This window comes from Rhizobium sp. A37_96 (assembly GCF_053521765.1).
The window spans coordinates 954,456-1,318,376 of the sequence record NZ_JBNWDS010000001.1 but is presented as its reverse complement, the minus strand read 5'-3'; the positions used below and the strand labels follow the sequence as shown (position 1 = coordinate 1,318,376).

The 363,921-nt window shown below is 61.5% G+C and carries 352 protein-coding genes, 5 tRNA genes, 1 other RNA gene and 2 pseudogenes (1 of these 360 cut by a window edge); 192 read left to right on the top strand and 168 right to left on the bottom strand.

Annotated elements, in window-relative coordinates; translation table 11 throughout:
- Positions 1-19: 19 nt before the first annotated feature.
- A tRNA-Met gene (locus ACQZ6J_RS06385) sits at positions 20-96 on the top strand.
- A 350-nt stretch (positions 97-446) separates the two neighbouring features.
- Here the strand turns inward: ACQZ6J_RS06385 and ACQZ6J_RS06380 are convergent.
- The 3 genes from ACQZ6J_RS06380 to ACQZ6J_RS06370 form a co-directional block, all read right to left on the bottom strand.
- Positions 447-3,008 carry a GcvT family protein gene (locus tag ACQZ6J_RS06380; protein WP_449082709.1) on the bottom strand — a complete coding sequence of 854 codons (2,562 nt, stop codon included), beginning with the start codon at positions 3,006-3,008 and terminating at the stop codon, positions 447-449.
- Positions 3,009-3,209: 201 nt separating this feature from the next.
- Positions 3,210-4,100 (bottom strand): amino acid ABC transporter substrate-binding protein, encoded by an 891-nt coding sequence (locus ACQZ6J_RS06375; protein WP_449082707.1) that lies wholly within the window; start codon positions 4,098-4,100, stop codon positions 3,210-3,212.
- A gap of 144 nt (positions 4,101-4,244) precedes the next feature.
- Positions 4,245-5,159, bottom strand: coding sequence for a haloalkane dehalogenase (locus ACQZ6J_RS06370; RefSeq protein WP_449082705.1), 915 nt, complete (start codon positions 5,157-5,159; stop codon positions 4,245-4,247).
- 25 nt (positions 5,160-5,184) lie between these two features.
- Here ACQZ6J_RS06370 and ACQZ6J_RS06365 point away from each other — a divergent pair, with 25 nt between their 5' ends.
- On the top strand, positions 5,185-5,667 hold the full coding sequence (locus ACQZ6J_RS06365; protein WP_449082703.1) for a MarR family winged helix-turn-helix transcriptional regulator: 483 nt from the start codon (positions 5,185-5,187) through the stop codon (positions 5,665-5,667).
- Positions 5,668-5,783: 116 nt separating this feature from the next.
- Positions 5,784-6,488: a cysteine hydrolase family protein gene (locus tag ACQZ6J_RS06360; protein ID WP_449082701.1), complete on the top strand. Its 705-nt coding sequence runs from the start codon at positions 5,784-5,786 to the stop codon at positions 6,486-6,488.
- A 98-nt stretch (positions 6,489-6,586) separates the two neighbouring features.
- Here the strand turns inward: ACQZ6J_RS06360 and ACQZ6J_RS06355 are convergent, their stop codons facing one another.
- Complete coding sequence (locus ACQZ6J_RS06355; RefSeq protein ID WP_449082699.1) at positions 6,587-7,318, bottom strand: dienelactone hydrolase family protein; 732 nt, start codon at positions 7,316-7,318, stop codon at positions 6,587-6,589.
- Positions 7,319-7,533: 215 nt separating this feature from the next.
- On the opposite strand from ACQZ6J_RS06355, the gene ACQZ6J_RS06350 reads away from it, so the two are divergent.
- On the top strand, positions 7,534-9,066 hold the full coding sequence (locus ACQZ6J_RS06350; protein WP_449082697.1) for a S10 family peptidase: 1,533 nt from the start codon (positions 7,534-7,536) through the stop codon (positions 9,064-9,066).
- Positions 9,067-9,074: 8 nt separating this feature from the next.
- On the opposite strand, the gene ACQZ6J_RS06345 is transcribed toward ACQZ6J_RS06350, so the two are convergent.
- Positions 9,075-10,574 (bottom strand): mechanosensitive ion channel family protein, encoded by a 1,500-nt coding sequence (locus ACQZ6J_RS06345; protein ID WP_163986920.1) that lies wholly within the window; start codon positions 10,572-10,574, stop codon positions 9,075-9,077.
- A gap of 225 nt (positions 10,575-10,799) precedes the next feature.
- Between ACQZ6J_RS06345 and ACQZ6J_RS06340 the strand changes: the two genes are divergently transcribed.
- The gene (locus ACQZ6J_RS06340) at positions 10,800-12,386 is read left to right on the top strand and encodes an aldehyde dehydrogenase (NADP(+)) (RefSeq protein ID WP_449082694.1); all 1,587 of its coding nucleotides are present in this window, start codon (positions 10,800-10,802) and stop codon (positions 12,384-12,386) included.
- A gap of 84 nt (positions 12,387-12,470) precedes the next feature.
- Here the strand turns inward: ACQZ6J_RS06340 and ACQZ6J_RS06335 are convergent, their stop codons facing one another.
- On the bottom strand, positions 12,471-13,631 hold the full coding sequence (locus tag ACQZ6J_RS06335; protein ID WP_449082692.1) for an FAD-dependent oxidoreductase: 1,161 nt from the start codon (positions 13,629-13,631) through the stop codon (positions 12,471-12,473).
- A 74-nt stretch (positions 13,632-13,705) separates the two neighbouring features.
- On the opposite strand from ACQZ6J_RS06335, the gene ACQZ6J_RS06330 reads away from it, so the two are divergent.
- Entirely contained in the window at positions 13,706-14,161 is a 456-nt protein-coding gene (locus ACQZ6J_RS06330) for a MarR family winged helix-turn-helix transcriptional regulator (protein WP_449082690.1), read from the top strand.
- A 35-nt stretch (positions 14,162-14,196) separates the two neighbouring features.
- Here the strand turns inward: ACQZ6J_RS06330 and ACQZ6J_RS06325 are convergent, their stop codons facing one another.
- Positions 14,197-15,117: a YncE family protein gene (locus ACQZ6J_RS06325; protein WP_449082688.1), complete on the bottom strand. Its 921-nt coding sequence runs from the start codon at positions 15,115-15,117 to the stop codon at positions 14,197-14,199.
- A 264-nt stretch (positions 15,118-15,381) separates the two neighbouring features.
- Here ACQZ6J_RS06325 and ACQZ6J_RS06320 point away from each other — a divergent pair, with 264 nt between their 5' ends.
- Positions 15,382-16,365 carry a LacI family DNA-binding transcriptional regulator gene (locus ACQZ6J_RS06320; protein WP_449082686.1) on the top strand — a complete coding sequence of 328 codons (984 nt, stop codon included), beginning with the start codon at positions 15,382-15,384 and terminating at the stop codon, positions 16,363-16,365.
- Between the two features lie 70 nt (positions 16,366-16,435).
- Here the strand turns inward: ACQZ6J_RS06320 and ACQZ6J_RS06315 are convergent, their stop codons facing one another.
- The 5 genes from ACQZ6J_RS06315 to ACQZ6J_RS06295 are packed head-to-tail and all read right to left on the bottom strand — an operon-like array spanning position 16,436 to position 21,479.
- A complete protein-coding gene (locus ACQZ6J_RS06315; protein ID WP_449082684.1) occupies positions 16,436-17,701 on the bottom strand; it encodes an ABC transporter substrate-binding protein in 1,266 nt (421 codons plus the stop codon).
- Positions 17,702-17,733: 32 nt separating this feature from the next.
- Complete coding sequence (locus tag ACQZ6J_RS06310; protein WP_449082682.1) at positions 17,734-18,570, bottom strand: carbohydrate ABC transporter permease; 837 nt, start codon at positions 18,568-18,570, stop codon at positions 17,734-17,736.
- Positions 18,567-19,490 carry a carbohydrate ABC transporter permease gene (locus tag ACQZ6J_RS06305; protein ID WP_163986912.1) on the bottom strand — a complete coding sequence of 308 codons (924 nt, stop codon included), beginning with the start codon at positions 19,488-19,490 and terminating at the stop codon, positions 18,567-18,569. Before ACQZ6J_RS06305 ends, ACQZ6J_RS06310 begins: the two co-directional genes overlap by 4 nt.
- Positions 19,483-20,646 carry an ABC transporter ATP-binding protein gene (locus ACQZ6J_RS06300; protein ID WP_449082679.1) on the bottom strand — a complete coding sequence of 388 codons (1,164 nt, stop codon included), beginning with the start codon at positions 20,644-20,646 and terminating at the stop codon, positions 19,483-19,485. Before ACQZ6J_RS06300 ends, ACQZ6J_RS06305 begins: the two co-directional genes overlap by 8 nt.
- Positions 20,643-21,479 (bottom strand): metallophosphoesterase family protein, encoded by an 837-nt coding sequence (locus ACQZ6J_RS06295; RefSeq protein WP_449082677.1) that lies wholly within the window; start codon positions 21,477-21,479, stop codon positions 20,643-20,645. Before ACQZ6J_RS06295 ends, ACQZ6J_RS06300 begins: the two co-directional genes overlap by 4 nt.
- A 231-nt stretch (positions 21,480-21,710) precedes the next feature.
- On the opposite strand from ACQZ6J_RS06295, the gene ACQZ6J_RS06290 reads away from it, so the two are divergent.
- The 6 genes from ACQZ6J_RS06290 (at position 21,711) to ACQZ6J_RS06265 (ending at position 25,940) form a co-directional block, all read left to right on the top strand.
- Positions 21,711-21,920 carry a SlyX family protein gene (locus ACQZ6J_RS06290; protein ID WP_163986909.1) on the top strand — a complete coding sequence of 70 codons (210 nt, stop codon included), beginning with the start codon at positions 21,711-21,713 and terminating at the stop codon, positions 21,918-21,920.
- A 121-nt stretch (positions 21,921-22,041) separates the two neighbouring features.
- The gene (gene msrA / locus ACQZ6J_RS06285) at positions 22,042-22,794 is read left to right on the top strand and encodes a peptide-methionine (S)-S-oxide reductase MsrA (RefSeq protein WP_449082675.1); all 753 of its coding nucleotides are present in this window, start codon (positions 22,042-22,044) and stop codon (positions 22,792-22,794) included.
- 122 nt (positions 22,795-22,916) lie between these two features.
- Positions 22,917-23,840 (top strand): bestrophin family protein, encoded by a 924-nt coding sequence (locus ACQZ6J_RS06280; protein WP_449082673.1) that lies wholly within the window; start codon positions 22,917-22,919, stop codon positions 23,838-23,840.
- A 64-nt stretch (positions 23,841-23,904) separates the two neighbouring features.
- On the top strand, positions 23,905-24,444 hold the full coding sequence (locus ACQZ6J_RS06275) for a sigma-70 family RNA polymerase sigma factor (protein WP_449082671.1): 540 nt from the start codon (positions 23,905-23,907) through the stop codon (positions 24,442-24,444).
- Positions 24,431-25,201: an anti-sigma factor family protein gene (locus ACQZ6J_RS06270; RefSeq protein WP_163986905.1), complete on the top strand. Its 771-nt coding sequence runs from the start codon at positions 24,431-24,433 to the stop codon at positions 25,199-25,201. Before ACQZ6J_RS06275 ends, ACQZ6J_RS06270 begins: the two co-directional genes overlap by 14 nt.
- 22 nt (positions 25,202-25,223) lie before the next feature.
- Positions 25,224-25,940 carry a Bax inhibitor-1/YccA family protein gene (locus ACQZ6J_RS06265; RefSeq protein WP_163986904.1) on the top strand — a complete coding sequence of 239 codons (717 nt, stop codon included), beginning with the start codon at positions 25,224-25,226 and terminating at the stop codon, positions 25,938-25,940.
- A 413-nt stretch (positions 25,941-26,353) separates the two neighbouring features.
- Here the strand turns inward: ACQZ6J_RS06265 and dgoD are convergent, their stop codons facing one another.
- Both dgoD and ACQZ6J_RS06255 read right to left on the bottom strand, forming a co-directional pair.
- Positions 26,354-27,502, bottom strand: a complete 1,149-nt coding sequence (gene dgoD / locus ACQZ6J_RS06260) for a galactonate dehydratase (protein ID WP_163986903.1) — start codon at positions 27,500-27,502, stop codon at positions 26,354-26,356.
- 31 nt (positions 27,503-27,533) lie between these two features.
- On the bottom strand, positions 27,534-28,328 hold the full coding sequence (locus ACQZ6J_RS06255) for a FadR/GntR family transcriptional regulator (protein WP_449082668.1): 795 nt from the start codon (positions 28,326-28,328) through the stop codon (positions 27,534-27,536).
- A gap of 367 nt (positions 28,329-28,695) precedes the next feature.
- Between ACQZ6J_RS06255 and ACQZ6J_RS06250 the strand changes: the two genes are divergently transcribed.
- The 5 genes from ACQZ6J_RS06250 to dapF all read left to right on the top strand — a co-directional run bounded on the left by ACQZ6J_RS06250 (position 28,696) and on the right by dapF (position 35,340).
- Positions 28,696-29,127, top strand: coding sequence for an OsmC family protein (locus ACQZ6J_RS06250; protein ID WP_449082666.1), 432 nt, complete (start codon positions 28,696-28,698; stop codon positions 29,125-29,127).
- Positions 29,128-29,348: 221 nt separating this feature from the next.
- Positions 29,349-29,957 carry a TetR family transcriptional regulator gene (locus ACQZ6J_RS06245; protein ID WP_163986900.1) on the top strand — a complete coding sequence of 203 codons (609 nt, stop codon included), beginning with the start codon at positions 29,349-29,351 and terminating at the stop codon, positions 29,955-29,957.
- A gap of 57 nt (positions 29,958-30,014) precedes the next feature.
- Positions 30,015-31,163, top strand: a complete 1,149-nt coding sequence (locus tag ACQZ6J_RS06240; RefSeq protein ID WP_163986899.1) for an efflux RND transporter periplasmic adaptor subunit — start codon at positions 30,015-30,017, stop codon at positions 31,161-31,163.
- Between the two features lie 21 nt (positions 31,164-31,184).
- Positions 31,185-34,340, top strand: coding sequence for an efflux RND transporter permease subunit (locus ACQZ6J_RS06235; RefSeq protein ID WP_449082663.1), 3,156 nt, complete (start codon positions 31,185-31,187; stop codon positions 34,338-34,340).
- Between the two features lie 181 nt (positions 34,341-34,521).
- Positions 34,522-35,340, top strand: a complete 819-nt coding sequence (dapF, locus tag ACQZ6J_RS06230; protein WP_449082662.1) for a diaminopimelate epimerase — start codon at positions 34,522-34,524, stop codon at positions 35,338-35,340.
- A gap of 41 nt (positions 35,341-35,381) precedes the next feature.
- Here dapF and ACQZ6J_RS06225 read toward each other — a convergent pair whose 3' ends face one another.
- From ACQZ6J_RS06225 to ACQZ6J_RS06210, 4 genes are all read right to left on the bottom strand, one after another.
- Positions 35,382-36,125, bottom strand: coding sequence for a metallophosphoesterase family protein (locus ACQZ6J_RS06225; RefSeq protein ID WP_449082660.1), 744 nt, complete (start codon positions 36,123-36,125; stop codon positions 35,382-35,384).
- Between the two features lie 233 nt (positions 36,126-36,358).
- Entirely contained in the window at positions 36,359-36,832 is a 474-nt protein-coding gene (locus ACQZ6J_RS06220; RefSeq protein WP_449082658.1) for a VOC family protein, read from the bottom strand.
- Between the two features lie 109 nt (positions 36,833-36,941).
- On the bottom strand, positions 36,942-37,955 hold the full coding sequence (pdxA, locus tag ACQZ6J_RS06215; RefSeq protein ID WP_449082656.1) for a 4-hydroxythreonine-4-phosphate dehydrogenase PdxA: 1,014 nt from the start codon (positions 37,953-37,955) through the stop codon (positions 36,942-36,944).
- Entirely contained in the window at positions 37,952-39,133 is a 1,182-nt protein-coding gene (locus ACQZ6J_RS06210; RefSeq protein ID WP_449082654.1) for a four-carbon acid sugar kinase family protein, read from the bottom strand. The genes pdxA and ACQZ6J_RS06210 overlap by 4 nt, the downstream gene beginning before the upstream one ends.
- A gap of 490 nt (positions 39,134-39,623) precedes the next feature.
- On the opposite strand from ACQZ6J_RS06210, the gene ACQZ6J_RS06205 reads away from it, so the two are divergent.
- On the top strand, positions 39,624-39,971 hold the full coding sequence (locus tag ACQZ6J_RS06205; protein ID WP_041677988.1) for a CAP-Gly domain-containing protein: 348 nt from the start codon (positions 39,624-39,626) through the stop codon (positions 39,969-39,971).
- A 28-nt stretch (positions 39,972-39,999) separates the two neighbouring features.
- On the opposite strand, the gene ACQZ6J_RS06200 is transcribed toward ACQZ6J_RS06205, so the two are convergent.
- The 5 genes from ACQZ6J_RS06200 to ACQZ6J_RS06180 form a co-directional block, all read right to left on the bottom strand.
- A complete protein-coding gene (locus tag ACQZ6J_RS06200) occupies positions 40,000-41,076 on the bottom strand; it encodes a D-alanine--D-alanine ligase family protein (RefSeq protein ID WP_449082652.1) in 1,077 nt (358 codons plus the stop codon).
- 141 nt (positions 41,077-41,217) lie between these two features.
- Entirely contained in the window at positions 41,218-42,639 is a 1,422-nt protein-coding gene (locus ACQZ6J_RS06195) for an ATP-binding protein (protein ID WP_449082650.1), read from the bottom strand.
- Between the two features lie 184 nt (positions 42,640-42,823).
- Entirely contained in the window at positions 42,824-43,063 is a 240-nt protein-coding gene (locus ACQZ6J_RS06190; protein ID WP_449082648.1) for a hypothetical protein, read from the bottom strand.
- A gap of 39 nt (positions 43,064-43,102) precedes the next feature.
- Positions 43,103-43,456: a hypothetical protein gene (locus ACQZ6J_RS06185; protein WP_449082646.1), complete on the bottom strand. Its 354-nt coding sequence runs from the start codon at positions 43,454-43,456 to the stop codon at positions 43,103-43,105.
- A 378-nt stretch (positions 43,457-43,834) separates the two neighbouring features.
- Positions 43,835-43,909: transfer RNA gene (locus ACQZ6J_RS06180), tRNA-Thr, on the bottom strand.
- Positions 43,910-44,170: 261 nt separating this feature from the next.
- On the opposite strand from ACQZ6J_RS06180, the gene ACQZ6J_RS06175 reads away from it, so the two are divergent.
- The 13 genes from ACQZ6J_RS06175 to ACQZ6J_RS06115 all read left to right on the top strand — a co-directional run bounded on the left by ACQZ6J_RS06175 (position 44,171) and on the right by ACQZ6J_RS06115 (position 55,463).
- Positions 44,171-44,350 carry a hypothetical protein gene (locus ACQZ6J_RS06175; RefSeq protein WP_449082798.1) on the top strand — a complete coding sequence of 60 codons (180 nt, stop codon included), beginning with the start codon at positions 44,171-44,173 and terminating at the stop codon, positions 44,348-44,350.
- A gap of 128 nt (positions 44,351-44,478) precedes the next feature.
- A complete protein-coding gene (gene murA / locus ACQZ6J_RS06170; RefSeq protein WP_163986889.1) occupies positions 44,479-45,771 on the top strand; it encodes a UDP-N-acetylglucosamine 1-carboxyvinyltransferase in 1,293 nt (430 codons plus the stop codon).
- A 234-nt stretch (positions 45,772-46,005) separates the two neighbouring features.
- Positions 46,006-46,449 (top strand): DUF2948 family protein, encoded by a 444-nt coding sequence (locus ACQZ6J_RS06165; protein ID WP_163986888.1) that lies wholly within the window; start codon positions 46,006-46,008, stop codon positions 46,447-46,449.
- Positions 46,450-46,507: 58 nt separating this feature from the next.
- Positions 46,508-47,806 carry a histidinol dehydrogenase gene (gene hisD / locus ACQZ6J_RS06160; RefSeq protein ID WP_449082644.1) on the top strand — a complete coding sequence of 433 codons (1,299 nt, stop codon included), beginning with the start codon at positions 46,508-46,510 and terminating at the stop codon, positions 47,804-47,806.
- Between the two features lie 3 nt (positions 47,807-47,809).
- The gene (locus ACQZ6J_RS06155; RefSeq protein ID WP_163986886.1) at positions 47,810-48,283 is read left to right on the top strand and encodes a UPF0262 family protein; all 474 of its coding nucleotides are present in this window, start codon (positions 47,810-47,812) and stop codon (positions 48,281-48,283) included.
- Positions 48,284-48,288: 5 nt separating this feature from the next.
- Positions 48,289-48,756 (top strand): arsenate-mycothiol transferase ArsC, encoded by a 468-nt coding sequence (locus ACQZ6J_RS06150; RefSeq protein ID WP_163986885.1) that lies wholly within the window; start codon positions 48,289-48,291, stop codon positions 48,754-48,756.
- 142 nt (positions 48,757-48,898) lie between these two features.
- Positions 48,899-49,117, top strand: coding sequence for a translation initiation factor IF-1 (gene infA / locus ACQZ6J_RS06145; protein WP_004117876.1), 219 nt, complete (start codon positions 48,899-48,901; stop codon positions 49,115-49,117).
- A gap of 112 nt (positions 49,118-49,229) precedes the next feature.
- On the top strand, positions 49,230-49,850 hold the full coding sequence (locus ACQZ6J_RS06140; protein WP_163986884.1) for a Maf-like protein: 621 nt from the start codon (positions 49,230-49,232) through the stop codon (positions 49,848-49,850).
- Positions 49,851-49,855: 5 nt separating this feature from the next.
- Entirely contained in the window at positions 49,856-50,071 is a 216-nt protein-coding gene (yacG, locus tag ACQZ6J_RS06135; RefSeq protein WP_163986883.1) for a DNA gyrase inhibitor YacG, read from the top strand.
- 196 nt (positions 50,072-50,267) lie between these two features.
- Positions 50,268-50,343, top strand: a tRNA-Phe gene (locus ACQZ6J_RS06130).
- A 336-nt stretch (positions 50,344-50,679) separates the two neighbouring features.
- Positions 50,680-52,626 carry a PrkA family serine protein kinase gene (locus ACQZ6J_RS06125; RefSeq protein ID WP_163986882.1) on the top strand — a complete coding sequence of 649 codons (1,947 nt, stop codon included), beginning with the start codon at positions 50,680-50,682 and terminating at the stop codon, positions 52,624-52,626.
- Positions 52,627-52,644: 18 nt separating this feature from the next.
- Entirely contained in the window at positions 52,645-53,916 is a 1,272-nt protein-coding gene (locus ACQZ6J_RS06120; protein WP_449082640.1) for a YeaH/YhbH family protein, read from the top strand.
- On the top strand, positions 53,913-55,463 hold the full coding sequence (locus ACQZ6J_RS06115) for a SpoVR family protein (protein WP_163986880.1): 1,551 nt from the start codon (positions 53,913-53,915) through the stop codon (positions 55,461-55,463). Before ACQZ6J_RS06120 ends, ACQZ6J_RS06115 begins: the two co-directional genes overlap by 4 nt.
- A 13-nt stretch (positions 55,464-55,476) precedes the next feature.
- On the opposite strand, the gene ACQZ6J_RS06110 is transcribed toward ACQZ6J_RS06115, so the two are convergent.
- The gene (locus tag ACQZ6J_RS06110) at positions 55,477-56,928 is read right to left on the bottom strand and encodes a DHA2 family efflux MFS transporter permease subunit (RefSeq protein ID WP_449082637.1); all 1,452 of its coding nucleotides are present in this window, start codon (positions 56,926-56,928) and stop codon (positions 55,477-55,479) included.
- A 55-nt stretch (positions 56,929-56,983) separates the two neighbouring features.
- On the opposite strand from ACQZ6J_RS06110, the gene ACQZ6J_RS06105 reads away from it, so the two are divergent.
- Positions 56,984-57,142, top strand: a complete 159-nt coding sequence (locus ACQZ6J_RS06105) for a hypothetical protein (protein WP_163986878.1) — start codon at positions 56,984-56,986, stop codon at positions 57,140-57,142.
- On the opposite strand, the gene ACQZ6J_RS06100 is transcribed toward ACQZ6J_RS06105, so the two are convergent.
- The 5 genes from ACQZ6J_RS06100 to ACQZ6J_RS06080 all read right to left on the bottom strand — a co-directional run bounded on the left by ACQZ6J_RS06100 (position 57,139) and on the right by ACQZ6J_RS06080 (position 61,942).
- Complete coding sequence (locus tag ACQZ6J_RS06100; protein ID WP_449082635.1) at positions 57,139-58,005, bottom strand: DUF6030 family protein; 867 nt, start codon at positions 58,003-58,005, stop codon at positions 57,139-57,141. The two genes, ACQZ6J_RS06105 and ACQZ6J_RS06100, sit on opposite strands and share 4 nt — an antisense overlap.
- Positions 58,006-58,219: 214 nt before the next feature.
- Positions 58,220-58,930, bottom strand: coding sequence for a copper homeostasis protein CutC (locus ACQZ6J_RS06095; protein ID WP_449082796.1), 711 nt, complete (start codon positions 58,928-58,930; stop codon positions 58,220-58,222).
- Complete coding sequence (locus ACQZ6J_RS06090) at positions 58,920-59,846, bottom strand: ROK family protein (protein WP_449082633.1); 927 nt, start codon at positions 59,844-59,846, stop codon at positions 58,920-58,922. The genes ACQZ6J_RS06095 and ACQZ6J_RS06090 overlap by 11 nt, the downstream gene beginning before the upstream one ends.
- A gap of 87 nt (positions 59,847-59,933) precedes the next feature.
- Positions 59,934-61,286, bottom strand: a complete 1,353-nt coding sequence (locus tag ACQZ6J_RS06085) for an ATP-binding protein (protein ID WP_449082631.1) — start codon at positions 61,284-61,286, stop codon at positions 59,934-59,936.
- Entirely contained in the window at positions 61,283-61,942 is a 660-nt protein-coding gene (locus ACQZ6J_RS06080) for a response regulator (protein ID WP_163986873.1), read from the bottom strand. Before ACQZ6J_RS06080 ends, ACQZ6J_RS06085 begins: the two co-directional genes overlap by 4 nt.
- A gap of 225 nt (positions 61,943-62,167) precedes the next feature.
- Here ACQZ6J_RS06080 and ACQZ6J_RS06075 point away from each other — a divergent pair, with 225 nt between their 5' ends.
- From ACQZ6J_RS06075 to ACQZ6J_RS06035, 9 genes are all read left to right on the top strand, one after another.
- The gene (locus ACQZ6J_RS06075; protein ID WP_449082629.1) at positions 62,168-62,623 is read left to right on the top strand and encodes an RbsD/FucU family protein; all 456 of its coding nucleotides are present in this window, start codon (positions 62,168-62,170) and stop codon (positions 62,621-62,623) included.
- A gap of 68 nt (positions 62,624-62,691) precedes the next feature.
- Positions 62,692-63,645 (top strand): sugar-binding transcriptional regulator, encoded by a 954-nt coding sequence (locus tag ACQZ6J_RS06070; protein WP_163986871.1) that lies wholly within the window; start codon positions 62,692-62,694, stop codon positions 63,643-63,645.
- A gap of 146 nt (positions 63,646-63,791) precedes the next feature.
- Positions 63,792-65,108 (top strand): ABC transporter substrate-binding protein, encoded by a 1,317-nt coding sequence (locus ACQZ6J_RS06065; protein WP_163986870.1) that lies wholly within the window; start codon positions 63,792-63,794, stop codon positions 65,106-65,108.
- Positions 65,109-65,255: 147 nt separating this feature from the next.
- Complete coding sequence (locus tag ACQZ6J_RS06060) at positions 65,256-66,128, top strand: carbohydrate ABC transporter permease (RefSeq protein WP_163986869.1); 873 nt, start codon at positions 65,256-65,258, stop codon at positions 66,126-66,128.
- 1 nt (position 66,129) lies between these two features.
- A complete protein-coding gene (locus ACQZ6J_RS06055; RefSeq protein ID WP_449082626.1) occupies positions 66,130-66,972 on the top strand; it encodes a carbohydrate ABC transporter permease in 843 nt (280 codons plus the stop codon).
- Between the two features lie 11 nt (positions 66,973-66,983).
- Positions 66,984-67,982, top strand: a complete 999-nt coding sequence (locus ACQZ6J_RS06050; protein ID WP_163986867.1) for an ABC transporter ATP-binding protein — start codon at positions 66,984-66,986, stop codon at positions 67,980-67,982.
- Positions 67,983-68,131: 149 nt separating this feature from the next.
- Positions 68,132-69,613: a mannitol dehydrogenase family protein gene (locus tag ACQZ6J_RS06045; protein ID WP_449082623.1), complete on the top strand. Its 1,482-nt coding sequence runs from the start codon at positions 68,132-68,134 to the stop codon at positions 69,611-69,613.
- A gap of 95 nt (positions 69,614-69,708) precedes the next feature.
- Complete coding sequence (locus ACQZ6J_RS06040) at positions 69,709-70,383, top strand: HAD family hydrolase (RefSeq protein WP_449082621.1); 675 nt, start codon at positions 69,709-69,711, stop codon at positions 70,381-70,383.
- Positions 70,384-70,403: 20 nt separating this feature from the next.
- Positions 70,404-71,987, top strand: a complete 1,584-nt coding sequence (locus tag ACQZ6J_RS06035; RefSeq protein ID WP_449082619.1) for an FGGY-family carbohydrate kinase — start codon at positions 70,404-70,406, stop codon at positions 71,985-71,987.
- An 8-nt stretch (positions 71,988-71,995) separates the two neighbouring features.
- On the opposite strand, the gene ACQZ6J_RS06030 is transcribed toward ACQZ6J_RS06035, so the two are convergent.
- The gene (locus tag ACQZ6J_RS06030) at positions 71,996-72,847 is read right to left on the bottom strand and encodes a MurR/RpiR family transcriptional regulator (protein ID WP_449082794.1); all 852 of its coding nucleotides are present in this window, start codon (positions 72,845-72,847) and stop codon (positions 71,996-71,998) included.
- Between the two features lie 255 nt (positions 72,848-73,102).
- Here ACQZ6J_RS06030 and ACQZ6J_RS06025 point away from each other — a divergent pair, with 255 nt between their 5' ends.
- Positions 73,103-73,819, top strand: coding sequence for a sulfate transporter family protein (locus ACQZ6J_RS06025; protein WP_449082617.1), 717 nt, complete (start codon positions 73,103-73,105; stop codon positions 73,817-73,819).
- Between the two features lie 2 nt (positions 73,820-73,821).
- On the opposite strand, the gene nth is transcribed toward ACQZ6J_RS06025, so the two are convergent.
- Positions 73,822-74,601, bottom strand: coding sequence for an endonuclease III (gene nth, locus ACQZ6J_RS06020; protein WP_449082615.1), 780 nt, complete (start codon positions 74,599-74,601; stop codon positions 73,822-73,824).
- A 22-nt stretch (positions 74,602-74,623) separates the two neighbouring features.
- On the opposite strand from nth, the gene ACQZ6J_RS06015 reads away from it, so the two are divergent.
- The gene (locus ACQZ6J_RS06015; protein WP_449082792.1) at positions 74,624-75,127 is read left to right on the top strand and encodes a DUF2244 domain-containing protein; all 504 of its coding nucleotides are present in this window, start codon (positions 74,624-74,626) and stop codon (positions 75,125-75,127) included.
- Between the two features lie 112 nt (positions 75,128-75,239).
- Positions 75,240-76,112, top strand: a complete 873-nt coding sequence (locus ACQZ6J_RS06010) for a methylated-DNA--[protein]-cysteine S-methyltransferase (RefSeq protein WP_163986861.1) — start codon at positions 75,240-75,242, stop codon at positions 76,110-76,112.
- A 273-nt stretch (positions 76,113-76,385) separates the two neighbouring features.
- Here the strand turns inward: ACQZ6J_RS06010 and ACQZ6J_RS06005 are convergent, their stop codons facing one another.
- Positions 76,386-77,375: a sugar-binding transcriptional regulator gene (locus ACQZ6J_RS06005; protein WP_449082613.1), complete on the bottom strand. Its 990-nt coding sequence runs from the start codon at positions 77,373-77,375 to the stop codon at positions 76,386-76,388.
- Between the two features lie 501 nt (positions 77,376-77,876).
- On the opposite strand from ACQZ6J_RS06005, the gene tal reads away from it, so the two are divergent.
- Positions 77,877-78,842: a transaldolase gene (tal, locus tag ACQZ6J_RS06000; RefSeq protein WP_163986859.1), complete on the top strand. Its 966-nt coding sequence runs from the start codon at positions 77,877-77,879 to the stop codon at positions 78,840-78,842.
- Positions 78,843-79,185: 343 nt separating this feature from the next.
- Here the strand turns inward: tal and ACQZ6J_RS05995 are convergent, their stop codons facing one another.
- From ACQZ6J_RS05995 to ACQZ6J_RS05980, 4 genes are all read right to left on the bottom strand, one after another.
- Entirely contained in the window at positions 79,186-80,343 is a 1,158-nt protein-coding gene (locus ACQZ6J_RS05995; protein WP_449082610.1) for a CaiB/BaiF CoA transferase family protein, read from the bottom strand.
- Between the two features lies 1 nt (position 80,344).
- Positions 80,345-80,890, bottom strand: a complete 546-nt coding sequence (locus ACQZ6J_RS05990) for a MaoC family dehydratase (RefSeq protein WP_163986857.1) — start codon at positions 80,888-80,890, stop codon at positions 80,345-80,347.
- Positions 80,891-80,921: 31 nt separating this feature from the next.
- On the bottom strand, positions 80,922-81,758 hold the full coding sequence (locus ACQZ6J_RS05985; RefSeq protein WP_449082608.1) for an amidohydrolase family protein: 837 nt from the start codon (positions 81,756-81,758) through the stop codon (positions 80,922-80,924).
- Between the two features lie 65 nt (positions 81,759-81,823).
- Complete coding sequence (locus ACQZ6J_RS05980; protein WP_163986855.1) at positions 81,824-82,618, bottom strand: IclR family transcriptional regulator; 795 nt, start codon at positions 82,616-82,618, stop codon at positions 81,824-81,826.
- 180 nt (positions 82,619-82,798) lie between these two features.
- Here ACQZ6J_RS05980 and ACQZ6J_RS05975 point away from each other — a divergent pair, with 180 nt between their 5' ends.
- The 11 genes from ACQZ6J_RS05975 to ACQZ6J_RS05925 all read left to right on the top strand — a co-directional run bounded on the left by ACQZ6J_RS05975 (position 82,799) and on the right by ACQZ6J_RS05925 (position 93,317).
- A complete protein-coding gene (locus ACQZ6J_RS05975) occupies positions 82,799-84,115 on the top strand; it encodes a type 2 periplasmic-binding domain-containing protein (RefSeq protein WP_163986854.1) in 1,317 nt (438 codons plus the stop codon).
- A 188-nt stretch (positions 84,116-84,303) separates the two neighbouring features.
- Positions 84,304-85,197 (top strand): carbohydrate ABC transporter permease, encoded by an 894-nt coding sequence (locus ACQZ6J_RS05970; protein WP_163986853.1) that lies wholly within the window; start codon positions 84,304-84,306, stop codon positions 85,195-85,197.
- Between the two features lie 2 nt (positions 85,198-85,199).
- Positions 85,200-86,066 (top strand): carbohydrate ABC transporter permease, encoded by an 867-nt coding sequence (locus tag ACQZ6J_RS05965; RefSeq protein ID WP_163986852.1) that lies wholly within the window; start codon positions 85,200-85,202, stop codon positions 86,064-86,066.
- Between the two features lie 5 nt (positions 86,067-86,071).
- Positions 86,072-87,169, top strand: a complete 1,098-nt coding sequence (locus tag ACQZ6J_RS05960) for an ABC transporter ATP-binding protein (RefSeq protein ID WP_449082604.1) — start codon at positions 86,072-86,074, stop codon at positions 87,167-87,169.
- An 11-nt stretch (positions 87,170-87,180) separates the two neighbouring features.
- Positions 87,181-88,293 (top strand): mandelate racemase/muconate lactonizing enzyme family protein, encoded by a 1,113-nt coding sequence (locus ACQZ6J_RS05955; protein WP_449082602.1) that lies wholly within the window; start codon positions 87,181-87,183, stop codon positions 88,291-88,293.
- Between the two features lie 13 nt (positions 88,294-88,306).
- Positions 88,307-88,636, top strand: coding sequence for an L-rhamnose mutarotase (locus tag ACQZ6J_RS05950; protein ID WP_092573489.1), 330 nt, complete (start codon positions 88,307-88,309; stop codon positions 88,634-88,636).
- 285 nt (positions 88,637-88,921) lie between these two features.
- Positions 88,922-89,995, top strand: a complete 1,074-nt coding sequence (locus tag ACQZ6J_RS05945) for a Gfo/Idh/MocA family protein (protein ID WP_449082600.1) — start codon at positions 88,922-88,924, stop codon at positions 89,993-89,995.
- Between the two features lie 3 nt (positions 89,996-89,998).
- Positions 89,999-90,460, top strand: a complete 462-nt coding sequence (locus ACQZ6J_RS05940) for a MaoC/PaaZ C-terminal domain-containing protein (RefSeq protein ID WP_163986847.1) — start codon at positions 89,999-90,001, stop codon at positions 90,458-90,460.
- Complete coding sequence (locus tag ACQZ6J_RS05935) at positions 90,457-91,590, top strand: extracellular solute-binding protein (RefSeq protein WP_449082597.1); 1,134 nt, start codon at positions 90,457-90,459, stop codon at positions 91,588-91,590. The genes ACQZ6J_RS05940 and ACQZ6J_RS05935 overlap by 4 nt, the downstream gene beginning before the upstream one ends.
- Before the next feature lie 113 nt (positions 91,591-91,703).
- Positions 91,704-92,435: an SDR family oxidoreductase gene (locus ACQZ6J_RS05930; protein ID WP_449082595.1), complete on the top strand. Its 732-nt coding sequence runs from the start codon at positions 91,704-91,706 to the stop codon at positions 92,433-92,435.
- A gap of 207 nt (positions 92,436-92,642) precedes the next feature.
- Positions 92,643-93,317: a DUF1345 domain-containing protein gene (locus tag ACQZ6J_RS05925; protein ID WP_163986844.1), complete on the top strand. Its 675-nt coding sequence runs from the start codon at positions 92,643-92,645 to the stop codon at positions 93,315-93,317.
- Between the two features lie 32 nt (positions 93,318-93,349).
- On the opposite strand, the gene ACQZ6J_RS05920 is transcribed toward ACQZ6J_RS05925, so the two are convergent.
- The 6 genes from ACQZ6J_RS05920 to ACQZ6J_RS05895 form a co-directional block, all read right to left on the bottom strand.
- A complete protein-coding gene (locus tag ACQZ6J_RS05920; protein ID WP_034483222.1) occupies positions 93,350-93,523 on the bottom strand; it encodes a DUF1328 domain-containing protein in 174 nt (57 codons plus the stop codon).
- Between the two features lie 196 nt (positions 93,524-93,719).
- On the bottom strand, positions 93,720-95,147 hold the full coding sequence (locus tag ACQZ6J_RS05915; RefSeq protein ID WP_449082593.1) for a gamma-aminobutyraldehyde dehydrogenase: 1,428 nt from the start codon (positions 95,145-95,147) through the stop codon (positions 93,720-93,722).
- A 14-nt stretch (positions 95,148-95,161) separates the two neighbouring features.
- Positions 95,162-95,977, bottom strand: a complete 816-nt coding sequence (locus ACQZ6J_RS05910; RefSeq protein WP_449082591.1) for an ABC transporter permease — start codon at positions 95,975-95,977, stop codon at positions 95,162-95,164.
- Positions 95,967-96,941, bottom strand: a complete 975-nt coding sequence (locus tag ACQZ6J_RS05905; RefSeq protein ID WP_449082589.1) for an ABC transporter permease — start codon at positions 96,939-96,941, stop codon at positions 95,967-95,969. The genes ACQZ6J_RS05910 and ACQZ6J_RS05905 overlap by 11 nt, the downstream gene beginning before the upstream one ends.
- Complete coding sequence (locus tag ACQZ6J_RS05900) at positions 96,938-97,924, bottom strand: ABC transporter ATP-binding protein (RefSeq protein WP_449082587.1); 987 nt, start codon at positions 97,922-97,924, stop codon at positions 96,938-96,940. Before ACQZ6J_RS05900 ends, ACQZ6J_RS05905 begins: the two co-directional genes overlap by 4 nt.
- 191 nt (positions 97,925-98,115) lie before the next feature.
- Complete coding sequence (locus ACQZ6J_RS05895; RefSeq protein WP_449082585.1) at positions 98,116-99,276, bottom strand: ABC transporter substrate-binding protein; 1,161 nt, start codon at positions 99,274-99,276, stop codon at positions 98,116-98,118.
- A gap of 445 nt (positions 99,277-99,721) precedes the next feature.
- Between ACQZ6J_RS05895 and ACQZ6J_RS05890 the strand changes: the two genes are divergently transcribed.
- Complete coding sequence (locus ACQZ6J_RS05890) at positions 99,722-100,363, top strand: dihydrofolate reductase family protein (RefSeq protein WP_449082790.1); 642 nt, start codon at positions 99,722-99,724, stop codon at positions 100,361-100,363.
- Between the two features lie 153 nt (positions 100,364-100,516).
- Here the strand turns inward: ACQZ6J_RS05890 and ACQZ6J_RS05885 are convergent, their stop codons facing one another.
- Positions 100,517-101,131, bottom strand: coding sequence for a 3'-5' exonuclease (locus tag ACQZ6J_RS05885; RefSeq protein ID WP_449082583.1), 615 nt, complete (start codon positions 101,129-101,131; stop codon positions 100,517-100,519).
- Between the two features lie 42 nt (positions 101,132-101,173).
- Entirely contained in the window at positions 101,174-102,082 is a 909-nt protein-coding gene (locus tag ACQZ6J_RS05880; RefSeq protein ID WP_004117752.1) for a LysR family transcriptional regulator, read from the bottom strand.
- A 195-nt stretch (positions 102,083-102,277) separates the two neighbouring features.
- Here ACQZ6J_RS05880 and ACQZ6J_RS05875 point away from each other — a divergent pair, with 195 nt between their 5' ends.
- On the top strand, positions 102,278-103,108 hold the full coding sequence (locus ACQZ6J_RS05875) for a hypothetical protein (protein WP_163986837.1): 831 nt from the start codon (positions 102,278-102,280) through the stop codon (positions 103,106-103,108).
- A gap of 41 nt (positions 103,109-103,149) precedes the next feature.
- Here ACQZ6J_RS05875 and ACQZ6J_RS05870 read toward each other — a convergent pair whose 3' ends face one another.
- From ACQZ6J_RS05870 to gltX, 3 genes are read right to left on the bottom strand one after another with little or no spacing between them, the layout of a single operon-like run.
- On the bottom strand, positions 103,150-103,434 hold the full coding sequence (locus ACQZ6J_RS05870) for a hypothetical protein (RefSeq protein ID WP_163986836.1): 285 nt from the start codon (positions 103,432-103,434) through the stop codon (positions 103,150-103,152).
- A gap of 37 nt (positions 103,435-103,471) precedes the next feature.
- Complete coding sequence (lysS, locus tag ACQZ6J_RS05865) at positions 103,472-104,968, bottom strand: lysine--tRNA ligase (RefSeq protein ID WP_449082580.1); 1,497 nt, start codon at positions 104,966-104,968, stop codon at positions 103,472-103,474.
- A 15-nt stretch (positions 104,969-104,983) separates the two neighbouring features.
- Entirely contained in the window at positions 104,984-106,441 is a 1,458-nt protein-coding gene (gene gltX, locus ACQZ6J_RS05860; RefSeq protein ID WP_449082578.1) for a glutamate--tRNA ligase, read from the bottom strand.
- A gap of 361 nt (positions 106,442-106,802) precedes the next feature.
- On the opposite strand from gltX, the gene ACQZ6J_RS05855 reads away from it, so the two are divergent.
- Positions 106,803-107,213, top strand: coding sequence for a hypothetical protein (locus ACQZ6J_RS05855; RefSeq protein ID WP_163986833.1), 411 nt, complete (start codon positions 106,803-106,805; stop codon positions 107,211-107,213).
- 61 nt (positions 107,214-107,274) lie between these two features.
- Here the strand turns inward: ACQZ6J_RS05855 and ACQZ6J_RS05850 are convergent, their stop codons facing one another.
- From ACQZ6J_RS05850 to ACQZ6J_RS05840, 3 genes are all read right to left on the bottom strand, one after another.
- Complete coding sequence (locus ACQZ6J_RS05850) at positions 107,275-108,018, bottom strand: TerC family protein (protein WP_163986832.1); 744 nt, start codon at positions 108,016-108,018, stop codon at positions 107,275-107,277.
- A gap of 171 nt (positions 108,019-108,189) precedes the next feature.
- Positions 108,190-109,029 (bottom strand): AraC family transcriptional regulator, encoded by an 840-nt coding sequence (locus ACQZ6J_RS05845; protein WP_449082576.1) that lies wholly within the window; start codon positions 109,027-109,029, stop codon positions 108,190-108,192.
- 114 nt (positions 109,030-109,143) lie between these two features.
- Positions 109,144-109,824: a TetR/AcrR family transcriptional regulator gene (locus ACQZ6J_RS05840; protein ID WP_163986830.1), complete on the bottom strand. Its 681-nt coding sequence runs from the start codon at positions 109,822-109,824 to the stop codon at positions 109,144-109,146.
- 163 nt (positions 109,825-109,987) lie between these two features.
- On the opposite strand from ACQZ6J_RS05840, the gene ACQZ6J_RS05835 reads away from it, so the two are divergent.
- From ACQZ6J_RS05835 to xylA, 5 genes are all read left to right on the top strand, one after another.
- Positions 109,988-111,208 (top strand): HlyD family secretion protein, encoded by a 1,221-nt coding sequence (locus tag ACQZ6J_RS05835; protein WP_449082573.1) that lies wholly within the window; start codon positions 109,988-109,990, stop codon positions 111,206-111,208.
- A 26-nt stretch (positions 111,209-111,234) separates the two neighbouring features.
- On the top strand, positions 111,235-112,845 hold the full coding sequence (locus ACQZ6J_RS05830) for a DHA2 family efflux MFS transporter permease subunit (protein ID WP_163986828.1): 1,611 nt from the start codon (positions 111,235-111,237) through the stop codon (positions 112,843-112,845).
- A 151-nt stretch (positions 112,846-112,996) separates the two neighbouring features.
- Positions 112,997-114,022, top strand: coding sequence for a LacI family DNA-binding transcriptional regulator (locus ACQZ6J_RS05825; RefSeq protein ID WP_449082571.1), 1,026 nt, complete (start codon positions 112,997-112,999; stop codon positions 114,020-114,022).
- A 37-nt stretch (positions 114,023-114,059) separates the two neighbouring features.
- Complete coding sequence (gene xylB / locus ACQZ6J_RS05820; RefSeq protein ID WP_449082569.1) at positions 114,060-115,517, top strand: xylulokinase; 1,458 nt, start codon at positions 114,060-114,062, stop codon at positions 115,515-115,517.
- Between the two features lie 169 nt (positions 115,518-115,686).
- The gene (xylA, locus tag ACQZ6J_RS05815; protein ID WP_449082567.1) at positions 115,687-116,997 is read left to right on the top strand and encodes a xylose isomerase; all 1,311 of its coding nucleotides are present in this window, start codon (positions 115,687-115,689) and stop codon (positions 116,995-116,997) included.
- 39 nt (positions 116,998-117,036) lie between these two features.
- Here the strand turns inward: xylA and ACQZ6J_RS05810 are convergent, their stop codons facing one another.
- A complete protein-coding gene (locus tag ACQZ6J_RS05810; protein WP_449082565.1) occupies positions 117,037-117,393 on the bottom strand; it encodes a VOC family protein in 357 nt (118 codons plus the stop codon).
- 12 nt (positions 117,394-117,405) lie between these two features.
- Positions 117,406-118,431 carry a LacI family DNA-binding transcriptional regulator gene (locus ACQZ6J_RS05805; RefSeq protein ID WP_449082563.1) on the bottom strand — a complete coding sequence of 342 codons (1,026 nt, stop codon included), beginning with the start codon at positions 118,429-118,431 and terminating at the stop codon, positions 117,406-117,408.
- 167 nt (positions 118,432-118,598) lie between these two features.
- On the opposite strand from ACQZ6J_RS05805, the gene ACQZ6J_RS05800 reads away from it, so the two are divergent.
- The 5 genes from ACQZ6J_RS05800 (at position 118,599) to ACQZ6J_RS05780 (ending at position 125,003) form a co-directional block, all read left to right on the top strand.
- On the top strand, positions 118,599-120,122 hold the full coding sequence (locus ACQZ6J_RS05800; RefSeq protein ID WP_163986822.1) for a sugar ABC transporter ATP-binding protein: 1,524 nt from the start codon (positions 118,599-118,601) through the stop codon (positions 120,120-120,122).
- Positions 120,123-120,184: 62 nt separating this feature from the next.
- Positions 120,185-121,198, top strand: coding sequence for an ABC transporter permease (locus ACQZ6J_RS05795; RefSeq protein ID WP_449082788.1), 1,014 nt, complete (start codon positions 120,185-120,187; stop codon positions 121,196-121,198).
- Between the two features lie 65 nt (positions 121,199-121,263).
- A complete protein-coding gene (locus tag ACQZ6J_RS05790) occupies positions 121,264-122,211 on the top strand; it encodes a substrate-binding domain-containing protein (RefSeq protein ID WP_163986821.1) in 948 nt (315 codons plus the stop codon).
- A 258-nt stretch (positions 122,212-122,469) separates the two neighbouring features.
- A complete protein-coding gene (locus tag ACQZ6J_RS05785; protein WP_163986820.1) occupies positions 122,470-123,522 on the top strand; it encodes a sugar phosphate isomerase/epimerase family protein in 1,053 nt (350 codons plus the stop codon).
- A 293-nt stretch (positions 123,523-123,815) separates the two neighbouring features.
- Positions 123,816-125,003, top strand: a complete 1,188-nt coding sequence (locus ACQZ6J_RS05780) for a Gfo/Idh/MocA family protein (RefSeq protein WP_449082560.1) — start codon at positions 123,816-123,818, stop codon at positions 125,001-125,003.
- Between the two features lie 57 nt (positions 125,004-125,060).
- Here ACQZ6J_RS05780 and ACQZ6J_RS05775 read toward each other — a convergent pair whose 3' ends face one another.
- A complete protein-coding gene (locus ACQZ6J_RS05775) occupies positions 125,061-125,465 on the bottom strand; it encodes a DoxX family protein (RefSeq protein ID WP_449082558.1) in 405 nt (134 codons plus the stop codon).
- A gap of 259 nt (positions 125,466-125,724) precedes the next feature.
- On the opposite strand from ACQZ6J_RS05775, the gene ACQZ6J_RS05770 reads away from it, so the two are divergent.
- The 3 genes from ACQZ6J_RS05770 (at position 125,725) to ACQZ6J_RS05760 (ending at position 130,040) form a co-directional block, all read left to right on the top strand.
- Positions 125,725-127,098: a GH1 family beta-glucosidase gene (locus ACQZ6J_RS05770; protein ID WP_163986817.1), complete on the top strand. Its 1,374-nt coding sequence runs from the start codon at positions 125,725-125,727 to the stop codon at positions 127,096-127,098.
- Between the two features lie 69 nt (positions 127,099-127,167).
- The gene (locus ACQZ6J_RS05765) at positions 127,168-127,716 is read left to right on the top strand and encodes an NADPH-dependent FMN reductase (RefSeq protein WP_449082556.1); all 549 of its coding nucleotides are present in this window, start codon (positions 127,168-127,170) and stop codon (positions 127,714-127,716) included.
- Between the two features lie 110 nt (positions 127,717-127,826).
- Entirely contained in the window at positions 127,827-130,040 is a 2,214-nt protein-coding gene (locus ACQZ6J_RS05760) for a putative bifunctional diguanylate cyclase/phosphodiesterase (RefSeq protein ID WP_163986949.1), read from the top strand.
- A 2-nt stretch (positions 130,041-130,042) separates the two neighbouring features.
- Here ACQZ6J_RS05760 and trhO read toward each other — a convergent pair whose 3' ends face one another.
- The 3 genes from trhO to ACQZ6J_RS05745 all read right to left on the bottom strand — a co-directional run bounded on the left by trhO (position 130,043) and on the right by ACQZ6J_RS05745 (position 132,614).
- A complete protein-coding gene (trhO, locus tag ACQZ6J_RS05755; RefSeq protein WP_449082554.1) occupies positions 130,043-130,987 on the bottom strand; it encodes an oxygen-dependent tRNA uridine(34) hydroxylase TrhO in 945 nt (314 codons plus the stop codon).
- 252 nt (positions 130,988-131,239) lie between these two features.
- Complete coding sequence (locus ACQZ6J_RS05750) at positions 131,240-132,151, bottom strand: CHAD domain-containing protein (protein ID WP_449082552.1); 912 nt, start codon at positions 132,149-132,151, stop codon at positions 131,240-131,242.
- Positions 132,129-132,614 (bottom strand): CYTH domain-containing protein, encoded by a 486-nt coding sequence (locus ACQZ6J_RS05745; protein WP_163986813.1) that lies wholly within the window; start codon positions 132,612-132,614, stop codon positions 132,129-132,131. Before ACQZ6J_RS05745 ends, ACQZ6J_RS05750 begins: the two co-directional genes overlap by 23 nt.
- 158 nt (positions 132,615-132,772) lie before the next feature.
- Between ACQZ6J_RS05745 and ACQZ6J_RS05740 the strand changes: the two genes are divergently transcribed.
- From ACQZ6J_RS05740 to ACQZ6J_RS05730, 3 genes are all read left to right on the top strand, one after another.
- Positions 132,773-133,411, top strand: a complete 639-nt coding sequence (locus tag ACQZ6J_RS05740; protein ID WP_163986812.1) for a 2-dehydro-3-deoxy-phosphogluconate aldolase — start codon at positions 132,773-132,775, stop codon at positions 133,409-133,411.
- 128 nt (positions 133,412-133,539) lie between these two features.
- A complete protein-coding gene (locus tag ACQZ6J_RS05735; RefSeq protein ID WP_163986811.1) occupies positions 133,540-134,247 on the top strand; it encodes a tellurite resistance TerB family protein in 708 nt (235 codons plus the stop codon).
- Between the two features lie 91 nt (positions 134,248-134,338).
- Positions 134,339-134,554 carry a hypothetical protein gene (locus ACQZ6J_RS05730; protein ID WP_204326538.1) on the top strand — a complete coding sequence of 72 codons (216 nt, stop codon included), beginning with the start codon at positions 134,339-134,341 and terminating at the stop codon, positions 134,552-134,554.
- 34 nt (positions 134,555-134,588) lie between these two features.
- Here ACQZ6J_RS05730 and ACQZ6J_RS05725 read toward each other — a convergent pair whose 3' ends face one another.
- The 3 genes from ACQZ6J_RS05725 to ACQZ6J_RS05715 form a co-directional block, all read right to left on the bottom strand.
- Positions 134,589-135,698, bottom strand: a complete 1,110-nt coding sequence (locus ACQZ6J_RS05725) for a nickel/cobalt transporter (protein WP_449082548.1) — start codon at positions 135,696-135,698, stop codon at positions 134,589-134,591.
- The gene (locus tag ACQZ6J_RS05720; RefSeq protein WP_204326537.1) at positions 135,692-136,351 is read right to left on the bottom strand and encodes a DUF1007 family protein; all 660 of its coding nucleotides are present in this window, start codon (positions 136,349-136,351) and stop codon (positions 135,692-135,694) included. Before ACQZ6J_RS05720 ends, ACQZ6J_RS05725 begins: the two co-directional genes overlap by 7 nt.
- 91 nt (positions 136,352-136,442) lie before the next feature.
- Positions 136,443-137,336 (bottom strand): LysR family transcriptional regulator, encoded by an 894-nt coding sequence (locus ACQZ6J_RS05715; protein ID WP_449082546.1) that lies wholly within the window; start codon positions 137,334-137,336, stop codon positions 136,443-136,445.
- 530 nt (positions 137,337-137,866) lie between these two features.
- On the opposite strand from ACQZ6J_RS05715, the gene odc2 reads away from it, so the two are divergent.
- Together odc2 and ACQZ6J_RS05705 are read left to right on the top strand one after the other, a co-directional pair.
- Positions 137,867-139,000 carry an ornithine/lysine decarboxylase gene (odc2, locus tag ACQZ6J_RS05710; RefSeq protein WP_163986806.1) on the top strand — a complete coding sequence of 378 codons (1,134 nt, stop codon included), beginning with the start codon at positions 137,867-137,869 and terminating at the stop codon, positions 138,998-139,000.
- A 95-nt stretch (positions 139,001-139,095) separates the two neighbouring features.
- A complete protein-coding gene (locus ACQZ6J_RS05705) occupies positions 139,096-139,686 on the top strand; it encodes a GNAT family N-acetyltransferase (RefSeq protein ID WP_163986805.1) in 591 nt (196 codons plus the stop codon).
- A gap of 58 nt (positions 139,687-139,744) precedes the next feature.
- On the opposite strand, the gene ACQZ6J_RS05700 is transcribed toward ACQZ6J_RS05705, so the two are convergent.
- The 6 genes from ACQZ6J_RS05700 to ACQZ6J_RS05675 all read right to left on the bottom strand — a co-directional run bounded on the left by ACQZ6J_RS05700 (position 139,745) and on the right by ACQZ6J_RS05675 (position 147,193).
- The gene (locus ACQZ6J_RS05700) at positions 139,745-141,127 is read right to left on the bottom strand and encodes a cytochrome-c peroxidase (protein ID WP_449082543.1); all 1,383 of its coding nucleotides are present in this window, start codon (positions 141,125-141,127) and stop codon (positions 139,745-139,747) included.
- 19 nt (positions 141,128-141,146) lie between these two features.
- Entirely contained in the window at positions 141,147-142,775 is a 1,629-nt protein-coding gene (locus tag ACQZ6J_RS05695) for a phospholipase C (RefSeq protein WP_449082541.1), read from the bottom strand.
- Positions 142,776-143,226: 451 nt separating this feature from the next.
- Positions 143,227-144,042 carry a serine O-acetyltransferase gene (cysE, locus tag ACQZ6J_RS05690; RefSeq protein WP_449082539.1) on the bottom strand — a complete coding sequence of 272 codons (816 nt, stop codon included), beginning with the start codon at positions 144,040-144,042 and terminating at the stop codon, positions 143,227-143,229.
- A gap of 117 nt (positions 144,043-144,159) precedes the next feature.
- Entirely contained in the window at positions 144,160-145,149 is a 990-nt protein-coding gene (locus tag ACQZ6J_RS05685; protein ID WP_449082537.1) for a WD40 repeat domain-containing protein, read from the bottom strand.
- On the bottom strand, positions 145,149-146,261 hold the full coding sequence (locus ACQZ6J_RS05680) for a CobW family GTP-binding protein (RefSeq protein ID WP_449082535.1): 1,113 nt from the start codon (positions 146,259-146,261) through the stop codon (positions 145,149-145,151). Before ACQZ6J_RS05680 ends, ACQZ6J_RS05685 begins: the two co-directional genes overlap by 1 nt.
- Positions 146,262-146,401: 140 nt before the next feature.
- Positions 146,402-147,193 (bottom strand): creatininase family protein, encoded by a 792-nt coding sequence (locus tag ACQZ6J_RS05675; protein WP_449082533.1) that lies wholly within the window; start codon positions 147,191-147,193, stop codon positions 146,402-146,404.
- Between the two features lie 86 nt (positions 147,194-147,279).
- Here ACQZ6J_RS05675 and ACQZ6J_RS05670 point away from each other — a divergent pair, with 86 nt between their 5' ends.
- The 3 genes from ACQZ6J_RS05670 (at position 147,280) to ACQZ6J_RS05660 (ending at position 150,032) form a co-directional block, all read left to right on the top strand.
- Positions 147,280-147,792, top strand: coding sequence for a MarR family winged helix-turn-helix transcriptional regulator (locus ACQZ6J_RS05670; protein WP_163986798.1), 513 nt, complete (start codon positions 147,280-147,282; stop codon positions 147,790-147,792).
- A gap of 119 nt (positions 147,793-147,911) precedes the next feature.
- Positions 147,912-148,931 (top strand): substrate-binding domain-containing protein, encoded by a 1,020-nt coding sequence (locus ACQZ6J_RS05665; protein ID WP_112800582.1) that lies wholly within the window; start codon positions 147,912-147,914, stop codon positions 148,929-148,931.
- Positions 148,932-149,063: 132 nt separating this feature from the next.
- On the top strand, positions 149,064-150,032 hold the full coding sequence (locus ACQZ6J_RS05660) for a 2-hydroxyacid dehydrogenase (protein ID WP_449082531.1): 969 nt from the start codon (positions 149,064-149,066) through the stop codon (positions 150,030-150,032).
- Here the strand turns inward: ACQZ6J_RS05660 and ACQZ6J_RS05655 are convergent, their stop codons facing one another.
- Complete coding sequence (locus ACQZ6J_RS05655; protein ID WP_163986796.1) at positions 150,033-150,821, bottom strand: gamma-glutamyl-gamma-aminobutyrate hydrolase family protein; 789 nt, start codon at positions 150,819-150,821, stop codon at positions 150,033-150,035.
- 293 nt (positions 150,822-151,114) lie between these two features.
- Between ACQZ6J_RS05655 and ACQZ6J_RS05650 the strand changes: the two genes are divergently transcribed.
- The 7 genes from ACQZ6J_RS05650 (at position 151,115) to ACQZ6J_RS05620 (ending at position 159,353) form a co-directional block, all read left to right on the top strand.
- Positions 151,115-152,221, top strand: a complete 1,107-nt coding sequence (locus ACQZ6J_RS05650; RefSeq protein ID WP_163986795.1) for a TRAP transporter substrate-binding protein — start codon at positions 151,115-151,117, stop codon at positions 152,219-152,221.
- 229 nt (positions 152,222-152,450) lie between these two features.
- A complete protein-coding gene (locus tag ACQZ6J_RS05645) occupies positions 152,451-154,754 on the top strand; it encodes a putative bifunctional diguanylate cyclase/phosphodiesterase (RefSeq protein WP_449082528.1) in 2,304 nt (767 codons plus the stop codon).
- Between the two features lie 359 nt (positions 154,755-155,113).
- Positions 155,114-155,869: an N-acyl amino acid synthase FeeM domain-containing protein gene (locus ACQZ6J_RS05640; RefSeq protein WP_163986793.1), complete on the top strand. Its 756-nt coding sequence runs from the start codon at positions 155,114-155,116 to the stop codon at positions 155,867-155,869.
- 178 nt (positions 155,870-156,047) lie between these two features.
- Positions 156,048-156,272, top strand: coding sequence for an aa3-type cytochrome c oxidase subunit IV (locus ACQZ6J_RS05635; protein ID WP_163986792.1), 225 nt, complete (start codon positions 156,048-156,050; stop codon positions 156,270-156,272).
- A 112-nt stretch (positions 156,273-156,384) separates the two neighbouring features.
- Positions 156,385-157,548, top strand: a complete 1,164-nt coding sequence (locus ACQZ6J_RS05630) for a Re/Si-specific NAD(P)(+) transhydrogenase subunit alpha (protein ID WP_449082525.1) — start codon at positions 156,385-156,387, stop codon at positions 157,546-157,548.
- 1 nt (position 157,549) lies between these two features.
- Positions 157,550-157,948: a proton-translocating transhydrogenase family protein gene (locus ACQZ6J_RS05625; protein ID WP_163986790.1), complete on the top strand. Its 399-nt coding sequence runs from the start codon at positions 157,550-157,552 to the stop codon at positions 157,946-157,948.
- 10 nt (positions 157,949-157,958) lie between these two features.
- Positions 157,959-159,353, top strand: coding sequence for an NAD(P)(+) transhydrogenase (Re/Si-specific) subunit beta (locus ACQZ6J_RS05620; RefSeq protein ID WP_449082786.1), 1,395 nt, complete (start codon positions 157,959-157,961; stop codon positions 159,351-159,353).
- A gap of 221 nt (positions 159,354-159,574) precedes the next feature.
- Here the strand turns inward: ACQZ6J_RS05620 and ACQZ6J_RS05615 are convergent, their stop codons facing one another.
- From ACQZ6J_RS05615 to rpsU, 4 genes are all read right to left on the bottom strand, one after another.
- On the bottom strand, positions 159,575-161,230 hold the full coding sequence (locus ACQZ6J_RS05615; protein WP_449082523.1) for a sensor histidine kinase: 1,656 nt from the start codon (positions 161,228-161,230) through the stop codon (positions 159,575-159,577).
- A gap of 199 nt (positions 161,231-161,429) precedes the next feature.
- Complete coding sequence (locus ACQZ6J_RS05610) at positions 161,430-162,554, bottom strand: NAD(P)/FAD-dependent oxidoreductase (protein ID WP_449082521.1); 1,125 nt, start codon at positions 162,552-162,554, stop codon at positions 161,430-161,432.
- Positions 162,555-162,668: 114 nt separating this feature from the next.
- Positions 162,669-163,544 (bottom strand): tetratricopeptide repeat protein, encoded by an 876-nt coding sequence (locus ACQZ6J_RS05605; RefSeq protein ID WP_449082519.1) that lies wholly within the window; start codon positions 163,542-163,544, stop codon positions 162,669-162,671.
- A gap of 138 nt (positions 163,545-163,682) precedes the next feature.
- Positions 163,683-163,895, bottom strand: a complete 213-nt coding sequence (rpsU, locus tag ACQZ6J_RS05600) for a 30S ribosomal protein S21 (RefSeq protein WP_004117638.1) — start codon at positions 163,893-163,895, stop codon at positions 163,683-163,685.
- 347 nt (positions 163,896-164,242) lie between these two features.
- On the opposite strand from rpsU, the gene ACQZ6J_RS05595 reads away from it, so the two are divergent.
- The 7 genes from ACQZ6J_RS05595 to ACQZ6J_RS05565 all read left to right on the top strand — a co-directional run bounded on the left by ACQZ6J_RS05595 (position 164,243) and on the right by ACQZ6J_RS05565 (position 170,760).
- Positions 164,243-164,521 carry a hypothetical protein gene (locus ACQZ6J_RS05595; RefSeq protein ID WP_449082517.1) on the top strand — a complete coding sequence of 93 codons (279 nt, stop codon included), beginning with the start codon at positions 164,243-164,245 and terminating at the stop codon, positions 164,519-164,521.
- 161 nt (positions 164,522-164,682) lie between these two features.
- Positions 164,683-165,936: a sarcosine oxidase subunit beta family protein gene (locus tag ACQZ6J_RS05590; protein ID WP_449082515.1), complete on the top strand. Its 1,254-nt coding sequence runs from the start codon at positions 164,683-164,685 to the stop codon at positions 165,934-165,936.
- A complete protein-coding gene (locus ACQZ6J_RS05585) occupies positions 165,936-166,355 on the top strand; it encodes a hypothetical protein (protein WP_449082513.1) in 420 nt (139 codons plus the stop codon). The genes ACQZ6J_RS05590 and ACQZ6J_RS05585 overlap by 1 nt, the downstream gene beginning before the upstream one ends.
- A 15-nt stretch (positions 166,356-166,370) precedes the next feature.
- On the top strand, positions 166,371-166,736 hold the full coding sequence (locus ACQZ6J_RS05580) for a sarcosine oxidase subunit delta (RefSeq protein WP_449082511.1): 366 nt from the start codon (positions 166,371-166,373) through the stop codon (positions 166,734-166,736).
- Positions 166,733-169,729, top strand: coding sequence for a sarcosine oxidase subunit alpha (locus ACQZ6J_RS05575; protein ID WP_449082509.1), 2,997 nt, complete (start codon positions 166,733-166,735; stop codon positions 169,727-169,729). Before ACQZ6J_RS05580 ends, ACQZ6J_RS05575 begins: the two co-directional genes overlap by 4 nt.
- Positions 169,722-170,270, top strand: a complete 549-nt coding sequence (locus ACQZ6J_RS05570; protein ID WP_163986781.1) for a sarcosine oxidase subunit gamma — start codon at positions 169,722-169,724, stop codon at positions 170,268-170,270. The genes ACQZ6J_RS05575 and ACQZ6J_RS05570 overlap by 8 nt, the downstream gene beginning before the upstream one ends.
- Before the next feature lie 64 nt (positions 170,271-170,334).
- Positions 170,335-170,760: a hypothetical protein gene (locus ACQZ6J_RS05565; RefSeq protein WP_449082506.1), complete on the top strand. Its 426-nt coding sequence runs from the start codon at positions 170,335-170,337 to the stop codon at positions 170,758-170,760.
- Here the strand turns inward: ACQZ6J_RS05565 and ACQZ6J_RS05560 are convergent.
- From ACQZ6J_RS05560 to ACQZ6J_RS05500, 13 genes are all read right to left on the bottom strand, one after another.
- Entirely contained in the window at positions 170,757-171,245 is a 489-nt protein-coding gene (locus ACQZ6J_RS05560; RefSeq protein ID WP_113435512.1) for a MaoC family dehydratase, read from the bottom strand. The two genes, ACQZ6J_RS05565 and ACQZ6J_RS05560, sit on opposite strands and share 4 nt — an antisense overlap.
- Before the next feature lie 133 nt (positions 171,246-171,378).
- Positions 171,379-173,349, bottom strand: a complete 1,971-nt coding sequence (glgX, locus tag ACQZ6J_RS05555; RefSeq protein ID WP_449082504.1) for a glycogen debranching protein GlgX — start codon at positions 173,347-173,349, stop codon at positions 171,379-171,381.
- A 213-nt stretch (positions 173,350-173,562) separates the two neighbouring features.
- Complete coding sequence (locus ACQZ6J_RS05550; protein ID WP_163986778.1) at positions 173,563-175,191, bottom strand: alpha-D-glucose phosphate-specific phosphoglucomutase; 1,629 nt, start codon at positions 175,189-175,191, stop codon at positions 173,563-173,565.
- A gap of 4 nt (positions 175,192-175,195) precedes the next feature.
- A complete protein-coding gene (gene glgA, locus ACQZ6J_RS05545; protein WP_449082502.1) occupies positions 175,196-176,638 on the bottom strand; it encodes a glycogen synthase GlgA in 1,443 nt (480 codons plus the stop codon).
- Between the two features lie 3 nt (positions 176,639-176,641).
- Positions 176,642-177,904, bottom strand: coding sequence for a glucose-1-phosphate adenylyltransferase (gene glgC / locus ACQZ6J_RS05540; RefSeq protein ID WP_163986776.1), 1,263 nt, complete (start codon positions 177,902-177,904; stop codon positions 176,642-176,644).
- Positions 177,905-177,930: 26 nt separating this feature from the next.
- Positions 177,931-180,138, bottom strand: a complete 2,208-nt coding sequence (gene glgB, locus ACQZ6J_RS05535; protein WP_449082500.1) for a 1,4-alpha-glucan branching protein GlgB — start codon at positions 180,136-180,138, stop codon at positions 177,931-177,933.
- Positions 180,135-182,597 (bottom strand): glycogen/starch/alpha-glucan phosphorylase, encoded by a 2,463-nt coding sequence (locus tag ACQZ6J_RS05530; protein ID WP_163986773.1) that lies wholly within the window; start codon positions 182,595-182,597, stop codon positions 180,135-180,137. Before ACQZ6J_RS05530 ends, glgB begins: the two co-directional genes overlap by 4 nt.
- Before the next feature lie 295 nt (positions 182,598-182,892).
- Positions 182,893-184,110 carry a vWA domain-containing protein gene (locus ACQZ6J_RS05525; RefSeq protein ID WP_449082498.1) on the bottom strand — a complete coding sequence of 406 codons (1,218 nt, stop codon included), beginning with the start codon at positions 184,108-184,110 and terminating at the stop codon, positions 182,893-182,895.
- A 146-nt stretch (positions 184,111-184,256) separates the two neighbouring features.
- Positions 184,257-185,135, bottom strand: a complete 879-nt coding sequence (locus tag ACQZ6J_RS05520) for a transglutaminase family protein (protein ID WP_163986771.1) — start codon at positions 185,133-185,135, stop codon at positions 184,257-184,259.
- A 4-nt stretch (positions 185,136-185,139) separates the two neighbouring features.
- Positions 185,140-187,557 carry a circularly permuted type 2 ATP-grasp protein gene (locus ACQZ6J_RS05515; RefSeq protein ID WP_163986769.1) on the bottom strand — a complete coding sequence of 806 codons (2,418 nt, stop codon included), beginning with the start codon at positions 187,555-187,557 and terminating at the stop codon, positions 185,140-185,142.
- A 17-nt stretch (positions 187,558-187,574) separates the two neighbouring features.
- The gene (locus ACQZ6J_RS05510; RefSeq protein ID WP_449082495.1) at positions 187,575-190,895 is read right to left on the bottom strand and encodes a transglutaminase family protein; all 3,321 of its coding nucleotides are present in this window, start codon (positions 190,893-190,895) and stop codon (positions 187,575-187,577) included.
- A gap of 182 nt (positions 190,896-191,077) precedes the next feature.
- Positions 191,078-192,505, bottom strand: coding sequence for a mannose-1-phosphate guanylyltransferase/mannose-6-phosphate isomerase (locus ACQZ6J_RS05505; RefSeq protein ID WP_449082493.1), 1,428 nt, complete (start codon positions 192,503-192,505; stop codon positions 191,078-191,080).
- Positions 192,506-192,794: 289 nt separating this feature from the next.
- A complete protein-coding gene (locus ACQZ6J_RS05500; protein ID WP_163986763.1) occupies positions 192,795-193,892 on the bottom strand; it encodes a DUF475 domain-containing protein in 1,098 nt (365 codons plus the stop codon).
- A 419-nt stretch (positions 193,893-194,311) separates the two neighbouring features.
- On the opposite strand from ACQZ6J_RS05500, the gene ACQZ6J_RS05495 reads away from it, so the two are divergent.
- Positions 194,312-194,563 (top strand): hypothetical protein, encoded by a 252-nt coding sequence (locus ACQZ6J_RS05495; protein ID WP_163986761.1) that lies wholly within the window; start codon positions 194,312-194,314, stop codon positions 194,561-194,563.
- 30 nt (positions 194,564-194,593) lie between these two features.
- Here the strand turns inward: ACQZ6J_RS05495 and ACQZ6J_RS05490 are convergent, their stop codons facing one another.
- Entirely contained in the window at positions 194,594-195,064 is a 471-nt protein-coding gene (locus ACQZ6J_RS05490) for a hypothetical protein (protein ID WP_163986759.1), read from the bottom strand.
- A 177-nt stretch (positions 195,065-195,241) separates the two neighbouring features.
- On the bottom strand, positions 195,242-195,484 hold the full coding sequence (locus ACQZ6J_RS05485) for a hypothetical protein (RefSeq protein WP_163986757.1): 243 nt from the start codon (positions 195,482-195,484) through the stop codon (positions 195,242-195,244).
- A 212-nt stretch (positions 195,485-195,696) separates the two neighbouring features.
- On the opposite strand from ACQZ6J_RS05485, the gene ACQZ6J_RS05480 reads away from it, so the two are divergent.
- The gene (locus tag ACQZ6J_RS05480) at positions 195,697-196,005 is read left to right on the top strand and encodes a hypothetical protein (RefSeq protein ID WP_163986755.1); all 309 of its coding nucleotides are present in this window, start codon (positions 195,697-195,699) and stop codon (positions 196,003-196,005) included.
- Positions 196,006-196,143: 138 nt separating this feature from the next.
- Here ACQZ6J_RS05480 and ACQZ6J_RS05475 read toward each other — a convergent pair.
- Together ACQZ6J_RS05475 and cpdR1 are read right to left on the bottom strand one after the other, a co-directional pair.
- A tRNA-Val gene (locus ACQZ6J_RS05475) sits at positions 196,144-196,218 on the bottom strand.
- Positions 196,219-196,301: 83 nt separating this feature from the next.
- On the bottom strand, positions 196,302-196,664 hold the full coding sequence (gene cpdR1 / locus ACQZ6J_RS05470; protein ID WP_004117561.1) for a response regulator CpdR1: 363 nt from the start codon (positions 196,662-196,664) through the stop codon (positions 196,302-196,304).
- A 272-nt stretch (positions 196,665-196,936) separates the two neighbouring features.
- Between cpdR1 and ACQZ6J_RS05465 the strand changes: the two genes are divergently transcribed.
- The 3 genes from ACQZ6J_RS05465 to hisN all read left to right on the top strand — a co-directional run bounded on the left by ACQZ6J_RS05465 (position 196,937) and on the right by hisN (position 199,502).
- On the top strand, positions 196,937-197,836 hold the full coding sequence (locus ACQZ6J_RS05465; protein WP_449082490.1) for an N-formylglutamate amidohydrolase: 900 nt from the start codon (positions 196,937-196,939) through the stop codon (positions 197,834-197,836).
- Positions 197,837-197,940: 104 nt separating this feature from the next.
- Positions 197,941-198,432, top strand: coding sequence for a YcxB family protein (locus tag ACQZ6J_RS05460; protein ID WP_449082488.1), 492 nt, complete (start codon positions 197,941-197,943; stop codon positions 198,430-198,432).
- Positions 198,433-198,728: 296 nt separating this feature from the next.
- Positions 198,729-199,502 (top strand): histidinol-phosphatase, encoded by a 774-nt coding sequence (hisN, locus tag ACQZ6J_RS05455; protein ID WP_449082486.1) that lies wholly within the window; start codon positions 198,729-198,731, stop codon positions 199,500-199,502.
- 131 nt (positions 199,503-199,633) lie between these two features.
- Here the strand turns inward: hisN and ACQZ6J_RS05450 are convergent, their stop codons facing one another.
- The 3 genes from ACQZ6J_RS05450 to ACQZ6J_RS05440 all read right to left on the bottom strand — a co-directional run bounded on the left by ACQZ6J_RS05450 (position 199,634) and on the right by ACQZ6J_RS05440 (position 202,496).
- Positions 199,634-200,608 carry an alpha/beta fold hydrolase gene (locus ACQZ6J_RS05450; RefSeq protein WP_449082784.1) on the bottom strand — a complete coding sequence of 325 codons (975 nt, stop codon included), beginning with the start codon at positions 200,606-200,608 and terminating at the stop codon, positions 199,634-199,636.
- 191 nt (positions 200,609-200,799) lie between these two features.
- Entirely contained in the window at positions 200,800-201,867 is a 1,068-nt protein-coding gene (locus ACQZ6J_RS05445) for a cyclic nucleotide-gated ion channel (RefSeq protein ID WP_449082484.1), read from the bottom strand.
- 149 nt (positions 201,868-202,016) lie between these two features.
- Positions 202,017-202,496: an Lrp/AsnC family transcriptional regulator gene (locus ACQZ6J_RS05440; RefSeq protein WP_163986748.1), complete on the bottom strand. Its 480-nt coding sequence runs from the start codon at positions 202,494-202,496 to the stop codon at positions 202,017-202,019.
- Between the two features lie 132 nt (positions 202,497-202,628).
- Here ACQZ6J_RS05440 and ACQZ6J_RS05435 point away from each other — a divergent pair, with 132 nt between their 5' ends.
- Together ACQZ6J_RS05435 and ACQZ6J_RS05430 are read left to right on the top strand one after the other, a co-directional pair.
- Complete coding sequence (locus ACQZ6J_RS05435) at positions 202,629-203,045, top strand: DUF2000 domain-containing protein (RefSeq protein ID WP_449082482.1); 417 nt, start codon at positions 202,629-202,631, stop codon at positions 203,043-203,045.
- Positions 203,046-203,396: 351 nt separating this feature from the next.
- Complete coding sequence (locus tag ACQZ6J_RS05430) at positions 203,397-203,861, top strand: Hsp20 family protein (RefSeq protein WP_163986744.1); 465 nt, start codon at positions 203,397-203,399, stop codon at positions 203,859-203,861.
- A gap of 124 nt (positions 203,862-203,985) precedes the next feature.
- Here ACQZ6J_RS05430 and ACQZ6J_RS05425 read toward each other — a convergent pair whose 3' ends face one another.
- The gene (locus ACQZ6J_RS05425; protein WP_449082479.1) at positions 203,986-205,002 is read right to left on the bottom strand and encodes a bile acid:sodium symporter family protein; all 1,017 of its coding nucleotides are present in this window, start codon (positions 205,000-205,002) and stop codon (positions 203,986-203,988) included.
- 107 nt (positions 205,003-205,109) lie between these two features.
- Here ACQZ6J_RS05425 and ACQZ6J_RS05420 point away from each other — a divergent pair, with 107 nt between their 5' ends.
- Positions 205,110-205,967: a LysR family transcriptional regulator gene (locus ACQZ6J_RS05420; RefSeq protein ID WP_163986741.1), complete on the top strand. Its 858-nt coding sequence runs from the start codon at positions 205,110-205,112 to the stop codon at positions 205,965-205,967.
- Positions 205,968-206,166: 199 nt separating this feature from the next.
- Positions 206,167-206,298, top strand: coding sequence for a hypothetical protein (locus ACQZ6J_RS05415; protein WP_449082477.1), 132 nt, complete (start codon positions 206,167-206,169; stop codon positions 206,296-206,298).
- 71 nt (positions 206,299-206,369) lie between these two features.
- On the opposite strand, the gene ACQZ6J_RS05410 is transcribed toward ACQZ6J_RS05415, so the two are convergent.
- A complete protein-coding gene (locus ACQZ6J_RS05410) occupies positions 206,370-207,416 on the bottom strand; it encodes a threonine aldolase family protein (RefSeq protein ID WP_449082475.1) in 1,047 nt (348 codons plus the stop codon).
- 567 nt (positions 207,417-207,983) lie between these two features.
- On the opposite strand from ACQZ6J_RS05410, the gene gltB reads away from it, so the two are divergent.
- Positions 207,984-212,708: a glutamate synthase large subunit gene (gene gltB, locus ACQZ6J_RS05405; RefSeq protein ID WP_449082473.1), complete on the top strand. Its 4,725-nt coding sequence runs from the start codon at positions 207,984-207,986 to the stop codon at positions 212,706-212,708.
- A gap of 177 nt (positions 212,709-212,885) precedes the next feature.
- Positions 212,886-214,340: a glutamate synthase subunit beta gene (locus ACQZ6J_RS05400; protein WP_163986737.1), complete on the top strand. Its 1,455-nt coding sequence runs from the start codon at positions 212,886-212,888 to the stop codon at positions 214,338-214,340.
- Between the two features lie 62 nt (positions 214,341-214,402).
- On the opposite strand, the gene ACQZ6J_RS05395 is transcribed toward ACQZ6J_RS05400, so the two are convergent.
- The 3 genes from ACQZ6J_RS05395 to ACQZ6J_RS05385 all read right to left on the bottom strand — a co-directional run bounded on the left by ACQZ6J_RS05395 (position 214,403) and on the right by ACQZ6J_RS05385 (position 217,883).
- Positions 214,403-215,152 carry an aminoacyl--tRNA ligase-related protein gene (locus ACQZ6J_RS05395; protein ID WP_449082471.1) on the bottom strand — a complete coding sequence of 250 codons (750 nt, stop codon included), beginning with the start codon at positions 215,150-215,152 and terminating at the stop codon, positions 214,403-214,405.
- 239 nt (positions 215,153-215,391) lie between these two features.
- Positions 215,392-216,579: an SGNH/GDSL hydrolase family protein gene (locus ACQZ6J_RS05390; RefSeq protein WP_449082469.1), complete on the bottom strand. Its 1,188-nt coding sequence runs from the start codon at positions 216,577-216,579 to the stop codon at positions 215,392-215,394.
- 80 nt (positions 216,580-216,659) lie between these two features.
- Positions 216,660-217,883, bottom strand: coding sequence for a lytic murein transglycosylase (locus tag ACQZ6J_RS05385; protein ID WP_163986731.1), 1,224 nt, complete (start codon positions 217,881-217,883; stop codon positions 216,660-216,662).
- Positions 217,884-218,087: 204 nt separating this feature from the next.
- Here ACQZ6J_RS05385 and galU point away from each other — a divergent pair, with 204 nt between their 5' ends.
- Positions 218,088-218,975 (top strand): UTP--glucose-1-phosphate uridylyltransferase GalU, encoded by an 888-nt coding sequence (galU, locus tag ACQZ6J_RS05380; RefSeq protein ID WP_163986729.1) that lies wholly within the window; start codon positions 218,088-218,090, stop codon positions 218,973-218,975.
- 111 nt (positions 218,976-219,086) lie between these two features.
- On the opposite strand, the gene ACQZ6J_RS05375 is transcribed toward galU, so the two are convergent.
- The gene (locus tag ACQZ6J_RS05375; protein WP_449082467.1) at positions 219,087-220,625 is read right to left on the bottom strand and encodes an outer membrane beta-barrel protein; all 1,539 of its coding nucleotides are present in this window, start codon (positions 220,623-220,625) and stop codon (positions 219,087-219,089) included.
- A 197-nt stretch (positions 220,626-220,822) separates the two neighbouring features.
- Here ACQZ6J_RS05375 and ACQZ6J_RS05370 point away from each other — a divergent pair, with 197 nt between their 5' ends.
- Positions 220,823-221,818 (top strand): KpsF/GutQ family sugar-phosphate isomerase, encoded by a 996-nt coding sequence (locus ACQZ6J_RS05370; RefSeq protein WP_449082465.1) that lies wholly within the window; start codon positions 220,823-220,825, stop codon positions 221,816-221,818.
- On the opposite strand, the gene ACQZ6J_RS05365 is transcribed toward ACQZ6J_RS05370, so the two are convergent.
- Together ACQZ6J_RS05365 and ACQZ6J_RS05360 are read right to left on the bottom strand one after the other, a co-directional pair.
- Positions 221,819-222,277, bottom strand: coding sequence for an NfeD family protein (locus ACQZ6J_RS05365; RefSeq protein ID WP_449082463.1), 459 nt, complete (start codon positions 222,275-222,277; stop codon positions 221,819-221,821).
- A 1-nt stretch (position 222,278) separates the two neighbouring features.
- A complete protein-coding gene (locus ACQZ6J_RS05360; RefSeq protein WP_163986722.1) occupies positions 222,279-223,295 on the bottom strand; it encodes an SPFH domain-containing protein in 1,017 nt (338 codons plus the stop codon).
- 304 nt (positions 223,296-223,599) lie between these two features.
- On the opposite strand from ACQZ6J_RS05360, the gene ACQZ6J_RS05355 reads away from it, so the two are divergent.
- A complete protein-coding gene (locus ACQZ6J_RS05355) occupies positions 223,600-224,508 on the top strand; it encodes a S1C family serine protease (RefSeq protein WP_163986719.1) in 909 nt (302 codons plus the stop codon).
- A 31-nt stretch (positions 224,509-224,539) separates the two neighbouring features.
- Here ACQZ6J_RS05355 and hemH read toward each other — a convergent pair whose 3' ends face one another.
- From hemH to ACQZ6J_RS05310, 9 genes are all read right to left on the bottom strand, one after another.
- The gene (hemH, locus tag ACQZ6J_RS05350) at positions 224,540-225,574 is read right to left on the bottom strand and encodes a ferrochelatase (protein WP_449082460.1); all 1,035 of its coding nucleotides are present in this window, start codon (positions 225,572-225,574) and stop codon (positions 224,540-224,542) included.
- A gap of 97 nt (positions 225,575-225,671) precedes the next feature.
- Entirely contained in the window at positions 225,672-227,825 is a 2,154-nt protein-coding gene (locus ACQZ6J_RS05345; protein WP_449082458.1) for a 5'-nucleotidase C-terminal domain-containing protein, read from the bottom strand.
- Between the two features lie 147 nt (positions 227,826-227,972).
- Entirely contained in the window at positions 227,973-228,290 is a 318-nt protein-coding gene (locus ACQZ6J_RS05340; RefSeq protein ID WP_449082456.1) for a hypothetical protein, read from the bottom strand.
- A gap of 27 nt (positions 228,291-228,317) precedes the next feature.
- A complete protein-coding gene (locus ACQZ6J_RS05335) occupies positions 228,318-228,704 on the bottom strand; it encodes a hypothetical protein (RefSeq protein WP_163986713.1) in 387 nt (128 codons plus the stop codon).
- Between the two features lie 181 nt (positions 228,705-228,885).
- Entirely contained in the window at positions 228,886-230,337 is a 1,452-nt protein-coding gene (locus ACQZ6J_RS05330) for a homospermidine synthase (RefSeq protein ID WP_163986712.1), read from the bottom strand.
- Positions 230,338-230,571: 234 nt separating this feature from the next.
- On the bottom strand, positions 230,572-230,856 hold the full coding sequence (locus tag ACQZ6J_RS05325; RefSeq protein WP_163986711.1) for a YciI family protein: 285 nt from the start codon (positions 230,854-230,856) through the stop codon (positions 230,572-230,574).
- A 3-nt stretch (positions 230,857-230,859) separates the two neighbouring features.
- Positions 230,860-231,501 (bottom strand): aminotransferase class IV family protein, encoded by a 642-nt coding sequence (locus ACQZ6J_RS05320; protein ID WP_449082453.1) that lies wholly within the window; start codon positions 231,499-231,501, stop codon positions 230,860-230,862.
- Positions 231,486-232,646, bottom strand: coding sequence for an aminodeoxychorismate synthase component I (locus ACQZ6J_RS05315; protein ID WP_449082451.1), 1,161 nt, complete (start codon positions 232,644-232,646; stop codon positions 231,486-231,488). The genes ACQZ6J_RS05320 and ACQZ6J_RS05315 overlap by 16 nt, the downstream gene beginning before the upstream one ends.
- Positions 232,647-232,920: 274 nt before the next feature.
- Complete coding sequence (locus tag ACQZ6J_RS05310) at positions 232,921-234,765, bottom strand: M3 family oligoendopeptidase (RefSeq protein ID WP_163986706.1); 1,845 nt, start codon at positions 234,763-234,765, stop codon at positions 232,921-232,923.
- 220 nt (positions 234,766-234,985) lie between these two features.
- On the opposite strand from ACQZ6J_RS05310, the pseudogene ACQZ6J_RS05305 reads away from it, so the two are divergent.
- The 6 genes and pseudogenes from ACQZ6J_RS05305 to ACQZ6J_RS05280 all read left to right on the top strand — a co-directional run.
- Positions 234,986-236,237: pseudogene (locus ACQZ6J_RS05305) on the top strand (sigma-54-dependent transcriptional regulator); the annotation flags it as partial.
- Between the two features lie 116 nt (positions 236,238-236,353).
- A pseudogene (locus ACQZ6J_RS05300) lies at positions 236,354-236,566 on the top strand (helix-turn-helix domain-containing protein); the annotation flags it as partial.
- A 175-nt stretch (positions 236,567-236,741) separates the two neighbouring features.
- Positions 236,742-238,697 (top strand): DUF882 domain-containing protein, encoded by a 1,956-nt coding sequence (locus tag ACQZ6J_RS05295; protein ID WP_449082449.1) that lies wholly within the window; start codon positions 236,742-236,744, stop codon positions 238,695-238,697.
- Positions 238,698-238,965: 268 nt separating this feature from the next.
- Positions 238,966-239,583: a hypothetical protein gene (locus ACQZ6J_RS05290; RefSeq protein WP_163986701.1), complete on the top strand. Its 618-nt coding sequence runs from the start codon at positions 238,966-238,968 to the stop codon at positions 239,581-239,583.
- A 117-nt stretch (positions 239,584-239,700) separates the two neighbouring features.
- Complete coding sequence (locus tag ACQZ6J_RS05285; RefSeq protein WP_449082447.1) at positions 239,701-240,543, top strand: glycosyltransferase family 25 protein; 843 nt, start codon at positions 239,701-239,703, stop codon at positions 240,541-240,543.
- Positions 240,544-240,554: 11 nt separating this feature from the next.
- Positions 240,555-241,256 carry a polysaccharide deacetylase family protein gene (locus tag ACQZ6J_RS05280; RefSeq protein ID WP_449082445.1) on the top strand — a complete coding sequence of 234 codons (702 nt, stop codon included), beginning with the start codon at positions 240,555-240,557 and terminating at the stop codon, positions 241,254-241,256.
- Between the two features lie 87 nt (positions 241,257-241,343).
- Here the strand turns inward: ACQZ6J_RS05280 and ACQZ6J_RS05275 are convergent, their stop codons facing one another.
- Both ACQZ6J_RS05275 and ACQZ6J_RS05270 read right to left on the bottom strand, forming a co-directional pair.
- Entirely contained in the window at positions 241,344-241,538 is a 195-nt protein-coding gene (locus ACQZ6J_RS05275) for a hypothetical protein (protein ID WP_449082443.1), read from the bottom strand.
- Between the two features lie 301 nt (positions 241,539-241,839).
- Entirely contained in the window at positions 241,840-242,241 is a 402-nt protein-coding gene (locus ACQZ6J_RS05270) for a hypothetical protein (RefSeq protein WP_449082441.1), read from the bottom strand.
- A 222-nt stretch (positions 242,242-242,463) separates the two neighbouring features.
- Here ACQZ6J_RS05270 and ACQZ6J_RS05265 point away from each other — a divergent pair, with 222 nt between their 5' ends.
- The 4 genes from ACQZ6J_RS05265 to ACQZ6J_RS05250 all read left to right on the top strand — a co-directional run bounded on the left by ACQZ6J_RS05265 (position 242,464) and on the right by ACQZ6J_RS05250 (position 247,182).
- Positions 242,464-243,726, top strand: coding sequence for a flavin monoamine oxidase family protein (locus tag ACQZ6J_RS05265; protein WP_449082439.1), 1,263 nt, complete (start codon positions 242,464-242,466; stop codon positions 243,724-243,726).
- A gap of 191 nt (positions 243,727-243,917) precedes the next feature.
- Entirely contained in the window at positions 243,918-245,015 is a 1,098-nt protein-coding gene (locus ACQZ6J_RS05260) for a branched-chain amino acid aminotransferase (protein ID WP_163986693.1), read from the top strand.
- 124 nt (positions 245,016-245,139) lie between these two features.
- A complete protein-coding gene (locus ACQZ6J_RS05255; protein WP_449082437.1) occupies positions 245,140-246,063 on the top strand; it encodes an NAD(P)-dependent oxidoreductase in 924 nt (307 codons plus the stop codon).
- A gap of 66 nt (positions 246,064-246,129) precedes the next feature.
- Positions 246,130-247,182 carry an NAD(P)H-dependent flavin oxidoreductase gene (locus ACQZ6J_RS05250; protein WP_449082435.1) on the top strand — a complete coding sequence of 351 codons (1,053 nt, stop codon included), beginning with the start codon at positions 246,130-246,132 and terminating at the stop codon, positions 247,180-247,182.
- 77 nt (positions 247,183-247,259) lie between these two features.
- Here the strand turns inward: ACQZ6J_RS05250 and ACQZ6J_RS05245 are convergent, their stop codons facing one another.
- The 3 genes from ACQZ6J_RS05245 to ACQZ6J_RS05235 form a co-directional block, all read right to left on the bottom strand.
- Entirely contained in the window at positions 247,260-247,511 is a 252-nt protein-coding gene (locus tag ACQZ6J_RS05245) for a DUF2312 domain-containing protein (RefSeq protein WP_015341059.1), read from the bottom strand.
- A gap of 170 nt (positions 247,512-247,681) precedes the next feature.
- Positions 247,682-247,987, bottom strand: coding sequence for a DUF1244 domain-containing protein (locus ACQZ6J_RS05240; protein WP_449082433.1), 306 nt, complete (start codon positions 247,985-247,987; stop codon positions 247,682-247,684).
- Positions 247,988-248,021: 34 nt separating this feature from the next.
- The gene (locus ACQZ6J_RS05235) at positions 248,022-248,822 is read right to left on the bottom strand and encodes an N-formylglutamate amidohydrolase (RefSeq protein WP_449082431.1); all 801 of its coding nucleotides are present in this window, start codon (positions 248,820-248,822) and stop codon (positions 248,022-248,024) included.
- A gap of 203 nt (positions 248,823-249,025) precedes the next feature.
- Between ACQZ6J_RS05235 and ACQZ6J_RS05230 the strand changes: the two genes are divergently transcribed.
- The 3 genes from ACQZ6J_RS05230 (at position 249,026) to ACQZ6J_RS05220 (ending at position 252,123) form a co-directional block, all read left to right on the top strand.
- On the top strand, positions 249,026-249,514 hold the full coding sequence (locus tag ACQZ6J_RS05230; protein WP_449082782.1) for a DUF1036 domain-containing protein: 489 nt from the start codon (positions 249,026-249,028) through the stop codon (positions 249,512-249,514).
- A complete protein-coding gene (pyk, locus tag ACQZ6J_RS05225; protein ID WP_163986685.1) occupies positions 249,514-250,953 on the top strand; it encodes a pyruvate kinase in 1,440 nt (479 codons plus the stop codon). Before ACQZ6J_RS05230 ends, pyk begins: the two co-directional genes overlap by 1 nt.
- A 534-nt stretch (positions 250,954-251,487) precedes the next feature.
- Positions 251,488-252,123, top strand: coding sequence for a LysE family translocator (locus tag ACQZ6J_RS05220; protein WP_449082429.1), 636 nt, complete (start codon positions 251,488-251,490; stop codon positions 252,121-252,123).
- Between the two features lie 4 nt (positions 252,124-252,127).
- Here the strand turns inward: ACQZ6J_RS05220 and ACQZ6J_RS05215 are convergent, their stop codons facing one another.
- The 4 genes from ACQZ6J_RS05215 to ACQZ6J_RS05200 all read right to left on the bottom strand — a co-directional run bounded on the left by ACQZ6J_RS05215 (position 252,128) and on the right by ACQZ6J_RS05200 (position 254,557).
- A complete protein-coding gene (locus ACQZ6J_RS05215; RefSeq protein WP_449082427.1) occupies positions 252,128-253,099 on the bottom strand; it encodes a threonine ammonia-lyase in 972 nt (323 codons plus the stop codon).
- An 89-nt stretch (positions 253,100-253,188) separates the two neighbouring features.
- Positions 253,189-253,761 carry a DUF4865 family protein gene (locus ACQZ6J_RS05210; RefSeq protein WP_449082425.1) on the bottom strand — a complete coding sequence of 191 codons (573 nt, stop codon included), beginning with the start codon at positions 253,759-253,761 and terminating at the stop codon, positions 253,189-253,191.
- On the bottom strand, positions 253,758-254,159 hold the full coding sequence (locus ACQZ6J_RS05205) for a cupin domain-containing protein (protein ID WP_449082423.1): 402 nt from the start codon (positions 254,157-254,159) through the stop codon (positions 253,758-253,760). The genes ACQZ6J_RS05210 and ACQZ6J_RS05205 overlap by 4 nt, the downstream gene beginning before the upstream one ends.
- A 5-nt stretch (positions 254,160-254,164) precedes the next feature.
- The gene (locus tag ACQZ6J_RS05200) at positions 254,165-254,557 is read right to left on the bottom strand and encodes a tautomerase family protein (RefSeq protein WP_449082421.1); all 393 of its coding nucleotides are present in this window, start codon (positions 254,555-254,557) and stop codon (positions 254,165-254,167) included.
- Between the two features lie 110 nt (positions 254,558-254,667).
- Between ACQZ6J_RS05200 and ACQZ6J_RS05195 the strand changes: the two genes are divergently transcribed.
- Entirely contained in the window at positions 254,668-255,609 is a 942-nt protein-coding gene (locus tag ACQZ6J_RS05195) for a LysR substrate-binding domain-containing protein (RefSeq protein ID WP_449082419.1), read from the top strand.
- On the opposite strand, the gene ACQZ6J_RS05190 is transcribed toward ACQZ6J_RS05195, so the two are convergent.
- The 7 genes from ACQZ6J_RS05190 to ACQZ6J_RS05160 all read right to left on the bottom strand — a co-directional run bounded on the left by ACQZ6J_RS05190 (position 255,588) and on the right by ACQZ6J_RS05160 (position 260,225).
- The gene (locus ACQZ6J_RS05190) at positions 255,588-256,637 is read right to left on the bottom strand and encodes an alpha/beta fold hydrolase (RefSeq protein WP_449082417.1); all 1,050 of its coding nucleotides are present in this window, start codon (positions 256,635-256,637) and stop codon (positions 255,588-255,590) included. The two genes, ACQZ6J_RS05195 and ACQZ6J_RS05190, sit on opposite strands and share 22 nt — an antisense overlap.
- Before the next feature lie 109 nt (positions 256,638-256,746).
- The gene (locus ACQZ6J_RS05185; protein WP_163986672.1) at positions 256,747-257,376 is read right to left on the bottom strand and encodes a tetratricopeptide repeat protein; all 630 of its coding nucleotides are present in this window, start codon (positions 257,374-257,376) and stop codon (positions 256,747-256,749) included.
- A gap of 91 nt (positions 257,377-257,467) precedes the next feature.
- Positions 257,468-257,593 carry a type B 50S ribosomal protein L36 gene (gene ykgO, locus ACQZ6J_RS05180; protein WP_003582204.1) on the bottom strand — a complete coding sequence of 42 codons (126 nt, stop codon included), beginning with the start codon at positions 257,591-257,593 and terminating at the stop codon, positions 257,468-257,470.
- A gap of 208 nt (positions 257,594-257,801) precedes the next feature.
- Positions 257,802-258,371, bottom strand: a complete 570-nt coding sequence (locus ACQZ6J_RS05175; RefSeq protein ID WP_449082414.1) for a hypothetical protein — start codon at positions 258,369-258,371, stop codon at positions 257,802-257,804.
- A gap of 75 nt (positions 258,372-258,446) precedes the next feature.
- Positions 258,447-259,511, bottom strand: coding sequence for a 5-(carboxyamino)imidazole ribonucleotide synthase (locus tag ACQZ6J_RS05170; protein ID WP_449082412.1), 1,065 nt, complete (start codon positions 259,509-259,511; stop codon positions 258,447-258,449).
- A complete protein-coding gene (purE, locus tag ACQZ6J_RS05165; protein WP_106999120.1) occupies positions 259,508-260,002 on the bottom strand; it encodes a 5-(carboxyamino)imidazole ribonucleotide mutase in 495 nt (164 codons plus the stop codon). Before purE ends, ACQZ6J_RS05170 begins: the two co-directional genes overlap by 4 nt.
- 19 nt (positions 260,003-260,021) lie before the next feature.
- Entirely contained in the window at positions 260,022-260,225 is a 204-nt protein-coding gene (locus ACQZ6J_RS05160) for a YdcH family protein (protein WP_112800742.1), read from the bottom strand.
- 230 nt (positions 260,226-260,455) lie between these two features.
- On the opposite strand from ACQZ6J_RS05160, the gene ACQZ6J_RS05155 reads away from it, so the two are divergent.
- Positions 260,456-260,629, top strand: a complete 174-nt coding sequence (locus ACQZ6J_RS05155) for a YdcH family protein (protein WP_163986666.1) — start codon at positions 260,456-260,458, stop codon at positions 260,627-260,629.
- A 292-nt stretch (positions 260,630-260,921) separates the two neighbouring features.
- On the opposite strand, the gene ACQZ6J_RS05150 is transcribed toward ACQZ6J_RS05155, so the two are convergent.
- Positions 260,922-261,182: an ArsR/SmtB family transcription factor gene (locus tag ACQZ6J_RS05150; RefSeq protein WP_015341040.1), complete on the bottom strand. Its 261-nt coding sequence runs from the start codon at positions 261,180-261,182 to the stop codon at positions 260,922-260,924.
- Between the two features lie 223 nt (positions 261,183-261,405).
- On the opposite strand from ACQZ6J_RS05150, the gene ACQZ6J_RS05145 reads away from it, so the two are divergent.
- The 5 genes from ACQZ6J_RS05145 to ACQZ6J_RS05125 all read left to right on the top strand — a co-directional run bounded on the left by ACQZ6J_RS05145 (position 261,406) and on the right by ACQZ6J_RS05125 (position 266,492).
- On the top strand, positions 261,406-262,059 hold the full coding sequence (locus ACQZ6J_RS05145; RefSeq protein ID WP_449082408.1) for a thiamine phosphate synthase: 654 nt from the start codon (positions 261,406-261,408) through the stop codon (positions 262,057-262,059).
- 9 nt (positions 262,060-262,068) lie between these two features.
- On the top strand, positions 262,069-263,289 hold the full coding sequence (locus ACQZ6J_RS05140) for a tetratricopeptide repeat protein (protein ID WP_163986663.1): 1,221 nt from the start codon (positions 262,069-262,071) through the stop codon (positions 263,287-263,289).
- Between the two features lie 190 nt (positions 263,290-263,479).
- Positions 263,480-264,280 carry an inositol monophosphatase family protein gene (locus ACQZ6J_RS05135; protein WP_163986661.1) on the top strand — a complete coding sequence of 267 codons (801 nt, stop codon included), beginning with the start codon at positions 263,480-263,482 and terminating at the stop codon, positions 264,278-264,280.
- Between the two features lie 133 nt (positions 264,281-264,413).
- The gene (locus ACQZ6J_RS05130; protein WP_449082406.1) at positions 264,414-265,457 is read left to right on the top strand and encodes a flagellar motor protein MotA; all 1,044 of its coding nucleotides are present in this window, start codon (positions 264,414-264,416) and stop codon (positions 265,455-265,457) included.
- Positions 265,458-265,460: 3 nt separating this feature from the next.
- On the top strand, positions 265,461-266,492 hold the full coding sequence (locus ACQZ6J_RS05125) for a peptidoglycan -binding protein (protein WP_163986658.1): 1,032 nt from the start codon (positions 265,461-265,463) through the stop codon (positions 266,490-266,492).
- A gap of 106 nt (positions 266,493-266,598) precedes the next feature.
- Here the strand turns inward: ACQZ6J_RS05125 and ACQZ6J_RS05120 are convergent, their stop codons facing one another.
- The 4 genes from ACQZ6J_RS05120 to ACQZ6J_RS05105 all read right to left on the bottom strand — a co-directional run bounded on the left by ACQZ6J_RS05120 (position 266,599) and on the right by ACQZ6J_RS05105 (position 270,559).
- Positions 266,599-267,843 carry an RNA polymerase sigma factor gene (locus ACQZ6J_RS05120; RefSeq protein ID WP_449082403.1) on the bottom strand — a complete coding sequence of 415 codons (1,245 nt, stop codon included), beginning with the start codon at positions 267,841-267,843 and terminating at the stop codon, positions 266,599-266,601.
- A gap of 6 nt (positions 267,844-267,849) precedes the next feature.
- Positions 267,850-268,188, bottom strand: a complete 339-nt coding sequence (locus tag ACQZ6J_RS05115; protein WP_163986654.1) for a YciI family protein — start codon at positions 268,186-268,188, stop codon at positions 267,850-267,852.
- Positions 268,189-268,441: 253 nt separating this feature from the next.
- Positions 268,442-268,630 carry a YegP family protein gene (locus ACQZ6J_RS05110; protein WP_068400257.1) on the bottom strand — a complete coding sequence of 63 codons (189 nt, stop codon included), beginning with the start codon at positions 268,628-268,630 and terminating at the stop codon, positions 268,442-268,444.
- Positions 268,631-268,738: 108 nt separating this feature from the next.
- Positions 268,739-270,559, bottom strand: a complete 1,821-nt coding sequence (locus ACQZ6J_RS05105) for an ABC transporter transmembrane domain-containing protein (protein WP_449082780.1) — start codon at positions 270,557-270,559, stop codon at positions 268,739-268,741.
- A gap of 174 nt (positions 270,560-270,733) precedes the next feature.
- Between ACQZ6J_RS05105 and rpmE the strand changes: the two genes are divergently transcribed.
- Positions 270,734-270,955 carry a 50S ribosomal protein L31 gene (gene rpmE / locus ACQZ6J_RS05100; protein ID WP_037196451.1) on the top strand — a complete coding sequence of 74 codons (222 nt, stop codon included), beginning with the start codon at positions 270,734-270,736 and terminating at the stop codon, positions 270,953-270,955.
- A gap of 240 nt (positions 270,956-271,195) precedes the next feature.
- Here rpmE and rcdA read toward each other — a convergent pair whose 3' ends face one another.
- The 3 genes from rcdA to ACQZ6J_RS05085 form a co-directional block, all read right to left on the bottom strand.
- Positions 271,196-271,711, bottom strand: a complete 516-nt coding sequence (gene rcdA / locus ACQZ6J_RS05095; RefSeq protein ID WP_163986651.1) for a protease adaptor protein RcdA — start codon at positions 271,709-271,711, stop codon at positions 271,196-271,198.
- A gap of 371 nt (positions 271,712-272,082) precedes the next feature.
- Positions 272,083-272,274, bottom strand: a complete 192-nt coding sequence (locus ACQZ6J_RS05090) for a DUF1192 domain-containing protein (RefSeq protein ID WP_449082400.1) — start codon at positions 272,272-272,274, stop codon at positions 272,083-272,085.
- Between the two features lie 28 nt (positions 272,275-272,302).
- The gene (locus tag ACQZ6J_RS05085) at positions 272,303-273,577 is read right to left on the bottom strand and encodes an MFS transporter (RefSeq protein ID WP_163986647.1); all 1,275 of its coding nucleotides are present in this window, start codon (positions 273,575-273,577) and stop codon (positions 272,303-272,305) included.
- A 154-nt stretch (positions 273,578-273,731) separates the two neighbouring features.
- Here ACQZ6J_RS05085 and ACQZ6J_RS05080 point away from each other — a divergent pair, with 154 nt between their 5' ends.
- Positions 273,732-273,965, top strand: coding sequence for a hypothetical protein (locus ACQZ6J_RS05080; protein ID WP_163986340.1), 234 nt, complete (start codon positions 273,732-273,734; stop codon positions 273,963-273,965).
- Positions 273,966-274,012: 47 nt separating this feature from the next.
- Here the strand turns inward: ACQZ6J_RS05080 and ACQZ6J_RS05075 are convergent, their stop codons facing one another.
- The 4 genes from ACQZ6J_RS05075 to ACQZ6J_RS05060 form a co-directional block, all read right to left on the bottom strand.
- On the bottom strand, positions 274,013-274,930 hold the full coding sequence (locus tag ACQZ6J_RS05075) for a PhzF family phenazine biosynthesis protein (protein ID WP_449082397.1): 918 nt from the start codon (positions 274,928-274,930) through the stop codon (positions 274,013-274,015).
- Between the two features lie 197 nt (positions 274,931-275,127).
- Entirely contained in the window at positions 275,128-276,153 is a 1,026-nt protein-coding gene (locus tag ACQZ6J_RS05070; RefSeq protein WP_163986644.1) for a class I fructose-bisphosphate aldolase, read from the bottom strand.
- A gap of 213 nt (positions 276,154-276,366) precedes the next feature.
- Positions 276,367-277,569 carry a phosphoglycerate kinase gene (locus ACQZ6J_RS05065; protein WP_449082395.1) on the bottom strand — a complete coding sequence of 401 codons (1,203 nt, stop codon included), beginning with the start codon at positions 277,567-277,569 and terminating at the stop codon, positions 276,367-276,369.
- 73 nt (positions 277,570-277,642) lie between these two features.
- Positions 277,643-279,493, bottom strand: coding sequence for a potassium/proton antiporter (locus ACQZ6J_RS05060; protein ID WP_449082778.1), 1,851 nt, complete (start codon positions 279,491-279,493; stop codon positions 277,643-277,645).
- Positions 279,494-279,625: 132 nt separating this feature from the next.
- Between ACQZ6J_RS05060 and ACQZ6J_RS05055 the strand changes: the two genes are divergently transcribed.
- Positions 279,626-279,787: a hypothetical protein gene (locus ACQZ6J_RS05055; protein WP_449082393.1), complete on the top strand. Its 162-nt coding sequence runs from the start codon at positions 279,626-279,628 to the stop codon at positions 279,785-279,787.
- A gap of 25 nt (positions 279,788-279,812) precedes the next feature.
- Here the strand turns inward: ACQZ6J_RS05055 and ACQZ6J_RS05050 are convergent, their stop codons facing one another.
- The 3 genes from ACQZ6J_RS05050 to tkt all read right to left on the bottom strand — a co-directional run bounded on the left by ACQZ6J_RS05050 (position 279,813) and on the right by tkt (position 283,457).
- Complete coding sequence (locus ACQZ6J_RS05050) at positions 279,813-280,397, bottom strand: putative glycolipid-binding domain-containing protein (protein WP_449082391.1); 585 nt, start codon at positions 280,395-280,397, stop codon at positions 279,813-279,815.
- Between the two features lie 2 nt (positions 280,398-280,399).
- Positions 280,400-281,410 (bottom strand): type I glyceraldehyde-3-phosphate dehydrogenase, encoded by a 1,011-nt coding sequence (gap, locus tag ACQZ6J_RS05045; RefSeq protein WP_163986641.1) that lies wholly within the window; start codon positions 281,408-281,410, stop codon positions 280,400-280,402.
- Positions 281,411-281,474: 64 nt separating this feature from the next.
- Positions 281,475-283,457 carry a transketolase gene (gene tkt / locus ACQZ6J_RS05040; protein ID WP_449082389.1) on the bottom strand — a complete coding sequence of 661 codons (1,983 nt, stop codon included), beginning with the start codon at positions 283,455-283,457 and terminating at the stop codon, positions 281,475-281,477.
- 403 nt (positions 283,458-283,860) lie between these two features.
- On the opposite strand from tkt, the gene ACQZ6J_RS05035 reads away from it, so the two are divergent.
- From ACQZ6J_RS05035 to ssrS, 3 genes are all read left to right on the top strand, one after another.
- Positions 283,861-284,136 carry a DUF4164 domain-containing protein gene (locus tag ACQZ6J_RS05035; protein WP_015341018.1) on the top strand — a complete coding sequence of 92 codons (276 nt, stop codon included), beginning with the start codon at positions 283,861-283,863 and terminating at the stop codon, positions 284,134-284,136.
- A 47-nt stretch (positions 284,137-284,183) separates the two neighbouring features.
- Complete coding sequence (locus tag ACQZ6J_RS05030) at positions 284,184-284,561, top strand: cell division protein ZapA (protein ID WP_163986638.1); 378 nt, start codon at positions 284,184-284,186, stop codon at positions 284,559-284,561.
- 66 nt (positions 284,562-284,627) lie between these two features.
- Positions 284,628-284,786: non-coding RNA, 6S RNA (gene ssrS, locus ACQZ6J_RS05025), on the top strand.
- A gap of 73 nt (positions 284,787-284,859) precedes the next feature.
- Here ssrS and ACQZ6J_RS05020 read toward each other — a convergent pair.
- A complete protein-coding gene (locus ACQZ6J_RS05020; RefSeq protein ID WP_449082386.1) occupies positions 284,860-286,659 on the bottom strand; it encodes a chloride channel protein in 1,800 nt (599 codons plus the stop codon).
- Between the two features lie 229 nt (positions 286,660-286,888).
- On the opposite strand from ACQZ6J_RS05020, the gene ACQZ6J_RS05015 reads away from it, so the two are divergent.
- Positions 286,889-287,326, top strand: coding sequence for a MarR family winged helix-turn-helix transcriptional regulator (locus ACQZ6J_RS05015; RefSeq protein ID WP_449082384.1), 438 nt, complete (start codon positions 286,889-286,891; stop codon positions 287,324-287,326).
- A gap of 39 nt (positions 287,327-287,365) precedes the next feature.
- Here the strand turns inward: ACQZ6J_RS05015 and ACQZ6J_RS05010 are convergent, their stop codons facing one another.
- Positions 287,366-288,082 (bottom strand): SDR family oxidoreductase, encoded by a 717-nt coding sequence (locus ACQZ6J_RS05010; protein WP_449082382.1) that lies wholly within the window; start codon positions 288,080-288,082, stop codon positions 287,366-287,368.
- A gap of 46 nt (positions 288,083-288,128) precedes the next feature.
- A complete protein-coding gene (locus tag ACQZ6J_RS05005; protein WP_449082380.1) occupies positions 288,129-288,944 on the bottom strand; it encodes an SDR family NAD(P)-dependent oxidoreductase in 816 nt (271 codons plus the stop codon).
- Positions 288,945-289,045: 101 nt separating this feature from the next.
- Between ACQZ6J_RS05005 and ACQZ6J_RS05000 the strand changes: the two genes are divergently transcribed.
- Positions 289,046-289,909, top strand: coding sequence for a helix-turn-helix transcriptional regulator (locus ACQZ6J_RS05000; RefSeq protein WP_449082378.1), 864 nt, complete (start codon positions 289,046-289,048; stop codon positions 289,907-289,909).
- A 40-nt stretch (positions 289,910-289,949) separates the two neighbouring features.
- On the opposite strand, the gene ACQZ6J_RS04995 is transcribed toward ACQZ6J_RS05000, so the two are convergent.
- Entirely contained in the window at positions 289,950-290,273 is a 324-nt protein-coding gene (locus ACQZ6J_RS04995; protein ID WP_163986627.1) for an ArsR/SmtB family transcription factor, read from the bottom strand.
- A gap of 68 nt (positions 290,274-290,341) precedes the next feature.
- Between ACQZ6J_RS04995 and ACQZ6J_RS04990 the strand changes: the two genes are divergently transcribed.
- The 8 genes from ACQZ6J_RS04990 to ACQZ6J_RS04955 all read left to right on the top strand — a co-directional run bounded on the left by ACQZ6J_RS04990 (position 290,342) and on the right by ACQZ6J_RS04955 (position 299,691).
- Positions 290,342-290,824 (top strand): SRPBCC domain-containing protein, encoded by a 483-nt coding sequence (locus ACQZ6J_RS04990; protein ID WP_449082376.1) that lies wholly within the window; start codon positions 290,342-290,344, stop codon positions 290,822-290,824.
- Positions 290,825-291,414: 590 nt separating this feature from the next.
- Positions 291,415-294,024: a bifunctional lysylphosphatidylglycerol flippase/synthetase MprF gene (gene mprF / locus ACQZ6J_RS04985; RefSeq protein WP_449082374.1), complete on the top strand. Its 2,610-nt coding sequence runs from the start codon at positions 291,415-291,417 to the stop codon at positions 294,022-294,024.
- Entirely contained in the window at positions 294,021-295,418 is a 1,398-nt protein-coding gene (locus ACQZ6J_RS04980; RefSeq protein WP_163986624.1) for a virulence factor, read from the top strand. The genes mprF and ACQZ6J_RS04980 overlap by 4 nt, the downstream gene beginning before the upstream one ends.
- A gap of 236 nt (positions 295,419-295,654) precedes the next feature.
- On the top strand, positions 295,655-296,320 hold the full coding sequence (locus ACQZ6J_RS04975; RefSeq protein ID WP_348643459.1) for an HAD family hydrolase: 666 nt from the start codon (positions 295,655-295,657) through the stop codon (positions 296,318-296,320).
- 105 nt (positions 296,321-296,425) lie between these two features.
- Positions 296,426-297,013 carry a 5-formyltetrahydrofolate cyclo-ligase gene (locus ACQZ6J_RS04970; protein WP_163986940.1) on the top strand — a complete coding sequence of 196 codons (588 nt, stop codon included), beginning with the start codon at positions 296,426-296,428 and terminating at the stop codon, positions 297,011-297,013.
- 3 nt (positions 297,014-297,016) lie between these two features.
- A complete protein-coding gene (locus ACQZ6J_RS04965) occupies positions 297,017-297,841 on the top strand; it encodes a TIGR00282 family metallophosphoesterase (protein WP_449082371.1) in 825 nt (274 codons plus the stop codon).
- A gap of 125 nt (positions 297,842-297,966) precedes the next feature.
- Complete coding sequence (locus ACQZ6J_RS04960; protein WP_449082369.1) at positions 297,967-298,809, top strand: MBL fold metallo-hydrolase; 843 nt, start codon at positions 297,967-297,969, stop codon at positions 298,807-298,809.
- A gap of 135 nt (positions 298,810-298,944) precedes the next feature.
- On the top strand, positions 298,945-299,691 hold the full coding sequence (locus tag ACQZ6J_RS04955; protein WP_163986619.1) for a YebC/PmpR family DNA-binding transcriptional regulator: 747 nt from the start codon (positions 298,945-298,947) through the stop codon (positions 299,689-299,691).
- A 53-nt stretch (positions 299,692-299,744) separates the two neighbouring features.
- Here ACQZ6J_RS04955 and ACQZ6J_RS04950 read toward each other — a convergent pair whose 3' ends face one another.
- A complete protein-coding gene (locus tag ACQZ6J_RS04950) occupies positions 299,745-300,548 on the bottom strand; it encodes an anti-sigma factor family protein (RefSeq protein ID WP_449082367.1) in 804 nt (267 codons plus the stop codon).
- Positions 300,545-301,300 carry a sigma-70 family RNA polymerase sigma factor gene (locus ACQZ6J_RS04945; protein WP_449082776.1) on the bottom strand — a complete coding sequence of 252 codons (756 nt, stop codon included), beginning with the start codon at positions 301,298-301,300 and terminating at the stop codon, positions 300,545-300,547. The genes ACQZ6J_RS04950 and ACQZ6J_RS04945 overlap by 4 nt, the downstream gene beginning before the upstream one ends.
- Before the next feature lie 343 nt (positions 301,301-301,643).
- Here ACQZ6J_RS04945 and ACQZ6J_RS04940 point away from each other — a divergent pair, with 343 nt between their 5' ends.
- From ACQZ6J_RS04940 to ACQZ6J_RS04930, 3 genes are all read left to right on the top strand, one after another.
- Positions 301,644-302,618 carry an MBL fold metallo-hydrolase gene (locus tag ACQZ6J_RS04940; protein ID WP_449082365.1) on the top strand — a complete coding sequence of 325 codons (975 nt, stop codon included), beginning with the start codon at positions 301,644-301,646 and terminating at the stop codon, positions 302,616-302,618.
- A gap of 24 nt (positions 302,619-302,642) precedes the next feature.
- On the top strand, positions 302,643-303,104 hold the full coding sequence (locus ACQZ6J_RS04935) for a tetratricopeptide repeat protein (protein WP_449082363.1): 462 nt from the start codon (positions 302,643-302,645) through the stop codon (positions 303,102-303,104).
- A gap of 106 nt (positions 303,105-303,210) precedes the next feature.
- Positions 303,211-303,648, top strand: coding sequence for a DoxX family protein (locus ACQZ6J_RS04930; protein ID WP_449082361.1), 438 nt, complete (start codon positions 303,211-303,213; stop codon positions 303,646-303,648).
- 70 nt (positions 303,649-303,718) lie between these two features.
- Here ACQZ6J_RS04930 and ACQZ6J_RS04925 read toward each other — a convergent pair whose 3' ends face one another.
- Complete coding sequence (locus ACQZ6J_RS04925) at positions 303,719-304,717, bottom strand: LLM class flavin-dependent oxidoreductase (RefSeq protein WP_449082359.1); 999 nt, start codon at positions 304,715-304,717, stop codon at positions 303,719-303,721.
- A gap of 191 nt (positions 304,718-304,908) precedes the next feature.
- Here ACQZ6J_RS04925 and ruvC point away from each other — a divergent pair, with 191 nt between their 5' ends.
- The 8 genes from ruvC (at position 304,909) to ACQZ6J_RS04885 (ending at position 310,042) form a co-directional block, all read left to right on the top strand.
- Positions 304,909-305,421 (top strand): crossover junction endodeoxyribonuclease RuvC, encoded by a 513-nt coding sequence (ruvC, locus tag ACQZ6J_RS04920; RefSeq protein ID WP_004117339.1) that lies wholly within the window; start codon positions 304,909-304,911, stop codon positions 305,419-305,421.
- A gap of 55 nt (positions 305,422-305,476) precedes the next feature.
- On the top strand, positions 305,477-305,740 hold the full coding sequence (locus tag ACQZ6J_RS04915; protein ID WP_449082357.1) for an AbrB/MazE/SpoVT family DNA-binding domain-containing protein: 264 nt from the start codon (positions 305,477-305,479) through the stop codon (positions 305,738-305,740).
- Positions 305,718-306,137, top strand: a complete 420-nt coding sequence (locus tag ACQZ6J_RS04910; protein WP_449082355.1) for a type II toxin-antitoxin system VapC family toxin — start codon at positions 305,718-305,720, stop codon at positions 306,135-306,137. The genes ACQZ6J_RS04915 and ACQZ6J_RS04910 overlap by 23 nt, the downstream gene beginning before the upstream one ends.
- Positions 306,138-306,149: 12 nt before the next feature.
- Positions 306,150-306,764: a Holliday junction branch migration protein RuvA gene (ruvA, locus tag ACQZ6J_RS04905; RefSeq protein ID WP_449082353.1), complete on the top strand. Its 615-nt coding sequence runs from the start codon at positions 306,150-306,152 to the stop codon at positions 306,762-306,764.
- Between the two features lie 153 nt (positions 306,765-306,917).
- Positions 306,918-307,958 carry a Holliday junction branch migration DNA helicase RuvB gene (ruvB, locus tag ACQZ6J_RS04900; protein WP_163986606.1) on the top strand — a complete coding sequence of 347 codons (1,041 nt, stop codon included), beginning with the start codon at positions 306,918-306,920 and terminating at the stop codon, positions 307,956-307,958.
- Positions 307,959-308,861, top strand: a complete 903-nt coding sequence (locus ACQZ6J_RS04895; protein WP_449082350.1) for a metallophosphoesterase — start codon at positions 307,959-307,961, stop codon at positions 308,859-308,861. It begins immediately after the preceding gene.
- A 6-nt stretch (positions 308,862-308,867) separates the two neighbouring features.
- Entirely contained in the window at positions 308,868-309,377 is a 510-nt protein-coding gene (locus ACQZ6J_RS04890) for an NUDIX hydrolase (protein WP_449082348.1), read from the top strand.
- A 101-nt stretch (positions 309,378-309,478) separates the two neighbouring features.
- Entirely contained in the window at positions 309,479-310,042 is a 564-nt protein-coding gene (locus tag ACQZ6J_RS04885; protein WP_449082346.1) for a DinB family protein, read from the top strand.
- Here ACQZ6J_RS04885 and ACQZ6J_RS04880 read toward each other — a convergent pair.
- Genes ACQZ6J_RS04880 through ACQZ6J_RS04870 form a run of 3 tightly spaced genes read right to left on the bottom strand, consistent with a single transcriptional unit; the run spans position 310,011 to position 313,020 of the window.
- Positions 310,011-310,940, bottom strand: coding sequence for an NAD-dependent epimerase/dehydratase family protein (locus tag ACQZ6J_RS04880; protein ID WP_449082344.1), 930 nt, complete (start codon positions 310,938-310,940; stop codon positions 310,011-310,013). The two genes, ACQZ6J_RS04885 and ACQZ6J_RS04880, sit on opposite strands and share 32 nt — an antisense overlap.
- Complete coding sequence (locus ACQZ6J_RS04875; protein ID WP_432444361.1) at positions 310,937-311,803, bottom strand: glycosyltransferase; 867 nt, start codon at positions 311,801-311,803, stop codon at positions 310,937-310,939. The genes ACQZ6J_RS04880 and ACQZ6J_RS04875 overlap by 4 nt, the downstream gene beginning before the upstream one ends.
- Complete coding sequence (locus ACQZ6J_RS04870; protein ID WP_449082342.1) at positions 311,800-313,020, bottom strand: NAD-dependent epimerase/dehydratase family protein; 1,221 nt, start codon at positions 313,018-313,020, stop codon at positions 311,800-311,802. Before ACQZ6J_RS04870 ends, ACQZ6J_RS04875 begins: the two co-directional genes overlap by 4 nt.
- 136 nt (positions 313,021-313,156) lie before the next feature.
- Here ACQZ6J_RS04870 and ybgC point away from each other — a divergent pair, with 136 nt between their 5' ends.
- The 11 genes from ybgC (at position 313,157) to glmM (ending at position 325,214) form a co-directional block, all read left to right on the top strand.
- Positions 313,157-313,612, top strand: coding sequence for a tol-pal system-associated acyl-CoA thioesterase (gene ybgC / locus ACQZ6J_RS04865; RefSeq protein ID WP_449082340.1), 456 nt, complete (start codon positions 313,157-313,159; stop codon positions 313,610-313,612).
- A gap of 416 nt (positions 313,613-314,028) precedes the next feature.
- The gene (gene tolQ / locus ACQZ6J_RS04860; RefSeq protein ID WP_163986596.1) at positions 314,029-314,751 is read left to right on the top strand and encodes a protein TolQ; all 723 of its coding nucleotides are present in this window, start codon (positions 314,029-314,031) and stop codon (positions 314,749-314,751) included.
- Between the two features lie 27 nt (positions 314,752-314,778).
- Positions 314,779-315,240 carry a protein TolR gene (tolR, locus tag ACQZ6J_RS04855; protein ID WP_163986594.1) on the top strand — a complete coding sequence of 154 codons (462 nt, stop codon included), beginning with the start codon at positions 314,779-314,781 and terminating at the stop codon, positions 315,238-315,240.
- 9 nt (positions 315,241-315,249) lie between these two features.
- On the top strand, positions 315,250-316,485 hold the full coding sequence (locus tag ACQZ6J_RS04850; protein WP_449082338.1) for a hypothetical protein: 1,236 nt from the start codon (positions 315,250-315,252) through the stop codon (positions 316,483-316,485).
- An 8-nt stretch (positions 316,486-316,493) separates the two neighbouring features.
- On the top strand, positions 316,494-316,901 hold the full coding sequence (locus ACQZ6J_RS04845) for a hypothetical protein (protein ID WP_449082336.1): 408 nt from the start codon (positions 316,494-316,496) through the stop codon (positions 316,899-316,901).
- Positions 316,902-316,929: 28 nt separating this feature from the next.
- The gene (gene tolB, locus ACQZ6J_RS04840) at positions 316,930-318,234 is read left to right on the top strand and encodes a Tol-Pal system beta propeller repeat protein TolB (RefSeq protein ID WP_163986588.1); all 1,305 of its coding nucleotides are present in this window, start codon (positions 316,930-316,932) and stop codon (positions 318,232-318,234) included.
- 152 nt (positions 318,235-318,386) lie between these two features.
- Positions 318,387-318,920, top strand: a complete 534-nt coding sequence (gene pal, locus ACQZ6J_RS04835; protein WP_163986587.1) for a peptidoglycan-associated lipoprotein Pal — start codon at positions 318,387-318,389, stop codon at positions 318,918-318,920.
- Positions 318,921-319,080: 160 nt separating this feature from the next.
- Complete coding sequence (gene ybgF, locus ACQZ6J_RS04830; RefSeq protein ID WP_449082333.1) at positions 319,081-320,094, top strand: tol-pal system protein YbgF; 1,014 nt, start codon at positions 319,081-319,083, stop codon at positions 320,092-320,094.
- 5 nt (positions 320,095-320,099) lie between these two features.
- Entirely contained in the window at positions 320,100-321,431 is a 1,332-nt protein-coding gene (gene tilS, locus ACQZ6J_RS04825; protein ID WP_449082331.1) for a tRNA lysidine(34) synthetase TilS, read from the top strand.
- A 115-nt stretch (positions 321,432-321,546) separates the two neighbouring features.
- The gene (ftsH, locus tag ACQZ6J_RS04820; protein WP_163986583.1) at positions 321,547-323,490 is read left to right on the top strand and encodes an ATP-dependent zinc metalloprotease FtsH; all 1,944 of its coding nucleotides are present in this window, start codon (positions 321,547-321,549) and stop codon (positions 323,488-323,490) included.
- Between the two features lie 371 nt (positions 323,491-323,861).
- Positions 323,862-325,214 carry a phosphoglucosamine mutase gene (glmM, locus tag ACQZ6J_RS04815; protein ID WP_163986581.1) on the top strand — a complete coding sequence of 451 codons (1,353 nt, stop codon included), beginning with the start codon at positions 323,862-323,864 and terminating at the stop codon, positions 325,212-325,214.
- A gap of 85 nt (positions 325,215-325,299) precedes the next feature.
- Here the strand turns inward: glmM and ACQZ6J_RS04810 are convergent, their stop codons facing one another.
- On the bottom strand, positions 325,300-325,809 hold the full coding sequence (locus ACQZ6J_RS04810; protein ID WP_449082328.1) for an SH3 domain-containing protein: 510 nt from the start codon (positions 325,807-325,809) through the stop codon (positions 325,300-325,302).
- Positions 325,810-326,174: 365 nt separating this feature from the next.
- On the opposite strand from ACQZ6J_RS04810, the gene ACQZ6J_RS04805 reads away from it, so the two are divergent.
- The gene (locus tag ACQZ6J_RS04805) at positions 326,175-327,023 is read left to right on the top strand and encodes an outer membrane protein (protein WP_163986579.1); all 849 of its coding nucleotides are present in this window, start codon (positions 326,175-326,177) and stop codon (positions 327,021-327,023) included.
- Positions 327,024-327,267: 244 nt separating this feature from the next.
- Positions 327,268-328,098 (top strand): outer membrane protein, encoded by an 831-nt coding sequence (locus ACQZ6J_RS04800; RefSeq protein ID WP_449082326.1) that lies wholly within the window; start codon positions 327,268-327,270, stop codon positions 328,096-328,098.
- Between the two features lie 9 nt (positions 328,099-328,107).
- On the opposite strand, the gene ACQZ6J_RS04795 is transcribed toward ACQZ6J_RS04800, so the two are convergent.
- Positions 328,108-328,893, bottom strand: a complete 786-nt coding sequence (locus tag ACQZ6J_RS04795; protein WP_163986576.1) for a glycosyltransferase family 25 protein — start codon at positions 328,891-328,893, stop codon at positions 328,108-328,110.
- Positions 328,894-329,158: 265 nt separating this feature from the next.
- On the opposite strand from ACQZ6J_RS04795, the gene ACQZ6J_RS04790 reads away from it, so the two are divergent.
- The 9 genes from ACQZ6J_RS04790 (at position 329,159) to ACQZ6J_RS04750 (ending at position 337,590) form a co-directional block, all read left to right on the top strand.
- Positions 329,159-330,337 (top strand): phosphoserine transaminase, encoded by a 1,179-nt coding sequence (locus ACQZ6J_RS04790; RefSeq protein ID WP_449082323.1) that lies wholly within the window; start codon positions 329,159-329,161, stop codon positions 330,335-330,337.
- Positions 330,338-330,479: 142 nt separating this feature from the next.
- Entirely contained in the window at positions 330,480-332,075 is a 1,596-nt protein-coding gene (serA, locus tag ACQZ6J_RS04785; RefSeq protein ID WP_163986572.1) for a phosphoglycerate dehydrogenase, read from the top strand.
- A gap of 207 nt (positions 332,076-332,282) precedes the next feature.
- Positions 332,283-332,936: a lysophospholipid acyltransferase family protein gene (locus ACQZ6J_RS04780; RefSeq protein WP_163986570.1), complete on the top strand. Its 654-nt coding sequence runs from the start codon at positions 332,283-332,285 to the stop codon at positions 332,934-332,936.
- Positions 332,933-333,880 carry a phosphatidate cytidylyltransferase gene (locus ACQZ6J_RS04775; protein WP_449082321.1) on the top strand — a complete coding sequence of 316 codons (948 nt, stop codon included), beginning with the start codon at positions 332,933-332,935 and terminating at the stop codon, positions 333,878-333,880. The genes ACQZ6J_RS04780 and ACQZ6J_RS04775 overlap by 4 nt, the downstream gene beginning before the upstream one ends.
- Positions 333,868-334,296 (top strand): hypothetical protein, encoded by a 429-nt coding sequence (locus ACQZ6J_RS04770; RefSeq protein WP_449082319.1) that lies wholly within the window; start codon positions 333,868-333,870, stop codon positions 334,294-334,296. Before ACQZ6J_RS04775 ends, ACQZ6J_RS04770 begins: the two co-directional genes overlap by 13 nt.
- On the top strand, positions 334,286-334,939 hold the full coding sequence (locus tag ACQZ6J_RS04765) for a CDP-alcohol phosphatidyltransferase family protein (RefSeq protein WP_163986565.1): 654 nt from the start codon (positions 334,286-334,288) through the stop codon (positions 334,937-334,939). Before ACQZ6J_RS04770 ends, ACQZ6J_RS04765 begins: the two co-directional genes overlap by 11 nt.
- A gap of 276 nt (positions 334,940-335,215) precedes the next feature.
- Positions 335,216-336,415 carry a tRNA 2-thiouridine(34) synthase MnmA gene (mnmA, locus tag ACQZ6J_RS04760; RefSeq protein ID WP_163986563.1) on the top strand — a complete coding sequence of 400 codons (1,200 nt, stop codon included), beginning with the start codon at positions 335,216-335,218 and terminating at the stop codon, positions 336,413-336,415.
- A gap of 162 nt (positions 336,416-336,577) precedes the next feature.
- Positions 336,578-336,654, top strand: a tRNA-Met gene (locus ACQZ6J_RS04755).
- 690 nt (positions 336,655-337,344) lie between these two features.
- Positions 337,345-337,590, top strand: coding sequence for a hypothetical protein (locus ACQZ6J_RS04750; RefSeq protein WP_449082317.1), 246 nt, complete (start codon positions 337,345-337,347; stop codon positions 337,588-337,590).
- A 124-nt stretch (positions 337,591-337,714) separates the two neighbouring features.
- Here the strand turns inward: ACQZ6J_RS04750 and ACQZ6J_RS04745 are convergent, their stop codons facing one another.
- Positions 337,715-337,966, bottom strand: coding sequence for a DUF982 domain-containing protein (locus tag ACQZ6J_RS04745; RefSeq protein WP_163986558.1), 252 nt, complete (start codon positions 337,964-337,966; stop codon positions 337,715-337,717).
- A 748-nt stretch (positions 337,967-338,714) separates the two neighbouring features.
- The gene (locus ACQZ6J_RS04740) at positions 338,715-338,951 is read right to left on the bottom strand and encodes a hypothetical protein (RefSeq protein WP_449082315.1); all 237 of its coding nucleotides are present in this window, start codon (positions 338,949-338,951) and stop codon (positions 338,715-338,717) included.
- A 232-nt stretch (positions 338,952-339,183) separates the two neighbouring features.
- Here ACQZ6J_RS04740 and ACQZ6J_RS04735 point away from each other — a divergent pair, with 232 nt between their 5' ends.
- From ACQZ6J_RS04735 to ACQZ6J_RS04720, 4 genes are all read left to right on the top strand, one after another.
- Positions 339,184-339,516, top strand: coding sequence for a DUF1515 family protein (locus ACQZ6J_RS04735; protein WP_449082313.1), 333 nt, complete (start codon positions 339,184-339,186; stop codon positions 339,514-339,516).
- A 539-nt stretch (positions 339,517-340,055) separates the two neighbouring features.
- Positions 340,056-340,433 (top strand): ParA family protein, encoded by a 378-nt coding sequence (locus ACQZ6J_RS04730; protein ID WP_449082311.1) that lies wholly within the window; start codon positions 340,056-340,058, stop codon positions 340,431-340,433.
- Positions 340,434-340,453: 20 nt separating this feature from the next.
- A complete protein-coding gene (locus ACQZ6J_RS04725) occupies positions 340,454-340,993 on the top strand; it encodes a hypothetical protein (RefSeq protein ID WP_449082309.1) in 540 nt (179 codons plus the stop codon).
- Between the two features lie 1,151 nt (positions 340,994-342,144).
- The gene (locus ACQZ6J_RS04720) at positions 342,145-343,110 is read left to right on the top strand and encodes a hypothetical protein (protein WP_449082307.1); all 966 of its coding nucleotides are present in this window, start codon (positions 342,145-342,147) and stop codon (positions 343,108-343,110) included.
- A 333-nt stretch (positions 343,111-343,443) separates the two neighbouring features.
- On the opposite strand, the gene ACQZ6J_RS04715 is transcribed toward ACQZ6J_RS04720, so the two are convergent.
- Positions 343,444-343,611 carry a hypothetical protein gene (locus tag ACQZ6J_RS04715; protein ID WP_449082305.1) on the bottom strand — a complete coding sequence of 56 codons (168 nt, stop codon included), beginning with the start codon at positions 343,609-343,611 and terminating at the stop codon, positions 343,444-343,446.
- Positions 343,604-343,819: a hypothetical protein gene (locus tag ACQZ6J_RS04710; protein WP_449082303.1), complete on the bottom strand. Its 216-nt coding sequence runs from the start codon at positions 343,817-343,819 to the stop codon at positions 343,604-343,606. The genes ACQZ6J_RS04715 and ACQZ6J_RS04710 overlap by 8 nt, the downstream gene beginning before the upstream one ends.
- Before the next feature lie 205 nt (positions 343,820-344,024).
- Between ACQZ6J_RS04710 and ACQZ6J_RS04705 the strand changes: the two genes are divergently transcribed.
- Together ACQZ6J_RS04705 and ACQZ6J_RS04700 are read left to right on the top strand one after the other, a co-directional pair.
- Positions 344,025-344,591 (top strand): hypothetical protein, encoded by a 567-nt coding sequence (locus ACQZ6J_RS04705; RefSeq protein WP_449082301.1) that lies wholly within the window; start codon positions 344,025-344,027, stop codon positions 344,589-344,591.
- 155 nt (positions 344,592-344,746) lie between these two features.
- The gene (locus ACQZ6J_RS04700) at positions 344,747-345,256 is read left to right on the top strand and encodes a phospholipase D-like domain-containing protein (protein WP_449082774.1); all 510 of its coding nucleotides are present in this window, start codon (positions 344,747-344,749) and stop codon (positions 345,254-345,256) included.
- Positions 345,257-345,532: 276 nt separating this feature from the next.
- Here the strand turns inward: ACQZ6J_RS04700 and ACQZ6J_RS04695 are convergent, their stop codons facing one another.
- The gene (locus ACQZ6J_RS04695) at positions 345,533-345,784 is read right to left on the bottom strand and encodes a hypothetical protein (protein WP_449082299.1); all 252 of its coding nucleotides are present in this window, start codon (positions 345,782-345,784) and stop codon (positions 345,533-345,535) included.
- A gap of 115 nt (positions 345,785-345,899) precedes the next feature.
- Between ACQZ6J_RS04695 and ACQZ6J_RS04690 the strand changes: the two genes are divergently transcribed.
- On the top strand, positions 345,900-346,118 hold the full coding sequence (locus tag ACQZ6J_RS04690; protein WP_449082297.1) for a hypothetical protein: 219 nt from the start codon (positions 345,900-345,902) through the stop codon (positions 346,116-346,118).
- An 851-nt stretch (positions 346,119-346,969) separates the two neighbouring features.
- On the opposite strand, the gene ACQZ6J_RS04685 is transcribed toward ACQZ6J_RS04690, so the two are convergent.
- From ACQZ6J_RS04685 to ACQZ6J_RS04670, 4 genes are all read right to left on the bottom strand, one after another.
- Positions 346,970-347,701 carry a hypothetical protein gene (locus ACQZ6J_RS04685; protein ID WP_449082295.1) on the bottom strand — a complete coding sequence of 244 codons (732 nt, stop codon included), beginning with the start codon at positions 347,699-347,701 and terminating at the stop codon, positions 346,970-346,972.
- 22 nt (positions 347,702-347,723) lie between these two features.
- The gene (locus ACQZ6J_RS04680; protein ID WP_449082293.1) at positions 347,724-348,413 is read right to left on the bottom strand and encodes a hypothetical protein; all 690 of its coding nucleotides are present in this window, start codon (positions 348,411-348,413) and stop codon (positions 347,724-347,726) included.
- A gap of 24 nt (positions 348,414-348,437) precedes the next feature.
- Positions 348,438-349,991, bottom strand: a complete 1,554-nt coding sequence (locus tag ACQZ6J_RS04675) for a hypothetical protein (RefSeq protein WP_449082291.1) — start codon at positions 349,989-349,991, stop codon at positions 348,438-348,440.
- A gap of 253 nt (positions 349,992-350,244) precedes the next feature.
- Entirely contained in the window at positions 350,245-350,499 is a 255-nt protein-coding gene (locus ACQZ6J_RS04670) for a PilZ domain-containing protein (protein WP_449082289.1), read from the bottom strand.
- A gap of 357 nt (positions 350,500-350,856) precedes the next feature.
- Between ACQZ6J_RS04670 and ACQZ6J_RS04665 the strand changes: the two genes are divergently transcribed.
- Positions 350,857-351,183, top strand: coding sequence for a hypothetical protein (locus ACQZ6J_RS04665; RefSeq protein WP_449082287.1), 327 nt, complete (start codon positions 350,857-350,859; stop codon positions 351,181-351,183).
- Positions 351,184-351,188: 5 nt separating this feature from the next.
- On the opposite strand, the gene ACQZ6J_RS04660 is transcribed toward ACQZ6J_RS04665, so the two are convergent.
- Positions 351,189-351,440 (bottom strand): DUF6074 family protein, encoded by a 252-nt coding sequence (locus ACQZ6J_RS04660; RefSeq protein ID WP_163986544.1) that lies wholly within the window; start codon positions 351,438-351,440, stop codon positions 351,189-351,191.
- A gap of 123 nt (positions 351,441-351,563) precedes the next feature.
- Positions 351,564-351,818: a DUF982 domain-containing protein gene (locus ACQZ6J_RS04655; protein WP_163986543.1), complete on the bottom strand. Its 255-nt coding sequence runs from the start codon at positions 351,816-351,818 to the stop codon at positions 351,564-351,566.
- 96 nt (positions 351,819-351,914) lie between these two features.
- On the opposite strand from ACQZ6J_RS04655, the gene ACQZ6J_RS04650 reads away from it, so the two are divergent.
- The gene (locus ACQZ6J_RS04650) at positions 351,915-352,565 is read left to right on the top strand and encodes a hypothetical protein (RefSeq protein ID WP_449082284.1); all 651 of its coding nucleotides are present in this window, start codon (positions 351,915-351,917) and stop codon (positions 352,563-352,565) included.
- A 244-nt stretch (positions 352,566-352,809) separates the two neighbouring features.
- Here ACQZ6J_RS04650 and ACQZ6J_RS04645 read toward each other — a convergent pair whose 3' ends face one another.
- Positions 352,810-353,070, bottom strand: coding sequence for a DUF982 domain-containing protein (locus tag ACQZ6J_RS04645; RefSeq protein WP_163986541.1), 261 nt, complete (start codon positions 353,068-353,070; stop codon positions 352,810-352,812).
- A gap of 244 nt (positions 353,071-353,314) precedes the next feature.
- On the opposite strand from ACQZ6J_RS04645, the gene ACQZ6J_RS04640 reads away from it, so the two are divergent.
- A complete protein-coding gene (locus ACQZ6J_RS04640; protein WP_449082282.1) occupies positions 353,315-354,013 on the top strand; it encodes a DNA-3-methyladenine glycosylase I in 699 nt (232 codons plus the stop codon).
- A 51-nt stretch (positions 354,014-354,064) separates the two neighbouring features.
- Positions 354,065-355,096 (top strand): hydroxyacid dehydrogenase, encoded by a 1,032-nt coding sequence (locus ACQZ6J_RS04635; protein ID WP_449082280.1) that lies wholly within the window; start codon positions 354,065-354,067, stop codon positions 355,094-355,096.
- Positions 355,097-355,159: 63 nt separating this feature from the next.
- Here ACQZ6J_RS04635 and ACQZ6J_RS04630 read toward each other — a convergent pair whose 3' ends face one another.
- The 4 genes from ACQZ6J_RS04630 to ACQZ6J_RS04615 all read right to left on the bottom strand — a co-directional run bounded on the left by ACQZ6J_RS04630 (position 355,160) and on the right by ACQZ6J_RS04615 (position 358,586).
- Positions 355,160-355,816 (bottom strand): methionine ABC transporter permease, encoded by a 657-nt coding sequence (locus ACQZ6J_RS04630; RefSeq protein ID WP_449082278.1) that lies wholly within the window; start codon positions 355,814-355,816, stop codon positions 355,160-355,162.
- Positions 355,806-356,891, bottom strand: a complete 1,086-nt coding sequence (locus tag ACQZ6J_RS04625) for a methionine ABC transporter ATP-binding protein (RefSeq protein ID WP_449082276.1) — start codon at positions 356,889-356,891, stop codon at positions 355,806-355,808. The genes ACQZ6J_RS04630 and ACQZ6J_RS04625 overlap by 11 nt, the downstream gene beginning before the upstream one ends.
- Before the next feature lie 129 nt (positions 356,892-357,020).
- Positions 357,021-357,869, bottom strand: coding sequence for a MetQ/NlpA family lipoprotein (locus ACQZ6J_RS04620; protein WP_163986536.1), 849 nt, complete (start codon positions 357,867-357,869; stop codon positions 357,021-357,023).
- Between the two features lie 213 nt (positions 357,870-358,082).
- Positions 358,083-358,586 (bottom strand): cupin domain-containing protein, encoded by a 504-nt coding sequence (locus tag ACQZ6J_RS04615; protein WP_449082274.1) that lies wholly within the window; start codon positions 358,584-358,586, stop codon positions 358,083-358,085.
- A gap of 340 nt (positions 358,587-358,926) precedes the next feature.
- On the opposite strand from ACQZ6J_RS04615, the gene ACQZ6J_RS04610 reads away from it, so the two are divergent.
- On the top strand, positions 358,927-359,316 hold the full coding sequence (locus ACQZ6J_RS04610) for a BRA0787 family protein (protein WP_449082272.1): 390 nt from the start codon (positions 358,927-358,929) through the stop codon (positions 359,314-359,316).
- A 57-nt stretch (positions 359,317-359,373) separates the two neighbouring features.
- Here ACQZ6J_RS04610 and ACQZ6J_RS04605 read toward each other — a convergent pair whose 3' ends face one another.
- Entirely contained in the window at positions 359,374-359,787 is a 414-nt protein-coding gene (locus ACQZ6J_RS04605; RefSeq protein ID WP_449082270.1) for a carboxymuconolactone decarboxylase family protein, read from the bottom strand.
- A gap of 233 nt (positions 359,788-360,020) precedes the next feature.
- Here ACQZ6J_RS04605 and ACQZ6J_RS04600 point away from each other — a divergent pair, with 233 nt between their 5' ends.
- Together ACQZ6J_RS04600 and ACQZ6J_RS04595 are read left to right on the top strand one after the other, a co-directional pair.
- A complete protein-coding gene (locus ACQZ6J_RS04600; protein ID WP_449082268.1) occupies positions 360,021-361,181 on the top strand; it encodes a CaiB/BaiF CoA transferase family protein in 1,161 nt (386 codons plus the stop codon).
- A 42-nt stretch (positions 361,182-361,223) separates the two neighbouring features.
- A complete protein-coding gene (locus ACQZ6J_RS04595) occupies positions 361,224-362,501 on the top strand; it encodes an L-fuconate dehydratase (protein WP_449082266.1) in 1,278 nt (425 codons plus the stop codon).
- 57 nt (positions 362,502-362,558) lie between these two features.
- Here the strand turns inward: ACQZ6J_RS04595 and ACQZ6J_RS04590 are convergent, their stop codons facing one another.
- Positions 362,559-363,921 carry the 3' portion of an alpha/beta fold hydrolase gene (locus tag ACQZ6J_RS04590; RefSeq protein ID WP_449082264.1) on the bottom strand. It continues 191 nt past the right edge of the window, so only the last 1,363 of its 1,554 coding nucleotides appear in the window; its start codon lies beyond the right edge, outside the window; it ends in the stop codon at positions 362,559-362,561.

Sequence of the window (363,921 nt, the reverse complement as noted above, 5' to 3'; positions counted from 1 at the left end):
TTCGGGTTTATGTTGGTAACGCGGGGTGGAGCAGCCCGGTAGCTCGTCAGGCTCATAACCTGAAGGCCGCAGGTTCAAATCCTGCCCCCGCAACCAAATACTTCCAAAATCCAAAACAATACACGGGCACTCGCGCCAAAGACACCAAAGACTTCTTCTTCTCTCGCGATCCCAGCCCGTCGCCTAAAGCTCAGACTGCCGGCAAGACCTCAGCCTGGCGTAGCAATGATCTGTACTGGAAAAGCCGCCATCTGAGGCGGCTTTTGTGTTTCCAGCCGTATGCCTTCAAGCCATAGTTGATGAAGAGCCACGATGGAGGCGGGTGTCCCGCAATCCTTTGGAACTGGACGATGTCGCTCGCAGACCGGGCATAAGCACCAAGCGAAGCTACCCGCTGGCATGCCAGCGGGCAGGGGATGTCGTTGGTCGTTTTACAAGCGCTGATATCAGCTTCTCGGCTTCAGATTCTCCGCATCGTACAACGGCTTGTAGCCAACGCCCGCCACTTCCACAGGATAGGTCTCGCCGAAATATTCGACCTTCAGCTTGCGGCCTTCCTCGGCATAGGACCAGGGGAGGTACGCCAGCGCGATGTTCTTGCCGATGGTCGGGCCGTAGGCGATCGAGGTGGTGAAGGAGCGGCGGCCGAGGTCGTCGACGAGGGTTTCGCCGGTTTCGGGATCCATGACCGGCAGGATACCGACCGGGTAGCGCGCCACGCCGTTGGAGTCGGTATTATCGGTGACGACGAGCGTGCAAAGCATGGCGGGCTGGTGTTCGCGGGCGCGATATTCGAGGTGCTTGGCCTTGCCACGGAAATCGGCGTCCTTGACCTTCGGGCGGGCGAGATCGGCTTCGAGGAGATTATATTCCGTCAGCAGGTCGGCATTCTGCAGGCGCAGGCTCTTTTCCATGCGGCGGGTGTTGGCATAGGTCTCGACGCCAACGGCAATGGCGCCCGTCGAGCGCAGTGCGTCCCAGACGGCCAAGGCGTCGCCATAGGCCATGTGCAGTTCCCAGCCCTGTTCGCCGACATAGGAGATGCGGAATGCCGTGACGTTCTTGCCGGCAATGCGGATCTGCTTGATCGCGGCGAAGGGGAAATTTTCCTGCGACAGGATTTCCGGGCTTTCGACCACCTTCTGCAGGTTGGTGCGGGCATTCGGTCCCCAGATGCCGATGGTGACATAGCGCTCGGTGACATCGGTGATGGTGACATCGAAACCCTTGTCCTCGGCGACGCGGCGCATGTAGTGGAAGTCGCGTGGGCCGGCGTCGGCACCGTCGATCAGGCGGCAGCGGTCAGCCATGCGGATCACGGTGAAATCGGCGCGCACCATGCCCTCGTCGTCGAGGAAGTGGGTGTAGATGCCCTTGCCGATATTGGCGTCGCCGCCGATTTTTGCCGCGCAGAGCCATTCCAGCAGTTCGACATGGTCGGGGCCTTCAATGTCATACATGGCGAAATGCGAGAGGTTGATGATGCCGCAATCCTCGCTCAGCGCCAGATGCTCGGCATTGGAGACGCGCCAGAAATGGCGGTTGTCCCATTCGTTTGCGCGCACGGGGACACGGTCGCCGTATTTTTCCAGCAGATGCTCGTTTGCGGCATAGCCATGGGCGCGCTCCCAGCCGCCGAGCTCCATGAAGTAGCCGCCGAGCTCCTTCTCGCGCTCATAGAAGGGCGAGCGGCGGACGTTGCGGCCGGTCGCATAGGGTTCGCGCGGATGAACGGCGGGATTGTAGATCTTCTGGGCAGCCTCGGTGCAGCGGCCTTCGATGAACTTCTCTTCCAGCATATGCGGGTAGAAGCGGGAATAATCGATCCTGTTATGGTCGATCGGCGTGCGGCCGTCGGTCATCCAGTCGGCGACGAGCTTGCCGAAGCCGGGGCCGTCCTTCACCCAAATGGCGACGCAGTACCAAAGACCGCGGACCTTCTGGCTTTCGCCGACGGAAGGGCCGCCATCGGTGGTGACCTGCAGCAGGCCGTTGAAGGAATGGCCTTCATTGTAGCCGAGTTCGCCAAGGATCGGCGTCAACTCCATGGCGCGTTCCAGCGGCTCGAGGATCTGTTCCATGTCGAGATCGCGCTGCGAGGGCGAGAGGCGTGCCTCGTGCTTTTCGAGCAGATCGCGCGGATGGCAGAGGCGCGGGTTCTTCTCTTCGTAGTAACCCCATTCGATCTGGCCGCCTTCGGCGGTCTTCGGGTCACCGGTGTCGCGCATATAGGCGGAGTTGCCCTGGTCGCGCATCAGCGGGAAGCCGATTTCCTTGCCGGTTCCGGCGAACTCATTGTAGGGGCCAAAGAAGGTCAGCGGGTGGTCGACAGGCATGACCGGCAGGTCTTCGCCGACCATTTCGGCGATCAGGCGGCCCCAGAGGCCGGCGCAGACGATGACATATTCGGCTTCGATCGTGCCGCGATGGGTGACGACGCCGGAGATGCGGCCATCCTTGACGATGAGGGACTGGGCCGGCGTATTGGCGAAGGATTGCAGCTTGCCGCTCTTTTCGCCCTGGTCGACCAGCTTGCCGGCAACCGTCTGCGAGCGCGGAATGACGAGGCCGGCATCCGGGTCCCACATGCCGCCCTGCACCATGCTTTCCTCGATCAGCGGGAACTTCTCCTTGATCTCGGCTGGCTCGACCAGGCGGACGTTCGTGCCGAAGGCCTTGCCCGAGGTGACCTTGCGCTTGATTTCGGCCATGCGGTCGTCATCGCCGACGCGGGCGACTTCGAGGCCGCCGACGCGGGCGTAGTGACCGAGCTTATCGTAGAAATCGATGGAGTAGAGCGTCGTCCAGCAGGACAGGAAGTCGTGGCTTGTGGTGTAGCAGAAGTCGGAGGCGTGCGCCGTCGAGCCGATATCCGTGGGGATGCCGGACTTGTCGATGCCGACAATATCATCCCAGCCGCGCTCGATCAGATGATGAGCGATCGATGCGCCGACGATACCGCCGAGCCCGATGATGACGACCTTCGCCTTTTGAGGAAATACTGCCATTGCGTGCGACCCTGATTGATACTGAAAACGGATTTTATGATGTGCGCGGCGGCGACCAGAGCCTGTCTACGACATATTCAAGATGCTTGCACGACGGTCACCAGGCGCTTTGGCGTCCGGACGCGCAGGATTTCGCTGTCATGAGCGTGGCCGAGAATGTCGCAAAGGCGACGGCCTGCTCTCAGGCCCGTCTCCGCCAGATTATTGTGGGATGGACTGCATCATGATCTCGCGACGCAAGATCGGGCCTTCTTCACCAAAATAGGCCGAGAGCAGTTTGGTGAAATCATCCGATTGGAAAGTCTCGGTCAGCGTCTGATCGACGAGCAGTCGAAAAGCCGAATCGTCCTTCCGGAGCGCGATGCCATAGGGCTCGTGGGTGAAGAGGCGGTTGCCGATGACGAGCGCAGACGGCTTGTGCGCATGCGAGGCCAGATCGAAAAGCAGCGCGCGGTCGGCGAAATAGGCGTCGATCTTATGGTTTTCGAGCGCGCTCAGCCCGTCCTGATGCGTGGCGAAATCGGCGATCCGTGTTCTCGGTATATCCGGGCCCAGAGCGTCCCGCAGCGTCGCGCCCGTCGTCGTATCGGCGCGAACGCCGATCGTGCTCGTCGCCGGCGCTTGCCTGGCGGAGACCTGCGTCGGCATCTTGTCAAGGAAGAGCACCATCAGATAATCCGGCGAATCCTTGCGCAGCAGGGCACTCGCACCGGTCAGGAAGATCGGCTGCGAGAAATCGACATTCTGACGCCGGCTGAGATTGATGGTGAGCGCACCGCAAAGAAGGTCGATCTGACCACTCTTTACCGCATCGAAACCGTCGGCGAGCGTGGTTTCGACGTAATCGCGCTTCAGATTGGCGACCTTGCTTGCCACGGCATCGGCAATCCTGCCGCAAAGGTCGATGGCATAGCCCGTCGGGTTGCCATCCTTTTTCTTGAAGGAGAAAGGCGCTTCGTCGCTGACATAGCCGATACGGATCGCGCCTCTTTGCGCGATGAGATCGAGCGTCTGCGCGGCAGACGCCGCACAGGCGGATATGCCGAGAACAATGCCTGCCAGAACCAGTCGTCTCATGCAACTCGCCAGCATATCCTGATCTCCGAAAGAAAAATGGGCGATCGCAAAGGCTTAGGCGCAGATTATGATCTGTCGGGGTTTTGTCAACGGCGGATTGTCCTCGATGGTTGGCAATCGAGCAGGAGTGGCGCAAACATCCTGCCCGAAAGCGGGCAGCTAGCTGGACAAGGCGTGGCGATCCGCCCAGTCGGAAATCGCCGCGGCGATGGCCTCTGGCTGATCTTCCGGCGCGTTGTGTCTGGCCGGCCCGCAATTCCTGATTTCGAGACTGGCCATGTTGTCCCGGCACCAGGCTGTCATCGCCTCGCCGATCAGCAGCGTATCCGCCGGGCCTTCGAAGGTCAGCAGCAGTTTGGGGACGCCAGCGCTTTCGGCAAGCCAGGTGTCGTAGGCTTCGATCCGCCTGATCACCTCGGCCGGCTCGCCCTCGATCGGCATGGAGCGCGGCCAGGCGAGCAGCGGCCTGCGGCTTTCGCGCGTCGGATAGGGTGCGGCGTAAACGGCGTGATCGTCTTCGCCAAGTCCCTTGAGAATAGTGGCCCTCAGGGCCTGTTCGATGAAGAAATTCTCGTCCAGCACCTTCGTTTCGCCGATCCCCGGCGAGCGCAATGCTTCATAACGAGGACGCGCGTTCGGGAGGTCGGCCCAGCTCATCGGTCTTACGATCGTTTCCATGAAGGCGATGCCGCGCACGCGCTCGGGATGGCGGGCGGCCCAGTCGAAGCCGAGCGCTCCGCCCCAATCGTGACCGACCAAGATAACGCCGTCGAGTGCCAGTGCGTCGAACCAGGCGTCGAGATAGCGCGCATGATCGTCAAATGTGTAGGCGATATCGGGTTTGCCGGAGCGGCCCATGCCGATGAGATCGGGAGCAAGGCGGCGGCCCGGCGTGGTCACGGCCGGCGACACATGCCGCCAGAGATGGGACGAGGTGGGATTGCCGTGCAGGAAGACGAAGGGCGTTCCCGCTCCGGCATCCTCGTAGAAGAGTGTCGAGTCCAGCACCTTGAGCGAAGGCATGCGGGTATCCTTTCCTGAGGAGAGATGGTAAGGTGCCTGTCTATCTATCATAATAGTCAGGCACCTGTCTACATTCATGGAAAAGCCTCTTCCCACGCATTTGTCACTGGGCCTGCTGCTGCGGCTCGTTCACCAGCATTGGACGCAGGATGTCGATGCCGCGCTGGAGACGGCGGGCTTCGGCGATATCCGCCCGCCGCATGCCAACGTCTTCACTTTCGTGCGTCCCGAGGGAATCCAGGTGAGCGAGCTCACCCGGCTCGCGCATGTCCGCAAGCAGACGATGACACAGGCGGTGGAAGAGCTGGAGCGTCTTGGTTACGTCGAACGTCGGCCGGACCCGAACGACCGGCGTGCGCGGCTGGTGTTCTTGACCGAGCGCGGCAAGGGGGTGCGTCCGGTCGCCATGGCTGCCGGGCGGCTGGTCGACCAGCGCTGGTCCGACATGGCCGGTTCGGAAGAGATCGAGGCTCTCAAACAGGCCCTGCAGACCTTGCTCGGGAAGCTGCGCGGCGGCGACCACGGCGGCGAGGCGCCATCGGATGAGGCCGGCGCTTAGCGGCGCCATGCCGCTCGCAATCGCGCGGGCAATGGGTGCATCACGAAGAGTTTCGGTGCCTCGTCGCGATTTGTGACCTATCTCTCTTGCACCACCGTCAATCCAAGGGGACGTCGATGCAGGAGAGGAATTCGATCAGAAAGACAAATGGCAGGGTGCGGCGTGCGGGCCTTGCGGCCGGCGCGGCTCTGGCCGTCCTTTGTGCCACCTTCAGCGTTGCCTGGACCTCGCCGGCGGCGGCGCAAACGATCGTCGACGATTGGCATAAGGTGAAGCCGCCGGCTCCGCCCGAGCTGAAATCCGTTACGGTCGATCCGAAGACGACGGCTTTGCTGATCCTCGATTTCAACGGCGCGCAGGATCCGTCCAAGGGGCCTTGTAACAAGAACACCAAGCCGCGCTGCCTTGTCTCCGTGCCCAAGGTCAAAACCCTGCTGGATCAGGCGCGTGCCAAGGAGATGCTTGTGGTCTTCAGCCTGGCCGGCGTTGGCGAACCGCAGGATATCGCAACGGCGCTGGCGCCTTTGGCAAGCGAGCCGATCGTCAAATCCGGCCCCGACAAGTTCATCGGCACCAATCTGCGCAGCATTCTCTCCGACAAGGGCATCAAGACCGTCATCGTCACAGGCACGGCCTCGGAAGGCGCGGTCCTCGACACCGCGACCGACGCGGCCCTCAACGGCATGAACATCGTGCTGCCCGTCGACGGCATGTCCTCCACCGAGCCCTATGGCGAGCAATATGTGGCCTGGCATATGGTCAACGCGCCGGGAGTGTCGCAGAAGACGACGCTCACCAGCATCGACAGGATCAAGTTCTGATCGGCCGAGGATCGCTCTACCGCCGATAGAGGGGAGGCACCCCGCTGAAGCTGCGCGTCAACGGGATGCCCCCATGAATTGTTTAGGCGAAGAATTGTTTAGGCGAAGGCTTCGTCGAACAGGTTCAGCAGCCGTTTCCAATGTCTTTCCGCGCCGGTTGCATCATAGACGCCATGATCGGGCACGGTCCATCCATGCGCCATGCCGACATAGTTTTCGACGATGTGATCGACGCCGCCGGTGCGGAGTGCTTCGGCCAGGCGAGCCGATTGCTCGGGCGGGAAGCTGTTATCGACGCCGGCGACGCCGACATAGACGCGCGCCTTGATATCGGCGGCGAGCCGATGCGGGCTGTCTTCCGCGTCGCTGGCAAGATTGCCGCCGTGAAAGCTCGCCGCAGCGGCGATGCGATCCGGATAGGCGGCGGCTGCGGTCAATGCGCGGGCCCCGCCCATGCAATATCCGACCACGCCCACCGCACCCTTGGCGCCGGCCGCCGCCAGCGTATCGAGGAAGGCGGCACTGTCGACCCTGGTCATGCCCTGTGTCGTGCCGCGCAGCATCGTCATGATCGCTTCACGGGATGCCGGATTGCCGAAGGAATTGCCGTCGAAGGGGCCATAGGCGCCGAAACGATAGAACAGATCGGGCAGCAGCACGATATAGCCTGCATCCGCCAGCCGTTGCGCCATGCCGTCAAGCGATGCGCGCGGCCCCATGGCATCCATGTAGAGGATTACGCCCTGCTCGGCGGAAGCGCCGTTGTCCGGGCGGAAAATGGCGGCTTTCGCCGTGCCGTCCGCCGTCTTGATTTCGATATCCTGTTTCATCGTCGTATCCCTTGCGATCTTTTTCTCGTTTCGTGACCAAGTGTTGCGAGATACTTTGGCAAACGGCCCATAGGCCCTCAAGAGCGCCTTCCTCCAAAGTGCCGAGAATCGTTGATCCGGCGATCAACATCTCTTGAGTTTCGGTGAGCATCCTTCGTGACATAGTATCGCCGGCAACATCGTCTACGTGATGAACCTTTGGAGGATACGATTTCATGTCTTTTCGCCAGACGGTTCCCGGCCTTGTGCTGGCTTTTTCCCTGATGTCCGGATCCGCATTTGCCGCTCCCCCCGAGCAGGCTCGCAGCGCGCCCGCCGGTGGTGGGGGCGGCGTGCTCTCGCTCCTGCCGCCCGATGCGGTGAGCGACCATGTGCTGAACGCGGACGGCAAGGCCATGCCCTATACGGCGACGGCCGGAACGCTCGATCTTTTCGGTCAGGACGGCCAGCGTAGCGGCGCGATCTTCTATACCGCCTATGTCGCAAAGAACCGGGATGCGAACCGGCCCGTGACTTTCGTGTTCAATGGTGGTCCAGGCGCCGCCTCGGCCTTCCTCAACCTCGGGCTCGTCGGGCCGCGCATTGTCGATTTCGGCCCCGATGGCCGCGATGGCGCCAATGCCAAGCTGGTCGACAATCCGCAAAGCTGGCTCGAATTTACCGATCTCGTATTGATCGATCCGATCGGCACCGGCTGGAGCCGCACCGTCAAGCCGGACGACCAGAATGATTTCTACAGCGTGAGTGGCGATGCCGAAAGCCTGGCCAAGGCGATCGCTCTTTACGTTTCCCACAACAGCCGGGCCGCGTCGCCGAAATATATTCTCGGGGAAAGCTATGGCGGCTTCCGCTCCGTGAAGGTTGCCGACAGCCTGCGCGAGGATCAGGGTATTCTGATTTCGGGCATCGTCATGCTCTCGCCCCTGCTGGAGGGCCGGCTGGTTTTCGGCGGCAGCGGAGATGCGCTCGGCGCGGCTCTGGAGCTGCCCTCTCTGGCTGCTGCCGAACTGGAACGGAAGAATGCCTTTGACGACAAGGCTGTCCAGGACGCCGAGGCTTTCGCCTTGAACGAATATCTGCCCGTTCTCGCCGGGCCGCCGCCCTCGGGCGATGCCGCCAACGCCTTCTATGGTCGCGTGGCGAAGCTGACCGGCATTCCCGAGGCGGTGGTCGCCAGAAACCAGGGCTTTCTTGGCAACGTCTATCAGAAGCATGTCGATGGCGGAGGCAACGATGTAGCGAGCGCCTACGATGCGGCCTTTCTTGCTCCCGACCCTTACCCGCAATCCGAGGCCGAGCATGGCGGCGACCCGGTTCTCGATGGGTTCGTCCGTGCCTATGGCGGCGCCTTTTCGGGCTATGTCCGTGACGAGCTGGGTTTTCGCACCGACATGACCTACACGCTGCTGTCGACTTCCGTGAACAGGGAGTGGAAGTGGGGCGGGCGCAATGGCGGCTCGCGTCTGAGCGCCGGCGTCGGCGATGATCTCAAGGAGCTGCTGTCGCTGTCGCCATCCTTCCGGCTGATGGTGGGGCAGGGCTATAGCGATCTCGTCATTCCCTTCGGCGTCAACAAATATGTGCTCGATCACATGCCGTCGGCCTTCGCCGATCGCGTGGCGCTGAAGCTCTATCGCGGCGGCCACATGTTCTACACGCGGCCGGCCTCGCGCGAGCAGTTCACGGCGGATGCCAGGGTATTCTACGGCGGGCAGGTTCAGATCCCGCCGGCGACAAAATCGAACTGATTGCCTCGCTACAGCTGGAACAGGTGCTTGATGCGCGAACTCAGCGTCGAGACGGGTGCGCCGTTGACCAGCATATCGGCGCTGGCAAACAGATGCCGCTCCGCCTCGATGCGTTTCGCCATGATCGCACCCAGCTCTTCGGCAAGAGCTGGCCTGTCATGCAGCAGCGGTGACAGGCAATCCTCGCCGATTTCATAGGTGACGACGAAGGTGAGGGCGCGGACGGTTCCCACTTCGCCATTGCCCATCAGCAGGCCGTTTTCGCCGAAGTAATCGCCGGGGGCCAGTCGCGTCAGTTCGATCTGGCGATGGCCCTCGCGGCGGGTGACGCTGACGACCCCTGACCGCATGATCGTGAGTGAGCGCAGCCGCGCGTCCTGCTCGGCGATGACGGCATCCTTGTGATAGGTGCGCCGCTGCATATGCGTTGCAAGATGCTCCTTTTCGTCTTCTGTCAGCGACGAGAAGAGGGGGATGTTGTTGAGCAATCGCCATGGCGTGCCGGGATTTTGCTGCCTGCCCGTAGCGTCGCTCTTGTAGTCCGTCGGAAACGTGATTGCCCCGGGAGCCCCGGCGAATTTCAGGCCGGCTGCTTTGACGTGGCGGTAGAGAAGATCGTAGATCTCGTTCTTGGCGGCCGTCGTCTGGGACATATCGCGCACGCGGAAAGAAAGCTGCAGCTCGATCGCCTGTTCATCGATGGAGTCGATCGCGACCGTGGGCTCGGGCGTCTTCTGGATGAAATTGCAGCTGATCAATACGTTCTGCATGACATCGGCGACGATGCTTGGCTGCGTTGTCGGCTGAATCCTCACTGTGACGGTGACGCCATGGCTCTCGTCGGGCGACGAGTAGTTGGTGAGCCGCGTCTTGGCGAGAACGCTGTTCGGAATGACCACCAGGTCATTGGTGCCGCTCAGCAATTGCGTCGCGCGCCAGTTGGTTTCGACGACACGGCCCTGGATATCGTTTTCGAGCACGATCCAGTCGCCGACGGAATAGGGGCGGCCGAGATTGAGCGCGATGCCGGAGAAGACGTCGCTCAGGGTGCTTTGCAAGGCGAGACCGAGAATGATGGCGAAGACGCCCGATGTGGCGATCAACGTGCCGATCGGGACGCTGAAAACGTCACCGACGATGGAGAGAATGGCGCCGAGATAGATGATGCCGACAACCAGATCCTGTATGAGCCGGCCTTCGCGCGGCTTGCGTTCGAAGATCAGGAAGAGACGCACGAAGGCGATCAGCACCCAGGCGCCGTTGACCCACCAGATGATCTTGGCAACACCGGTGAAGGTGCGCAGCGCGACCGAGTTCTCAGGCGGACTCGGCTCGTAAGGGACGATGCCGTGATAGAGCAACAGGACCGTCAGAGAGACGAAGAATATGATCTGGCTGATCAGGCGACCGGCGCGCTGACGGCGCAGCATGATGCGGCTGACGAATGTGCCGACGACAACCAGGATACAGAACTGGACGATCGGATCACCAAGAAGTGCAATGGACATAGGGGTTTGGCCGCACTCGGTCTTTCGGATGGACGCTAAATTGGCACGAAAGACGCCGGGACGCCATATGGGGATGAAACAAGGTGAAATGCGGCCGGAATCGCTACCCCTACGGCGCGCGCCTTGATAATTAGATGACGATTATCATCTTACATCTGTCATCCCATCCTGTTATCTGCTTTCGAGGCGTGGAGCTTCGCGCTCCGACATCATCAAGGAATACCCATGACACAGTCTTTTGTGATTAACGGCGATTTGCTGATCGGCACGGATTCGACCGGCGACAACAGAACCGCGCGTGCCATCAATCCGGCAACCGGCGCACATCTGGAGCCGGCCTTTGCGATTGCCGCCGAGGCCGATGTGGCAAGGGCCTGCGAACTGGCTGCCCAGGCTTTCGACGCCTATCGTGCGACCAGCCCGGAGCAGCGTGCGGCATTCCTCGAAAAGATTGCCGACAACATCATGGAGATCGGTGATGCGCTGATCGAGCGGGCGACGGAAGAGACCGGCCTGCCGGTGGCACGCTTGCAGGGCGAGCGCGCCCGCACGATCGGCCAGCTGCGGCTGTTCGCGCAGGTCGTCCGTTCCGGCGAGTGGCTGGACCTGCGGGTCGATCCGGCATTGCCGGAACGCAAGCCGCTGCCACGCCCGGACCTGCGCCTGCGCCAGATCCCGCTTGGCCCGGTCGCCGTCTTCGGCGCCAGCAACTTCCCGCTTGCCTTCTCGGTCGCCGGTGGTGACACCGCGTCGGCGCTTGCCGCCGGCTGCCCGGTCGTCGTCAAGGGTCATCTCGCCCATCCGGGCACGGGCGAGCTTGTCGGCCGCGCCATCCGCGCCGCCGTTGCCGCTTGCGATCTTCCGGAGGGTACGTTCTCGCTGCTGACGGGCGCCAACGAAACCGGTGCGGCGCTGGTGCGCGATCCCCGCATCAAGGCGGTCGGCTTCACCGGTTCGCGTGGCGGCGGCCTGGCGCTTGGCGCCATTGCGGCAGCCCGGCCGGAGCCGATCCCGGTCTATGCCGAGATGAGCAGCGTCAACCCGGTCTTCCTCTTCCCGGCAGCGCTTGCCGCGCGCGCCGAGGCGATCGGCACGGGCTTCATCGACTCGCTGACGCTTGGCGCGGGGCAATTCTGCACCAATCCGGGCCTGCTCTTCGCCATCGAGAGCCCCGATCTCGACCGTTTCGTCCAGGCTGCTGGCGATGCCCTGACCGGCCGCGCTCCGGCTCCGATGCTGACGCCGGGCATTCACGCCGCCTTCGACAAGGGCGTTGCGGCGCTGGCCGAGCATGAGGCGGTCAAGACCGTCGCCCATGGCGCGCCGGCCGAAGGCGTCAATCGCAGCCCCGGCATCTTTTTCGAGACGGATGTGGAGCAGTTCCTCGCCGACGAGCGCCTGGGGCATGAGGTTTTCGGCGCCGCGAGCCTTCTGGTGCGCTGCAAGGACATCGACCAGATGATCGCGGTTGCGGAGAAGCTCGAGGGCCAGTTGACGGCAACCCTGCAGATCGAGGCGGGTGACCATGCCACGGCCGCCAAGCTGGTGCCGGTGCTGGAGCGCAAGGCCGGGCGCATTCTCGCCAACGGCTGGCCGACCGGCGTCGAAGTCTCCCACGCCATGGTGCATGGCGGGCCTTTCCCGGCAACGTCGGACAGCCGTACGACGTCGGTCGGCACGCTTGCCATCCGCCGCTTCCTGCGGCCGGTTTCCTATCAGGATCTCCCGGAAGGGTTGCTGCCGACCGAGCTTCGCGACGACGGCGTCAGCGCGCTGCCACATCTCCTCGATGGCGTGCGCAAGGGTCATTAGGCCGAGCGGATATTCCCGCGGAACACAGGGATATGCGTTTTTGGAAGCGGGCCGTGTTCGCCCGCTTCCTGTCTGGTTTTAAATCTAAGCCGCCACCCCGTGCCCGCGGGCTTCGAGGTGGGCCTTGTAGTGCTGGAGCGAGAGTTCCGCTCCAAGGTGGGATAGCTCGGTGGCGACCGCCTCGGCGGCATGTTCCGCCGGTTCCACGACGCGTTCGAACATCTCGGCTTCATAGGTCTTGACGGCGTGCCGCCAGTCGTCGTTTTCGAGGAGCTGACGGGCGAGTTCGGCCGCGTCCAGCATTGCCGCGTTCACGCCTTCGCCGCCGAAGGGCGACATGACATGCGCGGCATCGCCGAGCAGCGTTATGCCGATGCGGTTCCGCCAGTGATGTCCGACCGGCAGCGCATGGATCGGTCTTGAAACGATATGGTCGCTGCCGGCTTCGATGAGAGCAACGATGGTCGGCGCCCAGCCCTCGAATTCGGCCGCCAGCCGGGCGCGGGCCTTCGCCGGGACCGTAAAGTCGAAGGTCTTGTCCGCCCAGTCGGCGGGAACGCGAAAGATGGCGTAGCCGCGCAGATGGGCGTTGCCGTTGCGCTGGACGATCAGGCCTCTTGCGTCCGCCTCGACGCCGATCTTGCCACGGCCGACGAGGGCTGCGAGAGCGGGATGGCTGGTGTCGACGTCGTCGATGCCGAATTCGATGAAGGTGATGCCGGTGTATTGCGGGCGGTAGGACGATACGAGCGGTCTCACCTTGGACCAGCTGCCATCGGCGCCGACGACGAGATCGAAAGGACCGACCGTTCCGCTGTCGAAAACCAGATCATAGGTGCCGTCGTCGCGCGGACGCACCTCGCGCAGGCCGTGGTTCCAGCGGATGATTTCTTCCGGCACGGAGGCCAGCAGGATATTCCGCAGTGCGGTGCGGTCCACTTCCGGCCTTTCGGATTCATCGGCATCGTCGTCGGCAAAGAGCAGCGTGCCGTCCTTGTCGTAGAGGCGGCTTCCCTGGTCCTCGTAGCGGGCGATCTTCCGGAATTCTTCGTAGAGACCGGCACGGCGTAGCGCGAGCTGGCCGGAGTCCAGGTGCAGGTCGAGCGTGCCACCCTGCGGCCGGGAAAGCGCGTGTTCTTCACGTTCGAAGACTGTGGTCGGCATGCCCGCCTGATGAAGGATGCGGGCCAGCGTCAGGCCGCCGGGGCCGGCGCCGATGATGGCGATGCGGGGATAGGATTTCATGGACAGGGTTCTCATAATTTCGTACATAGGTACCTATATAATTCAACATAGGTACCTATGCAAGTGGTGGGGAAATGACCGATTGGGATTTGTTCGATACGCCGGCGCCGCTCATCAACATGGCGTCCCGCGCCTTTTCGCGTCTCGGCGAGCGGCGGGTGAAGGCGCTTGGCTTCAGCATCGGCCAGCTGCCGGTGCTGTATCTGCTTCGGAACGGGGCGCAGATGTCACAGAAGGATCTGGCGAAGTTTGCGAAGATCGAGCAGCCGTCGATGGCGCAGATGCTGGCGCGCATGGAGCGCGACGGGCTGATCCGGCGCACGCCCGATCCGGCGGATGGGCGCAGCAGCCTCATATCCCTGACCGATGCGGCGATTGCCAGGCTTCCGGCCGCGCGTCAGGCCCTGGAAGAGGGACGGGAGGCGGTTCTCGCGGGCTTCAGTGCCGATGAAGTTCAAACGCTGGTTCAACTCATGCGCCGGCTGAACCAGAATCTCGACCGGATGGTTGCCGAGGAGGATGGCTCGTAGGCGCGCTTTTGTCCGCGCGCCCACGATTTCAGCGTTCAGATTTCGGCGTAGACGATGCCGGTGAACGAGCCGGCATGGTGCAGGAGCTCCCGTTCGCTCGAACCGTCGAGGCTCGCGGAATAGAGATTGCCGCCGATATCGGTGAAGAACATGCGATTGTTGGGCAGATCGAGCGACAGGCCGATGCCTTCGTCGAGGCCTTCGAGAACGACGTCCGAGGTTGCGGCGATATCGTCCATCTGGGCGCGATTGACGGTGTTGCCACGCGGGAGATTGCCGCGGTCGGTCCAGTAGATCGTGCGGGTCGCCAGATCCAGTTCGAGATCGATCGGCTCGGGCAGCTTGTCGAGCAATGTTTCGATGTCGCTGCGGTTCGTTGCGGTTTCGCCCGCCGGTATGTCGATGCCGGCGCGAAGGATGCGGCCGAGGCCGGCATCCGGCGGTCCCTTCTGGGTCCAGTAGATCTGCCCGAGCGGCAGGTCGAGGGCGATGCCGACGCACCAGCGTTCGATATCGGCGCTGTCTGACGGACTGTCACCGTTCTGCACCAGGGTTTCGATATCGCTGCCGTCGATATTGGCGCGCATGACGCGCATGCCTTCGCGGTCGCACCAGTAGAGCTTGCCGTTGTCGCGGTCGAGCTGGATCTGCTTCGGCGTGACCAGCGTGCTGCCCGGCGGGATCAGCGTGACATGATTGCCGCCGTCGAGGTCCATGCGCTCGATCGAGCCGTCATGGGCGTTGTAGTCGTTGCCCATCTCCGTCCAGTAGATCCAGCCGTTCTCGCTGTCGACGAGAATGCCGTCCGGGCTGCGGCCCGAGCGCTGGACGATGAGCTTGAGATCGGTGCCGTCGATGGCAGAGGAAAGAATTCGTCCGTCGTTGATATCGAGGAAGAACAGCCTTTCGGTCTTGTCGGCGGAGGTGGCAGGCGTCCGTGCTTCTGCTTCAGACATGAGAGCGTCCTTTCAAAGGGTCGGATCTGCGGATCACAGCGCGGCCATCATGACATCGGTTGATGACAGCATCATTCGCCTGGGATCATGACGATGATCTGTTGCGTTGCAGCAAAGATCAAGAGCGCAGTTGTCTCCGACGGAGCAAGGCATCGTCAAATAACTGTCATCCGCTTGATATAAATCCGCGCCAGGCCCTGTGGGTCAATCCTTGCGGACATATCGGCCCTGGGCCGAAATCCGAAGCCGGAGGTGCTTGATATCATGTCGACGCTCCAGCAGGTCGCTTTTCGTGCCGGTTGCTCGGTCGCGACCGCCAGCCGGGTGCTGAACCGCAACGGCCCGGTGAGCGACGAGATGGTGCGGCGCGTGCGCCGGGCGGCGGCGGAGCTCGGCTATCGGGCCGGCAGCCGCAACGGCCAGGCGCGGCCGGCGATAGGCGTGCTCATTCCCAGCATCACCAATCCGGTCTTTGCGGCTTCGCTCTCCAGCATCCAGAACAGGGCGCTCCATGCCGGTCACAGCGTGCTGATCGCGCAGTCGAACTACGATCCGGCGCAGGAAGCCGATGCCGTCGCCTCCCTGCTGCAGCAGCAGCCGACCGGCCTCATCCTCACCGTCTGCGACCCCGAGCGCAGCCTGGCCCTATCCTCCGCGCTGCCGCCGACCGTGCTGCTCGGCAACCTGCCGACCACGCGCTTCACCGCTGCCGTCGCGACCGACAATTTCGGCGCGGGGCGGGATCTGGCCGATCATCTCCTGCACAAGGGGCATAGCCGCATCCTGTTCATATCGGGCCATTTCTCGGCATCGGATCGGGCGAAGCTACGCTATCTCGGTTATGTCAGGGCGATGGAGGCGGCGGGGCAGCCGCCTCTCGATGCGCTGGAGATTTCCTTCGTCAGCAGCCTGGAGCAGCTCGATCTTTCGGATGCGGTGTCGCGTCTGCGCCCGACGGCGATCATCGCCTCCAATGATCTTCTGGCGCTTGGTGTCATGGGGGCGCTCCGACGTCAGGGTCTTTCGATCCCGCGCGACATCTCGGTTGCCGGCTTCGACGGCATTTCGCTCGGCTTTCTGGCCGAGGTTTCCCTGACGACGGTCGAGATACCGGATGGGACCATGGGGGCGGCGGCGGCCTCGCTGCTGCTCGACATGGCGGAAAATGCCGCGCAGCCGCGCCACCTGACCGTGCCCTACCGGCTGCGCGCAGGCGGAACGGTGCGCGATCTCACGATCCAGTCCTGACGCATCGCTGCACATGCAAACGCCGCCTCCCCGAGGAAGGCGGCGCGATGTTTTCAGGCCGGCCGAAAGATCAGCTGCGCGGCAGCATCCCTTCGACGTCGGCAGCGGCGTCATCGAGGGCTTCCTTCGGCGTGGCCGAGCCGTCGACGATGCGCGAGAGGTTGTCGACGATGGTCTGCGTGACCCTGACGCCGTTGGCACCGGGGAAGGCATACCAGGGGATCATCACCGACATCTGGTTGAGGCTGGCCTGGAACAGCGGGTTCTTCTTGTAGAAGTCGCCGAGATATTCCGAAGACTTGGCGGCGAGTTCGTTGTTCGGAACGTAGCCGGTGCCGGGAACGACGACCGATGCGCCGTAGGGGCCGGCGGCGAACTTGGCGAACTTCCAGGCGGCGTCTTCCTTGACCGGGTCATGCGTCAGGATGACGACGGCGTTGCCGCCCGTGGGAAGGCGGCCGTTGACCGGATCGATCAGCGGGATCTTCGCGGTGCGCAGGTCGAACTTGGTGCCGACATTCTTGATGGTGTTGATGAGCGCGCCGGTGGTCTGGAATTCGAAGCCGACCTTGCCGGCCGCGAAGGCCTGTTCGCCGGCAGCCTTGGTGAAGACCGGCATGCCGCCTTCCTTGACCATGCGCTCGATCATGTCGACGGCCTTCTGTCCCTCGGGGCCGTTGAAGGCAACCTTGGTCTCATCGTCGCTCAGCATCTTGCCGCCGGCGCCGAAGAGGAGGGCGGAGAACATCCAGTCGTCACCCTGCCAGCGGAAGTCGATGCCGTCGACGCCGTTGCCGAGCGCCTTGATCTTGCCGGCGAGCGTCAGGACTTCGTCCCAGGTCTTCGGCGGGTTGTCCGGGTCGCCGCCGGCAGCCTTCACCAGGTCGGCATTGTAATACATGATCGGGTTCGAGGTCGCGAAGGCGAGGCCGACCTGCTTGCCCTTGACCTGGGCGAGCTTGAGGATGGTATCGGAGAAGCCCTGCTCGGCCATGTTGCCGTCCTTCTGGACGAGCGGTCCGAGATCGACGGCGACATTGCGCTCGTCCATCATGCGCAGGCGGTTGAGGCCGATGAAGGTGACATCGGGCATCTCGCTGGTGCCGGCCTGGCGAAGGATGGTCTGGATGCCTTCCTCATAGGTGGCCGAAGGGGCGGCGAACTGGATCTTGATGTCGGGATTCTGTTCCATGAACTTCTTCGAGATCGTGTCCATCACGTCCTTGAAGAAGCCCGGCATGGGATAGTGAACCGTCAGGGTGGTTTCGGCATAGGCCGGGACCGACACGACCATCGAAATGGCCGCGGCGGCGAGAATCTGGGTGATATGCTTCATCGCTCGTTCTCCGTTTTCAAATTTCGAACCGGTCAGCCCTTGAGACCGGTCATGGTGATGCCCTCGACGAAACGCTTCTGTGCCAGAAGGAATGCGACGACGAGGGGAAGGGTGATGATGAGGGTCGCCGCCATGAGCGCGCCGTAGTCGTCGCCGGCTTCGGCGGCGCGGAAATACATGAGGCCCAGCGGCGGCGTGGCGTAGTCCTGCTTGCTGATGACGATCAGCGGCCAGTAGAGGTCGTTCCAGTGCGCGACGACCGAGAAGATCGCGAAGGCCGTGACTGCCGGCCACGCATTCGGCACGATGACGCGGGCGACGATGCCGAGTTCCGACATGCCGTCGAGGCGGGCGGCATGGATCAGATCGTCCGGCATGGCGCGGAAGAACTGCAGGAACATGAAGATCGCGAAGACCGAGATCGAGAAGGGCGCGACCAGGGCCGTGTAGCTGTTCAGGAGCGACAGGCTGTTGAAGCCGACATAGAGCGGCAGCGCCGTCGCGTGGATCGGGATCAGCAGGCCGAGCATGACCAGCACCATCATGGTGCGCGCGGCCGGGAACTTCAGCTTGGCCATGGCATAGGCGCAGGGAATGGCGATCAGCACCTGGAAGAAGAAGATCAGGCCGCAGACGACGACGCCGTTGAACAGCAGCGTGCCCATCGACACCTTGCTCAGCGCCTTGGTGATGTTCTCGATGTAGAAGAAATGCGTCGGGATCAGCTTCAGCGCCGAGGTGAAGATATCGTCCTGCGCCTTGCCGGCCGTCGAGATCATGAAGATGTAGGGCGCCAGGAAGACGAGCGAGCCGAGGACCAGCAGGGAGAGGCGCAGGATGCGGCCGGGAGTGAAGGCTGTGGAGGTCATGTGTAGTGTACCTGCCGGTCCTGGACGCGATATTGCAGGAAGGTCAGCACCACGAGGATGGCGAGAAACACCGTGGTCATCGCCGAGGCATAGCCGACCCGCAGATAGACGAAGCCTTCCTGGTAGATGGTGAAGAGCAGGACTTCGGAAGCATGGTTCGGGCCGCCGTCGGTCAATGCCTTGACGGTGTCGAAGACCTTCACGGCGTTGATGATGCTGATCGTGGTGACGAAGAGCGTCGTCGGCCCGAGCATCGGCCAGGTGACGAGCCAGAAGCGGTCGAATGCCGATTTTGCGCCATCCACTTCGGCAGCGGCATAGAGCTCGCGCGGGATGGCGGTGAGGCCGGCCAGAAACAGCACCATGTTGAAGCCGACCGACTGCCAGACGCCGATGATCGACAGGCTGTAGAGGGCCGTGGCCGAGGAGCCGAGCCAGTTCGGGCCGCGCACGCCGATTTCCGCCAGAAGCGCGTTGATCGGGCCGATGGTGGGATGGAAGAGATATTGCCAGACGGTCGCCATCGCCACGATCAGCGAGGCGACGGGCAGGAAGTAGGCGGTGCGGAAGAAGCTGCGGCCGATGCCCTCGCTCTCGATCAGCAATGCGACGCCGAGGCCGAGCACGATCGAGACGGGTGCGACGATTGCCGTATAGACCGTCGTGTTCCACAGCGATTTCAGAAAGGTGCGGTCTTTCAGCAGATGCGCATAGTTTTCGAAGGCGACGAAGCGCAGGCTGTTGTCGCCAAGTTGGAAATCCGTGAAGCCAAGCACGACGACGGCGACGATCGGTACCAGGATGAACAGCACGATGAGAACGATGGCGGGCAGGGCGAACAGCAGCGCCGTGCGGGCTTCGCCGCGCTCGCGTGCCGCCGCCGCCCGCATCGGCAGGGATGTGGCGGCAATGCTAGCCATGCGCCTTCTCCCGCGTGGCGTCCACGGTGAGCGGAACGGTGCGCAGGCGGCTGCCGTCCTCGGCAAAGACCATGGCCTGCTCCGGCGCAAGCGTCAGTGCGACGGGCGTGCCCGCCGAGAGGCCGGCGGCCTCGGCGGGGGTGAGCTTGACGATCATGGTCTCGCCGATGGCGTCGAGCCTGGCATGGAGGATGACTTCGGAGCCTAGGAATTCCATTCGCTCGATGCGGGCTGCGATCGCGTCCTGACGGCCCTGGGCGAGCGTTACGAATTCCGGGCGGATGCCGAGCGTGATGGTGTTGCCGGCAAAGCTGCCGTCTTCCAGCGCGAGCCGGATGCCGCCGAAGGCGACGACGCCGTTTTCGGCCAGCGCCGGCAGAAGGTTGATGCGCGGCTGGCCGACGAAGCGGGCGACCTCGATATGCGAGGGATCGTCATAGATCGTCTGCGGCGAGGCGAGCTGCAGCAACTGCCCGCCGATCATCACGGCGACGCGATCGGCCATCGACAGAGCCTCGGCCTGGTCGTGGGTGACGTAGACCGTGGGGACGCCGGCGCGGCGATGCAAGTCGACGATCTCGCCGCGGGCATGGACCCGCAGATTGGCGTCGAGATTGGAAAGCGGCTCGTCCATGAGGAAGACGCTCGGGCGGCGCACCATGGCGCGGGCCAGCGCCACGCGCTGGCGCTGGCCGCCGGACATCTGGCCGGGCTTGCGGTCGAGCAGGTGGTCGATCTTCAGCGAGACCGCCATTTCGCGGACGTCGCGGATGATGCCGGAGCGCACCGCGCGCTGGCCGGGGATCAGCGAGCCGATGAAGGGCAGGCGCTGCGTGCGCGTCAGCCGGCGCATGGCGAGCGGCACGGCAATGTTTTCCGAGGCCGTCAGATGCGGATAGAGCGCGTAGGACTGGAAGACCATGGCGATGTTGCGGTCTGCCGCCGCAACGCCGGAAACGTCGTTGCCGCCGAGGATGATTTCGCCGCTGTCGGCATGGTCGAGCCCTGCGAGGATGCGCAGTAGCGTGCTCTTGCCGCAGCCGGACGGGCCGACGAGGGCGATGAATTCGCCCGGCTCGACGTCGAGATCGACACCCTTGAGGATGGCGTTGCCGCCGAAGGATTTGGCGATGCCGCGAAGCGAGAGTGCGCTCATTCGGTCGACTCCTTCTGGAGCTTCGGGGCGGCCAGCGGATAGACTTCCATCACGACGTCGTCGAGGAAGTAGGCGGTCATGCCGGGAACGGCGACGATTTCGGTCGATGCGTTCTCGCCAAGCTCGTGGACGGCGGCGCCGATCAGCCGTTCGCCCGGCATTTCGCGTTCCATCTTGTCGAGGATGAAGGCGCCGGGCGGTGCCCAGACCAGGTTCGTGTCGTTGAAGCGGCCTTCCCAGGTCCAGTGCAGATGGCCGCTGCCGAACAGGGCGACGTCATGGGCCGAGATCAGATCATAGAGCCGGCGGCGCTGTGCCGGGCGCACGCTCCAGTAACCGGTATCGCCCTCGTCGGGCGCATCGACGAACAGCGGCTTGTGGGCGAACAGGGCCACGCGGCGGTCGCCACGGCTTTCGAGCATATGCTGCAGCCAGTCGAACTGCTTCTGCTCCTCGGCATCCTCGAAGCCCATCAGCAGGCTGTTGAGGCCGATCAGCCGCCAGTTGTCGACATCCTTCGCCCAGTAATCCGGGCCGACGAGCCGGCGCCAGCGGTCCAGCCGCTCGGGATTGACGGGCTGATGGGAGCCGGGCAGGTGGCCGACATCGTGGTTGCCGGGCACGATCAGCATCGGCACGGAAACCTGCCGCATCATCTCCATTGAAAAGATCAGATCTTCGTCCTTGTCGGCGCCGTCGACGCTCAAGTCGCCGGTATGGACGACGAGGTCGGCGCCACTTGCCTCGATCCATTTCGCCAGCGGTTCCCAGTTGCCGTTGAAATGCGGCTTGTTGGGGCTCAAATGGGTGTCGGTGATCTGGATGATCTTCAAGGCGCTTCTCCGAAGTCTTCAGAAAGGGTGCGCCAAAGGGATTGCCTTCAAACCGGCGCGTCTCTGCGCTTTCTTTAGAAGGCCCCCATGTCAGTTAGGTAACGGGTCTTTTCAGCTGTTTTTCAGTTTTGTCACATCGCCGTCAAACGGCGCCGGCGACCGCTTCACGCCGACCGGGAGCACTGTACGCGGCGGCCCCGGTGTTATAGATCGTTGCGAAAGGGATCAGATATGTCAGACGAACAGAGCCGCATCATCAAACTCGAGGAAACGGTCGCCCATCAGGCGAAGACCATCGAGGAACTGTCCGACCAGCTCGCGGAGCAATGGAAGGTCGTCGAGCAGACCCGCCAGAAGCTCGATCGGCTGACGGAGCGCTTCCTGACGCTGGAGGAGCAGTCGCTCGACGCGCCAGCCATTACGAAGCCGCCGCATTACTGATCCTTTCCGGCGCTTCGTTCACGTTTCGGTGTTTCACGCGGGCGTGTGTAACAAAAGGGCCTGTCTTCCCGTATTTCCTTGTGACCGGAGCATTTACAATCTCGGTCGAGAGGAAATCATCATGAAGACTTTATCGACGGACATGATCCGCATGTATTCGGCACGCGTCACCCGCTTTGCCGGTCTCGCGGCGGGTGCGGTGTTGCTTGGTGGAGTTGCGCTGCAATTTGTCGGCCGTGCTTCGGCCGAGGATGCGCGCGTCATTCCCCCGCCGAGCCAGGACGAAAAGGCGGCTTCGGCAGGGACGGAAACGGTCGTGCTTGCCGGCGGTTGCTTCTGGGGCGTGCAGGGCGTGTTCCAGCATGTCAACGGCGTCGTCAGCGCGACGTCAGGCTATGCCGGCGGCAACAAGGATGCGGCGCACTATGAAATGGTGAGCACGGGCGATACCGGCCATGCCGAGTCGGTGCGTATCGTCTTCGATCCGCACAAGATCAGCTATGGGCACCTGCTGCAGATCTACTTCTCCGTTGTTCATGATCCGACCGAGCTGAACTATCAGGGACCGGACAGCGGCACGCAATATCGCTCGGCCATCTTCCCGACCAGCCAGTCGCAGGCCGATATCGCCCGGGCCTATATCGACCAGCTCAATCACGCCAAGGTCTTCGATGCCGCGATCGTCACCAAGATCGAGCCATCCAGGCAATTCTATGCCGCGGAGGACTATCATCAGGATTTCTTGACGACCCATCCGAGCTATCCCTATATCGTCATCAACGACCTGCCGAAGGTGAAGAACCTGGAGCATCTCTTTCCCAAGGATTATCGCGCCGACCCGGTTCTGGTGACGGCGAGCGCCAGCGCGAACTGACGGCTCGGTGACCGGCGAGGGATGCTCACCGGTCACTGTCGCCTTGCAAGAAATGCTCGTTACTCCCTGCTCGTCTGGTGTATTGCTGGCTCACCAGATAGTCATCGAGAGTACGCTTCGCCATGATCGTCCGCGACCGGCCGAATCTTCTGCAGCTTTTTTTCATCGTTCGCGGTTCGATCATTCGGCGCATCCTTCCGCAGATCATCGTCATCTTCCTGATGTCGGCATTGATCGTCTGGGGGCATGAGGAGAGCCCGAACCTGGTCGTTTCCTTCAACGGCTCGTCACTTTCCCTGCTCGGCATAGCGCTTTCGATCTTCCTCGGCTTCCGAAACAATGCCGCCTACGACCGCTGGTGGGAGGGACGGCGCGACTGGGGGCAGCTCGTCTATGTTGCCCGCGGCTTTGCCCGCCAGACATTGGTGCTTGAAGCGGAAGGCGAGGCGGGCGGCGACATGCGCAAGAACCTGCTGCGCCTGACCATGGCTTTCGCGCAGGCGCTTGTCTGCCAGCTGCGGCCGGGCAGCGATGAGAGCAAGGTGCTGCGTTTGCTGACGGCAGGCGAGGCCGATCTCTATCGCACGGCCCGGAACCGGGCGGACCTCATCCTGCGCCTGATGTCGGCCGATCTTGCGCGATCGAAGGCCGCGGGCGCGATCTCGGATATCCAATACCAGATGCTGGATATCAGCATCGGCCAGATGGGAGCCGTTCAGGCCGCATGCGAGCGCATCCGCAACACGCCGCTGCCGTTCGGCTATACGCTGCTGCTGCACCGCACCGCCTATCTCTTCTGCTTCCTGCTGCCCTTCGGCTATGTCGATACGCTCGGCTGGGGCTCTCCTTTCGTCACGGCCCTGATCGCCTACACCTTCTTCGGTCTCGATGCGCTCGGCGACGAACTGGAGGACCCGTTCGGCCAGCGCCCCAATGCGCTCGCCATCGGCGCCCTTGCCGATACGATCGAGATCAATCTGCGCGAAGCGCTCGGCGAAACCGACCTGCCGCCGCTGCCGCAGCCGAAGGATTTCGTGCTGATGTGAAAATCGGCAAAAAATATTCGACAAGTCATGGAATAGAATCCGAAGTGCTTCCGTATATAGGTGTATGGAACGCAAAGGACGCACATTCGATGTTTTGGGGCAGCTCGGTTCGCTGAGACGCTATGCCCGCTCGCTCGTGCGCAATGCGGACGAGGCCGAAGACCTGGTGCATGACGCGCTGGTCAAGGCATACGAGCGCAAGGCATCTTTCCGGCGCGATGGCAACCTGCGCACCTGGCTGCTGTCGATCCTGCACAATGTGCATATCGATCGCCTGCGTCACAAGAAGTCGCTGAACCGTCGCCATGAAGAGGCGGCGGCCGAGCTGGAGACGGCGTTGCCGGCGTCGCAGGACCATACGGTGCGGCTGAGCCAGGTTCGTGAGGCCTTTTTCAACCTGCCCGAAGAGCAGCGCGAGGCGCTGCATCTGGTGGCGATCGAGGATCTTTCCTATCAGGAGGCGGCATCGGCGCTTGGCATTCCTGTCGGCACGCTGATGTCGCGCATCGCGCGGGCAAGGACGAGCCTTAGAAATTTCGAAGAGGCGACCTCCAAGGTCTCCCATTTGCGGCTTATCGAGGGAGGCGGCAATGAAAATCGTTGATCCGATCATCGATACCGATCTCGACGCCTATGTCGATGGGGAGCTCACTCTCGGCCGCCGTGTCGAGGTGGAATCCTACCTCTCGGAGCATCCCGAGATCGCCGCCAAGGTGATGGCCGACATGAGCATCCGTGGCGAGTTGCGCATGGCCTTGGCCGGGGAAAGCCATGTGGTCCGGGCAGAAACGCGGGAAGCCGCGCGACGGCTCGAGCGCGGGCTGGTCTACGGCCGCATGCTGGGCTCTTTCCAGCGCGTTGCCGCCGTTGCCGTGCTGGTGATGACCGGTTGGGTCGCGCATACGTCCTTCGGCGCCTTCACGGCGAGCGAGGTCAATGCGTCCGTGCCGGCGCCGGCGTTCGTCGACGATGCGGTGCGCGCCTACAAGACGACCACGGTGCGCGAAGAGGTCAAGCCGCAATCGGTGGCGGAGAATTACAATCCGGAAGAAATCCGCGCGTCGACGGCAATCGTATTGCCGGACCTGCCAGGCGACTGGCGCGTCACCGATGCCCAGATCTATCCGTCCGAGTTTGGCCCGAGTGTCGAAATGATGGTCGATGCCGGCAAGGACGGGCATTTGTCACTGTTCGCCGTCCGTCCGGGCAATTTCGCCGTGCAGGAGGTCAGTCACATCAAGCGTGACGACGTCCAGGCTGCCTACTGGCAGATCGGCGAAGTCGCCTATGCGCTGATCGGCAATGGCCAGGCGGGTCAGCTCGACGGCGATGCCGAAAAGCTTGCCCGCAGCCTGTACTAGTTTGAGTTAAAGGAGAACGACCATGAATCCGACCAATCCGCGATACGGCTTCGGAGCCGCCGCCGGCTCGCAGGCGCTCTTCGACGAAGGTCTGCGCAAGCACATGCTGCGCGTCTACAACTACATGGGCATCGGCCTTGTCGTGACCGGTATCGTCGCGCTGATCGTCGGCACCACGCCGGCGCTCTACGTGCCGATTTTCCAGAGCCCGCTGAAGTGGGTCGTCATGCTGGCGCCGCTCGCCTTCGTGCTCTTCTTCTCGTTCCGCATCCAGTCCATGTCGGCCAGCACGGCGCAGACGATGTTCTGGGCGTTCTGTGCGGTCATGGGCCTCTCGCTGGCCTCGGTTTTCCTGGTCTTCACCGGCACGAGCATCGCCCGCACCTTCTTCATCGCCGCGACCATGTTCGGCGCGACCAGCCTTTACGGCTACACGACGAAGCGTGATCTTTCCAACATCGGCTCGTTCCTGATGATGGGCCTGTTCGGCGTGGTTATCGCCAGCATCGTCAACATCTTCCTGGGTTCGAGCGCGCTGCAGTTCGCCATCTCGATCATCGGCATCGTCGTCTTCGTCGGCCTGACCGCTTGGGATACGCAGAACATCAAGGAACAGTATGCCGAGAACCACGATCAGGAATCGCAGCAGAAGCTCGCCGTCTTCGGTGCCCTGTCGCTCTACCTGAACTTCGTCAACATCTTCCAGCTGCTGCTCAATTTCACCGGCGAGCGGGAGTAGTTTGAAATTGCCTGCTTGAGCATGGTCAGAGCCAAAGGGCACTCCACGCCTTTGGTGACCATGCTCCGGTAATGCGTCTCCCTGGGGGCTTGTTGAGACGCATGAAGCGCCTGCAGTATCTGCGCCGATACTGCAGGCGCAACTTTTTGAAGGGTGCGGCCGCTGGCCCAGGGCGAAAGCGGACTTGCCGCGACGGCGCCGGACTATCGCCGGAAACATCGGCAGACGAGACGCCGGATCTGACGGCGTGGCCGCCCATCGACCGTCTTCGCCGCAGCGCGGCAAAGGGGAAAGGTGCCGGATTAAGAGAGCATCGGTCAAAAGAAAGGGCCCGACAGCGCAGATGTGCTGCTGTCGGGCCCTTGAACCTTGGGGATGTAATATCCTTCTTCCGTCAGAAGAAGGTCACGATCCTACCACTCTGCGACGCTGCCGTCTTCGTGGCGCCAGACCGGATTGCGCCAGCGATGGCCTTCCTTGGCGCGCTCGATGACATAGGCTTCATCCACCTCGATGCCGAGGCCGGGACCCTGCGGGATCGACACGAAACCGTCGGCATACTGGAACACCTCCTTGTTGGAGATGTAGTCGAGGATGTCGTTGCCCTTGTTGTAGTGAATGCCGAGGCTCTGTTCCTGGATGAAGGCGTTGTAGCTGACCGCATCGACCTGCAGGCAGGCGGCAAGGGCGATCGGGCCGAGCGGACAATGGGGCGCCAGCGCCACGTCATAGGCTTCCGCCATCGCGGCGATCTTGCGGCATTCGGTGATGCCGCCGGCATGGGAAAGGTCCGGCTGAAGAATGTCGACATAGCCGTCCGACAGAACCGACTTGAAGTCCCAGCGCGAATAGAGGCGCTCACCGAGCGCGATCGGCGTCGAGCAATGGTTGGCGATTTCCTTCAGCGCCTCGCGGTTTTCGGAGAGGACGGGTTCCTCGATAAAGAGCAGCTTGTAGGGTTCCAGCTCCTTGGCAAGCACCTTGGCCATCGGCCGGTGGACGCGGCCGTGGAAATCGACGCCGATGCCGATATAGGGGCCGATCGCCTCGCGGATGGTGGCGATGGTCTCGACCGCCTTTTCCACCTTGTCATAGGTGTCGACGATCTGCATTTCCTCGCAGCCGTTGAGCTTGATCGCCTTGAAGCCGCGGGCAACGACGTCCTTGGCGTTGTTGGCGACGTCGGAAGGGCGGTCACCGCCGATCCAGGAATAGACCTTGATCCTGTCGCGCACCTGGCCGCCGAGCAGCGAATGGATCGGCTGGCCCAACGCCTTGCCCTTGATGTCCCACAGCGCCTGGTCGATGCCGGCGAGCGCCGACATGTGGATGGCGCCGCCACGATAGAAGCCGGCGCGGTACATGACGGTCCAATGGTCCTCAATCAGGAAGGGGTCCTTGCCGATCAGGTAGTCCTCCAGCTCGTGGACGGCCGCTTGCACGGTCAGCGCGCGACCCTCGACCACGGGCTCGCCCCAGCCGACGATGCCCTCGTCGGTTTCGATCTTCAGGAACATCCAGCGCGGCGGAACGATGTAGGTCGTCAGTTTCGTGATCTTCATGGGAATGCTTCCAGTTCGGCTTCGGATTGTATCAGCGGCGCGGCGCCGCGGATTTCGGGGTATCGGAAATGGGTCTCCGGCCATCGCGGGACTGCCGTTCGACCGCGAGGTCGCGGACGGCAAGATCGAGCATGCGATGGGCGCAGTCACGCGCGGCGGCGCGGTCGCGAAGGCGCAATGCTTCGACAAGTTCGCCGTGAACCGCGATCGCGTCGTCGCGGCTATGGGCGGCGACGTTGGAGGCATGGAGCGCATATTTCAGGCCGGCATGCATGGCGCTGGACAGGCGGCGGAAGACCTGGTTGTGGCTGGCGCCGAGCAGTACCTTGTGAAAGGTCACGTCGGCCTCGGTGAAGCGCTCCGGATCATCGCCGCTGTCACGCATCTGCTGCCACGCATGCTCCAGATCGGCAATTTCCCGGGCCGTGGCGCGCTCCGCCGCATATTCGGCCGCCGCGGGTTCTATGGTGCGGCGTGCTTCCAGGATGGAGCCGAGAATGTCGAAATCGGCAATATAGGGGCCCATCCATTCCAGGACGTCCTGATCGAGAATGTTCCAGTCGTCCCTATCGCAGACGGTGGTGCCGATGCGCGGCTTGCCGCGCACAAGCCCTTTCGATTCCAGCACCTTGAGGGATTCGCGGATCACCGTGCGGCTGACGCCATAGATCTGGCAAAGATCGTTTTCGCGCGGCAGCGTCGAGCCGGAGGGATAGCGTTCGGCGCAGATGTCTTCGGCGATCGAGGCGGTGACGTTCCTTCTTACGCGCGGACGGCGCGCGGGTTGAGCCGAGGAACTGTCCTCCTGTCCTTCAAGAGAATTCACCCTATCTCCTCCACGCCGCTTTGCATGCTCCCCGAAATCTCGTGACGGGGGACCTATGCGGGCTTTTGGCGCAGCCAATGCCAGCTTCGTTTCAAACGTTTTCCGTATGGGCATCAAGATACGTCAATCATCATACATTAGCAAGTATTTTGTATGATGATTAAATGGCATTATCTTATCGCGGAAGGGAACAATCCGCCGTGCCGCATCTTCTCAAGGCGGCGCTGCCGTTGTTATGGCGGCGTCGTCTTCGACCGATAGAAAGTCTATGGTGGCCGCGCGGCGGGTGATGAAAATCATTTGCTGCTGGTCATCGCGGGAAAGCGGGTTCCGCTCCCGAAGCTCATTCAACGACAAGGAGGACGACATGCAGATCAATCGCACAGGTTCGGCTCAATGGTCCGGTGGCTTGAAGGACGGCAAAGGCCAGATCTCGACGCAGAGCGGCGCGCTCAATCACTATCCTTACGGCTTTGCCAGCCGCTTCGAAGGCGTTGCCGGCACCAATCCGGAAGAGCTGATCGGCGCGGCGCATGCGGGTTGTTTCACCATGGCACTGTCGCTGATCCTCAACGAGGCCGGCTTCACCGCCGAAAGCATGGAGACGACGGCCAAGGTGACGCTTGAGAGCGTCGAAGGCGGTTTCGCCATCACCGCGATCCACCTGACGCTGACGGGCAAGGTTCCCGGCGCCGACGAGGCGACTTTCACCGAACTTGCCAACAAGGCAAAGGCGGGGTGCCCGGTCTCCAAGGCGCTCGCCTCTGTTCCGATCTCGCTGGAAGTTCGCGCCGGCTAAACCGCCTCTGCGACAAAATGCCGAACATGTCGATACCGGTCCGTATGATGCGTTGTCGATGATTTAACCCTTGTTTCAGGTTGTTCGGCGCATTCTCGGTGTAATCAATAGGATCCGAAAACCGCCCACGGTTGTGGGCGGTTTTCTTGACATCGACACTCTGATGGTTTACGAGTGACGAAAGTTGAAAATCGTCACTCGTAAACCATCAGGCTCTGCTTATGCTCGACCTCCCCGACGTTAGCGCCGATTCTGCCCGTCAGGAAAACATCACGCGGATTCTCGAAACCGCCGAAAGGCTGTTTCGTCACTACGGCTACAGCAAGACGACCGTGGCCGACATCGCCCGCGATCTCGGCATGTCCACGGCGAATATCTATCGTTTCTTCGGTTCCAAGGCCGACATTCATCAGGCGCTCTGCGGGCGCATGCTCGATCAGAGCTACCAGATGGCCTTATCCGTCCGCAATCAGCCCATCAGCGCATCCGAACGGCTGCGGGCCTATACCATGGCCCAGTACAAGATGACGCTGGAGACCATGCTCGACGAACAGAAGGTTCACGAGATGGTCGTCATTGCCATCGAACGGGAATGGCATGTCATCGAGGAACACATCTATCGCATCCAGGAGGTGATTACCGAGATCATCGCTGAGGGCATCGCCGCCGGCGAGTTCGTCGATCAGGACCCCCATGTGGCATCCAAGTGCTTCGGCGCGGCTACCGTCGACCTCTGCCACCCGCAGATGGTCGCCCAGGGCCTCAACAAGACATACCAGGCCCGACCTGAAGAACTCATCGAGTTCGCCATCCGAGCCCTGAAGAAATAGCAGCCTGCGCACCGGATAGCCGGTGCGCGCCAGTTTTTGTTCGCATAGGAGAGCGACATGGTTTCGCTGACGACCACTACCATACGGAACGTTGCCGGGGCGGCGCTGCTTGCCGCCCTCGGGCTGACGCTCTCCGGCTGCAACGAGAAAAAAGAAGAGACAGCGGAAGTGATCCGGCCGGTGAAGGTGGTCGAAATCGCCCAGGCGGACACGACGCGCAAGCTCGATTATTCCGGCGCCGTGCGGGCGCGGACGGAAATGAACCTCGGTTTCCGCGTCGCCGGCAAGATTATCGAACGCAATGTGGATATCGGCCAGCGGGTCAAGCCCGGCGACGTGCTCGCCCGCATGGATGCGACCGACTACGTGCTTGCCGTCCGCCGTTCGCAGGCCGATCTCGATGCCGCGGAAAAGCAGGTGCAGACGGCAGAGCTTGCCCGCAACCGCGCCCAGACGCTCTTCGACAAGAACGTCTCGCCGAAGTCGCAGCTCGAACAGGCCGAGCTCTCCTACGAACAGGCCGTGTCGACCCGGGATTCCGCGGTATCGGCTCTCGCCGAGGCGAAGAACCAGGTGGCCTACGCCGATCTCGCGTCTGACATGAACGGCATCGTCACCGCAATCAATGCCGATGTCGGCCAGGTGGTCAGCTCCGGCACCCCCGTCATCACCGTCGCCGTCGACGGCGAAAAGGAAGTACAGGTCGCCGTACCGGAAATGGATATCGCCCAGTTCAAGGTCGGCAAGGACGTCAAGGCGCGCTTCTGGTCCGACACGGCTCTCGTGCTGGATGGAAAGGTGCGGGAAGTATCCGGCAGCGCCGATCAGTCGCGCACCTTCGCGGTGCGCGTGAGCCTGCCGAACGATCCGCAGGTTCTGCTCGGCATGACGGCGACGATCGAGGCGATTGCCGACAATACGAAGCCTTATGTTTCCATTCCGCTGAGCGCGCTTGCGCAGAAGGACGGGCAGCAGATCGTCTGGCTCGTCGATCGCAGCGCCGGCACCGTGCATTCCCGCGCCATCAAGGTGGCGGATTTCGCCGATGACGGCGTGCGCATTGCCGACGGGCTCAAGACCGGCGATATCGTCGTCGCCGCCGGCACGCAATTCATGACCGAGAACATGAAGGTCAAGCTTCCGGCTGCTTCAGCTCAGCAGGCCTCCGCAGAAACCAGCGCCGCTTCGGCGGACGTCGTGCGCTGACCGGATCGAGAGGGCGAAACCATGTCCATCAACAACACTTCCGGCGGGAAGCAGCGTTTCAACCTGTCGCGCTGGGCGATCGGCCACCCGAGCATCGCGCGGTTCCTCTTCGGTCTCATCATCATCGCGGGGGCGCTGGGCCTCACGCATATGGGCCAGAAGGAAGATCCGGATTTCACCTTCCGCGTCATGGTCGTGCAGACCGTCTGGCCAGGCGCCTCGCTGCAGGACATGGAAGACCAGGTGGTCAACAAGATCGAGCGCAAGCTGCAGGAAACGCCGCACCTCGATTGGGTCAAATCCTATACCCGTGCCGGCTTTGCCATCACGACGGTCCAGATCAAGGGCGATACCAACACCGAACAGGTGAAGGATGCCTTCTACCAGATCCGCAAGAAGGTCGGCGATATCGGCAACGAGCTGCCGGCTGGCCTGCTCGGTCCCTATTTCAACGATGAATTCGGCGATACCTTCATCACGCTGCATTCGATCAGCGGCGATGGCTACAGCTATCCGGAGCTGAAGAAGTTCGCCATCCAGGCGCGAGACATGCTGCTGTCCACGCCGGGCGTCGAGAAGGCCACCATCATCGGCGACCAGGCGGAGCAGATCTATATCGACGTCTCCTCCAAGGTCCTGGCCGAGCGCGGGCTGACGCTCAACGACCTGAAGAACGCCATCGTCGGCCAGAACAACGTCGATCCGGCCGGTAGCGTCGATACCACCACGCGTTCGGTGCGCATCTCGGTCGAGGGCGACGTCAACAAGGTCGAGGACATCAAGAACTTGCGGCTGACCGCCGGCGGCCAGGTAACCCGCCTCGGCGATATCGCCACCGTCACTGCCGGGCTGCAAGATCCCTATACCGCCAAGTTCCTCTACAATGGCCATCCGAGCGTGCAGCTCGGCGTCGTCATGGCGAGCGGCTACAAGGTGACCGACGTCGGTGCCTCAGTGGAGGAAACCTACAAGCGTTTCGAGACCTCGCTGCCGGTCGGCGTGCAGGTCGACCAGATCGCCAACCAGCCCGATGTCGTCACCGACGCGATCAGCGAGTTCATGCACGCGCTCGGCGAAGCTCTCGTCATCGTGCTGATCGTCTCGTTCCTGTCGATCGGCTGGCGCTCGGGCCTGGTGATCGCCATCGCCATTCCGCTGGTGCTGGCCGCGACCTTCGCCATCATGTACGAATTCGGCATCGACCTGCAGCGTATCTCGCTCGGCGCGCTCATCATCGCGCTCGGCCTGCTGGTGGATGACGCGATGATCGTGGTCGAGCTGATGGAGCGCAAGCTCGAAGAGGGGCTGGTGAAGCTCGATGCCGCCAGCTTCGCCTATTCCTCGACCGCCTTCCCGATGCTGACCGGCACGCTGATCACGACCGCCGGCTTCATTCCCGTCGGCTTCGCGGCATCGACGGCGGGCGAATATGTCCGCACGCTCTTCTACGTCGTCGGCATCGCGCTCGTGGTCTCCTGGTTCGTGGCCGTCTACTTCACGCCATGGCTCGGCTACATGATCCTCAAGCAGCGCCATCATGCCGGCGAGCATCATGACGTGTTCGACACGCGCTTCTACCGCCGCCTGCGGGCCTCTGTGACCTGGGCCGTGCGCCACCGCGTCATCGTGTTGCTTCTGACGCTGGCCGCCTTCGTCGGCAGCCTCTGGTCCTTCCAGTTCATTCCGCAGAATTTCTTCCCGCAGTCGTCGCGTCCGGAAATCCTGGTCGATCTGTGGCTGCCTGAGGGAACCAGCATCAAGGAAGTCGAGCGGCAGGCGCAGGCTCTGGAAGCGCGCATGGCCGACGATCCGGACAAGCGCTTCATCGCCACCTATGTCGGCCAGGGCGCGCCGCGCTTCTTCCTGCCGCTCGATCAGCAGCTCACCAATCCGAACTATGCCCAGATGCTGGTCATGGCCAAGGACGAGCCGGCACGCGAGCGTCTGATTACCAAGATGCGCGGGATTCTCGCGGCAGACTTCCCCTCCGTTCGCGCCAAGGTCGACCGCCTGTTCCTCGGTCCGCCGACAGGCTGGCCCGTGCAGCTGCGCGTCATGGGCCCGGACCGGGAGGAGGTTCGTCACATTGCCGACGAGGTGAAGCAGCGCTTCTCCCAGAATCCTCTGCTCGGCGCCATCCACGACGACTGGCTCGAGCCGGTGCCGGCCATGAAGCTGGTGATCGATCAGGATCGCGCCCGTGCTCTCGGCGTCACCTCGCAGCGTATCCGCCAGATGCTGCAGGCTGCGATGTCGGGCGCGACCCTCGACAACTATCGCGAGGGCGAGGAAACGGTCGGGATCGTGGCCCGCGAGCCGGAGGCAAGCCGCCATCTGCTGACCTCGGTGAACTCCATCTATATTCCGACGGATACCGGCGGGTTCGTGCCGCTGTCGCAGGTCGCCAAGATCGAGCCCGTGATGGAGCAGAGCATCGAGTGGCGCCGCGATCGCCTGCCGACCATCACCGTGCGGGCGACATTGCCCGACGATGTGCAGTCGAACGACGTGACCGCCAAGCTCTATAACGACATGGCGGATCTCAGAAACAGCCTGCCGGCCGGCTACAAGATCGAGATCCAGGGCGGTGCCGAAGACAGCGCCGAAAGCCAGGCCTCGATCGCCGCCAAGGCGCCGATCATGCTCGTCATCATCGTCGTGCTCCTGATGGCGCAGCTGCAGCATTTCGGCAAGGCGATGCTGGTGCTGGCGACCGGCCCGCTTGGCATCATCGGTGCCGCCGGAGCTCTGCTCATCAGCGGTGCGCCCTTCGGCTTCGTGGCGATCCTCGGCGTCATCGCGCTGCTCGGCATCATCATCCGCAACTCGATCATCCTCGTCGACCAGATCGACCAGGATATCGCGGCGGGCATGGACCGGAAGGAAGCGATCATCGGCTCGGCCGTTCGTCGTTTCCGGCCGATCATGCTGACGGCGCTGACGGCCGTGCTGGCGCTGATCCCGATCTCGCGCGGCGTGTTCTGGGGCCCGCTCGCCTACGCCATGATGGGCGGCATTCTGGTCGCGACCGTGCTGACCATCTTCGTGCTGCCCGCCGGCTATGCCTTGTTCTTCGGCCGGGAGCCGAAGCACAAGTCGACGGAACCGCCGGCCAAGGATCAGGCCGACGACGACCAGAACACCATCCAGCTTCCTCCCGCGATGGCGGCGGAGTAGGGCCGGAGGGAAGCAGATGCCGGCTCCGGCTCCTGCCAACCCGAAGCGCCGAATGAAGACAGGATGATATCGAGCCGTCCGCAACATGAAAGTTGCGGGCGGTTTTCCTTGTCGGCCATATCTTCATGACGCATTCTCGACAATCGATCGTCCCGGAGTTCGAGTGGATGGAAATGCGGCAATGACAATCAATTTTCAGAAGATGCATGCGAATGGCGACGACTTCGTCATTGTCGATCTGCGCGGCCAGGCTGATTTCATCGACCGGGATATCGTCCGGCGGCTGGGCGACCGAAACCGCGGGATCGGGTTCAATCAGCTTGCGGTCATGACGGATTGCGAGGATGCGGCGGTTCGCCTTGCATTCTGGAATCCGGATGGTTCGACGCTGGATGTTTGCGGCAGCGCCACGCGGGGCGTTGCCTGGAAGCTGTTGCGGGAAACAGGCTCTTCCTCCGTCATCGTGAGGATCAACCGTGGGCTCCTGACCTGTTCCAAGGATGTGGGCGATCTCATAGCGGTCGACATGGGAAGGCCGTCGCTGGATTGGCGGGATGTCCCGATCGCCTGCGAGATGGACACGTTGGCGGTCTCCTTGCCGGGTTCTCCCGCGGTTTGCAGTATGGGCAATCCGCACTGCACCTTCTTTGTCGACGATGTGCGAGACGTGGAGATCGAAGCAATTGGCCCTGAGATCGAAACTCATCCCTTGTTTCCGCAAAGGACCAACGTGCATTTTGTCCAGGTAATCGATCCGACGCGGATTCGGCTTCGCATATGGGAACGCGGCGGCGGTATTCCGCTGGGTTCGGGATCATGCGCTTGCGGCGCGGCTGTGAACGGGATCCGGCGCGGCTTGCTGAGCGGTTCGGTGGACGTCGTCTGCGATGGCGGCAGCTTCAACGTCAAATGGGATGGTATCGGAAGCGTCGTCCTCACCGGGCCTGTCGAAGCCAGTTTCAGCGGTGTCTGGTCCGACGACGCATTGCAGAAATCCTAGATCGCGCGGCCAGGCCTCTTCTCTTTTTCGGGTTGAGCGCGTCAGCCTGGAGGCAGAACTATCGGCCTGCCGTCGGCGATCTTGAGGACCGTCAGGGTGCCGCCCATGGAGACGGCCGTATCGATACCGATGCGGCCCTTGCCGAAAACGGGGTGAGAACCCGGGGTGTGGCCGTGGATGACCAGAAGCGGCAGTTGCGGCCCTTCCGACAGGAACGGCTCGCGGATCCACAGGAGATCCTCGTCGGTCTGATCGTGTAACGGTACGCCCGGCCTGATGCCGGCATGGGCGAAGAGGGTCGAGCCGAGAGTGACCGCGCCTGCGAGCGACCGCAGCAGATCGACATGCGCCGCCGGAATGGCCTTGAGCGCCAGGTCGCGCAACTCCGTGACGGAAAAGCCGAGGTCGAAAAGGACATGTCTGGCATCGATGCCATAGGAGGCGAGCGTCGGCAGCGCCCCGAATTCAAGCCAGTGGCTATTGGCGTCGGGGTCCTCCAGAAAGCGCAGAAAGACATCGTCGTGATTGCCGCAAAGCGCATAGCGGTCGAAGCCTTCCGGCGGCGGCGCGCAGAGATGCGCCAGGACGTCGCTGGAGCGCGGACCGCGATCGACATAGTCGCCGAGAAACATCAGCAGCTTTCTGCCGGGAAGGCTACGGGCATCCTCGACGATGCGTCTTTCAGCCGCGACCATGTCATCGTAACAGCCATGGATATCGCTCAGCGCATAGATCGCGGCATAATCGTGCGCGGTGAGAGCGATGCGGTCCCGTTGATGCTGCATGAAATCGGCCGTTTCCCGCCGGGCCGTGCCTGAACGACCGCGACAGTCCAATTGCTTGAAATGATATCGAGAAACCCGCTTTCGGCGAGTTTGCGAACGACGGTATTCCAAGCATCGGTCCGCTGCAAGCCGTACCGGTGGCAACCAGCGGTCGAAATCGATGAAATGGCCGGAACCTCGCCATTGCCCTGGGAAAGCCGTGCTTATCGCAGCCTCCCGAAGGGTCAGGCTGTTCAGCCGCGATAGGCGGCCTCCAGCCCGGCGATATCGAGCTTGACCATCTGCATCATGGCCTGCATGACGCGGGCAGCCTTGGCTGCATCGGGATCGGACAGATATTTGCCGAGCGCGGTCGGCACGATCTGCCACGAAACCCCATAGCGGTCCGTCACCCAGCCGCAAGCCACGGGTGTTCCGCCGGCGGCAAGCCCGTTCCAGAGCCGGTCGACCTCGGCCTGATCGGCGCAATCCACCTCCAGAGAAATCGCATGGGTGAATTCGATACGGTTGCCGCCGTTCAGCGCCATGAAGCGCTGGCCGGCGAGCGTGAAGTTCACGACCAGAACCTGATCGGCCTTGCCGGAGGGGGTATCGACTATGTTCTTCTGAACATGGTCGATCCGCGAGCCCGGAAAGATTGAAACATAGAAATTCGCTGCTTCCTCGGCTTCCCGTGCGAACCAAAGGCATGGGGCAATCTTGGACATTTGGTGCTCCTCTTTCCAATTGGATATCCAAAGGACGAAGGAAGAGCGGCAAGGCCGACAGGGCTGCGGAAATTTTTCAGCCGTCCGATACGGGGATTGCGGCGGAATGTCAGTCGCCCGCGAGCCTTTCGGCGAATTCGATCGCCTCGATCAGGCTGCGCTCGTTGGCAATGCCCTTGCCGGCGATATCGAAGGCGGTGCCGTGATCGACCGAGGTGCGCACGATCGGCAGGCCGAGCGTGATGTTGACGCCGGAAAGATCCATCCATTTCCCCGTCGCCGGATCGATTTCGAAACCGAGCAGCTTGACCGGGATATGGCCCTGATCGTGATACATGGCGATGACGGCGTCATACTGGCCGGCGCGCAGCTTGACGAAAACAGTGTCGCCGGGAACGGGGCCGACGATATCCAGCCCGTCGGACACGGCCTTGGCGATGGTGGGGGCGGAGATATCGATATCCTGCCGGCCGAAGAGACCGCCTTCGCCTGCATGTGGATTGAGCGCCGCCACGGCAATCTTCGGCCTTGCGATGCCGAGGTGCCTGAGCGCCTTGTCGGTGAGGTCGATGACGAGGCGCAGCCGTTCGGGCGTCAGCCGCTTGGGCACATCCTCCAGTGCGACATGCGTGGTGACGTGGCTGACGCGCATGTTGCCATGGGCGAGCATCATCACCGAGCCGCGTGCGCCGGTGAGCTCGGCCAGCAGTTCGGTATGGCCGGCATAGTGGAAGCCGGCCTTGTTCAGCGCTTCCTTGTTAAGCGGCGCCGTGACGATGCCGCCGACCTTGCCGGCCATGGCCAGCTGAACGCCCTTCTCGATCGCCTTGAACGCCATGCGGCCGCCATCGGCGGAGAGAAGGCCGGGCAGGATCGGCTGGCCCTCGGCATCCGCCTGGATGAAGCAGAGGTTCGGCCAGGCGTCCTCCATCAGCGCTTCGGGGATCTCGATATCGAGGCCGAGTTGCCGTTCGGCCAGCCTCAGGGCAGGGCCGCTGCCGATGATCGTCAGTTTCAAGGTCCCTTCATCGAGCCTGTCCTTCAGCCGGACTGCGGCCTTGACGATGATTTCCGGGCCGATGCCGGCGGGATCGCCCATGGTGATTGCCAGGTGCCGCGTCATGGTTCTTCTCCTCCGGCGATGAGCGCGTTTTCATTCAAGAGATCGCGCCATAAAGTGGGCCCTCCGAAGGCGCCCGACTTGGAGATGACCGTCGTCCCGTTCCAGGGGCCGCCGATGATCGTGGAGCGCGGCAGGCCGGGTGCGGCCTGGCCGGTGATGCTGAGGGCCGAGACATCGAGCGCCGAGCACAGATTGCGCAAGGTTTCGCCGCCGGCGACGATCAATGTGGCCGGGGCCGGCAGGGCCCTGGCGATGCCGCCGAGGGTCGCCTCGATCCGCCTTGCCGCATCGTCGCGCTCGAGCCCCGTCGGCAGGTCGAGGCTGACCATGGCGACGCCGCCTTGCCGGATCTGGCTTTCGACGGCATCGGCATTCGCGCCTTCCGAGAGCTTCAGCCAATAGGGGCCGCAGGCCTGGAGCTGCGCCAGCGTGATCGGCTGATCCGAGCCGAACAGGCCAAGCACCGGTCTTTGCAGCCGGCGCGAAACGGGGACGACGGATGCGTTCTTTTCTGCATGGGGGCGATGATGCGTCGCCAGATCGATATTCCGCGCCAGGGCGCGGGCCAGCCCGCCGGTGCCGCTCCAGAGGATCGGTCCGTGCAGCTGCGTTGATGCCCATGCGATGACGGCGTCCAGATCGTCGTCCGAATGCGCATCGAAAACATGGATGCCATCGGGAACAGGCTGGCCCTTTCCGGCTCCGGCGGGGTTCCGGGCGAATGTCGTGTTGAAGGCCGGCAGCCCTTCCGCCTGCAGGTGAGCGACCAGATCGCCGCTCACGTCGCGCCAGGCGTCCTTGCCGGCAAACAGCACCTGCCGCCCGCCCCTCGTGTGCCGCCCATGATGCGGAAAGGCCGGCGCGAGAATGCATTGACGCCAGTGTCCCAGCCGAAAGCAGGCCGCGAGCTCCGCCGCCCAGGGCCCGCGAAACAGGCTGTCCACCTTCTTGAAGGCAAGATCGGCCCCCTCCAGCAGCGGCGCGATGCGGCCGACGATCGCCGCGGCCTCGGCGGCCGATTTTTCGCGGGTGCCGCTATCGATCGCGAGACAATCCGGCAGGCTTGCCGGAAGCGCATCGTCGCGCAGCACCTCGATCGGCCCGTAAACGCCGACGAATTCGACTGCGGTATCGAGCGCGCCGGTCAGGTCGTCAGCGATGAGGCGGAGGGTGGACATGAACTTGACGAGCCTTCGGCGGCCTTGCGGGTATCGGACAGGGGCATGGAAGCAAGGCCTTATGGCTGCTCTTGCGGCGCGCAATCTTCAGCCTTCCATGAAGGATGTCAACGGGTTGCTTTGTCACCGAGTCATGTGGGGTCGTCGCCTATGGGATCGCTGCCGCACAACCCCTTCCACCATCGGAGCAAGCCAATCCATATGAAGTAAAAAGTGCCCCTCACCCCAGGCCTCTCCCCGTTTCGACGGGGGAGAGTGGGCAACCCCCCAACCCCTTCGCCCCGCGTGCGGGGAGAAGGTGGACTCGAACAGTTAAGCGAAACGAAACTGTGAGAGGACGGATGAGGGGCCAAATGTCCATATGCAGCTGTCCCGCCATTTCATCGATCCGGACTGCGACCTCAGCCCGCGTTTACTCGGCAGCGCATATGCGGCTATGCTTGTGGCAACGACGCAGCCGGGTTGCTTGCGTCGTTTCAAGGAGGGCAGGGTGAGCTACGATTTCCATGTGGGCCAGAAGGTCGTCTGCATCGACGACAAGTTCAAGCATGTCAGCATCGATCAGCTGATCCGCAAGGGGACGATCTACACCATCCGCTGGGTCGGCGAATACACGCATTATGTCGACGGCACCTTCATCGGCGTGAAGCTCGAGGAGATCCATCGCGGCAATGACGACGGGCCGGAAGGCTATGGCGCCGCCGACATGCCCTATCGCGCCAGCCGCTTCCGCCCGCTGGTGAAGGACAAGATCGCCTCGCTCAGAAAGCTGCTGGCGCCGACGCCGGATGCGCCTGTCGAGCCGAAGGTGAAGGTCAAGAAGACGGAAAAGGTCTGAGGGCTATGGCAGTATAGCCTGGCATGAACTAGGCCTGCCGCGCCCGCGCAAGACCATGCTCGATCAGGCGGCTGATAAGCTCCGGATAGGAAATGCCCGATGCGCCCATGGCCTTGGGATACATGCTGATATTGGTGAAGCCGGGCATGGTGTTGATCTCGTTGATGACGATACTCTGATCTGGGCTCTGATCCGGCCGCACGAAGAAATCGACGCGCGCCAGTCCCTCGCAGCCGAGCGCGCGAAAGCCATCCGCCGCCATGCGCTTCAGCACGTCTGCCGTCCCGGCCGGAATATCCGCCGGCACGGTGACGACGGCGCCATCCTGATCGAGATATTTCGCCTCGTAGGAATAGAAGCCGTGGCTCGCGGCCGTGGCGATCTCGCCCGGCACGGAGACGAAGAGAGAGCCCTCAGGCTCTTCCAGCACGGCGCATTCGATCTCGCGGGCGCGCACGAATTCTTCCACCAGCACCTTGCGGTCATGCCGGAAGGCTTCGGTGAGCGCGCTCTCGAAGGCTGCGGCATCCCCCACCTTGCTGACGCCGACCGACGAGCCCTGGCGGGTGGGCTTGACGAAGACGGGCGAGCCGAGCGTGGCGGCGATCTCATTAAAATCAGGCTTGTCGCCGCGCGTGAGCGTGACAGAGCGGGCGACGGGCAGGCCGGCTTCGCGCAGGAGGCGCTTTGCCATGTCCTTGTCGATCGCATTGGCCGAGCCCAGAATGCCGCAGCCGACGAGGGGCAGGCCGACGATCTGGGCAAGGCCCTGAATGGAGCCATCCTCGCCGTTCAGCCCATGCAGCACCGGAAACAGCACGTCGACCGCAGGCAGCTCGCGCCCGCCAGCCCCTTCCAGCGCCATCAACCGGCCCTTGCCGCCCGGCACGAGGCAAACTTCCGTGCCCTCATAGGCAACCGGCTCCGGCAGCACGCCGCCCTTTTCCTCCACCAGCAGCCAGCGCCCGCCGCGGTCGATCAGGATCGGCACGATCTCATATCTGCCGCCATCGGTCGCCCTGACGACATTGCGGGCCGACATGACGGACACCTCATGCTCGCTGGACTGACCGCCAAACAGAACGGCGACGCGTAGTTTCGACATTGAGGCTTCTCTCCCGGGCCAGGATGGATGTGATGGGAGAAGGGGTTATACGGGGGATTGTAGCGGAATTGGGGGAGATTACATCACGTCTGCCTGCTTGTCGGTCGAAAGGGAGGCAGAGATAAGGCCGTCCCACGGAGGTTAAGACTCCGTCGTTTCCTGCTCGTCATCTAAAGAGCTAGCTTGCCGCATTTTTCGCCAAGCTGTAGCTTTCCCACGTTTGCCCGGTACCTGTTCGATAAGTTTTCGTCTACGCAAGGCCACGAAAATATCTTTCATTTGGACGTCTCGCCTTATGCCGGTAATGTTTCTGCCGATCTGGTTTGTGATCGTGTCATTAGACTCCAGGTATTCCACTACGATCTGAGCCGGAGATGACAGGCGAGCATGACGAATGTAAACGATAACTGAGTTCTCTGCCTGAGTTATCTCTGGGTCTTTCAGGCGAATCTTGCGCATCGCCTCGAAAGCGGTGTTTAGACCCTCTCCGACATCTTTGTTCGGAGGGTTGGGAAATTTATTGATTAAGCGCACAAGTTTTGGATTCCTTGCGAATTGCTCGTCAAGGATATTATCCTGCGTGATGTGCCCGGGGAGCCTGCCTGGGCTTTCGATCTCAACACGGTCATCATAAACGCGAATCTGAGTGTCGGTTGGGTGGCTATAATCCCGATGAAGAACTGCGTTGGTAATGATCTCGTGCAACGTTTCGTCTGGATAGCTTACATCCTCCAGGCCCTCTTCTCCAAGTTTCTTAATTCCCTCGATAATCTCCTTCGTCTGGACGACGCCCTCTTGAATCAAATCGTATATAGGCCCTTCAACTGTTAAAGGATCAAATGCGAGCGTTTCCCTGTTAATTCCTTCGTCAGCAGACTTGTAGCGAAAGAGTTTGATAGCTGCCCGCTTAGGTAGAGCCGCTTGTGGCGAGTCCGAGAATAGCAATGTTCCGGCAACTGTCGGCTTACCGGATTGAATCAAATATTGGGATCTTAGCCAAACCTCTGGCTCAGAGGTCGGCACGGTGTTCAACATAAATTCAAGTGTCGTCACCGAGTTCGTAATGTCTTCAAGGGGAATATTTATGGTTTCATCCTCAAAGGACGAAATCCCCTTATCTAACTCCAACCGTTTGAGCGCTTCGTCTCCAGCCACAGGGAGCTTTTGAGCGCCCTTACGGATGTAGGCCGTGCCGTTGGTGGCATAGATTATGCTTCGCGTCTTCTGAAGCGCGATATGAAGGACTATACCAGGAAAGGCTGAATACCTTAGATAACTCGCTCCGTAGAAATTGCTCAAGGGAGCAATGCCGTCTAACACCTGTAGGATAGCGTTGCAGGCCTCCAAATCCTCAAAGCCAACCCACGTACGTTGCTTGACGCCTTCTATGGTATTTTCAGATATTCCTACAAATATTTCTCCACCAGCAGTGTTGGCGAATGAAGATATCGACTGTGTAAGCTTGGCGGGAGCTATATCACGGCTCTTGAGGTCGCAGAAGTGAGACTCCTCCATGGCAAGAATTTCAATAGCCTCTTCTCCTGTGATCTCTTTAACTTCCATCCATGCCTCCGCTAAATCGTCTTGCCAATTTATATACTCAAGGGGAGGCTGATTACTACCCGAAGGTCGCAAATGGGCTCCTCCCGCGATACACTGGATTTACACGTTAATTTCCGGCCAAAGGTGGGCCTCCTCAGGCGATGGCAATAATTTGGGTCTGACAACTGGGCGCTTACGAGGTAACCTACTTGAAGTCCTCTTCGCTATAAGGCTCTAGGTTGAATTCCATCTGTAAAGTCGCCGATCCCCGAGTCTTGAAGCGGTAAAACATGAGGCGTCCTTCAGGGAAGCCTCCAAAGATCACCTCGGCGTCGTCCGGGAATTCCGCAATAGCATCCCTAAGTTCTCCTACCGTGATGCTTTCCGCATGGGTGCCGGAGATGACGCCTCCGCTGTGCCGATGACTGTGGTTATAGTTCTTCATGGTTCTTTCCCATAATTCGCATTGTGATTCCCAAAAAGCCTACACGGGCCGCGACTTCATGAGGCTACTTGCAAGTCCCACTATGGCGGAGAAAAGCCCCGAAACTAACATCAGGGCAAAGCCTGGGAAAAATACGAGTCCGACCCACCACCATTCCCAATGCCATCCGAAGTAGGCGCCATAGGCTCCTACGATCATTATGGCCATTAAGCCGATGTTTCGAAGGATCAGCGTCAAGGCAACTCCGAGTATCACAACCCACCAGCCGCTCCACCCGAACCACAGCTGCGCGCCGTATGCGCCTGCCGTCAGGTAGAAGATATAAGCGGCGATGAAGAGTCCGACGACGGCGACAGTAATAATGAAGCTGAATATGGCTTTGGGAATTGCCATGATGTCTCCCCCACAAACAACTCATGGACGATCGCACAAGATTGCATACATGTGAAGGGGAGTTCGCCTAAGGGTTGCCATTGCCCTGTGGAAGTGTCGGGAGGCGAGCGATAGTCCGCAGCCGTGTGACCTTCATGGGTCATAAAGGAGACTTCGCGCTTTCCGCCACGATCCTCAAGATAGCCCGCGCTCAGTGAAGAGGTCGGGAGAATTGCCTTCCGACAATACAGGATACAAGTCTCCAGACGCGGCCAAGGGCCGGTAGTTACCCACCTATGTCGTGCTGTGACTCGTGATGCGTTTTACAGCTCTCCGAGAAACGGAAGCCACAGAAAACACTAACATATTGAGGCTTAAGGCGTTTTTCCGGAAGAAAACTGGTGCTGCTAGAGAGATTTGAACTCTCGGCCTCTCCCTTACCAAGGGAGTGCTCTACCCCTGAGCTATAGCAGCAATCCGTGGCGCGATGTGGGTGCGCCGTATTGGGCGAGGCGGCTATTGCCATAGGTCGGGGCGGAGTGCAAGCCGCAAATTGCAAGTTCTGTGAAAGATCGTTGGAAAAAATGTGTCGGTCTTTTGAAGGGCGGGGTTTTCGGCTATCAGGAAGTCATGGCTGCGGACAAGACGAAAATCGGTGAAGGGCAGGCTTTGCAGGGCGGTTCGGCCCCGGGCGGGGTCGGCGGCGAGGCGGGCGAGCGGGCGGATGCCAGGCAGATCACGGAAGCGGATCGGCGCCGCGAGCGCGCGGCGCAGAAGCTCAGGGAAAATCTGGGCCGCCGCAAGCAGCAGGTGCGGGCGCGGCGCGCCGGCCACGCCGACGAGACGGATGGGCTGCCGGGCGCAAAGGCTGGGGATAGCGCGGATTCCGCCGCAAAAAGGGACGAATCGCAATGATTGATGTCGCCCATCATCAAACGAATTGAAGCCTTAATCTATTTCGTCTAAAGAGCGCCTTTTCCCCCAAGCGCGTGGAATTGGCGCACGGAACTTCAGGAAAGGCGGGCCTCGCCCGTATTGCACATATGGATCGTATCAGGATTGTCGGCGGCAACGAGCTCAACGGTATCATTCCGATCTCCGGCGCCAAGAATGCCGCCCTGCCGCTGATGATCGCCTCGCTTCTGACCAGCGATACCCTCACGCTCGAAAACGTGCCGCATCTGGCCGATGTCGAGCTGCTGATGCGCATTCTCGGCAATCACGGCGTCGATGTCGCCGTCAACGGCCGGCGCGAGCGCCAGGAAGACGGCTATTCGCGCACGATCCATTTCACCTGCCGCACCATCGTCGATACGACCGCGCCTTACGAGCTGGTCGCCAAGATGCGCGCGAGCTTCTGGGTCATCGGGCCGCTGCTCGCCCGCGAGGGTCAGGCGCGCGTCTCGCTGCCGGGCGGCTGCGCCATCGGCACGCGTCCGGTCGATCTCTTCATCGAGGGCCTGCAGGCGCTCGGCGCCAGCATGGAAATCGACGGCGGCTATATCAACGCCACCGCGCCGAAGGGCGGCCTCATCGGCGCCCGCTATGTCTTCCCGAAGGTTTCCGTCGGCGCGACGCATGTGATGATGATGGCCGCCACGCTCGCCCGCGGCACCACGGTCATCGGCAATGCGGCCCGCGAGCCCGAAATCGTCGATCTCGCCAATTGCCTGATCGCCATGGGCGCCAAGATTTCCGGCGCCGGCACCAGCACGATCACCATCGAGGGCGTCACCTCGCTTTCCGGCGCCCGCCATCGCGTGCTGCCCGATCGTATCGAGACCGGCACCTACGCCATGGCCGTCGCCATGGCCGGCGGCGACGTCACGCTGGAAAACACCGATGTCGCGCTGCTCGACACCGCGCTCGAAAGCCTGCGCCGCGCCGGTGCGGATATTTCGCCGACCGCGAGCGGCATCCGCGTCAGGCGCAATGGCGGCGGCATCCGGCCCGTCGACATCGTCACGGATCCGTTCCCCGGCTTCCCGACCGACCTTCAGGCGCAGTTCATGGCGCTGATGACCCGCTCCGGCGGCATTTCGCATATCACCGAGACCATCTTCGAAAACCGCTTCATGCATGTGCAGGAGCTCGCCCGTCTTGGCGCGAAGATCTCGCTTTCCGGCCAGACCGCCCGTATCGAGGGCGTCGAGAAGCTGAAGGGCGCGCCGGTCATGGCGACGGACCTTCGCGCCTCCGTCTCGCTGGTCATCGCCGGCCTTGCCGCCGAAGGCGAGACGCTGGTGTCGCGCATCTATCACCTCGATCGCGGCTTCGAGCGGCTGGAAGACAAGCTGACGCGCTGCGGCGCGGTGGTCGAGCGCATCAGCGACTAAGGCCTGTCTTAGTCTCGCGGAGCGGCTCCCCGGTTTTGGGCACCCCGTTGTCGCAAAGCTGCGACACGGCGTTGCGCGACACGCTCCAATTCCATCTCTTGTCGTGAAGAGAGCGGGCCTGCCCGCTTTCTTCGGTTGCGTCTTTTGCGCTCGCATCCTATGTCCAGAATGGAGAAACGTCGGCAATCGTGTTTTGCCTGGCGTTCCAATGGCGCGATCGGGGATAAAGGACGAATGAGCGATCTCAAGCTGATGGCACTCGACACCGAGGACCTGGATGTCATTTCTGCCTATATGCAGGATAGCGTCTTCAAGGTCGGCGACATGTCTTATGCGCCGAAGCAGGAGCAGTTTTCGCTCGCGGCCAACCGCTTCGTCTGGGAGCAATCGGACCAGCGCAGCAAGCCTTACGAACGCCACCGTTCCGCGCTGGTGTTCAAGCGCGTGCAGGCGGTGCGCTCCAATGGCATCAACCGGCGCAACCGGGACGAGGTATTGTCGCTGCTCGCCATCCGTTTCGACCAGAAGGGCGAGGGGCCGGACGGCACGATCGAGCTGACCCTTGCCGGCAAGGCCACCATTGCACTGGATGTCGAATGCATCGAGGCCCAGCTTGCGGATATCGGCGGCGCGTGGGAAACGGCGCACAAGCCTCGACATCCGGATGCCGGCGAATAGGCTTGTAACGGTTGCATACGGCCGCTGACAGCGGCCTCGACGGAAGGGAATATCAGTTTTGGCTATCTGGCTGGATCAGGCGTCGGAAGGGTTCGAGCAGCAGTTCGCCGCTTTCCTGACGACGAAGCGGGAAGTGTCCGAGGATGTGAATGCCGTCGTGCGCGGCATCATCGACGATGTGCGGGCACGGGGCGATGCTGCCCTCGCGGATTACTCCAGGAAATTCGACGGCGTCGATTTTGCCGCGACGCCGATGCGCGTCAGCGCAGCGGAGATCGATGCCGCCATCGCCGCCGTTCCGGCGGAGGTTCTGGGCGCGCTGAAGGTTGCCGCCACCCGCATCGAATCGCATCACCGCCGGCAATTGCCGAAGGACGATATCTATGAGGACGATCTCGGCGTCGGCCTCGGCTCGCGCTGGACGGCGATCGAGGCAGTTGGCCTCTATGTGCCCGGCGGCACGGCGAGCTATCCGAGCTCGGTGCTGATGAACGCCGTGCCGGCCAAGGTCGCCGGCGTCGAGCGCATCGTCATCGTCGTGCCGGCCAAGGATGGCGTCATCAATCCGGCAGTCCTTGCCGCCGCCCGCATGGCCGGCGTCGAGGAGATCTACCGCATCGGCGGCGCACAGGCGATCGCCGCGCTCGCCTATGGCACGGACACGATCGAGCCCGTCGCCAAGATCACCGGCCCCGGCAATGCCTATGTGGCCGCAGCCAAGCGCCATGTGTTCGGCACCGTCGGCATCGACATGATCGCCGGCCCTTCGGAAGTTCTGGTGATTGCCGACAAGAATAACGATGCGGACTGGATTGCCGCCGATCTGCTGGCGCAGGCCGAGCATGACGAAAGCGCGCAATCGATCCTGATTACCGACGACGCCGAATTCGGCAAGTCTGTCGAAGCGGCGGTCGAGCGGCAGCTCAAGCGACTCAGCCGCTCGCAGACGGCGGCGACGAGCTGGCGGGATTTCGGCGCGGTCATCCTGGTTTCCGAGCTGAAAAAAGCCATTCCGCTTGCCAACCGCATCGCGGCCGAGCATCTGGAGCTCGCGGTCGACGATCCCGAGCCGCTGCTTTCAGGCATCCGCAATGCCGGCGCGATCTTCGTCGGCCGTCATACGCCCGAGGTGATCGGCGATTATGTCGGCGGTTCCAACCATGTGCTGCCGACGGCCCGCTCCGCGCGTTTCTCCTCCGGCCTTTCCGTGCTGGATTTCGTCAAGCGCACCTCGATCCTCCGGCTCGGTCCGGAGCAGCTTCGCGCACTCGGGCCGGCGGCGATCGCGCTTGCCAATTCCGAGGGGCTGGATGCACATGCGCGGTCGGTTGCGATCCGCCTCAATCTCGAGGGGTAAGGCATGGCCAAGGGCGTCTTCCGGCTGAGCGATGTGGTCCTGGACGACACGATCGGCCGCTCGACGCCCGATGTCGAGCATGAGCGCGCCGTCGCCATCTTCGACCTGATCGAGGAAAACAGCTTCGAGCCGGCGGGGCACGCGGGCGGGCCTTATCTCCTGAACCTGTCGCTGGTCGAGCAGAAGCTGGTCTTCGACATCCGCACGGAAGACGGCGCCGTCGTCGCCACCCATATCCTGTCGCTCACCCCGTTCCGCCGCATCGTGAAGGATTACTTCATGATCTGCGAGAGCTATTACGAGGCGATCCGCTCCGCCACGCCCAGCCGCATCGAGGCCATAGACATGGGCCGGCGCGGCATCCACAACGAAGGCTCCCAAACGCTGATGGACCGGCTGAACGGCAAGATCACCGTGGATTTCGACACGGCGCGCCGGCTCTTCACGCTCGTCTGCGTGCTCTACTGGCGCGGGTGACCGGGATGGAAGATCCGCAGGCGATCGCGCATACCGGCAAATCCCCAGGGGCCATTCTCTTCATGTGCGGCCTCAATACCATCCGGTCGCCCATGGCCGAGGCGATCGCGCGCAGGATGCTGCCGCAGGGCACCTATATCGCGTCCGCGGGCGTGCGGGCCGGCGAGCGCAATCCCTTCGTCGATGTCGTGCTTTCCGAGATCGGGCTCTCGCTCGGCCGGCGGCAGCCTCAGACTCTCGAAGAACTGGAGGACGATTTCTTCGACGTCATCATCACCCTGTCGCCCGAGGCGCATCATGCCGCGCTGGAACTGACGCGGGCCAATGCCATCGACGTCATCTACTGGCCGACGATGGATCCGTCGGCGACGGACGGAACGCGCGACCAGGTTCTGGACGCCTATCGCGAGGTGCGGGACTATCTTCTTGGCCTGATCGAGGGCAGACTGGTGGAACATCGCGGCTCGCTTTAGGGCTGCAAACGAAACAAATGCAGAAACCCTTGTCAACGAGGTTCACAAAACCGCGATGATTGTGTAGTTTCCGCGCAATTTCCGGCGACCCCCGGCTTTTTGCCATGGGCGCCGACCTCAACCGACAGGAAAAGAAGCTTTAATGCCGAAAGAAGAAGTCCTCGAATTTCCCGGTGTCGTCACCGAACTCCTGCCGAACGCGACATTCCGCGTGAAGCTGGAAAACGAGCACGAGATCATCGCCCACACCGCGGGCCGCATGCGCAAGAACCGTATCCGCGTTCTGGCAGGCGACAAGGTGCTGGTCGAAATGACCCCTTACGACCTGACCAAGGGCCGCATCACCTATCGTTTCAAGTAGTCCGGCTCTGGAATCAAAGACGCAGAGCATGATGTTGCCCGAAAGCCGCTGACATTTTTCGGCATCGTGCTCTGGAGCCGGTTCTTATTCCCGCATGACAGGTCAAGGTCTGATGGCGTTGAAACACAAGCTCATACTGGCCTCCGGATCGCCACGTCGCGTCGAGCTCCTGCATCAGTCAGGCATCGAGCCGGCGCGTCTCATGCCCATGGACATCGACGAAACGCCGAAGAAATCGGAGCACCCGCGCTCGCTGGCGCGGCGGCTTTCGGCCGAGAAAGGCGAGGCGGCGTTCGCGGCGATCAAGAGCGATGCCGCCTGGCAGGGGAGCTATATCCTATCCGCCGATACGGTCGTCGCCGTCGGACGGCGCATTCTGCCGAAGGCGGAATTCGTCGATGAAGCCTCCGCGGCGCTGCATCTGCTCTCCGGCCGCGGCCATGTCGTCTATACGGGCATCTGCCTGATTACGCCGGACCGGAAGCTCCGCCAGAAGGTCGTGGAAACCAAGGTGCGCTTCAAGCGGCTCTCCGGCCGCGATATCGAGATGTACCTTGCCTCCGGCCAGTGGCGCGGCAAGGCGGGAGCCTATGGCATTCAGGGGCTTGCCGGCTCCTTCGTGCAGAAGCTGGTCGGTTCCTACACCAATGTCGTCGGATTGCCGCTCTATGAAGCCATGCTGCTGCTCGCGGGCGAGGGATTCGACGTCCACGCCGGATGGCAGGAAGGATAGCGCTCATGACGAAGGCTGAGGAAATCAAGGTGGGCTCCAAGGTCGAGCCGCTGCGCAAGACGCGTCCCTGTCCGGAATGCGGCCGTCCCTCGGTGCGTGACCATTATCCCTTCTGCTCGGATCGCTGCCGCTCCGTCGATCTCTCCCGGTGGCTCAACGGCTCCTATGCCATCCCCGTGGCCGAGGATGAGACGAAGGCCGACGGCTCCGATCAGGACTGAATGCCGTTTTCCAAAACCGTTCGATCTTACGAACTCATTCATTTTGTTCGCGAATTGTCAAAATTCGATTTCCTGTCAAAAAAGAGTCATTTGCTGCTGGACATGGCCGAACAAGATGCTATAACCCCGCTCGCTTCCGGGGCGAACCAACCGCCCAGCGCCTCCCAAGGCTCTTCCTTCGACGCGAAGCTCGGATGCCCAGATAGCTCAGTTGGTAGAGCAGCGGATTGAAAATCCGCGTGTCGCTGGTTCGATTCCGGCTCTGGGCACCATCTTTTCTCCCCAATCATGCGCACAATGAAACTCGACGCTGGCTTCGACCAATTCAGTTTTGAGATCGGGTATTCGCATGAATACCCGCCAAAGGTGCTCGTCGATGTTATGCAGAGCGTCGCGTGTGGTGGTTGGTCGCAACAATCCCAGGGTTGCGTTTCATTAATTCGGTGGGCGATCCCATCAAGATATTGATGACATTCGGAATCAAGCGTACGAATTATTGACAGATCACCTATTGATTCGAAGCGAGTCATACCGCACCTTAGATATAGCGGGATAAGTGATCTCGTTAAGTCCAGCGTTTATTTGCAATAGCAAGCTAACGGGGCGCCATGTTAAACAACGATGTGCTATTCAACACGTTCGCCCGTTCTTTCGAAGCACGGCGCGAAATCGAGATGTCATTCTCCGAATACCTGGAAGGGTGCCGGGATGACCCGCTCATGTACGCGAGTGCGGCAGAGCGGTTGCTGGCAGCGATGGGCGAGCCGGTGCTGATCGACACGGCCAAGGATACCCGCCTTGGACGTATCTTCATGAACCGGACCATCCGGACTTATCCGGCCTTCGCTGGCTTTTTCGGCATGGAAGAGACGATCGAACGCATCGTCGCCTTCTTCCGCCATGCAGCCCAGGGTTTGGAAGAGCGCAAGCAGATCCTCTATCTGCTCGGGCCTGTCGGCGGCGGCAAATCCTCGCTCGCCGAGCGGCTGAAATCGCTGATGGAGGTGCATCCCGTCTATGTGCTCAAGGCCGGCAACGAGTTGAGCCCGGTCTTCGAAAGTCCGCTGAGCCTGTTCGATCCCGTCACCACGGGGGCGATGCTCGAGGAGCGATACGGCATTCCGCGCCGGCGGCTGACCGGACTCATGAGCCCGTGGTGCCTGAAGCGCCTCGAAGAATTCGAGGGCGATATTTCTCGCTTCAAGGTCGTTCGAATCCAGCCCTCGCGGCTACGGCAGATTGCCGTCGCCAAGACGGAGCCGGGCGACGAGAACAACCAGGATATTTCCTCGCTGGTCGGCAAGGTGGATATCCGCAAGCTCGAAAGCCTGGCGCAGAACGACCCAGATGCCTACAGCTACTCCGGTGCGCTGAACCGCGCCAACCAGGGCATTCTCGAGTTCGTCGAGATGTTCAAGGCGCCGATCAAGATGCTGCATCCGCTGCTGACGGCGACGCAGGAGGGCAATTACATCGGCACCGAGAATATCGGTGCGATACCCTTCTCGGGCATCATTCTGGCGCACTCCAACGAGTCGGAGTGGCAGACCTTCAAGGCCAACAAGAACAATGAGGCGTTCATCGACCGCATCTGCGTCGTGAAAGTGCCTTATTGCCTGCGGGTCACCGAGGAGCAGAAAATCTACGAGAAGCTGATCGAGGAATCCGAGCTCAGCGACGCGCCCTGCGCGCCGTCGACGCTGGAAACGCTCGCCCGCTTCACGGTCCTGACGCGACTTTCCAAGCACGAGAATTCGACCGCTTTCTCCAAGCTTCGGGTCTATGACGGCGAGAGCCTGAAGGAGACCGATCCGAGAGCGCGCAGCGTGCAGGAATATCGCGATTCGGCCGGCGTCGACGAAGGGATGGACGGCGCGTCCACCCGCTTTGCCTTCAAGGTGCTGGCGGCGACCTTCAACTACGACACGACCGAGGTCGGCGCCGATCCGGTGCATCTGATGTACATGCTGGAGCAGGCGATCCGCCGGGAACAGCTGCCGCTTGAAACCGAGAAGCTCTATATCGAATTCATCAAGAGCGAACTCGCACCGCGCTATGCGGAGTTCATCGGCAACGAAATCCAGAAGGCCTATCTGGAATCCTATTCGGACTACGGCCAGAACCTCTTCGATCGCTATGTCGACTATGCCGACGCCTGGATCGAGGATGTGGATTTCAAGGATCCCGACACGGGCCAGCTTCTCGACCGCGAACTCCTGAACCAGGAGCTCACCAAGATCGAAAAGCCGGCCGGTATCGCCAATCCGAAGGATTTCCGCAACGAGATCGTCAAGTTCTGCCTGCGGGCGCGGGCGAGCCACGGCGGCAAGAACCCGTCCTGGACGAGTTACGAGAAGATCCGCGAAGTCATAGAAAAGCGGATGTTCTCCCAGGTCGAGGATCTGCTGCCCGTCATCTCGTTCGGATCCAAGAAGGATGGCGAATCGGAAAAGAAACATGGTGAATTCGTCGAGCGCATGATGGCGCGGAGCTATACCGAGCGCCAGGTTCGGCGGCTTGTGGAATGGTACATGCGTGTGAAACAGGCGGGATGAGCCACCAAGGAAGAAGGAATGCACATTGTTGACAGACGCCTGAACCCAGGCGGCAAAAGTCTGGAAAATCGTCAACGATTTTTGCGAAGAGCAAAAGCGCTGGTGCAGAGAGCGGTTTATGAATCCTCTCAGAAACGCGACATTCAGGACATTCTGAAAGGTGGCGAAATCAGCATTCCCCTGGATGGAACCGAGGAACCCCGGTTCCATCGCGGCCCGGAGGGCCTGAAGGAGCATATTCTTCCCGGTAACAAGGACTTCATCGAAGGCGACATCCTGCCGCGGCCTGAAAGCGGCGGCGGGAAGCCGCGAGCCGGCGGCGACGGCACCGGAGAGGATGCCTTCCGCTTCATCCTGACGCGGGACGAGTTCCTCGATCTGTTTCTCGACGATCTCGAACTGCCTGACCTTGCCAAGCGGCGGCTGATATCGGCCGATCAGATCAACCCGGTACGCTCAGGCTATTCGGTGACGGGATCGCCCGCCAACCTTGCCATCAACCGCACCATGCGGCTGGCGATGATGCGTCGCGTGGCGCTGCATCGGCCGAAGCCGGAAACGGTCGAGAAGCTCATCGAAGAGGCGGAACAGTGCACGGACGAAAAGCGCCGCGCGCAGCTCGAAGCCGAGATCAAGATGCTGGAATCGAAGGTCCGGCGCATCCCCTATATCGATCCGATCGACATCCGCTACCGGCGTTTCGAGAACGAGCCGAAGCCGGTGGCGCAAGCCGTCATGTTCTGCCTCATGGACGTATCCGGTTCGATGACCGAGCACATGAAGGATCTCGCCAAGCGCTTCTACATGCTGCTCTACATCTTCCTGACCCGGCAGTACCGCCGTGTCGAGATCGTCTTCATCCGGCATACCGACGTGGCCGAGGAGGTGGACGAGGAGATCTTCTTCCGCAGCCCGGCGACCGGCGGCACGCAGGTTTCGAGCGCGCTGGAGGCGATGCGGCGCATCGTGCACGATCGCTTCCCGGCTTCGGACTGGAACATCTACGCGGCACAGGCTTCGGATGGCGACAATGCCTATTCCGACAATGCGACGACGGCAGCGCTGATGACGAGCGATATCCTGCCGATCTGCCAATACTTCGCCTATCTCGAAGTGGGTGAATCGCGCAGCGTCGCGATCTCGTCAGGCTCGGCGATCTGGTCGCTCTACGAGCGGATCCAGGCGGCCTGGCCGGTGCTTTCCATGCGGCGTGTCAGCGATCGCAGCCAGATCTATCCGGTCTTCCACGATCTCTTCCAGCGCCGGACGGCGGAAACAAGGAGCGGATGATGGCGAAGGCATCGATGGAACGGCTTTTCGAAGGTGCGGACTGGGATTTTGCCACCATCCAGCGGATCCACAATGCCTGCGAGAAGATCGCCATCAACGAGCTCGGTCTCAACGTCTATCCCAATCAGATCGAGATCATCACCGCCGAGCAGATGCTCGACGTCTATTCCTCGATCGGCATGCCGCTGTTCTATAGGCACTGGTCCTTCGGCAAGCACTTCGCTCATCACGAGGCATTCTATCGCAAGGGCCTGCGCGGCCTTGCCTATGAGATCGTCATCAACAGCTCGCCCTGCATCTCCTACCTGATGGAGGAGAATACGGCGACGATGCAGGCGCTTGTGATCGCGCACGCAGCCTTCGGCCACAACCACTTTTTCAAGAACAACTATCTCTTCAAGCTCTGGACCGATGCCGAAGGCATTCTCGACTATCTCAATTTCGCCAAGAGCTATGTCGCACGCTGCGAGGAACGCTACGGCCATGCCGCCGTCGAGCGCACGCTGGATGCCGCGCACGCACTGATGTCGCACGGCGTCCACCGCTATGCCGGCAAGAAGACGCCGGATCTGCGCGACGAGGAGAAGCGTGAGCGCGAGCGGCGCGAATATGACGAGAAGATCTTCAACGATCTTTGGCGCACCGTACCCACCGGACATGGCAAGAAGACCCTCGACCTCGATCTGGAGCGGCGGCGTTCGCTGGCCGGCCTGCCGCAGGAGAATATCCTCTATTTCCTGGAAAAGATGGCGCCGCGCCTGAAGCCCTGGCAGCGCGAGATCATCCGCATCGTGCGGCATGTCGCGCAGTATTTCTACCCGCAGAGCCAGACGAAGGTGATGAACGAGGGCACGGCGACCTACGTGCATTACCGCATCATGACGCGGCTGCACGAACTCGGCGGCATCGGCGACGGCGATTTTCTGGAGTTCCTGAAATCGCATACCAACGTGGTCTTCCAGCCGACCTTCAACGATCCCCGCTATTCGGGCCTCAACCCCTATGCGATCGGCTTTGCCATGATGCAGGATATCGAGCGCATCGTGACGAGGCCGAAGGAGGAGGACCGTCAGTGGTTCCCGGAGATCGCCGGCACCGGAGACGCCATGGCGGTGCTGCGCGATCTCTGGGCGAATTATCGCGACGAGAGTTTCGTCGCGCAGTTCCTGAGCCCGCATCTGATGCGCAAGATGCGCATGTTCCGGCTGACGGACGATCCCGAAGAGGAAGAGGGGCTAAGGGTTGCGGCCATTCACGACGAGCGCGGCTATCTGCGCATCCGGCGGGAACTGTCGCGGCAATATGATGTCGGCTGGATCGATCCGCATATCGAGATCGTCGATGTCGACCTTGCCGGCGACAGGCGGCTTCTGGTCAGGCATACCGTGCTGAACGGCGCGCTGCTGGACGATATGGATGCCAAGCGCGTGCTGCAGCACCTGGCCGATCTCTGGAGCTACGACGTGCTGATGCAGGAAGCCGATCGCTCCGGCACGGTGCTTCGCGAGCATCTCGTTCATCCCCGCGCTTCGGCGCTCGCCGCTTAAAAGACCCGATCACCTACGACGATCTTTGGGGCCGGCGCTGGTGCCCGCTCACCTGCGCGCCGTCCTCCGGCTGCAGCTTGAGGAAGGCGGGTATGCCGAGCAGCGGGATCACCGACATCAGCAGGAACGCCGTGTGGAATTTCTCCGGCGTCAGCGATGACCCATCCAGCGTGACAACACCGAGCAGCATGGCGGCGACGGAGACGCCGAAGCTGACGCTCAATTGCTGCAGCACGCCCCCGAGACTGGTCGCGCGACTGAGCTGGGCGGCCGGCGTATCGGAATACGACAGGGTGTTGGAGGTCATGAACTGCGCCGCACGCGCCAGCCCGAAGATGAAAACGTAGACGATGATGAACCAGTGCGGCGTGTCGGGCGTGATCAGGGCGAAGCCGGCAACGACGGCGGCCCCGAAAACGGCGCTCCAGGTCAGGATGCGGTCGAATCCGTATAGCTTCAGCAGTTTTACCGACACCGGCCGCACGGCGAGCGCGCTAAGAGCGCTGACGAAGGTCAGCGTGCCCGAGACGATCGGGCTCAGTCCGAAGCCGACCTGCAGCATCAGCGGCAGCAGGAAGGGCACGCCGTTCAGCCCGACGCGACAGATGCCGCCGGCCAGCGTGCCGATGCGGAACGTGCGCAGCTTGAACAGGGTGAGGTCCACGGCCGGAGATTCCGCCGTCCTCGCATAGCGGATGAAGCCGACCAGCAGCAGGCCGGCGGCGGCGAGAACGAGGAAGATCGCCCAGATCGGGATTGTCGGCCGGCCGACATTCTCGATCCCGTATTGCAGCAGCACGCAGCCGAGGCCGACCATGACGAAGCCGGGAAAATCGAACCTGATCGTCGCGTCGCGTTCGGTATCCTCGACATAGCGCAGCGCCATGGCCATGCCGATCAGGCCGAAGGGCAGGTTCACCCAGAAGATCCAGCGCCAGGAAAGATAGGTCGTCAGGAAACCGCCGAGCACCGGCCCGATCACCGGGCCGATGACGGCGGGCAGGGTCATGTAGGTCATGGCCGTCACGAGCTGGCTGCGCGGGAAGCTGCGGATGAGGATAAGGCGTCCGACCGGCGTCATCATCGCGCCGCCGAAGCCCTGCAGCGCGCGCATCGCGATCAGCATGGGCAGGCTGGTCGCCAGGCCGCACAGGATCGAGCCGATCGTGAAGATGAAGAGGGACAGGGTGAAGATGCGGCGCGCGCCGAAGCGATCTGCAAACCAGCCGCTCACCGGAATGAACATGGCGAGCGTCAGGATATAGGTCGTCACCGCGAGGTTCATGCGCACCGGAGTCGTTCCGAGGCTTCTGGCAATATCGGGGACGGCGGTGATGAGGATAGTCGAATCGAGCTGTTCCATCAGGAAGGCCACGGCGACCACGGCGGGAATGATATAGCGCAGGCTCGGGTCACGTTCGACCGCGAACGTCTGACCCTGCGGATTGGGGTTTGTCGAATCCATTAGATGTCATAGCTTTCCAACGCCTGGCTGGGGGCGGGCGTATTGAACGATTTGCATGAATCCCTTCGGAAACCGCCTCGTGCTCTCGGGAAACATGGTGCTGCCGGCCGGTGATCCGCCGACCTTCGGAATCGTCGCCTATATGAGCACCATCCATGGCGCAGCGCAACAAAAACCGGGCCGCGCAGACGCCCAAGTGAAGCACATGGCCTAGTTGGTGGAAGAGGGGGAGGGCAATGTCCAGCGCGCCTTATCGAAGACGATGGCCGTGCGGATCTGTTCGGGCGCCGTTCTGCGCAATTCCAGCTGCAGGTTGAAGCTGTTGTTGCTCTGGAACTCCTTGAAAAAAGCGAGCTTTGCGCCGAAAGCCTGCAGGGTCACGTCCTGCAATGCGCCGATCGCATCCAGCGAGCCCTGGAAGTCCAGCCAATGTGTTTCGTTCAGCAGAAAGACGACGGTATCGACGAAGGTTCCGGCGATGGCCTTTCCATCGTCATTGTCGGGCATGATCACTTTAATGCGAACAGTCTCGAGTTCGCCGGACGGCTTGCCGCGGGCGATGATGAAGAAGGATGCCGCGTTGGCGTTGCCAGGAGCGCCTTTCTGGAGGGCGTAGCTGCATTCCGACGTGCCGGCGCCCAGCTCGCTTTGCTGCCATTCCCCCACGGACAGGCCGAATTTTTCGAGATCGGCGCAGAGCACCGGGCCTGATATCCGCCAGCTGCGCACGAAAGCGCTCAGCAAAGCGTCGACCGGGGCATCCAGCAGGTGGGATCTCTTTGCGGGCGATTGTCGGATGGCGGCCTCACCCGTCGGCTTTATGCGGTCGTGCCTCGGCGCTCCGGCTGCTGTCATTGGCACTTGTTCGGCTGGCGTGTTTGCCGCAGCGGCAGGTGCCGGTTGCTGCGCCTGGGCGGATTTTGGCGGCATAGGGGCCGGCTGCTGTTCCGGCTGGGGAAACAGATTGAGATGATAGCGGCTATCCAGCGCCCTGAGATTGCGCATGTTGTTGGCCAGAAGTGCCGTTGCCAGGATGATCGAGCCGATGACAACGGCCGCAATCCAGAAGACAGCCATGCTTTTCTTGCGAGGTGGCGCCACCGACATGGTTCAGATCACAGCTGCTCCCGAGGAAACTTGCCCTGCTGCAATAACTGTATGTTGCGCAGCCAATCCATGGCTACAGCATATGCGTTTATGAACGATTGAGCATCCTAAAGTTTCTTTGTCGATTCATGATCTTGCCCAAAGCCCGTCGCGATCTCCGGGGCTCGTTTCCGGGCAGCCCATCTCAGGCGAAATATGCCTTGAGCGCCTTGACCGTCGCGGCATCCGTGCGGCGTGCCGAGGGGGTGGAAAAACCGAGGGCGACGACGCGCTCGTCCGTCTCGGCGACGGTTGCGGAGCAGGAAGCATGTATTTCGCTGATCTGGAGGCGCGGCCATAGCTGGCCGGCCGTCGCCAGCGTCACGCCGGAGCCGGGCATGATGGAGATGCGGCCGGCGGCGGCGGCGATTGCCTGTTCGAGCACAACGATGCCTTCCGCGGCGGTTTTCGCGCCGCCCGATGTCAGGACGCGCTCGAAACCGAGGGAAATCGCCATTTCCACGGCCTCCTCGATGTCAGGCACAAGATCGAAGGCGCGATGCAGCGTCTTGCCGAGACCTTCGGCACGGGCCGCAAGAGCCGCAAGCATGTCGAAATCCAGCCGTCCGTCCGGCAATGACGCGCCGAGCACCACGCCCGGCAATCCGGCGTCGCGCGCCGCGTCTATATCGGATTTCATGATCTCAAGCTCGTCGGCGGAATAGACGAAGCTGCCGGCGCGCGGACGGATGATGGCATAGGCGGGAACGGGCATCTTCGCCGCGGCGGCCATCAGCCCGGCGCTCGGCGTCAGCCCGCCGAGCGGGAGCGCGCTGCAAAGCTCGATGCGGTCGCCGCCGCCGGCGACGGCAGCCTTCACGCCGGCAATATCCTCGACGCAGACCTCAAGCAGCATGGCCGCGGTCTCCGGCATGTTGCAGGCCCAGCAGGGCGGCGCCGATGAGGCCCGGCTCCAGCTTGCATTGGCTCGGCACGACGAGCGGCCGGCCGAATTTGCGCAGGGTGCGGGTGCGCACGACCTCGTCCAGACGCGCCAGGAGCGGCTCGACGTTGGAGAGGCCACCGCCGACCGGGACGATCGTCGCCCCTGTTATGTTGATCGTCAGCGCCAGCGGCGAGGCGACCAGATCCACCATGACGTCGATCGTGCGTTCAGCATCCTCGTCACCCTTCAGCCACCTTCCGATGATGTCTTCGCTGGAGAGTGTCGCTCCGTGCAGCGTCTTGTGCAGGCGTTCGATGCCGCGGGCTCCGCCGACCGTATCGACACAGCCTTTCTGGCCGCAGCCGCAGGCATAGGCGGGAATGGCGGCCGGCGGGTTGCCGGCGAAGGACGCGATGATGGGGCCGTGTCCCCATTCCCCGGCAAAGCCGCCGGCCGCGTTGACCAGACGGCCATCCGCGACAAGACCGCCGCCGACGCCGGTGCCGAGAATGGCGCCGAACACGATGCGATGGCCACGGCCCGCACCGGACATGGCTTCGGCCATGGCGAAGCAATCGGCATCGTTGGCGATCAGCACGGGATAGCCGAGTTCCGCTTCCAGGTCGGCGGCAAGGCGCCGGCCGTGAATGCAGGGGATGTTGGCGCAGGTGAGCGCCTGCGTATCGGGATCGACGACGCCGGCGATGGAGAAGGAAAGGCAATCCGGCTTCTCGCCCGCTTCGGCGATGACATCGCGCAGGGCTGCGACGAATTGCGCAAAATCGTGCCCCGGCGTCGGGCGCCGCGCCAGCGGCACGATATCCGTCATGGAGCGGGCAATGCCGCCTTTGATGGCGCTGCCGCCGATGTCGAAGGAAACGATCATATATACCGACCTGCTGGAAACATGCGGCCTTGCTCGCACCCTTTGCGGGTCTTTGCAAGATCAATCCTTTGGCGGACCTTGACGCCATCAGCCGGCCGGCAGCGTGATCCTGGCCTCGAAGCCGTCGGTTCTGCCCGTGGCCGGCGACAGCAGGTCGAGGTGTCCGCCGATCTGCTCGACGATGCGCTCGACGATGGAGAGCCCGAGGCCGGAGCCCGCCGCCTTGGTCTTGCCGCGCCAGAAGCGTTTCTTCAGGCCGACAAGCTCATTGGCGGAAAGCGCAGGGCCGCCGTTGATGACGCGCACGGTCCGGTCGTCGACGCCAACGGTTACCTCGTCATCAGCAGGGCCGTGGATCAAGGCGTTTTCGATCAGATTGCGCATGACGATGGCGAAGGCATCGATATCGAAATTGCGGATCAGCTTTTCCGTCGTGCCATTCTCGAGCAAGACGCGGCCGGCGGTGTCGGTGTCGCGGTCGTAGTCGCCGATCACGGTTTCGATGACCGCGACGAGATCGATCGGCTTGTCGCCCGTGCCGATACCGGCCTGCGCCCGGGAGAGCTGCAGCAGCTTTTCCGCCAGCCGGCCGAGATTGGAGAGCGACGTCTCGATGCGACCTGCGCGCTCCGTCAGCTGCCCCTGAGGCAGCTCGGCGATCAGGCGCTGAGTCTGGGCAAGCGCGCCCGCGATCGGGGTGCGCAGCTCATGGGCGCTGTTGGCGGTGAACTCCCGCTCGGCTTCGAGTGCCGAGCGCAGGCGGTCGAGCAGCAGGTTGACGGAGCGGGCGATCGGCTGCAGTTCGCGCGGCAGCGTTTCGCTTTCCAGCGGCACCATGTTGCCGCTGTCCTTGGTGGCGATCTGCGAGCGCAGGCGGTCGATCGGCCGTAGCGAGCGGCCGACGACGACCCCGATGGCGACGATGCTGGCGGGAATGAGGGCAAGCAACGGCCAGAGCAGCGCGACCCCGCTTTCGCGCGATGCTTCGCGACGGTTCTTGAAGGCATCGGCGACGTGCAGGAAGATCGTGCCGTCTGCCGACGATTCCGTATAGATCCGGTATCGCGGCGTGTTGTGGAAGCCGATCTTCAGCGGCACGTCATAGGCCGTTGCCGGCGCATCGTGGGAATGCAGGATGACCTTTCCGTTCGCATCCAGCACCTGGTAGGTCAGATATTCGCGGTTCAGCCCCCTGTTGAGCTCCTCCAGGCTCTGCGGATCGCCCGAATGGTCACGATTGGCGAGATCGTCGAGCACCAGGGGCAGCAGCCGTTCGGCGGTTTCCTGCAATGCGCCATCGAAGGTCTCGGAGAGTTCCTTGTTGACCACATAGACGCCGATGCCCACGGCAATCAGCCAGAAAACGACGACGGTGCCCGTGAGGGCCGTGATCAGGCGCCGGGTAATGCTGGCGCGGCTTGGCTCTTTGCTTTCTGTCATCGCTCACCCAGGCAATAGCCGACGCCGCGGGCCGTCTTTATGCGGTCCTTGCCGATCTTCTTGCGCAGGCGGCTGACATAGACCTCCACCGTGTTGCTCTCGATCTCGGAGCCGAAGGCATAGAGCGCTTCCTCTATCTTGTCCTTCGAGACGATGGCGCCCGGCCGGGTGACCAGCAGGTCGAGCACCGCCCATTCGCGTCCCGTGAGGATCACGTCCTTGCTTCCCAGCCGGACGCGACGCTGCGGCTGGTCGATTTCGAGGTCGCCGATACGGAGCGTCGGTTGCGGACTGCCGGCATAGCGACGGGCGACCGCCAGGATGCGGGCGGTGAGTTCGCCGAGATTGAACGGCTTGACGAGATAATCGTCGGCGCCGCTGTTCAGCCCCTCGATGCGATCGGAGATCTGGTCGCGCGCGGTGAGGATGATGACCGGGGTCTCGTCGGGCCTGCGACGCAACCGCTTGAGAAAATCAATGCCGCTGCCGTCGGGGAGCTGCAGGTCCAGCAGGATGAGGCCATAATTGACGGCGCTCGTGACTTCGGCGGCGTCTGTCAGATTTTTCACCCAGTCGACGGCGTGGGGACCTGCCGCGATATGGTCGCGAACCGCACTGCCGATCGTGTCGTCGTCCTCCACCAGAAGAATGCGCACCTGCACCTCTCAACCATTGACCGGGCTTCAGTTAATGCCGACGAACCTATCGGGTCAATAACGGCCGAAATAAGCCGCAGCCGGATGCACATGTTCCCAGCCTGCCGGTCTGCCGAAAACGTTCCCGGCGGCTATGGACAGACAGGAACGCGATGGTTACTTGTTTGCGCGGAGAACGAAGCGGCCCGGCATGGCCGCATCAGGCTACTGGAGGATGCTTCGATCATGCTGAAGGGAATTTCACCGCTGCTGAATGCGGACGTGCTCTATGCGCTGCAATCGATGGGGCATGGGGACATGCTCGTCGTGGTCGACACCAATTTCCCGGCGGAGGCGATCGCGAGCCAGACGGTCCTGGGCGAGCTGCTGCGCATCGACAACGTGTCGGCCGCCGAGGCGATCGCGGCGATATTGTCGCTGATGCCTCTCGATACGTTCATCGACGACGCCGCAACGCGCATGGAAGTGGTTGGAGCGCCGGAAGAGGTGCCGCAGGTTCAGCGCGAAGTGCAGGCCGCGATCGACAAGGCCGAGGGCAAGCACTGGCCGCTGTCGCCGGTCGAGCGCTTCGCCTTCTATGAGCGCGCCAAGGATGCCTATTGTGTGATTCAGACGGGCGAACGCCGCTTCTACGGTTGTTTCACCTTGACCAAGGGCGTCATCCCGCCGGAGACTGAGTGACCCGGCACGGATGGTCCAGGTGGCGGGCAGGAATGCTGCGCGGGGCACTGTTTCGGTAAAGGAATGCGATGGCGAGGAAGCTGGATTCCCAGGGGCGGCTTGACGATGCGGCACGGGCCGGATGGCTCTATTACGTCGCCGGCCGGACGCAGGACGAGATCGCCGTCGCGATGGGAATTTCCCGGCAGTCGGCACAGAGGCTGGTGTCGCTCGCCGTCGCCGAGCGGCTGATCAAGGTACGGCTGGATCATCCGATCGCCGCCTGCCTGGAATATGCGGCAGCGCTGAAACAGAAATTCAATCTGCGCCATGTCGATGTCGTGCCGAGCGATCCGGATAGCACGTCCTCCACCATCGGCATTGCCGAAGCCGGCGCCGCCGAGATCGAGCGCTGGCTGCGACGCAGCGATCCGATCGTGCTGGCGATCGGCACGGGCCGTACGCTCAAGGCCGCGGTCGATCAATTGCCCGGTATCGAATGTCTGCAGCATCGGGTGGTGTCGCTGACCGGCAATATCGGCCCGGACGGCTCGGCCGCCTATTACAACGTCATTTTCAGCATGGCCGACGTCATCAAGGCGCGGCACTTCCCGATGCCGCTGCCGGTGCTGGTGTCATCGGCCGAGGAGCGCGAGTTGCTGCATGCGCAGGCGCTGGTGCGCTCGACGCTCGATATCAGCGCGCAGGCCGACGTGACCTTCGTCGGTATCGGCGAGATGGGAGTCGAAGCGCCTCTCTGTCTCGACGGCTTCCTCGAAAAGGACGAGATGCTTGCGCTGATGGAGCGTGGTGCCGCGGGCGAGATCTGCGGCTGGGTTTTCGATGGTAACGGCAAGCTCATGCCCGACGATGTCAACGAGCGCGTCGCGAGCGCGCCCCTGCCGTCGCGGGATACCTGTACCGTCATCGGAATCGCCAAGGGACGGCGCAAATTCGACGCCATCAAAGCCGCTGTCGTCGGGCACCAGATCAATGGTTTGATCACGGACGAGGCAGTTGCCGAATTTTTGCTCAGGGTTTGAGCAAAAAATTTAAACAATAGAAACAAATAGATAGATTGTTTGCGCGGCAATGCAGCAACGATTCCGCATTGACATTTTGTCGCAAGAAGTGAGTAATTGCCCATGAGCAAAGCGAATGCTCATCTTTGGTCTTCTGGGAGGAAGATATGAAATTGAAAACTTTACTGCTGGGCGCCTGCTCGGCGCTGATGTTTGCCGGCTTGGCATCCGCTGAAACCCTCACGATTGCAACCGTCAACAACGGCGACATGATCCGTATGCAGAAGCTTACGGACGATTTCAAAGCCAAGAATCCCGATATCGACCTGCAATGGGTCACGCTTGAAGAAAACGTATTGCGCCAGAAGGTTACGACCGACATCGCCACCAAGGCAGGCCAGTACGACGTGTTGACCATCGGCACCTATGAAGTGCCGATCTGGAGCAAGCTCGGCTGGCTTGCGCCGCTCGACAAGCTTTCCGCCGACAAGGACTATGATGTGGATGACCTTCTCCCGGCCATTCGCAGCGGTCTGACCACCGACGGCAAGCTCTATGCAGCGCCGTTCTACGGCGAAAGCTCGATGGTCATGTATCGCAAGGACCTGTTCGACAAGGCCGGCCTGAAGATGCCGGACGCGCCGACCTGGGACTTCATTGCCGATGCAGCCCGCAAGATCACCGACAAGGACCATGAAGTCTACGGCATCTGCCTTCGCGGCAAGGCGGGCTGGGGCGAAAACATGGCATTCCTGACGGCGATGTCGAATTCGTTCGGCGCGCGCTGGTTCGACGAGAAGTGGAACGCACAGTTCGACCAGCCGGAATGGAAGGACACGCTGAGCTTCTACGTCAAGCTGATGAAGGACGCCGGCCCTCCGGGCGCTTCTTCCAACGGCTTCAATGAAAACCTGGCTCTGTTCCAGTCCGGCAAGTGCGGGATGTGGATCGATGCCACGGTTGCCGCTTCCTTCGTCGCCGACCCGAAGCAGTCGAAGGTCGCCGACAATGTCGGCTTCGCACTGGCTCCGGACAAGGGCCTCGGCAAGCGCGGCAACTGGCTCTGGGCATGGAACCTCGCCATCCCGGCCTCGTCGAAGAAGACCGAAGCCGCAGAGAAGTTCATTTCCTGGGCAACCAGCAAGGAATACACCAACCTTGTCGCACAGAAGGAAGGCTGGCTGAACGCACCTCCCGGCACCCGTACGTCGCTCTATGCGAATGCGGACTACCAGAAGGCAGCCCCCTTCGCGAAGATGACGCTCGACTCGATCAACTCGGCTGACCCGACGCATCCGACCGTCAAGCCGGTTCCGTATGTCGGCGTCCAGTTCGTCGCCATTCCCGAGTTCCAGGGTATCGGCACGGCCGTCGGCCAGCAGTTCTCCGCTGCTCTCGCCGGCCAGATTTCCGTGGACCAGGCTCTGAAGGCTGCCCAGCAGCTGACGGAACGCGAAATGAAGAAGGCCGGTTATCCGAAGTAAGGGCCTTCGAAGCAAAGGAAAGCAGCGCCCCCTCTCGAGCACTGCTTTCCACTAGGCCGCCGAGCGCCGAACTGCCCTTGGCGGCCCTTTTCGTTTCAGCCGATCCACGGCCACCTCTTCCTTGTTAAAGATAGGTCGGTACTTGCCATGGCAACGTTGCACACCCGTTCGACCGCGCGCGTCATGATGGCGCCATCGGTTCTGCTTCTCTTTGCGTGGATGATCGTTCCACTCGTGATGACGATCTATTTCTCGACGCTGAACTACAATCTGCTGTCGCCCGGCGCGCATGATTTCATCGGTTGGCTCAACTACGAATACTTCGTCACCGACCCGGCTTTCCTGAGTTCGCTGATCGTGACGCTGCTGCTCGTCGGCGGCGCGTTGCTGATTACCGTCATCGGCGGCATTGCGCTGGCGCTCCTTCTTGATCAGCCGATCTTCGGCCAGGGCATCGTGCGCATGCTGGTGCTTGCGCCGTTCTTCGTGATGCCGACGGTCGCCGCCCTCATCTGGAAGCACATGTTCATGAACCCGGTGAACGGGCTTCTGGCGCATCTCTTCAGATTGTTCGGGCTGGATCCGCTGACCTGGCTGGAGACGGTGCCGCTGCTGTCGATCATCATCATCGTCGCCTGGCAATGGCTGCCTTTCGCAACCCTCATCCTGCTGACCGCCCTGCAGTCGCTGGACGAGGAACAGAAGGAAGCCGCCGAAATGGATGGCGCCGGCCCGGTCTCGAAGTTCATCTACATCATCCTTCCGCATCTGGCGCGCGCCATTACGGTGGTGATCCTGATCGAGACGATCTTCCTGCTGTCCGCCTTCGCCGAGATCCTCGTCACCACCAACGGCGGTCCGGGCACGGCGACGACGAACCTGACCTACCTTGTCTATTCGCAGATCGTTCTGTCGCAGGACGTCGGCGGCGCATCGGCAGGCGGCATCATCGCCGTCATCCTCGCCAATATCGTCGCTATCTTCCTGATGCGCGCAGTCGGCAAGAATCTGGAGGCTTGAGATGGCACGCAAGATCACCACGCAACGCAAGATTTTCGTATCGGTTGTCGCCTGGGCCGTGGCGCTCCTCATCTTCTTCCCGATCCTCTGGACGATCCTGACGAGCTTCAAGACCGAGGGCGACGCCATTGCCTCGCCGCCACAATTCCTCTTCTTCCACTGGACGCTGGAGAACTACGTCGAAGTGCAGTCGCGCTCGAACTACTTCCTCCATTTCGCCAACTCCGTCATCATCGCCTTCGGTTCGACGATCCTCGGCCTGATCGTCGCCGTTCCTGCCGCCTGGGCCATGGCGTTCTCGCCGACCAAGCGGACCAAGGACGTGCTGATGTGGATGCTGTCCACGAAGATGATGCCGCCGGTCGGCGCGTTCATCCCGATCTACCTGCTGTTCCAGGGGTTCGGCCTGCTCAACAACCAGTTTGCCAGCCGGCTCGGCATGGTCGTCGTGCTGATGCTGATCAACCTGCCGATCATCGTCTGGATGCTCTACACCTACTTCAAGGAAATTCCCGGCGAGATCCTCGAGGCGGCCCGCATGGACGGTGCGACGCTCGCCAAGGAGATCATCTACGTGCTGACGCCGATGGCGATCCCCGGCCTTGCCTCGACGATGCTGCTCAACATCATCCTCGCCTGGAACGAGGCCTTCTGGACGCTCAATCTCTCGTCCGTCGACGCAGCGCCGCTGAGCACCTTCATCGCCTCCTATTCCAGCCCGGAGGGCCTGTTCTATGCCAAGCTTTCGGCGGCATCGACCATGGCGATCGCTCCGATCCTGATCCTCGGCTGGTTCAGCCAGAAGCAACTCGTTCGCGGCCTCACCTTCGGCGCGGTTAAGTAAGGAAGACAAGCATGGGTAGCATTGTTCTCAAGAAGGTTTCCAAGGTCTTCGGCGAAGCCAAGGTCATCCCTTCCATCGACCTCGAGATCGACAATGGCGAGTTCGTCGTGTTCGTCGGCCCGTCCGGCTGTGGCAAGTCCACGCTGCTGCGTCTGATCGCCGGCCTCGAGGATGTTTCCGGCGGGCAGATCCTGATCGACGGCAAGGACGGCACCAATTTGAAGCCGTCCGACCGAGGGCTTGCCATGGTGTTCCAGTCCTACGCTCTCTATCCGCATATGAGCGTGCGCAAGAACATCGCCTTTCCGCTGAAGATGGCGAACATGTCGCAGGCGGAAATCGATAAGAAGGTGGCGGACGCCGCGCGTGTCCTGAACCTGACGGATTATCTGGAGCGCAAGCCGCGCCAGCTCTCCGGCGGTCAGCGCCAGCGCGTCGCCATCGGCCGCGCCATCGTGCGCCAGCCGGCGGCCTTCCTGTTCGACGAGCCCTTGTCGAACCTGGACGCGGCGCTGCGCGTCAACATGCGCCTCGAAATCAGCGAGCTGCACCAGCAACTGAAGACGACGATGGTCTACGTGACGCACGACCAGGTCGAAGCCATGACCATGGCCGACAAGATCGTCGTGCTCAACCGCGGCAACATCGAGCAGGTGGGTTCGCCGCTGGAGCTCTACCGCAGCCCGCGCAATCTCTTCGTCGCCGGCTTCATCGGCTCGCCGAAGATGAACTTCGTCAAGGGCGCCTATGCCCAGAGCCTCGGCGGCGACACCATCGGCGTGCGCCCTGAGCATGTGGTGCTGTCGACCAGCTCGGGCGACTGGCAGGGCAAGGTGCTGGTTGCCGAGCATCTCGGTTCCGACACCTTCCTGCATATCGACGTCGACGGCATCGGCACGGTGACGGCGCGCGGTTCGGGCGATTTCCCGGCCCGGGCCGGCGATACCGTCTACCTGACGCCGGACAAGACGCATATTCACCGGTTCAATGCCGAGGGGCTGGCGATCTGAGCCAAGCGCCAAGCCCATGCGCGCCGCCCGCGCATGGGGAACGCACCGATCCCGGTCCGCCCGGATATTTGCGGGCCGGAAAGCATACCAGCCGGAGCGGCCTTTCCCAGTCGTCCGGAGCCAGAGACCTTTCCAGAAGGACTAGAGACATGACGTGCAAATTATCGCTCGCAACTCTCCAGGAGGCGGCAGCAAAGGCGGCCATTCCTGCTTACGATCCGAAATCGCTTTCGGCGGGCATCGTGCATTTCGGTGTCGGCAACTTCCATCGCGCCCATCAGGCCGTTTATCTCGACGATCTTTTCAACGCCGGCCAGAACCATGACTGGGCGATCATCGGCGCGGGCGTGCTGCCCTCCGATGCTTCCATGCGGGAGAAGCTTGCCGCCCAGGATTTTCTGACGACCGTGGTCGAGCAGGACAACAACCGCACGGCTGCGCGCGTCACCGCGCCCATGATCGACATCCTGCCGGTCGGCGACGCCAAGGCCATCATCGCCAAACTTGCCGACCCGACGATCCGCATCGTCTCCATGACGATCACCGAGGGCGGCTATTTCATCGATGCCTCCGGCAAGTTCAATCCCGCGCATCCGGCGATCGTCGCCGACGGGCAGAATCCGGATGCGCCGAAGACCGTGTTCGGTCTGATCGTCGCCGGCCTCAAGGCGCGCCGCGCCGCCGGCGTGCCACCCTTCACCGTCATGTCCTGCGACAACATTCCCCACAACGGCGGCGTCACCAAGGCTGCGGTCGTCGGCACCGCGCGGCTGTCCGACCCGGCCTTCGCCGATTGGATCGCCGCGAACGTCGCCTTCCCGAACGGCATGGTCGACCGCATCACGCCGGCGACCGGTGCGCGCGAGATCGACCTCCTCAAGGAAGTCTTCGACATCGAGGACAACTGGCCGGTCTATTGCGAAGAGTTCAAGCAATGGGTGCTGGAGGACAATTTCCCGGCCGGCCGTCCGGCGCTGGAAAAGGTCGGCGTGACTTTCGTGTCCGACGTGACGCCCTATGAGCACATGAAGATCCGCATCCTCAACGGCGGCCATGCGGCGATCGCCTATCCGGCGGCGCTGATGGATATCCATTTCGTGCATGAAGCCATGGAAGAGCCCTTGATCCGCGCCTTCCTCGCCAAGCTCGAGAACGATGAAATCATTCCGGTGATCCCGCCGGTGCCGAATACCGTGCTTGCGGATTACTTCAAGCTGATCGAGCACCGCTTCGCCAATCCGAAGATCGCCGACACCATTCCGCGTCTCGCGCAGGACGGCTCCAACCGCCAGCCGAAATTCATCCTGCCTTCGACGGCCGATCGTCTTCGCCGCGGCGAGGATATCGTCGGCCTCGCGCTGGTCTCGGCGCTTTGGTGCCGATACTTCGCGGGCAAGAGCGACAGCGGCAAGGACATCGTCTTCAACGATGCCAGCGCCGACCGACTGCATGAAGCCGCCCTCAAGGCGAAGGACGATCCGAATGCCTTCCTCGTCTTCGATGACATCTTCGGCGATGTCGCCAAGTCGGATCTCTTCCGCAAGCGCTTCGCGCATGCCCTGAAAACGCTGTGGGAAAAGGGTACCCGCGTCACCCTGCAGCTATACTTGGACAACAAACTCGCGGAATAACTTTCAAACGGCCGGAGTTCTCCTGTTCCGGCCGTTTTCCATTGTCGCGCGTATTTCGAAAGCGGGACAGCAACAGAATTCGGGTTGGATCTGCGATGACGAGTGAGGGAACAGGCCTCGTAATCTTCGATTGCGATGGTGTGCTTGTGGATAGCGAGCCGCTGTCCGTCGGCGTGCTCATCCAGGCGATGCACGATGTCGGCGTGGATATGAGCGAGGAGGATGTCTACAGCCGCTTCCTCGGCAAGAGCCTGGCGACGCTCGTCGATACGATGCAGACGGAATTCGATGTCTTCATCGACCAGGCATTTCTCGATCGCATCCGCAACGATCTCTACGAGCGCTTCAAGCACGAGCTGAAGCCGATCGACGGCATTGCGGCGACATTGGATGCGCTTTCGCTGCCGCGTTGCGTCGCCTCTTCGAGCCAGCTGGAGCGCATCCGCCTGTCGCTGGGCGTGACCGGCCTTCTCGGCAAGCTGGAGCCGAACATTTTCAGCGCCAGCATGGTCAAGCGCGGCAAGCCTGCGCCTGATCTCTTCCTCTACGCGGCCGAAAAGATGGGCGTGCCGCCGAAGGATTGCATCGTCGTGGAAGACAGCCCGGCGGGCATTACCGCGGCGCGCGCGGCCGGCATGACGGTCTTTGCATTTACCGGCGGCTCGCATGCGCATTCGCCGAGTTACCGGGCGGAACTGGAGCAGCTTTCGCCGGAAGTCGTGTTTGACGCAATGCCGGAATTGATACAACTTGTCCGCAACAAGAGATAAGTGGTCGGGACCTCTTTTGCATGCGTGATCACGTAGTTGCGGTCGATATCGGCACAAGTAGCGCACGCGCCGGTGTCTTCACGGCGAGTGGCTCGTTGCTGGCCAAGAGCGAGCATCCGATCCTGATGAATCGCCCGCGCGAAAACCACGCCGAGCACGATTCCGAAAACATTTGGGCCGCCGTCTGCACTGCCGTTCGCTCGGCCGTGAATGCCTCCGGCGTCGATGCATCCGTCATCGGCGCGATCGGCTTCGATGCAACCTGCTCGCTGGTCGTGCGCGATCGCGATGGCGGGCAGCTCACCGTTTCCACGGGCGGCGAAAGCCGGTTCGACACCATCGTCTGGCTCGATCACCGCGCGCTCGCCGAGGCAGATTACTGCACGGCCACGAAGCACGAGGTTCTGGACTATTCCGGCGATTTCATGTCGCCGGAGATGGAAATGCCGAAGCTGATGTGGCTGAAGGAGAACCTGCCGCAAAGCTGGGCGCAGGCCGGTTATTTCTTCGATCTTGCCGATTTCATGACCTGGAAGGCGACGGGCTCTCTGGCCCGGTCGCGCTCGACGCTGGTGGCGAAATGGAACTACCTCGCCCATCGCGAGCCGGGCTGGCAGGCCGATTTTCTCAACGTGATCGGCCTTGGCGATCTGCGGGAACGCGGCGGCCTGCCCGAGGAGAGCGTTCCCGTCGGCAAGAGCATCGGCACTTTGACGGCCGAAGCGGCCGAGGCGCTGGGGCTCGATCGCGCATGTCACGTCGGCGCGGGCATGATCGACGCCTATGCCGGGGCGCTTGGCGCGCTTGCGGGCCATGCCGGCGATGCCGGTACGTTGGAGCATCAGCTGGCGCTGATAGCCGGCACCTCGAGCTGCGTCGTCTCCTTCGCGCGGGAGCGCAAGCGCAGCACCGGCATGTGGGGACCTTACTACGAGGCCGTCTTTCCGGGCATGTGGCTTGCCGAGGCCGGGCAGTCGGCAACGGGCGCGCTTCTCGACCACATCGTCAGTATGCATGCGGCCGGCGGTCCGCCGACGGCGGCCCTCCATGATCGTATCGTGCGGCGCATTGCCGAGCTGCGGTTTGCCGAGGGCGATTCCCTCGGCGGGCGTATCCATATATTGCCCGATTTTCACGGCAACCGCTCGCCGCTCGCCGATCCGCATGCGCTCGGCGTCATCAGCGGCATGACGCTGGACGCCTCCTTCGACGGTCTCTGCCGTCTCTACTGGCGCACCAGCGTCGGCATCGCGCTCGGCATCCGCCACATCCTCGAGCGGATGCGGGATTATGGCTATGTGCCCGACACGCTGCATGTCGCCGGCGGCCATGTGAAGAATTCGGTGCTCATGGAGCTCTATTCCGATGTGACCGGCTGCAAGGTCGTGATGCCGAAGATGAACGAGACGGTGCTTCTCGGCACGGCGATTGCAGCGTCCGTCTCCTGCGGTCTCCATGAGAGCCTGGGGGCGGCGGGTGCTGCGATGTATCCGGGCAGTCACGAACGGCTGCCGGATGCCGAAAAGCAGGCGCTTTACGATCGCGACTACAGGCGCTTCCTCGCCATGTACCGTCATCGCGCGGAACTGGATGCCATGGAATAGCCGGCGGTTTACCTGAGCGGCGCGTGGACGAACATGCCTTGAAGTTCTTCTATGCGGCGGCTCCGGATTTCCGCCGTTTCGCCCGCGGCATGGATGACAGCCACCGCCAGATATTCCAGCAGCGACATCATGGCGGGGAGGTTCTCGGGACCGTTGGCCCGCTGGGGCGGCAGGGACAGCGTGACGTTTGCGAATTCATGCGCCCATTCGGTAAACTGGCCCGTTACCAGCAGCACCTTGCATCCGGCCCGGCGTGCGGAGCGGGCCAGCAGGCGCGACGAGACGAAGCTTTGAGAGTCCACGACGACAAGCACCCCGTCATCGGACGGTCCGCCAAACAGCTCGATGTAACTGCCGTTGGCGCCGTCGAGGAACAGGACCTGATCGCGGGCAAAGGTCAGGCGATCGCTGAAATAGCGTCCGATCCCGGCAAGGCCGGGATGGGAGGTGACGAAGACACTTCCAGAGGACAGGATCGTTGCGACCGCCTCCTGCCATTGCGGCTGGCCGGCGAGGTTGTAGATATGCTGCAGCATCTCGACCTGTTCGGCGATCTGGGTCGCAAGCGGGCGGCCCTCGCTGGCATCCTTCTGTAACTGTTCGAGCACGCTCGGCAATTGCGACGCCAGCGCGGGCGCATTTTCCTTGAGGTGGACCTTGATACCGTCCAGCCCGTGATAGCCGAGCGAGCGCAAGAAACGTCCCACCGTCATCGGGCTCAGCTCAAGCCTGTCGGCAACCGAAGAAGCCGTTTCGAACGGCAGTTCGTTCAGGTGCTCGGAGAAATACTTAGCAATTCTTCGCTCGGCCGGAGTGCCGACCTTTATATATTGCTTAAGTCTCTGGCTGAGGTCTTCCAAAGTTTGCGCCTCGTCGATGGTCTTTCCGTTGTCTGGTTGCACAAATTTCTGCATCAATCGGCCATGCAAATCTAATCGGATTGCCGATCTTGTTTTGATTGTTGTTCTTAATGTGAAGCACAGAATATATTAGTGTAATCTGTATTACAATAATTCAAATTTTTAATTGAGCATACTCATATATCCGCGCGAGATATTGATATCGATGCAACCGCTTCCTAGGTCTCCGGTTGCCACCGAAACGGGATCGACCGAATGATTGTCCTTGCAGCGCGCCTTTCTCTTGCCAATCTCTTTGCGCCCGAGACGCGAAAGGTTTTCTGGAAGGTTGTGGGCCTGACACTGTTTGCGCTTGTCGCGCTCTGGTTCGCACTGCGCGGCGCATTCAATTCCTTCATCCTGCCCTGGCTGCAGGGCTTCATGCCGTCCACCTCGGACTGGACGGGCTGGCTTACGCTCTTCCTTGCCGTTTTTGCCGGTATCGCATTGGCACTGGCGATGGCGCTGCTGATCTCGCCCGTCACGGCGCTGATCGCCGGCCTCTTTCTCGATGATGTCGCTGAGGTCCTGGAGAAGCGGGACTATCCCGGAGATGCTCCCGGAACGGCCATGCCGATCGCCGCCGCCATGAAAAGCTCGGTGCGGTTTCTCGGCGTCGTGATCGTCGGCAATATCGTGGCGCTGTTCCTGCTGTTCATTCCGGGCGTCAATCTCGTCGCCTTCTTTCTGGTAAACGGCTATCTGCTCGGCCGGGAATTCTTCGAATTCGCGGCCATGCGCTTTCGCACGCCGGATGAGGCGCGGCAGTTCCGCGTCAAGCACGCCTTGACGGTCTTTTCGGCTGGCCTGGTCATCGCGGCGTTTCTGGCGATCCCGCTTCTCAACCTGCTGACGCCGCTGTTTGCCGCCGGGATGATGGTGCATCTGCACAAGCTCATATCGCGGCAGGAGACGGCCCTGAGAGCGCGGTAGTCCTAGGCGCCCGCCTGCGCACCGATGATCTGCGCCGGCAGTTCAACCAGCGGGGCGGGGATATCCCAGGTCTTTTCCGGCGACCGACAGAGGTCGGCTATGACGCAGCGTTCGCATTCCGGCTTGCGCGCCTTGCAGCAGTAGCGCCCATGCAGGATCAGCCAATGGTGGGCATGGTAGAGATACTGGTCGGGAATGATCTTCATCAGCCGCTGCTCGACTTCGTCCGGCGTCTTGCCGGGCGCCAGCAGCAGCCGGTTGGCAATGCGGAAGATGTGCGTGTCGACGGCCATCGTCGCCTGGCCGAAGGCCATGGACAGCACGACGTTCGCGGTCTTGCGGCCGACGCCCGGCAAGGTCATCAGCTCCTCGCGCGTCCGCGGCACCTCGCCGCCGAAATCGGTAATCAGCTTTTCCGACAGCGCCACGACGTTCTTCGCCTTGTTGCGGTAAAGGCCGATCGTCTTGATGTATTCGCGGATACGTTCCTCGCCGAGATCGAGCATCTTCTTGGGCGTGTCGGCAATGGCGAAGAGGGCGCGCGTCGCCTTGTTGACGCCGGCATCGGTCGCCTGCGCGGACAGCGCCACCGCGACGACCAGCGTGAAGGGATTGACGTGCTCCAGCTCACCCTTGGGCTCCGGCCGCTGGATGGAAAAGCGGCGGAAGATCTCTTCCAGGTCCGCCTTGGAATAAAGGCTCTTTACGGTCGGCTTGCGGCCTGCGGTCGCATTTGACTTTTTCGCGGTTTGGGCGCTGGATTTGATCTTAAGATTTGCCATGAACGACCTATACTCAAGTCCTATGACGGAACGCAACGCCGATACGGCGGCAGACGGCAGCAGGCCGGTTTTCGCCGCCGAATTGTTTCCCCATCGCTCGCTCGGACGAAAGGGGTTCAAGGTCATGCTCGCCTTGGCCGGCACCGTCTGCTTGTTCTACAGCATTCTCTTCGTCACGCGCGGCGCATGGCCGGTCGGCTTCTTCTTTGGCGCCGATTTCTTCTTGCTCTATGGCGCCTTCTGGCTCAACTACCGCTCGGGGCGCGTGCGCGAAGAGGTGACGGTATCGCGCACCAATGTTTCCATCCGCAAGTTCTCGCCGACCGGGCGGATGGTGGAACATCATTTCAATCCGTTCTGGACGCGGTTTCTGGTTCGCCGCCACCGCGAGATCGGGGTCGTGTCGATGCATGTCCGCGACAGAAGCCACGACACCGACGTCGGCTCCTTCCTCAATCCGGAGGATCGCGAGAGCTTTGCCAAGGCCTTCAAGCGCGCACTCGCCTCAGTCACGCAGCGCATATGAGCGCTTTCAGCAAAGCCGGCACAATCACATTTCCGCAGAGAGCCTGCTTACGCAAGAAACGGGTGGTTTTACCCCTTCTGCCGTGGTTTTCTCCTTTCCAAGGAGAAAGAACATGAATGCGATTGCACAGCTGAAGAAAGACATCACGCCGGAAGGTCAGGACTACGAGACCGTGCGGGAGGTCATCGAGCTCATTACCGAGGAGTATCGCGACCAGCCGTCGCTGGAGATGCTTGCCGAAAGGCTCGGCCAGTCGCCGACCCAATTGCAGAAGACGTTCACGCGCTGGGCCGGACTGTCGCCCAAGGCGTTCCTTCAGGCCGTCACGCTCGATCATGCCAAGCGGCTCCTGCGCAAGGAAGATCTGCCGCTGCTGGAAACATCCTTCGAAGTCGGCCTTTCGGGGCCCAGCCGGCTGCACGATCTCTTCGTCACGCACGAGGCAATGTCGCCAGGCGAATGGAAGGCCAAGGGCAGCGGGCTGGTGATGCGCTATGCGTTCCACATCTCCCCCTTCGGCCTTGCCCTGATCATGGTCACGGATCGCGGTCTCGCCGGCCTTGCCTTCAGCGACAGCGGCGATGAAAAGGCTTGCCTGGCCGATATGACCTGCCGCTGGCCGAACGCGCAGTTCATCGAGGATCCGCAGGCGACGGCGCCCTATGCGGCCCGCATCTTCGAGCGATCGAACTGGTCGAGCGACCAGCCGCTGCGGGTGGTGCTGATCGGCTCGGATTTCCAGCTGCGCGTCTGGGAAAGCCTTTTGAAGATCCCGATGGGTCGTGCCGTGAGCTATTCCGATATCGCAAGGGATATCGGCCAGCCGACGGCGATGCGGGCCGTGGGCGCGGCCGTCGGCCGCAACCCGATCTCCTTCGTCGTGCCCTGCCACCGCGCACTCGGCAAGAACGGCCAGCTCACCGGCTATCATTGGGGTCTGACGCGCAAGCGCGCCATACTGGGATGGGAATCGGGAGATGCTTGAGGGGTTGTTTTCGTAGGCTCGGAGTTTGCCGAGCCCGCATTAACCCCCCTCTGTCGCTGTCGCGATATCTCCCCCACAAGGGGGGAGATTGGTAACTCGCAGCGCCTTCTCGCGTCGAAGTAAACATCTCATCTGTTGAAATTGCTGCTTTTGCAGTTCCGATAGGCGGAACCACAAACTCCCAACGATCTCCCCCCTTGTGGGGGAGATGTCACGACAGTGACAGAGGGGGGTATACTTTCCCAAAATTCGGAGCCGATAACGGATCAGCCCTCAAGCCGCCTTCGCCATAGCCATCTGCAGCAGTGCCTTGGCGGCGCTTTCATCCGTGATCAACGTATTGCAGCCGATGCGCTTGATGGTGGCGCTGATCGCCTGGGCGCGGTGGGCGCCGCCGGAGGAAATGACGATGTGCTTCGCCTTCTTGAGCGTATCGAGATCCACGGACATCACCCGCTTGTTGATCGGATGATCGACGGAATTGCCCTCGGCGTCGAGGAAGTTGAACATGGTGTCGCAGACGCAGCCGGCCTCGATCAGTTCCTCCAGCTCGCGCTTCGAGATGAAGCCTTCCGAAAGCGAGGTCGATTGCGGGCCGATATCGCCGCAGCTGACGATGGCGAGATCGAGGTTCTCCGCCAGCCGGTAGATGGCTTCGAGGCCGCATTTTTCGATCAGATTGCGTTTGGTCTCGACGGAGTCGACCAGCAGCGGCGCCAGGAACATGTAGCATTCCGCGCCGAGCTGGCTGGCCAGGCGCCATGTATAGTCGATCGGATTGGTCTGGTGGACGGCGACGATGCCGCCGAGCAGGGAGACCACCTTGCAATTGTCGCGGCGGGGAGGGCGGAAGCTCGCGAGCGAGGCCGTCATCGTCCGGCCCCAGCCGACACCGATCGTATAATTGTCGGGGATGGCTTCCGTCAGGAACTGGCCGAGCGCCAGGCCGACGCTCTTTGCCTGCGCATTGACGTCGCCGTTCGTCGGCGCGGGGACGACGATCGCTTCGTCCAGCCCGTAGGTGCGTTCGAGCTTGATGGCCAGCTCGACGCAATCGTCGATGCCCTCGGTGATCCAGATCTGCACCTCGGCGCGGCGCATCGCCTCGTCCAGCAGGCGGATGACGGTGGTGCGGCTGATGCCGAGCTGCTCGGCAACGTCCTTCTGCGTCAGGCCCTGATTGTAATAGAGCCATGCGGCGCGAAGCCTCAGCGACGAGGTTTCCGAATAGGCGGTATGGGTTCCGCGTCTCAGTTTGGCCACAGGTCCTCCGGCAAGATTGTCGCCCGCGCCATTTAAGGTCATGATCCGCCCGGGATGCGAGATGTGGCTATGGCGGATGGTGGGAGCAGGCGAGATCGGCTCTTCTGCTGCCGATATTCTATGACATGAAACTTATGTCAATCGAATTGCACAAATGTCCTTGACTTTTCGGTGCGAGATTGCTGATAGTCAGCAGTGAGGAATTCGGTCTTGTCCAGTCGAGGAGGACAATGTGCGAGTGCTGCTCCGAGCAGGTGCCAGGCCGGACAGGGAGCCATATAGGGCGCCCGGTGCCGGCGGAAAGCTCGTTTTCGGAGTGTTGTCTCTTCACCGCTCGGCCGTTCACCGGAAATGGAACTTTCGCACTTTTTATCCCGTTACCGAAACATAGGAGAAGGAAGGCTGCATCCCTGACGCCTTCGAGCCCGTCGGATAAAAAGACGGAATACGCTGCCCGACATCTCCCATCCCCATGGGCCTCATTCAACAAGGATACCTGTTATGACTTCCAAGCTTGACCAACTCCGCGCCATGACGACGGTCGTGGCCGATACCGGCGATATCGAGGCAGTCGCTCGCCTGAAGCCGGTGGATTGCACCACCAACCCGACCATCGTGCTGAAGGCGCTCGGCACGCCGATGTTCGCCGATGCGATCAAGGAAGCCGTCGCCTGGGGCAAGAAGCAGGGCGGCGCGTCGGAAGCCGTCGTCCACGCCGTTGCCGATCGTCTGGCAATCTCGGTCGGCGCGGCGCTCTCCGGCCTCGTTCCGGGCCGCGTCTCGACCGAAGTCGACGCCGACCTGTCCTTCAACACCGAAGCGTCGCTCGCCAAGGCCCGCGCCATCATCGCCGCCTACAAGGAGCGCGGCATCGAGCGCGACCGCATCCTGATCAAGCTTGCCTCCACCTGGGAAGGCATCCGTGCCGCCGAAGTGCTGCAGAAGGAAGGCATCGACTGCAACCTGACGCTGCTCTTCAGCAAGGCCCAGGCCATTGCCTGCGCCGATGCCAAGGCATTCCTGATCTCGCCCTTCGTCGGCCGTATCCTCGACTGGTACAAGAAGTCGACCGGCAAGGACTACACGGCAGAGGAAGATCCGGGCGTCATCTCGGTTCGTGACATTTACCACTACTACAAGTCCAACGACATCAAGACGATCGTCATGGGCGCCTCCTTCCGCAACACAGGCGAAATCGAAGCGCTGGCCGGCTGCGACCGCCTGACGATCAGCCCGAACCTGCTCGACGAACTGTCCAAGGACGAAGGCAAGCTGGAGCGCAAGCTCTCGCCGGAGAACAAGGGTTCCGTCGAAAAGATCGCCGTCGACGAAAAGACTTTCCGCTGGATGATGAACGAAGACGCAATGGCAACCGAGAAGCTCTCCGAAGGCATCCGCGCCTTCGCCAAGGACCTCGGCACGCTGCGCGCCATGGTCAGCAAGGAACTGCAGCTCGCTGCTGCTTAATGCGACTTTGCTTCTCTCTTTAGGGGGAGCATTTCAATTGAGGGGGTGCCGTAGAGATGCGGCGCCCCTTTTTGTATTATCGAGGGCGCACGGAACTTTTGAGCATGGCGCAACCGCGATACCCCCCTCTGTCCCTGTCGGGACGTCTCCCCCACAAGGGGGGAGATTGGCAATCCGCAGCGTTGCCATCGCAAAACAACAGGCATCGTATCTGCTGAGCTACTTTGCTTCATCTTGTGGAGATGGTGATGCGCCCCAACGATCTCCCCTCTTGTGGGGGAGATGTCACGACAGTGACAGAGGGGGGTATCACAGGCGCGGCGGATGCGAGGCCGGAGATGACCTACCCAATAAACTCCGCCCTGACCTTGTCCGACTCACTGCCGATCGTCGGCGCCGCCAGGCTATTCTTGGCTCTGACGCCATTCACCCGGATCGGGCTTGCGGTCGTGCGCACCGACACGCCGTCGTCGCGCGTCACCGTCTGCAGCATGTCGAGCTGGCGGAAGGCCGCACTTTGCAGCAGCTTCGGCCAATCCAGCACCTCTGCCGCCCAGATATCGGCGGGCTCCAATATGGCGAGCCATTGCTGAACCGTCTTTTCCTGAAGACGGCTGGCGATCAGGCTCTTGATCTCGTCGCGGTGCTGGAAGGCACCATCAGGCGTGTATTCGGCAAGGATCGGCAGATCCAGCAGCGGGGCGAGTTTCGACAGGGGCATCATCGCCAGCGCCAGCCAGCCATCGGTGCAGCGATAGACGCCATAAGGCGCGGCGAGATAGGCGTGGGCATTGCGCACGGCGGATTTCTGCGGCAGGCGGCCGCCGTCGTTCAGGTGCGTCGTCAGCACCTCGAACTGGAAATCGACCAGCGCTTCCAGCAGGCTCGTCTCCACATGCACGCCGAGGCCGGTGACGCCGCGTCGCACGAGCCCGGCGAGAATGGCCTGAACCAGCAGATTGCCGGCCAGCATATCGGCGACGGCTAGCCCGAAGGGCACCGGGCCGTCATCCGCCTCGCCGTTCAGCCACATGACGCCGGAGCGGGCCTGCGCCAGCAGATCCTGGCCGGGAAAATGGCGCCATTCGTTGTCGGGGCCGTATCCGGTGATGCTGCCATAGACGATGCGGGGATTGATCGCGGCAACGGCGGCGTAATCGAGGCCGAGCCTTTCGATGACGCCGGGGCGGAAGTTCTGGATGACGACGTCGGCCTTGGCAATCAGCGTCCGCAGCTCCCGCAGGTCGTTTTCGTCCTTCATATTGACGGCAAAGCTTTCCTTGCCGCGGTTGATGGCGTGAAAGAGCGTGGAATCGCCGCCGATTTCCGTGTCGCTGAGATAGAGCCTCCGGCAGAGGTCGCCGCCGTCGGGCCGCTCGATCTTGATGACGCGCGCGCCGAGATCGCCGAGCCGTAGGGCCGCCATCGGGCCGGCAAGAAACTGGCTCATGTCCAGCACGACGATGCCGGAGAGCAGGCCCTCTTCGTTTTTCGTATTCATGTCAGGCTTTCAGCGGCGGCGCGTCCGACGGCCGGCCGTTCTTGTAGCGCACGGTCTGGATATGCTCGCAATAGAGCACCAGCTCGCCTTCGCCCTTGAAGACTTCGTAGGAGGAGCGGATCAGGCCGAGCTCGGCATATTTCGGCTGCTTATCGAGATTGGTGCGGATGGTGTAGATCGTATCGCCGATGAAAGTGGGCTTGATGAAGCGCAGCTTATCGTAGCCATAGGAAAAGGCGTTGACGCAGTTGGTGGCGACGAGACCCAGGCCGGCGGAAAAGACGAAGGCGCCGGCGACGAGCCGCTTGCCGAACAGGCCCTCGGTTTCGGCGAAGATCTGGTCGCTGACGTAAGGGTGCATGTCGAGCACCAACGCGTTGAACTGCTGCGACTCGCCCTCGGAGATCGTGCGACGCAGGGAGCGGATCCTGTGGCCGACCTCGAAATCCTCGTAGAACCAGTTTTCCGCGTTCCAGACGGGGATTTCGGCGTGATCGGCCGGCATGGTCTTCGGATAGGTGCTGGATACGCCGACGGTGGCGGTCATGGCTGTGTCTTTCGCTGGAAATCCTCCGGTCTCAAAGAGACCAGAGGCGCTTGGCATTGAGATGATAAAGTCTGTTGCGTTCGTCAGCGCTTACGCCTTGCATCAGCGCATGGGTGGCGGCGACCCAGGTGGAGAGATTGCCGCCGAGCGTGCAGACCGGCCAGTCGCTGCCCCAGATGACGCGATCCCAGCCGAAGCGCGCGATGCAATGTTCGACGAAGGGACGCAGCGTTTCCGGCGTCCAGTCATCGGGGTCGGCATAGGCGACGACGCCGGAAATCTTCACGGTGACGTTCGGCCGCTTCGCAACTTCGGTGATGCCCGAAGACCAGCTTTCGCTGAGCCCGTCCTTCACGGCGGGTACGCCGCAATGATCGAGGACGAAGCGGATATCGGGATTGAGGTCGATCAGCGCGATCGCCTTGGATATCTGGTGCGGCAAGACGCAGAGATCAAAGGTAAGGTGGGTGTTGCCGAGCCGCTTCAGGTTTTCGCGAAACAGAGCGCCCTCGGAGACATTGTCAGGCACGACATGCAACACCCGCCGGAAACCTTTGACGAAGGGGTCGGCGAGCATGCGTTCGAGATAGGCGGGGAAGCCGGCGCTTTCGGGGCGGCAGGCGGCGATAACGCCGCGCAGCAGGCTGCCGGGCTCCCGGCTCAGGCCTTTGACGTATTCCGTCTCCCGTTCGATATCGTCTTCGGCGACATCGACTTCCATGTGAAGCGTATCGGTGATCCCGAGCCGCCTGGCCTCGCGCGCGTAGTCCTCGTAAAGGCTGTCGCGATTAAGCGGGCCAGCGTCCGCCAGCCAGGGGTAGGCGAGGTGTTTCCGGTCGACGATGTGCAAATGGCTGTCGAAAAGCATGGCGTTCCTCCCATACCTGCTTGCTCAACATATACTCACAGAAGAATAGTTTATTCAAATAAAAATTAAAGCTCGGCCTTGTCGACCGTGCCGGCCACGGTTTCGGAAATTTCCTTTGCCGCCTCCCGCACATATTGGATGACTTGATCGTAAGTGGGCGCCTTGGGGTTGACGGGCTCGATATAGGGGCAGGTGAGCGCGGCAAGCCCATTGCCGTCCATGGCCAGGACCGGGGCGGAAATGTTGCGCACGCCGCTCGTCTGCAGGCTGTCCATGGTCTCATAGCCCTTTTCGCGGATTGCCCGCAGCTTCTCCTCGAGATCGGCAGGGGGCTCTTCACCCTCCTGATCCTGCTGGCGCCGCTGTTCGTTGATCATCATCTGGCGCTGCTTGTCGTCGCGGAATGCCAGGAGGATGTGGCCCGACCCGGTATTGTAAAGATTGATCTGGGCGCCGACGCGGATCGAGATGCCCCAATAGGTCGGTGAATCCTGCTGGGCGATGACGACCACCGAGCCGCGGTCGTAGATCGCCAGATGGCAGGCCTGCTCGGCGCGGTTGGAGAATTCGCGCATCAGCGGCGTGGCGAAGGACACGAGCCGACGCACCGGCGCATGATAATGCGCCAGACCGAAGAGTTTGAGGGTCAGGTAGAACCGATCGCCGTCCTGCCTTTGCACATAGCCGCGCCGCACCAGGCGATCGAGCATGCGGTAGAATTCGTTCGGGCTCTTGTTGAGCGCCTTGGCGATTTCCGCCTGTGTCAGGCCGCCGTCGATCGTCGCCAGCAGCTCCAATATGTCGAGCCCCTTGTCCAGGGCCGGCGCGCGATAGCGATCACTGTCGTCTTCCACACTCATCAGCAAGTCCCCCATGCGAAGAAACATGAATCATCATTCATATATGAATGAATGCATTTTACAAGCGCGCGATCACGGCTTGACGGCCAATGAATAAGATGTTTACTTATAAATCATTGATCCATATTTGGGTCGAGAGGGGAATCGGACAAGGGGTCCGATCTTAAGGGAGGAACTTCGATGAGGAATTGGAAGGCCGGTCTCGCTGCCGGCACGATGGCATTGCTTGCCGGTACGGCGGTCTTCGCCGCCGATCAGCCGGGCAAATTTCCGGGTGTGACGATCGACGCCAAGCTCATCGGCGGTCAGCAATACGAGCCGCTTTATGCGCGCATTGCCGAGTGGGAGAAGGAAACGGGCGCCAAGGTCAACATTCTCTCCAAGAAGAACCACTTCGAGCTCGACAAGGAAATCAAGTCCGACATGGCCTCCGGCAGCATTTCCTGGTGCGTCGGCTCGAACCATTCGTCCTTCGCGCCGCAGTATCCTGACCTTTACACCGATCTTTCCAAGCTTCTGCCGAAGGAAGAAATCGACAAGTACGTCGAATCGACCATCCAGGCCTCGACCATCGACGGCCGCCTGATCATGCTGCCGCGCGCCCAGTTCGACGTTTCGGCGCTCTACTATCAGAAGAGCCTCTATAACGACGAGGCCAAGAAGACGGCCTTCAAGGCGAAGTACGGCTACGACCTCGCGCCGCCGAAGACCTGGAAGGAAGTCTCCGATCAGGCGACCTTCTTCTCCAACCCGCCGAACTTCTTCGGCACGCAGTTCCCCGGCAAGGAAGAGGCGATCAACGGCCGCTTCTATGAAATGCTGGTCGCGGAAGGTGGCGAGTATCTCGACAAGGACGGCAAGCCTGCCTTCAACTCCGAAGCCGGCGTGCGTGCGCTCGACTGGTTCGTCAACATGTACAAGGTCAAGGCGGTTCCGGCCGGCACGACCAATTATCTCTGGGACGACCTTGGCGCCGGCTTTGCTTCCGGCTCCGTCGCGCTCGATCTCGACTGGCCGGGCTGGGCGACCTATTTCAACGATCCGAAGTCCTCGAAGGTCGCCGGCAATGTCGGCGTCGTCGTGCAGCCCGTCGGCTCCTCCGGCAAGCACACCGGCTGGTCCGGCCATCACGGCTTCTCGGTGACCGAGGCCTGCGCCCACAAGGATGCGGCCGCTTCGCTCGTCCTGTTCCTGACGAACGACGACTCACAGAAGCTCGAAGCCGCCAACGGCACGCTGCCGACCCGCAAGGCGGTCTGGGATTGGGATATCCAGCAGGCGGCTTCCGACCCCTACAAGAAGGAAGTGCTGAGCACCTTCCAGGAATCGATGAAGTACGCCTTCCCGGTTCCGCGCACGCCGCAATGGATCGAGATTTCCAACGTCGTCTATCCTGAACTCCAGGCCGCCATCCTCGGCGACAAGACGTCCAAGGAAGCGCTCGATACCGCAGCCCAGAAGGCCACGGATGTCCTGAAGGACGCAGGCGCGCTCTAAGCCACGCAATCGAAGTCCCGCGCATTCGACCGCGCGGGACTTCCGCAATCTGACTTCGAGAATGGCTTTCGATCGGCACCGCAAGAGGCCGGTCTGTTCAGCCGGTTTTCTGCCGGCTTCTCGGTCCCAGGTAATTCATTCCACGCAGTCCGGGCCACGCTGCCGAGGAATGCCGACAGGTGCAAACCATGCTCAAAAGAATATCTCCACCGGTCCTGCTTCTTCTTCCGGCGATCATCGTCCTTGCGGCCGTGGTGCTGTTTCCGTTGCTTCTGTCCTTCTATTCGAGCTTCACGCCGTTTCGCCTGACCCGGCCGGCGACGCTCTTTACCTTCATCGGCCTGCGCAACTACATCCGCATCCTGACGGATCCGGTGTTCCTGGCTGCTTTCGTGCGGACCGTCGTGCTGCTGACGATCGCGCTCAATCTGGAAATGCTGCTCGGTCTTGGATTGGCCCTGCTGGTCAACAAGGCGACGCACGGCAAGCGCATCCTGCGCACGCTGATGATGTTCCCGATGATGTTTTCGCCCGTACTCGTCGGCTTCCAGTTCAAATTCATGTTCAACGACAATGTCGGCATCATCAACAATGCCCTGCAGTCGCTCGGCATTACCAATGATGCGATCCCCTGGCTGATCGACGGTAATCTGGCGCTGCTGTCCATTGTCATCGCCGAAGTCTGGTCTTCGACATCGGTCTTCGCCATCCTTATTCTCGCCGGCTTGCTTGCCATGCCGCAGGAGCCCGTCGAGGCCGCCAAGGTCGACGGCTGTACGAGCTGGCAGACCTTCCGCTATGTCACCTGGCCGTTCCTGATGCCCTTTGCCTTCATCGCCATGACCATCCGTTCGCTCGACGTCGCTCGCGCCTACGACATCGTCAAGATCATGACCGATGGCGGCCCCGCGCGGCGCACCGAGCTGATCTGGACGCTGGTCGGGCGTACCGCCTATGCCGATGCGCAGATGGGGCTTGCCAACGCCATGGCCTATGTCTCGATCATTCTGTCGATCGCCTTCACAGTCTATTTCTTCCGTAAGCTGGCGCTTGCCCGCACCCAGATCGGAGCGGAGTGGTAATCATGGATCGCAACGCTCAACAACGCCTGCATCGCCGTATCGGGAAAGTCGTCTATCTCATCGGCCTCTTCATCGCGATGCTCATCATCTGCCTGCCGGGCTTCTGGATCATCATCAGCTCGCTGCGCCCGACCGTCGAAATCATGGCGAAGCCGGCGGTCTGGATTCCGCAAGAGCTTTCGCTGGAAGCCTATCGCTCGATGTTCAGCGGCGTGGGGCAGGGCGGCATTCCCGTCTGGGAGTATTTCCGCAATTCGCTCGTCATCTCCGTCACCTCGACCGCCATCGCGTTGGTGATCGGCATGTCCGGCGGCTATGCCTTCGCCCGCTTCCGCTTCCGCGGCAAGTCGGCCGTGTTCCTGGGGCTGATGCTGACGCGCTCGGTGCCGGGCGTAGCGCTCTCGTTGCCGCTCTTCATGGTCTATGCGCGGCTCGGCATCATCGACACGCATTTCGGCCTGATCCTCACCTATGTCGCGCTGAACGTGCCCTTCACCATCTGGCTGATCGACGGCTTCTTCCGGCAGGTGCCGAAGGATCTGGCGGAAGCCGCGCAGATCGACGGCTGCACCCGCTGGCAGGCCTTCTGGCAGGTGGAATTCCCGCTTGCCGGCCCCGGCATCGCATCGGCAGGCATCTTCGCCTTCCTTACCTGCTGGAACGAATATGCCCTGGCCTCGCAGCTGACGCGCTCCGTCGATTCCAAGACGCTGCCCGTGGGCCTGCTCGACTATACGGCCGAATTCACCATCGACTGGCGCGGCATGTGCGCGCTCGCGGTCGTGATGATCATTCCGGCGCTCGCTCTCACTTTCATCATTCAGAAGCATCTGGTGTCGGGTCTGACATTCGGTGCGGTCAAAGGTTGATCTTCATGGCTCAGGTTTCCCTCAAAAAACTCGTGAAGCGCTACGGCGCTCTGGAAATCGTCCACGGGATCGATCTCGATATCGCGGACAAGGAGTTCATCGCGCTCGTCGGCCCGTCCGGCTGCGGCAAGTCGACGACGCTACGCATGATCGCCGGCCTCGAAGAGGTCTCAGGCGGCACGATCGAGATCGGCGACACCGTCGTCAACGACCTGCCGCCGCGCGACCGCAACATCTCCATGGTGTTCCAGTCCTATGCGCTTTATCCGCATATGACCGTGCGCGAGAACATGGGCTTTTCGCTGAAGATCGCCAAGCAGCCACAGGCCGAGATCGACCGGCGTGTCAACGAGGCGGCTGCCATTCTGAGCCTCGACGCCCTGATGGATCGTCGCCCGGCGCAGCTTTCCGGCGGTCAGCGCCAGCGCGTCGCCATGGGCCGCGCCATCGTGCGCCAGCCGGAAGTGTTCCTGTTCGACGAGCCGCTGTCGAACCTCGATGCCAAGCTGCGCACGCAGATGCGCACCGAGATCAAGAAACTGCATGCCAAGGTGCAGTCGACCGTGGTCTATGTCACGCACGACCAGGTCGAAGCCATGACGCTGGCCGACCGCATCGTCATCATGCGCGACGGCTATATCGAGCAGGTCGGCACGCCGGACGAGGTGTTCAAGAAGCCCGCCACGCGCTTTGTCGCCGGCTTCATCGGTTCGCCGCCGATGAATATCGAGGAGGCCACCGTGAAGGCGGGCGAACTCGTGTTCAAGAACGACGACCGGCTGCCGCTGCCAAGCCAGTTTGCCGGCAAGGTCAAGGAAGGCGAGAAGGTCGCCTTCGGCCTCAGGCCCGACGATATCTTCCCGACGGGTCACGGTCTGCATTCCGGCACGGAATCGGCCGTATACGAACTGACGCTGCCCGTCGCCATCACCGAGCCGCTCGGCAACGAGACGCTCGTCTTCGTCGAATTCGCCGGGCGCGAATGGGTGACCCGCATGCTCAATCCGCGCGCGCTGAAGAGCGGCGAACGGCTGAAGATGAGCTTCGACCTCAGTCAGGCGCACCTCTTCTCCGTCGAAACCGGCAAGAGCCTGGCAAACTAAGGAGCCGACTCATGGCACGTATCGAAAAAATTGAGCTGCGCATGGTCGACCTGCCGCCGAAGGTGAAGCGGACGGATGCGATCCAGAGTTTCGTCAGCCAGGAAACGCCCATCGTCACCATCACCGACAGCGACGGCACCGTCGGCACCGGCTACAGCTATACGATCGGCACCGGCGGCTCGTCCGTCATGCGGCTGCTGTCCGACCATCTGGTGCCGCTTCTGATCGGCGAGGATGCCGATCGTATCGAGGCGATCTGGCACAAGCTGGAATTCGCCACTCACGCGACGACCATCGGGCCCATCACCGCGCTGGCGCTCGCCGCCATCGACACGGCGCTGTGGGACCTGCGGGCCAGGAAGCAAGGCCTGCCGCTCTGGAAGCTCGCCGGCGGCGCCAAGGACCGCTGCCCGCTCTACACCACAGAGGGCGGCTGGCTGCATATCGAGAAGGAAGCCTTGGTCGAGGACGCCCTGCAGGCGAAGGCCAAAGGCTTTTCCGGCTCGAAGGTCAAGATCGGCAAGCCGCACGGATCGGAGGATTACGACCGGCTTTCGGCGATGCGCCTGGCGCTCGGCTCCGGCTTCGAGATCATGACCGACTGCAATCAGGGCTTTACCGTCGATGAGGCGATCCGCCGCGCCGCGCGGCTGAAGGAGCTGGACCTCGCCTGGATCGAGGAGCCGCTGCCGGCCGACGATCTCGACGGCCATATCCGGCTGACGCGCTCGACGCCGACGCCGATCGCGGTCGGCGAATCCATGTATTCGATCCGGCATTTCCGTGAATATATGCAGAAGGGCGCCTGCTCGATCGTCCAGGTGGACGTCGCCCGCATCGGCGGCATCACGCCCTGGCTGAAGGTGGCCCATGCCGCCGAGGCCTTCGACATTCCGGTCTGCCCGCACTTCCTGATGGAGCTGCATGTCAGCCTCGTCTGCGCCGTGCCCAACGGGAAATATGTCGAATACATCCCGCAGCTCGACGATCTCACGACGAAGGGGATGGAGATCGTCGATGGCCGGGCGCTGGCTCCTTCCGAGCCCGGTCTCGGCATCGCCTGGGACTGGGAGGCGGTGAAGGCGCGCTCGATTGGCGAATTCACGCGGGAAATCCACGGCTGAGGAGGAACGCGCCATGCAGCGGATGGGAATGGTGATCGGCCTGGAGCCGGCCAAGGTCGCGGAATACAAGGCGCTTCACGCGGCCGTCTGGCCCGAGATCCTGGCGCTGATCTCCGAATGCAACATCACCAACTATTCGATCTTCCTGAAGGAGCCGGAAAATCTCCTGTTCGGCTATTGGGAATATGTCGGCACGGATTTCGAGGCCGACATGCGCAAGATGGCGGCCAGCCCGAAAAACCAGGAATGGTGGTCCGTCTGCATACCCTGCCAGAAGCCGCTCGAGACCCGCAAGGAAGGTGAGTGGTGGGCCATGATGGAAGAGGTGTTTCATCATGATTAGCTTCCAACAAGAGGTTCTCACTCCGCCAGCGGAGAGACTGTGGAGGGAATACCCCCCTCCGTCAGCTTCGCTGACATCTCCCCCACAAGGGGGGAGATTGGTCACTCGCGGTTATCTCTCGCAAACAACAGGCATCGAATTTGCTGACAAGACAGCTATTCGTTTCCCGAGGCGGCACGAAACGTTCTCCACGATCTCCCCCCTTGTGGGGGAGATGTCACGAAGTGACAGAGGGAGGTGTGTAGCTTCAGCGAACTCCAGAGCTAATGCTTCGGGAGCACTTCAATGACCTTCGATCCCAAATCCCTCCGCCAGTGGTGGCCGAAGCCTTCGAACCCTCGTCCGATCGTGATTTTCGGCGCCGGTAGCATCGTCGGCGACGCGCATCTTCCGGCTTACAGGCAAGGCGGTTTTCCTGTCGCCGGCCTTTACGACCCGGATACCGAAAAGGCGGCGGCACTTGCCGGTCAATGGGGCATTCGCGCCTTTGCGTCCGAGGCCGAGGCGCTGGCCGTCAAGGGTGCGATCTTCGATCTCGCGACACCGCCGGCGGCACATGCCGCGATCCTTGCGAAATTGCCGCGCGGCTCGTTCGCGCTGATCCAGAAGCCGATGGGCAGCGATCTTGCCGGGGCCACCGAGATTCTAAGGGTCTGCCGCGAGCGCGACATCAAGGCGGCCGTCAATTTCCAGCTGCGCTTCGCGCCGATGATGCTGGCGCTCTACGATGCGGTGGACAAGGGCTATCTCGGCGAAGTCGTCGATTTCGACGCCTGGCTGGCGCTTGCGACGCCATGGGGGCTCTGGCCTTTCCTGAAGGGCCTGCCGCGGATCGAGATCGCCATGCACTCGATCCATTATTTCGATTTCATTCGCGGACTGCTCGGCAACCCCCAGGGCATCCACGCCAAAACCATCGGCCACCCCAACCACGATGTCGCGCAGACGCGGACGGCGGCGATCCTCGATTATGGCGACAAGGTACGCTGCGTGCTCTCGGTCAATCACGACCATGATTTCGGCCGCAAGTATCAGGCCTGCGAATTCCGCATCTCAGGCACGAAGGGAGCCGCCTATATCAAGCTTGGCGTCAACCTCGACTATCCGCGCGGCGAGCCGGACGAGCTCTGGATCCGTCCCGAGGGTGGCAGCGACTGGGTCGAGGTCAAGCTGGAGGGCGCCTGGTTCCCGGATGCTTTCGTCAACCGCATGGCCAACCTGCAGCGCTTCGCAGCCGGAGAAGATCGGGAACTGATTGGCTCCGTCGAGGATGCCTGGCAGACCATGGCGCTTGTCGAAGCCGCCTATCAGTCGAGCGCCGCTCCGGCGACGCCGATTGCAGAACTTCCAAAGGCTTGAGAAATGGCAGAACAAACCATCTATTTCGAAGACTACGAGCCCGGCCATGTCAGGCTGACCACCGGGCGGACGATCACGGAGACCGATTTTGTCGTTCACGCCGGCCATACCGGCGATTTCTTTCCGCACCACATGGATGCCGAATTCGCCAAGACCTTGCCCGGCGGCCAGCGTATCGCGCATGGCACGATGATCTTCGCGATCGGCGTCGGGCTGACCGCGTCGCTCATCAATCCCGTCGCCTTTTCCTATGGCTACGACCGGCTGCGCTTCGTTCGTCCGGTGCATATCGGCGATACGATCCGCACCCGCGTCACCATCTCGGCGAAAGAGGATGATCCGAAGCGGCCGGCGGCCGGCCGTGTCGTCGAGCGTTGCGAGGTGTTGAACCAGCGCGACGAAGTCGTGCTCGCCGCCGATCACATCCTGATCGTCGAGCGCAAGCCGGGCGCGGAGAAGGCATGATGGTGAAGCTCAAGGGAATGACCTGGTCGCATCCGCGCGGCTATGATCCGATGATCGCCTGCTCGAAGCAATGGCAGCAAAAGACCGGCGTCGAAATCAGCTGGGAAAAGCGGTCGCTGCAGGATTTCGAGACATTCCCGGTGGAGGAACTTGCCGCCGCTTACGATCTCATCGTCATCGATCATCCGCATGTCGGGCAGATCACCCGCGAAAACTGCCTGTTGCCGCTCGACGATGCGGCGCACTCGCAGGAAGTCGCCGCGATTGCCGCCGGCACCGTCGGGCGCTCCTATCCGAGCTACAACTGGCAGGGCCACCAATGGGCCTTTCCGCTCGATGCGGCGACGCAGGTGCAGGCCTATCGGCCGGACCGGCTGGGCGCGCCGGTCAGGGACCTTGCCGAGTTCGTGACTCTGGCGGCGGAAGGCAAGGCGATCCTGCCGATGCGGCCGCCGCATTCGCTGATGACTTTCATCACGCTTTCGGCCCATCTCGGCACGCCCTGCAGCATCGAGGGACCTGACTTCATCACGAAGACCAACGGCGAGGCGGTGCTCGACTGGATGGCGCGGATCGTCGCCGCCATGGATGTAAGCTGCTACCAGATGGACCCGATCGCCGTGCTCGATCTGATGGGGCAGCCCGACAGTCCTTATCTGGCCTCGCCGTTCATCTACGGCTATGTGAACTATTCCTTTGCCGGATTCAGGCCAGCGCGGATCGCCTTTGCCGATATGCCCGTCATCGACGGCCGCGCGCCGAACGGCTCGGCGCTGGGCGGCACGGGAATCGCCGTCTCGTCGCGCACCCGCGCGCCTGAAGAGGCCAAGGCCTTTGCGCGCTGGGTAGCAAGCGGCTCGGTGCAGGCAGGCATCTATGCCGATGGTAACGGTCAGCCCGGCCACGCCGACGCCTGGCTCAGCGATGCCGTCAATGCGCCGGCGCTCGACTTTTACCGCAACACGCGCGCCACGCTGGAGGGCGCCTATGTGCGGCCGCGGCATGACGGCTACATGGCATTCCAAAGCGAGGCATCCGAGGTGATTAGCGATGGACTGCGAGCCGGCGAGCGGCATACAGTCCTAATCGAAAAGCTCAACCGGCGCTTCGCGCAATCGTTCGAAGGTTAAGGCCGAGGCTGCGCATCTGTTTGTTATTGCACGATCTTATTCAAGACGTCGCCAGCGATTTTTCCGGCGGCCGGAATGGATGAGATCATATTCCCGAAGAAAGGATCAGGATTATGGGTCACGGGTTGGAAGGCAAGAAGGTCGTCATCACGGCGGCGGGGCAGGGCATCGGCCGGGCTTCGGCGGAGCGCTTCATTTCGCTCGGCGCGCATGTCTACGCCACCGACATCAACGAGCAGACGCTCTCGACGCTCGACGGCGCCACCAAGCACATATTGAACGTGCTCGACGGTGCGGCGGTCAAGGCTTACGCGGAAGAGATTGGCCCGATCGACGTGCTCTTCAACTGCGCCGGCTTCGTCCATGCCGGCACGATCCTCGATTGCGAGGAGAAGGATTGGGATTTCTCCTTCAACCTCAATGCCAAGGCGATGTACACGACCTGCCGCACTTTCCTGCCGGGCATGCTGGAGAAGGGCAAGGGCTCGATCGTCAACATGGCCTCGGTCGCTTCCAGCGTGAAGGGCGTGCCCAATCGCTTTGCCTATTGCGCCTCCAAGGCTGCCGTCATCGGGCTTACCAAGTCGATCGCCGCCGATTTCGTTTCCAGGGGCATTCGCGCCAACGCCATTTGCCCCGGCACGGTCGACAGCCCCTCCCTGCATGAGCGGCTGCGGGCAACCGGCGACTACGACAAGGCGATGAAGGATTTCATCGCGCGCCAGCCGATGGGCCGGATCGCGACCGCCGAGGAGATCGCCGCGCTGGTGACCTACCTGGCCGGTGACGAAGCGGGCTTCACGACGGGCCAGGCCCATGTCATCGACGGCGGCTGGACGGCCTGAGCCTCGTTTTGCCCGGAGCAATTCCAGGAAAAGTGCATAGCGGTTTTTCGTCCGGAATTGCATAAAAACAAAAGGATAGAGCGTTTTCGCGATTCGAGGAAAAGCGGAACGGCTCTAACCGAGGTCTCGTATTGCGGGGCCTCCTTTTATTTGCCACTCTTTTCAGCGAATCGATTTGTTGAGACGCGGCTGTGATCGGAGAATGGCATGGATGCCAACGGGCCTTTGTATCGCTCCAGAGGGTTCGTGCTATGGCGCAAGCATCATGTGATCCTGATTTCCATACTTGCAGGCATTGCGGTCTTCCTGCTGCTGACATCCCGGCAATTGAATGTCGGCAACCTGCTTATCGCGTGGGATACGACCGCCGTCGTTTACATTATCTATAGCCTGTACCGGATGCTGACGGCCGATGCGCAGCGCATTCGCAAACGCTCCGCCGATCTCGATTTTTCCGACATATTTCTGCTGTTTCTGTCGATCGCGGCAGCGGTTGCCAGCATTGGCGGGATCGTGCTGGATCTGCTGGGCGTCAAGGACGCGCCGCCCGCAGTCGGCCTGTTCCGCCTCATGGTGGCGATCGCGACGATCCTGATTTCATGGACGTTCCTGCACACGCTGTTCACGATCCACTACGCGCATCGCTTCTATGGCGGCCCGGGCAAGGGGCAGGGGCTGAAATTCGCCGAGCCGGTCGAGGAGCCGATCTATTGGGACTTCCTCTATTTCTCCTTCACCATCGGCGTGGCGGCGCAGACCGCCGATATCGGCATTTCCACCGTATCGATGCGTAAGCTGGCGCTGCTGCACGCCATCCTGTCGTTCCTGTTCAATACGACGATCCTGGCGCTGGCCATAAATGTCGGGGCGAGCCTGATCTAGGCCCGCCCCTTCAACGATATCGGCTTGTTTCGTCAGACGACGGCGTTGCCGGCCATGACAGCCAGGACCAGGAACACCAGGAAGATGATCAGGAAGATGGCGAAGAGAACGCGCGCGATGGTTGCGGTTGCGGCCGACACGCCGGAAAAGCCGAAAAAGCCGCTGATCAGCGAAACTACAAAGAAAATAAGAGCCCATTTCAGCATTTAGCAGTCTCCTCTGCGTTGTACTCTTTAAAGACGCGGGAGATGGAAAATTGTTCCGAAGGCGTTTCGATTAATGGGGGATTGCCGGCTTTCGCAGGAGTTGCAGAAAGCGCTACACCCCCTCTGTCACGAAGTGACAGAGGGGGTGTAGCGGTGCGTCAAGCTCGAAAAGGATGGTCAAATCGAGAGCTATGCCTCACCCGTGATTGATCATCACATGCCGTACGGCGGTATAGTCTTCGATAGCGTAGACCGACATATCCTTGCCATAGCCGGATTGCTTCAGGCCGCCATGCGGCATTTCGTTGACGAGCATGAAGTGGGTGTTGATCCAGGTGCAGCCATATTGCAGCCGCGCGGCGGTCTGCATGCCGCGGCTGATGTCCTTGGTCCAGACCGAGGAGGCAAGGCCGTAGTCGCTGTCGTTGGCCCAGGCAACGGCGTCGTCGGGATTGGTGAAGCGGGTGACCGAGACCACGGGGCCGAAGACCTCGCGGCGGACGATTTCGTCGTCCTGCGTGGCGCCGGCAACGATGGTCGGCGCATAGAAGAAGCCGCGTTCGCCTGAGGTCTTGCCGCCGGTTGTGATCTCCATGTGCTTGTGTTCGGCAGCGCGGGTGACGAAGCTTTCGACGCGGTCGCGCTGGCGCTTGGAGATCAGCGGGCCGATCTCGTTTTCCGTGTCGTCGGCCTGGTTGAACTTGATGCTGGAGACGGCGGAGGTCAGGTCGGCGACGAAATTGTCGTAGACCTTGGCATCGGCATAGATGCGGCAGGCGGCGGTGCAGTCCTGGCCGGCATTGTAGTAGCCGAAGGTCCGGATGCCGGCGACGACGGCGTCGATATCGGCATCGTCGAAGATGATGACGGGCGCCTTGCCGCCGAGTTCGAGATGCGTGCGCTTCACCGTCTTGGCGGCAGCCTGAAGCACTTTCTTGCCGGTGGCGACGTCGCCGGTGATGGAAACCATGCCGATCTTCGGATGGTTGATGAGCGCGTTGCCGACGCTCTCGCCACGGCCGAGAATGACGTTGACCACGCCCTCCGGCAGGATATCGGCGAGCAGCTTCGCCATCTTCAGCGCCGTCAGCGGGGTCTGCTCGGAGGGCTTGAAGACGACGGTGTTGCCGCCGGCAATCGCAGGCGCCAGCTTCCAGGCCATCATCATCAGCGGATAGTTCCAGGGCGCGATCGAGCCGACGATGCCGACCGGATCGCGGCGGATCATCGAGGTGTGGCCGGGCAGATATTCGCCGGCGACCGGACCATGCAGGTTGCGCACCGCGCCGGCGAAGAAGCGATAGCAATCGACGATGGCGGGGATCTCGTCATTGAGCACGGCATTGATCGGCTTGCCGCAGTTCAGCGCCTCGAGCGCCGCGAAGCCTTCGGCATCCCTCTCGATGGCGTCGGCGATCTTGAGGAGATAGGCCGAGCGCTGGCCCGGCGTCGTCTGCGACCAGTTGGTAAAGGCTTTTTCCGCGGCATCGACGGCGGCATCGATCTGGCCGAGCGAGGCTTCCGGCAGGGCAAGCACGGTTTCGCCCGTCTTCGGGTTGAGGACACGCTCTTCGGTTTCCGTACCCGCTTCGAAGCGGGAGCCGATCAGCATCTGGGTATCCATTATTCTCTCCCTTTTCATTTGCCGCCGCCGGCGATCTGGTCGCCGTCGCGGGTAAGATAGTAGGCTGCCAGGATCGGCAGGAAGGTGACGAGCACGACGACCATGGCGACGACATTGGTTACGGGTCGCTGGCGGGGGCGGATGAGCTCCTCCAGCATCCAGATCGGCAAGGTCATCTGCTGGCCGCCGGTGAAGGTGGTGACGATGACTTCATCGAAGGACAGCGCGAAGGCGAGCATGCCGCCGGCGAGCAGTGCGGTGCCGATATTCGGCAGGACGATATGGCGGAAGGTCTGGAAGCCGTCGGCGCCGAGATCCATCGAGGCCTCGATCAGCGAACCGGAGGTACGGCGAAAACGGGCGACGGCATTGTTGTAGACCACGACGACGCAGAAGGTGGCATGGCCGAGAACGATCGTCCAGACCGAGAAGGGGATGTCGAAGAGGCTGAAGGCGGAGCGAAGCGCAATGCCGGTGATGATGCCGGGCAGGGCGATCGGCAATATGACCAGCAACGACACCGCCTCGCGGCCGAAGAACTTCGTCTGGCTGACGGCTGCGGCGCATAGGGTGCCGAGGAGCAGAGCGATGATGGTTGCGATGGTCGCAACCTGAACCGACAGCGCCAATGCCGACCAGACATCAGGCCTGTTCCAGGCGATGCCGAACCATTGCAGAGTCAGTCCCGGAGGCGGCCACTGGTAGCTCCTTTCCTCCGTCGTGAAGGCATAGACGAAGATCAGGAGGATCGGCAGGTGCAGGAAAAGCAGGCCGCCTGCAGCCGCGATCTTCAAGGGGAAGGAGGCGCGTTGGCCACGATCAGAGCGCATCGAAAGCTCCCTGTTTCTTGGCGATCCACAAATAGATGGCCATGATGACGATGGGCACGACCGAGAAGGCGGCGGCCAACGGCACGTTGCCGGCGGTGCCCTGCTGCGTATAGACGGCCTGGCCGATGAAGAGGCGCGAGGAACCGATGATCTGCGGGATGATATAATCGCCCAGTGTCAGGGAGAAGGTGAAGATGGAGCCGGCGACGACACCCGGCAGGGCGAGCGGCAACAGCACCGTGCGGAAGGTCTGGTTCGGCGTGGCACCGAGGTCGGACGAGGCTTCCAGCAGGTTTGCCGGCACGCGCTCGAGAGCGGCCTGCGTCGGCAGGATCATATAGGGCAGCCAGATATAGACGAAGACGAGGAAGGTGCCGATGTAGCTGACCGAGAGCGAGTTGCCGCCGATGACGGGCAGGGCGAGCACGCCGTCGAGCAGCCAGCTCAGGTGCAGCTTGTCGAAGATCCAGGTGAGGATGCCTTCCTTGGCGAGGATCAGCTTCCAGGCGTAGACCTTGACCAGATAGCTCGACCAGAGCGGCAGCATGACGCCGAGATAGAACAGCGCCTTCCATTTGCCGTGCGCATAGCGCGCCGCATAATAGGCGATGGGGAAGGCGACGAAGCCGGAGGCCAGCGTGACGAGGGCAGCCATGACCACCGTGCGCACGATGATGTCGAAGTTCGCGCTGTTCAGCAGCTGCGCATAGGTCGAGAGCGTGAACTGGTAGTTCACCATTCCCGAAAAGTCGTCGATCGAGAAGAAGCTCTGCAGCAGCAGCGCGATCAGCGAGCCGATATAGATGACGCCGAGCCAGAGCAGCGGCGGCGTCAGCATCAGGAACAGCAGCAGCTTCGGGCGGCGCCAGAAGAGATCCGAGAGGCGGCCGAAGACACCGCCGCGGCTCGGCAGGATAGAGGCCGGCACCTGCTGTGCCGAGGTGGGAAAGGCGGCGGCGTTCATGCGGCGTCATCCATGTAATGCACATCCGCCGGCAGCCATGCGAGGCGGACGGCAGTGCCGGTGTCGGGTGCCGACTGGCCGGCGGGCACGGTCACATGCAGGCGCGCGCCGTTTGCTTCCACAGAGAGGCGCGTAGCGGCACCGAGGAAACTCGTCGCTTTCACGGTCGCTGCCACGCCGCTCTCCTCGGTCACACGGATTGCCTCGGGGCGCAGGCTTGCCCAGCGGCGTTCGCCGCCGAGCGACGACATGACGTCGGGGGAAATCACGTTGGAAGAGCCGACGAAATCGGCGACGAAACGGGTCCTTGGTTTCTGGTAGATATCGTGCGGCGTGCCCTGCTGCACGATGCGGCCATCGTTGAAGACGGCAACGCGGTCGGCCATGGACAGTGCCTCACCCTGATCGTGCGTGACGAAGACGAAGGTGATGCCGAGCGCCCGCTGCAGGGTCTTCAGTTCCTCCTGCATCTGCTCGCGCAGTTTCAGGTCCAGCGCGCCGAGCGGTTCGTCGAGAAGCAGGACTTTCGGCTTGTTGACGAGGGCGCGGGCGAGCGCGACGCGCTGGCGCTGGCCGCCGGAGAGCTGACCGGGGCGGCGCGCGCCATAGCCCGGCAGCTTTACCAGCTCCAGAGCCTGTTCGGCGGCGCGCAGCCTTTCGCTTTTGCCGACACCCTTGACCATCAGCCCGTAGGCGACGTTGTCGAGGATGTTGAGATGCGGAAAGAGCGCATAGTCCTGGAAGACCGTGTTGACGTTGCGCCGGTAGGGCGGCACGCCTTCGGCGGTCTCGCCGAAGATCTCGATATGGCCGCCTGTGGGTTGCTCGAAGCCGGCAATCAGCCTGAGGCAGGTGGTCTTGCCGGAACCGGAAGGGCCGAGCATGGCGAAGAATTCGCCGGGCGCGATTTCCAGATCGACCCGGTCCACAGCGCGGACCTGACCGAAATGGCGCGACACCTGCTGGAAACGAACGGCGTTCATGGGGTGCTCCAGGGGTACTTGTTTTCCTTCTCCCCAGTGGGGAGAAGGTGCCCGATAGGGCGGATGAGGGGGCTGAAGAGCGGAGCGAAGCGGGGGTTGAGCGGCAAGCGAAACGCAGCTTTTGCTATGCTGCGCCACCCCCTCATCCGACCCTTCGGGCCACCTTCTCCCCGAGGGGAGAAGGTAAGTTCCTACCGTCCGCCGATCACGCCGATATAGTCGGAGACCCAGCGGTGATAGGGCACGCATTCGCTCTGCGTGCTGCACTTGGCGACGGGCGTCTTCCAGAACCGGATCTTGTCGAAGTGGTCGTAGCCGTTGGTGGCGCAACCGCTGTCGGTGAGCAGCTCGTTGCCCTTGCAGGCTGCGGGAACGGAGGGCACGGCACCGAACCAGGCGGCGGCATCACCCTGGACCTTGGCCTGGAGCGAATGCTCCATCCACATATAGGCGCAGTTCGGGTGCTCGCTGTCGGCATGCAGCATGGTGGTATCCGCCCAGCCCGTCGTTCCCTCGTCGGGGAAGGTGGAGGCAATCTTCTGCTTGTCGGACTGCAAGAGATTGACCTGGAACGGCCAGGAGCCCGAGGCGACGACGCCTTCGTTCTTGAAATCGTCGGTCTGGATCATGGCGTCATGCCAGTAGCGGCTGACGAGCTTGCGCTGGCCGCGCAGGAGGTCGAGGGCGGCTTTATATTGGTCTTCGTTGAGCTCGTAAGGGTCCTTGATGCCGAGTTCCGGCTTGTGAGCCATGAGGTAGAGGGCGGCGTCGGCAATGTAGATCGGGCCGTCATAGGCCTGCACGCGCCCCTTGTTGGACTTGCCGTCCGGCAGGGTCATTTCCTCGAAGACGACGTTCCAGCTCTTCGGCGCCTCGCCCTTGAAGGCGTCGGTGTTGTACATCAGCACGTTCGGCCCCCAGAGGTAGGGAACCCCGTAGTGGACGCCGTTGACCGTATGCCATGGCGCATTCTTCAATCGGTCGTCGAGGTTCTTCCAACTCGGGATCAGGTCGATGTTGATCGGCTGGACGCGTTTGCCGGCAACGAGCCGCAGCGACGCGTCACCGGAAGCGGTGACCAGGTCGAAGCCGCCTTCGTTCATCAGCGCGACCATTTCGTCGGACGTCGCCGCGGTCTTGACGCTGACCTTGCAGCCGGTTTCCTTTTCGAAGCCGGTTACCCAGTCGTAATTCTTGTCGCTCTCGCCGCGCTCGATATAGCCGGCCCAGGCGACGATGCTGACGGCGCCTTCGCCCTTGCCGAGCGTCTTCAGCGGCTCGGCGGCGATGACCTGCGTGGCAAAACTTAAGCATGCGAGTGCAGCCGTGCATGATTTCAGCAGATGCTTCATCGGACTCTCCCGGTTTTTGAATCTTGATATTGTGGAGCCAGTGGCTGGCTTTTTGTTCCCGGTAGAAAAGGTGACGCGATTTCGCCGCATTCGCAAATTCATTTATCAGAAAGGCGATATCGGAAATTCCGATTCCTAGGGGCTCGGTCATGGGACGGAAGGGAGACCGCGCCGTAGGCACTGACATGGTAGCACGCGCGGCTGGAGTTTAAATCCAAGCAAAGCGTTGTCGGTGCTGCGGTTTCAGGAGCCGCGCGGTGTGCCGTTTGGAGGCGGCAACGGCGAATGTATTCGAACGCGCGTTCTTCATCCATTCAGCGCGATCGAAAAAAAATGAAATAGGTTGTCGACTCCCGGCGATCTCAATCGTCCTAGTGAACGGAGCTAGCCGCAATGCGCCGGCGCGGATCTCTGCCCTAGAGTGCTGGCATGTATGGAGGTAGAATTGACTAAAGTAAAAGTTGCTGGGTTCAGTGTCTCGCTTGACGGTTTCGCCGCGGGCATCGATCAGAGTTTGGATCGCCCGCTTGGCTTGCGAGGCGAGGAGCTTTTTCAGTGGTTCTTCCCGACGCGGGCGTTTCGTCAGATGCTCGGAAAAGACGACGGAGAAACGGGCGTCGATGACCGGTTCGGCCAACGCGCAATGGAAGGTTTCGGCGCCTTCATTCTCGGCCGTAACATGTTCGGGCCTATTCGCGGGGAATGGCCCGATGATCAATGGAAAGGCTGGTGGGGTGACAATCCGCCTTATCATGCACCGACTTTCATCCTGACGCATTATCCCAGGCCATCGATCGAGATGCTCGGGGGAACGACATTTCACTTTGTCACTGGAGGCATCGAGGAGGCGTTGCAAAGGGCGCGCGAAGCGGCGGGCGCAAAGGACGTCAAGATCGGCGGCGGCGCCGAGACCGTGAGGCAATATGTTCAGGCCGGCCACGTCGATGAAATTCACCTTGCCTTTGTCCCCACAGCGCTGGGGCAAGGAGAACCGCTCTTCAGCGGCATTGATCTTCATGCGCTGGGATACCGGACGATCGAACATGTTCCGACGGAGCGAGCCACGCATATCGTTCTCGCGAAGTAGAGCTGGAGATTGATAGGCTATGGGGCTCCCGAGGTCTTGCCTATCGCCACCAGTTCCTGACTGCCCTGTGCAAACGGCTGCGATCGAGCGGTGAGCGGAAGCTCGCCGTTCGATCGGTTGAGTCCAGAGCCAAAAGCATTTCCAGGAAAGACCCTACGGGCGGGCGAAGACTTCCGGCTGTAATTTCCCAGCCTTCATAAGATGTTGCAGGGTGTAGGACACGGAAAGCGCATCGTCGAGCGCGTCATGTCCCTGCAAGGGGGGATGGTCTACTTTATAATAGTCGGCGAGCTTGTTGCTTGGGGTCTTCGCCAGATCCTCGATGGGCATTCCGGCTGCCAGCAGCAATTTGACGGCGTTGTCGAAGCGGTGGGCGGGAATTGGCGGCTGGATGCCGGCGATATAACAGCTGATCGCCACCATGTTCAGCTCGTCCTTGCCCCAGGACCAGAAGCGGGCGTTGTCCGAGAAGCTGTCGAGGCCGGCAAGTGCATCCTGCAAGGTGAGGCCTTCCGTCTCGATATTCTCTTCGGTGATGCCGGTGAGCGTGGTGAAGAACGGGTCGAGCGCGTACCGGTTGCCAAATCTGTCGATGGGGCGGACATAGGCCTTATAGGTGCCGAGAATGGGGAAGTCTCGTTCCAGCCCCAGTTTTACCGCCCCGATCTCGGCGATCACCGGGTCCGGATCATGGGCAGCACACCAGAATCGGCGTTGCGAGCCTTCGAGACAAAGAAATTCGCAGTCGAATATGATGGCGGTCTTCATGATCAATCCTCCACTCCTTGGTGCCTGTGGAATAGCTCTCCGCTACCGCTGCCGTCCGGTGCGCATGCTCTCGGCAACACCCACGAAATCTCGGGCCGCCTGCGGCAGGCTCGATCCCTTTCGCCAGACCATGCCGACCTGCACCACAGGCAGCGAGCCGGAGACGTCACGGCTCTCGATGCGGTCGCCTTCCAGCGACCAGGGTCGATAGACGAGATCCGGCAGCAGCGCGACGCCGGCGCCGGTCGCAACCAGGCTGCGCACCGCTTCGACGGACCGCGTGCGGAAGGCGACATGCGGGCGTGCGCCGAGCGCGGTCAGCAGCTTGCCGGTATTCTCCTCGATCTCGTCGATCGTCAGCATGATCAGCGGTTCGCGGCTGATGTCGGCAACGCTGATGATATCGGCGGAGACGAGGGGATGGCCCATCGGCAGCCAGAGGCGATAGGGCGAGGTCTCCAGGATTTCGGCCTGCAGGGCCATGCGGTCCCGCAGGTTGGAAATGACCATGACGGCGACATCGAGTTCGCCACCAACCAGAAGATGTTCCAGATAGCCGCCATTATCCTCGATGGCGCTGACCTCGACACCGGGGCAGGCGCGGCGATAACGCGCCAGAAGATCCGACAGAACATAGCCGGCGACGAGCGACGTCACCCCGATGTTCAGCGTGCCACCGGCCTCGTTCCGCTTGCCGGAAAAGCTGGTGCGCGCATCGGAAACGGTCGCCAGGATCTTCGTCGCGTGGCGCAGGAACTGGTGGCCGTTGTGCGTGATGGACAGTCCGCGCGGATGGCGCTCGAACAGCTCGACGCCGAGGTCGCTTTCAAGCTCCTTGAGGGCTTCGGTCACCGAGGATTGCGAGATGGACAGGTTCTGCGCGGCGCGCGTCACGGAGCCCTGTTCGGCTACGGCGACGAAGTATTGCAGCTGTCTCAAGGTGAAGGCCATGCTCCGGTTAGAGCATGTCGGCGGCACGGAACGCAAGCGCCTGTCATTGTTATGAAAGTTTGGACCTTTTTTGGTAATGATGTCGTCGGCATCGCAAGTTTCGTCACTGTTTTAAGTATTCCGAAACGCCAATTCCCTAACGTGAGGGTTGATCATCTTTGTCGGCTTGGAGTGGTCTATGCTGGAGCAGTTGGCGTGAGCGCCTTACTGCACATTTTCCGGTTGCCCCGGAAGTTTGTCGTCATTATCGGCGGAGTGGCCTTTCTCGTAGGCTCCTCCGGCGTTTTGGCGCTTTGTATCGGCAAGGACAAGCTGCTCGGCCTCGCATCCGCTTCTCCCGGCGGCCTCCAGTGCACGGACATCAACCTGGTCACCATTCGCAAGGACAACCGCTTCTGGATCCGCAAATATATCAGCACTGAACCGACCGATGGCCTGACGCGGGTAAAGACCGCGCTCAGGGTCGCCAAGGCGGTCTATCAGGAACAGAAGCCCGATCTCGTTCAGGTTGTGGTTCTCGACAAGAACGGGCCGACGTTGCGCTCCGATATCCGTGGCCGGGCTCTGGGAGCCGACGTCGTCTACGTGCCGCACCCCGACAAGCTCGTCGATGGAAATTCCGAGGCGCCGGTGACGGCGCGGTACTTCGATGGCGGCGCGAGCAATGCGGGTCTTTTCTATGGCGAGCAGATCACCATGCTGCCGCAGGATATCGACGCCGCGATCGCTGGAATGAAGGACTATAGCGATTGCGACAATGCGCTGGCCGCCGACAATGGCGATGCCAAGAAGGACAAGATGAAAGCGGCGATCGCCGCCGAAGACAAGGCGGCTGCGAAACAGGCGGATGCGCACGATGCCAAGCCGTTGCCGCCGGAGCCGAAATCGACCGGCAACGTGCAGCCGGGTTATGACGAAAACGGTGAGTTCATCGGTGCCGACGCCGGCAAGGGAAAGAACCCGTCACCCGGGTTGGATCCGACGATGACGGGGGCGGCCGACCGCCGCTCTCCCGTCACGAACTGACCGGAATTGACGCCGCGCTGTCAGACGACAGGGCAGCGCCGTCAATCAACCAGATGCTTCTCGCCGATAGCCTGATAAAGCGCAAAGAGCGCCTCGTGAACTTCGCCGGCAAGACGGTAGAAGTCGGGATCGGCCAGAATGGCGGGGTGCTGCAGCAACTGATCGTCGGTCATGTCGAGCATGAGCGATGTCGTATGCATCGCTTCATGGCAACCGAAAGTTCCCGGCGCGTACTGCGAAAGGTCGATATCGCCGACCTCCGCAAGATCGGCCAGCCGCTGACGCTCGCTGTCGGCATCCGCGGCTGATATCTCTTTTTCGGTCATGGTTCGTACCTTTGGCTTTGGGAGGACGAGGACTGTCTCAGTCCGCCTTGTTGCGACGGGCCGGGAACAGGATGATGTCGCGGATCGACGGCGAGTTGGTCAAAAGCATGATGAGGCGGTCCACGCCGATGCCGAGACCGCCGGCCGGCGGCATGCCCTGATCGATCGCGTCGAGGAATTCCTCGTCCAGTTCCTTCTGCTTTTCGCCGCGCGCATGCGCCTGCTCGAGCTGCTCGACCATGCGGGCGCGCTGCTCTTCCGGATCGTTGAGTTCCGAGAAGGCGTTGCCGAGTTCCCAGGCGTTGCAATAGGTCTCGAAGCGCTCGACGAGGCGGGGCTCGCCCGGCACTTCCTTGGCGAAGGGCGAGATGTCCTTCGGGAAATGCGTGACATGCGCCGGCTGGATCAGCGTGCCCTCGACCTTCTCTTCGAAAATGAAGGCAAGGCATTCGCCCCAGGTGGCGTCCTTCTCGACGGCGAAACCGGCGGCCTTGGAGGCGGCGCGGGCTTCTTCGTCGGTCTTGATCGCCAGGAAGTCGATACCGGTCGCTTCCTTGACGGCGTCTGGCATCGGCACGCGGCGGAACGGACCCTTGAAGGAGATCTGCTTGTCGCCGAAGGCGAATTCGGTGCTGCCGTGGATCGACATGGCGAGCGTCGAGAACAGGCGCTCGACGAGGTCCATGATGTCCTCGTAGTCGGCATAGGCCCAGTAACACTCCATCATGGTGAATTCTGGATTGTGCCGGGTGGAGACGCCTTCGTTGCGGAAGTTGCGGTTGATCTCGAACACCTTGTCGGTCAGGCCCGAAACCAGCGTTCGCTTCAGGAACAGTTCCGGCGCGATGCGCAGGTACATGTCGAGCTTCAGCGTGTTGTGATGCGTCTTGAACGGCTCGGCGGTGGCGCCGCCATAGACCGAGTGCAGCATCGGCGTCTCGACTTCCATGAAGCCGTCATTTTCCATGAAGCGGCGGATGCCGGAGACGATGCGGCTGCGCTGCTGGAAGCGAAGCTTCGATTCCTCGTTGGTCATGATGTCGAGGTGGCGCTTGCGGTAGCGCAGCTCGATGTCGGAGAGGCCGTGCCACTTTTCCGGCATCGGCAGCAGCGACTTGGTCAGCATGGTGATCTGCTGCGCGTTGATCGTCAGCTCGCCGCGCTTGGTGCGGCGCACGAGTCCGGTAACGCCGATGATGTCGCCGATGTCGATCATCGGCAGCAGGGCGCGGGCCTCTTCGCCGGTTACGTCCTTGTGGCTGAAGATCTGGATCTTCGCCGAGGCGTCATGAATATCCATGAACATGCCGGAATTGCGCGAGGAATAGACGCGGCCGGCGACGGTGACGACATCGCCGGTCTCCGTGTCCGGCTCCAGCCCTTCATATTTCGCAGCCAGCTCGGCATTGGTCATCGTCCGGTGGAAATGCGCCGGATAGACGTCGCCGATCTGCTCGCGCAGCAGCTTCAGCTTCTGCGCGCGAACTTCCGTTGCGTCGGAGGAGAGGGTGGCGGTTTCTGTCTTGTCGTTCATGGTTCTACGTCCGGTTCAATTCTTCGGGCCGACGAGGGTCGCAACGGTCTGGGCCGCGAGTTTCAGCCGCTGGCGCACGACGGAACGGCCGAGGATCGCCATGCTATCGAAAAGCGGCAGGGAACGCGAGGAGCCCGATACGGCGACGAAGAGCGGCGCGACGATGACCTTCAGCTTCTTGCCCATGCGGTCGGCGATGGCGCGCAGCTCGGCTTCGATCGTCTCGACATTCCATTCGAGGATCTTTTCGAGGTCCGGCTGCACCGTGTTCAGGATTTCCAGCAGCTCTTCCGGTGTCGACTTGATCTTGGCAAAGGCCGAAGGATCGAGGTTGAGGTCGGACTTGAACAGGAAACCGGCGAGATCGGGTAGCTCGCCGAGCTTGGTGATGCGCGACTGCGACAGCTTCAGGCCTTCCTGCAGGCGGCTGTTTTCCATCGCCCAGGTCAGGACACGCTGCTGGAATTCCTCTTCCGAGAGCTTCTCGCGGATCCAGCGGCCGTTCAGCCAGTCGAGCTTCTGGATGTCGAAGATCGCGCCGGCCTTGGACAGGTTCTCCGGATCGAACTTTGCGGCGAGCTCTTCCATCGTCAGCAGCTCGTCGCCTTCGGCGATCTGCATGAAGAACAGGCCGAGGAAGTTCATCAGCGCCTCGGGGATATAGCCGAGCGCCGTGTAATAGGAGATGGACGTCGGGTTCTTACGCTTCGACAGCTTCGACTTGTCGGCATTGCGCATCAGCGACAGATGCATGAAAACAGGCGGCTCCCAGCCGAGATACTGATAGATCAGGATGTGCTTCGGCACGGAAGCGAGCCATTCCTCGCCGCGCGCGACATGGGTGATCTTCATCAGATGGTCGTCGACGACGTTGGCCATGTGATAGGTCGGCATGCCGTCGGCCTTGAGCAGTACCTGCATGTCGACGGCATCCCACGGGATTTCGACATCGCCGTAGACGCCGTCATGGAACTTGCAGGAGCCTTCGGTCGGGATCTTCATGCGCACGACATGCGGCTCGCCGGCGGCGACGCGCGAAGTGACCTCTTCAGCCGAAAGGTTCAAACAGTGGCCGTCGTACTTCGGCGGCAGGCCGGCGGCGCGCTGCGCCTCGCGCATCTTTTCCAGACGCTCGGGCGTGCAGAAGCAGCGGAAGCCGTGTCCCGCGCTGACGATCTGTTCGACGTAGGGCTTGTAGAGTTCCTTGCGGTCGCTCTGGCGATAGGGGCCGTAAGGGCCGCCGATATCGGGTCCTTCGGACCATTTCAGGCCGCACCATTTCAGGGCGTCGAGCACCTTGGTCTCGAATTCCGGGGTGGAGCGGGTCGCGTCGGTATCCTCGATGCGCAGGATGAACTCGCCGCCGTGTTTCTTGGCGAAGAGATAGTTGAACAGCGCGATATAGGCCGTGCCGACATGCGGCTCGCCGGTGGGGGAGGGTGCGATGCGGACGCGAACGCCTGAAGTGGTCATCTTGTTTGCCCATCATAAAAGGCCGGGCTGCGCTTTGGACAAGCGCCGTCCAGCCGAAAATGTGTATCTGGATCAGGAAACCGGCCGGAAAAGGGCGATTTGCCGCTTCAATTCCACGATTTCCGTATGGCTGGCCTTAGGCCATATTCAAGGGGTGGCGTCAAGGGAAACTGCACCGGGAGAGAGGCAGAGGCGCCAAGGGCGGCGCGTTGCCTCGAAAAGAGCCGGCCCTTGCGAATTCACCGCGCAGATTTACCCTTCGTAAGGGTATCGGGATAAAAGCCATACGCTTGCCGAATTTGATTTGCAATTTCTACGGCAGTGGCGAAATAGGTCTTCAATCATTCACCGCGAGGAAATAATGAAGAAATTGATTTTGAGCTTCTTATTGGCGGCTTCCATGGTCGATGTCGCCGCCGCCCAATCGACCATCACGCGCGACAGCTCCGCACGACTGATCGAGTCCTACCGCGCCTATATCGGCAGCGACGATCTCTACAACTCCAAGGGCGAGCGCCTGACGCTGCCCTGGCAGATCATCCGGCAGGACCGCGCGAACTATCACGCCTATCGCCGCCGCGACCGGGGCGACCAGGGCGACAGCTTCTTCTCGCAGGCGTCCAATCGCCAGAAGCTGGAAGCCATGCTGGCAAACGGCGACATCGCCAACGACGCCGGCAACCTCATCGTTCGCGGCAACGTCTGGATCAAGGTCGATATTTACGGACGCGGCGATATCGGCGAATGGGTCGACATCCACGTTCAGGACTGACCGGCTGCCATCGAGGCCGCACCCATTTCGGGGTGCGGCCCTCGCAGTCAACGGCTGCGGATCAATGACCGCCGGATGCTCTTTTCCTGCGGTTGCGCGCCAGCATGTTGAGCACCTCCACGAGAGCCGAGAAGGCCATGGCGGCGTAGATGTAGCCCTTGGGAACGTGCACTCCCATGCCTTCGGCGATCAGGGTCGTACCGATCATCAGCAGGAAGGCGAGCGCCAGCATGACGATGCTGGGGTTCTTTTCGATGAAGTTGGCGAGCGGGTTTGCGGCCACCAGCATGACCGTGACGGCGGCAATCACGGCGACGAACATGATCGGCAGATGCGGCGTCATGCCGACGGCGGTGATGATGCTGTCGATCGAGAACACCAGGTCGAGCAGCAGGATCTGGCCGATGGCCGAGGCGAAACTCGATGTCGTCGATTTGGCGATGAAATCCTCGCCCTGTTCCTGCGGATCGACGTTGTGATGGATCTCCTTCGTGGCCTTCCAGACGAGGAAGAGGCCGCCGCCGATCAGGATCATATCCTTCCAGGAGAAGCCCTGGCCGAACAGCTCGAACACCGGCTGCGTCAGCTGTACGATCCAGGCGACGGTGCCGAGCAAGGCGAGGCGCATGACGAGGGCGAGACCGATGCCGATCTTGCGCGCCCTGTCGCGGTGTTCCGCCGGCAGCTTGTTGGTCAGGATCGAGATGAAGATGAGGTTGTCTATGCCGAGGACCACCTCCATGACGACGAGCGTGATGAGTGCGACCCACGCGCCGGGATCCTGTATGAGCCCAACAATATTCATGGACGATTTCCCCTTTTGTCAGCATTCGCCGCTGCTGACCCCCAGCCCCGGCCTCTCCAGAATGGCCGTAATGTAAGGAGCGCCGTCGTCCGTACAAGGCCGCAGCCGGTTTGATGGCGGCGGCCTTGTTTCCAAATCGCATCGCAATCTTTCAGATTCGTTTCTCGCGCTTCAGGCTTTCAGGGGGATCCAGATCTCCGTCACGCCCATGCCGGTACGCGGATCGAAGCGGTCGTCGTAGCGTTCCATCATGTCGGGTACGCCGGCGTGCTGGTGGCCCGATTCCGGCAGCCATTCGCCGAAGATCTGGTGCACCGTTCCGGTGATGCCGGAGATGTGGCCGCGATGCGCGAAGATTGCATAGCGTTGCTGCGGCAGCTTCGTGGTGACGAACCCTTCGGGCAGGTCATCGGCCCCGGTCACTTCGACGGCGGACATGTAGCGAAAGCCCTCGCTGTTTCCGTCGACCTGGGTGCAGACACCGTAGGCGACGTTACCGACCTGGCCCGGAATATGGCCGAAATGCTGGTTGAATTTCTGCCAGAGCGAGGGGATCGCCTGGTTGGCGTCGTGAGCATAGGTCTCCGCGAGACCGGCGAGAAGCATCGGGGCACGGGTCTCGAAGCGCGGCGCGTCGAGTTTGGGAAGGCGGGTGTCGTCCATTCTGATCGGCTCCTGTAGAGCGAGGTTGCGAACGTGCCCCTGTTTGCGCAGGCTTTCCGGCGTGATGCCGAATTGCTCGCGGAAGGCACGGGTGAACGCCTCGTGCGAGCCGTAGCCGGCATCGAGGGCAACCTGGAGAATGGAAGAAGAACTGTCGACCAGCGCGAGGGCCGCCCCGCTGAGGCGGCGGCTCCGGATATAGCTGCTGATCGAATGGCCCGTGGTCATGCCGAAAACGCGCGACAGGTGGAAGCGCGACAGCCCCGCTATCCCGGCAATCTCGTCCAGCGAGATCTCGGATGCAAAATGGCTTTCAATGTACCATATCGCCTTGCCGATCGCGCTCATCTTCGACTCCCTGGTTGCCGGGCCAGTCATAGGCGATGGACGGCGGTGCCGCTTGATCGCTGTTGCGGAGTTGGCTCGCTTAGCCACTCACCGGCAATAAGGAGGTTTTCGGCATCAATCCTTGCGGTCCGGAGCGTAGCCCGCCAGGAAGACGCGCACGGCGCCGCGCACGACATAGTCGATCTCTTCCTTGGACGGCGGCTCTTCCATATCGCCGAACAGCCGCAGCTTGAAGTAGCCGCCGCTGGCCATTTCGAGAAAATGGCGGGCTGCCATGTCGAAGTCGTCGATCTTGAGATGTCCGGCCGCGACCTGCCGCTCAAGGAAGCCGCGCAGCACGGTCCGCAGGTTTTCCGGACCCGTGAAGAAGCGCTGACAGAGCGAGGGCATGCGTTCGCGCACGCCGATGACCGTACGCATGGCGCTGATGGTCTTGTCCGAGGTGACGTGGGTGACGAAGACGATGCCGAAATCATAAAGAGACGTCGTGACATCCGCTTCGTCTGACAGCGCCGTGCGCACAAGGTTGACGAACTGGGTACGTTCGCTCTCCATCATGGCGGAGAACAGGTCTTCCTTGTTGGCGAAATAGACGTAAAGAGTGCCCTTGGAGACGCCCGCTTCGCGGGTGACATCGTTCATGCTCGCCGCATCGAAGCCCATCTTCATAAAGACACGTTTGGCGCCTTCCAGAATCTGATGGCGTTTGACCGGATCTTCGCCCGCCGCCCAACGGCCACCGGAACCTGGCGCGGGCGCGTTCAACACAGCGGCATTTTGCGATTCGTGTTTCATCGTCTCCTTCACTCGATCATTTTTTCTGAATCTTAAACAGATTCGCCAAATAAATCGAACCGCTCAGTTCGATATCTCTTGATATGGAATGAAAAAGGCTCTATGTCAATTGAACTGAACCGTTCGGTTCGATTATTTTTACCTAGATTTCGGTGGTAGGGCAATGTCGTCAAGTCATGGAAACAATGTAGCGCGGATCGTGAACGAGCCCGCTGATGCCGAGGCGGAAGCTCGGGAAGCCGGGGCACCTGCCGATGCTCCTGCAGCCGAAACGCGCGGCAACCCCGCCCCCGCCCAGGCTGCGCCAGCTTCTCCGGCCCCTGCGGCCCCACCGCCGCCGGCAAAGAAGCGGCGCAGCCTGGTAATGCCGATCGTCGGTATCCTGGCCCTGGCGGCAGGCGGCTGGTACGGCTATGACTGGTGGACGAACGGCCGCTTCATGGTCTCCACCGACGACGCCTATATCGAAGGCGACATGGCAACGATCTCGCCGAAGGTGACCGGCTACGTCGCCAAGGTGAATGTCGTGGCCAACCAGGAGGTCAAGGCCGGCGACGTGCTTGCCACGCTTGACGATGGCGACTACAAGCTCGCGCTGGACCAGGCTCAGGCTTCGCTCGATACCGAACAGCTTTCGCTTCATACCATCGATGCCCAGATCGCAGCCGGCCAGGCCGCTCTTGCGCAGTCGCAGGCACAGAAGGTTGCCCTGGAAGCCACCGTCCGTGGCGCCCAGATCACCCAGACGCGCGCTGCCGAACTGCAAGCCAAGTCGGTCGGCACCACGGCCGCCTTGGATAGCGCCAATATCGCGCTCGACCAAGCCAAGGCCAACCTGGTCGGCGGCGATGCCGCCATCGCATCCGCACAGGCCAACATCAACCTGCTGCAGGCCCAGCGCCGCCAGGCCGAAAGCACGATCAAGGGGCTCGAGGCCGCTCGTGACAAGGCCTCGCGAGACCTGTCGTTCACCGTGCTGAAGGCACCCTACGACGGTATCGTCGGCAACCGCTCGCTGCAGGAAGGCGATCTGGTTTCTCCGGGCCAGAAGCTGATGGCGCTCGTGCCGATCCGGCAGCTCTATATCGATGCGAACTTCAAGGAAACGCAGATCCAGCATCTGGTTCCCGGCTCCAAGGTCAATATCCACGTCGATGCCTATAGCGATCATCCGATCGTCGGCGCCGTCGAGTCGATCTCGCCGGCTTCGGGCTCGGTCTTCTCGCTCCTGCCGCCGGAAAACGCGACGGGTAACTTCACCAAGATCATCCAGCGCGTGCCTGTCCGCATCGCATTGCCGCAGGATGCGCTCAACACCGGCCGTCTGCGCGCAGGCCTCAGCGTCGTCGTCGACGTCGATACCCGCACGGCACCGGACAAGTAAGCGATCAAGCTCGGGAGAGACGCGCCATGTCGTCCGCCAGCACTACAGCCGGAGCGCCCCCACGCGCCGCCGGGCCCGCCGCGCCAGCCGCGGCCGATCATATCGAGCCGAGAAAGCTCATCGCCTTCCTGGCGATGGTGCTCGGCATGTTCATGTCGATCCTCGACATTCAGATCGTCTCGGCGTCGCTCAGCGAAATCCAGGCCGGCCTTAGCGCCGGCTCGGATGAAATCGGCTGGGTGCAGACGGCCTATCTGATCGCCGAAGTCATCATGATCCCGCTGTCGGGAACGCTGGCGCGCATCATTTCCACGCGTTATCTGTTCGCGATCTCGGCCGCCGGCTTCACCGCGGCGAGCGCGCTTGCCGCGACCGCCACGAACATCGACCAGATGATCATCTACCGCGCGCTGCAGGGCTTTATCGGCGGCGGCATGATCCCTTCGGTCTTCGCGGCCGCCTTCACGATCTTCCCGCCGTCCAAGCGCAACGTCGTATCGCCGATCATCGGCCTGATCGCGACGCTGGCGCCGACCATCGGCCCGACGGTCGGCGGTTATCTTTCCAATGCCTTTTCGTGGCACTGGCTGTTCCTGGTCAACATCCCGCCGGGCATCGTCGTTGCCATCGTCACCTGGAATTTCATCGATTTCGACAAGCCCGAACTGTCGCTGATGAAGAAATTCGACTGGTGGGGGCTGATCTCGATGGGCGTTTTCCTTGGTGCGCTGGAATATGTGCTCGAGGAAGGCAATACGAACGACTGGTTCAACGATAGTTACATCGTCATCGGCGCCATCGCCTCGGCCATCGGTGCGGTGATCTTCTTCTATCGCGCCTTTACGGTGGATTTCCCCGTGGTCGATCTGAAGGCGTTCACCAACAAGAACTTCTCCTTCGGCTCGATGTTCTCCTTCGTCATGGGTATCGGCCTCTACGGACTGACCTATATCTACCCGCTCTATCTTGCGCGCATCCGCGGTTACGATTCGCTGCAGATCGGCGAGACGATGTTCGTCTCCGGTCTGACCATGTTCTTCACGGCGCCGCTTGCCGGCTTCCTGGCGGGCAGGGTGGATCTGCGCATCCTGATGATCATCGGTTTCACCAGCTTCTCGGCCGGCACCTACATCATGATGCATCTGACGGTGGACTGGGACTTCTGGGAACTGCTGATCCCGCAGATCCTGCGCGGTTTCGGCCTGATGCTGTGCATGGTGCCGATCAACAACATCGCGCTTGGAACCATGCCGCCCGCCCGCATGCGCGGCGCCTCCGGCCTGTTCAACCTGACGCGTAACCTCGGCGGCGCCGTCGGCCTCGCGATCATCAACACGCTGCTGACGAACCGCCAGGACCAGCATTACTTCAGCCTGCGCGACCATGTTCATTGGGGCAGCCACGCTGCCGTCACGCAGCTGAACAACATGGCCGCCAACTTCAATGCCGCCGGCCTGGATGGCGAACAGGCCGCCTTGAGACAAATGGTCAACATGGCGACGCAGCAGGCGATCGTCATGTCCTTCGGCGACATCTTCCTGATGCTGACCGTGCTGTTCCTGGCGATGATCCTCGGCGTGCTCATGCTGAGCAAGCCAAGCGCGCCAGGCGGTGGTGGCGGTGGCGGAGGCCACTGATATCCTTTAAAAAATACTCCCAAGACTGGGCCCCTCCTTGCGAGGGGCCTTTTTTGTTTCCGGACTGCGAACGGCTGGAAAATCCCACGGTCAGAAATTTTTGATTTACGTACATCAAAAATCGAAGTAAGGGTGTCTGCAGGAGGAGCCGATGAGACCGACCGTGCATGATATCGCTGCCGTTGCAGGCGTCAGCCTCGCTACCGTCGACCGCGTGCTGAACCAGCGGCCGGGCGTGCGGCTGGTGACGCGGGAAAAGGTCGAGGCGGCCATCCGCGAGATCGGTTACATCCGTGACGTTGCCGCCGCCAATCTGGCCAAGGGCCGCGTCTATCCCCTCGTTTTCATCGTGCCGACGGGCGACAATTCCTTCATGCACGGGCTGCGCTTCGAGGTGCATCAGGCGACCCTGCGCGCGAGCATAGAGCGTACGGATATCCGCATCGTCGAGGTGCCGGCTTTCGATGTACCGGCTCTGGTTGCGGCGCTCGATACATTGCAGGGGCAGGATATCGCCGGTGTTGCCCTCGTGGCGACCGATGCGCCGGAGGTGCGGGCCGCCGTCGACCGGCTGGTGTCCGAGCGCATTCCTGTCGTCACGCTGGTTTCGGACCTTAGCGATTCCAACCGCCATCACTATGCCGGTATCGACAATATCGCCGCCGGCCGCACCGCTGCCCGGCTACTCGGGCGGTTTCTCGGTGGCCGCGAGGGCGAGATTACGGTTCTTGCCGGCTCCATGCTGGTGCGCGACCATCGCGAGCGCCTGCAGGGCTTTTCGGCCGTTATGGCGGCGGAGTTTCCCAAGCTGCGGCTGTTGCCCGTGCTGGAAGGGCGCGACGCTTCGGAGCGAACCAGATCGCTCGTTTCCAAGGCGCTTTCCGAAAACACGGAGATTATCGGCATCTACAATCTTGGTGCCGGCAACAGGGGTCTGATCGCTGCCTTGAAGGCCGTCAGGCCCGAGCGCGGGTTGACGGTGGTCGTGCATGAGCTGACGCAGCACACGCGGGCAGCGCTGATCGACGGCACGATCGATGCCGTTCTCAATCAGGATGCCGGCCATGAGGTGCGCAGCGCCATACGCATCATGAAGGCGACCGCCGATGGCCAGGCCGTCATCGCCGATCAGGAGCGCATACGGCTCGACATTTTCTTGAAGGACAATCTGCCCTGATCATTTCAACGCGGCAGAGCATAGGGAGTTACATCTGATGTATTTGGGTCTCGATCTCGGAACGTCCGGCGTCAAAGCGATGCTGATCGACGGCAATCAGAAGATCATTGGCTCCGCCAATGGCGGGCTCGACGTATCGCGCCCGCATCCCGGCTGGTCGGAGCAGGATCCGGCGCACTGGATCCGCGCGACGGAAGAAGCCGTCGCCGGGCTGAAGGCGGCGCACCCCAAGGAGCTGGCGGCCGTGCGCGGCATCGGACTTTCCGGCCAGATGCACGGCGCGACGCTGCTCGACGCCGACGACAAGGTGCTGCGCCCTTGCATTCTCTGGAACGACACGCGCAGCTATCACGAAGCCGCCGCCCTCGATGCCGATCCGCGCTTCCGCGCCTTGACCGGCAATATCGTCTTCCCCGGCTTCACCGCGCCGAAGCTCGCATGGGTCGCCAAGCATGAGCCGGATGTCTTCGCTAAGGTGCGCTGGGTGCTGTTGCCGAAGGACTATCTGCGTCTTTGGCTGACGGGCGAGCACATGTCGGAAATGTCTGATTCCGCCGGCACGTCCTGGCTCGATACCGGCAAGCGCAAATGGTCTTCCGAGCTGCTGGCCGCGACGAACCTCGATGAGAAGCAGATGCCGACGCTGGTCGAGGGCACCGAAGTTGCGGGCAAGCTGCGCGGCGAGCTGGCCTCGAAATGGGGTATTGCCGGCGATGCCGTTGTCGCCGGCGGGGCAGGGGACAATGCGGCCTCGGCCTGCGGCATGGGCACGGTGAGCCACGGCGCCGCCTTCGTTTCGCTCGGCACGTCGGGCGTACTCTTCGCGGCCAACGGCTCCTATCTGCCGAAGCCGGAGAGCGCCGTTCATGCCTTCTGCCACGCGCTGCCGAACACCTGGCACCAGATGGGCGTCATCCTGTCGGCAACCGATGCGCTGAACTGGCATTCGAACGTAACGGGCAAGTCCGCCGCCGAACTCACCGCCGAGCTTGGCGAGACGCTGAAGGCGCCGACCAGCGTCACCTTCCTTCCCTATCTCTCGGGTGAGCGCACGCCGCACAATGACGCGACGATCCGCGGCGCCTTCATCGGTCTCGGCCATGAAAGCGGCCGCGTGGTGCTGACGCAGGCCGTGCTCGAAGGCGTATCCTTCGCCATCCGTGATAATCTGGAAGCGCTGCGTTCGGCCGGCACGGACATCGCGCGCGTCACCGCCATCGGCGGCGGATCGCGTTCCCGCTACTGGCTGGCCTCGATCGCCACCGCGCTCGGCGTGCCCGTCGACCTGCCGGCCGACGGTGATTTCGGAGCGGCCTTCGGTGCCGCGCGTCTCGGCCTGATTGCGGCCACCGGCGCCGATCCCGTCGCCGTATGCACCCCGCCGCAGACGGCCGGCACAATCGATCCCGTGGCGTCGCTGACGGATGCCTATGCCGATGCCTACAAGCGCTATCGGGCGCTTTATCCGGCGATCAAGCCGCTGAGCACAGTTTGAGGTGAACCCCCTCACCCTGCCCTCTCCCCGAGGGGAGAGGGAACGACAGAGCTTGCGGCAGCCGCCCATACCTTCTCCCCGCCGGGGAGAAGGTGGCCCGAAGGGTCGGATGAGGGGGCGTTGCGAGCAATGGAACAATACGAAAATACCAAACCCAAGGAGACACACTATGAGCACCGGATTTTTCGGCGATATCAGCAAGGTAAAATACGAAGGCCCCGACAGCACCAATCCGCTGGCCTTCCGCCACTACAACAAGGACGAGATCGTTGCCGGCAAGCGCATGGAAGACCATCTGCGCTTTGCCGTCGCCTACTGGCACACGTTCACCTGGCCGGGCGGCGATCCCTTCGGCGGCCAGACCTTCCTTCGCCCGTGGTTCAACGAGACGATGGAAGCCGCCAAGTTGAAGGCCGACGTCGCCTTCGAATTCTTCACGCTGCTCGGCGCTCCCTACTATTGCTTCCACGATGCCGACGTGCGTCCGGAAGGCAAGAATTTTGCCGAGAACACCAAGAACCTCAACGAGATCGTCGATTACTTCGCCCAGAAGCAGGCCGATACCGGCGTGAAGCTGCTGTGGGGCACGGCGAACCTCTTCTCCAACCGCCGCTTCATGTCGGGTGCTGCGACCAATCCCGATCCGGACGTCTTCGCCTTCTCGGCGGCGACCGTGAAGACCTGCATGGACGCCACCCACAAGCTCGGCGGCGAAAACTACGTTCTGTGGGGCGGCCGCGAAGGCTACGAGACCCTGCTCAACACCGACCTGAAGCGCGAACTCGACCAGATGGGCCGCTTCCTCAACCTCGTCGTCGAGTACAAGCACAAGATCGGCTTCAAGGGCACGATCCTCATCGAGCCGAAGCCGCAGGAGCCGACCAAGCATCAGTATGATTACGACGTCGCGACCGTCTACGGCTTCCTGAAGAAGAACGGCCTCGAAAACGAAGTGAAGGTCAATATCGAGCAGGGCCATGCGATCCTTGCCGGCCATTCCTTCGAGCACGAACTGGCGCTTGCCAACGCGCTCGGCATCTTCGGCTCGATCGACATGAACCGCAACGACTACCAGTCCGGCTGGGATACCGACCAGTTCCCGAACAATGTTCCGGAAATGACGCTGGCTTACTACCAGGTTCTGGCAGGCGGCGGCTTCAAGAACGGCGGCACGAACTTCGACGCCAAGCTGCGCCGTCAGTCGCTCGATCCGGCAGATCTGCTCATCGGTCACATCGGCGGCATGGATTGCTGCGCCCGCGGCCTCAAGGCAGCCGCCAAGATGATCGAGGACAAGGCGCTGTCGCAGCCGCTCGCAGACCGTTACGCCGGCTGGGATTCGGCCGAGGGCCAGAAGCTGCTGCGCGGCGAGTATTCGCTCGATCAGATCGCCCACTGGGTCGAAACCAAGGACGTCAATCCGCAGCCGAAGTCCGGCAAGCAGGAACTGCTTGAGAATATCGTCAACCGTTACGTTTGATCGAAAAATTCGGGAGGCGGCTATTCGTCGCCTCCCGGTCTACCGCCTGAATGCGCGGCTCGAAATGGCGATGGAATTTCCCGAGGGATCCTTGGCATTGGCAAATACGTAGCCGTCAGCCTGATGCAGAGGCCCGAATTCGAGGCCTTCGCCAGCGCATTTGGCGCGAAAAGCTTCGACGTGCTCGATATCGAAGACCAGTTTCACCAGCACCTGGCCCATTTTCTGGGCCTTTCCTGCAGGATGGATCATCAGATTGGCACCACCATCCTGCGCCAATAGTTCGACAATCCGATCACCGTCCTGCCGGAGCGGCTTGAACCCAAAATGTCTCTCGTAAAAGCCGATCGTCGCTTCCACGTCGCGGACATAGAGGACGATGCTACCGAGCGGCATGGCTGCGCTTCCCTATCGCCTGATACGGGACGGCGCCGACACCGAATTGCGCACCACCAGATCCGGCAGCAGCAGGATTTCCGTTTCTGTCGGCTGGCCGTTCGACAGGAGTTCCAGCAGGAGCGCCATGGCGTGTTTGCCGATGGCGGTACGCGGCTGACGGATCGTCGTCAGCGACGGCGTCATGAAGACGGCCTGCGGCACGTCGTCGAAGCCGGTCACGGAAAAGTCTCGCGGGATATCGTAGCCGCGCGTCTTCAAGCCGATCATCACGCCGATCGCGGTCTGGTCGTTGACGCACATGAAGGCTGTCGGCAGCGTGTCGCGCATGAAAAGCTGCTCGACGGCCAGCCGCCCGCTCTCGACCGTGCCGTCGCCTTCGAAGACGATGCGGAGATCGGCGCCGATTTCGGCGGCATCCATCCCGGCTTCGTAGCCCATGCGCCGCCGGCTGTAGGCGAGGCGGGTGCGGGAATCGCCGATGAAGGCAATCTTGCGGTGACCTTCGGCGATCAGCAGGTCGACCGCCTTGCGCGCCCCGGCGACGTCGTCGACGCCGACATAGGGGATGCCGCCATTGAAGACCGGCTCGAAGACGCCGACGCTCGGCGGCAGCCGTGCCGTCATCGTCTGATGCCCGAAGGGCAGGATGCCGGTGAACAGGATCAATCCCGCCGCCTGGTTGGAATTCAGGAATTTCAGATATTCCAGTCCGCGCTGGGCGTCGTTCTGCGTGTGGCCGATGAGGACGCCATAGCCGTGGGAACGCGCCTCGTTCTCCAGTCCGATGAGGATATTGGAGAAATTCGGATCGCCGATGTCGGGCGCAACCACCAGAATCATGTTGGAGCGGCCGAGCCTGAGGCTGCGCGCCATGGCGTTGGTCGTGTAACCGGTGACGGCGATCGCCTGATTGACCTTCAGTCGCGTCGAGTTTGCGACCTTCTCCGGCATATGGATTGCCCGGGAGACCGTTGCGATCGAAACATTGGCAATTCGGGCGACGTCTTCGATGGTTGCGGGCGTGGAATTCGACACTGCGCTCTGCCTTGGGTCTCGTCTCGCACCGGACACTACACAGACTTCCGTGGAGGTCAAAGGCGACCGCGAAAAATTGTGCAATATCCAATGATGTAAACCTTTACACGTTATATGTAAAGGTTTACACACCATGGAAAGCGGGTGGAGCCGCAAGGGAGGATGCAATGAGTTCGGAGGCCGTCGACGGTGCTGTTGTGCTGTCCGCGAGGCGAATCTGTAAGTCCTTCAATGGCGTGCAGGTGCTGTTCAGCGTCAATTTCGATCTGCGGGCCGGCGAAATCCATGCGCTGATGGGCGAAAACGGCGCGGGAAAGTCCACGCTCGTCAAGGTTCTCTCCGGCTTCGAGCAGCCCAGTTCCGGCGAAATCCTGCTTGACGGCAAGCCGGTGAAGCTGCCGCCGAACGGCGCCGCCGAGGCGCTCGGCATCGTCATCATTCACCAGGAATTCAATCTCGCCGAACATCTGACCGTGACCGAAAGCCTGTTTCTCGGCCGGGAAATCACGCATTTCGGCGTGCTCGACCGCAAGCGGATGCGGGCGGAAACGCGGCGCGTGCTCGATCTCCTCGGTTCGCATGTCGACGAGAATGCCGTCATCAGCACCCTTTCCATTGCCGACAAGCAGATGGTCGAGATCGCCAAGGCGATCAGCCGCGATGCGCGAATCGTCTTCATGGATGAGCCGACGGCCGTGCTGTCGCGGGAGGAAACCAATTTTCTGTTCAAGCAGGTGCGCAAGCTGCGCGACCAGGGGACAAGTTTCGTATTCGTCTCGCACAAGCTCGACGAGGTTATGGAGCTGACGGACCGGATCACGGTGCTGCGCGACGGGCAGTGGGTAAAGACATCGCCGACCTCGCTGCTGGATGGCGAATCCATCGCGCAATTGATGGTCGGGCGCGAGCTTTCCAGCCTCTATCCGGCCAAGAACGAGCCCGATGTCGATGAGAAGGTCGTGCTCGCCGTGAATTCCGTGTCGACGGGCTATGTCCGTGACGCCAGCTTCGAGCTGCGCAAGGGCGAAATACTCGGCTTTTCCGGCATGATCGGCTCCGGCCGCACCGAGCTGATGGAGGCGATTGTCGGCCTGCGCCCGCGGGCTGCCGGCGAAGTCGTCGCCAACGGGCAATCCGTGCCGCCGCATGACGTGCATGCGGCGATCGACGCCGGCCTTGCCTATATGACCAAGGACCGCAAGTCCAAGGGCCTGCTTCTGAATTCGGGCATGACGGCCAACCTTACGCTGCAATCCCTCGAACGGCACGGCAAGTTCGGCTATCTCAGCGCCGCGAGCGAAGCGAATGCCCTGGCGCGGGCGCGCCGGCGTTTCGATATCCGCGTCCGCGACGGAAACATCGTTGCCGGCCGCATGTCCGGCGGCAATCAGCAGAAGCTGCTGCTGGCCAAGGTCATGGAGACCGAGCCGCAGATCATCATCATCGACGAGCCGACCCGCGGCATCGATGTCGGCACGAAGCAGCAGATCTATCATTTCATCTCGGCGCTGGCGCGCGACGGGCATTCGATCATCGTCGTCTCTTCGGAGATGCCTGAGGTTATCGGGCTGTGCACGCGGGTAGCCGTGATGCGCGAGGGCCGGATCGTCGGCATGCTCGAAGGCGACGAAATCTCCGAACAGGAAATCATGCGTTATGCGGCGGGCCTGAAGAAAAAGACGGCTGCCTGAACGGGCGGCGAGGGCAAGGGCGAATTCCCAAGCAATAATGGGACGGGAGGTTGGTTTTGGATATGAGCGTGGGCGAGGATAGCAGTGAGAAGGCAGTCAGGCGTGGCCGATCCTGGCGGGATGTGGATCTGCGGGCCGTCGCACCGTTTGCGGCGCTGGTGCTGCTTCTGATCGTGGGCGCGCTGGTCAATCCGAATTTCATCGGCATGACCAATCTCACCAATGTCGCGACGAGATGCGCCTTCATTGCGATCATCGCGGTGGGAGCAACCTTTGTCATCTCGGCGGGCGATCTCGATCTGTCCGTTGGCGCGATGGTCGCCTTCGTCGCGAGCCTGATGATCCTGTTCATGAACTCGGGCGTCATCGCCGATCCGAGCCTGATGCTGGCGGCTGCCGTGTTGTTCTCGGTCGTCGCGGGCGTGCTGTGCGGCCTGGCCAATGGCCTGATCACGACCATGGGCAAGATCGAACCTTTCATCGCGACCCTGGGGACGATGGGCGTCTACCGCGGCCTGACGACCTGGCTGTCGCAGGGCGGCGCGATCACCCTGCGGCCGGCCGATCTGCAGGCGCTCTACAAGCCGGCCTATTATGGCTCCGTGCTCGGCGTGCCGGTTCCGATCGTGGTCATCCTCGTCGTCACCTGCATCGCGGCCTTCATCCTTTATCGCACCCGCTACGGGCGGCATGTCATTGCTGTCGGTTCCAATCGCGACGTTGCGCGCTATTCCGGCGTGGCGGTCAATCGCATCCGCACCGTCGCCTTCGTCATCCAGGGCCTGTGTGTGTCGATTGCCGTGCTTCTCTACGTGCCTCGGCTTGGCTCCACGTCGGCAACGACGGGCATTCTCTGGGAGCTGCAGGCGATTACCGCCGTCGTCGTCGGCGGCACGGCGCTGAAAGGCGGCGCGGGCAGGGTATGGGGCACGATCTGCGGCGCCTTCATCCTCGAACTCGTCGGCAACATCATGCTGCTTTCCAATTTCATCAGCGAGTACCTGCTGAGCGCTATCCAGGGCGCGATCATCATCATCGCTATGCTGGTCCAGCGCTCGCTTGCGCGCAAATCATGAATAACCGGGTCAGGGGGCGCCCGGTTCTTATGACAAGGCCCTGTCTCTATCTGGGAGGATAAAACATGCGTAAGAGACTATTGGGACTGGCGGTGGTGATGGCGGCTTTGGCCGGCACCGTTCATGCCGAAGACAAGAAGGTGACCATCGGCGTTTCCATTCCGGCCGCCGACCATGGCTGGACCTCGGGCGTGGTGTTCCATGCCGAGCGTGTCGCCAAGCTGCTGATGGCGGAGCATCCGGGTCTTAACGTCATCGTCAAGACTTCGCCCGACGCCGCGAGCCAGGCAAACGCGGTGCAGGACCTTGAGACCCAGGGCATCGATGCTCTCGTGATCCTGCCGTCGGATCCGGATCCGCTCGTCAATGCCATCAAGGAGGTCAAGGACAAGGGCAAGTTCGTGACGCTCGTCGACCGTGCGCCGAGCAGCAACGACAATTCCGTGCGTGACCTCTATGTCGCCGGCAACAATCCGGCTCTCGGCCAGACCGCCGGCGAGTACATCAAGGCCAACACGCCGGACGCTCAGGTCGTGGTCATTCGCGGTCTGCCGATTCCGATCGACCAGCAGCGCCAGGATGGCTTCGACAAGGGTATTGCCGGCTCGAACGTCAAGGTTCTCGACCGCCAGTACGGCAACTGGAACCGTGACGACGCCTTCAAGGTCATGCAGGACTACCTGACCAAGTTCCCGAAGATCGACGTCGTCTGGTGCCAGGATGACGACATGGCCGTCGGCGTGCTGCAGGCGATCGAGCAGGCCAAGCGCACCGACATCAAGTATGTCATCGCCGGTGCCGGCTCGAAGGACATGATCAAGAAGGTCATGGACGGCGATAAGCTGATCCCGGTCGACGTGCTCTATCCGCCGGCAATGGTCGGCACGGCCATGGAGCTGACGGCGGCCAATTTCTACAATCAGGTTCCGGTCCGCGGCAACTACATCCTCGATGCGACGCTCGTCACGAAGGACAATGCCAAGGACTTCTACTTCGCCGATTCACCGTTCTGATCGGCTGGTTCAGACAAGCGCGCCCGCCGGTTCCGGCGGGCGTTTTTTATGCAGCTGCCGCCGCGTCCGCAACGCCGCGATAATTTTTGCGGCACGTACCTCTTGCCGTGGGCGGCCGGCCGTGATTAGGTCGCAAGGCATTCGACTTTCATCCTGAAGACCCTATAGTTTTTGAGGTTACGGCGTCCCAGCCGCCTCGGATATGGGTCCGAAAGGCATCGGAAACGTTTACAGAACGCGATTAGGGAGGAAATACTGATGAAGACGATCAAGGGTCCGGGGCTGTTTCTTGGCCAGTTCGCCGGTGACGCGGCGCCATTCAACTCATGGGATTCGATCACGAAATGGGCTGCCGACGCCGGCTATATCGGCGTGCAGGTTCCGACCTGGGCAAGCCAGCTGATCGACCTGAAGAAGGCCGCCTCCTCGAAGGACTATTGCGATGAATTCGCCGGTGTCGCCCGCGCCAACGGCGTCGAAGTCACCGAGCTTTCCACCCACCTCCAGGGCCAGCTCGTTGCCGTGCATCCGGCCTATGACGAAGCTTTCGACGGCTTTGCGGCGCCGGAAGTGCGCGGCAATCCGAAGGCACGCCAGGAATGGGCCGTCGAGCAGGTAAAGATGGCGCTGACGGCTTCGAAGCATCTCGGCATCAAGGCGCATGCGACCTTCTCGGGCGCTCTCGCCTGGCCCTTCATCTACCCCTGGCCGCAGCGCCCGGCCGGTCTCGTCGAAACCGCATTCGAGGAACTGGCTCGCCGCTGGACGCCGATCCTCAATCACGCCGACGAAAACGGCGTGGACGTCTGCTACGAGATCCATCCGGGCGAAGACCTGCATGACGGCATCACCTTCGAGATGTTCCTGGAGCGCGTGAAGAACCATCCGCGCGCCAACATGCTCTACGACCCCTCGCACTACGTCCTGCAGTGCCTCGATTATCTCGACAACATCGACATCTACAAGGATCGGATCAAGATGTTCCACGTCAAGGACGCGGAATTCAACCCGACCGGCCGGCAGGGCGTTTATGGCGGCTATCAGGGCTGGGTGGAACGTGCCGGCCGGTTCCGCTCGCTCGGCGACGGTCAGGTCGATTTCGGGGCCGTCTTCTCGAAGATGACGGCAAACAATTTCGATGGCTGGGCCGTGGTCGAATGGGAATGCGCGCTGAAGCATCCCGAAGACGGCGCGCGCGAAGGCTCCGAATTCGTCAAGGCGCACATCATCCGCGTGACGGAGAAGGCCTTCGACGATTTTGCCGGCAGCGGCACGGACCAGGCGGCCAACCGGCGCATGCTAGGCATCTGATCAAACCCCTTCGCCCCGCGAGTGCGGGGAGAAGGTAGAGGCCACCCTCGTCCTTCGAGGCTTCACTCCCTCGCAGAGCTCAGGAGGCTCCGCACCTCAGGATGAGGGCGGAGCGGGCTTTTGCGAAACTTGACAAAGGCCATCTTCGGCATTGGTAGGTGGAGGGTAGTGGTGCTGGCGCAGAAGATCAGCCTCACCCTGAGGTGGCCCGCAGGGCCCTCGAAGGGCGAGGCGGGTGGCTTGAAACGGCAAGCATCAGGAATGCGAATTTTAGTTTATTCAGGAGGACCCTTATGGCAATCGAAGGATCATCGGAACAGACGCGGGAGCCGCGCATTCGGCTTGGCATGGTGGGCGGAGGTGCCGGCGCCTTCATCGGCGCGGTGCATCGCATCGCCGCGCGTATCGACGACCAGTTCGATCTCGTCGCCGGGGCGCTCTCGTCTTCGCCGGACAAGGCCCAGGCTTCCGGCCGCGATCTCGGCCTCGATCCCTCGCGCACCTATTCCAGCTACCGCGACATGGCGATTCGTGAAGCCAAGCTGAAGAACGGCATCGAAGCGGTTTCGATCGTCACCCCGAACCATGTCCACTACGACGCGGCCAAGGAGTTCCTGCGGCGCGGCATCCATGTCATCTGCGACAAGCCGCTGACATCGAATCTTGCCGATGCCAAGAAGCTGAAGAAGGTGGCCGACGAGAGCGGCGCGCTCTTCATTCTCACGCACAACTACACCGGCTATCCGATGATCCGCCAGGCCCGCGAGATGATCGCCAATGGCGAGCTCGGCGATATCCGCATCGTACAGGCGGAATATCCGCAGGACTGGCTGACGGAAAATATCGAGCAGTCCGGCCAGAAGCAGGCCGCCTGGCGCACCGATCCGGCCCAGTCCGGCGCCGGCGGCTCCACGGGCGATATCGGCACGCATGCCTATAACCTCGCTTCCTTCGTCACCGGCCTCGAACTCGATAGCCTTGCCGCCGATCTCGACAGTTTCGTCGAAGGCCGCCGTCTCGATGACAACGGCCATGTGCTGCTGCGCTTCAAGGCGAAAGGCAAGGAAAAGCCGGCGAAAGGCATGCTCTGGTGCAGCCAGGTGGCGCCCGGCCACGAGAACGGCCTCAAGCTCCGCGTCTATGGCACCAAGGGCGGTATCGAGTGGACGCAAGCCGATCCGAACTATCTGTGGTACACGCCGTTCGGCGATCAGAAGCGGCTGATTACCCGCAACGGTGCCGGCTCCGGCGCGGCTGCCGCTCGCGTTTCGCGCATCCCGTCGGGGCATCCGGAAGGCTATCTGGAAGCCTTCGCCACGATCTATACCGAGGCTGCGCGTGCCATCAACGCCCGCAAGAAGGGTGTGGCGGTCGATCCGGCCGTGGTCTATCCGACCGTCGATGACGGTGTGAAGGGCGTGGCTTTCGTCGAGGCCTGCGTCGCTTCCTCGAAGCGCAACGGCGTCTGGGTCAAGCTTTAAGGTTGCTCTTGGGTTCGAGGCGGTTTCGCCGCCTCGAACCTGATAAACGGCTGCCGGTCAGGCGGCGGTTCCCTGCTTGCGCTTGGTGAGCGCGTCGACGCTCAGCGGGCCGCCGCCGGCGCTGACGAGAAACAGGAAGATGAAGCAGAAGAGGATGGCTGCGACGCCGCCGTTCTGCGCGGGGTAGAAGCTCTGCGGCGCATGGCGAAGGAAATAGGCGAAAGCCATCAGGCCCGACAATATGAAGGAAGCGATCCTCGTCTGGAAGCCGATGAGGACAAGGAAGCCGAGGGTGAGTTCGAGCAGGCCGGCGATCCAGGGAAGCGATCCCACCGGCGGCACGTTTTCAACCGCGGGGAAATGCAGCACTTTCTGCGTCCCGTAGCTGAACAGCACAAGCGAGGCGACGATGCGCAGGAGGCTCAGCAGATAGGGGTGAAGAATGTGGAGCGCAGGGAGCATTTGTATCCTTTCGTTGTCAAGTTTGATTGCCACCCTCAATTGATCCGCTGCAAAAAGACAAGTCACGACTGTTGACATTGATGTTATCCCGCCGTGCGATAATCGTTGCCGACGCCGACGCAATTTTCCGGGATGCCCTTGGCCGGCTTGGCTTACAGGCATCTGCAACGTTGCAGTTTTCCGGTGCCGCCACTGTACTTTGCCACGCGGGTTGGCTAAACCGCCGCTAACGAAGCCTATAACAGACGGGATTTTCATCATGATCGATCCGAAGCTTCTTGCCGATCGCTTCCCCGGCGATTTCACGTTCGGCGTTGCCACCGCCGCATTCCAGATCGAGGGTGCCACCAAGGCCGATGGCCGCAAGCCATCCATATGGGATGCCTTCGCCAATATGCCCGGCCGGGTCTATCAGCGGCAGAACGGCGATGTCGCCTGTGACCATTACAATCGGCTGGAGCAGGATCTCGACCTGATCAAGGAGATGGGCGTCGAAGCCTATCGCTTCTCGATCGCCTGGCCGCGCATCATTCCCGAAGGCACCGGCCCGGTGAACGAAGCCGGCCTCGATTTCTACGACCGCCTTATCGACGGCTGCAAGGCGCGAGGGATCAAGACCTTCGCCACCCTCTATCACTGGGATCTGCCGCTGATGCTCGCCGGCGAGGGTGGCTGGACGGCGCGCTCGACGGCGCATGCCTTCCAGCGCTACGCCAAGACGGTCATGGGCCGCCTCGGCGACCGGCTTGATTCCGTCGCCACCTTCAACGAGCCGTGGTGCATCGTCTGGCTCAGCCACCTCTACGGCGTCCACGCGCCCGGCGAACGCAACATGCAGGCGGCGCTTTATGCCATGCACTATATGAACCTCGCCCATGGTCTCGGCGTCGAGGCGATCCGCTCCGTGGCGCCGAAGGTGCCTGTCGGTATCGTGCTCAACGCATCGTCCATCCTGCCGGGCTCGGATCGTCCCGAAGATCTGGCGGCGGTCGAGCGCGCGCATCAGTTCCACAACGGCGCTTTCTTCGATCCGATCTTCAAGGGCGAATATCCGAAGGAGTTCGTCGAGGCGCTCGGCGATCGCATGCCTGTCATCGAGGACGGCGATCTGAAGACCATCAATCAGAAGCTCGATTGGTGGGGCCTGAACTACTACAAGCCGGACCGGGTCTTCGATGATGCGTCCAAGAGTGGCGATTTCCCCTGGACGAAGGAAGCGCCGCCGGCAAGCGACGTGAAGACCGACATCGGCTGGGAAATCTATGCGCCCGGCCTGAAGCATGTCGTCGAGGACCTCAACAAGCGCTACGACCTGCCGGAGTGCTACATCACCGAGAACGGCGCCTGCTACAATATGGGCATCGTCAACGGCGAGGTCGATGACCAGCCGCGCCTCGATTATTACATCGAGCATCTCGGTATCGTCGCCGATCTCATCAAGGACGGCTATCCGATGCGCGGCTACTTCGCCTGGAGCCTGATGGACAATTTCGAATGGGCGGAGGGCTATCGCATGCGTTTCGGCCTCGTCCACGTCGATTACGAGACCCAGGTCCGCACGATCAAGAAGAGCGGCAAATGGTACAGCAAGCTTGCCGCGCAGTTTCCGAAGGGCAATCACAAGCCGGTCTGATCGTCCGGCTTCTTCTGCGCAGGAATTTCAGGCCGTGCCCGAATCGGCGAGGCCTGATAGACACGGCGCATGACCTCGCGCTCCGTTTCCCTCTATGCGCTTTGCGGCAGTCAGCGGCAGGCTTCGAGCAGCCGCAGACTGCTTGAAGCCTTGCAATCTGCGTGCCCGGACGATGTCACCATCGTAATTTGCGATCTGATCGGCGATCTGCCGATCTTCAATCCGGACCATGAGGGCGGGAAAACGCCACCCCTCGTCGAGACCTTTGCGGTGGAGATCCGCAAGGCCGATGGCTTGATCGTATCCTGCCCGGAATATGCTCACGGCATACCTGGCGGGTTCAAGAACGCCCTGGACTGGCTGGTTTCTCGGGACGAGGTGCCGTTCAAGCCGCTGATGTTCGCCCACGCCTCGCATCGCGGCGATCTCGTGTTGGCGCAGTTGACCGATGTATTGCAGACCATGTCGCTGCGGATCGTGCAGGACGCCTTTTTACGCCTGCCGATTGCCGGCAAGAGCGACGAGGCACAGGCACAGATGCTGCTGGAGGCGCGCGAAAGCGGCCTTCTCTCGGCGAGTCTCGGCCGTTTTGTGCGGGCGATTGCCGCCAGCACGTAAATTCTTCGCGCTTCTGCAAATATACAACTATTTCCTGTAGGAATCTCGAATTCACCTTAACCGTTTTTTGAAGACCTGACGGCAGACTCCCATGCCAAGGAGAAAAGGTGTTGGGAGCAGCTTTCAAGTCGTTGCGAGTCGATGCGCAAATCGGTCGTCATTCCATCGTGACGGCCGTTCTGATTTCTTTTGCGCTGGTCGTTGCCGTCGTGACGCTCATGGTGCTGACCGCAATCGGGCGGGTGGCCGATTATTCCAACAAGCTCGACGACGAACGCTCCTGGGAGACGACCGTCGGCGCGCTAAAGACCTTCCAGGGGCAGCTCGAGGCGACGCTGCACGATCATTCCGCGCGCAACGATGCGGCGCGAAGCGTCTACGGCATCGACGATCGCGGCTGGATCGCCGGCAATTACGGCGACATATCGTCCAACGGTGCGCTGTTCGATACCGCCGTCATCGTCGACGACGACAACAAGCCGATCATTGCCTATCACGATGGCGAGCTGCTGACAGAGAACATCGGGGATGTCCTCGGCGCTGCCGTATGGGCTCTGGTCGACCAGGCGCGCAATACGCGCGTGACCGGTGTGCCGGAGGCCTCGGGTTATATCATGACAAGGGATGGCATCGCCGTGGCCGGCGCTGCGACGATCCGTGAAAGATCCGGCCGCATTCCGGTGCCCGAAGGCCAGCGGCGCTACCTGATCCTGGTGCGCTATCTCGATGCCGCGCGGATCAAGATGCTCTCCAACACCTATGTCATCAGCGGTTTGACGCTGGTGCCGCCGGAGACCGTGGCGCGCTATGCCGTCTCCATCGTCGATCCACTCGGCAAGTCGCTGGGGCGGCTAATCTGGAGCTCGCGTGAACCGGGCGACATGAGCTATCAGCAGGTTCGTCCGGTGGTTCTCGGTGCGCTCGGGCTTGTCGGCCTGTTCTTCGTGGTGCTGCTGATCCTGGGATCGCTGGCGGGGCGCAGGCTGCGGGCGGAAGAGGTGCAGGCGCGTCAGGTTTCGCTGCGCGACCGGCTGAGCGGCCTCCTCAATCGCGAGGGGGTGCGGCTCGATGTGGATCGCCTGGTCGAGCGGGCGCGCGGCGACGGCACCAATGTCCTGCTTCTCTACCTCGATCTCGACGGCTTCAAGGAAATCAACGATGCCTATGGGCATGGAACGGGCGATCAGCTCATTCGTGCCGTGGCAGCCGGGCTCAGGGTGCTCGTGCCGCCGCAGGCGGCGCTTGCGCGCCTGGGAGGGGACGAGTTCGCCATCGTCTTCCCGACGAGGGAGCTCAACGACGCGCCGGCCTTGCGGCTGGGCGAGCAGATCCTGGATTTCCTTTCGGAGCCGTTGGAGATCGGCCGCCGGGTGGTCGTCGTCGGCGCCAGCATCGGCATTGCGAGCTCGCCGGAAGGCCGCATAGACCGAGAGGAGCTGGTGCGTCGCGCCGATCTTGCCATGTACAAGGCGAAGGAGGCGGGTCGTGCCCGCATGACCTGCTACGAGACGGCCATGGATGCGCATCGCGAGGAGCGCAACGCGCTGGAACTCGATCTGCGCCGCGCCATCGAGACCGAGGAGCTGACGGTCGCCTATCAGCCGCTGGTCGATGCGTCGAGCTGCGAAATGACCGGTGTCGAGGCGCTCGTGCGGTGGAACCGCCCCGGCCACGGGCCGATTTCGCCGGAAGCCTTCATCCCCATTGCCGAAACCAGCGGCCTGATCGAGGCGTTGGGCCTGCTCGTTCTGCGCAAGGCCTGCAAGGCCGCGCAGCAGTGGCCGGATCTGCGTGTCGCCGTCAACGTCTCGCCCGGCCAGTTCCGCAACCCCGCCTTTGCCGATTATGTCCGCAGCGTGCTGAACGAAACGGGGATCGAGGCCGAGCGGGTGACGCTGGAAATCACCGAGGGCTATATCATTCAAAATCCGGAGCGCACACGCCAGTCGATCGAGCGGCTGAAGGCGCTCGGCGTCAAGGTGGCGCTCGACGATTTCGGCTCCGGCTTCTCCTCCATCGGCTACCTGCGCCAGTTCGGCTTCGATCGCATCAAGATCGATCGTTCGCTGACGATGGATGTGCTGGAAGACAACCGCGCCCGCGAAATGCTGAAGGCGACGGTGGCATTGGCGCGCTCGCTCGATATCCCGGTCACGGCCGAGGGCATCGAGACCGAGGAACAGGGCAGGGCGCTGCAGGGTTTCGGCTGCGACGAGCTGCAGGGCTATTTCTACGGCAAGCCGATGCCGGAGCCCGAAATCGGCAAGCGGCTTGCTGTCCAGCTGGCCGCGGTGCTGGATGAGGAACGCGGCGCGGCCGCCTGAGATCAGCCGCCGATATGCTCATGGCCGCGCTTGCGGGCAAGCGCGATCTGCCGCTGCCTTTCGCGATAACGCTCGCGATCCTCCTCGCTGCGCTCGTGATAGCAATGGCTGCAGGAGACGCCGGCCTCGTAAAGCGGCGAGGTCAATTCCTCGGCGGTGATGGGAGTGCGGCAGGCGTGGCAGAGCTTGTGATTGCCCTCTTTCAACCCATGCTCGACGGAGACGCGCTCGTCGAAGACGAAGCATGCGCCTTCCCAGAGGCTTTCCTCCGGGGGGACTTCCTCCAGATATTTCAGAATGCCGCCCTTGAGGTGGTAGACCTCGTCGAAACCTTCCTGCTTCATGAAGGCGGTAGCCTTTTCGCAGCGGATGCCGCCGGTGCAGTACATGGCGATCTTCGGCTTGTTGTGCAGGCCGCCGTTCTGCCGCACCCATTCGGGAAACTCGCGGAAGGTCTTGGTCTTCGGATCGACCGCGCCCTTGAAGACGCCAATGGCGGTCTCGTAGTCGTTGCGGGTGTCGATGACGATGGTATCGGGATCGGAAATCAGCGCATTCCAATCCTGCGGCGCGACATAGGTGCCGACGACCCTGGTGGGGTCGATATCCTCGACGCCCATGGTGACGATCTCTTTCTTGAGCTTCACCTTCATGCGCACGAAAGGCATTTTCGACGCGCGGCTTTCCTTGTGCTCGAGGCCGGCAAATTCCGGCTGGGAGCGCAGGAAGGCGAGGACCGTGCCGATGGCCGCATCCGTGCCGGCAATGGTGCCGTTGATCCCCTCATGCGCGAGCAGCAGCGTGCCCTTGACGCCGTTCTCCTCGCAGAGCGCAAACAAAGGCTCGCGCAGGCTCTCGAAGCGCGGAAAGGGTACGAAATGATAGAGCGCGGCAACGAGGAATGCGCCGGTCGCGTCGCGCCGTGGATCTGAGAACATGTCGGTCATGGCGGGGAAATACAATTTTGTGAGCTTTCAGGCAATCGGGATTCGTATTTTGACACCATGAGACCGGGCAGCTTCGATCCTTCGAGGCACTGCCACCGGGGCCAGCGGATAAGGGTGGAGTGGCCTGCGGGCCTCAGGACAGTGCTCCACGGCGATGGAATAGGGCGCTGGTGCCCAGCCGTTATGCTGAGGTGCGCAGGCCGTCAGGCCGGGGCCTCGAAGCACGAAGGCGGGCGAGGAGCCTCGTCAGCCTCAATCCGCCGCTTCCAGCCAGAGGCGCTTGACGGTCCGCGCTTCGCGTTCCGGCTTGTCGGCAAAGACCCAGCGGGCCCGGGTCAGCGCCTCGTCGCGCGCGATCTGCTGCCGGGAGATGATCGCTTCCAGCAGGCGGGCGCGATCGTCGCTTCCGTTGAAGAGATGCGGCTCGCGATCCGCGACATCCGATAGTATCGACATGTCGAGATAGCGGCCGAGCACATCGACCAATGCCTTGGCTTCCAACTGTTTGGCATGCATGGCGGCGGGCCAGACGTCGCGCAGCAGCATGTGATGCATCCAGTAATCCTGGCTGCGCTTGCGCAGATCGTGAAAACTCTCCGCGTGGGCCGCATCCGCATGGCATTCGGACAATGCCTCCATCGCCTTGCGGACGTTCTTGCGCCAGCCTTTCTGGAAGAGGCGAGCCGTATCGCGACGTCCGCACCCGAACGATGCGTCCTTCAGCGCTTCGAGCGCCTCGTTGCATGTGGCGACCGCGGCCCGCGCCTTGTCTTCCAAATCCGTCTCGGCTTCCGCCAGATGGTCGCGCCGGGTGGTCAGGACGTCGCTCACGCGGGTCAGCGCGTGCGATTCATCCTCCGATGCCGCGGTCGTCTGAAGGTAGTGGCTGATCTCGATCAGCGCGGTCGCGTCGCGGACGCCGGACAGCGTTTGCGCCATGGCGCGAAGCCGGTCGTTCTCCCGCCGCTGAAATTCCCGCGCGACGGGGGCTACCAATCGATAGAGCGCGCGCACGCGCTTGATGTTCTTGCGTGCGGCATGAACCGCTTCGTGCAGGCCTTGCGGCCTGTCCGTCAGGGCGGCCATCGCCTTGCCGAGTTGATGCGCGGCGGCTTTGTGCACCTCGTCATCGAGAGCCCGGTCAGGCCGTATGCGATAGCTCATCGTACTCCCGTTCGAACTGCGTCGCGAGGGCCTGGTTGGAATAGCGATATTCGCCGGTCACTTCGCGGCCGATCCAGTCCGGGAGTTCGGGATTGTCGTTTTCGGAGCTCATTTCCACTTCGGCGATCACAAGGCCGCGATGGGCGCCTCGAAAGACATCCACTTCCCAGACGAAACCTTTGAACGGCACCTTGTGGCGGGTTTTTTCGATGACCAGGCCGATTGCCGTTCCCAGCAATTCCTCCGCGTCGTCGACGGGGATTTCGTATTCGAACTCGTCCCGCGTCATCGCCTTGCCGATCTTGATCGTCAAGGTCGCCTTCGTATCGTTCGTCAGCCGTACCCTTACGGAACGACCGTCCATGGAGGCGATATATCCCTGGCGCAGGATCAGCCTCTCGGTCACGAGATTACGCCAATGATCGCCGCGCACCAGAAACTTTCGCTCGATCTCTTTTGCCATGCGTTTGACATGCTCCACCGGCACAGATCGGTCTAACGTATAGCATGTTACGACGAATTCCTACCCGTCGTGCCCAACACATGCTTTTGTCTCGACAAGCCCTCACGGGGAGGGTATTCGAAAGCCGGTTTCAATCGTTTTAAAGGAGCGCACCGACCATGGGCGAGAAAACCGAAAAGCTTCTTTCCATCCTGAAACTGCAGCCCGTCGTTCCGGTACTGATCGTCGATGATGCGAAATCGGCCGTGCCGCTCGCCCGCGCGCTTGTGGCAGGCGGTCTGAAGGCCATCGAGATCACGCTGCGCACCGCCGGCGCGCTCGACGCCGTCCGCGCCGTTGCCGAGGAAGTGGAAGGGGCCGAAGTCGGCGCCGGGACGATCCTCAACGTCAGCCAGTGGGAAGCGGCCGTCGAAGCCGGCTCCAAGTTCATCGTCAGCCCCGGCACGACGCAGGAGCTGCTCGATGTTGCGCGCGGATCGCATGTGCCGCTGCTGCCCGGCGCTGCAACCGCAAGCGAAGTCATGGCGCTGCGCGAGGAGGGCTATAAGGTGCTCAAGTTCTTCCCGGCCGAGCAGGCTGGCGGAGCTGCCTATCTCAAGGCCCTGTCGTCGCCGCTTGCCGGCACGATCTTCTGCCCGACCGGCGGCATCTCGCTGAAGAACGCCCATGATTATCTCTCGCTGCCGAATGTGATCTGCGTCGGCGGTTCCTGGGTCGCGCCGAAGGAGCTGGTCGCCGCCGGCGACTGGGCCGGCATCACCAAGCTTGCCGCCGAGGCTGCGGCGCTCAAGGGCTGAACCCGCCGAAACCCGATTTCAAAGGCGTGCATGGAGCCATGCGCGCCTTTTTTCTTTGTCGCGGATTTGTATTTGCGGTTGCGCTTCCTATCTCCCTTTCACCAACGCCAGGACGGAAGGAGCACCACATGATCGATGCCCGCAAGCTGCTGGATCAGTTTCTGGGATCGCAGATCCCGGGATTGCAGGGAAGCGTCAAGGACAAGGCGACCGATGTGATCAATCTCGCCCGGGACAATCCCATGGCGACGAGTGCGATCGCCGGTGTGCTGGTTGGCACGAAGACCGGGCGGCAGATCGCCGGCAATGCCCTGGCGCTCGGCGGCCTCGCCGCGATCGCGGGCCTCGGATACCAGGCCTACAAGAATTACCAGGCCGGCAACCAGCCAGAGCCGGCTCCTCAATCCGCCCCGCAGGCCGAGCCGCAGTTCCTGCCGCCGCCGACGGACTCCGGTTTCAGCACGGCGCCGGCGATCGCCAGCAACGATTTTACGCTCTCCCTCGTGCGGGCGATGATCGCTGCCGCCCGCGCCGACGGCCATATCGACGATGCGGAGCGTCAACGCATTCTCGGCAAGGTACAGGAGGCCGGCGTCGGATCGGAGGCGGAAAGCTTCTTCCAGCGCGAGCTTGCCAACCCCGTCGATCTCGATGCCATCGTCGCCTCGGCGAAGACGGACGAGCAGCGCGTGCAGGTCTACACGGCCTCGCGTCTGGCGATCGAGCCGGATTCGCGGGCCGAGCGCGGCTACCTCGACCTGCTCGCCGGTCGCCTCGGCCTGCCGGATGCATTGGTCGATCATATCGAAGCCACGGTTGCAGGCGCCAAAGTCTGATCCCGTGTGACGTTCGGGCCGGTTGCCTTTCCTCGGCAGCTGGCCTAAGCCTTCGCCGGAACACACGCATCGGTGCCAGGGGTCGGCCAAATTGACGGATAAGAAAAGCGAAACCCGATCTGCGGCAATTGCAGCCGGCATTATCTTGCTGGTCGCGACAGCCTTGCTTTACCTGATGCCGAACGTCATCGTCTGGCTGGGTTCGATATCGCCATGGCTCGGCACCGGTTTCGGCGTGCTCGTCATCCTGGCGTTCTTCTTCGTGTTCTGGCTGCGAGCCCGCTACCAGCGCCGCAAAGGGCAATAGCCCCCTCATCCTGCAGCGCTCCTATTGAATTGCTTCAGTTCTGCAGCGAAGCGCCGAGCAGGATGACGCCGGTGCAGATGACCAGCAGCGCGCCGAATATCTCGATGCCATTGCCGACCCAGACCGAAAGTCTCGAGCCCTTGCCGGTGAAGCGGACGGCCGTGCCTTTGGCGAAAACGGCAATGATGGCAAGCAGCGAGACGGTCATAGCCGTGCCGATCGACATGGCGAGCACCGACAGCAGCCCGCCGAGATAAAGTCCGTTCAGCATGGAAAAGGTCATCACCAACAGCGCACCCGAGCATGGGCGCAGCCCGACGGCGACGATGGCCGACCAGGCTTCGCGCGCGCTGAACTTCTCGTTGGACAACATCTTCGGATCGGGAAGATGGGCGTGTCCGCAGGCCTCGCAGAACGCGCCATCGCCGGTCGCGTGCGCGGGGTCGTAGCATTGGAAGCCTGTGGCGGACATCGCAGCGCTGCTGCGGACAAAGCCTCTTGCCGAATCCGTGCCGGTCGCCGCCCCTTCGAACAGCGAGAGGCTGATCGGGCCGGCCGACGTCGCGAGTTGCATCTCCTGACGTTGCGCACGGCTCTGCAACATCGCTCGCAGCTTGCGGAACAGCAGCCAGGCGCCAAACAGGATGACCATGACGAAGCTTGCCAGCTCCATGGCATTGGTTGCCATCGTCATGGTGATGCCCGAGCCGCGCAGCACGAAATAGGCGGCACCGACGACCAGGACGGCAACGAGGCCCTGAATGAGCGCCGACACGAAGGAAATCCCGATGCCGCGCTTCAGTTCGATTTCATTGGCGACCATGTAGGAGGAGATCACGGCCTTGCCATGGCCGGGGCCGGCGGCATGGAAGATGCCATAGGCGAAGGAAAGGCCGATCAGCGTCCAGAGCTGCCAGGGGTCCTGGCGCATGGCCTCGATGGACTTGGTGAGGGCGCGATAGAAGGCCTGCTGCTCGTAATTCACATACAGAAAGATCGGCGCAAGCGGGCCGCCGATCGGCTGGAAGCTCGGTTCGGCCGTGCCGATGCCCAATGGCGAGCCTGCGGCATGCGCCAGGCCGGCTGTTGCCAGAAGGGCGAGCATTGCGGCCGGAGCGAGCCTCTTTACGTTCGAAATCAGCATTCGACATCTATCCGCGTTGCGAAGAGTTTCGACATGGTCGTTCCCGTCGGATCGTTGAAGAAGGCGTCCGTCAGGGTCGACCTGTTCTCGGCGATCACCTCGTCCGGATCGGGACGAACGACCTTTTGCGTGCAGCTTTTGAAGGCGTCGCCCTCGGTCACCAGCTCGTTGTCGCTCGGGAAGTCGATCGAGGTGTAGAGCGTCGGATCGTAAATCCCGAAGCTCAGCTTGTTGCCCTTGGTGAGCGGCATCGGCTCGGATGGCTTGACGGCGAAGAACATCAGGAGCTGGCCGTCGCGATAGTCGACATTGATGACGTCGGGCTTGTCCACCTTGATGGTTTTGCCGTTCAGCGTCAGGTTCGTGTAGTAGTCGTACTCGGCAAGAGAATCGCGAACGGTCTTGCCGACCTCCTTCAGCTCGTCCGGATCGAGCTTCAGATTGGTGTTCTTGTCGAAATCCATGAGCACGGAGGAGGAGAAGACTTCGTCGAAGCGCCAGACGTTGCGCATCTCCTTCACGTTGCCGTCCGGACCTGCGAGCACCTCCAGACGTGCTTCCACGAAGATATGCGGATGGGCCGACACGGCAGCCGGCGCGAGCAGGAGGCCGCCGGTCAGGGCAACAGCATAGACGGTCGTGGATTTTCTCATGCGTCCGATGTGTTTCGCGAGCATTGATTCACTTTGATTTCTGGTCAGAAAATGAGACGGAATTGGGACCGGCCGGCCGGCTTTGGGCCGTTCAACCGTGCTTGCGGAACCAGTTATACAGGTAGTCCACAAAGATGCGCACCTTGGCCGGGAGATAGCGCCGGTGCGGATAAACGGCATAGATGCCGCGATCCGTCGGCAGATAATCGTTGAACAGCGTCAGCAATTGTCCGCTTTCGATCGCCTTGCGGCCGATGAAGTCCGGAACGATGGCGATGCCGAGACCGGTGAGCGCGGCACGCAGCGTCGCATGCGGGCTGTTGACTTCGAGCGTGCCGTTGATGGCGACGTTGAAGGTGGTGCTGTCGGCATCGACGAAACGAATGTTGCCCTGCGAGCGGGTGTTGGTGTCGATGATAAAAGGCACGCGTGTAAGATCGGTCGGATGTTCCAGAGCCGGATAGCGATCGAGGAATTCCTGTGTCGCGCACAGGTGGACGCGGAAGTCCGAGATCTTGCGGGCGATCATGCCGGAGTCTTCGAGTTTCGTGATGCGCACGGCGACATCGAAGCCTTCCTCGATCAGGTCGACGAAGCGGTCGTCCGCCGCGATCTCAAGCGCAAGGTCCGGGTTTTCCTTGGCGAAGTCGATCAGAGACTGCCCGACATCGGCATCGACGAAGGTGCGCGGCACCGAGACGCGCAGCCGCCCCTTGAGCTGCTGGTTGTTCTCGCGCACGAGATCGGCGAGATTGTCGATCTCCTTGAGGATGTCGGAGGCGGTGCGATAATAGGTGTGGCCGGCCTCGGTCATGGAGAACTGGCGCGTCGTGCGGTTGAGCAGCAGCGCGCCGAGCTCGTCCTCAAGCTCGCGGACATATTTCGAGAGCAGGGCCTTGGAGCGCCCGGTCTTGCGCGCCGCCGCCGAGAACCCCTCCGCTTCCACCACGTCGATAAAGGCACGAATCCGGGTTAACGTATCCATGGTGAAGCCTCCCGTTAACTGTTTCCGGATGTTGAACAAAACGCGCTGATTTGTTCAATTATTTTTTTAGGGCAGGGGCGAAAAAAATTCTTGATTGTTACGGCGAATGTACCTATTTCCGGATCAGCCCAAAGTCGCACGTGCCCGTGGGTGTCCGCCGATCCTCGATGTGGTGAGAAAATCGGTAAGGTACCTGGAACTAACCCCTCCAGTCGCTATTTCGGCCAACCGAAAAATGCGAGGACATCTGAAGCAACGACGGTGCGGGCCTTTTTGTTCTCTCCCGGCTTTCCATCAGCCGGGGTTACTGAAGAGGCACACCTTCATTGCCGGAAGTGCGGTTGGGATAATCCCTCCAATCCATGGCAGACAAAGCGAACCAGCGCCGCTTGCGGCACTCGTTCATCATCCGCGCTTCGCGCATTTGCACGGTACCGGGGTCTCCACCGGCTGGTTCCTGAGCGAATGAGCGTCGCCCTTTGTCCTCTGGGTCTTTTCCCGGAGCTTTTGGAATTTGAAAGGGAATTGACATGACCACGCAACGTATTCGCGATTTCCTCGCTACCCGACGTCCGGACGGTCCTTGCCTGGTGGTCGATCTCGATGTCGTCCGCGACAACTTTCATGCTTTCCGTCATTCCATGCCCGACAGCGCCATCTACTATGCCGTCAAGGCCAACCCGGCTCCGGAAGTGCTGCGCCTGCTTGCCAGCCTCGGCTCCAACTTCGATTGCGCGTCCGTCGCTGAAATCGAAATGGCGCTCGAGGCCGGTGCGACCGCTGCCCGCATCTCCTTCGGCAACACCATCAAGAAGGAGCGCGATATCGCCCGTGCGCATGCACTCGGTATCAACCTCTTCGCCGTCGACAGCCACGAGGAAGTCGAGAAGATTTCCCGTGCCGCTCCCGGCGCCCGCGTGTTTTGCCGCGTCCTGACGGATGGCGAAGGCGCCGAATGGCCGCTGTCGCGAAAGTTCGGCTGCGTCCCGCAGATGGCTGTCGACGTTCTCGTCTACGCTCATCAGCTGGGTCTGGAATCCTACGGCGTGTCTTTCCACGTCGGCTCGCAGATGACCAAGGTCGATGCCTGGGACTCTGCTCTGGCCGATGCCAAGCGCGTCTTCGTCTCGCTCGCCAAGCAGGGCATTCACCTGCAGATGGTCAACATGGGCGGCGGTTTCCCGACCAAGTACCTGCGCGACATTCCTTCGGCCGAAGCCTATGGCAAGGCGATCTTTGCGTCTCTGCGCGCCCATTTCGGCAACCAGATCCCGCACACGATCATCGAGCCGGGCCGCGGCATGGTCGGCAATGCCGGCGTGATCAAGGCTGAAGTCGTCCTGATTTCGAAGAAGTCGGACAACGATGCCGCTCGCTGGGTTTTCCTCGACATCGGCAAGTTCGGCGGTCTCGCCGAAACCATGGACGAGGCGATCCGCTACCCGATCCGCACGGAGCGCGATAGCGACGAGATGGAACCCTGCGTCATCGCCGGCCCGACCTGCGATTCGGCTGACGTGCTTTATGAGAAGAACCTCTATCCGCTGCCGGTGACGCTCACCATCGGCGACGAGGTCCTGATCGAAGGCACCGGCGCCTACACCACGACCTACTCGGCTGTGGCGTTCAACGGTTTCGACCCGCTGAAGGCCTACATCATCTAAGGTCCGATAAAGCCGCCCCCGTAGCCAGTCGGGGCGGCACCCTCACAATAGTTTGTCACCGCCGCTGATAACGGTATTGGGCACGGGAGGCCGAGATGGCCGCTGTTCTTGATTCTGTCCGCGCATTCTTTGCGCCCACCACTTTCACTCTCGACCTGGAAAACGCAGGCGATGTCGTTGCGCGCGAAAACCTGCTGGATCGCGCCATGGGCGCCGATCGCCGCAAGAAGTCGTCGGAAAAGCTGCGCCAGGGCCGCGTTCCGGCCGAAGGCCTGGCGCTGGTCGCCCGCGACCGTTCGGGTCACGTCATCGGCACGGTTCGCCTTTGGAACGTCGAAGCCGGCGTCGATCGCGAGACCCGCCCGGTCGATGCGCTGCTGCTCGGCCCGCTGGCCGTCGATCCCGCCTATGAAGGCAAGGGCATGGGCTCGGCGCTGATGCGCGCCGCCATCATGGAAGCCAAGAAGCGCGGCCATGGCGCCATCCTGCTCGTCGGCGATGCGCCCTACTACGAGCGCTTCGGCTTCTTTGCCGCAAAGACCCGCCATCTTGTCATGCCGGGCCCGTTCCAGCGCGAGCGCTTCCTTGCGCTCGAGCTCAAGGACGGCTGGCTGGACAGCGCTGCCGGCATGATCGTTGCCAGCGGCCGCAAGCTTGCCCAGCCGCCGGTCGCCAAGGCTGCGTAAAGCCAACGAACAGTTCTGAAGTCCTACTGCGCCTCCTCCCACCCGCGCGGAGGCGTTTTTATTTGGCGGCCTTCACACTGTCCTTTGCGGGATCGTAGCCATCCGTCAACGTTTTCAGGAAGGCGACGACATCGGCGATTTCGGCCTCGTTGAGGGCCGGGGCATCGCCGGGCTTGCGGTTCATCGGCGCGTCGATGACGTCGATATTGGCCTGATACCGCGGCGGCAGATCATCGTATTTCAAGACCTTGCCGCTCGCATCCTTCGGATAGATCTCCTCCGGATTGGTGTCGCGCTTGACGTAGAAGCGGGTCACATCCTCAAGGGTGCGGTAGACGCCGTTGTGGAAGAAGACATGGCGGGTCGCGACGTTGCGCAGCGTCGGCGTCTTGAACAGGCCGCAATTCTGCTGCTGGGCGGAATAGGTGTCGTTGCGCAGCGGGCCGCAAATGCCGGTGTCGTAGTAGTGCGCATCGGCATTGGCCGGAATGGCCGGATTGCGCGGCGCGCCGAGCGCTTCGAACTCGAAATCGGTAAAATTGGGCATCTGCCCGTCGCCGGTCATCTTGTCGAGATGGCAAGAGGCGCAATTGCCCTTGTTCGGGTCGTCGAACAGCTTCAATCCCCGCGCTTCCGCATCCGTCAGCACCGCCTTGCCGCGCAGATAATCGTCATACTTGCTGGTATAGGGGTGGAAGGAAAGTTCCTCGATCTGATAGCGGGCAAGCGCAAAGCCGATTTCTGAAATCGTCATGTCCTGATCGTTGAGGACATTGTCGCCGAAGAGCGCCGAAATATCCTTGCCGTAACCCTTTTTTAGCTTCGCGTAAACGGTGGCCGCATCGGCATTCGCCATTTCGAAGGGCGAGATCATCGGCTGCAGGGCCTGCTCTTCCAGCGAATCGACGCGCCCATCCCAGAACATGCCGCCTTGCGGCACGAGGTTGGCGGCGGCCGCATCGGCCTTGACGACGGCCTGTGCCGTCAGCGGGCCGGCGACGCTGGCGGGCGCATTGGCCAGGGCCACCCCCGATGCTTCGGTCATCGGCGAGGCTTCCGCGGCCTCGTCGGCAGGGCTTTCCTCTCCGATCGAGAAGGAGGGCGTCGACATCTTGTAGGCGAGGCTGGGCACAGCGCGGATGCCGGGCTGATCGAGATGTGCGCCGCCGAGCTGGACGGCGAGGCCGTTGGCCGGCGCGTAATGGTTGGCGGGATCGTGGCAGGTGGCGCAGGACATCTGGCCGCCGCCCGAGAGCGAGGGGTCGAAGAACAGTCTCTTGCCGAGTTGGGCAACCGTACTCAGCGGCGCCGGGTCGTCATAGCCATCCGTAGCGGCAGAGTTTGCGGCAGGCTCGCTTGCCATGCCGACGGCCGCACCCGCGAGCGAGAGGCTCGCAAGTGCGAGGAGCGGCAGGAGACGGCGGTTGAACTGCAAGGGCATTTCCGTCTCCCTTATCGTTCTAGGAGGCCTGATTGCCGGTCTTCGGGTCGAGGATCAGCTTCGGTGCGTCACCCTTGGACCAGTCGAACATGGCGTTCAGCGAGCCGGCCAGCGCGTCGAACGAGCCGCCGCCAAGGCGAGCGCCGTCCATCCAGTTGTCCTCGATGAAGCGCATGACGGAGGTCTGGTCCGTCAGCGTATGGTCGATGAAGTTGACCTTGGCGTAGGGCGAGATGACAAGCAGTGGCTGGCGCGTGCCGTAACCGCAGCGCCCCTGCGCCGGCTGGCCGTTGACGCCGGGCAGCGGCGTGCCGGTGGAACAGCTGTCGCCGTTCAGCACATCGTAGCCCTTGACCGCGAGCTTCGACGGATTGACGACCGCGTGGGCGTGGTCGTACCAGCCGTCGGAATCGTCGTAGAGGACGATGATGGCGGTATCCTTCCAATCCGGCGAATCCTGAACGGTGTTGACCACCTGCGTCACGAATTCCTGCTCGTCGAGCGGATCGGAATAGCCGGCGTGGCCGTCCTGGTAGGCGGGGGCCTTCAGGAAGCTGACGGCCGGCGTGTTGCCGTTCTTCAGAGCCGCATAGAAGTCGGTCATGTCATACTGGTGGTTGGCCGCGTCGGTGGTGCCGATCGCCGCCACGGAAGACGGGCGCGCATGGGTCGGATTGGCGGTCGAGGCGTAGTATTGGAACGGCTGGTGGTGCGGGATGTAGTCGGCGCTGTTGACTTTGGTGACGGCCGAGGTCGTCGCGCGCTTGCAGTTCGTCGTGCCGTCCGGGTTGGTCGCCGTCAGGTCGAAGCCGCCTTCGAAGAAGCCCCAGGTGATCTTGTGCTCGTTCAGCATGTCGCCGACGTTCTTGCCGTACATCAGTGCCGTCTGGCCGGCCGAGCAGACGTCGCCCGTCGGATCGAAATCGCTGATCGCGGTCCAGCCGCCATTGCCGTCGGGCACGATGCGGCCCTTGGAATAGGTGCCGTCGCTTTCCAGCGTGTAGCCGGGCGGCAGGATGGCGCCGTTGGTCTGGCCGGAGATGAGGTTCAGCGCCCCGGGGGTCGAGGGGCCGAAGTTGGTGGAGAAGGAATTGTCGTTCAGGGCATAGTGCTGGGCGTAGTTCCAGAGCGCGGTGACGGTGTTGCCGTCATAGTACCCCATGACCTGCCCCTTGGTACCGAATGCACCGGCGGCGCCCTTGGTGCCGTGGCCGGTATTGGCCGGGAAAAGGTCCATCGCGAAGTTGTTGTAGGCGGCCTGTTCGGCGGTGTAGCCGTGGTTCTGCGACTGGGTGGCCGCCTGCGTGCGGTCGAGCCGGAAGGGAGCGGCGGCATCCGCGCCGTTGGCCGGATTGGTCTTGTTCGGATTGCTGTCGAGAAGCCCGGCATTGGCCAGCGTGTTGATATCGGCCGGCGTGTTGTCGGCTGCCTTGAATGCCGGTTCGCCGTCGATGTTTGCGGCCTTGGGGTAGGTCGCGAAATAATGGTCGAAGGAGACGTTTTCCTGGAAGATAACGACAAGATGCTTGATCGGTGTCGCGGTATTCGGCACCGGCGCTAGGTCAGCGGCGCCGGCGGTGGAACAGAGCAAAACAAGGGTAAGCGCGCTGCCGGCTGCAAGGGCGGCGCGACGCGAAAGACTGGTCATGGTGATATCCTCTTCGAGTGGGGGCATCGCTCCGGCGCTTGTTGCGCCGCGCCGGGCAGAGAGAACCCTTTCGAGCTATCAACGGAGTATGACAGTTCCATGAAGGGAGCGGTGAGGGGATTCGACCTCGACCGTACCGCATCCTGCAAGTCATTGATTCTGCTGTGTTCAGCGATAAGTGCTTGGAAAGCAGCCGTGTCGTTTGTCTGCGATGCTACCTTATGTCACGGCTAAGCAGGAAAATGAGTTCCCTCATCCGCCCTCGTGGTTCGAGACGGCCCTCTGGGCCTCCTCTCCATGAGGGCTGGTCTTCCGGGACTGGGCTGGAAGAATGGCTTCGTCGTTTAGCGAATGCGTCGGAGCGGCGGCCCGCTCTACCTCATCCCGAGGTGCATTTCGGAGCAAAGCGTAGAAATGCCTCGAAGGACGAGGCGGCCACAATCCCCGGCGACTAGATGTTCTGATCCATCGTCTCGGCCGGGATTTCGTCGGCGCGGTGGATGCGGACGACGACGGCCGGCACGCCGGCGACGGTGCAATGGGGCGGTACGGCTTTCACCACGACGCTGCCGGCGGCGACCTTGCTGAAAGCGCCGACTTCGATGTTGCCGAGGATCTTGGCGCCGGCGCCGATCATCACGCCGTGGCGGATCTTCGGATGGCGGTCGCCGGTTTCCTTGCCGGTGCCGCCAAGCGTCACGTTCTGCAGGATGGAGACTTCATCTTCGATGACGGCGGTTTCGCCGATGACGATGCCGGAGCCATGATCGAGCATGATCGACGAGCCGATCTTCGCGGCCGGGTGGATATCCGGCCCGAAGACGAGCGAGACGAGGTTGGAAAGCCAGCTCGCGATTTCCCTGCGCCCTTCCGTCCAGAGCGCATGGGCGATGCGGTGCGTCTGCAGGGCATGGAAGCCCTTGAGGTTGAGAAGGGCATGCAGATAGGTGGTGCAGGCGGGATCGCGGGTGCGTACGGCGATGAGGTCCGCTTCCGTCGCCTGCAGGATTGCGGGATGCCTGCCGAGCACGTCGGACAGCAGCGAAAGCATATCGGCGTGCTCGATCCTGACGACGCAGAGGCGGGCGGCCAGCACATTGGCCAGGCTTTCGGCATCGGAGCTGCTGGCAAGCAATTGCGCCTGCAGCAACGCCGCAAGCGTCGGCTCGCGCGCCGCAAGCTCGGCGGCTTCATGACGGATCACGTCCCAGACATTCTCGACTGGGGCAGGGGTATTTTCGGCAGCTGCCGTTCCCGATGGGGGCATGATCCTGTCTTTCTCTCCAGAGCGGTTCAGCTCCTCACGGAACTTTCGAACCGCTCTACCTTATTGTTTTTACGCGATAGCCACCAGAAAGCCGCTGCGTATTCTTTTGGAGTGGCTTCAGGCCGAAACGTCGACGACACCGCAGTCGCCGGCTTCGGAGGCAAAGGCGAGCAGCTTGCCCGACTTGCTCCAGCTCATCGACGTAATCGCACCCTTGCCGGGCCGGCGCAAGAGCGCCTCCTTGGCGTCGCCGAGCCGTACCGCCAATATCATGCCGTCGACGAAGCCGATCGCAAGGATATCCTCCGCCGGATGGAACTTCACCGAGGTTGCCATGATGTTCGCGCGGCTGCCGAGCTCGAGCGGCGCCTTGCCCATCGGGCCGTCCTTGCCCTGGAAGGGCCAGACGATCGCGGCCGGCGCACCGGACGATGCGAGCCATTTGCCCTTGTTAGACCAGGAAAGCGACTTCACCTTGGCGGGATAGCCGGTCATGCGCATGTGCCGGGCTTCGGCGCCGGGCTTGGCGTCCAGCTTCCAGCCATGCAGGGCGTTTTCCTGCATGGTCGTGACGATGAACTGGCCGTCCGGCGAGAAGGTGACGCCGGTATGGGCGCCCTTCCATTCGAGATTGACCGGCTGGGCGCTCATGCCGACCCAGTGCAGCGACACGCCATTGTAGCGGGCGACGGCAATGCGCAGACCCTTGGGAGCGAAGGCGATGCCCTCGACCGTGCGCTCTTCCGGAAACTCCTTCGTCGTGCCGTCGGACAGGCGCACGAAGGTGCTCTTGCCATAGGAATAGGCGACCGCGCCTTGCGGACCCGCAGCAACCTGGCCGATCCACTTGCGCGGCGCCTCGGCCAGCGTCGTCGTGCTGCCGTCGGATGCGATCCTGACGACCTTGCCGTCCTCGCCGCCCGAAATCAGGCTCTCGCTATAGGGATCGCGGAGGCAGGTCAGCATTCCCTGATGAGCCTCGGTGACCTTGTCTCCGCCTTCCAGTCGATGGACTGCGCCGGCGGCGCTGGCGAAGAAGGGGGTGTCACCTAAAAATTCGACGGCCAGAACGTGGCCGTCGATATCAAGCGGAGCAACAGTCGGCATCAAGCAGACGCCTCGCAGGCCTTGAAGCTTGCTTCCAGCTTCTCGCGGTCGAGTTCGCGGCCGATGAAGACCAGGCGGCTCTCATGCTTTTCGCCGTCCTTCCAGGCACGCTGATGATCGCCCTCGATGATCATGTGCACGCCCTGAACGACGTAGCGCTCCGGATCGTCCTTGAAGGCGATGATACCCTTGAGGCGCAGGATGTTCGGCCCTTGCGTCTGGGTGATCTTCTGGATCCAGGGGAAGAAACGTTCCGCATTCATCTCGCCGCCACGGAGCGAAACCGACTGCACGGTGACGTCATGGATCGGCGACAGGCCATGATGATGGCCGTGATCATGGTCATGGTCATGGTGGTGATGATCATGATCGTGGTCATGATGATGGTGGTGGTGGTCATGGTCGTGATGGTGGTGATCGCAATCCGGGCCGCAGACATGATCCTCATGGCCGTGCTCGAGGAAGTGCGGATCGTTCTCGAGGGCGCGTTCCAGGTTGAAGGCGCCCTGGTTCAGCACGCGGGCGAGATCGACGCCGGAGCGGGTCGTCTTGTAGACGCGGGCAGCCGGGTTGATGGCGCGGACGACGTCTTCGATCTGGGCCAGCTCTTCCGGCGATACGAGATCGGATTTGTTGATGACGACGACATCGGCAAAGGCGATCTGGTCTTCCGCCTCGCGGCTGTCCTTCAGGCGCAGCGGCAGGTGCTTGGCGTCGACCAGCGCGACGACGGCGTCGAGTTCGGTCTTGGCGCGGACATCGTCGTCCATGAAGAAGGTCTGGGCGACGGGAACCGGATCGGCAAGACCTGTGGTTTCGACGATGATGCCGTCAAAGCGGCCGGGGCGGCGCATCAGGCCTTCGACGACGCGGATAAGGTCGCCGCGCACCGTGCAGCAGACGCAGCCGTTGTTCATTTCGTAGATTTCTTCGTCCGACTCGACGATGAGATCGTTGTCGATGCCGATCTCGCCGAATTCGTTGACGATGACGGCGTATTTCTTGCCGTGATTTTCGGAGAGGATGCGGTTGAGCAGCGTCGTCTTGCCGGCGCCGAGATAGCCGGTGAGAACGGTGACGGGAATGGGCTTTTGCGTGGCTGTTTCGGTCATGGGAGCCTCGAAATAGGGAAGGTTGCCCCGGGGAGCGGACAAGTTTCGCGTTTCATATAAGGAGTTGGCGACGTCAGTTCAAAGGCTTTTATATGTTATAAGATCACATTGGATTGCGGATGGCCGAGCCCGCGGCCGGCTCAAGCCAGCGTCGTCGCATCGAATGCATCGACGTCCTCCAGCAGCTCGACGAGCCCGTTGACCGCGTGCGCAATCAGTCTTTCGCCCTTTGCCGCCGTCGCAGCGCCTGCATTGCCGGCGACGCCCTGCCTGCTCAGATCGGACATCTTCCAGCCGAAGGCGTGGGGACCGTAGGCGCGCAGATGTCTGAAGCGCCCGGTGAACTCCGACTGGCGGGAGGGGAAGTTTTCCGCCTTCGACATGTCCACCTTCTCCGGGTGAAGCGCGAGCATGACCGAGGTCTCGATATCGCCGCCATGGATGTCGATGGCCTTGTCTTCGGGCGCGATCAATCCGTCCGGTATGCCGAAGCGCGTCCAGCTGGTTGCGACCGCCAGCATGTGGAAGCGCACGCGCGCTTCCGTTGCGACGATGGTCATCAGCGGAGAGTTGCCGCCATGGGCGTTCAGCATCACAAGCTTGCGGATGCCAAGGCCTTCCAGCCGTTCGGCGATGCCGAGCCAGCGCCTGACGGCTTCGTCGAAGGCCAGCGTCTTCGTGCCGGCGACGTCCATATGTTCGATGGAATAGCCGACGGACTCGACGGGCAGGAAGGTGACGGGTAGATTGGCTGGAAGAGCAACCCTGAGGCGCGAAACGATTCCCCCGGCGATGAGCGCGTCGGTTTCGAACGGGAGATGCGGCCCGTGTTGCTCATAGGCGGCAAGTGGCAGCACGGCAATCCATTTTGCTCGTTCTTGCGGTGTCAATGTTTCATCATTGTCATCGAAACATGGCAAAGGATGCGCCATCTGAGAGTGTGCCTCTTGTTTATGTCAATAACCTGCGCAATGTCATAGCGTGATGGCGTAGCGACGAAAAGGTCAGCGGAATCACGATGGGCAAGAAGAACAAGGTCGGGAAGAAAAGTAAGTCAGGTAAGAAGAAGGATCACCGTGACTACACGCTTGCCGATCTGTCGCCGGCACTGACACAGGCGGCGCGGTCCATGCGCACGGCGATGACCCGCAGCCTGACGGCGAGTGGCCTCTATGCCGGGCAGGACGGCGTCATTCTCGCATTGGCTGCAAATGACGGGCTTCCGGCAGGCTCGCTGGCGCAGAAACTTGGCGTCAAGGCGCCAACCATGACACGCACCATCGGCCGCATGGAGGCGCAGGGCTTCGTCGAACGGCGGCCGGATGCCGAGGATGCGCGCCTGACCAAGGTCTATCTCACCGAGACCGGGCGAAACAGCGTCAGCGAGATCGAAAGCTCGGCGGCGAGCTGCGACGAGCTGGCCACGCGCGGCTTCTCCGAAAAGGACATCCGCTCGCTCGTGCGCTTGCTCAAGACGATCGAGAGCAATCTCCAGGCCGGGGATGACGACGAGGACGAAGACGAATTCTGAGAATCCCCGAGAATTCGTGTTGCGCGACGTGATTAAAGCTTTTAATTAAATATTTTAAATTCCGGTCTCATAAAACGAAACGGAATATGTTTACGGCTGCGTTTCACGGGGAGGGGCGCGTGGCGCAAAAGATAAAGCTTTCTACGATTGCGGAAACGCTCGGCATTTCAACGGCAACGGTATCTCTGGCCTTACGCGACAGTCCGCTGGTTGCGGTCAACACGCGCGAGAAGATCAAGGACCAGGCCCGTGCGCTGGGCTATATCTACAACCGCCGCGCGGCGAGCCTGAGGACATCGCGATCGGGCATCATCGGCGTCGTCGTGCACGACATCATGAACCCTTTCTACGGGGAAATCCTGAAGGCGATTGAAAGCGAGCTCGACCGCAGCCGTCATACGTTCATCCTCTCCAACCATTATGATTCGGTCGAGAAGCAGCGGACTTTCATCGAGACGCTGCTGCAGCTGGGCGGCGACGGCGTCATCATGTCGCCGGCGATCGGAACCCCGCCCGAGGATTTCGAACTGGCCGAGGAAAACGGCATGCCGGCCATCCTGGTCGCCCGACAGATCGAGGCGCTGGATCTCCCGACCTTTCGCGGCGACGACAGCTACGGCATTTCGCTTGCGACCAATCATCTGATCAGCCTTGGCCACCGCTCGATCGCGATGATCGGCGGCACGGACCAGACATCGACCGGCCGCGACCGCTATCAGGGCTATGTGAATGCCTTGCGCAAGGCGGGCATCGAGGTTGATCCCGAGCTGCGTATTCCCGGCGCCCGCTCCAAGCAAGGCGGGTTCGAGGCGGCGGTGCATTTCCTGTCCTTGCCGCAGAAGCCGACGGCCGCCGTCTGCTGGAACGATCTGGTCGCCATCGGGTTGATGAACGGCATTTCCCGCGCCGGCCTTGTGCCGGGGAGGGACATTTCGGTGACCGGCTACGACGATCTGGAAGAGGCGGCGATCGCGACGCCGGCATTGACCACCGTATGGAACGGTCAGGCCGAGGTCGGAAGGCTTGCAGCGCGCGCGCTTTTGGATAGGTTGGCGGGAAGCCACGAGCCGGACGGTATTCATCTTATCAAGCCCGAGATGCGTATCCGCCAGTCGACGGCTCCCTACAAGGCTCGCTAAGCGGTTCGGCTCTTCGCGGAATTCCTGAACCGTTCCATCTCATTGTTTACGCAATTCCGGACGGAAAACCGCTGCGCACTTTTCCCGGGATTGCCTGAATAGCGCCGAACCGTGTCTCAAGAGGAAAGATCCATGTCCGATAATCGCATCGCCGTCCTCGTTCCGGGGAAGATACATCCGCGTGTTCTCGAAAGGCTCGAAAAGCAGTTCGATATCGTGTCCGTCGAGCGCGATGGCGGCCCGAAGGTCGACGGGGAAATTGCGGCCCGCGTGCGCGGTGTCGCCGTTTCCGGCGGCTTCGATGCCGCCTGGATCGACGCTCTTCCGAATATCGAGGTCATCGCCAATTTCGGCGTCGGCTACGACGGTATCGACGTCAAGCACGCGGCATCCAGGGGGATCGTCGTCACCAACACGCCCGACGTGCTGAACGATGAGGTCGCCGATACCGCGATTGCCCTGTTGCTGAACACGCTGCGGCAGTTCCCGAAGGCGGAAGGCTGGCTGCGCGACGGGCGCTGGGTGAAGGACGGGGCGTTTCCGCTTTCGCCCTTTTCCATGAAGGGCCGCCGCGTCGGCATCTACGGTCTCGGCCGCATCGGTCTGGAGATTGCGAGAAGGCTGGAGCCGTTCAAGGTGAAGATCGGCTACCACACGCGCTCGCCGCGCGACTCCTTGCCCTACGACTACTATCCGACGCTAAAGGAGATGGCGCAATCGGTGGATACGCTGATCTCCATCGTGCCGAAGACGCAGGAAACGCACAAGGTCATCAATACGGAGATCCTGTCGGCGCTCGGACCGCAGGGCGTGTTCATCAATGTCGGCCGCGGCTGGTCCGTCGATGACGACGCGCTGATCGCCGCTCTCGGCAACGGAACGCTGGGTGCGGCCGGCCTCGATGTCTTCTATGACGAACCCAATGTCCCGGCCGGCTATCTCTCGCTGCCGAACGTTTCGCTGCTGCCGCATGTGGCGTCCGCCTCGGTGCCGACGCGCAATGCCATGGCCGATCTTGTCGCCGACAACATCATCGAATGGTTCGCGAAGGGCCGGCCGCTGACGCCGGTGCCGGAAACGCCGGTCAAGCCGCGCGGCTGATCACACGGCCTTTTGCTGATAGGGAGCGGCGGCGAGCCGCTCCTTGCTTGCCGCGTAGTCGCGCACGGCATCGCCGAAGGCCACGAAGAGCTTGCGCGACGGCGAATCCGTTTCCGCCCAATATTCCGGATGCCATTGCACGCCGACGGCAAAGGCCTTGGCGCCGATGACGGAAACGGCTTCGATCGTGCCGTCTTCGGCCAGCGCCTCGACCTGCAGCTTCGGAGCGGTATCGGCGATCGCCTGACGGTGCAGCGAGTTGACGCGCACCTCGCCAGGCCCGACGACGCGGGCGATGCAGGAGCCTTCCTTGACGAAAACGCTCTGGCGGATGGAATACATCGTATCGCGGTCGACATTCTGCGGCTTGCGGTGATCCCAGATGCCGGGCTGCTCCTGGATCTCGCTTGCAAGCGTCCCGCCGAGCGCAACGTTCAGTTCCTGAATGCCGCGGCAGATGGCGAGCATCGGAATGGCGCGGTCGATGGCGCGGCGAATAAGCGGGAGCGACGTCGCATCGCGCGCCGGATCGAAGGGGCCGTCGCTTTCGCGCGCTTCCTTTCCATAGAGAGACGGATGGACATTGCTTGCCGAACCGGAGACGAGCAGTCCGTCGACCCGGTCCAGAATGGCGTCCGCATCATTGTCTTCTTCGAGCGCCGGAACGATCAGCGCCATCAATCCCGCAGCCTTCACGGCGGCGCGGACATATTGCAGTTGCACCGCGTGCCAGTTCGCGCCGTCGAACTCGCGGATGTCGGCGGGAATGGCGATGATCGGTCTGGACATTCAGGGCTCCGGAAGCTGCGAAACGGTTGTGCATCGAAACCTCTGGATGACCATGATGTCAATCCGAGGGCAGATGCACGCGCCATGAACTTACGCGAAGACGGCCCGACCGGCAACGCGCAGTGGTCTTGATCGGGCTTTGTTTCCCGTCGTTACGCGGATGTACAGGAATCGCCATAATGCGGTGCAAGAGCAAACTTGAAAGACCGTGTGCGGCATGGTTAGTTCCATCGCTTGCGCCGTGACGGGGAGCGCGCCGCTCTCCAGCAATGCCGTCCGTATGGGAGAATTCGATGGATCGCCGTTCCTTCATAAGGCGGGCAGGCGCCGTTGGCGCAGGTGCTGCAGCCTCCGCGCTTGCAAGCCCGGCCCTTGCCCAGGAATATCCGAAGATCACCTGGAAGATGACCTCTTCCTTTCCGAAGAGCCTGGACACGATCTATGGCGGTGCGGAAGATATCGCCGCGCATGTGTCCGATGCGACGAACGGCAATTTCGTCATCCAGACTTACGAGGCCGGCGAAATCGTACCCGGCGCGCAGGCCGCCGATGCGGTGAGCGCCGGCACTGTCGATGCGGCGCATACCTGCTCCTACTATTTCTCGGACAAGGACCCGACCTATGCCATCGGCACGGCGCTGCCGTTTGGCCTCAATGCCCGGCTGACCAATGCCTGGTTCTACCAGGGCAACGGCAATAAGCTGATGAACGAATTCTATGCCACACAGGGCATACTGGGCCTGCCGGCCGGGAACACCGGCGCCCAGATGGGCGGCTGGTTTCGCAAGGAAATCAACACGCTCGATGACCTCAAGGGCCTGAAGATGCGCATTGCCGGCCTTGCCAGCAAGGTCATCGAGAAAATCGGCGTGGTGCCGCAGCAGGACATTCCGGTCAACGGTGTCTACGACGCATTGAACAAAGGCACGGTCGATGCGGTGGAATGGGTCGGCCCCTATGACGATCTGAAGCTCGGGCTGCAGAAGATCGCCAAATATTACTATTATCCGGGCTGGTGGGAAGGCGGCGCCGTGGTGCACGCCTTCTTCAATCTCGAAAAATGGAATGCCTTGCCGAAGAACTATCAGGTGATCCTCACCGACGCCTGCGCCTTCGCCAACACCAACATGCTGGCGAAATACGATGTGAAAAACCCTCAGGCGCTCAAGGACATCGTGCAGCAGGGCGTGACTTTGCGGCCGTTCAGCCAGGAGATCATGGAGGCCTGCTTCCAGGCAGCCAGCGCGCTTTACGCGGACCTCTCCAAATCGAACGACTATTTCAAGCGCATCTATGAGGATCAAGTTGGCTATAAGAAGGATGCGTATCTTTGGATGCAACTTTCAGAGTATACTTTTGATACATTCATGATGATTCAGCAGCGAGCGGGTAAGCTTTGATCGTATTATATAAGTCTTTAGTGATATCTTGTTTTGCTCATCGGTGACTGAATATTATATCCACGGTAGAGTGCGATGGGAGTGACTGCACTAATACGATGCGGATCGTAATCTAAATTCAACGTAAGTTACCGGTATGATTGGAAAATCTGTACAGATGCGTGCTATTTGGGCAATCAAATTTTAAAAAGTTTCAACTAGGGTGTCCGCCGCATCAGGGGAAGTCTGAATGAAGCCTCCAAGCCCGGACACCGTGCCGACGGATGTTTATCTGTCGTTCGTCAGTTCGCTTTTCGGAAACCGTAAAACACTCTTTACGGGCGTGTTCGTTCACATCCTCACATATGTCGTCGTTTTTCTCAGCACGCATGCAAGCATCTATCTCGTCCTTTGCCTGGCTTTCGCCGCCGTGTTCGGCTTGCGCATGTATTCGTTCTGGCTGTTCGATGCGGCCGACAAGCATAGTTTCAAGCGCGCCGATATCGCCAGATGGGAAACGCGCTATGTGATCGGCGCGGCCGCGACGGCCTCCATACTCGGCATCGGAAGCGGCTATGCCATCCTGATCGTGCAGGATCCGCTGGCGGAATTCATCTGCATCGCCGTCACGATGGCGTCGATGGTATCGATCGTCGGCCGCAACTACGGTTCGCAGAAGGCGATCGATCTGCAGACGCTTGCCTGCTGTCTTCCCATCATCATCGCCTGCCTGATGTCGCAGCAGCTGTACAAGGCGATCGTTTCGGTCATGCTCGTCCCGTTCGGGCTGACGACCCGCGCGATGGCGAACGGCGTGCGGGAGTTTCTCTACAAGAACGTCATCGCCTCGCGTGAGATATCGCTGATCGCCGACAGGTTCGACACCGCGCTCAACAACATGACGCACGGACTGTTCATGCTGGATGCCGACAACCGCATCCTCGTCGTCAATCGCAAGGCCTGCGAGCTTCTGAATTTCGCGCATCCGGAACAGCTCAAGGACTGCGAGTTCGATGTCGTCCTGCGCTACGGCGCGCGCAACGCCTTCATCGACGGATCGCTGCCGGGGCTTATCCAGCGGCAGATGGCGCAGCTTGTCAGCGGTACGCTGTCACGCACCCTCATTCAGTTCAACGAGGACCAGTTTCTGGAGTTCTCGGCCAGTCGGCGCGCGGATGGGATCGTGATCCTGATCTTCGAGGATGTGACGGTGCGCATCCGGGCAGAGCGCAAGATTCTGCATATGGTGCGCTATGATCCTCTGACGGGATTGCCGAACCGCGAATATTTCGTCGAACTGGTCAAGGAAAGGCTCGCTACGCGCACACGGGAAAGCCAGATCGGGATCCTGGTTCTCGATGTCGACGATTTCAAGCATGTCAACGATACCAAGGGGCACATTGCCGGCGATCGCCTGCTGGTCGCCATTGCCGAGCGGCTGAAGGAATTCGCTGGCACCTCCGCGATCGCCGCACGCCTTGTCGGCGACCAGTTCATGCTGTTCTTTCCGAATGAGGGCGGTGCGCCCGGTATCGACAGCCGCATCCGCGAACTGCACGCGGCGATGACGGGCACGTATGATGTCGATGACAACAGCTTCCGGATTTCCTTCAGCGGCGGATATGTGGCGATGTCGAGCCGGGAATTCCGGCCGGAGGAATGGCAGATCAAGGTCGATCTGGCGCTGTTCGATGCCAAGTCGCGGATGAAGGGCGGGTGCAGCGCCTTCGAACAGGAGATGGATGCACGCTATGTCGAGCGCCAGAAGCTGAAGGACGATTTGCGCGAAGCCGTGGAAGCCGGCAAGCTTCACGCCGTTTACCAGCCGATGTTCACGCCCGACGGTTCGCGCATCGACTGCTGCGAGGCCCTGGCGCGCTGGATTCATCCGGAAAAGGGCTCGATTCCTCCGAATATCTTCGTGCAGGTCGCCGAGGAGATGGGGATCGTTGCCGGCATCACCCGCTTCATGATCAACCAGGCTTGCCGGGACTGCGTTTCATGGCCTGAACCGCTCGCCGTCTCGGTCAATCTCTCGGCGCAGGATCTGCGCAGCGACGATATCATCGGTATTGTCACGGAAGCGCTCGAGGTCTCCGGTCTGGTGCCTTCGCGGCTGCATCTCGAAGTGACCGAAAGCTGCCTGATGGACGAAGTGGCGACCGTCCGATCCATCCTTGCCGATTTGCGCAGCAAAGGCATCACGATCGCGATCGACGATTTCGGCACGGGATTTTCCAGCCTCAGCTATCTCGATTCGCTGCCTGTGGACGTCGTCAAGATCGATCGGTCTTTCGTGCGCGACATCACCACGGACAGCCGCCGTTTCAAGCTTTTGTGCGGCATCGTCGATCTTTCCCGCGCGCTCAGCCTCCATATCGTGATCGAGGGCGTCGAGACGCTGGAGCAGCTGGCGCTTATCGTCGAGAAGAATCTGGCCGACATCATCCAGGGCTATGTATTCTCCGCGCCCGTGTCGCACGAGCAGATCGTCGAGATGGTCGACAATCTCAGCCGCCGGCTGCCTATCGTGCGGCAGGATCACGTCGCCTGACGTGACGAGCGGCCGCGCGTCTTTGTTCCGATTAGCACAGCGGCCTCGCAGGCGGTGATGGCAAGGCGTCGCTGCAGTCGAAGAGGACGCTCGTTCAGCGCATCCCGAGCGGCTTGTCGGGGCCAGAAATCACGCACCCCCGCTCGTTTTTAGTCTGGTGAAACAGCCGGATTGATCCCGCATAGTCCTGTCGGCAAAACAGCGAAAGCTCGATCGCTCTCGCGCAGCCAAATCTATACCGGTATTGGTTAAAGAAATTAACCTTAATGGATGAATAGTTAATAAAAGTTAAATCAAATATTGATCAAGTTCTCCGTTACTACCATTAATGTTTCGTTAACCATTACGGAACATGAACCATGACTCATATGAGTGCTTTGCAAGACAGCTTCGCCGGCAAGCTGATGGCGGTGCTCGATCACGTAGAATACCGCCGGATCGAAACCAGCGAAGACATGGAGGATGTGGCGCGGCTGCGCTACAAGGCCTACAAGTCGCGCGATGTCTTGCCAGTGGCGGCCAAGAACTTGATCGATGACATCGATTTCGATGATCATGCCTATGTTTTCGGAGTTTATTACTTCGAAGAACTGGTAAGCACGGTGCGAATACATCATGTCACGCCGGACCATCGCATATGCCAGTCGACCGGTATCTTTCCCGAGGAGATCCACGCCTTCCTCGACGCCGGCATGACGTTGATCGATCCGGCGCGCTTTGCCGTCGATCCCGATTTCGAGCTGGACTTGCCGGCTTTGCCCTATCTGACGCTAAGGCCTGCGATCGTCGGCGCGATCTATTTCAACACGGATCGCGTCATGCAGCACATCCGTCCGGCGCATGCGGCCTTTTACAAGCGCGTCTTCTATGCCGATACGGTCGTGCCGCCACGCATGACCAAGACCTACGGTTTCGAGCTGACGCTCCTGGCGTCACGCTCGAAGGAGATTCGCGGCAAGTTGATGAAACGATATCCGTTTTTCGATTCGGAACCCTATGAGCGGCGAATGATGTTCTCCCGTGGGGAGGATACCGGCTCGCCGCCCCTGACCATTTTGCCGACGGCGCGGCTGGCAAGCGGAGGCCGACGCGAAATCCGCGGGCAATTCGGTTAGGCTGCGCGCGCCGTGCGACCTTCTCGTGCATTGCATTTTTCCTCGCTTTGTGTAACCCCTCGGTAGAGGAAATTCGGTTGCGGCATCTCTTTGCGGGATGCCGCAGCTTTTGAGGACAAACTCCAGCCGCCAGATCCAGGTGATCTGCCGGAGGAGAGGATTGAGGGGAGATTTCTGAATGGCCGAACATCATACCGGACCGGTCGAAACCGGCGCTGCCATGGACTACAAGGAGCATGAGAAGACCTACAATCTTTTCGTCTCGGGCGCCAAGGTCGGATCCGCGATCGTTGCTGCGTTGCTGATCGCGATGGCGGCCGGTTTCTTCGGTCATGCCGGCTTCCTCGGCGGCATCCTTATTTTCATCGTTCTTTCCATCGCCAGCATCATCCTGTTGCGCTGACGTCCCAGGGCTGATCGACGCCGGTCCTTTCTGGTCCGAGCCTTCCCGTGATTCTGCAGGCTGCATCGCCGCCGTGTTCAGGCGTGCCGCCGTTTGATGCGAGGTATTGTCGTTGAGCAATCTGGTTTTCGTGGCCAAGGAAAGCGTGGCGGAAGAGACGCGTGTCGCGGCTTCCGTCGAGACGGTGAAGAAGATGAGGAACCTCGGCTTCGATGTCGTGATCGAAGCCGGTGCCGGCACGCTGTCGCGCATTCCGGATGCGGAATATGAAGCCGTCGGCGCGCGAATCGGCTCCATCGGCGATGCGAAGGCGGCCGACGTCGTTCTCAAAGTCAGGCGGCCGAAAGGCAGCGAGATTGCCGGCTACAAGAATGGCGCCGTCGTGATCGCCATCATGGATCCGTATGGCAACGAGGCGGCGCTTGCGGAAATGGCGCGCGCAGGGCTGACGAGCTTTGCCATGGAGCTGATGCCGCGCATCACCCGCGCGCAGTCGATGGACGTGCTTTCGTCGCAGGCCAATCTGGCCGGCTATCAGGCGGTCATCGAGGCTGCGGCCGTTTATGACAGGGCGCTGCCGATGATGATGACCGCGGCGGGCACGGTGCCGGCCGCCAAGGTGTTCGTCATGGGCGCCGGGGTTGCCGGCCTGCAGGCGATCGCCACGGCACGGCGGTTGGGAGCGCTGGTCTCCGCAACGGATGTGCGCCCGGCTGCCAAGGAGCAGGTCGCCTCGCTCGGGGCGAAATTCATCGCCGTCGAAGATGAGGAGTTCAAGGCGGCGGAGACCGCCGGCGGCTATGCCAAGGAAATGTCCAGGGATTATCAGGCGAAGCAGGCAGCTCTCGTTGCCGATCATATCGCCAAGCAGGACATCGTCATCACCACGGCGCTGATCCCCGGCCGGCCGGCGCCGCGGCTCGTCAGCCGCGACATGCTGAAGGCGATGCGTCCGGGTGCGGTCGCGGTCGATCTCGCCGTCGAGCGCGGCGGCAATATCGAGGGCGCCGAATACGGGACAGTGGCCGAAGTCGAGGGCGTCAGGGTGATCGGCTATCCCAACATGGCGGGCCGGATCGCGGCCAGCGCCTCCGCCCTCTATGCCAAGAACCTCGTCACTTTCCTGGAAACGATGGTCGACAAGGACAGCAAGAGCTTCGGCCTCAACCGCGCCGACGAGCTGATCAAGGCGACGATGCTGACCGACGGCGGCGAAGTCGTGCACCCGAATTTCGTCGACCCCGACCAGCCGACGGTCAACAAGGGAGGTCTCTGAGATGGCCAGCCAAGCAATGGAGCAGGCACTCCGGCAACTGAACGACGCCGTGTCCGCCGTCACGACCGCCGCCGCACAGGCGCCGGAGGCTGCCAGCGCCGCGACGGGCGGGGCGGTCGATCCTTTCGTCTTCCAGCTCGCGATCTTCGTGCTGGCGATCTTCGTCGGCTATTACGTCGTCTGGTCGGTGACGCCGGCCTTGCATACGCCATTGATGGCGGTGACGAACGCCATCTCCTCGGTCATCGTCGTCGGTGCGCTGCTGGCCGTGGGCATTTCGGCGAGCGGCCTTGCCACCGGCTTCGGCTTCGTGGCGCTGGTGCTCGTTTCGGTCAATATCGTCGGCGGTTTCCTTGTCACCCAGCGTATGCTGGCGATGTACAAGAAGAAAGACAAGTGAGGGTGGCATGCTGACCAATATCGCGGCCTTCCTCTACCTGGTGTCCGGCGTCCTGTTCATCCTGGCGCTGCGTGGCCTCTCTCACCCCGCAACCAGCCGGCGCGGCAATCTCTATGGCATGATCGGCATGGGCATCGCCATCGCCACCACGCTGGTTTTGGCAACGCCATCCTTCGGCGGCTTCGTGCTGATCGTTCTCGGTCTTGCCATCGGCGGCGGAGCAGGGGCCTATATCGCCCGCGTCATTCCAATGACGTCGATGCCGCAGCTTGTCGCCGGCTTCCATTCGCTCGTCGGTCTCGCAGCCGTCCTCGTGGCCGCTTCCGCGCTCTATACGCCATCTTCCTTCGGGATCGGCGACATCGGCCATATTCATACGGAAGCCCGCATCGAAATGGCGATCGGCGTCGCCATCGGCGCATTGACCTTCACCGGCTCGATCATCGCCTTCCTGAAGCTTGACGGGCGCATGTCCGGCAAACCGATCCTGCTGCCGAGCCGGCATATCATCAACGCGGCCCTGCTTGTCCTGATCGTGTTCTCCGTCATCAGCCTGGCAGTCAGTGAAAGCCACTTCGCCTTCTGGGCCGTCGTCGCGCTGTCGCTGGCGCTCGGGGTGCTGCTGATCGTGCCGATCGGCGGCGCCGACATGCCGGTCGTCGTATCGATGCTGAATTCCTATTCCGGCTGGGCCGCCGCCGGCATCGGCTTCACGCTCGGCAACCTGGCGCTCATCATCACCGGCGCGCTTGTCGGGTCTTCGGGTGCGATCCTGTCCTACATCATGTGCAAGGGCATGAACCGCTCCTTCATCTCGGTCATCCTCGGCGGCTTCGGCGGCGAGACGGTATCGGGCGGGGCCGACAATTCCGACAAGACCGTGAAGCTCGGCTCGGCCGAGGATGCCGCCTATCTGATGGCGAATGCCTCCAAGGTCATCATCGTGCCGGGCTACGGCATGGCGGTGGCGCAGGCCCAGCATGCGTTGCGCGAAATGGCGGACAGGTTGAAGGCGCACGGCGTCGAGGTGAAATATGCCATTCACCCCGTTGCCGGCCGCATGCCCGGCCACATGAACGTCCTGCTCGCCGAAGCCAACGTCCCCTATGACGAGGTCTTCGAGCTGGAGGACATCAATTCGGAATTCGCCCAGGCCGATGTCGCCTATGTCATCGGTGCAAACGACGTCACCAATCCGGCGGCGCGCGACGACAAGACCTCGCCGATCTACGGTATGCCAATCCTCGATGTCGACAAGGCCAAGACCTGCCTCTTCGTCAAGCGCTCGCTCGGCTCGGGCTATGCCGGCATCGACAACACGCTGTTCTACAAGGACGGCACGATGATGCTGCTCGGCGACGCCAAGAAGGTGACCGAGGAAATCGTCAAGGCGATGAACGAATAACACGCAGCGTCTATGCTCGGTTCCCGCGCCTTGGGGTGGGGACTGAGCCGAGCGATGAGCGCCTGGATTGCCATCGCGGCCTGCTGTCTGGCTCTGGCTCCGGTGGCATCATCGTGGAGGACCGTGCGACGTTTCGCCGTGCCGCCGAATTGACCGGCAACGAGAGAGAACCTGCTTTGTTGCTGGCGCGCGCCGAGGTTCCCCTCAGGCGGCAATAGGCTTCATGTCCGCTGTCGTTCCATCGTGTTTCGCGGCGCGGTCAGGATCCAGACGAGGCCGGTGGGCCGGAAATCGACCTCGACATTGCCGCTGAAGGAGGCGGCGGCGTGGGTTTTGGTGACGGTGGTGCCGAAGCCGCTCTCGCTCGGCGGCTTGACCGGCGGCCCGCCGCTCTCGGTCCAGACGAGGCGAATGATGGTTCCGATCTCGCCGGTTTCATTCGTCCATTCGATGGTAATCTTACCCTCCGGTGCCGACAGCGCCCCGTATTTCACCGAATTGGTCGCAAGCTCGTGCAGGACGAGGCCGAGATTCTGCACGGCCTCCGGTTTCAGCAGGAAATCATTGCCGAGGACGTCGAGCTGCTGCGGCGCCTGCAGGAAGGTCGCGAGATGGATGTCGATCACCCGGCGCAGCGAAACGCCGGACCATTGTTCACTGGTCAGGACCTCGATCGAACGCGCCAGCCCTTCCAGCCGGTCGGCGACGGCGCGCTGGAATGTATCGACGCTGTCCGTCTGCCGCGCGAGCTGCCGGGTCATCGCCTGGGCAAGCGCCAGCAGGTTCTTGGTACGGTGAACGAGCTCGTGCATGACGAAATGCAGCCGGTCTTCCGTGACGCTTCGGTCGAAGGACGCGTTGGAAAGCGCAACGGCCACTTGGTTGGCCTCGATCACGCTGGTATCGATCGGCGCCACGATCTCGCCGCGTCCCATGCGGTCCGCCATGTCGGCGATGCTCTGTATGGTAATGCGCACCTGGCGCGCCAGCGCGTAGACGGCAATCAGCGCGATCAGCAGCAGGGTCACGCCGCCATAGATCAGGAAGCGCCATGTGCTCATCAGCGAGGCCTGCGCGGAGGCTATGGGTCCCCAGACGACCGCTTTCCAGGACCAGCCGGAAATCTGCGCATAGCCCAGCACTGCGTTCGGCAGGACCTTGTCATCCTGGTAGACGCCGCTGGATGCGATCAGCCTCGGCAATATATCCTTGTTGAACATATCGCCGGGCGCAAGGGTCGTCGGGCCGCCGGCGGCAACGACATGGCCGGACTTGTCGAGGACGGCCGCCGACCAGCCTGGCGGAAGGGCTTCCGTCGTTACCAGCTTGGCGAGTTCGTCCGCATCCTGGGTCACCGCCAAAGCGGCGCCGGCGGGAGAGTGCTCGAGCGGCAGGGTGACATTGTAGACCCAGCGGCGGGCATTCGCGCCTATGAAGACATCGGATGCCTCGATGCGGCCCGAGTCCAGCGCCGATTGCAGGGCCGGCATATTGCCGGTCTTGCCAAGAGGCTTGCCGAGGGGCCAGCGCGTATTCAGCCGGAGCTGGCCATCCTTTTCCATGAGGAGGACGAAGAGCGAATCGGTGCGCAGAACCGTTTCCGTCCGGGCGAAGAAGGTGGCGATATCGTTGCGCTCCAGCTCCGGCGAGGAGGACAAGAGCCGCAGCGTCGTCGCCATGTCCTGCAATTGCCGGTCGATGACGCGCGCCAGGGCCTGGGCGTCCTGAACCGTATCGCCTTTCAGCGCATCGCGCTCATTGTCTTCCAGCTGAACCAGCAGCAGTGCGACGAAGGCCAGAATAGGCAAGGCAATCGCCAGGGCTATGGCGATCAGATAGGCTCCAATCGACGCTTTCGGGAAATGCAGTTTCCTCATGAGGCGATCAACCGATCGTGCCTCCACGACGATCTGAAGCGCCGGCAAACGCGAAAGGAATGGTTTTGGTCGTCATGCCAAGCGCCCCCGTGCCCAGACCCGAGCTACATGCTCTCGAAGCGCCCATGTTAGGGCTCGGTAAATTGCCTTGCAACATCTGAAAAGTCATTGCTGCGAATTCGTAAGCGATCCCGGGTATTTAAGATTGCGGCAATGCATCCCTTGGGTTGCGCGGACCCGGCGCTTCGCCGGGCTGGGCGAAACGGGAAAGCCGGAAGGACGCAAGCTGGGGATCCGCCTTGCCATCGACGATCTCCTCAGCTGCCAGCAGGCCGACTAGGGGCGCCAGCGTTACGCCGGAATGCAGAACGGCGAGATAGAGACCGGGTGCTGCGTCGACCTCACCCAGAATGGGGAAGCCGTCCCTCGGTGTCGGGCGATGGCCGATCGTGTGGAAATCCAGTTCAAGGGCTTCGCCGCCTTTCAGGGCTGCCTGGACCTTGGTGAAAAGTCTGCGGGCAGCGGCCTCAGGATTGTCGCCGGGATCGGTGCCGCCGAAATCGCCGCCGGCAATGATCCGTCCTTCCAGCGTCTGGCGCATATGCAGCCCCGGCGCCATCACCAGCCCGTTCAGAAGCTTTTTCGTAGGGCGGGAATGAACGATGAGCCCCGGCGGCGTTTCGAGCGGCACGAGGATATCGGCCGATGCCGCCAGTGCCGCCGTGCCCGCGCCGGCGGCAAGAACGACATGATCGGCGTGCATCACCCCTTCGCTCGTTTCGATGCCGATCATCCGGCCACCCTCCCGGAGCAGAGCTTTGACTTCGACGTCGAACAAGATGGTCGCGCCTCGGCTCCGGGCGTCGTTCAGCAGCAGTTCGGCGGCTGCGACCGGCTCGACTGCACCCTCCTCGGCGATATGCAGCGCATAGTCCGGGGGATTGGCGAGATTCGGTTCGATCATCGTGCTGGTGGCCCGATTGACCGGCTGTATGCCATAGCCCCAGCCATGATGCTGCGCCGCATAGGCGTCGAGCTCCGCTTCGGGCAGATCCCAGCACAGGCCGCCGCACCACGACAGAGGCAGATCGGGAAGATCGGCGGCAAGCCTCGACCATTCCGCCATCGAACGGTGACGGAGCTGGAAATAGAATTCCGGATTGCCCCAGCTCGCATTGATCCAGGCGAAGGAATTCGGCGTCGCAACGCCGCCGCTCTGCTGCGCGACCACGGTGACGGATGCGCCCTTGCGCTGGAGATGCCAGGCAATGGACGCACCGATGATGCCGGCACCGATGACGATGATTTTCTGAGGGGAGGGCATGTCGCTGTCTCGTTCGGATTGATGTGAACCGAGACTAGGCTTTCCATAAGGCAAAGAAAAGCCGCCGGGCGAGGTTCGCCGGGCGGCCGCTGATCCGATTGCCAGGCGCCCTTGTCAGGCGCCGGCGCCGACGCGGGACAAACCGTCCTTGGCCGGCTGGTAGCTTGGGTCGAGGTTGACCGCGTGCTGATAGGAGCGGCGGGCTTTCGCCTTGTCACCCTTGCGCTCGTAGACGAAGGCCTGGTTCGCCCAGGATTCGGCAACCTTGTTGTTCAGCTCGATGGCATGATTGAAGTCGGCGAAGGCGTTGTCGTCGTCGTTCTGCGCGAGATAGGAGATGCCGCGGCTGTTATACGGCTCCGGCGAGTTCGGCGAGAGCGAGATCGCCTTGGAGAAGTCGTCGATAGCCTTATCCTGCTGATTGCGCTTCTGGTAGATCACGCCGCGGCCGTTATAGGCGCGGCCATCCGTGGTGCCGAGGCTGATGGCCTTGGAGTAATCGTTGAAGGCGTCGTTGTCGCGGCCTGCCTGGCGATAGAGATTGCCCCGGCCGATATAGGCGACATCGTAATTGCCGTTGATCTGCAGCGCGGCGTTGTAGTCCGCGATCGCTTCCGGCAGCTTGCCCATGTTGCGGTAGATGAGCGCGCGGTTGGCGTAGGCCTGATAGAACTTCGGATTGAGCTGGATCGCCTGATTGAAGTCGCCGAGCGCGCGGTTGAAATCACCGCCGCGGCCATAGGCCGTGCCGCGCACATTGTAGCCTTCGGGATCCTGCGGATTGGCATTGATGACCGACGTCAGCGACGCGATGTTTTCCGAAGACCCCTGCGCCTTGTCGATGCGGATCACGTTATCCGTGGAAGCGGTCTGGCAGCCGGAGAGGCTGATCGCGGCAAGAATCGCCAAGGCAGGCAGCATTGCCGCGCGCTTCGAAACGAGGAAGGAGAGGTTCGAAGTGCGGAACTTTACGGAAGTCGTCATTGCCATTATCGGGTTCGCTTTCCCCATGCGTCATATCAGGCTGTTCTGATTTAATCCGATTTGCGCAGAGAATAAATCAAAAAGGCGGCGGCGAACGACTCGCCCCCGCCACACATGCATCTGAAAACGTCGAAAAAACGGCGATTACTTGGCTACCAGGCCTTCGCGCTGAGCGCGCTTGCGAGCAAGCTTGCGAACGCGACGAACAGCTTCAGCCTTTTCGCGAGCACGCTTCTGCGACGGCTTTTCGTAGTAGTCGCGCATCTTCATTTCGCGGAAAATACCTTCGCGCTGCATCTTCTTCTTGAGAGCGCGGAGAGCCTGGTCAACATTGTTATCGCGGACAAGTACCTGCACGAGAATCACGTTCCTTTGGTTTGGTTGATGCCAGCGGCGACAGCAGCGCCAGGAGGCAAAAATATAACGTTCGCGCAGCCGTAGCCTTGCGATTGGTTAGGCGAGATAGCAGATCGATTTGTCAAAGTCTAGCCAGATCGTGAGTTTGCAGGGGAAAAAGCGGCTTGTCGAGTGCCGAGTTGAGCTGACGCTGCTTTCGCCGCTTTGTGAAGGTGCGAAAATGAGGGCTCGATTTGCGATGTTTTGCGACACTGACACGCCTGTGCGAAGAATCCGGATCACAGTCATTCGCGCGTCACAGTGGCTCTGATTCCTGTGGTTGGGTGGTGCGAAGGGAGAAACGCCTTATGGACTCACTTGGCCTCGTTGCCGCCGGAAGGCTGCTTGCCGTGCCCATGCTTGTGCTCGTCGTTCTTGCTGCAACGGTTGCGCCCGCCGCAGCCGGTGACGTGCGTTTCGGCAAGAATGTCCGCGTCGGCGGTCACGATTTTTCGCACCAGACTTTTGACAGCAAGCATCGCGCGAGAATCTATCTTTATGAGCGAAAGCCGCGGAAAGAGGGATGCGCCTGGCGTAGCGGTGGTCATGGCGGGCGGGTAAAGGTCTGCCATCTGCAACGCAAATGAAGCTGTTAAGAAGATGTAAGCACGCCGTTCGAGTGCCTGGCAATCTTAACCGTGTCGAAAGCCGGTCCTGAATGCGTCGCAAAAGAGCCGTTGTGTCGGTTTTCGATTTGCGATTTGTATGACCCATCAAAAGGCGTCTTGCCTGAAGGAGTTGAGGGCGAATGCGTAAATACTCGGTTTTTGCCGTGGCAAGGGAAGCGATGCGGGCTCACAAGGGCTGGGAGGCTCAATGGACCTCGCCCGAGCCGCGCAAGGAGTATGACGTCATCATCGTCGGGGCCGGCGGTCATGGTCTCGGCGCGGCCTACTATCTCGCCAAGGAGCACGGCATCACCAATGTCGCCGTGATCGAAAAGGGCTGGCTCGGCGGCGGCAATACCGGCCGCAATACGACGATCATCCGCTCGAACTATCTCTACGAAGAGAGCATGCACATCTACGAGCATTCGATGAAGCTCTGGGAGGGGCTGTCTCAGGATCTCAATTACAATGTCATGTATTCGCCGCGCGGCGTGATGATGCTGTCGCACAATGTACACGACCAGCAGTCCTTCAAACGGCATATCCATGCCAACCGTCTCTACGGCATCGACAATGAATGGCTGACGCCGGAACAGGCGAAAGCCTATTGTCCGCCGCTCGATATTTCCAGCACGGCGCGCTACCCGATCAACGGCGCGGCCCTGCAGCGTCGCGGCGGCACGGCGCGGCACGATGCGGTGGCCTGGGGCTTTGCCCGCGCGGCTTCCGACCGCGGCGTCCACATCATCCAGAATTGCGAAGTGACCGGCATCCGCCGCGCGCCGGATGGCTGCGTGACCGGCGTCGACACGACGAAGGGCTTCATCGGCGCCAAGAAGATCGGCGTTTCCGCGGCCGGTCACACCACCGTCGTCATGCAGATGGCGGGCGTGCGCGTGCCGCTGCAATCGAGCCCGCTGCAGGCGCTCGTTTCCGAGCCGCTGAAGCCGATCTTCCCCTGCGTCGTCATGTCGAACACGGTGCATGCCTATATCTCGCAGTCCGACAAGGGCGAGCTCGTCATCGGCGCGGGCACGGACCAGTATAATTCCTACAGCCAGACCGGCGGTCTGCAGATCATCACCCATACGCTGGATGCGATCTGCGAGCTCTTCCCGATGTTCCGCCGCGTCAAGATGATGCGCTCCTGGGGCGGCATCGTCGACAACACGCCGGACCGTTCGGCGATCCAGTCGAAGACGCCGGTTCCGGGGCTCTACGTCAATTGCGGCTGGGGCACGGGCGGTTTCAAGGCGACGCCGGGTTCGGCCAATCTCTTCGCGCATCTCATTGCCCGCGACGAGCCGCACAAGTTCAATGCCGGGCTTAATCTGGATCGCTTCCGCACCGGCCGGTTGATCGACGAGGCGGCCGCGGCGGCCGTGGCGCACTGATGCTGGCGGCGGTCGGGATCCTTCTTGCAGCGGGGCTTTCTTTGCCAGCGGGAACGATCACGATCGAAGTCAATGATCTGGTTCCGGGGGTCAAGGATTTTCGCATGCAGGTGATCCACAAGGCGAAGGATGAAGCCGATTGGCCCTTCGTGGCCGAAAGCGGAACGCTGCTTTGCGCCAAGGTGTTGAACCAGCCGATGGTATACTTCGTGCCGGAGCAGACGCCGGAGGTATCAAGGGCTTTCGCACTGGATACGGATCTCTTGGGCATGAGCATGGTCAATCTGGGAATGACCAACGTGCTGAAATCCTACGAATCGCTGGAGACGCTTTTGAAGCGCATAACACCTTTCGTCACCATGGGACGGCGGCTCTGCGCCCAGCCTCCCGGTACAAGCCTTTCGGGCTCCGAGCTTTAACACAGGTAGAAAACGATGCTGCTGATTTACTGCCCCTATTGCGAGGAAGAGCGTTCGGAACTCGAATTCCGCAACGCCGGCGACGCGCATATCGTGCGGCCGGCCAATATCGCCGGAATCTCGGATGAGGAGTTCGAGGAATATTTCTTCCTGCGCGACAACCCGAAGGGCCTGATCTTCGAACGCTGGCGGCATATCCATGGCTGCGGCCGCTTCTTCAACGCGGCGCGCGACACCGTGAGCGATCATTTCTACCGCACCTACAAGGCCGGCGAGCCGAAGCCGGATCTCGCGACGCTGCTGCCGGGTGCCGCCGAGCCGGTCGTCCAGAGCCAGAACGAACAAGAACAGACGGCACAAAAAGAGGGATTTGCTGAATGAGCGGCGCCAATCGTATCGCGGGCAAGGGACGTCTGACGCCGGCCAGAACCGCCCGCTTCACCTTTGACGGCAAGAGCTATACGGCGCTCGAAGGCGACACCGTTGCCTCGGCCCTGCTTGCCAACGGCGTTCATCTCGTCGGCCGGTCGTTCAAATATCACCGCCCGCGCGGCATTCTTTCGGCCGGGGCCGAGGAGCCGAATGCGCTGCTCGATATCTCGCGCGATGCGGCGCGGCGGCAGCCGAACGTGCGCGCCAGCGTGCAGGAGGTCTTCGACGGCATGAAGGCGCAGTCGCAGAACCGTTGGCCGTCGCTGGCCTTCGATGTCGGCGGCGTCAACAATCTTGCCGCGCCTTTCTTTGCGGCCGGCTTCTACTACAAGACCTTCATGTGGCCGAAGGCGGCCTGGAAGCACATCTACGAACCTCTCATCCGTCGTGCCGCCGGCCTCGGCGTCGCGCCGACGGAGGAGGATCCGGATCACTATGCCAGCCGCTATGCCCATTGCGACGTGCTCGTCGTCGGCGCCGGCATTTCCGGCCTTTCCGCTGCATTGGCCGCTGCCGAAACCGGCGCCAAGGTCATTCTCTGCGACGAGCAGGCGGAAGCGGGCGGCGCGCTGCGCTTCGACACCGGCGTCAAGATCGATGGCGTCGAGGGCTATGCCTGGGCGCAGGACGTCGTTGCCAAGCTCAAGGCGCTGCCGAATGTCGAGGTGCTGACCCGCACGACGGCCTTCGGCTACTACAATCACAATTTCTTCGGTCTTGCCGAACGGGTCACCGACCATCTGGCGAAGCCGGGCCGTAACCTGCCGCGCGAGCGCCTGTGGCAGGTCCGCGCCAAGCGCGTCATCCTGGCGACGGGCGCGATCGAGCGCCATATGGTGTTCCCGAACAACGACCGGCCCGGCATCATGCTGGCCTCGGCCGCGCGCGCCTATCTCAACCATTACGGCGTCGCCGTCGGCGCCAAGATCGGCGTCTACACCGCGCATGATTCGGCTTATGAAGCAGCTTTCGATCTCAAGCGCGCCGGCGTCTCCGTGGTTGCCATCGTCGATAGCCGTGCGCGGCCGGGCGAGGCAGTGTTGGCCGAAGCGAAGCGGCTCGGCATCGAAGTCATGACCGATTATGCGGTCATCGATACGGCCGGCAAGCTGCGCGTTTCCTCCATGACGGTTGCGCGCAACGGCAGCTCCAGCTCCCGCAAGATCGCCATCGATGCACTTCTGGTTTCCTCCGGCTGGACGCCCTCGGTCCATCTGTTCTCGCAGTCGCGCGGCAAGCTGAAATTCGATGCCGAGAAGCAGCGTTTCCTGCCGGGAACCTATGTTCAGGATTGCCTTTCGGTCGGCGCCTGCAATGGCACGGACGGTCTGCAGGCCGCCATCGAGGAATCGCTTGCCGCCGGCGAGCTGATGGCGCGCGCCACCGGCGCCACCAATGGCGGCGAGAAAATCCAGCTCCACGCCGAGCAGGCCTTCGAGTGGACCGGCGGTATGATCGGTGCGGCCGAAGGCGCCGGGCCGGACACGAATGCGAAGGCTTTCGTCGATTTCCAGCACGATGTCTGCGCCAAGGATATCCGCCTTGCGGTGCGCGAGGGCATGCATTCCATCGAGCATATCAAGCGCTTCACCACCAATGGCATGGCGTCCGACCAGGGCAAGCTTTCCAACATGCACGGGCTGGCGATTGCCGCCGAAATGCTCGGCAAGGACATTCCGCAGGTCGGTCTCACCACCTTCCGCGCGCCCTATACGCCCGTCACCTACGGCACGCTGATCAGCCATTCGCGCGGATCGCTGTTCGATCCCGCCCGCAAGACGCCGATGCATGCCTGGGAAGAGGCGCACGGCGCGATCTTCGAGGATGTCGGCAACTGGAAGCGCGCCTGGTTTTATCCGCGCGCCGGCGAGACCATGCACGAGGCCGTCAATCGCGAGTGCCGCACGGCGCGCGAAGTGGCTGGCGTGTTCGATGCCTCGACGCTCGGCAAGATCGAAGTGGTCGGGCCGGACGCGGCCGAGTTCCTGAACCTGATCTACACCAATGCCTGGGACACGCTGAAGCCCGGCCGCTGCCGCTACGGCATCATGACCCGCGAGGACGGCTTCGTTTATGACGACGGCGTCGTCGGGCGTCTGGCCGACGACCGCTTCCATGTAACGACGACGACCGGCGGTGCGCCGCGCGTGCTGCATCACATGGAGGATTATCTCCAGACCGAATTCCCGCATCTGAAGGTTTGGCTGACCTCCACCACGGAGCAATGGGCCGTTATCGCCGTGCAGGGGCCGAAGGCGCGGGAGATCATCGAGCCGCTCGTCGAGGGGCAGGATCTGTCCAACGAGGCCTTCCCGCATATGAGCGTGGCCGAGTGCAAGGTCTGCGGCGTGCCGGCGCGGCTGTTCCGCGTCTCCTTCACCGGCGAAGTCGGCTATGAAATCAACGTGCCGGCCGATTACGGCCAGTCGGTTCTGGAAGCCGTCTGGGCTCGTGCAGAACCGCTGGGCGCCTGCGCTTATGGCACCGAGACCATGCACGTCCTGCGCGCCGAGAAGGGCTATATCATCGTCGGCCAGGACACAGACGGCACGGTGACCCCCGACGATGCCGGCCTTGCCTGGGCAGTTTCCAAGAAGAAGACCGATTTCGTCGGCATTCGCGGCCTGAAGCGGCCGGATCTCGTCAAGGAAGGGCGCAAGCAGCTTGTCGGCCTTGTTACACGCGATCCGAAGGTGGTGCTGGAGGAAGGCGCGCAGATCGTCGCCGATCCGAACGAGCAGAAGCCGATGACCATGCTCGGCCATGTCACCTCGGCTTACTGGTCCGAAAATCTCGGCCGCTCCATCGCCTTCGCGCTCGTGGCCGGCGGACGCGAGCGCATGGGCAAGACGCTCTATGTGCCGATGCCCGACAAGACGATATCAGTCGAGGTGACGGATCTGGTGTTCTTTGACAAGGAAGGAGGCCGGATCAATGGCTGATCTCGCTACCCGCAAACTGCCGCTCGCCGGCCGCCACGGCGGCTCCTCGACCGTCCGGCTGACGCCAGCCGCACCGGCCAGCCGAATCTCGCTGCGCGCTCCCGCTGATTCCGTCGGCGGTCTTTCGCATGTGCTCGGCCTGCAGCTGCCGACCCGGCCGAAGACCTCGGCCAGCGCCAACGGTCGTCATGCCCTGTGGCTCGGCCCGGATGAATGGCTCGTCATCGACGAGAACGGTGCCGAACTCGTTGGGGTCGCCGCATCGTCCGGCGTGCTGCACTCGGCGACCGACGTTTCGCATCGCAACACAGCCGTTATCGTCTCCGGCCCCGGTGCCGAAGCGACGCTTGCCGCCGGCTGCCCGCAGGACGTTTCGTTGAGCGCATTCCCCGTTGGCGCCTGCTCGCGCACGCTCTACGGCAAGGCTGAAGTGGTGATCCTGCGGCTCGATGAAGAGACATTCCGCGTCGAGGTCTGGCGCTCCTTTTCCGACTATGTCTTTGGTCTTCTGGCCGAGGGCGCGGAAGATGCAGGCCTTTAGGCTCGACAGGCTTTTGCAAGCAAAGCCGACACAAAATCGGCTCGCGGCATAACAATCGCAACTGATGGCAATCGATCTTGTTTGCCATCAGTTTCGGTCGCATAATGGTTGTATCGGCGGGATCGAAACACTCGCCTTCAACCCGCACACTGGGACGCGCGACACAAAGGTCATGCCTATGGGCTCTGACAAAGATGGCCTTGAATATGATTCCAAGTCATGGACTGGAATAGGCCTTGGAAGCATGCAGCGAGCGATACCAAGTAAATTTAACGCTTTAGATCATATTCGAAGCTACTTGACGTTTTTCATACCTACAATAATAGTTCTTCATATAATTGAGCGGGCTTTAGACGGCAAAATTTCCTTTGATGCGCTTTCCATATTTTATGCATTAACTTCCCAGATCCCGGAAGCTTTATGCGGAATTGCGGCTCTTTTGCTGATTATACTTATACAGAAAATCCGTCCCCTCCTGAAAAAGTTTTAAGACTCCTCCGGCCGATCCTTCGGATCGAACTGCGATATGGTCGTCCATGTCGCGGTCAGCGCCGCTTTGCGCTCGTTTTCGATTTCGACGGTCACGTCATAGGTCAGCATCAGCATGCTGGCGCCGCGCAGCCGCGTTTCGGCAAGCTTGAAGCGACCGCGCACCCGCGCGCCGCATTTGACCGGCGACATGAAACGGATTTGCTCGAAACCGTAATTGATGCCCATGGTCTGTTCGCGGATCTTCGGAAGGGCGCTGTAGTTCATTGCCGAGAGCAGCGAGAGCGTCAGGAAGCCGTGGGCGATGGTGCCGCCATAGGGCGTTTCAGCCTTGGCGCGCTCGGGATCGACATGGATGAACTGATGATCGAGCGTCGCATCGGCAAAGGTGTCGATCATCGTCTGGTCAACGGTGATCCAGTCGGAAACGCCGATCTCGGTTCCCGCAAGTTTCATGATCTCAACAAGCGAAATTTCGCCGGGCATTCCCATCCTCGTCGGTCTGTGCCGTTCTGTCTCTTTGCGTCCACACAATTCCGGACGAAAAACCGCCGCGCTCTTCTCCTGGAATTGTTCTGGCGCCCTTTCTGGCGAATCGGGAATGAAAGCGCAACCGGGATCAGGTTTCCAGAAGGAAGGCAACGGAGCGGCCGGGAACGACGATCCGCTCTCCGGCAGCCGTTTCGCCCGTTGCGGTCAGCAGGGACCAGCCGCCATTCTCCGGGGCGGGCGGCGTGACGGAACACTCGGCTGCGGCGCGATTGAACAGTATGGCGAGGCGTGTCGATCGGCCTGTGGCGCGATCCTCAGTTCTCAGCGCCATGCCGAGGACGCTCGCGTTCGATGCCTGCCAGTCCGGCACCGTCATCGCCGTTCCGGCCGCGGAGAACCAGAGCACATCGCCATCGCCGTGAAAGAAGTCCATGTTGCCGAAGGCGGCGAAGCGGCGGCGCAGGCCGGCGAGCCACGCGGCATGGCCGATCAGTTCCTCGTCCAACGTCTTCCAATCCATCCAGGTCATCGCGTTGTCCTGGCAATAGGCGTTGTTGTTGCCCTGCTGGCTGCGCCCGGCTTCGTCACCGGCCGTCAGCATGATCGTGCCGCGCGTGGCAAAGAGCGTCGACAGCATGGCTTCGATATCGGCACGGCGCTTGCTCTGGATCGCTGGATCGTCTGTTCCGCCTTCGGCGCCGTTGTTCCAGGAAAAGTTTTCGTTGTGGCCGTCGCGATTGTTCTCGCCATTGGCTTCGTTGTGCTTGTTCTCGTAGGAAACGAGATCCATCAGCGTGAAGCCGTCATGGGCGGCGAGGAAATTGACGCTGCGCGTCTGCGTGCGCCCGTCACGACCGAAGATGGAAGAGGAACCGGCAAGCACGGTCGCGAGATCGCCGGCGCCGGCGTCGCCGCGCCAGAAGCGGCGCAGGTCGTCGCGGGCCCGGTCGTTCCACTCAAGGAAAGGCGCCGGGAAATTCCCAAGCTGGTAGCCGCCTGGGCCGATGTCCCAGGGCTCGGCGATCATGATCCTATCTCTGAGCACGTCATCGGCCAGCATGGTGCGCAGCGTCATGCTTTCCGGATCGAACCCCTTGCTGCCGCGGCCGAGCACGGTGGCGAGATCGAAGCGGAAGCCGTCTATGCCCGCGCAGCGCACGAAATGGCGCAGGCTGTCGATGACGAGCTTGCGGGTTGCCGGCTGATCGCAGGCCACGGTGTTGCCCGTGCCGGTATCGTTGACCAGCGTGCCGGGCTGATCCGGCAGGCTGCGGAAATAGGTGGGGTTGTCGAGACCGCGCAAGGACAGCGTCGGGCCCTGGCGGTCGCTCTCGCCGGTATGGTTGAAGACGAGATCGAGGATGACGGCGATGCCCTCGGCGTGAAGGGCGGCGACCGTCTCGCGCAGTTCCCGGATGCCGCCGGGGACCAGACGCGGGTCGAGCGCCATGAAGGCGACGGGATTGTAGCCCCAGCCATTGGTCAGGCCGAGCGGGGGGAGATGCCGTTCGTCGATCCATGCCGTGATCGGCATCAGCTCGACGGCGTCCACTTGCAGGCGCTTGAGATGCGCAATGATCGAGGGATGGGCGAGGGCGCCGAGCGTGCCGCGCATCTGCGCCGGCACATCCGGATGCAGCATCGTGAAGGGCTTTACGGCGATCTCGTAGACGAGGCCGCCGGGCTGAAACAACGGCTTGGCCGGCTTGACGGCGACAGCGCGCGTGACGATTGCCTTCGGCACGAGGTCCTGCGTGTCGGCTCCGAACACTCCCAGGCGCGGGTCGTAACGAAAGGGTCGGTCGATTTCCCTGGCATAGGGATCGACGAGCAGCTTGGACGGATCGAACCACAGGCCGCGATCGGGATCGTAGGTGCCATGGGCCCGCAGGCCATAGCGCGTGCCTTCCCCGGCATCCTTCACGAAAAGACGGTGCTCGTCTCCGTCGCGGGTGAACGGCAGGCGAGCGATCTCCTTGTGGCCTTCGGCATCGAACAGGCAGAGCTCCAAGCGCTCGGCATTCCTGGACCAGACGGCAAATTCAACGCCGGCATCGGTGAGGGTTGCACCCAGGCAGCGGGCTATCGGTTCTGACATGTCTTTGGGGCTTTCCGGATGACTCGAAACTTTTCCCTCTCCTTGCTTGCGGGGAGAGGGTTGGGATGTGGGCGGAGCACTCGGTAAATCGTGCGGCTGTGATGGATTTTGGAAGGCCCCTCATCCGGCCAATTGCCGCTTCATTTCATTCAGCAGCTTCCGGCCACCTTCGCCCCGCATGAGCGGGGAGAAGGGACTTAGGCTCTTGCCCTATCAGGTGATGACCGTCGGCGCATCGCGGCCGGTGCGGCCCTTGATGTCGGCGATGTCCTGGGCTGCCGTGATGAGATCGGCCAGCGCTTCCTGGGTCTCGATATTGTGGCGGGTCGAATCGGGCTCGTAGCGCTCGATATAGACGCGCAGCGTCGCGCCTGTCGTGCCGGTGCCGGAGAGGCGGAAGACCACGCGGGAACCGCCCTCGAACAGGATACGGATGCCCTGGTGCTGGCTGACCGACTTGTCGACCGGATCGTGGTAGGCAAAGTCGTCGGCGGCGGAAACGGTGAGATCGCCGTACTTGGTGCCCGGCAGGGTCGGCAGCTTTTCGCGCAGCGCCGTAATCAGGCCGTTGGCGGCATCGGTATCGACGCCTTCATAGTCGTGGCGGGAATAATAGTTGCGACCGTAGGTGGCCCAATGCTGCGTCACGATATCGATGACGCTTTCACCGCGAACGGCGAGAATGTTCAGCCAGAGCAGCACAGCCCAGAGCCCGTCCTTCTCGCGAACGTGGTTGGAGCCGGTGCCGGAGCTTTCCTCGCCGCAGATCGTCGCCATGCCGGCATCGAGCAGGTTGCCGAAGAATTTCCAGCCGGTCGGGGTTTCGTAAATGCCGACGCCGCGCTTCTCGGCAACGCGGTCCGCGGCGCCGCTGGTCGGCATGGAGCGGGCGATCCCGGCGATGCCGTGGGAATAGCCGGGAGCGAGATTGGCGTTGGCGGCCAGGATCGCCAGGCTGTCGGACGGAGTGACGTAGATGCCCTTGCCGATGATGAGATTGCGGTCGCCATCGCCATCCGATGCCGCGCCGAAATCGGGCGCATCGTCGCTCATCATGTCGTCGTAGAGCTCTTTGCAGTAGACGAGGTTCGGATCCGGGTGATGGCCGCCGAAGTCCGGCAGCGGCAGGAAGTTGCGAACCGATCCGTCCGGTGCACCGAGGCGGATTTCGAAGATCTCCTTGGCATAGGGACCGGTGACCGCGCTCATGGCGTCGAAGCAGAGACGAAAGCCGAGGCTGATGAGGTTGCGGATGGCGCCGAAATCGAACAGCTCCTCCATGAGAGCCGCATAGTCCTCGACCGGATCGATGACCGAAACGATCATGCCGCCGACATCTTCGCGGGCGATGCGGTCGAGGTTGATGTCCGGGAAGTCCGAGATCTTGTAGCTCTCGATCACCTTGGAGCGCTCATAGATGGCGTCGGTGATCTTTTCCGGCGCGGGGCCGCCATTGCCGATGTTGTACTTGATGCCGAAATCTTCCGTCGGGCCGCCGGGATTGTGGCTGGCCGACAGGATGATGCCGCCGAAGGCCTTGTACTTGCGGATGATGTTGGAGGCCGCGGGCGTCGAGAGGATGCCGCCCTTGCCGACCATCACCTTGCCGAAGCCGTTCGCAGCGGCCATCTTGATGGCCTTCTGGATGACTTCGCGATTGTAGTAGCGGCCGTCGCCGCCGATGACCAGGCACTTGCCCTGATAGCCGTCGAGCGAATCAAAAATCGACTGGATGAAGTTTTCCGCATAGTTCGGCTGCTGGAATACGGGAACCTTCTTTCGAAGGCCGGAGGTGCCGGGCTTCTGATCCGCGTAGGGGGTGGTGGATACGGTTTTAATCATCGGGTTAAGCGCCTCTCGAGACTAGACTGGAGTATAGAGCGGCGTAGCGTTCTGCGCTCTTGCCCCAGGATACGTCGGATTTCATGCCCTGCTTTTGCATCTGCGTCCAGACCTTTCGATCCTGGAAGAGATGCATGGCACGGCGTACGGCCTGCAGCAGCCCCTCGGCGGTGACGGGGGAAAATTGGATGCCGGTCGCGACTTTTGCCTGCAGGGCGGCATGGTTGGCGTCGATAATGGTATCGTTGAGCCCGCCTGTCCGCGCAACGATCGGCAGGCAGCCGTAACGTAAGCCATAAAGCTGCGTGAGGCCACAGGGTTCGAAGCGCGATGGGATGATAATCGCGTCACAACCGGCCTGCATCAGATGCGACATCGGTTCGTTGTAGCCGGCGGAAACGCCGACGCGGCCGCGGTGACGGCCGGCTGCGGCAAAGAGCGCACCCTCCAGCGCCGGATCGCCGGCCCCCAGAATGGCGAGCTTGCCGCCCATGTGGACGATTTCGGTTGAGACGCTTGCCAGAAGATCCATGCCCTTCTGCCAGGTAAGCCGGCTGACGACGCAGAAGATCGGGCCGTCGTCGTTATCGAGGCCGAAATGCTCGATGACGCGCTGGCGGTTCACGGCGCGGTCCTTCAATGTCGTCGCACTGTAGGTCTGAGCGATCATCGGATCGCTTGCCGGGTTCCAGATGCCGTCGTCGATGCCGTTGACGATTCCGTAGAGGCTGTAAGCCCGGCTGGCGATGACGCCTTCGAGACCCATGCCGAATTCCGGCGTCAGGATTTCCTCGGCATAGGACGGGCTGACGGTGGTCAACGCATGGGCCGTCTGCAGCCCGCCTTTCAGGAAGCCGACATCGCCGTAATATTCGACGCCTTCCACGGAGAAGGCGTGGGCCGGCAGCCGCAGGCCGGGGAAGATATCGGCGCCGAACTGGCCCTGGAACGCGATGTTGTGGATGGTGAGGACGCTCGGCAGTTCCGGGGTCGGATAGTAGCGCATGTAGACCGGCACCATGGCCGACTGCCAGTCATGCGCATGCACCAGATCCGGCCGCCAGCCGGGCATGAGACCGGCGGCGATTTCCGCGCCGGCGAGCGACAGTGCGGCGAAACGCCGCCAGTTGTCGGGGTAATCCTTGCCCGTCGCATCGACGTAAGGGCCGCCCGTCCGGCTGTAATAGGCCGGAGCGTCGAGCACGAGGAAGGAAATGCCCGCGTGGTCGGCTTCGAGCACTGTTGCCGGCTCGCCGAGGAGATCCGGAAGCTCCAGGCGGACAACCGGATCGCGAATGGCCTTCATGACGGCGGGGTAGCCCGGAATGAGGGTCTTGGTTTCGACGCCATAGGGCTTGAGCGCGATAGGCAGGGCGCCGGCGACATCGGCCAGGCCCCCTGTCTTGATCAGAGGGAAGACTTCGGACGAAACCGAGAGGACCTTCATAAGTTACAAATCCAGCTTGTCGATCATCGTCTGCGTGATGAGGCAGATGCCGCTTTCCGTGCGGCGCCAGCGCTTGGCATCCAGCTCCGGATCCTCGCCGACGATCAGGCCCTCCGGAATGGTCACTCCATGGTCGATGACGACATTCTTGAGCTGCGCGCGGCGGCCGACCTTGACGCCCGGCAGCACCACTGCTCCCTCCAGCTTGGAGTAGGAGTTGGCACGCACGCCGGTGAAGAGCAGGCTGTTATAGAGGCTGGCGCCCGAAATGATACAGTCGCCGGCAACGACGGAGGACACGGCCGAACCGCGGCGGTCTTCGTCATCGTGGACGAATTTCGCCGGCGGGCTGATTTCCGCATAGGTCCAGATCGGCCAGGATTTGTCATAAATGTCGAGTTCCGGCACCACGGCGGTCAGGTCGATATTCGCCTGCCAGTAGGCATCGATCGTGCCCACGTCGCGCCAATAGGCCTCGCGCTCGAAATCCGAGCGGACGCAGGACTGCGCGAAGCGGTGCGCGACGGCTTTGCCGTTCTTGACGATGTAGGGGATGATGTCCTTGCCGAAGTCGCGGCTGGAATTCGGGTCTGCAGCATCGCGCCGCAGGCATTCGATCAGGAATTTCGTGTGGAAGACATAGATGCCCATCGAGGCCAGCGCGAAATCCGGATTGCCGGGGATGCCCGGCGGATCCGCGGGCTTCTCGACGAAATCGATGATTTCATCCTTCTCGTTGACATGCATGACGCCGAAGCCGACGGCTTCCATGCGGGGCACTTCGAGGCAGCCGATGGTGACCTGGGCGCCCGAATCGACGTGCTGCTGCAGCATCCATTCATAGTCCATCTTGTAGATATGGTCGCCGGCGAGGATGACCATGTATTCCGGGCCGTAGGGCTCGATGATGTCGATGTTCTGGTAGACGGCGTCGGCCGTGCCTTCGTACCACTGCGTTTCCGAGACGCGCTGCGATGCCGGCAGGATGTCGAAGCTTTCGTTTCGTTCGGGGCGGAAGAAGTTCCAGCCGCGCTGCATGTGGCGGATCAGCGAGTGCGCCTTGTACTGCGTTGCGACGCCGATGCGGCGGATACCGGAGTTGAGAGCGTTGGACAGCGCGAAATCGATGATTCGGGTCTTGCCGCCGAAATAGACGGCCGGCTTGGCACGGCGGTCGGTCAGCTCTTTCAGGCGGCTGCCGCGTCCCCCGGCAAGAACGTAGGCCATGGCATCGCGCGCCAGCGGTTGGAAACGTTTTTCTACCATTTTATTCCTCCCTGTCCGTAATGATCTCAGAATTCCGGTTCGAGCATGATCGTCGCCAGTGGAGGCAGCGTTATGGTCGCTTGTATGCCCCCGCCTGCGTTGACGGCCTGCACTCGTCCGCCATTACCCTTGCCGCTGCCGCCGTAGATGTCGGCATCGGTATTCAATATCTCGCGCCACCGCCCCTCAGCTGGCAAGTGCAAGGTATAATTCTCACGATAGACTGGCGTGAAATTGGTGATGACCGCAACCGGCTTTTCGCCCGGCGCCTTGCGGAGCCATGCGAAGACCGAGTTTTCGAAATCATCGACGATGAGCCATTCGAAACCGTCGCCCTCGCAATCGCGGGCATGCAATGCCGGCTTGCTGCGATAGGTGAAGTTGAGATCGCGAACGAGACGCCGCATGCCTTCGTGCATACGGTATTGCAGCAGGTTCCAGTCCAGCGCGCGCTCTTCGCTCCACTCGCTCCACTGGGCGAATTCCTGACCCATGAAGAGCAGCTTCTTGCCGGGATAGCCCCACATGAAGGCATAATAGGCCCGCAGGTTGGCAAATTTCTGCCAGTCGTCGCCGGTCATCTTGGCGATCAGCGATCCCTTGCCGTGCACCACCTCGTCGTGGGAGAGCGGCAGGACGAAATTTTCCGAGAAGGCATAGATCAGACCGAAGGTCAGCTCGTTGTGGTGATACTTGCGATGTACGGCCTCGCGGGAGAGATAGCTCAGCGTGTCGTGCATGAAGCCCATGTTCCACTTGAAGCCGAAGCCGAGGCCGCCTTCATGGACCGGCTGCGACACTTTCGGCCACGAGGTCGATTCCTCGGCAATGGTCATGACGCCCGGATGCGCACCGTAAAGCCGGGTGTTCATCGACTGCAGGAAGCGGACGGCTTCGAGGTTCTCGTTGCCGCCATATTCGTTCGGGATCCATTCGCCATGCTTGCGCGAATAATCGAGGTAGAGCATGGAGGCGACGGCATCGACGCGCAAACCGTCCAGGTGGAATTTTTCCGCCCAGAAGAGCGCGTTGTTCAGAAGATAGGCGAGCACTTCGGTACGGCCGAAATTGTAGATCGCTGTGTTCCAGTCGGGATGAAAACCCTTGCGCGGATCCTCGTGCTCGTAGAGCGCGGTGCCGTCGAACCAGCGAAGGCCGTGCTCGTCGGTCGGAAAATGTGCCGGCACCCAATCGAGGATGACGCCGATGCCGACCTTGTGGCAGCCATTGACGAAACGGGCGAAGCCTTCCGGTTCGCCGAAGCGGGCGGTCGGCGCATAGAGGCCGGTGGTCTGATAGCCCCAGGACGGATCATAGGGATGCTCGGTGATCGGCAGGAATTCGATGTGGGTGAAACCCATGTCGACGCAATAGGGGATCAGGCGCGAGGCGAGTTCGTCCCACGACAGCATCGAGCCGTCATCGCGGCGCTGCCATGAGCCGGCATGAACCTCGTAGATGCTGATGGGCTGGCGCCGTATGTCGATGCTGGCCCAATGTTCGCGGTGGGCCGAATCCTCCCACACCTGCTGCAGTTCGCTTGCCGTCACCGAAGCGGTCTTGGGGCGCAATTCGCTCCGGCGGGCAAAGGGATCGGCCTTCAGCGGCAGCACGACGCCGTCCTTGCCGCGGATTTCGAACTTGTAGGCAACGCCGGTCGGCACATCCGGGGCGAAAATCTCCCAGATGCCGGAATCCGAACGGAAGCGCATGACGTGCCGGCGGCCGTCCCAGTTGTTGAAATCGCCGACGACCGAAACGCGTTGCGCATTCGGCGCCCAGACGGCGAAATGGAAGCCCTGCACGCCCTCATGCTTCAGGGGATGAGCGCCCATCTTGTCGAAGAGGCGCAGATGCGTGCCCTGACGGGCGAAATAGTCGTCCATCGGCCCGAGAACCGGACCGAAGCTGTAGGGGTCGGTCACCGCCCATTCGGCATCGCCGCGCCTTGCGCGATAACGTACCGGCTGCTGCTTGGTGAGCTTCACGTCGCCTGAAAAGAAACCTGCCGGATCGAGGCAGTCCAGCTCACCGATGACGGAGCCGTCCAGCGCCAAGGCGGTGACGGCTTCCGCGCCGAGGATGAAGCAACGGGCCACGTAGCCTTCGTCCGTCTTGTGGATGCCGAGGACGGCGAACGGATTGGAATGCGTGCCTGCGAGAATTGCAGCAATATCGTCTGCCGAAATATCCCTCAAGCTTATGCTGTCAGCGGGTTTTTTCGGCTTTTTCATCCGGCTCTCCAGATTTCCTTGGCATACTGACGGATCGTCCGGTCGGAGGAGAACCAGCCCATGCGAGCGGTGTTGTTGATCGTCTTGGCATACCATTCGGACGGATTGGCCCAAAGGATATCGACTTCGCGCTGCGCCGAGGCATACGCGTCGAAATCGGCGGCAACCATGAACCAGTCGTGGCTATAGATGCCTTCGATCAAACCGGCGTATCGGTTGCGGTCGTCGGGAGAGAAGACGCCGGAAGCGATGGCCGAGAGCGCCTGCGAGAGCTCGCGCGAGCGCTCGATGATGGCACGGGGATCATGACCGTCATTGCGCAGGCTGGCGACCTCGTCGGCCCGCAACCCGAAGATGACGATGTTGTCCTCGCCGACATTGTCGCGCATTTCGACATTGGCGCCGTCGAGCGTGCCGATCGTCAGGGCGCCGTTGAGGCCGAACTTCATGTTGCCGGTGCCCGATGCTTCCATGCCGGCGGTGGAAATCTGCTCGGAAAGATCGGCGGCGGGAACCATGACCTCGGCAAGCGAGACATTGTAGTTCGGCACGAAGACGACCTTCAGCAGGCCCCGCACCGACGGGTCGTTGTTGACGACGCGGGCGACGTCGTTGATCAGCTTGATGATGAGCTTGGCGTTGTGATAGCTCGGCGCCGCCTTGCCGGCGAAGAGCTTGACGCGCGGCTGCCAATCCAGCTCGGGATGCGAACGGATCTGATCGTAGAGCGCCACGGCCTCGATGACATTGAGAAGCTGGCGCTTGTATTCGTGAATGCGCTTGATCTGGATGTCGAACATGGCATTCGGATCGAGCTTGATGCCCATGCGGCTGGCGACGAGGTTGGAGAGCTGCACCTTGTTGGCGCGCTTGACGGCGGCGAACTTCTCCTGGAAGGCGCTGTCGCGGGCGAACTGATCCAACGGCTTCAGCTGCTCCGCATCGTCGAGGAAGGCATCGCCGATGGTTTCGCGCACGAGGCTGGTGAGACCCGGATTGCACTGCATCAGCCAGCGGCGCGGCGTAATCCCGTTCGTCTTGTTGTTGATGCGGTCGGGATAGAGCTTGTGCAGGTCGGCAAAGACAGTGACCTTCATCAGATCGGTATGGAGCGCGGAAACGCCGTTGATCGAGTGCGAACCGACGAAGGCGAGATTGCCCATGCGCACGCGGCGATCGCCGGCTTCGTCGATCAGGGAAATCGAGCGGATTTCGGTATCGCTGAAATTGCGCAGTTTGCGTGCCTCGACGAGGATCTTCGCGTTGATGGCATAGACGATCTGCATGTGGCGCGGCAGCAGACGCTCGAACAGCGGCACCGGCCAGCTTTCGAGAGCTTCCGGCAGCAGCGTATGATTGGTGTAGCCGAACGTCTCGCGGGTGATATCCCAGGCCTTGTCGAAATCGAGGCCATGAACGTCGACCAGCAGGCGCATCATCTCCGCGACGGAGACGGCGGGGTGCGTGTCGTTCAGCTGGATGGCGACCTTCTCGGCAAGATTGGTCAGATCGTCATATTGCTGCAGGTGGCGGCGCAGGATGTCCTGCAGCGACGCGGACGAGAAGAAGAACTCTTGGCGCAGGCGCAATTCCTGGCCGGCGGGGGTTGCGTCGGCCGGATAGAGGACGCGCGTCAGGCTTTCGGCCTTGTTGCTTTCGCGCAGCGCGCCGATATGGTCGCCGGCGTTGAAGGCATCGAGCAGGATGGGATCGATCGGCTGGGCCGACCACAGGCGCAGCGTGTTGACGCGATGGCCGCGCCAGCCGACGACCGGGGTGTCGAATGCCGTGGCGATGACGCGTTCAGCCGGCTTCCAGACGTAGCGCGGCAGTTCGTCATGGCCGCTGACGGTCTCCACAGCGCCGCCAAAGCCGATTTCGTAGGAGCTTTCCTGGCGTTCGAACTCCCAGGGATTGCCATGCGCCAGCCAGGTTTCGGGCAGTTCCACCTGCCAGCCATCGGCCATCTGCTGGCGGAAGAGGCCGTGCACGTAGCGGATGCCGTAGCCGTAGGCGGGCACGTCGACCGTCGCCATGGATTCCATGAAGCAGGCGGCGAGACGACCGAGGCCGCCATTGCCGAGCGCTGCATCGGGCTCGAGGCCGGCAATGACGCGGATATCGACGCCAAGCGAAGCAAGTGCGTTGGTGATTTCCTCCATCAGCCCGAGATTGGAGATGGCATCGCGCATCAGGCGGCCGATCAGGAACTCAAGGGATAGGTAGTAGACGCGCTTGGCGTCCGTCTCATAGACCTTGCGGGTCGATTCGATCCACTTGTCGATGACGCGGTCGCGAATGACAAGGATCGTTGCCGTCAGCCAGTCGTGCGGCTTGGCGACCTTCGCATCCTTGCCGATGCGGTATGTCAGGCGCTCGATGATTTCTTCGGCAAGGATTTCAGGGCGGGAACTGCGCGGCGCGGGAACGGGGAGATCGGCCTTCGTCAAGTTATTCATACTATCAACTCTCGCCATTTGTGATTTATATTCAGGGTGTTACGCCTTCGTAAATCGAATTGCCTTTCCGTTTCACTATCAGTTTACGCATTGATGTAAAGCAGTTGCAACAAGCGAGTTGGGCAGATGCGAAAATAGCCGCGAAAGGTTTGCCGTTCACGGGAAAAGACTTGATTCCGATGGTGTTTCGGGCTTTTATTCGCGCACCGATAAAGGAAAAAGCCGCGCGATACTCGCATCGCGCGGCTTTTTCTTTTGCATCGACCTGCGGTTGCCGGGCGCCAAACGCCGGCGGTCACTTGGTCAGGAGCGTCATTTGCTTTGATGTTTCCGTAGCGATTGTCGTGAACGCCTTGAAGAGATCTGCGGCGCTCTGCGGGGTGAAGTAGTCGGAGGGTGAGGTAGCGCAATACTTCAGCAATGCCTGACCATTTGCCGGTGCCATGAAGGCAATTGTGTAGACGTGGATTCCATTGCTACGTGCTTTATCGCACTGGGTTTTCGTATCCGTGTCGGCGTTTGCCACATTGTTATCACCGTCCGTCATGAAAACGATGTACATGGTCGGATTTGTGACGCCGCTCTTAGTTTTATGCTGCTGTTGCTCATCCGTCAGTCCGGCGGTTGTCGATAGTTTCGTCAACGCATTGACCGCGATCTTAAAAGCGGGGGCCGAATTGGTGGAGCCGCTTGATGTCAGGTTATTGACATAGCTTTTGATGCCGCTTGTGCCCCACGTAAGCGATGAAGCGCTTTGGGCGGCGGAATTATAGGACACCGCGCCGGTGCGCACATACATCATATTCGGATCGGCGCTGTTCAATTGGGAGGAGAGATTGGACGTAGCAATCTTCAGCGATTCCATTTTGGTGTAATAATTGGTCGCGGTCGTTTTGCACGTCCCGTCCTGCCTCGTTTTTGTGCAAACCGTTGGCTGTTCGGCGTTAACCGTATCTGTGGCCTCGTCCATGGATCCGGAGCGATCGAGAACGAAATACATAGACAGGGCATTTTTCTGGGTTTCAGAAGTTTTTCCGCTGATCGAGGTACTCGACGTCGAAATATTCATCGAACTTTGGCCAAGCAGGCGCGTCATACTGTTCACGGGCATCGAATACGATGCATTTATCACGACGGAATAGCCTGAATTCCCCGAGGAATCGGTCGTTTTTGTTACGACCGTGTTGGTCCCGCTTTTCAGCGCATTCGCCGTCGTGGTATCTCCCGACAGGTAATTCGACATCTGGCCGAGCACGAAATTATTGCCGAAGTCCTTTGCCGTCGTCGTTGTGACGCTGCCGTCGGCAAGCGCTGTCGCCGTGGCAAGCGCGGCGGCGTCCGTCGCCTCCTGGAGCTGGCTGTGAGACAGCGACATGTTGGTAACGTCGATGGCAATGCCGCTCGCGGCTGCCAGTACGGGTATCGAAATCGCCGTCAGGATGCCAAAATTTCCGGCTCTATCACGTAGAAGTTGCTTTAGTGCGCGAAGTAAATCGGAGCCGGCAATCATCATGTCCGCCTATTGGAAAGAGTGAAACCTCAAGAATGGCGGGACTATCAATTACAAACATTAGTTGAACGTTTATGCGACCGGTTGTTTTTTAACAAATTGCTTGATCGGTCTCAATTTGAGCTGAATTTCTACTATTTCAAACTTTGCTATTTTAGAGGAATAACATCAACGGCTTGGACAGTCTTCTGGTTGCCGTAGCTCTTGAGCACGCCGATGACCGGCGCGACGTCGGAATAATCGCGGCCATAGGCGACGACGATGTGATCCGTGCCGGCGGGGATGTTGTTGGTCGGATCAAGCTCGATCCAGCCCGCGGTCTCGCCACACCAGACGCGCACCCAGGCATGCATGGCGTCGGCGCCTTCGAGCCGTTCCTTGCCGGGTGGCGGGATGGTGCGCAGGAAGCCGCTGACATAGCCGGCGGGGATGCCGAGGCTGCGAAGCGCGATAATCATCACATGCGAAAAATCCTGGCATACGCCGCGCTTGAGGCGAAAGGCCTCCTTGGGCGTGGTGTCGACCGTCGTCGCCTTGGGATCGTAGGTGAAATCCTTGTGTATCTGTGCGCAGGCCGCATGCGCGATCTGCAGCGTCGTCAGATTCGTGGCCTTCCATCGCCGGGCATAGTCGGCAATTTCACCTGTTTCGGGCAGGCGCGGGCTGCTGCCGATAAAATGATGGGGCGACGAGGGATCGATCGACCAGCAGTCGCTGATTTCCTCGGGCAACTTGGCAAGCACCGGCGAGAAATCGGCCGCCACCGGCTGGCTTTCCACCTGCACGCGCGCCTGCATGCGGATGTCGAGCCTTTCATGCGGATCGCGCACGAGGATCGAGGTTGCCGGATGCTGGAAGAAGTCGGTGAAATTCGATTGCTCGTCCGGGCCCGGGGTCACTTTCACCGAACCGGCGATCAGCCGCTGCCGATGGGGCAGGGACAGCGGCATGACGCGCAGAATATGGCGCGCGCCGCTTGCCGGCACGTCGTAGATATAGCCCATGTGAAGCGAGAGATCGTAAAGCATCACGTCATCCGAGATAGGTGCGCGCCAGCAGGTCGGAAAGCCGCTCCAATTCGCGCGCCAACTGCTGATAGACCTCGACGGTCATCGTTTCCGGCGTCATGACGGCCAGCCCCGAATGCAGGCGCATGGCCTCGCGGTAGAAGGGCGACATCTGGCCGTTGACGAAGGCGTTCGGCAGTTGCTCGACCTCGCGGTGGATCTCGTTCATCTGGAAGAGGATCGAGCGCGGGTTGAGGGGATCGAGCGCGAGGAGGTCCGTCACCGTCAGGCGGGCGGTATTGACGTTGTAGCGGCGGCGATGGGTCATGACGCTGTCGCCGATTTCCAGAAGCATGTCGAGCGCTCCATCAGGCGCATCGGGGCCCGACATGTGGCCGAGCAGCCGCGTCATGTGCAGGCCGCGTTCGATGTAGCGTCCGAGCGACAGGAAACGCCAGCCGGTGAAGCGATACATGTTTTCGTGCACCAGACCGGCAAAGCCTGCGAGCTTGCGCAAAAGGATCGTCATGGCATGGCTGGCGTCGTCGCCACGCTTGACCCTTTCCTTGAAGCGGCGCGCGGTGGTGGCGAGGTCGTTCAGGGCGAGCCAGCCGTCCGGAGAAAAGCGATCGCGGATGTTGCTGGCCGAATAGACGGCGCTGTCGATGTTGCGCAGCAGGTTTTCCGGCACGGCCTGCTTGGTGTCGATGTCGATGGCGGCGAGATAATCCGTGACGTCGGCAAGCAGCGGCTGGCTCGGGTCGGCCGCTTCGGCAAAACGCCCATGCCAGGCGCGCAGGATGCGCAAAGCGCCTTCGGCGCGCTCGATATAGCGGCCAAGCCAGAAGAGGTTGTCGGCCGCGCGGCTCGGCAGGCTGCCCGGCATGTTGCGGGTGAAGGTTTCTTCGGCCGGCAGCAGCGTATGCGCTTCGACGGGCTTGTCGGAAACGATCCAGACATCGGCGGCCGAGCCGCCCGACTGCATGGCAATGGCCGCGACGTCGTCGCCGCTGCCGATGCGTGCAAAGCCGCCGGGCATGATCTGCCAGCCGTTTTCGGTGCGGGCGGCGAAGACGCGCAGGCTCATCGGCCGCGGCGTCAGCTTGCCGTTGACCCAGGCCGGTGTGGTGGAAAGCGTGACGACCTCCTGGCCGACGAGCTTCTGGCCCTCCGTCGTCAGCCAGTCGGCGATCGAATCGCGAGCGGTGCTGCGCAACGTCGAGCCCAGCACGGACTGGCCGCTGTCGTCGAAGAAGGGCATGCAGGAATAGGCCGGGCCGATGACCATCTTCTCGATGTTGGCGGCGACATGCTCGCGCTCGCTCTTCTGGCCGCACCACCACGTCGCGATCGACGGCAGCTTCAGTTCCTCGCCGCGCAGATGCCGACAGATGGTGGGCATGAAGGCAAGCAGGGCGCGCGTCTCGAGGATGCCGGAGCCGAGCGCATTGACGATGGTCACCGTCTGCGCCCGCAATGCCTCGACCAGGCCCGGCGTGCCGATATGGGATTGCTGGTTGAGTTCCAGCGGATCGGCGTAGGAGGCGTCGAGGCGGCGCCAGAGCACGCTGATCGGCCGCAGGCCCGCGACGGTGCGCACCATCAGTTGATCGTTGACCACGGTGATGTCTTCGCCCTCCAGCAGCATGAAGCCGAGATAGCGGGCGATATAGGCGTGCTCGTAATAGGTCTCATTGGCCGGCCCCGGCGTCAGCACGGCGACGCGTCCTTCGCCGCTGCGCTTGCCGCCGAGCAGAGCATCGCGAAAGGCGCCGAAGAAGGAGGCGAGGCGATGGACCTTGGTTTCGGCATAGATGTCGGAGAAGGCGCGGGTCGTGGCGACGCGGGTTTCCAGCGCGAAGCCGGCGCCTGACGGCGCCTGCGCGCGGTCCGCCAGCACCCACCAGTTGCCGTCCGGTCCACGGCCGACTTCGAAAGCCAGGAAATGCAGATAGTGACCGCTTGCGGGCTTGACGCCGACGAGCGGACGCAGGAACTCCGGATTGGCCGCGATCAATGCAGGCGGCAGCAGCCCTTCGCTGACCAGCCGGCTATCGCCGTAGATGTCGGCGATGACCGCTTCGAGCAGATCGGCGCGCTGGCGCAGGCCCTCGGAAAGCGATTGCCATTCGCGCTCGTCGATGAGCACGGGAATATGCGAGATCGGCCAGCCGCGTTCGCTGGCGCCCGTGGTTCCATAGGCTCGATAGAAAACGCCCGCGTCCCGCAGGTAACGGTCGGCGCGCGCGAAGCGCTCCACCAGCTCCGGTTCCGACATGCGCGACAGCGCCGACAACAGGTTTTGCCAGACCGGACGGACGGTCCCGTCATTGTCGACCATCTCGTCGGCGATACCCGGCAATGGACGATAGGCAAAGGCCGGATCCTTGCCGACCCCGGTCTTTACGCTGTCCCGCCGTTCCGTCGCCGGTTTTCTACCCATGTAAAGTTAGTTCCGTCTCAAATTCCCGCCGGTCGCCTGAGGTCGAGGGTCAGCGGGAATTCCGCCGACGTGGCCTCCGGTCTCAGGGCGTAGCTACCTGCTGTATGCCCCCAAGGTTCGAATCGCGCAAGACGTCGCGCTTCCGCCTCGTTGCCGTTGACCGGGAAAGTGTCGTAGTTCCGGCCGCCGGGATGGGCAACATGGTAGATGCAGCCGCCGATCGAGCGCCGTGACCATCTATCGTAGACGTCCAGGGTCAGCGGCGTATCGATGGGCAGGACGGGATGCAGGCCCGACGCCGGATGCCATGCCTTGTAGCGCACGCCGGCGACGGAAACGCCTGACAAGCCCGTCGGCGTCAGCGGCAAGGGGCGGCCATTGCAGGCAACCGTGTAGCGTGATGGATTGGCCGATTCGAACCGCACCTGCAGCCGTTCCACCGACGAATCGACATAACGCACCGTGCCGCCGACCGCGCCTTCTTCGCCCATCACATGCCATGGTTCGAGTGCCTGGCGCAGTTCCAGCTTGTTGCCCTCGTATTCCACCTCTCCGCAGAAGGGAAAACGGAATTCGAGCTGTGCCTGGAACCACTCCGGCCGCAGATCGAAGCCGTTTTCGCGGAGATCGGCAAGCACGTCGAGGAAGTCCTGCCAGATGTGATGCGGCAGCATGAAGCGATCGTGCAGCGTCGTGCCCCAGCGCACGAACCCGCCATCGATGGGGTTGCGCCAGAAGCGGGCGATGAGCGCGCGCACCAGCAATTGCTGGGCAAGACTCATGCGGGCATTCGGCGGCATCTCGAAGCCACGGAATTCGACCAGGCCGAGGCGTCCCGTCGGTCCATCCGGGGAGAAAAGCTTGTCGATGCAGATTTCTGAGCGGTGGGTGTTGCCGGTGACGTCGGTCAGAAGGTTGCGGAAGAGGCGATCCACCAGCCATGGAAGCGGCGGTTGCCCCCCGCCGGGAGCCGGCACCTGGGCGATGGCGATTTCCAGCTCGTAGAGGCTGTCATGACGGGCTTCGTCGATGCGCGGCGCCTGGCTGGTCGGGCCGACGAACAGACCGGAAAAGAGGTAGGAGAGGGAGGGATGGCGCTGCCAGTGCAGCACCAGGCTCTTCAGCAGGTCGGGACGGCGCAGGAACGGGCTGTCGTTCGGATTGGCGCCGCCGACGACGACATGGTTGCCGCCGCCGGTTCCGGTGTGACGACCGTCGATCAGGAACTTGTCGGTGCCGAGCCGCGTCTGCCGCGCCTCTTCGTAAACCGCCGTCGTGATATCGACGCAGTCCTGCCAGTTCGATGCCGGGTGGATGTTGACCTCGATCACGCCGGGATCCGGCGCGACGCGGATGACGTTGATGCGCTCGTCCTGCGGCGGCGAATAGCCCTCGATATGGACCGGAAGGCCAAGCTCGGCCGCAGCATTCTCGGCCGCCGCCAGCAGTTCGAGATAGTGTTCGATCTGTTCGACCGGGGGCATGAACACGCAGAGCCGGCCGTCACGCGGCTCGACGGAGATTGCCGTGCGCACGGCGCCGCCGATTTCGCCGAGCGTCTGCTCGACGCGCGATTGCGCGCTTTCGTCGGCCTGGAACGAGGCTTCCGGCATGGCGCGGCCAGCCGGCACGATGACGTCGGGCAAAGGCGTGCGCGGAATGGTGGGGTCGGCGGTATGGATATAGGGATAGCGTGACGGCGGCACATAGGGCAGCGTGCCGAGCGGCAGGCGATAGCCGACCGGCGAATCGCCCGGCACAAGGAAAATCTTGCCGCGGCGGGTGCGCCACTTTTCGCTGACCCAGCGCGTGCGGCCGGCGCGGGCGTTCCATGCCTGTATGGGCAATATATAGCCGGTCGGTGTCGTCAGGCCGCGCTCGAAAACGCGGGCGATGCGGCTGCGCTCCTCGGGGTCCTTCAGTTTCGAATTGGACGGATCGACGTTTTCGGGAAGGCTGCCTTCCTTGACGATCCATTCGGCCGGATCCTCGTAGGCTGGCTGCACCATGTCGGGCTCGATCGCCAGTTCGCTGGCAATCGCGGCCAGAAGCCTTCCGGCGTCCTCGTCGTTCGCGCCGGTTTTTGCGGTTTCCTCCGCGATCAGAGCCGGGTTTTGCCAGATGGGCCTGCCGTCCTTGCGCCAGTAAAGCGAGAAGGTCCAGCGCGGCAGGCTTTCGCCCGGATACCATTTGCCCTGACCATAATGCAGGAAGCCGCCGGGCGCGAAGCGATCGCGCAGGCGGCGGATCAGCTGATCGGCCCTGTCGCGCTTGGTCGGACCGACGGCGGCCGTGTTCCATTCTTCCGATTGGAAATCGTCGATCGAGATGAAAGTCGGCTCGCCGCCCATGGTCAGGCGCACGTCATCGGCTTGCAGGATGCGATCGACCTCCATGCCGAGCGCGTTCAGCGCCTCCCAGCTTTCGTCGGAGAAGGGCTTGGTGATGCGCGGATGTTCGGCGACGCGGGTGACCGTCATCTTGAAGTCGAATTCGGTCCTGGCTTCGCCGAAATAGCCGCCCGAGATCGGCGCGGCGTTGCGGTAATGCGGCGTGGCGGCGAGTGGAATATGGCTTTCGCCGGTCAGAAGGCCCGAGGTCGGATCAAGGCCGACCCAGCCGGCTCCGGGAAGATAGACCTCGGCCCAGGCATGCAGATCGGTGAAATCGACTTCGGTGCCGGAGGGGCCGTCGAGCGCCTTCAGATCCGGCGTGAGCTGGATGAGATAGCCCGAGACGAAGCGTGCGGCGAGACCGAGATGACGCAGGATCTGGACGAACAGCCAGCTGGTGTCGCGACAAGACCCTTTGGCTCTTTCAAGAGTTTCCTCCGGCGTCTGCACACCGGTTTCCAGGCGGATGACGTAGCCGATCTCCTGCTGCAGCCGTGCATTGATGCCGACGATCATGTCGACGGTCGGCTGCTCGGAACGGTCGAGCGTATCGAGAAAGGCTTGCAGCCGTGGGCCGGTTTCTTCCGGCGTCATGTAGATCGACAGATCCTCGCGGATGGTCTCGGGATAGTCGAAGGGCCATTTGGTGGCTTCCTCTTCGACGAAGAAGTCGAAGGGATTGTAGACCGTCATGTCGGCGACCAGATCGACCTCGATCTTCAGCTCGGTCACCGGATCGGGAAAGACGAAACGGGCGAGATAGTTGCCGTAGGGATCCTGTTGCAGGTTCACGAAATGATTTGAGGGGGTGACCTTCAGCGAGTGGCTCAGCACACGGGTCTTGGAATGCGAGGCGGGTTTCAGGCGGATGATCTGGGGACCGAGGCGGACCGGATTGTCGTATTTGTAATGGGTGAGATGATAGATGCTCGCCTTGATCGCCATATGTCTCTTCGCCTTGCCCGCATCGTTGTGCGGTGATTGCTGTTCCCATGGGCAGTGTGTGCAATGCAGCGAAAGAAAGCAAGGCGTCTCTCTTTGCTTCGTCATCTCCTGCCATGTCGTCCGGAAACAGAAACGGCGGGTTTTACCCGCCGTTTTTGCAAACTCTATTGCTTTACTTCGGCTCAGCTTCTGCCGAACTCGTCGACGAGACGGATGATATCGTCCTCGCCGAGATAGGAGCCCGTCTGCACCTCGATGAGCTCCAGCAGGATCTTGCCCGGATTGGAGAGGCGGTGCACTTCGCCGAGCGGGATATAGATCGACTCGTTTTCGCGCAGCATCTGCACATTCTCGCCGACCGTCACCTCGGCCGTGCCCTTGACGACGATCCAGTGTTCGGAGCGATGATGATGCTTCTGCAGCGACAGCTTCTTGCCGGGCAGCACGAAGATGCGCTTGACCTGGAAGCGCTCGCCGTTCAGCACCGACGTATAGCCGCCCCACGGGCGGTAGGATGTCGGATGCGTTTCGGTGAGCTTGGCCGTCGCCTTCTGGCTCGCCAGCAGCTTGACGAGCTTGCCGACTTCCTGGCTTTCGCTTAAGGGGCCGACGTAGACGGCATCCTCGCTGGCGATGACGGCGACATCCTCAAGCCCCTGAACGGCGACGTGGAGACTGTGGCTCATGACGAGCGAATTCTTCGTGTTGACCAGGGTCGCGGAGCCGGCCGAGACGTTGCCGCTTTCATCGCGCTTGCCGACTTTCCAAACCGCATCCCAGCTGCCGAGGTCGGACCAGGTGAAAGGCGAGGGAACGACGGCGGCATTCGCCGTTTTTTCCATCAGGGCATAGTCGATGGAAATGTCCGGGCTCTTTGCGAAATTGTCGGCGTCGAGGCGGGTGAAATCGAGATCGCGCGTCGATTTGGAGACGGCCTTGCTGGCGGCTTTTTCGACGTCCGGCGCAAATTCCTTCATCTCGGAGAGAAGCTGGCTTGCCGAGAACATGAACATGCCCGAGTTCCAGTAGAAGCCGCCGCTTGCGACCATCTCCTCGGCCTTTTCGAGCGCGGGCTTCTCGACGAAGCGCTTGACGGCATGGGCGCCGGTCGAAAGCGCCTTGCCGCTTTCGATATAGCCGTAGCCGGTGGCAGGCTCCGTCGGCGTGATGCCGAAGGTGACGAGCTTGCCATGGTGCGCCGTATCGCGCGCCAGGCGCACGCAGTCGTAATAGGTCGCGCTGGCGTCGATCTCGTAATCGGAGCCGAGGACGTGCATGATCGCGTCCTTGCCGAAAAGTTCGGAAACGAGTGTCGCGGCGGCGGCAACGGCGGCGGCGGTGTTGCGCGCGACCGGTTCCAACAGCACGGCGGCAAGCTTCAGGCCCAGTTCGCGCGCCTGCTCCGCGACGAGGAAGCGGAATTCCTCATTGGTCAGGACGATCGGTGCCTCGTAAAGCTCCGGATCGGCCACACGTTCCAGCGTATTCTGAAACAGCGTCCTGTCGCCGATGAACTGAATGAACTGCTTCGGGGCGGAAGCGCGCGATAGCGGCCACAGTCGTGTTCCCTTGCCGCCTGCCATGATCACCGGAACGATCTTTGCCGCCATGTTTTGCCTCCCCTGAGCGTCTCATTCGGGAGCCGTCTCGACGATGCGCAACCATTGCGCTTTCGCTTACGCTCCTTCGACAACTTTCATCGCCATTGCGATATTTTTTCTTAAAGCACCAGCGTCAATGCGTCGAGATCGTAAACATTCGGCGACCTTGGTTTGGAAAGTCCGAAGAAAGTCCGCCGAAGACGTCTTCCCGAATCAAAAACGGAAGCCGTCGTAAGCGGCTTCCGTCTTGCATGCGTCACGGCTCGGCCGCGAATGGCGATGATCGCAACTCGTCTGCCTAGGCTTCCGCCCTGTCGTGCTCGTCGTTTGCCGATGCAGGGGCGAGGTTATTGCGCCTGTTGTAGCGGATCGACGACCAGAGAGAGATGCCGATCAGGGCCGCGCCGCCGAGGCCGGTGATGACTTCCGGAATATGCATGAGCGTCTGCACGTACATGATCATCGACAGGATCAATATGGCGTAGAAGGCGCCATGTTCGAGATAGCGGTAGTGGGCGAGCGTGCCCTTTTCCACCAGCATGATCGTCATGGAGCGGACATACATGGCGCCGATGCCGAGGCCGATGGCGATGATGAACAGGTTCTGCGTCAGGGCGAAAGCGCCGATGACGCCATCGAAGGAGAAGCTGGCGTCGAGGATTTCGAGATAGAGAAAGGCGCCGAAGCCGCCCTTTGCCGCAGCGCTCATCGTCTTTTGCGACGCATCCAGAAACCCGGCCAGGACCTCCACCAGCAGGAAGGTCAGGAGACCGTAGATGGAGGCGTGCAGGAAGGTCGTCGAATCATCGCCGTCGAGCAGGGAGCTGAAGACGAGAACGAGGATCAGCACGAAGGCGATTTCCACACCCTTGACGGTGGCAAAATGCGCCATGCGCTTCTCGATGAAGCCGATCCAGTGCACATCCTTCTCCTGATTGAAGAAATAGGTCAGGCCGACCATCATCAGGAACGTGCCGCCGAAGGCGGCGATGGGCAGATGTGCCGCCCGCATGATCTGCGCATATTGCTCCGGCTCGGCGGCGGCAAGCTTCAATGCCTCCCAGGGATTGATCCAGGCGGCGACGGCGACGATCATCAGCGGGAAGACGATGCGCATGCCGAAGACGGCGATGATGATGCCCCACGTCAGGAAGCGATGCTGCCAGACTGGGGTCATTTCCTTGAGCTTGTTGGCATTGACGATGGCGTTGTCGAAGGAGAGCGAAATCTCCAGGACGGCCAGGACCGCGCAGATGAAGAAGGCGGTGGCGAGGCCGCCGAAGGTGCCGGTGGTGTTCCAGCCCAGGAGGGCGCCGAGGGCAAGGCCGCCGATGGTGACGGCAAACGCCCAGCCGAAATAGCCGAGCACGGATCTGGAGGCAGGGGCCGGTGTCATCGGCGCACCTCGTTGCAAGACGAGTGACTATATCCGGGTCGCGCGCATGGCCGCATACCAAAGACGGCATGCGGGTGAGGCATGGTCAGACTGATCATGGAAAAAAATCCGCCGGCTAATCTGCAGGCGGTACCGACATCGCGAGAGCGCCGTGAAAACTCTCGCCAGAGGGGCCCGGCACCAAAGTTCAATCCGTCGCCGATGTCAGAGAGGCGCGGAGATGGCTCATAGTTAGTGAAGTCGCGACGCAGGTCAAGAGTTGAAATGGCGGCCGCGGCGGCTACTCCCGATAATTGAGAATTCCGGGAACCAAACGGAAAAGGCGGCGTTTGCCCTTGAGGCATGTTTGTGCCGCCCGCCAAGCGGATCCTAGAGCGGATCTAGTGTTTCAACGACAACGACCGACAGGAGCAGCTCCCATGAGCCCGAACCCCATTCACCGCAAAGAACAATCGGAAAAGCCGGAACTGACGGAGCGGCAGAAGAAGGCCCGGCCGAACACGCTTCGGCAGGCCCAGGTCCTGCCGCCGCATCAGGTGGACCTGACGCTGCATCCCGTGACGCATGAGGACGTTCACGTCCCGGCCCACGTCAATGGCGCGGACCTTTCGCGCGAAGCGCCGGCCGATGCCAACCACGGCCACAAGCAGAAGAGCGGCCGGCGGCACTAGTCCGGCCGCAAGTCACGCCGGGGACGCCGCTCACTTGTGTCGGGGCGCCTTGCCGTCGGAGGTGAAGTTGCCGTTGAAGCTCATTTCGGTCGATTTAGCCGAGCATTCGATGGCGATCGGCTTGCCCGCGTAGGGATTGGCGAACGTGCAGGTGCCCTTGGCTTCCACCCGGCCGGCCATCTTGTTGCCGGCACCCGTCGAGATGATATCGATCGGCAGTTGCGCGGTTCCCTTCTGGCTGCCCGGCTTGATGCCCTTGCCGTTGCCCTGGAAGCCGAGCATCTTGCCGCCGGAGGTGAAGATGAAAGTCACCGTGCCGTCAGGGGTCGTCACGCTGGCGATTTCGGCCTTGCACCCCTTGGAGGCATCGAGCTTGCCGACCACGAGTTTGGAACATTTTCCACTGACGACGGTGACGCCTTGCGACGGAAAATTTTCCACAGCGCCGGCCGACGTTGCCGTCAATACGGTTAATCCAAAAGCAATGCCTGCGAATCGCATAAGAGGGGCTCCTTTCAAGCCCCTGCAGATTCGCCGATCCAAATGTGGCAGTCAACCCGAAGCGGACACGCAGGCCTGAAGCGCATTCCGATCTTTCGAATCAGTTCGTCACGCTTCAGGCCGATGGTTCGCGATATCGCTATCACGGAACCGCTGCACGCTTTTGCGCGAGATCCCTCAGTGTGGCGCGGCTTCCGGGACGAGGGAGCCGATCAGTTGCAGCAGGGCATTCTGGCGGTTGCCGCCGCCGGCGAGGAATTCGTAAAGGGTCATGGTTTTTTCGCTGCCGCCGTCGACGGTATAGTCCGCCTGGCGGATGACGAAGACTTCGCCGCTTTCAGTATCGCGGGCGAGGTGGAACATATATTCGTCGCCATTGGGCTTGTGGTTCTTGTAGAACTGCCGCTTCATCACCGTCATCTCGTCCTCCCGTATGATCGATGCGCTGATGTGACAGTAGGATGACGGCGCGGCCGGAAGTCAAGCGGCTTGTGGCGGGAACTTGTGTCGCAGGCTTCGCGCAGCGCGCAATCCCCACGAACATCAGCATGTGATTGGCTATCGCCCAAAAGGCGATTATTCTCGACCTGCGCTCGAATTTTCGGGACGCGGCAAGTTGGAGATCGAAGCACATGAGAATGATGTTAGCGCTGGGGGCGATTTTGAGCCTGGCATGCGTCTCCGCAGGTGAGGCGCCTTCAAACTATCAGACTTACCAGGGCATTCGTGCCGACAGCGATCCGGTGGTGCTGGCAAGATATGACAGGGCTCTCAATTATTGCGAGCCGGAAGCCTATTCCTGGCATCGGGGGTCGCCGGATCCGAACAGCACCTTCTACTGGCTGGCGCTGAGGGATTGCCTCTACCGCCATGGCTTTGTCGATCGTGGCGTCTACGCCTATCCGACGACGGCAGTCTTCCGGCATTTTCTGGATCGCTGACCGCCTGCAATTCGCCTTGGCTCCCGGGGAGCCTTTGGGACAATCCGGTTCAAGGCAAACGTGACGTTCCACAGATCGATATGAAACTGAAAAGGCCTTTCGATTTCTCGAAAGGCCTTGCTTTTCAGCGAATTAGGATGGTGGGCGTGACAGGGATTGAACCTGTGACCCCTACGATGTCAACGTAGTGCTCTCCCGCTGAGCTACACGCCCATCCGATGGCGGCGCATAGATCACAAAACCTTGGTGGCCGTCAATAGGCTTTTTTCGGTTTTGTGACGAGGCCGCCGAAAGCCCTACGCGGCAAGGAGTTTGTTGACCTCGTCAACGAGTTCGCGAAGGTGGAAGGGCTTGGAAAGGACCTTTGCATCCTTCGGCGCCTTCGAATCAGGGTTCAGCGCGACGGCCGCAAAGCCGGTGATGAACATCACCTTGAGGTCCGGATCGAGCTCGGTGGCGCGGCGGGCCAGCTCGATGCCATCCATCTCCGGCATGACGATGTCAGTCAAAAGCAGCGAGAACGGCTCTTCCCGCAGCCGATCGTAAGCGCTTGCTCCATTGTCAAAGGACAAGACCTTGTAGCCGGCTTTTTCGAGTGCTTTCACGAGAAAGCGACGCATGTCGTTGTCGTCTTCGGCAAGAAGTATCTTCTGGGTCATCATCTTTTCGCTAATCAACTTTGTCTTGTTGGACTCGTCCAGCGTTTAGGTTAGCGCCACGCCGTAAACAAGCTGTGAATGGACAGCCAAAACGCGCCATTCCAGCATTTGTTCGAGGCATAGTTACTTTCCACGAAAGCGCGTTGCGCTTCCGCTGGCCGGGCATCCGGAGATTTCGATTACGGCGCTTTGGATTAAGGCCATTTCGTTCAAGTTACTATGGACTTGCGGTCATGCAACTGGCAACATGATTACTGCGACAAGTTGTTGGCATGGTAAAGACGTTGATGTCGGCGGAAATGCGTAGTTTCGAGATTTTCGAGGTATTGGAGCCCGCCTCCCAGACGATACCGTTTGTCTACAGCTCGCCTCATAGTGGTCGCGTCTATCCCCCGGATTTCATCGCGCAGTCCCGCCTTCAGGGCATCGCCATCCGGCGCTCGGAAGACCATTATGTCGACGAGCTTTTTTCGGCCGCAAGCTCGCTTGGCGCGCCGTTGCTGCTTGCCAACTTTCCGCGCGCCTACATCGATGTGAACCGCGAGCCCTACGAGCTCGATCCGCGCATGTTCGACGGCGCGTTGCCGCCCTATGCGAACATCAATTCTCTGCGCGTGGCCGGCGGGCTCGGCACCATTCCGCGAATCGTCGCCGAGAACATGGAGATCTACGCGCGCCGCGTGCCGGTGGAGGATGCGTTGAAGCGCATCGACACCATCTATAAGCCCTATCATGCCACGCTTCGGCGGCTGATCGCGCGCACCCATGTCAAGTTCGGTTTCGGCGTGCTGGTCGATTGTCATTCCATGCCGGGCAATATCCGTATCGCCGGCAGCAATGCCCGGCCGGATTTCATTCTCGGCGATCGCTATGGCACCAGCGCCTCGGCCGAGCTTTCGCGCGCCGCCATGCAGATCCTCGAGGAACTCGGCTTCAACGCCGTGCGCAACAAGCCCTATGCCGGCGGCTTCATCACCGAGCATTATGGCCGCCCCTCGCGCGGGCTGCATGCCCTGCAGATCGAGGTCAATCGTTCGCTCTATGTCGATGAGACGACGCTGGAGAAACGTCCGGATTTCGACACGGTCGCGGAAGCCATCACGCTTTTCATGAAGCGCATGGCCGAGCATGTGGAATCCTATACGGGCGATCCGGCGCTGGCGGCGGAGTGACCGTGCCGTTCGGCTCGCCAAAGGATGCATCAGCAAGTTAGATCTGCCTATGGATGATGCGGAAATCCAAAGCTTGGCGATAGGCTGAACGCATTAGATGGGCCATGCATCAGACTATCACCGTCACCTATACAGAAGAAATCGTACGCGATGCTGTGAGGACTTTTGTCTGGCGGCGGCTGATTGCCAATCAGAAGCGTCTCTGGGTCGCGGAAATTGCAATGGTTGCGCTGTTTCTTTGGCAGCTTTGGAGCGGTGATGCCGGATGGCTGACCGGTGTCTTCGGCGGCCTTGTTCTTCTCTATCCCGCTATGATTCTCGTCGCGTGGATTGCGCATTACCGCAATACTGTCGGAAAATTCCGCCGAATGCAGACCCGACAGGCGACGTTTGTTTTTTATGACGAGGGGTTTGACGTCGCGTCTGATCTGGGATCGGCGAAAATTCCTTGGTCCACCGTTATCGAGATCTGGGAGCGGCCGACCCACTGGATGATATTTACGGCTATCAACCAGTTCATGACGCTGCCCATCCAGACGGAGAAGGTCGATGTTCTCGATTTTCTGAAAACGAAGGTGCGCTCCACAATGCCGTAGCGAGCGCGGCTTCCCCCGGAAATCGCCGGTCCGGCCAAAAAAGAACCGCGCTCGTGGCGCGGCTAAGTCTAGGGAGGAAACACCCAAGGAGGGTATTTACAGTCAAAAGACTGTAGCCGGATACTGCTATCGCACTGCACAAATGTCAAGCATTTTATTGCAGTGCAAAATAATTAGGCAATTCTGAAAATTCTGCCTGATCGGCAGGCATTGCGCCTGTCGCTTCAGCATCCGGTTTGCTTCGCTGCTCATATGCGCTATGACTTCGCTCATCCCGCCACTCACTCGGATTGACCATGCTTCCCGATCGTTCGTTCTTCTATCGTCTGGCCGAGGCGGCCAAGGCCGAAACCCTGCCGCGCTTCCGCGCCGGCGTCGATGTGGTCAACAAGGAAGCCAAGGGCTTCGATCCGGTGACGGAAGGGGATCGCGCTGCCGAAGAGGCGATTCGCGCGTTGATCGAAGCCGAATTTCCCGATCACGGCATTCTGGGTGAGGAGCACGGCAATGTCGGGCTCGATCGCGAGCATGTGTGGGTGATCGACCCGATCGACGGCACGCGCGCCTTCATTTCGGGTGTTCCGGTATGGGGAACCCTGATCGGATTGCAGACGAACGGCCGTGCCGTGATGGGTCTGATCGACCAGCCTTTCACCGGCGAGCGCTATTTCGCCGATGGCTATGGCGCCACCTATTCCGGCCCGGACGGTGAAAGGCGGCTGCAGGTCCGCGATTGCGGCAGCCTGTCGAAGGCCATCCTGTTCACCACGTCGCCGCATCTCTTCGTCGGCGAGGAACTTGCCAAATATCGCGAGATCGAAAGCCAGGTCCGGCTCTTCCGCTACGGCACGGACTGCTATGCCTACGCGCTGCTTGCGGCCGGCCACGTCGATCTCGTCATCGAGAATTCGCTAAAGCCCTATGATGTCGGCGGCATCATTCCGGTCGTCGAGCAGGCTGGCGGCATCATGACCACCTGGGATGGCGGCAGGCCGGAAATGGGCGGAACGATCATCGCCGCAGGCAGCCGAGCCGTTTATGAACAGGCTCTGGCCATCCTCTCCCGCTAGAGCCTCCGCTTTTCCCTGAATCGCGAAAACGTTCCGTCCTTTTGCGTTCGCGCAATTCCGGACGGAAAGCCGCTATGCACTATTCCTGGAATTGCTCCGGGCGCTTCCAGGAATAGCGAGCTGCTTCAGCGTCACGCTTCCGCTTCTATCTCGTAGGCATTGATTTTCGTATCGCTGCCGGGGATGAAGGCGTGGATCGCGGCGAGGGCCTGGTTGCGGTAGATATCGCGCTCCTGCAGGATTTCATGCTTGGCGCCGTGGATCGGCACGAGCTGCGCGGCGCGGAAATAGCGCGACAGGCGCTCTTGATCGGCATAGGGCACGACGCCGTCCCGCGTCGGCGCGATCAGAACGGTCGGGATGGGGATCGAAAACAGGTGTTCCGGCCGGTTGACGCGCTCGATCGCCCGCAGGGCTTGCGACAGCCAGCGTGCCGTCGGCGGCCCCAGGCAGAGCTGCGGAAAGGTCGTGCCGATGCCGATATTGCGTCGATAGCGCTGCTCGTCCGTCGTCAACGGATTGTCGGCAAAGGGTTTTTCCTTGAACTTCTTGCTGAATTGCATCCGGCCAAGGCCGATGCCGCTGACGGTGCCGGAGACAAAGCGGATGAGGCCCGGCGAGGCGCCATGACCCGTGAGGCCGATAAAGGGCGCCGACAGCACCATGCGGTCGATGCGGGTTGCGAGTCCAGGGGCTGCGGACATGGCGATCAGCGCGCCCGTCGAATGGGCGAGGAGAAAGAAGGGCAGGCGGGTATCGGGCAGGACGATCTTGTCGAGGAATACGGTCAGGTCGCGCTCATAATCCGAAAATCGGCTGATATGGCCGCGCAGGGGATCCTTCAGCAGCCGCTCCGATCCGCCCTGGCCGCGGAGATCGAAGGTCGCGACCCACAGGCCCTTGGCGGTGAGATCGCGGATCGTCTCGAAATATTTCTCGATGAACTCGTTGCGGCCCTGCAGCAAAACCACGGTGCCTCTCGCGACCGGCTGCTCGCAACGGAAAATGGCGTAGCGCAGCTTGCACCCGTCGAAGCTCTCGAAGAACCCCTCGGTGCGGTTCTCCGGCACCGGATTGTCTGCCTTGGAATAGAGGATCGAATCCATGGCGATGTCGCGCCTCGCTGACAAATGGCCCACCTCAAGGGGATAGCGCAGATGGACGGAATTGCAACAGATTTGTTGGCGGTCCCCTTTTGGCTGAATCCTTGGTGCCGGCATCCCCCCATCGGCCTCTCCGACGGCAGCGCCGGCGCCTGTGACGCTTTCGACCGCGCCTTGCCACGACGTCGCCAATATCAGGCTTTCGTGGTTGTTCCGCGTCGCTCGAGTGCGGTTTTGCGGATGATCTCGGCGATTTCCGGGCTGCTGCTGGACAGCATCTGGAAGTCCGACGAATAGAGCGACAGCAGCGAGACTTCGGTCACGGCGCTGACGGTCGCCGAGCGGGGCTCGCCGCTGATGAGCGCCATCTCGCCGAAGAAGCTGCCGGAGCCGAGCTCCACGGGGTTCGGTGTGGCGACGCTGACACGGCCTTCGACGATGAAGAACATCTGATCGCCCGTATCGCCCTTGCGGCAGATTGCGGCGCCGGCCGGTACGACACGAGGTCTCAGCGCCCGCACGATTTCGATGAGTGCGCCCGACCCGAGCTTCTGGAAGAGCGGCACCGCTGCCACCAGCTGCCAATTGCGCACGAAATCCTGCCGGCGGACTTCTTCGTAGAAGCCGGTGGCAAGGATACCCGCCCATAGCGCGAAGATGCCGATTCCGCTCATCATGACCAGCCCGGCAAGAATGCGGCCGGCGAAACTTTGCGGGATCTCGTCGCCATAGCCTGTCGTGGATAGCGTGACCACCGCCCACCACATCGCCAGGGGGATGCTGCCGAATTTGTCAGGCTGGACGTCGCGCTCGATGATGTAGGCCGCGAGCGCCGCACTGAACAGAACGAGGCCGAAGATCGAGGTGACGCCGATCAGGTTGCGCGCTTCCTTGCTCAGGACTCTGCCCAGCAGGCGGAAAAAGGTCGAGCCGCGCAATGGCTTCAAGAGCCAGATGGCGCAATAGAGGCTCTGGTCACGTCCGCGGATGAAAAGGAATGCGGCCACGGGGACCAAAACCGCAAGCACGTCGACGGCGATTTCCAGCGCCCGGCCGCGAACGTCTCTCTTGCGCTGCATGATCAGCGTCTCGATCAGTTGCAGAACATAGGCAGCCCAGACGCCGGCAAGCAGGACTTCCAGGATGAGCCTGGTCTGTCCGGATATGTCCGGTGTCGTAAGCGCTGCCACCGTCAACAGACCGATTGCGGCGAGCAGCGCGTTCAGCGATGCGGAAATCTTCGAGAAAGGGAGCGCCGACATTCAATACCCCGACTGGGCTGCCATTTTTCCAGAATAGGATGCCTGCGATCCAAACGTAAAGGGGCGGAGGCATTTGCACGGCAACCAAGTGTCGACTGCACGGCAACCAAGTGTCGACCACTGAAGACGGCATTCCAAGTCCTGCGCCGTCATCGCTGCCCGACGTCAAGCGGAAAGCCCTTGAATGGCTTGATCTCCTTGAGCACGAAGGTTGTCTGCATCTCCTTGATGCGCGGCAGACGGCGAACGACGGCCATGGCGAAATCCGCATAGCTGTCGAGGTCGGCGGCAACGACCTGCAATAGGAAATCCGCGTCCCCGGCGATGCTGTAGCACGCCACGACTTCGCTCAGCTTCAGGACGTCGCGCGAGAATTCCTCGGCTTCGGCTTCGCTGTGGCTGTCGATCTTCACCCTGATGAAGGCGAGGACGCCGAGGCCGATCTGGCGCCTGTCCAGCGTTGCCGTATAGCCCTGGATGACCGCGGTTTCCTCCAGTTGCCGCACGCGCCGCCAGCATGGCGAGGTGGAAAGCCCGACTTCGGAGGAAAGCGCCTGATTGGTCAGGCGTCCGTCCTTCTGGAGCGCCTCAAGGATTCTCAGGTCGATAGGTTCGAGCGTAGAAGGCATATGTGACCCCAATGCCAGTATATTAAGGTAGAATCTACCTTCTATCATCGATTTTCAGCAATGAAAGGCAGGAACTTCCCGGATGTTGAAGATATTCTGCGGGCCAGCGTCGACAACAGCAAAAGGTTTCCCATGCTCCCCGATATTCGTCTCGCCATCATCATCAATCCGGATTTGCCGCTGGGGCTGATCGCCAATACTGCCGGCGCCATCGCGATAGGGCTGGGGGCGCGATTTCCAGCACTTGCGGCAAGGCAATTGGTCGACAGGCAACAGCGTGCGATCGACATCAGCTCGAACATGCCGGTGCCGATACTGCAGGCCGATGCCGATGCCATCCGATCGCTGTTGCTGAAGGCGCTACCTCAGCAGGGAGAGCGGGCGGTCGTTGCCTTTCCGGCTTTCGCACGGTCTCTGCACGACTACAGGGAGTATGAGGCCACATTTCCCGGCCGCGATCTTTCCGAGGAAGCCATCGACGGCCTGGGAATAGCGGGTCCATCGAAATGGGTGAAATCGCTGACGGGCTCGCTGAAGCTGCTGCGCTGAGGCCGGAAATAAAAAAGGCCGGCTCGCGGAATAGAGAAATCCGCTTCGCCGGCCGAGCAAGGACTGAAGAAGAAGGGACGATACACTTCAGTCATCGGATGATGGTGTTCCGATGATTCAGTGATACGCCCGCCAGCCTGAACGGGTTCCGAACCAACCGTTCATCTGCGGTTCACGCAATGCTTTTCCGCAGGATACGCGCAGCTGCACAGGGGTCTTGAACTCCGGAAAAGCGATCCCCATTTCCAGTCTGCAGGTGCCAAACGGGCCTGCGAAACCGTCCCGAGGCCGCCCGGAGTGGGGTCATGGGACAAACCTTGAAATCGCAATTGTCGCTCACAGGAGGACTCCATGCGCCACGTAGACTTTTCTCCCCTTTACCGTTCCACCGTCGGTTTCGACCGTCTGTTCACCATGCTCGACAGTCTTGGCCAGCCGGATCAGGCTCAGACCTATCCGCCCTACAATATCGAGCGTACCGGTGAAAACACCTATCGCATTACCATGGCCGTTGCCGGTTTCGACGAAAAGGAACTGAGCATCGAGGCCCATGCCCATGTGCTTCACGTCAAGGGCGAAAAGAGCGAGGAGCCGGCTGAAACCAGCGAATATCTCTATCGCGGTATCGCCAAGCGCGCCTTCGAGCGCCGTTTCCAGCTCGCCGATCATGTCGAGGTCCAGGCTGCTTCGCTGAAGAATGGTTTGCTGCACATCGATCTGTTGCGCAACATTCCCGAAGCCATGAAGCCGCGCCGCATCTCCATTGAGGCCGAGCCCGTGGAAACCCCGAAGGCCATCGAGGCACACATAAACTAAGACATGCGGCCGATGGCGGTCCCATACCGCCATCGGCATTGATCCTCCCAAGGTCAAACGAGAAGCGGCGCCCATTCGGGCGCCGCTTTTGTTTTGGCTCATACTTTGGAATCTTTTGGAATTCTCAGGCGGCGTGCGTCGCTTCAGCCGACTTTGCCCCGGCCTTTGCCGCTTCCCGGCGCTTGGCCGCATCGGCGTATTTCTGCGCAAGGACCGCGCAGGTCATCAGCTGAATCTGGTGGAACAGCATGAGCGGCAGCACGATGGCGCCGATACCCTGGCCGGCGAAGATGACATTGGCCATCGGCACGCCGCTCGCCAGAGATTTCTTCGAGCCGCAGAAGGTGATGGTGATCTCGTCGGCCTTCGAAAAGCCGAGTGCGCGGCTGCCGAACATGGTGATGCAGATCACCATCGCAAGAAGCACCATGTTGGCAACGATGACGGTAGCGATATCGAGCACCGAGAAGGTGTGCCACAGCCCTTCGACCACGGCTTCGCTGAAGGCCGAATAGACGACCATCAGGATCGAGCCGCGATCGACCGGCATCAGGATCTTCTTCTTGGAGCGGATCCAGTCGCCGATCCATGGCTGCAGCAACTGGCCGGCGATGAAGGGGGCGAGCAGCTGCAGCATGATCTGCCACAGGACATCCCAGGAAAAGCCGCCCTGGCCGCCGACCGAGAACAGCACGCCGACGAGCAGCGGCGTCAGGAACATGCCGAAGATATTCGAGGCTGACGCCGAGCAGATCGCGGCCGGCACGTTGCCGCCGGCGATGGAGGTGAAGGCGATGGAGGACTGCACGGTCGAGGGCAGCACGCTCAGGAACAGCATGCCCGTATAGAGCGACACGGGCAGGATGCTGTTCGGAACGATATGGCCCATGGCCAGCACCAGCAGCGGGAAGATGCCGAAGGTCGTCAGCAAAATGACGAGGTGCAGCCGCCAGTGCAGCATGCCGGCGATGACCACATCGCGCGACAGGCGCGCGCCATGCAGGAAGAACAGCAGGCCGATGGCAAAATTGGTGGCAATGCCGAAATACTTGGCGCTCATTCCCTGCACGGGAAAGAAGGATGCCGTCAGAACGGTGAGCACCAGCAGCATGGTGAAGGTGTCTGGAAGAAAGCGGCGCATCGTGCCTACCCCAATCGCAGTTACAAGTCGCAGGATTAATCCTTGCAGATAGACCTATCGTGATCCACGATGCAAGGAATAACAGTTATCGCGATACAGGATAAGCCATGCTTGATCTCACGCAGTTGCGCAGCTTCGTCGCCGTCGAGCAGATGGGCAGCTTCACGCTGGCGGCGGAGCGTCTCGGTCTTGGGCAATCGACCGTCAGCCAGCACATACAGCGGCTGGAAACCGAACTCGGGCGCAAGCTGCTGGCGCGCGACACGCATCGCGTGGTCCTGACCGGCGACGGCGAGGCCTTGCTCGGCCATGCGCGCCAGATGCTGTCGATCGAAGGCGATGTGCGGCAGCTTTTTGCCGGCAACAGCCTGCGCGGCAGCCTTCGGCTCGGCGTTTCCGAGGACTTCGTCACCAGCCAGCTCCCTGACGTTCTGGAAGACTTCGTCCGTTCGCATCCGTCCGTCGATCTTGAGCTGACGGTCGCTCTCAGCGGCACGCTTTATGAAATGCAGGACAATGGCGATCTCGATCTCGTGTTGGCGAAGCGCCGGCTCGGGGATGTCAGGGGCAAGCTCGTCTATCGCGAGCCGCTGGTGTGGCTGGCGCGCGATCCGGATCGCATTCGCAAGCTCGCGGCTCCTCTGCCGCTGATTGCCTTTCCCACGCCGAGCGTTACGCGCGCGGTGGCGCTGGAGGCGCTGCGCCGGCAGCAGATGCCGTGGCGGATCGTCTGCACCTGCGGCAGCCTCAGCGGCCTGACGGCGGCGGCGCGCGCCGGCATGGGCGTCCTCGTCCAGCCCCGGAGCATGGCGCCCGCCGGCCTGATGGAAATCGGGCCGGGCTGGCTGCCTACCCTCGAGGATGTGGAATTCGTGCTCGTGCCCCGCAAGGGGGCGGACCGGCTTCTGGTTGAAGCGCTCTCGGAGGATATTCTGGCAAAGGTCAGGGGGCCGAGATCGACCTGACAACGGTCGGGCTTACCGGGCGCGACCAAACCGTTTCCGATCCTATCGATGCGATCGGCCTCCCATCGGAAAATCTTCTGCCGGCTGAATTTTCTATCTTTGCGCGTCCCGCCCTCTCATTGCACCGGTTCAGGTCGAAGTCAGCTTTGGCTGTTATCGTTGATGGTTACGAGGGAGCTGAGCGAGGATATCCGTCCCGATGACCTATGGTGCCATCTTCATTTCCGGACTTGTCGCCTGCGTCGTGGCCATGACGGTGATCGTTCACCATGCTCCGGCATTCGCCCACAGCGACCAGTCGGCCTCGGCAATGTTCGCCCATCGGAATTAGAATTAGTCCGCCTGCGGTCTATATGAGCGCCGTCCGGCTCCGAGCCGGCTCCGGCGCTCTCTTCGTGCGTGTCAGCCCAGGCAGGCGAGGAAGTTCGCGACATCGGCCTCGGTCGTGGCGAAGCTGGTGACGAGACGGATCAGCGTCTGGTCATCGCCGACCAGATCCGGCTGCGATTCCGGGATCGGCCATTCGTAGAACTTCGCACCCTTGTCCTCGGCGGTCTTGGCCGAGGATTTCGGTATGATCGCGAAAACCTCGTTGGAGACTGTCGGCCAGGCGAGGTGGGCGCCCGGCACCTTTTCGATGCCGGCGCGCAGGCGATCGGCCATGCCGTTGGAGTGGCGGGCAAGATCGAGCCAGAGGCCATCCTGGAAATAGCCATCGAACTGCGCGGCGATGAAGCGCGACTTGGAGAAGAGCTGGGCGGCGCGCTTGCGGATGAAAGGCATCTCCTTTGCCTGCTCCGGATCGAAGAAGACGATCGCCTCGGCGCACCAGCAGCCGTTCTTGGTGCCGCCGAAGGAGAGGATGTCGACACCGCGCTTCCATGTCATGTCGGCGGGGCTCGCGCCGAGAGCGACCAGGGCGTTGGCGAAGCGTGCGCCGTCCATGTGCAGCGGCAGGCCGTTCGCCTTGGCGACGGAGGCGACCGCATCGATCTCGTCGAGCGAATAGACCGTTCCGATTTCCGTCGCCTGCGTGATCGTCACGGCGGCGGCGCGGCCGTGGTGCACGGCGTCCTGGGGGAAGCGGGCAATTTTTGCGGCGAGCGCCTGCGGGTCGATCTTGCCGGCCGCGCCCCTGACCGTTGCCAGCCGCGCGTTGCTGAAGAAATCCGGCGAACCGCATTCGTCTTCGGCCACATGCGCCTCGCTGTGGCAGAACGTGATGCCGCCCGGCTTCTGGACGCTGGCAAGCGACAGCGAATTGGCGGCGGAGCCGGTTGCGACGAAGAAAACGGCGACGTCGCGCTCGAAGACCTCGGCGAATTTGGCCTCGATCTTCTGATCCAAGTCGCTCGAGCCGTATGCGGTGGCAAAGCCACCGGATTCGGCGAGGAGACGTTCAGCGATCTTGGTGTGGGCGCCGGCCCAGTTATCGGAAGCAAAGAACATGGAAATGCACCAGTTGAAAGATTGAATTACGGCTAGGTTAAATAGGGTCGGGCGGACATTACGCCAATGCAAAAACCTATCAAGAGCATGAACTTGAAGAATGCATCACAGAAATTGATCTACGCAATCAACAAATAAAATGATGCGCCGCAGCGAAACTTTATTGCTCGATTTATACAACATGGGCAATCTTCCGTCTTTCGTTGACGAATTTTTGCCGTTTTGCTCTTGCGAAGACGTGAGCTTTCTGGCATAGAGCTGATGAATTAGGACAGGGTTGCTGTCCTATTTTGGCCGCCGAGGCCGAAGATGTGCCCCCAGGGTCCTGACGATGTCGGGATTTCGAGCTATAGTCGTCGAGAGCATGCCCTTTCAAGCCTTTCGGGCGGTGGGTACTGCGGCGGTGGAATAGCAAGGCGCGGAACGCTGACGACGGGCTCCACTCACGGGGCCACGGTTCGCGGCCGGATCTTCACAATGCAACAGCGCTGTCGCGCGTCGGATCCGGAAACGGACCGCGCGAGACGAAGGATCGCCCGCGACGCGGGCCTTACCGGAGGGAAGACCATGACGAACAGGACGACGTTCACGAGTTTTGACCAGACCGCAGCCGCCAATGCAGCTGCCACGGCCAAAACGTCGAAACGCGCTGTTGGCATCCCGCCGAAGCAGGGCCTCTACGATCCGCGCAACGAGCACGATGCCTGCGGCGTCGGCTTCGTCGCGCACATGAAGGGCCAGAAGTCGCATCAGATCGTGCGCGACGGCCTGTTCATTCTCGAAAACCTGACGCATCGCGGCGCCGTCGGCGCTGATCCGCTGATGGGCGACGGCGCGGGCATTCTCGTGCAGATCCCGGACCGTTTCTTCCGCGAGGAGATGGCCAAGCAGGGCGTCATCCTGCCGAAGGCGGGCGAATATGGCGTCGGCCATTGCTTCCTGCCGCGCGACGAGGCTCTGATCGAGCACTTCAAGGCGGCCATCAAGCAGGTCGTTGCCGAAGAAGGCCAGGTGCTGCTCGGTTTCCGCGACGTGCCGGTCGACAACTCCTCGCTGTCGAAGGCCCCCGACATCGCCGCCACCGAGCCGCATCATGTGCAGGTCTTCATCGGCGCCGGCCGCGATGCCGGCACGAACGAGGAGTTCGAGCGTCGCCTCTTTACCCTGCGCAAGGTGATCTCCAACCGCATCTATGCCGAATACGAGGGCGAGGAGAGCAACTTCTACCCTGTATCGCTGTCGAGCTCGACCATCGTCTACAAGGGCATGTTCCTCGCCTATCAGGTGGGCGCCTATTATAAGGACCTCTCCGATCCGCGTTTCGAGACGGCGGTTGCCCTGGTGCACCAGCGTTTCTCGACCAACACCTTCCCGTCGTGGAAGCTGGCGCACCCCTATCGCATGGTCGCCCATAACGGTGAAATCAACACGCTGCGCGGCAACGTCAACTGGATGGCCGCGCGCCAGGCATCTGTGTCCTCGCCGCTGTTCGGCGACGATATCTCCAAGCTCTGGCCGATCTCCTACGAAGGACAGTCGGATACGGCCTGTTTCGACAACGCGCTCGAATTCCTCGTGCGCGGCGGCTATTCCATGGCGCATGCGGTGATGATGCTCATCCCCGAAGCCTGGGCCGGCAACCAGCTGATGGCGGCCGAACGCAAGGCATTCTACGAGTATCATGCTGCGCTGATGGAGCCGTGGGATGGCCCGGCCGCCGTCGCCTTCACCGACGGCAAGCAGATCGGCGCGACGCTCGACCGCAACGGCCTGCGTCCGGCCCGCTATCTCGTCACCAACGACGACCGCATCATCATGGCGTCCGAGGCCGGCGTTCTGCCGGTCGAGGAAGAGAAGATCGTCCAGAAGTGGCGCCTGCAGCCCGGCAAGATGCTGCTGATCGACATGGAGAAGGGCCGTATCATCTCCGACGACGAGGTGAAGTCGGAGCTTGCCAGCAAGCATCCCTATCGTAGCTGGCTGAACCGCACGCAGCTGATCCTCGAAGACCTGAAGCCGGTGGAGCCGCGGGCGCTGCGCCGCGACGTGTCGCTGCTCGATCGCCAGCAGGCCTTCGGCTACACCACGGAAGACACGAAGCTGCTGATGTCGCCGATGGCGACGACAGGGCAGGAAGCCGTCGGCTCCATGGGAACCGATACGCCGATCTCGGCCATGTCCGACAAGCCGAAGCTGCTCTACACCTACTTCAAGCAGAACTTCGCGCAGGTGACGAACCCGCCGATCGACCCGATCCGCGAGGAGCTCGTCATGAGCCTCGTGTCGTTCATCGGCCCGCGCCCGAACCTGCTCGACCATACCGGCATGGCCAACGCCAAGCGCCTGGAAGTGCGCCAGCCGATCCTGACCAACGGCGATCTCGAAAAGATCCGCTCCATCGGTCACACGGAGGACCGTTTCGACACCAAGACGCTCGACTTCACCTATGATGTCGAACGGGGCGCCGAAGGCATGCCGGAGATGCTCGACCGTCTCTGCGAACGGGCGGAAGCGGCCGTTCGCGGCGGCTACAACATCATCGTGCTCTCCGACCGCCAGATCGGACCGGATCGCATCGCCATCCCGGCGCTGCTGGCGACCGCCGCCGTGCACCACCACCTGATCCGCAAGGGCCTGCGCACCTCGGTCGGTCTCGTCGTCGAAACCGGCGAGCCGCGCGAAGTGCATCATTTCTGCCTGCTGGCCGGCTACGGTGCCGAAGCGATCAACCCCTATCTCGCCTTTGACACGCTGCTCGACATGCATCAGCGCGGCGAATTCCCGAAGGAAGTGGATGCGACCGAAGTCGTCTACCGCTACATCAAGGCGGTCGGCAAAGGCATCCTCAAGGTCATGTCGAAGATGGGCATTTCGACCTATCAATCCTATTGCGGCGCGCAGATCTTCGATGCGATCGGCCTGCAGCAGGAGCTGGTGGACAAGTATTTCTTCGGTACGGCAACCATGATCGAGGGCATCGGCCTCGATACGATCGCCGAGGAAACCGTCGCCCGTCACAAGTCTGCGTTCGGCCGCGATCCGTTGCTGGCGAGCACGCTCGACATCGGCGGCGAATATGCCTACCGCATGCGCGGCGAGAGCCACGCCTGGACGCCGGATGCCGTGGCTGCCCTGCAGCATGCCGTGCGCGGCAATGCCGAGGATCGCTATCGCGAGTTCTCCGAAATGGTCAACGAGTCGGCGCTTCGGATGAACACCATCCGCGGTCTCTTCACCATCAAGGGTGCGGAAGCGCTCGGCCGCAAGCCGATCTCGATCGACGAGGTCGAACCGGCTGCCGATATCGTCAAGCGCTTCTCGACCGGCGCCATGTCCTTCGGCTCCATCAGCCGTGAGGCGCATACGACGCTGGCAATCGCCATGAACCGGATCGGCGGCAAGTCGAACACCGGTGAAGGCGGCGAGGAAGCCGATCGCTATATGCCGCTCTTCGACGGCTCGCCGAATCCGGAACGCTCCGCCATCAAGCAGATCGCCTCCGGCCGCTTCGGCGTGACGACCGAATATCTGGTCAATGCCGACGTGCTGCAGATCAAGGTGGCGCAGGGCGCCAAGCCCGGCGAAGGCGGCCAGCTGCCCGGCCACAAGGTCGATGCCACGGTCGCCAAGACCCGGCATTCGACGCCGGGCGTCGGCCTGATTTCGCCGCCGCCGCACCATGACATCTATTCGATCGAGGACCTGGCGCAGCTGATCTTCGACCTGAAGAACGTCAACCCGACCTCGGATGTGTCGGTCAAGCTCGTCTCGGAAGTCGGCGTCGGCACGGTTGCCGCCGGCGTCGCCAAGGCGCGCGCCGATCACATCACCGTCTCGGGCTATGACGGCGGCACCGGCGCTTCGCCGCTGACTTCGCTGAAGCATGCCGGCTCGCCTTGGGAGATCGGCCTTGCCGAAACCCAGCAGACGCTGGTGCTGAACGGGCTGCGTTCGCGCATCGCCCTGCAGGTGGACGGCGGCCTGAAGACCGGCCGCGACGTCATCATCGGCGCGCTGCTCGGTGCCGACGAGTTCGGCTTCGCCACCGCGCCGCTGATCGCTGCCGGCTGCATCATGATGCGCAAGTGCCATCTCAACACCTGTCCGGTTGGCGTCGCCACGCAGGACCCGGTGCTGCGCAAGCGCTTCAAGGGTGCGCCGGAGCATGTCATCAACTACTTCTTCTTCGTAGCCGAGGAAGTGCGCGAGATCCTCGCTTCGCTGGGCGTTTCCAAGCTGGACGAGATCATCGGCGCTTCCGAGCTTCTGGAAAAGGACGAGATGCTTGCCCACTGGAAGGCCAAGGGCCTCGACTTCAGCCGCATCTTCCACAAGGTCGATGCCGCCAAGGAAGAGACCTACTGGACCAAGCTGCAGAAGCACCCGATCGACGATATTCTCGACCGCAAGCTGATCGAGAAGGCCGAGCCGGCCCTGTCTTCCAAGACACCGGTCGCCTTCGAAGTCGACATCAAGAACGTCGACCGTTCGGCCGGCGCCATGCTGTCGGGCGCGGTTGCCAAGCGTTATGGCCATCGCGGCTTGAAGGACGATACGATCAATGTCACCCTCAGGGGCACCGCCGGTCAGTCCTTCGGCGCCTTCCTGGCACGCGGCGTAACCTTCAACCTTGTCGGCGACGGCAACGACTATGTCGGCAAGGGTCTGTCGGGTGGTCGCATCATCATCCGTCCGCCGGAAAATTCGAAGATCGTCGCTGAAAACTCGATCATCGTCGGCAACACCGTGCTCTACGGCGCGACCGAGGGCGAGTGCTACTTCCGCGGTGTCGCGGGCGAGCGCTTCGCGGTCAGAAACTCCGGTGCCATCGCCATCGTCGAAGGCGTGGGCGATCATGGCTGCGAGTACATGACCGGCGGCGTCGTCGTCGTTCTCGGCGAAACCGGGCGCAACTTCGCGGCCGGCATGTCGGGCGGCGTGGCCTATGTGCTCGACGAGAAGGGCGATTTCGCCCGTCGCTGCAACATGGCCATGGTGGAGCTGGAACCGGTTCCCGAAGAGGACGAACTGCTGGAGAAACTGCACCATCACGGCGGCGACATCATGCACAAGGGACGCGTCGACGTCTCGGATGACATGACACGTCACGACGAGGAGCGCCTCTACCAGCTGATTTCGAACCATTTCCACTACACGGGCTCGACGCGAGCCAAGGAAATCCTCGATCACTGGGCCGACTACCGCCCGAAATTCCGCAAGGTCATGCCGGTCGAGTACCGTCGCGCCCTTGAGGAAATGGAGCGCAGCCGGTTGAGCGTGGCGGCGGAGTAATCCGCCCCGGTTCAAACGCCAGTCGAGGGTTTCGCCTCGCATTGCGGTAGCCGTCATGGCAATCGCGAGTGTCGAACAGCGGAATCGGATTTGAATTAAAGTGCCGGACAGGGAAACTTGGATGACCCTCAGGCACGGGAGCCATGAGCTCCTCTTTTAGAGTGAGGAAACGAAAGCATGGGCAAGGTAACAGGCTTCTTGGAAATCGACCGGCAGGTGGCGAAGTATCAGCCGGCGTCGGATCGCATCCGACATTTCCGTGAATTCACGATCCCCATGTCGGACCCGGAAGTGCAGAAACAGGCAGCGCGCTGCATGGACTGTGGCATACCCTATTGCCATGGCCCGACCGGCTGCCCGGTGCACAACCAGATCCCCGATTGGAACGACCTCGTCTACAACAACAACTGGGAAGAGGCGATCCGCAACCTGCATTCGACCAACAACTTCCCGGAATTCACCGGTCGCGTCTGCCCCGCGCCTTGCGAGGAAGCCTGCACGCTGAACCTGGAAGACGCGCCGGTCGCCATCAAGACCGTGGAGCAGGCGATTGCCGACAAGGCTTACGAGCTCGGCTTCATCCGCCCGCAGCCGGCAACGGTGCACACGGGCAAGAAGGTCGCCGTCATCGGCTCCGGCCCCGCCGGCATGGCGGCTGCCCAGCAGCTCGGCCGCGCCGGCCATGAGGTTCACCTCTACGAGCGTGAAAGCAAGGCCGGCGGCCTGCTGCGCTACGGCATTCCGGACTTCAAGATGGAGAAGAACTTCATCGATCGCCGTGTCGAACAGATGAAGGGCGAGGGCGTGACCTTCCATTGCGGCGTCAATGTCGGCGTCGATGTCAAGATCGAGCAGCTTCTGGCAGACCATGATGCCGTGCTCTATTGCGGCGGCTCGGAAACGCCGCGCGAGGCCGGCATTCCCGGTGTCGAACTGGCGGGCGTCCATGACGCCATGCCCTATCTCGTGCAGCAGAACCGCCGCGTCGGCCGTGAAAACATCGACAGCGCCGGCTGGCCCGCCGATCCGATCCTCGCCGGCGGCAAGCACATCGTCGTCGTCGGCGGCGGCGATACGGCATCGGACTGCGTCGGCACGGCCTTCCGGCAGGGTGCCGTGAAGGTCACCCAGCTCGACATCCGTCCGCAGCCGCCGGAAAAGGAAGACAAGTTCGCCGTATGGCCGTTCTGGGCGACGAAGATGCGCACCTCGTCCTCGCAGGCCGAAGGCGCCGTTCGTGAGTTCCAGGTCGCGACGCTCGAATTCCTCGGTGAAGACGGTGTTCTGACGGGCGTGAAGTGCTGCGAAGTGGATGAGCGCCGCCAGCCGATCGCCGGAACGGAATTCGTCATCCGCGCCGATCTCGCCTTCATCGCGATCGGCTTCCGCGGTCCGTTTACCGACAGCGTGCTGAAGGAACTCGACGGCAAGCTGACGCTGAACACCGACCGCCGCGGCTCGACCAACGTCGTCGCCAACGACAAGGACTACAAGACGTCGGTCGACAAGCTTTGGACGGCCGGCGACATTCGCCGCGGTCAGTCCTTGGTGGTCTGGGCGATCCGCGAGGGCCGTCAGGCAGCCCGGGCGATCGACGAGGCGTTGATGGGCTCGACGGTTCTGCCGCGATAAGCCTCACGGCCGTTCCAAACAGGATCTGAAAGGCCGGGTTCGCGATGAACCCGGCCTTTTGCTTATCTGTTCGCCGCGATGTTCCAGTTGTAGATGCAGCGGTCGAGCCCGATGGCGATCTCGAGCACCGTGACAGCGTGGTCTATCGCCGGTCCCTTTTTGGCCTGGCTGCGATAGCGCTCAGGGAAATCCGTGCGTCTCGAAATCGAGCATACCTCCATCCATTTGTCGCCGTTGTCGACCTCGATATCCATCGTGACCTCGGAATAGGCCGGAAGACGGTCGGACGGCACGATCCTTGTCGGCAGATGGATCACCGAAGCGATCATCCTGCGGACCGGTTCCAGGGCGGCGGCGTGGTAGTCGTTGCCGCTGTCGGCGGTGAAGGCGCATTGGAATTCGAGCTGCCAGAATTCCTTGAGCCGCACATGCTTGGTCGGCTGATCCTGTTCGCGGCGATAGGATTTTCCCGCTTGCCAGACGCACAAGGGCAGGCGCGTTCTCGAATGATTTCCGAGAAGATGCTGCATGTAGACATAGGTTGACGGCGTCGTTTCGGGACGCAGCACGAGTTCGGCATCGGTGTCCGACAGCCGTTCCTGCACCCATATGTCCTCGTTCGAATAGGCATCCGAAACGACGTTGCGCGGCATGAGGGCAGGGGCCTCGACCCTTCGGACATCCCAGGCGGGATTTACGGATCGCAGGAAGCTGCGGACTTCATCCGAAAAGAACCGGGTAAGATCGTCGCGCAGCCGTATGTCACGCTCTTCCCAGTGAACGAGCGAATTGATGTTATAGATATTGAGCACGGTGCCTTTCTCCATGGGCAACGTTGATGTTTCGAGGCGAGGGCTTTACGTCCAGCCGCCGCCGGACGCATCAACGCCTCCGGCCGTCACGACTGGACGCGGAGACCTCGGCCGGAGAAAGCGCACGGAACCACAGCCTGCAGGCAGGTGCGGTAACGATCGATATGATCTGCGCTGTTCGTGCTCATGCTGTTCTTCTATTGGCGGCGTGCGGCGTTGTCAAACCGCCTCCGGCATATCTATCGGGCGACCGATCCCGGCAGGCGGTAGTCGTCGACGCGGCCCGCCGGTGCGGGGTCCATCTGGCCTTTCTCGACGAGAAGATCGCGCGGCGACGGTGCCGTCGCAGCGGGGGCAGGCGCGCCGCCGAGAAGTTGCGAGCCGCCATCGAGGTCCGGATCGGAAATGCTCACGGGCTGCGTACGGGTGATTTTTTCGCTCTCCGCCGCGGGCAGATTGGCTTGCTGTGCCGGCAGCGGGTTGCCGGTGTCGAGGCGGGTGATGTCGGGACTTGCCTGATCGCCCAAGATCCGTCGCGCCGACTTCTCCAGATAGAAGGCGACCTTGCGCTTGCCCGCCGCCGTGAAGTTGACCCCGTCCGCCGTTCTCAACCGCACCTGCTGGCCGTTGATATCGGAGCCGGTCACGATGAACTCGCCGCCTTGGTCCGTGAAGCCATCCCAGATGTCGATGAATTCGCCGCCGACGCTGGTCATCTGGCTTTGATAGATCTGATTGAGCTTGACGGCGCTGGCCGTCAGCTGGTCCGACCCGAATGACGGAAGCCCCACCCAGAGCAGCGGGATGTGACGGCTCGTCACGAGCTTGGCAAATTGCTGCACGCGCTCCTCATAGGCGAGGAACCAGGGATCGGTGCCGTATTTCTCGTTCAGCCCGTCACCGATCATCTGCTGACGGTCATTGGCGCCGATCATGACGACGACCATGGCCGGCTTCAGCTGGTCCATCATGCCCGGCAATTGCTGCGGCCAGTTGTAGTAATCCTGCCGAACGAGGCCGGAGGCGACATTGCCGCGCGCCTGGACGACGACGCCGGGGGCGGTGGAGAAGGCATCCTCCAATCCGGTTGCCAGGCCGCTCGCCATGAAGTCGCCAACGACGAGGATTGTCCTGGCATCGGGGAGCTTTTCGGTCGGCGGCGGCGTCTCCGGCTGGGCCACCGGCTGGCGAGGCGGTGGCGTCGGCCGCTTTTTCGGCTGCACCTTGCGTCGCGGCGGCGGCTGCTCGGCCGGCTGGTCGGGATAATCGGGCTCGGGGTTGCCGAACAGCATGTCGAGCAACGTCCTGCGCCGTTCCTGCGCTTCCGCCATTTTCGGAAGGCAGACAAGCGTCATGACGGCAGCAAGGAATGCCGTGAGAATGAACTTTGCTGTTGCCATGGTCGCGCGGACAGGTGGTTTTATCATAGCTTCTTTTCCGCTCACGCATCCATGGTCGCACAAGGACGGCTTCTCCGCCAGCGACCGCGGATTTGCTGGATGGCGGCTTACTTGCGCAAGGCCTTCAGCAGGCTCATCGACGGCTCGCCATCCGCATCCATGCCCATGCGTTCCTGAACGGCCGATATCGCGGCCTTCGAACCCGATCCGAAGTTGCCGTCGACGACGCCGTCATAATAGCCGAGCTCCTTCAGCCGCGTCTGCAGTTCGAATTTCTGCTTGACGTCGAGCGTGCCGCTGGGGCGCGGCCAGGTTTGCTGCATACCGCCATAGCCGGCGATCTGGTCGGCGAGCAGACCGACAGCCAGGGCATAGCTGTCGGAGGCGTTGTAGCGCTTGACGGTGAAGAAGTTGCCGGTCATCAGGAAGCCGGGGCCGTCCGGGCCGCCGGGCATCTTCAGCTGTGCACGGTCGGACATCAGGCGGAAACCCTTGCCGTTCGGCCGCGCGAAGCCGAGGGCCGCCCATTGGGCGATCGTATGGGTCTTGCCGGCCTGAGCGCTGCCACCCGGCGGGACGACGACTTCATAGCCCCAGGTGCGTCCGGTATCCCAGCCGTTCTTGGCCAGCAGATTGGCCGTCGTCGCCAGGGCGTCCGGGATCGAGTTCCAGATATCGGCATGGCCGCTGCCGTCCGCGTCGACCGCATAGAGCAGGTAGCTGGTCGGGATGAATTGCGTGTGGCCCATGGCGCCAGCCCAGGAGCCGTTCAGTTCCTTGCGCGAGATATCGCCGCTCTGCAGGATTTTCAGCGCGGCAATGAGCTGCTTCCTGGCGTAGCTGCCCCGCTTCGGGTCGGCATAGGCGAGTGTCGCCAGGGCGCGGGGCACGTAATGCAGCCGGTCGTTCTTGGCCAGAACGGCGCCGTAATTCGACTCCATCGACCAGATTGCCAGCATGATATTTCGGTCGACGCCGAAGCGCTGTTCGAGGGTGCGCAGCGTGGATGCGTATTTGACCGCCATCTTACGGCCAATATCAATTGTATAGGGATTGACACGGGAGTCCAGGTAATCCCAGATTTGGGACTTGAATTCCGGTTGGTATTGCGCCTTTTCGAGGACCGTGGGGTCGGGGTCCGTCACACCTGCAAATGCATCGCGATAGGTCGATTGCGTAATGCCGCTTTTGGCGGCGGTAGCGTAGAAGCCCGCGATCCATTTCTGGAACCCTGGGTCAGCATTGGCGTTAACGGGAAGGAATCCCGCGAAGGCGCCGAGCGCGAGCGCCAGAGCGAGACCACGAAGGGAGTTTTTGCGGTTTACGGTCATCTACAGCCTTGTCCATCAATCGTTGGATTTCGGTGCGGCGGATGCGCATGGCATTCGCCCAAGCGTGACGCTAAACGAACGAAGTCAACAAATTCTTTACCATGGAAGTCCGGGTCAGTCATTATTTGCAAAACAGTAGCAAATTTAATCTACTGACCTTTAGAATGGCTTGGCGCCAAGCGATTTAATGCCCAGGAGGTATGAGTGGGACAACATAAGAAGGTTCGTAAGGCAGTATTTCCTGTCGCTGGACTCGGGACGCGGTTCTTGCCTGCGACCAAGGCGGTGCCGAAGGAAATGCTGACCGTCGTGGACAAGCCGGTGATCCAGTATGTCGTCGACGAGGCGATGGAAGCCGGCATCGAACATTTCGTATTCGTGACGGGCCGCAGCAAGCACGTCATCGAAGACTATTTCGACATTCAGTTCGAACTCGAGCACACGCTGCGCCAGCGCAACAAGAACGCCGAACTGTCGTTGCTGAACGGTCTGCTGCCGAAGGCCGGCACGGCGAGCTTCACGCGCCAGCAGGAGCCGCTTGGCCTCGGCCATGCCGTCTGGTGCGCCCGCGAGATCGTCGGCGACGAGCCGTTCGCGCTGCTGCTGCCGGATATGGTCATGCGCGCCGAAAAGGGCTGCATGAAGGGCATGATCGAGCTTTACGAGCATAGTGGCGGCAACGTCATCGCCGTCGAGGAATGCAGCCCCGATCAGACCCATAAATACGGCATCGTCGGCGTCGGCGAGACGATCGGCAACGGCTTCCGCATCACGGAAATGGTCGAAAAACCGGCCAAGGGTACGGCTCCGTCCAACTTCTTCATCAACGGCCGCTATATCCTGCAGCCGGAAATCTTCCGTATCCTGGAGAGCCAGGAACGCGGCGCCGGCAACGAAATCCAGCTGACGGACGGCATGTTGAAGCTGGCGCAGACGCAGGATTTCGCAGGCTATCACTTTGAAGGCCAAACCTTCGACTGTGGCGCAAAGGATGGCTTCATCCTTGCCAACGTCGCCTTCTCGCTGGCGCGCGCGGATATCCGCCCGACCATCGAAAACGAACTGAAGGCCTTGATCGCCGCCCTGAAATAGGCGTTCGGGTCTTTGGACGCAAAGCATCGAGGCTCGGCTTGGACCGGGCCTCGTTTCGTTTGAAGAGGATGCTTGCCGCCGGGGATGGCTGCGAGGAATCCCGGGCGGCCGTTACCGCTTCACCGTCAGCCCGACGCCGGCCTGGAGCTGGCGTGTGTCGTCGCCCTCCTTCCGGGTGGTCAGCTGATAGCCGACATTGCTCGTCAGATCGAGATAGCGGTTGATCCCCCAGGTCAGGCCGAAGGCCGCGTCGTATTCGGTCTCGTCGGCCGCACTGCCGCTGGAAGGATAATCACGCCAGATCGTTCCGCCCGTCAGCTTGGCCGTGAGATCGTCACGCAGCTGATGGCTTACCGTGCTCGTGAGCTGGTAAGCGCTATAGCCGCTCAGGCCGGGCGTGGTGGATGGCTGAACGGTGGTGGAAAGGCCGATGCTGACATCGGTTCCGCGCTGCGGCGACCAGGCCAGATTGCCGTCGATCGTCGGGGAGTCAACCGAAGCGAGGCGCGAATCGTCGAATTCCGTATGCTGGTAGCCGAAGCCGAGTTCGCCCTTGAACTTTTCGCCCAGATCGAATTCGACGCCGCCCTTGCCGCCGTAGCTCTGGTTGGAGCGGGCATAGCCGTTGCTGTCTCGCGTCTGGTCGTAGATGGCGCGGCCGAGATTGACTTCGACGAAGGGAGTGATGGCCGGCGACAGTTCGTAGCCGATGCGCCCGCGCCATGTGCCGGCCGTCTGGTCGCGGTCGCTGAGCGTGACCTGGGTTCCATCCGAGAGTTCGGCATCGGAATAGACCGTGCGTGTCAGCGCCAGGGCCGTCGTGCCGCGCAGCAGGCCGAAGTCGCGCTCCAGCGAAAGCCCCGTCGTGAACTGGTTGACGGCGGATTGCTTCGAGGCGCCGGCGATGGCGTTCGGATCGCTGGTGTCCTCGCGGTAGAACTGATAGCCGGCGGTGATATGCGCGATGGTGTCGGCAGGAAGATCCAGGCGCAGGTCGGCATCGAGGCTGATCGTCGGCTTTTCTTCGCCGGTGCCGCTGATGTTCCTTTGCCAGACGCCTTCGCCGGTGACTGTCAGGGCATGCCGATCCCAATCGGAGGTCAGGGTGCTGCGCAGGTCCGTCTGCAGGAAGGTGCGGTTGTCCTCAACCGAGCCGGTGCGGTCCCGCTCGAGATTGATCGACTGATTGACCGATGGGCGCAGGGTGAACGTGCCGAGCGGTATGCCTTGGACATCAGCCCGATCCGGATACTGGCGTGTCCTCAGGCCATCGACCGTGGTTTCGGGCAGGTTGACGCGGCGTAGGTCGTCATCCAGCGTGGAGCCTGTGGTTGTGGGGTCGACCCCATCGAGGCGAAGGCGCATGTTCGGCGGAGTGTCGCTGCCGCCCGATCCCTGGCTTGCCGGTGAAGCCTGATTTATCGGTGCGCCCGTTTGCGTGTCGGTCAGCGGTCCGGTCGCGGCATCGGCCGGCGCCGCCGACGTTGTCGGGGCTGGCAAGGTGTCGTCGAGACTTTGGTCGGGCGGGAGCGATTGTGCGTGGGCCGGCAGCGGCGCGGAAAATGCGATACCCCAGCCGAGCACGGCGGATGTCGCCCATGCCGTCAGCCGGAGGGCACCATGACCCGCCTTGTCCTTGCCGATGTCCATGTTGTTTGTATCTGATCCTGCTGGAAATGCCCTAAATTCTTACCCAAGTGTAAAGCCGCGTGGTTAACGCTTGGTTGCCAAAGGACTACGCAAGGATGTGGATCGGCAATATTATCGACGTGATGCAGCAGCCCGGCGCTGTGGCCGCAGGTCGATCTTCGGTGGACAGATTTGCAGAAAAGCGTTAGGCCTCCCTCATGAACAAGAGAGCTGTAAGACTCATCGCGAACGGTGCGATCGAATCCGCTGTGCGAACGATCGAAACCGAAAGACGGGGCATGGAAGCGCTGGAACGCGCACTGACCAATGGTCTGACCGAGCCCTTCAGCCGTGCGGTAGAGATCATCGGCGATATCAGCGGCCGTGTTATCATCACCGGCGTCGGCAAGAGCGGCCATATCGGCAACAAGCTCGCCGCGACGCTCGCATCGACGGGAACGCCGGCGTTCTTCGTGCATCCGGTCGAGGCCAATCATGGCGATCTCGGCATGATCACGCAGGACGACGTCATCGTTGCGATGTCCTGGGGCGGCGAAAGCGCGGAGTTGCGCGGCATCATCAGCTATTCCCGCCGTTTCTCGATTCCGATGATCGCCATCACCGCCGGCGAATCCTCGACGCTTGCGCGCGAATCGGATGTGGTCCTGCTGCTGCCCAAGGAGCAGGAAGCCTGCCCGCACGGTCTGGCGCCGACGACATCGACGCTGCTGCAGCTTGCCATTGGCGATGCGCTCGCCGTCGCTCTGCTGGAGGCGCGCGGCTTCACGGCCGAGGATTTCCGCACCTTCCATCCGGGCGGCAAGCTGGGGGCGAGCCTCTCGCATGTGGTCGATATCATGCACAAGGGCGAGCGCGTACCTTTGGTCAAGCTTGGGACGGGTATGCCGGAAGCGGCCATGACGCTGTCGAAGATGCGCTTCGGCTGCGTCGGCGTGATCGATGACGAGGGTTGCCTGTGCGGCATCGTCACCGACGGCGATATCGCCCGCAATCTCGGCACCAGTCTTGCCGACATGCGCGTCGACGAGGTGATGACCCGCAATCCGAAGACGGTGAAGGAAACGACGCTGGCGACGAGCGCCATGGCCGTGCTCAATCGCCACAATATTTCGGCGCTTATCGTTGTCGACGACACGCGACGCCCGGTCGGCATCGTGCATTTCCACGACCTGCTGCGGATCGGCGTGGCCTGATCAGACGGGTTCCACCGTCAGGTCGCGACCGCTACTGGCGACGATCTTGACGCGGGTGCCGACCGGCAGGTCGGGTCCATTGACCGTCCAATAGGTATCGTTGAGACGAATCCGCCCCCGGCCTTCGGTGATGGGCTGCTCCAGCGTTGCCGTCCGTCCGACCAGGCTGGCGCCGCGCTGGTTCAGGAAGGGTTCGTCGGTGGTCTGGTTGTTGTTATAGAGATAGCGGCGACCGATGAGGGTGACGACGACTGCCGTGGCTGCGAAGACAAGCCCCTGCACCTGCCAGATCCAGAAGGCGCTCTCCCAGAAAAGCAGCGACAAAGCGCCGACGATGATGCCTGCAAGCCCGATCCAGACCAGGAAGAAGCCTGGCAGGATCAGTTCGGCGGCCAGCAGCACCAACCCCAGCAACCACCAGATCCAGGGGCCGAGTTCGACGGCGAGATTGTCGAGCATCTCAGCTCTCCTTCGACGTCAGCGGATTGATTGAAGGCGTGGTGCGAGCGGAGCCGGATCGCGGGCGGGGAGGCTGCGGCGCTCCGCTGCCGTCGCCATTGTCGCCGAAGACCTCGCGGGCGATGGCGCCGATGCCGCCGAGCGAGCCGATGAGGGAGCTCGCCTCCATCGGCATCAGAACGATCTTGGAATTGCCGGCGGAACCGATCGCGGTGAGGGCCTCGGTGTATTTCTGCGCGACAAAGTAATTGATGGCCTGCACATTGCCCTCGGCAATGGCCTCGGACACCACGCGGGTCGCCTTGGCTTCCGCCTCAGCCAGGCGTTCGCGGGCCTCGGCATTGCGGAAGGCCGCCTCGCGCTGGCCTTCGGCCTGCAGTACCGCCGCCTGCTTGGCGCCTTCGGCACGCAATATCTGTGCGTTGCGCAGCCCTTCGGCTTCCAGAACCTGGGCACGCTTTTCACGCTCGGCCTTCATCTGCCGGCCCATGGCGTCGACCAGATCCTTCGGAGGCTGGATATCCTTGATCTCGACGCGCGTCATCTTGATGCCCCAGGGCTCGGCCGCCTCGTCGACGACGCGCAGCAGCCGCTCGTTGATGACGTCGCGGTTGGACAGGAGCTCGTCGAGATCCATCGAGCCCATGACCGAGCGGATGTTGGTCTTGGTGAGGTTGAGGATCGCGGTTTCGAGATTGGTGATCTGATAAGCCGCCTGGGCGGCGTTCAACACCTGGAAGAAGGCCACGGCATCGGCGGAGATGCTGGCATTGTCCTTGGTGATGACCTCCTGCGTCGGCACGGCGAGAACCTGCTCCATCACGTTCATGCGTGCGCCGATCGTTTCGATGAAAGGCAGGATCAGGTTGAGGCCCGGCTCCAGCGTCCGGGTGTAGCGGCCGAAGCGCTGGACCGTGTACCGATAGCCCTGCGGAACTGTCTTGATGCCCGCAAAGAGCACCAGGATAACCAAGACCACCAGGGCAATCACGACGATGCTGAAACCACCCACAACCATCGAACTCCTCCATGGACGCGCCCGCCCGTAGCGGAATTCGCGTCGCGTAAACCGCTGCCGTTCGGCCTCTATATGCTCGGTCGAGCAAAGAGACGGCAGCTCAATCAGATGTGGTGGGTTAGCATGTTCTCGGCAAGTGAGGAATGGCCTCAAAACGGGCCATCTTCGTCAGCTCCGATCAATCAATCGCGACCCGGGTCTTGCTTCCGGCGATTGATCTTCATACCTTATTATGGAAATTTCCGGCCCACCGCCTCCCAACCTTTCGGGCCAAGCCATCGCGCATCATCATCAGGGTGAAGCTATGAACATAGATAGGACCTTGCGGTCGGTCGTGGCCGTGCACGCATCAATTCCGGAAGACGCTTTCACGGCGACGACGCTCGGCGTCCGCAGGGAAGGCAGCGGCGTCGTCATTCGGGGAAATGGTCTGGTCTTGACCATCGGCTATCTGATCACCGAAGCCGAGGAGGTCTGGCTGACGACCAATAGCGGTCGCGTCGTGCCGGGGCATGCGCTGGCCTACGATCAGGAAACGGGGTTCGGCCTGGTGCAGGCGCTCGGCCCGCTCGATGTGCCGGCCCTCGAATTCGGCGATGCCAGCAGGACCGAGATCGGCGACGAGGTTGTCGTTGCCGATGGGATCGGCCAGTTCGTCGAGGCGAAGATCGTCGCCAAGCAGGAGTTTGCCGGCTATTGGGAATATCTGCTGGACGAGGCGATCTTCACCGCGCCGGCCCATCCCTCCTGGGGCGGGGCGGCGCTTCTCGATGAGGACGGCAAGCTTCTCGGCATCGGTTCGCTGCACCTGCAGATGGCGACCCAGAATGGCGACAGCGCCGACATCAACATGATCGTGCCGATCAACCTGCTGATGCCGATCCTCGACGACCTGATCAAACGTGGTCACGTCAACAAGCCGCCGCGACCCTGGCTCGGTGCCTTTTCCGCAGAAAGCAACGGCGAAGTCGTGGTCATGAGCGTCACGGATGGCGGTCCGGCGGCCAAGGCGGGGTTGCGCCGGGGCGACGTCATTTCGGAAATCCGCGACGGGGAGGTCGACGGGCTCGCCGATTTCTATCGCAAGATCTGGCAGAGCGGACCGGCCGGCGCCGAGATCCCCATGCGGGTGCTGCGCGACGGCCGCGAGGCCTGGCTGCGCATCAAATCCGCCGATCGCGGCAGCTTCCTCAGGAAGCCGCAGCTGCAATAGGTTTTTCGCCGGGACTCTTCCCGGCGGATCATCATGCCCAGCCGAGCAGTTCCCGCCTGACCACCTTCTCCAGCACGTTCATGCCGTCCTCGCTGTCGTTAAGACAGGGGATGTGCGCAAATTTCTCGCCGCCATTGTGATGGAAGGATTCCGCGGCCTGCTCGGCGATCTCCTCCAGCGTCTCCAGGCAGTCCGAGACGAAGCCGGGGTTGAGCACGGCGATGCGCTTGGTGCCGCTTTGGGCGAGCGCCTCCACCGTCTTGTCCGTATAGGGTTGCAGCCACTCCTCGGGACCGAAACGGGACTGGAATGTAACCATGAACTGATCTTCGGAAAGGCCAAGCTTCTCGCGCAGCAAGCGGCCGGTCTTTTGACAGAAGCAATAGTAGGGGTCGCCCAGCTTGAAGTAGGACATCGGTATGCCGTGGAAGGATGCGAGGATCTTTTCGGGCTGCCAGTCCAGCGTCGAAAGGTGCCGGGTCACGGAGTTGGCCAGCGCCTCGATATAGGTCTCGTCGTCATGATATTGTGGGACGGTGCGAACCGCCGGCTGCCAGCGCATCTTCTGAAGTTTCTCGAACGCCTTGTCGTTGACCGTCGCCGTCGTCGCGGCCGCATATTGCGGATACAGCGGAAAGAGCACGATGCGCTCGCAGCCTTCGTCCTTCAGGGCTTGGATGCGGTCGCCGATCGAGGGCTGGCCGTAGCGCATGGCCCAGTCGACGCGGACGTTGGGCAGGTCGCGCAGGCGCTCGGCCATCAAGTCGGACTGGTTACGCGTATAGGTGCGCAGATAGCTTTCATTCCTTTCCTTGTTCCAGATCGTCTCGTAGGCCTTGCCGACCTTCTGCGGCCGGGTGTTGAGCACAATGCCGAACAGGATCGGGTACCATTTCCAGCGTGACCATTCGATGACGCGGCGGTCGGTCAGGAATTCGCGCAGGTAGCGGCGCATCGAGGAATAGTCGGTGCCGTCGGGTGTTCCGAGGTTGATGAGCAGCACGCCGACCTTGCCGTATTTCACGCTTGGATGATCGGACGGAAGCGCGCTCAAATCTGCTGTCATCGATTGAATTCCTCTCAAGATACGAAGCACTTCACATAGGAACAAAAGCCGGTCCGGGGAAGCCCGGACCGGCTGGGGCATGCGAGACAAATCGTCCTTACTTGGCCGGAATCCTCAACTTTTCGCCGACGGCCAGACGATGCGGCTTGATATTGCGGTTGGCCGCCAGAAGTTTGTGCCATTGCCCGGCGTTGCCATAGTAGGTCCTGGCAAGATCCCAGAGCGTATCGCCTGCGACGATGACGTGAGTCGTCGGCGTTTTGGGCGGCTCGCTGGCCTTGGTTTCGGGTGCTGTGGCGATGGGCGCCGTCGTCGCGGGCGCGGAGGCGGCCGGTGCCGGTGTCGCCGGAGTCTCGGTCGCGGGCGTGGGCGTTGAAGTGGCGGGCGCGGAGGTAGCCGCCGCGGAAGACGTCGGCGCCGCTGTTTCGGCTGCCGAATTTGCCGGAACGGATGGCGTGGCCGTCGGGTTTGCCGGCATGGTCGTGCCTGGCGTCGTGACGGCGGGAGCAGAAGAGGCCGGCGGCGTCGGTGCAGGCGAGGAGGCGGCACTATCGGCGGCAGCCGGTGCCGGTTTTTGCTCGGGCGCGGGCTGCGGCTTGGCATCGGCGGGCTTTGCCGGTTCCGGCTGGGCGGCTGGCTGTGCCGCGCCGACCTGGGTTACGCGGCCGTCCGTATAGGGCTTGTAGGGATTGTGCGCGCCAAGGTAATCGGCGACGACAGCCTCCAGGTTGGGGCCGAAATCATAGGCGTTCTTGCCGTCTTTGGCGAAGACCGTGTAGCCGTCGCCGCCGGCGCGCATGTAGTTGTTGCTGACGACGCCATAGGTCTTTTCCGGGTCGATCGGCTTGAATTCGGTGCCTTCCTGGACATCGACGGACACCAGGCGGCTGCCCGGCGGCTTCGACTTGTCGAAGCTGTATTTGAGGCCGGCCACCTGCGGGAAGCGACCGGCGCCGTCATCGATCTGGCTGAGACCGTTCTCGAGCGCCGCCTTCACATCCGCTCCGGTCAACTGGAACGTCGCGACCGTATTCTGGAAGGGCAGCACGGTCAGCACGTCGCCCATGGTGACGTCGCCTGCGCCGATGGAAGCGCGCAGGCCGCCGCCGTTCTGGATGGCGATGTTGATCCCTTGTGCCTTGGTGCGGTCGAGCATGGCATCGGCGATGAGGTTGCCCATCGAGCATTCCTGAACGCGGCAGACTTCACGCGCACCTTCGATCGGGCCTTGCGAGCTGCCGATGACCTTCTTGCGCAGTTCCTCGATCGGCTTGGCCATTTCCAGTATGCGGGCGGCGATTGCGGGATCGGGCTTGATGGAGGAATCGAGCAGGATCGGATCGCCCTTGGCATCCTTGACGGCGCCATTGTCGTCGAAGGTGACGACGAGATCGCCGAGATACTTGCTGTAGGAGGCGGCCTGAACCACCGGCACCTTATAGCCGGCGGGATTATCGACCATGGTCGGGTAGGGGCCGGCGGCCTTCGGGTCGGTATTCGACAGCAGCGTGTGCGAGTGGCCGCCGACGACGACGCTGACGCCGGCGATCTTGGCGATCTTCTCGACATCGCGCGGATAGCCGACATGGGTGAGCGCGATGATCTTGTTGACGCCCTGCGACTTCAGCGCGTCCACCTCGGCGCTGATGGCGGCGGCATCGTCGGTGATCTTCACATGCGGGCCGGGCGAGGCCAGCTCGGGCGTTTCGGTCGTCACGGCGCCGACGATGCCGATCTTCTGGCCGCCGATGTCGAGCACGATGGATTTCTTGATGCGGTCGCCGAGCTTCGACTGATCGTCGACCACCAGATTGGCCGTCACGACCGGAAACTGCGCCTTGTCGAGGAAGGCTGCGAGCGGCCCTTCGCCGTCATCGAACTCATGATTACCGACCGTCATGGCGTCGATTTTCATGTCATTGAGAAACTCGACTTCGGCGGCCCCTTTGTACGTGGTGTAAAACAGAGAGCCCTGGAAATTGTCGCCGGCATCGAGCACGACCACATTCTGGCCCGCAAGCGCTGCGCGCCTCTGGTCGATGGCAGCCTTCAGCCGCGCGGCGCCGCCGAAGCACTCGTTCTTGGCTTCTTCGGCTGCGGAGCAGGTGGCGTCGAACTTGTTGATCGACTCCACGCGCGAATGGAAATCGTTGAAGTGCAGGATGTTGAGCTGATAGTCCGCGAAGGCGGCACTTGTGCTGAGCGCCAGCAGCGTGGCGGCCAAAAGACCCACTCCGAAGGGCTGCTTCATCTGTCTCTCCTGTTGGTCATTACAATCCGGACCGCCTTTGCCGCGCAGCGGTTTCCCGCACGGATGTTTTCATCACGGCGGAGCGAGCGCAAGCAAAAGCTGTTGGCTTCATTAGGATTTTGCAAAGCGAGGGAGCGTGTCGTCAGATCAGGCGCATGCTTCGACTGCGGCGTAGGATTCTCGCAACGCGGCAGCGGCATTCCAGCCGACGCAGCAAAAGATGAGCAGGCAGCAGAGAGAGGCTGCGAGATGAAAACGCCGGCTCCGGCCCCTGTAGAAAAGGATCGTGCTGGCGCCGTAGACCAGCAAAGCGGGCAAGGCGAAAATGAGAACGCTCATCGGTCCGTCGCAATCGAGCGCTTCGATGCCTTGAGCACGGTAACTGTTTACCGGGAGGACCGCCGCCAGAACGGCGACGGGTAATGCTGCGACAGGCATCAGATAAAGGATCGGCATGCCGCGCATGATGCCTCATCTCTCCGGCGGCTAACGTCAGCCCTGGCGGTTGAGCGAGAAATGTCCGCCGGTTTCGGAGGTGCAATTGAGCTGGCTGGGATTGGCCAGGAAGCAATTCACCTTCGAGGATGTACGCTTGATGTTCGAGTAGAGATCAATCTGAATCACGCCGGAGGCATCGGTCGTGTAGGTCCCCGACGCCATCTGCTGGTTCGTGCCGTCCGTGGTATGCGTTTCGAAACGCCCGGCGGTAAATGTCGAATTCAGCCCGTTCGAATCGGCCCAGCTGCCTTCCACGGAGTTCATCCGCGGCTGGACGCCGGTGTTCGTCGCCATCGGCGGCGGTCTGGAGCCACCGAAATCGACGCAGGCAGAAAGAGCTGCCGCGGCAGCGAGGAGGGCAAGAGCGTTTCTTATCTTCATAAATGTCTCCCGCGGAAAAGGGCGGACTAGAGGCATATCGGTTGTAAAGAAGATGGCGCGACCATTGGGCTAAAGCAAGGCTTCACAGCGGATCTGCTTGATTTATCTGGCCTGCGTAACAAAAATGCCCGCACGACCTGTGCGGGCATTAGAGTGTTGGATCGGGCGAACCCTACGACTCTCAGCGAACCAGGATGTTCCGGAACTGCCAGGGATCCTTCGTGTCGATGTCTTCCGGGAAGAGGCCCGGGCGGCCGTCGAGCGGGGTCCAGTCGGTGTAGTGGCCTTCAACCGGGCCGAGATAGGGCAACTGCACTTCGAGGCAGCGCTTGTAGTCGATCTCGTCGGCTTCGACGATGCCGGCCTTCGGGTTTTCGAGCGCCCAGACCATGCCGGCGAGAACCGCCGAGGTCACCTGCAGGCCGGTGGCGTTCTGGTAGGGGGCGATGCGGCGGGTCTCTTCGAGAGACAGGCGCGAGCCGTACCAGTAGGCGTTCTTGTCGTGACCGTAGAGCAGGACGCCGAGTTCGTCGACGCCGTCTTCCAGCTCATGCTCGTCGAGAACGTGGTGAACCGGCTGCGGGGTGCCGCCGTTGCCGAACATTTCGTGCAGCGAGAGCACGGCGTCGTTGGCCGGATGATAGGCATAGTGGCAGGTCGGGCGGAAGGTGACTTCGCCGTCCTTGTCGCGCACCGTGAAGAAGTCGGCGATCGAGATCGACTCGTTGTGCGTGACGAGGAAGCCGTATTGCGGGCCGGGGGTCGGGCACCAGGTACGGACGCGGGTGTTGGCGCCCGGCTGTTCCAGATAGATGGCGGCCTTGGAGCCCTTCTTGTGCTTCTTGGCGTTCTTCGGCATCCATTCCTCATGGGTGCCCCAGCCGAGTTCGGCCGGCTGCAGACCTTCGGAGATGAAGCCTTCGACAGACCAGGTGTTCCAGAAGACGTTGAGCGGCTTCGGATGCTTGGTACGCTGCGTGTCGCGCTCGGCGATGTGGATGCCCTTGACGCCGACCTTCTTCATCAGCTTGGCCCAGCCTTCGCGGTCGTGCTGATCCGGCTCCTCGAACTTCAGGCCGATATCCTTGGCGAGGTTGACGAGCGCCTGCTTGACGAACCAGGAGACCATGCCCGGGTTTGCGCCGCAGGTGGAAACCGCCGTCGTGCCGCCCGGATTCTTTTCCTTTTCCTTGCGCATGGTTTCGCGCAGCGCGTAGTTGGTGCGGTCGGCATTCTTCAGGCTCTTGTCGAAATAGAAGCCGAGCCAGGGCTCGACGACGGTGTCGATGTAAAGCACGTCGAGCTTGCGGCACAGCTTGACCAGATCGAGCGAGCCGGTATCGACCGAAAGGTTGACGCAGAAGCCCTGGCCGCCGCCTTCCGTCAGAAGCGGCTTCAACAGATCCTTGTAGTTGTCCTTGGTGACATATTCCTTGATATGACGGACGCCATGCTTTGCCAGGATCTCCATGTCGGCTGGCTCTTCACGCGGGTCGATGACGACCATCCGGCTCTTGTCGAATTTGAAATGGCGCTCGATCAGGGGCAGCGTGCCACGGCCGATGGAGCCAAAGCCGATCATCACGATCGGACCGGTAATTTCGGCATATACCGGATAGTTCTGTTCCGTCATTCTTTTCTCCTTCGAAAGGCGGTGCGCCGTTCGGTTCATGAAACTCAATCAGAGTTTGCGCGGGGATGCGCGAGGTGAACGGCTCTAACCACAAATTGATGTCACAATAAAGAGCTGTTCAGGGTTAGCCGGACAAAGTCAAGTAAAGGCAACATACACGCCTTATGCGACGAGTTTGTTGCCTTCAAGGTTGGTTTTCGCTGACATAAGCGGAAAAAGGCCTTCTTCCATCGCTTATCCCTTTAAGGTTTCCAATCCATCGATGACGGTGGTGAAGGCGATTTCCTGAACTTCGTAGGCGGCGACACCGTGGATAGTGAAGGGATCGGCGGCGACGTAGGCCTCCAGCTCGGCACGCTCGCCGCGGGCGAAGATGACGCCGCCGGTGCGCGGCACCTTGCGGCCCGATGCGAGGAACCAGCCCCTGGCATAGCCTTCCTTCACCCAGGCCATATGCGGCTCCATGTGCTTGTCGGCTTCGTCATTGCCCTTGAGGTAGGTGAGCGAGAGGATGAACATGCGTCAATTCCATATGAGTTGCGCGCGGATCAGGCCGCGCAGGGAGTTTCCGACGTAAAGGGTGCGGTCCTTCAGATCGTCGAGCCGGATGCGGCCGACGCGGGCCTTGCGCTGGCAGATGAGTTCGGTGCGCAGGACGCCGGCGAGCAGGCCGGCGGAAATGGGCGGGGTGCGCAGCGTGTCCGGATCATCCTCGACGAAGACCGAGGTGATCGTGCCTTCGCAAACCTCGTCCTTCTCATTGAGCAGCAGCACTTCGTCTGCCTCGTCGGGCCGGTATTCCGCGCGCGCCGCTTCATAGACCGCGCGGCGCGTGGTCTTGACGCGCAGCAGCTTGTCGGAGGAATCGAGGCGGGTTGCCGCAATGCGGACGCGCCAGACGGTATCGGGCAGCAGCGGGACAAACGGCGCCGTCGTCACCTCCGTTTGTCCCTGGCGATCCAGCGTCAGCCGAACCCTCAAAGGTGCGGCGGCGCCGGCGACCGCATGGTCCAGTTTCCCGAGTAGGTTCTGCGGAGCTGAAAAGCCGAGGCGGCGGGCGGACCGTTGCAGCCGGGCGAGATGAAGGCGCAAACGGACAAAGCCGGTTTCCGGCTCGTATCGCAGCGTCTCGATCAGAGAAAAATCCTCTACCGGTCGATCCATCGGTCCCCCACGGCGAAGCGCGCCTTGAGGAGGCATTCTTCATATTCCGCTTCCGCCGTCGAATCGAAGACGATGCCTCCGCCGACATTGAACACCGCGCGGCCGTCTTCGAAAAGCGTGATCGTGCGGATCGCCACCGAAAAACGCATGGCGCCGGTGGGGGAGATCATGCCGATCGCGCCGCAATAGGCGTCGCGTGGGCCGTCTTCGAGGTCATGCAGAATCTCCATCGCCCGCATTTTCGGCGCGCCGGTGATCGAACCGCAAGGAAAGAGCGCTGCAAGGATATCGCGAACGGACATGCCCGGAAGCAGCCTTGCCTGCACATGGCTGACCATCTGGTGCACGGTCGGGTAGGTTTCGATGTCGAAGAGCTTGGGAACGTCGAGCGTGCCGACCTCGGTGATGCGCGAGATATCGTTGCGCAGCAGGTCGACGATCATGCGGTTTTCCGCCTGCGTCTTCTCGTCGGCGAGCATGGCGCGGATGATCTCGGCATCTTCGGCCGCACTCGCGCCGCGCTTGGCCGTGCCCTTCATCGGATGCGTCTCGATCCAGCCGTCATCGTCCGTGCGGAAGAAGAGTTCCGGCGAGCGCGACAGGATGACCGGGCCGCCGAGATCGACGAGTGCGCCGTATTTCACCGGCTGCCGTTCGATCAGCGACCAGAAGGCTGCCCGCGCATCGCCATTCCAGCGGGCATGGATCGGCATGGTGAGGTTCGCCTGGTAGCAGTCGCCCTGGCGGAGGTGCCAATGCAGCCTGTCGAAGCGTTCCTTGTAGGTTTCGAAATTCCAGGCCGCTTTCGGCTCCGTCAGGAATTCCCGGTTTTCCAGGCGCTGGGCCGGCTGGCCAAGGGGATGGCCATCGGCGGCCGGGCCGTCGAAAACGCCGAAGCAGAGCAGCGGCGTCTCCCTGTTCTCCTGGGCAAAGGATGCGAGCTTCTCTTCGAAGAGATGGCCGGCCTCATAGGCCATGTATCCGGCAAGCCATTTTCCCTGCCGTTTGGCCTCTTCCATGCGCTCCAGCGCATCGGAGAATTGCGCGCGCGTATGGGCGATGATGATCTCCGCCGGCTCGGCGAAGATCATCACTTGTCCTGTGCTGTCGTCCCTGAAGAGGACGTAGGGTATGGCGTCGGCCATGCGCGGATTTCGATCGGGTTCTGGTTATGTCGATTGTCAGGCACGTCCGTCATTGCCGTAACTTCCGTATCTAGCCCCTCACCCTAGCCCTCTCCCCGCTTGCGGGGAGAGGGGACTGGCTCAGCATCCACCGCATCGTTCCTTGCAAACGACGGTATAGCGGCTGCGGTAACTCCCTCTCCCCGCACGCGGGGAGAGGGTTGGGGTGAGGGGCATGCAGAAAGCTGCAGCAATGACGGACGTGCCTGACCTGCTCCTGCGAGCAGACTGAATTTCAATTCTTATCTAGCGCTTCCAGCTCGTCGATCAGCCCTTCGATCATCGACAGGCCCTTGCTCCAGAACGACGGATCGGTCGCGTCGAGGCCGAAAGGCTTCAGAAGTTCGGAGTGGTGCTTGGTGCCGCCGGCCTTCAGCAGCTCGAAATACTTCTCCTGGAAGCCCTTTTCGGCATTGCGGTAGACCGCATAGAGCGAGTTCACCAGGCAATCGCCGAAGGCATAGGCATAGACGTAGAAGGGCGAATGGATGAAATGGGGGATATAGGCCCAGTAGGTCTCGTAGCCTTCCGAGATCTTGATGGCCGGGCCCAGGCTTTCCTCCTGGACCGAGAGCCACAGCGCGCCGATGTCGTCCGACGTCAGCTCGCCATTCTTGCGGGCGGTATGCACCTTGCGCTCGAATTCGTAGAAGGCGATCTGGCGCACGACCGTATTGATCATGTCCTCGACCTTCTGGGCGAGCATCGCCTTGCGCTCGCGCTTGTCGGTGGTCCTGTCGAGCAGGGCGCGGAAGGTCAGCATCTCGCCGAAGACCGAGGCGGTTTCGGCCAATGTCAGCGGCGTCTGGCACATCAGAGCGCCCTGGCCGCCGGCCAGCACCTGATGCACGCCATGACCGAGCTCATGTGCGAGCGTCATGACATCGCGCGGCTTGCCCATGTAGTTGACGAGGACGTAAGGGTGAGCCGACGGTACGGTCGGATGCGCGAATGCCCCCGGCGCCTTGCCCGGGCGCACAGGGGCATCGATCCATTCCTCATCGAAGAAGCGCTTGGCGATATCAGCCATTTCCGGGGCGAAATTGCCATAGGCTGACAGCACCGTGTCTTTCGCATCGTTCCAGGGGATCAGCGCGTTGGGCGTTTCCGGCAGCGGCGCATTGCGGTCCCAGAAATTCATCTGGTCCATGCCGAGCCACTTGGCCTTCATCTTGTAGTAGCGGTGCGAAAGGCGCGGATAGGCGTCGCGCACGGCGGCGGCCAGCGCATCCACCACCTCGCGCTCGACGCGGTTGGCCAGATGCCTCGAGTCGGCGATATCTTCGAAGCCGCGCCAGCGGTCGGCGATTTCCTTGTCCTTGGCGAGCGTGTTGGTAATGAGCGTGAAGGTGCGCAGGTTGGCCTTGAAGGTTTCGGCAAGTGCCATGGCCGCCTTGCGGCGCGCTTCCGGATCCTGCTCCTGCAGCATGTTCAGGGCGACTTCCAGCGGCTGCTTTTCGCCGTCGATCTCGAAGCGCAGCTCCGCCATCGTCTCGTCGAACAGCCGGTTGAAGGCGGCGGCGCTCGTCATGGATTTTTCCAGGAACAGCTGCTCCAACTTGTCGTCGAGCTGGTGCGGCTTGTCCTTGCGCAGGTCGACGATCCAGGGGCGATAATGGCCAGCGGCGGGGTCGTTCGCCATGCAGGCGTCCATGACCGCATCGTCGATGCGGTTCAGCTCCAGCGCAAAGAACAGCAGATGCGCGGAATAGTCCGTCAGCTTTGTCTGGACGTCGCCGTAAAGCTTGCCGTTGGCCGGATCGATTGTGTTGGAAAAATAGGTGAGGCCGGCGAAGGAGCCGAGGCGGCCCATGACGTCGTCCAGCGCCTCGTAGTCCTTGATAGCCGCGCCGATGCCGGCATCGCCTGATTTGGCGGCGGCATCGGTAAGCTTTCCCTTCCACTTCTCTTCGAAGGCGACGGCCATCTTGCCGGCCTTTTCCATGTCGCCGAGGAACTCGGGCGAGGTCGCGGACGGATAGAGATCGCTGAGCTTCCAGGCTGGCAGGTCTCCGAGCGCGCTGCCGGCGGCCTGGCTCGCGGAGAAATTAAGGGATCGATGGAGCGAGGTCGGGCTCATGGGCGATATTTCCTCTGCTTTTATTGTTCGGAACGTCCGTTCCGTTGGTGTCTATTCGGCTGGAAAGCCCGCCGCAAGGCCTGATTTTCCTGCACTGTCGGTTGAATCATAAGCGATTTTATATTCGTCATAATGATTAAAATGCGATGGTTTGGCAAAACTTCATGTTCAAGCCTTTCTGCGAGTGTTCGCTTCAGGTTTCGCATGAAGTGAGGCACCAATGACCGGTTACAATAGCGCCAAGGGGGGCGCGCAGATTCTCGTTGTTGAGGATGATCCGATTCAACGTCGTCTGCTGAAGAATGCCATCGAGCGGCACGGACACGTTGCCCATTTGGCAGAGAACGGCCGTCTCGGCCTTGAGTTCTTGAAGCGTGGCATCGATCAGATCAGCGTTATCGTGCTCGATCTGATGATGCCGGAGATGAACGGCATAGAGTTTCTCGGCGCGCTGAACGATATGGGCATCGACCTGCCCGTCATCGTGCAGACGGGGCAGGGCGGCATCGATACCGTGGTGCAGGCCATGCGGGCCGGCGCCTTCGATTTCGTCGTCAAGCCGGTATCGCCGGAGCGCATCGCGGCATCGATCGCCAATGCGCTGAAACTCGATCAGCGCGAGGCGAAGGCCCGCGCCGGACGCAAGTCGCGCTCGAGCAGCATCACCTTCGACGATATCGTCTCGGCAAGTCCGGCGATGATGCGGGTGATCGATCTGGCTCATCGCGCCGCGCAATCCAACATTCCGGTGGTGCTGGAAGGCGAATCGGGCGTCGGCAAGGAGCTGGTGGCCCGCGCCATCCAGGCCGCAAGCGACCGCGCCGGCAAGCCGTTCGTGACCGTCAACTGCGGTGCTATCCCGCACAATCTGGTCGAGAGCATCCTCTTCGGACATGAAAAGGGCGCGTTCACGGGTGCGGCCGAGCGTCACATCGGCAAGTTCATGGAGGCCGACGGCGGCACGCTGTTCCTGGACGAGATCGGCGATCTGCCGCTGGAAGTCCAGGTCAAGCTGCTGCGCGCCGTGCAGCAGGGTGAAATCGAGACCGTCGGCGCGCGTGTCGCGCAGAAGGTCAACGTGCGGCTGATTTCGGCGACCAACAAGGATCTGATCGAAGAGGTGAAGGCAGGGCGGTTCCGCGAGGACCTTTACTATCGCCTCAACGTTTTCCCGATCACCATGCCGGCCCTGCGCCGCCGCAAGGAAGACATTCCGCACCTGGCACGCGCCTTTGTTGACCGGTTCGCGCTCGAGCAGAAGCTCGATCACCCGCTCGGCATCAGCAACGACGCGCTGGCGCTGCTGACGGCCTATGATTGGCCGGGCAATATCCGCCAGCTCGAAAACGCGATCTTCCGGGCGGTCGTTCTGTCCGAAGGGCCGGAGTTGCTTGACACGGATTTCCCGCAGATCGCCGCGCAGCTGCCCGGCTATTTCGCCGCCGAGCATCCGACCTTAGTTGTGGATAATTCGCATGGTCATCCGGCCGATGCCGTCGCCGTCGAACGGGGCGAACGCATGGCGCACATGGTTTCGCACGGGGCGGCTGCAACCTCTCCGCTTTCCGCGGCCGATGCATCGGCAAGCGCTTCCGACAATGTCATCGTCAGCACCAATATAGCCGGCGACGTCAGGAAACTGGCGGATGTCGAGGAGGAACTGATCCGATTCGCTCTGAAATTCTATCGTGGGCAGATGAGCCAAGTGGCCAGAAAGCTTGGCATCGGGCGCTCAACTCTCTATCGTAAGTTGAAGGATTATGGTATAGACCCCGACGACCCGCAGAAAAACGCTGCATGAGTGAATGCTTAACGTTTAGGCAAGCATATTTTGTTACCCGTCGTAAGGCACTTGTTAGTGCATCGTTCACCATGTATGAAGAGGGCGACCATGTGTGGCATTTTTGCCATCGTGTCACCGCAATTGACAGCCATTTGGAACACGATGCGACATTGTCTGTCGGACGGGGATCGAATTGCCGAATTTGAGTGGAAATACCAAGCCTAATAGCTTGAGCTGGCATTCTGCGTGCTCTGACATATTTCGCAAGGTGGCCAAGGTAGTAGCCGTTGGCCTCCTTGCTTTGGCTGTTTCCACTCCTGTTTTCGTCGGCACGCCCTCGCAGGCGGGCGGCGAAACCCGTAGCCTCAAGATCTATTACGTCCACACCGGCGAAAAGGCCGTCATCACCTACAAGCGCAATGGCAAGTTCGATCCGGACGGCCTCGAGAAGCTGAACCGCATCCTGCGCGACTGGCGCAAGAATCAGCCGACGAAGATGAATCCGCGCCTGTTCGACCTGATCTGGGAAGTCTACCGCGAAAGCGGTTCGCATGAATTCATCTACGTGATTTGCGGCTTCCGTTCGCCCGGCACCAACGAGATGCTGCGCACGCGCTCCGCCCATACCGGCGTTGCCAAGAAGAGCCAGCACATGCTCGGCAACGCGATGGATTTCTACATTCCCGACGTCAAGCTCACCAAGCTGCGCGAAATCGGCATGAAGCTTCAGGTGGGCGGCGTCGGCTACTATCCGACCTCCGGTTCACCCTTCGTCCACATGGATGTCGGCGGCGTGCGCGCATGGCCGCGCATGGACCGCCAGGATCTCGTCCGCCTCTTCCCGGACGGCAAGACGATGCATATTCCGGCTGACGGCCGGCCGCTGCCGGGCTACCAGGAGGCCGTGGCCGATTACAAGCGCCGCATGTCGTCGGACAATATCCAGATCGCCAGCTCTTCTTCGCCTCGTCGCGGCTTCTTCGCCCGCCTGTTCGGCGGCGGCGGTGGTGCGGATGAAGAAGAGGACAATGCAGATACGGGCACGGCCGCAGCGCCGGTGGCTGTCGCTTCGGCTGCCCGCAAGGGTCAGCCGGCTCCGGCCGCCAGCGACGAGGGTGACGATAGCCCGGCTCAGGCTCCCGCCCAGGTTCAGGTTGCCAGCGTAAACGCGCCTGTGCCGCAGGTTCGGCCCGCTTTTGGCAATCAGCCTGCCGGCAGCGACGTTGCTTCCGCTCTCGTCTCGCCGTCTCGTAACGCGGCTCAGGATGCGCTCGCCGCCGCCATGCCGAATACGGACGATCAGCCGCAATATGCCGATCTGCGCGCCTATCATGTGCCGGTGCCTTCCCTGTTGGATCGCCGTGCTCCCGGAGATGCCGAAGTGGCATCGGCCGAGGCTGACATGAGAGGTCAGCTGGCTGCCGTTCCCGTCCCGGCACAGCGCCCCGAACTGGCCGAAAGCCTTCTGGCTTCCGCCGACGCCGATCAGGAATCGATCGACGATCAGGCCGACGCAGGTACGCTTTCGCCGTCGATCGTCGCTGCACTGGAGCAGAGCCGGCCGGATCGGTCGGATGCGAACAATGCGGTTCCGATGACGCCGCCGTCCAACAATGTCGCCTCCAAGGATCAGGTTGCGCCCGTAAATAGCGGCATGGCGACCGACAACGATGCGGCCCAGGCGATCGCTTCGGTCCTGCCGCAGCAGAGACCGGCCCAGCAGATGCCGATGCAGGTGGCGGCGCTGGCGCCGATCCGCAACGAGGTAAAGGCGAGCACTCATCGCTTCAATGACAGTTTCGACACGGTAACGCCGCAGGAACGTGCGATTGCCGCAGGCATTGCAGCCAAGGGCGGGCGGCCGAGCAAGCAGGATGCGGCCGATGCCGATGCCGGCCGGGCAACGGTGACGACTGCGCCGAAGCTGACCGACAAGATGATTTCGCAATGGGCGATCGCGAAGGCTCGCGTCGAGATCGGGAATCGCCCGGTCAAGGCACCGCGTTTCGTGAGCCCGACGCTCCGCGCCCAGCCGACCGCCGTTTATACGGATGGCTTCAAGGTGCAGACGGCTTCCATCGATCCCGAGCGTTTCAGCGGAACCGCCGTGAATTTCCTTCAGGTGAAGAAGTTCAATTCGGTCGAATAGCCTGTCGTTCCGAAGCGCATATCCTCGAGGGAGCCTTTCGGCTCCCTTTTTCTTTCGGTCATGCGGTCGCGGTCCGGAAGGATCAGTCGGCTGCTGCGGCGCATAGTCGGTTGGAATGGTTTCGGTCGGCACGCCTGTTGCTTGCGGGCGACATTGCGCGTGCTTTCAGGTTCGTGTCAGAATTTATGCTTTCCATGCCTCGTTCGTTCAGTTTGGCTTCATCCAGCTCCAGTAGGCCGACAAGCTCGGACGTGATGGATAACGGCATTTGAACCGCAAGACGGCAATCATAATCGGCAACGGCAAGCTGCAGCGCGATCTCTCGGAGATCGTCGACAATGCCGAATTCACGATGCGCTTCAACGAACCGAAAGCGTCTATCGGCATGAGCGGATCCCGCACGGACATTCTCATGCTGGCAGCCTCCAGCAAGCCGATGCAGCGCCGATTGACGGATCCGACCTTCCTGACCAGCGCCACCTTCCGGGCCGCCAGGGAGGTCATGCTCGCCTATCATCCCGATATCATCAGAAAGTACCATCCCAAGCCCAATTTCCTGTCGCGCCTGAAGGGCAGGAGAAGCGACTGGACGATGCGGACGATCGAGCTGGTCGGCGCTGCCGGCAAGGAAATCCGCATCATGCCGCCGCAATTCTATATCGAAGGCTGTGCGGAACTCGGGGTGACCGAAAGCCGGATGCACCAGCTCTTTCCGAGCACCGGCTTTTTCGGCATCCGCTATGCCCTGTCGCAATTGCCCGCCGACGAATGGGACGTGAAGCTGTGCGGCTTCAGCTGGGAGGGATGGAAGCGTCACGCCTGGCTGGACGAGCGCCGCTGGGTCGATGACAGGATAGGCAGCGGACGTATCAGCCTGCTCGTCTAGCCCGGCAGTTGCCAAGATCGGTTGAAAACAACCGTTTTCAGTTTCGCCTCATGTTTGCCTAAGCCCGCTTTCATTCACGGTTGCTAGAGCCTCGCAGAAATGACCGAGGTATTCTCAATGCGAACCCACGAATTCAGCCCGTCTTCGGCGATGCCGCTCGAAAGATCTCTTACGGGATTCGAGTTCGATCATGCGTCCGGTCTGATCGGCATCAGACTGGACGAACCGAAGCAGCCCATCATTCGCGGTTTTATCATCCATTTGCATCGGGCATATGACCGTATGCCTCAGGTCGAAAAGCTCGCGGCAAAGCTTCCGGTGCCTAGCGAGGTCATCGACGCGGTCGATGGCCGCACCCTGACGGCCGATGAAATTGAGCGTGTCTATCGCCGCCGGCTCCAGAAGCCGTACTATCCATTCGAATTGAGCGCAGGCGAGATTGCCTGCTTCCTGTCGCACCGGAAGGCTTGGGCAGCCATCGTCGAGCAGGGTGTCGATGCGGGGCTGATCTTCGAGGACGATGTCGAGATCGACGATACGTTTCACGCGGCCTTTGCCGCGGCCAAGGTCTGTCTGAAGCCGGGCTCGTTCATTCGTTTCCCGTTCCGCATGGGCAAGGAGCATGGCGAGTGCGTTCTCTCGCAGGGAGAAACCAATGTCATTCAGCCCAAGCGCATCGGTCTGGGCATGGTGGCCCAGCTTGTCAGCCGCGATGCCGCCATCCGCCTGCTGGAAGTGACGTCGGTCTTCGACAGGCCCGTCGATACGACCATGCAGATGAGCTGGTTTACCCGCGTGTCTCCGCTCGCGGTCCTTCCGGGCGGCGTGCGCGAGATTTCCCCGCAGCTTGGCGGCAGCACCATCAAGACCCCCAGGACATTGGCGGAACGGCTCTCCAGAGAAGTGTTGCGGCCGCTCTATCGTGCGAAGATCGCTCTTCGTTCGCATCGCATCGTCTGAGATCCCGCATCGTGGCTGTTCCGATTCTCGCATATCATCAGATAGCGGTGCCGCCGTCGCACACCGTGCCGTTCAGAAGCATGGTCGTTCATCCCGCGGCCTTCCAGCGCCAGATGGAGTGGCTGAAGAGGCTTGGCATCCAGGGGTTGTCGTTGCGCGACGCAATGCCCTACATCCGGGGCGAAAAAACGGGCAAGGTTGCCGCCATCACCTTCGATGACAGCTATGCCAATGTCTATGACAATGCCTTGCCCGTGCTGCAGGAGCTCGGCTTCACCGCCACGAATTTCGTGGTCGTGAACCAGATCGGCGGCAGCAACGTCTGGGACACGCCCATCGGCGTGGCAAAAGCGGCGTGCATGTCGGTGGAACAGTTGCTCCGGTGGCATAGCCTGGGCCACGAGGTCGGATCGCACACGCTCGACCACGTTCATCTTCCGCAATTGCCGATGGAGGAGGCGCGACGGCAGATCACGCATTCGCGCGAGCTGCTGGAAGACCTGCTCGACGAGGGCGTCTCGTCCTTTTGCTTTCCCTATGGCGACGAAACGCCGCTCGATCGCGTGCTGACCTATGAGGCTGGCTATAGTGCCGCGACGACCACGCGGCGCGGGCGGGCACGGCCGGATAACGACCCGTTCGGCCTGCCGCGCGCGACCGTTCGGCGCAACGACAGCTGGCTGCATTTCGTCAAGAAGTGCGTCGTCGGCTAGCGACAGCTACGGTGAAACCGTAGCTGTCGCTGTTTTTCTTTCGGATGCGGCCGCTCGCCGGCTGCCGCCGGCAAGCGGCTGCAGGGGTTATGGCTGCTTTGTCGGCGCGGGATTCTCGATGGCGTGGCCATTGCTGTCGCTGAGCGTGATCGGCCCGCCCACATGGCTCTGTCCCGTCGCGGTCGGCGGCATGAGCGTCCATGTAAAGTAGGCAATCAGGCCGCAGACGCCGAGCAGGAAGACGGTGAGGATCGCCGGAATGGACCATTCCTTCGCGAACACAGGCGTTTCCTGGCGAGGTTTGAAAGTGGCTCGGCGCCCTGCCGTCGTCTTATTGAGCTGTGTCGGCATTGTCGCCTCCAGTGGCATAAGTCTCGGCGGGGCAGGGGCCGAAGGCAGCGCAATGGCATATCGATCGGATCATGAGCGGGTTCCTTGGGGAGTTCTGCGCCTCGTGGCAGGTTCTGCCGCAAGGCTTTTTATGAGAAGAGGCGTTCGCCAGGGTCGCACGGATGTCGATCCGTCGCAGGCGACCGGAATGCCACGAGACCGTCAATCACAGCATTTTCGCTGAAGCGCAGGCTCAGGCAAAGTTTTGGAGAGCAGGGGGCGCGCGTGGCCTGCCATTGGGGGGATAGAGCTCTCGCCGGAAGGTCTCGCTGACGGGAGCGACCACATCCTGCCGCACGAATGCAAGATGGCCGGAGGGATCGGCCGGCGGGGCTGGAAGCAGCGTAGCGGCGGAAATACGGCAGGCTCCGCAGCCCGGCATATGCGCCTTGCCATGCTGCTTGCCGTCGGATGTCTTCTCCGTCGTGCAGATGATCGGCAGGGTTCCATCCGGCAAGCGGTACTGTGAAAGCTCCAGCGGCAGTTCGGGGGCGCTGGAAACGGTCGGATGGTGGGCAAAGCCGACGGATATCAACGCGACGGCGCACAGAATGCGCATCAGCCTTTGCGTTGTTGCGAAGATCCGCTTCTGCACGATCTCTCCTCATCATCTGTCTGGATGAAGCACGTACGACATTCGCCGTTTCAGCTCAATGCGGCAATTTGGTATGGCCGTCGTCGTGCCCGTTTACACGCCGCGTCGAGCTCGGCTACAGATGGCGGCGGGGGCTCGCGCTGGCGGATTGGCGAGCCTCATATCGTTCATCTCATCGTGCGGCCGGTTCGCTCACCGGCGCCTGCGCGAAAAGGAATTGGGATGCCTATCGAGTCCTGGAACGGCGGCGAGGTCGATGTTGCCGTCATCGGCGCGGGTGCTGCCGGCGTGGGTGCGGCCCGGCAACTGCAGTTGCTTCGGCCTGATCTGTCGATCCTGCTGCTCGAAGCCTCCGACCGCGTCGGCGGCCGCGCCCGGTCGATCCATCCATTCGGGGTCGATGGCGCCGCGCTCGATCTCGGCTGCGGCTGGCTGCATGGTGCGCGCACCAACGCCTGGACCGGTATTGCCGAGAAAATCGGCCTGACCGTCGATCGCACGCCGGCCCCCTGGAGCGATGGCGGTCATCGGCTGGAGCAGGACACTCCCGACGCAAAGGCCGCCGCCGCCGCCGTCAACGACTTTTTTGAGCGCGTCGATGATTACGACGGCGATGAGGATGCGGATCTGACCGCGATGGTCTCGCCGGGCGAACCGTGGAGCGAGCGGATTTACGCGGTCGGCGCATTCATGACCGGGGGGGAACTCGACAAGTCGTCGGTGATCGATCTCGGCCGCTACGATCCCGGCCCTGGCCCCGACTGGCGCGTGCAGCAGGGCTATGGAACGCTGGTGGCGACCTACGGCCTGCCGGTTCCGACCGTTCTTGGCGTCGAGGTCCGCCGCATCGATCACAGCGCCGCGGGCCATATCGTGCTTTCGACGAACAAGGGCGAGCTGCGGGCCAGAGCCGTCATCGTCACCGTTTCCACAAACGTCCTGGCGGCCGAGCGCATCGCCTTCTGGCCGCCGCTGCCGGAGAAGATCGAGGCGGCTTCGCGTCTGCCCCTTGGCCTGGCAAACAAGCTGTTCATTCGCACCGCCGAGCCTGACATGTTTGCCGAGGATACGCATGTCATGGGATCGCAGCATAGCCGCCGCACAGGCGCCTATCAGCTGAAACCGTTCGGCGCCCCTGTCATCGAGGCCTATTTTGCCGCCGATCTCGCGCTCGATCTGGAGCGGCAGGGCATCGATGCCGTGTTCGATTTCTCGGTGGAGCAGCTGAAGCGCGTCTTCGGCTCGGATGTCGGCGCGAAACTGTCGCCCCTCGTCATGTCCGCCTGGGCGGGCGAGCCCTTTGTCGGCGGATCCTATTCCTATGCGACGCCCGGCGCGTCGGATCTGCGCGGGGTGTTGGCAGCCCCTTGCGACGACCGTCTGTTCTTTGCCGGAGAGGCCTGCTCGCGGGCGCGATATTCGACGGCGCACGGCGCCTATGAAAGTGGCGTTGCGGCGGCGGAAGCCGTCGTAAAAGCGCTGTGATCGAGGCTTGACGGTAGCAATGAGCCATTTGCCGGCGCGAAATAGCGATTTGCCTCGCAAATTTCTGAAAATCGCTCTTAAACTTGCGCAGGAACAGGCGTAAACGCAATCAAATACCACCCGATTTGATTTACACCATCCTTCGGGAGATGGGCGGCGAAAGCCGCGACAAATAAAGCATTGGAGGAGCCATGAGCAACGGCGACGCACTAACCTTCGACATCCAGAAAAACCCCAGTCCCGCGACGGCTAGCGAGCGGGAAGCGCTGCTGCAAAATCCGGGCTTCGGCCGCGTCTTCACCGATCATATGGTGACGATCCGCTATTCGCAGGACCGTGGCTGGCATGACGCCAAGATCGAGGCGCGCAAGGCGCTGGCTCTCGATCCGGCGACCGTGGTGCTTCACTATGCGCAGGAAATCTTCGAAGGGATGAAGGCCTACCACCTGCCCGATGGCGGTGCTGCTCTCTTCCGTCCGAGCGCCAACGCCCGGCGCTTCAACAATTCGGCCGAGCGGCTGGCCATGCCGACCTTGCCGGAAAATGTCTTTGTCGAGTCCGTCCGCGAGCTGGTGAAGATCGATCGCGAGTGGATCCCCACCGCGGAAGGCGCGTCGCTCTATCTCCGGCCGTTCATGATCGGCTCGGAATCCGCGCTCGGCACACGGCCGGCGACCGACTACCTCTATTGCGTCATCGCCTCTCCGGTTGCCTCCTATTTCAAGGGCGGCGCATCGGCTGTCACGCTTTGGGTTTCCGAGAATTTCACGCGCGCTGCTCCTGGCGGCACCGGTGCCGCCAAGTGCGGCGGCAACTATGCGGCAAGCCTTTCCGCACTGGCTGAAGGCCAGCGCGAAGGCTGCGAGCAGGTCGTCTTCCTCGACGCCGTCGAAAAGCGCTGGATCGAAGAACTCGGCGGCATGAACGTGTTCTTCGTCTTCGACGACGGCTCGCTGCAGACGCCGGCATTGACCGGTACGATCCTGCCGGGCATCACTCGCGACTCGCTGATCAAGCTCGGGCGCGACATGGGCTTGACCGTTCGCGAGGAGCCCTATTCCATCGATCAATGGCAGGCCGATGCCCAAAGCGGCCGCCTGCGCGAAGCCTTCGCCTGCGGCACGGCAGCGGTGGTGACGCCGATCGGCAAGGTGAAGGGCCGCAAGTACGGTTTCACGATCGGCGACGGCAATGCCGGTCCTGCCACCCTTCGCCTGAAGGCTGCGCTGACCGATATCCAGTTCGGCCGGGCGCAGGACAAGCATGAGTGGCTGGACCGCCTGTTCTGAGCGGAAAGCCCTATGATCCGCGCCGGGTTTTGACCGGAGCATGATCGATACCCGGCGGGAAACGCTCCCGCCGGGCTCTGACACGAGAGATCGCATAGTCACCCGAACCATCGGAGTTGTTGTGATGACCAAGGTCAGCGAGCGTCCCGGCACCGAGCCGGGCGAGGAGATCGGCTTTGTCGGTCTCGGCGTCATGGGCCAGCCGATGGCCCTCAATCTTGCAAAAGCCGGTACGAAACTCGTGGTGTGGAACCGCTCGCCGGCCGCGGCAGATCCTCTGCGGGAGGCTGGTGCCGCCGTGGCTGCGAGCGTCGAAGAGGTGTTCGGGCAGACGCGCATCGTCATTCTGATGCTTGTCAACGAAGAGGTGCTGGACGCGGCCCTGCAGCGCGGGACGCCCGCCTTTGCCAAGCTGGTTGCCGGGCACATCGTAGTGTCCATGGGGTCCAATTCTCCCGACTATTCGCGCGGGCTCGCCACCGAGATCGCTGCCGCCGGTGGGCGCTATGTCGAGGCGCCGGTTTCCGGCTCGCGCAAGCCCGCGGAAACAGGGCAGCTCGTCGCACTGTTGGGCGGCGATGCGGACGCGGTTGCAGAGGTGCGGCCCTTGCTTGCGCCCATGTGCCGCGAGACGATCCTGTGCGGCCCGGTCGGCAATGCGTTGCTGATGAAGCTTTCCGTCAATCTCTATCTTTGCACGATGCTGGCGGGGCTCGCCGAGGCCGCGCATTTTGCCGAAAGCAACGGGCTCGACCTTGCGACTTTTCAGGCCGCCATCGACAGCGGCCCGATGGCCAGCGATCTGACGCGCGTGAAAATTCCGAAGCTTGTTGCCCGGGATTTTTCAGTGCAGGCGGCAACGGCCGATGCGTTCAACAGCACCAAACTGATCGCGCAGGCGGCGCGCGCCGCCGGTTTGGCGTCGCCGGTTCTCGACCTTTGCCGCGAGCTCTATGGGGAAAGCGTCGAGCTCGGCAACGGCCGGCTCGACATGGTGTCGGTGGTGGCAGCCATCGAGGCCCGTACCGCGGCGCTTCGTCGCTCCTAGCAAACCACGGTCCGATGCCTATGTTCGGTTGAGATTTCATCAGACATTCCTGAAAGGAAAACGGACATGTCTGCCCCTGTGGACAGCAATCTCTTTCAACGGCTTGGTTTGAAGCATCCATTGGTCGTCGCGCCGATGGCCGGTGGTCCTTCTTCGGTGGAACTCGTGGCGGCCACTTCGTCTGCTGGCGCTCTCGGGGCCATGGGAGGCGCCTATTCCAATGCCGCGGCCATCGAGGCTTTCGCGGCGCAGGTGCGACAGCGGACCGACAAGCCGTTTTCGATCAACCTCTTCATTCCGCACTCGATCCCAGAGGTCGCAAGCGACCGGGTTGACCGCGCGGTGGAGGCGACTGCTCGATATCGCCAGGAACTGGAACTGCCGTCGCCGCAGCTTGAGGCGCCCTACGAGGAGGATTTCGACGCGCAGTTCGAGGCCGTGCTGCGCCTCAGGCCGGCATGTTTCAGCTTCGTCTTCGGTCTGCTGCCTGCCGAGCATGTCCGCGCGGCGAAAAAGGCCGGCATTCCGCTAATCGGCACGGCGACGACGCTCGATGAGGCGAGGGCGCTGGAGGAGAGCGGCGTGGATGCGGTCACGCTGCAGGGCTTCGAGGCCGGCGGCCATCGCGGCATTTTCGATGCCAGGGCGGCGGATCCGGAAATCGGCCTTCGCGATCTCCTGGCGCAGTGCGTCGGCACCATTCGCGTGCCGCTGATTGCGGCCGGTGGCATCATGACGGCCGGCGGCATTCGGGCGGCGCTGCAGGCGGGCGCGCAGGCCGTGCAGATGGGTACGGCGTTCCTTGCCTGCGCGGAGGCCGGAACATCGGTGCCCTATCGCAGGAAGCTTCTCGAAACGCCGGAGCGCAGGACGCGTACGACCCGCGCCTTTTCCGGCCGCTTCGCCCGCGGCATCGAAAACCGCTTCATGGATGAGATGGATGGGAAACCAGAAGCCATCCTTCCCTTCCCGGCGCAAAACAAGTTCACGCGCGACATGCGTGGCGCATCGACGGCGAAGGGATCGCCGGATTTCCTGTCTCTTTGGTCGGGAACCGGCAAGGGCGAACTCTGGCAAGGCAATGCCGCCGCGCTGATCGACCGTCTTTTCGCGGAATGACGTTTTCTCACGCTCCAAAAAGAAAGGAGCCGGCAAGCCGGCTCCCGATCATTTCGCAAGGCTGACGAGAGCCTCGATCATTCCATGCCGAGTGCGGCCATGTAGGTCTGCAGGATGGATTCTTCTTCCAGCCGTTCGTTCGCGTCCTTCTTGCGAAGGCGGATGATGGTGCGGATCGCCTTGGTGTCGTAGCCACGACCCTTGGCCTCGCCCATCACATCCTTGATGTCGCTGCCGATCGCGGCCTTTTCTTCTTCCAGGCGTTCGATCCGTTCGATGAATTGACGCAGTTCCGCCGCGGCCACGTTCTCGACGCTGTTCTCTTCCATGCACTTCTCCTAAAGGGTCCTAAAGGGTCGCCTGCCGCCGGTCGCAAATAAGATCGGTGGATCACCGATATGGAACATCGCTTCAGGCGAGCGCGGTATTTCGAATTCGATCGGGCAGTTGACGTGCCGCGAATGGCGCGCAAGGTCAAGCCGTATTGGTGAAGGGAGCGTTAATCTTTCGGCTTGTTTTGCTCGAAAGCGGCTTTTTGCACAGGCGAGGCTTCTTTCTGATGCAGGTTCTTCCAATCCTCGTAGGGCATGCCGTAGATCATCTCACGCGACTCGTCCTTGCTGACGGGCAGGCCTGCTTCTTCGGCCGCTTCGCGATACCAGTTGGAGAGGCAATTGCGGCAAAAGCCGGCGAGGTTCATCAGATCGATATTCTGAACGTCGCTCCGCTCGCGCAAATGCGCGACGAGATGGCGAAATGCGGCGGCCTCGAGCTCCGTCTGCTGTTCCCTGGTGAGTGTGGTCATCTCTTTTTCCTCGATTTGCTGGCGGTGCCGCGCCTCATGCCAAAGCCTCGTAAGGCCCGGTGCGTGAAGGATACCGCCTATATTCGTGCAAGGCCGGGTCGCCGTTGATCTCGGCGAAGATCGGCGACAGCCGGTCGGCCCATTCCACAATGCCGGTCTCGTCGCCGATCAGATCCTGGCGGACTTCCAGCAGTGCGTGCGGAATACCCTTCATCATGCAATGGCGGAACATGGTGTCGTTGCGCAAAGCGCCGTCATAAGGCTCGTTGTCTCCGACAACGAGATCGGTATCGGCGCCGAGCTTTGCAAGGAGCGGCGCGACGGCGCGCTCGTCGCTATCCCACAAAACGCTTGCGTGCCAGGGTCGCGGCACGCCTTTCCACGCCGGCGTGAAGGAATGCATCGACCAGACCAGGGGGGCCTTGCCCGTCGCTTCCGCCACCGCGGAAATCGTCTCGTCGACGGCTTTGTGGTAGGGCCGGTGGAAAGCCTCTATGCGGTAGTTCCATTCTTCATCCGTGATGGGATGATTGCCCGATATGATCGCTCCGTCAGAGATCTTCATGACCAGGGTCGGGTCGTCCTCGCCGCGGTTCGGATCGATCAGCAGGCGGGAGAAGCCGCCGAGCACGCCCGGCACGCCCAATCTCTGGCAGAGATGGCGGCACAGGCCTTCGATGCCGATATCATAGGCGATGTGGCGGGAAAACGCGGCTTCCGGCAACCCAAGGCTGCCGTAGCGCTCAGGCAGGTGCCGCATGGCATGATCGCCAAGAATGACCATGCCTTTGTCACGATTGCCGGGTATGATTTCGAAAGCTTTGAAGTCGGCCATGCGGATTGTCGGTTATCGTAATTTTCAACTCTTTGTTTGATTGCATGTGCGGATGGAAGGTGCAAGGTTTGCAGCTTCGATCGGATGAAGAGCGGCGCGTCGCGCCGTGACCGTCCGCGAAGAAAATATAATCGATTAGAGTTGCGTTGACATTCATGGGATGGCGGCGCAAGAAGACGCAACAACGAATAACCGGGAGCCAATTGGAAGCCGTGTCCAGCCAAGTCGCGCCACGTTTCGTTAAGCGGTCAGGTCCGCTAGCCCGAATCGCCTTCCTCATTCTCGCTGCGGCTGCGCCGTTCTTCTTCATGCCAAATGCGGCCCACGCCGATTTCCGAACTTGCAACGGCACGCAGAATCTCGTCGGTGTGGCGATCGGCTATCGCGCGAAAGAAGGCTGGGTAACGGAAGGCTGGTGGCAGATTCCCGCCAATACCTGCGCCACCTTGATCGAGGGGCCGCTCCAGTCCCGCTATTATTACCTCTACGCAGAAGATGCGGCCCGCGGCGGCCGCTGGACGGGCGACGTCGAAATGTGCGTGGCGGAAAACGAATTCAAGATCCCAGGCGTGAAGGACTGCTACGCGCGTGGCTACCAGAAGATGGGATTCAAGGAATACGACACGGGGCGTCAGGCGAGCTGGATGGTTCAGCTCTCCGATACCCCGGGCAGCCAAGAGAGCCAGAATTGATGAAACGAAACAGAAAAGTCAAAATCCTCGCAACGCTCGGTCCGGCTTCCTCGACGGAGGAAATGATCCAGAAGCTTCATGAGGCCGGGGCAGACCTGTTCCGCATCAACATGAGCCATGCCAGCCATGATTTGATGCGCACGCTGATCCAGCGCATTCGCGCCGTCGAAGCCCGCTGTGGTCGTCCGATCGGCATTCTCGCTGACTTGCAGGGTCCCAAGCTGCGCGTCGGCAAGTTTGCCGAAACCAAGGTCGATCTCAAGCCGGGCCAGACCTTTACGCTCGACAATCAGGATATCCCCGGCGACAACACGCGTGTCTACCTGCCGCATCCGGAAATCCTGGAATCGGTTCAGCCCGGCCACCGCCTGCTGATCGATGACGGCAAGCTGGCGCTGCGTGCCGAGAAATGCGACGGCAAGAGCATCGTCACGACGGTCATTTCGGGCACGAAGATTTCGGACCGCAAGGGCGTCAGCCTGCCCGATACGCTGCTCGGCGTCGGTGCGCTGACCGAGAAGGACCGTGTCGATCTCGATGCCGTCCTCGCCACCAACGAAGTCGACTGGGTGGCGCTTTCCTTCATCCAGCGCCCGGAAGACCTGACGGAAGTCCGCAAGATCTCCCATGGCCGCGTCGGCCTGATGTCGAAGATCGAGAAGCCGCAGGCCGTCGAGCGCATCGAGGAAATCATCGAGCTTTCGGATGCGCTGATGGTGGCCCGTGGCGACCTCGGCGTGGAAATGCCGCTGGAATCCGTTCCCGGCATTCAGAAGCAGCTGATCCGCGCCTGCCGCCGCTCCGGCAAGCCGGTCGTCGTCGCCACGCAGATGCTGGAATCGATGATCTCCGCGCCGGTTCCGACCCGCGCCGAAGTTTCCGACGTCGCGACCGCCGTCTTCGAAGGCGCCGATGCGGTCATGCTCTCGGCGGAATCCGCATCCGGCGATTATCCGGTCGAAGCCGTTTCCATGATGGCCTCCATTGCCGGCACCATCGAACGCGAGCCGCATTATCCGGGCATCATCTATGCCCAGCGCGCGCTTCCCGAAGCGACCGGCGCCGATGCGATTTCGCTCGCTGCCCGCCAGATCGCCGAAACGCTGAAGCTCGCCGCCATCGTCTGCTACACCTCGTCCGGCACCACCGGCCTGCGCACCTCGCGCGAGCGTCCGCAGGTTCCGATCCTGGCGCTGTCGCCGATCATCCAGACGGCACGTCGCCTTTCCGTCGTCTGGGGCATGCACTGTGTCGTCACGCACGATGCGACCGACCTCGACGACATGGTCAACAATGCCTGCCGCATCGTCGCCGAAGAAGGCTTCGGCAAGCCCGGCGACCGCATCATCATTTCGGCAGGTGTGCCGCTCGGCACGCCCGGCGCCACCAACATGCTGCGCATCGCCTATATCGGTTCGGACGGCCAGTCCGGCGTGTGATTGCCGATGTAAGATTGCGGCAAGCACCCTGAAATATCCGAAACCCGCTGTCGCAAGACGGCGGGTTTTTTCTTGAGGCCGACGTGCCCGCGATTGCCCCAACAGGCGGATTGAAAAGGAAATCCGCCCATGAAAGTCGGATTGATCGGATTGGGTCAGATGGGCAGTGCCATGGTTGCCGCGACGGTGGCGGACGCTGGGTTGGTGGAGTAGGTTACGGCCAGTAGCCCTTGGCAGCCTAGTCTGTGGGAAGTGCGCACCCCCCTCTGTCCCTGTCGGGACATCTCCCCCACAAGGGGGGAGGTCGTCGGGAGCTTGCCGCGTGTTCTGTTCAAGCCGATGAACTACAGTTTCTGTAGATTCGATGTTCGTTTGAGGTGTGTCGGCGCCGCAGGTAACCAATCTTCCCCCTTGTGGGGGAGATGTCCTGAAAGGGACAGAGGGGGGTATCAGCGGCTCGGCATACTGGAAGCAAGCCCCTCTTGCTAAGCACCGCACCACATGCAACCTTCCTCCCTTCAAGAGGAGGGACACATGCATCTGACCACGTTGCTCGCCTTCGCCGCCGTTTCCTTCATCGGTATCGCGACGCCGGGGCCGACCGTGCTGCTGGCGCTGACGAATGGTTCGCGCTTCGGCGTCAGGCGCGCCTTGCCGGGCATGGTCGGTGCTGTGCTTTCCGATGCGGTTCTCATCAGTGCCGTCGCCATCGGCCTCGGTGCGCTGCTGGCGGCTTCCGAATTCTGGTTCTCCGCCCTGAAATGGGTGGGTGCGGCCTATCTCGCCTTTCTCGGCATCATGATGCTGCGCTCGAAGGGAACCATCGACGGTGCCCTGCAGGCCGGCGCGAGCCAGCCGAGAGGAACTGTCTTTTCCATCGGCCTGAAGAGCTTCATGGTCGCCGTCACCAACCCGAAGGGCTATCTCTTCTTCTCGGCCTTCCTGCCGCAGTTCATCGATCCGGCGGCGCCGCAAATGCAGCAATATATCGTTCTGGGCGGTATCTTCGCTGCGCTCGATTTCGCGATCATGTTCGGCTATGCGGTTTTCGGCTCGCAGGCCGTGCGCGTGCTGAAGTCGGAAGGAGCGAAATGGCTCGAGCGCGCCTGTGGCGGCGCGCTGCTGGCTCTGGCAGGATCGCTGGCGCTGTATCGTCGCGCCATAAACTGAGGATTTAGTGGCGGCTGAGCGCCGCTTCGAAGACATCCTGATCGACGTTGCCGCCCGACGTGACGGCGATCACCGTATCGCCGACGATGTCCTGCCCGTGGAAAAGTGCTGCGGCCAGCGCCACGGCTCCTCCCGGTTCAACGACGATCTTCAAACGAGTGAAGGCGAGCGCCATGGCCTTCTGTGCCTCTTCGTCCGACACGACGAGTCCCGGACCGCAGAGGCGTTTCAGGATCGGAAACGTGATGTTGCCCGGCTGCGGCGTGATGATGGCGTCGCAAATCGAGCCTTGCAGCGCGGCGTTGCGCTCGATCCTGCCTGACGCCAGCGAGCGGGCGGTGTCGTCGAAATTCTCCGGTTCGCATGGGTGAACCTTGAGGCCAGGCGCGCGGGATTCGAGCGCGAGCGCGATGCCCGAAGTCAGGCCGCCGCCGCCGCAAGGCACGAGCACGCTTGCAGCCTCGATGCCTTCCTCCGCAGCCTGTTCGGCGATTTCCAGCCCGGTCGTTCCCTGGCCGGCGATCACCTGCGGCTCGTCGAAAGGCTTGATGAGCGTCAGGCCGCGCTCTTTCGAAAGGCGCGCGCCTATCTCGTCGCGATCTTCCTTCACGCGATCATAAAGCACCACGTCGGCGCCGAAGGCGCGGGTATTGGCGATCTTCAGCTTCGGCGCGTCCGTCGGCATGACGATGACGGCGGGGATGCCGTGCAGCCTTGCGGCCAGCGCCACGCCTTGCGCATGGTTGCCGGACGAGAAGGCGATGACGCCCTTGGCGCGCACGGACGGCTCCAGCGCGGAAACTGCCGACCAGCCGCCGCGGAACTTGAAGGAGCCGGAGTGCTGCAGGCACTCGGCTTTCACGAACAGGCGGCGCCCGGCGATCTCATCGAGAAAAGGGGAGGAGAGAAGCGGGGTGCGCCGCGCCCGACCGCCGAGGCGAGTACGGGCGGCTTCGATCATTGCGATATCGACCATGGAGGGATCACTCTTCTGATTTAGAAAGGCTTTCCATCCATAGAGCGCCCCGCTTCTCATTAAAACAAGGAGATTGTCTCCGTGACACTTCAGGCGGCGTCAGGCAGCGAAAGATGCCCGACATTGTAAATCTGCAGACCCGATCGGGCCGGATCTTTCGGCGGCTCGGCCAACAGGCGGAAGCGAACCAGCGTCCAGTGGGTCGGCTCGAAAGCGACCACCGAGGCGAGTGCGCCGCCATTCGATATTGCCTGAGCTGCCGCCTCGCTCTCCTCTATCCGGAGTTCGGCAAGCGATGCGTGAGGCTCGATCGGGACGACCTCCCGTGCCGCAAACTTCGCGCTGCGAATATTGGCGGCGGTGTCCGCACCCCAGACGACCCATATATTGACCTGGGGTCTGCCGAAACTCCCGGTCAGTGCCGCGAAGCCGGGGCCGTAGATGAATTCGCTCAGGCCCTCCTCCTGCTGCCAGACATAGAAGGGGGAATAGAGGTTTTCCCGGCTCCCCGTCACGGCATCGCCCTTTCTTGCCGAGAGATAGGCCTTGAACTTCAACCCCGGGAAGTTGTCGAGCAGGGGACCCTTGTCGCGGATGCGGCGATCGACGATCGTCATGTCGTAGTCCGCGGGCAGGGGAATGTTATACTGCATGCCGATCATGGCCGTTCCTCCAGCCAGGTCACGGCGCTGCCGTCCTGCGCGGCCTGGATGCTGATATAGGAGAAGGTGCTTTCCGGTGCTGCGCCATGCCGATGCCGCTCGTTCGGCGCGAAGGTGATGCAATCGCCGGCCCGCAGTTCTTCAGCGGAGCCGCCGAAGCGTTCGGCGAGCCCGACGCCTGACAGGACATAGAGGATCTGTCCGTGCGGATGCGTATGCCAGCGTGTCATGACGCCGGGCTCGAGGGCGCAGCGTAAGGCAGTCAGGCCGCCGTTTTCATTGCTTTCCACGAGAGATTCCACCCAGAAAGGGGCGGTGGCGATACCTGCGGGCGATTGACGCATGTCCGTGCCGGCACGGTGAATGGCGGGAGATTGGCGGGCGGTGGTTTGGGACATCGCTCTCAAGCCTGCTCGATCATCTGGGCGCGGCCGTCGGCAAAGGACCAGTCCTCACGCGTTGCGGTCGTGATCGTAATCATGATGTCCTCGGGACGAACTCCGGGCGCATCGCCAAGCAGTTCGGCGACCCTGCGATAAAAGGCCTTCTTGACCTCGGTGCTGCGCGGTTTGCCCGTCGTCACGTCGAAGAAGACGTAATCGTCCGAGCGCGGAGTGCTGGCGAAATAGGTCCGGTCGAAGACCAGCTCATGCGGCTCCAGCTGGTGAATGGCCTGGAAGCGATCCGTCGGCGGCACCTCGAAGGCTTCCACCAGAGCGCGGTGGAAATTGTCGGACAGTGCCTTGAGGTATTCTGGCGACTTGCCGCGCAGAAGGGTGATGCGGGTGAATGGCATGGGATGCTCCTGTCTGTGTGTCACTTGACGAGCATAGATTGCCACGAGATAATCATCCTGAAAATTGGATAATTCTGGACTAATAGTCCCAAAAATATGGATGGTTTTCCATGCGGAAAGTTATCTTCGATCTCGATGTCCTGCGCAGCTTCGTCACCGGCATGGACCTCGGCAGCTATGCCAAGGCGGCGGATCGGCTCGGGCGTTCGACCTCGGCGATCAGTGCCCAGCTCAAGAGGCTGGAAGAGCAGGCGGGCGCTCCGATCTTCCGCAAGGCAGGCCGAGGCCTGGCGTTGACGGAGGCCGGCGAGACGATGCTCGCCTATGCGCGCCGGTTGCTGGATCTCAACGACGAGGCGGCCAGCGCGCTGCACGGAACCGAGCTCGAGGGATGGGTGCGCCTGGGTTTGCAGGAGGATTTCGGGGAAACGCTGCTGCCCGAAGTGCTCGGACGTTTCGCGCGCGCGCATCCAAAGGTGCGCATCGAGGCGCGCGTGGTGCGCAATGTGGAGCTGGTCGAGCGGGTAACGTCCGGCAAGCTCGATCTGGCGCTTGCCTGGAGCGATGGCTTTCGTACGGCCCATACGGATCGTATTGCGGAGGTACCGCTCTGCTGGGTCGGGCCGGCCAATGGCGCGGTGCACTGGCGTGCCGACAGCGGCGAGACCATGCCGCTTGCCTCATTGGAGGCACCGTGTCTGCTGCGGAACATCGCCACGAAGGCGCTCGATCGTGCCGGTATCGGCTGGCGGATATCCTTCGTCAGCCCGAGCCTCGGGGGGCTTTGGGCGGCGACGGCGGCCGGCCTCGGCCTGGCGTTGCGCACGCCGCTTGGCTTGCCTGACAAGGTTCGGCAACTGATGCCGGGCGAGGCCGGCCTGCCGTCTTTGCCGAAGCTGGATCTCGTGTTGCATCGCGCCGAGGCGGAGGCGAGCCCGGCGACGGAACGACTGGCATCGATCATCCTGCAGTCGGTGCGGCAGACGGTCGAGGCCGTGCCGCAGAGCCGGCTGTTCGAGGATGCGCGTGACTACGACGCTGTTACGGCCTGAGATGGCGATGGCCGCCCGGATGCATTGCTGCCGAAGCTGGCGATGCGGATTTCTGCCTGTGCGGCAAGTTCTTGCAGATCGCGCGGCTGGCCGGCCAGCCGTTCGATGGCGGCGATCGCGACATCCGTCGTCACGTAGTCCGGCTTGTGGCCGAGATTGCGGATGGTGACGAGCTCGGCGCCGGCGATATCCCGTGCAAGACCGCGCGAGTGCAGTTCCTCAAGCACGATATCGTCGCTGTCGCCGGTAATGATGACCGTAGGCGCCTTGATCTCCCTATAGCGCGGCGCGTGAGCGGAGACATAGGCGAGGAGGTTGACCACATCGGCGGCGTTGTTGCGGAAGGTATGTGGCCGCAGCACCAGTTCGGGCGCGGTTTTCATGATGTAGTCCGCCGGTCGCTCGTTCGGGCGGAAGATGCTGAGCGTGCCGGTTTCGACCCGGCGCAGGCCGATCGGAATGACGAACAGATGGGTGAAGAGCCAGCCGAGGACGGGCATGGCGGCGAGCGTATAATACCAGTCGACGCCGCCCGGCCAGGGATGTGTCGCCGGAGCGAGAAAGAGCAGCCCCTCCGTCCTGTCGGGATGGCGCAAGCCGAAGGCGGCGGCGATTGCGCCGCCGAAGGAGTGGCCGATGATGATGGCGCTCTTGATGCCGCGCTCGTCCATCAACCGCGCGATGGCATCCGCCTGGCCGGAGGGAAGGGCGTTTTCGGCCGTTCCGCGCTCGGAATAGCCATGGCCGGGACGATCGACGAACAGCATTTCGGCCCGGCCGCTCAAAGGCGCTGCAAACGCTTCCAACTGATCGCGCAGATTGCCGCTGGCGCCATGGATGAACACCAGGGCCGGCAGGTCCGCCGTTACCGGGCGCGGCAAGTGCACGGCATTGAGGCGATAGCCGCCGATATCGGTCAGTTCGCCGATATTGGGATAGGTCTGCTCGATGGCGCGCGTCTTGTAGGCGGAAAAGCCTGCAGCGACGACAAGAAGCATGACAACGGTGGCGAGCAAAGAATCGATCATTGCGGCACGGATCAAATATCTCGAGCTACTTATCTAGCGCATTGTTGCGGCTTTTCATCCCTTCCTGCCTGATTCGAATGGCGGGACGGGCAAAGCCTCGGCCAAGACGTCAGGTGCGGCTTCCGGCAATCTTTTCCGACAGCTTGTCCGCTTCTTCCTGGGCCGACCGATTCGCCGGATAGACCTCCAGAAAGCGCTCCCAGGCCTTGAGGGCAAGCGCGTCGTTGCCGCGTTCGGTCAGGATCGCCGCCATGCCGGCCAGCGCGCCGAAATGGCGCGGCTCGATGCGCAGGACCTGATTGATGTCTTCCATGGATTTGCGGTAGTCGCCAATGGCGAAGTTCAGCGTCGCCCGACGATTCCAACCTTCGACATAGTCGGGCTTCAGCGAAATCACCTGATCCAGATAGTCCATGGCAGCGAAATTGCGCTTGTCCTGGATGGCCTTGTCGGCCCACTGCATCAGAAGATTGATCGTGGCGCTGCCGGAATCGCTGAGCTGGGTATTGATCTGTTCCGCGATCAGGTTGGCCTGATCCGGATCGCGCTGGCGCTTCAGGGCTGTGAACAGATTGTCGAGCTGCTGCTTGGGCGACAGGCTGCCGGAGGAATCTCCGGGATCGGTCTTTTCCACTTGGCTCGTCTCATCCGCCAGCGCCGCATGGGGGGCGGTGGCAATCAAGGCAAGCAGAATCGGCAGGGCTAGATATGACAAAGCAAAAACGCGCATGGCGGGCATAGTAGCCCGCCAATGTCGAAGATCAAAACAAATTTGATGCGATCAACTAAAACTGAGCGCCGGACCCACAGGATCCGAGCCGCGCGCTAAATCAGCCCTGACGAGCCTTGTAACGCGGGTTCAGCTTGTTGATGATATAGATGCGGCCCTTGCGGCGGACGAGACGGTTGTCACGATGGCGCGCCTTGAGCGACTTGAGCGAATTCTTGATCTTCATTTTTCTGATCCGCGATGTTCGAGGGGGAATGTCACATTCGCCCGTGTCTTTAACAATCAAAAGCGCGCTCAGGGCGCGCTCTTTAGGGTGGGGAGCAAATACCCTGTCATACTGGGCCTGTCAACCACACGGCGCTACTTTTGGGGTGGGATCGTCGAATATGCAAGGTAAAAGTCGGTCGTTTGACGCTTTATTAGCGCGGGCACCTTTAGCTCTCGGGATGTAGCAAAGCACTTTTATAGCTGGTTCCGGAAATTTGACGTCGCGCGCGACGGCTGCTTGTTTCTGCTTCCAGCTCCGACGAATAGGAATAAATGCTGTCTAATTCACAATGTGAGTCGATGCCTCGAACAATGTCTGCGATCGCATTCTTCGCCAAATAGATCTTGGGGTCCTTGTCGCTCAAGAACGTCTGATCAACGCGAAAGACCAACTGCACCTTTCCGACCAGCAGATTGACGGTAATGTCCCCGGCAATCTCGACAAAATATACGGCTACGTCCGATGGGTGCCATATATCCGCGGACAAAAAGCCTAGCGGCGTCGTGCGGCCGGTGAGTCCACCCAAGGCGAGGACCAAATTGCTTGTGAAAATCTCGAAGTCGCCTTCCAGATCGCCTGCCCATTCGATCTGGAACCAGTTCGCTCTATATGGCGCATCTGTATCGAACTGGATTTCCAGTTTTCCATAACACCAGTAGAGAGGTACGCCCCCGTCCGATCTCGTTCCGAGTTTGCTGGGAGCGCCCAGCGCAGCTACCACCTCGGATATGGTCAATCCTGGCCTTATGGTACCTAAAACTCCGGTCCTTAAGAATTCTCGGAACGAGGCGAGCGTTTTTACAGTCAGCTCTCAAGCTCCATGTGCAAGGGTGGTAACATGCCCCATCTTGCGGCCCGGCCGTGCTTCGGTCTTGCCGTAAAGATGGACCAGTGTACCGTCAAGGCGCAGCCATTCCGGCAGTGCCAGGATGTCGTCGCCGATCAGATTGGTCATGACACAATCCGAATGCCGCCGGGGATTTCCGAGCGGCAGGCCGGCGACGGCGCGGATATGCTGCTCGAATTGCGAGATGACGCAGGCGGCTTCCGTCCAGTGACCGGAATTGTGGACGCGCGGCGCCATTTCATTGGCAATCAGGCTGCCGTCGGCAAGCACGAAGAACTCTATGCCGATGACGCCGACATAGCCGAGCGCCGTCAATATCTTCTCCGCAGCTTCGCGAGCGGCGGCGGCCGTCTGCTCCGAAATACCCGATGGCAGCGTGGAGGTGTGGAGAATGCCGTTCCGATGAACATTCTCGGCCGGGTCGTAGCAGGCAACCGTTCCGTCGATCCCGCGTGCGGCGATGATGGAAATCTCGCGCTCGAAGGATACGAAGCTTTCGAGAATCAGCGGCACGTTGCCCAATGCCGCGTAGCCGCCCTCGGGGCTATCGGCGTCGGAGCGATAGACGCGCTGTCCCTTGCCGTCGTAACCCAGGCGGCGGGTCTTCAGCACGCCTTGCCCGCCGAAATCGGCAAGAGCCTTTTCGAGGTCGGCCTGGCTGTCGACGGCATGGAAGCGGGCCGTCGGGATGCCGCAGCCATTGATGAACTGCTTCTCGGTCAGCCTGTCCTGCGCCATTTCCAGCGCTTTCGGCGGCGGATAGACCGCTACCCGCGAGGCCAGTTCCTCGGCGGCGGAAACCGGGACGTTCTCGAATTCATAGGTCACGACGTCGCAGCGCTTCGCCAGTTCGGCAAGGGCTGCCGCATCGTCGTAAGCGGCGGCGATCTGTTCGTTGGCGACCTGGGCTGCCGGACAGTCCGCCTGCGGTTCGAGGATGATGGCGCGGAAATTCAGGCGCGCAGCCGCCATGGCCAGCATGCGGCCGAGCTGGCCGCCGCCGATGATGCCGATCGTCTTCGCGCTCATAGGTCGTCCATCGGATATTCGGCAACGGCAGCGCTCTGGCGCGCGCGCCATTCGTCGAGCCGGTCGGCGATTTCCTCGTCACCGAGCGCCAGGACGGCCGCGGCAAGGAGGGCGGCGTTGACGGCGCCGGCCTTGCCGATCGCCAGCGTTCCCACAGGAATGCCGGCCGGCATCTGTACGATGGAGAGGAGGCTATCCTGCCCGGACAGCGCGCGGGATTGCACCGGCACGCCGAAGACCGGCAACGGCGTCATGGACGCGGCCATGCCCGGCAGATGTGCCGCGCCGCCGGCGCCGGCGATGATGACCTTGAAGCCCTCGTCCCTTGCGCCCTTGGCAAAATTCACCAGCCTGTCGGGTGTGCGATGGGCGGAGATGATGCGCGCATCATAGGTGATCTCAAGCGCTTCCAAAGTGTCCGCGGCATTCTTCATGGTCTCCCAGTCGGACTGGCTTCCCATGATGATGGCGACAGGCGGTCTTTCGGTCATCATCGTTCCGTTCTGCTCCTCAGGCTATGATGTCGGGGATGATCTGGTCTTCCAGCTTGCTCAGCTTGTCCTTTATGACGAGCTTCTTCTTCTTCATGCGCTGGATACGAAGGGCATCGCAGCCCGTCTGAATCATGGCATTGATTGCGGCGTCATAATCCTCGTGTTCCTGACGCAGACGCGCCACGATCAGCCTGATTTCCGCCTGTTCCTGATCGGCCATGTTTCTTTCCCCAGCATATTGCGGAATCGCATTCGTCCCGCCTCCTGAATCTCGCAAGCTCCTATCATCAAATGACGATAACGGGAAGTTATCCTTCATCACGAATTTGCCGCCTATAGGACACGTTTTCGCCTTCGACAAAGGCTCGATGTTATGGCAGAGTGCGAGGGTTGACACCTAGGGCCTCGGCGAATGGATGGTTGAGGCTCTTCAGAGGAAGGAAGGGTCATATGACTGTTCAAGCTCATCTTGAATCGCTCGAAAAGAAACATGTCGCGCTTGAGGAGGCGCTGCATATGGCAATGTCATCTCCCTCTATCAATGATACGGAAATAGCCGATATCAAACGCAGGAAACTGCGCGTCAAGGACGAAATCCAGCGTCTGCGTTCCTCAGTTCACTAAGGTAACGCCTTCAAAGTTCAAAAAGCCATCGATCTTGGGGGCAAGAGAGGCAGATCGAAAGGTCTCAAGGCAATTTCAGCCAGGATCGATGAGCATTTCCGTTAAAACGGATGCGCCGGCTTCATAGCGTCGAAAGTAGGGGCTGGCGCAATTTTCCCGCTAGAGGACGGTTCGGGCATGGCTCCCATCGTTCGGACCAGAGTAAGTCGGACCAACCACTTTCGAGGCATCGTTCCCCGTCCGATATCTCAGCGATTTCGCAATTTTTCCAGAATGTCGGCAAAGCGAAGGCTCAGGACCAGAACTGATCCAGCCATAAATTGAGCTTGTCGAAACCGCGGCTGTTGACCGCGTATATGCGTTTCGTGCCTTCGTTGGTGACGGATACGAGATTGCTGTCGAGCAGCGCCTTGAGATGCTGCGAAACCGCCGGCCGGCTGATCGGCAGGCCCTGCGCCAGTTCGTTGACCGTTTTGGGTGCGCGGCGCAACTCCTCCAGCAGGTGACGCCGGTTCGGATCCGCGATGGCTGCGAAGGGGTCCATGGTCGACATGGCGGAAAGCTACGTCAAACGCCAAAGGGCGGCAAGCTAATTGTGCGCTGCACGATATATTGTGCGATCCCGCAGATTGCTGCGGTTGCGGGAGCAATTCGTTTTCGTGCGGACAGGCGGTTTCGGACGCTGCCTCTTGTCAGAGAGAGCTAACGGATTTACTCACGACTATCGAACCGGTGTGCCATCGCTGACGATGGAAGCCGAAACAATGGAAGCTCGTATGACCGTGCCCGAAGATCGTTGCCGCCTCGTTCTCATCGTTCCCGATATTGCCGATATCGAGCAGAAGACGAAAGCGGTGGCCGATGCTCTCAGGGGCGGGGACGTCGCCTCGGTGATCATTCCTCAATATGGTCTCGATGACGGGACGTTCCAGAAACATGCGGAGAAGCTTGTGCCGGTGGTACAGGCGGCGGGTGCCGCGGCGCTGATTGCCGGCGACAGCCGCGTGGCGGGCCGCGTCAAGGCCGACGGGTTGCATATTGCCGGCAAGTTTCCGGAGCTTGCCGAGGCCGTGGAAAAATTCGTGCCGAAGCTGATCGTCGGCGGCGGCAGCGCGGCCGACAGGCACAGCGCTCTGGAAATCGGCGAGCTGCGGCCGGACTATATCTTTTTCGGCAAGCTGGATGGCGATATCAAGCCAGAGGCGCATCCGAAAAATCTGGCGCTCGGCGAATGGTGGGCCTCGATGATCGAGATCCCCTGCGTCGTCATGGGCGGCACCGATCCGAAATCGGCTCTGGATGTGGCTTTGACGGGTGCCGAGTTCGTCGCGCTGCACGCGGCGGTTTTTGCCGATCCCGCAGCGGCCCCGTCGATCGTTGCCGAAGTGAATGCGCTTCTCGACGAAAAAGCGCCACGGTTTGAGGATTGATAGCGATTCATGTCGTTGATGCCTCGATTCCGCCATCGATCCTTTGTTGCCGTGCTTGCAGCCGGGCTTGCGTCATTTCCGTTGCTGGCCGCAGCGCAATCGAGCAATGGCGATACGTCGCTGCCGGGCGTCGCGGCGCCGGCGGAAAAGGGCGCTCGGCCGGATGAGCAGGCGCAACCCGACGACGAATCCACCGTGCCGGACGCGCCGGCGCGCGACAGCAGTATCGTGACGCGGCCGCTGGGCGCCGATGCCGGCAGCTTCAAGACCGAGAACATCCAGCCGGGAGCCGAACCGAAGGCCGACGGTGGCGTCAAGCCATCGCAAGGCGTTGGCGTCTTCGAGCGCATGGGAGCCAATCTGCCGGATCTGCCGCCGGAAAAGCCGTTTACGGGCAAGGTCGACGACGCCTATGGCGCCTTCCAGCGCGGCTACTACCTGACGGCGTTTCAGAAGGCGCTGCCACGCGCGCAGCTCGGCGATCCGGCGGCACAGACGCTGATCGCGGAGCTGATGTCGCAGGGCTTGGGCGTCAAGCGCGACCCCAAGGATGCGGCCTTCTGGTATAGCAAGGCGGCCGAGGGCGGGGATCCGACCTCGATGTTCAAATATGCGCTGATGCTGATTGAAGGGCGCGATGTTCCCCGCGACAAGAAGAAGGCGGATGAATGGATGAGGAAAGCGGCCGATGCCGGGCAGCCTTCCGCCGAATTCAATGTGGCCCAGATGCTGACGGCGGAAAATCCGGGCCTGAAGGGCCTGCAGATGGCGCTTCCCTATTATGAGAAATCCGCCGAGCAGGGCATTGCAGATGCGCAATATGCCGTCTCGCAGCTTTATCTCAATCTTCCCGATCTGCCGCCTGAGAAGAAGGCGCGCGCCCGTGAATGGTTGTCGCGCGCCGCCAATGCCGGCTTCGATACCGCGCAGCTCGACATGGGCATCTGGCTGATCAACGGCACCGGCGGCAAGCAGGACCTGGAAGACGGCTTCAACTGGATGCGCGTTGCCGCCTATCGCGGCAACGTCGTCGCGCAGAACAAGCTGGCGCATCTTTATATCAATGCGATCGGCACGAAGCAGGATCCGGTGGCCGCGGCCACATGGTATGTCATTTCCCGCCGTGCCGGCCTGAAAGATCCCGAGCTCGAGGATTTCTATCAGGGCATCGAAGACTATCAGCAGAAAGCGGCCATCGACGCCGCCAACAAGTTCCGTCGCGCGCAGTAGCGGCGGGCCAAATTCGATCGTATCGGGGCTGATGTGAGGTCAGTTTGCGCGTGCCATAGCCTCACCACTTGAAATTCTCCCGATTTTATGATCTTGAGGCCGCCAATCTTTTATTTCGCTGACGCTCCCGCTCCGTCGGGGCCTTCTTTCAGGCCCGATCAGCGCTTTCTGCATTATCCAAGGAAACCCGATGGCCCGTTCTGCTCTTCTCAATGTCATGGTTCAGGCTGCCCTCAAGGCAGGCAAATCACTCAGCCGCGATTTCGGCGAAGTGCAGAACCTGCAGGTTTCGGTGAAGGGACCGGGCGATTTCGTCAGCCAGGCGGATTTGAAGGCGCAGAAGATCATCCGCGACGAGCTGTTGAAGGCACGCCCGACCTACGGGTTCCTCGGCGAGGAAGGCGAAGAGGTGCCGGGCACGGACGGCGCGCATCGCTGGATCGTCGATCCGCTGGACGGCACGACCAACTTCCTGCACGGCATTCCGCTGTTTGCCGTCTCGATCGCCCTGGAGCGCAACGGCGAAATCGTCGCCGGCGTTACGTTCAATCCGGCGACAGACGAACTCTATACGGCCGAACGCGGCGGCGGCGCATTCCTCAACGACCGCCGCTTGCGCGTTGCTGCGCGCCGCGTGCTGTCGGATAGCGTCATCGGCTGCGGCGTTCCGCATCTCGGGCGCGGCAATCATGGCAAGTTCCTCGTCGAGCTGCGCCATGTCATGGGCGAAGTCGCCGGCGTTCGCCGCCTCGGCTCCGCATCGCTGGATATCGCCTATGTGGCGGCCGGCCGCTTCGACGGCTTCTGGGAAACCGGCCTGTCTCCCTGGGACATCGCAGCCGGCATCCTGCTCGTCCGTGAAGCCGGCGGTTTCGTTTCGGATTTCCATGGCGGCACCGACATGCTCGGCACGAATTCGATCATCTGCGGCAACGAGCACATCCAGAAGGCGCTTGCCGAAGTGGTCAAGCGGCCTGTCCCGACGAAATAGGTTTAGCTTCGGCTGCTTTTCGAGCGATAAAACAGTCTGTTGCCAACGGGCTGTTTTGTGCTTTCCGTCTCTTCAATTCGGCGCAATGTTGCTCTAGTCTCCGCCTGCGGAAAATGCGGTGGCGGAGCGTATAATGGAAAATGTGAATCTGTCGGATCTGGGATCGACCGACAACGTATCGGGCAGCTACGCCTACAAGCTCTCAAGCCCGATGGCCTTCTTCTGGACGATGATCCTTTTCCTGATCATCGTCGGTTTCATCGTTTCCATCCTGTTTCGGCAAGCCCAGGTCGCCTTCATGCACAATCCCGGCCTGAACGGCCTGATTCTGGGCGTGCTGGCCGTCGGTATCCTGCTGGTTTTCAATCATGTGCTGATGCTGAGGCCGGAAGTTCGCTGGTTCAATCATTTCCGCGCGGTCGGCAATGCCGACAAGGTCGGTCGCAATCCACGGCTCCTGGCGCCGATGCGGGCGCTGCTCGGCAACCGCCGCGCCATGCAGCTGTCGACGACGACGCTGCGCTCCATCCTCGACTCGATCGCCACGCGCCTCGACGAATCACGCGATACGTCGCGTTATCTCATCGGCCTGCTCGTCTTTCTCGGCCTGCTCGGCACCTTCTGGGGTTTGATCGGGACCATCGGCTCCATCAACGACGTCATCCAGGGGCTCGATGCCGGCACCGGCGACAGCGGCGATATTCTGAGCGCCTTGAAATCCGGCCTTTCCGGTCCGCTGGTCGGCATGGGCACGGCGTTTTCGTCGTCGCTGCTCGGCCTTTCCGGCTCGCTGATCCTCGGCTTCCTCGACCTGCAGGCCGGCCGCGCGCAGAACCGCTTCTATACCGAACTTGAAAACTGGCTGTCTTCCGTCACCGATGTCGGCTCCGATCTTGCCCCGGTCATCGAAAGTGCCGCCGGCGCGTCCTCGGAGGACGTGCGGGCGTTGTCGGACTATCTGCGCAAGATTGCCGAGGAAGGCGGTGGCCAGCGTTCGGTAACGGCCATGGCGAACCTTGCCGAAGGTATCCAGGGCCTGGTCAAGAACATGCGCAACGAACAGCAGATGCTGCGTGACTGGATCGAGGCGCAGCAGGAAGAGGCGAAATCGATGCGCCGCACGCTCGACCGCCTCGCCGACCGCATTGGCCACACCGAGAAGACCGGGAGCAAGTAAGCCATGGCGCTCGCCCGCAACCGACGCCACCAGAGAAGCGTCGACTACTGGCCCGGTTTCGTCGATGCACTCTCCACGCTGCTGATGGCCATCATGTTCCTGCTGACGGTCTTCGTCGTCGGCCAGTTCATCCTCAGCCGCGAGATTTCCGGACGTGACGAGGTGCTTACCCGCCTGAACAGCCGCATCAACGATCTGGTGCAGCAACTGGCGCTGGAGAAAAGCGGCAAGCAGGATCTCGAGGATGCCGTCGCCAATCTGCAGGCATCGCTGTCATCGGCCGAGAGCGAGCGTTCGCGGCTGCAGGCGCTGCTTGCCACGGGTTCCGGCAACAGCCAGGCTGCCGAGCAGCGAGCCGGTACGCTTTCGCAGGAACTGGATGAGCAGAAGCAGGTGAGCGTGCGGGCTCTGAGCCAGGTCGATCTGCTCAATCAGCAGATCGCCGCGCTGCGCAGCCAGATTGCGGCGGTGGAAGCGGCTCTTCAGGCATCGGAGACCAAGGACCAGTCATCGCAGGTGAAGATCGCCGATCTCGGGCGTCGGCTGAACGTGGCGCTGGCGCAGCGTGTTCAGGAACTGAACCGTTATCGCTCCGACTTCTTCGGCCGGCTGCGCGAAATCCTCTCCGACCGCGACAATATCCGGATCGTCGGCGACCGTTTCGTCTTCCAATCCGAAGTCCTGTTCCCGTCCGGTGCCGCGGATCTCAATCCTGCCGGTCAGGCGGAGATGGCCAAGCTTGCGGCAGCGCTGATCGATCTCGCCAAGGAAATTCCGCCTGAAATCAACTGGGTCCTGCGCGTCGACGGCCATACGGACAACGTGCCGCTTTCGGGCAACGGCCGCTATCCGGATAACTGGGCACTGTCGTCAGCCCGCGCCATCGCCGTCGTCAAGTTCCTGATCGCGCAGGGCGTTCCCGCCGACAGGCTCGTTGCGGCGGGCTTTGGCGAATTCCAGCCGATCGCACCCGGCGACACGCCGGATGCGCGCGCCACCAACCGTCGCATCGAGCTGAAACTGACGGAAAAATAGTCGCTTGGAGCAATTCCAGGAAAACTGCGCAGCGGTTTTCCGTCCGGAATCGCGTAAAAACAAAGAGAAAGAGCGGTTCCGCGAATCCATGAAACGCGGAACCGCTTTAACCATTCCTGGATGAAATGGACTTGAGGCGTTGCAGAAGAAATCGCCGCACCGCCTCGCTGCTGCTCAATCCGATCGCCGTGCGGTACGCGCTCATCGCATGTTCCACATCGCCGGCTTCGGACAGTAGATGCGCCCGAACGGCCCAATAGGGCTGATAGTTGACGATATCCCGCTCGGCCATCCGGTTCAGGAGTTCCAGCCCGGCGGCGGCACCCCGCACCCTGGCGACAACGGCTGCGTGACTGATGCGCGCGCCCGTCGTCGGCTTCATCATCAGAAGTGCCTCGTAAAGCTTGGCAAGCGCTCGCCAGTCGGTCGTGCCGAAGCGCCGCCGCTCCGCATGTACGGACTGAATCGCGGCCAGGCACTGAAACGGTCCGAAGCGAGCGAAAGCGCCTGCTTGCCGTAGAAGATCATCAGCTTCGGCGATCATTGCAGCGTTCCACAGGGCAGTATCCTGCTCATCAAGCGGTATGTAGTCTCCGTTCGCATTCCGGCGTGCGCCGTGGCGGGATTGGCTATAGAGCATGAGCGACAGCAGACCCATGGCTTCCGGTTCCTGCGGCAGGGTGGCGTTCAACGCGCGGCCAAGCCAGATGGCTTCTTCCGCCAGCGAGCCTTGCTTCTCGTTGTCTCCGAGCCCCTCCCACCCGAGGCCGTAGGCTGCATAGATCGCCGCAAGCACCCCGGCCAGCCGGTCCGGCAGCAGGGGCTGCTCCGGAACGGTGAAGGGAATGCGCGCATCGCGAATTTTGATCTTTGCGCGAACGAGCCTCTGGCTCATGGCCTCCGGTGAAAGGATGAAAGCCTTGGCTATGGTGGCCGCATCGATGGCGAGCACGGTTTGAAGCATCAATGCCGCGTGTATCGAGGCGTTGATGGCGGGGTGGGTGCAGGCGAAGAGGAGCTTCAGCCGTTCGTCCGGAAAGGTTGGATGATCCGCATTCATACGCTCCTCCGCCTCTTCCATCGCCATCGCTATTCCGGCCCGGCCCGCGGCTTTGACAGTCTCATGCCTGGCGCCGCGAAGCAGGTTGCGCCGCGCGGCGACCAGCAGCCAGGCTTCCGGGCTGTCTGGAACGCCACGGTCCGGCCAGCTGCGCAGCGCCGCCGCGATCGCTTCGGACAAGGCATCCTCCGCTGCCGGCACATCATGCGAGCGCGCGGCGAGAAAGGCGATCAGCTTGCCGTAGGATTGGCGCGCCACCCGTTCGGTGGCGCGTTGAGCATCGGATAGCATGAAGGCCTACATCTGCAGGCGCGGCCGGACCTCGACCGAACCCTGCTGCGAGATCGGCACCCGCACGGCCCATTCCAGCGCCGCATCGAGATCCGGCACGTCGATGAGATAGAAGCCGCCGAGCTGTTCCTTGCCCTCCGGGAAAGGGCCGTCCTGCACGTCATGATCCTCACCGCGGCGGCGGATGACGGTTGCCGTCTCAGGCGGAGTGAGCCCGGCGCCGCCGGTCATGATGCCGGCCTGGACAAGGGCCTGGGTATAGGCGACCCAGCCATTCTTGTAGGCAGGGTCTTCGCGGCGTTTGAAATCCTCGGGTGCTTCCCGGATAATCAAGGCGTACTGCATGGAGCTACTCCCGTTCTCTATGTTGGCTTACGAACCGGACGACGGCATCATTGTGGACCTGATTCCAGAATGAGCAAACGCTGCCCGCGAAACGACATCCTGCCGCTTCGATACAATGAGCCGCGGACGAGGATGATTTCGACAGAGGCGGCCGGATTTTTCGAAATTTCTTTTCGCAAAGACAAAACGGCCGGCATGCCCGAGAGGCAGCCGGCCGTGAATGGCTTTACAGCAGACGCTTGACGCGAAAGTCTTAGGCGGTAGCGATGGTCTGATCGTCGATGACGGCGCCGCCGACATGAGCCTTGATGGACTCGATGGCATGCAGGGCCGAGGCCTTCGCCTTGTAGCCTTCGGAACCGAACATGGTTTCGCCGTTAGAGGCCTTGAAGCGGAAGCGAAACTCGCCGGCCTTGTCCTTGTAGACTTCAAATTTATACATGGCTTTCGTCTCCTAGAATCGCGTCAGCGCGAGATAACGTCGAAAATCTAGCTCAATTCCAAAGCTATTGCCACAAGGTTGTATTGGACGCGACTTACCCGGCGATCGCTATTTTGCAATGAGCATGTGTTCTTCTATGCCGGCATCGAACTGCAGGCGTGCGAGCTTGGCGTAAATGCCGCCGTGACGGATCAGGCTTTGGTGCGTGCCTTCCTCGACGATGCGGCCCTGGTCGAGCACCAGAATGCGGTCGGCCTTGAGCACGGTGGCGAGACGATGGGCGATGACGAGGGTGGTGCGTCCCTCCATCAGGCCTTCCAGCGCTTTCTGAACAAGGGTTTCGCTCTCGGCATCGAGGGCGGAGGTCGCCTCGTCGAGCAGGAGGATCGGCGCATTCTTCAATATGGCGCGGGCGATGGCGATGCGTTGCCGCTGGCCGCCGGAAAGCGTGACGCCCCGTTCGCCGACCTGGGTGTCGTATCCCGTCTCCAGGCGCGAGATGAACTCGTCCGCCTGTGCGGCGATGGCGGCGGCGCGCACGTCGTCGCGCGAGGCGTCCGGGCGGCCGAAGGCGATGTTGTCATGGATGGAGGCGGCAAAGATCGTGGTGTCCTGAGGTACGATGGCGATGCGCTCGCGCAAGGCCTCCGGCAGGACGTCGCGGGCATCGACGCCGTCTACGGCGACGCGGCCTTTCTGCGGATCGTAAAAGCGCAGCAGCAACGAAAAGATGGTGCTCTTGCCCGCACCCGATGCTCCGACGATCGCAACCGTCTCGCCCGGCTTCACCGAGAAGGAGAGCCCGTGCAGCGCGGATCTGCCCGGCCGCGACGGATAGAAGAAATGGACGTCGGAGAATTCGACGCGGCCCTGCGGCGGTTGCGGCAAGGGCAGGGGATTGGCCGGAGGCGCGATCGGCGATACTTCGGCCAGCAGCTCGCCCAGGCGGTCGGCCGCGCCCGCGGCCTGTGACAGCTCGCCCCAGACTTCCGACAGCGAGCCGAGCGAGGAGCCGGCGATGACGGAATAGAGCAGGAATTGGCCGAGCGTTCCGGCCGACATCGTGCCGGCAAGCACGTTCTGCGCGCCGACCCAGAGAACCGCGACAATGCTGCCGAAGACCATGGCAATGGCGAAGCCTGTCAGCAGCGAGCGGGATTTGATCGCCGCGCGCGCCGCCTGATAGGCGTCCTCGACCGCGCCGCCGTAGCGCTTAGAGGCGGCGGCCTCGCCATTATAGGCCTGTATGGTGCGGTTGGCCGCGATGGTTTCGTTGGCATAGGCCGACGCCTGCGCCAGGGTATCCTGGGCGGCGCGCGAGCGCTTGCGCACGGAACGGCCGAAGCTGACCAGCGGCAGCACGATGATCGGGATGGCGATCAGGACGATGCTCGAGAGCTTCGGGCTGGTGACGATCATCATGATCACGGCGCCGAGACAGAGAATGAGGTTGCGCAGCGCGACGGAAGCCGTGGCGCCGACCGCGGACTTGATCTGAGTCGTGTCGGCCGTCAGCCGCGAGACGATCTCGCCCGACTGATTGACATCGAAGAAGGAGGGCGACAGACGCGTGACGTGATCGAAGACCTCGCGGCGCATGTCGGAGACGATCCGCTCGCCGATGGAGATGACGAAATAGTAGCGCAGCGCGCTCGCCGCAGCGAGCAGCAGGGCCATGATCATGATCGCGACGAAGTAGCTGTCGATCAGACCTCGGTCGACCTGATCGAAGCCGTGATCGATCATGCGCCGGACGGCGACCGGCAGGGCAAGAGAGGTGACGGCGGCAATCACGAGCGAAACGAGCGCTCCGGCCACCATGCCTCGATATCGCCTGAGGTATGGCGTCAGTCGTCCGAGAGGACGGATCGATCTGTTTTTCTTTTCCTCTGCCTGGCCAGTCTCTGACAAGTCGTCTCCAATCCCCATATCAGCAAGGGACTTGACGTTTCGCCCCTTGTTATCGCTGCTGCCTTCATGTATAGGCACGCCATCTTAATTGGAAGCCGTGGCCTTTAGCGGACTGCGGCTTCATTTATTCAATCGGTTCGGTTGCCGCAATGGCTTGCGACAAATGGACCCTGGCATGACAGGAAGATTGTTATGAAGGCCAACATTCATCCCGACTATCACACCATCAAGGTAGTCATGACCGACGGCACCGAATATGAAACCCGCTCGACCTGGGGTTCTGAAGGCGCTGTCATGAACCTCGAAATCGATTCCAAGTCCCATCCGGCTTGGACGGGTGGCAACCAGCAGATGGTTGACCGCGCCGGCCGCGTTTCGAAGTTCAACAAGCGCTTCGGCGGTCTCGGCATCTAATCGCTTTGCGATCTGCCGTTTGAAAAGAGCCCGGCCTTGCCGGGCTTTTTTGCGTTTTTGTCTCGTCGGCTCACGTGGGAGTGTTTTCGTTTTTCTTCGAACCGCCAAAACACTCTATCTCTCTATGTTCGTAGTTCCGGACGGAAAGCTGCTGCACATTTTCCTGGTATTATCACCAAAAACAAAACCGGCCGCGCCAAGCGCGACCGGTTCAAATTCACTGGCGATGTCTCGAGCGGCTCAGTTGCCGCTGAAGGCGGTCTGCAGCAGGGTGAGCTGTGCCTTGACGCTGTTCTGGTTGTCCGGAACGATGGCGGTTTCCACAGGGCGGTAGATTTCGCGGTCGAGCAGGGCGACGCGATTCTGCAGGCGCAGCGAACGCTCGACGAGGTCGCGGAAGGATTCGGGAAGGTCGTTCCAGCCCGGAGCGCTGCGGTCGACGTTGAAGCCGTCGAGGCGAACCTTGTTCTTTTCGGCCAGCACCTGGTCGCGCGACATTTCGCCGTTGTTGACGGCGCGCTGCAGCAGCAGCCAGGAGGCCATCTGCATGAGGCGGGTCGTCAGCCGCATGGATTCGGCAGCATAGAGAACCGAGGCCATGCGCGGCAGAACCTTGGAAGCGGCGCGGCCCTGACCGTCGAGATAGCCGGCGGTTTCCTCGACCAGCGACATGCCTTCAGAATAAAGTGCCCTGAACTGTGCCGACGATGCGGCATGGCCAGCAAAGCTGATCGTGTTCAACCCAAGTTCCGACATCGAATAAATCCCTGCTTCACGCAACACTTTTGTTCAGGAAAAGCCGGTTAAGTCCCTAAGAGCTTTCGGCATCTGCTTTTATGACTTTAGGATGCTGGTTTTAACTGAAATTCGCAAGGTGATTCTTAAGAAAGGGTTAATCTCCACAGTTTCGGCGAGGGGCGTGATACAGGCCAAAAAAGAAGAGCCGCAAAAGCGGCTCTCAAGGTAAAACAGGGAGAAAAATCAGACCAATTCGCCAAGTGGAGGAACTGTCTGAGTCCAGAGCGAATCTGGATGTCCATAGTAATATGTCGTAAAGCTTAATATTCGGTTGAGCATGCCTTGTTCTTGGGCGCCGGCGCACAGCTTTTGTGCTGCTTCCAGCCGCCTCAGAAACGAAAGAGGCCCTCTGCGGCCTTGCGGCCGGATGTCTTGGCGGCGATTTCCTGTTCCAGCCGGCCGATCTCGCCCTGCAGCAGCGCCACGCGGTTTTTAAGCTCATCCACGGACAGCAGCGAGAGATCGCTGCCGATCTCGTGGGCGGACGGCTGCTTCGGGCGGTCGTCGTCGAATATGCTCATTTCGGCTCCTCCTTTCCCTGCAATAGGATCAGGTGCCGTAATTTACAGTTATATCATCCTTTTTTGAAGTCTCGCTTCGCGCGAGCGACATGCTCTCCGGCGTTATCATCTGGGCATTGGCGGACGGCATCGTCGTATAGGCGTCGCGATCGCCCGCGGGCCTGGCCGCCCGACGGCGGCTGCGGAAGATGGAATAGGCGGTGATCAGCACATGAGCGACGGCTGTCACGAAGAAGAGGGAATAGGGGCCGACGGCGGACATGACCGGTCCGCCGAGCGTCGGGCCGATGATGGTGCCGATGCCATAGAGCAGCAGCAGGCCGCCGGAAACCTTGACGAATTCCTCGGGCGCGGCGAAGTCGTTGGCGTGAGCGACGGCGATCGGATAGAGCGTGTTGGCAACCGCGCCGTAGACCACGACCATGCCGATCAGGAAATAGGGGCTGGCGGGTTTCAACACGAAGAGCAGCAAGCCGTCCAGAGCCGCGATGGCGGCCATGCCCGCCAGCACGTAGCGGCGGTCAATGCGGTCGGAAAGACGTCCAGCCGGAAACTGCATGACGGCGCCGGCAAAGATCGTCGAGCTCATCATGATTGCGATATCACGGTCGGACAGGCCGGCATTGGCGCCAAAGACGGCGCCGAGCGTGCCGTAAGCGCCATTCGCGATGCCAACAAGCAGGATACCGAGGGAGGCAACGGGCGAATTGCGGTAGAGCGCCTTCAGATCGAGGCTGACGGCTTTCAAAGGCTGCGGGGAGGCTGCGGTCGACAGCGTGGTCGGCAGCATGGCGACGCAATAGCAAATGCCGCACATCATGAAGAGAATGGGCGTATGGATGTCGGCGAAGGGCACCATCATCTGGCCGGCGACGGCACCGATGAGGGTGATGCCGATATAGAGCGAGAAGATCGCGCCGCGGCTCTCATTGGTAGCGCGCTCGTTGAGCCAGCTCTCGATGATCATCGACGTGCCGGCGGTGCAGAAGCCGGTGACGGCGCGCAGCACCACCCACCAGGTCGCATCGACGACGATGCCGGTCAAAAGCGCGATGATGGCGATGACGGAAATGAAGCCCGAAAAGGCACGGACATGGCCGATGCGCCTGACCAGTTTCGGCGCCGTCAGGCAGCCCAGCACGAAGCCGGTGGCCCAGGTCGTGCCGAGCAGGCCGAGCGTCGTCGTCGCGTAACCTTCCGCCGTGCCGCGCACCGGCAGCAGCAGGCTATGCAGGCCGTTTCCCGTAAACAGGAAGAGCGTGCCGAACAGCAGGGCCAATACGGGCAAAATGTTTCTTTTCATGCTCCCCACCTTCATGCGGCTCCGTTTAAGGAACCGATAAGGCAGGATCCCGCCCTGCCTGTCTTCGCTATTGATTGTGTCCCGGATTGCCGCTATCGGCGTGTAGAAGCAGTCTGTTGGCGCGGAAAAATGTCCGTCCTATGACGATTAGAGCATGATCGCGAAAACTGCGCAGCGGTTTTTGGTCGCGGCCATGCTCACTCTTGCGCAAACGGGGAAAAATAGCGTGACAAAAGCCTTAGGGTTGCTGCTTCTGCTCGCTATGGCAGTGCATATCATCAAGCCCTTGGGGCTGCCGGGCCTGAGGCGCAGGGCCGACTTCTGGAAGATAGCCATCTTCGCCTTCGCCATCTGGACGGTCGCGCTTGTTATCAACGAGGCGTTTTAGCGCGTTCCAGGCCAGGATTCGGGTTCTCCAGCGATCGTGCGGGCTTCTTAAAGCAGCACCTCGCCGCGCATCACAGAGATGCTGCTGCCCGACAGAAAGACTTCGTTTACCGTGCCGGCAGATTTCCTGACATCGACACCGATGACGCTACGTCTTCCCATCTCCACGCCCTGCTCAATGGTGATTTTCACCTCGACATCCCGTGCCGGAAGCAGGGAGGTCAGATAGGCGCCGAGGGCTGCCGAGGCGCTGCCGGTTGCAGGGTCTTCCGTCACATTATCCAGGGGCGCAAACATGCGGGCGCGGATGTGCCACGGATTTTCGGCGGAGCGTGTGTAGAGAAACAGCGAAAATCCGGTCTTGTCTTCCTTGTGCCTTGCCGCCGCTTCGGTGAAGACAGCCGCATTCGGCCAGGCCTTGCCGAGCGTTTCGAGGCCATCCACTTCAGCAAAGGCGAAGGGCAGGCCGACGGAGGCAAATGTCGGCGCATGTGTTGCCCGGCGGATGGAGCCAGGATCGATCTGGACGCAGCGTGCAATCAGCTCGTCGGCGATTGTCTCTCCGATCGTAAGCCTGCCCGGCGCGCGTATGCTCGCGCCGATCACGCCTTCGCCACTGCGCAGCAGCGTCACATTCACGAGGCCGGCATCCTCTTCGAAGGTCAGCTTGTCCCCTATACGCTTTCCGAAGATCTCCAGTTGCTGGCCAAGCGCGAAAGCGGTGCCGACGTTGGGATGGCCCGCGAAGGGAATTTCGGCCGTCGGCGTGAAGATGCGGACGCGCGCCGTATGATCGGGATTTTCCGGGGGCAGTACGAAGGTCGTTTCGGAATAGTTGAATTCGGTCGCGATCTTCTGCATCGCCTCGTGGCTCAGGCCACGGGCATCGGGGATGACGGCCAGCGGATTGCCGACGAAACGCTCCGAGGTGAAGACATCGACGGTGACGTAGGCAACGGTGTTCATGGCAGCCTCAGGAGTTTTGATGAAACTGCAGGGATTTAGCCGCTGCCCGGTTGCGCGCGAAAGCGTGAACTTGTGCCCATGACAAGTTCACCGTCGGCTCCTTCCGCGGATCGCCGAAGCGGATATGCTGCCGCGCAAAAGAAAAAGCCCCGATCGCATCGCGATCGGGGCTCTGCTCATTCGAAGGCTGGCCGGTGTCAAGCAGCCTGTTCGCGATCCTTCGTCCAGCTGCCCTTGGCGGCGAGATAGTTCATCTCGGCGCGGTGCGTGAAGGCGCGCTGGCCGGCAGCGACGTTTTCCGCCTTGCCGCCCCATGCCTTCAGGGCGCTGTCCTGCAGGGCGCGGCCGTAGGAGAAGGTCACTTTCCAAGGCAGGTCATAGCCGGAGTTGATGGCGGAGAGATGAGCGGTGGCTTCTTCGGTGGACTGGCCGCCGGAGAGGAAGGCGATGCCGGGAACGGCGGAAGGAACGGTTTCCTTCAGAACCTTGACGGTGCGTTCGGCAACCTGCTCGACGGAAGCCTTGCGGGCCTTCTTGCCGTCGATGACCATGCTCGGCTTCAGGATCATGCCTTCGAGATTGATGCGGGCTTCCGCGAGTTCCTGGAAGACGATCTGCAGCGTCCAGCGGGTCACTTCCTCGCTGCGGTCGAGACTCTGGGTGCCGGGCTCGCCGTCCATCAGCACTTCCGGCTCGACGATCGGGACGATCTTGGCCTGCTGGCAGAGCGCGGCATAGCGGGCGAGCGCGTGGGCGTTGGCCTTGATGGCGCCATAGCTGGGCAGGGCGTCGGAAATGGCGATCACGCCGCGCCATTTCGCAAAGCGGGCACCGGCATCATAATATTTCGCCAGACGATCGGCGAGGCCGTCGAGGCCTTCGGTGACGGTCTCGCCTGGGAAGCCGGCCAGCGGCTTGGCGCCGATATCGACCTTGATGCCCGGAATGCTGTCTGCGGCCTTGATGACGTCGACGAAAGGCGTGCCGTTGGCGGCCTTCTGGAAGAGGGTTTCCTCATAGAGGATGACGCCAGAGATGTACTTCTTCATGGCATCGTCGGAGCGGAAGAGCATCTCGCGATAGTCGCGGCGGCTCTCTTCCGTGGAAACGAGAGAGATTGCGTCGAAGCGCTTCTTGATTGTGGCGGTGGATTCGTCCGCTGCGAGGAGGCCCTTGCCACCGGCAACCATCTTTACGGCAATGTCTTCAATGCGTTCGCTCATTTTGTTTCTCCAAGGCGATTTCAGTCGGCGACAAGATCAATATAGATCGGCGATAACAGAAGTATAGAAGGAGGGAAATGGCTGGCTAACTAATTGAAACGATTGAAATGATTTCAACCGTTTGAATGTTTCGGACATCATCCTAGCACTCATGGAAAAGCCGCGAAAGGCTTAGCTTTCGCGGCTTGCGTCATTCCTGTCAAAGAGGCCTGATTACTTGCCGGCCTGCAGAACGGCAACGCCCGGAAGAACCTTGCCTTCCATCCATTCGAGGAAGGCGCCGCCCGCCGTCGAGACATAGGTGAAATCGTCGGCAACGCCGGCATGGTTGAGTGCCGAAACCGTGTCGCCGCCGCCGGCGACGGACGTCAGCTTGCTGGCCTTGGTGCACTCGGCGGCATATTTGGCAGCCGCGACGGTGGCGGTATCGAAGGGGGTGATTTCGAAGGCGCCGAGCGGGCCGTTCCAGACCAGCGTGGTGGCGCGGCCGATCCAGCTCTTGACGGCCTCGATCGACTTCGGGCCGACATCGAGCACCATAGCATCGGCCGGAATGGCCTCGATCGCGACGACCTCGTTGTCGGCGCCGGCCTTGAACTCGCGGGCGACGACGCCGTCCTCGGGCAGGACGATGGCGCAGCCGGATGCGGCAGCCTCGATCATGATCTGCTTGGCGGTGTCGGCAAGGTCATGCTCGCAGAGCGACTTGCCGACATTGGTGCCGCGGGCGGCGAGAAAGGTGTTGGCCATGCCGCCGCCGATGACAAGCGCGTCGACCTTCTTCACGAGGTTCGTCAGAAGATCGATCTTGGTGGAGACCTTGGCGCCACCGACGATGGCGACGACCGGGCGCACCGGATTGCCCAGACCCTTTTCCAGGGCTTCAAGCTCTGCCTGCATGGTGCGGCCGGCATGGGCGGGAAGCAGGTGGGCGAGGCCCTCGGTCGAGGAATGGGCGCGGTGGGCGGCCGAGAAGGCATCGTTGACGTAGATATCGCCATTGGCGGCGAGCGCCTTGGTGAAGGCCGCGTCGTTCTTCTCCTCTTCCTTGTGGAAGCGGGTGTTTTCAAGCAGCAGGATGTCGCCGTTGTTCATCTTCGCAACGGCGTCGGCTGCCGGGGCGCCGATGCAATCCGACGCGAAGAGAACTGCGTGATCCAGAACCTCTTCCACGGCCGGCACGATGAGGCCAAGCGAAAGATCCGGCGAGGGGCCATCCTTCGGGCGGCCGAAATGGGCAAGCAGGATGACCTTGGCGCCCTTTTTGGACAGTTCGAGAATCGTCGGGGCGACACGTTCGATGCGGGTCGCATCGGTAACCTTTCCATCCTTGACCGGCACGTTGAGGTCGACGCGCACGAGCACGCGCTTGCCGGTGATGTCGGTGAGATCGTCGAGAGTCTTGAAGGCTGCCATGGGAGGATCCAATGTTGTTGGTGGCGTGAAAGTGCGCCGACCATACTACGGATGATCGGAGACGCAAGGCCATTCAGGCGTCGTTTTTTTCCGTATTTGAATCGTTTGAAACGGCTTCTTCCGGCCGTTCCCGCCGCTTTCGCAGGTAGCCGCGGACGCTTTTGAAAATATCGTGGAGATTGATGAAGATCGGCAGGAGGACGGGCGGCTCCACCGCTTCCAGCGACATGCCGACGGACTGGATATGGTCGTTCTCGTCGAGGTCGCGGACGATGAGAATGATCTCGCCCAGGCGCACGCGATCCGCATAATCGGCCTTGCCGCCCAGACGGTGGCGCATGAGGTCGGCGATGGTGAGGCCTTTTTCCTGCTCGCTCAGCAGGCCCGGCCCATAGGCGGCATCGAGATCGGCGGCCGGGCGCAGCGGCGAGATCGAGAAGGCGCCGAAGAATTCGGCATCGTCCGGATCGACCGGCGCGCGGCTGGCGAAGATGCGGTCGAGCAGGCGCGAATAATTGGGCGAGACGAAAAGATAGACGACATCGTTCTCGCGCAGGCGGCCGGCATATTGATATCGCATGGATTTGCCGTCGCGCACGACGAGCGAGGGCATGGCCCAGCGCGGGATGCGCTCGCCGCGCAGAACCGGGCTGTCCTTGACGACGCGATAGGAGAGGAGTTCGTGGTTGACGGTGCCCGGCAGGTCGACCTCGACCTTGTCGATCGCCCCCATGCGCGGGGGAATGATGAGGCCGAGGCGTTTCGCCATCGGCTTGATGGTCCATCCCTGCACGAGCAGCGACACCAGCACGACGATGAAGGCGACGTTGAAATAGGTCTGGCCGGCCTGAAGGCCGCCAAGAATGGGCATGATCGCCAGAAGAATGGAGACCGCGCCGCGCAGGCCGACCCAGGCGACGAAACCGGTCTCGCGCTGTGTATAGTCGAAGGGCAGCAGGCAGAGCCACACGGCGATCGGGCGGGCGATGAAGATCAGGAACAGCGCCAGCGCCACGGCGGGTATGGCGATGGCGGGAAATTCCGACGGAGTCGCGAGCAGGCCAAGAACGAGGAACATGATGATCTGCGCAAGCCAGGTCATGCCGTCCTGGAAGCGCTTGATCGAGGCCGAAGCCGGCATCTTGCGATTGCCGGCATAGATGCCGGCGACGTAGACGGCCAGAAAGCCGCTGCCGCCGACGGCGCCGGTGAAGGAAAAGACTAGCAGCGCCAGCGCCAGCACGAAGATCGGCGTCAGGCCGCGATCCGTTTCCAGGCGGCTGACGATGAGGACGATCATCATGCCGCCGAGCAGGCCGAGAATGAGGCCCAGCCCCATCTGCTGCACGAAGGTGACGAGCATGGCGAGATTGATGCCCGCATAACCTTCGCCGCTTGCCAGCAGCTCGACCAGCGCGAGCGTCAGGAAGATCGCCATCGGATCGTTGGTGCCGGATTCGACCTCCAGCGTCGAGCGCACCTTGTCGCGGATGTTGATGCCGCCGATGCGCAGCAGGAAGAAGACGGCGGCGGCATCCGTGGAGGCGACGATGGAGCCGAGGAGCAGGCCCTGCAGCCAGGTGAAGCCCAGCAACCAGGTGGCGGCGAAGCCGAACAGCGCCGCCGTCACGATGACGCCGACCGAGGCGATGGTCAGCGCCGGGGCGGCGGCAAGCTTGAAGGCCTGGATCGGCGTGCCATAGCCGGAATCGAAGAGGATGATGGCAAGCGCCAGCGAACCAAGGATATAGGCGAGGTAGTTGTTGGAGAATTCGATGCCGAGCCCATCGGTGCCGGCCGCAAGGCCGATCATGAGGAAGAGCAGCAGCAAGGGAGCGCCGAAACGGAAGGCAAGGAGGCTGGAGAAAGCCGCAATGAGAATAAGGACCGTGCTGATCAGCACGATGACGTAAAATGCCTCCACCTTTTCTTCCCCTTTCCGTGCGCCGCAGCCAGGCCCAAAGCCCGGAATGCCGGAAATCTCTCCACTCTCCATCATGCCGCCGTGCCTGGCAAACTGGCAAACACGGAAGTCGTTCGGAGGAGAGCTTACTGATTGAAACTCTTTCCGGCGACTGCAACGTCATGGTGTGATGCGCCTTGCCAGAACGGCGAAGCGGCTTGGAATGCCCTGGGAGACTTCCTGCTTCAAAATTTACTGGTAAATCTGGACGATAGCAGGGCAGCGCCGAAAAAAATCGAAATGTTTTTAAGATGATGCGTGAAGCGGTGGCGTCGGCGCCTCAGAGAGCGGCGCGTTTGAAATAGATCGGGTAGTCGATCACCAGCCCGTCGTCGTCAACCGGAAGGTCGATGGTGAAGTCCCTGTCCTCGGCGGCATAGCGATAAAGCTTCTCCGGCACGATGCAGGTGTAATGCTGTCCGTCGCGCACCGGCTCGAAGGTGTCGAACGGGATATAGAGCATGGAGAGCCTGGCGGTTCCGTCTTCCGGCTTCGGTTCGAGCCGGCGGATCGGCAAGCTGTTGGTGAAGGGCGAGCCGTAGAGATCGATATCGATGCAGCCGTCGAATTGCGGCAGGGCATCGCCATCCTCGCTACGCCAATGTCCCTTGCCGTCCGACATCAGCGCGAGACGGCGGCCGTCGGTGGTTTCGACGGAAAAGGAGAGGACGGCCCAGCCGGCGGTGCAATCGATGCGGTACGAGACGCCGTAGGGCGTGCCGCCACGCGCGCCAACGATAATGCCGGCGGCACGGATGGCCGCGCCGCCGGCATTGTCTATGGGAGCGATCGTCAAATGCTCCAGCCCGTCTCCTTCCATGGGACGCCAGCGAACCGTCGTCGGAAGGAGCGGGCGGAAGGCCATGGTCAGATCAGCTTTGCGAAGGCGACGGCCGTGTCCGACATGCGGCTGGAGAAGCCCCATTCGTTGTCGTACCACGACAGGACGCGCACGAAGTTGCCTTCCATGACCTTGGTCTGGTCGGTCGCGAAGATCGACGAGTGGCTGTCATGGTTGAAGTCGCGCGAAACCAGCGGCTCGTCGGTGTAGCCGAGGATGCCCTTCAGCTTGCCGTTCGATGCAGCCTTGATGGCCTCGTTGATTTCGCCGACCGTCGTTGCCTTCTTGGCCACGAACTTGAAGTCGATAACCGAGACGTTCGGCGTGGGAACGCGGATCGACGTGCCGTCGAGCTTGCCCTTCAGGTGCGGCAGAACGAGGCCAACGGCCTTTGCGGCGCCCGTCGAGGTCGGGATCATGGACAGGGCTGCGGCGCGGGCGCGGTACAGGTCCTTGTGCATGGTGTCGAGCGTCGGCTGGTCGCCGGTGTAGGAGTGGATGGTCGTCATGAAGCCATGGTCGATACCGACGGCGTCGTCGAGAACCTTGACGACCGGCACCAGGCAGTTCGTGGTGCAGGACGCGTTGGAGATGACCAGGTGCTCCTTGGTGAGCTGGTCGTGGTTCACGCCGAAGACGACGGTCAGGTCGGCGCCGTCGGCGGGAGCCGAAACGATGACGCGCTTGGCGCCGGCCGCCAGGTGAGCGGCGGCCTTGTCGCGGGCCGTGAAGATGCCCGTGCATTCCATGGCGATGTCAACGCCGAGATCGCGGTGCGGCAGGGTTGCCGGGTCCTTGATCGCCGTGACCTTGATCGGCTTGCCGCCGCCAACGATGATCGTGTCGCCTTCGACCTTCACTTCGGCCGGAAACTTGCCGTGGATCGAATCGTAACGCAGCAGGTGGGCATTGGTCTCGACCGGGCCGAGGTCGTTGATGGCAACGACTTCGATGTCGGTGCGGCCGGATTCGACGATCGCACGCAGAACGTTACGGCCGATGCGGCCAAAGCCGTTAATGGCAACTTTTACAGTCATTGAAATTCACTCCCGTTCACTCAGGGTGTTTATCTATTGGATTTGAGAGCGCTTGTCAGCGCCCTCAGGAAAGCTTTGCCTCTGCGGCGGCGACAACGGCTTCCGTCGTGATGCCGAAGTGCTTGTAGACGTCCTTGTACGGAGCGGAAGCGCCGAAGCCCTTCATGCCGATGAAGGCGCCTTCCGGTCCGATGAAGGCATCCCAGCCTTCGCGAACGCCGGCTTCGACGGCAACCTTGACCGGCGAGTTGCCGATGACTTCCTTGCGGTAGGCGTCCGACTGCTCGAAGAAGAGCTCGGTGCAGGGAACGGAAACGACGCGCGTCGAGACGCCCTTGCCTTCGAGAGCGGTGCGAGCGGCGACGGCGAGTTCGACTTCGGAGCCCGAAGCGAAGATCGTCACCTTGGCGTCGGCATTGCCGGCCAGCGTGTAGGCGCCCTGTTCGCAGAGGTTCTTCTCGCTGTATTCCGTACGGGCGGCGAGCAGGTTCTGGCGGGTCAGCGCGAGGCCGGACGGACGGTTGGTCGTCTTGATCGCGATCTGCCAGCACTCAGCCGTTTCCGTGGCGTCCGCCGGGCGGAACAGCTGGAAGTTCGGGATGGCGCGCAGGCTGGCGACCTGCTCGACCGGCTGGTGGGTCGGGCCGTCTTCGCCGACGCCGATGGAATCATGCGTCAGGACGTGGATGGCGCGGATGCCCATCAGGGCGGCGAGGCGCAGCGGCGGACGGCAATAATCCGAGAAGATCAGGAAGCCGCCGCTATAGGGGATGAGACCGCCGTGCAGCGCGATGCCGTTCATGGCAGCAGCCATGCCGTGCTCGCGAATGCCCCAGTGCATGTAGCGGCCGGAGAAATCGGTCGGGGTGATCGACTTCATCTGGCTGGTCTTGGTGTTGTTCGACGGCGTCAGGTCGGCGGAGCCGCCGATCGTTTCCGGGATGAAGCCGTTGATGACCTCGAGCGCATCTTCCGAAGCCTTGCGGGTGGCGACCGTCGGCTTGGTTTCGGCGAGCTTCTTCTTGTAGTCGCTGATGGCGGCGTCGAAGCCGGCCGGCAGCTCATGCGCGAAGCGGCGGTTGAATTCGGCCTTCTTGCCAGCGTCGGCGGCGGCAAGGCGGCCTTCCCAGGCTTCGCGGGTACCGATGGAACGTTCGCCGGCAGCGCGCCATTCACCGAGGATGTCGTTCGGGATGACGAAGGGCTCGTAGGGCCAGTTCAGGGCGACGCGGGTGGCGGCGATTTCCTCGGCGCCGAGCGGCGAGCCGTGAACCTTGTGGGTGCCCTGCTTGTTGGGGGCGCCGAAGCCGATGATGGTCTTGCAGGCGATCAGCGTCGGGCGGTCGGACTTCTGTGCAGCCTCGATGGCGGCGCCGATGGCGGCCTGGTCGTGACCGTCGACTTCGATCGTGTTCCAGTGAACGGCCTTGAAGCGGGCGACCTGGTCGGTGGAATCCGAAAGCGAAACGGCGCCGTCGATGGTGATGGAGTTGTTGTCCCAGAACAGGATCAGCTTGTTGAGCTTGAGATGGCCGGCAAGCGCGATGGCTTCATGGCTGATGCCTTCCATCAGGCAGCCGTCACCGCACATGGCATAGGTGTAGTGGTCCTGCAGCTCGGAGCCGAACTCCTCGCGCAGCTTGCGCTCGGCGATCGCCATGCCGACGGCATTGGCAATGCCCTGGCCAAGCGGGCCGGTGGTGGTTTCGATGCCGGTGGCGTGGCCGTATTCCGGGTGGCCGGCGGTCTTGGAACCGAGCTGGCGGAAGCGCTGCAGCTCATCGACCGTCATGTCCGGATAGCCGGTGAGGTAGAGAACCGAATAAAGCAGCATCGAGCCGTGGCCAGCCGACAGCACGAAACGGTCGCGGTCCGGCCAAAGCGGGTTCTTCGGATCGAAGCGAAGATATTTGCTAAAGAGAACGGTGGCGACATCAGCCATCCCCATCGGCAAACCGGGGTGACCGGAATTGGCCTTCTCGACAGCATCCATGGCAAGGAAACGGATCGCATTCGCCATCCGGTCGTGTTGTTCGCGAGAGTTCATGGGTTTTTCCGCAGTGTTCCGGGTTCGGGGGATGGCCGCACGCTTGGGAGGGAGGGCCATCGGTTGAAAGGCGGGATGAAAGGGAGACCGTCCTCCGAACTCCATTTTCAACGTCGCCTCAGGCGGTCGAGACATAGCAGTTGGGGCGAGCAAGTCAATAAATCGAGGGCCCAATCCGGGTCTCCCGCGGCAATTTTTTGACATTTGCCCGTTCACTTTTACAAAAGACGACAATGATGCGACAAGGCCTGTATGATCGGCAAAGGCGTCATTCATCCACAGAATAGGGGGGGTGTCACATGACGGCCTTTATTGACGTGCTGTTGCCGAGTTGAATATTGTTGCGAAATCAGACAAGTGGCCGGATGTTTTGATTCGGGCCTTGCGCGGAGAAGCGAAGGGTATGACACCTTCAGGCAAAACGGTGGACGCGGCGCTCGCCCAGTTGCGCCAGGCGCTCTCGACTTTGGAGAGTGCCGTTGACGGACGGTTCGAGCGGGAACGCGCGCAGAGCGACATAGAAGGCGAAGTGCGGCGGGTTCATGCCGATCGCTCCCGCCTTGCCCAGGAACTGGATCAGGCGGAGTTCCGCGCGAACCGGCTCGAAGAGGTTAATCGTGAAGTGTCACGCCGGCTCGTCACGGCGATGGAAACCATAAGAGCCGTGCTGGACCGCTGATCCCTCGGGAGGCAGCCGTCGCAGTGCGGCAGTGATCGGAAAGTCGAATGGCACAAGTAACGGTAACGATCGACGGCAAAGCCTACCGGATGGCCTGCGAAGAAGGCCAGGAAGACCATCTGACGGATCTCGCCAATCGCTTCGACCGTTATGTCATGCATTTGAAGAGCCAGTTCGGCGAAATCGGCGACCTGCGGGTGACCGTCATGGCCGGCATCATGATCATGGACGAGGTGTCGGAACTGACGCGCCGCATGTCCACGCTCGAGGCCGAGCTGGAATCGCTCACCAGCAACCGCGATACGACGCTTGCCGCCAATGCCCGTGCCGAGGAGACGCTGGCGAGCGTCATCGACGAAGTGACGACGCGCATTCACGGCATCACCGAGAAGCTTCTTGCCCGGCCGGGCGCCGAGCAAGCTTGAGTTTATTTCTGCGGATGCCAGCTGCGGCCCTCTGGTGCGAGGGCACAATCCGCTCTATATAGTTCAGGCGGTCTGCGCTTCCCGACAGGAACCACAATCCCTGGGGCCATACTCGATCCAAAGGGAGCTGTCCCTGACCAGGCCCGTGGGCTTGGACATATGGCGCCCACCTACGTTTGTAGGCACCCAGGATCGTAAACATCCATCGGTCGTCGTGGATCGCTCTTCAATCTTCCTGCCGATGGCAAGGAAGGCGCCGCGCAGTTCTTTCGCCGCGCTGACGCCACTCCTCCTCCCCTTAACTTTTCGACCGCAGGTAGGCACCGCGCTCGAGTTCCGCGCGGTTGGACGCGCTGCGCAGCCGCAACAGATCCTTGCGGGCAATGAGGCCCACGAGGCGGCCGGTCTGCGGCTCGACGACGGGAACGCGCCCCGTATCGGCATGGATCATGATATCGGCGACGCGGCCGACCGTATCTTCGGCATGGGCGACCGGGAGCGACGTATCCGAGATCACGTCATACAGCGACTGATCCATGAGCTCCGGCTCGCTCTGCCAGCGCAGGGCGTCAGCGCGCGAGATCATGCCGACGAGGCGGTCATTGTCGCCGACGACGGGATAGAAGCGATGCGCGTCCGGCCGATCCGTCATCTGTTGCAGCGCTTCCGACAGGCGCATGGAGGCAGGCAGGGTATCCACCTTGGCGATCATGATGTCGCGGGCGCGCGTCAGTTCGAACGGGTCGATGCCATATTCGCGGGTGATGTGCTGGCCGCGCCGGGCGATCTTTTCCGTGAGAATGGATCGTTTCAGCAGGAGCACGGTGACGGCATAGGCTGCGACCGTTGCCGCGAGCAGGGGCACCAGCGCGCTCGTGTCTCCCGTCAGTTCGACCGCGAAGAAGGTGCCGGTGAGGGGCGCGCGCATGGTGCCGCCCATCATCGCCGCCATGCCGAGCATCGCCCAGAAGCCGGGGTCGCCGGGCAGGACGAGGCCGACGAGCCAGCCCAACGCGCCGCCGAGGATGAGCAGCGGCGCCAGGACACCGCCCGAGGTGCCTGAGGAAAGCGCCACCAACCAAATGCCCGCCTTGACCAGCAGGATCGCCAGCACGGCGCCGGCGGCGATGCGGCTGTGCAGCAGGTCGGCGATGATGTCGTAGCCGACGCCGAGGGCGCGCGGCTCGATCAGGCCGCCGAGCCCGACGACGAGGCCGCCGAGGGCGGGCCACCACATCCAATGGATCGGCAGCTTCTCGAAGGCATCCTCGATCTTGTAGAGCAAGGTCGTCAGCAGGCCGGATTGCAGGCCTGAGACAATGCCGACCCCGGCGGCGAGCAGAATGCCCCACCAGGAGAGCGCCATGTCGAAATGCGCCGGGAAAAGCGCGCCGCTGCCGATCAACAGCGGGCGCCAGACGACCGAGACGCATGCGGCGACCGCGACCGGAATGAAGCTGCGCGGCTTCCATTCGAACAGCAGCAGTTCGACGGCGAGCATGATGGCGGCGATCGGCGTGCCGAAGACCGCGGTCATGCCGGCCGCGGCACCGGCGACAAGGAGCGTCTTTCGCTCGGCTGCGCTGAGATGGAAGAGCTGCGCAAAGAGCGAGCCGATGGCGCCGCCGGTCATGATGATCGGGCCTTCCGCGCCGAAAGGTCCGCCGGAACCGATCGAAATGGCGGAGGACAGCGGCTTGAGCACCGCCACCTTCGGTGACATGCGGCTGCCGCCGATCAGGATCGCCTCGATGGCTTCGGGAATGCCGTGGCCGCGGATCTTCTCCGAGCCGTAACGCGCCATGAGGCCGATGACGAGGCCGCCGAGAATGGGCGCCGCCACCATCCAGGGCGAGCGCGCCACCACGGTAAAGGATAGCGGCTCGGTGCTGATCTTGAACAGCCAGACGGCATTGCTGACGAGCGCGATGAGATTGATGAGCACCCAGGCGGCGAATGCGCCGCCGGTGCCGACGACGAGCGCCATGGCGATCAGCACCAGCACGCGCCTGTCCGTGGTGAAATCGCCATTGTCCTTGCGGGAGGCCCCGCCGGAGAAATCGTGAGTGTGCGTTTGTGGGGTAGGAGTGTCCTGCATCGGAGGCCTTCTGTGCTCAGCGTGCGCGGCCGTCCGTCAGCCGCTCTCCGCTTCGAGATGGCAAATATATCGTAATGCGATATAAATCAACCAAAGCGTATCGCGATCTCCAAGATTCGCTTCCCGCGCTTTAGGTCCTTGATCTTGAGCACGTCGTTGCCGCAAAACCGCTGAACGCTTTTGCGCGACATGCTTTAGGACCGCGAATTGCGGCAGTGAGGACGATTTGATGGTGCGACGTTTGGAGCAAGCTCTCTCACAGGCGGATTACGAGGCGCTGGCGACCTTGCGCTATACCCTGCGCAAGTTCATGGATTTCAGCACCTCGGCGGCGCACGAGGCAGGCCTGCCGCCACAGCAGCATCAGGCGCTGCTCGCCATCAAGGGGAACGGCGCCGGTGAGGCGATGACGATCGGCATGTTGGCGGAAAAGCTGCTGATTGCGCCGCATACGGCGACGGAACTGGTCGGGCGATTGATCGACGGCGACTATGTGACCCGGCATCCCGATCCCACGGACAAGCGGCGGCAGACCCTGCGATTGACGGAGAAATCCGAGGAGGTTCTCCAGCGGCTCAGTTCGATCCATCTGGTCGAGATCCGCGACATGGCGCCGAAACTGATCGAAATCCTCACGCAGCTTCAGGCGGATGCCCGAAACGGCTAGAGGCGCCATTGCCGGTATCGCCGGCAATGGCGCTGGGAATCATTGGCCGAGGCGGATGCCGCCGTCGCAGATCAGCGTGTGACCGCTGGTAAAGCCGTTGCCGATCAGGAAGGCGATGGCGTCGGCGATCTCCTGCGAGCTGCCCACGCGGCCGACCGGTGTGCGTGCCGCGAAGCCGGCAAAGGTCGGCTCTTTCTGTTCCGCGGTCAGGAAATCCCACCAGGGGGTATCGACGACGCCGGGCGAAACGCAGTTCACCCGGACAGGCTTGAGTTCGACCGCGAGAATCGGCGCCAGAGCGGCAATCGCGGCGTTGATGGCCCCAAGCCCAGCGGTTCCGGGCATGGCCGCCTGCGCCGAGACGGCGGAGACGAAGGTGATGCTGCCCTGTTTGGAGAGATGGGGAAGGCAAGCCTGGGCACAGGCGAAATGCGCCAGCGTCTTCTGCTCGAAGCCTCTTCTGACATCGGCAAGGTCGACGATGGCGAAGGGACCGGCCCCATGTCCGCCACCGAGCGCCAGCACGAGATGGTCGAGCGGTCCAATCGCCTGGAAGGCTTTGCCAAGGCCGGCAAGGTCGGCCGCATCCATGGCGGCGGTGGCGACATCGCCGTCGAGGCTCTGTGCGGCTGCCTGAAGTTTCGCCGCGTCGCGACCCGTGATCGTGACCCGATATCCTTTTTCGAGAAGGTGGGCGGCCGCGGCAAGGCCGATGCCGGAGGAACCGCCGATGATAACGACATGCTGAGACGACATGGGTGTCTCCTTTCTGAGGTTGAGATGGGAGGAGGGACGTTCGTGCTCAGGCGAGGCCGGTGAGGCTTTCGCTGAGTATTCGCAGGCGCTGCCGCGCGGATGCGTCATAGGCCTGGGCGGCGGCGCGGGAGGGACGCAGGCCGTCGTAATAGAGGCCGCTCTGCCCTTCCAAGGCGTTGCCGACGGCGAGATTGAGGATGGCGTCGGCGCCTTGATCGACGGAACTCAGCGGTGCGACACCCGCCTGGCGCACCATGGTCGTGTCCATGTAGGTTGCCGGATGCAGGCAATTGACGGTGACGCCGGAGCCGGCCAACTGCGCGGCGAGATCGAAGGTGAACATGATCTGTGCCAATTTGCTCTGGCAATAGGCGCGCACGCCGCTGTAGCCGCGCGTCAACATGATGTCGGAGAAGTCGACCGCCTGCTGGCCGGCGGACGAAACGTTGACGATGCGGGCAGGAGCGCTCGCTGTCAGCAGCGGCAGCAGGCGGCCGGTCAACAGGAAGCCCGCGAGATAGTTCACCGCAAAGCGCAGCTCGTATCCGTCGCGGCTTGTCCGGCGTCCCGCATCGCCGCCCGTACCGATGCCGGCATTGTTGATCAGGAGGTCGAGGCGAGAGTGATCGCGTTCAACGGCATCGGCCAGGGCGCGGACCTCGTCCAGCGAGGAGAAGTCGGCAAGATAGATCGCTGCTTTCCCGCCATTGTCGCGGATGCCGGAGGCCAGCTCTTCGGCGCGGGCCTTGTTGCGGCCGTGAACCAGCACCGTGGCACTCGTCGCCGCCAGCCTTTCCGCAACCCGGCGGCCGACGCCATCCGTCGAGCCTGTGATCAGGACCGTTCTGTCGCTCATATCCATCGAAACCGCCTCTCTGTTGTCTGTATGGCGATATTTGGCAGCTTGCGGAGGCGGCAAACAGTTCTGACTTTATCCTAGTATTGATCCTGCTATGATAAGCCATGACCATCAATCAGAGCCAGACCATTCTCGAAGCCAGGCGTCGCGAGTTCGGCGCTTTCCTGCGTTCCCGCCGCGAAAAGCTGACGCCTGCAGGCGTCGGGCTCGCGGAGGGGTTTCGGCGGCGCACGCCGGGGCTCAGGCGCGAGGAAGTGGCGCTTCTCGCCGGCGTCGGCACCACCTGGTACACATGGCTGGAACAAGGGCGGGATGTCCGCCCCTCCGCGGAGGTTCTGTCGGCGCTGGCCGACGCGCTACGCCTCGATCCGGCCGAGCGCCGGCATCTCTTTACCCTCAGCGATCGGCCGACGGCGGAGGTTCCGTCGCGCGGGCCCGAGGATGTGCCGGACGCGTTGCGGCGGATGCTCGCGAGCCTTGCCGGGCAGCCGGCCTATGTTCTCGGCCGACGTTGGGACCTGCTCGCCTGGAATGCGGCGGCTGTCGCGCTTTTCGGCGATTACGCCTTGCTGCAGGGCGATGCGCGCAACAGCGTCCATCGGGTGTTTACCGATCCTGCCCACCGGCAGCTTCTCGTCGATTGGGAGATCGTGGCGGCGAATTCGCTCGCGATGTTCCGCGCCGACAGTGCCCGCTACGCCGGCGATCCGGATTTCGAGCGGTTGATCGCCACCCTGACCCAGTCCAGCCCCGAGTTTCGCGCCTGGTGGCCGAGACAGGATGTGTTGCGGCCGCTGACGGGTCACAAGCGCCTGCGCCATCCTGAAGGCGGGCTGATGACCTTCGAATATACCGCGCTTGCCGTCATGGATCGCGCCGACATGAAGCTGGTGGTCTATACGCCGCTCGACGAGGACGGAACGAGCGACAAGCTGAAGCAATTGCTGCGCCGGGACGTTAAGGCCTGACGGCGGTTTCCGCCGGTCGCTGCCATCCCTTCCTCTCTTTTCAGCCTTCCAGATCGTTCTTCAATTGATCGAGAATGGATAGCGCATGGCCGGCGTAGGCGCTGATCCAGCGGTCGTGGATCTGCTTGATCGGCAGGCTGTTCAGGTGGTTCCAGCGCTCGCGTCCGTCCCTCTTTGCGATCACGAGATCGGCCTCCTCCAGCACCTTCAGATGCTGCATGACGGTGCAGCGATCCATGTCCGTGAAGGCTTCGCAGAGCATGCCGGTCGTTCGCGGCGCATCTTTCAGCATGTCCAGAATCTCGCGCCGGCGGCGATGCGCAAGAGCCTTGAAAATGAGGTCGCTTTTCGATTCGTTTGACATGTTATATTTTTATAACATAATGGGGCCGGTCGCAATGGAGCGATGCGACAAACAACGGAGGAGATGCCATGGCATTGAATGTTCGGATTTCAGGGCGGATCGGCCGCAAGGTCGACGAAGTCTTCGATGCGGTCGTCAATCCGAAGAAGCTTTCGAGCTATTTCACCACCGTCGGCGGGGCGAGCGCGCCGCTGGTGGCGGGGACGACGGTCGTCTGGTGGAAGAATGCGCCCGTCGAGGTCAACCAGGTCGAGGAAAACAGGCGCATCGTCTTTCACTGGGAAGGCGGCACCGGCGAGGACGGCGTTCGCTACAGGACCAAGGTGGAGATGACCTTCGACGCTCTGGACGATGGCGGCACGCTTGTCATCATCGAGGAAACCGGCTGGCGAGAGGATGAGGCCGGCCGCCGCGGCACCTATCTGAATTGCGAGGGATGGACGCAGATGCTCTGCTGCATGAAGGCCTTCGTCGAATACGGCATCAACCTGCGCGAAGGCTTCTTCCTGAGCGAAATGCGCGGCGAGCCGGCGGAGGCGCCGGATCGTTGAGGCTCTGACGCGGTGCCTCGGGCATCGATCGCCCATCGGGCGTCTGATCCCTGCATTCGCCCAATCCCACCAAGGCCCGGCAAGAACGCCCTTGCCGGGCTTATCCGTTTCCTGAAGCCGGACACGTTCGAAGTCTTCGGCATCGTTGCTATCGGAACACTTGATTGATCGAGCCGGGGTGTGGTCTATTTAGCGTTGTGGTGGGGGCGAGATGATCGTAGGGGATGCGTCACTTCCGTTCGAAATCGTTTTGCCGATGCTGCGCGCCGCACGGGTTTTCCGCATCCGCAAGGCAAGAAGACCGAGTCGCGACGTCCTGACCGGGCTGCGCTGAACGCAACATGGGAAGGTCATTTTTGTGTGTGGATAAGCTTAAAAGCCGGGTGAATGACAAAATCCTTTCAATAAAAACAGATTCATTGCCGGCGGAACGGGGCCTGCGCCAAAATTGCCTAAATTGAGAATGATGGGACGCGCGTCACAACGGGCCCGTCGAAAGAAGCGTATATCGCAACACGAAGACGCGTCGCCGATATTACTGGACGTCCGGACCATCGGAACCAGCGAAGATCAATATAAACAGGTAGAGCATGTCGAGCCCAATCGATCTGGAAAATGCTGATGAGGAGCTGGAGGAGCGGGGCGGCGTCGTCGGTCTGCTGAACCGCTATCGCGCCCTGATCGTTGCTCTTCTCACCGTCGCGGTCTTCAGTATTGCCGCCTATGCGATCTTCGACCTGACCAACGAGGTGCGTTACGACGACGTCGTGCACGCGTTGACGACGACGAAGATCTCTTCCGTGCTGCTCGCGCTGCTCTTTACCGGCCTGAGCTTTGCCTCCCTGATCTTCTATGACCAGAACGCGCTCGAATATATCGGCAAGAAACTGCCGTTCCCGCATGTGGCGCTGACCTCGTTCAGCTCCTATGCGGTCGGCAACACGGCCGGCTTCGGCGCGCTCAGCGCCGGCGCAATCCGCTATCGCGCCTATACCCGGCTTGGCTTGTCGCCCGACGACATCACCCGCGTCATCGCCTTCGTCACGCTCGCCTTCGGTCTCGGCCTTGCCGCCGTCGGCGCCATCGCGCTTCTGGTCATCGCCGATGAGATCGGTCCATTGATCAACGTCGATGGTTTCTGGCTGCGGCTGGTTGCCATCGTCATCCTCGCGGCGCTGGCTTTCGTCGTCTATGCCGGGCGTAACGGCCGGGAGGTGCGCATCGGACCGATTGCCGTCCGTCTGCCGGATTCGCGCACCTGGTCGCGGCAATTCCTCGTCACCGCATTCGATATCGCCGCCTCGGCCTCCGTGCTCTATGTGCTGCTGCCGGAATCGTCCATCGGTTGGCCGGGCTTCTTTGCCATCTATGCCATCGCCGTCGGCCTTGGCGTGCTCAGCCACGTTCCGGCCGGCTTCGGCGTCTTCGAGACGATCATCATCGCCTGGCTCGGCAGCTCGGTGAACGCCGATGCGGTGCTGAGCTCGCTGGTCCTCTATCGCGTCATCTACAACGTCATCCCGCTCGTCATCGCGATCGCGGCGATCTCGGTGGCGGAGCTGCGCCGTTTCGTCGACCATCCGGTGGCGTCGAGCATGCGCCGCATCGGCGCCCGCGTCATGCCGCAACTGCTGTCGGCCTTCGCGCTGCTGCTCGGCATGATGCTGGTGTTCTCGAGCGTGACGCCGACGCCGGACCAGAACCTGATCGTGCTCTCCGGCTACCTGCCGTTGCCGCTCGTCGAAAGCGCGCATTTCCTATCGAGCCTTCTCGGGCTGGCGATCATCGTGGCGGCGCGCGGCCTCAGCCAGCGTCTCGACGGCGCCTGGTGGGTCTCGACCTTCTCCGCGCTGCTGGCCCTGTTCCTGTCGCTCGTGAAGGCCATCGCCATCGTCGAGGCCGGCCTGCTCGCCTTCTTCGTCTTCAGCCTTGTCGTCAGCCGCCGACTGTTCAGAAGGCCGGCATCGCTGCTCAACCAGACGCTGACGGCCGGCTGGCTGACGGCCATCGCGGTGATCTGCATCGGCGCCATCGTCGTCCTGTTCTTCGTCTATCGCGATGTCGGCTACAGCAACGAGCTTTGGTGGCAGTTCGAATTCGCCGACGAGGCGCCGCGCGGCCTTCGCGCAGCGCTCGGCATTTCCATCCTGTCGTCGGCGATCGCGATCTTCAGCCTTCTGCGCCCCGCGACGAAGCGGCTGGAGCCGGTCTCCGACGATGCGGTGACGCGTGCCGTCGAGATCGTCCGCAGGCAAGGCATCGCCGATGCCAATCTGGTGCGCATGGGCGACAAGAACATCATGTTCTCGGAAAAGGGCGATGCCTTCATCATGTACGGCAAGCAGGGCCGCTCGTGGATCGCATTGTTCGACCCTGTCGGTCCGCGTCAGGCGCTGCCCGATCTCATCTGGCGTTTTGTCGAGGCGGCGCGGGCGGCGGGTTGTCGCTCGGTCTTCTACCAGATCTCGCCGGCGCTTCTGTCCTACTGCGCCGATGCCGGTCTTCGCGCCTTCAAGCTCGGTGAGCTGGCCGTGGTCAACCTTGCCAATTTCGAGCTGAAAGGCGGCAAATGGGCCAACCTGCGGCAGACCGCAAGCCGCGCGGTTCGCGATGGACTAGAATTTGCCGTTATCGAGCTTCAAGATATACCCGAAGTCATGGATGAGCTTGCCCATGTGTCCGACACATGGCTTGCCGATCACAATGCCAAGGAAAAGAGCTTCTCTCTCGGCGCGTTCGATCCGGACTATGTGTGCTCACAGCCGATCGGCGTGTTGAAAAAGGATGGTAAGATCGTCGCTTTTGCGAATATCCTGATGACGGAAACCAGGGAAGAGGGTTCCGTCGACCTGATGCGTTTTTCGCCCGATGCCCCGAAGGGTTCGATGGATTTTCTGTTCGTGCAGATCCTCGAATACCTGAAGAGCCAGGGCTTTCAGCGCTTCAACCTCGGCATGGCGCCGCTATCGGGCATGTCGAGACGGGAATCGGCGCCGGTTTGGGACAGGGTCGGTGGGACTGTCTTCGAGCACGGCGAGCGCTTCTACAATTTCAAAGGGCTTCGTGCCTTCAAATCCAAGTTCCATCCCGAATGGCAGCCGCGCTATCTGGCTGTCTCGGGAGGTGTCAGTCCAATGATCGCGTTGATGGATGCCACATTCCTCATCGGAGGCGGACTTAAGGGGGTCGTGAGGAAATGATCTTGAAATACGCAATGTCATTGGCTTTCGCATGCATGGTGTCGACGGGCCTGTTGATGTCCGGTCCAGCACGGGCGGAAGCCGACGATGCCAAATACGATCTGGGCATGATCCCGGCGCCGCATATCATGCGCCCGCAAGGCAAGGTTTCGAGCGAGGTCGTTCTGATTTCCGATCTTGCCGGCTGGGGCGACAAGGAAAAGGCGGTCGCCGACAAGCTCGTGGCCGACGGTTCGCTTGTTATCGGCATCGACTATCCGTCCTTTCTTGCTTCGCTCAACAAATACGATGTCAGCCAGAACGACGGCTGCATCTACATCGTCGCGGATCTGGAATCGCTCAGCCAGCAGGTGCAGCGTTCGTTTTCCGACAGCACCTACCAGCTGCCCATCATCGCCGGCGTCGGCGCCGGTGGAGCCATGGCGCTGACGATCGCGGCCCAGACGCCGGATGCGACGGTCGCCGGCACGCTGGCCGTCGATCCGGCCGCCGGCATCGGGCTGAAGCAGGAACTCTGCACGCCGGCCGAAAAGAAGACCGATGGCGACATGGTGTCCTTCGGCCTGCAGGAAGGCGCGCTGCCGAATCCGATCCTCGTGACCTTCACGCCGAATGCACCGAAGGACGGGCGCGACCATGTCGAGGAGATCCAGAAGGAGCATCCCGAAGTCCAGTCGACGGATTCGGACAATGCGGATACCTATGCGACGCTCGAGGCTTCGCTGGCCGACCTGATGAAATCGATCGACAGCGCCAAGTCGCCGCTCGGCCTGCCGGTCGACGTCATGGAAACCACGCCGACCGAGGACACGCTCGCGATCGTCTATTCCGGCGACGGAGGCTGGCGCGACATCGACAAGGAAGTCGGCAGCTATCTGCAGGATCAGGGCATTCCGGTCGTGGGCGTCGATTCCCTGCACTACTTCTGGTCGGAGCGGGACCCGCAGCAGACGGCCGACGATCTCGCCCGGATCATCCAGTTCTACACCAAGCGCTTCAAGGTCAAGCATGTGGTGCTGGTCGGCTATTCCTTCGGCGCCGATGTGCTGCCGGCAAGCTACAATCGCCTGAAGCAGCCGGAGAAGGACAAGATCGTCCAGATGTCGCTGTTGTCGCTGTCGCAGAAGGTCGACTACGTGATCTCGGTCATGGGCTGGCTCGGCGCTTCGAGCGAAGGCAAGGGCGGCAATCCTGTCAACGATCTCAAGTCGGTCAATCCGAAGATGGTGCAATGCGTCTACGGCAAGGATGACGACGAGGATGTGGCGTGCCCGCTGTTGAACGGCACCGGCGCCGAAGTCATCGCCATGGATGGCGGCCATCATTTCGACGACGACTACGAGGCACTGGCGAACCATATCATAAATGGTCTGAAGAGCCGCCTCGGCGAGTAATCGACGCACTCCGCGCGTGGTCGGCTTGTGCCGCGCGCGGCTGTTCCTGCGGCCTCTTCGCAAGGAAAGGTCCTTTTCCGTCCATGTCTCGCCGGCGCGAACGGAGTGCTTATTCCGCGGCCGTTGCCCAGCAATCATTTGCTTCTTGCCGCGGCTGACGTTAGTCGGAGGAAGCATTTGTTACGAGTGGCGCGATCCGCTCGGCCGCTCGTTCTTACGTCCAGAAAGGTTCAGCATTGTCTTCCGCCTTCACCAAGACCTATTCCGGCTTCCTGTTCGATATGGATGGCACGATCATCAACTCGATTGCGGCTGCCGAACGCGTCTGGGGCAATTGGGCTCGCAGCAAGGGTCTGAACGTCGAAGAGTTCATGCCGACCATGCATGGCAAGCGCGGTGTCGATACGATCAGCCAGCTGAACCTGCCCGGCGTCGATCCGGTTGCGGAGTCGGCCGGCATCATGGAAGCGGAGATTGCCGATGTCGAAGGCGTCGTCGCCCTGCCGGGCGCCGCCGATTTCCTGGCGTCGCTGCCGCCGGAGCGGTGGGCGATCGTGACATCCTCCCCATATCGCCTGGCGATGGCGCGGCTTGACGCCGCCGGCATCCCGGTGCCGCGCTTCATCGTGACCGCGGAGGACGTCAAGGTCGGCAAACCGGATCCGCAGGGCTACATTCTTGGCGCGGAGCGTCTTGGTTTGCGCACCTCGGATTGCCTGGTGTTCGAGGACGTGATGGCCGGCATCAAGGCAGGCGAAGCGGCGGGCGCGGATGTAATGGTGATCACCGCGACCCATTCCCATCCCATCGAAACCAATCACTCGTCATTGCTGAACTATGAAAATGTCCGCGCGCATGTGAACGGCGAAGGCAAGCTGTCCATTGTCCGGAGCGGCGGCTGATAATGCCGGCCCGGCCATAGGATCGCTGCATGTCGCTTTCGCGCATTGCAATGGGCCGCCGGCTCATTATGTTTTCGTGATATTATGAATTTTCGCGAAGATCCGATGACTCCCAAAGAACTGAAAGCCCAATATCGCAACGAGCGCCTGGCGGCACGCGATGCCATTCCGGACGAAGACCGGATCGAAAAAGGTCTCGCCATGGCCGCGCACGGCGGGGATGGCATCGAGGTCGGGGCGGGGGACATCGTATCCGGCTTCCTGCCGATCCGTTCCGAGGTGGATATAAGGCCGTTGATGGCGCATCTGCGGACGCGCGGCGCGCGGCTTTGCGTTCCCGTCATTCTCGACCGCAGCACGATCGTCTTTAGGGAACTCGTGCCGGGGGCGCCGCTGGTGCCGTGCGGGTTTGGAACGTTCGGGCCGGGACCCGACGCGGCCGAGCTGGACCCGGATGTCATGCTGGTGCCGCTCTCCGCCTTCGACAGTACCGGCCATCGCATCGGCTACGGTGCCGGCTATTATGATCGCGCTATCGACCGCCTGCATCAAAAAGGGTTGAATCCGCGGCTGATCGGCATTGCATTCGATTGCCAAGAAGTGCCATCAGTACCCGCTGAGCCGCATGATGTCCGTCTTGACGCGATTTTGACCGAGAGCGGACTCAATTTCGTTTCGGAAGTGATTGGATAGCGAATGCGGCTGCTTTTTCTGGGTGACATGGTCGGCAAGACGGGACGAACCGCGGTGTGGGACCGCCTGCCGGGGCTCGTATCCGACCTGAAGCTCGATTTCGTCATCGTCAACGGCGAAAACGCCGCCGGCGGCTTCGGCATCACCGAGGATATCTTCCTCGAAACGATCAATGCCGGCGCCGATGTCGTAACGACAGGCAACCACGTCTGGGACCGGAAGGAAGCCGTCGTTTTCTGCGAGCGCCACGACCAGTTTCTCCGCCCCGCCAACTATCCGGCCGGCACGCCCGGCCGCGGTTCCGGCCTCTATTACGCTCGCAATGGCGCCCGTATCCTTGTTGCCAACATCATGGGCCGCGTCTTCATGCATCCGGAGCTGGACGATCCCTTCAAGTCGGCCGAGGCCATCCTCGATGCCTGCCCGCTGAAGGAGCAGGCCGATGCCATCGTCTTCGATTTTCATGCGGAAGCGACCAGCGAAAAGCAGTGCTTCGGCCATTTCGTCGACGGCCGCGCCAGCTTCGTCGTCGGCACGCATACGCATGTGCCGACCGCGGACGCGCAGATCCTGAACGGCGGCACAGCCTACATGTCGGATGCCGGCATGTGCGGCGATTACGATTCCTCGCTCGGCATGGAGAAGGAGGAACCGCTGAACCGCTTCATCTCGAAGATGCCGAAGGGCCGTTTCGAAGCGGCTTCCGGGCCCGCCACCATCTGCGGCGTCGGCGTGGAGATTTCCGACGCCACCGGATTGGCCGAAAATATTGCGCCGCTGCGGCTGGGGCCTCGGCTTGCGGAAACCATTCCGGACTTCTGGCGCTGATCGCTGCACGATAATTCATCATCGCCATTCGATGACGCGATTGTGAGCAATCGCGCCTGATTGCCGCTGGACCTGTGTCCGCTCATGCCGCATCCTTCCGCCACCGTCGGGCTTGAGGGGGTGGCATGATGCCGCGATTTCCTGTTCTTGCCGCATTCTTCCTGTCGATGATTTTCTGCTGGAGCGTGGCGCATGCCCAGCAAAAGCTGGTTCGCCCGCAACCCAGCCAGTGTCAGGCGATCGCGCAATCTCTTCCCAAAGCGAGTTTTGCCAGCTTTTCTCCCGCCGGTCCCACACTTGCCAATGATCCCATCGATGGCGACGTGAAGATCACGTTTCTCGGCCATGCGACGCTCTTCATCGAAACGCCTGGCGGTGTTTCCATCGCCACGGATTACAGCGGCGCCTATCCGCCGCCCTACACGCCGGAAGTCGTGACGATGAACAAGGCGCATCCGAGCCATTATACGCTGACGCCCGATCCAGCGATCAGATATGTGCTGCATGGCTGGAGCGATACGCCCGGAGAGCCGGCGAAGATCCGCATGACCGTGGGCGACACGCTGATCCGCAATGTCGTCACCGACATTCGCTCCTGGGGCGGCGGTATCGAGGCCAACGGCAATTCGATCTTCATCTTCGAGGTGGCGGGGCTTTGCATCGGCCATCTGGGACATCTGCATTTCGAGCTCACCGACCAGCAATATGCCGAGATCGGCCGGCTCGACGTCGTGATGGTGCCGGTCGACGGCGGCCTGACCATGGGGGCCGACAGCATGAGCCGCGTGGTCAAGCGGCTTCGGTCCTCGCTCATCCTGCCCATGCATCGCTGGGGCCCGCCGATCGACCAGTTCCTTGCCCTGTTCGGCCCGGACTTCGATGTCGGCTACGCGCCGACGCCAAGCGTCACGGTGTCGGTGAAGACCCTGCCGCGCAAGCCGCTGATCTATGTGCTGAAGGGGCTTTGATCGTCGCGACCGCCTCCGCGATCCCCTTGATATGCAGTGTCCTCCATCGCCATTATCCGGCTTTTTACTTGAATGAAGGTCGCTTCGCTCTTATAAGGCGGCCCATTCCCAACAAAAGACGTGAACAGGGGTGCCATGGCTGGCCATTCACAGTTTAAAAACATCATGCACCGCAAGGGTCGTCAGGACTCGGTGCGTTCGAAAATGTTCTCGAAGCTGGCGCGTGAAATCACCGTCGCCGCCAAGGCGGGCCTGCCTGACCCGACCATGAACGCGAGCTTGCGCCTGGCGATCCAGAACGCCAAGGCCCAGTCGATGCCGAAGGACAATATCGACCGCGCCATCAAGAAGGCATCCGGTGCCGATACCGAGAATTACGATGCGATCCGTTACGAAGGCTACGGCCCAGGCGGCACGGCGATCATCGTCGAAGCGCTGACCGACAACCGCAACCGTACGGCTTCCAACGTCCGCTCGATCTTCACGAAGGCCGGCGGTGCGCTCGGCGAAACCGGTTCGGTGTCTTTCTCCTTCGACCATGTCGGCGAAATCACCTACAAGCCGTCCGCTGGCGATGCCGACAAGGTCATGGAAGCGGCGATCGAAGCCGGTGCCGATGACGTCGAGAGCGACGATGAAAGCCATGTGATCATCTGTGCCTTCGAAACCCTCGGCGAAGTCGCCAAGGCGCTGGAAGCGACGCTCGGTGAAGCCGAAACGGTCAAGGCGATCTGGCGTGCGCAGAACAACGTGCCGGTCGACGAAGAAAAGGCCCTGTCGCTGATGAAGCTGATCGACAGCCTCGAAGACGACGACGACGTTCAGAACGTCTATTCGAACTTCGAAGTCTCGGAAGAAGTGCTGGCCAAGCTCTCGGCCTGATCTGCCCACACAATCGAAAAGCCGGCTGCACTGATGCGGCCGGCTTTTGTATGTCACGGGTTGGTCGCGCGCGTGAAATCGTCGCGGAAGGCGGCGAGATCGGCTGTGGCGACATCGGAGACTGCCCAGAAGACCAGTCCGTCCGCGTGCCATTCGACGAAATTGTAGCCGTCCTTCTCGGCATTGCCCCGAGCCTGCGAAGCGCCGGGCCAGATGAAGAGATTGATGATGTGGCCGTGCCGGCGATAGATCAACGCCGCCACCACCCGGCCGTCGAGATAATCCACCCTGCCGCCGACTAACGGAAAGCCCTGAGTCGCGAGGTCGACCACCGGCGGCGAAAAATCGATCTTGCCGTCGAACCATGGCTTGACGGTGTGCTGGTCGGAGGTCAGCACATCGGTCAGATGATCGGCCAGCATCGAACGGACATGGCTGGCAAGAAGCTGGTCCTCGATGGTCTGGCTCTGCCGCGGCACGTTCAGCACCAGCATGAGGCTCGCCGCCAGCACGGCAAGCGAGGGAACGAAGCTCCATTCGCGGACGACCCGCCAGAAGCGCTGCCATGGGCTCTCCGTCCGGCGCGTGGCCATCGCCGCGCGAGCCAGCATGGACTGCTCCAGCGCGAGCGACGCCTGGATGCGTGCATGGACGGCATCCGGCGCTTGCCATTTCACGCCTTCGCGTGCGGAAAGGCGCTTGACCATCAAGGCATTCTCCATCTCGTCGGCACAGTCGCGGCAGGTCGCCAGATGTGCCTCGAACCGTGCCGCATTGGCCGCGTCGAGCTCGCCGTCGATGAAGCCGTGCAGCAGGTCCGCCCATTCGCCATGCTCGTCGCGCTCCCCGCCGCTCATCGTGCCGCCTCGTTCTCGTCGAGACTGCGCCAGATCTCGCCGAAATCGCGGCGGGCGCGGGCGAGGCGCGACATGACGGTGCCGATCGGCGCATCGATGATCTCGGCGATTTCCTTGTAGGAAAGATCTTCCAGTTCGCGCAGGACCAGCACCTCGCGCATGGCGTCTGGCAGCCCATTGATGACCTCGCGCACCCGCTGCGTTTCCGACTTGCGGATGAATGCCGCTTCCGGCGTATCCTCCTCGGAAGCGGGATCGGGCGACGGCGAGCCTTCGTCCTGCTCCCTTTCATCGGTCATCGGCTGTTCGTAACGGGTCTTGCGCCGGCCTTCCTGCAGCCAGGCATGATAGCAGTTGCGGACGATGGTGAAGGTCCAGGCACGGGCGTCGCCATCGCGAAAGCCGCCAAAGCCGCGATAGGCGCGCAGATATGCCTCCTGCACGATGTCCTGCGCGGCGTCGGCGTCCCGGCTCAGGAAACGTGCGAAATTATAGGCGGCGTCCAGATGCGGGATGATGGTATGCTGGAAGCGGCGCATCGTCTCGTCGGAAGAGGAGACCGCACGCTTCAATGGCGCGGCATTCGCCGCGGATTCAGCGATTGTCATGAGGGCGGCGTGATCGCCCCGCTTCCCTTCGGCAATGAAGAGACGCAGGCGAGCCAGCAGCTTCACCAGCCTGCTCGTCGCGGTATTTCGCGGCTTGCGCCATGTCCATGCGTGGAACTGGCCGCCGAGCGTCATCGAACTCATAAGTCGGGCGTCTGTCATCATGATCCCCGCAAAACGCCGATGCCGACTGTAGGCCTCGGATACGGTGCTTGCAATGTTGCCTCAAAGGCTAGATCGCGCTCGCGCGGGTTTTATTCCCGATCGGATGCAAAAAATCGCGGATGCCGAATTCACGCACCCGCAATCTTGGTAGTCCAACCCGGAGATGCAAAAATAAACCAATTTATTTCAATGACTTGATGGAATTCTTCTTGCGGTGAGGAATAAGCGCCCGCCGTCGCCGATCTTCTTCCTCAGTGGATGGCCGTCATCTGTTGCGACCTCCGCCTGGCCCCGAAGGCCATAACCCTGAGGAGATAGTGCGATGTTTGATATGACCCGCCGCGCCGTGCTCGGCACGGCCGCCGCTGCGGCAGCCTTCGGGCTGTCGTCGAAGCTGGAATTCATCCCGCAAGCCTTTGCCGCGACGCCGCTGGAACCGGCGGTCGGTTTCTACAAATACAAGGTCGGTTCGATTGAGGTCACGGCCGTCTATGACGGTATCTGGCGCAAGCCGCACGACCCGGCCTTCATCAAGAACGCCTCTGTCGACGATACCAAGGAGGCGCTTTCCAAGGCCGGCCTGACGACGGACTTCATGCCCATTCCGCTGACGGTCGTCGTTCTCGATATCGGCGGGCGGAAGATCATGATGGATGCCGGCTCGGGCGTTGGGCAGTGGCAGACCAATGCCACGCATCTGCCGGCCAACATGGCGGCGGCCGGCATCGACTACCGGAAGATCGATACGATCATGATCTCGCATTTCCATCCGGACCATGTCTGGGGGCTGATGGAAAAGGGGACGAATGCACCTGTCTTCCCGAATGCGGAGCTGATCGTCAACGCGGTCGAATACAATTGGTGGACCGATCCGGGCCGTGTCGACAAGCTGGCGGAGGGCCGCAAGGACGCCGGCCGGCGCATCGCCTCGGTCTTCCCGAAATGGAAGAACTGGAAGCTGGTCGACGATGGCGCGGAAGTGGCGCCGGGCATACACATGCTGGCCGCATACGGCCATACGCCGGGCCATTCGGTCTTTCTCATCGATGGCGGCAGCGAGCAGCTTATGGTTTCGGCCGACATCATGTACGTGCCGGCGTTGCTCGCACCCCATCCGGAATGGGAAGGCAGCTACGACCAGGACGGCCCCATGGCCGTCGGCACCCGCCGCAGGCTGATCGACCGCGTCATTGCCGACAAGATCAGGATCTGCGGCTCGCATTTCCCGTTCCCGGGCTCCGGCACCTTCGTCAAGGACGGCAACGCCTACGGATTCACCCCCACCATCCAGGCCTGAAGGGCCACGCAGAGGAGCAGAACCATGTTCAAGTATGCCATTTTCGGGATCGCCGGCCTGTGCGCCGTCACCATCCTGCCGGCAGCCACGGCGGGCGTCGCCTTCGCGGTCGACAATATGGAACCGACCGACGCGCCGGACCTGACCTCGGTGCGCGCCAAGATCGACGCGAAGGACTATGCCGGCGCGCTCGCCGAGCTTCGCGACATCGCCGAGGAGCACCAGCAGGCCGACGTCTACAACCTGATGGGCTTCACCCTGCGCAAGACCGGCGATTTCCGGACATCGCTGACCTACTACACCAAGGCCCTGGAATTGCAGCCGGATCACAAGGGCGCGCACGAATATCTCGGCGAACTCTATGTCGAGACCGGCGACATGCCCAAGGCCCGCGAGCAGCTTGCGGTGCTGACGAAGCTTTGCCCGGCAGGATGCGAAGAGCTTGAGGATCTGACCAAGTCGATCGCCGCGAAGGGCGGCAACTGAGATCTGGCGCCAACCGGTTCCGGCGGCGCTTGCGCTCGGCTCGGCCTGCGGGAGTGCCGCCGGAGAAACGCTTGAAATATCCGAATTCTAGCGTGGAGGAAAAATCATGGAATTCGAAACGGAGAGTACCGTTCTCGTCAACCTCGCCGACATGGCCTTGCTGTTCGGGCGCTTGTTGCTGTCGCTGCTTTTTCTGGAGGAGGGTGTCGAGCTGGCCAGCCATTTCGACAGCGCCCTGTCGGCCATGGCCCAGCTCGGCGTCGCCGCACCCATCGCGACCGCGACCATCGTGGTGCAGCTTGCCGCCGGCATTGCCATTGCCGCCGGGTTCATGACCCGGCTTGCCGCATTCGGCCTCGGCCTGTTCTGCCTGCTGACGGCGACGCTCTTTCACACGAACTTCGCCAGCCACAACGAAGTCCTGCACTTCGAAAAGGACCTGGCCATTGCCGGCGGGATGTTCGTGCTGATCGTCGCTGGCGCCGGCAAGCTGTCTCTGGACACGCTCATCCAGCGCCGCTGGAAGACGAGGCTCGTTTCCTGAGCCGCGTCCATCGCCCGGCGAGCCGCAGCGACAAGAGCGGCCGGCCGGGCAATCTTCCTGGCGCTGAAAATCAGGACACTTTCTTGAAGCTCGGCAGCGTCGCGAACAGTTCCACCGACTTCAGCCGTGCCTCGATGTCGTGGATCGGCATCGAAAGGATGACTTCGTCGGCCTCGGTATCCTTGATGAACTGCGAAAGCTTTACCTCCGCCGTCGCGGGGGAGCCGACCACGGCGTAGCGAAGCGTGTGTTCGACGTTGAGCTTTTCCATCGGCGTCCAGAAGACGTCCATATCCTTGCGCGGACGGGGGAAGGGGCCGCGCACGTTGCGGCGCAGGTTGACGAACTGCTGCTGTGCGGAGGTGAAGTGATATTGCGCCTCCTCGTCCGTATCCGCCACGGAGCCCATGGCGCCGACCATGACATAGGGCTTGTCGAGCGTTGCCGAGGGCGTGAAGCGCTCGCGGTAGATGGCCACGGCATCCAGCAGGGAGTCCGGGGCGAAATGTGAGGCGAAGGCATAGGGCAGGCCGAGCATGGCGGCGAGATGGGCGCTGTAAAGGCTGGAACCGAGGAGCCAGATCGGCACGTTGGCGCCATGGCCGGGAACGGCGAGAATGATCTGGCCTTCGTCGGCGGGGCTGAAGAGGTGCTGCAGCTCGACGATATCGTTGGGGAAGCTCTGCGCACCGGCCTCCATGTTGCGCCGCAGGGCCTGTGCGGTGCGCATGTCCGTGCCCGGCGCACGGCCTAGGCCGAGATCGACACGGCCGGGAAACAAGGCTTCCAGCGTGCCGAACTGCTCGGCAATGACGAGGGGCGAATGGTTCGGCAGCATGACGCCGCCCGAGCCGATGCGGATGCGCGAGGTCGCCGCGCCGATATGGCCGATGACGACCGATGTCGCGGCGCTGGCGACACCAGGCATGCCGTGATGCTCCGCGAGCCAGAACCGGTTGTAGCCCAGCTCTTCCGCCTTCTGCGCCATGCGCCTCGAACTGTCGAAGGACTGGCGGATGGTGCTGCCTTCGGCAACGGGCGAAAGATCGAGGATGGAAAAGGGAACCATGGCAAGAAACCTGCGTGGTTGAAGGGAGGGTCGCTCCCACATGTAGGAGCGCGGCCGCCGCATTCCAAACCCTGTCGCCGCAATTTCGTCACGATGGTTTCAGCGTCGTCCCGGCGATTGCAATCTATGTCTTGTTTTTGTTTTGTTCACATTTTGCTGGCACATGTCAGGCCTGAAAGATAGGTTGACCCATGCAAAATACGATTCGCATCATCGGCATCGATCCGGGCCTGCGCCGCACCGGCTGGGGGATCATCGACACGCTCGGCAATTCCCTGCGCTTCGTGGCGTCCGGAACCGTGACCTCGGATGGCGACATGGATCTGGCGTCCCGTCTTTGCCAGCTGCATGACGGGCTTGCCGAAGTCGTTCACAGCTACCAGCCGGACGAGGCAGCCGTCGAACAGACCTTCGTCAACAAGGATGCGGTGGCGACGCTGAAGCTTGGCCAGGCGCGCGGCGTCGTCATGCTGGTGCCGGCGCGCGCCGGCCTGCCGGTATCGGAATACGCCCCGAATGCGGTCAAGAAAGCCGTCATCGGCGTCGGCCATGGCGAGAAGCAGCAGATCCACATGATGCTGAAGATCCTCATGCCCAAGGTCGAGTTCAAGGGTAACGACGCCGCCGACGCACTCGCCATCGCCGTGTGCCATGCCCATAACCGCGGCGCCAGCCGGCTGCGGCAGGCGGCACTTGCAGGATAGTTTGTTCTTGACTTGTTCTTGTTTACCCGCTAGGTATTACTGAAGAGGTATTACCATGCGTGTGACAGAAAAAGGTCAGGTGACCATCCCGAAGGAAGTTCGGGACAGGCTTGGCATTCGTCCAGGCTCCGAGGTTGATTTCATCGCGTCGGGCAATGGTGCGATGCTGGTAAAGATCGCCGAGGCATCGGAGCCGGCCATTCGCGATTTCGACGATTGGCTGGAACGTGTCAGGGGTATGATCGATCTCGATGGCATGACGACCGACGAATTCATGGAGTTTCTGAGAGGTCCGCGTGACGACGTTGACCCTCGTTGATACCAATATCTTCATCGATATCCTCGGCCCGGCTTCGATCCAGCGGCAATGGTCGGCAAAGCTTTTGAAGCAATGCATAGGCGAGGGCGACCTTGTCATCAGCCCGGTCGTCTGGTCGGAGCTTGCCGCATCGTCCTTGGGCGAGGAGGAGTTGACGATTGCCTTGTCCTGGCTTGAGATGAAGCGTGAAGCCATACCCTTTGAGGCGGCGTTTCGAGCAGGCAAGGCGCATCGCCTCTATCGGCTTGCCGGTGGGCAACGGGAACGGACGCTTCCTGACTTTCTGATCGGCGCCCATGCCGAATGGCGAAGGCACAGGCTGCTGACACGAGATGCCTCCCGCTACCGATCCTATTTTCCTTCGATTGACCTCATTTCCCCCGAAACCCATCCCTGACGGACCTCACCCATGATCGGCAAGCTGAAAGGCACAATCGAAGAGATCGGCGAAGACTATGTGCTCGTGGACGTACATGGGGTCTGCTACGTCGCCTTTTGCTCGGCCCGCACGCTGTCGAAGCTCGGTTCCGTCGGCGAGGCCTGTGTTCTCTTTATCGAGACCTATGTCCGTGAGGATCAGATCCGGCTGTTCGGTTTCATGAGCGCGCTGGAACGCGAGTGGTTCAACATCGTGCAGACGGTTCAGGGCGTCGGCGCGAAAGTGGCGCTGGCTCTGCTGTCGACGCTGACGCCTGCCGAGCTTGCGAATGCGATCGCGTTGCAGGACCGTGCCGCCGTTTCGCGGGCGCCGGGCGTCGGCCCGAAGGTCGCGATGCGCATCGTGACCGAACTCAAGAACAAGGCGCCGGCCTTTGCCGGCGATGCCGCCAATATCGGGTTCAAGCAGGAGCTGGGCGAAGGGGTCGCCTCGGCACCCGTTGCCGATGCCGTTTCGGCGCTGACCAATCTCGGCTATTCCCGCGATCAGGCGGCCAATGCCATAGCGGCGGCGATGAAGACGGCCGGCGAGGGCGCCGACAGCGCCAAGCTGATCCGCTTCGGCCTCAAGGAACTGTCGCGGTGAGGCTTTGCAGCTTCCGCGTTCCTTACTATTGTCTCAAAGTCGGGAGATCGACTTGCGATGCTCTTTCGTCGAAAGCTATCTTGAGTGCGGCCGAACGGATGCCGCCTCCGGCGCGAGAGACGCAAAACGCATATCGGGAATGGAACCTCTGACATGAGTGAAGCCGCACGTCTGATATCGCCGGAAAAGCGGGGCGAAGACATCGATGCGACTCTCAGGCCGCAATCGCTGGACGAATTCACCGGCCAGGCGGAAGCGCGCGCCAACCTGAAGGTCTTCATCGAGGCCGCCAAGGGGCGTGGCGAGGCGCTGGACCATGTGCTGTTCGTCGGTCCGCCCGGCCTCGGCAAGACGACGCTGGCGCAGATCATGGCCAAGGAGCTCGGGGTCAATTTCCGCTCGACCTCCGGCCCGGTCATCGCCAAGGCCGGCGACCTGGCGGCGCTGCTCACCAATCTCGAGGAGCGCGACGTGCTCTTCATCGACGAAATCCACCGCCTCAATCCGGCCGTTGAGGAAATCCTTTATCCGGCCATGGAAGATTTCCAGCTCGATCTCATCATCGGCGAGGGGCCGGCGGCGCGTTCGGTGAAGATCGATCTCGCCAAGTTCACGCTCGTCGCCGCAACGACGCGCCTCGGGCTGCTGACGACGCCGTTGCGTGACCGCTTCGGCATCCCGGTGCGGCTGAGCTTCTATACGGTCGAAGAACTGGAGTCGATCGTCCGGCGCGGCGCCAGGCTGATGGGCCTCGGCATGACCGACGAGGGTGCGCGCGAGATTGCACGCCGCGCCCGCGGCACACCGCGCATCGCCGGCCGCCTGCTGCGCCGCGTGCGCGATTTCGCGGAGGTCGCCAAGGTCGAAGCGGTGACGCGGGTGATCGCCGACGAGGCACTGACGCGGCTTCTGGTCGACAATGTCGGTTTCGATCAGCTCGACAAGCGCTATCTCAACATGATCGCGGTCAATTTCGGTGGCGGCCCCGTCGGCATCGAGACCATTGCGGCCGGCCTGTCCGAACCGCGCGATGCGATCGAGGACATTATCGAGCCCTACATGATCCAACAGGGTTTCATTCAGCGCACGCCGCGAGGCCGTGTCCTGACCGCGATTGCCTGGAAACATCTCGGCCTGCAGCCGCCCAAGGATCTGGAGGCGGCCCAGTTCCGGCTGTTCCAGGAGGGGGACTGAATGCTTGGCCGTCGCGCCTTCCTGAAGCTTTTCGGCGGCAGCGTTTTCGGTTTGATGGCACTCGGAGGATATGCCCTCGGATATGAGCCGGTCATCCGCCTGGATGTGACGCGCTATGCGGTGACGCCGCCGGGATGGACACCGGGGCTCAAGCTCAGGATCGTCGCGCTTGCCGATTTCCATGCCTGCGAACCGTGGATGACGGCCGAGCGCATCGGCTCGATCTGCGTGCATGCCAACGATCTCGGCGCGGATATCATCGTGCTGCTGGGCGATTATACGTCGGGAACCGATCTCATTACCGCACGCGTCGATCATAGCATCTGGGCGGCGGAGCTGGGAAAGTTGAAGGCACCGCTCGGCGTCCACGCCATTCTCGGCAACCATGACTGGTGGCATGACGCGACCGCGCAGAGAACCGGCCACGGGCCGACGTTCAGTCATCGGGCATTGGCGGCCGTCGGCATCGAGGTCTATTCCAACCGCGCCGCGCGTCTGGAAAAGGACGGACAGGGGTTCTGGCTTGCCGGCGTCGAAGATCAACTCGCCCTGCGGCGGAGCATGCGATGGAAACGCCCCTTTACCACGGGGCTCGATGATCTCGGCGGCACGTTGGCGCAGGTCGGTGACGCCGCGCCGGTCATCCTGCTCGCGCATGAGCCCGATATCTTTCCCGCGGTGCCGTCTCGAGTGTCGCTTACGCTTTCCGGGCACACGCATGGCGGCCAGGTCAGGATTTTCGGCTGGTCGCCTTATTCGCCCTCGCGCTATGGCGACAGGTACGTCTACGGCCATATCGTGGAGGAGGAGCGCCATATCATCGTATCCGGCGGCCTCGGCTGCTCCATCGCGCCGGTCCGCTTCGGCGTTCCGCCTGAGATCGTCGTGATCGACGTGGGATAGGGGATCATGCCGAAACGCAAGCTCATCAGATTGAATGCCGGGCGCACGCGCTTTCAGGTGCGGGTTGCCGGGCTCGGATTTCGCGACGGCCATGTATTGGTGCATCGCGCCGTGCATGAAACCTTCTGGACCTTTCCCGGCGGACGTGCGGAGGTCGGCGAGACGTCCGAAGAGACTTTGCGGCGGGAGATGATGGAAGAGCTCGGCGTTGATGTTACCGTCGGGCGTCTCCTCTGGTCTGTCGAGAATTTCTTCCACTACGAGCAGCTGGACTGGCATGAGTTCGGTCTCTACTACCTGATGGATATTCCTGCCGGTTTTCCCTTCGATCCCGAGCGGATCGTGCATCGCATCCAGGATGGCGACAACGATCTGGAGTTCAAATGGGCGCGGGCCACGCGCGAGGCGCTGGTTGCGCTCGACATCCCGCCCTATTTCATCGCCGAAGAAATCGAGAACCTGCCGTCGACGTCTCGTCATCTGGTCTGGCGGGATGGCGATCTCGACAAGGCCTGAAGCGTGTGGCGATCTTTCTGTGTTGCTTCGTTCGCTTCAGGCTTTTGATGTTTCGCATGTCGTTGTCGCAAAACCGCTGCATGCTTTAGCGAGGAGGCTCCATGTCCGCTTTCGATCCGGTCCGCGGCTTTCGCAAGCTTGCCTGCAACAACGCCTTGGCGACCGTCCGTCTGCATCGGGCCTGCGCGTCGCTGCGGCCCGGCGAGTTCGAAGCGAAGCGCGTCAGCTTCTTTCCGTCGATCAAGGCGACCCTCAGTCACATCCTGACGGTGGACTGGTTCTATGTCGATGCACTGGAAGGCGGCACCCTGGGCCTGAAAGCTTTTGAGGTCGATGAACCCTATGATCGTCTCGACGAATTGAGCCGGGAGCAGGCGGAGGTCGATCACCGTCTGGTGGCCTTCTGCGAACGGCTGACGCCGGAGGCGGCCATGCGAATTGTCGATATCCAACGTACGGGCCGCATCCAGCAGGAGAGGGCGGACGACGTGCTGAACCATCTGTTTCAGCATCAGACGCATCATCGCGGCCAGGTTCACGCCATGCTTTCGGGAACCAGCGCTGCACCGCCGCAGCTCGATGAATTCATCGTCGCTGACGATGCGCGGTTCAGAGGCGAGGAATTGGCTGCGCTCAATTGGGACGAGATGACACTGATGCGCTGACGCCGGTGGGTCGCGGTGTTGATTTTGCCAGTGCCTCTATCGTTTGCCGCAGCAAGGTTTTTCCGCCGCCCTGCCATCCGAGCGTGCGGATCTTCGAGGTATCCATGGCGCGGACCGCGCCCTGCTGCGCGGATGCGGGTAGTGCGTGGGGACAGTTCGTCGCGTTCTGAAGATGCCCGAGGATTTCGTGCGTATCGGTCAGAATATCCGACAGGTTGAAGGCTTCGCGGTCTATCCGGCCTGCTTCCGTTTCCAGCAAAAGTCGGAGGGCGCGGCCGAGGTCGCGGCCGTGAACTTCGGTTCCGGCGCGGGACGGAACGGGCCTGCCGTTCAGATAGTCATCGAACAGCTCGTCCCATTTGTTGGGCCTGAGGTCGCCGTAGACGCCCGTCGCCCTCAGACTCGCGGTCACGAAGCCGGGCGCTGACAGGGAGAAGAGCGCATGCTCGGCGTCGCGCTTCACCTCGCCGTAGAGTGTGTTCGGCGTGGGCTTCGTCGCTTCGGTCAATGCCTCGCCGGCAATCCCGTCGCCATAGACGGCGCGGGAGGAGAGGAAGATGCAGCGGCGAATGCCGGCTTTCCTGGCCGTCTCGAACAGCTTGACCGTGCCGGCGAGATTGAGCCGGCGAAAGCTTTCCGGATCGTCACCTTCGCCGCCGCGATACCTGCCGGCGACATGGCTGAAGGCCGCATGCACGAAAAAATAGGCATCGTCGAAAGCGCAGCTCTGGTTTTCCGATGGATCGAGACTCATGGGAACATAGGCGACGGGCTGCGGGAAAAGACCTTTTGGCGGCGGGTTGCGCCCGCCGATCGCAACTTTGTATCCGGCCGACAGCAGCTCCTCGGCGATGTACCGGCCGACGAGGCCCGTTCCGCCCGAAATGAGGATTTTCATGCCGCTGCTCTCGGATTTGCGAGCGTCGCGATATCGGGCATGTTCCGGCCGGTATGGAAGCTATGCCACAGCTCGATCAGCGGTCTCAGCTGCTCGGCCTTGGGATGGTTTTCCTCCCAGGGCTTCTCATACTGATAGTGCAGGATCGACACACTGTTCCAGTCCCAGAGCGCGGGCATGCTGAACCAGACATATTGCAGCATGTTCATGAATACAGGCAGTCCGTGCCAATCCGGGAAGAATGTCTCGAGAAAGGTTTGATCCGTGCGCCGCCAGAAGACATCGGGGCGATCGAGCTGCTCCAGCATGTGCCGGAAGGTCGCAAGCGACGGCTTGGCGACGAAGACGCCCGAGTTCAGCCGATGGAAATCGGCGAGGCTTTCATAGACGTTCGGCGCCGCGGAGAATTCCGGATAGTCGAACAGCCGATCGACATTCTTCAAGACCAGCGCATCCGCATCGATGAAGACGCAGGTGTCGTATTCGATCAGCTGCCAGAGCCGCAGCTTGCAGAAATTGTCGAGCGGCGTGTGAAAGGAAGGCTTGCGGCCCTTGGTGAAGGGGGCGGCCGCATGAAGATTGCCGCGAGCATGCCGCTCGTTGAACGCGTCCGACAGCGGCAGGTGCTCGACTTCGACCAGCCGGCAGTCGAGCGCCGTCAGCGGAGCGAGGTCTTCTTCGCAGACCCCTGCGGTATGAAGCACGACGATATCGGCCTTCGTGCCGCTATGAACGATCGAGCGGGCGAGCGCCAGCGCACCCATGGCGTAATCCGCATTCGTGACGAGCGTCACGAATGCCTGGCCGGAGCGAGGGCGGGTTTGCGGGCGTAGCCCCTGCAGCATTTCGCTTCCCGGCATCATGACACGGACTTCAACCTCTTGCCTTCGGGATCGTGATTGACCGTCGCGGCGAGATCCTTGGTCCAGGCGGAAACGGCCGGAACGCGCGAGCGGTCGACGCGGTAGGCATATTTCTTGGCGACATCGACGATTTCGTTGAGCAGGCCGGCTTCCAGCGTGATCGGCGCCAGGCCGAGGCCGAGGAACTTGTCGTTCTTGACGATCAGTTCGTTCTCGGGGGCTTCCTTGCGCGGGTTGGGCAGGCGGACGACTTCCGCGCCGCTCATCTTGGCGATCATGTCGGCAAGATCGCGCACGCGATGCGTTTCCGTCATCTGGTTGAAGATTTCGACGCGAGCGCCGCGGGCCGGCGGGTTCTTCAGGGCAAGTTCGATGCAGCGCACGGAATCCTGGATGTGGATGAAGGCGCGGGTCTGACCGCCGGTGCCGTGCACCGTCAAGGGGTAGCCGATCGCCGCCTGGATGAGGAAGCGGTTGAGCACCGTGCCGTAGTCGCCGTCATAGTCGAAACGATTGATCAGCTGCTCATGCCGGCGCGTCTGCTCCGTATGCGTGCCCCAGACGATGCCCTGATGCAGGTCGGTGATCCTGAGCCCGTCGTTCTTGGCATAGAACTGGAAGAGCAACTGATCGAGGCATTTCGTCATATGGTAGATCGAGCCGGGATTGGCCGGATAAAGGATCTCCTGGCTGACGGTACGGCCATCGGTGGTCTCGATGCCGACGGGCAGGTAGCCTTCGGGGATCGCAGCGCCGATTGTCGAATAGCCGTAGACGCCCATCGTGCCGAGATGCACGAGATGCGCGTCGAGATTGAGTTCGACCAGCGCGTTCAGGAGATTGTGCGTGGCGTTGACGTTGTTGTTGACCGTGTAGTTCTTGTGGCGGTCGCTTTTCATCGAATAGGGCGCGGCGCGCTGCTCGGCGAAATGCACGATCGCATCGGGGCGATGCTCGGCCAGCCACTTCTTCAGAAGCTCATAGTCCTTGGCGAGGTCGATGAGGTTGAAATGGATGCGGCGCCCGGTTTCGGCGTGCCAGATGCGGGTGCGTTCCTGGATCGAATCCATCGGTGTCAGCGATTGGACGCCAAGCTCCGTGTCGATCCATCGGCGCGAGAGATTGTCGAGAATGTGGACCTCATGACCGGCGTCGGAGAGATGGAGCGAAGTCGGCCAACCGATGAATCCGTCGCCGCCCATAACCGCTATTTTCATGAGAGTTTTCCTTCTGCGCCGATCCGCTAGCCGGCACCATTCCGGATAGTCGGAGTTTATGACAATTGTTCAAAGCTTGCTTGATGGCAGAACTTCGGCCAAAGAGATGCCGGACATTCAAGGAGATGCGGCAACGATGAACAGCCCCTTTCTGATAGCTGGGGAACTGGAAGCCGGCAGCCACCGGCTGGTGCAGCGAGTCTACTATGAGGATACGGATTTTTCCGGCCTCGTCTATCACGCGCGCTATCTGCATTTCCTCGAGCGGGGGCGCACGGACTATCTGCGCTGTCTCGGCGTGGAACAGCGCGAGCTGCTGAATGCCGATGAGGAAGGGCTGGTTTTCGTCGTCCATCGCATGGAAATCGACTTCAAGGGACCGGCGCGCATGGACGACGTGCTGACGATCCGGACAGTCACCGAAAAGGCCGGCGGCGCCAAGATGGTGCTGTCGCAGGAGATAAGGCGCGACGATACGCTGCTGATCGCAGCCAAGGTCATCATCGCCGTCATCAACGCGAAGGGCCGCCCGCGCCGGCTTCCGGAAAAGCTGGCGGCGCAGATGCTGGCGGCATCGGAAAACGCCGGCTAGGCGAAGGGGCCTTGCCCGCGTCCGTCGTCGGCTGCTTGCAAAGATATTGCGATTGTCAACGGCCGCCTTGCAATAACTTGAGTTTTATGTGAAGGAATTCGGCACGCAAGATCTGTCTGCGTTTGTCGCCGGTTTCGTCCGGTCAGTTCTTCCCTGGAGCTAGAATAACTGCCGCCGCCGTTAAATCCTTCATGTTTCGACGCTAACATTCTTTTAACCATAATAGTGTCTTACTGGTTATGTCGGAGTTTGTGCGGTGCACGCCTTCCTTTGACCAAATTTGACGGCAAGAAGGCAGTTGTAAGCTTGGAAGGCTTGACCAGGGCGTTCAGCGGCGGCTGCCAAACATTTCTTGTGAGATCACTTTTAGCCGCCCGGTCTAGCGCCGGGCGTTTGGATTCGGGGATTTTGGATCAATGGAACAAGTAGCATTGGCGGCGGCCACCACACCGGACATCACGCTCTGGTCGCTCTTCATGCAGGCGGGCTTGGTGGTCAAGCTCGTCATGATCGGTCTGCTGGCGGCGTCCGTATGGACCTGGGCGATCGTCATCGACAAATATCTGAGCTACGCGCGAGCGCGCCGCCAGTTCGATCACTTCGAGCAGGTCTTCTGGTCTGGCCAGTCGCTCGAAGAGCTTTACCGCACGCTTTCTGAGCGCAACAACACCGGCCTTAGCGCCATCTTCGTCGCGGCCATGCGCGAATGGAAGAAGTCCTTCGAGCGCGGCGCGCGTTCGCCGATCGGCCTGCAGATGCGTATCGACCGCGCCATGGACGTCACCCTGGCGCGTGAATCGGAACATCTGATCGCCCGCCTCGGCTCGCTCGCCACCATCGGTTCCGCCGGGCCGTTCATCGGTCTGTTCGGTACGGTCGTCGGTATCATGACCTCGTTCCAGGCGATCGCCGGCTCGAAATCGACCAACCTTGCGGTCGTCGCGCCGGGTATCGCGGAAGCGTTGCTGGCAACCGCTATCGGTCTGGTCGCGGCTATTCCGGCGGTTATCGCCTACAACAAGTTTTCTGGTGACGCCGGCAAGCTTTCGGCGCGCATGGAAGGTTTTGCGGATGAATTCTCCGCCATTCTTTCGCGCCAGATCGATGAGAAGCTGCAGCCCCGCCAGGCGGCTCAGTAAGTAGCGGACAGAACCGGAGTAGTTCATATGGCAATGTCTGTTGGAGGCAAGGGTGGCGGCGGTGGCCGCCGGGGCGGTCGTCGCGGTGGAGGCCGGGGCGGCCCGATCGCCGATATCAACGTGACGCCGCTGGTCGACGTCATGCTCGTGCTGCTGATCATCTTCATGGTGGCGGCGCCGATGATGACGTCGGGTGTTCCGATCGATCTGCCGCAGACGCAGGCAGGCGCGCTCAACGCCCAGACCCAGCCCATCACCATTTCGATCAAGGCCGATGGCCAGGTGTTCCTGCAGGAAACGCAGATCGACGTCGCCGAAATCGCCGCGAAGCTGCAGGCGATCGCGACCACTGGCTATAACGAGCGCATTTTCGTGCGCGGCGACGGCAAGGCGCCTTACGGCGTGATCGCCGACGTCATGTCGCGCATCCAGGAGGCCGGTTACAAGAACATCGGTCTGGTCACGCAGCAGCAGACAACGGATCACTGACGAACCGACATGAAGCGCAGTCTTGCTACATCTGCTGTCTTTCACATCCTGGTGCTGATCGGCGCCATGGTGACGCTGAGTGCGCCGGCGCCGCTTGAGACGCCGGAAAGCACGGCGATGGATGTCGATATCGTGCAGGCGGATCAGCTCCAGCAGGGCGAGAAGAAGGCGCCGGTGACGGATCACGTCTCGCGCAAGCAGACCACGAAGCAGGACCAGGTCGCCAATGCTCAGAACGTCGGCGAGAACAACGTCGATATCAAGAACCCGGTCGTGCCGACCCAGCGGCCGGAGAGCGATACGGCAGCGCTAGCGCCGAAGAAGGTCGACGTGCCCGTTCCGCAGAACGATCCTCGGCCGAATGACGTCAAGACGATCGAGCAGAAGGAAACGGAGGCCGCGCCGAAGGAAGTGGCCGCTGTTCCGCAGCAGAAGCCAGATGTGACGCCGACCCCGCCGAAGACCGATCCCACGCCGCCACCGCCGACGCCGAAGGCCGACGCAACGCCGACCCCGCCACCGACCGAACAGCCCACGCAACAGGCTGAAATTCCGGTGCCGAACAATGTTCCCGTGCCGGATGTGAAGCCGCAGCCGACGCCGCCGAAGACCGTGGAGCAGAAGCCCGACGTCAAGCCGACGCCGAAGCCGGACGTGAAGGTGGCCGACGCCAAGCCGACGGACAAGACGACGACGCAGAGCACGAGCAAGACCACGTCCACGGACGACGGCAAGAAGGACGCCGACAAGAAGCGCGAGATAGCCAAGGCCTCCAACAAGGGCTTGGACGACGGCCTTGCCGACGAGATCGCCGACGTTCTGAACAATACGTCCTCGAAGGGCGGTGCTGCGCGTTCGTCCAAACAGGCTTCCGCGGGCGCCGATACCCAGGTCGCCTCGCGCGGCGGCATGAAATCGCTTGGCGCAGGCAAACTCAGCCAGAGCCAGCAGGACGGTTTGCGTGATCTGATCCAGAAGTACTGGAATCTTCCTCCCGGACTCGAGGGTGCCGGCGATGTGCGTATCAAGGTGCACTTCAAGCTCGACAAATCCGGGCAGATCGTCGGCCAGCCCGAGGCGACGACCAACGGCGGACCGGCTTCGACGCAGGGTGCCATGCAATCCGCTGCAGTACGCGCTGTCCTACGCGCGCAATCGGAGTTCATGACGATTCTTCCGGCGGATAAGTATGACGACTGGCAGGAAGTCGTCGTCAACTTCAGCGCAGCCGATCTGGGGATGTGATGCGGGGAATGCAGCTTTCGACGAACCACTGTCCCCGTATCGGCCTGAGCCTGCTTGTGGCCTTCGGGATGATGCTGGCTGGTTCCGCGTCGGTGCAGGCTGCAAGCGCTACGCAGCAGCCTGGAAATTCGGCCGGTGGCCGCCTGCGCGAGGACGTCGCCAAGAACTGGAACATACCTCCGGGCATGGAGGGAGCGAAAGATGTCCGCGTCCGGGTGCATCTCAGGCTCAGCCGAAGCGGAAAGATTGTGGGCGAGCCGAAGGTTACCGTGACCGGCGGCCCAAAGGGGACGCAGCAAGCCATGGCGGCAGCTGCGATGCGAGCCGTGCTCCGGGCTGCCCCGTTCAATAATCTGCCAATAGATCAATATGACGACTGGAAAGAAGTCACCATCAACTTCGAACCGGCTATCTGACGAATTAATGCTGAAAGGCTTGGCACATATGATCAGAAACTCCCTCGTTCGTCTCCTGCTGGTGCTGGCAGGCCTGACGGCAGTTCTCGCAACTCCGGCCTATGCCGTGGTCGAGCTCAACATCAACAAGGGCAATGTCCAGCCCATGCCGATCGCTATCACCGACCTTCTGTCGAATGATACGCTCGGCCAGCAGATTTCGGGCGTGATCGCCGCCGACCTGCAGCGTTCCGGCCTGTTCGCGCCGATCAACAAGCAGGCCTTCATCGAGAAGATCACCAATCCGGATTCGACGCCGCGCTTCCAGGACTGGACGTCGATCAACGCGCAGGCGCTGGTGACCGGCCGCGTGACGCAGGAAGGCGGCCGCCTTCGCGCCGAATTCCGCCTGTGGGACACATTCGGCAATAGCCAGATGATCGGCCAGCAGTTCTTTGCCCAGCCGGACAACTGGCGCCGCGTCGCGCATATCATCGCTGACGCGATCTACCAGAAGATCACCGGCGAGAAGGGCTACTTCGACACGCGCGTCGTCTTCGTTGCGGAAAGCGGCCCGAAGACGGCCCGCAAGACGCAGCTCGGCATCATGGACCAGGACGGCGCCAACGTGCGCATGCTGACCGACGGCAGCGATCTCGTGCTGACGCCGCGCTTCTCGCCCAACCGGCAGGAAGTGACCTACATGTCCTTCGCCAACCAGCAGCCGCGCGTTTACCTGCTGCAGCTGCAGACGGGCCAGCGCGAACTGGTCGGCAACTTCCCGGGCATGACCTTCTCGCCGCGCTTCTCGCCGGATGGCCAGCGTGTCATCATGAGCCTGCAGCAGGAAGGCAACGCCAACATCTATACGATGGACCTGCGCTCGCGCACCACGACGCGCCTGACCTCGACGGCCGCCATCGACACCTCGCCGTCCTATTCGCCCGACGGCACGCAGATCGCCTTTGAAAGCGACCGCGGCGGCAAGCCGCAGATCTACGTGATGGGCGCCGATGGCTCCAACCAGCGCCGCATTTCCTTCGGCGACGGTTCGTATTCGACGCCGGTCTGGTCGCCGCGCGGCGATCTCATCGCCTTCACCAAGCAGTCCGGCGGAAGCTTCTCCATCGGCGTCATGAAGACGGACGGTTCGGGCGAGCGCCTGCTGACCACGGGCTTCCACAACGAAGGCCCGACCTGGGCGCCGAACGGCCGCGTCATCATGTTCTTCCGCCAGCCGGCCGGTGCAGGCGGCCCGCAGCTCTACTCCATCGATCTGACCGGCTACAACGAGCAGAAGATCCCGACCCCGGGCTTTGCTTCCGACCCGGCATGGTCGCCGCTTCTCGAGTAGTTCGGCACTTGCCACTTTATCGCCGCAAAGTCCTGTGAGTTGACCGTTTCGCGACAATTTTAGGACATTATTAACCATACTTGTTGGAATCGGATTAACCGAATTCGGTTACAGTCTGGCAACCCTGATAGAGACTTAAGGAGAGACCGGCCATGAGCCGCATCGCAACCCCGGCCGTTGGCCACATGCAGAACCTTGCCCGCAACCCGATCATGATCGCGCTTTTCGTTGGCCTTTCGTTGGCCGGCTGCGCCTCCAAGAAGGGTCTGCCGAACGATGCCAACGGTCTTGGCCTGAACGGTGCCGGCAATGCTGCTCCTGGTTCGCCGCAGGATTTCACGGTCAATGTCGGCGACCGCATCTTCTTCGACACGGACAGCACCTCGATCCGCGCCGATGCCGCCCAGACGCTCGATCGTCAGGCGCAGTGGCTCGCCCGCTATCCGAACTACGCGATCACCGTCGAAGGCCATGCCGACGAACGCGGTACGCGCGAATACAACCTGGCTCTCGGTGCCCGCCGTGCGGCTGCGGCCAAGGACTATCTCGCTTCGCGCGGTGTTCCGGCCAAGCGCATGAAGACGATCTCCTACGGTAAGGAACGTCCGGTTGCCACCTGCGACGATATTTCCTGCTGGTCGCAGAACCGTCGCGCCGTCACCGTGCTCAACGGCGCCGGCTCCTGATAGGTCAAACGGCCGGTCGAGATGTATAAAGGCGGCCACATGGTCGCCTTTACTTTTTTGACCACACTTTGGCCGAACTCCGTTGCTTTTTGAGAGCAATTGTAAAAATCTCCTGTTCGAGCCCCCTGGCCCGAAGAATCAATGAGACAGGACGATCCATATGAGAAAACTTGTCGTGGCGAGCATGCTTTGTCTCGCTGCCTTTGCTGGTAGTGAGCGCGATGCTTCTGCCTTGTCGCTGTTTGGAATGCACCTCGGGGGCCGCGATGCTTCCGCGCAGCCGGCTCAAAACAATGCGGATCAGAGACAAGCACAGTACGGTCAGGCACCCCTCGTCAAAGTTCAAAACAGCGACGCCGAAGTTCGCCTGCAGCAGCTCGAAGACCAGATGCGCCAGCTGAACGGCCGCGTCGAGGAAATGAGCTATCAGCTGCTGCAGATGCAGGAACAGATCCGCAAGACGCAGGAAGACAACGAATTCCGCTTCCAGCAGCTTGAAAAGCGCGGCGGCAGCGCGCCCGCGGCCGGGGCGACGATGAAGAAGAGCGAGGCCGATGCTCCGGCGCAGAGCTCCGGCGGCCAGCAGGATGATATTGCCGGCGTCATCGGCGATTCGCAGAATAACGATGTCGCTTCCCAGCAGGGAAGCGGCGGCGGCAAGCCGCCGAGCCAGCTCGGCTCCATCCAGTTCGACCAGAGCGGAAACCAGCTTGGCTCGTCGATGTCGGGGGCCAGCAATGGCTCGGGTGCTGCGCCGAGTGCCGGCTCCAGCACGCAGACCGCTTCGCTCGGCAACGAGAGCGATCAGTACAAGGCTGCCTATGGCCACGTCCTGTCCGGCGACTATAGCGTCGCCGAACAGGAGTTCCGCCAGTATATCGAAAGCTATCCGAGCAGCGCGCGGGCTGCTGACGCGAATTTCTGGCTCGGCGAGGCCCTTTACTCGCAGGGAAAGTACAACGATGCCGCCAAGACATTTCTGAACGCGCATCAGAAGTATAGCGGCTCCGAAAAGGCGCCGGAAATGCTCTTGAAGCTCGGCATGTCGCTTGCGGCGCTTGATAACAAGGATACGGCCTGCGCCACCCTTCGCGAAGTGACCAAGCGTTATCCCAAGGCTTCGAAGGCCGTGACCGGCAAGGTTGCCAGCGAAGAGAAGCGGCTTGCCTGCTGATTGCCATGTCTGCTGATGCTGTGATCGGCGGCGCCGCAGTTCTCACGCCTGAAGATGCCGCAACTGATTTTCTTCATTCTCTATCGAAGCCTGCGCATATTCTGGTCGCCGTTTCGGGCGGCAGCGATTCCACCGGGCTTCTGATTGCCCTGGCCGAACGGCTGAAAACCGATCCTCACGAAGATGTTACCCTTGCCGCCGCGACGATAGATCATGGCTTGCGGGCTGAAGCGGCAGAAGAAGCGCGAGAGGTCGCCGCACTCTGCGCCTCGCGCGGCATTTCCCATTTCGTCCGTCGCTGGGAAGGCGAGAAGCCGAAGACCGGGATCATGGCTGCGGCGCGCGAGGCGCGCTATGGTCTGCTTGCCGATCTCGCCGATGAGATTTCCGCCGATCTGATCGTCACCGCCCACACGATGGACGACCAGCGCGAGACGCTGCTGATGCGCGGCAAGCGCCGGCCGGACGACGATGACAGCGCCCGTACCGGCATCGCCGACGAGGTGCTGTTTGACCGGCGTATCTGGATCGCCAGGCCGTTTCTATCCTGCTGGCGGATGGATATCAGAGCCTATCTCGAAGCGCGTGACATTTCCTGGCTCGACGATCCCAGCAATGAGGATGTGACGTATGAGCGCGTCCGGACACGCATGGATCTCGCACAGGAGCAGGCGAGGGCGATGCCCGCGGACGACGGCGCCAATCGTCTCGCCCTTTCCAGCAGGGCAGCCGCATGGCTTGATGCCCACGTCACCATCCATGCGAATGCGCTTTGTCTTGTCGAGCGATCCGGCCTTTCGGCTGACAAAGCGGTCGTTGCCTATGCCTTGTCCCGCCTTGCGGCCGTCTTCGGCGGCAAGGCTTACGCGCCTGGGCGCGCGCAGATGGAGCGTGTTCTCGAATTTGTGAATGGCGCCAATTCCGGTCGCCGCACGGTTGGCGGCGTGGTCTTCGATCTGCGCCGCGATGCACTTTATCTCATGCGGGAAAGCCGCAACATCGGGCCGATATCGATTCCCCCGGGCGCAAAAGGCAACTGGGACGGCCGTTTCGAGATCAGCAATTCAGGACGGCTGCCGCTTAGCGTGCATCCCTCCGGAGCGGAAAATGCCATGGCTTTTCCGCCGAATCTGCCGAAAGGGGCGGTGCAGCGCGCTCGGGCAGCGATGCCGCTGATCGTGACGGCAGAGGGGGCAAAGCCGGCATCGGTCGCGATTGCGCCTTATCTTGCGCCGTTCGACCGCTTTTTGACACGATTTGACCTCACATTCGCAGATCGTCTTTCGATCGCTTTTGGACGTGAAGCCTATAGGCGGCGCCCGTTTTCGGCCCTATAGACGGAAAAGACATGCGGCGATGCGGTTTGCCTTGGCAAGGGCTTGGCGCAACCCTATGTTAGGGATCAAGTAATGCCGCCGTTCGACGGCGGAAGTTTCAGTGCTGGGGAGTTCGATGAACCCTAATTTTCGTAATTTCGCTTTGTGGGCAATCATAGCTCTGCTGCTGATTGCCCTGTTCAGCATGTTTCAGAACGCGCCGGCACAAACAGGCTCCAGGGAAATTCCGTATTCGCAGTTCCTCCGGGAAGTTGATTCCGGCCGGGTTCGTGACGTGACCGTCACGGGCAACCGCGTCGTCGGCAGCTATGTCGAAAACGGCACGCCCTTCCAGACCTATGCTCCGGTCATCGACGACAGCCTGCTTGAACGCCTGCAGACCAAGAACGTCAACATCGTCGCCCGTCCGGAATCGGACGGCTCTTCGAGCTTCCTGAGCTATCTCGGCACGCTGCTGCCGATGCTCCTGATCCTCGGCGTCTGGCTGTTCTTCATGCGCCAGATGCAGGGTGGCTCGCGCGGTGCTATGGGCTTCGGCAAGTCGAAGGCAAAGCTTCTGACGGAAGCGCATGGCCGCGTCACCTTCGATGACGTTGCAGGCGTGGACGAAGCCAAGCAGGATCTTGAGGAAATCGTTGAATTCCTGCGCGATCCGCAGAAATTCCAGCGCCTCGGCGGCCGCATTCCGCGCGGCGTTCTGCTCGTTGGTCCTCCCGGTACGGGTAAGACCCTTCTGGCGCGCGCCATCGCCGGCGAGGCCAATGTGCCATTCTTCACCATCTCCGGTTCCGACTTCGTCGAAATGTTCGTCGGCGTCGGCGCAAGCCGTGTCCGCGACATGTTCGAGCAGGCCAAGAAGAATGCGCCCTGCATCATCTTCATCGACGAAATCGACGCTGTCGGCCGCCATCGTGGCGCCGGTCTCGGCGGCGGCAACGACGAGCGCGAACAGACGCTCAACCAGCTGCTCGTCGAAATGGACGGCTTCGAGGCCAATGAGGGCATCATCCTGATCGCTGCCACCAACCGTCCGGACGTTCTCGACCCGGCATTGCTGCGTCCGGGCCGTTTCGATCGTCAGGTCGTGGTTCCGAACCCGGATATCGTCGGTCGTGAGCGCATCCTCAAGGTTCACGCCCGCAACGTGCCGCTCGCTCCGAATGTCGACCTGAAGACGCTGGCGCGCGGTACACCCGGCTTCTCCGGCGCCGACCTGATGAACCTCGTCAACGAAGCCGCCCTGATGGCTGCCCGCCGCAACAAGCGCCTGGTGACCATGCAGGAATTCGAAGACGCCAAGGACAAGATCATGATGGGCGCCGAGCGCCGCTCTTCGGCGATGACCGAGGCGGAAAAGAAGCTCACTGCCTATCACGAGGCCGGTCATGCGATCACGGCGCTCTATGTCGCCGTTGCCGACCCGCTTCACAAGGCGACCATCATTCCACGCGGCCGTGCGCTCGGCATGGTCATGCAGCTTCCCGAGGGCGACCGCTATTCGATGAGCTATAAGTGGATGGTGTCGCGCCTCTGCATCATGATGGGCGGCCGCGTCGCCGAAGAGCTGACCTTCGGCAAGGAGAACATCACCTCCGGCGCATCCTCCGACATCGAGCAGGCCACCAAGCTTGCCCGCGCGATGGTGACCCAGTGGGGCTTCTCCGACGAGCTCGGCCTTGTTGCCTATGGCGAGAACCAGCAAGAGGTCTTCCTCGGCCACTCCGTATCGCAGTCGAAGAACGTTTCGGAAGCGACCGCGCAGACGATCGACACCGAGGTACGCCGCCTGATTGACCAGGCTTATCACCAGGCCAAGGATATCCTCACCGAACAGCATGACGGGTTCGTGGCGATCGCCGAAGGCCTGCTCGAATACGAGACGCTGACCGGGGAAGAGATCAAGGCGCTTATCCGCGGCGAGAAACCCGCACGCGATCTCGGTGACGATACGCCGCCAAGCCGTGGCTCGGCCGTGCCGAAGACCGGTGCGAAGAAGGACGGCTCGCTCGGCGCCAAGGGTGACGAGCCCGAAGGCGGGTTCGAACCGCAGCCGCGCTAACCGCGCGAGACGTTCAAACATCGAGACAAAAAGGCCGGCGACCTGCGAAGGGAGCCGGCCTTTTGCTTGCGGGATGGCAGGCGTGGCGCACCGGACATCGCATGGGCAGCATACAATCGCCGTAGCCGAAGGAAGTAATACGGGCACCATATGCTGTGAATTGGAATATTGCCTATCCCCACCTGGTGCAGTTTTTTAGTGCTTATTAATGGTAACGCGTTGTAATAGGCGGTCTCGGTAATTTAAGTGCCGAGTTTTACAATCTGTGGCATGAGCCACAAGCATCGATGCTCGTAGCGTCTCCGGATTGAGAGCGGCGATCTCGATGCCGCTGCATGTTCCGCAAGGATGCAGCAACGACAGGAGTGCTTATGAAACGTCGCTATTTCGGAACGGACGGGATTCGCGGTCAATCGAATATCTATCCGATGACGCCGGATCTTGCCATGCGCGTGGGTATCGCTGCCGGCACGATCTTCCATCGAGGCAGTCACCGCCACCGCGTCGTGATCGGCAAGGACACCCGCCTTTCCGGCTATATGCTGGAAAACGCGATCGTGGCCGGCTTTACCGCCGCCGGTGTCGACGCCTTCGTTCTCGGCCCTATTCCGACGCCGGCCGTCGCCATGCTGACGCGCTCGCTGCGCGCCGATATCGGCGTCATGATCTCCGCGTCGCACAATCCCTATGAAGACAACGGCATCAAGCTTTTCGGCCCGGATGGCTACAAGCTGTCCGACGATCTGGAAATGAAGATCGAGGACATGCTCGACAGGGACATGTCCGAGCATCTTGCCAAGTCGGAAAATATCGGTCGGGCCAAGCGTGTCGACGGCGTGCACGACCGCTATATCGAACATGCCAAGCGCACATTGCCACGTGACGTCACATTGCAGGGGCTGCGGATCGCCATCGATTGCGCAAACGGCGCTGCCTACAAGGTTGCTCCGGCCGTCCTCTGGGAGCTCGGCGCGGAGGTGGTGACCATCGGCAACGAGCCGAACGGCACGAACATCAATCTCAACTGCGGTTCGACCAGCCCGGTGGCGCTGCAGAAGAAGGTCGATGAGGTGCGCGCCGATATCGGCATCGCGCTCGATGGCGACGCCGACCGCGTCATCATCGTCGACGAGACCGGCACGATCATCGACGGCGACCAGCTGATGGCGGTCATCGCGGAAAGCTGGGCCGAGAGCCAGGCGTTGCGCGGCAACGGCATCGTGGCGACGGTCATGTCCAATCTCGGCCTGGAGCGCTTCCTGGAAGATCGCGGCATGTCGCTTGCCCGCACGGCCGTCGGCGACCGCTATGTCGTCGAGCACATGCGCCAGCACAATTACAATATCGGCGGCGAGCAGTCCGGTCATATCGTCCTGTCCGACTACGGCACGACGGGCGACGGCCTTGTGGCCGCGCTGCAGATCCTTGCCGCTGTAAAGCGTACGGGCCGGCCGGTCAGCGAGGTCTGCCGCCGTTTCGAGCCGGTGCCCCAGCTTTTGCGCAATGTCCGCATTTCCGGCGGCAAGCCGCTGGAGGATATCCAGGTGCGTCAGGCGATCGCCGATGCGGAAAGCGAGCTTGCCCGCAACGGTCGCCTGGTGATCCGCCCGTCCGGCACGGAACCCCTGATCCGCGTCATGGCGGAAGGCGACGATCGCGGCCAGATCGAGCGCATCGTCGGCGGATTGATCGATGTGATCTCGAGCGTCCGTTCGGCGGCCTGAACGGCCGAGGATTGGCAGACAGTTTTTTTCATGGCCGCCTTATCGAGGTGGCCATATCGTTTCAGATTGCCCCGATGCGTTCGGCTTACTGGAACATTTCTCCGGGATAGGCGCCCCAGAGCTTGTCCTGCCTGACATAGCCTCGCGCCGAATGCTCCCTTACCGAAACGCGGCACCATGTTCCCGTGCAGGACTGCAGTGAAACGAGCACGCGTGGCTGCAGCTCCACGATCGCCCTTGCAGCCGGATTGGCATCGGCGCGCAGCATGGCATTCTTCGTCAGCCAGGGTGCGATGACGGCCGTGCGGACCCCGGAGAGCAGGGCGCTGTGCATCCAGCCGGTCACTCCGGTATCGTCGCGGACCTGCCGCCAATGGCCGTATTCGTCGATGATCTCCAAGGGAAGGCCGGGCTTCATATAGATCCATTTTGTGGCATAGATCGTCGATGGCCCCACGCGTATGCGTGCCTTCTGTGCCCTGAGCGAGACGTAGCGCGGGATCGGCAGCCCCGTTTCGCGGCCCTTGTTCCACACCGTCGCCGTGACGGGCTTTATCGGCATCGCGCCGGCCGGAACGGCGGAGTTCAGGACCATACCGACAAGCGCCAGGCAGGCCCACATTCTTCGATGGCAAGTCAAAGAGTTCCTCCTGAGTTGGCTTCCCGACCACGGCACTCTAAAGGCGCGAATCTTGCCAATTGGTTTAGATATCCGATCGTCGGCGATACCTGCGGGCCGTGTCTCCGGAAGGACCGGAGAGAGGCGAACGACCGCATCCTGTTCTCTTTATTATAAAATCACGGATGCCTAATATTCAAAACGAAGTATAGCCTCTGAATAAACAGGGTAAATATTCGTAGTTAATCAGGTTTTAACTCCTTTTCAGCATTATCGCTGCCATGTCTTTTCCATTGGCAAGCATCTGCTGTGCCACAGGCAAGAAATTTGGAGCCAAAGCCATGATGAAATCCCTGATCGGGGCACTCGCCACCTTGCTTGTCGGCACGTCGGCCTTTTCCGCCGACCTTTATACACCGGAGCCAGCACAGCCGACGCCGGAGGTGGCTGTCGCCCAGTCCAGCGGCTGGTATCTGCGCGGCGATGTCGGCTACACCTTCACGAACCTGCGCGGTGCCAACTACTTCCAGGGCTCCAACTCGAGCCTGGTCGATTTCGATCGCGCAACGCTTGACGACAACGTCACGCTCGGCGGTGGTGTCGGTTATCAGATCAACAACTACCTGCGCACGGACTTGACGTTCGACTATCTCTTCAAGTCCGATTTCAAGGGCTCGACGAAGGGCGATTGCGGCGCCTGCGGCCCGGGCTTTACCCCGACTGCGGCGACCTCGCGTGACCTTACGTCCCTGACGGCCTACAGCCTGCTGGCCAACGCCTATGTCGATCTCGGCACCTACGGCATCTTCACGCCTTATGTCGGTGGCGGTCTCGGTGGCACATACGTCAAATGGGACAAGCTGAAGAATACCTCCTGCTCGGACGCCAATCCGGACTCGTGCGATGGCACGGTTTCGCACAATGGCCGCGGCAGCTGGCGCTTCACCTATGCGCTGATGGCCGGTACGTCCATCGACCTGACTTGCAATCTCAAGGCTGACGTCGGCTATCGCTATCGTCACGTCGAGGGCGGCGACATGTTCGGCTACGCCGAGAATGGCGGCCCCGGCTATGACAAGGGCCTGAACCTGCACGAAGCCCGCATCGGTGCTCGCTACACGTTCGGCGGCTGCCAGACCGCAAGCTACATGCCGCCGGCCGATATCCCGGTCCAGCCGGTCTACAAGTAAGCGCATTTCGAACAAGCCATTGAAAAGCCGCCCGGTTTCCTCCGGGCGGCTTTTACTTTTTATCCCTCCCGTTAAGCAATTCCTCGCAGCTTTAAAGCTTCATTAACCATGAATTCCCTATGGTTAATGAAATGAGAATGGCGGCTTTCAGCAGAGAGCGCTCCTTTGAGACGTCTCGTACGGTAGGGGCAGGCCAGCCGGTTCGACGCGCGGGCGTTCGCCCGAGGATGGAAGGCGAGGGGTAATGATCCGTTTTGACGCTTTGGCGCTGGCCGCAGCGATGGCAGGCGCATCGGCGGGTGTTGCCTTGGCGGGCGATGCTCCTCCGGAAATCAAGATGCCCGAAGTCAGCGTCAAGGATGCGAAGGGGTGGTATGTGCGCGGTGATGTCGGATATGCCGTCAATGCCAGCCGCAACGATACGACATTCCGCGCCTATGATCCCGCCGGCGGCGACTACAGCTCCGGTCACTTCGATTCCGACCGCTTCGGCGGCGACTTTTCCGGCGGCCTGGGCGTCGGCTACCAGTTCAACGATCTGTTTCGCGCCGATGTCACCGGCGACTTTTTCAGCGGCGACTTCAACGGCCGCATCTCGAGCGATTCGTCTTGTTCCGGCGGAGCGGGCGGAACCGGTTGCTCCACGAAGGCGCATTCCTCCTTCAGGGCCGATAGCCTGATGGTCAACGGCTATGTCGATCTCGGCACGCTTGCCGGCTTCACGCCTTATGTCGGTGCCGGCCTCGGCGCGACGCGCGTCTCCTGGAGCAGCGTCAATGCCACAGGTTCCTGCGTGGATGGCATCTCGGGCTGCGCCGGCGCAGCTTCGGTCAGCACGCGCTATCCGGGCGAGAGCGACTGGCGCATGACCTATGCCCTGATGGCCGGCGTGGCCTACGAGGTCGCGCCGAACGTCAAGGTCGATCTTGGCTATCGTTTCTCCCACACGGCGGGCGGTGACATGTTCGGCTACTCCGCCGCCGATTCGGCTGCGGGTGCTGGCGGCACCATGGGACGCGACGGCGCGCTCTCGCGTCACGAAATCCGGATCGGCCTCCGGATCACGACCTGGTAGTTCCAACGCCTACGGCGTCGTTACGACGTAGGCGAGGCGGCGGAAGAAATCCAAAGTCCGGAAGAGATGCGCCGGTATGCGCCGCCAGGGAGAGGATTTGGCGGCGCGATAGTCGCGGCGCCAGCCGATCATGGTGTTTTTCTGCAGCCGGCTGAAACCGGCGATATTCGTGCGCGTGCTGAAGATGGACACCCGCATGTCCCAGCCCCGTTCCACGGCCACGTCCCATGGCAGCGACATGACCGCCAGCGATTGCACGATCTTTCCGGCGCCGCTGCGGGTGACGAGATAGCAGGCCGTCGAGCCCTGCGGGCCGAACAGGCTGCGGCCGACGATATCTCCCCTGCTGCTGCGGCTCACGGCGCGGAAGCCGCCCCAGCGGTGATTGACGAGCTTGACGAGGTCGGCCGTGGGCGCGGCTTCCTTTGCGGCCATGGCTCTTGCGAGGAAATCGGCATCCAGCGCGACATCGTCCTCGATAATCACGGCCATCTCGTCGCCGCTCGCCAGAAACCGGCGCAGCGCCATGAGGTGGCTGCGGTAGCAACCATATTCACCGGGCAGGATGGTTCGGCCATGTCTGCGCTGAAAGCGCTCGTGATCGACGTCGATCCATTGGTCGCGCGGAACGAGGGTGCCGTCGAGGCCGTGGATGCGTTCGAATCGAAAGCCGAACTCCTCGCCCTGCCGCCGGATTTCCGCGAGCCTTTCCGTCGCTCTATCGATATTGATCAGATAGACAGGCAAGGCCTGCGCAGGGGTGAACGGGCTTTCGGCGAGTGCGGTTAAGGACATCGAGCACACTTGTTATTTTCGTCGGCGCGACCAGCGAGCGTCCAACTTTATATGATTGTGCGGTTGCACAAAAACCAGCTTTTGGGAGACTAAATTTAGCTTAATTTGATTGCGCGTAACTTGCGTACCGTCAAATTTCTTGCACGACTTCGTGATGGAGCGCCATCCGTAATTTTTACTATTGCGCTTGCGAGCGGCTTTCAATATATCCGGCGGCGGGACACCCTTCCCCAACGAAGGGCTTTCTATCTGAGAGGATAGCATTATGACTAAGCTCGCCAAGCCGGACATCCGTCCGAACAATACCCATTTCTCTTCTGGCCCCTGCTCGAAGCGCCCCGGTTGGACGCTCGACGCTCTTTCCGACGCGGCTCTTGGCCGTTCGCACCGCGCGAAGGTCGGCAAAGCCAAGCTCAAGCAGGCCATTGATCTTACCCGCGAAATTCTGGAAGTACCGGCGGACTACCGCATCGGCATCGTTCCGGCTTCTGACACCGGCGCCGTCGAAATGGCGCTGTGGTCGCTGCTCGGCGAACGCGGCGTCGATATGGTCGCCTGGGAAAGCTTCGGCGCCGGCTGGGTAATCGACGTCGTCAAGCAGCTGAAGCTCAAGGACGTTCGCAAGCTCGAAGCCGGCTACGGCGAGCTGCCCGATCTTTCCACGATCGATTTCGATCGTGACGTGGTCTTCACCTGGAACGGCACCACGTCCGGCGTGCGCGTTCCGAACGCCGATTTCATTCCGGCCGACCGCAAGGGTCTGACGATCTGCGACGCCACCTCGGCCGCCTTCGCGCAGAACCTCGACTTTGCCAAGCTCGACGTCGTTACCTTCTCCTGGCAGAAGGTTCTGGGCGGCGAGGGTGCGCATGGCATCATCATCCTTTCGCCGCGCGCCGTCGAGCGCCTGACGACCTATCAGCCGGCCTGGCCGCTGCCGAAGATCTTCCGCATGACGAGCGGCGGCAAGCTGATCGAAGGTATCTTCACCGGCGAGACGATCAACACGCCGTCAATGCTCTGCGTCGAAGATTATATCGATGCGCTTCTCTGGGCCAAGGATCTCGGCGGCCTGAAGGCGCTGATCGGCCGTGCCGACGCCAACGCCAAGGTCATCCACGACTTCGTTGCCGCAAACGACTGGATCGCCAATCTCGCCGTCAAGGCCGAGACGGAATCCAATACCTCCGTCTGCCTGAAGATCGTCGACAAGGATGTCGTTGCTCTCGATGCCGATGGCCAGGCGAACTTCGCCAAGGGCCTGGTGGCACTCCTGGAAAAGGAAGCCGTTGCTTTCGACGTCGGCCACTACCGCGACGCACCGTCGGGCCTGCGCATATGGGCTGGTGCGACGATCGAAGCTGCCGATATGCAGAAGCTGATGCCCTGGCTCGCCTGGGCTTTCGAAACGCAGAAGGCGACGCTCTCCCAGGCTGCTGCCTGAGGCTTTGAGCGTTCACGGCTCCGCCCGGAAGGCGGAGCCCAGCATTCGGAACGTCTTTATTTTCACGCAATTCCAGACGGAAAGCCGCTTCGCACCTTTCCCGGGATTGCTCGTCTCAGCTGACCTTTTTCAGGAGGCCTCAATGGCACCTCGCGTTCTCGTATCCGACGAACTGTCGGAAACCGCCGTCCAGATCTTTCGCGATCGCGGCGTCGAAGTCGATTTCCAGCCGCAGCTTGGCAAGGACAAGGACAAGCTGTTCGAAATCATCGGCAGATATGATGGCCTTGCCATCCGCTCCGCCACCAAGGTGACGGAAAAGATCATCGAAGCGGCCAAGAACCTCAAGGTCGTCGGCCGCGCCGGCATCGGTGTCGACAATGTCGATATTCCGGCCGCCTCGCGCCGCGGTATCATCGTCATGAATACGCCGTTCGGCAACTCGATCACCACGGCCGAGCACGCCATCGCGCTGATGTTCGCCGTTGCCCGCCAGCTTCCGGCTGCCGACGCCTCGACGCAGGCCGGTAAGTGGGAAAAGTCGAAGTTCATGGGTGTCGAAATCACCGGCAAGACGCTCGGCATCATCGGCGCCGGCAATATCGGCTCCATCGTCATTGCCCGCGCCCTCGGCCTGAAGATGCACGTTCTTGCCTATGACCCGTTCCTGTCGAAGGAGCGCGCCGAGGAGATGGGCGTCACCAAGGTAGAGCTCGACGAGCTTTTCGCCCGCGCCGACTTCATCACGCTGCATGTGCCGCTGACCGACAAGACCCGCAACATCATCGACGCCACCGCGCTCGCCAAGATGAAGGAAGGTGTTCGCATCATCAATTGCGCCCGTGGCGGTCTGGTCGATGAGGCAGCTCTCGCCGCCGCCATCAAGTCCGGCCATGTCGCCGGTGCGGCCTTCGACGTGTTCGAGGTCGAGCCCGCCAAGGAAAGCCCGCTGTTCGGCCTGCCGAACGTCGTCTGCACGCCGCATCTCGGCGCCTCCACGACGGAAGCTCAGGAAAACGTTGCTCTGCAGGTCGCCGAGCAGATGGCGGACTACCTCGTCAAGGGCGCGGTTTCGAACGCCATCAACATGCCCTCGATCACCGCCGAGGAAGCGCCGATCCTGAAGCCGTTCATCAAGCTTGCCGATGTTCTCGGCGCTTTCGTCGGCCAGGTCACGGAAGATCCGATCAAGGAAATCGAGATCCTTTACGACGGCGTCACCGCGAACATGAACACGAAGGCTTTGACGAGCGCATTGCTCGCCGGCCTGATCCGCAATCAGGTTGCCGACGTCAACATGGTTTCGGCGCCGATCATGATCAAGGAAAAGGGCGTCGTGCTTGCCGAAGTCAAGCGCGACAAGACCGGCGTCTATGACGGCTACATCAAGCTGACGGTCACCACCGACAGCATGACGCGCTCGGTCGCCGGCACCGTCTTCTCGGACGGCAAGCCGCGCTTCATCCAGATCAAGGGCATCAACCTCGATGCCGATGTCGGCAACCACATGGTCTACATCGCCAACACCGACGTTCCCGGCATGATCGGCTTCATCGGCACGGCGCTCGGCTCTGCCGGCGTCAACATCGCCAACTTCCAGCTTGGCCGCGACAAGCAGGGCGGCGATGCCATCGCATTGCTCTACGTCGACGGCCCGATCAGCGACGATGTGCTTGCCAAGCTGACGGCGCATCAGGCCATTCGTCAGGCAAAGCCCCTGGTGTTCAACGTCGACTGAGCCTGCCCGCTTTCGAAGGGTGGCAGCCACGCAGTTCGCTCCTCCCAAGAGCCAATCCGGAAGCCCGGCGCGACATGAGTTGCGCCGGGCTTTCTTCATGATTGCTTGGGTTGTGGATAAGGTCGGGTCACGGACTATCGAGGCCGGGCAAACCCGCCTATCTCTTGTGTCATGGAGGCACTGCGGAAGAACATTCTCGGTGAAGGGATGGGTACGCCGATCGAATGGCTGGCCAAACCCGTTTCCGTGGCGATCGTATTGTTTGCGCGGGCCATTACCGCCGTTCGGGCGATCTGGCCCGAGAGCGGCATGCGCACCCGCCGTTGCGTCTATTTCGCTAACCATTCCAGCCATGGCGATTTCATCCTGATCTGGACTGTTCTGCCGCCACGGCTACGCCGGCGCGTCCGGCCGGTGGCCGGCGCCGACTATTGGCTGAAATCGCCGCTGAACAGCTTCATCGGCCGGGATGTCTTCAACGCCGTGCTGATCGAGCGGGATCGCGAGGCGCGCAAGGAGGATCCGGTCACGCAGATGACGCAGGCGCTCGATGCCGGCTCTTCCCTGATCCTGTTTCCGGAAGGCACCCGCAACCTGACCGAGGAGCCGCTGCAGCCCTTCAAGAGCGGGCTCTTCCATCTTGCCCAGGCCCGCCCCGATATCGACCTCGTTCCGGTCTGGATCGACAACCTCAATCGCGTCATGCCGAAGGGCGAGTTCGTGCCCATTCCGCTGATCTGCACCGTCACCTTCGGCGAGGCGCTGCATATCGGCGCAACCGAGGAGAAAGCGGATTTCCTGGCGAGGGCGGAAGCCGCCCTGCTGGCGCTTGCGCCCAAGCGGGCGGGAGAGCGCGCATGAGTGCGGCAAGCGCGGATCTGATCCATCTCGTCCTTGGCATTTTCGGCGTCCTGATCGTCGCCTCCATCATCGGCTACGTGCTGGAAAAGCGCCTGTCGCCCGACGGATCGAATGCCGCGATCGAAAACCTGAATGCGCGCATCAAGGCCTGGTGGGTGATGGTGGTGCTGATCGGCATCGCCTTCGTGGCGGGCCGCGCCGGCGTCATCCTGCTCTTTGCCTTCTGCTCCTTTGCGGCGCTCCGCGAGTTCGTGACGCTGATCAACACGAAGCGGGCTGATCACTGGGCGCTTGCCGCCGCCTTCTTTGTGGCCCTGCCGGTGCAATATTACCTGCTCTGGGCCGAGCAATACGGCATCTACTCGATTTTCATCCCCGTCTACGCCTTCCTCTTCATGCCGATCATCGCCGTGCTGCGCGGCGATACCGAGCGGTTTCTGGTGCGCATCGCCGAGGTGCAATGGGCGCTGATGATCTGCGTCTTCTGCGCCTCGCATGTGCCGGCGCTGCTGACGCTGCACATTCCCGGCTATGAGGGCCGCAACGTGCTGCTGATCGCCTTCCTGGTGATCGTCGTCCAGCTCAGCGATGTGCTGCAATATGTCTGGGGCAAGCTTTTCGGGAAAACGAAGATCGCGCCGCGGCTGTCGCCATCGAAGACGGTGGAGGGGTTTGTCGGCGGCGTCATCAGCGCGTCGCTGATCGGGGCGGCTCTGTGGTGGGTGACGCCGTTCACGCCTCTGCAGGCCGGGCTGCTGGCTTTCGTCATTACGATCATGGGCTTCTTCGGCGGCCTGGTGATGTCGGCGATCAAACGGGATCGCGGCGTCAAGGATTGGGGCCATCTCATCGAGGGGCATGGCGGGTTGATCGACCGGCTGGATTCGGTCGTCTTTTCCGCGCCGATCTTCTTTCATCTGGTGCGCTTCTGGTGGTCGGTTTGACCGGCGGCAGGCTCAAGGCTTTTGCCGGCAGCAGCATCGTGCACGTCCTGTTTGCTTTCCTGGCGATGGGCGGCTGGGCCGTTTTCGCCAATCGTCTGTATCCGATGCCGCGCCCGCTGATATCAGGCATCGTGCAAGGCGTGCTTTCGGGCTGCCTGACGCTGTTTCTGAAGTCTGTGGTCGAGGCTTTGTCGAGGCGATTCAGCGGCTTTACGGTCCTCTGGGCGCCGCCGCTGATCGCTTGCCTGGGTTCGGCAACCATTCTGATTGCCATCCATGCGCTCAGCGGCACGCCGGAGATCCTGAAGACCATTGCCGTGCCGCTGCTGGTCTCCTCCAGCTATGCGGCCATCCACAATTATTCGATATCAGGCGGGAGGCATCGAGGCATGAGCGGTGAGAACCATGACAGGTGAGGGGACAGGCGACAGGCGGCCGCTGGCCAGCCGGAACACGCGATGGGCTCAGTCTCTGGCACGGCGCATGACCGCGCTTTCGGTGACGCCGAACCGGATCTCGCAGGCAAGCATGGTCATGGCGGCACTGGCGGGGGCCTCCTTCGGGCTCTCCGGTGCCGCCGGCAGCGTCGGGACGCGCGTAACCTTGCTGATTCTTGCGGCTCTGTTCTGCCAGTTGCGCCTGCTCTGCAACCTGCTTGACGGCATGGTGGCGGTCGAGGGCGGGAAGGGCGAGGCCGACGGGCCGTTCTGGAACGAGTTTCCGGATCGGGTTGCCGATATCCTGATCTTTGCGGGTATCGGCTATGGCATCGCAATGCCGGGGCTTGGCTGGGCGGCCGGCGCCTTCGCGGTGCTGACGGCCTATGTGCGGGAACTCGGACGCGCCACCGGCAACCCCAGCGATTTCGGCGGACCGATGGCCAAGCAGCACCGCATGGCGGTCGCGACGGCTGCGGCTTTGCTCTCGATTATCGAGGCGCTATGGAACGGCGGCAGCTGGGTTTTGACGATCGCGCTCTGGATCGTCGTCTTAGGATCGGCAGTGACCGTATTGCGGCGCAGCTTCAATCTGATTCGGCATTTGAAGGCAAAGGGGTGATTCGCGATTTCGCGCACCCCTTGCATGGGATGGCAATCCTTTCTATATCCGTCCACAATTGAGGCGAGCCGCTAAAGAGCGGCCAAAAGCCCCGCATGATGGAAATTCGCCGCTTTTGCATGGCATCCGGCGGTCAGAAGCATGATCCCGAAAAGTGCGCAGCGGTTTTGGATCAGATCATGCGATATTAAATAACAAGATCGTGACGGCGTTTCGAAGAAAAGCCATCCCGTTCTCGGCAGCATCGAAGATCGTTCAAGACTGGCGGCAACGACCGTGAATACACTGGATTTTGACAAGAGGCCGGAAGATACCCGCGTCGTCGTCGCCATGTCGGGCGGCGTCGACAGCTCCGTCGTCGCCGGCATTCTGAAGCGGCAGGGCTATGACGTGCTCGGCATCACGCTGCAGCTCTATGACCATGGCGCTGCCGTTCATCGCGCCGGCTCCTGTTGCGCCGGCCAGGATATCGACGATGCGCGCCGCGTCTGCGAAACGCTCGGCATCCCGCATTACGTGCTCGACTACGAAAAGCGCTTCCGCGAGACGGTGATCAATCCCTTTGCCGAGAGCTATGTCGCCGGCGAAACGCCGATCCCCTGCGTTGCCTGCAACCAGACCGTCAAGTTCGCCGACCTTCTGTTAACGGCCAAGGAACTCGGCGCCGATGCGCTGGCGACCGGCCACTATATCCGCTCGCGCCCGAATCCATCGCCGGAACACCCGCATCGCCGCGCACTTTACCGCCCGGCGGATGCCGACCGCGACCAGAGCTATTTCCTCTTTGCCACCACGCAGGAGCAGATCGACTATCTGCGCTTTCCGCTCGGCGGCATGCCGAAGGCAGAGACACGCGCGCTTGCCGAGGAAATGGGCCTCGTCGTCGCCAAGAAGGCCGATAGCCAGGACATCTGTTTCGTGCCGCAGGGCAAATATTCCGACGTGATCGCCAAGCTGAAGCCGAATGCGGCGCTCGCCGGCGAGATCGTCCATCTCGACGGCCGCGTGCTCGGCCATCACGAAGGCATCCTGCACTACACCATCGGCCAGCGTCGCGGCATCGGCATCGCCACCGGCGAGCCGCTCTATGTCGTCTATCTCGACGCCCGCTCGCGCCGCGTCATCGTCGGCCCGAAGGAGGCGCTGGAAACGCACCGCGTCTATCTGCGCGATGTCAACTGGCTGGGCGACGAGCCGCTCTTGCAGGCGGCGTCCGGCGAAGGCTTTGCCTGCTTCGCCAAGGTCCGCTCCACCCGCGCTCCGGCGCCGGCCGTGCTGCATGCGGACGCCAGCGGCATCTATGTCGACCTGACGATCGGCGAGGCCGGCGTGGCCCCGGGCCAGGCCTGCGCGCTCTATTCCGCACCGGGCGACGACGCCCGCGTCTACGGCGGCGGCTTCATCGAGCGCTCGGAACGCGAGCCCGTGGCGGAGGCCTCGCTCAAGGCGCTGCTGGCAAGCCCGGTGGCGGCCTGAAGGCCGGATGCGCCTGCTTGAAAGAAAGCACTGATTTTTCCAAATCATCCGCTTGACACCAAGCCGAACCGCACCTTATAAGCCGCTCAACCGACGAGCTAACGCTTTCGAGCGACGGTTCGTTTGACCTTTGCGTGTGATGTTCATCATCAGACGTAGCGTGGCGGAGTAGCTCAGTAGGTCAGAGCAGAGGAATCATAATCCTTGTGTCGGGGGTTCAAATCCCTCCTCCGCTACCAAAAAATCTATAAGTAAATCAAAGACTTACCCCGATTCCTGCGGATGATTCCCAGTTTTTCCGTTGTATTGCAGCCGGACGCGACTTCCCGGAATTTTTGGTTTGCTTAAAAGGGCTTCAAGGCCCCCTTTACGTCGCTCAAAATCTAAATGGCAGCCGTCACTGGTGCTATCGGCTTGCGCACGCCACCGCGAGGTGGCGGCGATAGCCAAGGGTTGCATCTCTCTTTGAACTTAATCAAACGGAAAATCAAATGTGCGCGATCGATCATCGCCAATCCGTTTGGGGAGGTGATCGATGGCCCTTTCGATACCAAGCCACCGCCTGAAAGGCCCTTGATCGCCTTGACCAGTAGAATGCAATCCCCGATCGGCTGAAGAGCAAAAAAGGTACCGTGGGGCAAACCTGACCATAAAGCCAAAAAATAGCGCCGAAAGGAAAAGCGGCGGGCTGTACGGGCCGCAAGACAGGAACGCCAGATGAATGTCAGGTCTTCGAAGACGCAAGTCGGGTTCGGAGTGCCGCTGTCGTGAAATTCGCCCCAACCGGGAATTGGGCGTATCGTGATTACAAGCTTGGGACGCTTGGTGTAGCGTCCGAAATCAAGGGTATCGATCCCGCTGCATATCTTGCCGAGAAAGCATCACGGGAGCGAAGTTAAAGGATAACCGTCGTCAAATAAGGAGCGCATATGACCGAGACAGCAGAAAATATTGCAGAGGCAGCGAAGAGCTTGTGCGATAGGCTTGGCATTCCGGCTGATCACGGAACGGTCTTTGCCATTACCGATGAAATCATGAAGCACGTCCTGGCCGAACGGGAGAGATGCGCGACGAATGCGGAACGGGGAAGCGCAGCGCTCGGCGCAACTTATGGCGATAATTGGTCGGCCCAGACTCCGTTGGATATCGCGATAGCTATCAGGATGGCCGAATAAGCGATCGTAGCCCGATTGAGGAGCGATTCAGGAGGATGAAGGCTAAGCTTGGGCGCCGGCCCAGCGGATCCTGTCAACGAGGATCTCGAGGCGGAATACCATCGGATCATGGGGCGATGTGACCTCACTCCTCCTTCATCGGTATTTTGGCTTCTTTGACGGCATCGATAAACGCCAGACGGGCGTCCTCAGGTGTTCGCTTGCCGCTGATCACATCAGCGCATATCGACAAAGCTCGGTCCAGCGCCGTGGCTTCCTCAAGCGGCCAATCTTCGATGAGTGCCCAGCTCGCAGCTTGGGTCGTGTCGATGACAACCCATTCGTCGGGGCTCTCAAGAGCGATTGTAACCGCCTTGCTCCATTTTCTATGCGTCACGGCAGATCCTCGAATTTGTGGGTGCTCATCTTTGGGCTCGTACGCCAATTCATGTCGTCTGGCGAGGCGGTTTCGATCAGCACCAGTGTTCGGTGGAGTGTTTTACGGGAAGCCGCGCGCATATGATCTAACGCACTGGTTATCTATGCAATATCCCTAGAGAAAATCGCCGCCGCAGAGATTGTCCGCGGCAAAGAGATCGGGAAGGAGTGACATCTATCCGCCTATGCTACGGCATGGCTTCCCGGTCCTAATTCGTCCTCACAGCTCAACAACTAGAGCACCTGATTTCTAATTACATCATTAGTATTGTCGTCAGCACTTCAATGAACCCTCTGGGTGAATATGCAAATGGCGCGCTGACCACGAGACCAACAAATCCAAGCGCGATCGCCGCAACCAGGCCATGCTTATGCCAGCCCCATGCCGCACCGAATCCTACGGCGATCGCGGTTATCGCGACTGCCCAAACACACCGAAGAACGATGTTCAAAGCCTTTAGCATTCCCAGCCCCTCGGCGACGGAAGATATCCCATCATCATCAGGTGGTTACATCGCTGCAAGGTTGCAAGTATGTAACCTCGGCGCTTGCTCGCAGTTCAGCGTGTCACCGCGGAGGCCTAGCGGCCGAGCCGGGAGGGTAGCCCGGCAGCAATTGGCAGCCCGATCCGCATAACTGCTGGTCGGGCTTTTCTTCTCGAAGGGAGCGGGCTTTTCGACTTATCCCCGGCGACAAGAGCATGGCCTTCATTCGTAGTAGAATTTGCCGTGCTGCCGCTCCCAGGCTTTCCTGCCTTCGTAGTCGGCGCCAAGTTGGCCAGCCAGTAGCGAATTTTGACCTTCTTCCAATGCCTCAAGGACCTGCAGCTCTGCGAGCAACTCAGCGCGTCTGCGGTCAACAACTATTCGCCTGGCGTCGATAGCTTTCGCAATGATTTCGTTGAGTTCCATTAAGCTATATTTTGAAAAATCAGATTCAATCACGAATATACGCCTCATCTGATTGAGAACTGTCACAGCGGGTCACTGAAGTCTTTCAGCCTATTGTGGATGTATATCAGGAGAGTTACTTCATGCAAGTTTGTTATCTCTATAGAGAGCTCCAAATTTAGCAATGGTTAACCCATGTCAGTTCTGAAAGATGTACGGCATGAGAGTGGCCGGACTTTGAGCGCCAATTAACGCAATTTTAGTCGGCCGGATAGCGGGCAGAAACATGACAGGCATCCCCGTAACCTACGAAATCGGCATCACCATCAACCGCCGCTTCGAGGATATGATCCGACGATCAGACGACAAGTCCGAAGAAAGCCGGTCAAAGGTCCATCGCCGGATGGACGAAATGGTCGATCGAGTTGGCAAGGTCGAAGGCAATGTGCATCAAGTGCAGGAAGATATCGCCGAAATGAAACGGGTCACCGACGACGTGAGGCGCTGGAAGCTCATGGGGCTTGGTGCACTCGGCATGACCGGGATTGCCGGTATGGCGTTCGGGGTATCCATTGCCGACGCACTGAAGCGAATGGGGCTGCTACTCATTGGGAAATAGCGACTGCAGTCTTGCCTGGAAGGGAGTATTTGGAAACAGGAGAAGGACAGAGAGAAATAGAACGAAAAAGCCCGAACAAATCGGCGGGGCAGTTGGAGAAACAACGCCCGTGTGGAGTTCGAACGAGCCAGAGGATATTGAAGCAATTCCTCGTGCAGTGCCTAGGTGGGATCGGGCCATTTCGGTACGACACGAAAGGTCTGCCAGTAGCGGGCTATGGGGGCATGACGGCTTGCGAATGTCGGGAGGAGATGTGCGCCGATAGCGCCCTCCATGCGTCTATGGGAATGACCTGCGAAAAAAAGACCTGCGGCGATGCTGACGACCTGCGCAGATTATAATCGCCTGCAATTATGCATATGACCTGCGCATATTTGCACGACCTGCGCATTGTGATATCTCCTGTACATGGAAACTTAAAGTGGAGATAACAACGGTCGCAGGTTTAGATAGAATAATCCAGAACCACGAAAAGTCGCTGGAAGAAAGGCTGGAGCCCTCTAGGCGTTTTTAAATCGAAGATTTACGCCGTTTCCAATTTGCGGGCCGGGATTGGAAAATCTACGATTTCTTTCAATCTTGCATATATGTTTTCAAGGCAGGCCAATACTTCGGTCTTGGATGTTTGCCCACAGAGAAATCTAACCGAATCAATCATGCAAGGACAAAAGGCCGCTGTAACCATTGCAGAAGCGCTTCGCCCGCGAGTGCTCGGTCCCGCATTCGGCGTCGATCCAGATGATATTTCTTATCGGCTAAGCAGTTTGAACGACAACTTTAAAGGCGGCAAAAAAAGCTACTTTATCCCAGGTGACGGAGATTTGTTTTCTTTTCCTTCCTCACTTTACCAGCAACTTCAGCAGGCAATTGTGCTGCCAGCAACAAGAACGCCGTTAAGAATATTCTGCTCAGTCTGAAGGAAATAATTGAAGATGAGATGGGCGATAAGAACTGCTCGCAATGCCTAATTGATTGCAGCCCATTCTATGCCGGCGCGACACATTTGGCATGGTGCCGTTCGGATGCGTTGATAATTCCTGTCCGTTTAGATGAACATTCGATTGATTCATTGGATCTGACACTGAAAATGCTTCATGACCCTCAAAGCGACTTCAATACGTGGGCGATGCGCGCTGGCGGCTTATCTTCCCCAAAAGTTGCAGCCATAGTAATGACCATGGTTGGTGCTCGCAGTCCGAAAAAAGGCGTCAAAGATCTGGCATCTCGTATGTACGTGGAGCGCGCCTATAAGGTTGCCGCGGCATACCCAGATTTATTCCAGCACCAAGACCCGGCGGATGCATTTGCTATTACGGACGACTTTATGTCGGCCGGACGCATCAGTGGTGCAGAATGCATTCCCATCCCAATGTTGCAGGTAGGTAGTTTCAAAACGATCGACGGCAAGCGCCTCCAGGTGAATAAGTCGCAGGTAAAATATAAGAGGGAACTTGAGTATCTGACGGATATTCTATGAAATCGCAACCAAACCGGCCGCGCGCGCTTATGCGGCCGGTTTGCGTAGACGATTGTTGTGATACTTCCCCGACTTTCGGCGTCATTGGCATTGTTTCAATAGGCGTGCGGCCTTAAATGCTCCATCGGGCGCGGCTTCTTCATGCGAGTTAACTGGATCGTCCGCATCCTCTCAGTCGAGTGGCATGTGCGAGCAAGATCACTATCCTGTTTGTGAAATCCATGAAAACCGTTCCAGATGTATCTGGATACTTCGAATACCCAGGTGAAGCGGAAATCTGGTTGTGGCTTATATTCTTTGTTTCGAATAAACGACAATATATATCGAGAAAATATTCCGGGAAGTATAAGTGTGAACCAAATCATCATGACTTTATCGGAATTCTCGTAGAAAATACAAAATGATACCAATGAAGATGTTATAATTATTCTATAAACAAGAAGATATATTCTTGCTTTCATTCCGTGCCTTCCCGCTTGGCCCGATTCATCACCCAATGCAATCTAAGCTCTGGATCGTTCATATCGCATACGAGTTAAGAAGGGCAGATCCTATGCTCCTTGATAAGCTCCGGAGCTGCAGCAAAGACGCTGCCATTATCTCGTGCATTCTATCTTTGACCGGCTGATGGACCCATCCCTGTAGAGAAATTTTCCGTCCGATGTGCAGGAGGCGATCCCACCCTTCTTCCCAGAACACAGCGTATTTCGTGCATCGACCAATGTGGGAACCATCGCAATTGCAATAGACAGAAATAGAATTGCGATCTGTACTATTCTTTTCGACATTGCTCCCTCCGATGCATGTCGTATTTTACTGAAATATCGTAAAAGTCGAGTCGTTCGATATTAATATGTTCTGCAACCCCTAGTGCAGATTAACCCGGCTGCAGGCGGACCAAACGAGGAGATCGTTGATCACTGCCGCGATGCCTGGTGAAAACTGCGTGACCAACCTATGGAGGCTCATGTTCACAGGTCGATGGCAAGGGGAGCATGAATTTCGATCAATTAGGGTTGGTATTACAGCCTCTGTGGGGGGGCGTTTGCCGCGGGTCATACTTCGAACTGCATCGGCCTCACCTTAAGTAAGTCTCTCTTGATTGAGCGCTCGTGCCGTGCATTGATTGCTGCGGTTGTGGAGCGCTGGCGATGTCTGTCATTAGGTCTATTTGCGTCAGAACAGCAAACAGTTTGCTGAGAGCGCTCGCCATCACGGCCTTTTTGGGCTGTTTCGTTGGAAGTGCTGCCGAAGCTGAAGAGCCACCGACGCGTATTATCGTTATGCATGGTGCGGCTGACTGGATTTCGGTTGAGGGTTGGATCGGCAAAGATTCCGCTTCCGATCTTCGGATTGTCTTAGACAGCTTGGGGAATCGAAAGCTGCCTATAGTTCTCGATTCTCCGGGTGGAAGTGTCACAGCGGCACTTAAAATGGGAGAGATGATAAGGGCGGCTCGCCTGTCTGTGGCGGTTGGTCATACTTGGCATTGCTCTGACCTAAAGGCGAAATGCAATTCGATATCTGCGAGGACATCAGAATGGGAGGGCAGGGTCGATCCGACGCAAGGTGTTTGCTATTCGGCATGCCCATTCATATTGGCAGGTGGCGTGCGACGGATGCTCAGTCCATTCGGGTATCTCGGCGTCCACCAGACCGTACTGGTGCAAGATGAAACGTGGAACCAAGATGAGTTTATATACAAAACCATCCACGGAAAACGGCATGTCGTCGATCGCTACGTCATCAACAGCAAGACCTTGAGCGAGCGACGAACCCCCGATTTGTCAGAAGCAACTCGCAGTAAATTTCTTGATTACTTCAAGAGGATGGGTGTCGATCCATCGATCGTAGACATGATGATGAGCGCGCCGCCTGATAAACTTAGAATGATCTCGGTGGACGAAGCTATGAAGATCGGATTGTTGACCGATCCAGACTCGGCATACGATCTCGTTGCTGCTGGCGACTGCCCTGTCGGGCAGGCGATCAAAACCTGCAAAGCCGCACCGCCAACTACTCCACTAGTGGTGCACGGCAACGGACAACCGGCGGCGGAGCCGGATTTGTCCGGAAAATGGATGTTCGATCTTATGACGCCGTCAGTGAAACAATAGCACCGCACCTGATGGAAAGAGGCAGAGAACTGTTAGAAAATGACGCCGAGCTAGGTTGACAGGTAGTTTTACGAATTTGTTTCCACAACCGCGGTGTCAATATGGTTGCGCTCGATAGCACATCTCCGCTTATAGCTAGAGCTTCACGTTTTTCCACACCGGCTTGTGAATAATCCTGATTTGAGCCAGCCGGCGTACGCTCATGCCGTCGAGTTCCTTTGAGGAAGAATTGACTACGTTGGCTGTCAGGTAATCCTTCCTGTCGCATTGCTCGCACCGAAACTGCTTTGCGGCCCGACGTACAGAGATGCTTCCGCAGGGCTGCCGACTTCATCAGCCCACGATCTTTGAATGCTCGTCGTAACACCGAATGCTGACATGCTGCATGGATTCATGGAGAGCGATTGCATCGCTGTCGCTGATAGTCATGGCGGTAGCTTTCGACTTCGGCTCGCCGCCGCACTCGTCAGGATCATCTTTCAGATAGATCACGTCACCCATGGTTGATCTCCTCCAGGCTTGAGCCTTCGTAGGCGCCGATCCCTTTCAACACGCTTCTGGCCTCACTGATGTGCCGCTGAAAACCGTCTGACTTGGCGAATGCACCATCTCCTCGACGCTGGTCAAAAACATCCTCGCCAAGGAATGCGACGAGATCCCTAAAAGCCTCCGCATCGAGGGGCGTGATTTTGTAATTGGCCGATTGCATGGCGCACGTCTCCGCTCCGCCGGTCAAGGGCGGTCCTAATGATAAAAATTCTGGAAAACTGAGGCCCGTTAAGTCATTTTGTTCCCGAAATGTTCTCTTCTTGGAGAAGAGTCAAGCCTAAGAGAACTGGCGAGATAGAGCTCTTGCTAATGCAACTGAGGACGTGAGAAAGATAGCTTAAGAAAATCCAGGCAAACCGATCTAAATGCGTGACTCAATGAAAGTGAAAGCGGTCCTTTGGGCTGGCAGGGTCGCGGCGACCTTGCCCTTCGCGTTGTTTTTCCTTGCATTCTTGTCTGTCTTTTCAACAACGTTTGGATACGGCTACGTCCCATCCACGTATTGGGCGGATGCGACGAGCTCCGTCCGCATGGTGGTGGGTCTTGTCACCGCATTGTTGTCCATTGTCGCTGTAATCAAGGGTTTGCATACTGTTGAAGGAGAATTGAAAAAGATCGGTGCTGTATTGATGGCGCCGTTTTTAGGCTACCTTCTGGGGAGCGTGTCGATCCTTGTCAGCGCCCCCATGGTTGCGGCTGCAGTCGCCGGTCACCACGTCGAGCTCATGTACAAGGTGGCGGAAGCTAATGGGAAGGATCATAAGGGATGCCGTTCACCGGTGGACCTTCAGGGGCTGCCGCTTTTTTTTAAGAGCCTATGCCGAGTTTCGGATGACTTCAGGCTGACGCTCGCACCGGGCACTCAAATTGTCGTTGAGGGCAGAGGTACGAGCCTCGGCGCCTATGTAACGGCGTTTCATCGGGTGAGATGATGAGACTTCTGGCAGCTTGATCCTCATTTTCTTGGTCACGACACCCACACTTGCGGTCTTCAATACGACCCGTGCTGGGCAGCCCCTCACGGACGAAATCTCCGTCTGCTTCACACTGGCAGAACAATGTGAGAGCGGGATAGTCGATGCGATAGATCGCCAAATCTTCTAGTTGCGTCCAGGCTTACGGCTTCACGTCGCTCCCGATTATCCATGCGTTGCAGTGGGCTGCAGGCGAGGGCGTCGAAGTCTTGGCGATCCTCGACAAGGTGAACGAGCGGAAATATTCCGGCGCCACGCTACTGGACGCCGCCGGCATCCCGGTCTGGATCGATTTCGAACAGGCGATAGCTCACAACAAGGTTATAGTGATCGACGGGCATCTGACTATCGGCGGGTCGTACAACTACACCACCTCGGCGCAGAAGCGGAATGCTGAGAACATCACCTTCACTGAGAGCCGAGAATTGGCTCGCGAATACTCGGCGAACTGGGACGGCCGACTGAAGGTGTCGAGAACTTTTGATGGACATGGCCTAGGCAACTGGACTCGTGTAAAACAACCAGAAGGTTCAGCCGAAAAGGTCAAGGAATGCTGGCGGCAATTGCGTTTATCAATCGCTTTCTTGCTTTCGCGTTGGCCTTCACAATCCTGGCAATTCTAATTTTGCTTGCAGTCGCCTTTCTGGCGCTGGTTGTTACCGCGCAGGTTGTCTGTCCTTTTACTCAATGCATCGGAGAGGCACAGGATCTCTGGGCATATGCGGCCTTTTCCAGCATCGTCGGAATTCCTACAATTTTGCTTTTGGGCCTGATGTTTTACTTCCACCGCCGCGGCTGACGGAGTGCCACTTACATTTGCCGCTCGAGTGATGCGCTCGATATCGGCTTGGCGGAAGGCGGCTCGGATGATTGTCGTGTTCGATCTCGTAGCTGCGAATTCAAATGCGCTGAACAGGTCCAAGTTTGTTAAACGTCTCTGATTGCTCCTGAGATGCCGTTGCAGGCACCAAGAAGCGCGCTATTTTCCCGACCGTAACGATCTTCGTTACAGCATCTAAAGCGTCCTCGTAACTTTCATGGTGCTCTGAGCCCTCGGCAGATAAATCGCCTTTTGCATAGCTTCCATATACCAGTGTAGGACATGCCTCTTCTCCGCCGTCTGGCCCACAATCGAGCAGTGATCTATCCATCTTAGAACATCCGAAAGCCTAAACGTTGTCCCGATTGGACAGATTCCGCCGCGTCGCCTTAAAACTTCCGTACCCATTCCTGGGCTAAAGCTAGCACCTTTCAAAGGAAGAGCGAATGTCGGAACTCGATGATCTTTTGCGGCAGAAAGCTGAGTTGGAAGCAAGAATCAAGGAAGTGATGGTTGGCGAGGTCGAAAGGCTGAAGCTTGATTTTGCTGAACTTGCCTACAAGCTTAGGGAGTTGGGCATGCTCCCGAACGCGGTTGTGGAAGCTTTCACCGACAAAGCCGGCACTTTTAATTCCTATCGCACGATGAAGGTGAAGAAGACTTAACCGGAGCGAGCAAGATTGTCTCTAGCGTACTTTGCGAAGAACGCAGCAACTGCTCAACGGATGCGCGCGAGACTGGAAAGATCGGGGTTTACGCCCAACGGAAATAAACTTTGGACCCCGATCGAAGACGACTTTTGCAGGCTGCTTTATTTCGATCAATTTGCCCTTAGGAAGCTTCTTCCCCATAGGACTCACAGGGCTATTCAGGCTCGTTGCCGTAAATTGGGTCTCGGAAAGCGATATCAGCGATGGGGACCTATGGAGAGGCAGAAGCTTCGAAGGATGTATCCAGAAGGTACGCGGGAAGACATTTGTGCTGCATTTCCAAACATCGATTGGGTGAATATCCAGGCGGTTGCCCGATATTATGGGTATAGGAGAAAAAAGAAGCCCTATAAGATCACTGGTATTGCGGCCAACGATCAAGCTCGGATTCGGTGCTACGAGATTGGCTGGATAATGCGTGATCTTGATGAGGAGAGTGGAACCGGGCGATACTTTCAGACCCGGGGTCACAGGTCGAAATATCCGAACTTCAAAGCCATCAATCGCGCGGTTGTGGCGCTAGGCGGCTATCTTGAGGCCCGTTGGAGCGATGAGTAATCCAAAGGCAGCATGCGAAATCAATTGAGCTTCTTCTGACTATTCGTATCGGCTTGTTCATCGTTCGATTAGCAGGATATCTTTATTTTCAGATACTTAGCTATCGCTCACCCCCAGCGGAATTCGCCCTGTTCCCAGGCTGATCTCGGCCCGTTCCTGCTGTCGGCTGTCGTGACCAGAACGGAACTCCGCTGCCATTCCTCCCCAAAAACAAGTAGAAAAACCGCGATCAGGCGAACTGGGGTCGATCAGGCGAACTGGCGTTGGAGAGGCGGCAGGAGTTCTTTTCCGAAGCCGAGGCGTGTGGTGAAGGCGTGCAGTTCGGCGAGGTTGCAATGGCGCAGGAAGAAGTGATCGGCGGAGACGTCGATGGGGCGGCGGCGGCCGAAGGGGAGGTCGGAAAAGGCGATCTTCATGCCGTTTCCTGCAAGCGCGACTTTCTTTTCCGGGCTTAGCGCATCGTCGGATGCGGCAACGCGCGTGTAGTTCTCGACGAATTTCGGGATCATTGCGCTGCGGAAGATCAAAATGCCGGTCTGCAAGGGTTGCGGGGTTCCCGCGCCGTTCGGCGCGATGATGTCCGCGTCGGGATGGGCCGCGATCTGGCGTTCGATGATGTCCTTGCCGTAGAACAGTGTGCCCTGCTCGACAAGCACGGTATAGAGGTCGCCATTGGCAAAGCCATAGCTCAAGCCGAGCAGAAGTGCGCGCGACCAGCCGCACAGCGCGCTGTGGCCCTGAACCGCATGTCCGTAATTGCGCTTCAGATTGACCCAGCTGATGCGGGGATCCTCCGGCATTCGGGGGCGCAAGGGAGAGGCCGAATCGATGACCAGGATATTGCTCGGCGAGGTGAAGGCGCGAATGCAATGATACCAGATATCGAAGCATTCCGCCGAGCGGACGAAATCGTCGCCATAGGCCTTGTAGTCGCGGGCCCTGTTGTCTGCGTACCATCCCGTCACGATGCTGTAGGACATGTCGTCGCCTTTCGTCCTGCGCTCAAAGCCGCTTCTGCAGCGCGACCATCTTGAATTGCCAGTCGTTGATGCCGCCGCGGTTGTTGCGGTGGACATAGACGTTCTGGATCTGCGAGGCGACCGCGCTGAGATAATCCGGATGGGCGAAGGGGATGTCGAGCTTGCCGGTCTTCAGGAAGGTTTCGAAGACGTCCGCGCTCTTCTTGCAGGGCGGCAAGGCGCTCTCGAACGGCGGCTGCCAGTGGAAATCCTCGATGAGGTAGAAGCCGCCCGGCTCGACCTTGTCGAAAAGCTTGAGGAAGGCGAGCTGCTGGTGGAACGAGGCGTGCGAGCCGTCGTCGATGAGCAGCTTCAGAGGGGGCAGGGCGGCATTCAGGCGGTCGAGGTCCTCAATGCTGCCGAGATCGCCGCGGTGAAACTCGAAACGGTCCAGCCGTATGTGCGAGAAATCGGAGAGGTCGAAGCCGTAGAGCTTTGCGCGGGGGAAGTAGTTGAGCCACATGCGGATCGACGGCACGTCGCTGCCGACGCGATCGACGGAGGCTCCCGCTTCCACGCCGCCCCGTTCCAGGCCGATTTCGAGCATGGAAAACGCCTGGTCGCGGAATTGCTCGAAGAGGAACGAGTACAGGCTCGCATAGTTGTGGGCGTGACCGATCTGCGTTCCCTTGTCGGTCTTGTAGTAATCGGCAAGCTCTACGAGTTCAGGCATGAAATTCCTTCCAAACGATAGTGGTCAGGCGCAGCCGAGCGCCCGGCGAACGCTGCTTTCTTCCGCCGTGTGGCTGCTGCCGTAAATCGAGCGCAATTCCATCTGCTGCGACAGCATTTCGTAGAGTGCCGTCGTCACCGCGACGAGCGATGCGTCGTCCAGGGCGAAGACCTCGTGGAGATCGTAGTTCTCCATGAGCCGCAGGCCGGCTCGGAAGCAGTCCTGCTGCGCCTCCACGATCGCAAGCGTCTCGGGCGAGCGGTTGTCCTCCGCGAAGACCGGAATGGCGAAATCCTGGATCAGGCGCACATCTTCGACCATGCCGTGCGTGGCATAGTTGCACATTTCCAGCATGGTGTTCTGCACCACTGCCTGCCCTGCTGGGACGAGGCTATGGAACTGGCAGGTCTGCGGCGTTGCGGCCATTGTCTCGTAGGCCGCCGCCGCCGGCAGCTTGTGCACGAAGAAGACCGGGACGTTCCTGAGGCCGATGGTGGCCGCGAAATTGGCGAGCGACCAGCCGGTGCCGCAGAGATCGACAATCAGCGCATCATCCGAAATCAACTGTCTGGCGTAGCGCGTATAGCTCGGCGACGGCTGCATCTTGGCAAGGCGGCTGGTGTAGAAATAGGTCGACCGGCAGGTGAAGCCGATCCGCTGGGCCACCTTGTCGAACAGCGGCATCCAGGAATCGCAGTCGCGGCTGGAAAAGAGGATCGAGCGCTTTCCGAGCCGAGCGGCGAGCCTTGCCAGAGCGACGCTTCCCAGCAGCATGATCGGAAAGTTGAGGCTCGCCTGGACGACCTGCACGGTTCGGCTCTGGGGATTGGCCGACCAGGTCGAAAGGCGGGTTTCGCGGCAGAGCTCGGCAAGCTGCCGCAGGCCGATCTGGGTCAGAACGTCCTCGACGGGATTGAGGCCGAAGATGCCCGTATGGCGGTTGGCAATATCGTAGCGGCCGGGCATCTCGACATCGGAATGAAGGTTGTCGCCGAGATGTTCCTCGATCGAAAGATTTGCCTGTACCAGCGGCCAGATGGCACCGGACCGCTTGCCGTCGGAGGTGACGATCAGGCTTACCTTCTTGTCGAGCCCGGCCTTGTCGAGCAGCTTCCGGATCATGTCATGGCCGAGATACATATCGGAGATCAGCACGTCGCCATGGCGCACCAGGGCCATGTTTTCCGCGATCGGGATGACCTGCTCCAGCTCGACGTCGATCTCCAGCGCCTTGAGCGCGGCGGCCTGGATCGGATCGAGCTGCAGCGCCGCCGCCAGCTCGTCGTAGATCATGTCGAAATTGTAGGGATGCTTCGCGATCTTCGCTTCAGCCTGCTTGCGCGCGGCCGCGAACCCAGGCAGATCCGCCCGCTTCCCGACGATCTCGAACACCTTGGCAGGTTCGACACAGCGCCGCGCAATCAGCGTGTCGAAGACATCGAACGTCCTGACGGATGGCAGGGCACGCTCGTCGCGCACTTCAGGCGATGCCGGAAGAGCTGCAGCCGGTCCGGGTTGGGCATTCGGCGCGCCGATGAGATACTGGGAGAACTGGTTGGAGTTCGGAGCTGTATTCACGTCTTGTTCTCCAGCGTCGCCTCGCTCGTGCCTGAGTCCCGAGCCTCATGGGAATGACTTCCGGCCCGTGTCCGGAAATTACGCAGGCGGCAGACACAGTCCGGCGTCGGGAGCGGAAACCTCTTTATCCAAGCGATAGTCCCGGCCCCTTATCCTGCGGCATGGAAGCTAGGTTTGTCAGCTTGTGCCAGGCTTGAGCGGGTCAGGCCGTCAAGGTGAGATGGCTTTGTCCGATGCGGAGCGACAGTGCATTTCACAGGAATTCGACGCCCATGCTGTTGATTTTCCGCCAGCGCACCTCGCATGGCAGCAGCCGGGCGTCCGAAAGCTGCAAGTCGAAGGCGTTCGGGGCGGAGAGCGGATTTTCCATATGGATCAGGGCGCCGGTTTCAGACAGATTTCTGACGATGCAATCGAAGACCGAATGCCCATCGTTGAATATGATCTTTGCGCCGAGAAGCGTTCGTTTGCGAGCGGATGCGCGGCCTTCGGGCGAGAATGTCGTCATCTCACGGGTTCCCTGAACCTGGATATTCCTAATTTTCAATATTCTAATATCAAGGAGTTAACAGGGTCCTGCCGGGCGCGCGTTTTTCAGGCCGGAGAGCATGGGACACGGGAAGAACCTTTAGGTGCGGCAACTGGTTGCGGTCGCCAAGGCCGGCGCCTGGCGACGTATGCCGGCTCAAACTCCGGGCTCGATTTCACGATAATGCAGCGACCGGCGAAGGCATCGATCCCGGCAGCGAACAAGTTGCCGCCGACTGCGTTGTATTGTCAGACAGCCACCGGAAAACCGCGCTAAATGCCTTGCAAGACGAAACATGCTCTGGCACCGTGCCGCCATAGGGGATCGGGGTTTTCAATGAGATTGTTTTTGGCGGTGACCACTGCGCTAGTGGTCGCCAATTCCGCAATGGCTGCCGACGACGCCGTGAACAATGCGTTCCGGGTTTGCAAGATGATCGACAATACCGGCCTGTTCACCGCGCCATGCCAGGTTGCCAACCGACGAAACGCCGTCGTGGCGACGATAGACCTGCCGATCGCCGATGCCAGAAAAGCCTGCGTGCAGATCACCGGCGTGGCTTCTTCCAAGGGATTCCATTTCCCCGGCGCAGAATGGACCGTGCAGATCAGGTCTCCGACCAGCGGCGAAAAGTCGATCGCATTTTGCAGATTGCCGAAATAGCGCCGTCAGGCCAAGGCGTTCAGTTCCTCGTCGGCATAGGCAAGCTGCAGTTCCATCTGGACTGCATGCATGAAGAGCCCGGCCTGCCGAGAGATTTCGCCGTCCTCCACTCCCTGCTCGCGCAGGGAGCTGGCAAAGCTTGCCATTTCCGAGCGCCAGAAGCGATTTGCCGCCTCTCCGTGAAGCTGCTGCAGGGCTATGGCACACCGCCTGACATCACTGGTACGCCTGTCGGCCGGGAATGGTAGAAGCGACATATTCTCTCCGTCATTGGCAAGGCGAATCGCCTGCCCTTAATGGAAACATCGCTGGCACTGGTTCATAAAAAGTGAATTGTGTCCGAGAGATATCGACCAAGGCCGGAGGAGCGGGCGGCTGGTTCATTGCATGACGGATATGCCGGCTTCCCGCGCGGCCCTGATCAGGGCTTCCCTCACGGCTTCGGGCGGCACGGCCCCGAGCATGGCTTCGAGGCAGACACGGACCGCTGCAACATATTCTTCACCATTTTCGACCGGCCAATGTTGCAGCAGCAACTCCGAGACCTGATGCACCGAATTGATGCGGCGGGTCCCGCCACTCTCTCCCATCACCAGCGTAACGGCTGGAAAAGGCCGTAAAGTGTTTCGTTTCAAAACGCATTACCTCCGAAACATATATGCTTCGGTAACCTAGCAAGAAGCATTCCGGACCGAACGCCGACTGCCCGAGGTCATCGAGGCTGGTTTCGTTTGCCTGCCGACGAGGCTCAATCGTCGGCCTTGGATGCAAGACGCGAGCGCTCGCAAGCCATTTGGCTGTGTCGGATTATCGCACAGCTTTCATGGAACCGAACCCGGCTAAAAGCTCAGCAGACATACGACCGAATATGTTCGAAAAGCTGCCAGTCCGGCCGGGTCCCTAAGCCGATCGGATCTTATGACGGCAATGTCACGCCGATCCTTGAGTATGCACGCCAGGATACCGGCAGACGGCTTACGCCTCGCGGTCGGCGGCAGATTCAATTTCCGGATGACGACCTAGTCAAGGACGTCGGCTTCGATGCAGGCCTCGACGAACATCTCTCTGGCTTTGCGGCAGAGAAGGGGATTGGTGTTCGCCTCAAGGCAGAGGCTCCGGGCTGCATTGTACTTCTCGCCTCTGATGGCCGGCCAACGGAAAAGGAGGTGATTGCAGGCTTCTTTCGGGCTTCTTATCGCTTCCGGCATGCCATAACCGATACGGAGATAGACGGGCTCCTGCCAACGAATATCGCCGGTATTGAAGATCATGTTCATTTCGATGGTACTCCGACATTCCCATCGAAACTCCTGCGGCGGCAAAAGGTTTCGCAATTTCTGGAAAATCGAACGCGGCCGGTTTCAAAATGGGGCGGCGGCTAACGGCTGCGCAACCGGTCAGCACTATATGGCGATCAGCAGCAGGATGACCGCGAGGAGCGCCAATCCTGCGAAGAGGGTGCGCAATATGCCTCGAAACATCGCCGCAAGGAGGATGAATACCAAAAACGCAACGATCATGAGGGGCCGGCGCTGGAATTTTCCCGTTCAGTGTATCGTGCCTGTCCGATAATGAGACAGGCAGCCCCGCCGCACGCGAACAAGGGTGCCTTAAGGTCGCTTTTTCCTATTGAACCACCGGAATTTCGATCGGCACACCGGCCTCCGCCGCTGCCGCGAGAAAGCTGTTTCGAGCCTCCAGCGACTGTCCTTGACCTCTTTCGACATCGGCGCAGATCTGCAATGCGATCATGAACGCCTTGCCTTCAGCCACGGGCCACGCATTCAAAAGGATGTCCAGTGCTTCCTTGGTGCTGGCGACCGTATAGATTTTTCCGGTACGCTTGCAGATGACCATGACGGGATAGTTCCAGTCTTTATTATTCATGGCACGAGGCTCCGATCCGATGCCGCCGAAATTAACGCCACGCTGCGTGAAATCTCAAGTTAATTTCAAGGCGATATCTGGAGCAGTCTGGAATTGTTTCAATCACCGGCAAAATCAATTCGACCGTCAGCGCGATCAACTTTCGAGTCACGTCTTCACAAGCGATCATTGTGCGGAGATTACTTGCATGGCGGCGTAAGATCATAAAAGACTTGGCGGACAGCACAGCCGAACGAGGGACGCGATGGGAAGCTTTGCGGAGATTGAGGAGCGCGCCGAGAAACGCAAGGGCGGGGCCGATGGGTTGATGGCCTTGATGCCGCAGGCACCGAACCAGGATGTCCTGCGCGGGCTTGCTGACGACCGGATCCTGTCGGAGATGACGCGCTATATCTTCTATGCGGGCTTCGTGCGCAACGTCATCGATTCCAAATGGCCGGGGTTCGAGGCTGCCTTTTCCGGGTTCGATCCGGCGTTTCTCAATCTTGCGCCCGACGACTATTGGCATGACCTGACCTCCGATACGCGGGTGATCCGCAACGGCGCCAAGATCATGTCCGTGCAGGCCAACGCTCAGTTCATCCGCCGGCTTGCCGACGAGCATGGCAGCGCCGCGCGTTTCTTTGCCGATTGGCCCGTGGAGGATCAGATCGGCTTGCTTGCAGTCCTCGACAAGCAGGCGAACCGGCTGGGCGGCATGACCGGGCAGTATTTCCTGCGGGCGATCGGCCGCGACAGCTTCGTGATGAGCCACGACGTTCTCGTCTGCTTGCGGCTCGCGGGCGTGCCCATTTCCGAGGGCAAGCCGGGCAAGAAGGATCTGCGGTTGATCCAGGATCAGTTCAATGCCTGGCATGCGGAGACCGGTCTGCCGTTCACCCATCTCTCGCGCATCTGCGCCTTCTCCGTCGGAATGCCTGGCGAAGAGGACGAGGTGGATTGATCTCACCCGTCGAATGATATTGGATCGCCTCCCGAGACGGGGAGGAACAGAATGACGACCGACAGCAGACCCTTGGCCATCAGCGCGCCGGAGCCGCGCTCGCTCGAGCTTATTTTCACCAGGGACGCGCTGTCGCTCCTTCACGCGAAATATCGCATCGTCGAGGGGGATCCGGAAAATATCGCCGGACTGGGCGACGAGGTGCTCGGCGAGGCACGCTACATCATCGGCCAACCGCCCTTGTCGAGGGAGACGCTGGACCGCATGCGGCAACTGCGCTGCATCCTCAACGTCGAGAGCAATCTCATCAACAACATGCCTTATGAGGTGCTGTTCGAACGCGGCATCCATGTCGTCACCACCGGGCAGGTCTTTGCCGAGCCGGTGGCCGAAATCGGCCTGGGATTTGCGCTCAGCCTGGCGCGCGGCATCGTCGATGCCGATCTGGATTTCCGCGAGGGTAGGGAGCTCTGGGGCGGTGACGGCAACGCCAAGGCGCGGCTCGTTTCCGGCAGCGATATCGGCATCGTCGGCTTCGGCGATCTCGGCAAGGCGCTGAACCGGGTGCTTTCCGGTTTCCGCGCCAATGTCAGGGTGTTCGATCCCTGGATGCCGCCCTCGATCCTTCGGGAACATGGGGTTCAGCCCGCCGGATTGGACGAGGTCCTCGCGGGTAGCGATTTCGTTTTCGTGGTTGCTTCCGTCACCAGCGAAAACAAGGGTTTTCTCGGCGCCGAGGCTTTTGCGAAGATGCGCAAGGGGGCGGCCTTCATCCTGCTCAGCCGGGCCGATGTCGTGGATTTCGATGCGCTGATGGCGGCGGTCGCCTCCGGCCATATCGTCGCGGCGAGCGATGTCTATCCGGAGGAGCCGCTCGGCCCCGATCATCCGGTTCGCAAGCTGAAGGGCTTCATTCGTTCGGCTCACCGTGCCGGCGCGCTCGATAGCGCCTTCAAGAAAATGGGCGACATGGTGCTGGAGGATATGGATCTCATGGATCGCGGCCTGCCGCCGATGCGCTGCAAGCGCGCGGAGCGGGAAACGGTATCGCGCATGCGTTCCAAGCCGGTCACGCGCAACTGATCGCCGCGCTCCATTCCCGGCGCAATGTCTTTTCGCGCCGGGAACGAGTTCATGACGACAAGGCTAGCGGCGATCGAGCCGGGTAGCCAGGCGATCGCCCAGCCACTGCATGCCGCAGACCAGAATGATTAGCACGACGACAACGGCGATCATGACGCTGGTTTCGAAGCGCTGGTAGCCATAGCGGATGGCAAGGTCGCCGAGGCCGCCGCCGCCGATCGTGCCGGCCATGGCGGACGCGCCGATCAATGTGACCAGAGTGACCGTGAAGCCCGCGACGATGCCGGGCATGGCTTCCGGCACCAGAACCTCGCGGATGATGGTCCAGCGATTGCCGCCCATGGCGCGCACCGCGTCGATCAGGCCGCGATCGACTTCGCGCAGCGAGACTTCGGCAATACGGGCATAATAGGGGATCGCGGCGATGGTCAGCGGTACGATCGCGGCCGTCGTGCCGAGCGAGGTGCCGACGATCAGTCGCGTCAGGGGAATCAAGGCAATCAGCAGGATTACGAAGGGCACGGCGCGAAAGCCGTTCACCAGCGCCGCAAGGATGCCGTTGATCGTCAGCTGCTCGGCAATGCCGCCGCGGCTGGTGACGACGAGGGCAAGGCCGAGCGGCAGGCCGATGACCAGAGAAAGCAGGCCGGATGCGCCGGTCATCCAGACGGTTTCCCAGAAGGAGCGCCACAGCAGGCTGAGAATAACGTCAGTTGTCATAGCCGAGAACCTCCACCCGGGCGGAGCGGGCTTTCAGAAAATCGCCGACCTGTGCCGGCAGGGTCGCTTCCCGCGTCGGCACGGCGATGAAGAAACGGGCGACCGGCTGGTTCTGGATGTGATCGATGCCGCCGTGGACCAGCCAGAAGGAGCGCGGCAGGGTTGCGGAAAGCTCTGCAAACAGAGCCCCTTGCGCGGCCGGGCCGGCAAGATCGACACTGAGAATGGCTTCGGCGCCCGATGTCGGCGACAGGCGTGCCGCAATGTGCTCCGGCAGCTGCGGGCGGATGCCGCCAAGCAGGCTTGCCGTGATTTCCGTTTGCGGATTGGCGAAGACGGACCAGACCGAGCCCTCTTCGACGATCTTGCCCGCATCGATGACGGCGACGCGATCGGCGATGGAGCGTATCACTTCCATCTCGTGGGTGATGAGCAGGATCGTCAGGCCGAGCTTGCGATTGATGTCCTTCAGCAGCGCCAGAATGGAGCGGGTGGTTTCCGGGTCGAGCGCCGACGTCGCCTCGTCGGACAGCAGTAATGCCGGCCGGGCGGCGAGAGCACGGGCAATGCCGACGCGCTGCTTCTGGCCGCCGGAAAGCGCTGCCGGGTAGGCCTTTGCCTTGTCGGCCAGGCCGACGAGGTCGAGCAGTTCGCGGGCACGCTGCAGCCGCTCGGCCTTGCCGACGCCTTCGATCTTGAGCGGCAGGGCGATGTTCTCTTCGACCGTTTTTGCGGAGAGCAGATTGAAATGCTGGAAGACCATGCCGATGCGACGGCGCAGCGGCTGCAACTCCTGCTCCGAAAGGCGGGCGATATCGCGGCCTTCGATGTGGATCTCGCCGCTATCGGCGCGTTCCAGCCCGTTCAAGCAACGGATCAGCGTCGATTTGCCGGCGCCGCTGCGGCCGATGATGCCGACGATTTCGCTGCGGCGGGCAATCAGCGATACGCCGTCCAGCGCGGGCGTCGTGTCGAACCGGCGGCGAACATCGACCAGGCGGACGATTTCGTCGCCCGTCGCCCGTTCAGGCGGCGCCTGCCCGTCGATTGATGTGGCGGGGATGAAGGAGTTCATGTCTGCTTCCCGATCTTCTTTTCTTGCGTTCGGCGCGGGTTGAGGGCTGGGCTTTAAACACCGAAGGCGGCCCGGGCAAGATGCCCCGGCCGCCCGCCGCTCAGCGCTGTCCCCCGCGCCGTCCGGTTATCAATAGGCGCTCTGGCCGGTACCCTTGTAGACCTTGTCGAATTCGGCCTTCACGGTGTCGTTCTGGTAGGAGGCGACCAGCGTCTTCACCCAGTCCTCCTTCTCGCTGCCCTGCTTGACGGCGATGAAGTTGCGGTAGGGATTGCCTTCGGTCGGCTCCTGCGCAATGCGGTCCTTCGGCGTCAGGCCGCTCTTCAGCGCCCAGTCGGTGTTGACGACGGCGGCGTCGAGGTCGTCGATCGAACGGCCGACGATACCGGCATCCAGTTCCTTGATCTCGACGTTCTTCGGGTTTTCCGCGATGTCGGCGGTGGTGGCGAGGATGCCGGTGCCATCCTTGAGCTTGATTACGCCTTCATGCTGCAGGACGAGAAGCGCGCGGCCTTCGTTGGACGGATCGTTCGGAACACCGATGACGGCGCCCTTCGGAAGCTCGGCCACGGTCTTATACTTCTTGGTATAGAGGCCGATCGGCCAGATGCCGGTGAAGCCGACATTGACGATATGATAGCCGTGCTGCTTCACCTGGTTGTCGAGGTAAGGCTGGTGCTGGAAGGCGTTGGCGTCGATTTCTCCACGCTCCAGAGCTTCGTTCGGCTGCGTGTAGTCGTTGAAGACTACGGGCTCGACCTTCAGGCCCTTCTTGGCGGCTTCGGAAACAACGACCCGCCAGACGTCCTCGTCCTCACCGCTCATGATGCCGACCTTGATCGTCTTGTCGGCGGCGAAAGACTGCGGGGCGGTTGCCGTCAAGCCGAAAACGGCGACAGCGGAAGCAAAGATGGCGGCAAGGCCGGCCCTACGGGAAAGGCGCAGCGTGCCGAGACCTTTGGAAAGCTTTTCAGTCATGGGAAATCCTGTTCCAGATGATCGAGATCGTTCTCTCGTTGACGGCCCAATCATCTCAGACGCGCGTTCGGCCCGCGAAGCAGGATCATGCGTTGTGCGCTGCGGTTCTGAAAAACTCTTTTCTGTGCGATGCGAAAGAGCAAACTAATTTTCTATAAATACTGTAGATTATTTATACGGCAAAATAGGCATTTGCTTAAAACTTGGGCGCGATCAGCGGTGGATCGGGTCTTTCCAGAGGACTTCCTCCGGCTTTTCCACCGGTTCGATGTCGAGATTGACGACCACCGGCTCTTGCCCGGAGCGGACCAGAACGCATTCGAGCGTTTCGTCGCGGCTGGCATTGATTTCCTGGTGCGGCACATAGGGCGGCACGAAGATGAAATCGCCGGGGCCGGCTTCGGCGACGAATTCCAGGTTCTCGCCCCAGCGCATGCGCGCCTTGCCCTTGACGACATAAATGATGCTTTCGAGATCGCCGTGATGGTGGGCGCCGGTCTTGGCGTTCGCGTGGATCGTCACAGTCCCGGCCCAGATCTTTTCCGCGCCGGCGCGGGCATTGTTGATTGCGGTCGCGCGGCTCATGCCCGGTGTCTGCGCCGTATTCGGATCGAGGGCATTGCCCGGAATGATCTTGATGCCGTGTTCGCGCCAATCGACGGGTTGATGACCGTGATCGTTCCCGTGTTCATGCCCATGCTCATGATCGCCGCACATAGTCGTCCTTTCGGCCTTGCAGAGAGATTCGCAGCCCCGTCCACAGGATCGCTGTTGTCTTACTCTATCCGAAGCCATTCAAAAATAAAGGGAATTGCAGAAAGTTGTCAAAGAGGCTTTTCAAGTCGTGATTAATCTATAGACTTGATCAAGTTAAATGACCGGTGGGAACATTTTGTGTGTGTCCCGCGTTGCGCCGGTCACAAGATGGTTTGCCGCGCCACTTGCCCCCATGGAATGCGTTTCGGGGCGCGCCAAACTGAAGAAGCAGCGCCTGGTCTCGGAGGAGACCGATACTTTACATATCATGCGCCGGACTTCCAATTGAAAGGAGACAGACATGTCTAATGCCTTGCCGCCCCTTCATGAGGGTCATGCCCCCATCACCCTGCAGCAGCTCTTCCGTGAAGCGCTCTATGCCTTCGAGGAATGGGACAGCGAAGTGACCGAACCGATCGTGACGTTCGAGGGACGTATCCATCCCATCAGCGTCGTGTTCGAAGCCATGCGCGAATGCACAGACATCGTGCCCAACAACATCGTCTCGGCCGTGACCGAGCGGCTGACCAAGCCCTGGGAGGGTGAAGGTCCGCTCGACACGATGACCTTTTCGACCGCCGCCCGCGTGATGGGCGTGCTGGTTCGCAAAAGGCTGCTGGCGGTCAACAACGGCCTCACCGTCGCCGTTCTTGCGGCGGATGCCCAGGCGCCGGAAAAATCGGACCGCTAAAGGAACGATATTCTCGTATCGAGGGCCCGCCGGCACGTTCCGGCGGGCCTTTTGCGTTCAGCGCCGGCTGACATCGAATTCAGGATCGACGGGGATTTGCATCGCCGTGACCAGGTGGTTGGTCTGTCCGGCCAGCCCGATGACCGCCATCAGCTCCGCATGCTGGGCGTCGGTCATCCCCTTCGCCTTTGCCGCTGCCGTGTGGGAATGGACGCAATAGGTGCAGCCGTTTGCCGTGGAGACGGCGATATAGATCATCTCGCGCACGAGCGGATCAAGAGCGCCCTCCGCTATCATGACGGCTTTCAGCCCTTCCCAGGTCCGCTTCAACAGAGCAGGGTCATTGGCGAGGCCGCGCCAGAAGTTATTGACGAAGTCGGACTTTCTCACCGCGCGAATGTCGTCGAACACCGCCTTGACCGCCGGGACTGCCTCCACCTCCGCATCATCAAGCAACTTGACCGTCGTCATTCTGTTTCTCCTTTCAGCAACCCTCATCGCGTGGCAGCATAATGCATTTCCCGAAGACCGGGGTGCGTGGAGCTTCCATTATCCTGCCTCTTTTCGTTTGCAAAAATCATCCATATGTGAAAATACTATTCACATAAGAAAACTGAGGCGGATGCGAAAGCCGGTTGTGGGGGCATTCCTCGACGCGGTCAGGCATTTCTAGCCGGGGTGATATCAGGGGAGCGGGAATATCGATGGCGCTGAAGAAGGACTTGCCGCTGGCCGGCCTGGTCGTCGTCGACATGAGCCAGTTCCTGTCTGGTCCTTATTGCACCCTGCGGCTGATGGATCTCGGCGCCAGGGTCATCAAGATCGAGCGGCCAGCCGGGGGCGATCTCTCGCGCGGACTCTATCTCAGCGATCACGAGCGCGGTGATTCCACGATCTTTCATGCGATCAACCGCTCCAAGGAGAGCCTGGCGATCGACCTGAAAAACGAGCGCGACATGGGTGTGCTGCGCAAGCTCATCTCCAAAGCCGACGTTCTCGTGCAGAATTTCCGCCCGGGCGTGATCGAGCGGCTGGGTCTGGGCTACGAGGCTGCGCGCGACCTCAATCCGCGCCTCGTCTATTGCTCGATCAGCGGTTACGGCGAAGAAGGGCCGTGGGTCTCGCGGCCGGGGCAGGATCTTCTGGCGCAGTCACGCTCCGGCGTCATGTGGCTGAATGGCGACGAAGGGCAGGGGCCCGTGCCGTTCGGCCTCGCTATCGGCGATATGCTGGCGGGTGCCGCCGCGGCCCAGGGCATTCTCGCGGCGCTGGTTCGGCGCGGCGTCACGGGCGAAGGCGGCCTGGTCGAAACCAGCCTGCTCGAGGCTCTGGTCGATCTGCAGGTCGAGGTGCTGAGCGTGCATATGAACAGCGGCAACAAGTTGCCCGAGCGCTCGCATGTCCGCAGCGCCCATGCCTATCTTTCCGCGCCCTACGGTGTCTATCCCGCTGCCGACGGTTATCTCGCCATTGCCATGACGCCGATTTCCAAGCTGGCCGATCTGCTGGGCATGGCGGAACTGGCACCCTATCGCGACGACCCGAAAAGCTGGTTCACGTCGCGCGACGAGATCAAGGCGCTGATCGCGGCGCGCATTGCCACCCGAAATGTGGACGACTGGCTTGCGATCCTCGAGCCGGCCGACATCTGGTGCGCACGGGTGCTGAACTGGCCGGAGCTGCTGGGCAGCGAAGGCTTCCGCGTTCTCGACATGCTGCAGACGGTCGGGCGCGATGACGGCGTCAGCCTGCATACTACCCGCTCGCCCATCCGCATCGACGGGCAGCGGCCGAAATTCGAGCGTGCGGCCCCGCACGTTGGCGAGCATAATGCGGCGCTCTGGGAGGAGTTCGACCTTGGCTAAAGGGGTCGAGAGGTTGCCGATGGATTTAGAAGGAGTTTTCCAATGACGCGCATTACCAATCTTCGCGTTTTCGATTTGCGCTTCCCCACATCGCAGAGCCTCGACGGTTCGGATGCGATGAACCCGGATCCGGACTATTCGGCAGCCTATGTCATCCTCGATACCGACAGGCCGGGGCTTGTCGGCCATGGACTGACCTTCACCATCGGGCGCGGCAACGACATCTGCTGCATGGCGATCGAAGCGATGCGGCATCTCGTCGTCGGCACGGAGCTCAAGACGGTGCTGGAAAACCCCGGCAAATACTGGCGGCACCTGACCAGCGACAGCCAGCTGCGCTGGATCGGCCCGGAGAAGGGCGCGATGCACCTGGCAACCGGCGCCGTCGTCAACGCGGTCTGGGACCTGCTCGCCAAGGAAGCCGGCAAGCCGGTCTGGCGTCTGGTTTCGGAGATGGATGCGGAGCAGATCGCCGATATCGTCGACTATCGCTATCTCACGGATGTTCTGACGCGGGACGAAGCCGTCGCCATCCTGAAGAAGGCGGAGGCCGGCAAGGCCGATCGCATTGCGACCCTCGAACGCGAGGGCTATGCCTGCTACACGACGTCCGCTGGCTGGCTCGGCTATGACGACGCCAAGCTGCGCCGGCTCTGCCAGGAAGCCATCGACGCTGGCTTCAACCATGTGAAGATGAAGGTCGGCCGCGATCTCGAAGACGATATCCGCCGCCTCACCATCGCCCGCGAGGTGATCGGCCCCGACCGCTATCTGATGATCGACGCCAACCAGGTCTGGGAAGTCAATCAGGCGATCGACTGGGTGCGCAAGCTTGCCTTCGCCAAGCCTTTCTTCATCGAAGAGCCGACCAGCCCGGACGATGTCGCCGGACACCGCAAGATCCGCCAGGCCGTCGGCCCGGTGAAGGTCGCGACCGGCGAGATGTGCCAGAACCGTATCATGTTCAAGCAGTTCATCGCCGAGGGCGCGATCGACATCGTCCAGATCGATTCCTGCCGCATGGGCGGTCTCAACGAAGTTCTCGCCGTGCTGCTGATTGCCGCCAAGTACGGACTGCCGGTCTGGCCGCATGCCGGCGGTGTCGGTCTCTGCGAATATGTGCAGCACCTGTCGATGATCGACTACATCGCCGTGTCAGGCACCAAGGACGGCCGCGTGATCGAGTATGTCGATCACCTGCACGAGCATTTCATCGACCCCTGCATCATCCGCGACGCCGCCTACATGCCGCCGAGCCTGCCGGGCTTCTCGATCGAGATGAAGCCGGAATCGATCACGGAATATACCTTCAAGGGTTGATTCCCTGCCGTGAACCCCTTCTCCCCTCGGGGAGAAGGGGTCTGCGACAAGTCGGCCCTACACGTTCCGCTTTAACCATGCCTGAATGACGGGCACATCCGCGTCATCGAGATCGTGACCGGCAGGCACGGTCGCAAGCTCGACCTTCGCGCCGTCGCCGCGCAGGCGTTCGACGAGCGGCTGCGCATATGGGCCATACAGATCCTTCTCGCCGGCGATGATCAGCACGTTGGCGTCCGACATGTCGGCTGCCGGTGGGTCGGCCAACACGGCCATGGACCGCAGCAGAACGGCGCGGCGGATGAGATGCGGATGCAGCGACAGCATGGCGTTCAGCAGGTTGGCGCCGTTGGAATAGCCGATATAGACGATGCGCTGCGGATCGAGTCCATAGGCATGGATCGCGCCATCGATAAAGGCGGCAAAGGCTTCGGCTTCGCTGGCGATATCGGCCTGATCGAAGGTCATCGGTCCCATCCGGCGAAACCAGCGCGGCGCACCTTCCTCGAGCGCGCGGCCACGCACGCTCAGCAAGGTCGCATCGGCGTCGATCTTGTGGGCGAGCGGCAGCATCGTCGTTTCATCGGCGCCGGAGCCGTGCAGCAGGATGAAGACATCGCCGTTCGGCTGCTCGGGCGTGAAGAAGCGGTGGATGAAAGGCAGGTCGCGATAGATGACGCGCGGCTCGCCGGGCATGGAGAACTGCGGCAGAATCACGTTCAGCTCGGCCAGAAGCGCCGGCTTGTCGCCGGGGGCAAACAGACGCGTGCCAAGCGTTGCCTCGTCCTCGTCGACCAGCATGCTGGGCGCATCCGTTGCGAGCTCGAACAGGATGCGGCCGGGCTCGCGGACGTAGAGCGAGCGGAAATATTTGCGGTCATGCATCGCCGTCGGCCAGGAATTGACCGCCTGCAGCGCGGCGCGGACCGACTGCAGTTCGGCATCGTCCCTGGCGCGAAAGGCGACGTGATCGACCGTGCCGGTGCCCGGCGCGCTTGCCCAGAAGCCGCGTGCATCGCGGATGTCGAGGATATCGCCCGGCTCGGAGACCAGCCGGCTGATGGCGCCGCTGGTTGCCGACGGCCGGTAGTCGAAATGATCGACCAGGGTCGCCTGCGTTTCCTCCGGCGTCTCGCTGAAGAGCGTCGCACCGCGGATGCGGCGGATGGCGTGCTCCCGCGGAATTGTATCGCTTGCCCAGGGAGCCGTCGGCTGCAAAGCGTTGGTTCCCACCAGCTTGACGATAACGCCGTCCGGATCCTTCAGGCGCAGGACCGGCTCGCCGAATTCCTCCGAGGGGCCTTCCGGCTTGAGGCCGGCGCTGAGCGCGCGCGTCAGCCAGAAGCCGATGCTCGCCGGATCGATGGCGAGTGAAATCTCGCCGACCTGACCGACGCCGGCCCGGCCGGGGGAACCGTCT

Coding starts and splice junctions, on each gene's coding strand:
- ruvC (WP_004117339.1), top strand. CDS start 304,909: ATGCAAAATACGATTCGCATCATCGGCATCGATCCGGGCCTGCGCCGC.
- ACQZ6J_RS04895 (WP_449082350.1), top strand. CDS start 307,959: ATGCTTGGCCGTCGCGCCTTCCTGAAGCTTTTCGGCGGCAGCGTTTTC.
- ACQZ6J_RS05750 (WP_449082552.1), bottom strand. CDS start 132,151: ATGAGCTATCGCATACGGCCTGACCGGGCTCTCGATGACGAGGTGCAC.
- glgC (WP_163986776.1), bottom strand. CDS start 177,904: ATGGTAGAAAAACGTTTCCAACCGCTGGCGCGCGATGCCATGGCCTAC.
- ACQZ6J_RS04670 (WP_449082289.1), bottom strand. CDS start 350,499: ATGACGACATTCTCGCCCGAAGGCCGCGCATCCGCTCGCAAACGAACG.
- ACQZ6J_RS05085 (WP_163986647.1), bottom strand. CDS start 273,577: ATGAAAAGAAACATTTTGCCCGTATTGGCCCTGCTGTTCGGCACGCTC.
- ACQZ6J_RS04630 (WP_449082278.1), bottom strand. CDS start 355,816: ATGACAACTGACGTTATTCTCAGCCTGCTGTGGCGCTCCTTCTGGGAA.
- ACQZ6J_RS05635 (WP_163986792.1), top strand. CDS start 156,048: ATGGCCGAACATCATACCGGACCGGTCGAAACCGGCGCTGCCATGGAC.
- murA (WP_163986889.1), top strand. CDS start 44,479: ATGGATCGTATCAGGATTGTCGGCGGCAACGAGCTCAACGGTATCATT.
- ACQZ6J_RS05260 (WP_163986693.1), top strand. CDS start 243,918: ATGAGCAACGGCGACGCACTAACCTTCGACATCCAGAAAAACCCCAGT.
- ACQZ6J_RS05210 (WP_449082425.1), bottom strand. CDS start 253,761: ATGATCGGCATGCAGTATAACATTCCCCTGCCCGCGGACTACGACATG.
- ACQZ6J_RS05625 (WP_163986790.1), top strand. CDS start 157,550: ATGGCCAGCCAAGCAATGGAGCAGGCACTCCGGCAACTGAACGACGCC.
- ACQZ6J_RS05950 (WP_092573489.1), top strand. CDS start 88,307: ATGCAGCGGATGGGAATGGTGATCGGCCTGGAGCCGGCCAAGGTCGCG.
- ACQZ6J_RS06155 (WP_163986886.1), top strand. CDS start 47,810: ATGGCCAAGGGCGTCTTCCGGCTGAGCGATGTGGTCCTGGACGACACG.
- ACQZ6J_RS05185 (WP_163986672.1), bottom strand. CDS start 257,376: ATGCCCGCCATGCGCGTTTTTGCTTTGTCATATCTAGCCCTGCCGATT.
- ACQZ6J_RS06275 (WP_449082671.1), top strand. CDS start 23,905: ATGGAACGCAAAGGACGCACATTCGATGTTTTGGGGCAGCTCGGTTCG.
- ACQZ6J_RS05015 (WP_449082384.1), top strand. CDS start 286,889: ATGGTGCGACGTTTGGAGCAAGCTCTCTCACAGGCGGATTACGAGGCG.
- ACQZ6J_RS05120 (WP_449082403.1), bottom strand. CDS start 267,843: ATGCTATCCGATGCTCAACGCGCCACCGAACGGGTGGCGCGCCAATCC.
- ACQZ6J_RS05960 (WP_449082604.1), top strand. CDS start 86,072: ATGGCTCAGGTTTCCCTCAAAAAACTCGTGAAGCGCTACGGCGCTCTG.
- ACQZ6J_RS05780 (WP_449082560.1), top strand. CDS start 123,816: ATGGCAATCGAAGGATCATCGGAACAGACGCGGGAGCCGCGCATTCGG.
- ACQZ6J_RS06035 (WP_449082619.1), top strand. CDS start 70,404: ATGCGTGATCACGTAGTTGCGGTCGATATCGGCACAAGTAGCGCACGC.
- ACQZ6J_RS05480 (WP_163986755.1), top strand. CDS start 195,697: ATGAGAATGATGTTAGCGCTGGGGGCGATTTTGAGCCTGGCATGCGTC.
- ACQZ6J_RS05330 (WP_163986712.1), bottom strand. CDS start 230,337: ATGACGGAACAGAACTATCCGGTATATGCCGAAATTACCGGTCCGATC.
- tal (WP_163986859.1), top strand. CDS start 77,877: ATGACTTCCAAGCTTGACCAACTCCGCGCCATGACGACGGTCGTGGCC.
- ACQZ6J_RS04695 (WP_449082299.1), bottom strand. CDS start 345,784: ATGGATAGATCACTGCTCGATTGTGGGCCAGACGGCGGAGAAGAGGCA.
- ACQZ6J_RS05795 (WP_449082788.1), top strand. CDS start 120,185: ATGAGCGTGGGCGAGGATAGCAGTGAGAAGGCAGTCAGGCGTGGCCGA.
- ACQZ6J_RS05705 (WP_163986805.1), top strand. CDS start 139,096: ATGGCCGCTGTTCTTGATTCTGTCCGCGCATTCTTTGCGCCCACCACT.
- ACQZ6J_RS05655 (WP_163986796.1), bottom strand. CDS start 150,821: ATGTCCAGACCGATCATCGCCATTCCCGCCGACATCCGCGAGTTCGAC.
- ACQZ6J_RS04690 (WP_449082297.1), top strand. CDS start 345,900: ATGTCGGAACTCGATGATCTTTTGCGGCAGAAAGCTGAGTTGGAAGCA.
- ACQZ6J_RS05615 (WP_449082523.1), bottom strand. CDS start 161,230: ATGAGGAAACTGCATTTCCCGAAAGCGTCGATTGGAGCCTATCTGATC.
- ACQZ6J_RS05070 (WP_163986644.1), bottom strand. CDS start 276,153: ATGAGCGAACGCATTGAAGACATTGCCGTAAAGATGGTTGCCGGTGGC.
- pal (WP_163986587.1), top strand. CDS start 318,387: ATGAGCCGCATCGCAACCCCGGCCGTTGGCCACATGCAGAACCTTGCC.
- ACQZ6J_RS05285 (WP_449082447.1), top strand. CDS start 239,701: ATGCGAACCCACGAATTCAGCCCGTCTTCGGCGATGCCGCTCGAAAGA.
- ACQZ6J_RS05685 (WP_449082537.1), bottom strand. CDS start 145,149: ATGCCGACTGTTGCTCCGCTTGATATCGACGGCCACGTTCTGGCCGTC.
- ACQZ6J_RS06100 (WP_449082635.1), bottom strand. CDS start 58,005: ATGGCTGTCTTCTGGATTGCGGCCGTTGTCATCGGCTCGATCATCCTG.
- ACQZ6J_RS06090 (WP_449082633.1), bottom strand. CDS start 59,846: ATGATCGTTTCCTTCGACATCGGCGGCAGCGCCATCAAAGGCGGCATT.
- rcdA (WP_163986651.1), bottom strand. CDS start 271,711: ATGTCGGAACTTGGGTTGAACACGATCAGCTTTGCTGGCCATGCCGCA.
- odc2 (WP_163986806.1), top strand. CDS start 137,867: ATGACCACGCAACGTATTCGCGATTTCCTCGCTACCCGACGTCCGGAC.
- ruvB (WP_163986606.1), top strand. CDS start 306,918: ATGAGTGAAGCCGCACGTCTGATATCGCCGGAAAAGCGGGGCGAAGAC.
- hemH (WP_449082460.1), bottom strand. CDS start 225,574: ATGACAGCAGATTTGAGCGCGCTTCCGTCCGATCATCCAAGCGTGAAA.
- ACQZ6J_RS04605 (WP_449082270.1), bottom strand. CDS start 359,787: ATGACGACGGTCAAGTTGCTTGATGATGCGGAGGTGGAGGCAGTCCCG.
- ACQZ6J_RS06310 (WP_449082682.1), bottom strand. CDS start 18,570: ATGACCTCCACAGCCTTCACTCCCGGCCGCATCCTGCGCCTCTCCCTG.
- ACQZ6J_RS05460 (WP_449082488.1), top strand. CDS start 197,941: ATGCATCAGACTATCACCGTCACCTATACAGAAGAAATCGTACGCGAT.
- ACQZ6J_RS05735 (WP_163986811.1), top strand. CDS start 133,540: ATGATCGATGCCCGCAAGCTGCTGGATCAGTTTCTGGGATCGCAGATC.
- ruvA (WP_449082353.1), top strand. CDS start 306,150: ATGATCGGCAAGCTGAAAGGCACAATCGAAGAGATCGGCGAAGACTAT.
- ACQZ6J_RS06240 (WP_163986899.1), top strand. CDS start 30,015: ATGGTTTCGCTGACGACCACTACCATACGGAACGTTGCCGGGGCGGCG.
- ACQZ6J_RS05595 (WP_449082517.1), top strand. CDS start 164,243: ATGGACTCACTTGGCCTCGTTGCCGCCGGAAGGCTGCTTGCCGTGCCC.
- ACQZ6J_RS05985 (WP_449082608.1), bottom strand. CDS start 81,758: ATGCTTTTCGACAGCCATTTGCACATCGTCGACCGGAAACACCTCGCC.
- ACQZ6J_RS05340 (WP_449082456.1), bottom strand. CDS start 228,290: ATGCGCGGCATGCCGATCCTTTATCTGATGCCTGTCGCAGCATTACCC.
- ACQZ6J_RS05945 (WP_449082600.1), top strand. CDS start 88,922: ATGACCTTCGATCCCAAATCCCTCCGCCAGTGGTGGCCGAAGCCTTCG.
- ACQZ6J_RS05115 (WP_163986654.1), bottom strand. CDS start 268,188: ATGCAGTACGCCTTGATTATCCGGGAAGCACCCGAGGATTTCAAACGC.
- ACQZ6J_RS04935 (WP_449082363.1), top strand. CDS start 302,643: ATGTTCAAGTATGCCATTTTCGGGATCGCCGGCCTGTGCGCCGTCACC.
- ACQZ6J_RS05905 (WP_449082589.1), bottom strand. CDS start 96,941: ATGAACGCCGCCGCCTTTCCCACCTCGGCACAGCAGGTGCCGGCCTCT.
- ACQZ6J_RS05195 (WP_449082419.1), top strand. CDS start 254,668: ATGCGGAAAGTTATCTTCGATCTCGATGTCCTGCGCAGCTTCGTCACC.
- ACQZ6J_RS05215 (WP_449082427.1), bottom strand. CDS start 253,099: ATGGTCGATATCGCAATGATCGAAGCCGCCCGTACTCGCCTCGGCGGT.
- ACQZ6J_RS04645 (WP_163986541.1), bottom strand. CDS start 353,070: ATGAATAATAAAGACTGGAACTATCCCGTCATGGTCATCTGCAAGCGT.
- ACQZ6J_RS05005 (WP_449082380.1), bottom strand. CDS start 288,944: ATGGATATGAGCGACAGAACGGTCCTGATCACAGGCTCGACGGATGGC.
- ACQZ6J_RS06335 (WP_449082692.1), bottom strand. CDS start 13,631: ATGAAATCCTATCCCCGCATCGCCATCATCGGCGCCGGCCCCGGCGGC.
- ACQZ6J_RS04735 (WP_449082313.1), top strand. CDS start 339,184: ATGACAGGCATCCCCGTAACCTACGAAATCGGCATCACCATCAACCGC.
- ACQZ6J_RS05490 (WP_163986759.1), bottom strand. CDS start 195,064: ATGCGATTCGCAGGCATTGCTTTTGGATTAACCGTATTGACGGCAACG.
- ACQZ6J_RS05145 (WP_449082408.1), top strand. CDS start 261,406: ATGACCGTGCCCGAAGATCGTTGCCGCCTCGTTCTCATCGTTCCCGAT.
- ACQZ6J_RS05240 (WP_449082433.1), bottom strand. CDS start 247,987: ATGACCACACTCACCAGGGAACAGCAGACGGAGCTCGAGGCCGCCGCA.
- ACQZ6J_RS06165 (WP_163986888.1), top strand. CDS start 46,006: ATGAGCGATCTCAAGCTGATGGCACTCGACACCGAGGACCTGGATGTC.
- ACQZ6J_RS06190 (WP_449082648.1), bottom strand. CDS start 43,063: ATGAAGAACTATAACCACAGTCATCGGCACAGCGGAGGCGTCATCTCC.
- ACQZ6J_RS06225 (WP_449082660.1), bottom strand. CDS start 36,125: ATGCAGCATCAACGGGACCGCATCGCTCTCACCGCGCACGATTATGCC.
- ACQZ6J_RS05845 (WP_449082576.1), bottom strand. CDS start 109,029: ATGAGCGCGATCGGCAAGGCGATATGGTACATTGAAAGCCATTTTGCA.
- ACQZ6J_RS05445 (WP_449082484.1), bottom strand. CDS start 201,867: ATGTCGGCGCTCCCTTTCTCGAAGATTTCCGCATCGCTGAACGCGCTG.
- ACQZ6J_RS04625 (WP_449082276.1), bottom strand. CDS start 356,891: ATGAACTCCTTCATCCCCGCCACATCAATCGACGGGCAGGCGCCGCCT.
- ACQZ6J_RS04615 (WP_449082274.1), bottom strand. CDS start 358,586: ATGTGCGGCGATCATGAGCATGGGCATGAACACGGGAACGATCACGGT.
- ACQZ6J_RS05440 (WP_163986748.1), bottom strand. CDS start 202,496: ATGCCTTCTACGCTCGAACCTATCGACCTGAGAATCCTTGAGGCGCTC.
- ACQZ6J_RS05765 (WP_449082556.1), top strand. CDS start 127,168: ATGACCTCGCGCTCCGTTTCCCTCTATGCGCTTTGCGGCAGTCAGCGG.
- ACQZ6J_RS04705 (WP_449082301.1), top strand. CDS start 344,025: ATGCGTGACTCAATGAAAGTGAAAGCGGTCCTTTGGGCTGGCAGGGTC.
- ACQZ6J_RS05000 (WP_449082378.1), top strand. CDS start 289,046: ATGACCATCAATCAGAGCCAGACCATTCTCGAAGCCAGGCGTCGCGAG.
- ACQZ6J_RS05885 (WP_449082583.1), bottom strand. CDS start 101,131: ATGAAGACCGCCATCATATTCGACTGCGAATTTCTTTGTCTCGAAGGC.
- msrA (WP_449082675.1), top strand. CDS start 22,042: ATGAAGACTTTATCGACGGACATGATCCGCATGTATTCGGCACGCGTC.
- ACQZ6J_RS05570 (WP_163986781.1), top strand. CDS start 169,722: ATGGCTGATCTCGCTACCCGCAAACTGCCGCTCGCCGGCCGCCACGGC.
- ACQZ6J_RS05915 (WP_449082593.1), bottom strand. CDS start 95,147: ATGGATACCCAGATGCTGATCGGCTCCCGCTTCGAAGCGGGTACGGAA.
- ACQZ6J_RS04660 (WP_163986544.1), bottom strand. CDS start 351,440: ATGTCGCTTCTACCATTCCCGGCCGACAGGCGTACCAGTGATGTCAGG.
- ACQZ6J_RS06245 (WP_163986900.1), top strand. CDS start 29,349: ATGCTCGACCTCCCCGACGTTAGCGCCGATTCTGCCCGTCAGGAAAAC.
- ACQZ6J_RS05830 (WP_163986828.1), top strand. CDS start 111,235: ATGTCGTCCGCCAGCACTACAGCCGGAGCGCCCCCACGCGCCGCCGGG.
- ACQZ6J_RS06025 (WP_449082617.1), top strand. CDS start 73,103: ATGATTGTCCTTGCAGCGCGCCTTTCTCTTGCCAATCTCTTTGCGCCC.
- ACQZ6J_RS06085 (WP_449082631.1), bottom strand. CDS start 61,286: ATGACAGAAAGCAAAGAGCCAAGCCGCGCCAGCATTACCCGGCGCCTG.
- ACQZ6J_RS05525 (WP_449082498.1), bottom strand. CDS start 184,110: ATGATGATTGCCGGCTCCGATTTACTTCGCGCACTAAAGCAACTTCTA.
- ACQZ6J_RS05940 (WP_163986847.1), top strand. CDS start 89,999: ATGGCAGAACAAACCATCTATTTCGAAGACTACGAGCCCGGCCATGTC.
- ACQZ6J_RS06355 (WP_449082699.1), bottom strand. CDS start 7,318: ATGAAACAGGATATCGAAATCAAGACGGCGGACGGCACGGCGAAAGCC.
- ACQZ6J_RS05670 (WP_163986798.1), top strand. CDS start 147,280: ATGGGCAAGAAGAACAAGGTCGGGAAGAAAAGTAAGTCAGGTAAGAAG.
- ACQZ6J_RS04750 (WP_449082317.1), top strand. CDS start 337,345: ATGACCGAGACAGCAGAAAATATTGCAGAGGCAGCGAAGAGCTTGTGC.
- ACQZ6J_RS05050 (WP_449082391.1), bottom strand. CDS start 280,397: ATGGCCTTCCGCCCGCTCCTTCCGACGACGGTTCGCTGGCGTCCCATG.
- ACQZ6J_RS06065 (WP_163986870.1), top strand. CDS start 63,792: ATGAAATTGAAAACTTTACTGCTGGGCGCCTGCTCGGCGCTGATGTTT.
- ACQZ6J_RS04685 (WP_449082295.1), bottom strand. CDS start 347,701: ATGTCCTACAGCATCGTGACGGGATGGTACGCAGACAACAGGGCCCGC.
- ACQZ6J_RS05870 (WP_163986836.1), bottom strand. CDS start 103,434: ATGACCGAAAAAGAGATATCAGCCGCGGATGCCGACAGCGAGCGTCAG.
- ACQZ6J_RS04805 (WP_163986579.1), top strand. CDS start 326,175: ATGATGAAATCCCTGATCGGGGCACTCGCCACCTTGCTTGTCGGCACG.
- ACQZ6J_RS05335 (WP_163986713.1), bottom strand. CDS start 228,704: ATGAAGATAAGAAACGCTCTTGCCCTCCTCGCTGCCGCGGCAGCTCTT.
- ACQZ6J_RS05325 (WP_163986711.1), bottom strand. CDS start 230,856: ATGTTCATCCTCTCGCTCACCTACCTCAAGGGCAATGACGAAGCCGAC.
- ACQZ6J_RS06010 (WP_163986861.1), top strand. CDS start 75,240: ATGAATGCGATTGCACAGCTGAAGAAAGACATCACGCCGGAAGGTCAG.
- ACQZ6J_RS04600 (WP_449082268.1), top strand. CDS start 360,021: ATGGCGCTGAAGAAGGACTTGCCGCTGGCCGGCCTGGTCGTCGTCGAC.
- ACQZ6J_RS05505 (WP_449082493.1), bottom strand. CDS start 192,505: ATGGCGGCAAAGATCGTTCCGGTGATCATGGCAGGCGGCAAGGGAACA.
- ACQZ6J_RS05855 (WP_163986833.1), top strand. CDS start 106,803: ATGAAGAAATTGATTTTGAGCTTCTTATTGGCGGCTTCCATGGTCGAT.
- ACQZ6J_RS05580 (WP_449082511.1), top strand. CDS start 166,371: ATGCTGCTGATTTACTGCCCCTATTGCGAGGAAGAGCGTTCGGAACTC.
- ACQZ6J_RS05105 (WP_449082780.1), bottom strand. CDS start 270,559: ATGGGGATTGGAGACGACTTGTCAGAGACTGGCCAGGCAGAGGAAAAG.
- ACQZ6J_RS05775 (WP_449082558.1), bottom strand. CDS start 125,465: ATGCTCCCTGCGCTCCACATTCTTCACCCCTATCTGCTGAGCCTCCTG.
- ACQZ6J_RS05740 (WP_163986812.1), top strand. CDS start 132,773: ATGGGCGAGAAAACCGAAAAGCTTCTTTCCATCCTGAAACTGCAGCCC.
- ACQZ6J_RS04870 (WP_449082342.1), bottom strand. CDS start 313,020: ATGAAAATAGCGGTTATGGGCGGCGACGGATTCATCGGTTGGCCGACT.
- glgA (WP_449082502.1), bottom strand. CDS start 176,638: ATGAAGGTCCTCTCGGTTTCGTCCGAAGTCTTCCCTCTGATCAAGACA.
- ACQZ6J_RS05745 (WP_163986813.1), bottom strand. CDS start 132,614: ATGGCAAAAGAGATCGAGCGAAAGTTTCTGGTGCGCGGCGATCATTGG.
- ACQZ6J_RS05800 (WP_163986822.1), top strand. CDS start 118,599: ATGAGTTCGGAGGCCGTCGACGGTGCTGTTGTGCTGTCCGCGAGGCGA.
- ACQZ6J_RS06280 (WP_449082673.1), top strand. CDS start 22,917: ATGATCGTCCGCGACCGGCCGAATCTTCTGCAGCTTTTTTTCATCGTT.
- ACQZ6J_RS04970 (WP_163986940.1), top strand. CDS start 296,426: ATGACTCCCAAAGAACTGAAAGCCCAATATCGCAACGAGCGCCTGGCG.
- ACQZ6J_RS05245 (WP_015341059.1), bottom strand. CDS start 247,511: ATGGAAGAGAACAGCGTCGAGAACGTGGCCGCGGCGGAACTGCGTCAA.
- ACQZ6J_RS05650 (WP_163986795.1), top strand. CDS start 151,115: ATGGATCGCCGTTCCTTCATAAGGCGGGCAGGCGCCGTTGGCGCAGGT.
- ACQZ6J_RS06305 (WP_163986912.1), bottom strand. CDS start 19,490: ATGGCTAGCATTGCCGCCACATCCCTGCCGATGCGGGCGGCGGCGGCA.
- ACQZ6J_RS04980 (WP_163986624.1), top strand. CDS start 294,021: ATGATCTTGAAATACGCAATGTCATTGGCTTTCGCATGCATGGTGTCG.
- ACQZ6J_RS05790 (WP_163986821.1), top strand. CDS start 121,264: ATGCGTAAGAGACTATTGGGACTGGCGGTGGTGATGGCGGCTTTGGCC.
- ACQZ6J_RS06320 (WP_449082686.1), top strand. CDS start 15,382: ATGTCGACGCTCCAGCAGGTCGCTTTTCGTGCCGGTTGCTCGGTCGCG.
- ACQZ6J_RS05345 (WP_449082458.1), bottom strand. CDS start 227,825: ATGAAGCAGCCCTTCGGAGTGGGTCTTTTGGCCGCCACGCTGCTGGCG.
- ACQZ6J_RS05970 (WP_163986853.1), top strand. CDS start 84,304: ATGCTCAAAAGAATATCTCCACCGGTCCTGCTTCTTCTTCCGGCGATC.
- ACQZ6J_RS05425 (WP_449082479.1), bottom strand. CDS start 205,002: ATGCGCCGCTTTCTTCCAGACACCTTCACCATGCTGCTGGTGCTCACC.
- ACQZ6J_RS04810 (WP_449082328.1), bottom strand. CDS start 325,809: ATGGTCCTGAACTCCGCCGTTCCGGCCGGCGCGATGCCGATAAAGCCC.
- ACQZ6J_RS06195 (WP_449082650.1), bottom strand. CDS start 42,639: ATGGAAGTTAAAGAGATCACAGGAGAAGAGGCTATTGAAATTCTTGCC.
- ACQZ6J_RS05400 (WP_163986737.1), top strand. CDS start 212,886: ATGGGCAAGGTAACAGGCTTCTTGGAAATCGACCGGCAGGTGGCGAAG.
- ACQZ6J_RS04780 (WP_163986570.1), top strand. CDS start 332,283: ATGGGTACGCCGATCGAATGGCTGGCCAAACCCGTTTCCGTGGCGATC.
- ACQZ6J_RS05605 (WP_449082519.1), bottom strand. CDS start 163,544: ATGGCAATGACGACTTCCGTAAAGTTCCGCACTTCGAACCTCTCCTTC.
- ACQZ6J_RS06075 (WP_449082629.1), top strand. CDS start 62,168: ATGCTGAAGGGAATTTCACCGCTGCTGAATGCGGACGTGCTCTATGCG.
- ACQZ6J_RS04960 (WP_449082369.1), top strand. CDS start 297,967: ATGATGCCGCGATTTCCTGTTCTTGCCGCATTCTTCCTGTCGATGATT.
- ACQZ6J_RS05160 (WP_112800742.1), bottom strand. CDS start 260,225: ATGGCCGATCAGGAACAGGCGGAAATCAGGCTGATCGTGGCGCGTCTG.
- ACQZ6J_RS05020 (WP_449082386.1), bottom strand. CDS start 286,659: ATGCAGGACACTCCTACCCCACAAACGCACACTCACGATTTCTCCGGC.
- ACQZ6J_RS05955 (WP_449082602.1), top strand. CDS start 87,181: ATGGCACGTATCGAAAAAATTGAGCTGCGCATGGTCGACCTGCCGCCG.
- ACQZ6J_RS04665 (WP_449082287.1), top strand. CDS start 350,857: ATGAGATTGTTTTTGGCGGTGACCACTGCGCTAGTGGTCGCCAATTCC.
- ACQZ6J_RS05135 (WP_163986661.1), top strand. CDS start 263,480: ATGGCCCGTTCTGCTCTTCTCAATGTCATGGTTCAGGCTGCCCTCAAG.
- ACQZ6J_RS04940 (WP_449082365.1), top strand. CDS start 301,644: ATGTTTGATATGACCCGCCGCGCCGTGCTCGGCACGGCCGCCGCTGCG.
- ACQZ6J_RS06185 (WP_449082646.1), bottom strand. CDS start 43,456: ATGGCAATTCCCAAAGCCATATTCAGCTTCATTATTACTGTCGCCGTC.
- ACQZ6J_RS05840 (WP_163986830.1), bottom strand. CDS start 109,824: ATGAAACACGAATCGCAAAATGCCGCTGTGTTGAACGCGCCCGCGCCA.
- ACQZ6J_RS05075 (WP_449082397.1), bottom strand. CDS start 274,930: ATGAACACCGTTGCCTACGTCACCGTCGATGTCTTCACCTCGGAGCGT.
- ACQZ6J_RS06220 (WP_449082658.1), bottom strand. CDS start 36,832: ATGTCCAAGATTGCCCCATGCCTTTGGTTCGCACGGGAAGCCGAGGAA.
- tolB (WP_163986588.1), top strand. CDS start 316,930: ATGATCAGAAACTCCCTCGTTCGTCTCCTGCTGGTGCTGGCAGGCCTG.
- rpmE (WP_037196451.1), top strand. CDS start 270,734: ATGAAGGCCAACATTCATCCCGACTATCACACCATCAAGGTAGTCATG.
- ybgF (WP_449082333.1), top strand. CDS start 319,081: ATGAGAAAACTTGTCGTGGCGAGCATGCTTTGTCTCGCTGCCTTTGCT.
- ACQZ6J_RS04720 (WP_449082307.1), top strand. CDS start 342,145: ATGTCTGTCATTAGGTCTATTTGCGTCAGAACAGCAAACAGTTTGCTG.
- ACQZ6J_RS05585 (WP_449082513.1), top strand. CDS start 165,936: ATGCTGGCGGCGGTCGGGATCCTTCTTGCAGCGGGGCTTTCTTTGCCA.
- ACQZ6J_RS04725 (WP_449082309.1), top strand. CDS start 340,454: ATGGGCGATAAGAACTGCTCGCAATGCCTAATTGATTGCAGCCCATTC.
- ACQZ6J_RS06380 (WP_449082709.1), bottom strand. CDS start 3,008: ATGGCAGTATTTCCTCAAAAGGCGAAGGTCGTCATCATCGGGCTCGGC.
- ACQZ6J_RS06350 (WP_449082697.1), top strand. CDS start 7,534: ATGTCTTTTCGCCAGACGGTTCCCGGCCTTGTGCTGGCTTTTTCCCTG.
- ACQZ6J_RS05465 (WP_449082490.1), top strand. CDS start 196,937: ATGGTAAAGACGTTGATGTCGGCGGAAATGCGTAGTTTCGAGATTTTC.
- ACQZ6J_RS06340 (WP_449082694.1), top strand. CDS start 10,800: ATGACACAGTCTTTTGTGATTAACGGCGATTTGCTGATCGGCACGGAT.
- ACQZ6J_RS05255 (WP_449082437.1), top strand. CDS start 245,140: ATGACCAAGGTCAGCGAGCGTCCCGGCACCGAGCCGGGCGAGGAGATC.
- ACQZ6J_RS04875 (WP_432444361.1), bottom strand. CDS start 311,803: ATGATGCCGGGAAGCGAAATGCTGCAGGGGCTACGCCCGCAAACCCGC.
- ACQZ6J_RS05935 (WP_449082597.1), top strand. CDS start 90,457: ATGATGGTGAAGCTCAAGGGAATGACCTGGTCGCATCCGCGCGGCTAT.
- gap (WP_163986641.1), bottom strand. CDS start 281,410: ATGACTGTAAAAGTTGCCATTAACGGCTTTGGCCGCATCGGCCGTAAC.
- ACQZ6J_RS04610 (WP_449082272.1), top strand. CDS start 358,927: ATGTCTAATGCCTTGCCGCCCCTTCATGAGGGTCATGCCCCCATCACC.
- ykgO (WP_003582204.1), bottom strand. CDS start 257,593: ATGAAGATCAAGAATTCGCTCAAGTCGCTCAAGGCGCGCCATCGTGAC.
- ACQZ6J_RS06345 (WP_163986920.1), bottom strand. CDS start 10,574: ATGTCCATTGCACTTCTTGGTGATCCGATCGTCCAGTTCTGTATCCTG.
- ACQZ6J_RS06120 (WP_449082640.1), top strand. CDS start 52,645: ATGCACATTGTTGACAGACGCCTGAACCCAGGCGGCAAAAGTCTGGAA.
- cysE (WP_449082539.1), bottom strand. CDS start 144,042: ATGCCCCCATCGGGAACGGCAGCTGCCGAAAATACCCCTGCCCCAGTC.
- ACQZ6J_RS05835 (WP_449082573.1), top strand. CDS start 109,988: ATGTCGTCAAGTCATGGAAACAATGTAGCGCGGATCGTGAACGAGCCC.
- ACQZ6J_RS05170 (WP_449082412.1), bottom strand. CDS start 259,511: ATGAGCGCGAAGACGATCGGCATCATCGGCGGCGGCCAGCTCGGCCGC.
- ACQZ6J_RS06300 (WP_449082679.1), bottom strand. CDS start 20,646: ATGAGCGCACTCTCGCTTCGCGGCATCGCCAAATCCTTCGGCGGCAAC.
- ACQZ6J_RS05785 (WP_163986820.1), top strand. CDS start 122,470: ATGAAGACGATCAAGGGTCCGGGGCTGTTTCTTGGCCAGTTCGCCGGT.
- ACQZ6J_RS05385 (WP_163986731.1), bottom strand. CDS start 217,883: ATGACCGTAAACCGCAAAAACTCCCTTCGTGGTCTCGCTCTGGCGCTC.
- ACQZ6J_RS06265 (WP_163986904.1), top strand. CDS start 25,224: ATGAATCCGACCAATCCGCGATACGGCTTCGGAGCCGCCGCCGGCTCG.
- ACQZ6J_RS06095 (WP_449082796.1), bottom strand. CDS start 58,930: ATGCTGCTTGAGGTCTGCGTCGAGGATATTGCCGGCGTGAAGGCTGCC.
- ACQZ6J_RS04765 (WP_163986565.1), top strand. CDS start 334,286: ATGACAGGTGAGGGGACAGGCGACAGGCGGCCGCTGGCCAGCCGGAAC.
- ACQZ6J_RS06115 (WP_163986880.1), top strand. CDS start 53,913: ATGATGGCGAAGGCATCGATGGAACGGCTTTTCGAAGGTGCGGACTGG.
- ACQZ6J_RS04950 (WP_449082367.1), bottom strand. CDS start 300,548: ATGAGCGGCGGGGAGCGCGACGAGCATGGCGAATGGGCGGACCTGCTG.
- ACQZ6J_RS06270 (WP_163986905.1), top strand. CDS start 24,431: ATGAAAATCGTTGATCCGATCATCGATACCGATCTCGACGCCTATGTC.
- ACQZ6J_RS05900 (WP_449082587.1), bottom strand. CDS start 97,924: ATGAACGCCGTTCGTTTCCAGCAGGTGTCGCGCCATTTCGGTCAGGTC.
- ACQZ6J_RS05530 (WP_163986773.1), bottom strand. CDS start 182,597: ATGAATAACTTGACGAAGGCCGATCTCCCCGTTCCCGCGCCGCGCAGT.
- ACQZ6J_RS05660 (WP_449082531.1), top strand. CDS start 149,064: ATGTCCGATAATCGCATCGCCGTCCTCGTTCCGGGGAAGATACATCCG.
- ACQZ6J_RS06150 (WP_163986885.1), top strand. CDS start 48,289: ATGGAAGATCCGCAGGCGATCGCGCATACCGGCAAATCCCCAGGGGCC.
- tilS (WP_449082331.1), top strand. CDS start 320,100: ATGTCTGCTGATGCTGTGATCGGCGGCGCCGCAGTTCTCACGCCTGAA.
- ACQZ6J_RS05720 (WP_204326537.1), bottom strand. CDS start 136,351: ATGAGAAAATCCACGACCGTCTATGCTGTTGCCCTGACCGGCGGCCTC.
- ACQZ6J_RS05355 (WP_163986719.1), top strand. CDS start 223,600: ATGAACATAGATAGGACCTTGCGGTCGGTCGTGGCCGTGCACGCATCA.
- ACQZ6J_RS05450 (WP_449082784.1), bottom strand. CDS start 200,608: ATGGATTCGATCCTCTATTCCAAGGCAGACAATCCGGTGCCGGAGAAC.
- ACQZ6J_RS05725 (WP_449082548.1), bottom strand. CDS start 135,698: ATGCTGATTTCGAACGTAAAGAGGCTCGCTCCGGCCGCAATGCTCGCC.
- ACQZ6J_RS05560 (WP_113435512.1), bottom strand. CDS start 171,245: ATGCCCGGCGAAATTTCGCTTGTTGAGATCATGAAACTTGCGGGAACC.
- ybgC (WP_449082340.1), top strand. CDS start 313,157: ATGAACAGCCCCTTTCTGATAGCTGGGGAACTGGAAGCCGGCAGCCAC.
- ACQZ6J_RS05430 (WP_163986744.1), top strand. CDS start 203,397: ATGCGCCACGTAGACTTTTCTCCCCTTTACCGTTCCACCGTCGGTTTC.
- ACQZ6J_RS06365 (WP_449082703.1), top strand. CDS start 5,185: ATGGAAAAGCCTCTTCCCACGCATTTGTCACTGGGCCTGCTGCTGCGG.
- gltX (WP_449082578.1), bottom strand. CDS start 106,441: ATGACCACTTCAGGCGTTCGCGTCCGCATCGCACCCTCCCCCACCGGC.
- ACQZ6J_RS06015 (WP_449082792.1), top strand. CDS start 74,624: ATGACGGAACGCAACGCCGATACGGCGGCAGACGGCAGCAGGCCGGTT.
- ACQZ6J_RS04955 (WP_163986619.1), top strand. CDS start 298,945: ATGGCTGGCCATTCACAGTTTAAAAACATCATGCACCGCAAGGGTCGT.
- ACQZ6J_RS05610 (WP_449082521.1), bottom strand. CDS start 162,554: ATGCCCTCCCCTCAGAAAATCATCGTCATCGGTGCCGGCATCATCGGT.
- xylA (WP_449082567.1), top strand. CDS start 115,687: ATGAGCACCGGATTTTTCGGCGATATCAGCAAGGTAAAATACGAAGGC.
- ACQZ6J_RS04995 (WP_163986627.1), bottom strand. CDS start 290,273: ATGTCAAACGAATCGAAAAGCGACCTCATTTTCAAGGCTCTTGCGCAT.
- nth (WP_449082615.1), bottom strand. CDS start 74,601: ATGGCAAATCTTAAGATCAAATCCAGCGCCCAAACCGCGAAAAAGTCA.
- ACQZ6J_RS06315 (WP_449082684.1), bottom strand. CDS start 17,701: ATGAAGCATATCACCCAGATTCTCGCCGCCGCGGCCATTTCGATGGTC.
- ACQZ6J_RS05420 (WP_163986741.1), top strand. CDS start 205,110: ATGCTTGATCTCACGCAGTTGCGCAGCTTCGTCGCCGTCGAGCAGATG.
- ACQZ6J_RS06290 (WP_163986909.1), top strand. CDS start 21,711: ATGTCAGACGAACAGAGCCGCATCATCAAACTCGAGGAAACGGTCGCC.
- ACQZ6J_RS06110 (WP_449082637.1), bottom strand. CDS start 56,928: ATGGATTCGACAAACCCCAATCCGCAGGGTCAGACGTTCGCGGTCGAA.
- ACQZ6J_RS04930 (WP_449082361.1), top strand. CDS start 303,211: ATGGAATTCGAAACGGAGAGTACCGTTCTCGTCAACCTCGCCGACATG.
- ACQZ6J_RS05565 (WP_449082506.1), top strand. CDS start 170,335: ATGGCAATCGATCTTGTTTGCCATCAGTTTCGGTCGCATAATGGTTGT.
- ACQZ6J_RS04945 (WP_449082776.1), bottom strand. CDS start 301,300: ATGAGTTCGATGACGCTCGGCGGCCAGTTCCACGCATGGACATGGCGC.
- ACQZ6J_RS05895 (WP_449082585.1), bottom strand. CDS start 99,276: ATGAAGCATCTGCTGAAATCATGCACGGCTGCACTCGCATGCTTAAGT.
- ACQZ6J_RS04640 (WP_449082282.1), top strand. CDS start 353,315: ATGGGAAGCTTTGCGGAGATTGAGGAGCGCGCCGAGAAACGCAAGGGC.
- ACQZ6J_RS06330 (WP_449082690.1), top strand. CDS start 13,706: ATGACCGATTGGGATTTGTTCGATACGCCGGCGCCGCTCATCAACATG.
- ACQZ6J_RS05550 (WP_163986778.1), bottom strand. CDS start 175,191: ATGATTAAAACCGTATCCACCACCCCCTACGCGGATCAGAAGCCCGGC.
- mprF (WP_449082374.1), top strand. CDS start 291,415: ATGTCGAGCCCAATCGATCTGGAAAATGCTGATGAGGAGCTGGAGGAG.
- ACQZ6J_RS05140 (WP_163986663.1), top strand. CDS start 262,069: ATGTCGTTGATGCCTCGATTCCGCCATCGATCCTTTGTTGCCGTGCTT.
- ACQZ6J_RS06140 (WP_163986884.1), top strand. CDS start 49,230: ATGGCGTTGAAACACAAGCTCATACTGGCCTCCGGATCGCCACGTCGC.
- ACQZ6J_RS05125 (WP_163986658.1), top strand. CDS start 265,461: ATGGCGCTCGCCCGCAACCGACGCCACCAGAGAAGCGTCGACTACTGG.
- ACQZ6J_RS05190 (WP_449082417.1), bottom strand. CDS start 256,637: ATGATCGATTCTTTGCTCGCCACCGTTGTCATGCTTCTTGTCGTCGCT.
- ACQZ6J_RS05235 (WP_449082431.1), bottom strand. CDS start 248,822: ATGGCCGACTTCAAAGCTTTCGAAATCATACCCGGCAATCGTGACAAA.
- ACQZ6J_RS05365 (WP_449082463.1), bottom strand. CDS start 222,277: ATGCTCGACAATCTCGCCGTCGAACTCGGCCCCTGGATCTGGTGGTTG.
- ACQZ6J_RS05640 (WP_163986793.1), top strand. CDS start 155,114: ATGACTCATATGAGTGCTTTGCAAGACAGCTTCGCCGGCAAGCTGATG.
- ACQZ6J_RS05930 (WP_449082595.1), top strand. CDS start 91,704: ATGGGTCACGGGTTGGAAGGCAAGAAGGTCGTCATCACGGCGGCGGGG.
- ACQZ6J_RS05700 (WP_449082543.1), bottom strand. CDS start 141,127: ATGCCCTTGCAGTTCAACCGCCGTCTCCTGCCGCTCCTCGCACTTGCG.
- ACQZ6J_RS05510 (WP_449082495.1), bottom strand. CDS start 190,895: ATGGCGATCAAGGCGAGCATCTATCATCTCACCCATTACAAATACGAC.
- glgX (WP_449082504.1), bottom strand. CDS start 173,349: ATGTCAGAACCGATAGCCCGCTGCCTGGGTGCAACCCTCACCGATGCC.
- glmM (WP_163986581.1), top strand. CDS start 323,862: ATGAAACGTCGCTATTTCGGAACGGACGGGATTCGCGGTCAATCGAAT.
- purE (WP_106999120.1), bottom strand. CDS start 260,002: ATGACCGAAAGACCGCCTGTCGCCATCATCATGGGAAGCCAGTCCGAC.
- ACQZ6J_RS04915 (WP_449082357.1), top strand. CDS start 305,477: ATGCGTGTGACAGAAAAAGGTCAGGTGACCATCCCGAAGGAAGTTCGG.
- ACQZ6J_RS05200 (WP_449082421.1), bottom strand. CDS start 254,557: ATGCCATTCACCCGCATCACCCTTCTGCGCGGCAAGTCGCCAGAATAC.
- tolQ (WP_163986596.1), top strand. CDS start 314,029: ATGGAACAAGTAGCATTGGCGGCGGCCACCACACCGGACATCACGCTC.
- ACQZ6J_RS05880 (WP_004117752.1), bottom strand. CDS start 102,082: ATGGCCTTCACCTTGAGACAGCTGCAATACTTCGTCGCCGTAGCCGAA.
- ACQZ6J_RS05110 (WP_068400257.1), bottom strand. CDS start 268,630: ATGTATAAATTTGAAGTCTACAAGGACAAGGCCGGCGAGTTTCGCTTC.
- trhO (WP_449082554.1), bottom strand. CDS start 130,987: ATGACCGACATGTTCTCAGATCCACGGCGCGACGCGACCGGCGCATTC.
- ACQZ6J_RS05645 (WP_449082528.1), top strand. CDS start 152,451: ATGAAGCCTCCAAGCCCGGACACCGTGCCGACGGATGTTTATCTGTCG.
- ACQZ6J_RS04925 (WP_449082359.1), bottom strand. CDS start 304,717: ATGGTTCCCTTTTCCATCCTCGATCTTTCGCCCGTTGCCGAAGGCAGC.
- ACQZ6J_RS05320 (WP_449082453.1), bottom strand. CDS start 231,501: ATGGATCGACCGGTAGAGGATTTTTCTCTGATCGAGACGCTGCGATAC.
- ACQZ6J_RS06055 (WP_449082626.1), top strand. CDS start 66,130: ATGGCACGCAAGATCACCACGCAACGCAAGATTTTCGTATCGGTTGTC.
- tolR (WP_163986594.1), top strand. CDS start 314,779: ATGGCAATGTCTGTTGGAGGCAAGGGTGGCGGCGGTGGCCGCCGGGGC.
- dapF (WP_449082662.1), top strand. CDS start 34,522: ATGACAATCAATTTTCAGAAGATGCATGCGAATGGCGACGACTTCGTC.
- ACQZ6J_RS05975 (WP_163986854.1), top strand. CDS start 82,799: ATGAGGAATTGGAAGGCCGGTCTCGCTGCCGGCACGATGGCATTGCTT.
- ACQZ6J_RS05010 (WP_449082382.1), bottom strand. CDS start 288,082: ATGTCGTCTCAGCATGTCGTTATCATCGGCGGTTCCTCCGGCATCGGC.
- ACQZ6J_RS05910 (WP_449082591.1), bottom strand. CDS start 95,977: ATGCGCTCTGATCGTGGCCAACGCGCCTCCTTCCCCTTGAAGATCGCG.
- ACQZ6J_RS05965 (WP_163986852.1), top strand. CDS start 85,200: ATGGATCGCAACGCTCAACAACGCCTGCATCGCCGTATCGGGAAAGTC.
- ACQZ6J_RS06360 (WP_449082701.1), top strand. CDS start 5,784: ATGCAGGAGAGGAATTCGATCAGAAAGACAAATGGCAGGGTGCGGCGT.
- ACQZ6J_RS05360 (WP_163986722.1), bottom strand. CDS start 223,295: ATGGTTGTGGGTGGTTTCAGCATCGTCGTGATTGCCCTGGTGGTCTTG.
- ACQZ6J_RS05390 (WP_449082469.1), bottom strand. CDS start 216,579: ATGATAAAACCACCTGTCCGCGCGACCATGGCAACAGCAAAGTTCATT.
- ACQZ6J_RS05680 (WP_449082535.1), bottom strand. CDS start 146,261: ATGACCGAAACAGCCACGCAAAAGCCCATTCCCGTCACCGTTCTCACC.
- cpdR1 (WP_004117561.1), bottom strand. CDS start 196,664: ATGACCCAGAAGATACTTCTTGCCGAAGACGACAACGACATGCGTCGC.
- ACQZ6J_RS04845 (WP_449082336.1), top strand. CDS start 316,494: ATGCAGCTTTCGACGAACCACTGTCCCCGTATCGGCCTGAGCCTGCTT.
- ACQZ6J_RS05310 (WP_163986706.1), bottom strand. CDS start 234,765: ATGAGCCCGACCTCGCTCCATCGATCCCTTAATTTCTCCGCGAGCCAG.
- ACQZ6J_RS05030 (WP_163986638.1), top strand. CDS start 284,184: ATGGCACAAGTAACGGTAACGATCGACGGCAAAGCCTACCGGATGGCC.
- ACQZ6J_RS05575 (WP_449082509.1), top strand. CDS start 166,733: ATGAGCGGCGCCAATCGTATCGCGGGCAAGGGACGTCTGACGCCGGCC.
- ACQZ6J_RS05515 (WP_163986769.1), bottom strand. CDS start 187,557: ATGGGTAGAAAACCGGCGACGGAACGGCGGGACAGCGTAAAGACCGGG.
- ACQZ6J_RS05375 (WP_449082467.1), bottom strand. CDS start 220,625: ATGGACATCGGCAAGGACAAGGCGGGTCATGGTGCCCTCCGGCTGACG.
- ACQZ6J_RS06375 (WP_449082707.1), bottom strand. CDS start 4,100: ATGCTGGCGAGTTGCATGAGACGACTGGTTCTGGCAGGCATTGTTCTC.
- ACQZ6J_RS04880 (WP_449082344.1), bottom strand. CDS start 310,940: ATGAAAATCCTCATTTCGGGCGGAACGGGCCTCGTCGGCCGGTACATC.
- ACQZ6J_RS04800 (WP_449082326.1), top strand. CDS start 327,268: ATGATCCGTTTTGACGCTTTGGCGCTGGCCGCAGCGATGGCAGGCGCA.
- tkt (WP_449082389.1), bottom strand. CDS start 283,457: ATGAACTCTCGCGAACAACACGACCGGATGGCGAATGCGATCCGTTTC.
- ACQZ6J_RS06210 (WP_449082654.1), bottom strand. CDS start 39,133: ATGTCCACCCTCCGCCTCATCGCTGACGACCTGACCGGCGCGCTCGAT.
- ACQZ6J_RS06125 (WP_163986882.1), top strand. CDS start 50,680: ATGTTAAACAACGATGTGCTATTCAACACGTTCGCCCGTTCTTTCGAA.
- ACQZ6J_RS06060 (WP_163986869.1), top strand. CDS start 65,256: ATGGCAACGTTGCACACCCGTTCGACCGCGCGCGTCATGATGGCGCCA.
- ACQZ6J_RS05695 (WP_449082541.1), bottom strand. CDS start 142,775: ATGACCAGTCTTTCGCGTCGCGCCGCCCTTGCAGCCGGCAGCGCGCTT.
- ACQZ6J_RS05485 (WP_163986757.1), bottom strand. CDS start 195,484: ATGACGGTGATGAAGCGGCAGTTCTACAAGAACCACAAGCCCAATGGC.
- ACQZ6J_RS05675 (WP_449082533.1), bottom strand. CDS start 147,193: ATGGCGCATCCTTTGCCATGTTTCGATGACAATGATGAAACATTGACA.
- pyk (WP_163986685.1), top strand. CDS start 249,514: ATGAAACGAAACAGAAAAGTCAAAATCCTCGCAACGCTCGGTCCGGCT.
- ACQZ6J_RS04965 (WP_449082371.1), top strand. CDS start 297,017: ATGCGGCTGCTTTTTCTGGGTGACATGGTCGGCAAGACGGGACGAACC.
- ACQZ6J_RS05590 (WP_449082515.1), top strand. CDS start 164,683: ATGCGTAAATACTCGGTTTTTGCCGTGGCAAGGGAAGCGATGCGGGCT.
- ACQZ6J_RS04620 (WP_163986536.1), bottom strand. CDS start 357,869: ATGACTGAAAAGCTTTCCAAAGGTCTCGGCACGCTGCGCCTTTCCCGT.
- ACQZ6J_RS05980 (WP_163986855.1), bottom strand. CDS start 82,618: ATGAGTGTGGAAGACGACAGTGATCGCTATCGCGCGCCGGCCCTGGAC.
- glgB (WP_449082500.1), bottom strand. CDS start 180,138: ATGAAAAAGCCGAAAAAACCCGCTGACAGCATAAGCTTGAGGGATATT.
- ACQZ6J_RS06070 (WP_163986871.1), top strand. CDS start 62,692: ATGGCGAGGAAGCTGGATTCCCAGGGGCGGCTTGACGATGCGGCACGG.
- ACQZ6J_RS05370 (WP_449082465.1), top strand. CDS start 220,823: ATGAACAAGAGAGCTGTAAGACTCATCGCGAACGGTGCGATCGAATCC.
- ACQZ6J_RS04715 (WP_449082305.1), bottom strand. CDS start 343,611: ATGGGTGACGTGATCTATCTGAAAGATGATCCTGACGAGTGCGGCGGC.
- xylB (WP_449082569.1), top strand. CDS start 114,060: ATGTATTTGGGTCTCGATCTCGGAACGTCCGGCGTCAAAGCGATGCTG.
- ACQZ6J_RS05415 (WP_449082477.1), top strand. CDS start 206,167: ATGACCTATGGTGCCATCTTCATTTCCGGACTTGTCGCCTGCGTCGTG.
- ACQZ6J_RS05495 (WP_163986761.1), top strand. CDS start 194,312: ATGAGCCCGAACCCCATTCACCGCAAAGAACAATCGGAAAAGCCGGAA.
- ACQZ6J_RS05090 (WP_449082400.1), bottom strand. CDS start 272,274: ATGAGCATATTCGACGACGACCGCCCGAAGCAGCCGTCCGCCCACGAG.
- ACQZ6J_RS05410 (WP_449082475.1), bottom strand. CDS start 207,416: ATGTTCTTTGCTTCCGATAACTGGGCCGGCGCCCACACCAAGATCGCT.
- ACQZ6J_RS05925 (WP_163986844.1), top strand. CDS start 92,643: ATGGATGCCAACGGGCCTTTGTATCGCTCCAGAGGGTTCGTGCTATGG.
- gltB (WP_449082473.1), top strand. CDS start 207,984: ATGACGAACAGGACGACGTTCACGAGTTTTGACCAGACCGCAGCCGCC.
- lysS (WP_449082580.1), bottom strand. CDS start 104,968: ATGAACGACAAGACAGAAACCGCCACCCTCTCCTCCGACGCAACGGAA.
- ACQZ6J_RS04990 (WP_449082376.1), top strand. CDS start 290,342: ATGGCATTGAATGTTCGGATTTCAGGGCGGATCGGCCGCAAGGTCGAC.
- hisN (WP_449082486.1), top strand. CDS start 198,729: ATGCTTCCCGATCGTTCGTTCTTCTATCGTCTGGCCGAGGCGGCCAAG.
- dgoD (WP_163986903.1), bottom strand. CDS start 27,502: ATGAAGATCACGAAACTGACGACCTACATCGTTCCGCCGCGCTGGATG.
- ACQZ6J_RS05990 (WP_163986857.1), bottom strand. CDS start 80,890: ATGACCGCCACCGTCGGCGTATCCAGCACCTATCCGAAGACCATGCCG.
- ACQZ6J_RS05810 (WP_449082565.1), bottom strand. CDS start 117,393: ATGCCGCTCGGTAGCATCGTCCTCTATGTCCGCGACGTGGAAGCGACG.
- ACQZ6J_RS05035 (WP_015341018.1), top strand. CDS start 283,861: ATGACACCTTCAGGCAAAACGGTGGACGCGGCGCTCGCCCAGTTGCGC.
- ACQZ6J_RS04790 (WP_449082323.1), top strand. CDS start 329,159: ATGACTAAGCTCGCCAAGCCGGACATCCGTCCGAACAATACCCATTTC.
- serA (WP_163986572.1), top strand. CDS start 330,480: ATGGCACCTCGCGTTCTCGTATCCGACGAACTGTCGGAAACCGCCGTC.
- ACQZ6J_RS06235 (WP_449082663.1), top strand. CDS start 31,185: ATGTCCATCAACAACACTTCCGGCGGGAAGCAGCGTTTCAACCTGTCG.
- ACQZ6J_RS04775 (WP_449082321.1), top strand. CDS start 332,933: ATGAGTGCGGCAAGCGCGGATCTGATCCATCTCGTCCTTGGCATTTTC.
- ACQZ6J_RS04890 (WP_449082348.1), top strand. CDS start 308,868: ATGCCGAAACGCAAGCTCATCAGATTGAATGCCGGGCGCACGCGCTTT.
- ACQZ6J_RS05315 (WP_449082451.1), bottom strand. CDS start 232,646: ATGGCCGACGCCATACCCTACGTCCTCTTCAGGGACGACAGCACAGGA.
- ACQZ6J_RS04635 (WP_449082280.1), top strand. CDS start 354,065: ATGACGACCGACAGCAGACCCTTGGCCATCAGCGCGCCGGAGCCGCGC.
- ACQZ6J_RS05995 (WP_449082610.1), bottom strand. CDS start 80,343: ATGAATACGAAAAACGAAGAGGGCCTGCTCTCCGGCATCGTCGTGCTG.
- ACQZ6J_RS06250 (WP_449082666.1), top strand. CDS start 28,696: ATGCAGATCAATCGCACAGGTTCGGCTCAATGGTCCGGTGGCTTGAAG.
- ACQZ6J_RS04680 (WP_449082293.1), bottom strand. CDS start 348,413: ATGCCTGAACTCGTAGAGCTTGCCGATTACTACAAGACCGACAAGGGA.
- pdxA (WP_449082656.1), bottom strand. CDS start 37,955: ATGACGCGGCACCTGGCAATCACCATGGGCGATCCCGCCGGCATCGGC.
- ACQZ6J_RS05920 (WP_034483222.1), bottom strand. CDS start 93,523: ATGCTGAAATGGGCTCTTATTTTCTTTGTAGTTTCGCTGATCAGCGGC.
- ACQZ6J_RS06050 (WP_163986867.1), top strand. CDS start 66,984: ATGGGTAGCATTGTTCTCAAGAAGGTTTCCAAGGTCTTCGGCGAAGCC.
- ACQZ6J_RS06105 (WP_163986878.1), top strand. CDS start 56,984: ATGAATCCCTTCGGAAACCGCCTCGTGCTCTCGGGAAACATGGTGCTG.
- ACQZ6J_RS06325 (WP_449082688.1), bottom strand. CDS start 15,117: ATGTCTGAAGCAGAAGCACGGACGCCTGCCACCTCCGCCGACAAGACC.
- ACQZ6J_RS04850 (WP_449082338.1), top strand. CDS start 315,250: ATGAAGCGCAGTCTTGCTACATCTGCTGTCTTTCACATCCTGGTGCTG.
- ACQZ6J_RS05150 (WP_015341040.1), bottom strand. CDS start 261,182: ATGTCGACCATGGACCCCTTCGCAGCCATCGCGGATCCGAACCGGCGT.
- ACQZ6J_RS06045 (WP_449082623.1), top strand. CDS start 68,132: ATGACGTGCAAATTATCGCTCGCAACTCTCCAGGAGGCGGCAGCAAAG.
- ACQZ6J_RS05500 (WP_163986763.1), bottom strand. CDS start 193,892: ATGACACCGGCCCCTGCCTCCAGATCCGTGCTCGGCTATTTCGGCTGG.
- ACQZ6J_RS05435 (WP_449082482.1), top strand. CDS start 202,629: ATGCTCCCCGATATTCGTCTCGCCATCATCATCAATCCGGATTTGCCG.
- infA (WP_004117876.1), top strand. CDS start 48,899: ATGCCGAAAGAAGAAGTCCTCGAATTTCCCGGTGTCGTCACCGAACTC.
- yacG (WP_163986883.1), top strand. CDS start 49,856: ATGACGAAGGCTGAGGAAATCAAGGTGGGCTCCAAGGTCGAGCCGCTG.
- ACQZ6J_RS05715 (WP_449082546.1), bottom strand. CDS start 137,336: ATGGATACGTTAACCCGGATTCGTGCCTTTATCGACGTGGTGGAAGCG.
- ACQZ6J_RS04710 (WP_449082303.1), bottom strand. CDS start 343,819: ATGCAATCGGCCAATTACAAAATCACGCCCCTCGATGCGGAGGCTTTT.
- ACQZ6J_RS05155 (WP_163986666.1), top strand. CDS start 260,456: ATGACTGTTCAAGCTCATCTTGAATCGCTCGAAAAGAAACATGTCGCG.
- ACQZ6J_RS05850 (WP_163986832.1), bottom strand. CDS start 108,018: ATGAATATTGTTGGGCTCATACAGGATCCCGGCGCGTGGGTCGCACTC.
- ACQZ6J_RS05220 (WP_449082429.1), top strand. CDS start 251,488: ATGCATCTGACCACGTTGCTCGCCTTCGCCGCCGTTTCCTTCATCGGT.
- ACQZ6J_RS05130 (WP_449082406.1), top strand. CDS start 264,414: ATGGAAAATGTGAATCTGTCGGATCTGGGATCGACCGACAACGTATCG.
- ACQZ6J_RS06040 (WP_449082621.1), top strand. CDS start 69,709: ATGACGAGTGAGGGAACAGGCCTCGTAATCTTCGATTGCGATGGTGTG.
- ACQZ6J_RS04885 (WP_449082346.1), top strand. CDS start 309,479: ATGTCCGCTTTCGATCCGGTCCGCGGCTTTCGCAAGCTTGCCTGCAAC.
- ACQZ6J_RS06200 (WP_449082652.1), bottom strand. CDS start 41,076: ATGTCGAAACTACGCGTCGCCGTTCTGTTTGGCGGTCAGTCCAGCGAG.
- ACQZ6J_RS04795 (WP_163986576.1), bottom strand. CDS start 328,893: ATGTCCTTAACCGCACTCGCCGAAAGCCCGTTCACCCCTGCGCAGGCC.
- ACQZ6J_RS05080 (WP_163986340.1), top strand. CDS start 273,732: ATGATCGCGAAAACTGCGCAGCGGTTTTTGGTCGCGGCCATGCTCACT.
- ACQZ6J_RS05250 (WP_449082435.1), top strand. CDS start 246,130: ATGTCTGCCCCTGTGGACAGCAATCTCTTTCAACGGCTTGGTTTGAAG.
- ACQZ6J_RS05205 (WP_449082423.1), bottom strand. CDS start 254,159: ATGTCCCAAACCACCGCCCGCCAATCTCCCGCCATTCACCGTGCCGGC.
- ACQZ6J_RS05825 (WP_449082571.1), top strand. CDS start 112,997: ATGAGACCGACCGTGCATGATATCGCTGCCGTTGCAGGCGTCAGCCTC.
- ACQZ6J_RS05520 (WP_163986771.1), bottom strand. CDS start 185,135: ATGCTTTACGATCTCTCGCTTCACATGGGCTATATCTACGACGTGCCG.
- ACQZ6J_RS06370 (WP_449082705.1), bottom strand. CDS start 5,159: ATGATAGATAGACAGGCACCTTACCATCTCTCCTCAGGAAAGGATACC.
- ACQZ6J_RS04595 (WP_449082266.1), top strand. CDS start 361,224: ATGACGCGCATTACCAATCTTCGCGTTTTCGATTTGCGCTTCCCCACA.
- ftsH (WP_163986583.1), top strand. CDS start 321,547: ATGAACCCTAATTTTCGTAATTTCGCTTTGTGGGCAATCATAGCTCTG.
- ACQZ6J_RS05065 (WP_449082395.1), bottom strand. CDS start 277,569: ATGGCAGCCTTCAAGACTCTCGACGATCTCACCGACATCACCGGCAAG.
- ACQZ6J_RS05770 (WP_163986817.1), top strand. CDS start 125,725: ATGATCGATCCGAAGCTTCTTGCCGATCGCTTCCCCGGCGATTTCACG.
- ACQZ6J_RS05265 (WP_449082439.1), top strand. CDS start 242,464: ATGCCTATCGAGTCCTGGAACGGCGGCGAGGTCGATGTTGCCGTCATC.